This is a genomic window from Bradyrhizobium sp. CCGB12 (genome assembly GCF_024199845.1).
Lineage (GTDB): Bacteria > Pseudomonadota > Alphaproteobacteria > Rhizobiales > Xanthobacteraceae > Bradyrhizobium.
This window is the reverse complement of sequence record NZ_JANADO010000001.1, coordinates 2,094,994-2,551,715: the sequence shown is the minus strand read 5'-3', so window position 1 is coordinate 2,551,715 and position 456,722 is coordinate 2,094,994. Positions and strand designations below refer to the sequence as shown.

Annotated in this window: 427 protein-coding genes, 5 tRNA genes and 4 pseudogenes (2 of these 436 only partly in view); 166 read left to right on the top strand and 270 right to left on the bottom strand. The window is 64.0% G+C overall.

Annotated elements, in window-relative coordinates:
- The 3 genes from NLM27_RS12260 to NLM27_RS12250 all read right to left on the bottom strand — a co-directional run.
- Positions 1-291, bottom strand: the 5' end (the start) of a protein-coding gene (locus tag NLM27_RS12260; protein WP_254143536.1) for a PCC domain-containing protein. It extends 570 nt beyond the left edge of the window; only the first 291 of its 861 coding nucleotides appear in the window; it begins with the start codon at positions 289-291; its stop codon lies beyond the left edge, outside the window.
- 9 nt (positions 292-300) lie between these two features.
- Positions 301-1,908: an acyl-CoA synthetase gene (locus tag NLM27_RS12255; protein WP_254143535.1), complete on the bottom strand. Its 1,608-nt coding sequence runs from the start codon at positions 1,906-1,908 to the stop codon at positions 301-303.
- A 105-nt stretch (positions 1,909-2,013) separates the two neighbouring features.
- Complete coding sequence (locus NLM27_RS12250; protein WP_254143534.1) at positions 2,014-2,511, bottom strand: hypothetical protein; 498 nt, start codon at positions 2,509-2,511, stop codon at positions 2,014-2,016.
- 93 nt (positions 2,512-2,604) lie between these two features.
- On the opposite strand from NLM27_RS12250, the gene NLM27_RS12245 reads away from it, so the two are divergent.
- Together NLM27_RS12245 and NLM27_RS12240 are read left to right on the top strand one after the other, a co-directional pair.
- Positions 2,605-2,964 carry a hypothetical protein gene (locus tag NLM27_RS12245; RefSeq protein ID WP_254143533.1) on the top strand — a complete coding sequence of 120 codons (360 nt, stop codon included), beginning with the start codon at positions 2,605-2,607 and terminating at the stop codon, positions 2,962-2,964.
- A 78-nt stretch (positions 2,965-3,042) separates the two neighbouring features.
- Positions 3,043-3,318: a GNAT family N-acetyltransferase gene (locus NLM27_RS12240; protein WP_254143532.1), complete on the top strand. Its 276-nt coding sequence runs from the start codon at positions 3,043-3,045 to the stop codon at positions 3,316-3,318.
- A gap of 53 nt (positions 3,319-3,371) precedes the next feature.
- On the opposite strand, the gene NLM27_RS12235 is transcribed toward NLM27_RS12240, so the two are convergent.
- Positions 3,372-3,767 carry an SPW repeat protein gene (locus NLM27_RS12235; RefSeq protein WP_254143531.1) on the bottom strand — a complete coding sequence of 132 codons (396 nt, stop codon included), beginning with the start codon at positions 3,765-3,767 and terminating at the stop codon, positions 3,372-3,374.
- Positions 3,768-4,084: 317 nt separating this feature from the next.
- Between NLM27_RS12235 and NLM27_RS12230 the strand changes: the two genes are divergently transcribed.
- The gene (locus tag NLM27_RS12230) at positions 4,085-4,360 is read left to right on the top strand and encodes a GNAT family N-acetyltransferase (protein WP_254143530.1); all 276 of its coding nucleotides are present in this window, start codon (positions 4,085-4,087) and stop codon (positions 4,358-4,360) included.
- Positions 4,361-4,430: 70 nt separating this feature from the next.
- On the opposite strand, the gene NLM27_RS12225 is transcribed toward NLM27_RS12230, so the two are convergent.
- Positions 4,431-4,832 (bottom strand): DUF3597 domain-containing protein, encoded by a 402-nt coding sequence (locus NLM27_RS12225; protein ID WP_254143529.1) that lies wholly within the window; start codon positions 4,830-4,832, stop codon positions 4,431-4,433.
- Between the two features lie 336 nt (positions 4,833-5,168).
- Here NLM27_RS12225 and NLM27_RS12220 point away from each other — a divergent pair, with 336 nt between their 5' ends.
- Both NLM27_RS12220 and NLM27_RS12215 read left to right on the top strand, forming a co-directional pair.
- On the top strand, positions 5,169-6,077 hold the full coding sequence (locus NLM27_RS12220) for a DUF2189 domain-containing protein (RefSeq protein ID WP_254143528.1): 909 nt from the start codon (positions 5,169-5,171) through the stop codon (positions 6,075-6,077).
- Positions 6,078-6,206: 129 nt separating this feature from the next.
- The gene (locus NLM27_RS12215) at positions 6,207-7,031 is read left to right on the top strand and encodes a lytic murein transglycosylase (RefSeq protein WP_254143527.1); all 825 of its coding nucleotides are present in this window, start codon (positions 6,207-6,209) and stop codon (positions 7,029-7,031) included.
- A gap of 75 nt (positions 7,032-7,106) precedes the next feature.
- On the opposite strand, the gene NLM27_RS12210 is transcribed toward NLM27_RS12215, so the two are convergent.
- Positions 7,107-7,412 carry a hypothetical protein gene (locus NLM27_RS12210; protein WP_254143526.1) on the bottom strand — a complete coding sequence of 102 codons (306 nt, stop codon included), beginning with the start codon at positions 7,410-7,412 and terminating at the stop codon, positions 7,107-7,109.
- 634 nt (positions 7,413-8,046) lie between these two features.
- Between NLM27_RS12210 and NLM27_RS12205 the strand changes: the two genes are divergently transcribed.
- The 4 genes from NLM27_RS12205 to NLM27_RS12190 all read left to right on the top strand — a co-directional run bounded on the left by NLM27_RS12205 (position 8,047) and on the right by NLM27_RS12190 (position 11,504).
- Positions 8,047-8,199, top strand: a complete 153-nt coding sequence (locus NLM27_RS12205) for a DUF1127 domain-containing protein (RefSeq protein ID WP_007590701.1) — start codon at positions 8,047-8,049, stop codon at positions 8,197-8,199.
- Positions 8,200-8,325: 126 nt separating this feature from the next.
- A complete protein-coding gene (gene trmFO, locus NLM27_RS12200; protein ID WP_254143525.1) occupies positions 8,326-9,753 on the top strand; it encodes a methylenetetrahydrofolate--tRNA-(uracil(54)-C(5))-methyltransferase (FADH(2)-oxidizing) TrmFO in 1,428 nt (475 codons plus the stop codon).
- 7 nt (positions 9,754-9,760) lie between these two features.
- A complete protein-coding gene (locus tag NLM27_RS12195; RefSeq protein WP_254143524.1) occupies positions 9,761-10,855 on the top strand; it encodes a serine/threonine protein kinase in 1,095 nt (364 codons plus the stop codon).
- Positions 10,856-10,946: 91 nt separating this feature from the next.
- The gene (locus NLM27_RS12190; RefSeq protein WP_254148808.1) at positions 10,947-11,504 is read left to right on the top strand and encodes a CAP domain-containing protein; all 558 of its coding nucleotides are present in this window, start codon (positions 10,947-10,949) and stop codon (positions 11,502-11,504) included.
- A gap of 7 nt (positions 11,505-11,511) precedes the next feature.
- Here the strand turns inward: NLM27_RS12190 and NLM27_RS12185 are convergent, their stop codons facing one another.
- The 5 genes from NLM27_RS12185 to NLM27_RS12165 form a co-directional block, all read right to left on the bottom strand.
- Positions 11,512-11,985 (bottom strand): VOC family protein, encoded by a 474-nt coding sequence (locus NLM27_RS12185; RefSeq protein WP_254143523.1) that lies wholly within the window; start codon positions 11,983-11,985, stop codon positions 11,512-11,514.
- Positions 11,986-12,108: 123 nt separating this feature from the next.
- Positions 12,109-13,440 carry an MFS transporter gene (locus tag NLM27_RS12180; protein WP_254143522.1) on the bottom strand — a complete coding sequence of 444 codons (1,332 nt, stop codon included), beginning with the start codon at positions 13,438-13,440 and terminating at the stop codon, positions 12,109-12,111.
- A gap of 38 nt (positions 13,441-13,478) precedes the next feature.
- Positions 13,479-14,420: a hydroxymethylglutaryl-CoA lyase gene (locus NLM27_RS12175; protein WP_254143521.1), complete on the bottom strand. Its 942-nt coding sequence runs from the start codon at positions 14,418-14,420 to the stop codon at positions 13,479-13,481.
- Positions 14,417-15,610, bottom strand: coding sequence for a CaiB/BaiF CoA-transferase family protein (locus NLM27_RS12170; protein ID WP_254143520.1), 1,194 nt, complete (start codon positions 15,608-15,610; stop codon positions 14,417-14,419). The genes NLM27_RS12175 and NLM27_RS12170 overlap by 4 nt, the downstream gene beginning before the upstream one ends.
- 113 nt (positions 15,611-15,723) lie before the next feature.
- Positions 15,724-16,653, bottom strand: coding sequence for a LysR family transcriptional regulator (locus NLM27_RS12165; protein ID WP_254143519.1), 930 nt, complete (start codon positions 16,651-16,653; stop codon positions 15,724-15,726).
- A 237-nt stretch (positions 16,654-16,890) separates the two neighbouring features.
- Here NLM27_RS12165 and NLM27_RS12160 point away from each other — a divergent pair, with 237 nt between their 5' ends.
- On the top strand, positions 16,891-18,069 hold the full coding sequence (locus NLM27_RS12160) for an aminotransferase class V-fold PLP-dependent enzyme (RefSeq protein WP_254143518.1): 1,179 nt from the start codon (positions 16,891-16,893) through the stop codon (positions 18,067-18,069).
- Between the two features lie 64 nt (positions 18,070-18,133).
- Here NLM27_RS12160 and NLM27_RS12155 read toward each other — a convergent pair whose 3' ends face one another.
- Positions 18,134-18,595 (bottom strand): cupin domain-containing protein, encoded by a 462-nt coding sequence (locus tag NLM27_RS12155; protein WP_254143517.1) that lies wholly within the window; start codon positions 18,593-18,595, stop codon positions 18,134-18,136.
- Between the two features lie 127 nt (positions 18,596-18,722).
- Between NLM27_RS12155 and NLM27_RS12150 the strand changes: the two genes are divergently transcribed.
- Positions 18,723-20,276 (top strand): winged helix-turn-helix domain-containing tetratricopeptide repeat protein, encoded by a 1,554-nt coding sequence (locus NLM27_RS12150; protein ID WP_254143516.1) that lies wholly within the window; start codon positions 18,723-18,725, stop codon positions 20,274-20,276.
- Positions 20,277-20,309: 33 nt separating this feature from the next.
- On the opposite strand, the gene NLM27_RS12145 is transcribed toward NLM27_RS12150, so the two are convergent.
- Genes NLM27_RS12145 through yajC form a run of 6 tightly spaced genes read right to left on the bottom strand, consistent with a single transcriptional unit; the run spans position 20,310 to position 25,956 of the window.
- On the bottom strand, positions 20,310-21,554 hold the full coding sequence (locus tag NLM27_RS12145; protein ID WP_254143515.1) for a threonine ammonia-lyase: 1,245 nt from the start codon (positions 21,552-21,554) through the stop codon (positions 20,310-20,312).
- A 45-nt stretch (positions 21,555-21,599) separates the two neighbouring features.
- Positions 21,600-22,463 (bottom strand): phytoene/squalene synthase family protein, encoded by an 864-nt coding sequence (locus tag NLM27_RS12140; protein WP_254143514.1) that lies wholly within the window; start codon positions 22,461-22,463, stop codon positions 21,600-21,602.
- Positions 22,460-22,843, bottom strand: coding sequence for an Mth938-like domain-containing protein (locus NLM27_RS12135; RefSeq protein WP_254143513.1), 384 nt, complete (start codon positions 22,841-22,843; stop codon positions 22,460-22,462). Before NLM27_RS12135 ends, NLM27_RS12140 begins: the two co-directional genes overlap by 4 nt.
- A 60-nt stretch (positions 22,844-22,903) precedes the next feature.
- On the bottom strand, positions 22,904-23,923 hold the full coding sequence (gene secF, locus NLM27_RS12130) for a protein translocase subunit SecF (RefSeq protein WP_254143512.1): 1,020 nt from the start codon (positions 23,921-23,923) through the stop codon (positions 22,904-22,906).
- A gap of 10 nt (positions 23,924-23,933) precedes the next feature.
- Positions 23,934-25,538, bottom strand: coding sequence for a protein translocase subunit SecD (secD, locus tag NLM27_RS12125; protein ID WP_254143511.1), 1,605 nt, complete (start codon positions 25,536-25,538; stop codon positions 23,934-23,936).
- A gap of 49 nt (positions 25,539-25,587) precedes the next feature.
- Positions 25,588-25,956 (bottom strand): preprotein translocase subunit YajC, encoded by a 369-nt coding sequence (yajC, locus tag NLM27_RS12120; protein WP_254143510.1) that lies wholly within the window; start codon positions 25,954-25,956, stop codon positions 25,588-25,590.
- 180 nt (positions 25,957-26,136) lie between these two features.
- Between yajC and NLM27_RS12115 the strand changes: the two genes are divergently transcribed.
- Positions 26,137-27,141: an ATP-binding protein gene (locus NLM27_RS12115; RefSeq protein WP_254143509.1), complete on the top strand. Its 1,005-nt coding sequence runs from the start codon at positions 26,137-26,139 to the stop codon at positions 27,139-27,141.
- Between the two features lie 281 nt (positions 27,142-27,422).
- Here the strand turns inward: NLM27_RS12115 and NLM27_RS12110 are convergent, their stop codons facing one another.
- From NLM27_RS12110 to NLM27_RS12090, 5 genes and pseudogenes are all read right to left on the bottom strand, one after another.
- Positions 27,423-28,400, bottom strand: a complete 978-nt coding sequence (locus NLM27_RS12110; RefSeq protein ID WP_254148807.1) for an HAD family phosphatase — start codon at positions 28,398-28,400, stop codon at positions 27,423-27,425.
- Between the two features lie 238 nt (positions 28,401-28,638).
- Positions 28,639-30,313 (bottom strand): annotated as a pseudogene (locus NLM27_RS12105) (arylsulfatase).
- Positions 30,314-30,431: 118 nt separating this feature from the next.
- On the bottom strand, positions 30,432-31,439 hold the full coding sequence (locus NLM27_RS12100) for a formylglycine-generating enzyme family protein (protein WP_375142246.1): 1,008 nt from the start codon (positions 31,437-31,439) through the stop codon (positions 30,432-30,434).
- A gap of 409 nt (positions 31,440-31,848) precedes the next feature.
- Positions 31,849-33,237 (bottom strand): LysM peptidoglycan-binding domain-containing M23 family metallopeptidase, encoded by a 1,389-nt coding sequence (locus NLM27_RS12095; RefSeq protein WP_254143508.1) that lies wholly within the window; start codon positions 33,235-33,237, stop codon positions 31,849-31,851.
- 109 nt (positions 33,238-33,346) lie between these two features.
- Positions 33,347-33,997 (bottom strand): protein-L-isoaspartate(D-aspartate) O-methyltransferase, encoded by a 651-nt coding sequence (locus tag NLM27_RS12090; RefSeq protein ID WP_254143507.1) that lies wholly within the window; start codon positions 33,995-33,997, stop codon positions 33,347-33,349.
- Between the two features lie 226 nt (positions 33,998-34,223).
- Between NLM27_RS12090 and NLM27_RS12085 the strand changes: the two genes are divergently transcribed.
- Entirely contained in the window at positions 34,224-34,595 is a 372-nt protein-coding gene (locus NLM27_RS12085; RefSeq protein WP_254143506.1) for a response regulator, read from the top strand.
- Positions 34,596-34,598: 3 nt separating this feature from the next.
- Here NLM27_RS12085 and surE read toward each other — a convergent pair whose 3' ends face one another.
- From surE to NLM27_RS12025, 12 genes are all read right to left on the bottom strand, one after another.
- Positions 34,599-35,366 (bottom strand): 5'/3'-nucleotidase SurE, encoded by a 768-nt coding sequence (surE, locus tag NLM27_RS12080; RefSeq protein ID WP_254143505.1) that lies wholly within the window; start codon positions 35,364-35,366, stop codon positions 34,599-34,601.
- 108 nt (positions 35,367-35,474) lie between these two features.
- Positions 35,475-35,849, bottom strand: a complete 375-nt coding sequence (locus NLM27_RS12075; RefSeq protein WP_254143504.1) for a hypothetical protein — start codon at positions 35,847-35,849, stop codon at positions 35,475-35,477.
- Positions 35,850-35,908: 59 nt separating this feature from the next.
- Entirely contained in the window at positions 35,909-37,240 is a 1,332-nt protein-coding gene (serS, locus tag NLM27_RS12070) for a serine--tRNA ligase (protein ID WP_254143503.1), read from the bottom strand.
- A gap of 203 nt (positions 37,241-37,443) precedes the next feature.
- The gene (tatC, locus tag NLM27_RS12065; RefSeq protein WP_254143502.1) at positions 37,444-38,256 is read right to left on the bottom strand and encodes a twin-arginine translocase subunit TatC; all 813 of its coding nucleotides are present in this window, start codon (positions 38,254-38,256) and stop codon (positions 37,444-37,446) included.
- Positions 38,253-38,783 (bottom strand): Sec-independent protein translocase protein TatB, encoded by a 531-nt coding sequence (tatB, locus tag NLM27_RS12060; RefSeq protein WP_254143501.1) that lies wholly within the window; start codon positions 38,781-38,783, stop codon positions 38,253-38,255. Before tatB ends, tatC begins: the two co-directional genes overlap by 4 nt.
- An 88-nt stretch (positions 38,784-38,871) precedes the next feature.
- Positions 38,872-39,108: a twin-arginine translocase TatA/TatE family subunit gene (locus tag NLM27_RS12055; protein WP_254143500.1), complete on the bottom strand. Its 237-nt coding sequence runs from the start codon at positions 39,106-39,108 to the stop codon at positions 38,872-38,874.
- A 165-nt stretch (positions 39,109-39,273) separates the two neighbouring features.
- Positions 39,274-40,038 carry an SMC-Scp complex subunit ScpB gene (gene scpB / locus NLM27_RS12050; RefSeq protein WP_254143499.1) on the bottom strand — a complete coding sequence of 255 codons (765 nt, stop codon included), beginning with the start codon at positions 40,036-40,038 and terminating at the stop codon, positions 39,274-39,276.
- A gap of 21 nt (positions 40,039-40,059) precedes the next feature.
- A complete protein-coding gene (locus NLM27_RS12045) occupies positions 40,060-40,899 on the bottom strand; it encodes a ScpA family protein (protein ID WP_254143498.1) in 840 nt (279 codons plus the stop codon).
- Complete coding sequence (gene nagZ / locus NLM27_RS12040; protein ID WP_254143497.1) at positions 40,896-41,924, bottom strand: beta-N-acetylhexosaminidase; 1,029 nt, start codon at positions 41,922-41,924, stop codon at positions 40,896-40,898. Before nagZ ends, NLM27_RS12045 begins: the two co-directional genes overlap by 4 nt.
- A 46-nt stretch (positions 41,925-41,970) precedes the next feature.
- Positions 41,971-43,548, bottom strand: coding sequence for an SPOR domain-containing protein (locus tag NLM27_RS12035; RefSeq protein WP_254148805.1), 1,578 nt, complete (start codon positions 43,546-43,548; stop codon positions 41,971-41,973).
- 139 nt (positions 43,549-43,687) lie between these two features.
- On the bottom strand, positions 43,688-45,478 hold the full coding sequence (gene argS / locus NLM27_RS12030; RefSeq protein WP_254143496.1) for an arginine--tRNA ligase: 1,791 nt from the start codon (positions 45,476-45,478) through the stop codon (positions 43,688-43,690).
- 9 nt (positions 45,479-45,487) lie between these two features.
- Positions 45,488-46,684 (bottom strand): deoxyguanosinetriphosphate triphosphohydrolase, encoded by a 1,197-nt coding sequence (locus tag NLM27_RS12025; protein ID WP_254143495.1) that lies wholly within the window; start codon positions 46,682-46,684, stop codon positions 45,488-45,490.
- 123 nt (positions 46,685-46,807) lie between these two features.
- Between NLM27_RS12025 and erpA the strand changes: the two genes are divergently transcribed.
- A complete protein-coding gene (erpA, locus tag NLM27_RS12020) occupies positions 46,808-47,137 on the top strand; it encodes an iron-sulfur cluster insertion protein ErpA (protein WP_254143494.1) in 330 nt (109 codons plus the stop codon).
- Between the two features lie 4 nt (positions 47,138-47,141).
- On the opposite strand, the gene NLM27_RS12015 is transcribed toward erpA, so the two are convergent.
- Positions 47,142-49,472 carry an ATP-binding protein gene (locus NLM27_RS12015; RefSeq protein ID WP_254143493.1) on the bottom strand — a complete coding sequence of 777 codons (2,331 nt, stop codon included), beginning with the start codon at positions 49,470-49,472 and terminating at the stop codon, positions 47,142-47,144.
- 135 nt (positions 49,473-49,607) lie between these two features.
- Here NLM27_RS12015 and xth point away from each other — a divergent pair, with 135 nt between their 5' ends.
- Positions 49,608-50,405 carry an exodeoxyribonuclease III gene (gene xth, locus NLM27_RS12010; protein WP_254143492.1) on the top strand — a complete coding sequence of 266 codons (798 nt, stop codon included), beginning with the start codon at positions 49,608-49,610 and terminating at the stop codon, positions 50,403-50,405.
- 15 nt (positions 50,406-50,420) lie between these two features.
- Here the strand turns inward: xth and NLM27_RS12005 are convergent, their stop codons facing one another.
- From NLM27_RS12005 to NLM27_RS11975, 7 genes are all read right to left on the bottom strand, one after another.
- On the bottom strand, positions 50,421-51,248 hold the full coding sequence (locus NLM27_RS12005) for a tetratricopeptide repeat protein (RefSeq protein WP_254143491.1): 828 nt from the start codon (positions 51,246-51,248) through the stop codon (positions 50,421-50,423).
- Positions 51,235-52,959, bottom strand: a complete 1,725-nt coding sequence (gene ilvD, locus NLM27_RS12000; protein WP_254143490.1) for a dihydroxy-acid dehydratase — start codon at positions 52,957-52,959, stop codon at positions 51,235-51,237. The genes NLM27_RS12005 and ilvD overlap by 14 nt, the downstream gene beginning before the upstream one ends.
- 1,341 nt (positions 52,960-54,300) lie before the next feature.
- Entirely contained in the window at positions 54,301-54,882 is a 582-nt protein-coding gene (locus NLM27_RS11995) for a hypothetical protein (RefSeq protein WP_254143489.1), read from the bottom strand.
- Between the two features lie 121 nt (positions 54,883-55,003).
- A complete protein-coding gene (locus tag NLM27_RS11990; RefSeq protein ID WP_254143488.1) occupies positions 55,004-55,261 on the bottom strand; it encodes a hypothetical protein in 258 nt (85 codons plus the stop codon).
- A gap of 128 nt (positions 55,262-55,389) precedes the next feature.
- Entirely contained in the window at positions 55,390-55,599 is a 210-nt protein-coding gene (locus NLM27_RS11985) for a hypothetical protein (RefSeq protein WP_254143487.1), read from the bottom strand.
- 152 nt (positions 55,600-55,751) lie between these two features.
- Positions 55,752-55,928, bottom strand: coding sequence for a hypothetical protein (locus NLM27_RS11980; RefSeq protein ID WP_254143486.1), 177 nt, complete (start codon positions 55,926-55,928; stop codon positions 55,752-55,754).
- 126 nt (positions 55,929-56,054) lie between these two features.
- Positions 56,055-57,791, bottom strand: a complete 1,737-nt coding sequence (locus NLM27_RS11975; protein WP_254143485.1) for an adenylate/guanylate cyclase domain-containing protein — start codon at positions 57,789-57,791, stop codon at positions 56,055-56,057.
- A 311-nt stretch (positions 57,792-58,102) separates the two neighbouring features.
- On the opposite strand from NLM27_RS11975, the gene NLM27_RS11970 reads away from it, so the two are divergent.
- Positions 58,103-60,292, top strand: a complete 2,190-nt coding sequence (locus NLM27_RS11970; protein WP_254143484.1) for a lytic transglycosylase domain-containing protein — start codon at positions 58,103-58,105, stop codon at positions 60,290-60,292.
- Positions 60,293-60,729: 437 nt separating this feature from the next.
- On the opposite strand, the gene NLM27_RS11965 is transcribed toward NLM27_RS11970, so the two are convergent.
- On the bottom strand, positions 60,730-60,918 hold the full coding sequence (locus NLM27_RS11965; protein WP_254143483.1) for a hypothetical protein: 189 nt from the start codon (positions 60,916-60,918) through the stop codon (positions 60,730-60,732).
- A gap of 68 nt (positions 60,919-60,986) precedes the next feature.
- Between NLM27_RS11965 and NLM27_RS11960 the strand changes: the two genes are divergently transcribed.
- From NLM27_RS11960 to NLM27_RS11945, 4 genes are all read left to right on the top strand, one after another.
- On the top strand, positions 60,987-61,298 hold the full coding sequence (locus NLM27_RS11960; RefSeq protein ID WP_254143482.1) for a hypothetical protein: 312 nt from the start codon (positions 60,987-60,989) through the stop codon (positions 61,296-61,298).
- An 809-nt stretch (positions 61,299-62,107) separates the two neighbouring features.
- Positions 62,108-64,093: a PAS domain S-box protein gene (locus NLM27_RS11955; RefSeq protein WP_254143481.1), complete on the top strand. Its 1,986-nt coding sequence runs from the start codon at positions 62,108-62,110 to the stop codon at positions 64,091-64,093.
- Entirely contained in the window at positions 64,090-64,761 is a 672-nt protein-coding gene (locus NLM27_RS11950) for a response regulator transcription factor (RefSeq protein WP_254143480.1), read from the top strand. The genes NLM27_RS11955 and NLM27_RS11950 overlap by 4 nt, the downstream gene beginning before the upstream one ends.
- Before the next feature lie 95 nt (positions 64,762-64,856).
- Positions 64,857-65,243 carry a response regulator transcription factor gene (locus NLM27_RS11945; protein WP_254143479.1) on the top strand — a complete coding sequence of 129 codons (387 nt, stop codon included), beginning with the start codon at positions 64,857-64,859 and terminating at the stop codon, positions 65,241-65,243.
- 143 nt (positions 65,244-65,386) lie between these two features.
- On the opposite strand, the gene NLM27_RS11940 is transcribed toward NLM27_RS11945, so the two are convergent.
- From NLM27_RS11940 to NLM27_RS11875, 14 genes are all read right to left on the bottom strand, one after another.
- Positions 65,387-66,358: a tripartite tricarboxylate transporter substrate binding protein BugD gene (locus NLM27_RS11940; protein WP_254143478.1), complete on the bottom strand. Its 972-nt coding sequence runs from the start codon at positions 66,356-66,358 to the stop codon at positions 65,387-65,389.
- A gap of 82 nt (positions 66,359-66,440) precedes the next feature.
- Complete coding sequence (locus NLM27_RS11935; protein WP_254143477.1) at positions 66,441-67,682, bottom strand: threonine synthase; 1,242 nt, start codon at positions 67,680-67,682, stop codon at positions 66,441-66,443.
- Positions 67,683-67,826: 144 nt separating this feature from the next.
- Positions 67,827-69,248 (bottom strand): dihydrolipoyl dehydrogenase, encoded by a 1,422-nt coding sequence (lpdA, locus tag NLM27_RS11930; RefSeq protein WP_254143476.1) that lies wholly within the window; start codon positions 69,246-69,248, stop codon positions 67,827-67,829.
- Positions 69,249-69,265: 17 nt separating this feature from the next.
- Positions 69,266-69,502, bottom strand: a complete 237-nt coding sequence (locus NLM27_RS11925) for a hypothetical protein (protein WP_254143475.1) — start codon at positions 69,500-69,502, stop codon at positions 69,266-69,268.
- 22 nt (positions 69,503-69,524) lie between these two features.
- Positions 69,525-70,868 carry a pyruvate dehydrogenase complex dihydrolipoamide acetyltransferase gene (locus tag NLM27_RS11920; RefSeq protein ID WP_254143474.1) on the bottom strand — a complete coding sequence of 448 codons (1,344 nt, stop codon included), beginning with the start codon at positions 70,866-70,868 and terminating at the stop codon, positions 69,525-69,527.
- 62 nt (positions 70,869-70,930) lie between these two features.
- Positions 70,931-71,383, bottom strand: coding sequence for a nucleoside deaminase (locus NLM27_RS11915; protein ID WP_254143473.1), 453 nt, complete (start codon positions 71,381-71,383; stop codon positions 70,931-70,933).
- Positions 71,384-71,385: 2 nt separating this feature from the next.
- Positions 71,386-71,688 carry a DUF5076 domain-containing protein gene (locus NLM27_RS11910; protein WP_092181243.1) on the bottom strand — a complete coding sequence of 101 codons (303 nt, stop codon included), beginning with the start codon at positions 71,686-71,688 and terminating at the stop codon, positions 71,386-71,388.
- 3 nt (positions 71,689-71,691) lie between these two features.
- Positions 71,692-73,077, bottom strand: coding sequence for a pyruvate dehydrogenase complex E1 component subunit beta (locus tag NLM27_RS11905; RefSeq protein WP_254143472.1), 1,386 nt, complete (start codon positions 73,075-73,077; stop codon positions 71,692-71,694).
- A 29-nt stretch (positions 73,078-73,106) separates the two neighbouring features.
- A complete protein-coding gene (gene pdhA, locus NLM27_RS11900) occupies positions 73,107-74,129 on the bottom strand; it encodes a pyruvate dehydrogenase (acetyl-transferring) E1 component subunit alpha (protein ID WP_254143471.1) in 1,023 nt (340 codons plus the stop codon).
- A 255-nt stretch (positions 74,130-74,384) separates the two neighbouring features.
- Positions 74,385-75,707, bottom strand: coding sequence for a glycerophosphodiester phosphodiesterase family protein (locus tag NLM27_RS11895; protein ID WP_254143470.1), 1,323 nt, complete (start codon positions 75,705-75,707; stop codon positions 74,385-74,387).
- Positions 75,708-75,961: 254 nt separating this feature from the next.
- Positions 75,962-76,279, bottom strand: a complete 318-nt coding sequence (locus tag NLM27_RS11890; RefSeq protein ID WP_008567889.1) for a septum formation initiator family protein — start codon at positions 76,277-76,279, stop codon at positions 75,962-75,964.
- Positions 76,280-76,422: 143 nt separating this feature from the next.
- Positions 76,423-76,974: an NADPH-dependent FMN reductase gene (locus tag NLM27_RS11885; RefSeq protein ID WP_254143469.1), complete on the bottom strand. Its 552-nt coding sequence runs from the start codon at positions 76,972-76,974 to the stop codon at positions 76,423-76,425.
- 183 nt (positions 76,975-77,157) lie between these two features.
- Positions 77,158-78,156, bottom strand: coding sequence for an MBL fold metallo-hydrolase (locus tag NLM27_RS11880; protein ID WP_254143468.1), 999 nt, complete (start codon positions 78,154-78,156; stop codon positions 77,158-77,160).
- 145 nt (positions 78,157-78,301) lie between these two features.
- The gene (locus tag NLM27_RS11875) at positions 78,302-79,303 is read right to left on the bottom strand and encodes an AraC family transcriptional regulator (RefSeq protein WP_375142245.1); all 1,002 of its coding nucleotides are present in this window, start codon (positions 79,301-79,303) and stop codon (positions 78,302-78,304) included.
- Between the two features lie 27 nt (positions 79,304-79,330).
- Between NLM27_RS11875 and NLM27_RS11870 the strand changes: the two genes are divergently transcribed.
- Positions 79,331-80,068 carry an SDR family oxidoreductase gene (locus tag NLM27_RS11870; protein WP_254143467.1) on the top strand — a complete coding sequence of 246 codons (738 nt, stop codon included), beginning with the start codon at positions 79,331-79,333 and terminating at the stop codon, positions 80,066-80,068.
- 31 nt (positions 80,069-80,099) lie between these two features.
- Here NLM27_RS11870 and NLM27_RS11865 read toward each other — a convergent pair whose 3' ends face one another.
- Entirely contained in the window at positions 80,100-81,233 is a 1,134-nt protein-coding gene (locus NLM27_RS11865; protein ID WP_254143466.1) for a zinc-binding dehydrogenase, read from the bottom strand.
- Positions 81,234-81,277: 44 nt separating this feature from the next.
- Positions 81,278-82,561, bottom strand: a complete 1,284-nt coding sequence (eno, locus tag NLM27_RS11860; RefSeq protein WP_254143465.1) for a phosphopyruvate hydratase — start codon at positions 82,559-82,561, stop codon at positions 81,278-81,280.
- Positions 82,562-82,686: 125 nt separating this feature from the next.
- On the opposite strand from eno, the gene queF reads away from it, so the two are divergent.
- A complete protein-coding gene (gene queF, locus NLM27_RS11855; protein ID WP_254143464.1) occupies positions 82,687-83,163 on the top strand; it encodes a preQ(1) synthase in 477 nt (158 codons plus the stop codon).
- A 14-nt stretch (positions 83,164-83,177) separates the two neighbouring features.
- Complete coding sequence (locus NLM27_RS11850) at positions 83,178-83,999, top strand: extracellular solute-binding protein (RefSeq protein WP_375142244.1); 822 nt, start codon at positions 83,178-83,180, stop codon at positions 83,997-83,999.
- A 41-nt stretch (positions 84,000-84,040) separates the two neighbouring features.
- Here the strand turns inward: NLM27_RS11850 and NLM27_RS11845 are convergent, their stop codons facing one another.
- The 6 genes from NLM27_RS11845 to tpiA all read right to left on the bottom strand — a co-directional run bounded on the left by NLM27_RS11845 (position 84,041) and on the right by tpiA (position 89,728).
- Positions 84,041-85,249: an MFS transporter gene (locus NLM27_RS11845; RefSeq protein ID WP_254143463.1), complete on the bottom strand. Its 1,209-nt coding sequence runs from the start codon at positions 85,247-85,249 to the stop codon at positions 84,041-84,043.
- Positions 85,249-86,100 carry a 3-deoxy-8-phosphooctulonate synthase gene (gene kdsA / locus NLM27_RS11840; RefSeq protein WP_254143462.1) on the bottom strand — a complete coding sequence of 284 codons (852 nt, stop codon included), beginning with the start codon at positions 86,098-86,100 and terminating at the stop codon, positions 85,249-85,251. The genes NLM27_RS11845 and kdsA overlap by 1 nt, the downstream gene beginning before the upstream one ends.
- A 125-nt stretch (positions 86,101-86,225) precedes the next feature.
- On the bottom strand, positions 86,226-86,552 hold the full coding sequence (locus NLM27_RS11835) for an NIPSNAP family protein (protein ID WP_254143461.1): 327 nt from the start codon (positions 86,550-86,552) through the stop codon (positions 86,226-86,228).
- Positions 86,553-86,634: 82 nt separating this feature from the next.
- The gene (locus NLM27_RS11830; RefSeq protein WP_254143460.1) at positions 86,635-88,266 is read right to left on the bottom strand and encodes a CTP synthase; all 1,632 of its coding nucleotides are present in this window, start codon (positions 88,264-88,266) and stop codon (positions 86,635-86,637) included.
- A 166-nt stretch (positions 88,267-88,432) separates the two neighbouring features.
- Positions 88,433-88,816 carry a preprotein translocase subunit SecG gene (gene secG / locus NLM27_RS11825; protein WP_254143459.1) on the bottom strand — a complete coding sequence of 128 codons (384 nt, stop codon included), beginning with the start codon at positions 88,814-88,816 and terminating at the stop codon, positions 88,433-88,435.
- A 153-nt stretch (positions 88,817-88,969) separates the two neighbouring features.
- Positions 88,970-89,728, bottom strand: a complete 759-nt coding sequence (gene tpiA, locus NLM27_RS11820) for a triose-phosphate isomerase (protein WP_254143458.1) — start codon at positions 89,726-89,728, stop codon at positions 88,970-88,972.
- 278 nt (positions 89,729-90,006) lie between these two features.
- Here tpiA and NLM27_RS11815 point away from each other — a divergent pair, with 278 nt between their 5' ends.
- From NLM27_RS11815 to moaC, 4 genes are read left to right on the top strand one after another with little or no spacing between them, the layout of a single operon-like run.
- Positions 90,007-91,905 carry a SurA N-terminal domain-containing protein gene (locus NLM27_RS11815; RefSeq protein WP_254143457.1) on the top strand — a complete coding sequence of 633 codons (1,899 nt, stop codon included), beginning with the start codon at positions 90,007-90,009 and terminating at the stop codon, positions 91,903-91,905.
- Between the two features lie 14 nt (positions 91,906-91,919).
- On the top strand, positions 91,920-92,933 hold the full coding sequence (gene trpD / locus NLM27_RS11810) for an anthranilate phosphoribosyltransferase (RefSeq protein ID WP_254143456.1): 1,014 nt from the start codon (positions 91,920-91,922) through the stop codon (positions 92,931-92,933).
- 7 nt (positions 92,934-92,940) lie between these two features.
- Entirely contained in the window at positions 92,941-93,762 is an 822-nt protein-coding gene (gene trpC, locus NLM27_RS11805) for an indole-3-glycerol phosphate synthase TrpC (RefSeq protein WP_254143455.1), read from the top strand.
- Between the two features lies 1 nt (position 93,763).
- Positions 93,764-94,282 carry a cyclic pyranopterin monophosphate synthase MoaC gene (moaC, locus tag NLM27_RS11800; protein ID WP_254143454.1) on the top strand — a complete coding sequence of 173 codons (519 nt, stop codon included), beginning with the start codon at positions 93,764-93,766 and terminating at the stop codon, positions 94,280-94,282.
- Positions 94,283-94,290: 8 nt separating this feature from the next.
- Here moaC and NLM27_RS11795 read toward each other — a convergent pair whose 3' ends face one another.
- A complete protein-coding gene (locus tag NLM27_RS11795; RefSeq protein WP_254143453.1) occupies positions 94,291-94,455 on the bottom strand; it encodes a Flp family type IVb pilin in 165 nt (54 codons plus the stop codon).
- 313 nt (positions 94,456-94,768) lie between these two features.
- Here NLM27_RS11795 and NLM27_RS11790 point away from each other — a divergent pair, with 313 nt between their 5' ends.
- Positions 94,769-97,489 carry an EAL domain-containing protein gene (locus NLM27_RS11790; RefSeq protein ID WP_254143452.1) on the top strand — a complete coding sequence of 907 codons (2,721 nt, stop codon included), beginning with the start codon at positions 94,769-94,771 and terminating at the stop codon, positions 97,487-97,489.
- A gap of 101 nt (positions 97,490-97,590) precedes the next feature.
- Here the strand turns inward: NLM27_RS11790 and NLM27_RS11785 are convergent, their stop codons facing one another.
- Positions 97,591-98,928 carry a S41 family peptidase gene (locus NLM27_RS11785; RefSeq protein ID WP_254143451.1) on the bottom strand — a complete coding sequence of 446 codons (1,338 nt, stop codon included), beginning with the start codon at positions 98,926-98,928 and terminating at the stop codon, positions 97,591-97,593.
- A gap of 295 nt (positions 98,929-99,223) precedes the next feature.
- On the opposite strand from NLM27_RS11785, the gene NLM27_RS11780 reads away from it, so the two are divergent.
- The 6 genes from NLM27_RS11780 (at position 99,224) to NLM27_RS11755 (ending at position 104,514) form a co-directional block, all read left to right on the top strand.
- Positions 99,224-100,357 carry an alpha-hydroxy acid oxidase gene (locus NLM27_RS11780; RefSeq protein WP_254143450.1) on the top strand — a complete coding sequence of 378 codons (1,134 nt, stop codon included), beginning with the start codon at positions 99,224-99,226 and terminating at the stop codon, positions 100,355-100,357.
- A gap of 15 nt (positions 100,358-100,372) precedes the next feature.
- Positions 100,373-100,999: an HAD family phosphatase gene (locus NLM27_RS11775; RefSeq protein ID WP_254143449.1), complete on the top strand. Its 627-nt coding sequence runs from the start codon at positions 100,373-100,375 to the stop codon at positions 100,997-100,999.
- A gap of 164 nt (positions 101,000-101,163) precedes the next feature.
- Entirely contained in the window at positions 101,164-101,358 is a 195-nt protein-coding gene (locus NLM27_RS11770; RefSeq protein ID WP_254143448.1) for a hypothetical protein, read from the top strand.
- Between the two features lie 229 nt (positions 101,359-101,587).
- Positions 101,588-102,799: a gephyrin-like molybdotransferase Glp gene (gene glp, locus NLM27_RS11765; RefSeq protein WP_254143447.1), complete on the top strand. Its 1,212-nt coding sequence runs from the start codon at positions 101,588-101,590 to the stop codon at positions 102,797-102,799.
- Positions 102,800-102,975: 176 nt separating this feature from the next.
- On the top strand, positions 102,976-103,677 hold the full coding sequence (gene lexA / locus NLM27_RS11760; protein WP_158670475.1) for a transcriptional repressor LexA: 702 nt from the start codon (positions 102,976-102,978) through the stop codon (positions 103,675-103,677).
- 399 nt (positions 103,678-104,076) lie between these two features.
- Positions 104,077-104,514, top strand: a complete 438-nt coding sequence (locus tag NLM27_RS11755; protein ID WP_254143446.1) for a hypothetical protein — start codon at positions 104,077-104,079, stop codon at positions 104,512-104,514.
- Positions 104,515-104,657: 143 nt separating this feature from the next.
- Here the strand turns inward: NLM27_RS11755 and NLM27_RS11750 are convergent, their stop codons facing one another.
- From NLM27_RS11750 to NLM27_RS11735, 4 genes are all read right to left on the bottom strand, one after another.
- Entirely contained in the window at positions 104,658-106,937 is a 2,280-nt protein-coding gene (locus NLM27_RS11750) for a ComEC/Rec2 family competence protein (protein WP_254143445.1), read from the bottom strand.
- A gap of 96 nt (positions 106,938-107,033) precedes the next feature.
- Entirely contained in the window at positions 107,034-107,267 is a 234-nt protein-coding gene (locus NLM27_RS11745) for a DUF2171 domain-containing protein (protein ID WP_024341296.1), read from the bottom strand.
- A gap of 88 nt (positions 107,268-107,355) precedes the next feature.
- Positions 107,356-107,742, bottom strand: a complete 387-nt coding sequence (locus NLM27_RS11740; RefSeq protein WP_254143444.1) for a nuclear transport factor 2 family protein — start codon at positions 107,740-107,742, stop codon at positions 107,356-107,358.
- Between the two features lie 9 nt (positions 107,743-107,751).
- The gene (locus tag NLM27_RS11735) at positions 107,752-109,428 is read right to left on the bottom strand and encodes a glutamine--tRNA ligase/YqeY domain fusion protein (protein WP_254143443.1); all 1,677 of its coding nucleotides are present in this window, start codon (positions 109,426-109,428) and stop codon (positions 107,752-107,754) included.
- Between the two features lie 173 nt (positions 109,429-109,601).
- On the opposite strand from NLM27_RS11735, the gene NLM27_RS11730 reads away from it, so the two are divergent.
- The 9 genes from NLM27_RS11730 (at position 109,602) to NLM27_RS11690 (ending at position 121,054) form a co-directional block, all read left to right on the top strand.
- Positions 109,602-111,497 (top strand): WD40 repeat domain-containing protein, encoded by a 1,896-nt coding sequence (locus NLM27_RS11730; protein ID WP_254143442.1) that lies wholly within the window; start codon positions 109,602-109,604, stop codon positions 111,495-111,497.
- A 112-nt stretch (positions 111,498-111,609) separates the two neighbouring features.
- Positions 111,610-113,037 carry a glutamate--tRNA ligase gene (gene gltX, locus NLM27_RS11725; protein WP_254143441.1) on the top strand — a complete coding sequence of 476 codons (1,428 nt, stop codon included), beginning with the start codon at positions 111,610-111,612 and terminating at the stop codon, positions 113,035-113,037.
- 147 nt (positions 113,038-113,184) lie between these two features.
- Positions 113,185-114,489 carry a citrate synthase gene (gene gltA / locus NLM27_RS11720; RefSeq protein WP_254143440.1) on the top strand — a complete coding sequence of 435 codons (1,305 nt, stop codon included), beginning with the start codon at positions 113,185-113,187 and terminating at the stop codon, positions 114,487-114,489.
- Positions 114,490-114,835: 346 nt separating this feature from the next.
- Positions 114,836-116,014, top strand: a complete 1,179-nt coding sequence (locus tag NLM27_RS11715) for an ROK family transcriptional regulator (RefSeq protein WP_254143439.1) — start codon at positions 114,836-114,838, stop codon at positions 116,012-116,014.
- A gap of 93 nt (positions 116,015-116,107) precedes the next feature.
- On the top strand, positions 116,108-117,394 hold the full coding sequence (locus tag NLM27_RS11710; protein WP_254143438.1) for an ABC transporter substrate-binding protein: 1,287 nt from the start codon (positions 116,108-116,110) through the stop codon (positions 117,392-117,394).
- Positions 117,391-118,320: a carbohydrate ABC transporter permease gene (locus NLM27_RS11705; RefSeq protein ID WP_254143437.1), complete on the top strand. Its 930-nt coding sequence runs from the start codon at positions 117,391-117,393 to the stop codon at positions 118,318-118,320. The genes NLM27_RS11710 and NLM27_RS11705 overlap by 4 nt, the downstream gene beginning before the upstream one ends.
- Positions 118,313-119,170, top strand: coding sequence for a carbohydrate ABC transporter permease (locus NLM27_RS11700; RefSeq protein ID WP_254143436.1), 858 nt, complete (start codon positions 118,313-118,315; stop codon positions 119,168-119,170). The genes NLM27_RS11705 and NLM27_RS11700 overlap by 8 nt, the downstream gene beginning before the upstream one ends.
- A 10-nt stretch (positions 119,171-119,180) precedes the next feature.
- The gene (locus tag NLM27_RS11695) at positions 119,181-120,290 is read left to right on the top strand and encodes an ABC transporter ATP-binding protein (RefSeq protein ID WP_254143435.1); all 1,110 of its coding nucleotides are present in this window, start codon (positions 119,181-119,183) and stop codon (positions 120,288-120,290) included.
- On the top strand, positions 120,287-121,054 hold the full coding sequence (locus NLM27_RS11690) for an SDR family NAD(P)-dependent oxidoreductase (RefSeq protein WP_254143434.1): 768 nt from the start codon (positions 120,287-120,289) through the stop codon (positions 121,052-121,054). The genes NLM27_RS11695 and NLM27_RS11690 overlap by 4 nt, the downstream gene beginning before the upstream one ends.
- 114 nt (positions 121,055-121,168) lie before the next feature.
- Here the strand turns inward: NLM27_RS11690 and lpxB are convergent, their stop codons facing one another.
- Genes lpxB through lpxA form a run of 3 tightly spaced genes read right to left on the bottom strand, consistent with a single transcriptional unit; the run spans position 121,169 to position 124,012 of the window.
- A complete protein-coding gene (lpxB, locus tag NLM27_RS11685) occupies positions 121,169-122,347 on the bottom strand; it encodes a lipid-A-disaccharide synthase (RefSeq protein ID WP_254143433.1) in 1,179 nt (392 codons plus the stop codon).
- Positions 122,344-123,201 carry an LpxI family protein gene (locus NLM27_RS11680; RefSeq protein WP_254143432.1) on the bottom strand — a complete coding sequence of 286 codons (858 nt, stop codon included), beginning with the start codon at positions 123,199-123,201 and terminating at the stop codon, positions 122,344-122,346. The genes lpxB and NLM27_RS11680 overlap by 4 nt, the downstream gene beginning before the upstream one ends.
- A 19-nt stretch (positions 123,202-123,220) precedes the next feature.
- A complete protein-coding gene (gene lpxA / locus NLM27_RS11675; RefSeq protein ID WP_254143431.1) occupies positions 123,221-124,012 on the bottom strand; it encodes an acyl-ACP--UDP-N-acetylglucosamine O-acyltransferase in 792 nt (263 codons plus the stop codon).
- A gap of 176 nt (positions 124,013-124,188) precedes the next feature.
- Here lpxA and NLM27_RS11670 point away from each other — a divergent pair, with 176 nt between their 5' ends.
- Complete coding sequence (locus tag NLM27_RS11670) at positions 124,189-124,512, top strand: KTSC domain-containing protein (RefSeq protein WP_254143430.1); 324 nt, start codon at positions 124,189-124,191, stop codon at positions 124,510-124,512.
- A gap of 25 nt (positions 124,513-124,537) precedes the next feature.
- Here the strand turns inward: NLM27_RS11670 and fabZ are convergent, their stop codons facing one another.
- The 16 genes from fabZ to NLM27_RS11590 all read right to left on the bottom strand — a co-directional run bounded on the left by fabZ (position 124,538) and on the right by NLM27_RS11590 (position 145,592).
- Positions 124,538-124,999 carry a 3-hydroxyacyl-ACP dehydratase FabZ gene (gene fabZ / locus NLM27_RS11665; RefSeq protein ID WP_091965774.1) on the bottom strand — a complete coding sequence of 154 codons (462 nt, stop codon included), beginning with the start codon at positions 124,997-124,999 and terminating at the stop codon, positions 124,538-124,540.
- Positions 124,996-126,063, bottom strand: a complete 1,068-nt coding sequence (gene lpxD, locus NLM27_RS11660) for a UDP-3-O-(3-hydroxymyristoyl)glucosamine N-acyltransferase (protein ID WP_254143429.1) — start codon at positions 126,061-126,063, stop codon at positions 124,996-124,998. Before lpxD ends, fabZ begins: the two co-directional genes overlap by 4 nt.
- Positions 126,064-126,188: 125 nt before the next feature.
- Positions 126,189-128,717 (bottom strand): outer membrane protein assembly factor BamA, encoded by a 2,529-nt coding sequence (gene bamA / locus NLM27_RS11655; protein ID WP_254143428.1) that lies wholly within the window; start codon positions 128,715-128,717, stop codon positions 126,189-126,191.
- Between the two features lie 179 nt (positions 128,718-128,896).
- Positions 128,897-130,048 carry an RIP metalloprotease RseP gene (gene rseP, locus NLM27_RS11650; RefSeq protein WP_254143427.1) on the bottom strand — a complete coding sequence of 384 codons (1,152 nt, stop codon included), beginning with the start codon at positions 130,046-130,048 and terminating at the stop codon, positions 128,897-128,899.
- A 44-nt stretch (positions 130,049-130,092) separates the two neighbouring features.
- Complete coding sequence (gene dxr, locus NLM27_RS11645) at positions 130,093-131,316, bottom strand: 1-deoxy-D-xylulose-5-phosphate reductoisomerase (RefSeq protein ID WP_254143426.1); 1,224 nt, start codon at positions 131,314-131,316, stop codon at positions 130,093-130,095.
- Between the two features lie 4 nt (positions 131,317-131,320).
- The gene (locus tag NLM27_RS11640) at positions 131,321-132,163 is read right to left on the bottom strand and encodes a phosphatidate cytidylyltransferase (protein WP_254143425.1); all 843 of its coding nucleotides are present in this window, start codon (positions 132,161-132,163) and stop codon (positions 131,321-131,323) included.
- The gene (locus NLM27_RS11635) at positions 132,160-132,918 is read right to left on the bottom strand and encodes an isoprenyl transferase (protein WP_036038912.1); all 759 of its coding nucleotides are present in this window, start codon (positions 132,916-132,918) and stop codon (positions 132,160-132,162) included. Before NLM27_RS11635 ends, NLM27_RS11640 begins: the two co-directional genes overlap by 4 nt.
- A 12-nt stretch (positions 132,919-132,930) precedes the next feature.
- A complete protein-coding gene (gene frr, locus NLM27_RS11630; RefSeq protein ID WP_008547512.1) occupies positions 132,931-133,494 on the bottom strand; it encodes a ribosome recycling factor in 564 nt (187 codons plus the stop codon).
- Positions 133,495-133,562: 68 nt separating this feature from the next.
- On the bottom strand, positions 133,563-134,279 hold the full coding sequence (gene pyrH, locus NLM27_RS11625) for a UMP kinase (protein WP_254143424.1): 717 nt from the start codon (positions 134,277-134,279) through the stop codon (positions 133,563-133,565).
- 61 nt (positions 134,280-134,340) lie between these two features.
- On the bottom strand, positions 134,341-135,264 hold the full coding sequence (gene tsf / locus NLM27_RS11620) for a translation elongation factor Ts (RefSeq protein WP_254143423.1): 924 nt from the start codon (positions 135,262-135,264) through the stop codon (positions 134,341-134,343).
- A gap of 136 nt (positions 135,265-135,400) precedes the next feature.
- Positions 135,401-136,396, bottom strand: coding sequence for a 30S ribosomal protein S2 (locus NLM27_RS11615; protein WP_254143422.1), 996 nt, complete (start codon positions 136,394-136,396; stop codon positions 135,401-135,403).
- 211 nt (positions 136,397-136,607) lie between these two features.
- The gene (locus tag NLM27_RS11610; RefSeq protein WP_254143421.1) at positions 136,608-139,208 is read right to left on the bottom strand and encodes a caspase family protein; all 2,601 of its coding nucleotides are present in this window, start codon (positions 139,206-139,208) and stop codon (positions 136,608-136,610) included.
- A gap of 162 nt (positions 139,209-139,370) precedes the next feature.
- Positions 139,371-140,111: a carbonic anhydrase gene (locus tag NLM27_RS11605; RefSeq protein ID WP_375142243.1), complete on the bottom strand. Its 741-nt coding sequence runs from the start codon at positions 140,109-140,111 to the stop codon at positions 139,371-139,373.
- 136 nt (positions 140,112-140,247) lie between these two features.
- Positions 140,248-140,670, bottom strand: coding sequence for a DUF2846 domain-containing protein (locus NLM27_RS11600; protein WP_254143419.1), 423 nt, complete (start codon positions 140,668-140,670; stop codon positions 140,248-140,250).
- Between the two features lie 177 nt (positions 140,671-140,847).
- Entirely contained in the window at positions 140,848-144,351 is a 3,504-nt protein-coding gene (gene dnaE / locus NLM27_RS11595; RefSeq protein WP_254143418.1) for a DNA polymerase III subunit alpha, read from the bottom strand.
- Positions 144,352-144,869: 518 nt separating this feature from the next.
- The gene (locus NLM27_RS11590; RefSeq protein ID WP_254143417.1) at positions 144,870-145,592 is read right to left on the bottom strand and encodes an outer membrane protein; all 723 of its coding nucleotides are present in this window, start codon (positions 145,590-145,592) and stop codon (positions 144,870-144,872) included.
- A 568-nt stretch (positions 145,593-146,160) separates the two neighbouring features.
- Between NLM27_RS11590 and NLM27_RS11585 the strand changes: the two genes are divergently transcribed.
- On the top strand, positions 146,161-147,486 hold the full coding sequence (locus NLM27_RS11585) for an MFS transporter (RefSeq protein ID WP_254143416.1): 1,326 nt from the start codon (positions 146,161-146,163) through the stop codon (positions 147,484-147,486).
- Positions 147,487-147,498: 12 nt separating this feature from the next.
- On the opposite strand, the gene NLM27_RS11580 is transcribed toward NLM27_RS11585, so the two are convergent.
- Complete coding sequence (locus NLM27_RS11580) at positions 147,499-148,137, bottom strand: HD domain-containing protein (protein WP_254143415.1); 639 nt, start codon at positions 148,135-148,137, stop codon at positions 147,499-147,501.
- A gap of 45 nt (positions 148,138-148,182) precedes the next feature.
- Entirely contained in the window at positions 148,183-148,644 is a 462-nt protein-coding gene (locus NLM27_RS11575; protein WP_254143414.1) for a carboxymuconolactone decarboxylase family protein, read from the bottom strand.
- A gap of 113 nt (positions 148,645-148,757) precedes the next feature.
- Between NLM27_RS11575 and NLM27_RS11570 the strand changes: the two genes are divergently transcribed.
- From NLM27_RS11570 to NLM27_RS11560, 3 genes and pseudogenes are all read left to right on the top strand, one after another.
- Complete coding sequence (locus NLM27_RS11570; RefSeq protein WP_254143413.1) at positions 148,758-150,164, top strand: PLP-dependent aminotransferase family protein; 1,407 nt, start codon at positions 148,758-148,760, stop codon at positions 150,162-150,164.
- 377 nt (positions 150,165-150,541) lie between these two features.
- Positions 150,542-151,861 (top strand): hypothetical protein, encoded by a 1,320-nt coding sequence (locus NLM27_RS11565; RefSeq protein ID WP_254143412.1) that lies wholly within the window; start codon positions 150,542-150,544, stop codon positions 151,859-151,861.
- A gap of 53 nt (positions 151,862-151,914) precedes the next feature.
- Positions 151,915-152,087, top strand: a pseudogene (locus NLM27_RS11560) (aminoglycoside phosphotransferase); the annotation flags it as partial.
- Between the two features lie 15 nt (positions 152,088-152,102).
- Here the strand turns inward: NLM27_RS11560 and NLM27_RS11555 are convergent.
- On the bottom strand, positions 152,103-152,837 hold the full coding sequence (locus NLM27_RS11555) for a hypothetical protein (protein ID WP_254148802.1): 735 nt from the start codon (positions 152,835-152,837) through the stop codon (positions 152,103-152,105).
- Between the two features lie 482 nt (positions 152,838-153,319).
- On the opposite strand from NLM27_RS11555, the gene NLM27_RS11550 reads away from it, so the two are divergent.
- Positions 153,320-153,619, top strand: a complete 300-nt coding sequence (locus NLM27_RS11550; protein ID WP_254143411.1) for a hypothetical protein — start codon at positions 153,320-153,322, stop codon at positions 153,617-153,619.
- Between the two features lie 116 nt (positions 153,620-153,735).
- Here NLM27_RS11550 and NLM27_RS11545 read toward each other — a convergent pair whose 3' ends face one another.
- A complete protein-coding gene (locus tag NLM27_RS11545) occupies positions 153,736-154,080 on the bottom strand; it encodes a hypothetical protein (protein ID WP_254143410.1) in 345 nt (114 codons plus the stop codon).
- 1,271 nt (positions 154,081-155,351) lie between these two features.
- Between NLM27_RS11545 and NLM27_RS11540 the strand changes: the two genes are divergently transcribed.
- From NLM27_RS11540 to NLM27_RS11525, 4 genes are all read left to right on the top strand, one after another.
- Entirely contained in the window at positions 155,352-158,471 is a 3,120-nt protein-coding gene (locus tag NLM27_RS11540; protein WP_254143409.1) for an adenylate/guanylate cyclase domain-containing protein, read from the top strand.
- Between the two features lie 581 nt (positions 158,472-159,052).
- The gene (locus NLM27_RS11535) at positions 159,053-160,096 is read left to right on the top strand and encodes a radical SAM protein (RefSeq protein ID WP_254143408.1); all 1,044 of its coding nucleotides are present in this window, start codon (positions 159,053-159,055) and stop codon (positions 160,094-160,096) included.
- Between the two features lie 4 nt (positions 160,097-160,100).
- Entirely contained in the window at positions 160,101-160,337 is a 237-nt protein-coding gene (locus tag NLM27_RS43985) for a PqqD family protein (RefSeq protein ID WP_256569955.1), read from the top strand.
- Positions 160,330-160,866 (top strand): hypothetical protein, encoded by a 537-nt coding sequence (locus NLM27_RS11525; RefSeq protein WP_254143407.1) that lies wholly within the window; start codon positions 160,330-160,332, stop codon positions 160,864-160,866. Before NLM27_RS43985 ends, NLM27_RS11525 begins: the two co-directional genes overlap by 8 nt.
- 136 nt (positions 160,867-161,002) lie before the next feature.
- Here the strand turns inward: NLM27_RS11525 and NLM27_RS11520 are convergent, their stop codons facing one another.
- Positions 161,003-161,782, bottom strand: a complete 780-nt coding sequence (locus NLM27_RS11520; RefSeq protein ID WP_254143406.1) for a helix-turn-helix transcriptional regulator — start codon at positions 161,780-161,782, stop codon at positions 161,003-161,005.
- Positions 161,783-161,892: 110 nt separating this feature from the next.
- Here NLM27_RS11520 and NLM27_RS11515 point away from each other — a divergent pair, with 110 nt between their 5' ends.
- On the top strand, positions 161,893-162,972 hold the full coding sequence (locus tag NLM27_RS11515) for a zinc-binding alcohol dehydrogenase family protein (RefSeq protein WP_254143405.1): 1,080 nt from the start codon (positions 161,893-161,895) through the stop codon (positions 162,970-162,972).
- Between the two features lie 130 nt (positions 162,973-163,102).
- Here NLM27_RS11515 and NLM27_RS11510 read toward each other — a convergent pair whose 3' ends face one another.
- The 11 genes from NLM27_RS11510 to NLM27_RS11460 form a co-directional block, all read right to left on the bottom strand.
- On the bottom strand, positions 163,103-163,807 hold the full coding sequence (locus NLM27_RS11510; RefSeq protein ID WP_254143404.1) for an ABC transporter ATP-binding protein: 705 nt from the start codon (positions 163,805-163,807) through the stop codon (positions 163,103-163,105).
- A 7-nt stretch (positions 163,808-163,814) separates the two neighbouring features.
- Positions 163,815-165,095 (bottom strand): lipoprotein-releasing ABC transporter permease subunit, encoded by a 1,281-nt coding sequence (locus tag NLM27_RS11505; RefSeq protein WP_254143403.1) that lies wholly within the window; start codon positions 165,093-165,095, stop codon positions 163,815-163,817.
- A gap of 73 nt (positions 165,096-165,168) precedes the next feature.
- Positions 165,169-166,488: a proline--tRNA ligase gene (gene proS / locus NLM27_RS11500; protein ID WP_254143402.1), complete on the bottom strand. Its 1,320-nt coding sequence runs from the start codon at positions 166,486-166,488 to the stop codon at positions 165,169-165,171.
- 152 nt (positions 166,489-166,640) lie between these two features.
- Positions 166,641-168,200 carry a CopD family protein gene (locus NLM27_RS11495; protein ID WP_254143401.1) on the bottom strand — a complete coding sequence of 520 codons (1,560 nt, stop codon included), beginning with the start codon at positions 168,198-168,200 and terminating at the stop codon, positions 166,641-166,643.
- Entirely contained in the window at positions 168,200-168,718 is a 519-nt protein-coding gene (locus NLM27_RS11490; RefSeq protein WP_254143400.1) for a YcnI family protein, read from the bottom strand. Before NLM27_RS11490 ends, NLM27_RS11495 begins: the two co-directional genes overlap by 1 nt.
- A 20-nt stretch (positions 168,719-168,738) precedes the next feature.
- Complete coding sequence (locus NLM27_RS11485; protein WP_254143399.1) at positions 168,739-169,173, bottom strand: hypothetical protein; 435 nt, start codon at positions 169,171-169,173, stop codon at positions 168,739-168,741.
- Positions 169,173-169,694: a copper chaperone PCu(A)C gene (locus NLM27_RS11480; RefSeq protein WP_254143398.1), complete on the bottom strand. Its 522-nt coding sequence runs from the start codon at positions 169,692-169,694 to the stop codon at positions 169,173-169,175. Before NLM27_RS11480 ends, NLM27_RS11485 begins: the two co-directional genes overlap by 1 nt.
- Positions 169,695-169,722: 28 nt before the next feature.
- Positions 169,723-170,220 carry a TlpA disulfide reductase family protein gene (locus NLM27_RS11475; RefSeq protein WP_254148800.1) on the bottom strand — a complete coding sequence of 166 codons (498 nt, stop codon included), beginning with the start codon at positions 170,218-170,220 and terminating at the stop codon, positions 169,723-169,725.
- Entirely contained in the window at positions 170,217-171,428 is a 1,212-nt protein-coding gene (locus tag NLM27_RS11470) for a sialidase family protein (RefSeq protein ID WP_254143397.1), read from the bottom strand. The genes NLM27_RS11475 and NLM27_RS11470 overlap by 4 nt, the downstream gene beginning before the upstream one ends.
- A 26-nt stretch (positions 171,429-171,454) precedes the next feature.
- Entirely contained in the window at positions 171,455-173,854 is a 2,400-nt protein-coding gene (locus NLM27_RS11465; RefSeq protein WP_254143396.1) for a TonB-dependent receptor, read from the bottom strand.
- 94 nt (positions 173,855-173,948) lie between these two features.
- Positions 173,949-174,323 (bottom strand): DUF2946 domain-containing protein, encoded by a 375-nt coding sequence (locus NLM27_RS11460; RefSeq protein ID WP_254143395.1) that lies wholly within the window; start codon positions 174,321-174,323, stop codon positions 173,949-173,951.
- Positions 174,324-174,803: 480 nt separating this feature from the next.
- On the opposite strand from NLM27_RS11460, the gene NLM27_RS11455 reads away from it, so the two are divergent.
- The 4 genes from NLM27_RS11455 (at position 174,804) to NLM27_RS11440 (ending at position 178,922) form a co-directional block, all read left to right on the top strand.
- On the top strand, positions 174,804-175,208 hold the full coding sequence (locus NLM27_RS11455; RefSeq protein WP_254143394.1) for a globin: 405 nt from the start codon (positions 174,804-174,806) through the stop codon (positions 175,206-175,208).
- A 141-nt stretch (positions 175,209-175,349) separates the two neighbouring features.
- Positions 175,350-176,372 (top strand): sugar ABC transporter substrate-binding protein, encoded by a 1,023-nt coding sequence (locus tag NLM27_RS11450; RefSeq protein ID WP_254143393.1) that lies wholly within the window; start codon positions 175,350-175,352, stop codon positions 176,370-176,372.
- A gap of 6 nt (positions 176,373-176,378) precedes the next feature.
- Entirely contained in the window at positions 176,379-177,881 is a 1,503-nt protein-coding gene (locus tag NLM27_RS11445) for a sugar ABC transporter ATP-binding protein (RefSeq protein ID WP_254143392.1), read from the top strand.
- A gap of 12 nt (positions 177,882-177,893) precedes the next feature.
- Complete coding sequence (locus tag NLM27_RS11440) at positions 177,894-178,922, top strand: ABC transporter permease (RefSeq protein WP_254143391.1); 1,029 nt, start codon at positions 177,894-177,896, stop codon at positions 178,920-178,922.
- 326 nt (positions 178,923-179,248) lie between these two features.
- On the opposite strand, the gene NLM27_RS11435 is transcribed toward NLM27_RS11440, so the two are convergent.
- From NLM27_RS11435 to NLM27_RS11425, 3 genes are read right to left on the bottom strand one after another with little or no spacing between them, the layout of a single operon-like run.
- Positions 179,249-179,953 (bottom strand): L-2-amino-thiazoline-4-carboxylic acid hydrolase, encoded by a 705-nt coding sequence (locus NLM27_RS11435; RefSeq protein WP_254143390.1) that lies wholly within the window; start codon positions 179,951-179,953, stop codon positions 179,249-179,251.
- Positions 179,954-180,001: 48 nt separating this feature from the next.
- Positions 180,002-180,388, bottom strand: a complete 387-nt coding sequence (locus tag NLM27_RS11430; RefSeq protein ID WP_254143389.1) for a RidA family protein — start codon at positions 180,386-180,388, stop codon at positions 180,002-180,004.
- 1 nt (position 180,389) lies between these two features.
- On the bottom strand, positions 180,390-181,259 hold the full coding sequence (locus NLM27_RS11425; RefSeq protein WP_254143388.1) for a VOC family protein: 870 nt from the start codon (positions 181,257-181,259) through the stop codon (positions 180,390-180,392).
- 129 nt (positions 181,260-181,388) lie between these two features.
- On the opposite strand from NLM27_RS11425, the gene NLM27_RS11420 reads away from it, so the two are divergent.
- The 5 genes and pseudogenes from NLM27_RS11420 (at position 181,389) to NLM27_RS11400 (ending at position 191,489) form a co-directional block, all read left to right on the top strand.
- The gene (locus NLM27_RS11420) at positions 181,389-182,012 is read left to right on the top strand and encodes a LysR family transcriptional regulator (protein WP_254148799.1); all 624 of its coding nucleotides are present in this window, start codon (positions 181,389-181,391) and stop codon (positions 182,010-182,012) included.
- 437 nt (positions 182,013-182,449) lie between these two features.
- A complete protein-coding gene (locus NLM27_RS11415; RefSeq protein ID WP_254143387.1) occupies positions 182,450-184,048 on the top strand; it encodes an arylsulfatase in 1,599 nt (532 codons plus the stop codon).
- 256 nt (positions 184,049-184,304) lie between these two features.
- Positions 184,305-187,661 carry an adenylate/guanylate cyclase domain-containing protein gene (locus NLM27_RS11410; protein WP_254143386.1) on the top strand — a complete coding sequence of 1,119 codons (3,357 nt, stop codon included), beginning with the start codon at positions 184,305-184,307 and terminating at the stop codon, positions 187,659-187,661.
- A gap of 122 nt (positions 187,662-187,783) precedes the next feature.
- Positions 187,784-188,020, top strand: a pseudogene (locus NLM27_RS11405) (IS110 family transposase); the annotation flags it as partial.
- Positions 188,021-188,102: 82 nt separating this feature from the next.
- Positions 188,103-191,489, top strand: coding sequence for an adenylate/guanylate cyclase domain-containing protein (locus NLM27_RS11400; RefSeq protein ID WP_254143385.1), 3,387 nt, complete (start codon positions 188,103-188,105; stop codon positions 191,487-191,489).
- Positions 191,490-191,625: 136 nt separating this feature from the next.
- Here NLM27_RS11400 and NLM27_RS11395 read toward each other — a convergent pair whose 3' ends face one another.
- The 7 genes from NLM27_RS11395 to mtnK form a co-directional block, all read right to left on the bottom strand.
- Positions 191,626-191,844: a hypothetical protein gene (locus tag NLM27_RS11395; protein WP_254143384.1), complete on the bottom strand. Its 219-nt coding sequence runs from the start codon at positions 191,842-191,844 to the stop codon at positions 191,626-191,628.
- A gap of 205 nt (positions 191,845-192,049) precedes the next feature.
- Positions 192,050-193,087: an ABC transporter ATP-binding protein gene (locus NLM27_RS11390; protein WP_254143383.1), complete on the bottom strand. Its 1,038-nt coding sequence runs from the start codon at positions 193,085-193,087 to the stop codon at positions 192,050-192,052.
- Complete coding sequence (locus NLM27_RS11385; RefSeq protein ID WP_254143382.1) at positions 193,080-194,060, bottom strand: ABC transporter ATP-binding protein; 981 nt, start codon at positions 194,058-194,060, stop codon at positions 193,080-193,082. Before NLM27_RS11385 ends, NLM27_RS11390 begins: the two co-directional genes overlap by 8 nt.
- Positions 194,057-194,878: an ABC transporter permease gene (locus tag NLM27_RS11380; RefSeq protein WP_254143381.1), complete on the bottom strand. Its 822-nt coding sequence runs from the start codon at positions 194,876-194,878 to the stop codon at positions 194,057-194,059. Before NLM27_RS11380 ends, NLM27_RS11385 begins: the two co-directional genes overlap by 4 nt.
- Entirely contained in the window at positions 194,875-195,798 is a 924-nt protein-coding gene (locus tag NLM27_RS11375; protein WP_254148798.1) for an ABC transporter permease, read from the bottom strand. The genes NLM27_RS11380 and NLM27_RS11375 overlap by 4 nt, the downstream gene beginning before the upstream one ends.
- Positions 195,799-195,858: 60 nt before the next feature.
- Positions 195,859-197,445, bottom strand: coding sequence for an ABC transporter substrate-binding protein (locus NLM27_RS11370; protein ID WP_254143380.1), 1,587 nt, complete (start codon positions 197,443-197,445; stop codon positions 195,859-195,861).
- Between the two features lie 341 nt (positions 197,446-197,786).
- Positions 197,787-199,073 carry an S-methyl-5-thioribose kinase gene (gene mtnK / locus NLM27_RS11365; RefSeq protein ID WP_254143379.1) on the bottom strand — a complete coding sequence of 429 codons (1,287 nt, stop codon included), beginning with the start codon at positions 199,071-199,073 and terminating at the stop codon, positions 197,787-197,789.
- A gap of 274 nt (positions 199,074-199,347) precedes the next feature.
- Between mtnK and NLM27_RS11360 the strand changes: the two genes are divergently transcribed.
- Together NLM27_RS11360 and NLM27_RS11355 are read left to right on the top strand one after the other, a co-directional pair.
- Positions 199,348-199,797, top strand: coding sequence for a YidB family protein (locus tag NLM27_RS11360; protein WP_254143378.1), 450 nt, complete (start codon positions 199,348-199,350; stop codon positions 199,795-199,797).
- 32 nt (positions 199,798-199,829) lie between these two features.
- A complete protein-coding gene (locus NLM27_RS11355) occupies positions 199,830-200,093 on the top strand; it encodes a GlsB/YeaQ/YmgE family stress response membrane protein (RefSeq protein WP_166815791.1) in 264 nt (87 codons plus the stop codon).
- Between the two features lie 14 nt (positions 200,094-200,107).
- On the opposite strand, the gene NLM27_RS11350 is transcribed toward NLM27_RS11355, so the two are convergent.
- The 24 genes from NLM27_RS11350 to NLM27_RS11235 all read right to left on the bottom strand — a co-directional run bounded on the left by NLM27_RS11350 (position 200,108) and on the right by NLM27_RS11235 (position 223,978).
- Positions 200,108-200,455: a hypothetical protein gene (locus tag NLM27_RS11350; protein WP_254143377.1), complete on the bottom strand. Its 348-nt coding sequence runs from the start codon at positions 200,453-200,455 to the stop codon at positions 200,108-200,110.
- Positions 200,456-200,492: 37 nt separating this feature from the next.
- Entirely contained in the window at positions 200,493-200,768 is a 276-nt protein-coding gene (locus tag NLM27_RS11345) for a DUF1467 family protein (protein ID WP_254143376.1), read from the bottom strand.
- Between the two features lie 10 nt (positions 200,769-200,778).
- Positions 200,779-201,183 carry a methylmalonyl-CoA epimerase gene (mce, locus tag NLM27_RS11340; RefSeq protein WP_157330446.1) on the bottom strand — a complete coding sequence of 135 codons (405 nt, stop codon included), beginning with the start codon at positions 201,181-201,183 and terminating at the stop codon, positions 200,779-200,781.
- Positions 201,184-201,195: 12 nt separating this feature from the next.
- The gene (locus NLM27_RS11335; RefSeq protein ID WP_254143375.1) at positions 201,196-202,866 is read right to left on the bottom strand and encodes a ribonuclease J; all 1,671 of its coding nucleotides are present in this window, start codon (positions 202,864-202,866) and stop codon (positions 201,196-201,198) included.
- Positions 202,866-203,672: a biotin--[acetyl-CoA-carboxylase] ligase gene (locus tag NLM27_RS11330; RefSeq protein ID WP_254143374.1), complete on the bottom strand. Its 807-nt coding sequence runs from the start codon at positions 203,670-203,672 to the stop codon at positions 202,866-202,868. Before NLM27_RS11330 ends, NLM27_RS11335 begins: the two co-directional genes overlap by 1 nt.
- Position 203,673: 1 nt before the next feature.
- The gene (gene nuoN, locus NLM27_RS11325) at positions 203,674-205,110 is read right to left on the bottom strand and encodes an NADH-quinone oxidoreductase subunit NuoN (RefSeq protein WP_254143373.1); all 1,437 of its coding nucleotides are present in this window, start codon (positions 205,108-205,110) and stop codon (positions 203,674-203,676) included.
- 22 nt (positions 205,111-205,132) lie between these two features.
- On the bottom strand, positions 205,133-206,641 hold the full coding sequence (locus NLM27_RS11320) for an NADH-quinone oxidoreductase subunit M (RefSeq protein WP_254143372.1): 1,509 nt from the start codon (positions 206,639-206,641) through the stop codon (positions 205,133-205,135).
- Complete coding sequence (nuoL, locus tag NLM27_RS11315) at positions 206,642-208,732, bottom strand: NADH-quinone oxidoreductase subunit L (protein WP_254143371.1); 2,091 nt, start codon at positions 208,730-208,732, stop codon at positions 206,642-206,644.
- An 8-nt stretch (positions 208,733-208,740) separates the two neighbouring features.
- Positions 208,741-209,049, bottom strand: a complete 309-nt coding sequence (gene nuoK / locus NLM27_RS11310; protein ID WP_008547737.1) for an NADH-quinone oxidoreductase subunit NuoK — start codon at positions 209,047-209,049, stop codon at positions 208,741-208,743.
- Entirely contained in the window at positions 209,046-209,684 is a 639-nt protein-coding gene (locus NLM27_RS11305; protein WP_254143370.1) for an NADH-quinone oxidoreductase subunit J, read from the bottom strand. The genes nuoK and NLM27_RS11305 overlap by 4 nt, the downstream gene beginning before the upstream one ends.
- A gap of 137 nt (positions 209,685-209,821) precedes the next feature.
- Complete coding sequence (nuoI, locus tag NLM27_RS11300) at positions 209,822-210,316, bottom strand: NADH-quinone oxidoreductase subunit NuoI (RefSeq protein ID WP_191093171.1); 495 nt, start codon at positions 210,314-210,316, stop codon at positions 209,822-209,824.
- A gap of 10 nt (positions 210,317-210,326) precedes the next feature.
- Complete coding sequence (nuoH, locus tag NLM27_RS11295; protein WP_247277165.1) at positions 210,327-211,394, bottom strand: NADH-quinone oxidoreductase subunit NuoH; 1,068 nt, start codon at positions 211,392-211,394, stop codon at positions 210,327-210,329.
- 10 nt (positions 211,395-211,404) lie between these two features.
- A complete protein-coding gene (nuoG, locus tag NLM27_RS11290) occupies positions 211,405-213,480 on the bottom strand; it encodes an NADH-quinone oxidoreductase subunit NuoG (RefSeq protein WP_254143369.1) in 2,076 nt (691 codons plus the stop codon).
- 5 nt (positions 213,481-213,485) lie between these two features.
- Positions 213,486-214,811 carry an NADH-quinone oxidoreductase subunit NuoF gene (gene nuoF, locus NLM27_RS11285; RefSeq protein ID WP_254143368.1) on the bottom strand — a complete coding sequence of 442 codons (1,326 nt, stop codon included), beginning with the start codon at positions 214,809-214,811 and terminating at the stop codon, positions 213,486-213,488.
- Positions 214,812-214,826: 15 nt separating this feature from the next.
- A complete protein-coding gene (locus NLM27_RS11280; protein WP_254143367.1) occupies positions 214,827-215,027 on the bottom strand; it encodes a hypothetical protein in 201 nt (66 codons plus the stop codon).
- The gene (nuoE, locus tag NLM27_RS11275) at positions 215,027-215,638 is read right to left on the bottom strand and encodes an NADH-quinone oxidoreductase subunit NuoE (protein WP_254143366.1); all 612 of its coding nucleotides are present in this window, start codon (positions 215,636-215,638) and stop codon (positions 215,027-215,029) included. Before nuoE ends, NLM27_RS11280 begins: the two co-directional genes overlap by 1 nt.
- A gap of 10 nt (positions 215,639-215,648) precedes the next feature.
- Positions 215,649-216,626, bottom strand: a complete 978-nt coding sequence (locus tag NLM27_RS11270) for an FkbM family methyltransferase (RefSeq protein WP_254143365.1) — start codon at positions 216,624-216,626, stop codon at positions 215,649-215,651.
- Positions 216,626-217,822, bottom strand: a complete 1,197-nt coding sequence (locus NLM27_RS11265; protein ID WP_254143364.1) for an NADH-quinone oxidoreductase subunit D — start codon at positions 217,820-217,822, stop codon at positions 216,626-216,628. Before NLM27_RS11265 ends, NLM27_RS11270 begins: the two co-directional genes overlap by 1 nt.
- Before the next feature lie 2 nt (positions 217,823-217,824).
- Positions 217,825-218,436, bottom strand: a complete 612-nt coding sequence (locus NLM27_RS11260; RefSeq protein WP_254143363.1) for an NADH-quinone oxidoreductase subunit C — start codon at positions 218,434-218,436, stop codon at positions 217,825-217,827.
- A gap of 11 nt (positions 218,437-218,447) precedes the next feature.
- Positions 218,448-219,035, bottom strand: a complete 588-nt coding sequence (locus NLM27_RS11255) for an NADH-quinone oxidoreductase subunit B family protein (RefSeq protein WP_254143362.1) — start codon at positions 219,033-219,035, stop codon at positions 218,448-218,450.
- Complete coding sequence (locus NLM27_RS11250; protein ID WP_008136158.1) at positions 219,026-219,391, bottom strand: NADH-quinone oxidoreductase subunit A; 366 nt, start codon at positions 219,389-219,391, stop codon at positions 219,026-219,028. The genes NLM27_RS11255 and NLM27_RS11250 overlap by 10 nt, the downstream gene beginning before the upstream one ends.
- A 478-nt stretch (positions 219,392-219,869) precedes the next feature.
- Positions 219,870-221,006 (bottom strand): PepSY domain-containing protein, encoded by a 1,137-nt coding sequence (locus tag NLM27_RS11245; protein ID WP_254143361.1) that lies wholly within the window; start codon positions 221,004-221,006, stop codon positions 219,870-219,872.
- A 22-nt stretch (positions 221,007-221,028) separates the two neighbouring features.
- The gene (locus tag NLM27_RS11240) at positions 221,029-223,320 is read right to left on the bottom strand and encodes a TonB-dependent siderophore receptor (protein WP_254148797.1); all 2,292 of its coding nucleotides are present in this window, start codon (positions 223,318-223,320) and stop codon (positions 221,029-221,031) included.
- Between the two features lie 142 nt (positions 223,321-223,462).
- Entirely contained in the window at positions 223,463-223,978 is a 516-nt protein-coding gene (locus NLM27_RS11235; protein ID WP_254143360.1) for a MarR family winged helix-turn-helix transcriptional regulator, read from the bottom strand.
- A gap of 181 nt (positions 223,979-224,159) precedes the next feature.
- Here NLM27_RS11235 and NLM27_RS11230 point away from each other — a divergent pair, with 181 nt between their 5' ends.
- The 6 genes from NLM27_RS11230 to pepT all read left to right on the top strand — a co-directional run bounded on the left by NLM27_RS11230 (position 224,160) and on the right by pepT (position 229,154).
- Positions 224,160-225,350, top strand: coding sequence for an aromatic ring-hydroxylating dioxygenase subunit alpha (locus NLM27_RS11230; RefSeq protein WP_254143359.1), 1,191 nt, complete (start codon positions 224,160-224,162; stop codon positions 225,348-225,350).
- A gap of 60 nt (positions 225,351-225,410) precedes the next feature.
- Entirely contained in the window at positions 225,411-226,706 is a 1,296-nt protein-coding gene (locus tag NLM27_RS11225; RefSeq protein WP_254143358.1) for an MFS transporter, read from the top strand.
- 141 nt (positions 226,707-226,847) lie between these two features.
- Complete coding sequence (locus tag NLM27_RS11220; RefSeq protein WP_254143357.1) at positions 226,848-227,051, top strand: hypothetical protein; 204 nt, start codon at positions 226,848-226,850, stop codon at positions 227,049-227,051.
- Positions 227,052-227,211: 160 nt separating this feature from the next.
- A tRNA-Asp gene (locus tag NLM27_RS11215) sits at positions 227,212-227,288 on the top strand.
- 197 nt (positions 227,289-227,485) lie between these two features.
- A complete protein-coding gene (locus tag NLM27_RS11210) occupies positions 227,486-227,800 on the top strand; it encodes an HU family DNA-binding protein (RefSeq protein WP_254143356.1) in 315 nt (104 codons plus the stop codon).
- Between the two features lie 103 nt (positions 227,801-227,903).
- Complete coding sequence (gene pepT / locus NLM27_RS11205; RefSeq protein ID WP_254143355.1) at positions 227,904-229,154, top strand: peptidase T; 1,251 nt, start codon at positions 227,904-227,906, stop codon at positions 229,152-229,154.
- 54 nt (positions 229,155-229,208) lie between these two features.
- On the opposite strand, the gene NLM27_RS11200 is transcribed toward pepT, so the two are convergent.
- A complete protein-coding gene (locus tag NLM27_RS11200) occupies positions 229,209-230,102 on the bottom strand; it encodes a hypothetical protein (protein WP_254143354.1) in 894 nt (297 codons plus the stop codon).
- 357 nt (positions 230,103-230,459) lie between these two features.
- On the opposite strand from NLM27_RS11200, the gene NLM27_RS11195 reads away from it, so the two are divergent.
- From NLM27_RS11195 to NLM27_RS11175, 5 genes are all read left to right on the top strand, one after another.
- Positions 230,460-230,663, top strand: a complete 204-nt coding sequence (locus NLM27_RS11195) for a hypothetical protein (protein WP_254143353.1) — start codon at positions 230,460-230,462, stop codon at positions 230,661-230,663.
- A 118-nt stretch (positions 230,664-230,781) separates the two neighbouring features.
- Positions 230,782-231,156 (top strand): hypothetical protein, encoded by a 375-nt coding sequence (locus NLM27_RS11190; RefSeq protein WP_254143352.1) that lies wholly within the window; start codon positions 230,782-230,784, stop codon positions 231,154-231,156.
- A 122-nt stretch (positions 231,157-231,278) separates the two neighbouring features.
- Positions 231,279-231,677 (top strand): FixH family protein, encoded by a 399-nt coding sequence (locus NLM27_RS11185; protein WP_254143351.1) that lies wholly within the window; start codon positions 231,279-231,281, stop codon positions 231,675-231,677.
- On the top strand, positions 231,674-233,116 hold the full coding sequence (locus NLM27_RS11180) for an efflux RND transporter periplasmic adaptor subunit (RefSeq protein ID WP_254143350.1): 1,443 nt from the start codon (positions 231,674-231,676) through the stop codon (positions 233,114-233,116). The genes NLM27_RS11185 and NLM27_RS11180 overlap by 4 nt, the downstream gene beginning before the upstream one ends.
- Entirely contained in the window at positions 233,113-236,304 is a 3,192-nt protein-coding gene (locus NLM27_RS11175; RefSeq protein ID WP_254143349.1) for an efflux RND transporter permease subunit, read from the top strand. The genes NLM27_RS11180 and NLM27_RS11175 overlap by 4 nt, the downstream gene beginning before the upstream one ends.
- A 26-nt stretch (positions 236,305-236,330) precedes the next feature.
- On the opposite strand, the gene NLM27_RS11170 is transcribed toward NLM27_RS11175, so the two are convergent.
- Complete coding sequence (locus tag NLM27_RS11170; protein ID WP_254143348.1) at positions 236,331-236,954, bottom strand: trans-aconitate 2-methyltransferase; 624 nt, start codon at positions 236,952-236,954, stop codon at positions 236,331-236,333.
- Between the two features lie 67 nt (positions 236,955-237,021).
- Positions 237,022-237,651 (bottom strand): cation transporter, encoded by a 630-nt coding sequence (locus NLM27_RS11165; RefSeq protein WP_254143347.1) that lies wholly within the window; start codon positions 237,649-237,651, stop codon positions 237,022-237,024.
- Between the two features lie 66 nt (positions 237,652-237,717).
- Between NLM27_RS11165 and NLM27_RS11160 the strand changes: the two genes are divergently transcribed.
- Genes NLM27_RS11160 through NLM27_RS11140 form a run of 5 tightly spaced genes read left to right on the top strand, consistent with a single transcriptional unit; the run spans position 237,718 to position 244,659 of the window.
- Positions 237,718-238,161 carry a hypothetical protein gene (locus NLM27_RS11160; protein ID WP_254143346.1) on the top strand — a complete coding sequence of 148 codons (444 nt, stop codon included), beginning with the start codon at positions 237,718-237,720 and terminating at the stop codon, positions 238,159-238,161.
- A 55-nt stretch (positions 238,162-238,216) separates the two neighbouring features.
- On the top strand, positions 238,217-239,491 hold the full coding sequence (gene ihpA / locus NLM27_RS11155; RefSeq protein ID WP_254143345.1) for a divalent metal ion exporter subunit IhpA: 1,275 nt from the start codon (positions 238,217-238,219) through the stop codon (positions 239,489-239,491).
- Positions 239,488-240,465: a divalent metal ion exporter adaptor subunit IhpB gene (gene ihpB, locus NLM27_RS11150; protein ID WP_254143344.1), complete on the top strand. Its 978-nt coding sequence runs from the start codon at positions 239,488-239,490 to the stop codon at positions 240,463-240,465. The genes ihpA and ihpB overlap by 4 nt, the downstream gene beginning before the upstream one ends.
- Positions 240,458-243,676 (top strand): efflux RND transporter permease subunit, encoded by a 3,219-nt coding sequence (locus NLM27_RS11145; protein ID WP_254143343.1) that lies wholly within the window; start codon positions 240,458-240,460, stop codon positions 243,674-243,676. The genes ihpB and NLM27_RS11145 overlap by 8 nt, the downstream gene beginning before the upstream one ends.
- Positions 243,677-243,678: 2 nt before the next feature.
- Positions 243,679-244,659: a cation diffusion facilitator family transporter gene (locus NLM27_RS11140; protein ID WP_254143342.1), complete on the top strand. Its 981-nt coding sequence runs from the start codon at positions 243,679-243,681 to the stop codon at positions 244,657-244,659.
- Between the two features lie 128 nt (positions 244,660-244,787).
- Here NLM27_RS11140 and NLM27_RS11135 read toward each other — a convergent pair whose 3' ends face one another.
- A complete protein-coding gene (locus tag NLM27_RS11135) occupies positions 244,788-245,648 on the bottom strand; it encodes a class I SAM-dependent methyltransferase (RefSeq protein ID WP_254143341.1) in 861 nt (286 codons plus the stop codon).
- Positions 245,649-245,934: 286 nt separating this feature from the next.
- Between NLM27_RS11135 and NLM27_RS11130 the strand changes: the two genes are divergently transcribed.
- Positions 245,935-246,291: a hypothetical protein gene (locus NLM27_RS11130; protein WP_254143340.1), complete on the top strand. Its 357-nt coding sequence runs from the start codon at positions 245,935-245,937 to the stop codon at positions 246,289-246,291.
- 112 nt (positions 246,292-246,403) lie between these two features.
- Here the strand turns inward: NLM27_RS11130 and NLM27_RS11125 are convergent.
- From NLM27_RS11125 to clpX, 6 genes and pseudogenes are all read right to left on the bottom strand, one after another.
- Positions 246,404-246,632 (bottom strand): annotated as a pseudogene (locus tag NLM27_RS11125) (SAM-dependent methyltransferase); the annotation flags it as partial.
- A 184-nt stretch (positions 246,633-246,816) separates the two neighbouring features.
- The gene (locus NLM27_RS11120; protein WP_254143339.1) at positions 246,817-247,008 is read right to left on the bottom strand and encodes a hypothetical protein; all 192 of its coding nucleotides are present in this window, start codon (positions 247,006-247,008) and stop codon (positions 246,817-246,819) included.
- Positions 247,009-247,242: 234 nt separating this feature from the next.
- Positions 247,243-247,319: transfer RNA gene (locus tag NLM27_RS11115), tRNA-Val, on the bottom strand.
- A gap of 63 nt (positions 247,320-247,382) precedes the next feature.
- Positions 247,383-247,787, bottom strand: coding sequence for a GFA family protein (locus NLM27_RS11110; protein WP_254143338.1), 405 nt, complete (start codon positions 247,785-247,787; stop codon positions 247,383-247,385).
- Between the two features lie 71 nt (positions 247,788-247,858).
- Positions 247,859-250,282 carry an endopeptidase La gene (gene lon / locus NLM27_RS11105; protein WP_254143337.1) on the bottom strand — a complete coding sequence of 808 codons (2,424 nt, stop codon included), beginning with the start codon at positions 250,280-250,282 and terminating at the stop codon, positions 247,859-247,861.
- 323 nt (positions 250,283-250,605) lie between these two features.
- A complete protein-coding gene (gene clpX, locus NLM27_RS11100) occupies positions 250,606-251,877 on the bottom strand; it encodes an ATP-dependent Clp protease ATP-binding subunit ClpX (protein WP_008547851.1) in 1,272 nt (423 codons plus the stop codon).
- Between the two features lie 179 nt (positions 251,878-252,056).
- Here clpX and NLM27_RS11095 point away from each other — a divergent pair, with 179 nt between their 5' ends.
- Entirely contained in the window at positions 252,057-252,263 is a 207-nt protein-coding gene (locus tag NLM27_RS11095) for a hypothetical protein (RefSeq protein WP_254143336.1), read from the top strand.
- 62 nt (positions 252,264-252,325) lie between these two features.
- Here NLM27_RS11095 and NLM27_RS11090 read toward each other — a convergent pair whose 3' ends face one another.
- The 3 genes from NLM27_RS11090 to NLM27_RS11080 all read right to left on the bottom strand — a co-directional run bounded on the left by NLM27_RS11090 (position 252,326) and on the right by NLM27_RS11080 (position 254,862).
- On the bottom strand, positions 252,326-252,961 hold the full coding sequence (locus NLM27_RS11090; RefSeq protein WP_254143335.1) for an ATP-dependent Clp protease proteolytic subunit: 636 nt from the start codon (positions 252,959-252,961) through the stop codon (positions 252,326-252,328).
- A gap of 280 nt (positions 252,962-253,241) precedes the next feature.
- Positions 253,242-254,603 carry a trigger factor gene (gene tig, locus NLM27_RS11085; protein WP_254143334.1) on the bottom strand — a complete coding sequence of 454 codons (1,362 nt, stop codon included), beginning with the start codon at positions 254,601-254,603 and terminating at the stop codon, positions 253,242-253,244.
- Between the two features lie 174 nt (positions 254,604-254,777).
- Positions 254,778-254,862 (bottom strand) — tRNA-Leu (locus tag NLM27_RS11080).
- 154 nt (positions 254,863-255,016) lie between these two features.
- On the opposite strand from NLM27_RS11080, the gene NLM27_RS11075 reads away from it, so the two are divergent.
- Positions 255,017-256,333 carry a multicopper oxidase family protein gene (locus NLM27_RS11075; protein ID WP_254143333.1) on the top strand — a complete coding sequence of 439 codons (1,317 nt, stop codon included), beginning with the start codon at positions 255,017-255,019 and terminating at the stop codon, positions 256,331-256,333.
- A gap of 4 nt (positions 256,334-256,337) precedes the next feature.
- On the opposite strand, the gene NLM27_RS11070 is transcribed toward NLM27_RS11075, so the two are convergent.
- Both NLM27_RS11070 and NLM27_RS11065 read right to left on the bottom strand, forming a co-directional pair.
- On the bottom strand, positions 256,338-256,775 hold the full coding sequence (locus NLM27_RS11070; RefSeq protein ID WP_254143332.1) for a GNAT family N-acetyltransferase: 438 nt from the start codon (positions 256,773-256,775) through the stop codon (positions 256,338-256,340).
- The gene (locus NLM27_RS11065) at positions 256,775-258,274 is read right to left on the bottom strand and encodes an NAD(P)H-hydrate dehydratase (RefSeq protein ID WP_254143331.1); all 1,500 of its coding nucleotides are present in this window, start codon (positions 258,272-258,274) and stop codon (positions 256,775-256,777) included. Before NLM27_RS11065 ends, NLM27_RS11070 begins: the two co-directional genes overlap by 1 nt.
- Positions 258,275-258,655: 381 nt before the next feature.
- Between NLM27_RS11065 and NLM27_RS11060 the strand changes: the two genes are divergently transcribed.
- Together NLM27_RS11060 and glnA are read left to right on the top strand one after the other, a co-directional pair.
- Complete coding sequence (locus NLM27_RS11060; protein ID WP_008547883.1) at positions 258,656-258,994, top strand: P-II family nitrogen regulator; 339 nt, start codon at positions 258,656-258,658, stop codon at positions 258,992-258,994.
- Between the two features lie 152 nt (positions 258,995-259,146).
- On the top strand, positions 259,147-260,556 hold the full coding sequence (glnA, locus tag NLM27_RS11055) for a type I glutamate--ammonia ligase (RefSeq protein WP_254143330.1): 1,410 nt from the start codon (positions 259,147-259,149) through the stop codon (positions 260,554-260,556).
- 197 nt (positions 260,557-260,753) lie between these two features.
- Here the strand turns inward: glnA and NLM27_RS11050 are convergent, their stop codons facing one another.
- The 6 genes from NLM27_RS11050 to NLM27_RS11025 form a co-directional block, all read right to left on the bottom strand.
- Positions 260,754-261,890 (bottom strand): asparaginase, encoded by a 1,137-nt coding sequence (locus NLM27_RS11050; protein ID WP_254143329.1) that lies wholly within the window; start codon positions 261,888-261,890, stop codon positions 260,754-260,756.
- A gap of 81 nt (positions 261,891-261,971) precedes the next feature.
- Complete coding sequence (locus NLM27_RS11045) at positions 261,972-262,733, bottom strand: slipin family protein (RefSeq protein ID WP_254143328.1); 762 nt, start codon at positions 262,731-262,733, stop codon at positions 261,972-261,974.
- Positions 262,730-264,112, bottom strand: coding sequence for a nodulation protein NfeD (locus NLM27_RS11040; protein ID WP_254143327.1), 1,383 nt, complete (start codon positions 264,110-264,112; stop codon positions 262,730-262,732). The genes NLM27_RS11045 and NLM27_RS11040 overlap by 4 nt, the downstream gene beginning before the upstream one ends.
- Positions 264,113-264,636: 524 nt before the next feature.
- Positions 264,637-265,602, bottom strand: coding sequence for an integrase core domain-containing protein (locus NLM27_RS11035; protein ID WP_254142329.1), 966 nt, complete (start codon positions 265,600-265,602; stop codon positions 264,637-264,639).
- A 106-nt stretch (positions 265,603-265,708) separates the two neighbouring features.
- On the bottom strand, positions 265,709-266,482 hold the full coding sequence (locus NLM27_RS11030; protein WP_254143326.1) for a gamma-glutamyl-gamma-aminobutyrate hydrolase family protein: 774 nt from the start codon (positions 266,480-266,482) through the stop codon (positions 265,709-265,711).
- Between the two features lie 90 nt (positions 266,483-266,572).
- Complete coding sequence (locus tag NLM27_RS11025) at positions 266,573-267,289, bottom strand: hypothetical protein (protein WP_254143325.1); 717 nt, start codon at positions 267,287-267,289, stop codon at positions 266,573-266,575.
- A 137-nt stretch (positions 267,290-267,426) separates the two neighbouring features.
- Between NLM27_RS11025 and NLM27_RS11020 the strand changes: the two genes are divergently transcribed.
- Entirely contained in the window at positions 267,427-268,566 is a 1,140-nt protein-coding gene (locus NLM27_RS11020) for an AI-2E family transporter (RefSeq protein WP_254143324.1), read from the top strand.
- A gap of 6 nt (positions 268,567-268,572) precedes the next feature.
- Here the strand turns inward: NLM27_RS11020 and NLM27_RS11015 are convergent, their stop codons facing one another.
- From NLM27_RS11015 to NLM27_RS10990, 6 genes are all read right to left on the bottom strand, one after another.
- Entirely contained in the window at positions 268,573-268,869 is a 297-nt protein-coding gene (locus NLM27_RS11015; RefSeq protein WP_254143323.1) for an antibiotic biosynthesis monooxygenase, read from the bottom strand.
- Between the two features lie 115 nt (positions 268,870-268,984).
- On the bottom strand, positions 268,985-269,221 hold the full coding sequence (locus NLM27_RS11010) for a hypothetical protein (RefSeq protein ID WP_254143322.1): 237 nt from the start codon (positions 269,219-269,221) through the stop codon (positions 268,985-268,987).
- 57 nt (positions 269,222-269,278) lie between these two features.
- Positions 269,279-270,499: a GGDEF domain-containing protein gene (locus NLM27_RS11005; protein ID WP_254143321.1), complete on the bottom strand. Its 1,221-nt coding sequence runs from the start codon at positions 270,497-270,499 to the stop codon at positions 269,279-269,281.
- Positions 270,500-270,728: 229 nt separating this feature from the next.
- On the bottom strand, positions 270,729-271,208 hold the full coding sequence (rpsI, locus tag NLM27_RS11000) for a 30S ribosomal protein S9 (protein ID WP_008547917.1): 480 nt from the start codon (positions 271,206-271,208) through the stop codon (positions 270,729-270,731).
- A gap of 1 nt (position 271,209) precedes the next feature.
- Positions 271,210-271,674 carry a 50S ribosomal protein L13 gene (gene rplM / locus NLM27_RS10995; RefSeq protein ID WP_008137961.1) on the bottom strand — a complete coding sequence of 155 codons (465 nt, stop codon included), beginning with the start codon at positions 271,672-271,674 and terminating at the stop codon, positions 271,210-271,212.
- A gap of 158 nt (positions 271,675-271,832) precedes the next feature.
- Positions 271,833-272,261, bottom strand: a complete 429-nt coding sequence (locus tag NLM27_RS10990; RefSeq protein ID WP_254143320.1) for a PaaI family thioesterase — start codon at positions 272,259-272,261, stop codon at positions 271,833-271,835.
- Between the two features lie 85 nt (positions 272,262-272,346).
- Between NLM27_RS10990 and NLM27_RS10985 the strand changes: the two genes are divergently transcribed.
- From NLM27_RS10985 to NLM27_RS10970, 4 genes are all read left to right on the top strand, one after another.
- The gene (locus NLM27_RS10985) at positions 272,347-273,171 is read left to right on the top strand and encodes an enoyl-CoA hydratase (protein ID WP_254143319.1); all 825 of its coding nucleotides are present in this window, start codon (positions 272,347-272,349) and stop codon (positions 273,169-273,171) included.
- Positions 273,172-273,277: 106 nt separating this feature from the next.
- Complete coding sequence (locus tag NLM27_RS10980) at positions 273,278-273,862, top strand: CoA-binding protein (RefSeq protein ID WP_254143318.1); 585 nt, start codon at positions 273,278-273,280, stop codon at positions 273,860-273,862.
- A 137-nt stretch (positions 273,863-273,999) separates the two neighbouring features.
- Positions 274,000-275,280, top strand: coding sequence for an O-acetylhomoserine aminocarboxypropyltransferase (locus tag NLM27_RS10975; RefSeq protein WP_254143317.1), 1,281 nt, complete (start codon positions 274,000-274,002; stop codon positions 275,278-275,280).
- A 199-nt stretch (positions 275,281-275,479) separates the two neighbouring features.
- Positions 275,480-275,824 carry a hypothetical protein gene (locus tag NLM27_RS10970; protein WP_254143316.1) on the top strand — a complete coding sequence of 115 codons (345 nt, stop codon included), beginning with the start codon at positions 275,480-275,482 and terminating at the stop codon, positions 275,822-275,824.
- 7 nt (positions 275,825-275,831) lie between these two features.
- On the opposite strand, the gene NLM27_RS10965 is transcribed toward NLM27_RS10970, so the two are convergent.
- Complete coding sequence (locus NLM27_RS10965; protein WP_254143315.1) at positions 275,832-276,914, bottom strand: COX15/CtaA family protein; 1,083 nt, start codon at positions 276,912-276,914, stop codon at positions 275,832-275,834.
- 107 nt (positions 276,915-277,021) lie between these two features.
- Here NLM27_RS10965 and NLM27_RS10960 point away from each other — a divergent pair, with 107 nt between their 5' ends.
- A complete protein-coding gene (locus NLM27_RS10960) occupies positions 277,022-277,243 on the top strand; it encodes a DUF2842 domain-containing protein (protein ID WP_212232464.1) in 222 nt (73 codons plus the stop codon).
- 17 nt (positions 277,244-277,260) lie between these two features.
- Here the strand turns inward: NLM27_RS10960 and NLM27_RS10955 are convergent, their stop codons facing one another.
- A complete protein-coding gene (locus NLM27_RS10955) occupies positions 277,261-278,304 on the bottom strand; it encodes a polysaccharide deacetylase family protein (RefSeq protein WP_254143314.1) in 1,044 nt (347 codons plus the stop codon).
- A gap of 127 nt (positions 278,305-278,431) precedes the next feature.
- On the opposite strand from NLM27_RS10955, the gene NLM27_RS10950 reads away from it, so the two are divergent.
- A complete protein-coding gene (locus tag NLM27_RS10950) occupies positions 278,432-279,613 on the top strand; it encodes a GNAT family N-acetyltransferase (protein ID WP_254143313.1) in 1,182 nt (393 codons plus the stop codon).
- Positions 279,614-279,835: 222 nt separating this feature from the next.
- Here NLM27_RS10950 and NLM27_RS10945 read toward each other — a convergent pair whose 3' ends face one another.
- Positions 279,836-282,121 (bottom strand): exopolysaccharide transport family protein, encoded by a 2,286-nt coding sequence (locus NLM27_RS10945; RefSeq protein ID WP_254143312.1) that lies wholly within the window; start codon positions 282,119-282,121, stop codon positions 279,836-279,838.
- A 205-nt stretch (positions 282,122-282,326) separates the two neighbouring features.
- Between NLM27_RS10945 and NLM27_RS10940 the strand changes: the two genes are divergently transcribed.
- From NLM27_RS10940 to NLM27_RS10930, 3 genes are all read left to right on the top strand, one after another.
- Positions 282,327-283,460, top strand: coding sequence for a glycosyltransferase family 4 protein (locus NLM27_RS10940; protein WP_254143311.1), 1,134 nt, complete (start codon positions 282,327-282,329; stop codon positions 283,458-283,460).
- A gap of 117 nt (positions 283,461-283,577) precedes the next feature.
- Entirely contained in the window at positions 283,578-285,128 is a 1,551-nt protein-coding gene (locus tag NLM27_RS10935; protein WP_254143310.1) for an undecaprenyl-phosphate glucose phosphotransferase, read from the top strand.
- A gap of 153 nt (positions 285,129-285,281) precedes the next feature.
- A complete protein-coding gene (locus NLM27_RS10930; protein WP_254143309.1) occupies positions 285,282-286,538 on the top strand; it encodes an O-antigen ligase in 1,257 nt (418 codons plus the stop codon).
- Here NLM27_RS10930 and NLM27_RS10925 read toward each other — a convergent pair.
- Positions 286,507-286,983, bottom strand: a complete 477-nt coding sequence (locus NLM27_RS10925) for a MarR family transcriptional regulator (RefSeq protein WP_254148796.1) — start codon at positions 286,981-286,983, stop codon at positions 286,507-286,509. The genes NLM27_RS10930 and NLM27_RS10925 overlap by 32 nt on opposite strands.
- A gap of 147 nt (positions 286,984-287,130) precedes the next feature.
- Between NLM27_RS10925 and NLM27_RS10920 the strand changes: the two genes are divergently transcribed.
- On the top strand, positions 287,131-288,327 hold the full coding sequence (locus NLM27_RS10920) for an FAD-dependent monooxygenase (RefSeq protein ID WP_254143308.1): 1,197 nt from the start codon (positions 287,131-287,133) through the stop codon (positions 288,325-288,327).
- 116 nt (positions 288,328-288,443) lie between these two features.
- Here the strand turns inward: NLM27_RS10920 and NLM27_RS10915 are convergent, their stop codons facing one another.
- From NLM27_RS10915 to NLM27_RS10905, 3 genes are read right to left on the bottom strand one after another with little or no spacing between them, the layout of a single operon-like run.
- Positions 288,444-289,622: a trans-acting enoyl reductase family protein gene (locus NLM27_RS10915; RefSeq protein ID WP_254143307.1), complete on the bottom strand. Its 1,179-nt coding sequence runs from the start codon at positions 289,620-289,622 to the stop codon at positions 288,444-288,446.
- A 9-nt stretch (positions 289,623-289,631) separates the two neighbouring features.
- The gene (locus tag NLM27_RS10910; RefSeq protein WP_254143306.1) at positions 289,632-290,414 is read right to left on the bottom strand and encodes a DUF169 domain-containing protein; all 783 of its coding nucleotides are present in this window, start codon (positions 290,412-290,414) and stop codon (positions 289,632-289,634) included.
- A gap of 51 nt (positions 290,415-290,465) precedes the next feature.
- Entirely contained in the window at positions 290,466-291,233 is a 768-nt protein-coding gene (locus tag NLM27_RS10905; RefSeq protein ID WP_254148795.1) for a YdcF family protein, read from the bottom strand.
- A 168-nt stretch (positions 291,234-291,401) separates the two neighbouring features.
- Between NLM27_RS10905 and NLM27_RS10900 the strand changes: the two genes are divergently transcribed.
- From NLM27_RS10900 to NLM27_RS10890, 3 genes are all read left to right on the top strand, one after another.
- Positions 291,402-292,343 carry an acetamidase/formamidase family protein gene (locus tag NLM27_RS10900; protein ID WP_254143305.1) on the top strand — a complete coding sequence of 314 codons (942 nt, stop codon included), beginning with the start codon at positions 291,402-291,404 and terminating at the stop codon, positions 292,341-292,343.
- 199 nt (positions 292,344-292,542) lie between these two features.
- Complete coding sequence (locus tag NLM27_RS10895) at positions 292,543-292,740, top strand: hypothetical protein (RefSeq protein ID WP_007603456.1); 198 nt, start codon at positions 292,543-292,545, stop codon at positions 292,738-292,740.
- 74 nt (positions 292,741-292,814) lie between these two features.
- On the top strand, positions 292,815-293,366 hold the full coding sequence (locus NLM27_RS10890; RefSeq protein WP_254143304.1) for a GcrA family cell cycle regulator: 552 nt from the start codon (positions 292,815-292,817) through the stop codon (positions 293,364-293,366).
- 309 nt (positions 293,367-293,675) lie between these two features.
- Here NLM27_RS10890 and NLM27_RS10885 read toward each other — a convergent pair whose 3' ends face one another.
- Positions 293,676-295,154, bottom strand: a complete 1,479-nt coding sequence (locus tag NLM27_RS10885) for a porin (RefSeq protein WP_254143303.1) — start codon at positions 295,152-295,154, stop codon at positions 293,676-293,678.
- 417 nt (positions 295,155-295,571) lie between these two features.
- Here NLM27_RS10885 and NLM27_RS10880 point away from each other — a divergent pair, with 417 nt between their 5' ends.
- Entirely contained in the window at positions 295,572-296,078 is a 507-nt protein-coding gene (locus tag NLM27_RS10880; RefSeq protein ID WP_254143302.1) for a MarR family transcriptional regulator, read from the top strand.
- Positions 296,079-296,090: 12 nt separating this feature from the next.
- Here NLM27_RS10880 and NLM27_RS10875 read toward each other — a convergent pair whose 3' ends face one another.
- From NLM27_RS10875 to NLM27_RS10865, 3 genes are all read right to left on the bottom strand, one after another.
- Entirely contained in the window at positions 296,091-297,203 is a 1,113-nt protein-coding gene (locus tag NLM27_RS10875; RefSeq protein WP_254143301.1) for a S9 family peptidase, read from the bottom strand.
- 239 nt (positions 297,204-297,442) lie between these two features.
- Positions 297,443-298,414, bottom strand: coding sequence for an SDR family oxidoreductase (locus tag NLM27_RS10870; protein ID WP_254143300.1), 972 nt, complete (start codon positions 298,412-298,414; stop codon positions 297,443-297,445).
- A 144-nt stretch (positions 298,415-298,558) separates the two neighbouring features.
- On the bottom strand, positions 298,559-299,467 hold the full coding sequence (locus NLM27_RS10865; RefSeq protein WP_254143299.1) for a dihydrodipicolinate synthase family protein: 909 nt from the start codon (positions 299,465-299,467) through the stop codon (positions 298,559-298,561).
- Between the two features lie 330 nt (positions 299,468-299,797).
- Between NLM27_RS10865 and NLM27_RS10860 the strand changes: the two genes are divergently transcribed.
- Positions 299,798-300,037 carry a hypothetical protein gene (locus NLM27_RS10860; protein WP_008548100.1) on the top strand — a complete coding sequence of 80 codons (240 nt, stop codon included), beginning with the start codon at positions 299,798-299,800 and terminating at the stop codon, positions 300,035-300,037.
- A gap of 109 nt (positions 300,038-300,146) precedes the next feature.
- Here the strand turns inward: NLM27_RS10860 and NLM27_RS10855 are convergent, their stop codons facing one another.
- Positions 300,147-301,133 carry an alpha/beta fold hydrolase gene (locus NLM27_RS10855; RefSeq protein ID WP_254143298.1) on the bottom strand — a complete coding sequence of 329 codons (987 nt, stop codon included), beginning with the start codon at positions 301,131-301,133 and terminating at the stop codon, positions 300,147-300,149.
- 124 nt (positions 301,134-301,257) lie between these two features.
- Here NLM27_RS10855 and NLM27_RS10850 point away from each other — a divergent pair, with 124 nt between their 5' ends.
- The 6 genes from NLM27_RS10850 to NLM27_RS10820 all read left to right on the top strand — a co-directional run bounded on the left by NLM27_RS10850 (position 301,258) and on the right by NLM27_RS10820 (position 305,830).
- On the top strand, positions 301,258-301,881 hold the full coding sequence (locus NLM27_RS10850; RefSeq protein ID WP_254143297.1) for a TetR/AcrR family transcriptional regulator: 624 nt from the start codon (positions 301,258-301,260) through the stop codon (positions 301,879-301,881).
- A 198-nt stretch (positions 301,882-302,079) separates the two neighbouring features.
- Positions 302,080-302,595 carry a septal ring lytic transglycosylase RlpA family protein gene (locus NLM27_RS10845; RefSeq protein ID WP_254143296.1) on the top strand — a complete coding sequence of 172 codons (516 nt, stop codon included), beginning with the start codon at positions 302,080-302,082 and terminating at the stop codon, positions 302,593-302,595.
- Between the two features lie 1,312 nt (positions 302,596-303,907).
- On the top strand, positions 303,908-304,129 hold the full coding sequence (locus tag NLM27_RS10835; protein ID WP_254148794.1) for a hypothetical protein: 222 nt from the start codon (positions 303,908-303,910) through the stop codon (positions 304,127-304,129).
- Positions 304,130-304,329: 200 nt separating this feature from the next.
- Positions 304,330-304,692, top strand: a complete 363-nt coding sequence (locus NLM27_RS10830; RefSeq protein WP_254143295.1) for a hypothetical protein — start codon at positions 304,330-304,332, stop codon at positions 304,690-304,692.
- Positions 304,693-305,352: 660 nt separating this feature from the next.
- On the top strand, positions 305,353-305,565 hold the full coding sequence (locus NLM27_RS10825) for a hypothetical protein (protein ID WP_254143294.1): 213 nt from the start codon (positions 305,353-305,355) through the stop codon (positions 305,563-305,565).
- Positions 305,543-305,830 carry a PilZ domain-containing protein gene (locus NLM27_RS10820; protein WP_309144742.1) on the top strand — a complete coding sequence of 96 codons (288 nt, stop codon included), beginning with the start codon at positions 305,543-305,545 and terminating at the stop codon, positions 305,828-305,830. Before NLM27_RS10825 ends, NLM27_RS10820 begins: the two co-directional genes overlap by 23 nt.
- A 380-nt stretch (positions 305,831-306,210) precedes the next feature.
- Here NLM27_RS10820 and NLM27_RS10815 read toward each other — a convergent pair.
- The 7 genes from NLM27_RS10815 to NLM27_RS10785 all read right to left on the bottom strand — a co-directional run bounded on the left by NLM27_RS10815 (position 306,211) and on the right by NLM27_RS10785 (position 310,929).
- A tRNA-Pro gene (locus NLM27_RS10815) sits at positions 306,211-306,288 on the bottom strand.
- Positions 306,289-306,398: 110 nt separating this feature from the next.
- Positions 306,399-306,977 (bottom strand): MerR family transcriptional regulator, encoded by a 579-nt coding sequence (locus NLM27_RS10810; RefSeq protein WP_254143292.1) that lies wholly within the window; start codon positions 306,975-306,977, stop codon positions 306,399-306,401.
- Positions 306,978-307,001: 24 nt separating this feature from the next.
- The gene (locus tag NLM27_RS10805) at positions 307,002-307,343 is read right to left on the bottom strand and encodes an integration host factor subunit alpha (RefSeq protein ID WP_197489460.1); all 342 of its coding nucleotides are present in this window, start codon (positions 307,341-307,343) and stop codon (positions 307,002-307,004) included.
- 131 nt (positions 307,344-307,474) lie between these two features.
- A complete protein-coding gene (locus NLM27_RS10800; protein ID WP_254143291.1) occupies positions 307,475-308,455 on the bottom strand; it encodes a beta-ketoacyl-ACP synthase III in 981 nt (326 codons plus the stop codon).
- The gene (plsX, locus tag NLM27_RS10795) at positions 308,452-309,513 is read right to left on the bottom strand and encodes a phosphate acyltransferase PlsX (RefSeq protein ID WP_254143290.1); all 1,062 of its coding nucleotides are present in this window, start codon (positions 309,511-309,513) and stop codon (positions 308,452-308,454) included. Before plsX ends, NLM27_RS10800 begins: the two co-directional genes overlap by 4 nt.
- A gap of 298 nt (positions 309,514-309,811) precedes the next feature.
- Positions 309,812-310,381, bottom strand: coding sequence for a DUF177 domain-containing protein (locus tag NLM27_RS10790; protein ID WP_254143289.1), 570 nt, complete (start codon positions 310,379-310,381; stop codon positions 309,812-309,814).
- The gene (locus tag NLM27_RS10785) at positions 310,378-310,929 is read right to left on the bottom strand and encodes a ubiquinol-cytochrome C chaperone family protein (RefSeq protein ID WP_254143288.1); all 552 of its coding nucleotides are present in this window, start codon (positions 310,927-310,929) and stop codon (positions 310,378-310,380) included. Before NLM27_RS10785 ends, NLM27_RS10790 begins: the two co-directional genes overlap by 4 nt.
- A gap of 98 nt (positions 310,930-311,027) precedes the next feature.
- Between NLM27_RS10785 and NLM27_RS10780 the strand changes: the two genes are divergently transcribed.
- Both NLM27_RS10780 and NLM27_RS10775 read left to right on the top strand, forming a co-directional pair.
- Positions 311,028-311,513 (top strand): outer membrane protein assembly factor BamE, encoded by a 486-nt coding sequence (locus NLM27_RS10780; RefSeq protein ID WP_254143287.1) that lies wholly within the window; start codon positions 311,028-311,030, stop codon positions 311,511-311,513.
- A 117-nt stretch (positions 311,514-311,630) separates the two neighbouring features.
- On the top strand, positions 311,631-312,632 hold the full coding sequence (locus tag NLM27_RS10775; protein ID WP_254143286.1) for a tripartite tricarboxylate transporter substrate binding protein: 1,002 nt from the start codon (positions 311,631-311,633) through the stop codon (positions 312,630-312,632).
- A gap of 174 nt (positions 312,633-312,806) precedes the next feature.
- On the opposite strand, the gene NLM27_RS10770 is transcribed toward NLM27_RS10775, so the two are convergent.
- The 12 genes from NLM27_RS10770 to NLM27_RS10715 all read right to left on the bottom strand — a co-directional run bounded on the left by NLM27_RS10770 (position 312,807) and on the right by NLM27_RS10715 (position 323,532).
- Positions 312,807-314,927, bottom strand: coding sequence for a sodium-translocating pyrophosphatase (locus tag NLM27_RS10770; RefSeq protein WP_254143285.1), 2,121 nt, complete (start codon positions 314,925-314,927; stop codon positions 312,807-312,809).
- Positions 314,928-315,164: 237 nt separating this feature from the next.
- Entirely contained in the window at positions 315,165-316,166 is a 1,002-nt protein-coding gene (gene thiL, locus NLM27_RS10765) for a thiamine-phosphate kinase (protein ID WP_254143284.1), read from the bottom strand.
- Between the two features lie 182 nt (positions 316,167-316,348).
- On the bottom strand, positions 316,349-316,846 hold the full coding sequence (gene nusB, locus NLM27_RS10760; RefSeq protein ID WP_254143283.1) for a transcription antitermination factor NusB: 498 nt from the start codon (positions 316,844-316,846) through the stop codon (positions 316,349-316,351).
- A gap of 3 nt (positions 316,847-316,849) precedes the next feature.
- The gene (gene ribH / locus NLM27_RS10755; protein ID WP_254143282.1) at positions 316,850-317,341 is read right to left on the bottom strand and encodes a 6,7-dimethyl-8-ribityllumazine synthase; all 492 of its coding nucleotides are present in this window, start codon (positions 317,339-317,341) and stop codon (positions 316,850-316,852) included.
- A 152-nt stretch (positions 317,342-317,493) separates the two neighbouring features.
- Positions 317,494-318,105: a riboflavin synthase gene (locus tag NLM27_RS10750; protein WP_254143281.1), complete on the bottom strand. Its 612-nt coding sequence runs from the start codon at positions 318,103-318,105 to the stop codon at positions 317,494-317,496.
- Entirely contained in the window at positions 318,105-319,253 is a 1,149-nt protein-coding gene (gene ribD, locus NLM27_RS10745) for a bifunctional diaminohydroxyphosphoribosylaminopyrimidine deaminase/5-amino-6-(5-phosphoribosylamino)uracil reductase RibD (RefSeq protein ID WP_254143280.1), read from the bottom strand. The genes NLM27_RS10750 and ribD overlap by 1 nt, the downstream gene beginning before the upstream one ends.
- A complete protein-coding gene (gene nrdR, locus NLM27_RS10740; protein ID WP_254143279.1) occupies positions 319,250-319,732 on the bottom strand; it encodes a transcriptional regulator NrdR in 483 nt (160 codons plus the stop codon). Before nrdR ends, ribD begins: the two co-directional genes overlap by 4 nt.
- Positions 319,733-319,747: 15 nt before the next feature.
- Positions 319,748-321,046 (bottom strand): serine hydroxymethyltransferase, encoded by a 1,299-nt coding sequence (gene glyA / locus NLM27_RS10735; protein ID WP_254143278.1) that lies wholly within the window; start codon positions 321,044-321,046, stop codon positions 319,748-319,750.
- A 267-nt stretch (positions 321,047-321,313) separates the two neighbouring features.
- A complete protein-coding gene (locus tag NLM27_RS10730) occupies positions 321,314-321,535 on the bottom strand; it encodes a hypothetical protein (RefSeq protein ID WP_254143277.1) in 222 nt (73 codons plus the stop codon).
- 37 nt (positions 321,536-321,572) lie between these two features.
- Positions 321,573-321,809 carry a hypothetical protein gene (locus tag NLM27_RS10725; RefSeq protein WP_254148793.1) on the bottom strand — a complete coding sequence of 79 codons (237 nt, stop codon included), beginning with the start codon at positions 321,807-321,809 and terminating at the stop codon, positions 321,573-321,575.
- Positions 321,810-322,010: 201 nt separating this feature from the next.
- On the bottom strand, positions 322,011-322,529 hold the full coding sequence (ldtR, locus tag NLM27_RS10720; protein WP_018320040.1) for a transcriptional regulator LdtR: 519 nt from the start codon (positions 322,527-322,529) through the stop codon (positions 322,011-322,013).
- Between the two features lie 505 nt (positions 322,530-323,034).
- Positions 323,035-323,532 (bottom strand): DUF6163 family protein, encoded by a 498-nt coding sequence (locus tag NLM27_RS10715; protein WP_254143276.1) that lies wholly within the window; start codon positions 323,530-323,532, stop codon positions 323,035-323,037.
- Between the two features lie 137 nt (positions 323,533-323,669).
- Between NLM27_RS10715 and hemB the strand changes: the two genes are divergently transcribed.
- The 4 genes from hemB to NLM27_RS10695 all read left to right on the top strand — a co-directional run bounded on the left by hemB (position 323,670) and on the right by NLM27_RS10695 (position 326,867).
- Positions 323,670-324,731 carry a porphobilinogen synthase gene (hemB, locus tag NLM27_RS10710; protein ID WP_254148792.1) on the top strand — a complete coding sequence of 354 codons (1,062 nt, stop codon included), beginning with the start codon at positions 323,670-323,672 and terminating at the stop codon, positions 324,729-324,731.
- Positions 324,732-325,009: 278 nt separating this feature from the next.
- Positions 325,010-325,588 (top strand): RDD family protein, encoded by a 579-nt coding sequence (locus NLM27_RS10705; protein WP_254143275.1) that lies wholly within the window; start codon positions 325,010-325,012, stop codon positions 325,586-325,588.
- 90 nt (positions 325,589-325,678) lie between these two features.
- Entirely contained in the window at positions 325,679-326,455 is a 777-nt protein-coding gene (locus NLM27_RS10700) for an arginyltransferase (protein WP_212289205.1), read from the top strand.
- 64 nt (positions 326,456-326,519) lie between these two features.
- Positions 326,520-326,867, top strand: a complete 348-nt coding sequence (locus tag NLM27_RS10695; protein WP_254143274.1) for a hypothetical protein — start codon at positions 326,520-326,522, stop codon at positions 326,865-326,867.
- 6 nt (positions 326,868-326,873) lie between these two features.
- Here the strand turns inward: NLM27_RS10695 and NLM27_RS10690 are convergent, their stop codons facing one another.
- Entirely contained in the window at positions 326,874-328,226 is a 1,353-nt protein-coding gene (locus tag NLM27_RS10690; RefSeq protein ID WP_254143273.1) for an Nramp family divalent metal transporter, read from the bottom strand.
- 170 nt (positions 328,227-328,396) lie between these two features.
- Here NLM27_RS10690 and NLM27_RS10685 point away from each other — a divergent pair, with 170 nt between their 5' ends.
- Positions 328,397-329,641: an MFS transporter gene (locus NLM27_RS10685; protein ID WP_254143272.1), complete on the top strand. Its 1,245-nt coding sequence runs from the start codon at positions 328,397-328,399 to the stop codon at positions 329,639-329,641.
- Between the two features lie 115 nt (positions 329,642-329,756).
- Here the strand turns inward: NLM27_RS10685 and NLM27_RS10680 are convergent, their stop codons facing one another.
- Positions 329,757-331,016, bottom strand: a complete 1,260-nt coding sequence (locus tag NLM27_RS10680; protein ID WP_254143271.1) for an adenylate/guanylate cyclase domain-containing protein — start codon at positions 331,014-331,016, stop codon at positions 329,757-329,759.
- Positions 331,017-331,179: 163 nt separating this feature from the next.
- Between NLM27_RS10680 and NLM27_RS10675 the strand changes: the two genes are divergently transcribed.
- Positions 331,180-332,337, top strand: coding sequence for an MFS transporter (locus NLM27_RS10675; RefSeq protein ID WP_254143270.1), 1,158 nt, complete (start codon positions 331,180-331,182; stop codon positions 332,335-332,337).
- A 31-nt stretch (positions 332,338-332,368) separates the two neighbouring features.
- Complete coding sequence (locus NLM27_RS10670; protein ID WP_254143269.1) at positions 332,369-332,560, top strand: hypothetical protein; 192 nt, start codon at positions 332,369-332,371, stop codon at positions 332,558-332,560.
- On the opposite strand, the gene NLM27_RS10665 is transcribed toward NLM27_RS10670, so the two are convergent.
- The 3 genes from NLM27_RS10665 to dmeF form a co-directional block, all read right to left on the bottom strand.
- Positions 332,557-333,435 carry a DMT family transporter gene (locus NLM27_RS10665; RefSeq protein ID WP_254143268.1) on the bottom strand — a complete coding sequence of 293 codons (879 nt, stop codon included), beginning with the start codon at positions 333,433-333,435 and terminating at the stop codon, positions 332,557-332,559. The genes NLM27_RS10670 and NLM27_RS10665 overlap by 4 nt on opposite strands.
- A gap of 74 nt (positions 333,436-333,509) precedes the next feature.
- Positions 333,510-334,340: an N-acyl homoserine lactonase family protein gene (locus NLM27_RS10660; RefSeq protein WP_254143267.1), complete on the bottom strand. Its 831-nt coding sequence runs from the start codon at positions 334,338-334,340 to the stop codon at positions 333,510-333,512.
- An 81-nt stretch (positions 334,341-334,421) separates the two neighbouring features.
- Complete coding sequence (dmeF, locus tag NLM27_RS10655) at positions 334,422-335,384, bottom strand: CDF family Co(II)/Ni(II) efflux transporter DmeF (RefSeq protein ID WP_254143266.1); 963 nt, start codon at positions 335,382-335,384, stop codon at positions 334,422-334,424.
- A gap of 196 nt (positions 335,385-335,580) precedes the next feature.
- Between dmeF and NLM27_RS10650 the strand changes: the two genes are divergently transcribed.
- Together NLM27_RS10650 and chrA are read left to right on the top strand one after the other, a co-directional pair.
- The gene (locus NLM27_RS10650; protein WP_254143265.1) at positions 335,581-336,399 is read left to right on the top strand and encodes a chromate resistance protein ChrB domain-containing protein; all 819 of its coding nucleotides are present in this window, start codon (positions 335,581-335,583) and stop codon (positions 336,397-336,399) included.
- A complete protein-coding gene (gene chrA / locus NLM27_RS10645; RefSeq protein WP_254143264.1) occupies positions 336,399-337,784 on the top strand; it encodes a chromate efflux transporter in 1,386 nt (461 codons plus the stop codon). The genes NLM27_RS10650 and chrA overlap by 1 nt, the downstream gene beginning before the upstream one ends.
- A gap of 201 nt (positions 337,785-337,985) precedes the next feature.
- Here chrA and NLM27_RS10640 read toward each other — a convergent pair whose 3' ends face one another.
- Both NLM27_RS10640 and NLM27_RS10635 read right to left on the bottom strand, forming a co-directional pair.
- On the bottom strand, positions 337,986-338,654 hold the full coding sequence (locus tag NLM27_RS10640; protein WP_254143263.1) for a hypothetical protein: 669 nt from the start codon (positions 338,652-338,654) through the stop codon (positions 337,986-337,988).
- A gap of 1,129 nt (positions 338,655-339,783) precedes the next feature.
- Positions 339,784-341,328 (bottom strand): GMC family oxidoreductase, encoded by a 1,545-nt coding sequence (locus NLM27_RS10635; RefSeq protein ID WP_254143262.1) that lies wholly within the window; start codon positions 341,326-341,328, stop codon positions 339,784-339,786.
- 594 nt (positions 341,329-341,922) lie between these two features.
- Here NLM27_RS10635 and NLM27_RS10630 point away from each other — a divergent pair.
- On the top strand, positions 341,923-346,719 hold the full coding sequence (locus NLM27_RS10630; protein ID WP_375142316.1) for a DUF4082 domain-containing protein: 4,797 nt from the start codon (positions 341,923-341,925) through the stop codon (positions 346,717-346,719).
- A gap of 43 nt (positions 346,720-346,762) precedes the next feature.
- Here the strand turns inward: NLM27_RS10630 and parC are convergent, their stop codons facing one another.
- The 11 genes from parC to rpoZ all read right to left on the bottom strand — a co-directional run bounded on the left by parC (position 346,763) and on the right by rpoZ (position 357,655).
- Positions 346,763-349,021: a DNA topoisomerase IV subunit A gene (gene parC, locus NLM27_RS10625; protein ID WP_254143260.1), complete on the bottom strand. Its 2,259-nt coding sequence runs from the start codon at positions 349,019-349,021 to the stop codon at positions 346,763-346,765.
- Positions 349,022-349,082: 61 nt separating this feature from the next.
- Positions 349,083-349,370 (bottom strand): hypothetical protein, encoded by a 288-nt coding sequence (locus tag NLM27_RS10620; RefSeq protein WP_254143259.1) that lies wholly within the window; start codon positions 349,368-349,370, stop codon positions 349,083-349,085.
- Between the two features lie 98 nt (positions 349,371-349,468).
- Entirely contained in the window at positions 349,469-350,221 is a 753-nt protein-coding gene (recO, locus tag NLM27_RS10615; RefSeq protein WP_254143258.1) for a DNA repair protein RecO, read from the bottom strand.
- A 140-nt stretch (positions 350,222-350,361) separates the two neighbouring features.
- The gene (locus tag NLM27_RS10610) at positions 350,362-350,742 is read right to left on the bottom strand and encodes a hypothetical protein (RefSeq protein ID WP_254143257.1); all 381 of its coding nucleotides are present in this window, start codon (positions 350,740-350,742) and stop codon (positions 350,362-350,364) included.
- A gap of 20 nt (positions 350,743-350,762) precedes the next feature.
- A complete protein-coding gene (era, locus tag NLM27_RS10605) occupies positions 350,763-351,689 on the bottom strand; it encodes a GTPase Era (protein WP_254143256.1) in 927 nt (308 codons plus the stop codon).
- Positions 351,679-352,545 carry a ribonuclease III gene (gene rnc / locus NLM27_RS10600; RefSeq protein WP_254143255.1) on the bottom strand — a complete coding sequence of 289 codons (867 nt, stop codon included), beginning with the start codon at positions 352,543-352,545 and terminating at the stop codon, positions 351,679-351,681. Before rnc ends, era begins: the two co-directional genes overlap by 11 nt.
- The gene (gene lepB / locus NLM27_RS10595; protein WP_254143254.1) at positions 352,542-353,306 is read right to left on the bottom strand and encodes a signal peptidase I; all 765 of its coding nucleotides are present in this window, start codon (positions 353,304-353,306) and stop codon (positions 352,542-352,544) included. The genes rnc and lepB overlap by 4 nt, the downstream gene beginning before the upstream one ends.
- 249 nt (positions 353,307-353,555) lie before the next feature.
- Positions 353,556-353,975, bottom strand: a complete 420-nt coding sequence (acpS, locus tag NLM27_RS10590; RefSeq protein ID WP_254143253.1) for a holo-ACP synthase — start codon at positions 353,973-353,975, stop codon at positions 353,556-353,558.
- A complete protein-coding gene (locus NLM27_RS10585) occupies positions 353,972-354,724 on the bottom strand; it encodes a pyridoxine 5'-phosphate synthase (RefSeq protein ID WP_254143252.1) in 753 nt (250 codons plus the stop codon). Before NLM27_RS10585 ends, acpS begins: the two co-directional genes overlap by 4 nt.
- 45 nt (positions 354,725-354,769) lie before the next feature.
- On the bottom strand, positions 354,770-357,055 hold the full coding sequence (locus NLM27_RS10580; RefSeq protein ID WP_254143251.1) for a bifunctional (p)ppGpp synthetase/guanosine-3',5'-bis(diphosphate) 3'-pyrophosphohydrolase: 2,286 nt from the start codon (positions 357,053-357,055) through the stop codon (positions 354,770-354,772).
- A gap of 207 nt (positions 357,056-357,262) precedes the next feature.
- Positions 357,263-357,655: a DNA-directed RNA polymerase subunit omega gene (rpoZ, locus tag NLM27_RS10575; protein ID WP_166815658.1), complete on the bottom strand. Its 393-nt coding sequence runs from the start codon at positions 357,653-357,655 to the stop codon at positions 357,263-357,265.
- Between the two features lie 327 nt (positions 357,656-357,982).
- Here rpoZ and NLM27_RS10570 point away from each other — a divergent pair, with 327 nt between their 5' ends.
- Together NLM27_RS10570 and NLM27_RS10565 are read left to right on the top strand one after the other, a co-directional pair.
- Positions 357,983-358,627, top strand: a complete 645-nt coding sequence (locus tag NLM27_RS10570) for an NYN domain-containing protein (protein ID WP_166815657.1) — start codon at positions 357,983-357,985, stop codon at positions 358,625-358,627.
- Complete coding sequence (locus NLM27_RS10565; protein ID WP_254143250.1) at positions 358,608-359,282, top strand: uracil-DNA glycosylase; 675 nt, start codon at positions 358,608-358,610, stop codon at positions 359,280-359,282. Before NLM27_RS10570 ends, NLM27_RS10565 begins: the two co-directional genes overlap by 20 nt.
- A 9-nt stretch (positions 359,283-359,291) precedes the next feature.
- Here the strand turns inward: NLM27_RS10565 and NLM27_RS10560 are convergent, their stop codons facing one another.
- Genes NLM27_RS10560 through dapA form a run of 4 tightly spaced genes read right to left on the bottom strand, consistent with a single transcriptional unit; the run spans position 359,292 to position 361,770 of the window.
- The gene (locus NLM27_RS10560) at positions 359,292-359,873 is read right to left on the bottom strand and encodes a peroxiredoxin (protein WP_254143249.1); all 582 of its coding nucleotides are present in this window, start codon (positions 359,871-359,873) and stop codon (positions 359,292-359,294) included.
- A gap of 4 nt (positions 359,874-359,877) precedes the next feature.
- Positions 359,878-360,351 carry an SsrA-binding protein SmpB gene (gene smpB / locus NLM27_RS10555; protein ID WP_024341117.1) on the bottom strand — a complete coding sequence of 158 codons (474 nt, stop codon included), beginning with the start codon at positions 360,349-360,351 and terminating at the stop codon, positions 359,878-359,880.
- Between the two features lie 59 nt (positions 360,352-360,410).
- Positions 360,411-360,851 (bottom strand): large conductance mechanosensitive channel protein MscL, encoded by a 441-nt coding sequence (gene mscL / locus NLM27_RS10550; RefSeq protein WP_254143248.1) that lies wholly within the window; start codon positions 360,849-360,851, stop codon positions 360,411-360,413.
- Positions 360,852-360,879: 28 nt separating this feature from the next.
- Positions 360,880-361,770, bottom strand: a complete 891-nt coding sequence (gene dapA, locus NLM27_RS10545) for a 4-hydroxy-tetrahydrodipicolinate synthase (RefSeq protein WP_254143247.1) — start codon at positions 361,768-361,770, stop codon at positions 360,880-360,882.
- 280 nt (positions 361,771-362,050) lie between these two features.
- Between dapA and NLM27_RS10540 the strand changes: the two genes are divergently transcribed.
- Positions 362,051-364,483, top strand: a complete 2,433-nt coding sequence (locus NLM27_RS10540; RefSeq protein ID WP_254148791.1) for a lytic transglycosylase domain-containing protein — start codon at positions 362,051-362,053, stop codon at positions 364,481-364,483.
- A gap of 106 nt (positions 364,484-364,589) precedes the next feature.
- Positions 364,590-364,868 (top strand): DUF3551 domain-containing protein, encoded by a 279-nt coding sequence (locus tag NLM27_RS10535; RefSeq protein ID WP_254143246.1) that lies wholly within the window; start codon positions 364,590-364,592, stop codon positions 364,866-364,868.
- Positions 364,869-364,944: 76 nt separating this feature from the next.
- Here NLM27_RS10535 and NLM27_RS10530 read toward each other — a convergent pair whose 3' ends face one another.
- The 4 genes from NLM27_RS10530 to NLM27_RS10515 form a co-directional block, all read right to left on the bottom strand.
- Positions 364,945-365,229, bottom strand: a complete 285-nt coding sequence (locus NLM27_RS10530) for a DUF3551 domain-containing protein (RefSeq protein WP_256570182.1) — start codon at positions 365,227-365,229, stop codon at positions 364,945-364,947.
- Positions 365,230-365,371: 142 nt separating this feature from the next.
- The gene (locus NLM27_RS10525) at positions 365,372-366,895 is read right to left on the bottom strand and encodes a porin (protein ID WP_254143245.1); all 1,524 of its coding nucleotides are present in this window, start codon (positions 366,893-366,895) and stop codon (positions 365,372-365,374) included.
- Between the two features lie 598 nt (positions 366,896-367,493).
- Positions 367,494-370,106, bottom strand: coding sequence for a tetratricopeptide repeat protein (locus NLM27_RS10520; RefSeq protein WP_254143244.1), 2,613 nt, complete (start codon positions 370,104-370,106; stop codon positions 367,494-367,496).
- Between the two features lie 386 nt (positions 370,107-370,492).
- Positions 370,493-370,586: transfer RNA gene (locus tag NLM27_RS10515), tRNA-Ser, on the bottom strand.
- A 330-nt stretch (positions 370,587-370,916) separates the two neighbouring features.
- On the opposite strand from NLM27_RS10515, the gene NLM27_RS43980 reads away from it, so the two are divergent.
- Complete coding sequence (locus NLM27_RS43980) at positions 370,917-372,938, top strand: tetratricopeptide repeat protein (RefSeq protein ID WP_375142242.1); 2,022 nt, start codon at positions 370,917-370,919, stop codon at positions 372,936-372,938.
- A gap of 64 nt (positions 372,939-373,002) precedes the next feature.
- Here NLM27_RS43980 and NLM27_RS10500 read toward each other — a convergent pair whose 3' ends face one another.
- The 3 genes from NLM27_RS10500 to gatB all read right to left on the bottom strand — a co-directional run bounded on the left by NLM27_RS10500 (position 373,003) and on the right by gatB (position 376,327).
- Positions 373,003-373,269 carry a hypothetical protein gene (locus tag NLM27_RS10500; RefSeq protein ID WP_212289181.1) on the bottom strand — a complete coding sequence of 89 codons (267 nt, stop codon included), beginning with the start codon at positions 373,267-373,269 and terminating at the stop codon, positions 373,003-373,005.
- 375 nt (positions 373,270-373,644) lie between these two features.
- Complete coding sequence (locus NLM27_RS10495; protein WP_254143241.1) at positions 373,645-373,875, bottom strand: hypothetical protein; 231 nt, start codon at positions 373,873-373,875, stop codon at positions 373,645-373,647.
- Between the two features lie 967 nt (positions 373,876-374,842).
- Positions 374,843-376,327 carry an Asp-tRNA(Asn)/Glu-tRNA(Gln) amidotransferase subunit GatB gene (gene gatB, locus NLM27_RS10490; RefSeq protein ID WP_254143240.1) on the bottom strand — a complete coding sequence of 495 codons (1,485 nt, stop codon included), beginning with the start codon at positions 376,325-376,327 and terminating at the stop codon, positions 374,843-374,845.
- A gap of 187 nt (positions 376,328-376,514) precedes the next feature.
- On the opposite strand from gatB, the gene NLM27_RS10485 reads away from it, so the two are divergent.
- Entirely contained in the window at positions 376,515-377,957 is a 1,443-nt protein-coding gene (locus NLM27_RS10485; RefSeq protein ID WP_254143239.1) for an FkbM family methyltransferase, read from the top strand.
- A 25-nt stretch (positions 377,958-377,982) separates the two neighbouring features.
- Here NLM27_RS10485 and NLM27_RS10480 read toward each other — a convergent pair whose 3' ends face one another.
- The 6 genes from NLM27_RS10480 to NLM27_RS10455 all read right to left on the bottom strand — a co-directional run bounded on the left by NLM27_RS10480 (position 377,983) and on the right by NLM27_RS10455 (position 382,401).
- Positions 377,983-378,273, bottom strand: a complete 291-nt coding sequence (locus NLM27_RS10480) for a hypothetical protein (RefSeq protein ID WP_254143238.1) — start codon at positions 378,271-378,273, stop codon at positions 377,983-377,985.
- On the bottom strand, positions 378,264-379,739 hold the full coding sequence (gatA, locus tag NLM27_RS10475) for an Asp-tRNA(Asn)/Glu-tRNA(Gln) amidotransferase subunit GatA (RefSeq protein ID WP_254143237.1): 1,476 nt from the start codon (positions 379,737-379,739) through the stop codon (positions 378,264-378,266). Before gatA ends, NLM27_RS10480 begins: the two co-directional genes overlap by 10 nt.
- Entirely contained in the window at positions 379,736-379,948 is a 213-nt protein-coding gene (locus NLM27_RS10470; protein WP_027547180.1) for a hypothetical protein, read from the bottom strand. Before NLM27_RS10470 ends, gatA begins: the two co-directional genes overlap by 4 nt.
- 18 nt (positions 379,949-379,966) lie before the next feature.
- The gene (gene gatC / locus NLM27_RS10465) at positions 379,967-380,254 is read right to left on the bottom strand and encodes an Asp-tRNA(Asn)/Glu-tRNA(Gln) amidotransferase subunit GatC (RefSeq protein ID WP_007611211.1); all 288 of its coding nucleotides are present in this window, start codon (positions 380,252-380,254) and stop codon (positions 379,967-379,969) included.
- An 80-nt stretch (positions 380,255-380,334) separates the two neighbouring features.
- Positions 380,335-381,411: a nitronate monooxygenase family protein gene (locus NLM27_RS10460; protein ID WP_254143236.1), complete on the bottom strand. Its 1,077-nt coding sequence runs from the start codon at positions 381,409-381,411 to the stop codon at positions 380,335-380,337.
- 15 nt (positions 381,412-381,426) lie between these two features.
- A complete protein-coding gene (locus NLM27_RS10455; RefSeq protein ID WP_254143235.1) occupies positions 381,427-382,401 on the bottom strand; it encodes a nitronate monooxygenase family protein in 975 nt (324 codons plus the stop codon).
- A gap of 96 nt (positions 382,402-382,497) precedes the next feature.
- Between NLM27_RS10455 and NLM27_RS10450 the strand changes: the two genes are divergently transcribed.
- Positions 382,498-383,388: a LysR family transcriptional regulator gene (locus NLM27_RS10450; protein ID WP_254143234.1), complete on the top strand. Its 891-nt coding sequence runs from the start codon at positions 382,498-382,500 to the stop codon at positions 383,386-383,388.
- Between the two features lie 194 nt (positions 383,389-383,582).
- Here the strand turns inward: NLM27_RS10450 and NLM27_RS10445 are convergent, their stop codons facing one another.
- The 3 genes from NLM27_RS10445 to NLM27_RS10435 form a co-directional block, all read right to left on the bottom strand.
- Positions 383,583-384,416, bottom strand: coding sequence for a DNA/RNA non-specific endonuclease (locus tag NLM27_RS10445; RefSeq protein WP_254143233.1), 834 nt, complete (start codon positions 384,414-384,416; stop codon positions 383,583-383,585).
- On the bottom strand, positions 384,370-385,794 hold the full coding sequence (locus tag NLM27_RS10440; RefSeq protein ID WP_254143232.1) for a serine protease: 1,425 nt from the start codon (positions 385,792-385,794) through the stop codon (positions 384,370-384,372). Before NLM27_RS10440 ends, NLM27_RS10445 begins: the two co-directional genes overlap by 47 nt.
- 320 nt (positions 385,795-386,114) lie before the next feature.
- Positions 386,115-386,327 carry a hypothetical protein gene (locus NLM27_RS10435; RefSeq protein WP_254143231.1) on the bottom strand — a complete coding sequence of 71 codons (213 nt, stop codon included), beginning with the start codon at positions 386,325-386,327 and terminating at the stop codon, positions 386,115-386,117.
- 46 nt (positions 386,328-386,373) lie between these two features.
- On the opposite strand from NLM27_RS10435, the gene ruvX reads away from it, so the two are divergent.
- Entirely contained in the window at positions 386,374-386,865 is a 492-nt protein-coding gene (ruvX, locus tag NLM27_RS10430) for a Holliday junction resolvase RuvX (protein WP_254143230.1), read from the top strand.
- Positions 386,866-386,868: 3 nt separating this feature from the next.
- Positions 386,869-387,792, top strand: coding sequence for an AEC family transporter (locus tag NLM27_RS10425; protein ID WP_254143229.1), 924 nt, complete (start codon positions 386,869-386,871; stop codon positions 387,790-387,792).
- On the opposite strand, the gene NLM27_RS10420 is transcribed toward NLM27_RS10425, so the two are convergent.
- The 3 genes from NLM27_RS10420 to NLM27_RS10410 all read right to left on the bottom strand — a co-directional run bounded on the left by NLM27_RS10420 (position 387,793) and on the right by NLM27_RS10410 (position 391,127).
- Positions 387,793-388,557: a CPBP family intramembrane glutamic endopeptidase gene (locus tag NLM27_RS10420; RefSeq protein ID WP_254143228.1), complete on the bottom strand. Its 765-nt coding sequence runs from the start codon at positions 388,555-388,557 to the stop codon at positions 387,793-387,795. It lies immediately after the preceding gene.
- Between the two features lie 146 nt (positions 388,558-388,703).
- The gene (locus NLM27_RS10415) at positions 388,704-390,347 is read right to left on the bottom strand and encodes an acyl-CoA dehydrogenase family protein (protein ID WP_254143227.1); all 1,644 of its coding nucleotides are present in this window, start codon (positions 390,345-390,347) and stop codon (positions 388,704-388,706) included.
- 21 nt (positions 390,348-390,368) lie between these two features.
- A complete protein-coding gene (locus tag NLM27_RS10410; RefSeq protein ID WP_254143226.1) occupies positions 390,369-391,127 on the bottom strand; it encodes a M15 family metallopeptidase in 759 nt (252 codons plus the stop codon).
- A 178-nt stretch (positions 391,128-391,305) separates the two neighbouring features.
- Here NLM27_RS10410 and NLM27_RS10405 point away from each other — a divergent pair, with 178 nt between their 5' ends.
- The 4 genes from NLM27_RS10405 (at position 391,306) to NLM27_RS10390 (ending at position 395,561) form a co-directional block, all read left to right on the top strand.
- The gene (locus NLM27_RS10405) at positions 391,306-392,253 is read left to right on the top strand and encodes an aspartate carbamoyltransferase catalytic subunit (protein WP_008548449.1); all 948 of its coding nucleotides are present in this window, start codon (positions 391,306-391,308) and stop codon (positions 392,251-392,253) included.
- Positions 392,254-392,258: 5 nt separating this feature from the next.
- The gene (locus NLM27_RS10400) at positions 392,259-393,560 is read left to right on the top strand and encodes a dihydroorotase (protein ID WP_254148789.1); all 1,302 of its coding nucleotides are present in this window, start codon (positions 392,259-392,261) and stop codon (positions 393,558-393,560) included.
- 47 nt (positions 393,561-393,607) lie between these two features.
- Positions 393,608-394,204, top strand: a complete 597-nt coding sequence (gene plsY / locus NLM27_RS10395) for a glycerol-3-phosphate 1-O-acyltransferase PlsY (RefSeq protein ID WP_254143225.1) — start codon at positions 393,608-393,610, stop codon at positions 394,202-394,204.
- A gap of 148 nt (positions 394,205-394,352) precedes the next feature.
- Positions 394,353-395,561: a patatin-like phospholipase family protein gene (locus NLM27_RS10390; protein WP_254143224.1), complete on the top strand. Its 1,209-nt coding sequence runs from the start codon at positions 394,353-394,355 to the stop codon at positions 395,559-395,561.
- Here NLM27_RS10390 and NLM27_RS10385 read toward each other — a convergent pair.
- Positions 395,553-396,797 carry an amidase gene (locus tag NLM27_RS10385; RefSeq protein ID WP_254143223.1) on the bottom strand — a complete coding sequence of 415 codons (1,245 nt, stop codon included), beginning with the start codon at positions 396,795-396,797 and terminating at the stop codon, positions 395,553-395,555. The genes NLM27_RS10390 and NLM27_RS10385 overlap by 9 nt on opposite strands.
- Positions 396,798-396,892: 95 nt before the next feature.
- Here NLM27_RS10385 and dprA point away from each other — a divergent pair, with 95 nt between their 5' ends.
- Positions 396,893-398,035 carry a DNA-processing protein DprA gene (dprA, locus tag NLM27_RS10380; RefSeq protein WP_254143222.1) on the top strand — a complete coding sequence of 381 codons (1,143 nt, stop codon included), beginning with the start codon at positions 396,893-396,895 and terminating at the stop codon, positions 398,033-398,035.
- Here dprA and NLM27_RS10375 read toward each other — a convergent pair.
- The gene (locus NLM27_RS10375; protein WP_254143221.1) at positions 398,032-398,478 is read right to left on the bottom strand and encodes a helix-turn-helix domain-containing protein; all 447 of its coding nucleotides are present in this window, start codon (positions 398,476-398,478) and stop codon (positions 398,032-398,034) included. The two genes, dprA and NLM27_RS10375, sit on opposite strands and share 4 nt — an antisense overlap.
- 83 nt (positions 398,479-398,561) lie before the next feature.
- On the opposite strand from NLM27_RS10375, the gene NLM27_RS10370 reads away from it, so the two are divergent.
- On the top strand, positions 398,562-399,170 hold the full coding sequence (locus tag NLM27_RS10370) for an FMN-dependent NADH-azoreductase (RefSeq protein WP_254143220.1): 609 nt from the start codon (positions 398,562-398,564) through the stop codon (positions 399,168-399,170).
- Positions 399,171-399,236: 66 nt separating this feature from the next.
- On the opposite strand, the gene NLM27_RS10365 is transcribed toward NLM27_RS10370, so the two are convergent.
- Positions 399,237-400,010 (bottom strand): SDR family oxidoreductase, encoded by a 774-nt coding sequence (locus NLM27_RS10365; RefSeq protein WP_254143219.1) that lies wholly within the window; start codon positions 400,008-400,010, stop codon positions 399,237-399,239.
- Between the two features lie 121 nt (positions 400,011-400,131).
- Between NLM27_RS10365 and NLM27_RS10360 the strand changes: the two genes are divergently transcribed.
- Entirely contained in the window at positions 400,132-400,599 is a 468-nt protein-coding gene (locus NLM27_RS10360; RefSeq protein WP_254143218.1) for a helix-turn-helix domain-containing protein, read from the top strand.
- A gap of 64 nt (positions 400,600-400,663) precedes the next feature.
- Here the strand turns inward: NLM27_RS10360 and NLM27_RS10355 are convergent, their stop codons facing one another.
- Positions 400,664-401,629 carry an integrase core domain-containing protein gene (locus NLM27_RS10355; RefSeq protein WP_254142329.1) on the bottom strand — a complete coding sequence of 322 codons (966 nt, stop codon included), beginning with the start codon at positions 401,627-401,629 and terminating at the stop codon, positions 400,664-400,666.
- A gap of 164 nt (positions 401,630-401,793) precedes the next feature.
- Entirely contained in the window at positions 401,794-401,937 is a 144-nt protein-coding gene (locus NLM27_RS10350) for a hypothetical protein (protein WP_254143217.1), read from the bottom strand.
- A 324-nt stretch (positions 401,938-402,261) separates the two neighbouring features.
- Between NLM27_RS10350 and topA the strand changes: the two genes are divergently transcribed.
- From topA to NLM27_RS10315, 7 genes are all read left to right on the top strand, one after another.
- Positions 402,262-405,027, top strand: a complete 2,766-nt coding sequence (topA, locus tag NLM27_RS10345; protein ID WP_254143216.1) for a type I DNA topoisomerase — start codon at positions 402,262-402,264, stop codon at positions 405,025-405,027.
- A 7-nt stretch (positions 405,028-405,034) separates the two neighbouring features.
- Complete coding sequence (gene rnr, locus NLM27_RS10340; RefSeq protein ID WP_254143215.1) at positions 405,035-407,392, top strand: ribonuclease R; 2,358 nt, start codon at positions 405,035-405,037, stop codon at positions 407,390-407,392.
- Positions 407,386-407,826: a DUF983 domain-containing protein gene (locus NLM27_RS10335; RefSeq protein WP_254143214.1), complete on the top strand. Its 441-nt coding sequence runs from the start codon at positions 407,386-407,388 to the stop codon at positions 407,824-407,826. Before rnr ends, NLM27_RS10335 begins: the two co-directional genes overlap by 7 nt.
- Positions 407,827-407,858: 32 nt before the next feature.
- Complete coding sequence (locus NLM27_RS10330; protein WP_254143213.1) at positions 407,859-408,611, top strand: NUDIX domain-containing protein; 753 nt, start codon at positions 407,859-407,861, stop codon at positions 408,609-408,611.
- Positions 408,612-408,862: 251 nt separating this feature from the next.
- Positions 408,863-410,188 carry an LLM class flavin-dependent oxidoreductase gene (locus tag NLM27_RS10325; protein ID WP_254143212.1) on the top strand — a complete coding sequence of 442 codons (1,326 nt, stop codon included), beginning with the start codon at positions 408,863-408,865 and terminating at the stop codon, positions 410,186-410,188.
- A 124-nt stretch (positions 410,189-410,312) separates the two neighbouring features.
- Positions 410,313-410,480, top strand: a complete 168-nt coding sequence (rpmG, locus tag NLM27_RS10320; RefSeq protein ID WP_007603295.1) for a 50S ribosomal protein L33 — start codon at positions 410,313-410,315, stop codon at positions 410,478-410,480.
- 514 nt (positions 410,481-410,994) lie between these two features.
- Entirely contained in the window at positions 410,995-412,233 is a 1,239-nt protein-coding gene (locus NLM27_RS10315; protein ID WP_254143211.1) for an acyltransferase, read from the top strand.
- A 50-nt stretch (positions 412,234-412,283) separates the two neighbouring features.
- On the opposite strand, the gene NLM27_RS10310 is transcribed toward NLM27_RS10315, so the two are convergent.
- From NLM27_RS10310 to NLM27_RS10295, 3 genes are all read right to left on the bottom strand, one after another.
- Entirely contained in the window at positions 412,284-413,183 is a 900-nt protein-coding gene (locus tag NLM27_RS10310; RefSeq protein ID WP_254143210.1) for an alpha/beta fold hydrolase, read from the bottom strand.
- A 9-nt stretch (positions 413,184-413,192) separates the two neighbouring features.
- A complete protein-coding gene (locus NLM27_RS10305; protein ID WP_309144741.1) occupies positions 413,193-414,107 on the bottom strand; it encodes a DUF1127 domain-containing protein in 915 nt (304 codons plus the stop codon).
- 216 nt (positions 414,108-414,323) lie between these two features.
- Positions 414,324-415,412, bottom strand: a complete 1,089-nt coding sequence (locus tag NLM27_RS10295; RefSeq protein ID WP_254143209.1) for a helix-turn-helix transcriptional regulator — start codon at positions 415,410-415,412, stop codon at positions 414,324-414,326.
- 538 nt (positions 415,413-415,950) lie between these two features.
- On the opposite strand from NLM27_RS10295, the gene NLM27_RS10290 reads away from it, so the two are divergent.
- The 5 genes from NLM27_RS10290 (at position 415,951) to NLM27_RS10270 (ending at position 419,231) form a co-directional block, all read left to right on the top strand.
- Positions 415,951-416,124, top strand: coding sequence for a hypothetical protein (locus NLM27_RS10290; protein WP_254143208.1), 174 nt, complete (start codon positions 415,951-415,953; stop codon positions 416,122-416,124).
- Between the two features lie 130 nt (positions 416,125-416,254).
- Positions 416,255-416,518 carry a hypothetical protein gene (locus tag NLM27_RS10285; RefSeq protein ID WP_254143207.1) on the top strand — a complete coding sequence of 88 codons (264 nt, stop codon included), beginning with the start codon at positions 416,255-416,257 and terminating at the stop codon, positions 416,516-416,518.
- Between the two features lie 76 nt (positions 416,519-416,594).
- Positions 416,595-417,089 (top strand): hypothetical protein, encoded by a 495-nt coding sequence (locus NLM27_RS10280; RefSeq protein WP_254143206.1) that lies wholly within the window; start codon positions 416,595-416,597, stop codon positions 417,087-417,089.
- A 62-nt stretch (positions 417,090-417,151) separates the two neighbouring features.
- Positions 417,152-417,619: a YidB family protein gene (locus NLM27_RS10275; RefSeq protein WP_254143205.1), complete on the top strand. Its 468-nt coding sequence runs from the start codon at positions 417,152-417,154 to the stop codon at positions 417,617-417,619.
- A gap of 415 nt (positions 417,620-418,034) precedes the next feature.
- Positions 418,035-419,231, top strand: a complete 1,197-nt coding sequence (locus tag NLM27_RS10270; protein WP_254143204.1) for an MFS transporter — start codon at positions 418,035-418,037, stop codon at positions 419,229-419,231.
- A gap of 193 nt (positions 419,232-419,424) precedes the next feature.
- Here the strand turns inward: NLM27_RS10270 and NLM27_RS10265 are convergent, their stop codons facing one another.
- Positions 419,425-420,873: a PLP-dependent aminotransferase family protein gene (locus NLM27_RS10265; protein ID WP_254143203.1), complete on the bottom strand. Its 1,449-nt coding sequence runs from the start codon at positions 420,871-420,873 to the stop codon at positions 419,425-419,427.
- Positions 420,874-421,167: 294 nt separating this feature from the next.
- Between NLM27_RS10265 and NLM27_RS10260 the strand changes: the two genes are divergently transcribed.
- Both NLM27_RS10260 and NLM27_RS10255 read left to right on the top strand, forming a co-directional pair.
- On the top strand, positions 421,168-422,250 hold the full coding sequence (locus NLM27_RS10260; protein ID WP_254143202.1) for an acetylserotonin O-methyltransferase: 1,083 nt from the start codon (positions 421,168-421,170) through the stop codon (positions 422,248-422,250).
- 132 nt (positions 422,251-422,382) lie between these two features.
- The gene (locus NLM27_RS10255) at positions 422,383-422,910 is read left to right on the top strand and encodes a cytochrome c (RefSeq protein ID WP_254148787.1); all 528 of its coding nucleotides are present in this window, start codon (positions 422,383-422,385) and stop codon (positions 422,908-422,910) included.
- A 309-nt stretch (positions 422,911-423,219) separates the two neighbouring features.
- Here NLM27_RS10255 and NLM27_RS10250 read toward each other — a convergent pair whose 3' ends face one another.
- Positions 423,220-424,452: an MFS transporter gene (locus tag NLM27_RS10250; protein ID WP_254143201.1), complete on the bottom strand. Its 1,233-nt coding sequence runs from the start codon at positions 424,450-424,452 to the stop codon at positions 423,220-423,222.
- 129 nt (positions 424,453-424,581) lie between these two features.
- On the opposite strand from NLM27_RS10250, the gene NLM27_RS10245 reads away from it, so the two are divergent.
- Complete coding sequence (locus NLM27_RS10245) at positions 424,582-425,187, top strand: TetR/AcrR family transcriptional regulator (RefSeq protein ID WP_254143200.1); 606 nt, start codon at positions 424,582-424,584, stop codon at positions 425,185-425,187.
- A 298-nt stretch (positions 425,188-425,485) separates the two neighbouring features.
- On the opposite strand, the gene NLM27_RS10240 is transcribed toward NLM27_RS10245, so the two are convergent.
- Positions 425,486-426,859, bottom strand: coding sequence for a PleD family two-component system response regulator (locus NLM27_RS10240; RefSeq protein ID WP_254143199.1), 1,374 nt, complete (start codon positions 426,857-426,859; stop codon positions 425,486-425,488).
- Between the two features lie 14 nt (positions 426,860-426,873).
- On the bottom strand, positions 426,874-427,239 hold the full coding sequence (locus NLM27_RS10235; protein WP_008566616.1) for a response regulator: 366 nt from the start codon (positions 427,237-427,239) through the stop codon (positions 426,874-426,876).
- Between the two features lie 241 nt (positions 427,240-427,480).
- Between NLM27_RS10235 and NLM27_RS10230 the strand changes: the two genes are divergently transcribed.
- Positions 427,481-427,792, top strand: a complete 312-nt coding sequence (locus tag NLM27_RS10230; protein WP_254143198.1) for a DUF3572 family protein — start codon at positions 427,481-427,483, stop codon at positions 427,790-427,792.
- Positions 427,789-429,075: a DNA polymerase IV gene (locus NLM27_RS10225; protein ID WP_254143197.1), complete on the top strand. Its 1,287-nt coding sequence runs from the start codon at positions 427,789-427,791 to the stop codon at positions 429,073-429,075. Before NLM27_RS10230 ends, NLM27_RS10225 begins: the two co-directional genes overlap by 4 nt.
- A gap of 16 nt (positions 429,076-429,091) precedes the next feature.
- Here NLM27_RS10225 and NLM27_RS10220 read toward each other — a convergent pair whose 3' ends face one another.
- Positions 429,092-429,247: a hypothetical protein gene (locus NLM27_RS10220; protein WP_254143196.1), complete on the bottom strand. Its 156-nt coding sequence runs from the start codon at positions 429,245-429,247 to the stop codon at positions 429,092-429,094.
- A 199-nt stretch (positions 429,248-429,446) separates the two neighbouring features.
- On the opposite strand from NLM27_RS10220, the gene NLM27_RS10215 reads away from it, so the two are divergent.
- Positions 429,447-429,854, top strand: coding sequence for an ACT domain-containing protein (locus NLM27_RS10215; protein WP_254143195.1), 408 nt, complete (start codon positions 429,447-429,449; stop codon positions 429,852-429,854).
- On the opposite strand, the gene NLM27_RS10210 is transcribed toward NLM27_RS10215, so the two are convergent.
- The 3 genes from NLM27_RS10210 to NLM27_RS10200 form a co-directional block, all read right to left on the bottom strand.
- A complete protein-coding gene (locus NLM27_RS10210) occupies positions 429,851-430,273 on the bottom strand; it encodes an NUDIX domain-containing protein (RefSeq protein WP_254143194.1) in 423 nt (140 codons plus the stop codon). The genes NLM27_RS10215 and NLM27_RS10210 overlap by 4 nt on opposite strands.
- A 10-nt stretch (positions 430,274-430,283) precedes the next feature.
- Positions 430,284-430,685, bottom strand: a complete 402-nt coding sequence (locus NLM27_RS10205) for a RidA family protein (protein ID WP_179738631.1) — start codon at positions 430,683-430,685, stop codon at positions 430,284-430,286.
- Between the two features lie 179 nt (positions 430,686-430,864).
- Entirely contained in the window at positions 430,865-431,710 is an 846-nt protein-coding gene (locus tag NLM27_RS10200; protein WP_254143193.1) for a cell envelope integrity EipB family protein, read from the bottom strand.
- A gap of 232 nt (positions 431,711-431,942) precedes the next feature.
- Here NLM27_RS10200 and NLM27_RS10195 point away from each other — a divergent pair, with 232 nt between their 5' ends.
- The 4 genes from NLM27_RS10195 to NLM27_RS10180 all read left to right on the top strand — a co-directional run bounded on the left by NLM27_RS10195 (position 431,943) and on the right by NLM27_RS10180 (position 435,108).
- Entirely contained in the window at positions 431,943-432,410 is a 468-nt protein-coding gene (locus NLM27_RS10195) for a RidA family protein (RefSeq protein ID WP_018321130.1), read from the top strand.
- A 5-nt stretch (positions 432,411-432,415) separates the two neighbouring features.
- Positions 432,416-433,162, top strand: a complete 747-nt coding sequence (locus NLM27_RS10190) for a glycerophosphodiester phosphodiesterase (RefSeq protein ID WP_254143192.1) — start codon at positions 432,416-432,418, stop codon at positions 433,160-433,162.
- Positions 433,163-433,374: 212 nt separating this feature from the next.
- Positions 433,375-434,616: a GNAT family N-acetyltransferase gene (locus tag NLM27_RS10185; protein ID WP_254143191.1), complete on the top strand. Its 1,242-nt coding sequence runs from the start codon at positions 433,375-433,377 to the stop codon at positions 434,614-434,616.
- Between the two features lie 63 nt (positions 434,617-434,679).
- On the top strand, positions 434,680-435,108 hold the full coding sequence (locus NLM27_RS10180) for an HIT domain-containing protein (RefSeq protein ID WP_254143190.1): 429 nt from the start codon (positions 434,680-434,682) through the stop codon (positions 435,106-435,108).
- A 111-nt stretch (positions 435,109-435,219) separates the two neighbouring features.
- Here NLM27_RS10180 and tsaA read toward each other — a convergent pair whose 3' ends face one another.
- From tsaA to NLM27_RS10160, 4 genes are all read right to left on the bottom strand, one after another.
- Positions 435,220-435,711 carry a tRNA (N6-threonylcarbamoyladenosine(37)-N6)-methyltransferase TrmO gene (tsaA, locus tag NLM27_RS10175; protein WP_254143189.1) on the bottom strand — a complete coding sequence of 164 codons (492 nt, stop codon included), beginning with the start codon at positions 435,709-435,711 and terminating at the stop codon, positions 435,220-435,222.
- Positions 435,712-435,742: 31 nt separating this feature from the next.
- A complete protein-coding gene (locus NLM27_RS10170) occupies positions 435,743-436,093 on the bottom strand; it encodes an AzlD domain-containing protein (RefSeq protein ID WP_254143188.1) in 351 nt (116 codons plus the stop codon).
- Positions 436,090-436,830 carry an AzlC family ABC transporter permease gene (locus NLM27_RS10165; protein WP_254143187.1) on the bottom strand — a complete coding sequence of 247 codons (741 nt, stop codon included), beginning with the start codon at positions 436,828-436,830 and terminating at the stop codon, positions 436,090-436,092. The genes NLM27_RS10170 and NLM27_RS10165 overlap by 4 nt, the downstream gene beginning before the upstream one ends.
- A gap of 231 nt (positions 436,831-437,061) precedes the next feature.
- Entirely contained in the window at positions 437,062-438,027 is a 966-nt protein-coding gene (locus tag NLM27_RS10160) for a lytic transglycosylase domain-containing protein (RefSeq protein WP_254143186.1), read from the bottom strand.
- Positions 438,028-438,103: 76 nt separating this feature from the next.
- Between NLM27_RS10160 and NLM27_RS10155 the strand changes: the two genes are divergently transcribed.
- Positions 438,104-438,742, top strand: a complete 639-nt coding sequence (locus NLM27_RS10155) for an HAD family hydrolase (RefSeq protein ID WP_254143185.1) — start codon at positions 438,104-438,106, stop codon at positions 438,740-438,742.
- A gap of 4 nt (positions 438,743-438,746) precedes the next feature.
- Here NLM27_RS10155 and NLM27_RS10150 read toward each other — a convergent pair whose 3' ends face one another.
- Positions 438,747-439,787: a phenylacetaldoxime dehydratase family protein gene (locus NLM27_RS10150; RefSeq protein ID WP_254143184.1), complete on the bottom strand. Its 1,041-nt coding sequence runs from the start codon at positions 439,785-439,787 to the stop codon at positions 438,747-438,749.
- Between the two features lie 27 nt (positions 439,788-439,814).
- Positions 439,815-440,831 carry a carbon-nitrogen hydrolase family protein gene (locus NLM27_RS10145; RefSeq protein ID WP_254143183.1) on the bottom strand — a complete coding sequence of 339 codons (1,017 nt, stop codon included), beginning with the start codon at positions 440,829-440,831 and terminating at the stop codon, positions 439,815-439,817.
- 195 nt (positions 440,832-441,026) lie between these two features.
- Between NLM27_RS10145 and NLM27_RS10140 the strand changes: the two genes are divergently transcribed.
- From NLM27_RS10140 to NLM27_RS10120, 5 genes are all read left to right on the top strand, one after another.
- On the top strand, positions 441,027-441,983 hold the full coding sequence (locus NLM27_RS10140; protein ID WP_254143182.1) for a helix-turn-helix domain-containing protein: 957 nt from the start codon (positions 441,027-441,029) through the stop codon (positions 441,981-441,983).
- A 45-nt stretch (positions 441,984-442,028) separates the two neighbouring features.
- A complete protein-coding gene (locus NLM27_RS10135) occupies positions 442,029-442,319 on the top strand; it encodes a hypothetical protein (RefSeq protein ID WP_254143181.1) in 291 nt (96 codons plus the stop codon).
- Positions 442,320-442,432: 113 nt separating this feature from the next.
- The gene (locus NLM27_RS10130) at positions 442,433-443,458 is read left to right on the top strand and encodes an aldo/keto reductase (RefSeq protein ID WP_254143180.1); all 1,026 of its coding nucleotides are present in this window, start codon (positions 442,433-442,435) and stop codon (positions 443,456-443,458) included.
- A gap of 177 nt (positions 443,459-443,635) precedes the next feature.
- Complete coding sequence (locus tag NLM27_RS10125; RefSeq protein ID WP_254143179.1) at positions 443,636-445,057, top strand: MFS transporter; 1,422 nt, start codon at positions 443,636-443,638, stop codon at positions 445,055-445,057.
- 129 nt (positions 445,058-445,186) lie between these two features.
- A complete protein-coding gene (locus NLM27_RS10120) occupies positions 445,187-445,636 on the top strand; it encodes a translation initiation factor 2 (protein ID WP_254143178.1) in 450 nt (149 codons plus the stop codon).
- Between the two features lie 74 nt (positions 445,637-445,710).
- Here NLM27_RS10120 and clpA read toward each other — a convergent pair whose 3' ends face one another.
- From clpA to NLM27_RS10100, 4 genes are all read right to left on the bottom strand, one after another.
- Positions 445,711-448,119: an ATP-dependent Clp protease ATP-binding subunit ClpA gene (gene clpA, locus NLM27_RS10115; RefSeq protein WP_254143177.1), complete on the bottom strand. Its 2,409-nt coding sequence runs from the start codon at positions 448,117-448,119 to the stop codon at positions 445,711-445,713.
- A 292-nt stretch (positions 448,120-448,411) separates the two neighbouring features.
- Positions 448,412-448,744: an ATP-dependent Clp protease adapter ClpS gene (gene clpS / locus NLM27_RS10110; protein ID WP_254143176.1), complete on the bottom strand. Its 333-nt coding sequence runs from the start codon at positions 448,742-448,744 to the stop codon at positions 448,412-448,414.
- 71 nt (positions 448,745-448,815) lie between these two features.
- Positions 448,816-449,034, bottom strand: a complete 219-nt coding sequence (locus NLM27_RS10105) for a hypothetical protein (RefSeq protein ID WP_254143175.1) — start codon at positions 449,032-449,034, stop codon at positions 448,816-448,818.
- Between the two features lie 324 nt (positions 449,035-449,358).
- A complete protein-coding gene (locus NLM27_RS10100) occupies positions 449,359-449,697 on the bottom strand; it encodes a phasin family protein (protein ID WP_166815593.1) in 339 nt (112 codons plus the stop codon).
- Positions 449,698-450,086: 389 nt separating this feature from the next.
- Between NLM27_RS10100 and NLM27_RS10095 the strand changes: the two genes are divergently transcribed.
- Positions 450,087-451,937: a D-alanyl-D-alanine carboxypeptidase gene (locus NLM27_RS10095; RefSeq protein WP_254143174.1), complete on the top strand. Its 1,851-nt coding sequence runs from the start codon at positions 450,087-450,089 to the stop codon at positions 451,935-451,937.
- Positions 451,938-452,154: 217 nt separating this feature from the next.
- Here the strand turns inward: NLM27_RS10095 and NLM27_RS10090 are convergent, their stop codons facing one another.
- From NLM27_RS10090 to NLM27_RS10075, 4 genes are all read right to left on the bottom strand, one after another.
- Positions 452,155-452,880, bottom strand: coding sequence for a DnaJ domain-containing protein (locus NLM27_RS10090; RefSeq protein ID WP_254143173.1), 726 nt, complete (start codon positions 452,878-452,880; stop codon positions 452,155-452,157).
- A gap of 73 nt (positions 452,881-452,953) precedes the next feature.
- Entirely contained in the window at positions 452,954-453,700 is a 747-nt protein-coding gene (locus tag NLM27_RS10085; RefSeq protein ID WP_254143172.1) for a VWA domain-containing protein, read from the bottom strand.
- Between the two features lie 122 nt (positions 453,701-453,822).
- The gene (locus NLM27_RS10080) at positions 453,823-454,683 is read right to left on the bottom strand and encodes an alpha/beta fold hydrolase (RefSeq protein WP_254143171.1); all 861 of its coding nucleotides are present in this window, start codon (positions 454,681-454,683) and stop codon (positions 453,823-453,825) included.
- Positions 454,684-455,020: 337 nt separating this feature from the next.
- A complete protein-coding gene (locus NLM27_RS10075; RefSeq protein WP_254143170.1) occupies positions 455,021-455,944 on the bottom strand; it encodes a division plane positioning ATPase MipZ in 924 nt (307 codons plus the stop codon).
- Positions 455,945-456,229: 285 nt separating this feature from the next.
- On the opposite strand from NLM27_RS10075, the gene panC reads away from it, so the two are divergent.
- A protein-coding gene (gene panC, locus NLM27_RS10070) for a pantoate--beta-alanine ligase (RefSeq protein WP_254143169.1) crosses the window boundary here: on the top strand, positions 456,230-456,722 show its 5' portion. The gene runs 359 nt beyond the window's last position; the window shows 493 of its 852 coding nt (coding positions 1-493); the start codon lies at positions 456,230-456,232; its stop codon lies beyond the right edge, outside the window.

Below are 456,722 nucleotides of genomic sequence, written 5' to 3'. Positions count from 1 at the left end.
CATGCTGCCGAGCTTCGTACGCGTCACGCCTTCGGGCCGGAACGTATCGCTGTAGAAGGCAGCGTTCTCGCCGGTCTTCGACAGCGCCGGCATCACATAGCCGAATGGCCCGAGTGCGCCAGCGCCAAAATTGAGCACGCCGCCGGAAAAACCCTCCGCGGCAAAACCGCGGCGTGCGGCTTCCAGCAGCGGCAAACCGGCTTGAAGCGTGAACGCGAAGGCGCGTCCCCTCGCCTCCACCCACTGGATGCGCTCTGCGCCGGCTGCGCCCGGTTGCTTGATGCTCCGCATCACGTAGGCTCAGCCCGTCTTCGTCTTGTCGAGATCGAGCAATCCGCGTGCCTCGAGCTCGTCGCGCACCATGCGTTTTGGAATCTTGCCGTAGCCGGATTTCGGCAAGGCATCCCAGAAGAAGAACCGCTTCGGCATCTTGTAGCGCGGCACCTTCGGCGACAGGAACGCCGCCATCTCCGCTTCGCTCACGGGTTTCTCGCCTTCGCGCGCGACGCAGACGGCAATGCCGACTTCACCCCAGGTCGCATCGGGCACACCGAGCACGGCGACCTCGCCGACGGCGGGATGAGTCAGGATCTTCTCCTCGATCTCGCGCGGATAGATGTTGGAGCCGCCGGAGATGTACATGTCGGAGGCGCGTCCGGTGATGTAGACGAAGCCCTCCTCGTCCATGTGGCCGAGATCGCCGGTGCGGAACCAGCCGTTGCGGAACGCTTTCGCGTTGGCTTCGGGATTGTCGTAGTAGCCGGCGAATACGGCAGGCCCGATCACGCAGATCTCGCCGCTCTGGTTGGCCTTGAGCTCGCGGCCCTCGTCATCCTGGATCGAGACCTGCATACCGGTGCGCTCGAAGCCACAGGTGCCGATCTTTGCATGCGGGCCGTCCTCGGGATCGTGCAGCGCGGCCGGCAGCACCGTGATGTTGCCGGTGACCTCGCCCAGGCCAAAATACTGCACGATCACCCGGCCGAGCTTCTTCAGCGCAGCCTTCTGGTCCTCGCGATACATCGGCGCGCCCGCATAGATCACCTGGCGCAGCGAGGCATGATCGTATTTGTCGGCGGCGGGATGCTCGACCATCATCTTCAGGATCGTCGGCACCGTGAAGAGATTGCTGACGCGGTGCGTCTCGATCAGGCGGAACGCCTCGTTGATGTCGAATTTTTCGGTCGGCAGCAGCACGGTGCGTGCGCCGCGCGCGGTCTGCATCAGCTGATGCACGCCGGCGCCGTGCGACAATGGCGCCACTACCAGGGATGCATCCTGCTCCGTCGTACCGGGCGTCAGGTCGGCCAGATGATTGGTCACCACAAAGCCCATCTGGCCGTGGGTCAGCACCGCCGCCTTGGAGCGGCCCGTGGTGCCGGAGGTGAAGAAGAACCAGCAGGGATCGTCCTGCTCGACGGCGACATTCTCCACGGCAGCGCCTGCATGCGACGCGATGGCGTCAGCCACCGAGCGCTCGCCGAACGCGGCCTCGCCGTCGACGCTCCAGGTGAATTCCAGCGCGCCGCCCTTCACCGCCGCGGCATGCTCGGGGAAATCGACGTGGCACAGGAACGCCTTCGCCCCGGAGGCCTGCGCGAGATAGGTGACCTCATCCGGCATCAGGCGGAAATTGGTGGGAACCCAGACCGCACCGAGCCGAAACGCGGCGAACATCGAAAAGAACATCTCGTCGCCATTCTTGGAATGGACGAGGATGCGGTCGCCCTTGACGATGCCGCGCGCGGCGAACGCGGCCGCGAGCGCCGAGACCTGCGCGTCGATCTCGTGCCAGGTCCAGGACTTGTCACCCCAGACGAAGCCGGGGCGCGATCCATGCCGCCGCGCATTCTGGGTCAGCATGTGGGCGAGATTCATGACGCGGCGGGACATGCGCAGGGGCTGCATCGGGCTTCCTCTTCGACGACGGACGGCAAGCGAGCCGCCCGCTCATTGCAGCCCATTTATCGCCATCGCCAGCGCCCCCGCAAGGCCAGCCGCCGCGGACCTGCCCTACGGCTGCTTGAACGCAAACGGCGTCGCCGTGATGGCCTTCGCCTTCCAGCAGGCCTGCGCACCAAAACCGCCGCAGAAGCTGCCGTGCAGATCGAAGCGGATGGTGCGCGCAGCGCCGCGCTTCATCGGCGGCGCCACGATCTTGTAGCTAAGGACATGGCCGTCGAACACCTGACGCACGCTGCCATCCGGCAACGTCACCAGGATGTTCATGACGCAGCCGCCGGTTCCGCAATAGGTCGTCTCGCGATTCCCGCACTGGGTGTCGCTGAAATCCACGATGTAGTCGTCGCGGCCGTCACCAGTCAGGTCGATCTTGCGCACCGTATCCTGCGTGAAGGCAACCTTCCCGCCGCCCTGGCTGTCGCATTCCTCGACGGCATGACGCAGCGCCTTCTGCACCCCCGGCGGATAGTCGGCCGTATCGAACGGCTTTGCATCGTCAGCACGGACGCTGGTCACGAGCAGGCTGAGCAAGAGGATCAGATATCGCATTGGCGTTGGTCGCAGCCACGACCGCAATCGTTCAGGGAATTTTAAACATGATCGGCGCACCCTGCGTCCGTCTCCGCGTACAGAGTGCACATCATGATCAAAGCGCCCGCCATCCTCCTGCTCATGCTTGCGCTTGCCGGATGTGCCGTGGCCCCGCAAGCGCATCTGGCTTCAGGCCCTGCCTTCAAGCCTGCGCGCTATGCCTGGGATGGCGCCGGCGAGGACCCCAATCAGCCGCGTGCGGCGTCCGGACCTACGCGAACCACTGCCCGATCGGAGCGGAGCGGATCGCAAGCCGGGCTGGCGCCCTATTCAAAGGAGTGGTGGCAGGCACAGGACGGCGTCGAGGCCGAGCAGGACGCCAGGGTCAACCGCTCGCTGGTCATCTGCCAAGGCTGCCTCCGCCCGCAGCCGCAGCCCGAGGATTCCAGGCTCGCCAAAGCGACCGATTGAACCTCAACATCGGAAACCGGCCGCCCCGACCCCGCGTTACGGCTTCGTACGCGAGGCCGACAGCTGGGGAGGGACGACATGAGCGACATCATCAACAACAAAGCCCATCACCGCTATGAGCTGGAGGTCGAGGGTCATGTTGCGACCGAACACTACAAGCTCGATGGCAACGTCATCACCTTCGAGCATACGGACGTGCCGAAGGAACTTGGTGGCAAGGGCGTCGGCTCGAAGCTGGTGCAAGGCGCGCTCGACCAGGTCCGCGCCGACGGATTGAAGCTGATCCCGCAATGCCCATTCGTGAAGGCGTGGATCGAGAAGCACCCGGACTATGCGGATCTCGTCACGAGATAGGGTGCCGCCCGCCGCCTGCAGCCGGCGAGCCTGCCAAGAGCGACATCTACGCCCTATTGTCCGTGCTTGAGCAAGTCCTGGTCGTTCTGATCCCAATCCTGCCACAGCTGGAGTATGCCGAGCAGCACCACCACCGCACCGAGGCTCGTGTGGTAGATGCGGAGAAAACCGTCACCGGAATAGCCGATCACGTATGGCGAGGCGATGAGCCACAGTCCGACCAGGATCGTCGTCACCTCCTGCCAGCGCTGTAAGGCAACATATTCGAGCTGGCTGATGCCAAACACGACCAGACCGATTGCGACCGTGTTCAGGATGACCGTCTGGTGTCCGGTGATCGTCTGATCCTGGATGGGAAACCATGGCGAAGCCACGATCACCGCGCCAAGCAGCATCCCGCACCAGTCTTCCCATGTTCGATGAGTATTCAAGAAACCAAAATCCGACATCGTATCCTCCTGCAACGAGGCATACGTCTGCGGCTGGCAATCATGACACTCCGAACGTCTAGCGACCCTGCCGGCCGCATTCGGGCGTATGTCCTCTCAAGGACGTGGGAACCGAAGTCGGCCTTGCAAGAGCAATATCGAGGATTATTTGCGGTCGCCGCATCATGCTCGCATGGCGAGACGTCCATACCGCACTGCAGCCACGGGCGCGCATTTGCAGATGTCTCCCCTGCGGCAATCTCCCTTGGTCCCACCTTGGCAAGGCCGGGGTCCGCCTCCTAGATCAGGACACAATCGGCATTTCGGAAAGGTCCCGCATGGCGGCTTCGGTACGCGACAACAAGGACAGCAGCCGCTTCGAGCTCGATCTCGGCAGCGACATCGCCTTCGCCAATTACCGGCTGACGCCGTCGGCTGTGATCATCACCCACACCGAAACGCCGCGCGCGCTCCGCGGCCGCGGCATCGGCTCCGAGCTGATCAAGGGCGCGCTGGACTTGATCCGCCGCGACGGCCGGAAGGTGATCGCCGGCTGTGGCTTCGTCGTCGACTATCTCGACAGGCATCCGGAGGATGCGGATCTCTTGGCCTGAAGTCTCCTGGCCTGAATGCAAAAGGGCCCGCGAGAGATCGCGGGCCCTTGCGGTACGACCGGGCGACCGGTCAGTGCTTGATCTCAGGCGGCAGCTTGCCGCCATTGGCAGCGAGCTTGGACATCACCTGCTTGTGCAGCCAGACGTTCATGCTTGCCGAGTCGTTCATGTCGCCGGTGTAGCCCAGCTCCTTGGCGAGATCCTTGCGCGCAGCAAGGCTGGAGTCGATGTCGAGCGCTTTCATGAGGTCGACGATCGAGGTGCGCCATTCCAGCTTCTCGCCCTTGTGCGCAGCTACCGCCTTGTCGACGATCGCGGCGACGTCGACGGCTGCCATCGGCGCGGCGCCTGGCGCCGGTGCGCCCGGCGCGGCCCCTGCGGGCGCACTGCCTGCGGGCGCGCTGCCGGCAGGCGCGGCGGCAGCCGGCTGGCTACCGAAGATCGCGCCCATGATTTTTCCAAAAATGCTCATGTCTGCTCCCCGAAAAAAGGATCCGTTGGAAGGGCCTTGAGTGGCACTTATAGACGAAGTTACTGCGTTACGCCCGCGAAGTTCGTGCGAACCAACACACAGCATCAGCTTATCTGCGGCGAAATGACGACCGAATGACATCGTCGAGGTTGCACCGCGTCATCGAATTTCACCCAAGCGTGAGGGACAGGACTCGGAATTGGGAGTACGGTTGCCCCTCAGCTCGCGATGCCATCCGGAATTCGCGTCTGGTCGGAATCGCGATAGTTCAAAGAATGCGGCCGCTTGCGCCGTTGCCGGCGTGGGTTCAGCCGCGCGGCAAGGGAGCTAGCGACCATGGCCACTCTATACCAGGGCAATGTCCCCCCGATGGCCCAGACCGCAAATGCGGCTGGACCGGTCATCCGAACCATCCAATTGTCCGACCTGCACGACGCGCTGAAGCGCGGCTGGGAGGATTTCAAGGCCGTTCCGAGCCACGCCATCATCCTCTGCGTGATCTATCCGGTGCTCGGCCTCGTGCTTGCCCGCGTGGTGATGGGCTATTCGGTGCTGCCGCTGCTGTTTCCGCTAGCCGCCGGCTTCGCCTTGATCGGCCCCTTCGCGGCGCTCGGTCTTTATGAGCTCTCCAGCCGGCGCGAGCGCTATGAAGAAGCGACCGCCTGGGACGCCATGGAGGTGCTCCGCTCGCCATCGTTCGGTGCGATGCTCGGCCTCGGCACGCTGCTGCTCGCCCTGTTCGTGACCTGGGTTGCGACCGCGCAGGCGATCTATGTCGCCGCGTTCGGCTATGAGGGCGCGACCGGGATCTCGGATTTCATGACACGCGTTCTGACGACGCAGCAGGGCTGGTGGCTGATCGTGGTCGGCTGCGGCACCGGCTTCCTGTTCGCGCTCGCCGCGCTCTGCATGAGCGCCGTGTCGTTCCCTCTGATGCTGGACCGTCATGCCGGTGCGTTCGAGGCTATGGTCACCTCGCTCCGCGTCGTCGCGAAGAACCCGGTGCCGATGGCAGCCTGGGGCCTGATCGTGGCGGTGCTGCTGGCGCTCGGCACCATCCCGGCCTTCCTCGGTCTTGCCGTGGTGATCCCCCTGCTCGGCCATGCCACCTGGCATCTCTACCGCAAGGTCATCGTGTCCGATCCGGGCGCACGTCCGGTGCCGCCTCCGCCGCATCGCGCGCGCAAGCCGGCCGCGGACTTCCCCGCCAACCTCTTCCCCTGGCGGAACAAGACGGACGCCTGACGATATCGTCACGTGCGATCCTGCCCGGTTCGGGCAGGGTCGCACGCCGTCACACGCCTTGCTTTGGCCGCGGTTACAACGGAGATTGCGCTCGCCGGTCAGATCACTTCACGGAATCCATTTCATCTGATGACCCCGACGATTTCTCGTCTCGCTCTCGCAGCCTTCGCCCTCTCCGCGTCAATCCTGTCAGCCCAGCCAGCGCTCGCCGCTGTTGCCTGCGGCTCGGGCAATTTCGACGCCTGGCTCGCGGACTTCAAAACCGACGCGGCGGCCAAGGGCATCGCTCAACAGGCTATTGCATCAGGGCTCGCCGGCGTGACGCTCGATCAGAGCGTGCTCAATCGTGACAAGTCGCAAAAGGTCTTCACCCAGACCTTCGAAGAGTTTTCCGGCCGCATGGTCCCGCCGCGGATGACGCGCGGCTCCAACATGATGAAGCAATACGGCTCGGTGCTGTCGCGCATCGAGCAGGCCTACGGCGTTCCGGGTGAGGTGCTGGTCGCGATCTGGGGACTCGAGACCGATTTCGGCGTCAACACCGGCAAGTTCGCGACCATCCGCTCGCTGGCGACGCTGGCCTATGACTGCCGGCGCGCCGACCAGTTTCGCGCCGAGCTGATGGATGCCCTGCGCATCGTCCAGCGCGGCGATCTCGCGCCCGCCGACATGAAGGGCGCCTGGGCCGGCGAGCTCGGTCAGACCCAGTTCATGCCGTCGTCCTGGATGAAATACGCCGTCGATTTCGATGGCAACGGCAAGCGCGATCTCTTACACAACGCGCCCGACGTGCTCGCCTCCACCGCCAATTATCTGGTCGGCTATGGCTGGCAGCGCGGCAAGGATTGGCAGCCGGGCGGCCCGAACTTCGCGGTGCTCCAGCAGTGGAACAAGAGCGAGGTCTATTCCAAGACAGTCGCCTATTTCGCCACCCAGCTCGCGCGCGCTCCTTAAGAACATCGTCGACAGAAACGGAGGGCCGACCGCACTGCGACCGGCCCCCTCTTGGTCTGCTGACGTCTCGACGTCTTATTTGGCCATGGTGGCCTGCATCGCCTTGTTCAGATGCGCACCGCACACACCCATCTTGCCGTTGAGCAGCGAGTCCTGCGCGGCCGCGATTTCCTTCTGCGCCACGAACTTGCTGTCGCCGTCGGCCATAGCCTCGATCGCGGTCTCTGTCTTCTCCAGATTGGCCGAACTACAGCCGCCCGTCGCGTGCTTGGCCGCCTGCGCTGGCGCAACGGCCAACGCGAGGGCTGCAATTGCGATAGCCCCGAGTAACTTCGTCATGACGTTACCTTCCTTCTTGTCCTTGGACAGAACCAGCGACATTGCCGGATTCTGCAGCCAGACTTTTCTCTGAGCGCGGCAAGTTGTCGCAATAAATTCCTCGCGAGAATTGCGTGATGTTGCGCTCGGCGCAGAGGGGGCATGCGAAACTTCTGATTTTCATTACATACCTGTAACCAAAACTGCACGCTCGGCGTGTACGCGCTGCACTAAAGTGCGTGTGCCGTCCCGTGGGGGAAGCAAATACCCTCCCGAGGGCTCGCCGTGTCGCACAGTTCCTTCCCGCGGTGACAGGACGGGCCAATCGCGATAAATAATGAACATATATTCATTTTTAGAGTTCTCGATGCATGCGATTCGCGCATGTATGAATTGGGTTTAGCCGCCTGGCCCAACCCCCTGCCGGGCGACAAAAACGAACTATATTTCCACCAGCCCATAAACCGCGTGGTTGGCCATAAGTCCGTGAATTCACGGGAATTTGCGGTCCCCTGCCCCACCCTTCGCCTCTTGCTCGGGACGGAACGCCCGCAAGTTAATCGTCCGTTACCGGTGCTATGCGCTCCCTGCTTAGCTGCATCGCAACTTGGAACTTTCGCACTGCACCACTCTCACCTATATTCATTTCAACGATGACGCCCGAGCAAGGGCTGAATCGAACTACAGGAGACTACCAATGCTGCTCTCGCTCATCCGCATGATCCAGGCTTTCCGGGACTATCAGCGCAATGTTGCCGAGCTGTCCCAGCTCAGCGACCGCGAACTGGCCGACATCGGCCTCGATCGCTCGGACATCCCGCGCGTTGCCGCCGGCCAGTATCAGGGCTGATATCGTTCAGCCCTTCACCGGACGAACCGATAGCGCCCGCCTCGTGCGGGCGTTGTCGTTTCTGATGGCAGAAAACTTGATCTCGCCGATTCCACTGATCGCCGAAAAGCGCTACCTGTCCGCCCCATGACAGGACCCCTATCCGATACTGTGCACGTCATCGGCGCCGGCCTTGCCGGTTCCGAAGCCGCCTGGCAGGTGGCCAAATCCGGCGTGCGCGTGGTGCTGCACGAGATGCGGCCGACTCGCATGACCGAGGCGCACCGCACTGACGGCCTCGCCGAACTCGTCTGCTCCAGTTCGTTCCGCTCGGACGACGCCGCCAACAACGCCGTCGGACTGCTTCATGCGGAGATGCGCCGGCTCGACTCGCTGATCATGCGCGCCGCCGACGCCAACCAGGTGCCCGCCGGCGGCGCCCTGGCCGTCGACCGCGAGGGTTTCTCTGCGGCCGTCACCAAGGCGCTCAACGACAATCCCCTGATCGAGATCGCGCGCGGCGAGATCGCAGGCCTGCCGCCGGCCGACTGGAGCAACGTCATCATCGCGACCGGCCCCCTCACCTCTGCGCCGCTGGCCGATGCCATCCGCGAACTGACCGACGAGAACGCGCTCGCCTTCTTCGACGCGATTGCGCCGATCGTGCACCGCGAATCCATCGACATGTCGGTCGCCTGGTTCCAGTCGCGCTACGACAAGGTCGGCCCCGGCGGCAACGGCGCCGACTACATCAACTGCCCGATGACCAAGGAGCAGTATGACGGCTTCGTCGCGGCGCTGATCGCGGGCGAGAAGACCGAGTTCAAGGAGTGGGAGACCAACACGCCCTATTTCGACGGCTGCCTGCCGATCGAGGTGATGGCGGAGCGCGGCCCCGAGACGCTGCGCCATGGTCCCATGAAGCCCGTCGGCCTCACCAATCCGCACGATCCCACCACGAAAGCCTACGCAATCGTGCAGCTGCGCCAGGACAACAAGCTCGGCACGCTCTACAACATCGTTGGCTTCCAGACGAAGCTGAAGTATGGCGAGCAGCAGCGTATCTTCCGTACCATCCCCGGGCTGGAGAAGTCCGAGTTCGCCCGCCTCGGCGGCCTGCATCGCAACACCTTCCTCAATTCACCAAAGCTGCTCGACGGCCAGTTGCGCCTGCGCGCGCAGCCGCGGCTGCGCTTTGCCGGCCAGATGACGGGCTGTGAGGGCTATGTCGAATCCGCCAGCGTCGGCCTGATCGCCGGGCTCTATGCAGCAGCCGATGCGCGCGGTGAAACGCTAGCGAGCCCGCCTGGCACGACGGCACTGGGATCGTTGCTCGGCCACATCACCGGCGGCCATATCGAGACCATCGAGCCAGGCACACGCTCGTTCCAGCCGATGAACATCAATTTCGGCCTGTTCCCGCCGCTCGCGACCTTGCCGACCAAGAAGGCCGACGGCACGCGGCTGCGCGGCAACGAGAAGACGGTGGCCAAGAAGCAGGCGATGAGCGCACGCGCGCTCGCCGATCTCGATCGCTGGATCGCCGATCACCTGCGTATTGCCGCCGCGGCGTGAGTTGTCGATGAACCTCCCCAAAGACGACGCCGCGGCACTCCGGGCGCGCTGGACCGAGGGCGTGCTGCTCAAGCGCGACGTGTTCTCGACTGTCGAGCGCGGCCGCTTTCGCGACGACAACGGCGAAGTCGATGCGGTTCTGCGTCGGCTCGACGAGGTGCCGTGGTGGTCGTTCCTGCTGGCGCGCCATCTGTTCGCTCGCGAGAAGCATGCGCTCGCGCTCGCCAAAGGCCTCGATGTCGGGCCGGAGCTGCTATGGGCCGGCCGCCGCGCGCTGGTGCGCGGCTTCGTCGACGGCGTCGCGCTGCATCTGGCCAAGCCGCATGACGACCTCGCCTATTTCCGCTCGGCCAAAGCCGCGCTGCGCCGGCTGCGTCGCGCCGGCATCTGCCACAACGATCTCGCCAAGGAGCAGAACTGGCTGGTCGGCCGCGACGGCCGCGCCTATGTGACCGACTTCCAGCTTGCGGCCTGCTTTGCGCGACGTGGCCGGCTCTATCGCATCCTCGCCTATGAAGACCTCCGGCATCTGCTCAAGCACAAGCGTTCCTACGCGCCCGACGCGCTGACGCCGCGCGAGCGCAAGATCCTGGCAAAGAAGTCGTTCGCCGCGAGCCTGTGGCTCGCCACCGGCAAGAAGGTCTATCGGGCCATCACGCGCGGCCTGTTCAACTTCACCGACCGCGAGGGCGGCGGCCGCCGGCTCGTCAACGACGCGCCGGTGCTGGCCGAGTTGATCCGCAAGAACCCGGCGGTGCGTGACACCGCCATCGTGGCCTTTGCCGACCGGCGCTCCGGGGTTGGCCTCTATGCCTTCGTCGAAGCGGATCAGGCGGCGCTCGAAGGCGAGCTCCGTAGCGAGCTTGCGGCCGCCAGGGGCCCGAGGCCGCCGGAACACATCCAGGTCGTCCACGCCCTGCCGCGCGACACCAGCGGCAAGCCGCGCACCGAAATCCTGCAACTGGTCGCCATGAACCAGCTCGACCTGATCGAGCCGATGATGAAGAACGACCAGGACCGCGCCTTCCTCAAGGACATCCTCGAGCAGCGCAAGAACCTGCGCGACCGCTTCAATTTCGAGGCGGATCTGCCGACAAGCTAGCGCCCCGCGCCTTGAAGCGTCCACAATGGCAATAGAGAAGCAGTCGGGTAAAGGCAGATTTGGCGGGGTCATGGGCGCGCGGGGGACGATGATGCATCGTGCGGTTGGCGGGATGATCGCCGGCCTTCTGCTGCTGATAGCCGCGCCCGCGATGGCTGACTCCCCGGCCGAGCTGATCTCGAGCTTCCGCCTCAAGCATGGTGAGATTCGTGTCGTGCGCGATGGCACGCTCGATCGCATCGCCATGGATCAGGCCCGCGCAATGGCGACCAAGGACGATCTCAGCCACGACGCTCTCGGCCCGTTCAACCGCCGGGTCGCGCCGGCCGGCGCGGGCCGCGCCGCCGAGAACATCGCCTACGGCTACGACAATTTCGAGAAGACGCTCGGACAGTGGATCGACTCGTCGGGGCACCGCAAGAATCTGTTGCTGCACAACGCCTCCCGCGTCGGCATCGCGAGCGCCAAGACCGCCAGCGGCAAGCGCACCTATTGGGCGATGGTGATCGCCGGCGATTACGAGCCGAAGGGCAAGGGCAAGAAAGGCAAGGACAAGGAGCCGCTGGTCGCCGTGAAGCGCGAGGCGGCGCCTGCAAGCAAACCCAAATCCAGCGGCTGCCACATCAAGGTGCTTAGCCTCTGCATCTGAGACGATTTCAGCCGCGGCGCGCCGCCTCGATTGCGGCGACGTCTATCTTGGTCATTCCCATCATCGCGTCGAAGGCGCGTTTGGCCTCAGCGCCGCCCGCGGCAAGCGCCTCGGTCAGCACCCGCGGTGTGATCTGCCAGGAAACGCCCCATCTGTCCTTGCACCAGCCGCATGCACTCTCCTGCCCGCCATTGCCGACGATCGCGTTCCAATAGCGGTCTGTCTCCGCCTGGTCGTCGGTCGCCATCTGGAACGAGAAGGCCTCGTTGTGCTTGAAAATGGGACCGCCGTTGAGGCCGAGACAGGCAACGCCGGCCACGGTGAATTCGACCGTCAGCACATCGCCGGCCTTGCCGGAGGGATAATCGCTGGGCGCGCGGTGAACGGCACTCACGGCGCTGTCTGGAAAGGTCTTGGCATAAAAGCTTGCAGCCGCTTCGGCGTCCTTGTCGTACCAGAGGCAAATCGTGTTCTTGGCCATTGCGTTTCCTCTTTGGTTCCAGGCCAATCACACCGCAGCCCGTTGAGAGCAGACCGCGACGTGATCGACTTCGCCTAGATACTCGCTCGCATACGCGTCACCAAGGCGCGCCAATGCCGCGCCCTACCGCGCGGGTTCCGCCAAATCCCTGGCTGTCAGGTCACGCGGCAACACCGTCAGCAGCAGTGTCGCGCAGAACAAGCATAAGCCGCCGATGACATAGAGCGCCGTCGTCGTGCTGCCCGTGATATCCTTGACCGATCCGACCATGACCGGGCTGACGATGCCACCGACCTGCCCCAGCGTGTTGATGAGCGCGATTCCGCTCGCCGCTCCAGCGCCCGTGAGGATCTTCGGAGGCAGCGTCCAGAAGGTTGGAATGGCCGCAACCACACCGGCGCCGAGGATGGCAAGCGCACCGACCAGCGTGACGACATTCCGGTCGAACGCACCGGAGGCGAAGAAACCCACGGCCGCGGCCAGAACCAGGGCAGCGACAAACTTCGGGCGTTCGCCCGACGCATCCGACAAGCGTCCGACGATGATCATGCAGATCGCGCCGCAGATGTAGGGTACGGCGGTGAGGAAGCCGATCGCAGCCGCGCTGCCTCCGCCGGCCGCCTTGATCAGGTCAGGCGCCCAAAAATTGAGACCGTAGGACGCGATCTGGATCAGGAAGTAGATGAACCCGAGCAGCAGCACGCCGGGCATGAGCAGCGAGCGCCATGCCGAATGCTCACCAATCTCGCGCTTCTGGCGATCGAGCTGCACCGAGATCAGCCGTCGCTCGTCGTCACTCAGCCATTCGGCCTGTTCGATCCCGTCGTCGAAGCGCAGCAGCACGACGAAGCCAAGGGCAACGCACGGAATGCCGCCGGCCAGGAATAGCCATTGCCAGCCGGCGAGACCGTGCAGCCCATTCAGATAGTTGAGAATGAGACCGGAGATCGGCGCGCCGATGATCCCCGAGAATGCGGTGGCAAGAAAGAACACGGACGTCATGCGGCCGCGATGCGACTTTGGAAACCAGAGCGTCAGATAGTAGAGAATGCCGGGCGCAAATCCCGCCTCCATCGCCCCGATCACGAAGCGCAGCCCATAGAACTGCCATTCGCTCTGGACGAAAATCATGGCCGCCGTCGCCAGTCCCCAGGAGATCATGATGCGAGCGATCCAGCGCCGCGCGCCGAAGCGATAGAGCAGCATGTTGCTCGGCACTTCCAAGAGAACGTAGCCGACGACGAACAGGCTGGCGCCAAACCCGTAGGCCGTGTTGCTGAGACCAAGGTCGGCCTGCAGCGCGGCCTTGGCGAAGCTGATGTTGACGCGGTCGAAGAACGCAAAGAAGTAGCAGATGATGATCAGCGGCATCAGCCGCCATGCGATCTTCTTGATGACTTGCTGCTCTGTAATTCGCGTATCGAGGTCGGCGGTAGCCGCTGTGGCAATCGTCATGGTTTCCTCCAATGTGTTTTGAATTTTGATTACGTCGCTCAGCCGGAGCGCCGCAGGCGGTCCGGTATGGGATGCAGATCGAGGGGACGGCCGGCCTTGGCGACCTGCCCCGGCACCTCGTGTCCGACCAGCCCGGGCAATCGGAACGAGAGATCGATCAAGCGCTGCAGATCGAGACCGGTCTTGAGGCCGATCTCATGGCAGAGATTGACGAGGTCTTCGGTACAGACATTGCCGGTGGCTCCCGGCGCAAATGGACATCCGCCGAGGCCGCCCAGCGCGGCATCGAAGCGGCGCGCGCCGGTGTCATAGGCCGCAAGAACATTGACCAGGCCAAGGCCGCGCGTGTTGTGGAAGTGAAGCGTGAGCATGTCCGCAGGGACCAGCAGCAAGACCTCGGCGGCCAGCTGCGAGACCTGCTTGGGATTGGCCATGCCCGTGGTATCAGCGAGGGTGACGCCGTCGGCGCCAAGATCGAGATAGCGTTTGACGATATCCAGCACCTTTTCGAGCGGCTGCACGCCTTCGAACGGGCAACCGAACGCCGTCGCGACGGTGGCGTTGACCAACGCGCCGCTCTCATGGGCCAGCTTCACGATCTCGGTAAGCGACGTCAACGACTGCGCGTGCGTCATGTTCATATTGGCGCGGTTGTGCGTCTCGCTCGCCGACATCACGAAATTGAGCTCGTCGGCAAGCGACGCCAGCGCGAGCTCGGCGCCTTTCCGGTTCGGGACGAGCGCCGTGTAGATCGTGCCTGGACGCCGCTCGATTCCGGCGAACACGTCCGCCGCGTCGCGCAGCGACGGAACAGCCTTGGCCGACACGAATGAGGAAACCTCGATGCGGCCGAATCCGATCGCAGATAGCGAATTGATCAGCCGGATCTTGTCGCTGGTTTCGACCCATTTCGCTTCGATCTGCAGGCCGTCGCGCGGTGCGACTTCCTGGATCATGATATCCGGTGGTGTTGCCATCATTGCACCGCTCCGCTGCGGCGCAACTGCGCGATATCGCCTGCCTGCAGGCCGAGGCCCGTCAGCACCTCATCGGTGTGCTGGCCGAGCGTCGGGCCCGGCCACCTGACTTTGCCCGGGGTGTCGGAGAGCTTTGGCGCAATGCCCGGCATCTTCACGGTGACATCGCCCGGCAGATCGGTCGGCAGGATCATATCGCGGGCAGCGTAGTGGGGATCGTCGACGATGTCGGCGACCGAGTAGATCCGGCCCGCGGGAACGTCGGCTGCATCGAGGCGCGCGAGGATCTCGTCCATCGTCCGCTGCGAGGTCCAGGCGGCAATGGCGGCGTCCAGCAAGGCGTTGTTGCGGACCCGCCCGTCATTGCTGGCAAGAGCCGGGTCGTCGGCAAGGTCGGGACGGCCGACCACCCGCATCAGGCGCTTGAAGATCGCATCGCTGTTGCCGGCGATGACGACGTGGCGCCGATCGGAACTCGGATAGGTGTTGGAGGGACTGATGCCCGGCAGAGCCCCGCCGGTGCGCGTCCGGACGTGTCCCATGAGATCGTATTCCGGGACGAGGCTCTCCATCAAATTGAACACGCTCTCATAGAGCGAGACATCGACGACCTGTCCGCGGCCCTGCCCCGTCTTGACGCGGAGCAACGACATCAGGGCGCCGATCACGCCGTGCAGCGAGGCAAGACTGTCGCCGATGCTGATGCCGACCCGCGCCGGCGGGCTGTCCGGATCGCCCGTCGTGAAGCGCAGCCCGCCCATGGCTTCGCCGATCGCACCGAATCCGGAGCGGTCGCGATAAGGACCGGTTTGCCCGTAACCGGAGATGCGCACGAGTGTCAGGTTTGAATTGAGCTTTGACAGCACATCCCAGCCAAGACCGAGTTTTTCGAGACTGCCCGGCTTGAAGTTCTCGATCACGACGTCGGCTTGCGCAATCAAGCGCAGCACCACGTCGCGCCCCTCCGGTGACTTCAGATCGACCGCGATCGACTTCTTGTTGCGCGATTGCAGATACCACCAGAGCGAAGTGCCCTGATGCAGCTTGCGCCAACTGCGCAAGGGATCGCCACTGCCTGGCTGCTCGATCTTGATGACTTCGGCACCGAACTCGGCGAACAGCCGCGCTGCAAATGGCGCGGCAATCAACGTTCCGAGCTCGACAACCCGAATTCCGGATAATGGTCCATCCACGCCTGACGCTCCTCGATCTTCTTTGATCGTGGTGTCGCCGAGCGCGGGGTGTTAAGTCCAATATCCTTTGATGAAGCCGCGTTCGCGGATGACGAACGCAATGAAGATCGGGACTAGTGAGGTCTGCTGCCTGGCGTTCGCAGGTGATCGAGCATCAACTGGCTCGTCGCCGACAATCCCGCGGGATCTCTGGCGACCAGAACGAGCTCACGATCGGCCCAGTCGTCATTCAACTCGACGGCCGTCAGGTTCATGCCATGACTGAGGACTTCGAACGCACGGTCGGGAATGAGGCCAATTCCCATGCCGGCCTGCACCATCCGGCACGCCGCATCGAAGCCCGGGACATGGACCCGTAAGCGGATCGACTTGCCAATCTGTTGCGCCGTGTACTGCGAGCGGAGATAGATCGAGCTGGTTGCAAACAAGCCGACATGATCGTAGTCGAGCGTGTCGGCGAACGAGACATCTCTAGCCGACGCAAGCGGATGATCGGACCGCACCACGATGACAAGGCGGTCGCGGCGATAGGAAAATCGCTCCAGCCCGCGCGTCGACACATCCGCCGAGCAGATACCGATCTCGGCCACGCCCTCCTCGACGCCGCGAACGACATCGGCACTGGGACGTTCCTGTAGATCGAGCCGCACCAGCTCATGCGAGCGGAAAAAGCCGGGTAGATCGTCCGGCAGGAATTCGACGATGGACGACAAGTTGGCCAGCATCCGGACATGCCCGCGTACGCCCCGCGCATGCTCGGCCATGTCGACCGCGATCTTCTCGACGTTGAGCAGCGTCACCCGCGCATGATGCAGCAACGACTCGCCAGCCGGCGTCAGGGCCATGCCGTTCGGTTGGCGCTCGAACAATGAGACCTCGAGCACCTCCTCGAGGTCATGCATGCGCTTACTGACGGCCGAGGGCGCGATCGCCTCGCGCTGCGAGGCGCGCGTCAAATTGCCCTCTTCGCAGATGGCGATGAACAGCCGCAGGGTCGTGAGATCGATCCGCCTGGCGATGTTGATCTTGGGTGCCCCGCTCATTGAGCGCGACGATTGCATTTTCTCATGCATAGTCGGTTTCCAAGCCTGGGAGAATATAGCGTTCAGGCGCCCTGCGTTTCTCAAAATGGCGAGAGAGAGGCACTCGAATTGGAATCTGATACCAACGGCTCGCAAAGATCGGACAGTTTATTCCAAGATGAGCGCCATGCCCTCAACCTTGCTCGCGCGCATCATCGCGCTTTATCCTGGAAGCGCGGCCAACAGGTGGAGGTAACCTTGATTAATATCGACCGAATTCGCGCCGATACGCCGGCCGCCTCCCGGCTCGCATATCTCCATAACGCCGGCGCGGCTCTCATGCCGACCGCCGTTGTCGCGGCGATGAAGCAGCATATCGATCTGGAGGCCGAGATCGGCGGTTATGCAGCCGCCGATCAGGAGACGCGCCGCCTTGACGCGGTCTACGGCTCGGTGGCCCGGTTGCTGAATGCCGCGCCCGACGAGATCGCGCTCGTGGAGAATGCCACGGTCGCCTGGCAGATGGCGTTCTACGCCCTTCGGTTTCGCAAGGGCGATCGTATCCTGACCGCCGAGGCGGAATACGCCGCCAATTATGTCGCGTTCCTTCAAGTCGCCAAACGTACGGGCGCGGTCATCGATGTGGTGCCAAGCGATGCCAGCGGCGAGCTCGACCTCCACGCGCTCGAACGCATGATCGATCAGCGCGTGAAGCTGATCGCCATCACCTGGGTTCCGACCAATGGCGGGCTGGTCAATCCCGCTGCGGCGATCGGCAAGATCGCGCGGGCGCGGGGCATTCCCTATCTGCTCGATGCCTGCCAGGCAGTCGGGCAGATGGCGGTCGACGTCGAAGCGATCGGCTGTGACATGCTGTCTGCGACGGGACGCAAATTCCTGCGCGGCCCGCGCGGCACCGGCTTTCTCTACGTCCGCCGGGCAATGCTGCAACAGCTCGAGCCGCCGATGATCGACCATTTCGCCGCGCCCTGGGTCTCGCGGGACGCCTATCAATTGCGGGACGACGCCCGCCGCTTCGAGACCTGGGAGAACAATTATGCGGCCCGGCTTGGGCTGGGGGCCGCGGTCGACTATGCCCTCGATATCGGTATGGGTCCTATCGCACAGCGCTGCCGCCTGCTCGCAGACCGCCTGCGCAGCGGCCTCGCCTCCGTTGGCGGCATAGAACTTCGCGATCTCGGCCGCGCGCCAGGCGCCATCGTCAGCTTCACGGTGGATGGGGTTGAGGCGGACGCCATCGTCGACAGCGCCGCTGCGGCCGGCATCACCATCGGCGCCTCGGATCCGTCCAGCACCCGCATCGACGCCGAGATGCGCTCGCTGCCTTCGCTCGTGCGCGCCTCCCCGCACTACTACAATACGGAAGCCGAGATCGACCGGCTGATCGGGCACCTGATGGATCTGACGTCACGGTAGCAAGGAAGGAGCCGGCGCGGCCGGGCCGACCTTGAGGCCGATCTGCCGTTGCTCCGCCTGGCCTTCAGGCTCTTGTCGTCAGCGCCGAGAGCTGGTCGGTATCGAAGCGGGCGCGCAACTCGCTGATGTCTTTCGCATCTGGAGGTCCGCTCGCCGTAAGGTCAGCCAGCGCCTCGAAGTAATGCTCGTGCCCCGGCGGGGACACGGTCATGAGCACGCGGGCGGGCTTCTCGCTCACGTTGGTGATGTTGTGAGGAACGCCGGGAGGAATGAAGAGGTAGGTCCCTGGGGTAGCCCGGACAACCTCATCCCCGACATGCCATTCGCACTCGCCTTCCAGCATGTAGAAGGTCTCTTCCTGCAGCCGATGAACGTGCCGGCCGGTGGCGAACCCTGCCGGAATCGTCCAGTCGAACATGCTGGTGTGCCTGGTGTCTTCGCCTGTCACCAGAAAGGCCATTGGTTGGCCGCGCAGCATGACTCCCTTGGTCTCGCCGGGCCTGCGGATGACGTGTTTCGCGGTCATGTATCCCTCCATGGCTCGTTGTGGCCTTCTTCACGGCTGCGCAATGCTGGTCCAGCCCAGCGGGAAAGTCGTGAAGCCGCTCGGAAATCGTTGCAAAAAACCTGCGAAATGTGCCCTTCTTCGGCCAATGGCTGCGATCCTTGAATTTGGCCCCTTCCGCCTCGACGGCGATGCGGGGATCCTGTTCCACGGTGCCGAGCCGACCCCGCTCGGCCAGCGCGCCGTGCTGCTCTTGGCCCTCCTCGTCCGGCGGGCTGGTGTGCCGGTTCCAAAAGATGCCTTGATCGAGGCGGCCTGGCCCGCCCAGGCCGTCGATGACAGCAATCTCACCGTCCAGATCGCGGCGGTGAGGCGCACGCTGGCGGACATCTCCGGCGAGGCGCATTGGATCGAAACGCTGCCACGCCGTGGCTATCGCTATGTCGGCCCGGCCGTGACGCCGTCAGATCTCGATCGCGCACCGACCGCTCCCGAAGCACCGTTGCTGACGTTACCCGACAGGCCGTCGATTGCAGTGTTGCCTTTCGCGAACCTGAGTGGCGACGTGGAGCAGGACTATTTTGCCGACGGGATGGTCGATGACATCATCACCGGCCTCTCACGCATCAACTGGCTGTTCGTGATCGCGCGAAATTCCACATTTGCGTACAAGGGCCGCGCGGTGGACGTGAAGCAGGTCGGCCGAGAGCTTGGTGTGCGCTACGTGCTGGAAGGCAGCGTTCGCAAAACCGGCACGCTGGTCCGCATCACCGGCCAGTTGATCGATGCGTCGACTGGAATGCACGTATGGGCCGAGCGCTTTGACCGCCGGTCCGAAGACGTCTTCGCGCTCCAGGATGACATCGCACTATCGACCGTCGGCGCCATAGCGCCTAGCCTGCGGCGCGCTGAGATCAACAGGGTCAGGCGCAAGCGGCCGGACAGCCTGGATGCCTATGATCTCGTTCTGCGCGCCCAGCCGGACGTCGATTCCGGTATGCCGGCCCAGGTCAGCCAGGCGCTCGTGCTGCTTGAGCGCGCGATCGCGCTTGAGCCTGCATACGCGCTTGCGCACGGCAATGCGGCGATGTGCCATCATTGCCTGTTTCTTCGATCCGGTTTGCAGGAGATCAACCGCGAAGCCTCGATCCGCCACGCGCGATCGGCCATCGCCCACGGCCAGGATGATGCGCTTGCTCTCACGCTCGCGGGCTTTTCGATCGGCATGGATGGGCACGATCGCTCCGCAGCATTCGCCGCACTCGATGCCGCCCTGGCCATCAGCCCGTCCTCGGCGCTGACCTACATCCTCGGCAGCGTCATGCTCGGTTGGGGCGGCGACGCCGATCGTGCGATCGAATGGAGCGAACGGGGCATGCGGCTCAGTCCGTTCGATCCCTGGGCTTTCGCCGCATTCGACGCACAGGCTCTCGGGCACTTCCACCGCGGCCGATATGAGGAGGCGTGCCGCGCCGCTTACCGCTCGGTTCAGGCCAATCCTCGCCACAGCATCACCTATGTGCAACTGACTGCGGCGCTGGCAAAGCTTGGACGATTGCAGGAGGCGAAGGCGGCGGCCGCGCGGGTGCTGGAGCTGCACCCGACGTTCCGCTATGGCCGTCAATTCGAGGGCGTCAACTGCGCGCCGGCGCTCGCTGCCTCGCTTGGCGGGGCCCTCCGCGTTGCGGGCCTTCCGGAGTAGCGCTCAGCTCGGCCTTGCCTTTCGACGTGTCCCTTACGTGCAGCGCGCGCTCAAACCGGATGCGCTGAGCCTTGCCATCACCTCGTCGAGATGGGCGCTGTCGCGGGTCTCGATGACCAGTTGCAGCAGCGTGGCCTTTGCCGGCAAGTCGGAGAAGGTCCGCTGGTGCGAGACCTCGATGATGTTGGCGCCGGCTTCGGCAAGCAGCGCAGCCACCGCGGCCAATTGCCCTGGCCTGTCGGGGATATCGAGCGATAGCTGAGTCAGCCGCCCCTCGCGCGCAAGCTCGCGGGTCAGGACCGAGGCGATCAGCCTCGTATCGATGTTGCCGCCGCTCAGCACCAAGCCCACCTTCTGGCCAGCGAAGCGGGAGGGATCGGACATCACCGCGGCGAGGCCTGCCGCGCCGGCGCCCTCGACCACCGTCTTCTCGATCGAGATCAGGGTCGCCACCGCGCGCTCGAGCTCGGCTTCATTCACGAGCGCAATGTCGTCGACGAGGCGGCGGACGATTTCGGTCGTGATCTTGCCCGGCGATTTCACTGCGATGCCTTCGGCCAGCGTGTCGCCGCGCGCGGGCAGGTTGCCGTCATGAATGGCATTGTACATCGAGGGATAGAGCCAGGCCTCGACGCCCACCATCCGCAGCGAGGGTTTGATCGATTTCGCGGCAATGGCGGTACCACTGATCAGCCCGCCGCCGCCGATCGGGACGACCAGCGTGTCGAGGTCCGGCACTGCCCTCAGCATTTCCAGCCCGACGGTGCCCTGCCCCGCGATCACAAGCGGATCGTCGTAGGGGTGGACGAAGATCATGCTGCGGGCTTCGCCATGGTTGCGCGCGAAAGCGGCCGCCTCCTCCAGCGTCGCGCCCGTGACCACCACCTCCGCGCCGTGGTGCTTCGTGTTCTCGACCTTCACCATGGGTGTGCCGACCGGCATGACGATGGTGGCGGGAATGCCGAGCCTTCTGGCGTGATAGGCGACACCCTGCGCGTGGTTTCCCGCCGACATCGCGATGACGCCGCGCGCACGCTCATCCGGCGTCAGCGCGGTGAGCCGGTTGAGGGCGCCGCGTTCCTTGAACGAGGACGTGAACTGGAGATTCTCGAATTTGAGCCAGATGTCGCAGCTGCAGATGCTGCTCAGCGTGCGGCTGTAGCTGCAGGGCGTCTCGACGACGGCGCCCCGGATGGTCTCAGCGGCCGCATGGATGTCGCTTGGTGCGACCGGAAAGTCGCCGAGATCGGAGGTCGCGCTTTGGGACAATTCAGCCATAGGACAGCATAGAGCATTTGGCCGTCTCAGGCGATACGGCGGCTGCTATTTGGTAAATTCCTTGGAGCGTGAGGCCCGCCAAAGCGTCCACAGCGTGCGCAGCCGTGAGGCCGGCTGAGACGCGAACGGATTGCGCCCAGCTTGAGACAGACGCTTGAGGTCCGCTCGCGCATGGCTCATCGGCAAAAACGCGAGCCGCACGGACGGCGGCACCTGCGGCAGCAGCGACGAGGCCGTGGCCAGATGCCGCTGCGCCTCACCCGCGAGCTGGTCCAGCACGGCGCGCAAGGTTGGCGTCTCCCTGCCGGCGAACACATCTTCCACATTGCAATTGTGGCTCGCCAGCACCTGCTGCGGCAGGAACAATTGCCGGTGCGCCGCATCGCGCGGCAGATTGGCAATGACCTGGACGATGCCCTGGGCCAGCCCGGCATGACGGGCGAGATGCTCGGCCGCCTCAGACGGCGGCGCCATGATCCCCGCTGCGAGGGCAAGCAACGCCGATGAGGTCGCAGCCAGATAGCCCTCCAGCGCCGCCATGGTCGGCATCGGATCGTTGTAGAGATCGAACTGGTGCTCGTCGGCAAGCAGCGACAGCGGCTCGACCGGCAGGTCGTAATCGCGGATCGCACGCAGGAGCTCCGCCGCCACCGGATTACCCTCGGCGCTGCCATGGACATCGCCTGACAACATGTCGGTCCACCATTGCAGGCGAATCTCGCCGGGCAAGGGCTGGCTCACCTGGTCGCGAACGCGCACGATCTCGACATTGAAGGCATAGAGCGCCAGCAGCGCGCGGCGCTCGACGGCCGGCACGAACAGAGTCGCGACATAGCGCGGAAAATCGTGGCCGCGCACGAGATCGGCGCAGAAGGCAACGGAATCGGGCGGCGGCGCGGCGCTACTCATGGCACCGCGATCAGCGCGGCCGCGACGCGGCGCCGCTCGCCGATCATGATGTTGTAGGTGCGCACAGCAGGGCCGGTCTGCATCGTGTCCAGCACCACCCTCACCGCCTTCAGCGCCTGGCGCAGGTCCGGCGGCGGCAACCAGACCCCGGTTCCGGTGCCGATCAGAAGTGTGTCGATGCTGTTGGCGGCCGCGAACACCCGGTCCAGCGAATAGCGGTCGATCTTGGTGGGATCTGTCACATCCCAGGCCCAGATCGCGTCGGGCAAGCACAGCAGCGATCCCCGATGAGACATACCAGCAAAGGCGAAGCCGCCCTTGCCATAGGCCTCGATCGGTGCCGAGCGCGGGAAATGCGGTGCGTTGGGATCGCCGGCCATGAGCTTCGTCCGAATTGGCTTACTGCCCTCGCAAACTCCTGCGAGGGCATGCGGTTCGGATCATGCCTTGTTTTTCTTCGCCGGCGTAGCCGTGTCGGGCGCATCTTCGCGATGCTCGCCGACGCCGAGATAGATCAGGATCGGGGCCGCAATGAAGATCGAGGTGTAGGTGCCGACCAGCACCACGCCGAACATCATGACCGCGGTGAAGCTGTGGATGGCGTGACCACCGAACAGCAGCAGCGCGAGCAGCGCCAACGTCACCGTGACGTGGGTGATGATCGAGCGCGACAACGTCGAGTTGATGGACTCGTTGAGAAGCTGCGGCATCGGCATCTTCTTGTAGCGGCGCAACATCTCGCGGATACGGTCGTAGATGACGACGGTGTCGTTGAGCGAATAGCCCAGAATGGTCAGCAGCGCGGCGATGCTGGTGAGGTCGAAATCGACCTGGCTGATCGACATGAAGCCGATCGTGAGCACGATGTCGTGCACGTTGGCGATCATGGCGCCGAGCGCGAACTGCCATTCGAAACGGAACCAAAGATAGATCAGGATCGCTATGATCGCGAGCATCAGGCCGAGCATGCCGAAGGCCAGAAGCTCGCCGGAAACGCGCGGGCCGACCACTTCGACGCGGCGATATTCGACGGAATCGCCGAGCGCGCCGCGGACCTTCTGCACGGCTGCCTGCTGGGCGGCGTCACCGCCCGGCTGCTCCGCGACACGGATCAGGACGTTCTCGGCATCGCCGAACTGCTGGAGCTGCACTTCGCCGAGACGCAAGGAATCCAGCGTCGTGCGCATCGCTGCGATGTCGGCGGGGCCCGACTTCGACCTGACCTCCAGCAGCGTGCCGCCGCGGAAGTCGATGCCGAAATTCAGCCCATGGGTGAAGAACAGCGTGATGGCGACAATCGACAGCGCCGCCGAGATCGGGAAGCTGATACGGCGGAAGCGCGTGAAGTCGAAATGCGTATCATCCGGGACGATGCGCAGCGACGGCAAGAGGCCAAGGGCCGCGACCACGGTGAGAACGGCAATGAGGACGCCGAGCCCGATGAGAACGGTGTGAGTCACAGTCAGGCTCCTAGATCGGCACGCTCTGCGGCCGCTTCCACCGCACCCACCAGGCGACGATCAGCCTGGTCAGCGTGAACGCGGTGAACACCGTGGTGATGATGCCGATGCCGAGCGTCACGGCAAAGCCGCGCACCGGGCCGGTGCCGATGTAGAACAGCACGGCGGCGGCAATGAAGGTGGTGATGTTGGAATCGAGGATGGTCGCGAGCGCTCGCTTGAAGCCGGCGTCGATCGCCGAGATGGCATTGCGGCCGCCGCGCAATTCCTCGCGGATGCGCTCGTAGATCAGCACGTTGGAGTCGACCGCGATGCCGACGGTGAGCACGATGCCGGCGATGCCAGGCAGCGTCAGCGTGGCGTTGAGCAGCGACAGCAGGCCGAAGATCATGGCGACGTTGATCGCCACCGCGATGTTGGCGAACACGCCGAACAGGCGGTAGGTCACGAGCATGAACACGATGACGAGGATCGAGCCGACATAGGCCGCAAGCTCACCCTTCTCGATCGAGTCCTGGCCGAGGCCCGGACCGACGGTCCGTTCTTCGACGACGGTGAGCGGTGCTGGCAGCGCACCGGCGCGCAGCAGGATCGCGAGATCGTTGGCCGATTGCACGGTGAAGTTGCCCGAGATCTGGCCTTGGCCGCCGGTGATGGGCTCGCGAATCACGGGCGCCGAGATCACCTTGTTGTCGAGCACGATCGCGAAGGGCAACCCCACGTTTTCCTGTGTGGCCTGCGAGAACTTGCGGGCACCCGACGTGTTGAACTTGAAGCTGACGACCGGCTCGCCCGTGCGCTGGTCGAAGCTCGCTTGGGCGTCGGTCAGATCGCCGCCGGCGACCAGCACCTGCTTCTTGACCACATAAGGCGTCGGCGGCGGCGAGGCGCTCATCAGCAGCTCGGATTCCGGCGGCAACCTGCCCTGCTGCGCCTGATCCGGCGGCACGGAGGTGTCGACCATGCGGAATTCCATCTTCGCGGTCTTGCCCAGCAACTCCTTCAGGCGCGTCGGGTCCTGGAGACCGGGGACCTGCACCAGGATGCGGTCGTTGCCCTGGCGCTGGATCACGGGCTCGACGGTGCCGAGCTCGTTGACGCGGCGTTCGACAATCTGGATCGACTGCTCGATGGTCTTGCGCATGCGGTCGAGCATCGCGGCCTGCGGGATGCTCAGGCGGATCACGCCGCCACCGGCATCGGTGACCTCAAGGTCGCGCTGACCGCTGGATCCCATCAGACCGCCCAGCGGCTGGGACAGCTCCCGCAGCTTGGCAAGCGCGGCCTGCGCATCGGATTCCTTGGTGATCCGAACCTCGACCGCGTCATTGCGCACCGTGACGCCACCGGTGAAGCCGATCTTGGCATCGCGCAGCGTCCGGCGAACGTCGTCGCGGATCTGGTCCAGCCGCTCCTTCTTCACATAGGTGGAATCAACCTCGAGCAGCAGATAGGAGCCGCCCTGGAGATCGAGGCCGAGCACGAGCCGACGCTGCGCCCAGGCGGGCCAGGTCTTCACCTGCGCCTCGGGGAAGAAGTTGGGGACCGCGCAGAGGCACACGATCAGCGCCGTCAGGATAATCCCGAGCGCCCTCCACCGCGTGAAATACAACATCGACTGGACCTGTCAGATCAGGAGACTTGAAGAGACTCGCGGGAAGCGCTCACTTCGCCGCGGTGTCGTCCTTGGCGCTATCCTTCGCGCTTTCCTTGGCCGGCTCGCCCTTGGCGCGCACGCCGGAGATCATCTGGCGCATCTGCCGCACGCGCACGCCATCGGAGATCTCGAACTCGATCTGGTCGTCATCGACGACCTTGGTGACCTTGCCGACGAGGCCGCCCGAGGTCACGACGGTGTCGCCGCGGCGGATGTTCTTCACGAGATCGGCGTGGTCGCGGACTTTCTTCTGCTGCGGACGCAGAATCAGGAAGTACATGATCACGAAGATCAGGGCGAACGGCAGCAGCGACATCAACATGCTGTTGGTGTCGCCGGCGCCCGCGGCCTGGGCATACGCAGGGGTAATCAGCATTCGGACGATCCTCGTGAGAAACGGGGGAAGCCGGTCAGGCCCTCAAGGCGACCGGTTCGGTCAAATTCGCGCGGACTATAGCGGCCATTGCCCTAATTGCAACGCTGCCAGACCGCCCTTTTGACTACCTTGCGGCGCGGCGTCAGGCCCGATAAGGCTGCGTTCTCAGGAACTTCGGACATGCCCAAAAAACCAAGCAAAAGCCCGGCCGGCAAAGGCCCCCGTACCCCTGCCCGCAAGCCCGCCCGCGTCGCGGCAAAACGCCCCACGACGGCCTCCAAGGCAAATCCCAAGGCAAACTCCAGGGCAGCCCCAGACCTCTCGCAGGAGCGCATCGTCCGCGCGCTGGAGACCATTGCGGCCCAGCTTTCGGCCCAGCGCAATCCGGCCGTGGCGGCCGAATCGTTCGAACGGGCGGATGCCTATGTCTGGCACCCTGACGGCCGCCTTGCCGCGGTGCCGCGGGTCAGCCGGGTCGAGCTGTTCCTGCTCAAGGGCGTCGACCGGATGCGCGACATCCTGATGGAGAACACCGAGCGCTTCGCAAGCGGCCTGCCCGCCAACAACGCCCTGCTCTGGGGTGCGCGTGGCATGGGCAAGTCGTCGCTGGTGAAGGCCGCGCATGCCAGCATCAACGCAGACCGCAAGCCGGCCGACAAGCTCAAATTGATCGAGATCCATCGCGAGGACATCGAAACGCTGCCGATGCTAATGGAGAAGCTCCGCGACGCCAGCTTCCGCTTCATCGTGTTCATCGACGACCTCTCCTTCGACGGCAATGACGCGTCCTACAAGTCGCTCAAGGCCGTGCTCGAAGGCGGCATCGAGGGCCGGCCCGAGAACGTCATTCTCTACGCCACCTCCAACCGCCGCCATCTGCTGGCGCGCGACATGATCGAGAACGAGCGTTCGACCGCGATCAATCCCGGCGAAGCGGTTGAGGAGAAGGTCTCGCTGTCGGATCGCTTCGGCCTCTGGCTCGGCTTTCACCGTTGCAGCCAGGACGAATATCTCGCCATGGTGCGCGGCTATTGCAGCCATTTCGGCATTGAGGTCGACGACGAGGCGCTGGAGCGCGAGGCACTGGAATGGTCGACCACGCGCGGCTCACGCTCGGGCCGTGTCGCCTGGCAGTTCGTGCAGGAGCTGGCGGGCCGGCTCGGCGTGAAGCTGACGGCGAAGTAGCGGATAGGCCAACCCCGCTTTCGGCTGTTTTTCCCAACGGGAGGAATCAAGGGTGTCTATGCATAAAGCCGATTATGGCTGCATGTAGGGATCTGGGGTGCCGAGCTTGATCGGAGGGTACTTCTTGAAGCTCGCTTCCAGTTCTCCGACGATTCTCACTGCGGGATGTGAATTGGCCACAACCTGCAACTTAGTTAGCGTGCTCTGCTCAATAGCGTGCATTTTGCTTGATGGTCGGTACGCACCGCATCCGCGCGGCCACGAGCCTTACGATCTCGCCTCTAATCAAACGAAAAGATCCTCTTCCAATCCTTCTTCATGTCCACAACGGTCCATCTGTTCAGCGCTGCGGCATCGAGAGCGACATCGAGCTTGCCGAAATGTGATTGGCGGTCGTAGGCATATTCGCGTTCCGCATCGGTATGGTGGACGATCAGACCGAACCGCGCGCCGCTGGTCCCGAGCGTCGCCCATTGCAGCATTTCGAGGTCACCGTCGGAGTTGCCGAAGGCGGCGATCGGACGCCGGCCAATGTGGCTGTTGATCCCAATCGGCTTACCGGCCTTGTCGTCGATGAAATCGACCTCCGGCAAGCGAAACAGGACCGGCGTGCTGTCGCGCATTTCATATCGGGTCTTGATTGACGATCCGACGACCTGCTGGGGAGGCACGCCATAAATCGTCTCGGTCCATGGCCGCATGAATTCGATGCCGCCACCTGACACCATGAAGGTCTTGAAGCCGTTGGCGCGGAGGTAAGCGAGCAATTCGAGCATAGGCTGATACACGAGGTCGGTGTAGGGGCGTTTGAAGCGACCATCACGGGCGGTCGCAAGCCAGTCTGTGACGATCTTCTCAAACTCCGCCGTCGTCATGCCGGCGTGAGTCACCGCCACCAGCTCGGCCACACCCTTTTCTCCGAAGGCTGCGAGCGCCTTCAAGTCGCCGTTCAACACCGCCGCGAAGGGCTGCTTTTCCTTCCATTCCGGATGCATGGGCGCAAGAACCTTCACGCGATCCAGCACAAAAGCGAGCTGCACATACATCGGCTGCTCGATCCAAAGCGTCCCATCGTTGTCGAAGGTCGCGATGCGTTGATCGGGCGGTACGAAATAGGGCCCGCCACTTTCTGTGACACGCGCGACGAAGTCGAGGATTGACGATTTGGTCGCGCCGTCGTTCCAGGATGGCATGGGACCAGCTTGCGTTTGAGCAATGGCGGACGTGGAACGCAGAGCGGTATACAGAAGCGGAAGCATCGCCAGAGACGAGAGCAGTTCGCGACGGTCAAGGTGCGGAAATGGCACGAGCTGTTTCATTGTCGATCCGCTTTGATTGTGCGCTCGCTACTGGTCAACACTGACAGTGCGTGCGAGGCTGGTTTATCGCCGCCCTCCGTCGCGCGCTTGCCGATACGCCGCTTCGCAAGCAGTTGGATTCTGAATGCAGTGGACTGGCGAGCGCCGAAAGTGACGCCCGCCAATTCATACTGATCGATTAGTCGCTACGCCCGGCAGTCTTGGCCTGCTTGATCTGCTGTATCACCTGTTCGAGATTGTAGCTCGCAGGGTCCTGCAGCGGCGGATACGCGATATAGGTCTCAAGCTCCTTCAGCCAGAGCGCTTGGCCGATGGGCAGCATGTTCCAGTCGTAAACGTAGGCTGTGGAAGGCGACCCGATGGAGCCGCCCTGGCCCATCAGCGTCTTTATTTGTGAACCAACCGAGGTCTCACGGGTCGCGCTTGATATTGACGACCTGAGCCCAGTGATAGGGAAGAGCACCGGCAATAAATCCCGCCGGATTGTCGGATACCATCGTGAAATAGATCTTCCAGTTCTTGTAGCGGACCGCCGACGGATCCTTGCCCGAATAATAGAAGAAGGTATCGCGCGCCGACGTTTCCGAACGCCCGGAAAGGTATTCGGTCTGATCGACGCCATCGAGCGTCGTCTTCACGATGCCGGGATATTGGCCGGCCTCGATGCGCTTCTTCAACGCGTCTCCCTTTGCGCCACCGCCGATGTTGACAAACGTGGGCAGCCAGTCGAGCGCTGCAAACATTTCGTTCTTGATGGTACCGGGCTTGATGACCCCCGGCCAGCGAACGAGCGCCGGCGCGCGCATTCCGCCTTCCCAGGTGCTCAGCTTACCGCCCTTGAACGGAGTGGTGCCGCCGTCCGGAAAGGTGATGGTTTCGGCGCCGTTGTCGGTGGTGAACACGACGATCGTGTTGTCGAGCTGTCCCATGTCCTGGAGCTTCTTGAGCACATAGCCGATGTTGTCATCCATCTGCTTCATGCCGGCCTCGTTGAGGCCCCAGTCCTTGCCGCCGGGCTCGCCGACCATGGCCGCGTACTTATCGTTCAGCACGGTCGTGATGTGCATGCGCGCAGGGTTGTACCAGACGAAGAAAGGCTTGCCCGTCGTCTTCGGATCGTTGCGATCGATGAAGTCGATGACCTTGGCCGAGATTTCCTCGTCGACCCCCTTCGATCGTTCGAGTGTCAGCGGGCCCTGGTCGACGCACTGCTGAGTTCGCGATGAACCGTCCGACTTGCACGACAGGATGTTTCGCGGAGGCGTCAGGCAAACCGACGTTCTCGGATCAACCGCGCCCGGGACCTCCGGGATGCCGGGGATCGGCGTATTCTTGCATGGCGGGGCGACCGTCTGCTGGCTGGGGGTCTTGTTGATGTCCGGGAAGCTCACGCCCTGCATCGCATCGAGGTGATACAGGTAGCCCCAGAATTCCTGGAAGCCATGCGCGGTCGGCAGCGCGTCGGTGTGATCGCCAAGATGGTTCTTGCCGAATTCGCCGGTGTTGTAGCCGAGATCGAGCAGAAACTTTGCGACCGCCGGCGTGCCGGGCCGCAGATAGGAGGGGCTACCGGGCAGTTGCGGCGGGATCATGCCGGTGCGCAGCGGATGCATGCCGGTGAAGAAGGCGTTGCGGCCTGCGGTGCAACTCTGCTCGGCATAGTAATGCGTGAATATCGCGCCTTCATTGCCGATGCGGTCGATATTGGGCGTCTCGCCGACCATCAGGCCACGATGGTAGATGCTCGGCTGGTAGAGGCCGATGTCGTCACCCATGATGAAGAGGATGTTGGGCTTCTGGGCCGGCTGCGCGGTTGCCGGTGTGCTGGCCGGCCCGGACAGTGAAATTGACATCAGTGTCGTCGCACTGAGCAACGCGTCGCAGGAACGTTTATGCCAACCTGCTGCCCTCTTGCGCAGCACATTTCCGGTAACTAATGGTTTTTCACTCGGTACAAAGCCGACCATAGCGTCACTCTCCTCTTCGTTGAGCATCAGATGCTTTTCGCCTGATGCATCGAAAGCTCAGGTGACTCGTGGATGTATCGACCGGCTCCGCATGCCGCGCAGCCGGCCGGTAGCGCCGGCAGTAGTTCGGCGCGCACAAATGCGAGCCGCCTTTGATGACCTTGCGTGGAATCTTGACGTTGGTCGTTCTGGGGTCGTAGCTATCGGCCTCGCGGCCGCCGCGCGGGTTCTCTGGAATGCAGCAGGCTTTTGCAGCGTCGGCTTCATGCCGAGGCGAATACCAGTCGGACGTCCACTCCCAGACGTTGCCGATCATATCGTGCAGCCCGTATCCATTCGGCGGAAATGCGGTGACCGGCGATGTCCGTTCGTATCCATCGTCCCTGGTGTTCTGGCTTGGAAATCCGCCCTGCCAGGTATTGGCCATGTGACGGCCCCCAGGCGCAAATTCATCTCCCCATGCGAACTCGGCGCCATCCAGCCCGCCGCGCGCCGCGAATTCCCATTCCGCCTCGGTCGGCAAATCCTTGCCGGCCCATTTTGCGTAGGCGAGCACATCGCTGAAGGCCACATGCACGACGGGATGATTGTCCAGCCCACGGATGTCGCTGCCCGGCCCGTAGGGATGCCGCCAGTTCACGCCTTTGGCGAAGGTCCACCACTGGCTAAAGTCCCGGAGACTGACCGGATACGCGGGCGGAGAGAACATCAGCGAGCCCGCATAGACCATGTGCGGGAGCATTCCAGGATAGTCCTTTGGATCGGGCGTGATCTCGGCAACGGTGACGTGGCCGGTAGCCTTGGCGAACGCCTTGAATTGCCGGTTCGTCACTGGATGGCGATCCATCCAGAACCCATCCACGGTGACGCGGTGGACCGGCGCTTCCTCCGGATAATGCCGATCCGAACCCATGCGAAACGTGCCGCCCGGCACGTATAGCATCCCCTCACCCGCTGGATGCTGGTACGATTGTCCGAAATCAGGCGACGATTTCGCATCAGCCAGCTTCATGCCGATCTCCGGACCGGTGCATCATTGGCTTGCGCCGCTACGAAAAGGAAACGCCATGCCTCCAGGTTGATTTAGATCAAGGCTCCTGGCGGGCCATTCACGACGTCGCCGGGGCCGCCTTGCAGGTCCGCCGCACCATCGAAACCGAAGCAGATTCAGAGCAATAGGACGTCTCACCGGCAGACATCGGCGATTTTGCACGGGATTGTTTTTCGAAATTGATGGCGCTCGTCACATTTTGTGTCCGAGTTTGTCTGCGTGCTAATCGACGTCACGATTCACGTCAGCCTCGCGGCTTGGCAATTGCCGTCTCTGAAATGCGGATCGTCCGCCCCAGCGCGCAATGTGCACAAGGCGGACGATGACAGCGCGAGTATGGGAGGAGCGCGCTCAGTCGAAGCGATGCGCCTCACGCCCCGTTCAGGAATTGAAGCGGGTCAACCGGGCTCGATCCCTTGCGGATCTCGAAGTGGAGCTGCGGCGACGCCACTTCCCCGGATTGACCCGACTTGGCAATGACCTGACCGCGCTTGATGCTATCGCCGCGCTTCACCAACAGCTCACTCGCATGGGCATATGCGGTGACGTAGCCATTGGAGTGCCGAACCAGGACCAGATTGCCGTAACCTTTCAGCTCGTTGCCGGAATAGGCGACGACGCCGTCTTCGGCCGCCTTGATCGGCGTCCCCTCGGGCACCGCGAGGTTGATGCCGTCATTGGACTTGCCGTTGGTCTTGGCGCCGTAAGTTGTGACCACCTTGCCACGCACCGGCCAGCGGAAGGTCGGCAGGGCGCCGGTGGCCTCCGCGGCCTTCGCCTGGGTTTCGGCGGGCTTTTCTTCGACATTGGCCGTGGCCTGGGCCAGACGCGCGCTCTGCGCGGGCGCGGCGGCAGCGGCCATCTTGGTGGCGGGCGCCGGAGCGGCTGCGACCGGCTGGAGCGTTCCTGCCACCGGGGCGGCTGCGACCGGAGCCGCAGCAACTGGCGCGGCGACGGCGGCAGTCTTGGCGCCGGGCACGGTCAGCTTGGTACCGAGCTTGAGTTTCGCCGACGGGCCAAGACTGTTGGCACGCGCCAGTTCGGCCACTGAGATGTGGTTCTTGCGCGCGATGCTGGCGAGCGTGTCGCCGCGGTTGACGAAGTGGGTGCTCGGCGGCGCAGCGACGGCTGCAACCGGCTTCGCCGCAGGCGCCGCCGCGACGGGAGCCATCGCCGGCGCGGGCGCAGCGGCCGTGGCTGGATGCGGGATAATCAGCTGCTGGCCGGGCGAGAGCGCGCGCGGGCCCTTGTAACCGTTGGCGGCGAGGATCGCCTGCGGCGTGACGTGATAGCGCTTGGCGACCACGTCGAGCGTGTCGCTGGTGCCGACGATGATCTTGGTGCCGCCGGCCGGCTGGGCGGCCGCAACCGAGCGCGGCGGCGGCACGGTCGCCGTGGTCTCGAGATGCGGCTGCGCCGGGGGCGCATAGGAGCTGACGCCGCGGCCGCCACCGGAGACGCCACCACCCGAAGTGACGGGATAGGATTGCGGCGCGGACACCGCTGGCGGCGGCAAGGGCTGGGACTGGTAATAGCCCGGCTGCGTCTGCGGCCGCGCATATTGCGGCAGCTCACGCTGCGGCGGCGGTGCCTGCTGCACCGAGCCGGTGGATTCCGAGGCGAAGGGGTTGGAGAAGTTCGACTGGGACAGCCGCGACGACATGTCGGCGCTGCACCCTGCAAAACTGAAGGAGATCAGCGCCAGCACCGCGACCTGCGGCACACGGCGCGAGTAAAGCAACTCGGCGACGACAGACATGGTTACTCACTCGTACGCAACAGAACTGGTCTTTTAAGTAAACACGCGCCGAGTAAATAACGGCTTAACCCTCCCAATAAGATGTTGGCAGCACAGCCAATCCGGAATTCTACAGCTCCCGCGCCACGCCGGGCAGCGCCGGCACGAAGCGGACCTCGACGAGTTCCTTGCGCTCGATCCCCCGTTCGGTGCGGCTGAGGCGGATCAGCGTCTGCACGCCCTGATGCGGGCCGACCGGTGCGATCAGGATGCCCCCGACATCGAGCCGCTCGACCAGATTCTCCGGAATCTGCTCCATCGCGGCGGTGACGATGACGCGGTCGAACGGGCCGATATTGGGAGCCAGGTTGAGACCATCGCCCAGCATCACCTCGACATTGTGACAGCCGAGCTTTTCGAGTCTGGCGCGTGCGGCGTTGGCCAGCTTGCGATAGCGCTCGACCGTGAGCACCTGCCCCGCGAGCCGCGACAGCACGGCGGCCTGATAGCCGGAGCCGGCACCGATCTCGAGCACCCGGTGGCGCTTTTGGAGCTGGAGCTGCTCAGTCATATAAGCGACGACGAAGGGCTGGCTGATGGTCTGGCCGCAGGCAATCGGCAGCGCACTGTCGCGATAGGCGCCCTCACGATCGGCCTCATCGACGAACAGCTCGCGCGGCACCTCTTCCATGGTCCGCAGCACCGCCTGATCGCTGATGCCCCGACGCCTCAGCGTGAGCTGAAACATCATCTTTTCCGGTGGATGCTGATGGGAGGTCATTGCCGCCAATGTTGTCTTGTCGGGTCCGGGCGATCACCAAGCCCGGCCGCGAGAATCTTGTTCCTGCTCAGGAACCCATGATATCCTTCAGGCGACGCATTTGACCACAAATTGGCTTGCAGGGGGCCGGCCGCAAAGCCATTTTCAGGCATCCGTTCGTCGAAACGCGCATTGCGTCGATTCATGTTATCTGCGAACGTTTTTGGGAATGGGCAAGGACTCAACTATGACCGCGACAGGGCTTTCCGGCCGCTCTGTATTCCTCGTCGAGGACGAGGTGATGATCAGGATGATGGTCGCGGACATGCTCGAAGAGCTGGGCTACAAGGTCGCGGCCGAGGCAGGCGACATCACCGAGGCCATGCGGCTCGCCCAGGCGACCGAGTTCGACATCGCCATTCTCGACGTCAACGTCAACGGCAAGGTCATCTCGCCGGTCGCCGATGTCATCAAGGAGAAGGGCTGCCCGTTCATCTTCGCCACCGGCTACGGCTCCTCCGGCCTGCCCGAACAGTACCGCGATCGGCCGGCACTCCAGAAGCCGTTCCAGCTCGATGCGCTCGGCAAGACCATCGAAGCCGCGCTTCGCGGCGGCTAGGCGCTACTTCAGCGTCGCGCTCAATTCTTCTGAAAACGCTTCATTGGTGCGGTCGAGCCTGAGCGGCGTGACCGAGACGTAGCGCTCGCGCAGCGCCGCAAGATCCGTTCCGTCGGCGGGCGTGTCCATCATCACCGCGCGCTCGAAGCCGATCCAGAAATACGGATTGCCGCGGCCGTCCTTGCGCTCGTCGATCCTGAGGAAGCCGAGATTGCGCTTGCCCTGGCGCGTGACGCGGATGCCCAGCACATCTTCCGGGGCGCAGGACGGGAAGTTGACGTTGATCACCGTGTCCTTCGGCACGCCGGCGGCAATCACCTTGCGCAGAATGTCGGGGCCGAATTTGCGCGCGGTATCCCATGGCAGTCGCTCGCGGGTCTCGACGCTGAATTCCTGCGACAGCGCGAACGACGGCAGCCCCAGGATGGTGCCTTCGAGCGCGCCGGCGATGGTGCCGGAATAAACCACGTCCTCGGCGACGTTGCGGCCCTTGTTGACGCCGGACAGCACGACATCCGGCGACTTGGCACCAAGAATGTGGCGCGCGCCCATGATGACGCAGTCGGTCGGCGTGCCGCGCACGGCGAAGTGCCGCGGGCCGACCTCGCGCAGGCGCAGCGGATCGTTCAGCGACAGCGAGTGCGACACGCCGGACTGGTCGAGCTCCGGCGCCACCACCCAGACGTCGTCGGACAAGGCGCGTGCAATCTCCTCCATGACCTTGAGGCCGGGGGCGTGGATACCGTCGTCATTGGTGCAGAGGATGCGCATGCGAAAGGTCGATTCCAGAAAGCGGGTCTGAGCCGTCTTATCCGGCTATGCCCGATCAGGCAAACTGGCCGGTTGGGTCCGGCGGCCGGGTTCCCAGGCTTGATCCTGCTACCGGCGGACGCGCCATTGCGGCAGGAAGCGCGCGAGCCGGCCCTCCACACGCAGCTGCATCGCCGGCACGACCGGGTTCTCGGCGGGAGTGTCGATCACACCGAGGGACTCCAACTGCGCAATGATCGGGTCCGGCATCGGCGCCTCGACCGGTATCCTGGGAAAGCGCTCGCGTGCCACCGTCAGCGCCTTGTCGAAATCCGCAGCATTGACGCCGGGCTTGGCCCGCCGGCTCTGCACGAGATCATCGTCCCAGAGCCGCGCGATTTCGATGTCGAGCACGCCGCGCAGACGCTGATCGACGGCCTGGATGCCCGCACCCGTCACCGCCCATTGTCGGCCGACCCAGAAGATGTCGCGGTGCAAGGCCATGAACGGAAGGTCCGCGTTGACGGACGGGCAGGATAGCCCGCCGCCCGATCTTCGCAACCCTACTCGCGCGCGATCGCCTTCAGCCCGCCCATATAGGGCTGCAGCACGCCGGGGACCGCGATCGATCCGTCCTCCTGCTGATAGGTCTCCATGACCGCGATCAGCGCGCGGCCGACCGCGGTGCCGGAACCGTTCAGCGTGTGCACGAAGCGCGGCTTGCCGTCGGGCCCGCGTGAGCGCGCATCCATGCGACGGGCCTGGAAGTCGCCGCAGACCGAGCAGCTCGAGATCTCACGGAACATGCCGCCGTCGCCCTGCCCGGGCATCCAGACCTCGATGTCATAGGTTTTCTGCGACGAGAAACCCATATCCCCTGCGCAGAGCGTCATCACGCGATAATGCAGGTCGAGCTTCTGCAACACCTGCTCGGCGCACGACAGCATCCGCTCCAGCTCGTCCTTGCTGGTCTCGGGCGTGGTGATCGAGACCAACTCGACCTTGGTGAACTGGTGCTGTCGGATCATGCCGCGGGTGTCGCGCCCGGCGGCGCCTGCCTCGGCACGGAAGCACGGCGTCAGCGCCGTGAGCCGCATCGGCAATTGCTTCTCGTCGAGAATGGATTCGCGCACGAGGTTGGTGAGCGAGACCTCTGCGGTCGGGATCAGGCCGAGGCGCTCGGTCTTCAGCCGCTCGTGGTCGGGCGCAGCGAGCAGCTCGCCCTTGATCGCCCAGAACTGATCATCCTCGAATTTCGGCAGCTGCCCGGTGCCGAACATCACCTCGTTGCGCACCAGCAGCGGCGGGTTGATCTCGGTGTAGCCGTGCTCGGTCGTGTGCAGGTCGAGCATGAACTGGCCGATCGCGCGTTCGAGCCGCGCCAGCCCCTTCTTCAGCACAACGAAGCGCGCGCCGGAGAGCTTTGCCGCCGCCTCGAAATCCATGTAGCCGAGCGCGGTGCCGAGATCGTCATGCAGCTTTGGCGCAAAGCTGTAGTTGCGCTTGTTGCCGAACACGTGGTGCTGCACGTTGCCATGCTCGTCGACTCCATCAGGCACTTCGTCGAACGGAATGTTCGGGATCGCGGACAGCTCTTTCGTCAATTCCTCGTCGGCCGCCTTCGCGGCAGCTTCGAGCTGCGGCATCGTGGTCTTGAGCTCGGCGACCTCGGCCATCAGCTTCGCGGCGCGCCCCTCGTCCTTGGCCTTCTTGGCGTCGCCAATCTCCTTGGAGGCCGCATTGCGTCGCGCCTGCGCCTGTTCCGAGGCGAGGATCGCCGCACGCCGCTTCTCGTCGATCGCGAGCAGCGCGGCCGACAACGGCTTCAGGCCGCGCCGTGCGAGGCCGGCGTCGAAGGCTTGCGGATTGTCGCGGATCGATTTGATGTCGTGCATAACCGTGGTCCTGGGGCTTGTTGCAAACTTGCAAATCGGAGGTTTGCAAGTTTGCAAATGGCTGGCTTCCCCTAGCACGGCTGTCATCGCCCGCGAAAGCGGGCGATCCAGTATTCCAGAGACGGGGGTGTTGGTCCGAGAGGCCGCGGCGTACTGGATTCCCCGCTTTCGCGGGGAATGACAGCGGAGGCCGGGGCGCCGCCCTATTCCGCCGGATTGGCCGGCGTCGACACGTCGGTGCTGGTTGCGGCCTGCGATGCCGCCGCCTTCTTCTCAACCATTCCCACCGCGATGATCGAACCCTCGTAGAGCGCCAGCAAGGGAAACGCCAGGGAGCATTGGCTCAGCACGTCAGGCGGCGTCAGCACGGCCGCGATGACGAAGGCGATGACGATGAAATAGCGGCGCTTCTCGCGCAGCATCTTCGAGGTCACGATGCCGATCCGCCCGAGCAGCGTGAGGATCACCGGAAGCTGGAACGCGATGCCGAAGGCGAAGATCAGCGACATCATCAGCGACAGATATTCGCCGACCTTGGGCAGGAGCTGGATCTGCGCGGTCTCGTCGCTGCCGGCCTGCTGCATGCCGAGCGAGAAGCGAACCAGCATCGGCAGCACGACGAAATAGACCAGCGCTGCGCCCAGCACGAAGAAGAACGGGGTCGCGACCAGATACGGCAGGAAGGCCTGTTTCTCGTGCTTGTAGAGCCCGGGCGCCACGAACTTGTAGATCTGCGTCGCGACGATCGGGAACGAGATGAAGCCGGCGCCAAACAGCGCGAGCTTGAGCTGGGTGATGAAATACTCCAGCAGCGCCGTGTAGATGAACTTGGAATTCTCGGGACCTGCGACCCACACGAAAGGCCAGACCAGCACGTTGTAGATCTGCTTGGCGAAGAAGAAGCAGAAGATGAAGGCAATGCCAAAGCCGAGCAGCGCCTTGATCAGCCGCGACCGCAGCTCGATCAGATGGTCCATCAAGGGGGCTTTACTGGCCTCGATATCAGCGTCGCTCATGACGCTTTGGCGTCCTTGATCGCCTCAGGTGGTGCGGTGTCCTGAGCCACCGTGCTCTGCGCCTGCTCGACCTCGCGGGTGATCGCGAGCGGCTCGTTCGCGGCCGCATGCACCTCGGCTTCCATGAAGGTCGCGGGCGTCGGGGCTTCCGGAGTGGTCGGTGTCGTCGGCGCTTCACTTGAAGTCGTCGGCGGTTCGACAGCAGTCGTCGTAGGCGTCTCGGCCGGCTTGTCTAGCGCATCGACGCGCAGCGCGTCGCTGACGTCCTTCTGGAGCGAGGTCAGCGGATTGTTGCTGGCGAAGCCGGTCGCGGCTTCCTTGACCTCGTCGAAGCTCTTCTTGAGGTCGGCCATCTCGGCCTCACGCATCGCTTCCTGGAATTGCCCCTGGAATTCGGCGGCCATCTTGCGGGCCTTGCCCATCCACTGCCCGACCATGCGCAGCACGCCCGGCAGCTCCTTCGGGCCGATGGCGATCAGGGCCACGACCCCGATGAGGACCAGTTCACTCCAACCGATGTCGAACATGAGGTCTTCCGTTCACGCCAGCCGCAACCGGCCCAATCCCTCGCGCGCAGGATCGGGGCCGCTACCCGCGTCTCGCGTGCTCTCTGGCTCAGACGGCCTTGCTGCCGACGTCGGACCGTGCCGCGGTCGGCGCGGCATTGTTGTGCTCGATGGACTTGGCGGGCTCGGGCTTTTCAGCGGGCTTGTCGTCGTCCTGCATGCCCTTCTTGAACGCCTTGATGCCCTGGGCCACGTCGCCCATCAGATCCGAAATCTTGCCGCGGCCGAACAGCAGCAGGACCACTGCGATCACCAAGATCCAGTGCCAAATGCTGAGTGAACCCATCCTGCAACCCTCCAAACGCGCATGGCCGGGGACCCGGCCGATCTTCACCAAAACCTAGGCTTGGCGGGTCTCAAAAACAAGGACCAAGGCAGTGCCAATTCGCTGTCGGCACTACGTAATCTTGCTAGTGTTAACCGGTCGCAGGGCCCCGTGAACGGGCCGGCGTCACTCCTCGGTGCCGCCCTCGCCGCCACCTTCGTTACCGCCTTCCGGCGTCTCTTCCGGACTCTCTGGCTCGACCGCAGGCGCCAGCGCGAGATCGAGCGCCTCTCCCGGTTCCAGCGGATCCTCGTCTTCACGCAGCGCCGGGTCATCGGACGGCGTCGGCACGCTGAATCCAGTCGGCAAACGCGAATCCAACAGGCCTGTGCCCTTCAGCTCTTCGAGACCAGGCAGGTCGCCGAGCTGTTCCAAGGTGAACTGCGACAGGAAGTCCTCGGTGGTTCCGAAGGTCAGGGGGCGGCCGGGCGTCTTGCGACGTCCGCGCGGCTTGATCCAGCCGGTTTCGAGCAGCACGTCGAGCGTGCCCTTCGAGGTGACGACCCCACGGATCTCCTCGATCTCGGCGCGCGTCACGGGCTGATGATAGGCGATGATTGCCAGCACCTCGATCGCGGCACGCGACAGGCGGCGGGTCTCGTGGCTTTCGCGAGTCATCAGCCAGGCGAGATCGCCGGCAGTGCGGAACGTCCACTTGTTGGCGACGCGCACCAGGTTCACGCCGCGCAAGGCATAGTCGGCCTGGAGCTGCTCGAGCGCGGCCTTGACGTCGACGCCCTCGGGCATGCGCTTGGCCAGCGTCGCGGTATCCAGCGGTTCACTCGAGGCAAATAGCAGCGCTTCCAGCAGCCGCAATTCCTCGGGACGTGCCTGAGATTCGTTCTCCATCGGCTCGGCCTCTTCTACCCGCACTTCAGCCAGGCTTGCCATGGCAGATTCTCCTTCTTGCACTTAGCCGACCGGCGCATCGGGCGCAGGAGCTGCGTCCGGAACCGGTTTGGGACGCCCCTTCCGGAAATAGATGGGCGCAAACGCCTCTTTCTGGTTCAGCTCGAGCTGACCTTCGCGCACCAGTTCGAGCGCAGCAGCGAAGCTCGAGGCGAACACCGTCGCACGCTGCGTCGGATCGGCGACATGCTGGATCAGGAAGTCGTCGAGAACGCCCCAGTCGTCCTGTTCGCTGATGCTGCCGACCAGGCGCTCCAGCGTGGCGCGCGCCTCGGCGAGCGACCACACCGTGCGCTTGGCGAGATGCACGCTCGCCAGTACGCGCGACTGGCGCTGCGCGGCGTAGGCGGTGAGCAGGTCATACAGCGTCGCCGTGTATTTCGGATGCTTGATCTCGGCGATCTGCTCGGGCTCGCCGCGCGGAAAGATGTCACGCAGCAATTGCTGCCTGTTCATCAGACGGTTGGCGGCTTCGCGAATGGCCTCGAGCCGGCGCAGCCGGTTGGCGAGCGCCGTCGCCATCTGCTCCGCGCTCGGGCCTTCCGCACTCGGCGGCTCCGGCAGCAGCAGACGCGACTTCAGGAAAGCGAGCCAGGCCGCCATGACGAGGTAGTCGGCGGCAAGCTCCAGCCGAATCTTCCGCGCAGCTTCGATGAAGTGGAGGTACTGGTCGGCCAGCGCCAGGATCGAGATCTTGGCGAGATCGACCTTTTGCTGCCGTGCCAGTGCGAGCAGCAGGTCGAGCGGGCCCTCATAGCCCTCGACGTCCACGACCAACGCCGGCTCACCCTCGGCGAGCTCTGCAGGCCGCCCGGTTTCAAACGATAGGATTTCTGCGGTCATGCGGATGCCGTGTTTGCCCGTGCGATCAATGCGTCCAGTTCCGCGCGCGCGGCCGCCCGGTCGAACGGCTGCGGCGGCTTGCGTGCGGCGAGCGCGGCTTTCGCCCGCTCCAGTGCGCTGCCCGACAGTTCTGGTGTCTGGCCGGCGACGTCGCGCATCTCCTCGATGTTGCCGTTGCAATGCAGGGCCATGTCGCAACCGGCCGCGAAGATGGCGCGAGTCCGTTCGGCGATATTGCCCGACAGCGCGTTCATCGACACGTCATCACTCATTAACAAACCCTGGAACCCGATTGCGCCGCGAATCACCTCAGCGATCATTGTCGCAGATGTCGTCGCCGGATGGGCGGGGTCGACCGCGCTAAACACAACATGTGCAGTCATGGCCATCGGCAGGTCGGAAAGCGGCTTGAACGCAGCGAAATCGGTGCGCTCAAGCTCGTCCCTGGGCGTATCGACCGCGGGCAGCTTGAAATGGGTGTCGGCGGTGGCGCGGCCATGACCGGGAATGTGCTTGAGGACCGGGAGCACGCCGCCCTGCTCCAGCCCCTCGGTGACCGCGCGAGCAATCGCCGCGACCTTGCCCGGCTCCGTGCCGTAGGCCCGGTTCCCGATGACGGCATCGGCGCCCGACACCGGCACATCAGCCAGCGGCAGGCAATCCACGGTAATGCCGAGATCGGCGAGATCGGCGGCAATCAGGCGCGCACTCAGGTGCGCCGCCGTGAGCCCAAGGGCCGAATCAGTGTCGTACAAATTTGCGAACACAGCCCCCGGCGGATAGGCCGGCCAGTGCGGCGGTCCCAGCCGTTGCACCCGTCCACCCTCCTGATCGATCAGGACGGGAGCGTCGGCAGCACCCGCCACCGCCCGCAATTCTGCAACCAATGCAGCAACTTGAGCCGGCGCCGCGACATTGCGCTTGAAGAGGATGAAGCCCCATGGGCGCTGGTCGCGGATAAACGCCCGCTCGGCGGCGGTCAGTTCCGTTCCGGATACACCGGTAATGAAGGCCCGCGTGCTCATAACGGCCGATTAACCCTGCCCCGCGAGGGGGTCAAGGAAACGGCCGTTAATTCCTCTGGATGAAGCAGCTCGGCAGGCCAGCAGATTTCAGACTGTTGCAGGCCTGTGTCGCTTCCTCGGCCGAAGCATAGGGACCAGCGAAGGCGCGGTAGACGATTCCCTTGCCCTTGTCGGTCAGATCGACCCGCTTGATCACCGGCGAACGCGATCCAAGCACGCTGCCATACTTGCTCTGAAGCACCCGATAGGAGGCGTGGGCGCTGTCCTCGCTCTGTTGCGAGGAGACCTGCACGATGTAGCCGCCACCGCTGCTCGCGGGCGCGATCTGCGTCGGGTTGGTCGCAGCCATCCGCTGCGGAGGCTCGGCCGTCGATCCCGATTGCGGCGCGAGCGACAGCGGCTGGTTGGCACTGGCATTTGCCAAGGCCGGCGGATTGTGCGGCGCGATCGGTGCAGGCGGCGCGGCAACAGTCTTCGGCGCAGCAACCGGCGGCTTGGCAGCGGCGGCCGATTGCGGTGTCGCGCTATCGGTCTGATCGCCTCTCACGGCCACGGTCCTGATCGGACGCGGCGAATTGTTCGGCAGCGTGCCGTTGCTCGGGGTCGGACCCGCGCTTGGCGGCGGGACCGTCTGCGGCGATACACTCGCCACCGACGGCGGGTTCGCATTCTGGTTCAGCGGCGGGAACACCACGCGGGGACCGCCCGCCCTGGCGTTGACGTCGACAGGCGCCTCCTCGCGCGGCACGATCTTCTCGGCGCCGTCACCGGTCACCATGCGATCCGGCACCTTGGCCGAGGCGTCCGTCGGCGCCGGCACGATCTTGGTTGGCGTGTTGTCGGCCTTGATGATCGGCGGTTCGCCGCTGCGGGGCGAACCCACATAGGATTTGTAGGCAAAGGCAGCGCCAGTCCCGACCACGGCAAGAGCCAGAATGGCCGCGACCGTCATCATGCCGCCGCGCTGTTTCTTCGGCTCGTCGGGTTCGGCCTCGGGATAGTCGCTCTGATACGCGTAGGGATCGTCGGGATAGGCGGGATCACGCTGGTAGTCCTGCCCGCCTGCCTCGAGCCGTCCATAAAGCGCATCGTCGTAGCGCGACGGATCGGGCTGCTGATACGGATCCTGGTAGGTCTGCTCCTGATAGGCCTGACCTTGCTGCTGGTAGGCCTGAGGAGCCTGAGCTTGATAAGCGTGATCCTGATAGGCCTGCGGCTGATGAAAATCGGGCTCGGGCGCAGGCGCTGTCGGCTGGGCTGAATATCGATGCAACGGATGAACCGGGTTTACGGAGACGGGATAGTCAGGCTCCGGCGCGGGTGCCGGCTGCGGCTGCACGTTGGCACGCCGCATCCATGAGGGCGGTCCAGGCGGCGGCGGAGCCTGCTCGGCGGCGTAGTCCTGCTGATGATCATCGTCCTGGCGATAATCGCCTTCCTGATAGCTCTGGGCCGGCGCTGCCGACGGGCGCGCAGTTGGCTGTCCCTGCGCTGCAAACGGATCGGTCTGTCCGATCAGACGGGCGAGCTCGGCCAAGGGATCGTTTTCCGCCTTCCCATGCTGATCGCCACCGCGACCATAGTCGCCCGAAGGGTACTGTCTGTCCTGATATCGTTCGGCCATCGTGATGATGCGTCCCTTCGGGAAAGCCGCGCGCCCCTCGACCAAGGCACGGCTTTCGACCCACAAGGCTTTCAACCAAGTCTAAGCGATCCGGCTTCTGCCGGTTACCCCGAATTCCCGTTAAGTAGTTCGCCCCAAACTACCGCATCTCGTCCGGGGCATGGACGCCGAGGATGGCGAGGCCCGATGCCAGGACAGAGACGACGCCCTGGACCATGGCCAGCCGCGCCTTCGTTAGATCTGCATCATTATTGATAATGAAGCGTAAATAGGGCAAATCGCGCCCCTTCGTCCAAAGTGCATGAAATTCGCTGGCTAAATCATAGAGATAAAAGGCAATTCGATGCGGCTCGTGGGCCGCAGCGGCAGCTTCCAGCATGCGCGGATAAATTGCGAGGCGCTTGAGAAGATCGAGTTCGACCGGATCGGACAACCGTTCCACCGCCGACTCGCTGAGCCAGGCGATCCGCTTGGCGGTATCCTCAGGCAGTTCCGGGAACACCTCGGCCCGCGCATTGCGGAAGATCGAGTGGCCGCGGGCGTGACCATACTGAACGTAGAACACCGGGTTGTCGCGCGACTGCTCCATGACCTTGGCGAGGTCGAAATCGAGCACCGCGTCGTTCTTGCGGTAGAGCATCATGAAGCGGACGGCGTCCTGGCCGACCTCATCCACCACCTCACGCAAGGTGACGAAGTCCCCGCTCCGCTTGGACATTTTCACCGGCTCGCCATTGCGCAGCAGCTTCACCAGCTGCACGATCTTGACGTCGAGCGCGCCCCTGCCTGACGTCGTCGCCTTCACCGCCGCCTGCATGCGCTTGATGTAGCCGCCATGGTCGGCGCCCCAGACGTCGATCATCTCCGCAAAACCACGGTCGAACTTGTTCTTGTGGTAGGCGATGTCAGAGGCGAAGTAGGTGTAGGAATTGTCAGATTTGATCAGCGGACGATCGACGTCGTCGCCGTAGGCCGTCGCCTTGAACAGCAGCTGCTCGCGGTCTTCCCAATCCTCCACCGGCGCGCCCTTCGGCGGCGGCAGGCGCCCTTCGTAGATGTCACCCTTGGCCCGCAGGAAGTCGATTGTCTCGGCAACCTTGTTGTTGCCGGTCTCGATCAGTGAGCGCTCGGAGAAGAACACGTCGTGGCGGATATTGAGGGCGGCGAGATCGTCCTTGATCTCGTCCATCATCATCGCGATCGCCTTGGCGCGCACCGTCGGCAGCCACTCGGCCTCGCTCATTGCGAGGAGCTTGTCGCCGTGCTCCTTCGCCAGCGCTGCGCCGACGGGCTTGAGGTAGTCGCCGGGATAGAGCCCTTCCGGGATCGCGCCGATGTCCTGTCCCAGCGCCTCGCGGTACCGCAGGAACGCGGAGCGTGCGAGCACGTCGACCTGGGCGCCGGCGTCGTTGATGTAATATTCGCGCGTGACGTCGTGGCCACCGAACTGGAGCAGGCTCGCCAGCGCGTCGCCGAACACGGCGCCGCGGCAATGGCCGACATGCATCGGCCCGGTTGGATTGGCCGAGACGTATTCGACATTGACCTTCGACCCGCCTTGGACACGGCCGTAATCGGCGCCCTCGCGCAGCACTGTCCGCAGCGCCTCGGCCCAGGCGGCCGGCTTCAGCGTCAAATTGATGAACCCGGGCCCGGCGACATCCACCTTGGCGATCAGCGCGTCAGCGCGCAGCCGCTCGGCGATCTGTTCGGCGAGATCGCGCGGCTTTGACTTCGCCTCTTTCGCGAGCACCATGGCGGCGTTGGTTGCCATGTCGCCATGCGAGGCGTCACGCGGCGGCTCGACCACCACGCGCGAGAAATCGATGCCCTCAGGCCAGTTGGCTTCCACGGCCAGCGTACGGCAGGCGGCGTGCACGCGCGCGAGCACGTCGGCGAACAAATGCAGGGATGAGGATGTCTGGGGCATGGCCGCCGCCTAACGCAAATCCGGGGTCGAGTCAAAGAGCCGCTGGTGTTCGGTCAGGGCGAAACGGTCGGTCATTCCGGCAATGAAATTGCCGATCCGGCGGGCCCGGTCGCCCTCATTGTCCGCCTCCGCACCCAGCAGCCATTCCGGCGGCAGCTCGGCCGGCACTTTCAAATATTTCGCGAACAGGTCGAACAGGATCTGCTCCGCCTCCCCCATCACCCGCATCACCCGCGTGTGGCGGTACATGTGCTGGTACAGGAAGCGCTTGATGGCGGCCTCTTCCTCGGCGACCTCGGCCGGGAACGTGATCAGCGCCTTGCTCTGCTGCCGGACGTCCTGGGCCGATTGCGGCTTGACTGCCGCAAGGTTCTTCTGCGCCTCGGCGAACACCGCGCCGATCAGGTGCGAGATCAGCTCGCGCACCAGCTCGGCGCCGCGCCTGAGGTCTTCGAGATCGGGATAATGCGCCGAGGTCTCGGCGATGATCGCCGCGGTCAGCGGCATCACCTTGAGATCGTCGAGGTGGAACAGGCCGGCGCGCAGGCCGTCATCGATGTCGTGCGCGTCATAGGCGATGTCGTCGGCGATCGCGGCAACCTGCGCCTCGAGCGAGGCGAAACTCCATAATTCGAGGTCATAGGTCTTGATGTAGTCGGCGATCCCCACGGGAACGCCGTGCTCGCGATAGCGTGCGGTCGGCGCGCCGCTGCGGTCTGTCAGCGGGCCGTTGTGCTTGACGATGCCCTCCAGCGACTCCCAGGTCAGGTTCAGCCCGTCGAACTTCGGGTAGCGGTGCTCCAGCGCGGCGACGACGCGGAGCGTCTGGGCGTTGTGGTCGAAGCCGCCAAACTCCCTCAAGCAGGCATCGAGTGCACGCTCGCCGGCGTGGCCGAAGGGCGGATGGCCGAGATCATGGGCGAGCGCCAGGGTTTCCGTGAGGTCCTCGTCCAGCCCGAGCTGCCGCGCCAGCGCGCGGGCGATCTGCGCCACCTCCAGCGAATGGGTCAAACGGGTGCGGTAATGATCGCCCTCGTGGAACACGAACACCTGGGTTTTGTACTTCAAGCGACGGAACGCGGTGGAATGGATCACCCGGTCGCAATCCCGCCGGAACGGGCTGCGGGTCCGACTCGGGGGCTCCGCGACCAGCCGGCCGCGGCTGCGATCGGGGTCGCAGGCATAGGGCGCGCGGGGGGCAGCCATTCCGACGGACACGGCGAATTTAGTCCCTATCCATTTGATTCTGCGTATGGTGGCACTTAACTATGTCGGGCGCGGGATACCAAATGAATTGGGTATGACGAGCCCGCCGATCGGAGACGAACGATGACGACTGCCGTGACCATCAGCGACCGGGCCGCACGCCGGATTGGGGAGATCCTCAAGGGCGAAGGTTCTGGCGCGATGCTGCGCATCTCCGTCGAGGGCGGCGGCTGCTCGGGCTTCCAGTACAAGTTCGACATCGACCGCGCCCGCACCGACGACGATCTCGTGATCGAGCAGGAGAGCGCGGTGGTGCTGGTCGATTCCGCCTCGCAGCCGTTCCTGGCGGGATCGCAGGTCGACTTCGTCGACGACCTGATCGGCGCCTCGTTCCGCGTCAACAATCCCAACGCGACCGCCTCGTGCGGCTGCGGGACCAGCTTCTCGATCTAAGCGCTTACGCGCCGGTGATCTGCCTTTCCTCGTCGGTCCATTCGACCTCGACCGGCGTCAGCTCCGGCTGCAGCGGTGCGTCCTCCGACATGACGTGGCCATCCAGCGCGCGCAGAAGTGCCGCGATCAGCGCCGGCTTGCGCAACGGCTTGGCGAGGAAGTCCGACATGCCCGCTTCGCGGCAGATCCTGACGTCCTCGGGGAAGGCGTTGGCGGTGAGCGCGACGATTGGCAAGGCTTCGAAGCGCCCGCCTTGCGCTCGGATCGCGCGGGTCGCGGCAAGTCCGTCCATGTCGGGCATGCGCACGTCCATCAGCACGATATCGTAGTCGCCCTCGGACGCCGCCGCGACCGCCTCGACGCCGTCGGTGACGACGCGCAGTTCGACATCGAAGCCGCCAAGCATCTTGCTGACGACCATGCGGTTGACGGCGTCGTCCTCCGCGACCAGCACTCTCAGCGGCCGATCGAGGCCGGCGATGCGCCCCTTCAGCTCCTCGGCGTCTTCGCGGCCGGCGTCCTGATCGGACGCCTGCGCCTGGCTCCACGGCAACACCAGCGTGAAGCGGAAGGTCGAGCCCTCGCCCGGCGTCGAGGTGACGCCGATGGTGCCACCCATCTGCTCGATGATGCGCCTGCTGATCGCAAGGCCGAGGCCAGTGCCGCCGAAGCGGCGGCTGATCGAGGCATCAGCCTGGGCGAAATCGCTGAAGAGCTGGCCGAGCTTTTCGGGGGCGATGCCGATGCCGCTGTCGGTCACGGTCCATTCGACGGTCGCCAGCAGATCGCGCCGCGCCTGGCACGTGGCCGAAATCGTCACCTCGCCTTGGTCGGTGAACTTCACCGCATTGGACACGAGGTTGAGCAGCACCTGGCGGATGCGCGCGACATCGCCGCGCAACGTCAGCGGCAAGTTCGGGTCGAGCTCGACCCTGACCGCCAGTCCCTTGCTCCTGGCGCCCGCCCGCCCCACGGCCGCGACGGCTTCGACCAGCGTCTGCGGCGCAAAGTCGATCGCCTCGAACGCGAAACGGCCGGCCTCGAGCTTGGACAGGTCGAGGATGTCGTTGAGGATGCGCTGGAGATTGTCGCCGGACTCGCGGATCGTGGTGACGGCCTCGCGCTGCTCCGGATCGAGTTTTGTCTCCAGCAGCATGCTGGCGAGCCCAAGCACGCCATTCATCGGCGTGCGGATCTCGTGGCTCATCACCGCCAGGAAGTCGGACTTGGCGCGGCTTTCGGCCTCGGCTTTTTCCGCGCGCCAGCGCTCGGTCACGTCGCGGCCGAAGCCGCGATAGCCGAGGAACTGACCGTCACGGTCGTAGGCCGGCTTCGCCGTCAGCGACCACAGCCGCGCCTCGCCGCCTGCAACGACCTTGAGGTTCATCTCGTGCAGCGGCTCGGCCTGCTCCATCAGGCCGACGATGTTGTAGGCCGCGCTCTTGTCCTCGGGGCACAGCATGTCGAGCACGTCGGCGAAGTGCGATCCCTTCAGAAGCGGAAGCGGCAGCTGCGCGACGTCGGCGAAGCGCTCGGGCACGTCGACCAGATGCCCCTCGGCATCGGTCTGCCACAACCAGTCGCTGGCGTTCTCCTGAAAGTCCTTGAGCAGGAGCGAGATGATCTCGGTCTGCCGCTCGAGCTCGAGCTGGGCCTTGAGATTGCCGAGGAACAGATTGCCCTGGGAGACGATGTTGCGCGCCATGAAGAACGCGAACAGCAGCAGGAACACCGCCGTCACGAGATACGGCCCGGTGCCGCACAGCAGCAGCGCACCGGCGCAGGCGATGGTGACAGTGGCGAGATAGACGAGGCCGGCGCGCGGGAAGGTCGACAGCGTGAAGGCGCCGCCGGACATCATGCCGACCATCACGCAGGCCAGGATGAGCTGGCTGGTTGGTTCGATGCGACTGAACAGCGCCAACGGCAGCGTGCTCCAGATCGCGGCGAGGAAGAACGCCTGCCGCAGCATCTGCCGCGCGGCGCGCGGCGAAGCCTCCTGCGGCGGATTTCGATGCAACCGCCGCCACGAGCGCACCGCGAGCGAGGCGGTGGCGGCGAGCGTCAGGCCCCAGATTGCGAGGAAGTCGTTCCAGCCCCTGCCCCAGAACAGGATCAGCACGATGGCGACGTTGAGCATGGTCACCGCCATCGTCACCGGGATCAGCCGCGTCACCGCGTCGATCTGCTTGGCGCGGATGCGCCCGAGCTCGCGCTCGCTGAGATCGGCGGTCAGGCCGTCCTCGATCTCGAAGCCGCCGAGCCAATACAGGAACGCGCCGAGCAGGCCGTCGCGCGGCTCAGTTCGCGTCATGGATTTGTCCGGCCATCCCATCCGTGGAACCTTTTCGAAAATCATTGCCCCGGCGCGCGCTTAAGCCGGGTTAATTTTGTGGGAGATTTTGCAGCGTCCTTGACGCACGCGTTTGCAGTTTGTTCTAACCATGGCCCCTGCCCGGAGCCCACCGACATGCCCATCAGAGTAGCCACCTGGAACGTGAACTCCGTCCGGCAGCGGATTGATCTGCTCCTGACCTGGCTGAAGGAGTGCCAGCCGGACATCGTCTGCCTCCAGGAGATCAAATGCGTGGACGAGGCGTTCCCGCGGCTCGAGATCGAGGCGCTCGGCTACAATGTGGTGACGCACGGGCAGAAGACCTTCAACGGGGTCGCCCTGCTCTCCAAGCTCCGGTTCGACGAGACCAAGTCGGGTCTGGCCGGTGACGACGAGGACGCGCATGCCCGCTTCCTCGAGGGCGTGGTGACGCTCAAGCGCGGCGTGTTGCGCATCGCCTGCCTTTATCTGCCCAATGGCAATCCCGTCGGGACCGACAAATATCCCTACAAGCTCAAATGGATGTCGCGGCTTCTTGAATATTCGAGGGAGCGCCTCAAGACCGAGGAGCCGCTGATCCTGGCCGGCGACTTCAACGTGATCCCGCATGCCCGCGACGTCCACAATCCCGCCGCCTGGACCGAGGACGCCCTGTTCAAGGCGGAGACCCGCGAGAGCTTTCAGTCCCTGCTCGGCCTCGGCCTGACCGATGCCCTGCGGGCGGTTACCGACGAGCCCGGGCTCTACACCTTCTGGGACTACCAGGCTGGCGCCTGGCAGAAGAACCAGGGCCTGCGGATCGACCATCTGCTCCTGTCGCCGCAGGCCAGCGACCGGCTCGCCAATGTCGGGATCGACAGCTATGTGCGCGGCTGGGAGAAGCCGTCGGATCACGTGCCAGTGTGGGCGGATCTTGATCTCGAGGCGGCTTAAGGCCGCCTCTGCGGATCACTCCCGGCGACCGCCCTGCACCCACTGTTCCAGCATTTGCAGGCACATGGCGCGGTCGTCGTCGGAGGCCTTGGCGAATGCGCGGCTGTAGCTTTCCTTGATCCAGGTCTCTTCGGCGCCTGCGCTGTCGCGCGCCAGGGTCAGCCACATCAGGCCGCGCGCGGCCTGCCGCGGCAGGCGGTCGCCGTTGAACAGCATCTGGCCGAGCAGCGCCTGCGCCTGATGCTGGCCCTTCTGGGCGGCAAGGCCGAGCCAGCGCGCGCCATAGCGGAAATCCTCCCGCGAGGCGTCCGGCGTCTTCAAGTACAGGCGAGCCAGATCGTACTGCGCATCCGCGTTGCCGAAATAGGAGGCCGCATAGGAGAACATCTCCCGCGCCCGCTCCGGATCCGACTTGATCTTCGAGTTCGGGATGCCGCTCAGATAGTAGCGGCCGAGCGCGACGAAGGCGTTGGCCACGATCTGCGCCTGCGGCGCCGATGGGCTATCCTCCGCATGCGCGTTGGCGATCCGGCTGAAATATTCGAAGGCGCGCAAATCGTCCTGGGCGACGCCATCGCCGTTGGCGTACATGCGGCCGAGCTTCCACTGCGCGATGGGGTGGCCGCCCTCGGCGGCATATTGCAGGGCGTTGAGCGAGGTTTCCTGGGTTACGACCGCCGGCGGAACTTTGGTGCGGACCGCACCCGCAGCGCCCGGCAAGGTGGTCACGACGGGGATGGTGGCGTCCTTGTTGACCGGCGCGCCGTCGAAGGCGAGCGCCGGAGCGGCCAGCGCAGCCGCCCCCAACACAAACGCAACAATGGTACGCCTAGATGTCCGCATAGCACTGTTTCTCGTGCGCGCCGCCCGGATGGGTTACTGCCCCTCCGACCGCTGGTCCAACCTGCTGAGCATACTTCCAGAGCGCACCCGACGTATGGTTAGTCGCGCGAGCGCTCCATTTGGTTTTGCGCTGGGCGAGCTCCTGGTCGCTCAATTTTACGTTAAGGGTACCGACGACGGCATCGATCTCGATGATGTCGCCGTCCTCGAGCAGCCCGATCGGGCCGCCGATCGCGGCCTCGGGGCCGACATGGCCGATGCAGAAGCCGCGGGTGGCGCCGGAGAAGCGGCCGTCGGTGATGAGCGCGATCTTGCCGCCCATGCCCTGGCCGGTCAGCGCTGCGGTGGTCTGGAGCATTTCCCGCATGCCGGGGCCGCCTTTGGGCCCCTCGTAGCGGATCACGATGACTTCGCCTTCGCGGTAGGTGCGGTTCTGGACGGCCTCGAAAGCATCCTCCTCACGGTCGAAGCACCTGGCTGGACCGGTGAACCTGAGGTTGGACATTCCCGCGACTTTCACGATCGCACCTTCTGGCGCCAAATTGCCCTTCAGACCGACCACACCGCCCGTCACGGTGATAGGTTTGTCTGCCGGGTGCACCACGTCCTGGTGCGGATTCCACTTCACGCTCTTGAGGTTTTCGGCGATCGTGCGGCCCGTCACGGTAAGGCAATCACCGTGCAGGAAGCCGTTGTCGAGCAGCGTCTTCATCAGAAGCGGTATGCCACCTACTTCAAACATGTCTTTGGCGACATAACGGCCGCCCGGCTTCAAATCCGCGACATATGGTGTCTTTTTGAAGATTTCGGCGACGTCGAATAAGTCGAACTTGATCCCGGCCTCGTGCGCGATCGCCGGCAGGTGCAGCGCAGCATTGGTCGAGCCGCCCGATGCCGCGACCACGGCCGCCGCATTCTCCAGCGCCTTGAGAGTGACGATGTCGCGCGGCCGGATGTTTTGATCGATCAGGTCCATGACCTTCTCGCCCGCGGTCATGCAGAACGCATCGCGAATTTCATACGGGGCCGGGGCACCGGCCGAGTAAGGCAGCGCAAGGCCTATCGCTTCGGAGACCGTCGCCATGGTGTTGGCGGTGAACTGCGCGCCGCAGGCGCCGGCCGAGGGGCACGCCACGCGCTCGATCTCGTCGAGGTCCTCGTCCGACATGGCCCCGACCGAGTGCTTGCCGACCGCCTCGAACATGTCCTGGACGGTAACCTGCTGCCCGCGGAAATTGCCGGGCAGGATCGAGCCGCCATAGATGAAGATCGAGGGCACGTTGAGACGGACCATCGCCATCATCATGCCCGGGAGCGACTTGTCGCAACCGGCAAGACCGACCAGCGCATCATAGGCGTGGCCGCGCACCGTCAGCTCGACCGAGTCGGCGATGCATTCGCGCGACGGCAGTGAGGAGCGCATGCCGTCATGGCCCATGGCGATACCGTCGGTGACGGTGATGGTGCAGAATTCGCGGGGAGTGCCGCCGGCCGACGCCACGCCCTTCTTCACCGCCTGCGCCTGGCGCATCAGGGCGATATTGCAGGGAGCGGCTTCATTCCAGCACGAGGCGACGCCGACGAAGGGTTGGTGGATCTGCTGGGTGGTCAGACCCATCGCGTAGAAGTAGGACCGATGGGGCGCGCGCGCGGGGCCTTCCGTCACGTGACGGCTCGGCAGCCTCTGCTTGATGTTAGTCTTCGCGTCCATCGCAAACCAGTTTCCCCGGTCACCCTTTTCAGACCCGAAAAATCAAAGCCAAGATTTGAATCGACCTTGGGATTTCTCGTCGCCTTCGAGGACCACCGCCGTCCCTAGAACATTAGAGCGATTTTATTCATGCCCGGGTGTGGCTAAAAAGCGGCGTCGATGCGAACAGCCGGTGATGAGGGTTAAATCTGCCGTGAGTGTTGCGTAGACGGCACAATCGTGGCCGGGAAGACACGGGCAACCCTACTGACATACCATCTCGGAAGAGACACTTTGCAACTTGAGAGTTCGCGTTGATCGCGACACGCCCGAACTGATCGCGATCACGCCGCGACGCGTCTGCTGAGTCGGCACCGCCCGTCGGCGACAATCAGCGCATCGCCGAAGGGGCGGCGTGCGTTCTGTCCGGGGCAAGAGAGAGAGAGAGAGAGAGAGAGAGAGAGAGAGAGACCACTGCTCCACAACGTCATTGCGAGGAGCCCTTGCGACGAAGCAATCCAGAATTCCACCGCGGCAAGACTCTGGATTGCTTCGCTGCGCTCGCAATGACGGAGCGAGATGCACCGCCGCCATTCTCCGGTTCGCATTTCAACTTGCAGACGTACCTTCCCGTCCTCGCGGCATGTTTCGCCTGAGCTTTGCTTCGTCGCTCCACCCTCGAAGCCAAGAGGGCGCAGGGAAGGCCGGGTGCCAGCTTGCACCCGCGGTCCACTGCGCGAAAAGCACACGCAGAGAAACCGCACAGCAGCATACAGGTGTAGCCAATCACTCGGCCTTCCCTGCGCGATGGTCGGACGGCGTATGCCGTGCTCTCCCGGGAGCCGAATTCCTTCTGGCCTCCCTCGCCCTCGCGGAATTCGCCGGCACCGCGCCGGTTGACGCCACTGCCGCATCCGCAAGAGCTTGACCGTAGCAACGACGGCCAGGACCACACGGTTTTGCCGTACGCACGGCTCGCCATTTCGCCGCAGTTTTCCCGGCTCTGTCGACGCAGCCGGAAACTTACAGACGAGACGAACCTGACAGCGTCGTCCGTCCGCGCGAAGCCTAAAGGGCTCACGGAGAGCAATCCGCCCCGCCCTTGGCTGTTCGCGCCCGACGCTGCTGCGTCCACCGCAAGCCCGGCCCTGCGATCACCACGACAATGACCGCCCCTCAAGGGTGAGCCGGGATGAAGCGACAGATACGCCATTTCCGAATTTCGGTAAAGCGGAATATTTTTGCGCGGGCCGATTGACACCGTCCACGGTGTTTTGCCCGACATGCAAAACAGTCCGCTGGCGGATGAGCCAACGGGTCGGCGCGAAGCGTCCCCCCGTTGCTCGAGACATCCAAAGCCGTTCAGGCCGATATCGCTCTCTTGTGCCCAAACGGATCGACCAGACGGACGATCTCGCAGGCGGCGACGAGGCCGGCGAGCCAGGCGGCGCTGGTCAGCCCAATGCGCGTCACGATGGCCGCGGTGAAGGCGCCCTCTCCGCCGAGGACCGGCGTCGCCGCAAGCAGCGCGAGTTCATAGGCCGCATAGGCGGCAACGAGCGTGACGGCCAGTGCCAGCGCCGTGCGGCCCTGCGGCAGCGTCCGCAGCACGGCGGACGACACCGCGGTCGCCAGCAGCGCAGCCGCGCCGATCGCAACACCCCAGGCGATGGTGTTGCCGTCGACGGGATAATGCAGCGCGCCGAAGCCAATCGTCTGGTTCACGAGCCAGGCGCCGGTGACGACGAGCAGCGCCGGGCGCAGCGGCAGCATCGCCGCCGCGAGAACCGCGAAGGCCGCAAAGGGCGTGGCGCATGCCAGAGCGAAACTCGCGAGTGCGCATGACGCCGTCAGCAGCGCAAGGCAGAACATCGGCGCAACGCGCGGTGCGACCGGGTGAAGCCGCAAACGGTCGGCGTGCGGCGGCAGGATGCTGAGGGCCATGGGTCATCTCCTTTTCGAATTGTAGTGCATTTGCGGGCCGGTGACAGCCCTATCGAGGTCAGTAGCGCCGGCCTTTCAGATCGGCATCGACATAGGTCGAGGTGAAGAAGGAGGGCGCCGCCTACGTCCGTCCCCGCAGGCGCTGTGCCTGGGCCCAGGCAACAGCGACGTCGCGCGGCGGAATGTCGATGCGCTTGATCGGCGTCAGTTCGCCGGAAGCAGAGACGATCGCGGTCTCCTCGCGGCGGCAGCGCGGGCAGACGAAACGGACCTCATGCGGGGATGCCGACCAGCTTGAACGTTTCACGTTGGCCGCCATCGGCCAGGCATCGCAGTGCGAGCACGACACCAAGAAGCGACCGGGATCGAGCATACCCATTCCATCGGACTCCGCGTCCTGCCCACTCCTTCCAATGATTAGCCTATGTGAATCGTTCCGGTGCCTTGGCACCTTCAGCGCCATATTCGCTAGGATCGGGAGCGACAAAGGCGCAAAGGACGGTCCGTTCAGCGCGCTCCCTTGAGGGTGCAGGAGGTCGTGCAGGTAACGGTCGTGCCGCGATCGCACGATTTGCAGGCGTTGACGCACTGCTTCATGTCGCGAGGATTGTAACTGTAGTTTCGCATCGGGCAGGTCGACGTCGAGCCGGTGATGTCCTGCTCCTGATCGCAGGCCGCCGTCATGAGCGCGAACATGATCACTGCAACGAGGCGCATGGGATTGCCCTGTCAAGCATGGCAAGTGACATATGCGAGGCACGCTGCATTGCAGCGAACCTCGGCCTTCCCACCACGAGCCATCGCCGACCGGCGACGCTCGCGTGCACCGAGAATGCGCGCCAAACGTTAAGAACGGATTGCAGCTGGTTTCAGGCCGCGGCCCTGGTCGCGATCGCCTTCCGCATATCCACAGCCAACTGGCGGTACTGCTCCGAGAGCTTCAGATAGAACTCGCGCTTGGAGCTGTCGGTGGCGAGCTTGGCGATCAGCTCGCATTCGGCGGTGAGCGTCTCGAACCGTTCCAGCCTGTCATGAAGATCTGTCATCGGCGTGTCCCCATCAAACGCCTCAAGGGACATTAAACCTAAGCCCGGGAAATAGGTCACGGCGAACATCGTTATCGAGTAGAACCGTTTTTTCCGGCCGGGCGGGTGTCGGCCCGGCAAGGACGGCTATTTCTGCTCCAGCCGCCAGGCGCCGTCCCACCCCTTGGCCGGCGGATTGGCCTCGAACTGCGCGATGCGGCCGAGCAGCGTGCGCGAGGGACCGTCGCCGGGTACCGCTTCAAGCGCCGAGTTGAAGGCGGCGCGGGCGTCGTCGAAGCGCTGCGCGCGATAGGCGGCGAGACCTTCGGCATAGTGCGTGCGCAGGCTCTCCTGCGGGATGCTGAGCCCGTGCGCCTTGCTCATCACCTCGAAGATGGCCTGCGGCTCGCTCTGGCCGGCCACAGCGAGACGATCGATCTCGCGCAGCTCGAGGTTCGATCCAATCGCATCCGCGGTGGCCTGCGAGATCAGGATGCGGGTGCCGTAGACCTTGTTGACCATCTCGAGGCGCGAGGCGAGGTTCACGGCATCGCCCATCACGGTAAAGCTCATCATCAGCTCGGAGCCGATGCTGCCGGTCAGGACTTCGCCGGTCGCGATGCCGATGCGCAAGTCGCAGGGCACGGGCATGGCGCGGATCCCGAGCAGGTCCGGCAGCTGCTTCTGCAGCGCGGGCACCTGATCGGCCATGTCGATGGCCGCGTAGCAGGCAAACAGCGCCGGCTCGTCCTCCTCGATGAAGGGCGGACCCCAATAGGCCATGATGGCGTCACCGATATATTTGTCGATGACGCCGCGATTGCTCCGGATCGGGCCGGACATCACCGTGAAATAGTGGTTCATTACCTTGACGAGGCCACGCGGCGTCATGCCTTCGCTCATCGAGGTGAAGCCGCTCATGTCGCAGAACATGATGGTCATCACCCGGCGCTGGCCGTCGATGGAGACCTCCGGCCGGTCGATCAGCCCCTGCACTACCTTCGGATCGATATAGCGGCCAAACGTCTCGCGGATGCGCTCGTTGTGCCGCAGCTGCTCGATCATGCGGTTGAAGGCGGCGGCGAGCTCGCCGATCTCATCCTGCGTGGACACAGTGATGGTCTTGTCGAAACGGCCCGCCTCGACCTCGCGGGTGCCAGCGAGGAGCAGCCGCACCGGCCGCGTGATGCCGCTGGAAACCATCAGCGCAAAGACAAAGCCGACCACAGCGGCGAGGACAGTGACAGCGCCCGAAATGATGATCGCCTGATGCTGGCGGCCGATCACCGTCGACGTGGCGGCGAACACCTGCTTCAGCATATCGGCGCGGATGGCGTCGATCTTCTGGTTGAACTGGTCGCGCAAGACGTCGAGATGCTCCAGCGTGCCGCGCGCGTCCGGCACTTGCTTGGCGTCGATCTGCCTGAGGAGTTTTGCGTGGTCCTCGGTCATGCCGTGGCGCAGCTCGGAGACGGCGGTCTCGATGCGGGTGTCGATCCGCGCCAGCGCGGCATTGTCGGACGGCGTCCTGGTATCGTCGATGATCGCGTTGATGAATTTTCGCGCGCTCGAGGTCTCCTCCTCGATCCTGTGATCGGCCTCTTCGAACTCTTTGAGGCGCGCGGCATAGGCCTCCTCGTCCGAGGATTCCTGCATCTTCACCATCACCATGCGCCGCAGCGCCAGCGAACGCTCCAGCGAGCGGATATTGGCGCGGGCCAGGTTGCCGTACGCTGGAATGTAGCGGTTGGTCAGCTCATCAAGCAGGACGCCGACCTGGCTCGACATCACCATCGACAGGATCGAGGTGACCAGCATCAGGACGATCAATCCGAGGGCGATGCCGACGATCTTGCGCCGGATCGACTGGTTGAAAATCGGCATAGGTGCAGGGCAAAAGCTGAGAGGATACGGATGGAACTCAATACACCGGAATCGGCCAAGGGAACACGCGCAATCTGGGTAATCCGACGCGCTTAACCGTGCGCAACCGTCGCGCGAGTCGCGATCGTTAACAAAGGTTAAACGCGCTGCCTTTTCCGCAATTTCGGAACTGCCCGAGTTCCTATCCGTATTTTGCCGCATTGTTGCGGGAGCGTGAGATGTCATGACATCGTTTGGTGTCGTCTCGTGATTCTCAAGCCGCATGTCGTCGCGGACCTTGGTTTGTAGTGGTTTCGCAGGGGGACCATGGAATGAACCAGTGCCTACGCTCGCTCGCGTGTGTCGTTGCTATGGCCGCGATGGCCCTTCTTCCCGCCGAAGTGGCGGCGAAGAGCAGTCACAAACCGTCCGCGCCAAAGAAGACGCATGAGGCGAAGGCCGGCAAGGAGCGCCATGCTGGGGCCAGCAAAGCGCGGCACGGCAAGCACGCCGAGGCCAAGCGCAAGTCGAAGAAGGCAGTCGACAGGCCCTCGGACAAGCCGGCACCGCCGCCACTGACCGGCGATCTCGCCGCGCTGAAGGATGCGATCGACCTCGCGCGCAAGGGCAAGACCGATGAGGCGAGCGCCGCGCGCGACCGCATCACGGATCCTGCGGGGCAGAAGCTCGCGGACTGGTTCATGCTGCGCCACTCCGAGAGCACGGCGAACTTCAAGCGCTACGCCGCCTTTCTCGCCGCCAACCCGGATTGGCCGAGCAGCGCCCTGCTCCGCCGCCGTGCGGAGGCGCGGCTGTGGCAGGAGAAGAGCGATGCGGCCACCGTGCACAAATTCACCATGGACCGGCCAACCAGCGCCAAGGGCAAGTTCGCGCTGGCCCGCGTTGTGCTCAATGAGGGCGAGACCGACAGGGCCGCGCGTCTCGTGCGCGAGGCCTGGCGCGCGGACGAATTATCCGAGCGGAGCGAAGAAGACTCCTACGCGGCGTTCGGAGATCTTCTGTCGTCTGACGATCATCGCGCGCGCATGGACAAGCGCCTCGGCGCCAAGGACTATGCGGGTGCAAGGCGTGCGGCCAAACGTCTCGGCGAGGATGCGCTCGCGATCGTGAAGGCCTGCGCCGCCGTCACCGGCAAGGCGAGCAAGGCCAAGGACTATCTCGAGGACGTCTCGACCGAGGCGCGGCGCGATCTCGGCTATGTGCTGTGCCGCGCCCAGTGGCACCTTCAGAACGACCGCATCGACGACGCGGCCGAGGTGATCCTCGCCGCCCTGCCCGACACCATGGCCGCGCAGGATACCGATGCCTGGTGGCGCGAGCGCCGCCTGCTGGCGCGCAAGCTGCTCGACCAGGGCAAGTTCAGCACCGCCTATGACGTGGTGCGCACGGCCGCGGTGCCGGAAAAGGAAGTCTATCGCATCGACTACCACTTCATGTGCGGCTGGATCGCGCTACGCTATCTCGACGATCCCAAGGCGGCGATGGTGCACTTCGCCGCGATCGACGAGGGCTCGGCCAATCCGATCGCGCTGTCGCGCGCCCATTATTGGCGCGGCCGCGCCGCCGAGGCGATGGGCGCAACAGCGGACGCACGCATGAGCTATCGGGCGGCGGCGCGCTATCAGACCGCCTATTACGGCCAGCTCGCCCGCGCAAAGCTCGGCCTCGACCGGATCGAGCTGCGTCCGCCCTCGCCCGTGCTGGCCGCCGCCGACGCGCAATCGGCGGACGAGCGTGTGCGCGCAGCCAACATGCTCTACGGTATCGGCGAGCGCGACATGGTGTTCTATTATGCCGAGGATTTCGCCAGGGAGAGCACCGACGTCGCGGCGCTCGAAGCGCTCGGCGAGCTCGCCAGGCAGCGCAACGACGCACGCGTGATGCTGGAGGTCGGCAAGTTGGCCCTGGCGCGCGGGCTCGCGCTCGACCACTACGCCTTCCCCACCATCGGCATTCCCGAGCACAAGCAGGTCGCACCCGCGATCGAGACCAGCGTGATCTATTCGGTGGCGCGCACCGAAAGCTCGTTCGACCAGCGCGACAAGTCGCACGCCAACGCGGTCGGGCTGATGCAGGTGACGCCGGAAGCGGGCCGCGATACCGCCAAGCGCTTCGGCCTGACCTACGACTGGGACAAGATGGTCTCCGATCCCGTCTACAATACGCAGATGGGCGCGGCCGAGCTCAGCGCGCTCTTCTCGGAATATCGCGGCAACCAGATCATGACCTTCGCCGGCTACAATGCCGGCCGCGGCCGCGTGCGCGATTGGGTGCAGGCGCGTGGCGATCCAAGAGACCCCAAGGTCGATCCGGTCGACTGGGTCGAGCGCATCCCGCTGTCGGAGACGCGCAACTACGTCCAGCGCGTGATCGAGAACGTGCTGGTCTATCGCGCGCGGTTCGAGGACAGCGGAATGATCGCCGGCAAGAGCGATCAGCGCGTGGTGACGCACGAAGTCAGCGGAACCGCACCCGTGGCGGCCGCAGCACCCGCTCCCTAGTCGACGCCGCCGGGGCTGGACGCGGCGACTGCGAGGTTACGTTGCTGCGGCTTCCACGCGAGTGCACTCGCGCAGCTAGGTGTCACCACCTCCTTCCGTCGTGATCAGATCACGGCCGTCCAAGTATGCGCCGGTCAAGGCTCTTGCGAACGTCCAGCTCTGTACCGTACAGCTCCAGCACGTGACGGCGCTCAGGACCGCCAACATCTCGATCATGTTGCCGGCGGCGAACCCGACGTTCCCAGCGGCCGGCCCCGTGCGTCCAGGCATCGACCATTGCATCAACAACGTCACGAGTTCGCCTCGCCGATAGCAATCATAGTCACAGTAGCGACGCTGGGTCCGCACATGCCGGACATAGCCGGACCGGATGGACCTTGAGCATGTGCCGCACGTCGCCGCGTGCAACGGAGGCTCGTGATTGACCACCACGAATTTCACGACGCCTCCCTGATGCGCTCTTTCGCGAGCGCCTCGCAGAACAGGCCGTAGCACTGGTAGTCGCAGTAAGGCAGACGGGTCGCGATCTCGCGGAGATAGCTGCCTTCGATCGGCTCGCAGCACTGCAGGCACCAGGTCTGCCGAAACGGAGTCCGGTCGTTCACCAGCACGAACGCGAATCTCATGTGGCACCTCCCAAAGCGAAGCAGTAAACGCTGTCCAACGGAGACAGTGCAGGCGGTGGAGCGCAAAGATGGTTTCGGCCGTCCGGGTTATCTCTGTTTCGCTCCACTTTTTGCGGCGGGATCAGAATGTATCTCCCGTCCTCCCTGCGACGTGCATAGATCTGGCCGTCGACGTATTTGATGTCGGTCGGATAGCAGTCAGCGCTGTTGCAGCAACTGAGGCTGGGATTATCCGGCATGTGCCAGGTCGAGTAGAACTTTTCGTGCAGCCGCTGGTCCTGGGGTGGGTGCTGGCGATGAACGGCACCCTGTCTGGTCTCCTGCGCCTGGACCGTCGCAATGGAGCCGAGGAGAATTATCCAGCACAAGAGCTTGCATGAGCGTTTCAACGCACGGGCTCCCGGATCAGCGCTGAACGATGTCAGCCGTCCAATTCAGCCTCACGCGACCTGAGCCCGAAACAACCACCGGCGGTCGCGTTCGCGGCGCGTGCGGAAGCCATCAACGCACTTTTTTGAGCAGAGCGCCGTGCGCCAGGAATAGTAGCGGATCAGGCCGAATTTGCCGCCGCACATCGCACAGCCGCTGATTGAAGAGCAACGTTCGGACCCGGATAGGCGACCTTCAGGAAGTTCCGATGTATCGCACATTGTCGTCTCACTCTGTTGCTTGCGTTCTTGCCAGTTCGTTCCCTTCGACCTCACGCGGGTCGCGAATTGCCGCGACGGCTGCGTGTCGAGAAATACGGCGGCCTCGCCCTTGGTCGTGTGCCTGTCGGTGAGGCGCCTTGGCCGTACGCTTCGGACCAGTTCTCTTGCGATTGCTACGATTGGCTGGTCGACACTCCCGATGGTCGTGACATTAGTCTGTCGGGTACGAGGTGCTCAATTGTACGGAGGTAAATGGCCGACATGACTAGGATTGGAGGAGCTATACCTAGGTTTGTCCCGTAGTCGCCCGGGGTCTCGCGCGCTCATGTTCAACGAGACGGCGCACGATGCATCGACTGCACGGCCACCGCGAAAAGTTGGCTGACACGGCGCGCGTGATGCGCTGCGGTGAACGGCGGGAAGCAGCCAATTCCAATCCGAATATCGTAACCGCCATCCGACTTTGGCCGGAATTGCTCCTCTGGCGGCAACGTGCTCTACTTGTGTTCACGCAGAGAGCGCCGGGAGAAGCATCTGCGATGAAGGCTGGCCGTGCAGGGACGTTTGGAAAGTCAGCCGCGCAATTCCTCGCCGGCTGCGTCAGGCAGACTGTTACCACGAAGCAGCGCTTTGAGCCTGGCGACGCCAGCTTGCTCGAATCGGTCAAGCAGTGGCAGCAAGTCTTCGAGCACAATCCCGTCATGTACTTCATGGTCGATCCGGCCGGAACCGTGATCAACGTGAACACGTTCGGCGCCGCGCAACTGGGCTATACGGCCGCGGAGCTGATCGGCCGATCGGTGCTGGATGTCTTCTTCGAGGAAGATCGCGACTTCGTCCGCGCCTGCGTCGCGCTGTGCCTTGACACCGTCGATCAGTCGCACACCTGGGAAATCCGGAAGGTTCGCAAGGACGGCTCGGTACTATGGGTGCGCGAGAACGCCAAGACGATGCTGCGGGCCGATGGCGGGCCAATCGTGCTGGTCGCCTGCGAGAACATCACCGAGCGCAAGGAAGCGGAGAATGCGTTGCGGCAGAGCGAGGATTATCTCGCACAGGCGCAGGAATTGAGCCACACCGGCAGTTTCGGCTGGAGGTCAGCAACCGGAGAGATCACCTGGTCCAAGGAGACCTATCGCATCTTCCAGTTGGACGAGGGTACCCGGCCAAGGATCCCCTTCATGCTCCAGCGGATCCATCCGGACGACCGGCTCGCGGTGCAACAGACCACGGCTCGGGCTGCGCGGGAATGCAAGGATTACGATCACGAATACCGGCTCCTGATGCCCGATGGCTCCATCAAATACGTCCGGGCGGTGGCCCGGGCGATGCGGGATTCCAACGGTCGCGTGGAGTTTGTCGGATCGGTAACTGACGTCACGGCGACCAAAGAGGCGGAGCGAAGGCTTCGCGAGAGCGAGCAGCGCTTTCGCGACTACGCCGAAACCGCATCTGACTGGTTCTGGGAGACAGGGCCAGACCATCGCGTGACCCAGATATCGGAACACTCCGATACCATCACGGCCCCCGCCGGCCTGATCGGGCTCACGCGTTGGGACATTGCACCCGATGCAGATCTCGAACCCGAAAAATGGCGGCTACATCGGGAGGCGCTTGATGCCCACGTCCCGTTCCGCGACTTGGTGTATCGCAGCAGAGACCGCAACGGGCAGCCGATCTATGTCCGGACCAGCGGCAAGCCGTTCTTCGACGCAGAGGGCGCTTTTCTGGGTTATCGTGGCGTCTGCACCGACGTAACTGCGGCCATCCGGGCCGATCAGGCCGAAGATGCGCTGCGCAAGGCGCAGGCCGAGCTCGCCCATGTAACGCGCGTCACGACACTGGGCGAACTGACAGCTTCAATTGCGCACGAGATCAACCAGCCGCTCGCCGCCGTGATCGCAAACGCGGACGCCTGTGTCTCCTGGCTGCAGCGCAGTCCGCCAGATCTCAAGGCGGCCCGCCGCTCCGTGGAGTGGATCATCGAGGACGGCAAGCGTGCCAGCGACGTGATCCATCACGTTCGGGCGCTCGCCAAGCGGACCGACATCGAGATGGTTCCGCTCGACGCCAACGCGGTCGTGCGCGAGGCCGTCACGCTGGTTCAGCGGGAAATGGCCAGCCACGCCGTGTCGGTGCGAATGGAGCTGTCGTCGGCACTGCCCAGGATCTTTGGCGATCGAATCCAATTGCAACAGGTCCTGATCAACCTGATCATGAATGGGATCGAGGCCATGGAAGGCGTCCAGGATCGCCTGCGCGAGCTGGCGATCCGCTCTGCAACGGACGGCGACGACGCGGTGCTGATGAGCGTCACCGATTGCGGCGTCGGCATCTGCGAACAGGCGACCGATCGCCTGTTCATGCCGTTCTTCACCACGAAGTCCTCCGGCATGGGCATGGGGCTGTCGATCTGTCGCTCCATTGTCGAGGCCCATGGCGGACGACTTGCCGCCGTTCCGAACCAGGGGTGCGGGGCAACTTTCCAGGTCACCCTGCCGGTCCATCGAGAGGCAGCATCGTGACCGAACGCGCGGGACCTTCGCCAGCGCAGGAAGGCGGCGATGAGCCAATCGTCTTCATCGTCGACGACGACGCATCCATGCGCCGTGCGCTCACCAATCTGTTCGAGTCGGTCGGCCTCAAGGTCGAAGCATTCGGCTCTGCAACGCAACTCCTCCAGGCCAAGCCGCCGGAAGTGCCCAGTTGCCTGGTGCTCGACATCCGCCTGCCCGGAGCAAGTGGCCTTGACCTGCAGAGCGATCTTGCCAAGGCGAATATCCACACACCCATCATCTTCATTACCGGTCATGGTGATATCCCCATGACCGTTCGGGCCATGAAGAGCGGTGCGATCGACTTCCTGACCAAGCCGGTTCGCGACCAGGACATCCTGGACGCAGTCCGGGCCGCGATCGAGCGGGACCGCAAGCGCCGCGACCTCAACAGGACGGTCTCGACAGTCAGATCACGCTTCGAGTCACTGTCTCCACGGGAGCGAGACGTATTGTCACTGGTGACATCCGGCCTGATGAACAAGCAAGTGGCCGCCCAACTCGGATTGGCCGAAATCACCGTCAAGATCTATCGCGGCCAGATCATGCGGAAGATGGGCGCGAAGTCGCTGGCCGACCTGGTGAGAATGAGCGAGGCGCTCGGGGTTCGGCCCGGCAAGCCCGACGTACAAACCTAAGTATGAGTTTCCAATGGTGACCGAGAGGTCCACCTTGTGTGTTCAGGTGTGGCCGTGGCGACGGCAAGCGCAATCCGGAGCGAGGAGCGGACGTCTTGTCAGTGGCTTCGGTCATTTCGGTGCTTGACGATGATCCCTTCGTGCGGGCCGCGCTCAACAATCTCCTGGAATCACGCGGGTATATCGTCCACACCTTCGCCTCCGCCGAGGAGTTCTTGAGGTCGGCCCAATCAAACGACACCTCGTGCGTGATCGCGGACGTGCAGATGCCGTTGGTCACCGGCATCGACCTGCTGACCCAGATGCGCGCGCAGGGTTCGGCTACGCCGTTCATCTTCATCACGGCTTTCCCGGATGAGAGCGTGCGTGTGCGCGCGCTCAAAGCCGGTGCAATCTGCTTCCTCGGCAAGCCGTTCGCCGCCTCCGATCTGATGCAGTGCCTGGAGCAAGCGCTATCAGCAGGTGACGAAACCACGGCCTGATTGTCCGGCGGTCGCAAACCCGACGGTGACGGCAACCGGGACTATCCCGCTTCTCGCGAGGCCTCTCGAGATGGCCGCGTTCGCGGCCGCTCAGAATGAGGTCGAATGATCTGGCGGCATACGCCAAGCGCGCGCCGACCGCCTCAATCCACCTTGATGTTGGCCGCCTTGATGATCGGCCACCATTTTGCAATCTCGGCCTTCTGGCGGGTGCCGAGGGCTTCGGGCGCGAGCTGATCCTTGGGCGTCATCTCCAGGCCCTGGCTTTCGAGCTGCTTCCTCACCGCAGGGTCGTTCAGCGCTTCCACGGCCGCGGCGTTGAGCTTCGTGACGATCTCCTTCGGCGTGCCCTTCGGCACCCACAAGCCCGACCACAGCGTCATGTTGAAGCCCTTGAGGCCTGCCTCCTCCGCGGTCGGAATCTCCGGCGCTGAGGCCAGGCGCTTGTCATCGGTGATGGCGTAGGCGCGGATGGTGCCGGCGCGGACCTGGTTGATGGAGTTGGAGGTCTGGTCGACGATGAGGTCGATCTGTCCGGCGATGAGATCGTTCAGCGCGGGACCGGTGCCGCGATACGGCACATATTGCAGCTTGATGCCGGTAACGCTCTCGAAATAGACGCCGGCGATGTGGCTACCGGAGCCCGCGCCGGCCGTGCCGGCGGTCGGCGGCGACGGCCGCGACTTCAGCCATTCGATGATCTCCTTCAGCGAGGTCGCCGGCACCGCGTTCTTGCTGACGACGATCATCGGGTTGCTCGGCAACAGCACCACCGGTTCAAGATCGGCGACGAGATCGTAGTTGAGCTTGTAGACCGCGCCGTTGGCAACATGGGTGCCGAGATGGCCGAACGAGATGGTGTAGCCATCGGGCGGCGAATGCACAGCGCGGCCAACGCCGATCGAGCCGCCCGCGCCGGTGACGTTCTCGATCACCACGGCCTGCCCCAGCGTTACCCGCATGCGCTCGGCCAGCACCCGTGCCATCGCGTCGGATGGCCCGCCGGCCGAGAATGGCACGATGATCGTGATGGGCCGCGTGGGAAAATCCTGGGCGCGGACTGCGCCGGTTACAGCGAGAATACCAATCAACGCAGCCCAAACGGCCTTCTTCATTGTTCTCTCCCCAGCGATGTCGATATTGTTTTTGCTCTTCCCGCGTACGGGAAGAGGGATCATTCGTGGCGTATTGCCACGGCTAGAACTGGGAATAGTCAATCGGCTTGTGGCGATCGAGCGTGCGGGTGACCGGCGGCAGCGGATATTTCAGGCCGGTCGCGCAATTGAACAGCATCACGCGGTCGGACTTGCTGACGCGGCCGTCGGCGAGGCTTTCCTTGTAGGCGGCATAGGTGGCGGCGCCCTCGGGGCACAACAGCAGCCCCTCCTCGCGCGCAACTTCGCTCAGCGCCGCCGAGATCTTGTCGTCGTCGACCGCAATGGCAAAACCCTTGCTCTCGCGCACTGCGCGCAGGATCAGGAAGTCGCCGATCGCCTGCGGCACGCGAATGCCGGAGGCGATGGTGTGGGCGTCCTCCCAGCGCGTCGCATGCTCGGTGCCGGCGTCATAGGCGCGCACCATCGGTGCGCAGCCCGAGGCCTGCACCGCGACCATACGCGGGCGCTTCGAACCGATGAAGCCGATCTTCTCGAGTTCGTCGAACGCCTTCCACATGCCGATCAAGCCAGTGCCCCCGCCGGTTGGATAGAAGATCACGTCGGGCACGTCCCAGCCGAGCTGCTCGGCAAGTTCGAGGCCCATCGTCTTCTTGCCCTCGATCCGGTACGGCTCCTTCAGCGTCGAGGTGTCGAACCAGCCGACCTTGGCCTTGCCCTCGCCGACGATCTTGCCGCAATCGTCGATATAGCCGTTGACGCGGTAGACGGTCGCGCCCTGGAGCTCGATCTCGCTGACATTCACTTCCGGCGTGTCGGCCGGGCAGAAGATCGTGGTCTTGATGCCGCAGGACGTTGCATAGGCCGCGAGCGCCGCGCCGGCATTGCCGTTGGTCGGCATCGCCATGTGCTTGATGCCGAGGGCCTTGCCCATCGACACCGCCATCACGAGGCCGCGCGCCTTGAACGAACCGGTCGGCAGACGTCCCTCGTCCTTCACGATGATCTCGCCGCCGCCGAGCCTTGCGCCGAGCTTCGGCAGCCGGATCAAGGGCGTCGTGACTTCGCCGAGCGAGACGATGTCCTTGCATTTGCGCACCGGCAGCAGCTCGCGGTAGCGCCACATGTCGCCGGGCCGCTGCGCCAGCGCGTCCTTGGTCAGAGCCTTCTTCACGCCGGCGAGGTCGTAGCGCACCAGAAGCGGCTTGCCGGCCTTGGAGAGGTTGTGGACCTGGTCGGCGGCGTAGTGATCGCCCTCCATCGCGCATTCGAGATGGCTGACGAAGGTCGGGCGTTCGATGGTGAGATTGTCGTTGTCGTGCATGGGTTGGTTTCCTTCTTATTGTGCAATCAGCTTCTTCTGCTCGTCATTGCGAGCGCAGCGAAGCAATCCAGAGTCTTTCCGCAGAGGCAGTCTGGATTGCTTCGCTTCGCTCGCAATGACGGCGTTGGGCGGCGATGCCAACCGTCAAATATTCAACACCCTTCCATAAGCATCCAGCACGGCTTCCTTCATCATCTCCGACAGCGTCGGATGCGGGAACACCGTGTGCATCAGTTCCTCTTCCGTGGTCTCCAGGTTCATGGCGACGACGTAGCCCTGGATCAGCTCGGTGACTTCAGCGCCGACCATGTGGGCGCCGAGCAGCTGGCCGGTCTTCTTGTCGAAGATCACCTTGACCATGCCCTGGTCCTCGCCGAGCGCGATCGCCTTGCCGTTACCGACGAAGGGGAAGCGACCGACGCGGATCTCACGGCCGCTTTCCTTGGCCTTGGCTTCCGTCAAGCCGACTGATGCCACCTGCGGATGGCAATAGGTGCAGCCCGGGATCATGTTCTTGTCCATGGGATGCGGATGCAGGCCCTTGATGGCCTCGACACAGATCACGCCCTCATGCTCGGCCTTGTGGGCGAGCATCGGGGGACCCGCGACGTCGCCGATGGCGTAGATGCCGGGGACGTTGGTCTTGCCGTAGCCGTCGATCACGATGCAGCCGCGGTCGGTCTTGACGCCCAGCTTTTCCAGCCCGAGATTTTCGATGTTGCCGACGACGCCGACCGCCGAGATCACACGCTCGAATTCGGTGGTGACCGGCTTGCCCTTGCCGTCGTCGATGGTGGCGACGACGCTGTCGGCCTTTTTCTCGAGCTTGGTGACCTTGGTCGAGGACATGATCTTGATGCCCAGCTTCTCCAGGCGCTTGCGGGCCAGGCCCGCGATCTCGGCGTCTTCGACCGGCAGGATCTGCGGCAGCACCTCGACCACGGTGACGTCAGAGCCCATGGTGTGGAAGAACGAGGCAAACTCGATGCCGATCGCACCAGAACCGACCACCAGCAGCGACTTCGGCATCCGCTCCGGTACCATCGCCTCGAAATAGGTCCAGATCAGCTTCTTGTCGGGCTCGAGCCCCGGCAGCACGCGCGGCCGCGCGCCGGTCGCGACGATGATGTGCTTTGCCTGATAGGTCCCCTCGCCCAGCGAGCCCTTCGGGCCCTCGACGTCGGACTTCTTCACCGTGACCTTGCCGGGTGCATCGATCGAGGCCGCGCCCCAGATGATGCTGACCTTGTTCTTCTTCATCAGGAAGCCGACGCCGTCGTTGAGCCGCTTCGAGACGCCGCGCGAGCGCTGCACCACCGCCTTCGGGTCGAACGAGACCTTTTCGGCCGAGAGGCCGTAATCCTTGGCGTGCTGCATGTAGTGATAGATCTCGGCCGAGCGCAGCAGCGCCTTGGTCGGGATGCAGCCCCAGTTCAGGCAGATGCCGCCGAGATACGACTTCTCGACGATCGCGGTCTTGAGACCGAGCTGTGCGGCGCGGATCGCGGTGACATAGCCGCCGGGGCCGGAGCCGATGATGATGACGTCGAAGGATGTATCGGCCATGGCGGCTCCCGTTCAACTCAAGACGTGACGCCGCGTGCGCGGCGCTTGAAGACAACAAACCTGACCAGCCATTCGATGATCCCGACCAGGACCAGAATGGCCAGCGCGCTCAACACAATGGGTTGAGCGATGTTCCGCGACAGTTGCTCGCCCGACAGGAAGGCGGACTGAAGAAAATCAAGCCCGATCGGATTGAGCGCGACGACGGCGCCGAGCAGCAGCGATATCCATGGCCAGCGGGTACGGACATGCAAGGTTGCCCCCTTCGCCGCCGCGTCAGACCATCATCATGACAGGATTTTCGATGAGCTGCTTGAACGCGCCGATCAGCTCGGCACCGAGGGCGCCGTCGATGGCGCGGTGATCGCAGGACAAGGTCACGCTCATCATGTGCGCGATCTCGATCTTGCCGCCGCGCACGACGGGACGCTCCTCGCTGGTGCCCACGGCCAGAATGGTCGCGTGCGGCGGGTTGATCACGGCGGTGAAGTGGCTGATGCCGTACATGCCGAGGTTGGAGACCGCCGTGGTGCCGCCCTGATATTCCTCGGGCTTCAGCTTGCGCGAACGGGCGCGCGCGGCAAAATCCTTCATCTCGTTGGAGATGGTCGAGAGCGTCTTGGTCTCGGCCTTGCGGATGATCGGCGTGATCAGGCCGCCGGGCATCGCCACGGCAACGCCGACGTCGGAATGGTGGTGCTTGACCATGCCGCTTTCGGTCCAGCTGACGTTACAGTTCGGGATCTTCTGCAGCGCGACCGCCATCGCCTTGATGACGAAGTCGTTGACCGAGATCTTGTAGAGCGGCTTCTTTTCCTTGTCCTTGGGCGCAGCCGCATTGATCTCCTCGCGCGCGGCGAGCAGCTTGCCGATGTCGCAGTCGATGGTGAGATAGAAGTGCGGGACGTTCTGGATCGACGCGGTCAGGCGCTGCGCAATCGTGCGGCGCATGCCGTCATGCGGAACGATGTCGTAGGAACCGGGCTCGAACAGCGACAGGATCTGCTTGTCCGACATGGTCGGCGCAATCGAGGGCGCGCCTGACGGCGCCGCCGCCGGTGCCTTGAGGCCCTTGCCGGACTTGGCCTGCTCGACGTCGCGCGCGACCACGCGGCCGTGCGGGCCGGTACCGGTGACCATCGCAACATCGATGCCGGCGTCCTTGGCGAGACGGCGCGCGAGCGGTGACGAGAATACCCGGCCGCCATGGCCGTTGCTCTGCGCGGCAGGCGCTGCAGCCTGCGGCGCAGGTGCAGGAGGCGGTGCAGCCTTGGGCGCGGCCGGCGCGGGAGCCGGCGCAGCGGCGGAAGCCTCCGTGGCTTTCGGTGGTGCGGCCGAGACGCTGGGCTTGGCGGCACCAGCGGCCTTCACGTCCTCGCCCTCGCCGGCGAGCACCGCGATCACGTCGTTGACCGGCACGTCCTGCGTGCCCTCGGGCACCAGGATCTTGGCGATCGTGCCTTCGTCGATCGCCTCGACCTCCATGGTCGCCTTGTCGGTCTCGATCTCGGCGATGACGTCGCCGGATTTGACCTTGTCGCCTTCCTTCTTCAGCCACTTGGCGAGGTTGCCCTTCTCCATCGTCGGCGAGAGAGCGGGCATCAGGATGTTGATGGGCATGCTGACCTCACGAAGAACTTTTCAAAACGTCGCCTTCGAAATCAAAGACGAACAGACCAGGTTTAGTTGCCGATGTCGCCCTGCCACAGGCGCTCATTGGCGGGATTGGAACGCCACGTCTTCATCATGCTGATGGAGCGGTCGTCGGCAAGATCGATCCAGGGGATACCGAACTTGTCGAGGATGTCCTTGGAGCCCTCGAAGGTGACGGATTCTCCGATCACCACGAGCTGGACCTTGAACAAAGCGAGCGCGCCGGCGCACATCGAGCATGGCGACAGCGTGGTGTACATGACGGTGTCGTGGAACGAGATCACGCCGGCCTCGCGCAGGCAGCTCATCTCGCCGTGCAGGATCACGTTGTTCTCCTGCACGCGGTTGTTATGGCCGCGGGCGATGATCTTGCCACCGCGCGTCAGCACGGCGCCGATCGGCAGCCCGCCTTGCACGATCGAGGCTTCCGCCTCGCGGATCGCCTCCAGCATGAGATCGAAATGATGGGACTCGATCGCCACGGTCAGTGTCCCTTGCCGCGCGGCGTCGTGGTGCCGGTGTCCGTGGGACGCTCGATCTCGGCCTGGAACATCTCCAGTATCCGGTTGAGGGCGTCCTCCTCGGTATATTCGCTCTCGCGCGCATAGGCGCGTGCGGCATGGCGGGCGAGATCGACGAGCAGCAGGCCCCACATGTCGGGCTCCTCGAAGGCGCGCTGAAACGCCATCGACAGCCCGCCATCCAGCACGAACACGCGCAGGATCTCGACCGCGTCCTCGCGGGTCATGACGTCGGGCGGCAGAGGCTGCTCCTTCGGGCCCGCCATGGTCTACCTGTAGCAGACGGCTTTGGCGGCCTCGACGACTTCCGCCGCCGAAGGCAGCGCGAGCTTCTCCAGGTTCGCGGCATAGGGCATCGGCACATCCTTGCCGGAGACGCGCGCAACAGGCGCATCGAGATAATCGAAGGCATTCTCCATGATGCGCGCGGCGATCTCGGCGCCGACGCCGCTCTGCGCCCAGCCCTCCTCCACCGTGACGGCGCGCCCGGTCTTCTTGACCGAGTTGACGATGGTTTCGGTGTCCATCGGACGCAACGTGCGCAGGTCGATCACCTCGGCCTCGATGCCGTCCTTGGCGAGTTCGTCGGCCGCCTTCAGCGCATAGGTCATCCCGTTCGACCAGGAGATGATGGTGACGTGGCTCCCTGCGCGCACGATGCGCGCCTTGCCGATCGGGATCACGAAGTCATCGAGCTTCGGCACTTCGCCGGTGTGCCCGTACAGCACCTCGTTCTCGAGGAAGATCACCGGGTTGGGATCGCGGATCGCGGCCTTGAGCAGACCTTTGTAATCGGCGGCCGAGAACGGCGCGACGACCTTGAGGCCCGGGACGTTCGAATACCAGGACGAGTAGTCCTGGCTGTGCTGGGCGGCGACGCGGGCGGCGGCACCGTTGGGCCCGCGGAACACGATCGAGCAACCCATCTGTCCGCCGGACATATAGAGCGTCTTGGCCGCGGAATTGATGATCTGGTCAATCGCCTGCATGGCGAAGTTGAAGGTCATGAATTCGACGATCGGTTTCAGGCCGGTCATCGCGGCACCGACGCCGATGCCGGCAAAGCCGTGCTCGGTGATCGGCGTGTCGATGACGCGCCTGGCGCCGAATTCCTGCAGGAGTCCCTGGGTCACCTTGTAGGCGCCCTGATATTCGGCGACCTCCTCGCCCATCACGAAGACATCGGCGTCGCGGCGCATTTCCTCGGCCATGGCATCGCGCAGGGCTTCACGGATGGTCTGCGTCACCATCTCGGTGCCGGCCGGCACTTCCGGATCAGGTTCAGTGACAGCCTGCGGCGCGGACGGTGCAGCCTTCGGCGCAGGCGCCTCGGCCTTTGCGGCGGCAGGCGGCGCGGATTCCGCAGCCTTCTGGGCGGGCGCCGGCGTCTTGGCCAGGTCGGCGGCGCTCTCGCCGTCGGCGAGGATTGTCGCGATCGGCGTGTTCACCGCGACGTCGGCGGTGCCCTCGGGGATCAGGATCTTGCCGAGCGTGCCCTCGTCGGTCGCCTCGACCTCCATGGTCGCCTTGTCGGTCTCGATCTCGGCGATGACGTCGCCCGACTTGATCGTCTCACCCTCTTTTTTCAGCCATTTGGCGAGGTTGCCCTTCTCCATCGTGGGCGACAACGCGGGCATCAGCACTTGAATTGGCATATCGACTCCAAAAGAAAGCTTGCGCGCGTTCAGCGGTAAACGTCGGTCCAGAGCTCGGCGGCATCCGGCTCGGGATCTTGCTGGGCGAAATCGGCAGACGCGTTGACGATCTCGCGCACCTCGGCGTCGATCGCCTTGAGATCGGCCTCGCTGACCTTGGCCGCCAGCAGGCGGTTGCGCACCTGCTCGATCGGGTCCTGGTCGTGACGAACCTTCTCGACCTCCTCGCGCGTTCTGTACTTTGCGGGGTCGGACATCGAGTGGCCGCGATAGCGGTAGGTCTGCATCTCCAGGATATAGGGGCCCTTGCCGGCGCGGCACCAGGCCGCCGCCTCCTCGCCCGCGGCCTTCACGGCGCGCACGTCCATGCCATCGACCTGCATGCCGGGAATGTTGAAGGACGCACCGCGCTTGGAGAAATCCTGCTGCGCCGAGGCACGCGACACCGAGGTGCCCATGGCGTAGCGGTTGTTCTCGATGACGTAGATCACCGGCAGCTTCCAGAGCTCCGCCATGTTGAAGCTCTCATAGACCTGGCCCTGGTTGGCCGCGCCATCGCCGAAATAGGTGACGCTGACATTGTCGTTGCCGCGATAGTGATTGGCGAAGGCAAGCCCGGTGCCGAGCGAGACCTGGGCACCGACGATGCCGTGACCGCCGTAAAAGTGCTTCTCCTTGCTGAACATGTGCATGGAGCCGCCCTTGCCCTTGGAATAACCGCCGCGGCGCCCCGTGAGCTCGGCCATGACGCCGTTGGCTTCCATGCCGGTGGCAAGCATGTGGCCGTGATCGCGATAACCGGTGATGACCTGATCGCCCAGCTTCAGCGCCATCTGCATGCCAACCACCACGGCCTCCTGGCCGATATAGAGGTGGCAGAAGCCGCCGATCGCGCCCATGCCGTAGAGCTGACCGGCCTTTTCCTCGAACCGCCGGATCAGGAGCATGTCGCGGAGCGCCTTGAGCTCCTGCTCCTTGGTGAATTCCGGGGGCGAACCGCCGTTGGTCTTGTCCTGTGCAGTGCTTGCGGCGGCTTTCTTGGGTGCGGCCATGGGAATTCCGGGTCAGAGAAAACTTCAGCCCTCTCTAACCCAAGTCAAACGCCCTTGGAAAGCACCGCGGCGGCATGGCACGACTTTCATTATGCCGCACTGCAACGTGGCCGAAACTTTGCAAAACCTTTGGGCTTGATTGGGCAACATTAGCTCCCCGCCAACGACGGGGGTGCAGGCAACCGGCGCAAGCAAATTCGGACATGTCTATCGGAGGGTCTGAGATCCCCCGCGTGTCCGATTCGTAGCCGCGCCTCACCAGCCCAGCTCTCGCAAATATGCTGCGCGGGCGGCAACGCCGGTATGCGTGAAGTCGGTGAAGACCCCATCGACACCGAGGCGGAAGAATTTGAGATATTCAAGGCTGGGATCGCCGCGATAGTCGGCAGCCAGATACTTCTTCTCGTTCCGGAACGTGAAGACATGCACGAACAGGCCGAGCTTGTGCGCATCGCTGACAAGGCTGGTTGCATCCTGCGTCGTGGCCTCCGACGTGGATCCCTTGTAGGGCGTGCCGTCGGCATTGCTGTCCTTCCACGGCGTGATCTTGAGCGGGACGATATACGCCTTCCACGGACCGATGCCGTCGGCATAGGTCTTGATGTCGTTAAGGCCTTCGGACGTCAGCATCGCATCATACAAGCGCGCGTCGCCTGAAACCGTCCAGTCGAACGGACGGGAATTGGTGATGTTGTCGAGCAGGACCTTGCCGTTCCTGAAGTCGATACCGTTACCGTCGATGAGTTGGACCTGCCGCGTCTGAAGGCCATGGCTGCGCATATATTTCAGGCTGCCTGGCTCGAAGCTCTGAACGAGGATGGGAGCCTCCTTCGTGTTGAGGCCATTGTCCTTGATGATCTTGATCAGGGCATCCTCGAGCGGGTGGCTGCCGGGCGCACCGCAGCCATTGGCAATCGCCTGGGCATTGTTCCAGGTCGGGTTCTTGGTTTCCGGATAGACCAAGACCGTGCGCCCGGTCTCGCTGGATTTGGCCTTGGCGATGTCGATGACGTCCTGGAAGCTGATGACCGGGAACTTGCCGTTGAAGACCTTCGGCCTTTCGTTGGCCGCGTCATACGTGGTGCCGGCGATCCATTGCTTCAGTTCGGCCATGGTGAAATCGGTGATCGACCAATCATTGGTATGGTCTTCGCCGTCGACGATCAGCGATTTCAGCACCGATTTGGGATCGGACGGATCGGTGAGATCCGTGAGGTAGTCGGCAGGTACGCCGGCGGCGGACGGAGCCTTGACGCGCACACCGGGCACCGTGCGCTTGCGGGCGGCAACAGCGGCATTGGTCTTCGCCACCTCGGCCACGTTGGTATTGTCGCTCAGCCAGGGGTTGTGACGCACCACCAGAACGCAATCCTTGGTCAGGTGCAGGTCCTCTTCGAGCGCATCGGTCCCCAGCGCCGCGGCGAGTTCATATGATGCCTCGGTCTCTTCAGCGACCAGCCCCGGCAGGCCGCGATGCCCGAGGATCAGTGGCGCCTTTCCATCAACGGTCAGGAAATGCTTGGCGCCCGATGGCACCGCGGACTGCGCGAAGGCCATCGACAGCGGAATCACAGCCACGCCGAGCAGCATCGCTGCAACACTTATTGCCCGTCTTGAACGACCGTTTCGCATCACCAAGCCTCCGTTTCCGCGCGGCATCGCTGCGAATGCCACAGGCGCCGAACCGGATACGGTCGGCGCTGTCGTCTTGTCTCAAGACTCTGACAGACGGATGACGGCGGAACGGGCGGCGCGGGGTTGCGCCGCCCCAGGCCGGGATGGCGATCCATCGACGGCCACTTTCGAAAACGCTTTCGAATTCAGCGAAAACGCTATTTCGCCGGGATCATCCGAACGAGATCATGCGGGTTGACGTAGTCGAGCTGGTAGCGCGCCCGCTCGTCCAGCATGTCAGGATCGATCCTGGACGTGCGCAGCAACGAGACACGCTGCTCGCTCCGGGCGCGCTCGCGCTTGAGCTGTGCCAGCTCACTGGTCAGCGCGATGATCTCCTGATCCAGTTCCTGGCGGGCGTTGAGGCCGTATTTGCCGGTATAGGCGTTGACGCCGAAATAGCCAACGATGGCAGCTGCCATCGCATAGAGGGCAAGACCGGTCAGGATCGATTTCAGGCGCGCGCGGGATACCATCCTTGGAAGATGGGACAGGTTGGTTAAGGGAGCGCTAATTTTGGATAAGCTGTCATTCCGGGGCGATGCGCAGCACCGACCCCGGAATGACACCCAATTGATTTCTTCCTATGAGGACGAAGCTTGGTGGTAGGCCGTTCGCCTCAGCCGTGGTGCTTTGCGACGTGCGCGGCGAACGCGTCGACATAGGCCTGGAGCACGGGCTTCAGCGACTCCTTGGTCAGGTTGCCGTCAGCATCGAAGGCGTCACCGACGGCGTTCAGATAGGTCTCGGGCTGCTGCATGATCGGGCCGGCAATGCCCGGCAGGATGTTCTGGAGCGTCTTGGCGGCGCTGACGCCCCCGAGCGGGCCCGGCGAGTTCGAGATAATGCCGACCGGCTTGCCGTTGAACGAGCTCTTGCCATAGGGCCGCGAGGCGACGTCGATGGCGTTCTTCAGCACACCCGGGATCGCGCGGTTATATTCGGGCGTGACGAAAATGACGCCATCCGACTTCTGAAGCTTCTCGCGGAAGGCCAGCCAGTCCGCGGGCGGCGCGCCCTCGAGGTCCTGGTTGAAGAACGAGATGCCCGCCAGCGTGACGACCTCGAGCTTGAGCGAGCCAGGCGCGAGTTTTGCGAGCGCATTGGCGATCTTGAGCGAGAAGCTGTCCTTGCGCAGGCTGCCGGCGATCACGACGATGTTGTAGGCCATGGGGTATCCTTGAGGGCTTGAGCGGGAGTGCCGGGGCGGCACTTAAGCGATCCGGACCATTGGATGCAAGTGCATGAACCGGACTGATTTGGAAACGCTGCGTTTCGCGAAAGCAGATGGTCGCCCAAATCAATAGGGCCGCCAAGCGGCGGCCCGATCTTTTACGCAAACGGTCCAGCTCGATCAGATCGTCGGATTCCACGCCGACGGGACCAGGCGATATTTGGCACCGTCCTTCTCGACATGACCGACCGAGGGGAAGGTGAAGTGGAAGCCGATCACGGTCGCCTTCTCGGCCGCCGCCATGTCGTAGAATTTGTGACGCGTCGTCTGCGCCAGCGCAGCATCGGCGTCGTACATGACATGCCAATCCGGGTTGCGCAGGAAGAATTCCGGAATGTTGGTGACGTCAGACTGGATCAGCACCTTGGCATCGCCCGATGCGACCGCGAACGAAGTGTGGCCGGGGGTATGGCCCGGCGTCGCAATGGAGGTGATGCCGGGCGCGACCTCCTTGCCCCAGTCGTACTTGGTGACCTTGGACTCAAGGCCCGCGAAGGTCTTCTTCACGTTGGCGAAATAGTTCTTCATCATCGGATTGGACTCGGCCTTGGCGGCGTTGTCCTCGCTGGTCCAGAACTCCCAGTCCTTGCCCGGCACCATGAGCTCCGCGTTCGGGAAAGCGAGCGCGCCGTCGGCAAGGCGGATGCCGTTGGTGTGGTCGGGGTGCAAATGCGACAGCAGCACGACGTCGATGTTCTTCGGATCGACGCCAGCTGCGGCAAGGTTTTGCAGGGTGCGGCCGACGGCGCCCTTGCTCGGCTCCAGATTGGCGACTCCGTTGCCAGTATCGATCAGCACGAGCTTGGAGCCGGTGTTGATGAGCTGCGGATTGAACGGCACTGTGACCATGCCCTTCGGCATGTAGGCCGCCTCACCCGCAGCCAGGGATTCCTCCTTGGGTATGTTGACGACGAACTTCTCCGGCATCGGAAAGGTGCGCGCGCCGTCGTTGATCGACGTGCACTCGTAACTGCCGACCTTGTAGCGGTAGAAGCCCGGCGCCTGCGTCCCGGTCGGTGGCACTGAGGCATTGGCGGCGGTTGGCCGAAGGCCGGTAACGGCAGCCGCGCCGATGGTGGCAGCGCCTGCAAGCAAGTGGCGGCGGTTCAAATCAGTCATGGAGAGGTCCCCTTCTGAGCGCCCTGCGGATTTTCCGCTTTCAACGGCGGCGGAATAATCCCCGGCTTCGCTCAGAAGGCAAGACCTTCTTTCGGTGACGTGCCGTCGCACACCACGATTATTTGTTCGGGGCGATAGGGAATTTTTAGCCAGCGGCACGTCTGCGCCAGTACCGCTTCGGCGGGTGGCCGTAGACTCGTTTGAAGGCATGCCCGAAAGCGCTCTCCGACGAATATCCCACCTGTGCGGCGGTTGCCGAAACGGTCGCCCCACGTCGCAACTGCTCGCATGCAAGCCGCATTCGCCATCGAAGGAGGTAGTCGAGCGGCGCCCGCCTCACCAGCGACCTGAACCGCTTTGAAAATGCGGATCGCGACATGGCAACCGCGTTGGCCAATGCGTCCAGCGTCCAGGGGTGAGCGATGTCCTCGTGCATCAGCCTGATTGCCTTGCCGATCCTGGCGTCGACCAGTGCGCTGATCCATCCGAAGCCTTCGCCGGCGCTTTGGTCCAGCGCCGCGCGGAGCACCTGGACGAGGAGGACGTCGGCAAGCCTGTCGGTGAGAACGGCCGCTCCGATTCCCGTCCCTCTGATTTCAAGGTCGAGAATCTGCAAGGTGGATTGCATGACGGATGCCGACGGTCTGCGCGCCGGTATGAGCAAGAAGCGAGGGAGTGAATCGAGCAGCAATTCGGCGTCTGACGCTTTAAAATCAAAACTGCCGGCAAGCAGAACGGTATCGCTGCCTTCGTGACGCGCGACATCCGACCGCGCCCAATCGAACGTCGTTATCCCGTCTTCGGGAGCCATGTCCTCGTCATTGGCGAGAACATAGGCTGGTGCATTCGCCAGAAGAAAACAGTCGCCGGTGGCAAGTCGGTGATGGGCCTCGTCGCCGAAGTCGATCCAGCAATCGCCACGGATGACCGCACCGAATTTCAGGGCAGGTTTTGCCGGGAACCGATACGACCAATTGCCGCCGGCCTCGAACCTCGTGCAACGCGCTGCGCGAACGTCCAAAAGCGAGAAGACCTGGGACAGAGGGTCCAAGGTTTTGTCCGGCGCTAGATCCAGGGCTTGATCCGATCTCGACGATTTCAGAGCACTTCGAGCATAGATCATCCCCGATCCCGATGCGAAGTTCATCCCACCACGAAACTGGATGGAACAGCCATGATAGGTATCGCAGGCAAGGTGGTCGCGATTACAGGCGCCAGCAGCGGAATTGGCGAGGCCACCGCTAGGCATCTCGCAGATCGGGGCTCTGTCGTGATCCTCGGCGCGAGGCGCTCCGACAGGCTGGAGATGCTGGCCGCGAGCATCGCGTCCAGGGGCGGAAAGGCGTCGTATCTCGTCACCGACGTCAGGCGGCGCGATGACGTCGCCAACCTGGTCCAGCTCGCAATGGACCGATACGGGAAGCTGGACGTCCTGATCAACAACGCGGGGATTGCCCCGATTTCCTTTCTAGACGATCTGAGGGTCGATGACTGGGACGACATGATCGACGTGAACGTGAAAGGCGCGCTCTACGGAATCGCGGCGGCCCTGCCCGTCTTCCGCCGTCAGGGCTTCGGGCATTTCGTCAACACGCTATCGACCGCCGGCATCAAGATCGTTCCGACAATGGCCGTCTACGCGGGATCGAAGAATGCCATCAGGGCGATTTCCGAAGGGCTTCGTCAGGAGGCTGGTCCGTCGCTTCGGGTGACGACCATCTCGCCCGGATATGTCGACACCGAGTTGCCATCCTCGATGACGGATGTGGCGTTACGCCAGCAAGGGCAAGCGAGCATGAAGGCGCTGGCCATTCCGGCGAGCGCCGTCGCGGAAGCTATCGCCTTCGCAATCGCTCAGCCAGACAGTGTGGACGTCGGTGAGGTCGTCATTCGCCCGACTGCCCAGACATAAACTCCGTGTGACGTGCCGTCGCACATCACGATTATTTATTTGGGTTGATGAGGAATTTTTCGCCGGTGGCCCGTTTGGCATACACCGCGATGTTAGCGGGATCGAGCGCTTCGGAAAGCGAGACGACCTTGGTGTAGTGGCTGACGAAGGTGGTCTTGAGCTCGGACGCAACGCGCTGGCGCAGGCGGCCGATCTCGGCCGGGCCGATCTTCTGGAGGAACGGCGTGAGCAGCCAGCCGCCGACGCCCCAGCTCAGACCGAATGAGCGGTTCAGCTCGGTCGGGCGCGTGTCGAGGCTGCCATAGATGTAGACCTGCTTGTACACGTTGGAGCCGTAGCGGCTGTATTCCTTCGCGGTCTTGTTGGCCGCAACTTCCATAGCGGTCAGAACCTGGCTCGCCAGCTTGCCGCCGCCGATGGCGTCGAAGGCAATCGTGGCGCCGGTCTCGACCAGCGCGTTGGTGAGGTCGTCCATGAAGCTCGCCGCGCTGGAATCGACGACATGCTTGGCGCCGATCTTGTGCAGGATGTCGGCCTGTTCCTTGCTCCTGACGATGTTGACGAGACCGATCCCGTCCTTGATGCAGATCTTGTTGAGCATCTGGCCGAGATTGGAGGCGGCCGCCGTGTGCACGAGCGCCTTGTGGTTTTCCCGCCGCATCGTCTCGGTCATGCCGAGCGCGGTCAGCGGATTGACGAACCATGACGCACCGTCGGCAGCCGTGGTGCCTGCCGGCAGCTCCATGACGTCGCGGACCTTCAGCACGCGATACTGGGTGTACATCGCGCCGCCGATCATCGACACCGTCTTGCCCATCAGCGCTTTCGCCGCGTCCGACGAGCCGGTCCCGATCACCGTGCCGGCGCCCTCGTTGCCGACCGGCAATGACTGATCGAACCTGGCCGCCATCATCCGCATCGCGCCCTCCGGCATTTTGGCGGTGATGACCGGCATCTCCTTCGTGCCGGAGGCCTTCGCCGCCGACATGTCGGCGGCCCCGATCAGAAGTCCGAGATCCGAGGGATTGATCGGGGAGGCTTCGACGCGGACCACGACCTCATCGTCAGCAGGCTCCGGCGTTGGGAGATCGACGAGAGATATCTCCAGCTCGCCGCTCTTCTTCAGCAGCGAACGCAGTTGCAGGCCGGTCTTGCCGTCGCTCATATCGATCCTCCCCTGTCCTTCTTTTCGCGGGTCGAAGCGCCGGCTTATGCCAGCGCCTTCAGTGCCGCCTTGCCGCCATAGAGCGCCTGCTTGCCGAGCTGCTGCTCGATGCGCAGGAGCTGATTGTATTTGGCGGTGCGATCGGACCGCGCAAGGGAGCCCGTCTTGATCTGACCGCAATTGGTGGCGACCGCGAGGTCGGCGATGGTGGAATCTTCGGTCTCGCCCGAGCGGTGCGACATGACGGAGGTGTAGCCCGCCTTGTGCGCCATCTCGACGGCGGCGAGCGTCTCGGTCAGCGTGCCGATCTGGTTGACCTTGATCAGGATCGAGTTGGCCCGGCCGGCCTTGATGCCTTCGGCGAGGCGCTTGACATTGGTGACGAAGAGATCGTCGCCAACGAGCTGGCACTTCTTGCCGATGAGGTCGGTGAGCTCCTTCCAGCCGTCCATGTCGTCTTCCGACATGCCATCCTCGATGGTGACGATCGGATAGCGCGAGACGAGGTCGGCAAGGTATTTTGCCTGCTCGGAGATCGAGCGGGTCTTGCCCTCGCCTTCATAGACATACTTGCCGTCCTTGAAGAACTCGGTCGAGGCGCAGTCGAGGCCGATCACGATGTCGGCGCCAGCCTTGTAGCCGGCCTTGCCGATGGCGTTCATGACGAAGTCGAGCGCGGTGTCGGCCGACGGCAGGTTCGGGGCAAAGCCGCCCTCGTCGCCGACATTGGTGTTGTGGCCGGCCTTCTTGAGCTCGGATTTCAGCGTATGGAAGACCTCGGCGCCATAGCGCAGGCCCTCGGCGAAGGACGACGCGCCGACGGGCAGGATCATGAATTCCTGGAAGTCGATCGGGTTGTCGGCATGCACGCCGCCGTTGATGATGTTCATCATCGGCACCGGCAACAGCCGCGCCGAGGTACCGCCGACGTAACGGTAGAGCGGCATGTCGAGCGAGTTCGCGGCCGCCTTGGCGCAGGCGAGCGAGACGCCGAGGATGGCGTTGGCGCCGAGCCGGCTCTTGTTCGGCGTGCCGTCGAGGTCGATCATGATCTGGTCGATCTGGGCCTGCTGCTCGACATCGAGCCCGCTGAGGGCCTCGAAGATTTCTCCGTTGACGGCGCCGACCGCCTTGGTGACGCCCTTGCCGAGATAGCGCGCCTTGTCGCCGTCGCGCAGTTCCACAGCCTCATGGGCGCCGGTCGAGGCGCCCGACGGCACCGCGGCACGGCCGAGTGCACCGTCTTCCAGCACGACATCGACCTCGACGGTGGGGTTACCCCGGCTGTCCAGGATTTCGCGGCCGATGATGTCGATGATGGCGGTCATGAGAGCCTCATTTCGAGAAACAAAGGGGGCAGTTGGCGGTGCTTCTACCGCAATGCATCGACGCGGAAAAGGCCGGGTGACGGCCGCCCGATGATTGGCTAAGAGGGCCGCACGGAGGCGGCCCGATGTCCAAAAAGCCCAGCAAATCGAACAACTCCCCTGCCCTGCAACTTGGCCGCGCCGTGGAATGGCCGGATGCACCCGAAAAGGCCAAGCTCGACCGCGTGCCCAATCCGCAAGCAGGCACCGACTACCTCGTGCGCTTCACGGTGCCGGAATTCACCTCGCTTTGCCCGGTGACGGGCCAGCCGGATTTTGCGCATCTGATGATCGACTACGCGCCGGGGGCGTGGCTGCTGGAGTCGAAATCGCTAAAACTCTACATCGCGAGCTTCCGCAATCACGGCGCCTTCCACGAGGATTGCACCGTGATGATCGGCCAGCGCATCGCCTCCGAAATCAAGCCGAAATGGCTGCGCATCGGCGGCTATTGGTATCCGCGCGGCGGCATCCCGATCGACGTGTTCTGGCAGACCGGACGCGTGCCGAAAGGTCTGTGGGTGCCCGAGCAGGGCGTCGCGCCCTATCGCGGGCGGGGTTAGAGAAGGCGAACGCAATGAAATCGATGTCAGCAATATCCCGTAACCTCGCCCTGAAACTTGCCTTGAACCTTGCCTTGGGCTTTCTCGGCGTCCTCTGGCTCACCGGCGCGTCCGACGCTGCCGAGGTGCGGGTGATGATTTCGGGCGGATTGACGGCGGCCTACAAGGCGCTCGTGCCGGAATTCGAGAAGGCCACCGGCAACAAGGTGCTGACGGAATATGGGCCGTCGATGGGAACGACCGCGAATGCAATCCCGGTGCGGCTCGAGCGCGGTGAGCCGGCCGATGTCCTGATCATGGTGGGCTACGCCCTCGCCGACCTCACGAGCAAGGGCAAGGTCGTTGCCGGCAGTCAAGTCGATTTGACCAAGTCGCCGATCGGCATCGCCGTAAAGTCGGGTGCACCGAAGCCGGACATCAGCTCCGTGGAGGCAGTCAAGCGCGCGCTGCTGGCCGCAAAAACAATCGCCTATTCCGACAGCGCCAGCGGCGTCTACGTCTCGACCGAGATGTTCGACAAGCTCGGCATTGCCGATGTCATGAAGGACAAGGCGCGCAAGATTCCGGCGACGCCGGTCGGCGAGATCGTCGCGCACGGCGAGGCCGAGCTTGGCTTCCAGCAGATCAGCGAGCTGAAGCCCGTCAAGGGCATCGATATCATCGGACCGCTCCCGGCCGAATTGCAGAAGATCACGATCTTCTCGGCCGGGATTGCGACCGGCTCGAAGGAACCCGAGGCAGGTCGTGCGTTGATCAAGTTCCTGGCGTCCCCGGCCGCGCGCGAGGCGATCATGTCAAGCGGCATGGAGCCGATCCCGGCTGCTGGGGCAAATTAGCCAGGTCGCATTTGGTCGACACGTGGGCCAGGCGGTCGACGTCAGCGCGCATCCGCCGGCACGCGCGGCTTGAGCAGCTTCGCGCAGACGAGGCCCAGCACCACCATGATCGCCCCGCTCGCGAGCAGCGTCGGCACCTTGCCGCCGTGCTGGAGACCAAGACCGTAAGCGATCGGGCCAACCGTCTGCCCCATGAAGAAGAAGAACGAATGCAGCGACATTGCGGTCGCCCGCGCTCCGATCGACAGCTCGCTGGCGAAGACCTGCAAGCAGCCATGGATCATGTAGAAGCCCCAGCCCATCGCCAGCATGCTGACGAATTGCAGCTTCCAGCCGGGACCGAAAGCCATCACGCTGAGCTGCAGCCCCACGAGGCATGCACCTGCGATCATCATGCCCTTGACGCCGAGCCGCGGCAGTAGGCGGGACACCGTGAAAGTGTAGAACAGCCCGCCGATCGCAAAACCTGCAATCACCACGCCCGCGATCGACGGCGACTTCTCGCCGAGATCGAACAGCAGCGCGGCGATGAAGGGAAACAGGCCGAAGACACAGCAGCCCTCGACGAACACGGCCGAGTAGCAGTAGCGCGTGTTGGGGTTGGCGAAGATGGTCCGATAGCCCTGCCGCAGGGCCTTCAGATCGGACTTGGGCGCGGCCGTCAGCGCAGCACCGCGAAAACCTGCTGCCACCGCCACGGCCGCGATCAGGCCGAGCGTGCCGAGGATCATGAGCACTCCGCGCCAGCCGATGAACTCGCCGATGATGCCGGAGGCAGTCGCGCCGAGCAGGTTGCCGGTCATCGACCCCGCCAGCGTGCGGCCGATTGCGACCTGTCGCTTGGCAGGTGCAACGAGGTCGGCGGTCAGGCCGAGGGCAACCGGAAACACGCCGCCTGATGCGATGCCGGCCAGGATACGGCTTGCGAATAGACCCGAGAAGGTGGTCGCGACCGCGCCGAGAATGCAGGAAGCGCCGAGCAGCGCCAGGCACAGCGTCATCAAGCGCGCCTTGCCGAACAAATCCGCAGCAGCTCCGATCACGGGCTGAACCAGCGCGTAGATCAAGGCATAGCCGGCCGCAATGCTGGCGGCCGTCGTGATGCTGATCGAAAAATCCTCAGCGACGTGCGGCAGGACCGGATCGAGCGCGCGCGTGGACAACGCCGCCGAGAAGCTCGCGAGCGCGATGATGTTGATCGCGGGCGGAAACGTCCGGTCGGAGGGCGCCCCGGTCACAGGCTGGGACATCAGCGCGTTGTGCTTTTCGTCACCGCGTCAAACGCCATCAGCCTTCGGATCAGCCCTTCGAACTCACGCAGCGGCACCATGTTGGGCCCGTCGGACGGCGCGCGGTCGGGGTCGGGATGGGTCTCGACGAAAACGCCGGCAACGCCGACCGCGACGGCGGCGCGCGCCAGCACCGGCACGAATTCGCGCTCACCGCCCGACGAGGTCCCCTTCCCGCCGGGCTGCTGCACCGAATGGGTGGCGTCGAAGATCACGGGCGCGCCGGTGGTGCGCGCCAGGATCGGCAGCGCGCGCATGTCGGAGACCAGCGTGTTGTAGCCGAAGGAGGCGCCGCGCTCGGTGACGAGCACATTGGGATTGTTCGCGCTGGTGATCTTGGTCACCACATTCGCCATGTCCCAGGGCGCCAGGAACTGGCCCTTCTTGACATTGACGATCTTGCCGGTCGCAGCCGCAGCAAGAAGGAGATCGGTTTGCCGGCACAGGAAGGCCGGGATCTGCAGGATATCGACAGCCTGCGCGACATCGGCGCATTGCGCGGCGTCGTGCACGTCGGTCAGCACCGGCAAGCCTAGCGAGGATCGAATCTCCGCGAAGATCGGCAGCGATTGCTCAAGGCCCAGCCCGCGCGCAGCGGATGCGCTGGTGCGGTTGGCCTTGTCGAACGAGGTCTTGTAGACAAGGCCGATCTTCAGCCGCGCGGCGATCTCCTTCAGCGCGGAGGCGACCTCCAGCGCATGCTGACGGCTCTCGAGCTGGCACGGCCCGGCAATGATCGAAATCGGCAGGTCATTGCCGAATTTGACCGTGCCAATGGTGACGACCGGCGCCGCTGACGTCGAAGAGCTCAAGGCCAATCCCTCGTTTCCGCGCGACCATAGCCGCCATCAGGGTCGGATCAACCCTATTCGGCCCGGGCCATCAGAATATCAGGGTTGCGCCGGGGAGCTCTGCGGCGGCCTTGCGCCGGCAGCCCCTACTTCACCGAGGAAAAGGCGGTCGGCGTCAGGAGCTGGCTGACGATGTTGCCGACGATCTGGCCGTCAGCCTCCGACTTGGCCCGCGCTTCCATCCAGTCCGGATCGGTCATGAACGCGGCCCACTTCTTCTCGCGCTCGGCGAGCGAGTCCCAGGCCAGGAAATAGGTCAGCTCCTGGTTGGATTCACCGATCAGCGTCGTGAAGAAGCCGGCCTGCCTGATGCCATGCTTCTCCCAGAGCTTCAGCGTGACGGTCTCGAACCGCTTCAAGAGCGCCGCCAGCCGACCGGGCACACAGCGATAGACGCGCATTTCGTAGATCATCGAACTTCACTCCCTGCATTGTTGTTCTTGCGGCAGGGAGTTGTCGCAACAATTTGCGCAGGCGTCAAAGGCCGTCCGGCGCCTACACCAGCCGCGACTGCACCATCGCCGCCTGAATGAAGGAGGCAAAGAGAGGATGAGGCTCAAAAGGCCGCGACTTCAGCTCAGGATGGAACTGGACGCCGATGAACCAGGGGTGATCCTCGTACTCGACGATTTCAGGCAGCACGCCGTCGGGCGACAGGCCTGAGAATTTCAAGCCGTGCTGTTCGAGACGGTCCTTGTAGGCCGTGTTCACCTCGTAGCGATGGCGGTGGCGCTCGGAGATTTCGGTCGCGCCGCCATAGACCTGCGAGACGCGGCTGCCGCGGTTCAGTGCCGCAGGGTACGCGCCGAGCCGCATCGTGCCGCCGAGATCGCCGGCCTGCGAGCGCTTCTCGAGCTCGTTGCCGCGCAGCCACTCCGTCATCAGGCCGACGAGCGGCTCCTTGGTGGGGCCGAACTCGGTGGAGTTGGCATCCTCGATGCCGACGAGATTTCGCGCGGCTTCGATCACCGCCATCTGCATGCCGAAGCAGATGCCGAAATATGGCACGTCGCGCTCACGCGCGAACTGCGCCGCCCTGATTTTTCCTTCCGCGCCGCGCTGGCCGAAACCGCCGGGTACCAGAATTCCGTTGACGTGCTCGAGGAATGGCGCCGGATCTTCCTTCTCGAAGATCTCGCTCTCGATCCAGTCCAGGTTGACCTTCACCTTGTTGGCGATGCCGCCATGCGACAGCGCCTCGATCAGCGACTTATACGCATCCTTCATGCCGGTATATTTGCCGACGATGGCGATGGTGACATTGCCTTCGGGATTGCGCACGCGCTCGTTGATCTCTTGCCAGCTCCGCAGCTCCGGCGGAATCCGCGAGCCGATGCCGAAGGCGGCGAGCACTTCGTCGTCGAGGCCCGCATTGTGATAGGCCTCGGGGACAGCGTAGATATTGTCGACGTCACGCGCTTCAATCACGGCGCTTTCACGCACGTTGCAGAACAGCCCGAGCTTGCGCCGCTCTTCCTTCGGAATCTCGCGGTCGGTGCGGCAGAGCAGGATGTCCGGCTGGATGCCGATCGAGCGCAGCTCCTTCACCGAATGCTGCGTCGGCTTGGTCTTGAGCTCGCCGGCGCTCGGAATGTACGGCAGCAGCGTCAGATGGATATAGACGGCGTGATCGCGCGGCAGCTCGTTCTTGAGCTGGCGGATCGCCTCGAAGAACGGCAGGCCCTCGATGTCACCGACGGTGCCGCCGATCTCGACCAGCACGAAATCGTAGTCGTCATTGCCGTTGAGGACGAATTCCTTGATGGCGTTGGTGACGTGCGGAACCACCTGGATGGTCGCGCCGAGATAATCGCCACGGCGCTCCTTGGAAATGATGTCCTGGTAGATGCGCCCCGTGGTGATGTTGTCGGCCTTTGTCGCAGGCCTGCCGGTGAAGCGCTCGTAGTGACCGAGATCGAGATCGGTCTCTGCGCCGTCATCGGTCACGAACACTTCGCCGTGCTGATACGGCGACATCGTTCCGGGATCGAGGTTGAGATAGGGGTCGAGCTTGCGGAGGCGGACCTTGTAGCCCCGGGCCTGCAACAGCGCACCGAGTGCCGCCGAAGCCAAACCCTTGCCGAGCGAAGAAACCACGCCGCCGGTGATGAATATGTACCGCGCCATGGGACTTAACCTCTAATCCCTCGAATTCGATTCGCCAAAGCGATTCGTATTCCGCCCCAAAGATTTTGCGGGCCTGTGGGTGATCCGAAACTGATAATGATGACAGTGTCTTGATGGGGCTTGTTGATGCAGGACGGTAGCCACCGCCCTGCATGGCCCCCCTGCTTTATTGCGAGCGCGGCACCTGCGGGCCGCTCGGAGCCGGCGCCTGCTGCTGCTCGTCGGCCTTCTTCAGCGAATCCAGGATGCCGCCCGAAGTCGGCGGCGCGATCGGCGAGCCACCGGCCGGCTGGGTCTGCGACGGCTGGCCGATGAGCGACGACGGCTTGCGGTCATAGCCGGCATGCCAGGACAGGAACAGGCTGGTCAGGAAGAAGCCGACGGCCAAAATAGCGGTGGTCCGCGTCAAAAGATTCGCGGTGCCGCGGCTCGACATGAAGCCCGCGCCTCCGCCCATGCCGAGGCCGCCGCCTTCCGACTTCTGCAGCAGGACGGCGCCGATCATGACGGCGACGATCATGAGGTGGATGACGATGACAACGGTCTGCATGGTGTCCTTCCGTCACAAGCGGGCGGCGCCTGACGGCGGCCGATCGCGCTTCGCGGGTTTTCCTGAAGTTGCGCGGTGTTACACGATCGGCAGGGGCATTGCCACCCCCCGATCGGATTCGGACCAACGTTTTGAATGAGCTAGGGGCAGTCCTTAGTTAGGACAGCCCTTGGCGATCGCAAGGAAATCGGCCGCCTTCAGGCTGGCGCCGCCGACCAGCGCGCCGTTGACGTTTTTCACCGCCATCAACTCGGCCGCGTTCGAGGGCTTGACCGAGCCGCCATAGAGGATCCGCATCTTGGCACCGTCGGCTTTGAACCGGGAACTCAGGAACTCGCGGATAAAGCCATGAATCTGCTCGACATCCTGGGACGTGGGGGTCAGGCCGGTGCCGATCGCCCAGACCGGCTCATAGGCCACGACCAGATTGGCCGCGGTTGGGCCGTCCGGCAGCGAGCCGTCGAGCTGGCCACGCAGGATGTCCAGGGTCTGGCCGGCATCGCGCTGGCCTTGCGTCTCGCCGATACAAACGATCGCCAGGGCCCCGGCGCGCCAAGCTGCCTCGGCCTTCTGCCGGATCAGCGCGTCGCCCTCGCCGTGGTCGGCGCGACGCTCCGAATGTCCGACGATGATGGCGATTGCGCCCGCATCCACCAGCATTTCGGCGGCGACATCGCCGGTATGGGCGCCGGAGGCCTTGGGATGGCAGTCCTGAGCCCCCACCGCGACCCTCTTGCCGCGCGCCTTGTCGGCAAAGGCCGCGACCAGGGTTGCGGGCGGGCAGACCAGCAGGTCCGCTTTGCCGGCGACGTCTGCCGCGCCGTTGAGCATGGCGTCGAATTCGGCAGCCTGGGCTTTCAGGCCATTCATCTTCCAGTTGCCGGCGATCAGCGGTCGGATGGCGTCGGTCATGTCAATGTCCAGCAAAATGAGGTTTGTGCATGCGCTAGCAGAGCTGTCGCGGCAGTTCCAGATTCTTGTTTTGACGCGTTTTCTTGACGCGAACCGGGGTCCACTTCGCTGGAAAACGCTTTGGGGCCTTTAACCGCAGCTTCGCGGCGCCTGCTGAGGCGAGGTTGCGGGGGGAAAGCCACCACTTTATGATGATCTATCAATTTGGTGACGCGCTTTTGCGGAATCTGCATTAAGACGCGCTCCCGTTCCCCTCCTGACCAAACAAGTTGGACCAAATGCTTCGAGGAATGCGCAAGGCCTCATCAAACTGGCTCGGCAAGACCATTATGGCCGTGGTGATGGGCGTGTTGATCGTCAGTTTCGGCATTTGGGGCATCGCCGACATCTTCAAGGGCTTCGGGCAGTCCACGGTGGCCAAGGTCGGCAGCACCGAGATTTCGCTCAACGAGTTCCGCCAGATCTACACAGACCGCCTGCAACAGATCAGCCGCCAGTTCGGCCGTCCGCTGACGCCCGATCAGGCGCGTGCCTTCGGTCTCGACCGCCAGGTGCTCCAGCAGACCATCGCCGAAGCCGCCCTCGACGAAGAGGCGCGCCGGCTCGGGCTCGGCCAGTCCGACGAGCAGATCCGCCAGGTCATCATGAACGATCCCAACTTCAAGGGCGTCGGCGGCAGCTTCGATCCGAACCGCTTCCAGGCCGTGATCCGCAATTTCGGCTATACCGAGCAGCGCTACGTCGCCGAGCAGCGCAAGGTGTCGCTGCGCCGGCAGATCACCGGCACCATCGGCGCCGGCCTCGAGCCGCCGAAGAGCATGATCGACGTGCTGACGCGCTTCCAGAACGAGCAGCGCGCCATCGAGTTCGTCAGGCTCGACGCCGCGCAGGCAGGCACGATCGATGCGCCCTCGCCCGAGACGCTCGCCGCCTATTTCGAGGATCATAAGACCCAGTTCCGCGCGCCCGAATATCGCAAGATCGCCTTTGTCGTGGTCTCTCCGGAGGAGATCGGCAAGTGGACCGAGGTGTCGGACGAGGACGCCAAGAAGGTGTTCGACCAGCGCAAGGACCGGCTAGGCACGCCGGAGAAGCGCCAGATCCAGCAGATCGTGTTTCCGAACGTCGCCGACGCGCAGGCCGCACGCGAGCGCCTCGTCGGCGGACTTTCGTTCGAGGATCTCGGCAAGGAGCGCGGGCTGAGCGCCTCCGACGTCGACCTCGGGCTCGTGACCAAGTCTTCGCTCGCGCCCGCAGTCGGCGATGCCGCCTTCGCGCTTCCCGCCGGCGAGATCAGCCAGCCGATCCAGGGCGGGCTTGGCGTCGCGATCGTCAAGGTCGACAAGATCGAGCCGGGCAAAGAGGCGGACTACGCCAGCCTTGCCGGCGACATCAAGCGCGAGATCGCCACCGAACGCGCGCGCGTCAAGGTCGCCGATCTCCGCGACAAGATGGAAGACGAGCGCGGCGGCGGCTCCAGCGTGATCGACGCGGCGCAGAAGCTCGGCCTGACCGCCGTCACCATCGATGCCGTCGACCGCTCGGGTCGCGCCCCGAACGGCCAGCCGGTCGCCAACATTCCGCAGGGCCTCGACGTGGTCTCGCAGGCCTTCAACACCGATGTCGGCGTCGACAACGACTCGATCTCGTTCAAGGGCGGCTATGTCTGGTACGACGTTCTCGCCATCACGCCCTCGCGCGACCGCAATCTCGACGAGGTTCGCGACCAGGTCGAAGCGCGCTGGCGCCAGGACCAGGTCGCGACCAAGCTGAAGGCCAAGGCGACCGAGATGGTGCAGAAGCTCGAATCCGGCGGCAAGCTCGCCGACGAGGCCGCCGCGATCGGGGCCAAGGTCGAGACTGCGACCGGCTTCAAGCGCGACGACTCGCCCGCCGGCGTGCCCGGCACTGTCGTCGCGGCCGCGTTCCGCACCGCCAAGGACGGCGTCGGACAGACGGCCGTGACCGGCGGCACCGAGGTGATCATCTTCCGCGTCACCGACATCATAGATCCCACGGTCGACGCCGCCTCCGACGAGGTCAAGAAGCTCAAGGAGACCCTCGACCGCGCGCAGACCGAGGAGCAGGTCGCGTCCTACGTCAACAAGCTTGAAACCGACATCGGGACCACCATTAATCAGGCCGCCTTCGCGCAAGTGACCGGCGCGAACCAGTGAGTTGAAAGCACGCGATGGACGACCTGAAATCGATCATTGGAAAAGTGGCGACCGGCGCCAGCCTGTCGCGTGATGAAGCCGCTTCCGCCTTCGATGCCATGATGTCTGGCGAGGCCACGCCCTCGCAGATGGGCGGCCTGCTGATGGCGCTCAGGGTCCGCGGCGAGACCGTGGATGAGATCACGGGCGCCGTTACGGCGATGCGCTCGAAGATGCTGACCGTGACGGCGCCCTCTGACGCCGTCGACATCGTCGGCACCGGTGGCGACGGCTCCGGCTCGGTCAATGTCTCGACCTGCGCCTCCTTCATCGTCTCGGGCGCCGGCGTGCCGGTGGCGAAGCATGGCAACCGCGCCCTGTCGTCACGCTCTGGGGCCGCCGACGTGCTGGCCTCGCTCGGGGTGAAGATCGACCTCAGGCCCGAGCAGGTCGGACACTGCGTGCGCGAATGCGGCATCGGCTTCATGTTCGCCCCCGCCCACCATCCCGCCATGAAGAACGTCGGCCCGACCCGGGTCGAACTCGCGACGCGCACGATCTTCAATCTGCTCGGCCCCTTGTCCAACCCGGCCGGCGTGAAGCGGCAGATGGTCGGCGTCTTCTCGCGGCAATGGGTGCAGCCGCTGGCGCAGGTGCTCAAGAACCTCGGCTCCGAATCCGCCTGGGTGGTGCACGGCTCCGACGGCCTCGACGAGATCACCCTCACCGGCCCGACCTTCGTCTCCGCGCTCCACAATGGCGAGATCCGTAATTTCGAGGTGACGCCCGAGGAGGCCGGCCTGTCGCGATGCGAAGCCGGCGCGCTCAGGGGCGGCGACGCCGATGCCAATGCGATTGCGCTGCAAAGCGTGCTCGACGGCAAGCCCAGCCCTTATCGCGACGTCGCGCTGATGAACGCTGCCGCCGCGCTGGTCGTGGCCGGACGCGCCAAGGACGTCAAGGAAGGTGTCGCGATCGGTACCAAGTCGCTCGACAGCGGCGCGGCGAACGCGCGGCTGAAGCACCTGATCGCCGTCTCGAACAGCTGAGCCTGTCATGTCGGATATCCTGACCAAGATCGAGGCGTACAAGCGCGAAGAGATTGCCGCGGCAAAGCGCGCACAGCCGCTTTCCGTTGTCGAGGCAAAGGCCAAGGCGCAGGCCGCCCCGCGCGGCTTCGTGCGCGCGATCAAGGCGAAGCACGCCGATGGCGACTACGCGCTGATTGCCGAGATCAAGAAGGCCTCGCCGTCGAAAGGACTGATCCGAGCGGATTTCGATCCGCCCCAGCTCGCCAAGGCCTATGAGGCGGGGGGCGCGGCCTGCCTCTCCGTGCTGACCGACACGCCGTCGTTCCAGGGCCATCTCGACTTCATGGTAGCGGCGCGCGCGGCGACGTCACTGCCGGTCCTGCGCAAGGATTTCCTGTTCGACACCTATCAGGTGGTCGAGGCCCGAGCGCATGGCGCCGACTGCATCCTGATCATCATGGCCGCGCTCGACGATGCCACCGCAAAAGACCTCGAAGATGCCGCCCTCGCCCATGGCATGGATGTGCTGATCGAGATCCACGACAGCGCCGAGCTCGACCGGGCGCTGAAACTTCGCTCGCCGATGATCGGCGTCAACAACCGCAATTTGCGCACCTTCGAGACGACGCTTGCGACCAGCGAGGCGCTGGCGCCCCTGATCCCCGGGGACCGGCTGATGGTCGGCGAGAGCGGCATCTTCACACCCGCAGACCTTGCGCGGCTCGAGCGCGTCGGCATGTCGACCTTCCTGGTCGGCGAGAGCCTGATGCGGCAAGCCGACGTCACGGGGGCGACGCGCACGCTGCTGGCGCGCGAGACGACGGCGCGTGCGAAGGGCACGCGCTGACATGGCGCGCAAGCCGTCCGGGACAAAGCCCGCCAAGATCAAGGCCGGCCCCACCCTCACCCATATCGGTGCCTCCGGCGAGGCGCGGATGGTCGACGTGTCGGACAAGCCGGCGACCGAGCGGCTGGCAGTCGCCGAAGGCCGCGTCATCATGACCAAGGCGACGCTCGATCTGATCGTGTCCGGCAACGCCAAGAAGGGCGACGTGCTCGGGACCGCGCGCATCGCCGGCATCATGGCCGCCAAGCGCACCTCCGAGCTGATCCCGCTCTGCCATCCGCTCGCGCTGTCGAAGGTGACGGTCGACATCGAACCCGACGCCAAACTGCCGGGCTGCCTCGTCCGCGCCAGCGTGAAGGTCACCGGCCCGACCGGCGTCGAGATGGAGGCGCTCACCGCCGTCTCCGTCGCCTGCCTCACCGTCTACGACATGATCAAGGCGGTCGAGCGCGGCGTGCGCATCGAGGGCATCCATCTCGTCGAGAAGCTCGGCGGCAAGTCCGGCCATTACCGCGCCTGATCGCGTCGCTACTTAAGCGACGTGCTGATCGATGCGAATTTCGTGCTGAGCCTGCTGCCCAAGCCGTTCACCACGGTGATGATCGCAAGCGCGATGCCGGCGGCGATCAGGCCGTATTCGATCGCGGTCGCACCACGCTCGTCGGCGATGAAGCTCTTCAGAATGTTCGTCATGATCATGTCCCTCTTTGCGTTGTGGGCAGATGTGTTCGCAAATCACGTGCCAGTGCCCGCTTGAGGATCGCCAACACCTTAGATGGTTAAGCCTTGGTTGATCGCGGCATGGCCGGCAGGAATTGCCCTGCATCGCCGGAGCTTGCGGCAATTCCTGCACGCCTTGCATCCCGCACATCGATTGCTTTTGTGCGCACGTATTCACATCGCGTTAACTGTGCTTCCTAACTTCGCCTCCACACCGTTCCCGTAAACCAACGGATGTTTTGGGGATCAAGAACTGATCCTGGCGTGTGCACGGCAATGAACCAGCATGATGACGAGATTCGGCAGTCGCCTCTTTGACAAGGCCTTCGTGCGCAGCGGACCGATCCGTTGGCTGGTGGTGGGCGGCACGCTACTGATCGCGGCGATCGCCGTCGGCGCAACGCTGATGGCGCAGAATTTCCGCGAGCGCGCGCTGCGCAACTCCGGCCGCGAGCTGGAAAACACCGTGCTGCTGCTCGCCCATCATTTCGACCAGCAATTGCAGGATTTCGCGGTCATCCAGAAGGATTTTGTCGACCACGTCCGCGGGAACGGCATCAATACGAGCGAGGACTATCGTCGGCGCCTCTCCGGGCAGGACATCCACCGGATGCTGCGTTCGAAGATCGAGGCGCTGCCCTACATGGGCGGGGTCAACGTCATCGATGCCGAAGGCAATCTGATCAACTCGTCGACGGCATGGCCGGCGCCGAAAGTGAACGTTGCCGACCGCGCCTATTTCCGCACCTTCAAATACGACCCCTACGCGCCCGACGTGCTGATCGAGCCGCTGCATAGCCGCGTCTCCGGCGCCTGGACCATCTTGATCGTCCGCAAGATCCTGGGACCCAACGGCGAGTTCCTGGGCGTCGTCGGGCGCGGCATCGAGCCCGCCAATTTCGAGAAGTTCTTCGCCTCCGTCGTGCTCGGCGAAGGCGCGACGATCTCGATGCTGCATCGAGACGGCACGCTGCTCGCCCGCTATCCCCATTCGAGCGAGTTGATGGGGCGGAACTTCAAGACCGGTTCGTCCGAACACCAGAGGGTTTTCGGACTCGATCACTTCGCCGGCCGCTTCGTCAGTCCCATCGACGGCGACGACCGGCTGATCTCCTCACGCGCCCTGCCTCACTTCCCGATCCTGATGATGGCCACCACGACGCGCGCGGCCGCCCTGGCGGACTGGCGCGAGCAGATCGGCATCCTGATCTCGGTCGCCGCCTCGTCCGCGCTGGCCATCGCGGGTGTGCTGATCGCGATCGTGCGCAAGCTGCTGGAGCAGCATCGCCTCTCGCGGGAACGGCTGACGCTGGAAAAGCAGCGTCTCGACCGTGCCGTAAACAACATGACGCAGGGCCTTTTGCTGTTCGATGCCGAGCGGCGGCTCGTGATTTGCAACCAGCGCTACATCGAGATGTACGGGCTCTCGGCCGAGACCGTGAAGCCCGGTTGCAGCTTCCACGACATCATCGCGCATCGCAACGCGACCGGCTCCTTCGCCGGCAATGTCGATCAATATGTCGTGCGCGTGCTGCGCGACGTTCACGTGCGCAATTCCATGGTGGTCGACACCTCCGACGGCCGCTCGATCCAGATTGTCAACGAACCGCTCGCGGACGGTGGCTGGGTGGCGACGCATGAGGACATCACCGAGCGCCGGCGCATCGAGGAGCGCATCACCTACCTCGCCCATTACGATGCGCTGACCGACCTGCCCAACCGCATCATGTTCCACGAGCATCTGCGCGAAGAGCTGGCCGCCATCGCCGAGGGCGAAGAGATCGCGGTGCACTACATCGACATCGACGAGTTCAAGGCCGTCAACGACGCCCTTGGCCATCTCGTCGGCGACGAGCTGCTGAAGTCGGTCGCGCAGAGCCTGCGTCGCTGCGCCGGCCCAGAGGACTTCGTGGCCCGGCTCGGCGGCGACGAGTTCGCCATCGTGCAGAGTGCCGTGACCTCGCCGGAGCAGGTCAACGATCTCGTTGCACGGGTCTTCCTGGCCATCCGCACCCCCTTCGATTGCATGGGTCATCATCTCACCGCGGACGCCAGCATCGGCATTGCGCTTGCGCCGGAGCACGGCAGCGCGCTCGACCAGATACTCAAGAATGCCGACATGGCGATGTACGCGGCCAAAGCAGCGGGGCGCCGCACCTATCGCTTCTTCGAGCCGGAGATGGACGCCAAGGTCCGCGAGCGACGGCAGCTCGAGATCGACCTGCGTCACGCCATCACGCATGGCGGCCTCGAGGTCTATTACCAGCCGTGCCTCAGCCTGAAGGACGATCGCATCACCGGATGCGAGGCACTGGTGCGCTGGCGCCATCCCGAGCGCGGCATGGTCTCGCCGGCCGAATTCATCCCGATCGCCGAAGACACCGGCCTGATCAACGAGATCGGCGAATGGGTGCTGGCGACCGCGTGCAGGGACGCAGCAAGCTGGCCCGACGACATCCGCCTCGCCGTCAACGTCTCGCCCGTGCAGTTCAAGAGCGGCACGCTGGCGCTGAAGATCATGGCCGCCCTCGCCACCTCCAATCTGCCGGCGAGCCGGCTCGAGCTCGAGATCACCGAGGCCGTGCTGATCCGCGACGACGACGCGGCGCTGGCGATCCTGCACCAGCTTCGGGCCATCGGCGTGCGCATCGCGCTCGATGATTTCGGGACCGGCTACTCGTCGCTGAGCTACCTGCATCGCTTCCCGTTCGACAAGATCAAGATCGACCGCTGCTTCGTCGACGACATCGCCGGCCCCGACGGCTCCGCGAGCATCGTCCAGGCCGTCGTCAACCTCGCGGCCGCCCGCCGCATGACCACCACGGCCGAGGGCGTCGAGACCGAAGAGCAGCAGCGGCTGCTTCGCACGCTCGGCTGCTCCGAGATGCAGGGCTATCTGTTCAGCGCGGCGAAACCGGCCGACAAGATGCTGGAGCTGTTCGCGCTGCATCGCAGCCGTCTCGCCCAGCGCGGTGGCGAGGAAAGCCGCCGACGCGAGGCGGGCTAGAGGCCACCCTCGGCTATCGAGCTGACAACGGCATCCTCAAACGAAATCGCCCGGGAGCGGTCATCCACTCCCGGGCGATCGATGTCTCGAAATCGTAAGGCTCAGTTCGGCACCGCCGCCTTCGGCGCGGGCTTGGCGGCAACCGCATTCGCGGTGACGCCGTGCAGGAAGTCGAAAGCCGCATGCAGAGCCTTGTCGTCCTCCTCCTTCGGCGGGACGTAGGACTGCGAGCCGGTCTGCTCGGTACCGTCGGCGGCGGACAGATGCCCGCGCATCTGGGATTCCGCGATAGTATCCATCCGGCCCTTCAGCTCCGGCGGCACGTCCTGGAGGATCTCGATATCGGGCGCGACGCCCTGGGCCTGGATCGAGCGGCCCGACGGGGTGTAATAGCGCGCCGTGGTCAGCGCCAGCGCGCCATTGCCGGCGCCGAGCGGAATGATGGTCTGCACCGAGCCCTTGCCGAACGAACGCGTGCCGATCAGCGTGGCGCGCTTATGGTCATGCAGCGCGCCGGAGACGATCTCGGAGGCCGAGGCCGAACCGCCGTTGATCAGCACCACCAGCGGCTTGCCCTTGGTGAGGTCACCGCCATGGGCCGTGAAACGCTGGGTCTCTTCCGGATTGCGGCCGCGGGTCGAGACGACTTCACCACGCTGCAGGAACGCGCTCGAGACCGACACGGCCTGGTCGAGCAGTCCGCCCGGATTGTTACGCAGGTCCACCACGTAGCCCGCGAGCTTCTCCTGCGGCACGTCCTTGGTGATCGAGGCGATCGCCTTCTTCAGGCCGTCCGTGGTCTGCTCGTTGAACGAGGTGATCCGGATATAGCCGATGTCGCCGTTCTCGACGTGGAAGCGCACCGGGCGCACGTGGATGATCTCGCGCGTGATCGCGACATCGAGCGGCGCGTCGGCGCCCTTGCGCACGATGGTGAGCTTGGTCTTGGTATCGACCGGGCCCTTCATCTTGTTGACGGCCTGCTCGAGCGTCATGCCCTGCACGGCCTCGCCGTCGATCTTGCTGATGAGGTCGCCGGACATGATGCCGGCCTTCGAGGCCGGCGTGTCGTCGATCGGCGAGACGACCTTGACGAGGCCGTCCTCCATCGTGACCTCGATGCCGAGCCCGCCGAACTCGCCGGAGGTGGTCTCCTGCATCTCGGTCCAGGCCTTGGCATTCATGTAGCGCGAATGCGGATCGAGCGAGGTCACCATGCCCGTGATCGCGCCTTCGATCAGCTTGGCATTGTCGGGCTTCTCGACATAGCTCGCCTTCACGCGCTCGAACACGGCGCCGAACAAGTTGAGCTGGGAATAGGCATCATCCGCGCTCGCCGCCGCCCGCGCCGCCCATACGCCGCCGTGGGGACTGGCTACCAGAAGGGTCAGACACGCTCCCGTGAGCGCGCCCAGGGGGAACAGCAGGTTTTTCCGCATGGATGAGGTAGCCTTTTTTGCTGGGGGCTTTGGAGCCGCCATGCAAATGGCGATCCAGCCCGTGTCTCACAATACCATTCTGGTTTCTTCAAGGCCGGGATGCCACGCCGGCGGGCACATTGAAGAAATCCCTTCGCCTTGGCCTAAACTTTTGGCAACGTTCCGAAACCGCTTTGCGCTCGGCGGACATCGGTCGGCCGCCCACGCCTCGCAGCTATGCGATTTTAGGATGGTTTTGGAGGGCCGGACGCGATAGGCGATGACGATAAGACTTCAAATTCTCGGGAGGACAACAATGAACGACGCGCCCCGCATCCGGCCGGAAAGGAACGTCGAACTCGGCGCCAGCAACGAGCCGTTCCAGAACCTGCACGAATTCATCCGGAAGGCGCGCGCCAACCTCAACCAGAATGCCTGGGACTACATCGTCGGCGCTGCCGAAACCGAGACCACGATGCGCCGCAACCGCATGGCACTGGACGAGATCGCCTTCCGCCCGCGCGTGCTGCGGGACGTTCGCAAGGTCGATGGCTCCGTCGAGCAGCTCGGCCGCAGGATGCGTCTGCCGGTGGTGCTTGCCCCCGTCGGTGCGCTGGAGATCTTCGATCCCGATGGCGCAGCCAGCGTGGCGCGCGCCGCCGGCACCTTTGGTGCGGCACACATGCTGAGCTCGGTCTCGGATCCCGGCCTGGAGAAGACCGCGGAGGCCGCGCCCGATGCGCTGCGGCTCTATCAGCTCTATGTCCGCGGCGACGACGCCTTCGTCGCGGATGTGGTCAGCCGAAGCGAGAAGAACGGCTACGGCGCGTTCTGCCTGACCGTCGACACCGCCCATTACAGCCGTCGTGAACGCGACATCGCCAAGCGCTACGTTCGCGAGAGCCGCCTGCGCGCGACCGGCGGCGACTACCAGAAGGGCCTGGAATGGCGGACGGTGAAGATGATCAAGGACAAGTTCAGGATTCCGCTGATCATCAAGGGCATCGCCACCGCCGAGGACGCCCAGATCGCGATCGATCACGGTGTCGACTGGATCTACGTCTCCAACCATGGCGGCCGTCAGCTCGATCATGGCCGCGGCGCCATGCATGTGCTGCCTGAAATCGTCGAGGCCGTGAAGGGCCGCGCCAAGATCATGGTCGATGGCGGCTTCTGCCGCGGCACCGACATCGTCAAGGCCATCGCGGCGGGCGCCGACCTGGTCGGCATCGGCCGACTGCAATGCTGGGCACTGGCGGCGGCCGGCGAAGCCGGCGTGCTGCGCATGCTGGAGCTGCTGGAGGATGAAGTGCTGCGCTGCCTCGGCCTGTTGGGTGCCACCTCGTTCGCCGAGGTCGACAAGTCCTGCCTGCATCAGGCGACCGCAACCAATGCGCCGAGCGTGTTCAGCGCCTTCCCGCTGTTCGACCACGACCCATATCGCTACTGAAATGAAAAGGACACAATGACCTCGCTCTGTCCCGGCAGCGCCGACGCGCTCCTGTTCGATCTCGGACGCGTGGTGCTCGACATCGATTTCTCCAAGGCGATCGCCTGCTGGGCGGGACATGCCGGCTGCGAGCCCGACGCGATCGTCACGCGCTATGTGCGTGATAGCGAGGCCTACCGGCTGCATGAGGTCGGCAGGATCAGCGACGAGGATTATTTCCAGTCGCTGCGTTCATCGCTCGGGATCGGCATTTCCGATGCGCAGTTTCTGGAGGGCTGGAACGCGATCTTCGCCGGCGAGATGCCTGATATCGCCGAGCTGCTGCCTCGCGCGGCAAAGCAGATGCCGCTCTATGCCTTCTCCAACACCAACCGGCCGCATATCGACTATTTCTCGAAGGAATATGCCGGCGTGCTCGGGCATTTCCGCGAGCTCTATCTGTCGTCCAGCATCGGCCTGCGCAAACCGGACGCGGCGGCGTTCGACCATGTCGTGGCGGCGATTGGCGTGCCGGCTGGCCGAATCGTGTTCTTCGACGACCTTGCCGAGAACGTCGAAGGGGCGCGGGCATGCGGCCTGACTGCCGTGCACGTGACATCGCCGACGGACGTCGGGAGCGCGCTCAAGGCGCTGGGGATTTGATCCGTCAGCGGACCCAAGCGACATCCGACCGGTCGCCTGCGGAACTACTTCGCAGGGGGCAAGGAACCAAAGCCCTTTGTGCATTTTTATACAAAGTTCCGGGAACGAATGCCCCGCCTCAGGACTCATGAGTCCGTTGGGAATTCTACATCGGACTTATCGTCGTGCTGGGCAAAACCTACCTCACCAAGCAGGCCTCTCTGCTGATGAAATACGCCAGAACCACCTCGGATTCTGATCTTTCCGCCAGGCTGATCAGCAAGGCGGCGGACCTGAAATCGCAGGCCGACCCGCTGCCCGACAGGGATCAGGGTCCCCAGGCCCCGGACGTCAGTCCGGGCGGGCCGAGGCGGAGTTGACCAATGCTGGCCGTGGCGCTCGTTCTTCTCGTTCTCGCCATGGCCATCCTCGTACCGGTCTGTCTCGCCTTCCGGATCATGCCGCGGCGAATTTGAGCCGCGCCTCACAATGCAAGTTTCAAGAGGTTGGATGAATTATCCTGCCTCGGCGCTTTTTGCCTCTGCGCGCGCGCTCGGCTAGAACTCTTGCCGCCAATTGCCCGAGCATGCCCAGCAGGAGTCTTCACCCTTGGCCCTCATGCCAGTTTCTGACGCGCTTGCCGCGGTGCTGGCGGGTGCGGAGCCGCTGCCTGACGAGATGATCGCGCTCGCTGAAGCCTTCCACCGTGTGCTCGCGCACGACGTCGCGGCGCGGCGCACGCAACCACCGGAAGCTATGTCGGCGATGGATGGCTATGCCGTGCGCGCGGCCGACGCGGCGACCATTGATTCCAAGCTGACGGTGATCGGCGAGGTTGGGGCGGGCCGGCCGTTTGCCGGGGCGGTCGGCGGCGGCGAAGCGGTACGGATCTTCACCGGCGGCGTGGTCCCCGATGGCGCGGACGCGGTCGTGATCCAGGAGGACACGGTTGCCGACGGCAAGCGCATCACGGTCAAGGAAGCCGCAATTGCCGGTCGGCACATCCGCCCCGCCGGCGTCGACTTCTCCGAAGGCGATGTGCTCCTGCGCAAGGGATCCCGCCTCACCGAGCGCGATCTCGCGCTCGCCGCCGCCATGAATCACCCGCAGCTTGCCGTCTGCCGCCGTCCAAAGGTCGCGATCCTCGCCACCGGCGACGAACTGGTGATGCCGGGCACCACGCCCGGCCACGGCCAGATCGTCTATTCCAACGGCTACGCCCTGCACGCGCTCGCCCGCAGCGAGGGTGCCGATACCATCGACCTCGGCATTGCCGCCGATACGCTGGAGGCCACCACCGCTGGCATCCGCCGCGCCCGCGAGGGCGGCGCCGACATCCTGATCACGACCGGCGGCGCATCGGTCGGCGACCACGATCTGGTCCAGCAGGCGCTCCGGGACGAAGGCATCTCGATGGCGTTCTGGAAGATTGCGATGCGCCCGGGCAAGCCGATGATGCACGGGCGGCTGGGGACGATGCGGGTGATCGGCCTGCCTGGCAATCCCGTGTCATCCTATGTGTGCGCCTTCCTGTTCATGGTGCCGCTGATTCGCGCCTTGTCAGGCCGATCCGTGATTCACCACCGCCATGAGCGGGCAGTGCTCGGCCGCGCTGTGGATGCAAACGATATGCGCGCGGATTATCTTCGCGCGCGTCTGGAAGAGCGCGACGACGGCACGCTTGTCGCGCTTCCCGTGCACCATCAAGATTCCTCGCTGCTGGCGAATCTCGCTGCGGCACAGGCACTTCTCGTGCGCATGCCATTCGCGCCCAAGGCCGAAGCCGGCACGCCTTGCGAGGTGTTGCGCCTGCCCGTCTGAACGCGTCGACCACACGCGCTCCGCGAACTTTGTCGCGTTCACGGTAAATTAAGCAGTTGCGGAACATGTATCGAACATATAGTGTCCGTTCATGATTTGTTTCGAGCATGTAGCGGCTTATCGCTGAATTCAGCGTCTCGGAATCGAACGACATCAACCGGGGGATTTTGGTCGAGATGTTAACGCGCAAACAGTACGAGCTCCTGCGGTTCATCAGCGAGCGACTTAAGGAAAGCGGCGTGCCGCCCTCGTTCGACGAGATGAAGGATGCGCTCGACCTGCGCTCGAAATCGGGCATCCATCGCCTGATCACCGCGCTCGAGGAGCGCGGCTTCATCCGCCGCCTGCCCAACCGCGCCCGCGCCATCGAGGTGATCAAGCTGCCCGAGCTTCAGGCCGCCGCCGGCAACCGCCGCGGCTTCACGCCGAGCGTCATCGAGGGCAACCTTGGCAAGGTGCGCGCGACCTCCAGCCCGCCCGCGGACGAGGGTGAGCGCCCCGTTGCGGTGCCGGTGATGGGCCGCATCGCGGCCGGTACGCCGATCGAAGCGCTGCAGACCCGCAGCCATACCATCAGCGTACCGCCCGACATGCTCGGCTCGGGTGAACATTACGCGCTCGAAGTGCGCGGCGACTCGATGGTCGAGGCCGGCATCCTCGACGGCGACATGGCGCTGATCCAGCGCAACGAGAGCGCCGATACCGGCGACATCGTGGTGGCTCTGATCGACGACGAGGAAGCGACGCTCAAGCGCTTCCGCCGCCGCGGCGCCTCGATCGCGCTCGAGCCCGCCAACGCCGCCTACGAGGTGCGCATCCTGCCACCTAACCGGGTGAAGATTCAGGGCAAGCTGATCGGGCTGTACCGCAAGTACTGAGACGACCAGCGGTCATTCGATACCAACGATTCCGATTGGACCGGACGGGTTGTCCGGTCCGGCGGGGTGGTCTTTGTGGTGTAGCTTAGATCGTCCGGCCCCTCGGCAGCGCAACATCCGCAGCGTGTCGCCGCCAAGCACTCACAAGCTCCGCAGCCTCGAGGAATCGAGGAAACAAACGATGTGTCGGCGCCCGCGGGCCGCTGTCGCTCGCACTCGCCAAATGCATTGATGCGGGCTTTGTTCCCAATAGATTCGAAAAAATAATTTGATCGCATCTCGCGGACACCAGCCGCAGATTCGCCCACAACCAAGCAGAGCGTTGTATGCTTCCACTCTGATAGAGGCTTGTGCCTCAGAAAGAGGCGCGGGTCGCTATCTTCGAATGAGGAGCACCCGATGTGTGACTACAGCCTGCATGCCGTTGCATCGCGCCCCGCTGAAGTCGGCGAGACGATCGTGTCGACAACGTTCCGCGGCACCTCGACGCGCGGATTTGCTTCCGCGGCCGATCCGACCGTGGCCGTCTGTTTGCTGCCAGGAACGGAGCTCGCCTTCGCCGACAACGTCCGTTACGACAATCGCTGGATCTGGACGCGCACCATCAACTCGCGCGTCGGAAAGTTCGGCAAGATCGATCCGCACATTCCCGATCGCCATCATGACGCGATCGAATTTCCCGACGGCAAGTACGTGCTGGTGACGCAGCTCGTCGAAGGCCAGCGCGCAACCGTGCTGCAATTGCCGGTGACCCAGCCGGTCAGCGAGCGCGAACACAAGCCGCAGATCATCGCCGACAGTCGGCCGAGCACGACACGTCGCCTGCCGATCGACTGATACGCGGTCGCCGGCCGCTCAGGTCGGGCTTGGATGAAATGCCATCGCCGGCCGTAGCCGGCGAGATGGTATGGTTCGTGTGTTGCGAAATTGCGGTCTGGACCCGGACCAACTCCTCGCAGACCAACTCCTCGCATTTGTCATCAATCGTCGGCCTGCAGGTCGGCCTCCGCCGGCGTTGCGTCCCGGTTGCGGGGTGCGGCCGTCTTCGGCGCAATGCTGCCACCGAAATCACCTTCGCCGGCGCCGGCCGGCAGCCAGGGCCGGCTCGTGCCTCTCACCCTCACCGCCTGAACCGCAAAACCGTCACCGCGCTGCGTCAACGCCAGCGCGCCTTGGCTCGTGAGACGCTGCCGATCGATCACCATCGCCGCGCAATCGGGCGGCGCGGGCCGCGCCGTGACCACCAGCGCGGCGCGGCTGCAATCATCAGCCAGCGCATCGATGCGCAGGGACAGCGCGACCAACCTCCCGTCGGCGAGCGGCGCCACACAGCCGGCCTCGTCGCACGACACGCTGTCGGCGAGCGAGCTACTCGCGGCATCGCGCGGATCGGCATCGGCGGCCAACCATTCCTTGAGCAGAAAGCCGTCCTTGCTCGCGCGGATCACATGAAGGTGCCCATCCCTGCTACGCACGGCGACGCTCGCGCCGTCCCCGGCAATCAGGATATCGGGTTGCCGCACCGACATCCCCCAGGCGATGGAAGCCAGCAGCAGCAGCGCACCGGACCAGCGCAGAGGCGTGCGCAACAAGCCCATCACGATGATCCCGAGGCTTGCCGCCATCAGCGGCGCGATACCGAAGGCCGGGATGCGGCCGACCGCGCCGGGCAGCGAGGCCACCCAGCGTGCGACCGCGACCATCCAGTCGATGCCGATCCCCATCAACCACCAGAACACGCCATCGAGGCCAAAGGGCGCCGCCAGCAGTCCGAGCAGTCCCGCCGGCATCACCAGCGCCGAAACCACCGGCATCGCGCCGAGATTGGCCAGCACGCCGAACGGCGTGACACGGTGGAAGTGGAAAGCGGCATAGGGCGTGGTCGCAAGCCCCGCGATCAGCGAAGCCAGGAACAGCATCGCGATCTCGCGGCCACCCCACAAGGCGATGCGCGCGGTCGTCGAATGATCGGGCGAGGCAAACAGGTTCGGCATACCGATCTGCACCAGCGCCACCAGGCCGAGCGTTGCCGCAAACGACATCTGGAAGCTCGGATGCACCAGCGCTTCGGGCGCGACCGCGAGCACGATCAGGGCGGCCACCGCCAGCGTGCGGAAGGTGATGGCGCGGCGATCGACCATGACCGCGATCAGCACCACCGCGGTCATGAAGAAGGAGCGTTGCGTCGCGACCTCCGCGCCTGACAGCAGCAGGTAGAACGCAGCCGCGACCAGCGCCGCGGCCGCCGACCATTTCTTGATGGCAAAGCCGGCCGCCAGCCCTGGGATCAGTGCCAGCAGCGCACGCACCGCGAAGAACACGACACCGGCGACGACCGCCATGTGATAGCCGGAAATCGACAGCACATGACCGAGCCCCGAGATGAACATGGCATCGTTGACGGGCGTCGTGATGGCATCGCGCCGCCCGGTGAGCAGCGCCGTCGCGATTGCACGGTTGTCGCCCTCGAGCGTCGCACGGATACGCGCGTCGATCGCATCGCGCAGACCCTGCATGAAGGCCGCGTAGCGCAGCCGCAAGCCACCGGCATCGGGCGCCACCGAAGCCGTGATCGCGCCCATCACGAAGCCGGAGGCGCCGATGCCTTGAAAGAACATGTCCCGGGAGAAATCGTAGCTGCCGGGGCGCACCGGCGAGATCGGCGGCATCAGCCGCGCCTTCAGCTGCACGAAGCTGCCGACCTCGGGTGCCGTCCCCTTGCGCACCGAAAGACGCACGCGCTCCAGCTTGACGTCGCTGCGCTGCGCCTCCATCGCGGTGACGCGCAGCACGAAACGGTCGGTACGCTCGCGGACGTCGCGCGCTTCCACGAAGCCCGATAGCGATACCGAATAGAGCGGCTTGGCCAGCACGGGATGGGCGATGCGCGCCGTCTTCCAGGTTGCCATGGCAAAACCGGTCGCCACCGCCGCGATCATGATCGCGACGGCGAACAGGCGGCTGCGCCGCAGCAGCACGGCGCCAAGCATGAGCGCGGCCGCGGTCGTGACGACGACAGACAGCACCGGCTCGTGATCGGCGGCGAAATAGAGCGCGATGCCGCCGCCGAAGGCGACCGGCACCCACGGCAACAGCCGTCCGGCGCCGGCCTCGGCGCGCACCCATTCGCGCAATGTCTCGATGATTGCGGGCCAGAGGCCAAAGCCCGCCGGCACAAAGCCGCTAGCCGATGTGGCGCGGCCGACCGGCCATGTCCCGGCAACTCCTTGGGAGCGCACTGGCCGGCCCGGCTCCGCCATTCCCCTGCACCTTGCGATACGCGACGGGTGCGGAGGCTACCGGAACGTGCGGCTGTGCGAATAGCGGTACGGATCAGGAACAGGCGGCGAAGCGCCCTACTTTTCCTCTTCCATGGTCACGGCCACCGAGGCCTTGGCCGACAGACGGACCTTGTTGCCCTCGACGTCGGCAACGAGCCCCTTGTCGATGAAGTGATGATGGCCCTTGTGGCTGCCCTCGCCGCTGTCCTTCTTGGTCAGCTTGATGCGGTTGCCCTCGACGCGATCGACGGTGCCGACATGAACGCCGTCGGCGCCGATGACTTCCATATGCTCTGCGATGTTCTGCATGGTGGGATCCTCGTTTGGATCCACCCCAACGTCAGAGGCGCGCGTTCGTTTCCAACGCGAAATGACGATGCCGTGTGCCGCCCGCTCGTCAGATCAGCGGTTCCTTCGACGAGGCATGGTGGTTGACGATCTTCCAATCGCCGTCCTCGCGGATGATGACCCAGCTCATCTTGACGACGAGATCTGGGCGTTCGCCGGCGAGGTCGAATGAGATCGTCGCGCCCATGTTGATCAGGTCAGGACCTGCTTGCGCCGCCTGCACCTCCGAGAACACCGCATTCGGCTTGCGCCAGCGGGGCAGGCCATTGAAATAGTCGGCAACGCCATCCCTGCCGCGATAGAGTTTCGGGTTCGAGCCGAAGAAGAACGCGTTCTTCGAATAGAGGGACGACAGCGCCACGGCATCGAGCTTTGCGAAGCCGGCGCACCATTTCGCGATGATGGCCGAAACAATGTTATCGGCTTCGTTGCTCATTGCCATCCCTCAGCCTTTGGCGACTTCCTTGGCAAAAGTATCTCGCAAACCAATCGTCCGCGAGAACACCGGCTTGCCCGGCGTCGAATCCTTGTCGCGCACGAAGTAGCCCTGGCGCTCGAACTGCACCGGCTCCATCGAATTGCTTTCCGCAACCGATGCCTCGATCCGCGCATCGGACAGGATCTCCAGCGACTGCGGATTGAGATCGGCCGCAAAATTCGAGGCGTCCGGGCTCGGATTGGCGAACAGCTGATTATAGATGCGGATCTCAGCGGGCTTGGATGTCGCAGCCGGCAGCCAATGCATGGTCGCCTTGACCTTGCGACCGTCGGGCGCGTTGCCGCCCTTGGTCGCGGGGTCGTAGGTGCAGCGCAGCTCCACCACCTCGCCAGCATCGTTCTTGATCACGCCGGTGCACTTGACGAAATAGGCATAGCGCAGCCGCACCTCGTTGCCCGGCGACAGCCGGAAGAACTTCTTCGGCGGGTTCTCCATGAAGTCGTCCTGCTCGATATAGAGCTCGCGGCCGAAGCTGATCTTGCGCGTGCCGGCGCTGGGATCGTCGGGATGGTTGATCGCCTCGAGCTCCTCGGTCCGCCCTTCCGGATAGTTCTCGATCACCACTTTTAGCGGCTTCAGCACCGCCATGCGGCGCTGCGCCGTGCGGTTCAGTTCCTCGCGGATGCAGAATTCGAGCATGCCGACGTCGACTACGCTGTTGGCCTTGGCAACACCAATGCGCTTGACGAATTCACGCAGCGCGGCCGGCGGCACGCCGCGGCGGCGCATGCCCGCCATGGTCGGCATGCGCGGATCGTCCCAGCCGGCAACATGGCCCTCGCGCACGAGCTGGGTCAGCACGCGCTTGGACAGCAGCGTGTAGGTCAGGTTCAGTCGTGCGAACTCGTACTGGTGCGGCTGTGACGGCACCGGCAGCTTTTCGATGAACCAGTCGTAGAGCGGCCGGTGGTCCTCGAACTCCAGCGTGCAGATCGAGTGCGTGATGCCCTCGATCGCATCCGACTGGCCATGGGCATAATCGTAGCTCGGATAGATGCTCCATGCGTCGCCTGTGCGCGGATGGTGCGCATGCAGGATGCGGTACAGCACGGGGTCACGCAGATTGATGTTGCCCGCCCCCATGTCGATCTTGGCCCGTAGCACGCGCGCGCCGTTCGGGAATTCGCCTGATTTCATGCGGCGGAACAGGTCGAGATTCTCCTCCACACTGCGGTCGCGGAACGGCGAATTCCTGCCGGGCTCGGTCAGCGTGCCGCGCGAGAGGCGGATCTCCTCCTGGGTCTGGTCGTCGACGTAAGCGAGCCCGTCACGGATCAGCTGCTCCGCCCATTCGTACAGGCGATCGAAATAGTCGGACGCGAAGAACAGGTTCTTGCCCCAGTCGAAGCCGAGCCAGCGCACGTCGGCCTGGATCGAATCGATATACTCCTGCTCTTCCTTGACCGGATTGGTGTCGTCGAAGCGCAGATGGCAGCGGCCCGGAAATTCCTGGGCAATGCCGAAATTGAGCGCGATCGACTTGGCGTGGCCGATATGCAGGTAACCGTTCGGCTCCGGCGGGAACCGGGTCACGATCTCCCTGTACTTGCCCTGATCGAGGTCGGCCTGGATGATGTCACGAATGAAATCGCGCCCAACCTCAGTCGCCACCGGTTCTGTCATTACGAAAATCCTGTCGGGAAATCAGCGGTCCTTCTGCCAAATTCGGGAGGCTGAGCCAAGCCCGGTTTCGCACCCCGCCATAAGCTCTTCAGCAACTATTATAGGTAGTTTTTCTCGAATTTCGCACTCCATGGATGGCATACTAGGCGCAGGATGCTCCGAGGATTTCCTTCATGACGATCGCAGCTCGCTCCGCCTCCCTCCTCGTACTGGGGTTCGTCGTGATGGCATGTGGCTCCCCCGAACCTGCCCTCGCGGGGGAAGCCAAGGCGCCGGCCGAGCGCGCAGTCCTCGATAGCCCAGGCAGAGGTGGGCTGGCCGGTTTCGTGGCGACGCCCCAGACCGACGCTGGCGGCAATTCGACGTTTCTCCTTGCGCCCAACTCAGCTTGGTTCCTCGCAACCTCTCCCAACGCGGCCGCCATACGACTGATTGACGTCAATAACGGCATCACCCTGAGATATCTCAGCAAGCCCGGCCTGCGCGTCGCCGCGCTGTCCATTTCGCCTGACAGCAAGACGGTCTCCGCCCGAGACGTTGATGGCCAGATCGCCAGTTGGGACGCAGAAACAGGCCAGGCGGTCACACCCGCACCGCCCGCTGACTTCCACGAGATCGTGGGGCTTCGGCTTTCGCTTCAACCCGACCTTATCGCGCGCTATCATCTGCAATCGCATTTTGGGGACCTGAAACAGTATGTCGACATTGCGTTCAACCCGACGCAGGAATACGCGCTGATCGGATATATCGGTGACCCCCGTTGGAATGCCTTCCAGATTTGGAACCTGAAGAAAGAGCAAACCGAGCTCTTCTTTCGGCTGGACGAAGATATTTGCGGCTATCGGCCCTTCAGTTTTGACTACGACGGCAAGCATCTGATCTTCGGCAACACGCAAGGCGAGAGTTTTTCGAATCACCTCGATTTTGCTGCCTTCAGTATCGACGGCTCCGGTCCAACATTCGCGCCGGGATCGGCCTATGTCAGCCGGACGCTAGTGAAGAAATGCCGATTTCCCGCCAAGTTCGATTTTGGCTTTCAACAGCAATTCGACATATCGCCAGGCGCCCAACTGATCACAAGGGGTCAGGGAATGCCGGGTACCCCGGAATGGGCCGCATGGGATCTGCGCAATGGCAGAGCTATCGCCTCCATTCATCCCGACGGTGACGGTGTTGTTTCGTCCGACGGCAGCACAATCGTTGTATTGCACAATCCGAAAGGCTTTGACGCTCAATCAACTCGAATAACGGTGCAGCGCTACGAAAGGCGGAAGACTTTCAATATCCCACGAAGCCTTCAATCGGATGGGCTGCAGGTTGGCGTATCGCCAAACGGCCGTTGGATCGCATTGCATCTGGCAGAGACCATTGTCGTTTGGTCCGTAAAGGACGGCAAGGTTACTAAGAAATATCGAGTAAGCCACGACCATCCGGCCGTTGTGTTGCAGATCACGGACAAGGGTGACGTGTTACTGGTCGACGAAAGGGATGGTGACATTTTCGCGGACGGTAGATGGCGAGCCGTACGGACGGTGGAGCACAGCCTGATCGTGCCGCTCACGCCATATTTCCACGCGCAATGCGGGATCATCTTCTGCGATCGGGTGGTCGCCGATCTTGGAGTGGTCGAGCGCCGGCCTCGCGATGCCCGCGCTCGCGACGTAGCGCGAGCCGACGTGTCGCCAGACGGACGCTACATGATCGTTCACACACGGGATAAAGGGGACAATCTCACACACGACGTCATCGACATCGCGGACGGTCATATCGTCCTGCCCGGAAAGACCGGAAACTTTGTCTCGAACGGTAGATCTCTTATCGTCAGGGAAGACGACTTAGATCGCGTCAGCTTCGTCAAGTATGACCTGCCGACGGGCAAGCCAGTATGGACGGCAACTCCGAACCGAGCGGAAGACGGCTTCTACATGCTCTTCCCTGACGGTCGTGTCCGCTTCAGCCCAGGCGCACATTACAGCGATCTGGTCCTCGTACGCGGATTTGAAGTCAGGCACTTCGGCGTCGAGGAGACCAAGCAATTCGTTGCCTCACCCGATGCGGTCCGGGACTGACGATGCGCGAGGCGGAACAGGAAAGAGCGGCGAACGTCTGACTAATTCAAGCTTTCGCCACTGGCTGTTCCTGCTATACACCACCGCCTCCAATGCATAGGCCCTGCCACGAATGACCGATCCCATCATCACCCGCTTTGCCCCCTCGCCGACCGGCTTCCTCCATATCGGGGGCGCCCGCACGGCGCTTTTCAACTGGCTCTATGCGAAGAAGCACGGCGGCAAGATGCTGCTGCGGATCGAGGACACCGACCGGGAGCGCTCCACGGAGGCCGCGATCGGCGCCATCCTCGATGGATTGAAGTGGCTGGAGCTCGGCTGGGACGGCGAGGTCATCTACCAGTTCGCCCGCGCCGCCCGCCACCGCGAGGTCGCCGAGCAGTTGCTCGCCGACGGCAAGGCCTATCGCTGCTATGCCACCGCCGATGAGCTCGCCGCGATGCGCGAGAAGGCGCGCGCCGAGGGCCGCACCCGCCTTTATGACGGCATGTGGCGCGACCGCGATCCCGCAACGGCGCCAAGCGACGTCAAGCCGACGATCCGGCTCCGTGCGCCGCAGACCGGCGAGACCGTGATCGAGGACCAGGTCCAGGGCCGCGTGGTCTGGCAGAACGAGAACCTCGACGACCTCGTGCTGTTGCGCGGCGATGGCAACCCGACCTACATGCTCGCGGTGGTAGTCGACGACCACGACATGGGCGTCACCCACGTCATTCGCGGCGACGACCATCTGATCAACGCCGCCCGCCAGAAGCAGATCTACGATGCGATGGGCTGGGCGCTGCCGAGCATGTCCCACATCCCTCTCATCCACGGTCCGGATGGCTCGAAGCTGTCGAAGCGCCACGGCGCGCTCGGCGTCGATGCCTATCGCGCCATGGGTTACCTCCCGGCGGCGCTGCGCAACTATCTCGTCCGGCTCGGCTGGAGCCATGGCGACCAGGAGATCTTCTCGACCGAGGAGATGATCGCTGCGTTCGACCTTGCCAGCGTCGGCCGGGCCGCAGCGCGGTTCGATTTCGCCAAGCTGGAAAACCTCAACGGCCACTACATCCGTCACGCCGACGATCAATCACTCGTGAAGATGTTTGAGGATGTGCTCGACCACGTCGTTCCCAGCCGCGACGAGATTAAGGCCAAGTTAAACGACACCACGCGGGCGCAACTCCTGAAGGCCATGCCGGCCCTGAAGGAGCGCGCCAAGACGCTGATCGAGCTGATCGACGGCGCCTATTTCATCTTCGCCGACCGGCCTCTGCAGCTCGATGCCAAGGCGCAGGCGCTGCTGACACCCGAGAACCGCAAGCTGATCGGCCAGCTTCATTCCGCGCTGGAGAAAGTCGAGACGTGGAGCGGCGCCAGCACGGAAGCCGCGCTGCGCACCTTCGCCGAGGAAAATAGTCTCAAGCTCGGCGCGGTCGCCCAGCCTTTGCGGGCCGCGCTGACCGGACGGACGACGTCGCCTGGCATATTTGAGGTTTTGGACGTCCTGGGACGCCAGGAAGCCTTGGGCCGGCTCAAGGATCAATCTACGACGTAAGTAGGCCATGGCTGCCATGATCTTGCAGCGCACACAGCAATAATATACCCATCACCCCCGTACATTCTGGAACATCCGGCCTGCCCCCAATGATCTCCCTAGGGGCCTCCGGCTCCGGCCCGTTTCACCACACATCGGGGACCTACGATGGACGCAAAACCAACCAACAAGACCGCCACGCTGACGGTCGGAAACAAGAACTACGATCTTCCGATCCTCAGCGGCAGCGTCGGGCCTGATGTCATCGATATCGGCAAGCTCTACGGCCAGTCCGGCCTGTTCACCTACGATCCGGGCTTCACCTCGACGGCGAGCTGCCAGTCCAAGATCACCTATATCGACGGTGATGCTGGCGTGCTGGAATATCGCGGCTACCCGATCGAGCAGCTCGCCGAGCACGGCGACTTCCTGGAGACCTGTTATCTCCTGCTCTACGGGAATCTGCCGACCGCCGCGCAGAAGAAGGATTTCGACCACCGCGTGACCCATCACACGATGGTGCACGAGCAGATGGCCCGCTTCTTCCAGGGCTTCCGCCGCGACGCCCATCCGATGGCGATCATGGTTGCGGCCGTCGGCGCGCTCGCCGCGTTCTATCACGACAGCACCGACATCAACGATCCGAAGCAGCGCATGATCGCTTCCATGCGCATGATCGCGAAGATCCCGACGCTGGCGGCGATGGCCTACAAGTACACCGTTGGCCAGCCCTTCATCTATCCGAAGAACTCGCTGGGCTTTGCCGAGAACTTCCTGAACATGTGCTTCGCGGTGCCCTGCGAGGACTACAAGGTGAGCCCGGTGCTCGCCGACGCGCTGGAGAAGATCTTCATCCTGCACGCCGACCACGAGCAGAACGCCTCGACCTCGACGGTGCGCATCGCCGGCTCCTCCGGCGCCAACCCGTTCGCCTGCATCGCGGCGGGCATCGCCTGCCTCTGGGGCCCGGCGCATGGCGGCGCCAACGAAGCCGCACTCAACATGCTCTACGGCATTGGCACGGTCGACAAGATCCCCGAATTCATCGCCAAGGTGAAGGACAAGAACTCTGAGGTCCGCCTGATGGGCTTCGGTCACCGCGTCTACAAGAACTACGATCCGCGCGCCAAGATCATGCAGAAGATGTGTCACGCCGTGCTCAAGGAGACCGGCCATGGCAACGATCCGATGCTGAATGTGGCGATGGAGCTCGAGAAGATCGCGCTCAGCGACCAATACTTCATCGAGCGCAAGCTCTACCCGAACGTCGACTTCTATTCGGGCATCACGCTGAAGGCGATGGGCTTCCCGGTCTCGATGTTCACCGTGCTGTTCGCGGTCGCCCGCACCGTCGGCTGGATCAGCCAGTGGAGCGAGATGATCGAGGATCCCCATCAGAAGATCGGCCGTCCGCGCCAGCTCTACACCGGCGTCGACAAGCGCGATTACGTGCCGATCAACGATCGCAAGTAGGTCTCTAGCCAAAACGGCTCTCGAAACGGCGCCATCTCATGATGGCGCCGTTTTTGTTTGGCACGCAGGAATGAGGAAAGCGCAGAGCGAGCAGATGCGCGAAAGCAGCATCACCGCCGGGGGTCGTGTCCTGGTCGACCCGGACAACCACAAGCGGATCATCGTCGACGTCGCGCTTCTGTCTTGAGCGTTCCGCTCTCCCGCGCCGTCGACGATAAGCGGCGCCTTGTGCATGCCAATCTTGTTGCCGCGCACAACAACAAGTCGGCACATCTGCCCCGTAAACGCTTGACAGCCGAAACGCTCCGCGCGCAAATTCTTACACTAAGTAAGAATGACAATAGGGATGGAAATGCCGGAGCAGCCGAGAAGTCGGCGGCAGACGCGCGCTGCCATTTTGACTCAATTGCTCCAGTCGGGCGGCTCGTTTCGGCCGCCTCTGGCGAAGGCGGTGCGCCTGTCCGAGGCGAGCCTGTCGCGCATCCTGTTCGACCTGAAGGCGGAAGGCCTGATCGAGGAGGTGCGGCGCCCTGCCCCCTACGTCGGTGGCCCGACGGGGCTCGTGTCGCTCGATCGCACGGTGGCGCTTGCTGCCCTGGAGCTGACCGGCCAGTGGCTCGGCATCGGCGTCGGCGGCCTGTCGGGCGAGTTGCACTACGCCGAGCGTGTGCCACTGCCGAACAAGCCGACCGTTGAAACCGTCGGCCGGGTGTTCCACGAAGCCATAACCTTGCTGCGCGACTGGGCGCGTCGTCGCCGTATCACGCTTGCGCAGATTGGCATCACCATTCCCGGCCTCGGCCGCTTGAGCGAATTCGGCAACCCGATCATTCCCTGCGATGTCGAACGTATCGGCGACATGTTCGGCGAGTTGTTTGCGGAAGTACCGGTCGCCTTCACCAATTCGGTGGTGGCGCATGCCACCTTCCATCGTTGCCGCACGGAAAACTATCCGTTCACCGATGCGCATCTTTTCGTGTTTGTCGGCCAAGGCGTCGCGGGGACGTGGATGGACGATCAGATCGAGGAGGATGCGCTCCAGCCGGTCGAGCTCGGCCACATGGTGTTTGGCGCCGACGGACCGCGTTGCCGCTGCGGCCATCATGGCTGCGTCGAAGCCTATACGTCACTGCCGGCGCTGGCCGAGTTGCTGCGCACCACCGAAGCGGAACTGCTCCGGCTCGGCAATGAATGGGTGACCACGATCTCCCTCACCACGCGGGTGCGCCAGGAATTGCGGCAACGGCTCTTCAGGCTCGGTCTCGCTATCGGCAACACGTTGAACGTCAAGCCATGCCGCGGTGTTGTTATCAGCGGATGGCCATCGGCTCTCACTGAAGACGATCGAAAGGCCGTCATCGACGGGATCGATGCATGCCTCCTGGGCGGGCGGAAACTGGCGCAGGTGTCGCTGGCCTTCGTGCCACCCTCGAACGGCAACGATCCGCAAGCTGCGCTTGCCTTTGCCGCCTTCTGCCTGGCCAGCCGCGGCGGCATGCCCGCGACATCGACGGAGGCCGCCTGACATGCCCTGAGCCGTACGGCCTCAGCACGCCAAGAACCGCGTCGAGTAACGCGTCAAGAACGCGCAAAGAACTTCACACCGGGAGGAACTGCCATGCCGATCACAACAACAAGGCGCCGTCTACTCGCTGGATCTGCTGCCGCACTCGCGCTGCCGGCCTTCGCCCGCGCGCAAGGCGCGGTCAAGCCGCGCCTCACCGCGATCTCGCAATGGTCCGCAGGCAGCGATGGGGCGGCGATCACCGCGCTCGGTAAGAAATTCGAGGAGAAAGGCGGGGTTTGGCAGCACTCGCCCGTCCCAGGATTCACCACCGAGATGATGAACAAGCTGCGTGCGCAGATCATCGCCGGCGATCCGCCGGCCTGTTCTCAGCTCAAGGGCCCGGAGATTGCGGCCTGGTCGAAGATTGCTCCGACCGTCGATCTCGACGCCATCGTCGCGGCCGCTGGTTACGAAAAGGTCGTCGCCCCAGATCTTGCCAAATTGCACAAGCCGGGAGGCAAATGGATTGCGCTGCCTTTGCAGATCTACAGCACCAACATGCTGTTCATCTCGAAACGCGCGATGGACAAGGCCAAGGCCGACAAAACCCCCGTCACCTGGGCTGACTTCAACGATCTTGCCGAGAAGATGAAATCGGGCGGAGTCACCTATCCCATCGCCAACGGCGGTACCCGTCCCGACGACGGACAGAAATTCGAGGCCTCGCTCGCCGGCATCAGTCCCACCGTATATCGCGCAGCCATCATGAACCTCGACAAGAAGGCCCTGGAAGGTCCCGAGATCAAGGCCGCCTTCACGCAGGTGCGCAAGATCTCCGACTGGATGGATCCGAACGTCGGTGCCCAGCCCTATGCCACCAATTTGAAGCGCTTCATCGACGGCGAGATGGGCATGATGATCCAGGGCGGCTGGGCGCAAGGCGTGCTGCGCAACGCCGGCTTCAAGTTCGACGACTTCATCATCGTGCCGGGCCCCAGCGACAACAGCAAACCGGTGTTCCTGCTGAATGCCGATGCCTTCATTTTCTGGCAGCGCAAGGAGCCTGATCTGCAGGCCGGTCAGACGCTGATGGCGCAGCTCGTCATGGATCCGGCGATCCAGACGATGTATTCGCAGATCACGGGATCGATCCCCGTACGCACCGACGTCGACCTCTCGGGTGAGGGCTGGTCGGACGGTCAAAGGCGGACTGCAGCCGCGCTCAAGGATGCTGTCGCCAACAATCAGGCCGTCCTCAGCCTCGCGCACAACATGGCACAGGAAAACGGCCTGACCGCCGCGATGATCGACGTGCTCACCGAGTACGTGAAGAACAAGACCATCAAGCCGGAGCAAGCGGTGACCCGCCTCGCCGAGGCCGTCGAGGGCGCGCGTTGACCGACGCCGTCTCCACAGCAACGCGGCCCGGCCGACCGGCAATTTCCGGCGTGGTCGGCCGGCTGCCCGAATATCTGATGATCTGGGTACCGCTGCTGCTGTCGGCCGCGCATCTCATTTCGTTTTCGCTGTGGACGATCTGGATTTCGTTCACGCCATCCACCCTCGTCCCGGTCTCAGGCTGGGTGGGGATGCGCAACTACACATCGGTCCTGGCGTCGCGGAACTGGCAGATTGCCTTCGACAATCTACTGCTGTTTGGCAGCGCTTTCGTGCTGCTGAGTCTGGTGACCGGCTTGATGCTCGCGATCCTGCTCGACCAGCGCATTCGCGGCGAGAATTTGCTGCGATCGATCTTCCTGTATCCGCTCGCAGTGTCGTTCGTCGTCACCGGCACGGTCTGGAGCTGGCTGCTCAATCCCGGCATCGGGATCCAGAAGCTGGTCCATGATCTCGGCTGGACCTCCTTCAAGTTCGACTGGCTGGTCGACCGCGACATGGCAATCTGGACCATCGTCATCGCGGCGATCTGGCAATCCTCCGGCTTTGCCATGGCGCTGTTCCTTGCCGGCCTTCGCTCCGTCGACGGCGACATTATCAAGGCTGCGCAGATCGACGGCGCCGGACCGATCCGAACCTATTGGCGCGTCATTTTGCCGACGCTCTGGCCGATCACCATCACCGTCGTCGTGGTCCAGCTGCAGTTCGCGATTTCGGCCTTCGACCTCGTCCGCGCCCTCACCAATGGCGGGCCCGGTATCGCGACCCAGCTGCCGGCCCTGGTCGTCTACGATCTCATGTTCCAGCGCAGCCAGCTCGGCCGGGGTGCGGCGGCGGCAGTGCTCATGCTGCTTATTCTTCTTGCGGTGCTGCTGCCCTATGCGGCGTGGCGTTATGTCCAGCAACGGCGGGCAACCCATGCGTGAACAAGCCTTCGCGCCAAGCCGAGTTCTGATCTATCTCGTCGTTTCATTGTTCGCGGCCGCCTATCTCGCGCCACTTCTTGTTGTCGTGCTGAACTCGCTCCGCACCAACGAGGAGATTGCGCAGGGCTCGATGATCGGCTGGCCGCAACATTTGGCCTGGAGCAACTACGCCAAGGCCTGGAGCGGCTTCTGCGTGGCCGAGACCTGCGCCGGCATCCGGCCGTATATGCTGAACTCCGCGCTCGTCACGATTCCTGCAACGATCTTCTCGACCATACTCGGTGCGATTGCCGGCTACGCCGTATCGCTCTGGCGCTTTCGGGGCGATAACTGGATCTACGGCATCGTGACACTCGGCCTCTTCCTGCCCCAGCAGATGCGCCTTCTTCCCTGGACCATCGTGCTGCGAGACACCGGTCTCATCAACACGCTGACCGGCCTCGTGCTGATTCACACGATCCAGGGCCTCTCCTTCACCACATTGTTCTGCCGGAACTACTATGTCGCCATTCCGCAAGAACTGATCAGGGCCGCTCGCATCGATGGCGCCGGGTTCTTTCGCATCTTCTGGCGCATCATTCTGCCTCTCTCGGCTCCCATCCTGATCGTCACGGTGATCTGGCAGTTCACGCATATCTGGAACGAGTTCCTCTATGGCGTGACGTTCACGACCGGCCAGCAGCAGCCCGTCACGGCCGCTCTGATCGCGCTGTCTGCCGCAATCGCGGATATTCCACAGCATGGCGTGCAGAGCGCAGCCGTGATCATCGCAGCCCTGCCCACTTTGCTGATTTATCTGCTCGGCGGCAGGTACTTCGTGCGCGGCCTCACCGCCGGCGCAGTGAAATGATGGATTTGTCATGGCAGCACTGAGCATTCGCGCCCTCTCCAAGCGCTACGCCAATCTGGAGGTGCTGAAGGGCATCGATCTCGACATCGAGAGCGGCGAGTTCACCGTGCTGGTCGGACCGTCCGGCTGTGGCAAGTCCACGCTGCTCAACATCGTCGCCGGGCTCGATCGCGCGAGCGCGGGGACGATCGAGATCGGCGGCCGCGTCGTCAACGACATCCCGCCCAAGGACCGCGACATCGCCATGGTGTTCCAGTCCTACGCGCTCTATCCGTCGATGACGGTGCGCCAGAACATCACCTTCGGCATGGAATGCCGTCATGTATCGAAGACCGAGCAGGACAAGGCGGTCGCGAACGTGGCCAAGCTGCTCCAGATCGAGCCGCTGCTCGGCCGCAAGCCGTCGCAATTGTCGGGCGGTCAGCGCCAGCGCGTGGCGATGGGCCGTGCGCTTGTGCGAAATCCCCTGCTCTTCCTGTTCGACGAGCCCCTGTCCAATCTCGACGCCAAGCTGCGCGTCGAGATGCGGATGGAGATCAAGCGGCTGCACCAGCGCATCGGCGCCACCATCGTCTATGTCACCCATGACCAGATCGAGGCGATGACGATGGCGACGCGGATCGCCGTGATGCATCAAGGCAGCGTGCAGCAATTCGCCGACCCCGACACCGTGTACCGCTACCCGGCCAATCTGTTCGTGGCGCGCTTCATGGGCTCGCCGCCGATGAACACCATGCCGGCGCGGCTCGTGGCCGAGAACGACGGACCGGTGGTCGTGATCGGCGCCGGGCGGCCGGACGAGGTTCGTCTGCGCTTGAGGGGATATGACGCCGCGGCGCCCTTTGTCGGCCGCGAGGTGGTGTTCGGCATCAGGCCGGAATGCATCACCGAGGGTAGTCGCGTCTTTTCCGGCGATGCGCCTGTCCTCGTCAACGCGCCGGTAGAGATGGTCGAACCGACCGGTGCCGAAACGATGGTGTTGCTGCGGCTCGGGGGTGAGCCCGCGATGGCGCGCGTCTCGCCCGATATCCGTCCCGCGCCCGGCGCGTCGGCCTCCTTCGCGCTCGACACCCGCCGCATCTGCCTGTTCGACCCCGAGACGGAGCGACTGATCGCATGACAAAGACAAGCTATGCCGGCCTCGCGGACCGCGTGGTGTTGATCACCGGTGGCGCCAGCGGCATCGGTGCCGCCTTCGTACGGGCCTTTGCCGCCCAGGGGGCGCGCGTCGCCTTCCTCGATGTCGACACGAACGCCGGCGAAACGCTGGCGAAAGAGGTGGCAGCCGCGGGCGGGACCGCGCCGCTGTTCGTGCCCTGCGATCTCCTCGACATCGACGCCCTGCGCGCCGCGATGGCGGAGGCCCACCGAAAGCTCGGTGACGCCGCGGTGCTCGTCAACAACGCTGCCAACGACCGGCGCCAGGTGCTCGCAGAGGTGACGCCCGCCGAGTTCGATTGGATGGTCGGCGTCAACCTCAAGCACGTCTTCTTTGCCGCTCAGGCCGTGCTGCCGCAGATGCAGGCGCGCGGCGGCGGCTCGATCATCAACATGTCTTCCATCGCTTGGATGCGCGGCGCACCGGCACTGCCGGTCTATGCCGCGGCAAAGGCGGCCATCGTCGGCTTCACCAACTCGCTGGCACGGTCGGTCGGCTCCGACCGCATCCGCGTCAACGCGATCGCGCCGGGGATGGTCATCACCGAGCGCCAGCGCCGGCTGTGGTATCCCGACGAGCGGGTGATCGCCGAGTTTCGTACCCGCCAGGCCGTTCCCGATGCGGTAACGCCCGAGGACATTGCAAGAATGGCACTGTTCCTGGCATCCGACGAGAGCCAGCGCATCACCAGTCAATGTTTCCGGGTCGACGGCGGCTTGGCCTAGTACGGTAGTGCTGTAGGGTGGGCAAAGGCGCAAAGCGCCGTGCCCACCATCTCTCGGCAACCGAGCAAGGAATGGTGGGCCCGCTTCGCTTTGCCCATCCTACAAGACCGCCGCTTACCGCCGAGCCTTGCGCATCGTTGCCAGCACGATGTCGGCCGCGAGCACGCTCGGCGATTTGTTGCCGGTCGACATGATCTGATCGAGCCGGGCGAAGGCTTCGACCTGCTGCTTGCGCAGCGGCGTGTCGGTCAGCACCTGCGACAGTGCCGTCGCGAGCGTCTCCGGCGTGCAGTCCTCCTGCAAATACTCCGGAATGACATCCTCGCCGATCACGAGATTCGCGAGGATCACCGAGGAGACACGGATCGCGCGGCGCAGGATGAATGCCTCGACCGCGCCGACGCGGTAAGCCGTCACCATCGGAATGCCCGACAGCGCGAGCTCGAGCGTCACCGTGCCGGATTTTGCCAGCGCCGCGTGGGCAATGCGGAAGGCAGCGCGTTTCTCGCTCTCACCGATCACGATGCGAGGCTTGATCGGCCAATGCGCGATACCCTCGCGGATGGTGGCTTCGAGGTGCGGCATGGTCGGTAGCATCAGTTCGAACGCGCGCCCCTCCGCCTGCAACCGCCCGAGTGCCGCACCGAACACGTCGAGGTGATGCCGGATCTCACTGCGGCGGCTGCCGGGCAGCACCAGGAGCACCGCCGGCTCACCGTCGCGGCGCTTCTGCTCCTCCGCGCTCGGCCGCAACGACGGCAATTGCTCGATCAAGGGATGGCCGACATAGCTGCATGGCGGCCCGCCGAGCTTGCGGTATTCCTCCGGCTCGAACGGCAGCAGGCCCAGCACGTGGTCGACATAGCCGAGCATGGTCCGCGCCCGTCCCGGCCGCCACGCCCAGAGCTGCGGCGACACGTAATCGACGATCGGAATCCCGGGACTGCGCGAACGCACGCGGCGGGCGACGCGATGGGTGAAATCCGGGCTGTCGATGATGACGAGCGCGTCGGGCGCGGCCGCAGTCACGGCGTCGGCCGTCTCGCGGATCAGACGGAGGATCTTTGGCAGCTGCTGTACCACCGCGGCGAAGCCGACGATCGAGAGCTCCTCGATCGGAAACAGCGTCTCGAGCCCCTCGCGCGCCATGGTGCGGCCGCCGACGCCGACGAACTGCACACCGTCGCCGAGGCGCTGGCGCAGCACCTTCATTAAGGCGCTGCCGAGCCGGTCGCCGGATTCCTCCGTGGCGATCAGGAAGATCTTGCGCTTGGGATCGCGACCCTGCATCACGCCGGCAGGCCGATCACGAAGAGATATTTTGCGTCGGCGAGCGCGATCATCGCCTGCGGCTCGGCGGCGATGGTGTTGCCGGCGATGACGGCGATGCCGGCAAGGCCGGCGGCCGCGACGCCCTCGAGGGTGCGCGGGCCGATCGTGGGCAGGTCGAAGCGCAAATCCTGGCCGCTCTTCGGCGCCTTCACCAGCACGCCGCGGCCCATGGCCGCGCGAATGCGACCCTCCTCGCGCAGCCGCGCGACACGTGCGAGCAGTGCGTCGGTGCCCTCGATATCCTCGACCGCCACCACGTGACCGTCGATCACGACCGCAGCCTGGCCGATGTCGAACGGACCGAGCGCGGTCAGCACCGCGCGGCCGCGCTCGATGTCGGTCTTGCCGGTGTCGCTCGGCCAGGCGCGGCTGATGCAGCCTTCAGGCATCAGCAGATCGGGCGCGACGTCCTTGATGCCGACCATGCGAAAGCCGTCCTGCTCGAGGATGCGGCCGACACCTGACAGCAGATGATCGTCGCCGCCGCGGAAGGCGCGGATGACGTTGCCGATCAGGCGCAGCGTCTTGACGTCGAAACGGATCTCGGACAGCGAAGGCCGGACCAATGTGCCGATGAAGATCAAGTCGCGGCAGCCTTCTTCGCGGAACAGCCGCATCGCGCGGCCAAGCTGGCCGACCGAGATCCAGCGGTGGCGGAATTTCTCAACCCGCGCCGGATCGCAGGCCCCGCGCAGCGGAAACAGCACCGGCGTGATGCCGCGCGCGGAGAGCGAGTCAGCGACCGCGAACGGCATGGCGCCGCCGCCGGCGACGATGCCGACCGGTGACGAAACCTCCGAAGCCGCCGATGTCATGCCCGCGGCCATCCCGGACTCACTTCTCGATGGCGGGAAGACAGAGCGGGCGTTTGCCCTTGCCGATGAAGTCGAGGATTTCGGCGATCGCAGGGTCTTCGCCCGCGAGCGGCCGCGCCACCTCCAGCCGCTCAGCGAAGGTGCCGGGGCCGTGGAAGAGCTTCTGGTAGAATCCTCGCACGGTCGCAAGCCGCTGCTTGGTGAACTTGCGGCGCTTCATGCCGATCAGGTTGAGGCTCTCCAGCACCGCATATTGGCCGTTGACCAGCCCGTACGGAATGACGTCGTCGCGCACGCCGCACACGCCTCCGACCATGACATAGGGGCCGACGCGCGTGAACTGGTGCACCGCTGACAGCCCCCCGATGTAGACGGCGTCGCCGATCTCGCAATGACCGCCGAGTGTCGCTGACGTCGCGAAGATCACGTTGTCGCCGACCATGCAGTCATGGCCGACATGGCTGTTGTTCATGAAGTAGCCGCCGTTGCCGACACGGGTCAGCCCTCCACCCTTGATCGTGCCGACATTCATGGTCGCACCTTCCCGGATGGTGCAGCTCGAGCCGATCTCGAGCCGAGTCGGCTCACCTTTGTAGCTGAGATCCTGCGGGGCGCCGCCCAGCACCACGAACGGCGAGATCACGCAGCTATCGCCGAGCGAGGTATGGCCGATGACAGTGACATGTCCGATCAGCTTGCAGTTCGCGCCGATCACGACGTTCGGGCCGATGATGCAATAGGGTCCGACCTCGGTACCCTCGCCGATCACGGCGCCGTCCGCGACCCGTGCGGTGGGATCAATCTTGCTCATCAAGCCTATCTTACTCGTCAAGAAGGTCTGGTTATGTATTGAAGTCGCTTGGTTTTCGGGTGGTTAGCGCGACTATGCCCGATCTGTCCAGTGACGTATCATCTCGGCGTGTTTCAAGTAACGGATGAGGTGGCCTTGCCGGCTCATCAACAAGTTCATGCGGAGCTTCAGCTATCGTGGTCAGGGCCCTGGTCCTTCTGCTCGCACAGCTGGCGGGTACGCCGATCGTGTCCGAGACGGTCGAGACCGGCGAACACCGCCTCGTCGATCTCGGGACATTTGAATGCCGGGACATCACCCGCAGCACGGTGCTTCAGCGGGTCTGTTACGATCGCACGCAGCAGGACCTGATTGTCGCGAGCAACGGCACCTATGACCGCTATTGCGGCGTGACGGCCGAGACGGTCGAGCGTCTCCTCGGCGCGCCCTCCGTGGGACGATTCTTCAACCAGACCATCAAGCGCGAGACGATCATGGGGCGCTACGCGTGCGACGCGTGAGCCGGTCGAGAGAGGTTGATTCCGCTCAGTCCGTCAGCATGGCACCGACGTCGGCCTCGGCGACGACCTGCCCGTTGACCTTGGCATCGCCGTGAAACCACCACATCGCCTTGCGGCGGCCGACCGAGCGCATGTGATACTCGATGGTATCGCCGGGCAGCACGGGCTTGCGGAACTTGCACTTGTCGATGGTGAGGAAATAGACCGCGCGCGGCTTCTCGGTGCCCTCGACCGACTTGATGCCGATCACGCCCGCGGTCTGCGCCATCGCCTCGATCATCATGACGCCGGGATAGACCGGGCGCTCGGGGAAATGCCCCTGGAAAGCCGGCTCGTTGAAGGTGACGTTCTTGATGCCGATGCCGCTGTAATCGGCGCGGATGTTGATCACGCGGTCGATCAGGAGCATCGGAAAGCGGTGCGGCAGCGTCTGGAGGATCGCATTGATATCCACCAGTTCGAACTTAACAGGCGATTCCTCGGTCATTCCCGTCCCTCGTCCTTCGGATCGGCCTTGCTGTCGCGCACCAGACGCTCCACCGCGATGATCTCCTTGAACCATTGTTTGGTCGGCTTGGCGAAATGCCCGCCCCAGCGTCCGCCCGGCGGGATGTCGTCCTTGACGGCGCTCATGGCGGTCACCTGAGCTCCGTCGCCGATCTTGAGGTGGTTGTTGATGCCAACCTTCGCTCCCAGCGCCACGTTGTCGCCGATGCTCAGGCTCCCGGCGAGGCCGATCTGGGCCGCCAGCAGACAATGCCGCCCAATCGTCACATTGTGGCCGATCTGGACCTGATTGTCGATTTTGGTCCCCTCGCCGATCACGGTGTCGCGCAAGGACCCGCGGTCGATCGTGGTGTTGGCGCCGACCTCGACGTCGTTCTGGATCAGCACCCGCCCGGTCTGTGGCACCTTCAGATGGCCCTCGGGGCCGAAGAAGATGAAGCCGTAGCCGTCCTGGCCGATCGAGCAGCCCGGATGGATCAGCACGTTGTTGCCGATCAGGGCGCACTGGATCGCCGTGCCGGCACCGACATTGCAGTCCCGGCCGATCTTGACGCCGGGCCCGATCACAGCCCCGACGCCGATCACGGTGCCGCTGCCGATCTCCACATCCGGGCCGATCACCGCCAGGGGATCGACGATCACGCCGTCTTCGAGCCGGGCCGAGGGATCGATGATCGCCGATGGGGCGATGCCGTCATTGCCGATCCAGGATTGCGGCCTGAGCGCGTCGCCGTGCCATTCCCGCGCGATCCTGACGAAGGCGCGGAATGGCTGCGCCACCCGCAGCACGGCCACATGCGCGGGCACCTGGGCCTCGAAGCGCGGGCTGACGAAGCAAGCGCCGGCCTTGGTCGCCTTGAGCTGATCGGCATATTTCAGGTTATCGAAGAACGTCAGATGCATCGGGCCGGCTTCGTCGAGCGAAGCAAGGCCCGTGATCCTGTGGCCGCCCCTCGCGGGGTCGACCAGCTGCGCCTTGGTCAGCGCGGCAATGTCGACCAGCGCTGAGGCGGGCGGTTGTGTGAAGAAGGTCGGCTGCGCCATTCCACCCCGTCGCGGTCCGGCTTCGGCATGAAGCGGCCAGGCCGCATCATGCCTCATCTCCAGGAGAGGCACGATCCCTTTCGGAAACCGGTTCCAGTGAACCGGATCGTGCCGTGCTGATCGAATTAGAACGTCGTACCGCCGCCGAACCGGAACTCCTGCGTGCGGTCGTACCGGCCCTTGCTGAGGGGCACCGCGTAGTCGAAACGCAGCGGACCGAACGGCGACTGCCAGATCAAGCCGACACCGACCGACGAGCGGATCACCTTACTGTCGTCGTAGACGAGGCCAGTACAGGTTCCGGCGCTCGGCGGATTGACCGTCGACGGGATACAGCCCGGCACGTTGACCTCGTTGGTCGCCGTCCAGCTCGTCGGTCCCTTGTAGTCATACAGGCCGCCGGCATCGGCATAGACCGCGCCCTTCAGACCCACTTCCTTCGGCAGGAACCAGAACGGCATCTGCAATTCGAACGAAGCGCCCCAGTACTTGGTGCCGCCGAGCGCGTCCTGCGTACCGAAAGGATTCAGATCGCGCGGGCCGATGCCGTTCGGAGCGAAGCCGCGGACGAGGTTCGGGCCCATCTGGAACTGGTCCAGCATTCGCAGATCTTTGCTGATCTTGGTCAGGACGCCGCCCTGGAGATGGACGAGACCGACGATATCAGACACCAGCGGGGCGTAGTACTTTCCGTCCGCCGCGGTCTTCAGATAGCTGACGTCGCCGCCGACGCCCGCGAAATCCTGCCGGAAGTCGATGAGCAGGCCGTCGGTGGGGTTCTTGTTGTTGTCCAGCGTGTTGTAGGTCAGCGTGTAGCCGAGCGCCGAGGTCAGGGTCTTGCCGCCGGCAAGCTCCTTGCGCACCGGCAACGAGGCTTCGCCGTCGAAATAGCAGCCGAGGCCGTTGGTCGAGGTGAGATCCGGAACGCCGCCATTGGCATTGACGAAGGCCGGGCTCGGGTTGAATGCCGAAGAACCCAGAACGTTGTTACAGTTCGCCAGTGTGGATGGCAGCGTGATTTCCTGCTGATAGATCGAATAGCGCAGCTGGAGCGCCAGATCTTCACGCAAGGAGAAGCCGAGGCGCGGCGAGAAGCCGAGCGTCTTGGTGCCGTAGGAGATGTAGCTGTTGGACAGCTGCTGGCGCTGATAGAGGTCGAGGCCGAGGGCGACGCGGTAGTCGAGCAGATACGGCTCGACGAACGACAGCGAATAGCCGCGTGCGTACTGGCCATAGGTCACCGACGCCTTGGCGAACAGGCCGCGGCCGAGCAAATTGCGCTCGGAGATCGAGACTTCGGCCAGCGCGCCGTCGGTCGTGGAGTAGCCGCCCGAGACCGAGAAATCGCCGGTCGACTTCTCTTCCATGTCAACGATCAGGATCACGCGGTCGCTCGACGAGCCGGGTTCCGTCGTGATCTTCACGCTCTTGAAGTAATCGAGGTTCTTCAGGCGACGCTCGGCACGGTCGACCAGCGCGCGATTGTAGGCATCGCCCTCGGAGATGTCGAACTCGCGGCGGATCACGTAGTCGCGCGTGCGGGTGTTGCCGCGCAGGTTGATGCGCTCGACATAGGTGCGCGGGCCCTCGTCGATGTTGAACACCACGGAGACGGTGTGGGCCTCGAAGTTGCGGTCGCCGCCGGGACGGACCACGGCGAAGGCATAACCACGGCGCGAGGCCTCGATCTGCATCTCTTCGACCGATTTCTCGACCGCTTCGACGTTGTAGAGCGAGCCGACATTGACGCGCGAATAGGCGCGCATCGTGGTGGGATCGAAGTTCGGGATGCTGGAGCGGAAATCGACCGCACCGACGCGGTACTGAACACCTTCCTCGATCTTGAAGGTGACGTTGAAGCCCTTCTTCTCGGGATCGTACTCAGTGAGCGCGGCCACGACCTGGACGTCGGCAAAGCCGTGCTTGAGGTAGAAGCGGCGAATCAGGTCGCGATCGGCCTCGACGCGGTCAGGATCATAGACGTCGCCGCTGCCGAGGAAGCTCAGCAGGTTTGTCTCGCGCGTCTTGATGACGTCCCTGAGGCGATAGGATGAGTATGCGTTGTTGCCGACGAACTCGATCGACTTGACACCGGTCTTGGCGCCCTCCTCGACCGTGAAGATCAGGTCGACGCGGTTGTTCGGCTGCTCGATGATCTCAGGCGTGACGTGCACGTCGTAGCGGCCGGACCGGCGATAGATTTCAGCGATTCGCAGGGTGTCCGACTGCACCATGGCGCGGGAGAAGGTGCCGCGCGCCTTGGACTGGACCTCGGCGGTGAGCTGCTCGTCCTTGATCTTCTTGTTGCCCTCGAAGGCGATGCGGCCGATCACCGGGTTTTCCACCACGGAGACGATGATGCCGCCGCCAGGACCGCGGTTGATCCTGACGTCCTGGAACAGGCCCGTCTCGATCAATGCCTTGAGGCCGTCGTCGATGGCGCCTTGATCGAGGCGACCACCCGGACCCGGCTTGAAATAGGAGCGGATCGTCTCCACCTCGACACGGCGATTTCCTTGGACGGAAATCGACTGAACGGTCTGAGCGAGCGCAGACGAAGACACAAAAACAGCCCCAACCGGGGCAATCACCGGCGCGCCGAACATGATCAGGGTTGCGAGCAAGCCCCCCCGGAGTCGCAGTCCAAACTTCATCGCGCAACGCGCCCTTATCATTTCCGTACCAGACCCAACCCCAACGCCGATCTGGAAAGATTCCCCAAGTTCAAGCCGCTTGTAGCCAATTTCCCCGACGCCGCAAACGGCCGAGCGCGCCGCAATTTCAATTTCATTCCAAGACGTTGCTCAACAGCAACGCCACAAAAAAGCCCCTATCACGAAGCTGCCATCCGCAAGATGTCGTTGTAGGTCGCAAACACCATCAACATCAGCACTAAACCGAGCCCGATTCGGAACCCCATCTCCTGAGTCCGTTCGGACAGAGGCCGGCCACGCACCACTTCCGCCGCATAGAACATAAGGTGACCGCCATCGAGCAGCGGGATTGGGAACAGATTCAGCAGGCCGATCGACACCGACAGCACCGCACACAGATTGATCACGAATTGGAACCCGGCGCTGGCCGCCTGCCCCGACATCTTCGCGATTCCCAAGACGCCGCTGACCTCGTTGGGATTGCCGTTTCCGACGAACAACGAGCCCAGGAACTTGAATGTGCTGGTGATGATGAACCAGACCTGCTCGACGCCGATCTTGAGCGCCTCGCCGACACCCACCGGGGTGGTCGAGGCCTCACCGGCCTGCGACTTGTGCTCGACGCCGAGCACGCCGACGCGGTGGCGGTTGCCGAACGGATCCTTGCGCTCGAGCAATGCGGGGGTCGCAGTCAGTGACACGACGGCGCCGTCGCGCTTGACCTGGAACGCAAGCGTTGAACCCGCGCTCATCGCGACGATCCGCTGCATATCGGCAAAGCTCTCAATCGGCTTGCCGTCGATCTGGACGACGACGTCCCCGACCTTGAAACCAGCCGCCGCCGCAGCACCGTCGGCAACGACGCCGTCGACGCGCGCGATCGTGCTCGGCTTGCCGTAGTACAGCGCCATGGCGGCGAAGATCAGCGCACCCAGGATGAAATTGGCGATCGGGCCGGCCGCAACGATGGCAGCGCGCGGGCCGACCTTCTTGTGATGGAAGCTGCCGGCGCGCTCCTCGGCGGTCATCGCGGCAAGCGTGTCGGCCGAGGGGGTCGAAGCCTCGCTCTCGTCGCCGAAGAACTTGACGTAGCCTCCAAGCGGAATCGCGGAAATCTTCCAGCGGGTTCCGTGGCGGTCGTTGAAGCCGAGCAGCTCAGGTCCGAAACCAAGTGAAAAGGTCAGCACCCGAACGCCCGCCCACCGCGCGACCAGGAAATGGCCGAGCTCGTGGAAGAACACAACGATGGTCAGGACGAACAGGAAGGGAACCGCATAACCGAGGAGCCCATGGCTCAACGCATTGAAACTATGGACAAAAAAGTCGATCATCGAATTCCCTCATCCAGCGCCGCAAGGCCCTGGCCCCAAACCATCTAGGATGCCTTTAAGGCAATTTGAGGCAATAGGGCGGCAGCTCTATTTCGAGCAACATGGTCAACGGAGATTGCATCGTCGGCGGACATCAACGGCGCCTGATTCCCGCCGCGGACCCAGTCGTCCAGCGTCGCCTCCACCAGCCGGGCAATGGCGCCGAACCGGATCTTGCCGGCGATGAAAGCGGCGACCGCGACCTCGTTGGCGGCATTGTAGACGGTGGTCGCCCCCTTCCCGGTCCGGAGCGAATCGAAAGCCAGACGCAGGCCGGGGAAACGTTCGAAATCCGGCGCCTCGAAGGTCAGCTGGCCGATCTTGGCGAGGTCGAGCTTGGCTGCCGGTCCCTTGATGCGGTCGGGCCAGCCGAGGCAGTGCGCGATCGGCGTGCGCATGTCGGGTGAGCCGAGCTGCGCCATCACCGAGCGGTCGGAGAACTCGACCATGCCGTGGATGATCGACTGTGGATGCACCAGCACGTCGATCTCGTCAGGCGCGAGCGCGAACAGATAGGACGCCTCGATCACCTCGAGGCCCTTGTTCATCATCGAGGCGGAATCGATCGTGATCTTCTGGCCCATGCTCCAGTTCGGATGCTTCAGGGCCTGCTCAAGCGTGGCTTGCTCGATGTCGGCCGGCTTCCAGGTGCGGAACGGGCCGCCGGAGGCGGTGATGATGACGCGGACGAGCTCGTCGCGATTGCCCGAGGCCAGCGCCTGGAACAGCGCATTGTGCTCGGAATCGGCCGGCAGGATGCAGGCGCCCGCTTTCGCCGCGCGCTGCATGAAGAAATCACCGGCGCAGACCAGACATTCCTTGTTGGCGAGCGCGACATGCGCGCCGCGATCGACAGCTGCCAGGGCCGGCTTCAGTCCGGCGGCACCGCTCACGGCTGCCATCACCCAATCGGCCGGACGCGCACCGGCCTCGATCACCGCGCTTTCGCCGGCGCCGCATTCGGTACTGGTGCCCGCCAGCGCAGCCTTGAGTTCGGCGAGCTTGGAGGTATCGGCGATCGCGACGTAGCGCGCGGAGAATTCCTTCGCGAGCTTGGCGAGCGCTGCGACATTGCCGTTCGCCGTCAGCGCCTCGACACGGTAGCGCTCGGGCGACGCGCGCAGCAGGTCCATCGTGCTGTCGCCGATCGAGCCGGTGGCGCCGAGTACCGTGACGCTGCGGACGCTAGCCGCCGCAGCCTTGTTGTTACGCAATGGGACCGCGCTCATATCCTCACCAAACCATAAGACCGCTTCCGGCGCTATGCACACCATGGCGGAGAAAGCCGATAATCCATGCCACCAGGATGGCGGCGACAAAACCGTCCAGGCGGTCCATAAGCCCGCCATGGCCGGGAATTAAGTGACTGGAATCCTTGACACCGAACCGCCGCTTCACGGCGGATTCGAACAGATCGCCCAATGCCGACACCACCGACAGGATGGCGCTGACGAGCAGCAATGGTGCCATCTTTCCGAACCCGCAAGCCGTAAAGCCCGCCGCAACCAGAAGGCTTGCGACAAAGCCGCCGACCGCGCCCGCCCAGGTCTTCTTCGGGCTCACGCGCGGCCATAGCTTCGGTCCACCAATGCTGCGGCCGGCGAAATAGCCGCCGATATCGGTCGCCCACACCACGAGCAGCACGAACATCAGGGCGGCGAAACCGTTGACGAGATCCTGACGCACCAGGATCGAGGCCAGCAGCGCCGCCGACGCATAGGCGAAGCCGGCAGCCGCCCAGACGAACTTGCCCCGTGCGATCAGCGTCACGATCGCACCGCCGATGCAGCCGGCAATGACGGCTGTCTTGAGCGCGCCGAAGGCAACGCAAAATCCCATGATGGCGATGACGATCGTCCCCGCCCCCGTCAGCGCGACCGAGCCCGCGCCCACCACCATCAGCCATTCCGCGAACAACCCGATCGATACCAGGGTGACAAGGAGTGCCCACAGCCAGCCGCCGGCGTAAGCGAGTGCAATGGCGAGCGGCGCCAGCACCAGCGCCGCGGCGACCCGCAGCACGAGATTGCTCGGGGCGGGCGCGGAGCCCGCCGGTGCGGCGTCGGGTTCGCTCACGAGGCGGTTTTCGCGACCAGGCCGCCGAAACGGCGCTCGCGCCTGGCAAATTCGGCGACCGCGCTTTCCAGCGCCGCCTTGTCGAAATCGGGCCAGTGGATCGGCACGAAGACGAGCTCGCTATAGGCGGCCTGCCACATCAGGAAGTTGGACAGGCGCTGCTCGCCGCTGGTGCGGATGATGAGATCGGGATCGGGAATGTCGGGCGCATCGAGATGCGCGCCAAGCGTCTCGGCATCGATCGTGGCGGGATCCCGCCTGCCCTCCGCGACCTCGCGCGCGAGCTTCTGCGCCGCTTTCGCGATCTCCTGCCGCGAGCCGTAGTTGAAGGCGACGACGAGCGTGAGGCGCGTGTTGTCGCGCGTCAGCTCCTCCGCCTCGTTGAGGAGCGCACAAATGTCGCTCTCAAGTCCCTCGCGCTCGCCGATGATACGGACCTTGACGCCGTCGCGATGCAGGCTCGCCAGATCGTTGCGGATGAAGCGCCGGAGCAGGCCGAACAGGTCGCCGATCTCGCTCGCCGGGCGCGACCAGTTCTCCGAAGAGAACGAGAAGATGGTGAGATAGCGAATGCCGAGCTCGTGCGAGGCGCGCACCACGCGGCGCAGCGCGTCGACGCCGCGGCGATGCCCTTCAGCGCGCGGCAAGCCGCGCGCCGCCGCCCAACGCCCGTTGCCATCCATGATGATGGCGACATGCGCAGGCGCCTCGGACCGATCGGGTCCTTCCGTTGCGGGCGCGGCGGCGTTGGACATGAAGGCAATGCCTTAAACGGTGAGGATTTCTTTTTCCTTGGCGGCCAGCAACTGGTCAATCTCGGCGATCGTGCCGTCGGTTGCCTTCTGCACCTCGTCGGCGTGACGCTTCTGGTCGTCCTCGGACATCTCGTGGTTCTTTTCGAGCTTCTTGAGCACGTCTAGACCGTCGCGACGGACATGGCGCGCGGCGACCTTGGCGGCTTCTGCGTATTTGTGCGCGACCTTCACCAGCTCCTTGCGCCGCTCCTCGTTGAGCTCGGGGATACGCAACCGCAGCACCTGCCCCTCGGTCGCGGGCGACAGGCCGAGATTCGAATCGACGATCGCCTTCTCCACGGCCTTGACCATCGACTTGTCCCAGACCTGCACGGAGATCAGGCGCGGCTCCGGCACGCTGACGGTGGCGAGTTGGTTCAGCGGCATGTGGCTGCCGTAGGCGTCGACCTGCACCGGATCGAGCATCGAGGCCGAGGCGCGGCCGGTGCGCAGGCCGCCAAGCTCGTGCTTGAGGGACTGGACGGCGCCCTGCATGCGGCGCTTCACTTCGTTGAGGTCGAAACTACCCGTGGCCATCACGTTTCTCCTTCAAAATCCCGGCGACCTCTCCGCGCCCTTTCTCTTGAGGGCGCGACGACGAGCCGTCAGCCGGCGACTATGGTTCCGTGGCCGGCGCCACGTAGAATCGCACCGATCGAACCCGGCTGCGCGATCGAGAATATGATGATAGGCAGCGACGTCTCGCGGGCAAGCGCGAAGGCGGTCGCATCCATCACCTTGTAGCCGCCCTCGATCGCCTGCGAATGCGTCAGACGGTCGAACCGCGTGGCGGTCGGATCCTTCTTCGGATCGGCCGAGTAGACGCCGTCGACATTGGTCGCCTTCAGGACCGCCTGGGCGCCGATCTCGGCGGCACGGAGCACTGCGGTCGTGTCGGTGGTGAAGAACGGATTGCCGGTTCCGCCGCCGAGCAGCACGATTCGGCCCTCGGCGAGGTATTTGTGCGCCGCAGTGCGGGTGAACAGCTCGGAAATCTCCGGCATGACGAAGGCCGACAGCGTCCGCGCCGGCGTGCCCTTGCGTTCGATCGCGGCTTCCAGCGCGAGGCAGTTCATCATGGTGGCAAGCATGCCCATGGTGTCGCCGGTCGGCCGCGACACGCCGCGGGCGGAGACCTCGACACCGCGCACGATGTTGCCGCCGCCGATTACGACCGCAACCTCGGTGCCGAGCTTGCGGGCGGCGATCAGGTCGTCCGCAACCCGGTCGACGGTCGGCTGATCGATACCAAAACCCTGCTGTCCCGCGAGATATTCGCCCGACAGCTTGATCACGACGCGACGATAGACCGGATCAGTCATGAGCTACTTTCCTTGTCCGGGCGCCGCTTCCGGCGGCACGCCGGAAGGAACGTTCCGGCGCTTACTTCTTGCCGCTGGCCGCCGCGACCTCCGCTGCGAAGTCGCTTTCCTGCTTCTCGATTCCCTCACCGAGAGCATAGCGCACAAAGCCCGCGATCTTCAGGGGACCGCCGACCTTGCCCTCGGCCTCCTTCACTGCCTGCGCCACCGACTTGCCGGTGTCGTGGATGAAGGCCTGCTCGAGCAGGCAGACTTCCTTGTAGTAGGTCTTGAGGCCGGACTCGACGATCTTCTCGATCACGTTCTCAGGCTTGCCCTGCTGGCGATATTTGTCGGCGAGCACGTCCTTCTCGCGCTTGACGACCGCCGGATCGAGGCCGGACGGATCGAGCGCCAGCGGGTTGGCGGCAGCGACATGCATCGCGATCTGGCGGCCGAGCGCGGCGAGCTCGTCGGCCTTGCCCGGCGATTCCAGCGCCACGAGCACGCCCATCTTGCCGGCGCCGTCGACGACGGCCCCGTGGACATAGTGCGACACCACGCCCTGGCTCACCTCGAGCTGGGCAGCCCGGCGCAGCGTCATGTTCTCGCCGATGGTGGCGATCGCGTCATTGATCGCGGTCTCGATCGTGACGTCGCCGACCTTGGCGGCCTTGATCTTCTCGACATCGGCGCCGGCGTCGAACGCGACCTGGGCGATCATCTTGACCAGACCCTGGAACTGGCCGTTGCGCGCGACGAAGTCGGTCTCGGAGTTGACCTCGACCACGACGCCCTTGCTGCCCTTGGTGAGCGCGCCGATCAGGCCCTCGGCCGCGACGCGGCCCGACTTCTTGGCGGCCTTCGACAGGCCCTTCTTGCGCAGCCAGTCCTGCGCCGCTTCCATATTGCCGTCGTTTTCGGTCAGCGCGGCCTTGCAGTCCATCATGCCCGCGCCGGTCGACTCGCGCAGGTCCTTGACCATCGCAGCTGTGATCGTTGCCATCGTTGAAAATCCTTCTTGCCTGCCGGTTCGCCGCGGCGCGGCATCCCATTGCCCCGCCGCGGTCCATCTCAGGAATTCGCGTCAACTGAATGAAATGGTGGCCGGGGCTTACCCGGCCAACCCATCGCCTTTTTGACTATTCCGCTTCCGCGGTCAGCGCCTTGGCCTTGGCCACCCAGGCGTCCGCGCGGCTCGGCAGACCGACTTCTTCGCCGATCGTGTGCGCGGTGTCGTGGTCGAGCTCGGCGAGCTGCCAGTAGTGGAAGATGCCGAGGTCGTTGAACTTCTTCTCGATCGCACCCGACACGCCCGGGAGCTTCTTGAGGTCGTCGGCGGTGCCGCGCGGACCTGCAAGGCCCTGGAAGCCGCTCGAGGAAGCAGCCGGCAGCTCTTCGGCGAGCGGACGGGTCGAGGCACCGATGTCGATACCCGAATCGCCCTGGGCGCGCGAGATGCCGTCGATCGCAGCGCGCGCGATCAGGTCGCAATAGAGCGCGATCGCACGGCCGGCGTCGTCATTGCCCGGCACCACATAGGTGATGCCCTTGGGGTCCGAATTGGTGTCGACGATCGCGGCGACCGGGATGTTGAGCCGCTGGGCTTCCTGGATCGCGATGTCTTCCTTGTTAGTGTCGATCACGAAGATCAGGTCGGGCAGACCGCCCATGTCCTTGATGCCGCCGAGCGAGCGGTCGAGCTTGTCGCGCTCGCGCTGAAGCGTCAGGCGCTCCTTCTTGGTGTAGGAGCTGGCGTCGCCGCCGGAGAGCACGTCATCGAGATGACGCAGGCGCTTGATCGAGGCCGAGATCGTCTTCCAGTTGGTCAGCGTGCCGCCGAGCCAGCGCGAATTGACGAAGTACTGGGCGCAGCGCTTGGCTGCGTCCGCAACACCGTCCTGAGCCTGGCGCTTGGTGCCGACGAACAGGATGCGGCCGCCCTTGGCGACGGTGTCGCTAACGGCCTGAAGGGCCGTGTGCAGCATCGGCACGGTCTGGGCGAGGTCGACGATGTGGATGTTGTTGCGGGCGCCGAAAATGAACGGAGCCATTTTCGGATTCCAGCGGTGAGACTGGTGACCAAAGTGCACGCCAGCTTCGAGCAGCTGACGCATGGTGAAATCGGGTAGCGCCATCGTTCTAATTCTCCGGTTGGTTCCTCCGGAAACGTGTGAGCAAAATGGAGCGTTCTCGCCCCGGTTGCCACCGGACGGCCTTGTGAGCCATGTTTCCGTGTGAGATGGCGCGCTATATAGCGCCATTTCGGCCAGAAGCAAGGAAATAAGGGCCTTTCGGGGGCAGTTTTCGCCCGCGAGAGGCCCCCTTCCCTGGAGAGCCGGCCTTCCCCTAGCACCTCGGCTGGTTCGGCGGGCACTTCTTTGCCGCCGGGGCCGCGGGATGCGGCGGAGGCGCCGCCGGACGTGGCGGAGGTGGCGGCGCGACGGCCATGCGCGGCGGCGGCGGAGGCGCCGCCGGACGTGGCGGAGGTGGCGGCGCGACGGCCATGCGCGGCGGCGGCGCAGGCGCCGGCCGGGCAACCGGCGGCGGCGGCGCGGGCCGCGCCATTGGCGGCGGCGCGGGCCGGGCCATCGGTGGCGGCGCAGGCCGGGCCATCGGCGGTGGCGCCGGCCGCGCGACTGCAGCCGGCGGAGCCGGTCGTGGCGGCGGAGGCGCAGCCATCCTTGGCGGCGGGGCCGACACGCGCGGCGGAGGTGGCGGCGTAGGCCGCGCCACGGCCTGGGGTCGCGGGGGTGGTGCGGACGGTCTAGCCGCCTGCGGCGGGGTCGGCTGCAGATGCGGCGGCCTAATCTGCTCGCGTGCGGCCGAAGGCGGCGGCGCAATGGGTCTTCCGGCGACACCCGCAGGCGTGCCGGGCGCGCCAGGCCCCGGTGGCGGCGAACCAGCTGGCTCGCGGGTTGCGGACTTGGCGCGATCGGCAGGCCCGCCCCCGGGCGGTGGTGTCTGGGCCACCGGCGGCTTTGGCGGCTGGCCAGGCGCAACGGCCGGGCTTGCCGGAGTCGGCGCCGCGGTCGCCGGAGCGGCGGCCGTTGGCGCTCCGGGATGAGCCGGCGGCGCTGTGCCGGGAGCAGCAGTCGTCGGCGCTCCCGGATGGGTTGGCGGCGGCGCGCCGGGTGCGGTCGCCGTCGGCGGCACCGGCCTTCCACCCGGCAGAGGCCCTGCCCCTGCGGGCGGTGCCGGCGGGCCGCCCTGGGCACCAGGAACCGGCAGCGTGTTGGCCTGAGGCACCCTGGTCTGTGGCGCAACGAGTGGCGCTGCGGTCGGCGCGACATTGGCCGGCGTCGCCGAAGGCCGGCCGGGCCTTGCCATCGGTTGGATGGTCGCACTCGGTGGCATCGGCGCCTTGCCCTGCTGGATCAGGGCGGCGCGCTGGACGACGGCCTGCGGCACCGCCGGACCGGCCGGGTTGGCACGTCCGGCGACGGCTGGCGCCAGATTGGCCGATCCGTTCCCTGCGCCTGCTCCCGCGAGCGGTGCCGGCGGCCGGTTGATCACGGTGTTGATGACCGTGGTGTTGTGGATGTTCTGGTAGATGATGTTGTTCGGCGGCGGTGCGACGTAGACCGGCGGCCTGACGAACACCGGGATCGGCACGAACACGGGCTGCGGCAGCACGAACAGGCCGACCACGGGGAGTGGGGGCGGCAGCACGACGAAATCCGGCGGCGGCGGCGGCAAATAGTAGACCGGCGGCGGTGGCGGCGGCGCGAAGCCGAAATCAGGATCGCTGAAATACAGCACGGGACGATCGACATAGACCACCTCCTCCGGCGGCGGTGGCGGCACGTCGTAGTCGATCATCGCAAAGCTCGGCGGCGGCTCGGCCGGCGCGGTGAGGATCGCAAGGCGGCGGCGCGCATCCGCCGCATGCGGTCCACGCGGATAGCGGCGCAGATACGACCAATAGGCCTCCGGCGTGTCGGTCCGGTAGGTCCGCCGCCAGGTGATCGCCTCGCGGCGCGCCGCCACGATCGCCATCACGCGCTTCGACATCGGATCATCCGGATAGGCCGAGAGAAATTCCTCATAGGCCGGCAGCGTGTCGCGCTCGAGCGCGGCGGCATAGGCATCCTGCACGCCGAGATCGCGGATCGGCTTGTTGCGGATCGCAGCAACCTGGTCGGGCGCGGCATCCGGCGGCGGCGCATCGGGCCCGCGCTCGAAGAACGAGAACGGGGCGGCGATCTTCTGCTCGTTCCAGGGCACTTGCGCGCCCTTGGAGGCCTCGTTGACGCGCAGGCGGACGCGGTCGAACACCTCGGGCAGCGGCAGGCCGCCGGTGCGGATCATCTCGGCGAGCGACTGCGCATAGATGCCGTAGGGCCCCGGCTCCTCCGGCGCCACCGTGCCGGGCGCCGCGTTGAAGGCGATCAGCATGTTCGTCTCGGGCTCGACCAGCGCCAGCCCGCTCGCGATCGGCTGGCCGCCCTCCACGAAGGGCTGCGCGCGGGCCGCGTCGAGCACGATGATGTTGGCCTTGAGCGGAATGGCCGCAAGCTGGCGAACATAGTCGCTGACGCGCAGGGCCTCGGTCGGAATGTCGGTGTCGCGGGTGATGTTGGAATCGACCGGGATGAAATAGTTCTCGCCGGCAAGCTGCACGCCATAGCCGGCCAGATAGATCATCGCGACGGTGCCCGGGCCGGACGCCTGCGCCTTCTGGATGAAATCGCGAAAGCTCTTGCGCAGCGTGTCGCCGTCGAGATCGCGTGCGCCGACAACGTCGAAGCCCGCCGCCTGCAGCGTCTGGGCGATCAGCCCGGCATCGTTCGCGGTCGTCGCCAGCGGCGACTTGGCATAGGCGCCGTTGCCGACCACGAGCGCGATGCGCTTTTCCTGCTGCTGCGCACGCGCCGGATCTGGCGCGCCCGCGACAAGAGCCACGACCGGCAGGAGAAGGCAGATGAAGACTCTGAGCGTCCCACGCATGGCTTGCTTGCCCGCTTTTGTTGTCGAGGTGCCACCGCGCATCAAACGCGTAGCCAGCTGAATGGCGCTTGAACGAGAAGCTGAGATTGAGGCGGAGGAATGGCCGGCCGCGCCGGCCATTAGCTACACGGACCGCAAGGTGCGACAAGGCCCGGTCCTCGTTCAGCCCTGCGCGATCAGCTCGACTGTTCCCGTCGTGAGGCGGTAGATGCCGCCGGCGACCTTCAGCTTGCCCTGCTCCACGGCCGCATTGAGAATCGGCGCGGCCGACTTCAGCTTGGCGATGTTGTCGATCACGTTCTGCCGGATCGCCTTGTTGAGCACGTCCCCACCCTGCTGCATCGCAGCCTTGGCGGCGGGCGCGATCGCATCGACCAGCGAAGGGATGTGTCCCGGCGGCGACTTGTCGTCCTTGATCGCTTTCAGCGTCGCATCGACCGCGCCGCAGGCATCATGGCCGAGCACGAGGATCAGCGGCGTATTGAGCACGGCGACCGCATATTCCATGCTGGCGATGGTCTCGGTACCGGCAAAGTTTCCGGCCACGCGGCAGACGAACAGATCGCCGCGGCCGCTGTCGAAGGCATACTCCGGCGCGATGCGTGAGTCCGCACAGCTCAACACGGCTGCGAACGGATTCTGCCCGCCGGCCAGCGCCTCGCGCTCGTGCTTGAAATCGTGGCGCCGTGACACGCCGGCGACGTAGCGCGCATTGCCCTCCATCAGCCGCTTCAACGCCGCGTCTGGCGACAGCACGTTCTGCGGTTTGGGCGGAGCCTTGGTCTCCTTGGCGAGCGCACGACCGGCGAACCCAAGGCTAAGGACGGAGCCGACAGACAGCATGGTGGATCGCCGCGAAAGCATCGTCGGACGTAGCAGGTCAGGACTGCAGTCTTCACACATTCTGTCCTCCAGCCTTGGTCCTAAAGCGGCAGCCGTCCCATGTGGATCAGACGATAGAGATACCACATCAGCACCGATTGATCGCACGGGGAAAACGCGCGTTCCAGCACGCCATCAACAACCGAGATAACGCTACTCAAGCAGGCGAAGCTCGGCAATCGTCTTGCGGGCTGCATCTTCCTCCAAAGGAAAGAAATCGAGCGGTCCAGGATCGGGTTATTGCGGCGCCGACGAGCAGCCCTGCCACACCGCCCGCGGCTGCCATTCCGCCGAGGACTTTCGACCTGTCGCTTGGTCGCGCCAGGAAGAAATAGGTGCGGCCGGCCTGCGTAGAAAAGTCTCGCTGGCTGACGCCCGGAAACATCGCTGCGGTGGCCGAGAGCTGATGTTGGCCTGGAGGACGATCGAGATAAATGTACGTTCCGGTCTTGAGGTCGGCCATTGGACCGCCGTCCAGTTTGACGTCCCAGCCCGCATCGGTGATGCCACCGTAGCCCTTCTCGCGCAACACGACGATCCGTGACCGAGTCCCGCCCGGTGGCCCGATCTTTTGCGTCATTGCGGAGTAGTCCAACCTCTCTCTCGCAGTCTCACAGCCCCCAACCAAATAGCGATCAACAGCGCAAAAGCACCACGCCAAAACATCCTTACCTCACGCCCCCAATTCAGCCGCTTGAGAGCATATCGAACGACACGGTATAGTTGCAATCGACTTATGCAGACCGGTTGTCAGAATTCATAGCTGCTGCACGTCCACCACGCCCGCGACCGCCTTGATCGCACCGGCGATCTGCGGCGAAACCTTGAAGCGCCCGGGCAGCTTCATCTCCACCTCGGTCTCGAGGTCGAGCATCATCACCAGCGAGACCTCGCCATCGCCATTGGATCGCGGCGCGATGCCGGGACTGCCGACCTTTGGCGCGCCTCCGTTCGACGCGGCCATGTCGGGGCCGGCGAGACGCTTGGCGATGGACTCGAGCGGCTTGGTGTCACGCAGGAAGATGCGCAGGCCCTTCTGCGTCTTGGCGGCGGCGTCATCCAGCGGCTCGGCATGCAGCACGCGGGCGCGAACGTCCTCGCCCTGGAGCTCGGCCCCGAGCTGGAGCAGCACGGCGGCGCCAGGCTCCAGCACGTCGCGATATTGCGCAAGGCCTTCGGAGAACAGCACCGCCTCGAAATGGCCCGTGGGATCGGAGAGACCCATGATGCCCATCTTGTTGCCGGTCTTGGTGCGCCGCTCCATGCGCGAGACCACGGTCGCCGCGACCTTGCCGGCGGTGGCACCGGTCTTCACCGCGCGCGAGAACTCCGCCCAGCTCTGCACCCGCAGCCGCTTTAGCACGGTCGCGTAATCGTCGAGCGGATGTCCCGACAGGAAGAAGCCGATCGCGTCGTATTCGCGGCGCAGCCGCTCGGCCGGCAGCCAGGGTTCGATCTGCGGCAGCATGATCGTCGGCGCATCTGCCGAGCTGCCGAACATGTCGTTCTGGCCGATGGTCTCGGCCTGATGCGCGCGCTGGCAGGCGGCCAGAATCGAATCCGCTCCGGCGAAGACGCGCGCCCGGTTCGGCTCCAGCGTGTCGAAGGCGCCGGCAGCGGCAAGGCTTTCGATGATGCGCTTGTTGATCGCGCGCGGATTGACCCGCGCGGCGAAATCGGCGAGCGAGGTGAACAATCCCCGCTTGTTGCGCTCCTCGATGATCTGGTCGATCGCCTGAATGCCGACGCCCTTCAGCGCTGCGAGCGCATAGTAGATCGTCTTCTCGCCGACCTCGAAGGTCGCGCCCGAGCGATTGATGTTCGGCGGCTCGACCTTGATGCCGAGGCGCTGCGCCTCGGATCGGAATTCGGAAAGCTTGTCGGTATTGTTGAGATCGAGCGTCATGGACGCTGCGATGAACTCCACCGGATAATGCGCCTTCATGTAGGCGGTGTGATAGGACACCAGCGCATAGGCTGCCGCGTGGCTCTTGTTGAAACCGTAATCGGCGAACTTGGCCAGCAGCTCGAAGATGGTCTCGGCCTGCCCCTTCGGCACACCGTTCTTGACAGCGCCCGCGACGAAGATGTCGCGCTGCTTGTCCATCTCGGCGCGGATCTTCTTGCCCATGGCGCGGCGGAGCAGGTCGGCATCGCCGAGCGAATAGCCCGACATCACCTGCGCGATCTGCATCACCTGTTCCTGGTAGATGATGACGCCGAACGTCTCTTTCAGGATCGGCTCCAGCACGGGATGCAGATATTCCGGCTCCTCGTCGCCGTGCTTGCGCGAGCAATAGGTCGGGATGTTCGCCATCGGGCCCGGGCGATACAACGCCACCAGCGCGATGATGTCCTCGAAACGGTCGGGGCGCATGTCGACCAGCGCGCGCCGCATGCCCTGGCTTTCAACCTGGAACACGCCGACCACCTCGCCGCGCGCCAGCATCTGGTAGCTTTCCGCATCGTCGATCGGCAGCGTGGCGAGATCGACATGGATGTCGCGCGGCTTGAGCAGCTTGCACGCAACGTCGAGCACGGTCAGCGTCTTCAGGCCGAGGAAGTCGAATTTGACGAGGCCCGCCGGCTCGACCCATTTCATGTTGAACTGGGTCACCGGCATGTCCGACTTGGGATCGCGGTACATCGGCACGAGTTCGCTCAAGGGGCGATCGCCGATCACGATGCCGGCCGCGTGCGTCGAGGCGTGGCGCGTCAGGCCCTCGAGGCGTTGCGCGATGTCGAAGGCGCGCGCCACCACCGGATCTTCGTCGCGGAACGCCTGCAGCTTAGGCTCGCTCTCGATCGCAGCCGCCAGCGTCACCGGCGCGGCCGGGTTCTGCGGCACGAGTTTCGTGAGCTTGTCGACCTGGCCATAGGGCATCTGCAGCACGCGGCCGACGTCGCGCAGCACGCCGCGCGCCTGCAGCGTACCGAAGGTGATGATCTGCGCGACCTGGTCGCGGCCGTAGCGCTCCTGGACGTACTTGATCACCTCGCCGCGGCGGTCCTGGCAGAAGTCGATGTCGAAATCCGGCATCGAGACGCGCTCGGGATTCAGGAAGCGCTCGAACAGCAGGCCGAACTTGATCGGATCGAGATCGGTGATGGTCAGCGCCCACGCCACCAGCGAACCTGCACCGGAGCCGCGGCCCGGCCCGACCGGAATGCCTTGCGACTTCGCCCATTTGATGAAGTCCGACACGATCAGGAAGTAGCCGGCGTATTTCATGCGCATGATGACGTCGAGTTCGAACGCCAGGCGCTTGTTGTAGTCTTCTTCGCTCGTACCCTGCGACAGGCCGTGGACGCGCAGGCGGTTGGCGAGCCCCTCCTCCGCCTGGCGCTTCAACTCGGCGGCCTCGACCGCGGCCGCATCCGAGCTCGATGCGGCACCGACCGTGAAGAACGGCAGAATCGGCTTGCGCGTCATCGGGCGGAACGAGCAGCGCTCGGCGATCTCCACCGTCGAGGCCAACGCCTCCGGAATGTCGGCGAACAGCACCGCCATCTCGGCGCGGGTCTTGAAGCGGTGATCGGGGGTGAGCTGCTCGCGCTCGGTCTCGGCGATCAGGCGGCCGCCGGCGATGCAGAGCAGCGCGTCATGTGCCTCGTAATCGTCGGTCGACGCGAAATACGGCTCGTTGGTCGCGACCAGCGGCAGGCCCTTGGCGTAGGCGATGTCGATCAGGCCGCTCTCGATGCGCCGCTCCTTGTCGGTGTTGTGGCGCTGCAGTTCGATATACAGGCGGTCGCCGAACAGGCTGGCGAGACGCTCGCAGCGCAACGCCGCAATTTCGGCCTGCCCGGCGGCAAGCGCCAGCGAGACCGGTCCGTCCGGACCGCCGGTGAGCGCGATCAGGCCCTCGGTCTCGCCTTCGAGCCAGTCGAACTTGATGTGGGAGGCATGGGTGTCGGGCGTCTCCAGGAACGCACGCGAATTCAGCCGCATCAGGCTGCGATAACCGCGCTCTTGCGCCGCCAGAAGCACCACACGCGATGGCAGAAGCGCATTGCGCGCATTCGGGTCCTGGTCGCCGAAGTCGATCGCGAGCTCACAGCCGACGATCGGCTGGATGCCGGAACCCGCCATCTTGTCTGAGAACTCCAGCGCACCGAACATGTTGTCGGTGTCGGTCAGCGCCAAGGCCGGCTGGTGGTCCTTCTTCGCAAGCTCGGCGAGCTTGGCGATCTTGATCGAGCCCTTGAGCAGCGAATAGGCCGAGTGAACATGAAGGTGGACAAATCCGGCGCTCGGCATGGTCGCGTGACGGCCTCTTGCAGATGAGATGGAGCGGTCGCCGGCGCCAAGGGATGATCAGGGCATCCTGCACCCGCCATCCACCTACCTTCGCCGACTCGCCCTGCAATGGTGGGGGCTCACCGCTTCAGAGTCCACGCCGGAGCGGCCGCTTCGCCGCGTCGTCCCGCTTTTCCCCAAGGGGCCACGAGACGGCCCCGAGAAGCTTCAATCGGGTTCCTGACCACCGGATTACAAAATCGCTGGTCTAGAGCTGCGGAATCACCTGCGCCCAGATTGCGATCATTCCGACGAACAGCGAGATCGAGGCGAGGGCGGCGGCTTCTTCCACGAAAATCTTGAACATGGCTTGCTCCATCACAAGAACGTATGCAGAACATTGTTCTCATTTCGTTCCCGGGAGTCAAGCGATCTCGGCACCCTCAAAGCTGAATGGTTAACTCGCTGAATTCACGAAACAAAAAAGCCCCGGCCGATGGCCGGGGCTTTCGACGACCGCTTCTCTCAAAGCGACTGCCTTAGTAGCGGCCGATCATCGGGCCGCCGAACTTGTAGTTCAGGCGGACGAGGCCCATGTCGACGTCCTGGCTGACGTGGACCGGCAGAACACCGAGGACGCCGGTCAGATTCCGGTCTTGGCCACCCAGGAAGATATGGTCGTACTCGACGCCAACCGACCAGTTCGGAGCGAAGCCGAACTCGAGGCCTGCGCCGACGGTGCCGCCCCAACGGGTGTCGCTGGCCGAGGCAACCGACACGCCGGCGAGAGAGGCGTCGTACTTGGTGCCGACCACAGCCGCGCCGCCCTTCACGTAGACCAGCACGTTGTTCCAGGCGTAGCCGACCTGGCCGGTGATCAGACCGAACGAATCGATCTTGGTGTTGTTGGTGAGGCCGGAGATCGCGCCGACATGGCTGCCGGAGAAGTCGGCCCAGTTGCCCTGACCTTCCACGCCGAACACCCACTGTCCGGACTGCCAGCGATAGCCGATCTGACCACCGACCGTGCCGCCGGTCGCATCGTGCGAACCATCACGACCGAAGCCGACGATGTCCCAGTCCGCGTGCGCCGAACCGCCACCGCCGTTGAGACCGATGTAGAAGCCGCTCCAGTCATAGATCGCAGCGACCATCGCAGGCGCCTTGGTGTAAGGCCGCGCCGCGAGATCAGCAGCCACCGCCGGCGCAGCCGCGCTGAGCGCGACAAGGCTGACAGCGGCAAGCAACAAATTCTTGTTCATTTGATTCCCGTTCCAGTTTCTTCAGTAGGCCCCCGGGCCGTGTCTTCGTCATAACAGCCGTCGACGGAATTGCTGTAACCTCGACGCAACAGTCGGTCCCAAAGGGCCGCGCTTCATTAATGAAGATTTAGCAGAGCGCGCTGGAAACCCTTTGAAACAAGTGTTTGCAGTAGTTCCAATGTCGACGACACGACATATGCTGCATGCGCGCGTAACGTGGTCGCGCGCACATTCGCGTGATTGAAGAGTAGAGTTGTGCACGCGATTGATCTCCCCATAGTCGCCACATTTTCGCTCGCATTCGCCACATTCGCACTCGGCTAAACAGGGGTTCCAGACGCGCGCAATTCGGCACGCATCATCGATTCGGCATGACTAGCTCGGGCTGAGCATTGGAAGGTTCGATACTTGCGCACAGTGTCTGGCGAGCACGTCGAGCCGCGCGGATCTGCATCGCCGCCGCTAGGTGTTGACGCGGGCTGATCCGGGTTTAAGTAGACGGACAAATCTTGCAGGGATGGCGACGTTCGCTGGGCTGGTTCCCGTTGACGCCACCAATGCAGGACACATGACGACCTCGCATCAAGCGACCTCGCCACGCGCGAATTCACCCGCAACCTCGGCACCCCCTCACCTCGCCATCGTCCTCGTCTCGCTCGCGATGGGCGGCTTTGCGATCGGAACCACCGAATTCGCATCGATGAGCCTGCTGCCATTTTTCGCCGCCGATCTCGGCATCGACGAGCCGACCGCGGGCCACGCGATCAGCGCCTATGCCCTCGGCGTCGTGCTGGGCGCACCGCTGATCGCCGTGCTAGGCGCGCGCTTCGCCCGGCGCACGCAGCTGTTGGTGCTGATGGCCGTGTTTGCGCTCGGCAATGCGCTCACCGCGTTGGCACCCAGCTACGGCTCGATGATCGCGGCCCGCTTTCTCTCCGGATTGCCGCATGGCGCCTATTTCGGTATCGCTGCGCTGGTCGCAGCCTCGCTCGTTCCTCAACATCGCCGCTCGCAAGCGGTCGGTCAGGTGATGCTCGGCCTGACCTCTGCCACCATCATCGGCGTTCCGCTGGCCAATCTGATTGGGCAGGCGGTCGGCTGGCGCGCGAGCTTCGCCCTCGTGTCGGTGCTGGCGTTGCTCACGGTGCTGCTCTGCGCCCTGTTCGCGCCGCGCGATCGGGCCGGCAGGTCCGATCCGTTGCGGGAACTCGGGGCGCTGAGAAGCGGCCGGGTCTGGATCACGCTCGCGATCGGCGCCATCGGCTTCGGCGGCATGTTCGCCGTCTACACCTATCTGGCGACGACGCTGATCGAGGTCACCAAGGTCAGCCCCGCGGTCATTCCGTTCTTTCTGGCCGTGTTCGGCATCGGCGCCACGCTCGGCAATCTGTTCGTGCCACGCTTCGCCGACCGCGCCTTGATGCCGACGGCGGGCGTGATCCTGCTGTTCGCCGCAGTCGCACTCCTGGTGTTTCCGCTTGCCGCCGGCAATCCCTGGCTCCTGGCGGTCGACGTGTTCGCGATCGGCGCCAGCGTCTCGCTCGGCGCCATCCTGCAGACGCGGCTCATGGACGTGGCGGGAGAAGCGCAGGCACTCGCTGCCGCACTGAACCATTCGGCATTCAACACCGCCAATGCGCTCGGCCCGTTCCTGGGAGGAATTGCCATTCGCGAGGGGCTGGGCTGGACCTCCACCGGTCCCGTCGGCGCCGCGCTGGCGCTGCTCGGCTTCCTGATCTGGATCGTCGCCTGGGGCGACGCCGGACCCGCGCCGATCGAGGTCACCTTAAGCGGCGACGCTGCTGCGCCGAAGAACGCTCCCGCAAGGCCGGCGCCGCCGCTGGCGCCGGATCATCGCAGCCGTTCGAATACTGCCAGGGATCCGGTCGCGTAGAGCTGCATCGAGTTAGCTTTGCCAGGGCGTGTTGCGGATACGCGCACACGCGTTTGGCTTGCGGAAGTTGGGATCATGATCCTCGATGTAGTCGAAGTTGACCGTCCCAAAAGTTGTCTGCGGCTTCTTCAGGGCTGAGCAGGTCTGCACCTTCAAGAATTCGTTCTTGAAGTCGCCGCGCGGAAACGCAGTGATCACCTGGTCGCGCTGCTCCGGCGTGTAATCGTCAAAACCAACACCCACGACATCCACCAAAACGCCTGCGTTGGTGAGTGCGATTTCCGGCCTCATGAATTGGGGAATGCCGGGCGTGGTGTGCAGCGCGATCGCTTCCCACACCAGATCGGCTTGCGGTTCGGCAATGCCGCGCGCCCGAAGAAAATCGCGTGCGGCGTCGGCGCCGTCGACCTCAAATCGCCTGGTCTCCGTGTGGTAGTGATCGACGAGGCCGAGATCGTGAAACAGCGCCGCGACATAAAGCAGCTCGGAATCGAACTTCAGCTTCTGACGCAGCCCTTTCATCGCGCCGAACGCGTAGACGCGGACCGAATGGTTGAACAACATCTCGTCTTCGTAACTGCGCACCAGTTCGGCGGCTTCGCGCGCCAGTTGGCTGTCGGGAATCTTGACGCCGGAGATCACGCTCGTCATTTTCAGGCTCCTGCTTTGCATCTGTTCGGCTGATGCCGTTCGCAATCAGGCGGCCTTTTCGATGGCGGCCTGCGGCGTGTTCCGGAAGCTGATCGACATCCGATTGTACGCATTCATCAGGCCGATTGCGATCGTGAGATCGACGAGCTCGCGCTCGCTGAAGACCGCGCGCGCGGCTTGATAGGCGTCATCAGGCACACCGGTCTCGGCGACGCGGGTCACCGTCTCAGCCCAGGCGAGGGCCGCGCGCTCGCGCGCGTCGAAGAGGTTTCCGGCCTCGGCCCATGCCTGCAGCAGCGCGAGCTTTTCGGTCTTCACGCCGCTCTTGAGCAAGTCGCGCGTATGCATGTCGAGGCAGTAGGCGCAGTTGTTGATCTGCGAGACGCGGAGATAGACGAGGTTGACCAGCGTCGCAGGCAGTCCACTCTGCATGACGTAGCCGTAGACACCACCCAGTGCCTTCGCGCCTGCCGGTGCGATGTGGTTGTAATCGAGGCGCTTGCTCATGTGCTTCTCCTTGATGATCGGGGGCGGAGCGCTCCCCTTTGCCCCCTTAGCTGTCCCTGACATGGTCCATAAAAAAGGACCAAGAATGCACAAATTTCGTGTACCAAAGCAGCATGACCAAACCGCTGCGCCTGGAGCTCGACCGTTCCGCGAAGACGCCGCTGGCGGAGCAGATCCACAAGGGGATCAGGGCCGCCATTCAAAGCGGCGTGCTCGCCCCGGGCGCCCGCCTGCCGTCCTGGCAGGACCTTGCAGCTCAGCTGGGCGTCGCGCGCGGCACTGTGCGGTCGGCCTACGAAAAGCTCTCATCCGCCCAACTGATCGTCGCCGCCCGCGCCACAGGCACGCGTGTCGCGGACCGGCCGTCCTTTCCCGTTCGCCGGGACAAGGCCCCGGCCCCCGGCTCGTTCATGGAGATGTACCAGGAGCTCACCGCCGGGCCGGCAATCTTCCAGATGGGCGTACCGGCACGGGAGACCTTTCCAGCCACGCTGCTCGCGCGCGTGCGCGCGCAGGCGGTTCGCATTGAGGTCAGCGCGCCGGCGATCTACCCGGACCCACGTGGGGAGCTGGAGCTGCGACGCGAGATCGCGGCCTACCTTGCGTTGGCGCGCGGGATCGAATGCTCCCCGTCCCAGATCATCATCACCGGCGGCTTCAGCGGCGGCCTCGGCCTGGCGCTCCGTGTCCTCGGTCTCGAACAAAAGAAAGTCTGGGTTGAGGACCCAGGCTTTCCCTTCACCCGGCACGGCCTCGAGCTTGCGCGATTGTCAATCGCGCCGGTCCCAGTCGACGCTGATGGCATCGATGTCGACTACGGCCTGAAACATGCGCCCAATGCGGCACTGGCTGTCGTGACGCCAGGCCAGCAGGCACCGCTCGGATCGACATTGTCGCTGGCAAGACGCTCACGCCTGCTCGACTGGGCGGCGCAAAGCAACGCGTGGGTGATCGAGGACGACTACCTGAGCGAGCTTCAGCTCAAGGGCCGGGCGACACCTGCGCTGGCCTCGCTCGACCGCGCCGGGCGCGTCATTCACATCGGCTCTTTCAGCAAGACCGTGACCCCTGCCCTGCGGCTGGGCTTTGTCGTTGCACCGGCCGCTCTGGCGTCCCGATTTGCCGAAGCTGCGGCATGCCTCGCGCCCGCGCCCGGGCCCGCGGTGCAGCTCGCGACGGCCGATTTCATGCGCGACGGCCATTATCTCCGACATCTTCGACGCACGAAACGGGTCTACGCAGCGCAGGGCGAGGCATTGCTGAAATACCTTCGTGCACGCACCGAGAACGTTGCGATTGCCGGATTGGCAGCGGTGCTGCGATTGCCGGAGGGAGCAGCCGATCTTGCCATCGCCAGGGAAGCAGCATCGCTCGGACTGGCGCCTACGCCGCTATCGCTCTGGTATGCGTCGAAGGCTTCGGCGCGCCCAGGACTGTTGCTGGGCATCGCGACGTCTCCGCTCAAGAGGATCGAAGCGTCCTGCGACCGGCTCCTTGAGATCATCGACCGTGCGACGTGATCCGGCTCTGAACGCTCTTCCGAAAAGCGCGGCATCGCGCATGTGAAGGCGGCTTGCAAACGAGAGCGCGCGTAACAGATTTTCGTCTACTGCCAGGGTGGCGTGCTCAACGACGGCGCGATCTCGATCGCACCCGCCTCGCCGCGCAGCGCCATGTCGTCACAGAACGACAGGACTACTCCAAAGCACGATTTGGCTCGCGCGCCGTGCGCCAACTATCCCATGCCGAGGTCTCGATCGCCCGCCGGGCTCGAACGTGGGATCGCCGGCCCGGCTGTTGGCCAAATAAGCACGTGCCGACACGCCACCGCAAGTTGTGATCGCATCGATCATCGTATAGCGTCAGTCCAGGCTCCTCGCGCGTAGTCGATCGTTGCATGCTCGTCCGAACCTTGTTCCTCCTGGGCTTGCTGTTGCTTCCCGGCGCACTCCATGCAGAAGCAACCCGGGTCGAGAAAGCCGGATTTGCCTCCAGGCTGACGATCTATCTCGCCAAGGGACCGCCCGACGCATGCGGACCGGGCTGCGACCGCTGGATCGCCATCGAGGGCGAGATCGATGGGGACGCTGCGCCGCGCATTCGCCGCTTCCTCGCCGGCGTCAAGGACACCCAGCGTCCGATCTATCTCCATTCGCCTGGCGGAAACGTGGAGCAGTCCTATGTGATCGCGCGGTTGCTGCGCAGCCGCAAGGCGATTGCTCGGGTCGGCAGGACGATCGCGACGGCCTGCGCGGCGGGCACACAGGTCGATGCCGCGTGCTTGAAGCTCAAGAACGCAGGTGGCGAGGTCGAGGCCGAGCTCACCACCTACCGTGCGATGTGCAACTCGGCCTGCGGTTACCTGTTTCTTGGCGCGACATCACGCGAGGTCGCCCCCGACGCCGCGCTGGCGGTCCATAACTCCAGACTGGTCCTCCTCCTTCACGGACATCCGGCTCCCGAGGCGGTCGCCGAATACAGACAGCGCCGGATATTGTCGGCCGATCGCGATCGCGCCGCCTTCATCGCGGCGATGGGGATCAGCCGCGAGCTCGATGCTCTCATCCGGACAGTGAAGTTCGAAGACCTGCATGTGCTGACGCGGTCCGAGCTCTATCGTTTCGGCATCGACACGCGACCGCTCGCCGAGACCACGTGGACGCTGGAGAAGGAGGCCCGGCCGTTCATCCGCAAGATCGCGACGATGAAGAAGGAGAACGGCTCGTCGTTCCGCACGATGGAGTGGCGCCTGTCCTGCGAGAGCAGCAAGCGCGTGCCGCTGACGTTCGCGGGCGAGATCGACGAGACGGTCATCGGCAAGAGCATGATCATGATGACGGCGGACGCCGACAAGGACGAGGAGGCCGGAGGATTTTCGCTGCGGGTCGGCAAGTATGAAGTCTGGCGCGGCAGCATCGACTCCGACATGGTCAAGGCGATACTGGCCTCCCGCTCGCTGCATGTGCGTGAAATCATCTCGATGCCGGACGACAAGACGGACATCACGAGGTTCGACATCGATCTGACGGGCCTGGCGCCGGTGTGGACGCAGCTTAAATCATCCTGCGCCCTGTCGACGCGCGGCCCGATAAGCTCCTGGCCGGCGATTCCTCGGCAGGCGGCTCCCTGGCAGGCAAGCCATTGGCCCACGAGCCCCTGGACAGCATCTCCCCCGCCGACCGTCAGCACGACGCCTTCGAACGCTCCGTCGCCGTAAGCGCAGGACCGCAGCAAACGTCGCGGTGGGCCAATAGGTTAGATTCGCGTTAGCCGGTGCCGATCCCGACGACAGACGGCCGGTTGACGCAGGACTGTCCGGGCTGGCGATCGTCGATTGATCTCCTGCACACCGAGACCGGGACGAGGATCGACCTCACGCAATGCCGCCTGAGGACGTTGCTCGATGCCGAGCCGCGTGGGCGCGGCGCGTCGGACGTCAGAGTTTGGGTGGCGCGCCTTCATGGCGGCAGAAGAGCGGTGGCCGTATCGATTGCGTCGCTGAGCTCCGGAGACCGCATGAAAAGAAAGCGCGAGGTCACCGGTATTTCAGCGTCATCCCTGCCGTCCTGGCCGATCAGAATCAATCCGGCCCCGCCATTTGCCACGTTGAGAATTGCCTGCTCTCCGCTCCACGTCTTGATTGGCTTCATTCCCACGATGAGAAATTCACCCATGGGCTGATCGAAATATTGAAGGCGCAATTGCGGACCGACCTCCGCTGCCACAAGTTCAAAGCCGAGTTGCCGGGCCCGCGTGTAGATGACAGCCAGAGGCACGCGGTCGGTGTCAAAGCCAAGCTCGACCGCGGATACCATCACCAGCTCCACCATCGTCCTGCTGGAAGTGATGGTGAAGGCCGGTCGAGCCAGAACTTCCGCAGCCAGCCCGCCGATGCTGCAACCCACCGCATCCAATGCGTTGCGCAGCGCCATGGAGTTGGCAAAGGTGCCGACCGCAATCGTCTTCCATGTCGGAACGTCGCGGGCGGACCTGATCAGCTTTTGCGGCAAACCAGCTGGACGAACTTTTCCGAGCTTCAGTTGGTTCTGTAAGACGTCGCGAGCCGAGCATTGTCCCCACGCCCTAAGCGTGGACTGAAACAAGGAAGCCGCGCAGAGCAGTACAACAATCAGGCAATGGTTGCCCCGCCCTGCGTTCGGACGGCGCACTGGATGCGCTTGGTTTGTCAGCATTGACATGTCGACGATCGACTTATTGCAAAGTTCGACCGAAAGAACCCGCCTCCGAGTCAATGGGAAGAACGGAGGCCAATGAAAAGCATTGTCCGACCGAGCTCAAAAGGGGGGCCGGAGGCGGGGCGCATTGGCTCAAGTATTCCAATTTCAAAATGAACGGGCGGTAGTCCGTAAGCCCGATCGCCCGCCGCATCAGACCGAAACCGGAATGACGTGGCTGAAGCGTAGCACCACGAGTCCGTCGGTTCAATTTTCAGCTACGCCCGCCAGCGGGCATTGCGGCCGCTCGGCCACGAGGCTGCCGGTGACGATCCGAACCCATCCGCCGAGAAGACGCAGAGTTGCTTCCGCTTGCGAAGTCTGAACCAGGATCAAGCCGCCGAAGACGAACTTTCATCGAGATCGAACGGGAGGTTCGCTCCTCAAACGTTGCTCGATACATGCCTCTTGGAGAGTTTACACAACTATGGAGGTATCCCATGCCGATCGTTCAATTTGCTCGCTTCAAGACCGACAAGACCGAGGAAATGGTCCAGATTATCAAGCGGGGGAAGAAAATCTTTGAGAAACATGGCGCCGAATTTCTTCGCCTCTCCCGTTTCCACACCGGTGCGTGGGCAGGAGAATTGCTGGTCACGACGCGCTACGCCAATTGGGAAGTTTACGGCAAAGTGCAGGAGGCCGTGGCAAAAGACCCGGAGTTTGCGCAGGTGCAGGCTGAGGGAATGAAGATTGCCCAACTGCAGGGCCGAAACATCGCCGTTAGCATCGATCTCTAGTCGAGGCGCCGCTCCGCAAACAACGCGAAGGCCGCTGGACCTATGCCGGCGGCCTTCCCAATCTGCGCAGCGCGCGGGCCAGCGAGTCGATGGTCTTGGCCTTTGCGTTCCACGCCTTAGACCGGCGTATAAATCACCAGCTTCAGCGACGGATCGTCATTGGCCTGGAAGCTGGTGTGCTCGAACCGGAGCAGGCCCTTGGTCGGATGGTTCATGGTCTTGAGGCCCGAAGCGGTGCTGCGGATCTCATGCGCCTCCCACCATTTGACGAATTCCGGACTGCCCTGGCGCAGCCGCATGAGCAATTCGGTGAAGGCGGGATCGCCGGCCCAGACGTCGTGCGTGGCACGGAACATCGCGACCATGCTCTTGGCGACGTCCGCCCAGCCCGCGCCGTAGAATTTTCGCGTCTGCTTGTTCGTCAACACCAGGAGCAGCGTATTGCGATCCTGCTCCGGCAACTGACCGACACCGAGAACCCCACCGGACTCATTTCGGACGGCGAATGATCGAAGCATACTCGATAAGCGAACGAGCCCCAACGAACCCCTATGGTCTAGCGATCGTATGACAGCTTTATGCAGAGCCGACACATATCGCTGGCTTCTCAACCGTGCGCAGCTACTGCAATTCGGGGGCTACCTCAGTTCGTCTTGACGAACTTGTACGTCCCCTTCGTCTGGCCAATGACGCGACTGAAACCAATGCGATATATGGGCGCGAAATGGCCATCGCTAATCCCCTCCAAACGATGATGCAGAGAACTATTGAAACAGAGCGGGCGATGCCGTGAGCTGGGCAAGAAAATGGGCGTTTAAACATCGCTCGCTCTTCTTGAACTACTTCGATGCCTGTTGCGCCTGAGGCGGCGGCGGCTTCGGGACCGACGTGAGCATGCGTATCTTCCATTGCCCATTCTCGCGAACATCGCTCGTGCAACGTCCGCTGCGCCGCTGACTGCGGCGCAGTCGCGATTACCACCCGTCGTCTGAGTTGGCCAAAACCTGACGTGGAGGATTCGCCTCGCGATATGTTAGGCGGACAGTGGTTCGACAATACCCCCGCGCGACCACAACCGCCGACGAGATTACTCTCTGACGGATGAAACTTCCTCGGGAGGAGCGGCCCTTACTTAAGCCGCAAACTTTGTCGCCGGGTATTCGAACAAGCGAGATAGACTTGTGAGGGCTCGGAGATAAGCCGGCAGTGGTTTACTCCGGCGGCCGCAACCCGGGCGATCGAAGCTACTTGCTCATCTGCCAAAGCTTGCCTGGATGCTCACGCAGTTCGGCGACAATCCGCTGGCGCTCGCACGCCGTCCTTACCGTCGACGTTAGGTCTAGGAGCAGTTACGCGCTAATGCGGCGCCTCGGCTTTCAAAGCAGCAATGCGAGCCGAAGATGAACTCGGATAATGCCACCAAGATTTGCCAACTCTCCCTGACGGCCGTCATCCACGGCAGACCCGGACCTTTGCCACTCTGATCTGAGCGCGATGCAACAATCACTCGTCGAGAGTGATGTGAGGCTCGTTCGCGCCGAAACGCTGGGCGAACTCACGGTGCTGCCGCTTCGTGGCGGTTTGCGATTCCCCAAGAGACTGCAGAAGATTCCTGAACGAAAACTGCCACTTTATTGATGAAGTTTCAAGATGTACGTTTTGTTGTGCTTGTTGCAACCCATGAGGGATCGAAGCCTGTTTGCGACAATCCTTCTTCCATGGAACTGGCTGCATGACTGCGACAGTGGAGGGACAACCTCTCAGCGGCTTTGCGGAAGCTGAGCGTCGTCAGGTGACGGTAGTGTTCGTAGACCTAGTGGGATCAACTCGCTTGGCGGAAACACTCGATCCGGAAGATGTTGGTGATCTCATTGTCGCCTTTCGGCGGGCGGCGACGGCAGCGATCGAAGCGCATGGCGGTTTCGTGGCTCGCTATCTTGGGGACGGCATTCTGGCCTATTGGGGGTACCCGAAGGCGAACGAGCAGGATCCCAGACGAGCCGTATCCGGCGGTCTTGCAGTCGTCGCCGCAATCGGCGAGGTCAACCGAACGTTGCCGATTGGCGGTGCGCAGCTCAGCGTCCGTGTGGGGATTGATTCTGGCATTGTCGTGGTGGGCAAAATTGGTACTCCAGGCGCAAGCGCTACCGCCGATATAGTGGGCGGAGCACCAAACGTCGCCGCCCGAGTACAGCAGCTCGCCCATCCCAACACCGTCTTTGTAACCGAAACGGTACGCCAGCTTGTGCATTGGCAATTCGAGTTCGCTGCGGGTGCGTCCGTTGAGCTGAAGGGTGTCGCCGCTCCAGTTTGGGTCCATCAGGTAACCGCCGAGCGTAAGGGCTCGGAGCGAACACGGAGTACACGTTCTGGGCGGATCTACAACCGAGAGATCGAGCGGAGTCTCCTCGATCAGTGTTGGCACGGTGTTTTGGCAGGTCGAGGCCACACAGTTCTCATTAGCGGTGAACCAGGGATTGGCAAGACCACATTGGCCGATTATTTCCGGCAGACTGTTGTGGTCAGCGGCGGTACTTGCCTCTACAGCACGTGCGCCCCCGAAGGCACTCACTCTCCGTTATTGCCGATTCGCGATCTAATGCGACAGGCGATTGGAATTACGCTACTCGACGATGCTGTAGCAACACGGTTTAAGCTGGCCGCGTCGCAGGTCAATGCTGACGCAAGTGAAATATTGAGCAAGTTGCTCGCGCAGGGCGCTTCGGAATTGCAGCCCTTAGAATTGGGATTTCATGCCCCTACTACTACCGAAGCCAAAGAGCAGATCTTCACCATCATAGCGGATTGGATGCTGGAGCATTCTCGCAGCACGCCCCAGGCGTTAATTATCGAGGACCTACAGTGGGCTGATTCCTCGACGCTGGAGGTTCTCGACCGAATAATGGGTCGCGTTGCGTCGACCCGCTCGTGTGTATTGCTGACTTGGCGAACCGGCTTCCAGACTACGTGGATCGATCGCGCCGATGTAACTCGGCTTTCCGTGATGCGTCTCAAAGATGAGACCGTGCAGGCCCTTGTAGCAGGCATGGTCGGCGACAAAGCGATGGAGATGCAGGTCCAGCACGCCATTGTTGCGAGAGCCGAAGGCAATCCGCTGTTCGCCGAGGAGCTCGTTCTTCTAGCCGGCCAGCGGCCAGTCGCGACCGCACCAAGCGACATGCTCACCTTGCCATCTTCACTCAACGACTCGTTATCAGCGCGCCTTGATAGCCTAGGAGACCTGAAGCCGATAGCTCAGATCGCTGCCGTGATTGGTCGCGAATTCGATGAACAGGTACTTGCGCGTGTACTAGACGTTTCGCGTGCCGATCTCGCACCAATGCTCGAAACACTGGTAGCGTCCGGCCTCGTTGTCGACTTAGGCGCTGGGCTTCAGGCAAGCCACAGCTTCAAGCACGCCCTCGTCCGCGAAGTCGGGTATAATAGTCTGCTTAAAGTGCGCCGCCGCGCCATCCATGCCAAGATCGCCGCCGTCCTTGTCGACGAATTTCCACAGACTGCTGACGCACATCCCGAACTCATTGCGCAGCATTACGAACGAGCGTCAATGTTTGACGAGGCACTGATCTGGTGGAGTAAGGCGGGAGTTCAAGCGGCTCGGCGATCGGCGACTAGGGAGTCTATTTTGTCCCTCGAACGCGCCCGCACACTATTTGGCTGCTTGCCGGATGATGAGGCGCGAGCTTGTCAGAAAGCAGAACTGCTTAATCTGCTTGGTGTACAATACATTGCAGCTCACGGTTACGCTTCGCCGTTGGTTGAACAATCTTTTCGAGAAGCAGCCGGAATTCTCGAGACTCGCCAAGAGGCGCCATCCGACCAGTTGTTCACCGCTTTTTGGGGGTTACATACGCATGCTATGGTGCGGTCAAACGTTCCGGTCGCCATCGAGATTGGCGGCCGCATCCTCAAGTTCGCCGATGTAGAATGCGACTCTGACAAGATACTGCAGGCGCATCGCCTGCAAGGACTTGCTCGATTGCTCATGGGAGAACACCGTCAAGCAGCTAACCATTATGAGGAGGTCCTTAGACGTTACGATTCGCTCCATCATGAGAGCCATCGATTCCGATATGGCGCTGATCCGGCAGCCTTGGCGCTGGCGCAGCTCGCATGGAGCGAGTGGATCGGTGGACATATAGCACAATCGGAACGCCACAGCTTGGAGAGCGTTGCCCAGGCGCAGAAACTCGAACATCCTCACTCAATCGTTTACGCCTGCGGCGTCAATGCGTTGCGTCTGCTTACTGCACGGGAATTTGCGCGGAGTGCCCAGATTGCAGATGAGGCTTACAGCTTGGCAAAGAAACACGGCTTTATTTACTGGATCGCATGGTGCGAAGTGATTCTTGCCGCACTTCAGCGTGCAGTAAATCCCGATCGTGCACGGGCCTTGCTTGCTGCAGCTAAGGCTAAATATCAGAGTACGGGAGCCCGTCAGATAATTCCCTATGCTCATGCGCTTGAAGCGGAGTGTTGCCTCGATCTCGACCGCGTGGCGGAGGCGTCGACCGTACTGAACGAGGCCCTCGGGCTTGTGGAGGAAACCGGCGTGAGAATTTACCAAGCGGAGCTTCTTCGCTTGCGCGCATGCGTGAGCTTTCGGCTAGGCGACCCGAGCGCCAAGGGATACATCGAAGCGTCACTCAATATTGCTCGGGAACAAGCAGCAGGGTCTTTCGTGTTGCGGAGTCTAATCACATGGCTTGAAAACGCGACCGAAGTGAGGGTGCACAGCGAGTTGCGCCGTAACATCATAAATGCACTTCTTGGGATGGCAGGGCAGCCGGAAACCGTAGATATGCGCCAGGCTCAAGGGCTCATTGTATGATGCTCTTGTGTTTGATGACTTTCGTCTGCTCGGGCGGTGAACGCGGCCACCACTTGCCTCGGTTGCCATCGAATATAGACGTAGATGCGCATCCAGGGCGGCCGGGACGAGAGCCTCCTTTCGAACCGCCCAGCAATCTACTATGAATTGGTCAGGTCGGGCTGAGCTCGTCTGTGAGAACTTGACCATCGTTGGGGACCGACTGCGAGCATGCAGCATTCTTTTCCCGAAGCGGTCATTCGGACAGATGCACTAGCTACGGAATCTCCAACAAGCCGCCCCGGACAAGAGACGGCGGATTGGTAGTTTTACATCCAGGCTGCCGTGAGGACGATGCGAGTTGTAAGTGATGGCAGCCGGATCGGCAGATCTTTTACGCGCCTTGGGTGAGCGTTCGCAAAATATGCTCGGTTGCGCGCTACGTCGGGGACACAATCGCGCGGCACAACTGCAACCTGAGCATCGCATGTAAGTTACTGCAGGGTTGCCAATCTACGTATCTTGTGCCATTTTAGCACTCTCAACGTAAGCTTGATATTGTTGCGGCGCGAAGATTTGCGAAACAATATGGGTTGGCCGTCATGGCTTCCATTCAGAACCCGTTTTCGTTGGAGAAACCTCTCAAGCTTTCGATCTGCTTCACTGAGACGTGCAACCTCTCGTGCCGGCATTGCTATGCTGATTGCTCGCCCCAAAAGGCTGTCGCCGAACTGACCGGCGATGACTGGGAGCGCTTTCTTAACGAAATCGCAGAGTTGGGTGTAGTGTTCCTCTATATCGAGGGAGGAGAACCCTTTCACAGGCCCGACTTCCTGCCCTTCCTTACTTTCGCATCGAGTCGTTTCTTTACGGAAGTTCGTACTAACGGGACGCTCATAACCCGCACTCTTTCTAGGGAATTGAGAGAGATCGGCGTTGGTATTGTACTTGTCGATATTCTCAGCCCTCGCGCAGAGGTCCACGACTATTTCACTGGAACGAGTGGAAGCCACGCACTCGCCTGTGAAGCCGTCAAACATCTGCTGGACGCAGGAATTGAGACACAGCTACTTACAATCCTTAATCAAAGAAATGTCAGAGATCTGCAGGACTTTCTTGAGTTAGCCGACAGGCTTGGTGTCAAGACAGTCGCCATTTTGCGGCCTTATCCGCTTGGGCGCTTCAAACATAGCTGGGCGGAATTCGCTCTATCGCTCGACGAGATGCATGCTGCTCTTGATTCACTTCGGTTGCCAAACGGCATGAGACTTATGCAGTCTTGGCATCCAAATAATGGCAATTCGTGCTGGCAGATGGCTGCCGTTAACGCGTTCGGAAATTCAATAGGTTGCGCCTATCTACGAGAATACGTTGATTACGGGAACATAAAAGATGTGCCCTTTATGGAAACGTGGCAACACCCGCTCTATCGTGAGTTGAGATCGGGTCGCGTTACCGACACCTGCCCCACCTGTTCATCGAGCCAAGGCTCCCATGGCGGATGTCGTTCTACCGCGTACGCGTTTCACGGCGCCTGGGACGCGCCGGATCCGTTCGATAAATTGCTTAACAAAGGAGTAGACGTGCGTGTCCTTCCTGAATGGTTGCTACAGGCGCGTCCCAAGCCTCCGGGTACGGCCGGTTGAGGAGATGAGGAGTTGTGTGGTGTTTCGGCCCAATCCGCCGAAGCTGTTCATGCTGAACCTTAACGCTTGGCTGATATTTGAACTCTGCGACGGCTGCACGTCGTACGAAATTGAGCAACGGTACCGACAAAAAGTGGAAGGCCAGATGTCCGAGAGCGAAGCTAGGCGTCATCTGGCCATCGGCCTCAAAAATTTGCACGAACGAGGTCTGATAGAATTAGAGGAGGGACTGAATGAGTAACATTGATCCGACCCAACTTGTTACGAGTCTTATCGCGGGCGAAAGGCTTACCTTCCCAAGCATTAAGCCTATAGAACCAGAGGTGCGAACTGGCGCCTCTTTCCCGTTTTGCGACCTTCTCAAGCATGGCGAGGGTAAGGCTGATATCGAAACGCTCCTTAAAAATAGCGTCCTCCTTGGTGCACTCGTGGTTGAATGGGGTTACAACGTCCCATTCGATCAACACGATGCCTTCAAAAAATGGCTGATCGACAATGAGGTGAAGATTGCGAATGCAGTTCCAGAGGACGTGACCTACCGTGGAACGTACGCAGTTTCAATAAGTAGTGAAAAGCACAGTGGGCGTTATCGCACTATTTGGGGCTTTACTACACTCCACGCTATCGAGACGTTCGGCGATGAGATGCACACTGGATCGGTATTTGCACAACTTGTTGCGGACCTGAATGCCTTCCGTGACCGGGATCGCGGTGCAGAATACAGTGAGCAGTTCTACCAACCGGTGCGTTGCGCTCTGCGATACGGTTGATCCATCGGAAAGCCACGTCACCCTTCGTTGAGTTGCGGGAGATCACCGAGAGGGTTCAGCGTAGCTTCAGCCGGAACGCCGTGCGGCAACTGACCGTGATGTTTCCGCTCGGAGCTGACGCCTGCCCTTTGTGAGCCTACGCCCCGAGCGGCGTATAAATCACCAGCTTCAGCGCCGGATCGTCATTGGCCTGAAAGCTGGTGTGCTCGAACCGGAGCAGGCCCTTGGTCGGATGGTTCATGGTCTTGAGGCCCGAGGCGGTGCTGCGGATCTCATGGGCCTCCCACCATTTGACGAATTCCGGACTGCCCTGGCGCAGCCGCATGAGCAATTCGGCGAAGGCGGGGTCGCCGGCCCAGACGTCGTGCGTGGCGCGAAACATCGCGACCATGCTCTTGGCGACGTCCGCCCAGCCCGCGCCATAGAATTTTCGCGTCTGCTTGTTCGTCAACACCAGGAGCAGCGTATTGCGATCCTGCTCCGGCAGTTGCCCGAAGCCAAAGACCTCCTCGGCCGCCGCGTTCCAAGCCAGCACGTCCCAGCGCCGTCCGGTGACATAGGCGGGCTGCTTCAGGCTCTCGATCATCCGCCGGACGGGCAGCGGCACGATCTCGGGCACGAAGGCGGCCCTCGCGCCGTCGCGTGCCAGCGCCTTCAGATGCGCGTGCTCGGTCTTGCTGAGGCGCAGTGCGCGGGCGAGCGCATCGACGGTGGTGACCGAGGGGCTGACGGTGCGGCCCTGTTCGAGGCGGATGTACCAGTCGACGCCGATGCCGGCGAGCTGCGCGACCTCCTCACGCCGCAGCCCCGCGGTGCGCCGCCGGCGGCCAGCCGGAAGCCCGACCGTCTTCGGTGACAGCTTTTCGCGGCGGGACCTCAGGAAATCGCCGAATTCGACGCGGCGTGGGTCGGCCATTGATGTCGCTCCCGCGATGGAGGGCTCTTGGAATACTAGGATAATACCAGGCCTTCTTGTCCTCTCCAAGCCGGCGCATATGCGCTTCACCCCACTTTGAGGTGAACATCATGAAAGCTGCCGTGCTCAAATCCCTGGGATCGCCGCTGGTGATCGAGAATGCCCCCGAACCGGTGCTCGGGACCGGCGAGGTCATTGTCGACGTCGTCGCGACGCGCGTCCTGTCCTACATGAACGAGGTCTTCAGCGGAGAGCGCAACTATGCGCTAGACCTGCCGATCATCCCGGGCCCCGGCGGCATTGGCCGCGTGCGCGCGATCGGCCCGGACGCAACCAAGCTTGCCATCGGCGACTGGGTGTTCTGCGACCCGACTGTACGCTCGCGCGACGACGCCGTTGCGCCCGACATCGCCCTGCAAGGACTGACCGCCGCCGGTCCGGGCGGCATGCGCCTGCAACAACACTTCCGCCACGGCTCGTTTGCCGAGCAGATGCGCGTGCCGACCGAGAACGTCAAACGCCTCGGCGCGATCACGCCGGAGGAAGCCACGCAATGGTGCGCGCTGGGCACGCTGCTGGTGCCCTATGGCGGCTTCCTCGCTGCCAACCTGCGGCCAGGCGAGACCGTGCTGGTGAGCGGGGCCACCGGCAATTTCGGCAGCGCCGCCGTCTCGGTTGCGCTCGCGATGGGCGCGGCCTGCGTGGTAACGCCGGGCCGCAACGAAAAAATCCTCGCCGACCTCGTCCGCCGCTTCGGCGCACGGGTGAAGCCGGTCAAGCTCACCGGCGTCGAGGACGACGACCGCGAGAGCATGAAGCGCGCCGCATCAGGACCGATCGATTGCGTGTTCGACATCATGCCGCCCTTGGTGAGCACCACCGTCGTGCGCGCCGCGATCATGACCGTGCGTCCCTATGGCCGCGTCGTGTTGATGGGCGGCGTCGGCATGGCGGGCGGCGCAGGGCTCGACCTGCCCTACCCCTGGATCATGCGCAACTGCATCAGCATCCACGGCGTCTGGATGTATCCGCCGGATGCGGCCAGTCGCCTGATCGCGCTTGTGCGCGCCGGGCTGCTGCGGCTGGAGGACTACGAGCCGACGGCGTTCGACCTCGACCATGCCAACGCGGCGGTGGAGCACGCTGCGGCCAATGGCGGGCCATTCAAATTGACCGTGATCCGGCCGTAACGGCCCGTGCGCGCCGGCGATGCGTCGGCGCAGCGGGTTTGCTGGACATATCAATCAGTTGGAACGCGTCACCCCGATCGTGGCCGGCAGCCGCCGGCTACTGTGCATGGGGTTGTTTTCGCATTTTTTGTTATTCGAGCTCGACCACCTGGCCGTTCGACAGCGACACGCGCCGGTCCATGCGGCCGGCGAGCTCCATATTGTGGGTCGCGATCAGCATGGAAACCTTGGTTGCCTTGACCAGCTGCATCAGGGCCTGGAAGACGTGATCGGCCGTGTGCGGATCGAGGTTGCCGGTCGGCTCGTCCGCGAACAGCACGCGCGGCGCGTTGGCGACCGCACGTGCGATCGCGACGCGCTGCTGCTCGCCGCCGGACAGCTCGGCCGGGCGATGGGTGATGCGGTCGCCGAGGCCGAGATAGCCCAGGATCTCCTTGGCGCGCTTGACGCTCTCGGATTTCTTCAGGCCGCGGATCATCTGCGGCATCATGACGTTCTCCAGCGCCGAGAACTCCGGCAGCAGCCGGTGCGACTGGTAGACGAAGCCGATATCGGTGCGGCGCAGCTGCGTGCGCTCGATGTCGGGCAGTTGCGAGGTCGGCGCGCCGTTGACGTAGACCTCGCCGGAATCGGGCGCTTCCAACAGCCCCGCGATGTGCAGCAGCGTCGATTTGCCCGAGCCCGACGGCGCCACCAGCGCGACCGACTGTCCGGCCCACAGCGCCAGGTTGGCGTTGTCGAGGATTGTCAGCGGCACCTCGCCCTGCAGGTACTGCCGCTTTATCTCGTGGAGATAAATGACCGGTACATCTTCCGCCCCCTGCTGCTGCTCCATCAGCCCCTCACTCGTACCGCAGCGCTTCGACGGGATCGAGGCGCGCGGCGCGCCAGGACGGATAGAGTGTCGCCAGGAACGACAGCGTCAGCGCCATGATGACGACGGCCGTGGTCTCGCCGACGTCGATCTCGGCGGGCAGCTTCGACAGGAAGTAGAGCTCCGGCGAGAACAGCTCGGTGCTGGTGAGCCAGGACAAGAATTGCCTGATCGATTCGATGTTGAGGCAGATCACGAGGCCGACGAAGAAGCCGACCAGCGTGCCGACCACGCCGATCGAGGCGCCCGTGATCAGGAAGATGCGCATGATCGAGCCTTGCGAGGCCCCCATCGTGCGCAGGATCGCGATGTCGCTGCCCTTGTCTTTCACCAGCATGATCAGGCCGGAAACGATGTTGAGCGCGGCGACCAGCACGATCATGGTCAGGATCAGGAACATCACGTTGCGCTCGACCTGGAGCGCGTTGAAGAAGGTCGAGTTGCGCTGCCGCCAGTCGACCAGGAACACCGGGCGCCCTGCGGCTTCCGTCACCGCCTTGCGGAAGGCGTCGATCTTGTCGGGATTGGTGGTGAACACCTCGATCGAGGTGACGTCGTTGCTGCGGTTGAAATAGGCCTGCGCCTCCGCCAGCGGCATGAACACGAAGCCGAGATCGTATTCGGACATGCCGATCTCGAACACGGCGACGATCTTGTACGGCTTGATGCGCGGGGTCGTGCCCATCGGGGTGACCGCGCCCTTCGGCGCCACCAGCGTCACGCTGTCGCCGGCGTGCAGCGACAGCTGGTCGGCGAGCCGCCGGCCGATCGCGACGCCCTGCCCGTCGTCAAAGCCCTCGAGCGAACCCTGCTTGATGTTCTTGGCGATCGAGGTGAGGTTGTTGAGGTCGTCGGAGCGGATGCCGCGCACCAGCACGCCCGAGGCGTTCCACGGCGAGGACGCCAGCGCCTGGCCGTCGACCACGGGCGCAGCCAGCCGGATGCCCTGGACCTGGCTGATGCGGTCGGCGACGTCTTTCCAGTCGGTCAGCGGCGATTCCAGCGGCTGGACCAGGATGTGGCCGTTCAGCCCCAGGATCTTGTCGAGCAATTCCTTGCGGAAGCCGTTCATGACGGCCATCACGATGATCAGCGTCGCCACGCCCAGCATGATGCCGAGAAACGAGAACCCGGCGATGACCGAGATGAATCCCTCCTTGCGCCGCGCGCGCAAATAGCGCGCCGACAGCATCCACTCGAATGGCGCAAAAGGCGCAGTCTGCACGGTTTCGGTCATGGTCTCATCCATCGCTCGATAATCCCATGATTCGGGGTCAATTGTGGCCGGATTGGCGGCCGCGATATCGCGCGATGAACAATATTCAGCCGACCAGCCGGGCGACCGCGTCGGCAGGCGACATGGTCTCGCGCGCGCCGTCGCTGCGCCGTTTGATCTCGACCTTGCCGTCGGCAAGCCCCTTCGGCCCGATCATGATCTGCCAGGGGATGCCGATCAGGTCGGCGGCGGCGAATTTGGCGCCGGCGCGCTGGTCGGTGTCGTCATAGAGCACGTCGACGCCCTTGGCCGAGAGCTCCGCATAGAGCTTCTCGCAGGCCGCATCGACCGCGGCATCGCCCTGCTTGAGGTTGAGCACCACGGCGCGGAACGGCGCCACGGCTTCCGGCCATTTGATGCCGGCATCGTCGTGGCAGGCCTCGATGATGGCGCCAAGCAGGCGCGAGACGCCGACGCCGTAGGAGCCGCCGTGGATCGGCACATCGACGCCGTCGGGCCCGGCGACCAGCGCCTTCATCGGCTCCGAATACTTCGTGCCGAAATAGAAGATCTGACCGACCTCGATGCCGCGGGTGTTGACGCGCTTGTCCGCCGGCACTTCCCGCTCGAAGCGCGCGGCGTCATGAACGTCTTCCGTTGCCGCATAGACCGACGTCCATTGCTTGATGATCGGCGTCAGGTCGCCCTCATAATCGACGTCCTCGCCCGGCACCGGCAGGTCCAGCACGTCGCGATTGATGAACACGCCGGATTCGCCGGTTTCGGCGAGCACGATGAACTCGTGGCTGAGATCGCCGCCGATCGGCCCGGTCTCGGCGCGCATCGGGATCGCCTTCAGCCCCATCCGCGCAAAGGTCCGCAAATATGCGACGAACATCTTGTTGTAGGCGACCCGCGCTGCCGCCTCGTTGAGGTCGAACGAATAGGCGTCCTTCATCAGGAACTCGCGGCCGCGCATCACGCCGAAGCGCGGACGCTGCTCGTCGCGGAATTTCCATTGAATATGATAGAGGTTGAGCGGCAGGTTCTTGTACGACTTCACATAGGCGCGGAAGATCTCGGTGATCATTTCCTCGTTGGTCGGCCCGTACAGCAGCTCGCGCTTGTGGCGGTCGGCAATGCGCAGCATCTCCGGGCCATAGGCATCGTAGCGGCCGCTCTCGCGCCAGAGATCGGCGAGCTGGAGCGTCGGCATCAAGACCTCGATCGCGCCGGACCGGTCCTGCTCCTCGCGCACGATCTGCTCGATTTTCTTGAGCACGCGGAAGCCGAGCGGCAGCCAGGCATAGATGCCCGCGGCCTCCTGCCGGATCATGCCGGCGCGCAGCATGAGCCGATGCGAGACGATCTCCGCCTCTTTCGGATTTTCCTTCAGGATGGGCAGAAAGAACCGCGACAACCGCATGGCAATACTCGAGGAATCAGTGATGGCCTGCAGTGAAAGCGGATTGGGAGCGAAAACACAAGACCGGGAATGAGGAAAAGCCGCTAACGCGGCGAAATTCCTTGTCATTTTTCCGTCGACTTCAGGTTCAGCTTGAGCCGCACCGGCGCCCCTTATTCCGGCGCCACCTCAAGCTCGTCCTCAAGTGTCACCTTCTCGAAATCGGTGACCAGCGCATCGATACGGACATGCCAGCGACCGGCAAAGGGCAGCTCGACCTTGCGTACATGCCAATAGCCATCCGGTCCGAGCGAGGCGCTCCGCTCCATCGGCTCGATACCCCGCTCCGGCAGGCTCAGGGTGAGCGTGACCTCCTTGGCCGCCAGCGGCGTCGCATCCCCGGTCATGAGCTGGAGCACGAAATCGTCGAGGCCAGCCTTGCCCGGCGAGACAAGCACCTGGAACATGGCCTTGTCGCTGTGAATATGAATCGCCAAGGGCGCCTCCGGAACGATGGTCCGCGGCGGCGGCGTGAAGCGCCAGCCGGAGACGACGACGAGGATCGCGAGTGCGATCGCACCTTCCAGCAGGATCGAGCGCTTGAGCGCGGGTCCCTTCTCGTCCCTCGCCAGCGCTGGTGTCAGCCAGAACCGATTGAGCGCGGCAAGCGCCAGCAATCCTGTGACCAATGCAAGCTTGATCGAGAGGATGAGCCCGTAGCGGGTCTCAATCAGCGCTACCGGCTTTTCGAGCTGAACGATCGCGAGTGCGAGGCCGGTCAAGGCCAGCACGCCGACCGCGAGCGCAGCGATGCGGGAAAAGCGGTTCACGACCGGGAGCGTCGCAATCGTCGGCTTCGACACGAGCGCGACGAGCGGCGCGAGAGCGCCGATCCAGATGGTGACGCCGAGACCGTGGAGAAAGATCGCCGGCCGGGTCAACGCCTCCGGCGGGGCCGTTGCAGCGTGCCCGATCATGGCGAGCGACAGACCGACGCTTATGAACGCGACAACGGCAAGAGCGCGCGCATACCACACGCTCCGTAGCGCCATCAGTGCAAACAGCATCGCAGCGATGGCAACCAGCAGCGCGGGGCCGGCGCTGGTCGCGAACGCAACCTTCCAGGGAGGAGCTGTCGCGAGAGCCGATGGTGGCAGGCCGAGGAGATCGAGGCCCAATGCGCCAAGGGATGCCGCGGCGCTCGGAATACCGATGGCGAGCGCCACGCGCGGAACGGTCATACCGGTCGTCGACCATGCAACCCAGCGCGCAAAGAACACGCCGCCAACGCCGACGAAGAGTCCGAGATAGAGACCGACACGCGCCAGCCAGATCAGTGTAGTCAATCCGCGATCGACGTTTGCGGGAGGTTGCGTCCCCGTTGGCATGCCGATCGAGAAGATCATCGATCCCGCGACGGGATGGCCGTCCTGCGAGATCACGCGATAGCTGACGACCGCTGTGCCCTGCGGCAGGTCCGGCGGCATCGCGACCGAGATGGCCTCTCCGGACGCGTCGACGCGCAAATCGTCCCGTGTCGTGCCCGCGCCATCGATCAACCGGATCGCCCCCGGCGTCACGGCCTCGTTGAACCGCAGCACCACTGCCTTCGGCGCGCTCGCAAGCATGCTGCCGCTCGTCGGCTCGACCGCGACGAGTGCCGCATGAGCTAACGCGCCGGTCGCGAAGCCGACAACGAAGAGCAGCGTCGCGAGCGCGGCGAAGATGCGCATCAAGGCTTTGGCAGGAGCTTCACGCCCGGCGCCGGCGACTTGCCCTCATGCGAGGGCCCGGCCCCCTCTGCCGGGATTTCGATCCAGCGGCTGACACCGGTCTCGCATTCCTGGACGACCGGGAAGTACAGCATCGTGTTCGGCTTCAGGCTACTCGTGAGGAAGCTGCTGATGACGAACTCATCGTAGTTGTGGTCCGGCAGCTTGCCGCCGGACCACGCCACCTCCTTGACGCCGGAAGAGAGCTTGTTGCCGTGATAGTCGTACTCCGCAGCATACTTGCCCTCGACGACATCGACGTTCCAGCCCGCTTTCGGCATCGGCTTGACCGCAATCACCCCTTCCGGGATCTGCACGCGGATCTTCACCGTGGGCGAGCCCGCGCAGCCGTGCGGCACGGTGAACACCGCCTTGTACGACGTGCCGACCGTGGCTTGCTTGGTCTCGAGCGACACATGCGCCGCCGCCGGCGAGGCGGCGAACGCAGCAATCAGGATCAACAGGGGTCGCTTCGACATGTTCAGTCCCTTCGACATCGTCATTTGATCAGGATGGGAGATTCAATGCTGACATGATTGGCCTCGGAGATCGCAATTCCAAGGCCCAGCATCCAGCGTCCGGGCGTCAATTGCGCGACCTTCACGTGCCAGCTGTCCTCGCCGTCGCGCGAGGCCTCGACCGGCGCGAGCTTTCTGCCGGTCTGTGTGTCAACGAGCGTCACCGACACGGCTTTGGCCGCGAGCGGCGTCTCGTCAATCGTTTCGAGCTGGATCGCGATCTCGACCGGGCCGGCGCGCCCCGGCGAGACCGTGACATTGGCCATCGCCTTCTCGGTATGCAGGTGGGTGAAGAAGCTGTCGTCGTCGCTCGCCGCCGCAAGGGGTGTGGCGGCAACCGACAGCAATGCAGCCATCGCGCGCGCAAGGCCCGTGAAGTTTCGACGCGAGATCATGGGAGACTTGATCTGCTTCATCACATCTTCATTCCCGAATGATCAGGCATTTTCTTCATCATGTGCCCGCCGTCAGCCGGCGCCCGCGCGCCGACGCCCTGGATGTCGAGAGACACGGCAACCTTGCCGGCCTTCTCGAACTGAAGCGTCACCGGTACCTTGTCACCTTGCTTGAACGGGCCCTTCAGCTCCTGAAGCATCAAATGATTGCCGCCGGGCGCTAGCTTCACCGTCTTGCCGGGATCGATTGTCAGTCCCTTGTCGAGCGGCCGCATCTTCATCACGCCGTTGTCCATCGCCATCTCGTGAACTTCGGCCTTCCCCGCGATGTCGGCGGAAACGCTGACCAGCCTGTCCGCCGCCGTGCCCTTGTTCTCGATGGTGAGATAACCGCCCGCGACCTTGGCACCACCAGGCGTCGCCCGGCTCCAGGCCTGCGAGATCACGAGATCGCCGGCCTTGACGTCCTCCGCCGCCGCGGGTGCCGCGCAAAGCGCGAGAGCGAACGCCGCGAACATCACATCTTTCAACATCGTCTTCATATCAGTCTTCCCGTTTGCAGATAGATTTTCAGTGTGCGCCGAGCTGTTGGCCCGACCATTTTTCGAGGTCGGCCATCTCGGCGGAGCCTTCGATCGTCGTGATGGTCCCGTCCCGCGAGATGAGCATTGTCCTGGGAATGTCGCCCTGCCAGGCAGGATCGATCTCGAACCTCAAGCGCTCGACAAAGCCATCGCTGAAGATAAAATTCTCGGTCGACGACAGCCCCGCCTTGTCGAGCATCGATTGCGTGGCCGCCGGCAGGTTCGGGACGAGGTCGGCGCTGATCGTGACCACATCGATCCCGGGATGGTCCTTTGCAAACTGCCCTAGCTCCGGCAGTTCAACCTTGCAGGGCCCGCAGGTCACGCCCCAGAAATGCACGAGCGTCGGACGGCCGGCGTGACCTTTAAGCACGCTTTGCCAGGTGCCGCGTTCGAATGGCTTCAGAGCGGGAGACGCTCCAAGCGCAACCGCCGATGCGATCACGATACCCAGACCCATAAGGCCGGCAAATCGATATCTCATGGTTGATCCTCGATTGCTGTGAGACGATAGCCATCCGCCTTCGTCATCCATGACAGGTAGACCTGCCGGCCATTGGAAACGAGCAAGGGATGGTCTGATGTGTCGGTCGTGCTCGCTATCGTCCTCGGCGGTGACCATGTCTCCCCATCGTCATGCGAGATCGTCATCTGGACCGAGGTCTTCTCACCGTCGAACTCCTTCCAGACCATCACTGTTCCCGCCGGGCCCGCGAGCACGTAGGGTCGCGTCGGATTGCGACCCGGCTGCCCCAGCGGCATAGGCGCAGAGAACGTGCGACCTTCGTCGCGCGAGTGCGCATAGAACAATCCCTTCCGCGCCTTCCCGTTCGTGTACCAGGCGACGTGATAGGTCCCGTTCGGCGCCACCGTGAGGCTCGGTCCGTGGTGCGGGCAGGCATTGATCTGCCAATCGTCATTGCTCACCCGGCGGATTTCACCCGGCGTCGAAATGTCGGTGAAGGTCATCACCGCATGATCACGCACGCCGCCTTCGAAGATGTTTCTGAAGATCACGGCCGGCCGCCCGGGCGCCGCGAATGTCAGCCCCAATCGGCAACATTCGCAGGTGCCTTCGCGCGCCAATCGGGTCTCCGCGTAGGTGGTGCCGCCATCGCTGGACGAGGCAAAGAACAACCCCGCTCCCTCGTACTTCTGCCCCGCTTCCTTCGCAAAAACGCGATTGCGCTTGTCGAGCCACACTGCAAAGACGGTTCCGTCCTGATCGAGCGCCAGCGCTTCGAAACGCTGGCTCTCGTTGCTTGCGGTGATGGGCTTCAGCTCCGCGAAGCTCTTTCCGCCATCGGCCGAACGCGTGTAAAGCACTTGACCATTAAAAGCCTCATCCCTGAAGATCGAAAATGCGACGGCGATGCCGCCCTTGCGATCGACCACGATCTTCGGTCGCGCATCCGGCCCCCAGTCGAGGTTCAGTCGCTTCGTCGTGACCTGGACCGGAGTCGAGAAGTTGCGCCCCGCGTCCTGCGAACTCGCGACGGAAACTTGTCCACCGGCCATCCAGACCAGCCACAGCGTTCCGTCCGGGCCGAATGCAGGCGTCGCCTTGGTTGCACAGCGCAGCGCCGGCTCGTCACAAGCTGCCTCGGACGTATGCTGACCATGCATCTGCGCGAGCGCCGCGCCTTGCAGGAAGGTGAGAGCGACGATCACGAGCAAGCCAATTCGGATCATGGCCCTACTCCCTTCGAGAGCCCGGATCATTTGAACGCCACCTTCATACCCGCAACGAACGTGCGCGGCGAGCCCGCATAGATCGAACCCGTCGTGTTTGCGAGCACGCTCGCAGGATTTTGAAGGCCCGCCGCCGTGACCGAGTTGGCGATGTTGTTGGCCGACGCAATGTAGGTGCGGTCGAACACGTTTCTGACTTCGAGAAACAGATTCAAGGATCTGAAGGTGTCGGACACCAGATCGGTCTTGTAGTGAACGTTCACGTTGATCAGCTCATAGCCGGGCGCCTTCAGCAAGTTTGCATTGTCCATGTAGAAAGAGTCCTTCCACTGGACCTCGACGAAACCTCCGAGGCCAGCCAGCGGCCCGGCGAACTCGTCGTAGCCGATCCGGGCCGTCAACTCGTTGGGCGAGATACCGGGGATCTTGTTGCCGGCCCGGTTGAAGCTGAACACCGCGCCATTGGTGATGTTCTCGACATACTCGGTATATACCTCGTCGAGATAGGTGTAGGCCGCCATGAATCGCCAGCCCGGATAGAACTTCCAGTCGGCCGCGAGCTCGATGCCGCGATGCTCGGAGCGCGGTGCGTTGAACGTGTAGGATATACCGGCGATCGGTGTAGCCTGACTGACGATCTCGTTGCGGAAGAACTCGTAGAAGCCGGTCGCGCTGAGCTTGAGCGTGTTATTCGGCGTCCAATCAAAGCCGAGATCGTAACCCAGATTTTTCTGAGCCTGGAGCTGGGTATTGTTGCCCGACAAGCCCGTCGGAAGAACAAAGAGATTCGAAACCTGCGGGGTGCCGTATCCCGTCGCGACCCTACCCCGGAACAGCCATTCATTGTTAAGCGTGTAGATCAGCGCCAGCTCCGGTGCTGTATTCTGGAACTGCCGGTCCGCGGCCGTCGGCGTTATCGTGGTGATGCCGGTGGGGCCGGCATATGAATAGGCCGTGTTTATCCCCTTCAGCACGGTGGTTTCCCAGCCAACGCCCGCGACTGCCGTCAACGAGGTCGTCAGCTTGAGCTCCTCCCGTGCGCGGACGCCATAGTTGGTCGTTTCGCTATAGAGATTGCTCGAGAGCCTGCCGAGCGTGGCATTCCCGCCCGGCATCACATTCCACGTATCGCTTGAAGCCGTCAGGGTGTTGTAGAAGGCGCCGAAGAACGCAGTCGACTCCAGGCCGAGAATCTCGCCGCGTTTGGTGACGTCGCTCATGAAATTGTACGAGGGAAAATCTCCGATCGCACTGGTCTGGCCGGTCGGCTGGTTGATGTTCCTGTCGTCGAACACGAACTGGTTGCGCCAGGTCGTGGTGTTGTCGAAATCGTGCTCCCATCGGCCGCCGACGATGGTGCGGCGGTCGTTGCGGCCGAGCCCGGCCTGCACGGCCGTCTCCGTGTCGGTTCCGGCAGTTGCGTTGAAGCCGTTGTTGAACAGCCTGACCGTACCGCATCCGGGCGCGGCCGTGGCACCGGTCGCACATCCCTGCTGGAAGGGATTTTGGTCGTACTGGTTCAGCGACTGCCGGATCGGCAACCGCGTGCTGAGGTCATTGTTGATGATCTTGACCGTGAAGCGGTCGTCCGGCGTCGCCCTGAGCGTGCCAAGGAAGTTGACGGTCTGCGTGTTGAACCAGCTATTGCCGATATAGCCGTCACCCCGCACGTCGCTTGCGAACAGCGAGCCCTCGAAATTCCCGACCTTCTTGCCGGCTGCCAGGTAATTGTTGAGATAGCCGTAGCTGCCACCGTCGACGCCATATTCGACGCCGTCGATCGTGCCGCCCGGCCGAGTCCGGAAATTGAGCGCGCCGCCGGTCGCGTAGTTGCCGTAGAGCGCCGACGAGGGGCCGCGGATCACGTCGATCGCACCATAGGCATGAGGATCGATCAGGTCGCTTCGCGACAGGCCGTCCGGCTGCGTCACCGGAAAGCCGTCCTCGAAGATCACGAGATTGCGGATGCCGAAGCCGTTACGGGCATTGGATCCGCGAATCGAGATGCCGAAATCGCGAGGGCCATTGCCCTGCTTGACCGAAATGCCCGGACTGTCGCGCAGGACGTCGCTGACCGAAAACGCCGGGCGGTTGTCGAATTGGCTACGATCGATGGTCGTCGCGGTCTGGCCAGTTGGTGCCTGATTGAGACCATCACGCGCAGCGCTGGCTGTCACCGCCCTGTTTTGGGTCGGCGCGCCGGCACTCGCGTTGGGCGCAACGGGTCTTGCTGCGCGGCCCGCCGAAGCGGCGCGCGGTCGCGATGGCCGGGTTGCCGCCCTGGGACGGGCGGGCTGCGGCGCCTCGACTGTCACCGGGGGAAGCGCCTCCTGGGCAGCCTGCGCGCGCGCGTCTGAGCCGATCGAGGACAGCAGCCCGCAAAGCACGGGCACGCTCGCGCTACCGATCGCACGAATGCGTAACATCTCTTGAATCCTGACATCCGGCACGTCGACCGGTCCATTGAGCACGCCACTGGCGCAGCCAATTCGCGCGCCGATGGTTCGGTTGGTCGCTACGTCAGGAAAAGCGTGGAGGTGCGCGCGCCTGGGCGCCTGGGTCTCTGCGGGCGGAGACGGTGGATGCATCCGCATCGCGCCACACCACGCGCTCGGCGAGGCGGACGGGAGCTGCGAGTGCGACCTGCGACGGCGAATCGAGCGACGCGCCCGCCTGCGCCAGGCAACACAGCGCGCACGCACCGGCGTGCGCAGTGGGGCTGCCGGTCTGATCGTTCAGGCCTCCCCGCTCAACCCCGCTGTGGCAGATGACGCCGGCGGACAGCGGATCGGCAACGGCCTGGCCGGCCGCCAAGCACGCGGCAATCGGCGCCAGCACCTGCATCACCAGGGCGAGCAGGACAACAGGTAGGAATTTTTGCAGCCGCGCGTGCATCCGAACCACTCGTTCGCCTGCTCACTAAACACCGCGGCCTGCTCCAAGTCGAGGCCAGTTCCGCCGTCTTCTTGCCCCGGCGCAAATTTCTCGAAAACTGCGGCCGGGGCACCCTCACCGGGGCATGGAGGCTTGACATTTGAGGCAGGTCAGACGCCTCAGCTTCCACAGATTTCTTATATTTGTCATATACTTACAAGGGCAGGAGCCCGAACATTTCGTCTATTGCTCGAATTTTGAACAATCGTTGCCGAAAATGATGACAAGTGAGAAAAGTTGATCTAGCATCCCTCTCGCTCAGGCTGGCCGCGAGGTCGAAGTCTGGTGGTCCAAGTCTCGGGAGGAGCCCCTGGCGCGCAAAACGCAGCGTCGCCCCGTCAATCAAGAGCAAATCTTAGAATCGGGGATAATAGGGTCGACACAATTTTTGAGCGGGGCCAGGGCCCCGCTCTTTTTTTGCCTGCATGGGCCGAAGCGCCGATGAAGGCGTCTCCCAATCCGATCGAACAGAGTTTTGAGCTGGCGGCCTCGCGCTGCGCCGATCTGACACCACAGGTCTATCAACGCTTGTTCGAACAGCATCCGGAAACGCGGACGATGTTCCGTTCGCAGGGCCGCGAGCTCGTGATGGGCTCGATGCTCGCGCTGGCCATCGAGTCGGTCCTCGATTTCGCCGACGAGCGTCGAGGGCATTTCCGGCTGATCGCCTGCGAGGCCGCCTCGCACGAGGCCTATGGTACCTCGCGCGAGCTCTTCATCGCATTCTTTGCGATCGTCAGGGATACGCTCCGCGATCTGCTCGGCGATGAATGGTCGCCCGGCATTGCGCTGGCCTGGGACGCATTGCTCGTCGAGATCGGCGCATTCGCCGGTGAGCCGGCCTGACCCTTTGCGCTGCACCAACGCGGGCTGCGGCGATCGCGCGATTGATTGCAGATTGAGTAGCATCAACTCTTGTGAGAGACTTTCGGACATCGGTAGCGCAATCAATGACGCGCCGACGACAAAATTTCACGGGAGCGAGCGATGTCCGGAACGAAAGATTTCACGACGACAAGGCGCGATCTTCTTCAGGCGGCGGCGACCGCCGGCGCCGCCACTGCTATCCTCGGCAGCATGGGCATTAATCCAGCACTTGCAGCCGAAGTCGGACGATCCGAGAAGCCCCTGAAAGCGGCCTTCTCCAATGCAGGCCTCCAGGCCACCTGGTGCGCGCAGGGCAAGCAGGCCGCAGAATTCTGGGGCAAGCTGTTCAATGTCGAGGTGACCTGGTTCGATGGTCAGCTCGACGCCGTGAAGCAGCGCGCGGCAATCGACAACATGGCCTCGCAGAAATGGGATTTCGTCGCGATCCAGGCCTTCGGCATCGGCACCCTCACCCAGCCCGTGCAGAAGATGATCGACGCCGGCACGCCCGTGATCGACATGGACACGCTGATTGCGCCGCTCGACCAGATCAACGTCCATTCCTTCCTGGCTCCCGACAACGAGTTCATGGGCGCCTCGGTGACCCAGGCGCTGTGCAACGCGATGGGCGGCAAGGGCAAGATCATCATGACCCAGGGCGCGCTCGGCCACACCGGCGCGCAGGGACGCGCCAAGGGCTTCAACTCGGTGGTCAAGCAATTCCCTGGCATCGAGGTGCTCGACACCCAGCCGGCCGACTGGGACGTCTCGAAGACCGCCCGCCTCTGGGAAACCTATCTGACGAAGTACCCGCAGATCGACGCGGCGTTCTTCCACAATGACGACATGGCGCTCGCTGCCGCCAACATCATGAAGGCGCGCAACCGCACCAACATCCTGATCGGCGGCGTCGACGCCATGCCGCCGGCGATCCAGGCGGTGAGCGAGGGCCGCATGTTCGCGACCGTGCGCAATCCGTCCTGCCGCATCCATGGCGGCGCTATTATCGCGGGTGTTTCCGCAGTCGTCGGCGGCGAGAAGAGCGGACAGGGCATTCCCAAACACGTCATCACCGACGGCCCGGTCGTGACCAAGGCGAATGCCCCCGGCATGCAATGGATGGAGGACCATTTCCTGATCTAGTCCTCCATGCCTGAGGTTCTTTCGCCCATCCTCGAACTGCAAGGCATCACGAAGAGCTTCGGCGGCGTCGAAGCCCTTCGTGGTGTCGACTTCGCGCTGCTTCCCGGCGAGATCCACGGTCTCGTCGGCGAGAACGGCGCCGGAAAAAGCACGCTGATGAAGATCATCGCCGGCGTGCACACCGAATTCTCCGGCCGCTTTCTGATCGACGGGGCGGAGACGCATTTCCGCTCCGCGCGCGATGCGCACGCGGCCGGCATTGCGATGGTGCATCAGGAGCTCAGCGTCGCGCCGGACCTGACCGTCGCCGAGAACGTGTTCCTGGGCAACCAGCCGACCAATCGGCTCGGCCTCGTGCAATGGCGGCGCATGGCACGCGAGGCCGGCGAGCAGCTCGCCCGCTTCGGCATCGACGTCGACCCGATGAGCAGGCTCGGCGATCTCCCGATCGGGCTGCAGCAGCTGATCGAGATCGCCCGTGTGCTGTTCTCGGGCGCGCGCATCGTCATCCTGGACGAGCCGACCTCCGCCCTCTCCCCGCCCGAGGTCGAGCGGCTTTTCTCCACTCTTCGACGATTACGCGAGGAAGGCACGGCAATCGTCTTCATCTCGCATTTCATCGAGGACATTCTGCGCGTGTCCGACACGGTGACCGTATTCCGCAACGGGCGGAAGGTCGCGGAAACGGCGAGCGCCGCGACCAGCAAGGGCGCGCTGATCGAGGCCATGATCGGCCGCGGCGGCGAAGCGCTCGAGCACAGCTACACCGACGACCTGATGTTGCCACGCCCGAGCGACAGCTCGGTGATCCTAAAGGTCGACCAGCTATCCCTCGCCCGCAGCCTTCAGGACATCTCGTTCGAGGCCCGCGCCGGCGAGGTCCTCGGCATCTACGGCTTCATGGGCTGCGGCCAGCAGGAGCTGTCGCGCATCCTGTTCGGCAAGCTGAAACCGGACAGCGGCACCCTCGTGGTCGAGGGCTCGCCAAAGACCTTTGCCAGCACGGCGGCGGCACGGCGTGCCGGCGTGGCGCTGGTGCCCGAGAGCCGGCGCGACATGCTGTTTCACCAGGAGCCGGTCTACAAGAACATCTCGATCAGCATCTTGGATCGCATCTCGGCGCTGCTGCTCAAGCCGGCGCAGGAGCGCGATATCGCCAAGCGCCAGGTCGAGCAGTTGCAGATCAGGCCGCCGACGGTCGGTCTCGACCTTGGCATGCTCTCCGGCGGCAACCAGCAGAAGGTCGCGCTGGCGAAGTGGTTGACCTATCCGCCCAAGCTTTTGGTGCTTTGCGAGCCGACCCGCGGCATGGATGTCGGCGCCAAGAACGACGTCATCAACATCGTCCGCGACCTCCGCGCCAAGGGGCTCGCCATCATCGTGCTGTCGACCGAGCCGGAAACGGTCCTGTCGCTGGCCGACCGCATCCTCGTGCTCAAGCGCGGCGCATTGGTGCGGGAATTCAAGAACGAGCCGGTCAGCAAGGACCGCCTGCTGGAAGCAGCGTGACGGAGAAGCACCATGGCGAGCAGTGACACGGTTCCAGCGGCGGGCACGCGAGCGCGGGGGCTCGCGCCCTTCCTGCGCTCGCAGATGCGAAACATCGCGCCATTCCTGACGCTGATCTTCCTGTCCGGCTTCTTCGCCTTCGCCAGCCCCTCCTTCGCAACGCTCGACAATCTCGGCAACATCCTCACGCAAGTGTCCGTCACCGGCATCATCGCGGTGGGTCTCACCTTCGTGATCCTGTGCGCGGAGATCGACCTGTCGATCGCCAGCATCGCCAACGTCACGGGCATTGCAGTCGCCTACTTCACGCTGCAGGAATCCTACGTCAACATCGCGAACGTGCCGCTGCCCGGCGCGGTCGCCATCATCCTATCGATCCTGCTCTGCGCGCTGCTCGGCCTCGTCAATGCGCTGGGGCTGACCGTGATCGGCATCCCCTCCTTCATCATGACCTTGGCGATGATGCAGATCGCCGCCGGCATCTCCGCGCTGCTGGTGCGCGGCCAGATCGCCTACAAGGTGCCGAGCCTGATCACGACGCTCGGCTCGGGCTCGATCGGCGGCATCCCCTGGATCGTCATCGTCGCTGCCATCATGCTGCTGGGCGGTCATCTGGTGCTGACCTACACGCGCTTCGGCCGCTACGTCTACATGGTCGGGGGCAATCGCGAAGCGGCCGAATATTCCGGCCTCAACGTCAAGCTGATCCTCGGCGCCGTCATGGTGATCTCGGCGGTGTGCTCCGGCATCGGCGGCATGCTCGGCGTCGCCCATTTCGGCAGCGCGCAACAGAACGAGTTCGACACCTACCTGCTCGACTCCATCGCCGCCGTCGTGGTCGGCGGCACCAGCCTGTTCGGCGGCCGCGGCGGCATCGGCAACACCATCGTCGGGCTTTTCGTTCTCGGTGTTCTCAATAACGGGCTCGACCACGTCAACATCGACAGTTTCCTGAAGATCCTGATCCGCGGCCTGATCCTGCTGGCGGCGCTGGTCATCAACGTCTATGCGCAGCGGCTGAGGGAAAAGGCGGCGGAGTAGCCTCCCCTCAAAACAAAAAGTGCAAAAACAACCCCATGCACAGTAGCCGGAGCGAGTGGAATCAATGGCTTGGCGGCGGTATTGCCGAATTGCGGATTTAGCGAAAAAGATTTGACGCGTCGGGCAAAACAGGGGCATGATGGCACCATGGCACCTGCATCGAGGCGAACAGCGAAATGCTGCTGCCACCTCCCGTCATTGCGAGCGCAGCGAAGCAATCCAGGAATCCTTCCGCCGTGGCAGTCTGGATTGCTTCGCTGCGCTCGCAATGACGACGTGGCGGCAGGAGAGCTAGACCACGTGCATGTGGAGCCTGAGGACGCCGCTTAACTCTCGGCCTTCCCGTCCGACGGCAGCCGCGAAAATCTGAAATCACAGTGGCTCGCGCCGCCCGCCAGTGTTTGCGTCCGCTCCAGGCGGATGCCGCGGGTTGCATAGGCGTCGAAATCAAGCCCGCAAATGTTCGGCAGGATTTCCTTGTCGCCATGGCGCGCCGCGAACTTGCAGAAGCCGCAGGCCTTGTAGTTGATACCGAATTCGAAGCTGTCTTGCGGACCCGGCTCGACGAAATCGTAGACGAAATCTTCCGGAAACTCCTTCTGATGGCTTTCTGTAACGCTCTTCGCGGCCTGCTCGCGCAGCAAAGCCCGGTTCTCTGATGACATGAATTGACGCCCCGCGGCGAGACGTTCCGCTTCCGGCACCGTAAGCAGTTGTGCCTTGTAGGTTTCCCGCTCGACCTCGCCGATCACGGGCAGCGGCACGCCATGTCGCCGGAGCACGCGGCTGATGGCCATAAAGCCGATGAGACGCATGAAGAAATCGCTCATTCGACTTGCGCCACCTCCGACATAGGGCATCTGGGTGAGCACGAGCTCGAATTCGTCCATCACCTCCTGCCTGATCGCATCGATATTGGACAGATGCGCGCGCTCGGACAGCATCGCTTCGGCAAGGTCGAGCCGATGGCGCATGGCGGCTTCCATTGCGCCGCGATGCGTCTCGTAAAAGGGATGGATGATCTCAGTCATCGGACACCCGAAACAGTTGGCCCATCGCAAGCTCGCCGAGCGCGCGCCTCATTCCGCGGCGATCGCCTCGATCTCCAGCAACCATTTGCTGTCGACGGTCTCGGCGATCATGACGGTGAGTGCGGGCTCGTGTCCTGCGAGCATCTTGCGGCGAACGGCGCGATTGGGCACGACCTGACTGAGGTCGGTCAGGAACGTGGTGACCTTGACCAGATGCGAGACGCCGAGGCCGGCAGCAGCGAGCACCTCGATGACATTGCGCCAGGCTTGCTCGCATTGCGCTTCGAAACCTTCGGGCAAGCTGCCGTCGGCTTTTTCGGGCACCTGACCGCTGATGAACAGCAGACGGCGATGCTGACTGAGTTCAAGTCCCATGCTGTAGCCGCCGGCGGGAGCACGGACCGATGAAGGATTATGAGCGACGATTTGAGCCATGTCAGATTGTCTCCTGTTCGACGAATTCCAGCGCCAGGCCATGCGACGCCGCAGGTGGTACCAGCAACACATTGCCGCGCATTTCGAAATCGACGCTGCTGGCCCTCAGTGTCCTCTGCGCTTGACCGAGATCGGCGACAACAAGCCGCGCAGCGCAGAAGCGCGGTGAGGCATCGCCGGCGAGCTCCGGCAACCGCCGTGACAGTTCCGCGGGGCCGTGCACAGTCACCCGATCGCCGGTCGTGCCGACTGTCAGCCGCCCGGGCGCAAGCTCGGCTGTGCCTTCCATGAGATGCTCGAGGAATTGGCGATGCCTCGCCGGCTCCGGTGCCGACATCACCACTTCGATCACGCGCAAGGCTCCATTGGGGTGATGCTGATAGTCGGGCTTCCAGAACAATTCCGGCGGGTGACGCTGCTGGCAGGTGAAGAAAGCGATGCCGGGCATGGCGGGGTCGGTGGCGAAGGCCAGTGAAAATTCGACGCGCGCCACGCGTCCGTCCGGAAGCGTCGCGGCGCGGCCAAAATCGAAAGGCGCGTAAGCCCCCATATGATTGGCGCTGAAATGGGCCGCATCGGCGTGGGCGTCGGCGCTGTGCAGGGCCAGCATCGACATTCCTTCACCCCTGGCGACAAAGTCCTGGTTGTGGGCGGCGAAGCTGAAGCGGCCCGGAGCGGCAGGCGGCACGGCTGCCGCATCGGTGACGGCCAGCAACTCCAGAAAATTGTTGGAGAACATCGCCAGACGATTGCTGGTTCCGAACGGATGCACGCCGGTCGGCGTGAGGGTGAAGCCAAGCTTTTGCCAATCCAGCGCAGCCTGCGTCAGATCGCGGACACAAATGACGAGATGATCGAGGTGGCGGGGCATGATCTCTCCGGATTGCGGTTCATCCACCCTAGCCGGCCGCACCGCGGCGGCGCAAAGCATCATTCCTGCGGTTCAGCGCAAGAAAATCTATTGCAAGGCCGGGGACCATCGGTGTCAAACTGCGGTGCAATGACCTACGCCCTTCCCCCGCTCAACGCGCTCCGCGCCTTCGAGGCCGCCGCCCGGCATCTCAGCTTCAAGCTCGCAGCGCACGAGCTACACGTGACGCCCGCCGCCGTGGGACAGCAGGTGAAGGCGCTGGAGGCACGCCTTGGCGTGCAGCTGTTTGAGCGGCTGCACAAGCAGCTCATCCTCACTGCAGCCGGTCAGGCTTATCTGCCCGGAATATCCGAAGGCTTTCGCCACATTGCGGATGCGACCTCGCAATTGAAGCCGGCAGGAGCGGTGCTGCTGCAATTGGGCGTCCATGGCAGCTTCGACCTGCGCCGCCTCGCATTGGCGGAGTTTCGCGGCGCGCATCCAGACATCGGTTTGCGGGTGCTGCAGCCTGCCGGCTTGCACGAGCTGATCGAGGGCAAGGTCGACCTGCTGATCGCCCGCGGCCTTGGTCGCCACCCCGGCTATCGCTGCGACCGGATCGATGACAGTGCGGGTTTGGGCGATTGGCTGGTTGCACCCGAAGGCACCGCGGATTGCCCCGAGATTGTCAGCTTCCGCGGATGGCTGCGCGCCCTGCCGGCCGAGAACCCGCTCGCAAACCGCCGCCCTCGTCTGGTCGGGATCAGACCATAGGCTCGATCGGCAATATCTAGCCTCGCCGCGACGACGTTGGACACGTCGGGCAAACCAGGATCAGAACATCATCAAGCGGCGATCGCGTGTCTGGCGAGCGCTAAGCTAAAGCCCAGCTCGGTCGTTCGAGCCGCACTCGCCTCGTGATCGGGAGCTTGAATGACAGCTCGGCGGTCAGGATCAACTCAGCTTGCTACCGAGCGGATTGGTAGCAATTTGCCGGAAAGCAGACCTATTGTGCTCAGTTCGAGCTTTGTCGTTCATGACCCGGAACGGACATCCCTTGATCTAAATCAACCCGGAAGCGTTCCGCTCCGTTTCTCTACGCCTCGGGCGTCGGAATAACCGAAGCGGTTTATCGCATTTTGAACTCGGCATGACCGAGCTGTGGGTCGATACGTCACCACTCCTGCCGTTGTAACAGCGAGGCTTTCATCATGAAGATCACCAAGGCAATGTTCTTGCTGACGACCATATCTGTTGCAGCCATAACCTCTGCACCCGTAATCGCACAACAGCAGCAAAGACCCAACATCGTTGTCATCTGGGGCGATGACATCGGACAGTCGAACGTCAGCGCCTACTCGCGGGGGATGATGGGCTATCAAACGCCCAATATCGACCGTCTCGCAAGCGAGGGCGTGATGTTCACGGACTATTATGCGGAGCAGAGTTGCACCGCCGGGCGCGCCTCGTTCCTCACGGGTCAATCCGGTTTGCGGACGGGAATGACCAAGGTCGGGCTGCCTGGCGCCACTCTTGGACTGCAGAAAGAAGATCCCACCGTAGCCGAGTTGCTCAAGCCAATGGGCTACGCCACAGGCCAATTCGGCAAGAACCATCTTGGTGACCGCAACGAATTCCTGCCCACGGCCCATGGCTTCGATGAATTCTACGGCAATCTCTACCACTTGAATGCGGAAGAAGAGCCGGAACTGCCCGACTACCCCAAGGACCCCGCCTTCAAGGCTAAATATGGGCCGCGGGGCGTTTTGGATTGTAAGGCTTCCGACAGGGACGATGCGACGGTTGATCCGCGCTTCGGCAAGGTCGGCAAGCAGGTGTGCAAAGACACCGGCCCGTTGACCAAGAAGCGGATGGAGACCATCGACGACGACACAGCGGATCGAGCCGTGGATTTCATCAAGAGGCAGAAGGGCGCGAACAAGCCGTTCTTCGTCTGGGTAAACTTCACCCACATGCACCTGCGCACGCACACGAAGCCGGAGAGCGTCGGCCAGGCCGGCCGCTGGCAGAGTTCTTACCATGATACGATGATCGATCACGACAAGAACGTGGGAACGGTGCTCAAGGCCCTGGACGACCTCGGCATCGCCCAAGACACCTTCGTCATGTATTCGACCGACAACGGTCCGCACATGAACACCTGGCCGGACGCCGGGATGACGCCCTTCCGCAGCGAAAAGAATACCAATTGGGAAGGAGCCTACCGGGTGCCGGCGATCCTTCGATGGCCCGGCAAGATCAAGGCTGGTCAGGTGTCGAATGAAATGACCGCGCACCACGACATGCTTCCGACCATTCTGGGGGTTGCCGGTGACCCGCAGGTGACCGAAAAGCTGCGCGCCGGATACAAAATTGGTGACATGACCTACAAGGTGAATCTCGATGGATACAATCTCGTCCCGTATCTGACCGGGCAGACCGCAAAGAGTCCGCGGGAGTCGTTCCTCTATGTCAACGATGACCAGCAAGTAGTCGCATTGCGGTATGACAACTGGAAGTTCGTGTTCATGGAGCAACGGGCCAGCGGACAGCTGTTGCTCTGGGCCAATCCCTTCACCGGCCTGCGCCTGCCAAAGATCTTCAATCTCCGTACCGATCCCTATGAGCGGGCGGACGTCACCTCTAACACCTATTACGATTGGATATTCGATCACGTCTTCCTGCTCGTGCCAGCGCAGGATTACGTGGGCCAGTTCCTGGCATCCTTCCGGGAGTATCCGCAGCGGCAGAAGGCCGCCAGCTTCAATCTGGACGAAGTCATGGAGAAGCTGAAAGAATCCAAACATTAGTTTACTTGCTGCGGTCCGATAGGGACAAGAACCGAAGGGGCCGCCTCAGTTGGCGGCCTCCTTTATTGGAAGGCGTTTCCTTCCTCGCGACCAACCCAGGCTAACCTACAGTGCCCGATGTCGGTTGATGACCCCCAAGCGGGCCTCCAGTTGCGCACTCAGACTTACGAGTTCGACCCACGACGATCGTTCGAGAAGAGTGTTCTGGGCTTATCGTTTGGCGTAGCATGTGCGCGGGGCGAGTTAGGACGCCATCATGGACCTCGGAGGTTGGCTACGAAGCCTCGGCCTCGAACAGTACGAGGCGGCATTCCGCGAGAACGAGATCGACGATACGATCCTGCCGAGCTTGACGGCTGAGGACTTGAAGGATTTGGGTGTTGGTCTTGTCGGGCACCGCCGTAAGCTGCTCGATGCCATCGCCGCCCTGCACATTGACGCGAGCGCGAAAGCGGTACCCCGCGCGGCTACGATAACCGACAGGTCCCCGAAGGATGCTGCCGAGCGTCGCCAGGTCACGGTGATGTTTTCTGACCTGGTCGGCTCGACGGAGCTCGCTGCCCGCATGGACCCAGAGGATCTGCGAGAACTCATTTCCGCCTATCAGAAATGCGTCGCCGAAACCGTGCTCCGATTCGATGGGTTCGTGGCGAAATATATGGGAGACGGTGTGCTCGTGTATTTTGGTTATCCACAGGCCCATGAGGACGACGCTGAACGCGCGGTGCGGGCGGGACTGGAACTGATCGGTGCTGTGACTGGGCTCAAGATGCGTGCCTCTTTGCAAACACGTGTTGGCATTGCGACCGGGCTTGTCGTTGTCGGCGACCTGATCGGGTCGGGGGAGGCACAGGAGCGTGGCATCGTCGGCGAGACGCCCAACCTCGCGGCGCGGCTGCAGGGGATCGCTGAGCCGAACACGGTCGTCGTTGCCGAGAGCACGCGCAGACTGCTCGGGATGCTCTTCGAGCTCCAGGACCTCGGACAGTGGGATCTCAAGGGTATCTCCGGACCCACACGGCCCTGGGCGGTACTGCGAGCGAGTTCGGTGGCCAGCCGGTTCGAGGCGCTGCACGCGACCGGTCTAACCGACCTTGTCGGGCGCGAAGAGGAGTTTGAGTTGCTGCTTCGCCGCTGGTCCAGGGCAGAAGCATGCGAGGGGCAAGTGGTTTTGGTTTCCGGCGAAGCCGGAATCGGGAAATCGCGGCTTACGGCCGCGCTGCTGCAACATCTCGCCGCCGAGCCGCACACCCGCATGCGCTATTTCTGCTCTCCGCAGAGCACGGACAGCGCGCTTCATCCGATCGTCGGCCATATGGAACGAGCCGCGGGCTTGGCGCACGACGACACGCCGCAAGCAAGGCTCGACAAGCTCGATGCACTGCTGAAGCAGACCTCGACCTCGATTGAGGACACCGGGCTCTTTGCCGAAATGCTGTCGCTCCCCAATGATGGCCGCTACCCCGCGCTCGATCTGACGCCGCAACAACGAAGACAGAGAACCTTGGAAGCGCTCGTCTCTCAACTGGAGGCAATCGCACGCGCACGCCCGGCGCTGATGATCTTCGAGGATCTGCATTGGATTGACCCCACTAGCCTCGAGCTGCTCAGTCTGATCGTAGAGCGGATCCAGCATCTTCGGGTGCTTTTGATCGTGACGTTCCGGCTGGAGTTCGATCCGCCCTGGCTCGGGCGGCCGCACGTCTCGGCGCTGACCATCAATCGGCTCACCACGCGCGATGTCGACACTATGATCGACCGCGTCGTCGGCAATCACCTGCTATCGGCAACCATTCGACAGGATATCATCGAGCGCTCCGACGGTATCCCGCTGTTTGTCGAGGAGATCACCAAGGCGGTGCTGGAGGCGGAGAGCGAGGACGCCGCCGAGCGCACGCTCGCGGCGGTTCCATCTCCGGCGCTGGCGGTCCCCCCAAGCTTACATGCTTCGCTCATGGCGCGGCTCGACCGGCTCGGCTCGGCCAAGGAGCTGGCACAGATCGGAGCGACGATCGGGCGCGTGTTCTCGCATGCCGTTCTCGCTTCCGTGACGCGCTGGTCCGAGGTAGAGCTTGGATCGGCGCTCGACCGTCTCATTGCGGCAGGATTGCTTTTCAGACAGGGCGTGCCACCCCACGCGAGCTATCTGTTCAAACATGCTCTCGTCCAGGATGCTGCCTATAGCACGCTCCTGCGCGATGCGAGACGTACCCTTCATGCCCGAATCGCCCAGGCCCTCGTGGACCAATTCGTGCAGATCTGCGAGGCGAGTCCGGAACTCGTCGCGCATCACTACAGCGAGGCCGGAATGCCGGGTCCGGCGAGCAATTGCTGGCAACGGGCCGGTGAGAACGCGATCCGGCGATCGGCCAACCAGGAGGCGATGGGACACCTGTCGACCGGTCTCGCCCAGGTGGTCCAACTCGCCGACACGACCGACCGAGCGAAACAAGAGCTGGCGCTTTGTCGGCTGCTTGGCCAGGCCAGCTTCGCTGCGAGAGGCTATGCCTCTCCCGAAGCAAGGGCGGCGTTCAGCCGCGCGCGAGAACTGTGCGCTGCGCTCAACGACAGCGTAAACGTCTCCCCAGTGTTGCTTGGCGTTTGGCTGTTCGAGCTTGCGGGCGGACGCCATGCCGACGCAATGATCGCCGCAGCGGAGGTGCTCACTCAGGCGCAGCGGACATCAAGCCGTGGAGCCCTGCTTGCTGGAAACGTCTGTCAGGGAATCAGCCTGCTGCATATCGGGGAAGCGGCGCGTGCCCGACGCAACTTTGCTGCGGCTCTCGATTGCTGTCGCAATATCGACGACGCGGAGGCTTCACGCATCGCCTACGACTACGGCATTGAGGTCACGGCACCGGGCTACGCCTATAGTGCCTGGTGCTTCTGGCTGCTCGGTCATGCGGACCAGGCGTTGCGGATGGGTGACGAAGCTCTGGCAGCGGCCGAACGTGTCAAGCACAGCTATAGCCTCTCTCGCGTTTCCTACTGGGGCAGCGTTCTGCATGCCTACCGCCGCGAATGGCCGATGGTCGAGGCTCTGGCCACGGCAGCAATCGCTTCGGCACAACAGCGTGGCCTCGCCATGGTCGTGGCGGCCGGAAGAGTCATGCGGGGCTCCGCGCAGGTGATGCGCGATCCGCGCGGTGAATGTCTGAACGAGATCCGGGAGGGGTTGGCCGCTTATCGTGCGACCGGCGCCCGCTTCCAAACCACTTATTACCTGGTCCTGCTGGCGCAGGCGCTCGCGGCATGCGGACGGCACAGCGAAGGCCTTGCCGCGGTGCGCGACGCCGCCGCATTGGCCGAAGAGACCGATGAACGCTTCGTCGAACCCGAGATTCATCGCGTGCAAGGCAATCTGCTGCTGGCTGCAAGCGGCACCGTTGAAGCCGAGGTCTGTTACGAGCGAGCGCTGGAGATAGCGCAGGCGCAGGGGGCGCGCTCGTTCGAATTGCGCGCCGTCACCGACCTCGCTCGCCTTTGGGCTGCACGTGGCGACCGCACTGAGGCGGCAGATCTCCTCGCGCCGATGTACGGCTCGTTCACGGAAGGTTTCGATACTGCCGATCTCAAAGAAGCCAAAGCCTTGCTTGACGCGCTTGCGTTATGAGGTCGCTTGTCGCGACGATAGACGGAGGTCGGCTTCTGATGCTGTGGACGGCTCCTCCACGGGCACGAGAGTGCCAAGGAGCGGGCGCCGTTTGAGGCTCCCACGATTCAGAGGAGCAGCCTATGCAGTCAATTTCGACGATTGGTCGGTATCTCGCGAAGTCGGTCTTTCAAGTGCATGGCGTCGATGCAGCCGGTCAGGTGGTGATCCGCCGCCAGCTCAAGCGCCGTTTCATGCTATCCTTCTTTGAGAGGTTGTCGCCGTGCTTGGTGGGGATCGAGGCTTGCGCGTCATCCCATTATTGGTCCCGCGAACTTCAGGCGTTGGGGCATACCGTGCGGTTGATGCCTCCGGCCTATGCGACGTCCTCCGATCCGTCGGCTTGTGACCCAAACCGGTCCTCCAAGTGCGCTCTAGACAGGCTGTCTCGACTGCGGGATCATGCAGCGCAAGGCGAACCGGGGCGCCATCATGGACGTCGGAGTTTGGCTGCGGAGGCTTGGCCTCGAACAATATGAGGCGGCATTCCGCGAAAATGAGATCAGTGGGAAGGTCCTGCCCAATCTGACGGCGGAGGACTTGAAAGACTTGGGCGTCGCCATGGTTGGGCACCGCCGCATGCTCCTAGATGCGATTGCGGCTCTGCGCGCGGAAAAGAGCGCAGCCACGCCAGTATTCGACGTTTCTCTGGCAATCCACGAAGAGGACACCGCCGAGCGCCGCCAAGTGACCGTAATGTTCTCGGATCTCGTCGGCTCGACGGCGCTCTCGGTCCGAATGGACCCAGAGGATTTGCGCGAGGTCATCACGGCCTATCAGAAGTGTGTTGCCGAGACCGTCCGCAGCTTCGGCGGGTTCGTGGCAAAATACATGGGCGACGGCGTTCTGGTCTATTTCGGTTATCCTCAGGCCCATGAGGATGACGCCGAGCGAGCTGTTCGTGCCGGCCTCGCCCTGATCGACGCGGTTGCTGCCCTCCCAGCTCGCGAGCCCCTGCAGATGCGGGTTGGGGTTGCGACCGGGCTGGTGGTCGTCGGAGATCTCGTCGGCTCCGGCGAAGCGCAGGAGCGCGGGATTGTCGGCGAGACGCCGAACCTTGCGGCCCGTCTGCAAAGCATCGCCGAGCCGAACACGGTCGTCATTGCCGAGGCCACGCGCAAACTGCTGGGCAATCTCTTCGAGCTGCAGAACCTCGGGCCAACGGAGCTTAAGGGGATCACAGGTCCAGTGCGAGCTTTCGCGGTGCTGCGGGCCAGTTCTGTCGAGAGCCGTTTCGACGCAATGCATCCCGGCGGCCTGACCGCACTCGTCGGCCGCGAAGAAGAGCTTGAACTCCTGTTACGGCGCTGGGCAAAAGCCAAGGCCGGCGAAGGCCAGGTGGTGCTGCTGTCCGGTGAGGCCGGGATCGGCAAATCCAGGCTCTCCACTGCACTCATGGAGCGCCTGACGACCGAACCCCACACACGGCTTCGTTATTTCTGCTCGCCCCAACACATCGACAGCGTTCTTTATCCGATCATCGGGCAGTTCGAACGGGCTGCCGGACTTGTGCACGGCGACATACCGCAAGCCAAGCTCGACAAGCTCGATGCGCTCCTGGCGCAGACTTCGACGTCCCGGCAGGACGCGGCGCTGTTGGCCGAGATGTTGTCGCTTCCTAACGACGGACGCTATCCCGCTCTGGAGTTTATTCCCGAACAGCGCCGGCAGAAAACGCTGGCGGCACTCGGCGTCCAATTGGAAGCCCTGGCGCGGTCCAGCCCCGTGCTCATGATCGTCGAGGATGCGCACTGGGGCGATCCCACGAGCCTGGAAGTGTTCGGTCGCTCGGTGAACCGGATCGCGAGCCTTCGCGTACTCTTGATCGTGACGTTTCGGCCTGAGTTCGACGCGCCCTGGGTCGGACAACCGCATGTGACAACGCTTGCCCTCAATCGGCTGGGACATCGCGAGGTCGGGACCGTCATCGAGTGCGTCGTCGGCAATAAGCTGCTGCCGGCGAAGGTCAGAAAGGACATTGTCGAGCGCACCGACGGCATCCCGTTGTTCGTCGAGGAGATGACGAAGGCGGTGCTGGAGGCTGGGGGCGAGCGCGGAGCGATGCAGACTGCGGCCGCGATTCCCTCTCCAGCGCTGGCGGTCCCCGCGAGCCTGTATGCTTCTCTGATGGCGCGGCTCGACCGGCTTGGCCCGGCCAAGGAGGTAGCACAAATCGGAGCGGTGATAGGTCGTGAGTTCTCTCATGTGCTATTAGCCGCCGTGCTGCGGCAGTCAGAGCCGGAACTGGTCTCGGCGCTCAACCGCCTGATGCAAGCCGGGTTGCTGTTCCGAAACGGCATCCCGCCGCACGCGACCTATTTGTTCAAGCACGCCCTCGTTCAGGACACCGCCTATGGCACATTGCTGCGCAATAGGCGGCACGCGCTGCACGCGCGCATTGCCCGGGCGCTCGAAGAGACGTTTCCGGACATCGCGGCAACCCAGCCAGAGGTGCTCGCGCACCACTTCACCGAAGCTGACCTTGCGGAAAACGCCGTTGCCTACTGGCAGGCGGCCGGCCAGCGCGCAGCTGAGCGCTCGGCGCATGCCGAGTGCCTTGCCCATCTCTACAAGGGGCTGGCACTCGTCAGGCGGGTCGCCGATCCGGCGGAGCGTGCCCGCCAAGAACTCGCCCTTCAGCTCGTGCTTGCGCCGGTGCTGATCGCCACCAAGAGCTATTCGGCGCCGGAGGTGGAGCAAGCCTATCTGCACGCACGCGATCTGTGTCAGCAAGCAGGCGATGTAGCGCAGCTCTATGCCGTGAACTGGGGGCTGTGGCTTGTTTACCAGCAGCGCTGCGAGTTCAAGGCGGCTCGCGGCCTATTGGACGGGCTGTTCGCGGTCGCTCGGCAGAGCGCCGATCCGGCGTTGCTCCTGCAGGCGCATCATGCCGCATGGACGACACTCCTTCATCTCCCGGAACTGACCGCGTGTCGGACGCATCTCGAAGCCGGATGGGCGCTGTATCGGCCGGACGCGCACCGTGGCCATACGTTCCTGTATGGCGGCCACGACGCAGCCGTCTGCAATCGATACACCGCGGCCCTCACGCTGTGGCCGCTTGGCTTCCCCGAGCAGGCGCTTGCCACGGCGCGCGAGGCGGTGAGGATGGCGCGGGGGCTGTCGCACCCCTTCAGCGTTGTTCTCGCCCTGGTGTTCGCGGCAATGATCTACCAGCATCGGCGGGAAGCGGAGCCGGCTCAGGAGCATGCGGAGACCGCAATCGCGGTTTGCGCCGAGCATGGCATCGCACCGCATCTGGCGGCGGCTGGGAGCATCTTGCGGGGGTGGGCGATCGCGGCACGCGGGCAGGCGGTGGAAGGGATCGCGGAGGTTCGCGGCGGTCTCGCGGCCGTCGAGCCGACGGGCGTGCGCATCCGTCGGCCCTATTATCTCGCGTCGCTGGCTGAAGCATCGGCGTGGGCCGGAGAAATCGAGCAAGGATTAACCGCGCTGGTCGAGGCTGCGCGCGTTGTCGAGGAAACCGGCGAGCGGCGATGGGAGGCGGAAATCTGCCGATTAACTGGGGAGCTGACGCTTGCCAGGCGGAGCGGCGACGGGACCGAAGCAGAAGGGTGGTTTCAGCGTGCGCTAGACGTGGCGGGTTGCCAGAGCGCCAAATGCCTGGAGCTGCGCGCTGCCACCAGCTTGGCCCGGATCTGGCGCGACCGTGGCAAGCGCAGAGAATCCCGCGATCTCCTTGCGCCTATCTACGGCTGGTTCACCGAGGGCTTCGACACGTTGGATTTGAAGCAGGCCAAGTCCTTACTCGACGAGCTGGCGCAATGAAGGTGCTTGTGGTCGCGGGGGGCCACATGGAAAGTCAGGTTATGGCCCCTTAACGGACCTATGGACGCTGTAGTGGATTTGTCGGCTGTTGACCAACTGAGACATCGGCGCGGGGCTTCTGCCCCGCGTTTTGTGTTTACGACCACGGCGGCTCTTCGCTCGCCCCGACTGCCTCGTGGTGGATCGTGACATCCGCCGAACGCAAGCCGGTCAGCAATACTGTTCTTACAGAGACCGGATCGAATCCAATTTCTTTGGCGTTTGGTGGATGTGCTTCGCTGCCCTTCAATCGGAGCGCCAAGTGCAATTGCTCGCAAAGGTGCTGAACGACGAGATTGACCTGATCGTCAGTCATGATCTGCCTTTCCTGCTACAATTTGCTATTCAATCAGGTAGCACACATGAAAATAGGGCGATACGCGATTTGACCGCCCCAAAAAGCAACCCCACGCGATTGCCCATGGGCGGGCCCAAAATCGTCCGCCTGCCAGGGCAGACTGGAAGTAACTAGCGGGCCACTGGAGCGACGCTTTTGACCACGACCGACGCGCCTTCCATCCCTAAGGATGCCCGCCCGCGGGCGAAGCCAATTGCGTCTGACCAACAATCTCGTCAGCCCGCCAGCACCTCACCGCATGTCCGTCGGGACGTGTCTCCAGCGACGGCCCCGGTTCACGGCGGCACACCGCCTCAGCATAACGACAGCGCGGGCTGAACGCGCATCCGTTCGGCGGATTGAGCGGATTGGGCAGGTCGCCCCCTGTCGTCGCCAGCGGTGTGTGGCGCAGCGGGTCGGGGATGGCTGATATCAGAGCCTGCGTATAGGGGTGGGCCGGCCGTTCAAAAATCTCGCGCCAGTCGCCATTCTCCACGATGCGGCCGAGATACATGACGGCGACCTTGTCGCTCATGTGCTCGACCACGCCGAGGTCGTGGCTGATCATGATGTAGGAGAGACCGAGCGTTTCCTTCAATTCCAAGAGCAGATTGATGATCTGCGCACGGATCGAGACGTCGAGCGCCGAGACCGGCTCGTCGCAGATGACGATTTTGGGATTGAGGATCAGCGCGCGGGCAATGCCGATGCGCTGGCGCTGGCCGCCGGAGAATTCATGCGGATAGCGGTCAGCCTGTTCGGGCCGCAGGCCGACATGCCGCAGCATCGTCGCGACGCGGTCCTCGATTTCGCTTTTCGTGGTCACGCCATGCACACGCAGGGGATCCTCGAGCGTGCGGCGAACGGTCTGGCGCGGATTGAGCGAGGCGTAGGGATCCTGGAACACGATCTGCACGGTGCGGGCCAGCGACTTGCGATCGCCGGATTGCCTTGATGTCACGACCTGCCCGTCCAGCACGATGCGGCCGCGCGTCGGCGTCAAGAGACCAAGGATCGACAAGGCGACGGTCGACTTGCCAGAGCCGGACTCGCCGACAAGGCCAAGGCATTCGCCCCGCTTCAGCTTGAGATCGACACCGTCGACGGCGCGGAGCAGCCGCCGGCCGCGGCCAAGCAGGCCACCGCCCAGCGGAAAATGAACCGCGAGATCCCTAACGCTGAGGATGAGATCCTCGTCCACTCTCCCCTGCGGTTCATGCATGGTGGTGGCACCTGACCAGACCGCCCGCCTCCAGCAAATCCGTTTCCGGCGCGACTGTCCGGCAAATATCGGTCGCCTGGGTGCAACGCGGATTGAACCTGCAGCCATCCGGGAAACCAGTGATGGCCGGGACGACGCCCGCGATCTCCTTCAGCCTGCTACGTCCAAGCGCTGCGCGACTGCCGAGCCGCGGCAGCGAGGCGACCAGGCCTTGCGTATAGGGGTGCGACGGCGTCCGGAAGATATCGGCCGAGCCACGCTCCTCGACGATACGTCCGGCATACATGACGGCAACGCGGCGGCAGACATTGGCGACGAGGCCGAGATCGTGGCTGATCATCAGGATCGCCGTTCCTCGCTCGGCGCATAGATTGCGCATCAGCTCGATGATTTCCGCCTGCACGGTGACGTCGAGCGCGGTGGTCGGCTCGTCGGCGATCAGGAGATCGGGACCGCATGCCAGCGCAATGGCGATCATCACGCGCTGACGCATGCCGCCGGACAGCTGGTGCGGGTAGTCCTTCACGCGTCGCTCGGGTGCGGGAACACGGACGCTGGCGAGCGCCTCCACCGCCAGCCTGTTGGCCTCCCGCCAGCTTTTGCCCTTGCGCAGCACGAACATCTCAGCGATCTGCCGCCCAACGGGGGAGACCGGATTGAGCGCCGTCATCGGCTCCTGGAAGATCATGGCGATGCGGTTGCCGCGCAGGTCCCGCTGTTTGGCCGCCGAAAGGTGCTGGATCTCCCGCCCCTCGAACCGGATGACACCGCCGCCGATCGACAGCGGCGGCCGCAACAGGCCGATCAGGGCAAGCGCCGTGATGCTCTTGCCGCAACCGGATTCGCCCACGAGACCGAACGTCTCGCCGCGATCGATGCGGAACGAAATGCCCTCGGCCGCCGCAACGTACCTCGATCCGTCGTCGAGATCGATGCGCAGATCCTCGACTTCGATCAGCGGCGAGCCGGTCATGCGCGGCGGCTCCGTGATTGTGGATCGAGAATGTCGCGCAGACCGTCGCCGAGCAGGTTGAGGCCGAGCACCGTCAGGAAGATGGCGAGGCCAGGAAACACCGAGAGCCACGGCGCCGTCGTGATCTGGTCGCGGGCGTCCGACAACATGCTGCCCCAGCTTGGAAACGGCGGGCGGACGCCGAGGCCGAGGAACGACAATGCGGCTTCAGAGAGGACCGCGCTGCCCATGCCCAGCGTGCCGATGACGACGATCGGTCCCAGCATGTTCGGCAGCAACTGCGTGATCATGATGCGCAGATCGCCGTAGCCGAGCACGGTCGCCGCCTGCACATAGCCCTGGCTCCGAAGCGACAGCGCCGACGCCCGCGCGATACGGCACGTGAAGGACCAGTTGGTCAGGCCGAGTGCGATCAGCAGGCTGGTCAGGCCGGGGCCGAGCACCGCCATGATGGCGAGCGCGAAGATCAGCGACGGGATCGCCAGCATGAGATTGGTCAGGGCGTTGACGACATCGTCCCACCAGCCGCCAAAATAGCCGGCGCTCAGACCCAGCCCCACGCCGATGACGCTGTTGATGAGCTGCGAGACGATGCCGACCGTCAGCGAGACGCGCGCGCCGTAGACGACGCGGGAATAGATGTCGCGGCCCTGGTCGTCGGTCCCGAACCACCAGGTCCAGCTCGGAGGCTCCTCCGCATTCATGAGATTGGCATCAAGCACAGGATCGGTGTGTGCCAGCCAGGGCGCGAGCAGGCCGACCAGGATCGCAAGCGCGAACAGCGCGCCACCGATGACGAGATTGGCGCGGAGCTTCATGCGTATCTGATCCTGGGATCGATCACGCCGTAGAGCACGTCGATCAGCAGATTGATCGCGAGAAAGGCCAGCACCACCACGAGGATGGAGCCCTGCACGGCCGGAAGGTCGCGCTGTAGGACGCTGTCGACCAGCAGCGAACCGATGCCCGGCCAGGAGAACAGTTTCTCGACGACGACCGCCTGCCCCATCAACCCGCCGAACTGCAGGCCGACGGTGGTGAGAATGATGACGAGCGCGTTGCGCATCACATGCCACTTCACGACCCTGACCTCGCTCATGCCCTTGGAGCGCGCAGTGCGGACGAAATCAGCGGTCATGATTTCTAGGACGGCGGCGCGCGTCGTCCGGGCAAATAGCGCCATCGGCGAGACGCCGAGTGTCACCGCAGGCAGAAGGAGATATTTCAGTCCTCCATCGCCATAGCCGAAACTCGGCAACCAGCCGAGCTTCAACGCGAACAGATACATCAACACCAGTCCGAGCCAGAATTTGGCAATGGAAAGTCCCGACACCGCCACGACCATTGCGAGCGTATCGACGATGCCTCCGGGTTGCAGCGCAGCGATGAAGCCCAAGGGAACACCGATCACGATGGCGAACGCCATGGCCGTGAATATCAGTTGCAGTGTCGGCCATGCCCGTTTGGCGATCATGGTCGTAACAGGCTCGCGCGTCCGGAACGACGTCCCGAAATCACCGGTCGCGAGCTTCGCAATATAAGACCCGAAACGGATGTAGACGGGGTCGTCGAGGCCGAGCTGCTTCTTCATGCGCAGCTCGACCTGAGGATCGCTGTCGTCGCTCATGCTGGTAACGATACTGCCGGGAACGACGCTGAACAGCACGAAGACCAGTAGTACGACAGCGAGCACGGTCGGAATGGTCTGCAGGAGACGACGGATCAGGAAGGAGAGCATCGGCACTTTTCCTCTCTCCCTCCATCGCTCGTCGCGACGGAGGGAGCGCGAGAGCGCATGTCACTTCGCGGGCGAGGTTTCGTCGACCCAGAGGTCCTCGACGTTCTGATGGGTCAGCTCCGTCGCATTCAGCTGAATACCCCTAAGCCACGGCTGCACGGCCATGACCGCCTTGTTGTAGTTGAAGAACCAGACCGGCGCCTCTTCATAGAGCAAGGCATTGGCCTTTTGCAGCAGCTGAACGCGCTTCGCGGGATCGTCGGCCTGCCCGGCCTCGTCGACGATCTTGTCGAAGTCGGCGTTCTTGAAGTTCATGTAGTTGCAGGCTGGCTGCGGCGTCGACGAGTGGAAGCATTTGAGCGCAGCCTGGGGATCCGGACCGCTCGCCTGGGAATAGATGAAGGCCTGATAGTCGCCGGTGCGAACCACCTCCGCCAACACCGCGGTCTCGACCTGCTTGACCTTGACCTTGATGCCCACCTTGTCCAGCATCGGGATGACGGCCGAGACGATCGGCAGGCCCCAGCTCTCATTCTGGCTGGCGGTCCATTCGAATTCGAAGCCTTGGGGATAGCCGGCCTCGGTGAGCAGCTGCTTGGCCTTGGCGGGATCGTAGGCGTAGGGCTTCATGGCCTTGTCGTAGGCCGGAGAGGTCAGCGGCAGCCAGCTGGTGGCACGATAGGCCTTGCCTTTCACCAGCTTGTTGATGATCAGGTCGGTATCGATCGCATAATTGATCGCCTGCCGGACACGCTTGTCTGCGAACGGCTTGAACGAGGGATTCATCCCCATGTACCGCGTGAAGACCTCGGCGACCTCGACGATGGTACCCTTGAGGTTCGCGTCGGACTGATAGGCGACATATTGCGCGGGCCCGAGCACCGAGGTGTCGATCTCCTTGTTGCGGAATGCGACGTCTCGGGCCGCGGCCTCGCCCATGATCGACACGACGATCTTGTCGGCATAGGGCTTGCCGGGCTTGTAGAACCGGTCCCACCGCTCCAGAACGATGCGCGATCCCGGCACGTGCTCGACGAACTTGAACGGACCAAGACCGATCGGTTTCTGGATGAAGCTTTCCTTTGCACCTTCGTCTGCAGGATAGATCGAAGTTAGCGCGGTGAAGAAGTAGAAGCCCGGATCGACCTTCTCAGTCAGCTTCATTTCGAGGGTGAAGTCGTCGATCTTCTTCAGGCCGGAGATCTCCTTGGCCTGCCCCTTCTCGACCGCGGCTGCGCCCTCGATCACGCGGACGAACCGCGCGCCGGGATAGGCCTTGGTTCCGTCCATGATGCGGTTGTAGGACCAGATGATATCGTCGGCGGTCATCTTGCGGCCGTTGTGGAAATAGGCGTCGTCACGCAGCTTGAAGGTGTGAACGAGACCTCCGCCGGAAACCACGTCCTCCTTGGCAAGCTCCAGAACCGGCTTGCCTTCCGCGGAATTCCAGATGTAGAGCGACCGGTGCAGGGCCTTGGCGTAGATCTCGTCCTGCGCGCGCTGAGTTGTATGAATATCCAGGCTGGTGAAACTCGAGCCATAGGGCGCGGTCATGCGGATGGTTCCGCCCTTGCGTGGTGTCTGAGCTTCCGCCGAGGCGGCGAGCGCCAGTCCCAGGCCGGCAACGATCGCAATCATCCTGAACATCGTGTGTCCCCCAACGGCGCGAGTGTATTCCGACGAGAGATTTGATCATCCGTCGCCTGTCGAATGCAAGCTTCGTTTTTGATTGAGACCAATGTCGGTTCCGGAAGGCAGCCCGCCGACGAGGAGCTTGAGGGGTTCAGGTATATCCCCAGCGACCCAAGCCGCCGATTGACGCGGTGCGTCATCGAGCGAGCAGGAGATGCGGCTTTATTGACGGCGCGCCCGCGCTCCCTCCCCGTCATTGCGAGCGTAGCGAAGCAATCCAGAGTCTCTCCGCGGCGACAGTCTGGATTGCTTCGTCGCAAGGGCTCCTCGCAATGACGGCGCCTCTCGCGACGTCTTCAGCCGGATAGCTCCGGCTGCCAGTCCCGCAGCTTTCGAGCAGCGCCTGTGACGTCGGCGATCGTGCGAAATGCCGGCGACTCCACCATCACCCCCCGCGCGAGCCGCACGGCGCGGGCTTCGCTGATGGCTCGTTTCCGCGGATCTTCAATCAGCTCGAAATCGATATTGTGGGCGAGGCCGAAGATGCGGCGGATGGTTTTTGCGGCTGCGAAGCCGATGGTGTCGTCGAACAGGCGCCGCATGTAGGCCTGCCGCTCGGCCTCAAGACGTGCCACGCCCTTCTCGCCGGCGAAGAGTGTGACGGGGTAGGCGTCGCCGTTAGCGCCCGCGCGCCAGAGGTCGAGGAATTTGCCGGCGAATCCGTTCCAGACCGTTTCGACGGTCGCCAGCACCCAGGCTTCGAATGCGGCCCGCTCGCCCGGGGCGCGTTCGTGACCGGCCGAGGCGAAATAGGCCATCAGCAGGTTCGCCACCACGGCGCCGACATCAAAGCCCATCGGGCCGTAGAATGCGAACTCCGGGTCGATTACCCGTGTCTGGCCCTCGGTCACCATGATAGAGCCGGTGTGGAGATCGCCATGGAGCAGCGCCTCCGGGCTTGCCAAGAACTTCAGCTTCAGGCGGGAGATGGCGACATGCAGGTCCATGTCGTCGCGCAAGGCCGCGGCCAGATCGTCGAGATAAGGCGAGGTCCAGCGGTTCTGTTCGGCAATGCGGTAGGGATCGGTGAAGATCAGGTCTTCGGTGATCTTGCAGAGCGCATGGTTGCCGGCAAACGCCGCGATGCCTTCCTTCTTCTCGGCTGCAGACAGCGCGAGGTCGGAGGTGAAGAACAATGTCCGCGCCATGAAGGTGGTGATGTCGTCCACAAAACGCGGATATTGCGTTGCCGCAACCAGCCCCTTGCGCATGATAATGTGGGGCTCGAGCAGCTCCATCACCGTCAGCGCCAACGCCTCGTTGTGATGCAACAGCGCCGGCACGAGGCCGGGCGCGAGCTGGGCCTGCTTCGACAGCGCCAGATATTCGTAATGGGCCCGCGACAGCGGCAGAGGCCAGCTCTCGCCGACGAGGCGGACGTAGGGCAGCGCCTGCTTCACGGCGACGCCGCCGCGCCCGCCCTTCACGATGAAGACGAGGTTGAGATTGCCGTCACCGACCTCGGTGATCGCCCAGGATGCCGGCTCGCCGAGGAGCGCGGCAATATCGGGCAGGCCCGCGAGATAGTCCCGCAAGTCGGCCACATGTAGAATTCGATAGTCCCCTGCCCGGTCCCCGGTCATGACGATCCCATCCCATGTCTGCGCCGGATCGTTACTCCCGATGCTGGGAAGCTCGAGCCGATCCCGGCCATTCTTTTGATCGGATCGTAATCGCAATCAACGTGGTCCGCCACCCGGTGCTTTGGTTGTCCGGCGAACAAGGAGATGGGCGCAAGGTGATTAGTATCGGGCGACCAAGCTGGGACGCTTGGTCGCGAGCCCACGATTTGCCGATTTTGGAACACAAGCGGGGTGAGGACAGTTTCGCCTTTCTGAGATTTCAAAGGAGCTGCCGATGGCCCGCGGAATGCCCTCCATGACTGCCCTGCTGGCGATGCTGGCCATTGCCGGATATCAGAACCGCGACAAATTGGCTGAGCTGCTGAAAGGTGCGAGCGGCGGCTCGTCCGCGGGCGGTCAACAGCCGCCTGGGGGCGTGCTCGGCAATCTCGGCGGCATGCTTGGCGCGGGCGGAATCGGGGGCCTGCTCAATGGCGGAATTGGCGAGCTCCTGGAGAGATTCAACCAGAATGGGCAGGGCGAGATCGCCGATTCATGGGTGAAGCCCGGGCCCAACAAGGACATCTCCTCGCCGCAGCTGAAAGAAGCCATCGGCAGCGACGTCCTGGAGAAGCTCGCACAGCAGACCGGACTTTCTCAAGACGAGATCGTCACACGGCTATCCCGCGAGCTTCCTTCCGCGATCGACAAATACACGCCGGATGGACGCCTGCCTGACGCATAGCTGCAGCGGCTCAATTCAGAAGAGGTGTACACATGAGCCTTCTTTGGACCATCATCATCGGCTTTCTCGCCGGCGTGATCGCCAAGTTCATCATGCCGGGCGACAATGAACCTTCCGGCTTCATCCTGACGACCATCCTCGGCATCGTCGGCGCCTTCGTTGCCTCCTACCTCGGGCAAGCGCTGGGCTGGTATCGCCCTGGCGAAGGGGCCGGCCTGATCGGTGCCGTGGTCGGCGCGATCATCGTGCTGTTTGTCTATGGATTCATCGCCGGCCGGCAACGCCGCGCGATCTAGATTCGTGCGGATCGTTACTCCCGCTCCAGGAAGCTCGAGCCGATCTCGGCCTTTCTTTTGATCGGGTCGTAATCGCAATAGACGCTGTCCGCCACCAGCGTGTAGCTGGCGTAGACGCGGTATTTGTCTGTCTTGACCGAGTTCAGGCCGATCACCGAGGTGCTCTTGCCGCCGTTCCACTTGAACGGCGTCGAGCTCTTGGCCTGTTCGCAGGCCATCACCGCCTCGTTGAAGACATAGCCCTCGACGAACGCCTTCAGGGTGCGCACCTGCACCGCCATCTTCCATTCGACATAGCCGATGGCCCCGAGGCCGGCGACGATCAGCACCAGAAGCGCAATGACGATCCTCTGAAAAGTCATTCGGTCCCCCCCAAAAACAATCGTCTGCAAAAAACGTCTAAAACGGCATTCCCATCATCTTCGACAGGCGCTCGATCGAGAGATAGCCGGCGTGGTAGGCGGCCAGGCCGATGCCGAAGACGATCGCCGAGATGATCGTGGTCCAGATCAGCTTGCGGCCCATGCGGGTCAGGATCGGCGCGCCGGGGTCGGTGCCGGGCGCGCCGACGCCGTCCTCGTGCTGGCTGCGCACGCCGAACGGCAGCGTCACGAACAGCATGACCCACCACAGCACGAAATAGATCGCGAGCCAGGTTGAAATCTGTATGGCCATGGGGCGGGCCTTATGCCTGCTCGATCTCGACGAGTGCGCCGGAAAAATCCTTCGGGTGCAGGAACAGCACGGGCTTGCCGTGGGCGCCGATCTTCGGCACGCCGTCGCCGAGCACCCGCGCGCCCTCCTTCACCAGGGTGTCGCGCGAGGCGATGATGTCGACGACCTCGTAGCAGACATGGTGGATGCCGCCGTCGGCATTGCGCTCGAGGAACTTCGCGATCGGCGAGGCTTCGCCGAGCGGCTCGATGAACTCGATCTTGGTGTTGGGCAGCGTCGCGAACACCGTGGTGACGCCATGCTCGGGCAGCGGGACGGCCTCCGAAATCTGCGCGCCGAACGCCGCACCGTAGATCTTTGCGGCCTTAACGGCGTCCTTGGTCGCGATCGCGACATGGTTGAGCCGGCCCAGCATTGTTCTCTCCCGTTAAACCGTCAGGACGTGTACCAGACAGGGGGGCTTTTTACCCCAATGTTCGTTGATCACGGCACGGACAGCGCGTCGCACCGACTCGGCCAGCGCGTCCGGATCGCGGCGGCGCGGCCGCGGCAGGCCCTCGATGGTGGAAACCACGGCGTCGAACACGATGTCGTCGAAGGCCTCGCCCGCCCTGTTCTTCTCGGGGATGCCGACGAGATCGACCTCGGGATCGTCAGCGAGCTCGCCCTGCTCCGTCATGGCGACAGCGACGAAGGCGCAGCCGGAGAACGCCATCCGGCGCCGCTCGACCACTGCGCGGGACTTTGAGTCCTCCAGGATCGTGCCATCCTTGTAGAGACGGCCCGACGGCACCTCGCCGACGATGCCGGGATCGCCAGGACCGAGCTTGACGAGATCGCCGTTGCGGCAGACCAGCACGCGCGGCACGCCGGCGGCGCGCGCGAGTTTTGCGTGCTCGTGCAGGTGCAGGGCCTCGCCATGGACCGGGATCAGGAGCTGCGGCTTCACCCAGGAGATCAGATCGCGCAGCTCGTCGCGGCGGGGATGGCCGGAGACGTGGACCAGATGGTCGCGATCGGTGATGATCTCGACACCCTGGAGCACCAGATTGTTGATGATCGAGCCGACCGCCTTCTCGTTGCCGGGAATGGTGCGCGAGGAGAAGATGACGCTGTCGCCGCGATTGAGTGTGATCTCGGGATGGTCGTCGTTGGCGATGCGCGCCAGCGCGGCGCGCGGCTCGCCCTGGCTGCCGGTGCACAGCGCCAGCACCTTGTCCTGCGGCAGGTGGCCGTAGACCTCGGGGGAGCGGAAGTTCTGCACGCCGTCGAGATAGCCGCTTTCGCGCGCGACCTGCACCACGCGCTCCATGGCGCGGCCGACAACGACGACCTCGCGATCGGCGGCCTTCGCAGCCTCGGCCACAGCCTTGATCCGGGAGACATTGGAAGCGAACGTCGTCACCGCGACGCGGCCCTTGGCGGCCTTCACGAGGTCGATGATGGTTCTGGCGACCTCCGCCTCCGACGGCGAGCGGCCGTCGCGCACGGCGTTGGTGGAATCGCCGATCAGAGCGAGCACGCCCTCCTCGCCGAGCTCACGCAGTCGCTTCTCGTCGGTCGGGGCACCCAGGGTGGGGGTCGGGTCGATCTTCCAGTCGCCGGTGTGCAGCACCGTGCCGGCTTCGGTGCGGATCGCCAGCGCGTGCGCCTCGGGAATCGAATGCGCGACGGGGATGAACTCGACGTTGAACGGGCCGACATCGACGCGGCCGCCGGACGGGATCACCGTAACTGGAATGTTGGGCGCATTGCGCTCGGCGGCGCATTTGGCCTCGAACAGCGCCGCACTGAACTTGGTCGCATAGATCGGGCATTGCAGCTTCGGCCAGAGATCGATGATCGCGCCGAAATGATCCTCATGGGCGTGGGTCAAAACCAGGCCCATCAGATTCTTGCGTTCCTTCTCCAGGAAAGAGATGTCGGGCATGATCAAATCGATGCCCGGCAGATGCTCCTCATCGCCGAAGGAGACGCCGAGATCGACCGCGAGCCAGGCGCGCTGGTGGCGGTTGCCGAGGCCGTAGATCGACAGGTTCATGCCGATCTCGCCGACGCCGCCGAGCGGCGCAAACACCAGTTCGTCGGGCCTCGCCATCACGCAGCTCCCACCGAACGGGCCGGACCGAAGAACACCTCGCCCGCAGCGACCGGCACCCGGCGGCCTTCCGCGGTGCGGACGATCAGACAGCCGCTGTCGTCGATGGTGTCAAAAATGCCTTCCAGCGTCGTCGTTCCCGTGTGGATCGCAACCTTTTCGCCGAGCCCCGCGGCGCGTTCCAGCCAGAGCTTTCGGATCTCGGCAAAGCCGCGGCCATGGTCCCAGATGCCGCGAAACTCGACCCAGGCGTCGGACAACGCCGAAAACAGCTCCTCCGCGCTGATCTGGACGCCAAGGGTGGCGAGTGACACGGCGGGCGTTGGCGTACCTTCAGGCGCTGCGACGACGTTGGTGCCCATGCCGGCCACCACAGCGAGGCGATCCCCGATGATCTCGGCCTCGAGCGCAATGCCGACCAGCTTCTTGCCACCGGCCAGCACGTCGTTCGGCCATTTCAGCGCATAGCGGGGACGGCCCTCCCCGAGGCGCAACGCCGCCTCCAGGCTGACCTTCTCCAGCGCCGCCTCCTGCGCCAGCCCGGCGGCAAAGCCGAGCGTCGCGGCGACGGCGGGCGCCACGTCCATGACCTCGAGGATGCTGGCGGCGAGATTACCCTTGGGCGCGATCCAGGCGCGCTGGCGCCGGCCGCGGCCGGCGGTCTGCTCGGATGTGACGAACCACATCGGGCCGCGTTCGCCGGCGCGGGCGTGCTCGATCGCGTCGGTATTGGTCGAGCCCGTCCGTTCGAAAGCCGCGAGCTTGTAGCCCGCGGACTGTGCGCGAGGACCGAGCGCGAACGCCATCCTAGAACAGCGACTTTGCCGCGGCGGAGGCGACGCTCACCACGGGACCTGCGAACAGCGCGAACAGAATGGTGAACAGACCCGCAACCGCCAGCACCGTCTTCACCTCGACGCGCATCGGATCGACCTGGCCGGCCGGCTCGTCGAAATACATCGTCTTGACGATGGCGAGATAGTAGTAGGCGCCGACGACGCTGGAGAGCACGCCGATCACGGCGAGCGTGAACAGGTTCGCCCTGATGGCGGCAACGAAGACATACCATTTGGCGAAGAAGCCGGCGAGCGGCGGAATGCCGGCGAGCGAGAACAGCAGCATCGCGAACATGAAGGCGAGCAGCGGATTGGTGCGCGAGAGACCTGAGAAATCGCTGATCTTCTCGACGGCCTGGCCGTTGCGCTTCATGGCGAGGATGACCGAGAACGAGCCGAGCGTCATCGCGACATAGATCACGATGTACATCAATACGCCCTGCGCGCCCTCGACCGTGCCGGAGGCAAGACCGACGAGGGCAAAGCCCATGTGGCCGATCGAGGAGTACGCCATCAGGCGCTTGATGTTGCTCTGGCCGATCGCGGCGAAGGAGCCGAGCACCATCGAGGCAATCGCCACGAACACCAGGATCTGCTGCCACTGCGAGACGATGCCGGGGAATGCAGTTAGCGTGACGCGGGTGAAGACGGCGAGCGCGGCTACCTTAGGCGCCGAGGCGAAGAAGGCGGTGACCGGCGTCGGGGCGCCTTCATACACGTCAGGCGTCCACATGTGGAACGGCACCGCCGAGACCTTGAAGCAGAGCCCCGCAAGCAGGAACACGAGGCCGAAGACCAGGCCGACATTCGAGATCGTCGCAGCCGAGGCAATGCCGGTGAAGCTGACCGTGCCGGTGAAGCCATAGACCAGCGAGGAGCCGTACAGCAGCATGCCCGAGGACAGCGCGCCGAGCACGAAATACTTCAGGCCAGCCTCGGTCGACTTGGCATTGTCGCGGTTCGAGGCCGCCACGACGTAGAGCGCGAGCGACATCAATTCGAGGCCGAGATAGAGCGAGATCAGATCGCCGGCCGAGATCAGCACCATCATGCCGAGCGTCGAGAGCAGCACCAGGATGGCGTATTCGAAGATGCGGCGCGAAGGATCGGACAGGAACTCGGTCGACAGCACCAGCGTCACCGCCGAGCCGATCAGGGCCAGAATCTTCATGAAGCGCGCAAAGTCGTCGACGATGAAGCTGCCGCCGAAGGTCACCTGCTTGCCCGCGGGCTGCATGTAGACGAGCGCGCCGACCACGATCAGCAGCGCCACCGCCAGCGTGGTGACGGTCTTGGTCGTCTCCTGCCCGCGATAGGCTCCGAGCATCAGAAGCGCCATCGCGCCGACCGCGAGCACGATCTCGGGCAGCACCGGCGCCAGTTGATAACCTGCAGTCTCAAAGCTCATGGCGATATCCTGACCTGCCCGATCACTGGAGCAGTGCGGCGGCCTTCACGGCCGACACAGCGGTGGTGTAGTTGTTGACGAGTTGCTGGACCGAGGCGGCCGACATGTCGAGCACCGGCTTCGGATAGACGCCGAACAGGATCGTCAGCGCGATCAGCGGGAACAGCGTCACGCACTCGCGCAAGGTGAGATCCTTCATGCTCTTCAGCGACGGCTTGACCAGCGCCCCGAACACGACCTTGCGGTAGAGCCAGAGCGCGTAGCCGGCCGACAGGATCACGCCGAAGGTGGCGAAGAACGCGGTCGGGATCGAGACCTTGAAGGTGCCGAGCAGCGTCATGAACTCGCCGACGAAGCCGCTCGTGCCGGGCAGACCGACATTGGCCATGGTGAAGACCATGAAGGTCAGCGCGTAGAGCGGCATCCGGTTGACGAGGCCGCCATAGGCCGCGATCTCGCGGGTATGCAGGCGGTCGTAGACGATGCCGACGCAGAGGAACAGCGCGCCGGAGACGATGCCGTGCGAGATCATCTGGAACATGCCGCCGGCGACGCCCTGCATGGTGCCGGCGAAGATGCCCATGGTGACGAAGCCCATATGCGCCACTGACGAGTACGCGATCAGCTTCTTCATGTCCTCCTGCATCAAGGCCACCAGCGAGGTGTAGATGATGGCGATGGCCGAGAGCGTGAAGACGAACGGCGCGAAGTCGTGCGAGGCCAGCGGGAACATCGGCAGCGAGAAGCGCAGGAAGCCGTAGCCACCCATCTTCAAGAGGATCGCGGCAAGGACCACCGAGCCCGCGGTCGGCGCCTCAACGTGCGCGTCAGGGAGCCAGGTGTGCACCGGCCACATCGGCATCTTCACCGCAAACGAGGCGAAGAAGGCCAGCCACGCCCAGGTCTGCAAAGACCGCGGTACGGCGGTGTGCATCAGGGTCGGGATGTCTGTGGTGCCGCCGTTCCAGTACAGCGCCATGATGGCGAGCAGCATCAGGACCGAGCCGAGCAGCGTGTAGAGGAAGAACTTGAACGACGCATAGACCCGGCGCGGACCGCCCCAGACGCCGATGATCAGGAACATCGGGATCAGGCCGCCCTCGAAGAAGAGGTAGAACAGCACGAGATCGAGCGCCGAGAAGGTGCCGATCATCAGCGTCTCCAGGATCAGGAACGCCATCATGTATTCGCGGACGCGGTTCGTGACCGCCTTCCAGCTCGCAATGATGCAGAACGGCATGATCGCGGTGGTCAGGATCACGAGCGGCAGCGAGATGCCGTCCACACCCATGTGGTAGGTGATGCCGGTCGCGAGCCAGTTCGCCTTCTCGACGAACTGGAAGTCGGGGTTTGCGGGATCGAAGCGCATGACCAGGATCACCGACACCGCGAAGGTGATCAGCGTGGTCCAGAGCGCGATCCAGCGCGAATTGCGCTTGGCCGCCTCGTCGTCGCCGCGGCTGAGATAGACGATCAGCGCGCCGACCAGCGGCAGGAACGTCGTGACCGAAAGGATGGGCCAGGTTGTCATTTACTGGCCTCCAAAGCCGAACATGAACCAGGTGATCAGGCCGGCGGCGCCGATCAGCATGGCGAATGCGTAGTGATAGAGATAGCCGGTCTGGATCTTCACGACGTTGCGGGTGACGTCCAGCACGCGAGCGGAGATGCCGTCGGGGCCGAGGCCGTCGATGATGAAGCCGTCGCCCTTCTTCCAGAGCTGGTAGCCGACCCACTTCGCCGGGCGGACGAAGATGAGGTCGTAGAGCTCGTCGAAGTACCATTTGTTGAGCAGGAACTGGTACAGCATCGGCTGCTCTGCGGCGAGCCGAACGGGGATGTAAGGCCGGCGGATATAGAACAGGTACGACACCAGGAAGCCCAGCACCATCATCACCGTCGGCAGGAACGCGATGGACTCGGGGATGTGGTGCATCTCCTCGATGATGTGCGGGTGCATCTTCACGGACTCGCGGAAGAACTCCTCGACGCCATGACCGGCGAACAGCTCCTTGAACGGGAAGCCGGCGACGATCGAGCCGACCGCGAGCACGCCGATCGGGATCAGGATCCAGAGCGGAGCCTCGTGCGCGGCCTCGTAATGATGCTCGTCATGCGGCTCGCCGTGGAAGGTCTTGAAGATCAGGCGCCAGGAGTAGAACGAGGTCAGGCCGGCGGCGACGACGGTCATCAGGAAGCCGTACACCGCGAACGGATTGTGCGAGACGTAGGCGGACTCGATGATGGCGTCCTTGGAGAAGTAGCCGGCCGTGAGCGGGAATCCGGTCAGGGCCAGCGTACCGACCACCATCACCGCATAGGTGTAGGGGATCTTCTTCCAGAGGCCGCCCATGTTGCGGATGTCCTGCTCGTGGTGCATCGCGTAGATCACCGAGCCGGAACCCAAAAACAGCAGCGCCTTGAAGAAGGCGTGCGTGAACAGATGGAACATGCCCACCGAATAGGCCCCTGCTCCCATCGCGACGAACATATAGCCGAGCTGCGAACAGGTCGAATACGCCACGATGCGCTTGATGTCGTTCTGGACGAGGCCGATGGTCGCCGCGAAGAAAGCGGTCGTCGCGCCGAAGAACATCACGACAGCCTGGGCGGTCGGAGCGAGCTCGAACAGCGGCGACAGGCGCGCCACCATGAACACGCCCGCGGTCACCATGGTCGCGGCGTGGATCAGCGCCGAGACCGGGGTCGGGCCTTCCATCGCGTCCGGCAACCAGGTGTGCAGCAGGAACTGCGCCGACTTGCCCATCGCGCCCATGAACAGGAGGAGACAGGTCAGGGTCAGCGCGTCCGCGTGCCAGCCGAGGAAGTTGATGGTCTTGCCGGTGAGGCCGGGCGCGGCATGGAAGATCGTCTCGAAATCGGTCGAGCCGACCAGCATGAAGATCGCGAAGATGCCGAGCGCGAAGCCGAAATCGCCGACACGGTTGACCACGAAGGCCTTGATGGCGGCCGCGTTCGCCGACGGCTTCTGGTACCAGAAGCCGATTAGGAGGTAGCTGGCGAGACCCACGCCCTCCCAGCCGAAGAACAGCTGCACGAGGTTGTCCGCGGTCACCAGCATCAACATGGCGAAGGTGAACAGCGAGAGATAGCCGAAGAAGCGCGGCCGATACGGATCCTCGTCCATGTAGCCGATGGAATAGAGGTGCACGAGCGAGGACACGGTGGTCACCACCACCAGCATCACGGCGGTAAGCGTATCGACCCGCAGTGTCCAGTAGACCTGAAGGTCGCCGGAGAAGATGAAGGGCAGCAGCTGGATGCGGGCGTCATGGTGCATGAAGCCGACATCGACCAGCGTCATCCAGGACAGCGCCGCCGACACGAACAGCAACCCCGTGGTGATCAGCTCGGCCGCGCGCGAGCCCGCTGCCGCCGGCTCGACTGGGCCATGGCCGTGGTCGTCGTGGCCGTGATCGTCGTGACCATCGTCATGCCCATGAGAGTCATGGGCCGCCGACGCGTGAGCGTCGCCGTGGCCGTGATCGCCATGATGCTCGACCTCGTCGCCTGAGGGGTTGCGGCCATGCGCGCCGACGAGCGCTATCAGGCCGGCCAGAATGGCGCCCAGCAGCGGCAGGAAAACGATTGCCTGAACCATTTGAGAGCTCAGCCCTTCATCAGATTGACGTCCTCAACCGCGATCGAGCCGCGGTTGCGGAAATAGACCACCAGGATGGCGAGACCGATCGCGGCTTCAGCGGCCGCTACGGTCAGCACCAGCAACGCGAAGACCTGGCCGACGATGTCGCCGAGGAAGGTCGAGAACGCCACGAGGTTGATGTTGACCGAGAGCAGGATCAGCTCGATCGACATCAGGATGACGATGATGTTCTTGCGGTTCAGGAAGATGCCGAGGATCCCGAGCGTGAACAGGATCGCGCCGACCGCCAGATAGTGTCCGAGCCCGATCGTCATTTCACCCACTCCGCCGCATCGGCATCCGAGAGCCCCTGCCCCGGCGCCACCTTGCGCATCGCCATCGCCATCTCCGGCGTGCGCGCGTTCTGAACGTTGATGTCCTGCCGCTTCACGCTCGCCTTGTGGCGCAGCGTCAGCACGATGGCGCCGATCATGGCGACCAAGAGCACCATGCCTGAGAGCTGGAAGTAGTGGATGTACTTCGTATAGAGCACGAGGCCCAGCGCCTCGGTGTTGCTGACATTGGTCGGGATCGCCGCCGTGATCGTCTTGGAGACGCCGGGGTTGATGACCCAGAAGCCGACGGTCAGCAGCAGCTCGAACAGGAAGATGCCGCCGATCACGAGGCCGACCGGCAGGTACTCGATGAAGCCCTCGCGCAGCTCGAGGAAGTCGACGTCGAGCATCATGATCACGAACAGGAACAGCACCGCGACCGCGCCGACATAGACCACGATCAGGATCATCGCGAGGAATTCGGCGCCCATCAGCACGAACAGGCCGGAGGCGTTGACGAAGGCCAGGATCAGGTACAGCACGGAGTGCACGGGATTGCGCGAGACAATCACCATCACGGCCGAGGCGACACAGATGCCGGCGAAGAGATAGAAGAACAGCGCGGGAAGGATCATCGGGGATTCCCCGTCATTCCGGGGCGCGGGCAAAGCCCGCGAACCCGGAATCTAGAGATTACGGCGCGAGATTCCGGGTTCGCGCTTCGCGCGCCCCGGAATGACGAAAGGATGGCGGGAAGGATCATGCCCTCACCTCACCGGTACGGCGCGTCGAGCTCGATCGCTTTCGCGATCTCGCGTTCCCAGCGGTCGCCGTTGGCGAGCAGCTTGGCCTTGTCATAGAACAGTTCCTCGCGGGTCTCGGTCGCGAACTCGAAGTTCGGACCTTCGACGATTGCGTCGACCGGACAGGCCTCCTGGCAGAGGCCGCAATAGATGCACTTCACCATGTCGATGTCGTAGCGCACGGTACGGCGGGTGCCGTCGTTGCGGCGCGGACCGGCCTCGATGGTGATGGCCTGCGCCGGGCAGACCGCTTCGCACAGCTTGCAGGCGATGCAGCGCTCTTCGCCGTTCGGATAGCGGCGCAGCGCATGCTCGCCGCGGAAGCGCGGCGAGATCGGGCCCTTCTCGAACGGATAGTTCAGCGTCGGCTTCGGCTGGAAGAAATAGCGCATGGCGAGGAAGAACGCCGAGACGAATTCCGACAGCAGAAGCGAGCGTGCAGTGGCGTTGACGTTGATACCCATGAGACGGCCCTCACTTCGGCGCGATGCCGGCGAAATGCAGCACACCGGCCACCACGATCACCATCGCCAGCGAGATCGGCAGGAACACCTTCCAGCCGAGACGCATCAGTTGATCGTAGCGGTAGCGCGGCACGATCGCCTTCGCCATCGCGAACAGGAAGAACATGAAGAACAGCTTCAGCGAAAACCAGATGATCCCCGGCACCCAGTTGAAGGGCGGCAGGTCGACCGGCGGCAGCCAGCCTCCGAGGAACAGGATGGTCGCCATCGCGCACATCGTGACGATCGCGACATACTCGCCGAGCATGAACAAGAGGTACGGCGTCGAGCCGTATTCGACCATGAAGCCCGCCACGAGCTCGGATTCCGCTTCGACGAGGTCGAAGGGCGGACGGTTGGTCTCCGCCAGCGCCGAGACGTAGAACACCACGAACATCGGGAACAGCGGCCAGACGTACCAGTTCAGGATCGTCAGCTGCGGCAGCCCGATCAGGCTGGCAAGTCCGCGCGCATGCTGGGCTTCGACCACGGCCGACAGGTTCAGCGTGCCGGCGCAGAGCAGCACCGTGATGATGACGAAGCCGATCGAGACCTCGTAGGACACCATCTGCGCCGCCGAGCGCAGCGCGGCAAGGAACGGGTACTTCGAGTTCGACGACCAGCCGGCCATGATGATGCCGTAGATCGACAGGGACGAGATCGCGAAGATGAAGAGGATGCCGACATTGATGTCGGAGATCACCCAGCCGAGATTGGTCGGGATCACCGCCCAGGCCGCGAGCGCGAGCACGCACGACACCAGCGGCGCCAGCAGGAACACGCCCTTGTTGGCCCCGGCGGGGATGATCGGCTCCTTCAGCACGAACTTGAGCAAGTCCGCGAAGGATTGCAGCAGGCCCCACGGGCCGACGACGTTCGGGCCGCGGCGGATCTGCACCGCCGCCCAGATCTTGCGGTCGGCGAGCAGGATGTAGGCGATCGCGACCAGGAGGACGACGAGCACGAGGACGCTCTCCGCGACCATGATGATCAGCGGCCAGAGGAACCCGGTCCAGAATGCGCTTTCGAAGAATTCCATCAGATCACGCTCACTCCGCTGCGGTCAGCATGTGCCCGGAGGCGAGGCGCGAGCATTCCGCCATGATGGCGGACGCACGCGCGATTGGGTTGGTCAGGTAGAAGTCCTCGACCAGCGGCTTGAACGGCGCCTTCTCGGGCGAGCCGCCCTTCCCCGCCAGCTTCTTGATCTGATCGGCGGAACCGGCCTCAATCTGGTCGAGACGGATCAGGTGCGGCACAGCCTTGAAGATCGCCTGCCGCAGCGCCGGAAGCGAGTCATAGCCGAGCTTCTTGCCGAGCGCTTCCGACAGCGCACGGATGATCGCCCAGTCCTCGCGGGCTTCGCCCGGCGGGAATGCGGCGCGGCCGGTCATCTGCACGCGGCCTTCGGTGTTGACGTAGATCGCGGACTTCTCGGTGTAGGCCGCCGCCGGCAGGATCACGTCGGCGCGATGCGCGCCGCGGTCGCCATGGGTGCCGATATAGACGACGAAGGTGCCGTCAGGCGCCTTGATCTCGTCGGCGCCGAGCAGGAACAGCAAGTCCAGCGTTCCGAAGGTCGACATTTGCGCGGCGTTCAGCCCGCCCGCCGTCGCGGAGAAGCCGATGTCGAGCGCGCCGACGCGCGAGGCGGTCTCGTGCAGCACGCCGAAGCCGTTCCAACCGTCTTTGAGCGCGCCGACATCGAGCGCGAGCTTGGCGGCGGCCGCGAGAATGGCGGCGCCGTCGTGACGCGAAGTCGCGCCCGCGCCGACCAGGATGATCGGGTGCTTGGCGTTCTTCAGCACGTCCATGAAGGAGTGCTTGCCGGCCGCGACCTCGCCGAGCGTCTCGGTGCCTGCGCCGAGATGGTCGTAGTCATAGGTCAGATCGGCCTTGGCGCCGATCACGCCGACCTTGAAGCCGCCGGCGCGCCAGCGCTTGCGGATGCGGGCGTTGAACACGGCCGCCTCCTTGCGCGGATTGGCGCCAATGATGAGCAGCGCGTCGGCCTGCTCCACGCCGACGAATGTCGGGTTGAAGATGTAGGAGCCGCGGCCGAGCGCGGGATCGAAGGCGTCGCCGCCCTGCACCGCCAGATTGCCCGAGCCGTATTTGGCGAGAAGATCCTTCAGCGCAAACATCTCCTCGACGCCGGCCAGATCGCCGGCGATCGCGCCGATGCGCTTGCCGTCGGTCCGCGCGGCCTTGGCGGCGATGGCGGCGAAGGCTTCGGGCCAGCTCGCCGCGCGCAGCTTGCCGGCCTCGCGGATATAGGGCCGGTCGAGACGCTGGGTGCGCAGGCCGTCGACGACGTGGCGGGTCTTGTCGGAGATCCACTCTTCGTTCACGGCCTCGTTGATGCGCGGCAGCACGCGCATCACTTCACGGCCGCGGGTGTCGACGCGGATCGCAGATCCAACGCCGTCCATGACGTCGATCGACTGGGTCTTGCCGAGCTCCCACGGACGCGCCGCAAAGGCATAGGGCTTCGAGGTCAGCGCGCCGACCGGGCAGATGTCGACGAGGTTGCCCTGCAATTCAGACGTCAGCGCGTGTTCGAGATAGGTCGTGATCTCCATGTCCTCGCCGCGACCGGTGGCGCCCATTTCGGGCGCGCCGGCGACTTCCGCCGAGAAGCGGACGCAGCGCGTGCACTGGATACAGCGGTTCATCGAGGTCTTGACCAGCGCGCCGAGATACTTGTCCTCGACCGCGCGCTTGTTCTCGGCGAATCGGCTGGTGTCGACACCGTAGCCCATCGCCTGGTCCTGCAGATCGCACTCGCCGCCCTGGTCGCAGATCGGGCAATCCAGCGGATGGTTGATCAGAAGGAACTCCATCACGCCTTCGCGCGCCTTCTTCACCATCGGCGAACGCGTGGAGATCTCCGGCGGCTCGCCCTTGGGGCCCGGACGGCAGTCGCGCACGCCCCAGGCGCAGCTCGCAACCGGCTTCGGGCCGCCCTTCACTTCGACGAGGCACATCCTGCAATTGCCGGCGATCGACAGCCGCTCGTGATAGCAGAAGCGCGGAATCTCGGCGCCCGCCGCCTCGCACGCCTGGAGCAGCGTGAATTCGGCGGGGACATCGATCTCTTTGCCGTCGATGATGAGCTTGGTCATTCTTCCTACTCCGCCGCGACCATGTTCACGGGATCGCGGACGCCGATATCGTCGATGTCGGCCTTGTGCGAATACTGGTCGATGCGCGCTTCGATCTCGTGACGGAAATGCGCGATCAGGCCCTGGATCGGCCACGCCGCCGCGTCGCCGAGCGCGCAGATGGTGTGGCCTTCGACCTGCTTGGTGACCTCCAGCAGCATGTCGATCTCGCGCTTGTGGGCGCGGCCTTCGGCCATGCGGGTCAGGACGCGCCACATCCACCCGGTGCCCTCGCGACAAGGCGTGCACTGGCCGCAGCTCTCATGCTTGTAGAAATAGGAGATGCGGGCGATGGCGCGGATCAAGTCGGTCGACTTGTCCATCACGATCACGGCGGCAGTACCGAGACCCGAACGCAGCTTGCTCAAGCTGTCGAAATCCATCGGCGTGTCGATGATCTGCTCGGCCGGCACCATGCGCACCGACGAGCCGCCGGGGATCACGGCCTTGAGGTTGTCCCAGCCGCCGCGGATGCCACCGCAATGCTTGTCGATCAGCTCACGGAACGGAATGCCCATGGCTTCTTCGACGTTGCAGGGCCGCTCGACGTGGCCGGAGATGCAGAACAGCTTGGTGCCGACATTGTTCGGACGACCGATGCCGGCGAACCACGCCGCACCGCGCCGCAGGATATCGGGCGCAACGGCGATCGACTCGACGTTATTGACGGTGGTCGGGCAGCCGAACAGGCCGACATTGGCCGGGAACGGCGGCTTCAGGCGCGGCTGGCCCTTCTTGCCTTCGAGGCTTTCGAGCAGCGCGGTCTCCTCGCCGCAGATATAGGCGCCGGCGCCGTGGGCGACATAGATGTCGAACGGCCAGCCGTTGACGTTGTCCTTGCCGACCAGCTTGGCCTCATAGGCCTGGTCTATCGCGGCCTGGAGATGCTCGCGCTCGCGGATGAACTCGCCGCGGACATAGATGTAGCAGGCATGCGCGTTCATGGCGCAGCTCGCGATCAGGCAGCCCTCGATCAGGAGATGCGGATCGTGCCGCATGATCTCGCGATCCTTGCAGGTGCCGGGCTCGGACTCGTCGGCATTGACGACGAGGTAGCTCGGCCGGCCGTCGGTCGATTCCTTCGGCATGAACGACCATTTCAGGCCGGTCGGGAAGCCGGCGCCGCCGCGGCCACGCAGGCCCGACGCCTTCATCTCGTTGATGATCCAGTCGCGGCCCTTGTCGATGATGTTCTTGGTGCCATCCCAGGCGCCGCGGCGCCGCGCGCCCTCGAGCCCCCAATCATGGAGGCCGTAGAGGTTCTTGAAGATGCGGTCCTTGTCCTCGAGCATATCAGTGCTTTCCGATCAACGAATGGACTGCTTGTAGGCGAGTCCGGCGGCGCAGACTGCGAAGAACAGCGCCCAGAGCAGACTGGTCTCCTGCGACGCGTTCATGAAGAAACGCTGCAGCAGGAACATGAAGGCAGCCGCGATCGCGGCGTGCATGGCGACGAAGCCCCATTTCTTCACGGCCTCGGTCCCTCCGATTGCGATGAGATCACGCATCAGGAGATCTCCTTCAGCGTGGTCGGTCCACCGGTCGGCGCCGAGAACTGGCGGCCGTTCTGCGGACCTGGCTTGGGCGGACTGCCCGAAGCAAAGCCGTCGAGCACCTTGCCAAAGCTCTCCTTGGTCAGGTCCTCGTAGGTGTCCTTGCCGATCAGCACCATCGGCGCATTCACGCAGGCGCCCAGGCACTCCACCTCTTCCCAGCTGAAATTGCCGTCCTTGGAGAGGTGGAACGGCTCGTGATGGATGCGGTGCTCGCAGACGTGGATCAGATCTTCGGCGCCGCGCAGGCGGCACGGCGTGGTGCCGCAGACCTGGACATGGGCCTTCTTGCCGACGGGGGCGAGCTGGAACATCGTGTAGAAGGTCGCAACCTCCAGCACGCGGATATAGGGCATGTCGAGCAGGTCGGCGACGGCGCGGATCGCGGCTTCCGAGACCCAGCCCTCGTGCTGTTCCTGAACGCGCCAGAGAATGGCGATGACCGCGGAGGCTTGGCGGCCGGCCGGATATTTCGCGATCTGCTGCTTGGCGAACGCGAGGTTCTCCTCCGTGAACGCAAAGCTCGCGGGCTGGACTTCCTTCGGTGCTAATCGGCGAACGGACATCTCTTATCTCTCACTGCATACGGCGCGCGGTTTTGGCATTCAGGATCTTGGCATTCAGGGCCTCGATCCTGTCCTGCCAGAATGCGCTTGCGGTGCCGAAAACGTTGTAGCCGACGTGGGTCGAGACCTTGATGCGGTCGAGGATCGACAGCTCGGTCACGGTCTCCATTCGGTTGCTGCGCGGATCGAACACGATCAGCTTCAGCGGGGTCTGTTCGAGGATGTAGCGCGACACCGCATGGGAGCGGTCGCTGCCGTGCTCCTCGCACATGATGACGCTGTCGGCCTCGAGCAGCCGGGCCCCGCCCTTGATCGCCTCGATCTCGACGCCCTCGACGTCGAGCTTGATCAGGTACTTGCCGCTGGCGGCGATCTTGCCGTCGTCGATGAGATTGTCGAGCGCGATGACCGGCACCTCCTCACCGCCGACTGAAGGATCGCCGGCGATGCTGAAGGCTTCATGCTTGGTGCCCGACAGGTGCGCGGTGCCGCGGGTAGAGCCGATCGCGCACTTCATCGTCTCGAAGCGGCCAGCGTTGACGCGGGCGTTGTTGGCGAGCTTCGGATAGTTCTGCCCCGACGGCTCGATCGCGATCGCCTTGTGCGAGCCGAACGGCCTGCTCGAGACCAGCACCGACCAGTAGCCGTAATTGGCACCGCAATCGAGCAGCGTGTAGTCGACGTCGACGGAGTGGGCGAACAAGAGCTCGAGCTCGTCCTCGTAATTGTAGGAGCGGTTGAGCAGCTTGCTCCAATAGCCGTCGCCGTAGGGGAATTCGAACACGGCGTCGGGATTGAGCCTGATCGCGATGTTGCGCTTTGGCAGCGTCTTCGCCAGCAGATTGGCGCAGGCGATATAGCCCATATGCGAGAAGTGCGACGAGATCTTCGACCCCGTCACCAGCGCCAAGGCAGCCGTCCGCTCCCACAGGTTGGCCCCTTCAAGGGCCCCCGAGGCGCGGTCAAACTGGATTGGCGCCTGCGCCATCACCGATCGACCTCTCCGAATACGATGTCGAGCGAGCCCAGGATCGCCGAGACGTCGGCGAGCAGATGGCCGCGGCAGATGTGGTCCATGGCCTGCAGATGGGCAAAGCCCGGCGCGCGGATCTTGCACTTGTAGGGCTTGTTGGTGCCATCGGAGACGAGATAGACGCCGAACTCGCCCTTGGGCGCCTCGACGGCGGCGTAGACCTCGCCGGCCGGCACGTGGACGCCTTCGGTGTAGAGCTTGAAGTGATGGATCAGCGCTTCCATCGAGCGCTTCATCTCGCCACGACGCGGCGGAGCGACCTTGTTGTCCGCGACGACGACGGGGCCCTTCCCGTCGGCCGCGTTCAGCTTCTGAATGCACTGCCTCATGATGCGCACAGATTGACGCATCTCTTCCATGCGGATCAGGTAGCGGTCGTAGCAGTCGCCGTTCTTGCCGATCGGGATGTCGAAATCCATCTCGGCGTAGCATTCGTAAGGCTGCGACTTGCGCAGGTCCCAGGCCGCGCCCGAGCCGCGCACCATCACGCCCGAGAAACCCCACTCCCAGGCTTCCTTCAGCGGCACCACGCCGATGTCGACGTTGCGCTGCTTGAAGATACGATTGGCGGTGAGCAGGCGGTCGAGGTCGTCGACGACCTTGAGGAACGGATCGCACCAGGCCTCGATGTCGTCGACCAGCTTCTGCGGCAAGTCCTGATGCACGCCGCCGACGCGGAAGAAGGCTGCGTGCATGCGGCTGCCCGAAGCGCGCTCGTAGAACACCATCAGCTTCTCGCGCTCTTCGAAGCCCCACAGCGGCGGGGTCAGCGCGCCGACGTCCATCGCCTGCGTGGTGACGTTGAGCAGATGCGACAGGATGCGGCCGATCTCGCAATAGAGCACGCGGATCAGCTGGCCGCGGCGCGGCACCTCGATGCCGAGCAGCTTCTCGGCGGCGAGGCAGAAGGCATGCTCCTGGTTCATCGGCGCGACGTAGTCCAGCCGATCGAAATAAGGGATCGCCTGGAGATAGGTCTTCTGCTCGATCAGCTTTTCGGTGCCGCGATGAAGCAGGCCGATATGCGGATCGACGCGGGCGACGATCTCGCCGTCAAGCTCCAGCACCAGGCGCAGCACCCCGTGCGCCGCCGGATGCTGCGGTCCAAAGTTGATCGTAAAGTTACGAAGCTGTTCGGGTTGCTCGTTCATGATCAGGCCTTCGGTCCAGCCTTCTCGTCACCGGGAAGCGGATAGTCCGCCCCTTCCCACGGCGAGAGGAAATCGAACTTGCGGAATTCCTGGTTGAGCCGGACGGGCTCGTAGACCACCCGCTTCTCCTGGTCGTCGTAGCGGACCTCGACGAAACCGGTGGTCGGGAAATCCTTGCGCAGCGGATGGCCTTCGAAACCGTAGTCCGTCAGCAGCCGGCGCATGTCGGGATGGCCGACGAAGAACACGCCATAGAGATCGTAGGCCTCGCGTTCGAACCAGTCGGCGCCGGGGAATTCGTCGATCAGCGACGGCACCTGCGTGGTCTCGTCGGCGGCGACCCGCAGGCGAATTCGCGTGTTCAGCGTCGGTGACAGGAAGTGATAGATCACGTCGAAGCGCTTTTCGCGCGAGGGGTAATCGACCGCCGTCACGTCGGTGATGTTGACGAAGCGGCAATTCGGGTCGTCGCGGAGATACTTGACCACCTCGATGATCCTGGCGGCCTCGACATCCACCGTGAGTTGGTTGAAGGCCACCTGATAACCGGTGGCGGCACCCGGAAGCGCGCTAACGATCGTCTGCCCCAGTGCGTCGAGCTTGGCGTCGTCCATGACGTAAAACCTTAGCGTTCGATGGTGCCGGTGCGGCGGATCTTCTTCTGCAGCAGCAGCACGCCGTAGAGCAGAGCTTCCGCCGTGGGCGGGCAGCCCGGCACGTAGATGTCGATCGGCACGATGCGGTCGCAGCCACGCACGACCGAGTAGGAATAGTGATAGTAACCGCCGCCATTGGCGCAGGAGCCCATCGAGATGACGTAGCGCGGCTCGGGCATCTGGTCGTAGACCTTGCGCAAGGCCGGGGCCATCTTGTTGGTCAGCGTACCGGCGACGATCATCACGTCGGACTGGCGCGGCGAAGCACGCGGGGCGAAGCCGAAGCGCTCGACGTCGTAGCGCGGCATCGACACCTGCATCATCTCGACCGCGCAGCAGGCGAGACCGAAGGTCATCCACATCAAGGAGCCGGTGCGCGCCCAGGTGATGAGGTCGTCGGTCGCGGCCACGAAGAAGCCCTTGTCGGACAACTCGGAATTGACCTCGAGAAAGAATGGATCATTGGCTCCGACCGGCTTGCCGGTCGAGGGATCCAGGATGCCCTTGGGGGCCGGCGCGACGACCGGACCCGTGGACGATGCACGGTTCAATCCCATTCGAGTGCTCCCTTCTTCCATTCATAGGCGAACCCGACCGTCAGCACGGCGAGGAAAACCACCATGGACCAGAAGCCGGTCGCGCCAAGCTTGCCGAACGCCACCGCCCAGGGAAACAGGAACGCCACCTCGAGGTCGAAGATGATGAAGAGGATGGCGACCAGATAGAAGCGGACGTCGAACTTCATGCGGGCGTCGTCGAAAGCGTTGAAACCGCACTCATACGCCGACAGCTTTTCCGGGTCCGGCTGCTGGAACGCCACGATGAAGGGCGCGATCAGCAACACCAGGCCAATGAGGCCCGCTACACCTATAAAGACGACGAGTGGAAGATAGTTCTGTAGAATGCCGCTCATTGACGAGCCCTTTTTCCCGTAGCCTCGGGACAGCCACGGATTCGTCCGATTTGGAATTATTCTGAGCCTTAGCGCAGTGCACCAATGGGCGCAAGACACGCTCTTTTTAGGCCCTTTGCCGCTCCCAGAACGGTGGAAATCCCGGAATCACCCCGCGCTGGTATGGAGCAGATCGGCTGACCCAGCAAGGGCGGCCGCAGTTTTGCAGAGCACCCGGTCTGAGACTGCCGCGCGCAAGACCGCACCGGCTATCGGCCACCCGTCGGCCGGGAAAATTACCCGGTTTTTTGGGTACGGGAGCGCACCCAGACCCAGGCGGTGACCAGCACCGGCGCCCCGACCGTGGCCCAGGCGACATATTGGCCGACCGAGCCCCACAGCAGCGCAGCCAAAAGTCCGATGATGGTCGCTGCCGCGAGTAATATAGGTGTCGCAAAGACACGTATCCACAGCCGCGAGCGGTCGGACGAGCCATGCATCACGTCGGGACCGGGGCTCGCCTGGCGAATGCGTCGACGCGAGCTGACGACCGCTTCCGGCGCCGCGCCAGCCAGAGATAGAGGCCGCTGCCGATCACGACGATCGTGAGCAGGTCGAGCGCGGCCCAGATCACCTTGAGCGGCATGCCGCCGTAGTCGCCGAAATGCAGCGGCTGCGAGATCAGCAGGGCCTGGAGGTAGAGCGGCAGCGCCCTGCTGTCGGCGACCTCCCCGCTTTCGCCGTCGAGCAGGACCGGCTTGAGCAGCCGCGACGTCAGGGCCGTGTCACCGCGCATGAAGGCGGCGAAATGATGCGAGGACGTGAACGGCGTGCCGGGAAACGCGATGAAGGCGATCTCCATGCCGGGAGCCGCCCCTTTTGCACGCGTGACGACATCGTCCAGCGAGGCGAGACGCGCGGGCGGCGGCTTGCCGGCATAGGGCGCGACCATGCTGGCGAGCTCCGTCGCCTTCCACTGGGTCAGCATCAGCTCGGCCCAGGTGTTGACGACGCCGGTCAGTGCGACCACCAGCGCCCAGGCCACCGTCACCACCCCGATCAGATTGTGCCAGTCCAGCCAGCGCACGCGGCGGGACGCGTGATCGCGGATGGTGGCAAAGCGCAGGCGGCGAGTGAACGGCCAATACAGCACGACGCCCGAGACGATGGCGACGGCGAACAAGAGCCCCATCGCACCGAGGAACAATTTCCCGGCCTGGCGGGCGAACATGTCGGTGTGCAGCTTGAGCACGATCAGCATCGGCCCGACGCCGACCGGCCCGAGCAGCTTTGCCGAGACGGCGTCGAAGGCCCGCACCGTCGCGTTGTCGGGAGGCCCGTCGGGAGCGCTGTTGGTGAACGCCATCACGATCCCGGGCTCGTCCTTGTCCCAGGAGATATATTGCATGACCCGGCCGGGATCGGCGGCGAGCGCGGCGTCGGCGACGTGCTGAGGCGTCGCGCGCGCCGCGCCCGCTTGAGCTTCTGGCTGGGGGGCATAGCCCAGGAGCTCATCGATCTCGTGATGGAAGACCAGCGGCAAGCCGGTCAGGCAGAGCAGCAGCAGGAACACGGTCGAGATCAGGCTGGTCCAGGTGTGGACCACGGACCAGAGCCTGACCGTGCGCGCCTTCACGCTCGCCTTCCCTCGCCTGTCCTCACCATCTGTAGGAGACGCTGGCGGTGACGCGCCGGCGGTCTCCGTAGAAGCAGGATGACGCCGCCGCGCAGCTCGCGACATAGATCTTGTCGGTCAAATTGATCACGTTGATCGCCGTGCGCCAGTTCTGCCATTCGTAGTGGACCGCGAGATCGCCGAGCACCACTGCGGGAACCTCGAGGGTGTTGGCCTGGTCGGCCCAGGAGGAGCCGACATAGCGCACGCCGCCGCCGAAACCAAATCCTTCAAGCGGCCCATCCTTGAACGTGTAGTCGGCCCAGCCCGAGACCAGCATCTGGGGCGTATTGGTCGGCGTCTTGCCGACCAGCGCCGAATTGAGATCCTTGCTGGTAAACAAATGATAGGCCGTGAAGGCGCCGATGAACTTCAGCTCCTTCGTGGCATTTGCCACTGCTTCAAGCTCGATGCCGCGCGAGGTCACTTCGCCCGTCTGGTTCTGCAGCGTGGTGATCACCGGATCGGTGGTCGGCACGTTCTGGCGCGTCAGATCGAACAGCGAGGCAGTGAAGTAGCCGTCAAATCCCCTGGGAGCGACTTTCACACCAATTTCGGCCTGCTTGCCGGTCTCCGGCACGAACAGCTGGTTTTGTGCATTGAGGCCGATGATCGGGTTGTAGCTGGTGGCATAGGAGACATACGGCGCGATGCCGTTGTCGAAATTGTAGATCAAGCCGGCACGACCGCTGAAACGGCTGTCATTGTTGCTCGCAAGCGTCGCACCCGTGTCACGGGCGGCCTGTGTCGTCTCGACCCAGTCATTGCGCCCGCTCAGCACCAGCGTGAAGTTGCCGAGCTTCATCTGGTCCTGGACGTAGGTGCCGGCCTGCTTCTGAGTGATCAGGAAGTTGCGGAACGGCGGGCCCGCGAGCGGAATGTTAATACCGTAGACGGGATTGAAGACGTTGATCGACGGAACGGTGCCGAAGTTGAATGCCTGATAATCATCGATCTGATAGCCCTTCAGGTCGACCCCGAACAGCATCGTGTGCTTCACCGGACCGGTATCGAAGCGGTACTCGAGCTGGTTGTCGAGATTGGCCTGGTTCGCGGTATTCTTCGCATACCAATTATAGCGGGCCATCGTGGCTGTATTGATGTTGTCCCAGCCGTTGCCGATATAGCCGCGATAGCTGATGTCGACATGCGCGAAGCGCGCGTTCTGACGGAATGTGAGATCGTCGGTGAGATTACGCTCGAACTGATAGCCGAGCATCTCCTGCTCGCGCGTGAACTTGTCGACAGCGGGATCGCCGACGAAGAAACTGGTCGGGATCTTGCCGAACGGCGCGTTGGTCACCGTGCCCTCATAGGGCAGGAAGTTGATGCCGCGGGTATCCTGCTTCGAGGCCGAGGCAAGCACCGTGAACGTCGTGTCGGCATCCGGCTTCCAGGTGACCGACGGCGCGATGAAGTAGTTGTTGTCGGGCGTGAAGTTGACCTGCGTGCCGCCGTTCTGGACCTGGCCAACCACGCGGGCGAACAGCTTGCCGTTCTCGGGGCTCGTCGCGACCGGTCCGCCGAAATCGAAGCCAACATAGGCGTTGCCGAAATTGTTGACGCCGGTCTCGACGTAACGGATCGGTTCGGCCGGCGGCATCTTGCTGATGACGTTGACGATGCCGCTCGGGCTCGATCCGCCATAGAGCACCGCCGACGGACCGCGCAGCACCTCGACGCGCTCCATGTTGAACGGTTGAAGCTTCCAACTCGCATAGGACGTGTAGAACAGCTGCATGCCGTCGAGGAACAACCCGATGTCGTCGGACTTGAAGCCGCGGATCAGCCACCAGTCGTTGCGCGTGTCCGCACCAAAGGTCCCTGCCCGCACGCCGGCGGTGTAGCGCAGGACCTCGTCGAGCTTGTTCGGCTTCTGGTCGCGGATCTGCTCGGCGCCGATCACCGACACCGATTGCGGCGTCTCCATGATCGGCGTGTTGGTCTTGGTGCCCGAGGAGCTGCGACCGGCGACGTAGCCGTTCACCGGACCGCGCGGCGTCTCGACGAAGCCGACATCGCGCTGCGGCTGCGGCCTGTTCCTGTTGGTGGTCTGCTGCACTGACGAGCGCGGCGCGCGGCGCTGAGGGGTTGCGACCGCGCGGCGGCGCGCTTCCGGCGCGGTGACGGTCACCGACGGCAAAGTCGACGCGCCGCCTTGCGTCGACGATTGTGCGAACGATGCCTGCGGCACCAAGACAAAAGCGGATGCGGTCGCCAACACGGCCGACCGCAGCCTTCTAAGACTGTTCATCGCGCCACCCCAAAGCTGCATGTTCTGATGCGTCATGCCGCCAGCCCCCGCGGCCGCATGCGCTTGTGATGACGATTATGTGAGCGCGCGCGAATTCGCTAATTGAATGCTTCTTAGAAGAACTCTTAGAAGCGCTCCAATATTTCCAGGGATTGCCGAGACGTCAGCGCAAGTTCTTCTCGATCTCGAGCATCTCGGCGGCGATCGCCGTGAGCTGATCGACCTGCTGCAATAGCGCGTGGAACTCGGCTTCGCTCAGATGTTCCAGCAGCCGCCGATTGCGCTCCTGGGCGCCTTCGACGATCGCATCATGCGCAGCGAGGCCAGTCGCGGTCAGCGAGATCAGCACCTCGCGGCTGTCCTTCGGATTTGCCGCTTTCGCGATCAGCTTGCGCGACAACAGATTTGCCAACGCGCGGCTGATCTGTCCCTTGTCCTGGCCGACGGCTTCGGCGAGCCGCGCCACGCTCATCGGCGGCCGCCGGCCGAGCGAGGCGACGAGGCCGAACTCGACCGAGTTCAGCCCGGTGAGACGCTTGTAGCGAAGGATGGCGCCCCGCTTGAGCAAATTGGCGAGCACCATCAACCGCGACGACAGCATCACGGTGATCGGCGCCGCCGGATCGCGCTCGCCCGTGTCCGACGACGTCGACCCGCCCCTGCACTCGGTCTGGCTCATGTTCCACCTCTGCCAAGAAAGCCGGGGCCTGCCAAGTCCGGGTCCCCGTGGGCCCCCCGCCTCATCCGAATGCGTCTAAGAGGCATTTGGAAGATCGTTGACATTGTCATCGATTTATTTTTCACTGCGGACAAGGCGAGAAATGAAGCCCGGCCGGCACGGCCCAAGCGGGAGGACCAGCATGACCATCACCCAGCGGGATCGCGATCTCGGCACGGCCTATGCGATGAAGCCGGCGCATACACGCACCGAGCTCACCTCGGTCGTGCGGGGCACGCCGATGGGCGAACTGCTCCGCCGCTACTGGCATCCGGTCGGGCTCACCAGCGACGCCACCGACACACCGAAGAAGGTGCGTGCGCTGGGCGAGGATCTCGTGCTGTTCCGCGACAAGCATGGCCGCGCCGGCCTCCTGCACGCGCGCTGCTGTCACCGCGGCACCACGCTTTACTACGGCAAGGTCGAGGAGGACGGCATCCGCTGCTGCTATCACGGCTGGAAGTTCGACACCGAGGGCCACTGCCTGGAGCAGCCCTGCGAGCCTGATGGCGGCCAGTTCAAGGACAAGGTGCGCCAGCCCTGGTATCCGGTCGAAGAGCGCTACGGATTGATCTTCGCCTATATGGGCCCGGCGCAGAAGCGTCCGGTCCTGCCGGCTTACGAGTGCCTGGAGAACATGGACGACGGCGAGCTGGTCGAGGCCGATGATTCCTCAATCGGCGGCGGTGGCCCCGCGATCATCCCCTGCAACTGGCTCCAGCATTTCGAGAACGTGGTCGATCCCTACCACGTACCGGTGCTGCACGGCTCGTTCTCCGGTCCGCAATTCACCAACATGATGGCGTCGATCCCGGAGGTGAAGTTCGAGAAATCGCCGCGCGGCGTCCTCGTGCGCTCCGAGCGCAAGCAGGACGACGGCAAGGTGTTCTATCGCGTCAGCGAGGCGGCGCTGCCGACGCTGCGCGTGGTGCCGAACCCGCGCGTCGCGCAGTTCGCCCGCGTCGAGTCGATCGGCTGGGTACTTCCGATCGACGATACGTCCTTCCGCATCTATGTCGCCGGCCGCGTCAAGAATTCAGGTGACATCGGCCGCATGCGCTCGAAATTCAACGGCAAGTACTGGTGGGACATGACGGAAGCCGAGCACCAGCAATTCCCGGGCGACTATGAGGCCCAAGTCGGCCAGGGCGATGTAACGGTTCACTCCGAGGAGCACTTCGGCCAGAGCGACCGCGGCATCCTCATGATCCGGCGCATGCTGAGCGACCAGCTCGACGCGCTCGCCGCAGGCCGTGATCCGATCGGCGTCTCGTTCGATGGCGGCGCGCCGCCGGTCGAGTTCGAAGCGGGGAATTACATCCGCGAAGGCTGACTCAGCCGGCTCAACGAGGGCCGGACCGACAACGACAACAAAGACGGATTGGGGGAAGCGATGGTCGATGTCACGTCACAAATGTCGGTGCAAACGGCTGCCGCGGCAAAACCCTCGGCGCGGCGCTATTACGTGCTGGGGCTGCTCACCATCATCTACGCGCTGAACTTCCTCGACCGCACGATCTTCAACGTGCTGATCGAGCCCATCAAGAAGGAGTTCGCGCTCAGCGACACCATGATGGGCCTGCTCGCGGGTTTCGGCTTTGCACTGTTCTATTCCCTGCTCGGCATCCCCATCGCGCGTGTCGCCGACCGGTTTAACCGGCGCAACATCGTCGCCGTCGCCTTCGCGTTCTGGAGCGCGATGACGGCCCTGTGCGGCGCGGCCACCAGCCTGACCTCGCTGGCGCTGGCGCGCATCGGCGTCGGCATCGGCGAGTCCGCGGGCTCGCCGGCCTCGCAGTCGATCGTCGCCGATCTCTTCGCCAAGAACGAGCGCCCGCGCGCGCTCGGCATCTACGCCATCGGCACCTATCTCGGCGTCTTCCTCGGCTATTTCGTCGGCGGCTACGTCAACCAGCACTATGGCTGGCGGATGGCCTTCTACGCCGCCGGCCTGCCCGGCATGCTGCTCGCATTGGTGCTGTGGCTGACGATCTCCGAGCCGAAGCGCGGCGCGATGCAGGAGAGCTTTGTCCCCGAGCCGCTCGGACCGACGCTGCGTTTCCTCGCCTCGCAGCGAAGCTTCCTGATCGTGTTGATCGGATTCTGCCTCACCACCTACACGAACTACGCGACCGCGGCCTGGATCCCGCCGTTCCTGGCGCGCGTGCACCATCTGACGAGCGCCGAGATCGGCACCTATGCCGGCACCTTCAAGGGGCTGGCCGGCATGGCCGGTACCCTGCTCGGCGGCTTCGTGGTGGCGCAAGTGGGCCGCCGCGACGACCGCTGGAAGCTGTGGGCGCCCGCGATCACCTCCGGCCTCGCCGGCCCCGTGTTCGCGCTGTGCATGCTGACGCAGGACTTTGCGATGATGGTGGCCATGCTGGCGCTCACCTCGTTCCTGGTCGGCTTCCACCTCGGACCGATCTTCGCAATCGCGCAAACCGTGGCCAAACCAAGCATGCGGGCGCTCGCCTCCGCCCTCATTGCGCTCACTGCCACCTGCTTCGGCCAGGGCGTCGGCCCGCTCGCGGTCGGAATGGTCAACGACGCCCTGAAGGGCAGCTATGGCGCAGACGCCGTGCGCTATTCCCTGCTCTCGGCGGCGGTCACGACCACGCTCGGCGCCGCCCTGTTCGTCTGGGCCGCCCGCACGATCCGGGACGATATCGGCCGGGCCGCCGTCTGAGACCGGCCTCCAGCCCCCACCCGGCGAAACCCGCCAAGCGGGGAGATGAAACCATTTTGCGGAACCCGCGAAACCATCCGGAAACAGACTGCCCCTAGAAGAGGAGCCACAGACGGCGGCAAAGCCCGTCGGGAGGCTCAGATGAACCATTCAATTCACTCTGCTGATCGTGCGACCCACCTGAAGATCGTGGTGGTGGCGCTGATTGCCGGCATTGCAGTGGCCGGTTTCGGGATTGCAGCCCGCACCAACGCCGATTCCACCCAGACCGCCCAGTCGACCCACGTGATCAAAGCCGGCAAGCCGGTGGTGGTGACCAGCGCGGGCACCTCTGAGATTCGCTGATACGCCCTGTTCCGGGCTTGACCGATGGCCGCCTCCGGGCGGCCTTTTCGTTTTCCAGAGCAATGCTTCGCCGAGATGCACCGGCAAAGCGCAACGTCCTTGACTTCACCAAGCCCCGCCTTTAAGTCCCCCCTCGTTCCGCGCGCGTTCAGCGAGCCACGCGGGAGTAGCTCAGTTGGTTAGAGCGCCGGCCTGTCACGCCGGAGGTCGCGGGTTCGAGCCCCGTCTCTCGCGCCATTTTGGCAATCCCTTCAAAGTCTTGACCCGAACTTCCCGATGCCTTTCGTGGCTGCGCCTGCCGCTGCCGGCGGCCGGCTGGACCGAGGCATAGTCAGCCCGCGCCCGAATCGTCTACGCCTCCAAGGATCTAGAGGATCCCCCTCACATTTCACGGCTTTTCCGGGGACCCCTGTCATTGGATCAGGAGGCCAGACATGGCTAAGAAAGATTCGGCAAAGAAGGCAGCCACTCCCGCCACCATCACGCTCAAGCACCTCGCCGCTGACATCGCGGAGAGCCAGGACCTGTCGAAAAAGCGCGCCGAGGCCGTTTTGACCGACATGGTCGAGCTGATCACCAAGCACCTGAAGAAGGGCGACCGCGTCCGGATCGTCGGCCTCGGCATCCTCCAGGTCCGCAAGCGCGCCGCCCGCACCGGCCGCAATCCCACGACCGGCGAGCCGATCCACATCAAGGCCAGCAAGAAGGTGGGGTTCCGCCCCGTCAAGGAGCTGAAAGAGGCGATCTAGCAATGACGTTTCGTTAAGTCTGATCCTGTCGCGTTCCGGCCGCAACGCGGCCCGCTTTTCTGGTATATCGCCTCTCTCCCCTGACCCGGCGGTTTGACCAGAAATGTCCTCCCTCACATTCTCGCATACCGTGACCGAGCGCTTCCTGCGCTACGTCACCATCGACACCCAGTCCGATCCGGAATCCCCTAACTCGCCCTCGACCGAGAAGCAGAAGGATCTCGGCCGCGTGCTCGCCGCCGAGCTGAAAGCCATGGGCGTTGAGGACGCCCATCTCGACGATTACGGCTACGTCTACGGTACGATCCCGGCCAACACCGACAAGAAGGTGCCGGTGATCTGCTTCTGCTCGCACATGGACACCTCGCCCGACGTCACCGGCAAGGACGTCAAGCCGCAGGTCGTGAAGAACTATCGCGGCGGCGATCTCACCCTGCCGGGCGACACCAGCCAGGTGATCCGCTTCGCCGAGCACCCTGCCCTGAAGAATCAGATCGGGAACGACATCATCACCACCGACGGCACCACGCTGCTCGGTGCCGACAACAAGGCCGGCGTCGCCGAGATCATGGATGCCGCGCATTTCTTCATCAACAACCCTGATGTGAAGCATGGCACCATCAAGATCCTGTTCACGCCGGACGAGGAGATAGGCCGCGGCGTCGACAACGTCGACCTGAAAAAGCTCGGCGCCGACTTCGGCTACACCATGGACGGCGAGAGCGCAGGCTGCGTCGAGGACGAAACCTTCTCGGCCGACGGGGCCACCATCACCATCACCGGCGTCAGCGCTCATCCCGGTTATGCCAAGGGCAAGATGGAGCACGCGATCAAGATCGCCGCCGCCATCGTCGAGCGGCTGCCGAGGGAGGGCTGCTCGCCGGAGACGACCTCGGGCAAGCAGGGCTTCCTGCATCCGGTCGGCATCGAGGGCGCGCTGGAGCAGGCGACGCTCTCCTTCATCGTGCGCGACTTCACCGAGGAAGGGTTGAAGGAGAAGGAAGTCCTGCTCGAGAACATCGTCAAGGACGTGATGACGGACTATCCGCGCTCGACCTACAAGCTAGAGATCAGGGAGCAGTATCGCAACATGAAGCAGGTGATCGACCGTCACCCGCACGTCCTCGAATACGCGATCGAGGCGATCCGCCGCGCCGGCCTGCGCCCGATGCGCACCGCGATCCGCGGCGGCACGGATGGCTCGCGCCTGTCCTTCATGGGCCTGCCCTGCCCCAACATCTTCGCCGGCGAGCACGCGTTTCACTCCCGGCTCGAATGGGTCAGCCGGCAGGACATGGAGAAGGCGGTGCAGACCATCGTCCACCTCGCCATGATCTGGGAAGAGAAGGCCTAGCGCCACTCGAAGAGACAGCGATGGCCGGGCTGCTCCCGGCCATCGTCTCGTAGCTTACGGCACCGGCATCGCGCGCGGGGTGCGATGGAATCGGTTCGAGCTCGCCATCCAGTTCGGCAGCGGATCTCCGTCGCGGTGGCGTCCGCCGGCAACGGCGGCGGCCCAGGCCACTGCTGCGCCGATCAGGGCCGCGACCGCAACCGAGAAGGCGATCATGACCGAGTTGCGCCGCGCGCGGCTGATCGCCGTCTGCGACTGCGCGATCGCCGCATCGACCCGCCGCTCGGAGTCCGGCGCCGACAATCCGGTCAACGCGGCCACCTGCTGCACGAGGTAGGTCCGGTCATCGGCGCTGACGCCGCTGTGGCTCGATGACGTCATCAGGATGCGTCCGGCCTCGGCGCGGGCGTCCCGCATGTCGGTGTTGGGCGGCCGGCGCGGTGCGCGGAACAGCTTGTCGAGCTCGTAGCTCAGCAGCGGCTCGGCGGAGGTCGCGTTGCCGGCGCCGCTGCGCGTGGGCGAACGGTCGATCGCGGCCGCACCGATGATTGCAAGCAGTGCCGCGCCGATCAGCACGGCCAGAGCCCACGACATCAGCCCATGCAGCCCGTCCCGCCGCTCGCCGTCGTCTTCGATCGTTGCCAGCGCAGGCGCCGGTCGCGCGGTCCGGCCGGCGATGTAACCGCCGAAGCCGAAGCTGATGATTGCCTGGATGATCAGATACAGCCCGGAGAGCAGTGCCAGCGCGACTGAAGCGTCCCGCCAGGTCGGCGAGGCCGAGCTGACACCGAGCCCGATGGCGACGCCAAAGCTGACCAGGATGAACGACATCGCGCCGGCGGCGAACGCGCCTGCGAGCACCGAACTCCACTGGATTGTCCGGCGATCCTCAGTGGCCACGATGCTGCCTTCCATGACATCCTCCTGCACGAGAGTCTCGATAGCCATCGCAGGTCTCTCAACGCAGGCCGAAGAACGACAAGATCGCCATGATCACGACGATCAAGCCGATGAGATAGATCAGTCCGTCCATTGTCCCGTCCTCCTCAAACGCTCCGGATCGCTAATCAGCGCGGGTCACGAACGTTCCTAATTTTCGCAGGCGGCGGAACGGATTGGCGGCATGGGAGTTGTCTGTTCGAGTCCCAAGGGATGAAGATTGAGAGCACGAGAGGCCTCAGCCGGTCAGACCCGGCTGGGGCCTTTTCGCATTTGCGCGCCTTTGGTTGTCCTATGTTAACGACGCCGCTGGCCGGATCATCAAAGATGCGATCGGGGCGGAACCTTCCGGACCGGGAGCGCCGCGTGGATCGCAGAACAGCCTGCCTGCATCAGGCAGATGCATTCCGGGAAAGGGCGATCGCCGATCCCGAGCACCACGACGAATGGATCGACGAAGCCATCAAATGGCTCGAACGCGCGATGGAAGCGGGCCGTCGGGCCGCCGTCACGGTCGAGCCGGCAGACCTCTGCGCGATCTCCCAGCCGGCAACCGAACGGCCGCAGTAGCGGTGCGCTTCTGGTCGAGCCGCCGGCGCTCTCCCTTTGGCACAGGGCGCGCAAACCAATGGCCAAGTCGTGATGTGGGTCTGTTTGCAGGTTCCGCTACGCCGTGCGACAATGGGGTATGCTGCTGAAACGGTTCGCCAACGCTGTGGTGATGCTGCTCGTCGCGGTCGGGCTCCTGCTCGCGCCGCTGGCGGGCCCGGCATCTGCCATGGCGGTGTCGGGTGCAGGAAGCAGCATGGTCGCAATGGCGGGCGACACGCAGGACATGGCTGAGGACATGCCCTGCTGTCCGGACCAGACCAAGAGCAAGACCTGCGACTCCTGCCCGTTCGTCGCGCTGTGCATGCTGAGCCTGTCGCTCTCCGCTCCATCCGGAGCGAGTTCGATGATCGAACGGCTGCCGCAGACGAGCACGCTGGCGCCGGGCAATGACCGCCTGCGCGACGGCCTCGGGGCCAAACCTCCCGACCATCCTCCTCGAACCCGGGCCTGATCGGCGCTGAACGCGCCTCATGATCGTGCGCGCCGACATCGGCGTGCGCGCCATTGCCTGCCGCTCGCTGCATCTGGTGCAGCGCCTGCGGCTCCATCAGACCTATCGAGGAACTTTAGATCATGACGACTACCAAGCTCGCGCGCGCCGCCATGGCCGCGCTGATCGGTACTGCGCTCACGGGTGCCGCCCATGCTGAAATCAAGAACTACGAATTCCAGCTCATTCAGCCGACGGTTAAGGCCGGTGCGGATCGCATCGTGACCGTGCGGCTGTTCGACAAGAGCAGCGGCAAGGCGATATCCGACGCGGTGATCTTCGCCAGCCGGCTCGACATGGCCCCCGACGGCATGCAGGAGATGACCACCAAGGTGACGGCGATGCCGGGCACCGACCCCGGGACCTACCGCTTCAAGGCCAATTTCAGCATGGCCGGACGCTGGCAACTCTCGCTCGGGGCCAAGGTGCAGGGCGAAGCCGGCACGGTCGAAAACAAGCTCGTCGTCACGGCCGAGAAGTGACCCGCCTCGCCGTGACAGGCACTGCCGTCGCGATCGCCGCGGCAGCAGGTGTCGCCCTGGTTGCCGGCCGCGCGACGCAGCCTCCGCCAGATCAGGGCTCGCTGACCTCTGCCGCGCATGCGGCGGACGCGGGCGCACCGATCTATTTCCGGGATCCGGACGGCAAGCCGTTCTACTCGCTCACCCCCAGGAAGACCGCCGACGGCCGCGACTATCGCGCCGTGCGGGCGAGCGAGGACATCAGCTTCGACGGGCCCGATGAAGCGCCTGATGTCAGCACGGCCGACGCCAAGGTCGACCGCAAGATCAAGTTCTACCGCAACCCGATGGGCCTGGCGGATACGTCGCCGGTGCCGAAGAAGGATTCGATGGGGATGGCTTACATTCCCGTCTACGAAGGCGAGGACAGCGACGACGGTTCGGTGAAACTCTCGCCCGGTAAGATCCAGCGCAGCGGCGTCAAATCCGAGCCAGTCGAACTGCGACGGATCAGAACGCTGGTGCGCGCGCCCGGCACGATCCAGCTCGATGAACGCCGGGTCTCCGTGGTCGCGATGCGCGCCGAGAGTTTTGTGCAGAAAGTCGCCGACGTCACCACCGGCAGCCGCGTCACCAAGGGACAGCCGCTGCTGGAGATCTACAGCTCCGCGGTCTCGTCCGCGGCGGCGGAATATCTCGCAACGATCACCTCGAAGACCACCGCAGGGATCGAGCCCTATGGTCGCGGCTCCCGGCAGCGCCTGGTCAATCTCGACGTCCCCGAACCCGTCATCGCGGAGATGGAAAAGAACCATTCGGTGCCGATCACCATCCCGTGGTCGTCGCCGCGCGACGGCGTCGTACTCCAGCGCAACGCCATCGAGGGCATGCGCGCCCAGCCCGGCGACGTTCTGTTTCGCATCGCCGACATCTCGCGGGTCTGGGCGACGGTCGACGTGGCCGAGCGCGACCTCGGCAATGTCGCTGTCGGCCAGCCCGTGACGGTGCGGGCCCGCAGCTATCCCGGCCGGGACTTCACGGGCCTGATCGGCGTGATCTATCCGCAGGTGAACAAGGAGACCCGCACGGCGCGAATACGAATTGAGCTGGCGAACGCCGACCTCGCCCTGCTTCCCGACATGTATGTCGATGCCGAGATCGACACGGGCACCCCCGTGCCGGTCCTCAGCGTCGCCGAGAGCGCGCTGCTGGACAGCGGCAGCCGGCAGGCCGTGCTGGTCGACAAAGGCCAGGGCCGTTTCGAGCCGCGCGAAGTCAAGCCCGGGCGGCGCGGTGACGGCTATGTCGAAATCCGCGACGGCCTTGCCGAGGGCGACGCCGTCGTCACCTCCGCCAACTTCCTGATCGACGCCGAGAGCAATCTGAAGGCGGCGCTGAAAGGCTTCGTCGAGGCCGGCACAGCGCAAGACGGCGACAAGGCATCGGGAGCAAAACCATGATCGCGCGCATCATCGCATGGTCGGCGCGCAACCTGCTCCTGGTGCTGTTCGGCGCCGGCTTTGCCGCCACCGCAGGTCTCTATGCTCTCGTCCACCTGCCGCTCGACGCCATCCCCGATCTCTCCGACACCCAGGTCATCGTCTACACCGAATATCAGGGACAGGCGCCGCAGGTGATCGAGGACCAGGTCACCTATCCCCTCACCACGGCGATGCTGACGATGCCGAAATCGAAGGTGGTGCGCGGGTTCTCGTTCTTCGGCGTCTCCTTCGTCTACGTCATCTTCGAGGACGGCACCGACATCTATTGGGCGCGCTCGCGCGTGCTCGAATTCCTCAACGGCGCGGCATCACGACTACCGGCCGGCGTAACGCCGACGATCGGCCCCGACGCCACCGGCGTCGGCTGGGTTTACCAATACGCCGTGATGTCGAAAGCGCTGAACCTCGCGGAGACCAGGGCGATACAGGACTGGAACCTGAAATTCGCGCTGGCCAAGGCTGAAGGCGTCGCCGAGGTCGCGAGCGTCGGCGGCTTCGTCAAGCAGTACAATGTCATCCTCGATCCGCAGCGCATGCGTGACCTCGGCATCACCATGCAGAAGATGCGCGAGGCCATCCGCGCCAGCAATGCCGATGTCGGCGGCCGCACCGTCGAGCTGTCCGAGTTCGAATATGTCATCCGCGGCAAGGGCTATCTCAGGAGCATCGAGGACATCGGCAACATCGTGCTGAAGACCGACAACGGCACGCCGGTCAAGTTGCGCGACGTCGCCCGCGTCGAGCTCGGCCCGGACGAGCGGCGCGGCATTGCCGAACTCAACGGCGAGGGCGAGGTCGCGAGCGGCATCGTGCTTCAGCGTTTCGGCATGAACGCGCTGGACGTGATCGAGAACGTCAAGAAGCGGTTCAGGGAGATCGCAACCAGCCTGCCGAAATCGGTCGAGTTCGTTCCGGTCTACGACCGCTCGAACCTGATCTACGCCGCGATCGATACGCTGAGGCATACGCTGGTGGAGGAGAGCATCGTGGTTGCCCTCGTCTGCATCGTGTTCCTGCTGCATGTCCGCAGCGCACTGGTCGCGATCCTGATGCTTCCCGTCGGCGTTCTGATGGCCTTTGGCGCCATGAAGCTGCTCGGGATCGGATCCAACATCATGAGTCTCGGCGGCATCGCGATCGCGATCGGCGCCATGATCGACGCCGCGATCGTCATGATCGAGAACGCGCACAAGCACCTCGAACGCGCCGAGCCCGGCCGTTCGCGGCTCGCGATCCTGATCGAGGCCGCGGCCGAAGTCGGCCCTGCCCTGTTCTTCAGCCTCCTGATCATCACCGTGTCGTTCATGCCGATCTTCACGCTGGAGTCGCAGGAAGGCCGGCTGTTCAGCCCGCTCGCCTTCACCAAGACCTTTGCGATGGCGGCGGCGGCGCTGCTGTCGGTGACCCTGGTGCCGGCGCTGATGGTGATCTTCGTGCGCGGCAGGATCATCCCCGAGCACAAGAATCCCCTCAATCGCTTCCTGATCTGGATCTATCGCCCGGTGATATCAGGCGTGCTGCGTGCCAAAATCCCCGTCATCCTGCTCGCACTCGGCGTGCTCACCGCCTCGTTCTGGCCAGCGCGGCAGCTTGGCACCGAGTTCATGCCCAACCTCAACGAAGGCACCCTGCTCTACATGCCGACAACGCTACCCGGCATTTCCGTGACCAAGGCCGCCGAGCTGATGCAGACCCAGGACCGCATCATCCGTTCGTTTCCGGAGGTTGCCTCGGTCTACGGCAAGGCCGGCCGCGCAGCGACCGCAACCGATCCCGCACCGTCGGAGATGTTCGAGACCATCGTCAATCTGAAGCCGAAGACGGAGTGGCGTGCAGGCGTGACCGTCGACAGCCTGGTCGCCGAGATGGACAAGGCGCTGCAGTTTCCCGGCGTCTCCAACGCCTGGACCATGCCGATCAAGGCCCGCATCGACATGCTCTCGACCGGCATCCGCACGCCCGTCGGCGTCAAGGTCATCGGCACCGATCTCGCCGGGATCGACAAGCTTGCAAAGCAGGTCGAGCAGGTGCTCAAGGCCGTGCCCGGCACCTCCTCGGCCTATGCCGAGCGCGGCCTCGGCGGTTATTACCTCGAGATCACGCCGAACCGCGAGGCGCTGGCCCGCTATGGCATCGCGATGCAGGACGTGCAGGACACGATCGCGACCGCACTCGGCGGCCAGACCGTGACGACCACAGTGGAGGGACGTCAGCGCTTCACGGTCAACATGCGCTACCCGCGCGACCTGCGCGACAATCCGAAGGCGATCAGCAACGACATCCTGGTGCCGATGCCATCAGGCGGCGCCGTTCCTCTCGGCGAAGTCGCAATCGTGACGCCGGCACGCGGCCCGACCTCGATCCGGACCGAGAACGGCCAGCTCGCCACCTACATCTATGTCGACATCCGTGACCGCGATCTCGGCGGCTATGTCAGGGATGCCCAGCGCGCGGTGCAGGCGAGCGTCCAGTTCCCGCCCGGCTACTATGTGGTCTGGAGCGGGCAATACGAGTATCTCGAACGCGCGACCGCGCGGCTCAAGATCGTGGTGCCGGTGACGCTGCTGATCATCTTCCTGCTGCTCTATCTCAACTTCCGCTCGGTCACAGAGACCATGATCGTCATGCTCTCGCTGCCCTTCGCCCTCGTCGGCGGCCTCTGGCTGATGTGGTGGCTCGGATTCAACCTGTCGGTCGCGGTCGCTGTCGGCTTCATCGCACTGGCGGGCGTGGCGGCCGAGACCGGCGTGGTGATGCTGATCTATCTCAACCATACGCTGGCCGAGACCAGGGCGCGCTGCGCGGCTGCCGAGCGCGCGTTCGCGCGCGAGGATCTCTACGCCGCCATCATGGAGGGTGCCGTCGAACGCGTCCGTCCAAAGATGATGACCGTGGTCGCGATCATGGCCGGCCTGCTGCCGATCATGTGGAGCACGGGCACCGGCTCGGAGATCATGCAGCGCATCGCGGTGCCGATGATCGGCGGCATGATCTCGTCGACCCTGCTGACGCTAATCGTGATCCCCGCGATCTTCGGGATCGTCAAGGGCTTCGGGCTGCCATCCTCACCCGGCATGGACGCCAAGCCCCCCCTCCATGTCGAAAGCCCCGAGCAACACCGCGACGTGCTGGAGCCTGCGCAATGAGTGGACGTTGGACGATCGCGAGAGGCTCATGCCGACCTGACAAAGCTGCTGAACTGAAAATTCTGCACCGATTGCCACGGCGTCGCATGCTGGTGACGGCGATGGTCCGTCAACGCAAAGCCGGCGCCGAGCAGCGCCCCAATGCTGTCGGCGCTGTGGCGCGTCACCGGCAGGCCGCTGCACTTCTCCGGACCATCGACTGCGAATGTGCCGATAACGATATGGCCGCCGATCGTCACGGCCCGTCTGACACACGCGATGTAAGCGGCTTGTTCTTCCAGCGCGTTGAGGAAATGAAACGCGGCGCGGTCGTGCCAGACGTCATATGTCCGCGTTGGCTGCCAGGCCGTCACGTCGGCCACGACCCACGCCACGCCGTTGCCGGCCGCACCGAGCCGCGCCCGCGACGCCGCGAGCGCCGCGCCAGACAGATCGAGCACGGTCAGGTCCGCATATCCGGCGGACAACAGCGCATCGACCAGCCGAGACGCCCCACCACCGATATCAACGATTGAAGAGGTCGGCCCCGCGCCGGTCAGCGCAATCAATTCGAGCGAGGGCGACGGGCTCTCCTGGAACCAGCTCACCTCGCGTTCGCCCTTACTCTCGTAGACAGCCTGCCAATGGGCCGCCCGGCTTGAATTCGTCATGCCGTTTACCCTGGTCTCCGCAGGTCGGCGATTGCGGTTTGCAACCATTCCACCAAATTTCGCGCGGCTAGGCCGTACGCGTTCTCAACTCCGCCGTGGAGTGCTGCGCCACCACGACGGCTCCCTGGAGCGCGAGGCCGGCCATGATCGCCGCCACGATGACGTCGGGCCATCCCGTGCCGGTCCCGAACACTCCAAGCGCTGCCAGCAACACGGCGATGTTGCCGAGCACGTCGTTGCGGGTGCAGATCCAGGCGGAGCGCATGTTAGCGTCGCCCTTGCGATAGGCCCACAACAGCCCGAAGGAGGCGACGTTCGCGGCAAGCGCCGCGACACCAACCGCCCCCATGGTGAACGCGCTCGGCAACGTGCCATGGGCTGCGTGCCAGACCACCGTGCCGACGACCCACAGGCCGAAGGCCCCCATCGTCAGCCCCTTCGCGAGCGCCGCGGCCGCGCGATAGCGCAGCGCCATGCCGACCACGAGAAGGCTGATGGCGTAGTTCGCGGCATCTCCGAGAAAATCGAGCGCGTCGGCCTGGAGCGAGGCCGATCCGGCCGCAAGGCCCGCGCCGATCTCCGCCAAGAACATGACGGCATTGATGGCCAGCACGGCCCACAGCACGCGGCGATAGGCCTTGTTGTCGCGATGGCGATCGAGATTGAGCGGCGGCGGTGAGCAGCATGCGTCGGCCATATCCGAAAGATAGGGCGACTGCCCGCCCGAGACAATCGGGCCAGTCGGGCAACCCGCGACATCTCGTTGCGGTACGTAACATTGTTGCGGGTCGACACTGTTCCCGTCGCCGTGCTAGGCCAGCCTGACGTTAGGGAAAGCGACGCCGTGTTCTCGTTCCGCCGGTCCATCAGGAAGGTGTTCCGCCCGCGCAATTGGCGCGGATCCCTGGCCGTCGTCTGCGCCATGCTCTATCTGCTCTCGGGCGCCCTTCACGCCAGCCAGTGCGTCGATGTCGCCAATCCGTTCGGCCAGTCGGAACTCATCTCGATGGCAGGTACGCCGGGAGACGGCGACGGCAAGACGATCGCGGCGCATCACTGCCACGGCTGTTTCTCGGTGACCGTCGCACAACCCGTCGAGCCCGACACATCGGTCGATCTCCACACGGTCCCGACTTCGTTTCGCGAGCCCGCCTCGGCCGGCATCGACCCCGATATGGAATCGCCTCCCCCCAAACATCTGACCTGAACCGATCAGCCGGGCGCGCACGCGTCCACGACGCTTTTGTTCACAGGTCATCTTCATGTCTTCCAGACGGACTGCCGCGCGCTTCGCATGCGCGATGGCGATACTCGTTGGCCCCTGGCTGACACAGCCCGCGCACGCCCAGACCCTGACCATGCGGAGCGCGCTTTCGCGCGCGCTGGCCGCGAGCCCGCGCCTGACGGCAGCAGAGCGCGACGTCGGCATCGCCACGGGCCAGCGCATCCAGGCCGGCGCCCTGTTCAATCCGGAACTGTCCTATGAACAGGACGATTCATTCGGTTCCGGCAAATATCGCGGGACGCGATCGGCCGAGACCACGCTCCAGATCAGCCAGGCCTTCGAGCTGTTCGGCAAGCGGGAGGCACGGGTCGCGGCCGGGCAAGCCGGCATCGAAGTCGCCGCGATCCAGCGCAAAGCCGTCAGGCTGGAGGTGCTGTCGGAGACCGCGATTGCCTTCCTCAGCGTGCTCGGCGCGCAGCGGCGCATCCAGATCCTCGACGAGCAGATCGCAGCGATCGACCGCTTGACGCCGCTGCTCCGCCGCCGCGTCGAGGCCGGCGCCTCCTCGCCGGCCGAGACCGGTCGCGCCGAGGTCGCCTCAGCCCTGGTGAAGGCCGACCGCGAGCGCTTCAAGGCGACGCTGGCCAGCGCCCGGCGCGAGCTTGCGGTGCTGATGGGCGATCCCGCCGCGAAATTCGGCGAGGTGTCGGGCCGGCTCGACACCACCGGTCGGCCGCCGACGTTCCAGTCGGTCGTCGCCGCCATCGATGCCAATCCACAACTGGTGCGCTGGACCGCGGTCTACGCCCAGCGTAACGCCGAGCTGCTGCTGGCACGGCTCAAGCCTTATCCCGACGTGCGGATCGCCGCTGGCTGGCGTCATTTCAACGAGACCAATGACGATGCCGTGCGTCTGACCGTCTCGGTGCCGATCCCCGTGTTCGACCAGAACCAGGGCAACATCCTCTCCGCGCAGGAAAGCCTCGCCAAGACCAAGGCCGAGCGCGAGGCCAACCGCAACATGCTGATCGTGATCGCTGGCCGCGCTTACGACTCGCTCCAGGGCTCGCTGCGCGAGCTCGCGATATTGCGCGAGACCGCTATCCCCAAGGCCGTTGAAGCGTCGGAGGCGATCTCGCAAGGTTACGGCCAGGGCCGCTTCACCCTGCTCGAAGTGCTGGACGCCCAGGCGAGCGTTACCCAGGCGCGGCTGCGCGAGCAGGAGGCGCTGCAGAATTTCCATGCGGGCGTGGCCATCATCGAAGGCCTCGTCGGCAATCCCTTTGCGCTGGCCCGGGAGAGCGCGCGATGAAGACGTCCTCCACCATCGTCGTGGCCATCGTGGCCGCCGCACTCGGCGCTTACGGCTATTCCCTGCTCGCCCCGGCCAAGCTCGCGCATACCGAGCACGCCGAGCATTCCGGACAGAAGAAGCCGAACGACCATGTCGAGCAGGACGAGCACGGCGCCGACCGCATCCGCATCTCCGACGTCAAGCTGGCGGCGGCGGGCGTCACGCTCGCGGAGGCCGCAAGCGCGACACTGACCGACACGCTTGCCTTCAACGGCATCCTGCGCGCCAACCAGGAGGCGGTGGTTCAGGTCACACCCCGCTTTCCCGGAATTGCAAAATCGATCCAAAAGCGTATCGGCGACAAGGTCGCCAAGGACGATCTGCTCGCCGCGATCGAGAGCAACCAGAGCCTCACCGTCTACGAGCTTAAGGCGCCGATCGCGGGCACCATCATTGAGCGGCAGATCTCGCTCGGCGAATATGCCTCGGAGCAGAAGCCGGCCTTCGTCGTCGCCGACCTCTCCACCATCTGGGTCGACCTGTCGATCTACCGGCAGGACTTGAGGCGCGTCCGCCTCAACGACGAGGTGCTGATCGATCCCGACGACGGCCGCGGCGAGATCAAGGGCAAGATCTCCTACATGGCGCCGATCGGATCGAGCGAGACCCAGACCGCGCTGGCACGCGTGGTGCTACCGAATCCGGACGGACGCCTGCGTCCGGGCCTGTTCGTCACGGCACGCCTGATCCTCGCCGCACGCAACGTCGCCGTCGCCGTGCGCCGCAGCGCGATCCAGACGCTGGAGAACAGGACCATCGTGTTCGTCCGCGAGGACGGCGACAAGATCGAGGCGCGTCCCGTAGAGCTTGGGGACTCCGATCCGCGCCATGTCGAGATCAAGGCCGGCCTTGCGGCCGGCGAGCACTACGTCGCGGAGAACAGCTTCGTCGTGAAGGCGGAGATGGGCAAGGGCGAGGCCGAGCATGATTGAGCGCCTGATCGCCGTCTCGCTGCAACAACGCTGGCTGGTCCTGTTGCTCGCGCTCGGCGCCCTCGCCTTCGGCGCCTGGAACTTCCAGCGCCTTCCGATCGACGCAGTGCCTGACATCACCAATGTCCAGGTCCAGATCAACACCCGCGCGCCCGGCTACTCGCCGCTCGAGACCGAGCAGCGCATCACCTTCCCGGTCGAGACCGCGATGGGCGGCCTGCCCAAGCTCGACTACACCCGCTCGCTGTCGCGCTACGGCCTCAGCCAGGTGACGGTCGTGTTCAAGGACGGCACCGACATCTACTTCGCCCGCCAGCTCGTCGGCGAACGCATCCAGCAGGTGAAGGACCAACTTCCGGCCGGCGTCGAGGTCGCGATGGGCCCGGTCTCGACCGGGCTCGGCGAAATCTTCATGTACACCGTCGAGGCCAAGGCGGGCGCGAAGACGCAAGGCGGCCACGACTATTCGCTGACCGATCTGCGCACCGTGCAGGACTGGATCATCCGGCCGCAGCTTCGCAACGTGCCGGGCGTGATCGAGGTCAACACCATCGGCGGCTTCGAGCGGCAATTCCACGTGCTGCCTGATACCGGCAAGCTGATGGCCTACCGGCTCGGCTTTCGTGACGTCATGACGGCGCTCGCCGCCAACAACGCCAATGTCGGCGCCGGCTATATCGAGCGCAACGGCGAGCAATACCTCGTTCGCTCGCCGGGCCAGGTCGGCAATATCAGCGAGATCCAGGACATCGTGATCGGCTCGCGCGGCGGCAATCCGGTCAGGATCAGGGATGTCGCGACTGTGAAGGAAGGCCGCGATCTGCGCACGGGCGCCGCAACGCGCGATGGCGAGGAGACCGTGCTCGGCACCGCCATGCTGCTGATCGGCGAGAATAGCCGCAGCGTGGCCCGCCGCGTTGCAGCCCGTCTCGAGGACATCGGCAAATCGCTGCCCGAGGGCGTCGTGACGCGGACCGTCTACGACCGCACCGATCTGGTCGAAGCCACCATCCGCACGGTCCGGAACAACCTCCTGGAAGGCGCGGCGCTGGTCGTGGCCGTGCTGTTCCTGATCCTCGGAAACATCCGCGCCGCGCTGGTCACGGCCTGCGTCATCCCGCTGTCCATGGCCTTGACGATCACCGGCATGGTCGAGACCAAGGTCAGCGCCAACCTGATGAGTCTCGGCGCGATCGACTTCGGCATCATCGTCGACGGCGCCGTGATCATCGTCGAGAACTGCCTGCGCATGCTGGCCGCGGCCCAGCGCGAGAAAGGAAGGCTGCTCACCACGCACGAGCGGCTGCGCACGATCCTGCGCGGATCCAGCGAGGTCATCAAGCCGAGCCTGTTCGGAACGCTGATCATCGCGGTGGTCTATCTGCCCGTGCTGACGCTGACCGGCGTCGAAGGCAAGATGTTCACGCCGATGGCGCTGACGGTGCTGATGGCGCTGGGCGCTGCCGCGTTGTTCTCCGTCACCTTCGTGCCGGCGGCCGTCGCCATTTTCGTCACCGGCAAGGTGTCCGAGCACGAAAACCTGTTCATGCGGGCGGCGAAGCGCGCCTATCTTCCCCTGCTTCGCTTTGCCATCGACAACCGGGCCGCGGTCGCCATCATGGCTGTCGTCATCGTGGTCGCAAGCGGCATCGCCGCCTCGCGCATGGGCGGCGAGTTCATTCCGAGCCTGGACGAAGGCGACGTCGCGCTGGCGTCGATCCGGATTCCCGGTACCAGCCTCACCCAGTCGCTGGACCTGCAGAAGGCGCTGGAAAAGCGCATCAAGCAGATCCCTGAAGTGAAGGAGTTCTTCACCCGCATCGGTACCGCTGAGATTGCAACCGACCCGATGTCGCCAGCACAGACCGACGGCTACATCATGCTGAAGCCGCGCGCCGAATGGCCCGACCCGGACAAGCCGAAATCCGAGGTGATCGAGGCCATCGACCATGCCGCTGACGAGATTCCCGGCAGCGCCTATGAAATCTCCCAGCCGATCCAGTTCCGCGTCAACGAGCTGATCTCCGGCGTGCGCAGCGACGTCGGCGTCAAGATCTTCGGCGACGACCTCGACATCCTGCAAGGCGCCGCAAAACAGGTCGAGGCCGCGATCCGCGGCATCCGCGGCGCCAGCGACGTCAAGATCGAGCAGGTCGCGGGCCTGCCGATCCTCACCGTCCGCCTCGACCGCCAGGCGCTCGCCCGCTACGGCCTCAGCATAGGAGAGGTGCAGGGCATCGTCGAGATCGCGGTCGGCGGCAAGTCGGCCGGAAAACTGTTCGAGGGCGACCGCCGCTTCGACATCGTGGTCCGCCTGCCGGAGCACCTGCGCGGCAATCTCGAGGCGATCCGGGCCATCCCGATTCCGCTGCCGCCCGGTGAGGACGCCGGCTCCGGCACGGCCATTCGAACGGCGCTGTCCGCCTCTCCCCTCGCCCAGATGCGCTATGTGCCGCTATCGTCGGTCGCAACCGTCGATGCGACGCCCGGCCCCAACCAGATCAGCCGCGAGAACGGCAAGCGGCGCATCGTTGTCACCGCCAACGTCCGTGCGCGCGACCTCGGCTCTTTCGTCAGCGAGGCCGAGGTGGCGGTGGCGGAGAAGGTCAAGCTGCCGCCGGGCTACTGGATCGGCTGGGGCGGGCAGTTCGAGCAACTGGTCTCCGCGACCAAGCGGCTGACGATCGTGGTGCCGGTGGCGCTGCTCCTGGTGTTCCTGCTCCTGTTCATGGGGATGGGATCGGCGGCGGATGCGGCGCTGGTCTTCTCCGGCGTGCCGCTGGCGTTGACCGGCGGCGTTGCGGCGCTGCTGCTGCGCGACATTCCCTTGTCCATCAGCGCCGGCGTCGGATTCATCGCGCTGTCGGGCGTCGCCGTGCTCAACGGGCTCGTGATCATAGCGTTCATCGAGCGGCTGCGCAGCGAGGGGCGGTCCGTCGTGGAAGCCGTGCGCGAGGGCGCACTGACGCGGCTGCGGCCGGTGCTGATGACGGCCCTGGTCGCCTCACTCGGCTTCGTTCCGATGGCGCTCGCCACCGGCGCCGGCGCCGAGGTGCAGCGGCCGCTCGCGACCGTGGTGATCGGCGGCATCATCTCCTCGACGGTGCTGACGCTCCTAGTGCTGCCCGCGCTCTACGTGCTGTTCCGCCGTGACGTGGCAAGCGAAACGCCTACAATGGCGCCTGATTTGGCAGCTTCCGGGGAGCGCTAGAATTGGGCAGCCACGACCATCGCGGACATCATCACCATGATCATGCCGGCCATTCGCATGATCATGGTCATGACCATACGCATGGCCACGGCCATGCGCATGTCCATGCGCCCGCCAATTTCGGCAAGGCGTTCGCGATCGGCATTACGCTCAACACTGCGCTGGTCGTCACCGAGGCCATCTACGGCTATATCGGCAACTCCACCGCCCTGCTGGCCGACGCCGGCCATAACCTGTCCGACGTGCTTGGCCTCGTCGTGGCCTGGGGTGCGTCGATCGCGGCGCGCCGCGCCCCGAGCGGCCGCTTCACTTACGGTTTTCGCGCCTCCACCATTCTTGCGGCGCTTGCGAATGCGGTATTCCTGCTGGTCGCAACCGGCGCGATCGGCTGGGAGGCGATTTTGCGCCTGCAACAGCCGGAGCCGGTTGCGGGCGTGACCGTGATGGTGGTCGCCGGCATCGGCATCCTCATCAACGGTTTTACCGCCCTGCTGTTCGCGAGCGGACGCAAGGACGACATCAACATCGAGGGCGCCTATCTGCACATGGCCGCGGACGCCGCGGTCTCGCTCGGCGTCGTCGTCTCGGCGGCGCTGATCATCTGGACCGGCTGGCTCTGGCTCGATCCCGCCACCAGCCTCGTCATCTGCGCCACCATCCTCTGGAGCACGACCAGCCTCTTGCGCGGCTCCATCGACATGTCGATGGCAGCCGCGCCCAAGGGCACCGATCTCGCCGCGATCAGGGCGTTCCTGCTCGCGCGTCCCGGCGTCTCAGGCATCCACGATCTCCACGTCTGGCCGATCTCGACCACCGAGACGGCTCTGACCTGCCACCTCGTGATGCCCGCCGGCACCGGCGACGCGTTCCTGATGGAGACGGCGCAACTCCTGAAGACGTCGTTCCGCATCGGTCACACCACGCTTCAGGTCGAGACCCATCCCGACAACGGCTGCGCGCTGGCGCCGGATGATGTGGTGTGAGGGGGGCACAGGCCCATCAACATCGTCATTGCGAGCGCAGCGAAGCAATCCCGACTTCCTCCGCAGACATAGTCTGGATTGCTTCGTCGCAAGTGCTCCTCGCAATGACGATGAGGGGACAGCCCTACCTACACCGCCTTCGCCGTCACAACCCAGATCGCCCCCTGCAACGCGACCGACTGCCCCTTCAGGAACGGCGCCAGCATCTCGCGGATCGAGGCCTTGGCGGCCTCGTACGTCTCCGGCGGATGGCCCTGCAGCGCGCGGCTGGCCGGGCCGATCTGGAGTGCGCCGTCGACGGCGGCATCGAGGCCGCCGCCGATCGCGACATCCATCGCGAGATTATGCGGCTCCATTGCCACGTCCACGAAGCCGGCGCCCTTCAGGATACGCATCACGCGCTCCTCAGAGGCGAAGGCGAACGGGCCCGGTTCTTCCGGCCCCACCGGCGGCATCTTGGGCACGTGCTTGTAGACCGCCATCAGCGGCGCCATCATCCACGGATTCTCCTTCGGCTCACGCCAGCAGACGAAGGCGAGCCGCCCCGACGGCTTGAGCGCACGCCGCAAATTGGCGAATGACGCGACGGGATCGGCAAAGAACATCACGCCGAAGCGCGAGGCCAAGAGATCAAAACTGGCCGGCTCGAACGGGTGCACCGTCGCATCCGCCAGCACGAAATCGAGCGGCAGGCCTTTCGGCGCCAGCGCACGCGCCTGCGACAGCATCGGCTCGGAGACGTCGAGGCCGAGCGCAAAACCATCGGGCGCCACCGCCTTCGCGAACGCGAACGTCGTCGCGCCGGAGCCGCAGCCGACATCGAGGACGCGCTCGCCGGGTCTCGGTTTGGCACGGTCGATCAGAACGTCCGCGATCGGCCCGAGCAAGATCTCCTGCGCCGCGTGACGATCGGCCCATTTCTGGCCGCCAGGCCCATTCCAATAGGCGATCTGGTCGGCATTCTCTGCGTGTCCGCTGGGCTGTTCCATCTGGGGCCTCTGTCATTCGGTGCGAGGCAACACCTATCGCCCGCCCGGAAAATCCAGTCCACTCCCTGAATCGGAAGAGCCCGCAAAGCGAATTACGAAGCGGAATTGGCCGATCAGCCGCGGGGCAGACCGGCGCTTGACGGGAGCATCACCGGAGCCGGCGCGGCGGGTCTCACCCGTGCGCATTGCAGCCGCATTGGTTTCACCTAACGGCCACATCAGAATCAGATGCCGACCAGATTTCGCAGATAGGTTTATCGGTTCCTCAAACTGGAAAGGCATGACCATGCGCAGCTTCACCGCATCCGTCATCGTTGCAGCTCTCTCTCTGGGAACGCCGGCTCTCGTGCAGGCACAGGGAGCATCTTCGCAACCCGGCGCAGAGTCCCCGTCCGCTAAGTCCAGCACGGTGATCCGGAGCATACAGGTTGTAGACATAAAGGAATTGCAGCCGGCGGTGCGGGCGAAGGTCGATGAGATCGTGGCGCATACGAGCGATCAGGACATACAGTCGCTTCGGAAGACCATCGACGCCACACCGCAGGCAGCCTCCGCACTCAAGGCCAAGGGTCTGAGTTCGTCACAGGTCGTCGCGATCAACATCGCCGACGGTATCCTGACGATGTTCACCAAGACGGCCTGACAGCGGGTGGGATTCCAGGTCGAGGCGGAAGCGCGATCGTCGCCTCCTCGGTCGGATGACGACGAAAGAGGATTGCCTTGTAGCGAGCCCGTTGCAGGGCTCCTCGTGTCTAGAGCGCGATGCCGTCGGGCGCCACCGCCTTCGCGAACGCAAAAGCCCGAGCCGCAGCCGACGTTGCGCACGCTCGCCTGGCTTCGGCCTGGGGCAGTCGATCAGAACGTCCGAGATCGGCCCGAGCAAGATCTCCTGTGCCGCGTGGCGATCGCCCATTTCTGGCCGCCATGTTCATTCCAATAAGTGATCTGGTCGGCGTTCTCTTCGCGTCCGCCTGGCTGTTCGATGGGCCCCTCTGGCAGCTCGGTCGGAAGACCCGATGCGGAACCGCAAAGACGCCGTCAACCAGGGCTGGATTACCTGTCGGCGAGACAGGTTTCCGCGCTCGCCGCGTTGCACAGCGTCATGGGTTAACGGACGATGAGAGGACTTTGACGGCCGAGCAGCGCTACCCCAATGCGCTACGCAAATTCATTCGGCTGCCAGCGAGGCTCCGGTTCGCTTCGCAAGGACGCGGCGGAAGTCCGTTGCCAGCTCGTCATAATAGCGGGCGAGCTCCTCATAAAAGGCCTTCCCGGCTTCGTCGCTCGCTTCCTGAGCCGCTTTCATGCAGTGGGCGGCCTTGGCCTCGTACCTTTCCAACTTCGTGCGAAGATCACTCATCACGGCGATACTCCACGCTATTTAATGGAATTGGAACGGTGGTTCGCCGTGCGACCGAAACGATGGCGGAAGGAAGGCAATTTTGGACCCGGTACGGGTTTCTTTTTGGGCGCCCGATGTCTGGCGAAAGCCCGCTTTCACCCGTTGGGCCCCGGCGCGGCAGTCTTTGCTTGCTGCCCGTCAATGGAGTTTGAGCTGGTTTGCCCAGCCGAAACCCGCGAAGCGAATGAAGGCTGGTGGGCGGTCACGGATTCGAACCGCGGACCCTCTCGGTGTAAACGAGATGCTCTAACCAGCTGAGCTAACCGCCCTTGCCGCCTCTTTAGCCCTACGTGCCCCGAAGGGGCAAGACCCCCGCCCTAACGATGTGGACCTCAATCCTGCGGCCTCCCCGGCAGCAGCGGCACCGCGTCGATCCACACCGCCGCGGACTGGCACCAGATCTGCCTCACCGGCCGCAGCTTGTCGCGCTGGCGGATAGAGCCCCAGCGGATACCCCAATCATCGGCCTGTTCGCCCTCGCCGCTGGTGAACAGCGGGGAACCGCAGTCGGTGCAGAAGTGCTGGAAGCGCATCCACCCGTTGTCGCCGCGCTTACCGTAGATCTTCGGGGTGCCGCCGGTCAGGCGGATATCGGCCGCGGAACAGATGACTGTCACGCGGAACGGCGAGCCGGTCAGCGTCTGGCAATCGGTGCAGTGGCAGACCGAGACCGCCTCGGGGTCGATTTCGGCTTCAAATGTGATCTTCCCACAATGGCATTGCCCGTCGATCTGCATCGCTCGTCCTCTACCCCAAAACAAAAACGGCGCCCGAAGGCGCCGTTTTATCATCTTTTCAAGCTGCGATCTCAGTGAGCAGTCAGGCCGCCGGCGGCCTCATCGCCATCAGGCTTCACCGTCACCTTGGTGTCCTCTTCCCAGACGATCGGCACCGGCTTCTTGACCAGCGCCTTGGCGACGACGTCGTCCAGACGCGAGACCGGGATGATCTCCATGCCGCCCTTGATCGCATCGGAAATCTCCGTGAGATCCTTGGCGTTGTCCTCGGGGATCAGCACCGTCTTGATGCCGCCGCGGGCCGCAGCCAGCAGCTTCTCCTTGAGGCCGCCGATCGGCAGCACGCGACCGCGCAGCGTGATCTCGCCGGTCATCGCAACGTCATGGCGGACCGGAATCCCGGTCATGACCGAGATGATCGCGGTGGCCATGGCGACGCCCGCAGACGGACCGTCCTTCGGCGTCGCGCCCTCCGGCACGTGCACGTGGATGTCGCGCCGGTCGAACAGCGGCGGCTCGACGCCGTAGTTGATCGCGCGGGAGCGGACATAAGACGCCGCCGCCGAGATCGACTCCTTCATGACATCACGCAGATTGCCCGTGACCGTCATCTTGCCCTTGCCGGGCATCATGACGCCTTCGATGGTCAGCAGCTCGCCGCCGACATCGGTCCAGGCAAGGCCGGTGACGATGCCGACCTGCGGCTCGCTCTCGATCTCGCCGAAGCGGTACTTCGGCACGCCCAGAAGCTCTTCCAGAGTCTTCTCGGTGACCTTGACCGACTTCTTCTTGGAGATCATCAGCTCCTTCACCGCCTTGCGGGCGAGTGTGGAGAGCTCACGCTCCAGGTTACGCACGCCCGCTTCGCGGGTGTAGCGGCGGATCAACAGCAGCAGCGCCTCGTCATCGATCGAGAACTCCTTGGAGTCCAGGCCGTGCTTGGACACTGCGTTCGGGATCAGATGCTTGCGCGCGATCTCGACCTTCTCGTTCTCGGTGTAGCCCGCGATCCGGATGATCTCCATGCGGTCCATCAGCGGGCCCGGAATATTGAGCGTATTCGCGGTCGTGATGAACATCACGTTGGACAGATCGTAGTCGACCTCGAGATAGTGGTCGTTGAAGGTCGCGTTCTGCTCGGGGTCGAGAACCTCGAGCAGAGCCGAGGACGGGTCACCGCGGAAATCGGCGCCCATCTTGTCGATCTCGTCCAGCAGGAACAGCGGATTGGACGACTTCGCCTTGCGCATCGACTGGATGATCTTGCCGGGCATCGAGCCGATATAGGTGCGGCGGTGACCGCGGATCTCGGCCTCGTCGCGCACGCCGCCGAGCGAGACGCGCACGAATTCGCGGCCCGTCGCCTTTGCGATCGACTTGCCGAGCGAGGTCTTGCCGACGCCGGGAGGCCCGACGAGGCACAGAATCGGCCCGGTCAGCTTGTTGGCGCGCGACTGCACCGCGAGATACTCGACGATGCGCTCCTTGACCTTCTCGAGTCCGTAGTGATCGGAGTCCAGGATGGCTTGTGCCGCTTCCAGGTCCTTCTTCACCTTGGACTTCTTGTTCCACGGGATCGACAGCAGCCAGTCCAGATAGTTGCGCACGACGGTCGCTTCCGCGGACATCGGCGACATCTGGCGCAGCTTCTTCAATTCATGCTGCGCCTTCTCGCGCGCTTCCTTGGAGAGCTTGGTCTTGGCGATCTTCTCTTCGAGATCGGCGAGCTCGTCGCGACCGTCGTCGTCGCCGAGTTCCTTCTGGATCGCCTTCATCTGCTCGTTGAGATAATACTCGCGCTGGGTCTTCTCCATCTGGCGCTTGACGCGCGAGCGGATGCGCTTCTCGACCTGAAGCACCGAGATCTCGCTCTCCATCAGGCCCAGCACCTTCTCCAGGCGTGTGGTGACGGACAGCGTCTCCAGGATTCCTTGCCGATCCGCGATCTTGACGGCGAGATGCGAGGCAACGGTGTCGGCGAGCTTGGCGAAATCGGTGATCGCCTGCACGACGCCGACGACCTCGGCCGAAATCTTCTTGTTGAGCTTCACATAGCTCTCGAAGTCGGACACAACCGAGCGCGCCAGCGCTTCCGCCTCGACCGACTTCGCATCGGTGTCGGCGAGCGCGACGGCAGTCGCTTCATAGTAATCGGCGCGATCGGTGTATTTCTGCACGCGCGCACGCTCGAGCCCTTCGACCAACACCTTCACGGTGCCGTCGGGAAGCTTCAAGAGCTGGAGCACGCTGGCGAGCGTGCCGGTCTCGTAAATGGAATCGGGCGCCGGATCATCGTCGGACGCGTTCTTCTGCGTCGCGAGCATGATCAGCGCATCGTTCTTCATCACCTCTTCGAGCGCGCGGATCGACTTCTCGCGGCCGACGAAGAGCGGCACGATCATGTGCGGGAAGACGACGATATCGCGCAACGGCAACACGGGGTAAGCGTGCGTTTCGCCATGGACGATGGTTGGCCGGGGTTTGGGATTAGTCATGGCCTTTTCCTTTTGCTTTGCCCCCTTGCACGCAGCCCGCAGATCATGCGCAACCGCCACAAGGTGCCGAGGTGATCCGCAAAACCGGTCGGTCCTTTTGCGAGTTGGACCGGCTTGCCGGATCGGAACTGAGGCGAATCTTGAAGAGAATTTTCGCTCGCCGTCGACATTAGGTGGCTATCGACCCGGGGGGTGTCAAGTCATCGAAAAACGCGCGCCATCAGGCGCTTACGCACGCAGGTAAGCGACGCAACACCGGCTGCGGAGATACACATCCGCAGCCCAACTTGACGAGACAATTGGAGCGTTCCAGCGCCGAAAGATCAGGCGCTGGCGTTCTCGACGGCGCGATCGGACCGATCGGCGTAGATGTAGAGCGGACGCGCCGTGCCTTCCACGACTTCTCGCGAAATCACGACCTCTTCCACACCTTCCAGGCCGGGCAGATCGAACATGGTCTCGAGCAGGATCGCTTCGAGGATCGAACGCAGGCCGCGCGCGCCGGTCTTGCGCTCGATCGCCTTGCGGGCGACCGCGCCAAGCGCCTCGTCGGCGAAGGTCAGCTCGATGTTCTCCATCTCGAACAGCCGCTGGTACTGTTTCACCAGCGCGTTCTTCGGCTCGGTCAAGATCTTCTTCAGCGAGGTCTCGTCCAGGTCCTCGAGCGTCGCCACGACGGGCAGACGGCCGACGAACTCGGGGATGAGGCCGTACTTCAGGAGGTCCTCCGGCTCGACGTGACGGAAGATCTCGCCGGTACGGCGATCCTCCGGCGCAAGCACCTGGGCACCGAAGCCGATCGAGGTCGACCGCCCGCGCGCCGAGATGATCTTCTCGAGGCCGGCGAAGGCGCCGCCGCAGATGAACAGGATATTGGTGGTATCCACTTGCAGGAATTCCTGCTGCGGATGCTTGCGGCCGCCCTGCGGCGGGACCGAAGCCACGGTGCCTTCCATGATCTTGAGCAGCGCCTGCTGCACGCCCTCACCCGACACGTCGCGCGTGATCGAGGGATTGTCGGACTTGCGGCTGATCTTGTCGATTTCGTCGATGTAGACGATGCCGCGCTGGGCGCGCTCAACGTTGTAGTCGGCGGCCTGAAGCAGCTTCAGGATGATGTTCTCGACGTCCTCGCCGACATAGCCGGCTTCCGTCAGCGTCGTCGCGTCCGCCATCGTGAACGGCACGTCCAGGATGCGGGCGAGCGTCTGCGCGAGCAGCGTCTTGCCCGAGCCGGTCGGACCGATCAGCAGGATGTTCGACTTCGCGAGCTCGACGTCGTTGTGCTTGGTCTGGTGGTTGAGGCGCTTGTAGTGATTGTGCACCGCGACCGACAGGACCTTCTTCGCATGACTCTGGCCGATCACGTAGTCGTCCAGGACCTTGCAGATTTCCTTCGGCGTCGGAATGCCGTCGCGCGACTTGACCAGCGAGGATTTGTTCTCCTCGCGGATGATGTCCATGCAGAGCTCGACGCACTCGTCGCAAATGAAGACCGTGGGACCCGCGATCAGTTTGCGGACTTCGTGCTGGCTCTTGCCGCAGAACGAGCAATATAGCGTGTTCTTGGAGTCGCTCGTGCCGACCTTACTCATTCATGTCTCCGTCCGCGGTTCGATCCCGTTCCGCTCGATCGCTCCATTCCGACACGATGGTCGGTATGAAGCTCAAATAGAGCAAATTCCGTACCAATAAAGACCCTACGCGTTACATCCCGTGCGAATCACGGTCACTCGATTCTCCCGCGATCATAGCCGATCAGTCGTAGCCAACCATGCTGTCACCCGACTATCAAGAATTCGCTAATCGGGGGTCGCCGGCTACCCGTGACAATACCGTGATTTCCGGTCTTGGCACGGGCGAAGTGATCGAAATCACCCCGGCGTTGCTGGATTGCCACGAAAAACAAGCACGAAAGCGGAACTTTCTGCCTGTCGCAGGGCGCAAAACCGAGTTTTTGCGATGCGCCACGCGCACCTAACGTGAACATCGCCCTGACGGTAAGCGGCGATCCCGAGGGATCGCCGTTACGCCCCAGTAGTGCTACGGGACCTTCGTCAGCGCCGGCTCCTCGGCGCGCTTGTCGAGGACCTTGTCGATCAGGCCGAACTCCTTGGCGTCGTTGGCCGTCAGGAACTTGTCGCGTTCCAGCGCGTCCTCGATCGTCTTGTAGGTCTGGCCTGTGTGCTTCACGTAAATCTCGTTGAGCCGCTTCTTCAGGTTCAGGATTTCCTGCGCGTGCAGCATGATGTCGGTCGCCTGCCCCTGGAAGCCGCCGGAGGGCTGGTGCACCATGATGCGCGCATTCGGCAGCGAGAAGCGGTTATCCTTCTCGCCGGCGCAGAGCAGCAGCGAGCCCATCGAGGCGGCCTGCCCCGTGCATAGCGTGTGCACCGGCGGGCGGATGAACTGCATGGTGTCGTAGATCGCTAGGCCCGACGTCACCACGCCACCCGGCGAGTTGATGTACATCGAGATTTCCTTCTTCGGATTTTCCGCCTCGAGGAACAGCAACTGCGCGACGATCAGCGTCGACATGCCGTCCTCGACCGGACCCGTCACGAAGATGATGCGCTCCTTCAGGAGGCGCGAGAAAATATCGTAGGCGCGCTCGCCACGGTTGGTCTGCTCGACCACCATGGGCACGAGGTTCATGTAGGTTTCAACCGGATCGCGCATGAGTCACCTAGGGTTTTCGGAGACGGACACCGCCGGGCCTGGCTGCCAGTTTGGCTGGATTTGCCGGAAGGGCGGATGGACGTCCTGTGATGCAGGAACTTGGTAGAGGTAGAAGGCGTACCGACAGATATAGCCCAATTCGCGCCTGACAAGTGCGGAGCGCATTAAGGCTTAATCCATCGGGCAGTTGAAGCTGATTCGCACAAAGAGGCCCAGCCGGCCATCTGGCTAGCTGGGCCCCTTCGCTGATCATCCTTAATACAAGACTGTCTCAAAGCCTTCAGGCAGCGCTCTTTTCCGCCTCGTCGTCCTTGTAGAGGTCCTCACGCGAAACCTTCGTCTCGGTCACGTTGGCGAGTTCGAGGATGAAGTCGACGACCTTGTCCTCATAGATCGGTGCACGAAGCTGGGCCAGCGCCTGGGCGTTGCTGCGATAGTAGTCCCAGACTTCCTTCTCGCGGCCGGGCATCTGGCGGGCACGCTCGATCACGGCGCGGCCGACCTCGTCGTCGGTCACGGTGATCTTGTTCTTCTCGCCGATCTCGGAGAGCACGAGGCCGAGCCGCACGCGGCGGTCAGCGATCTTGCGGTACTCTTCCTTCGCCTTGTCCTCGGTGGTGTCCTCGTCGGCGAAGGTCTTGCCGGCGGAGTCCATCTCGGCCTTGACCGAGTTCCACATCAGATTGAACTCCTCGTCGACGAGCGACGGGGGCGCCTCGAAGCGGTGCGCCTCGTCGAGACGATCGAGCAGCGCGCGCTTGACACGCTGGCGCGTCGCGGTCGCGAACTCGGCGGTCAGCCGCTCGCGTGCGGCCTCCTTCAGCTTGTCGAGCGATTCAAGGCCCAGCGTCTTGGCGAATTCGTCGTCGATCGCGAGATCCTGTGGCGCCTCGATCAGCGTCGCGGTGGTCTCGAACTCGGCCGGCTGGCCGGCGAGCTTGTCGTTCATGTAGTTCTTCGGGAACGAGACTTTCAGCGTGCGCGTCTCATTGGCGCCGATGCCGATCAGCTGCTCCTCGAAGCCGGGGATGAAGGTGTTGGAGCCGATGGCGACCTGGATGCCCTCGCCGGTGCCACCCTCGAACACTTCGCCGTTGATGCTGCCTTTGAAGTTGATGGTGACGCGATCGCCCGAGTCGGCCTTGGCGCCCTCGCCCTTGTCGGCAAAGGCGCGGTTGGAATCAGCGATGCGCTTGATCGCCTCGTCGACGTCGGCGTCGGTGACCTCGGCGACCGGCTTGTCGACCTGGAAGGTCTTGAAGTCGGCGAGCGCAATCGACGGCACCACTTCGATCGCGACCGTGTAGGTCAGATCGGTTTTGCCCGAGAGCAGCTCCTCGACCTCGGCCTGCTCGCTCGGCATGGTGATCTTCGGCTCGGTCGCGAGGCGGAAGCCGCGCTCGGAGAACAGCTGCGTGTTGGTGTCGCGGATGGTCTGGTCGATGGTCTCGGCCATCACCGAACGGCCATAGACCTTCTTCAGATGAGCGACCGGCACCTTGCCGGGGCGGAAGCCGTTGATGCGAACCTTATCCTTGAGGTCGACGAGCTTGGCACCGGCCTTGGCGTCGAGATCAGACGCGGGAACGCTGATCTTGAACTCGTGCTTCAAACCTTCCGCGAGGGTTTCTGTGACCTGCATGGCGTCCAATCTTCTTCTCGTTCGGCCCCGGCGCGCATGCGTCGGGACGCTGTCATTAATCGATCCGGCGCGAGGCAAACGCCTCAACGCCGGTGGCTCATTCGGACCGGCTCCAGGCGGACAAACATCCACGAGGAAGCAGGTCTCGTAATCCGTGCAAACGCGATAAGCGCTTGGTGCGGGCGGAGGGACTCGAACCCCCACAACTTTCGTCACTGGAACCTAAATCCAGCGCGTCTACCAGTTCCGCCACGCCCGCGTGAATTTGCATCAAGACCGGCCGCGATGCCGCGGGCGGCCGGGCTTATAGCATGTGCCTGACTGTTCGCAGCAAAAAAATGGCCCGATGGAGGCAGGCTTCAAGTAGGCACTGCGGCTGGACTTATCCAGCGCGGCGTGGTCCGGATCGGGCCATGACAGCGTGGATTCTCGACCCGAGCCGACGCGAGGTTTTGGCCGGACTTTTGACCGGACTTGGCGCCTGCGCCACGGGGGTGGTCGGCGGTGGCGCCGGCCCGCTCGTGACTGCCCAGCTCGCTCTCCAGGCAAGGCCAACCACGTTGGTTTTGAGGCCGGGTCAGCCGCCTACACCAATCTGGGAGCTGGCTGCCGTAAGCCACATTGGGGACGTTCGTCTCAAGCGCGGGGACCGCTGTCAGGTGGTCTTTCGCAACGACCTGCCTGTCCCGCTTGCCCCAGTCTGGTACGGCCTGAACGGTCCGGCCGCGGCCGATCCGCTGCGGGGGCGCGCGCCGACTGCACCGGACGCGACTGAAACATCAATTATTTCAATATCTAACGCAGGAACCCTGCTGGCCGACTTTCGTCTGTTCGAGGATGGCCTGAAGGCGCCTGCGCGCCCGCTGCCGATCATCGCCCGGGAAGCAAGCCCGGTTGCCGTCGATCGTGACGAGGTTCTATTGATCGAGGAATGGCACCTGCGGCCAGACGGCAGCGCGATTCCTCCGGGTCGAGACCCGAAGGACACGACAGCGCTCTATACGATGAACGGGCGGACTTCATTCGAACTCTCAGCCGCAGCCAATGAACGGCTGCGGCTGCGCTTTATCAACGGCTCCCAACGTTCTGTTCTGGCGATTAAATTGGAAAACCACGACGTCCGCGTGATGGCCCTGGACGGGCAGCCGGCGGAACCGTTTCCGGCGCGCAATGGCGCCTTGGTGCTGGCCCCCGGCGCACGCGCCGACGCCATTGTAGATACGGCCACATCGGCCCCATTCCTGCTTCATGATGGGAAGGAAGCGCGCCAGATCGGCAAGCTCGCAATATCTGGCTATCGGGAGCGGCGCGCTCCCCTATTTGAACCACAGCCGCTCCCTTCGAACGACCTTCCCGAGAAGCTCGATCTGAAAGGCGCCCTGCGGTTCGATGTCGCGCTCGGCGCGGCCGACGCCGGTTGGATACGGCCGGCAAGTTTCTCCACCGCATCCGCCCCCGCCTTTCGCGCCAAGGCCGGCCGCACTGTCGTGCTGGCCCTGAAGAACCCTGCCCCCGTCACCACGATCTTCCACCTGCACGGCCACCACTTCCGCCTGCTCGACAAGCTCGACGACGGCTGGAAGCCCTACTGGCTCGACACGCTCGCGATCGAGCCCGGCCAGACCCAGCGCATCGCGTTCGCGGCGACCTCACCCGGACGATGGCTGATCGAATCCGTCGCAATCGACTGGGCCGCGCCGCGGCTGGTGCGGTGGTATGGCGTGGAGTGAGCGCCTATTGGCGCGTCCAGAGGTAGCGAATGTCGGGCTCTTTCTCTTCGTTCCGCGCGCCGTCGGTCTGCTCGACCTGTGCGAAGTCCTGCGCTTCATAGAAGCGCCGCGCCCGCGCGTTGCGCTGGAAAGTCCAGAGCTCAAGCCGGTCGCAGGCCCCTTTGGCGACGTCGAGAAGTCCGGTGCCGACGCCGCGCCCCTGCGCTGTGGGAAGCACATAAAGCTGCTCGATCCAGCCCTCACGGAACGCGATGATCCCACTCAACACTTCGGCCTCGAAGTGTCCCCACACGCGGCACGTCAGAAAGACACGCTCGCGGTAGAACCAGCGGTCCTCGTCCGGCGTATGCAACCCAACGAGCCACGGCATCGCCCGGTCGAACGCAATCCGATGGACCTGCGCGGCCGCGCCCATGTCAGTGAGCGCGAGCTGCCTGAGCACTAAAACTCCACCCCGAGGACATCGTAGATTCGCCGATGCACGGCCGGCAGTGTCTCGGTGAGATCCTCCGCGATCAGCCCGGGGCCCGCTTCGCTTGCCGCCTCGCCATGCATCCACACGCCGATGCCGGCGGCTTCGAAGGCCGGCACGCCCTGTGCCAGAAGCCCTGCGATGATGCCGGCGAGCACGTCACCGGCGCCGGCTGTCGCCAGCCAGGGCGGCGCGTTGGCGGCGATGGTGGCGCGGCCGTCGGGGGCGGCGATGGTGGTATCCGGGCCCTTCAGCAGCACGACGGCGCCGCAACGCTCGGCGGCGGCACGCACGCGCTCGAGCTTCGAGCGGTGCGGATTCTTGTTGCTGAGGTCGGAGAAAAGGCGCGGAAACTCGCCCTCGTGCGGCGTCAGCACCACCGCATTGTCCTGCGAGGATTTGATCGATTCGAACAGCCGCTCGGGATTTGCGGCAAAGCTCGTCAGCGCGTCCGCATCCAGCACCAGGTGGCGCTGCGCCGTCAGTGCGGTGTGGACCATGTCACAGGTGCGCTCGCCAACGCCCGCGCCGGGGCCGATGATGCAGGTATTATAGCGCTTGTCGCCGAGCAGCTCGCCGAACTCGACCGCGGTATCGACCGGGCGGACCATGACCGCGGTCAGCGCACCCGCGTTGATCGCGAGCGCATCGCGCGGGCTCGCCAGCGTCACAAGGCCCGCGCCGGAGCGCAGCGCCCCGCGCGCGGCGAGTCGCGCAGCTCCCGTCGCGGCCGCGTCACCGGAGACCGCCAGCACGTGGCCTCGCGCGAATTTGTGGCCGTCGATGCGCGGCACCGGAAAGGCGGCGCCCCAAAAATCCGGATCGTTCTCGAAGGTCTGTGGGGCGATCTCGTCCAGCACGCCGGCGTCGATGCCGATATCGGCGACGCGCACGCGGCCGCAATGCATGCGGCCTGGCAGCAAGAGATGCGCCGGCTTCTTGCGGAAGAAGGTGACGGTCTCGCCGGCATTCACCGCAACGCCCATCACGGCCGCGCTGGTGCCGTTGATTCCACTCGGCAGGTCGATGGCCAGCACCGGCGCGCCGTTGGCGTTGATCGCCTCGATCATTGCGCGCGCCTCGTCGTCGACGGGACGGCTGAGGCCCGCGCCGAACAGCGCATCGATGATCAGCACAGGTCTTCCGATCGCCTGCGGATTGAACGGCAGCACCGGATGCTTCCAGCCGCGCGCGGCCGAGGCGGCATCTCCCTGGAGCTGGTCGCGCTCGCACATCAGGATCACCGAGACCTCGCGGCCCTGGGCGGCGAGCTCGGCGGCTGCGACGAAACCGTCGCCGCCATTGTTGCCGGGGCCGGCCACGATCAGGATCGGCCCCTCCTCCACCAGCGCATTGGCGGCCTCGGCGACCGCCTGGCCCGCGCTCAGCATCAGCTTGAAACCGGGCGTGCCGGCCGCAATGCTGAGCTGGTCGGCCCGCTGCATTTCCGCGTTGGTCAGAACTTCCATGCCACTTCCCTGGTCCGAACGCCTTTACAACGGGCACATTCCGTGCCGATCCACCCCTGAGGAACATCGATCTGCACACATATTGAACCGTTTGCCTATTTCGTAGTCTTCGGTATTTTGTGTTGGTCGGCACCACCTATCAGAGATGCTCGTTAAAAGGCTGATAACGCTCCTATAATCAGGGCATTTGCAACTTGGCATAGACCCTGCTTTCGAGGAAGCCGCTTCGGTTCGTCGTGCTCACTGGCATTTATCAGGGTGTGGCCGGCCGCCGCCGGGCTGGTCAGGCATCCCCGGTATAGCGAAGACAAGATCATGCGTTAAGGAAAGCGCATCCTGACGAAGACGTTGCTATTTGATCGAACGGCCGGGAGGCGCGCAGTGAAGAAAATCGAAGCCATCATCAAGCCATTCAAGCTCGACGAGGTGAAGGAAGCGCTTCAGGAAGTCGGCCTTCAGGGCATCACCGTCACCGAGGCCAAGGGCTTTGGCCGGCAGAAGGGGCACGCCGAACTTTACCGCGGCGCAGAATACATCGTCGACTTCCTGCCCAAGGTGAAGATCGAGATCGTGATTGGCGACGATCTGGTCGAGCGCGCCATCGACGCGATCCGCCGCGCCGCGCAGACCGGACGCATCGGCGACGGCAAGATCTTCGTCTCCAACGTCGAAGAAGCGATCCGCATCCGAACCGGCGAATCCGGGCTGGACGCTATCTGAGCCGGGTGCTATCCCGCATTTTGCGACACTCTGACAAGAAATAAGGCTGCTTCGGCGGCCTGATTTCGTTTGTGCGGTCGCGCAAAACTCGCCCAAAGCGAGAATAATTTTGCTCATCTGGAAACCGACCCGCAGAGCCAAAAGGGGTATGCATGAAGACCGCCAAAGACGTCCTGAAATCGATCAAGGACAACGACGTCAAATACGTCGACCTGCGCTTCACCGATCCGCGCGGCAAGTGGCAGCACGTCACGTTCGACGTCAGCATGATCGATGAGGACATTTTCGCCGAAGGGACGATGTTCGACGGTTCCTCGATCGCCGGATGGAAGGCGATCAACGAGTCCGACATGTGTCTGATGCCCGATCCGGTGACCGCGACGATCGATCCGTTCTTCGCCGAGACCACGATGGTCATCACCTGCGACGTGCTCGAGCCGACCACCGGCGAGCCCTACAACCGCGACCCCCGTGGCATCGCCAAGAAGGCCGAGGCCATGGTGAAGTCGATGGGCGTTGGCGATAGCGTGTTTGTCGGCCCCGAGGCCGAGTTCTTCGTGTTCGACGACGTGCGCTTCTCCGCTACCCCCTACAACACCGGTTTCCGGCTCGATTCCTCGGAGCTGCCGACCAACTCCGACACCGAATATGAGGGCGGCAATCTCGGCCACCGCATCCGAACCAAGGGCGGCTACTTCCCGGTGCCGCCGCAGGACTCCGTGCAGGACATGCGCTCGGAAATGCTCGGCGCCATGGCCAAGATGGGCGTCAAGGTCGAGAAGCACCACCACGAAGTCGCTTCTGCCCAGCACGAGCTCGGCATGAAGTTCGACACGCTGACGCTGATGGCCGACCACATGCAGATCTACAAGTACTGCATCCACCAGGTCGCGCATATCTACGGCAAGACCGCCACCTTCATGCCGAAGCCGATCTACGGCGACAACGGCTCGGGCATGCACGTGCACCAGTCGATCTGGAAGGACGGCAAGCCGGTGTTCGCCGGCAACAAATACGCCGACCTGTCGGAGACCTGCCTCCATTACATCGGCGGCATCATCAAGCACGCCAAGGCGATCAACGCCTTCACCAACCCCTCGACCAACTCCTACAAGCGTCTGGTGCCGGGCTATGAGGCGCCCGTGCTGCTCGCCTACTCCGCGCGCAACCGCTCGGCCTCCTGCCGCATCCCCTACACCGCGTCGCCGAAGGCCAAGCGTGTCGAGGTGCGCTTCCCCGATCCGATGGCCAATCCCTATCTCGGCTTCGCCGCGATGCTGATGGCCGGCCTCGACGGCATCAAGAACAAGATCGATCCGGGTCCGGCGATGGACAAGGATCTCTACGATCTGCCGAAGGAAGAGCTGAAGCAGATCCCGACGGTGTGCGGCTCGCTCCGCGAGGCGCTCGAAAACCTCGACAAGGACCGCGCCTTCCTCAAGGCCGGCGGCGTGTTCGACGACGACTTCATCGACAGCTATATCGAACTGAAGATGACCGAGGTCGAGCGCTTCGAGATGACCCCGCACCCGGTCGAGTTCGAGATGTACTATTCGGGCTAAGTCGCTCGAACAGGACGAGACAAGCAAAAGGCGCTCCGAAAGGGGCGCCTTTTCGCTTTGGGGGATTGTAGGGTGGGTTAGCCATGCAGATGCGCGAAGCGCATTTGCACGGCGTAACCCACCTCTTCTGTCTCTCCGAATATGAACAGTGGTGGGTTACGCCTTCGGCTAACCCACCCTACCAAACGACTTCCTCATCACCACGTCGCCGTAAAAGCCTTCTGCAGTTCGGCCGGCGCCGTCACGCCGCTCGCGATCAGCAATTGGGTGAGAACGCGCGCCTTCTGGGGATTGAGGTCCTCGGACACGACGAACCCGTTCTTGTCGTCATCGACCTCGACGTTCCGGGTGACGAAGCCGGACCTCACGCGCGTGGACCGGACGACAATGATGCCCTTCTTCGCCGCCGCTTCGAGCGCATCGAGCGCCGCCTTCGACGTGTTGCCGTCGCCGACGCCGGCCAGCACGATGCCCTTGGCGCCGTGCGAAATGGCGTCCTCGATCGGAACGGCATCCATGTTGGCGTGCGAGTAGACGATCGCGACGCGCGGCAATTGCTCGCCGGCAGGCAGCTGATAGGTCGCGCGCTTGAAGCCGGCGGCCTGGGTCATGAACCGGATGCCGCCGGCGGTGTCGACATAGCCGATCGGCCCGTCATTGGGCGAGCTGAACGTCTCAATGCTTGTGGTGTTGGTCTTGGTGACCGAGCGGGCGCCTTGGATCTTGTCGTTCAGCACGGCCATCACGCCTCGCCCGCGCGAGCGGGGATCGGCGGCCACCTGCACCGCTTCATAGAGATTGCCGGGGCCGTCCGCGCTCACGGCCGTGGCCGGGCGCATCGAGCCGACGATCACCACCGGCTTGTCGCCGCGCACCACGTTGTCGAGAAAGAACGCGGTCTCCTCGAGCGTATCGGTGCCGTGGGTGATGATGATGCCATCGGCTTCGTTCTTGTCGAAGGCCTCCTGGATGCGACGGGCCAGCGCAAACCAGACCTTGTCGTTCATGTCCTGCGACCCGATCGACGAAATCTGCTCGGCGTTCAGCTTTGCGACCTTGTCAAGGCCCGGCACCGACTGCATCAGCTGCTCGCCCGTGATCTGGGCGGATTTGTAGGCGCCCGTCGCGCGCGGGTCGGCCTGGCCGGCGATGGTACCACCCGTCGCCAGCACGAGGATGCGGGGCAGGCCGGCGGCCGGCGCGTCCTTGCCCGGTTCTGCGGCCTGCACGGCTACGCCCCCGCAAGCCCAAAGTGTAAGGGCGAACAGGGGAATGGTAAGCATTGAAATCCAGCTTTGGCGGCGACCGGCGGCACTGGCGGTAGGCGTCGTCATCGAATTGTCCTCCCGTTTAAGTAGGGATCGACATTCGATACGCCCATTGAGGCCGAAGATGGGTCATCCTGCCGCTTGTGGCTACGGGTTGTCACGCCGCGGCATGAAATGGTCGAGCAAGCCCGTCGGCAGTGGAAACACGACGGTCGAAGAACGTTCGCCCGCGATGTCGTGCAGAGCCGCGAAATAACGAAGCTGCATGGCCTGAGGCTCCTGCGCAAGAATTCGGCCGGCCTCGACGAGCTTTTCGGCAGCCTGCTGCTCGCCCATCGCATTGATCACCTTGGCCCGCCGCAAGCGCTCCGCCTCGGCCTGTTTGGCAATCGCGCGAACCATGGTTTCGTTGATATCGACGTCCTTGATCTCTATGCCGGTGACCTTGATGCCCCAGACGTCAGTCTGCTTGTCGAGGATCTCCTGGATATCCGCGTTCAACCTGTCGCGCTCTGCAAGCATCTCGTCGAGCTCGTGCTTGCCCAGCACTGACCGTAGCGTGGTCTGGGCGAGCTGGCTGGTCGCGGCCATGTAGTCGCCGACCTTGATGATGGCGCGCTCGGGATCGACGATGCGGAAGTAGAGGACGGCATTGACCTTGACGGACACGTTGTCCCGCGAAATCACGTCCTGCGGCGGCACGACCTGCACCATCACCCGCAGATCGACCTTGACGAGTTGCTGCACGATCGGAACGAGGAGGATGAGGCCCGGGCCCTTCACGCCGGTGAACCGGCCAAGCGTAAAGATGACGCCTCGCTCGTATTCACGCAGGATTCGGATAGCCTGGGACAGAAACATGATGACAAGCAGCGCAAGCGCCGCATACGTCATATATTCCAGCATCATGATGTACCTCCCTCGCCCGTTCGGGCTGGTGCGCGCCGTATCAGCAGCGTCAGGTCGATGACGTCAGCGACTTCGACCGTCTCTCCGGGCTTGAAGGTTTCAGCGCCGCGCGCCTGCCAGCGCTCACCATGGGTGAAGACATGACCTTCGTTCCCATTCCAGTCGAGAATCTCGGCGGGCAAGCCTTGCATGGCCTGCACGCCGACCAGTGCAGGAGCACTGCCGACGCGCCGCAGCGAACCAAGCACGAAGAGAGCAAGGCCGGCGAACGCCGCCGCTGTGATGCCGATCACCCACCACGAGAGGTGATAACCGGGCGCCTCGCCCCTGAAAAGCATCAGTGCTCCCAGCACGAAAGCGACGATCCCTCCCAGACCGATCACCACGGTTGGGTTGAATGCTTCGACGGTGAGAAGCACGAGTCCCATCAACATCAAGGCGAGGCCGGCATAATTGATCGGCAGCAAATTGAGTGCATAGAGGCCGATCAGGAGGCAGATCGCGCCGACGACGCCGGGGGCGACGGCACCCGGAGACATGAACTCGAAGATCAGGCCATAGATGCCGATCATCAGGAGAATGAACGCGACGTTCGGGTCAGTGATGACCGCAAGGAAGCGGGATATCCATCCGGGCTCGATGGCTTCGACGACAGCATCCCTTGTCGCCAGTCGTTGCGTCTTGCCGTCTGCAACCTCCACCATGCGGCCATCGAGCTGCCTCAGCAATTCAGCCTGATCGCGCGCGACAAGATCGATGGCATGAGCCTGTAGCGCGCCGTTGGCAGAGAGCGTGGCAGCCTCACGGACCGCCTTCTCCGCCCAGTCCGCATTGCGGCTGCGCAGCTCCGCAAGGCTGCGGATGAAAGCAACCGCATCGTTGGTCGCCTTTGCCGTCATTGCATCCTTCGGCTGATCGCTCTTGTCCTTGCCGTCCTTGTCCGGTGTCCCGCTCGGCAGCCCCGGCAGCGGCCCGCCAATCTGCACCGGCGTCGCGGCACCAATATTGGTGCCTGGCGCCATCGCCGCGATGTGGGTCGCATAAAGGATATAGGTCCCCGCGCTCGCCGCGTGGGCGCCGGAAGGAGCGACGTAACCGACGACAGGGATGGGCGAGGCGAGCACATCCGCAATGATCTCGCGCATGCTGGAATTGAGACCGCCCGGCGTGTTCATTCTGAGAACCACGACCTCGGCACGCTGTTCGCTCGCCTTGGCCAAGGCCTCCTTCACGTAGCTGGCCGCCGCAGGACCGACGGCCCCGTCGATCGAAATGATCAGAGCAACACGGCTCCTCTCATCCGCTGAGCCGGGAAGGAGACAGCAGATCAAAGCCACGACGCCAATCGCCGCAACAAGGGCCGCCTTCATGGTCTGCACGGCACGGGCTCCCTTGCAGAGCATATGGTGTGCGTCTGTCGAACCTCAATGCAGCCTGAGACCAACGCTGCGATTGTGCGACGCAATGCAAATTGCGCCGACAGGGTGGGCAGAGCTCTTGCGCTGCCCATCGCCTCTCACACGCGGCGGACGGAGCGAGCCGTTTGAGGCTGGCGCCAGACGATTCAACCGCATTCGGGCGCCGTCAGCTTTCGTTCTACATCTGACTCCACTTCGTTCTCAAAGAACAAATCAGAGCCGCAAAAATCGGCTCGGACCAATTCCTACTGATTGGTTTATTCGTCCGAATGCCTGGCGCGTGAACGAAGCAAGGCTCAGGCGAACGCACGTGGGAGCGCGAACGCGCGTCTGCTATCTGGAAAGACAATTGAAAGAGCGATGCGTTACCCAAATTCGTCATTGCGAGCACAGCGAAGCAATCCAGAGTCTTTCCGCGGCGGGATTCTGGATTGCTTCGCTGCGCTCGCAATTGTGCAAGTTCACTAATTCGCTGATCGAATGGTTTAGGTCTGGGCCTCGGCAAATTCCTTCGGTGTCTTGCCGCCGAGGGCCTGATGGGGCCTGAAGTTATTGTAGTAGATCACGTACTCGAACAGCTCGTTGGCGAAGTGGTCTAGGTTATCGAAGGTTGCGCCTTCGATGACGTCGTCGTCCAGGGTTCGCCAGAAGCGTTCGACCTTGCCGTTGGTCTGCGGCCGGTAGGGTCTGGTGTAGCGATGCTTGATGCCGAGCTCGATCAGCATGGCCTCGAAGGGATGCTCTTCAGGCGTGTTGCGGGATGCGAACTCCGCGCCGTTGTCGGACAGGATCTCGGCAAACTGGATCCCATAGGTGACGTTGAGCGTGTTGATCATCTTCAAGGTCTTAAACATGACCGGCAGGGCCTTTTTTGAAGTCAGCACCTCGGCCCAGGCCAGGCGCGAGCAACTGTCGACCAGGCTGACGATAAAGGCGGGGCTTGAGGGGGGCGCCAGGAACATGTCGCGGGACAGCTGGTGCAGGTCGACATGGCCGAGCTCGCCGATCTTGTCCTTGATAATACGACGTTTCTCCTCGCGCATCGTCGGGGTGCGGCGGTTGAGCTGATTGCGTTTGAAGACCCGGTAGATGGTCGAGAGCGACGGTACCGTATCTCGCCGTTCGCGCAAGGCAGCGTGGACCTCGTACCGGTTCATGCCGCGCGTTCGGCAAGCAACGATCTCCGCCTCGATGCCTTGCGGCTCGCGGCGCTCGCGCCACTTCGGTCCGCGGCGTTGCGGCAACAGGTCAGCCTCCGCGCCGCTCCGCAGGTAGCGGTTGTAGTACTTCCGGAAGGTCTGCGAGCAGGTGCCGTGGTGCTTGTAGAAGTCTCCCACCCGGCGGAACGTCGCCGACCGCCCGGCCTTCACCTCCTCATACTCGGCGATCAGGAACCGCCACTTCTGAAGATAATTCCGCTCAATCGTCCGGTCGAAGCTGTTGTCGCGCATCGGATCCTCCACGCTGGGAACGGATTCGATCAGCGAATTAGTGAACTTGCACAGCAATGACGACGTGGTGAGAGCGTGCCCGACACCCTCCTCCGCGCCCGACCGCCTACGCCGCCGCCTTCTGCCGCGCCACCAGCGCCTCGCCGAAGGCCTCGAACAGCTTGCGGTTGATGGGATTGCGCTGCGGGTCGTATTCGGCGTGCCATTGCACGCCGAGCGCGAAGGTTCGCGCTTCCGCGATGCGGATCGCCTCGATGGTGCCGTCCTCGGCAATGCCCTCGATCAGCACGCGTCGGCCGGGCTCCAGGATACCCTGACCATGCAGCGAGTTGACCCTGATCTTCTCGCAGCCGAGCAACTGCGCGAACGCCCCGCCGGGCGTGAGGTCGACGTCATGGCGGTCGGCGAACACCACGGTCGGATCGGGATGGATCTCGCCGTTCTCGAGCCTGGGCATGCGGTGGTTCATGCGGCCGGGGATTTCGCGGATCTCGGGATGCAGCGAACCGCCAAAGGCGACGTTCATTTCCTGGAGGCCCCGGCAGATGCCGAACAACGGGATGCCGCGGGCAACGCAGGCAAGCGAAAGCGCCAGCGCGACCTCGTCGCGGTGGATGTCGTAGGGTTCGTGCTTCTCGCAGGGATCGACGTTGAAACGGGTCGGGTGCACGTTGGCCCGAGCGCCGGTGAGGATGACGCCGTCGACGGTATCGAGCAGCGCCGCGATATCGGTAATGTCGGGCGAGCCCGCGAACATCACCGGCAAGCCGCCGCAGACCTCGGCTACGGCGCGCAAGTTTCGCTCGCCGACCATCTGGACCTGAAATCGATTTTCGACGCGATGGGCGTTCCCGATCACGCCGACGACCGGCTTTCTCATCTCCCGTTCCGACCTCCCGCGTAAGAAGATTCTCCAAAGATGCCCTTGGGATGGAACAAATTCAACAGAAGGGATCGCGGGACGGCAATGCTATTTTCGCGCAAATGCCTCCCGGGCCTCCATCCCGCCCCCGACGGGCAGGCCGGCGGCCTTCAGCGCGGTGGCTGCTGCCTCGCCCGGCGCGGCCAGCCAGGGCAGTTTGGCCTCGATCCCGCGCGTCACGGGCTCCCCGAGCGCGCCGCCGAAATCGATCGGCCAGAACCCGTTGGGCACCACCTCGGCACTGAGGCCGCGAATGGCGTAGCCGTTGCCCAGGATTGCTTCTGCATGGTCACTGGCGACAAGCTGCGCGGTCTTGGGATCCTTGGGATCGCCAAAGCTCACGAGCACGGGGATCAGCTCCCCCTGCACCGGCACAATGCCGGTCTGCCGGCTGATGTCGTTGAACGAGACGCGGTTGCCGCGCGCGGCGCCATAGGCGCGGAGCGCCACATAGTTGATGTCGTCGAGGTCGAGCTTGGCGCCCTGCTGATGCGCCAGCAACGCCACCAGGTTCTTGCCTTTGCCTCGGTCTTGGCCGAGGTCGACGAACACGGCCTCCCCACGCATCGTGGTGCGGCCGCCGCGGTTATAGTTGCGGTCGGGCACGACGGCGAGAATGCCGGACGCAGTCCTGATCCCGTCGGGCGTCGTCACCTCGACTGTGAGACGATATTTGTGGCCGGGCCGGTTGATCCGGATCTGGTCGCCGATCACGAGCACGGCCAGAAGCCCGAGCAAGCCGGCCCATTTGCTGATGAAACTCAAGCGTCCCCCACCTGTTCTTTCCTCATCGCTCTGCACCGTTCGCGCGGCAGCGTCAAACCAGCGCGTTGACGCGGACTTGATCGGAAGCGCGTTTGCCGAAAGAGTGCCCCGCCCGCAGCCGCCGAAAAGGATATGACGTGACCATTCCAGCAGACCAACGCCCCCGGACCCGTGCCGACCACGCATGGGCGATTGCCGTCGGCGGCATTGGCGTCGTGCTGTTCACGGCAATGCTGGTCTTCACCTGGTATTTTGCCGCCACCCTGCTCCTGATCTTCACCGGCATGCTGCTCGGCCTCGGCCTCAACGCGCTGACGGGCGCACTCGGTCGCCGTGTGCACCTGCCGCATCCGGTCCGGCTCGCGATCGTCTGCATCGCGCTCGCCGTGATGCTTGCGGGCGTCGCCTATCTCGGCGGCGCCACCATCGCCGAGCAGGCTTCGCTGTTGAGCAAGACCATCAAGTCGCAGATCACCAATGTCCGGAGCTTCCTCGAGAACCACGGCATCGACACCAGCTTCTTCGATCTCGGCAATGCGGCATCCGACACATCGACCGATGCGCCCGCGAACCCGACGCCCTCGCCGGGAGCGGCCTCGCGCGGTTCATTGCCCAACGCCGGCGCCCTCGCCTCCAGCGGCGGAGCGATCGTGAGCCAGACCTTCAAGCTGCTGCTTGGCACCGTCCACGGTGTCGGAAACATTTTTATCGTGCTGTTCCTGGGTCTCGCTTTCGCCGCCCAGCCCAGCGTCTATCACGACGGCCTCTTGTTCCTCGCACCGGTCAGACATCGCACCCGCGTCACGCTCATCATCGACCGCATCAGCGAGACGCTGGAGCGCTGGCTGATCGCGCAGATTACGGTCATGATCGCGGTCGGCGCGGTGACCTGGATCGGCCTAGCCGTCATCGGTATCCCCGGCGCCTTCATCCTGGGAATCCAGGCGGGACTGCTCGCCTTCATCCCGACCGTCGGCGCCATCATCGCCGGCGTCGTCGTGGTGCTGGCGAGCCTTGCCTCGGGCTGGATCCCGGCACTATCGGCCTTTCTCCTCTTCATGGGCGTCCACGCGATGGAGAGCTACGTGTTGACGCCGCTGCTCCAGCGTCAGGCGCTGGACATTCCGCCGGCCACGCTGTTCGCGTTCCAGATCCTGCTCGGCGTCGTGTTCGGAATCTGGGGCCTCGCGCTAGCGCTGCCACTGGTCGCCATCGCCAAGGTCATGATCGACCATTTCAAGACGTATGAGGCACCGTCCCTCGCGGAAGCGGCCTGAGCCCGCTCAGGTCGTCAGCACGGTCTCGGTGTGCTCGACCTCCGGGGGCGAGGCAAAATACTGGCCGACGAGGCCGCGCCATTCGGTGAAATTCTCCGAGCCGCGGAAATCGACGGTGTGGTTCTCCAGCGTCGCCCACTTCACCATCAGCCGGTAGCGCTGCGGCTTCTCGATCGACTTGTGCAGCTCGAAGCCATGAAAACCCTTGGAACGGCCAAAGGCGGCCTTGGCCTTGGCGACAGAGGCCTCAAAGTCCTTCTCGCTGCCCGGCTTGACGTCGATTTGCGCGATCTCGGTGATCATCGGTTTCCACCCTTTTTGTTCGATGGGCGTGTCTACCGCAGCTGGCGCGAAAGAAAAAGGCGCCGAAACGGCGCCTGGACGGCTGGAAAATGCAGGTCTCTTAGACCCAAATCTCTCAAACGAGCAGCAGAACGGTGCCGGCCACGATGAACGCACAACCGGCGAACAGCACGAACGGCCAGTAGCTGCGGCCCTGGGCGTATCGTCCTTGCGCACGGCGCTCGGTGATCAGCGCGCTCTCGTACTCATCGGCGGTCGAGAACAGGCAGGCGAAACCGCCGCGTGCCGAGGCCGCAGCGGCTTCGAGTGACATCAGGGCGGCTTGCGGGGTCTGTCGACGGATCGATTCCATGACCACGATGGTAGGGATCGAATGGTAAACAGAAGATTACCGCGAAACCTCCCTGCCTCAGGCCGTGGCGGGACGCGCCTGCGGCGCACCGGGCCGCGCGGCGCTCTGGCGGCGCCAGTTCTCCAGCGACAGCGGCAGCTCCTCGGCCGCCTCGACGCGGTTACGGCCGCCGCGCTTGGCCTGGTAGAGCGCGGTGTCGGCCGAAGCCAGCAACACCTCGAGCTCGGTGCCGGCCGGACCGCCGGCGACGCCGATGCTCACGGTGGTATCGACCGGGCCCTCGTCCACCACGACGCCGGAGGTCTCGAACGCCTCGCGCACGCGCTCGGCGACCAATACGCCCTCCTCCAGCGAGCACGGCAGGAGCGCGGCGAATTCCTCGCCGCCAATGCGGCCCGACATGTCGGTGATGCGCAGATTGCTGACGACGACCGTGGAGAACAGCTTGAGCATCTCGTCGCCGGCGGGATGACCGAACCGATCGTTGATCGACTTGAAGTGGTCGATGTCGAAGATCATCACAGTCACGGGCCGCCCGGCTTTCGCCTCGCGCTCGATCACGCGCGAGCAGGCTTCGGAGAAACCGCGCCGGTTGAGCATGCCGGTCAGGGGATCGGTCGACGCGGCGGTCCGGTGCGCGGTCACCGTGCGCTCGGACACCAGCATGAAGATCACGAACACGGTGCCGACGGCATAGAGCACGAGCTCAACGGCGAATACGGTGACCCAGATGCTCGACGAGAAACCCGCATCGTGCGGGCGCAGGAAGCTGCCGAGCACGATCGGCAGCATCAACACGCAGCCGTGCATCACCGGCACCACGAAGGCCGGCCAGCGTCGTTGCAGGCTCTTGCGCCGTTCGGTCCAAAGCTCACTGGCGGTCAGCGCCGCATAGACCGAGACGATGCCGGCGCCGATGATCATGCGCAGCATGGAAGCCTCAGCGTCGAGCAGCGAGACGGCAGCGACCCAGGTGAGCGCACCGAGCACGAGGCCTGGCCAGTTCGGCTTGCGGCCGTGGAAGACGCGCGCCGCATTCCACACCATACCGCAGGCAACGAAGCCGACGGCATTCAGCGCCAGATAGAGGTACGGCCCCAGCCTGTCGCCGGTCGCAGTCCATAGCGCGACGGAGGCGGCACCGAGGAGATAGGCGGTGCCCCACCATTTCAGCGCAGGACTGTTCTCCTGCCTGCCGAAAAACACCATCATGGCGCCGAGCAGTGCGGCGACCATGGTGGCAACCAAATAGAGCGTGATGCTATCGAGCGACGTCATGTCGGCCCCCTCTAGAACATAGCAGTTACGCGATCGGCCCAGCCGACTTGCGCGCCCTTCCGAATGCGACGCTATGTCCCGCGGGTTCCATTCAGGTTGTTGCGCGAGGCCAAGTTTTCGGGAAACACGCCATCAATTTGCGTACAAACGAACAACAAAAAGGGCGCTGAAAACAGCGCCCTTTTGCATCTCATTGAAGCCGCTTTCGCGGCGAATGCGACCGAAGCGATTAACGCTTCGAGAACTGGAAGGACCGGCGGGCCTTGGCCTTGCCGTACTTCTTGCGCTCGACCACGCGCGAGTCGCGGGTGAGGAAGCCGCCCTTCTTGAGCACGCTGCGCAGCTCCGGCTCGAAATAGGTGAGCGCCTTGGAGATGCCGTGACGGACCGCGCCGGCCTGGCCGGACAGACCGCCGCCGGCGACGGTGCAGATCACGTCGTACTGGCCGGAACGCGCGGCCACGGAGAACGGCTGCTCGATCATCATGCGGAGCACGGGACGGGCGAAATAGACCTCGACCTCGCGCGAGTTGACGGTGACCTTGCCGGCGCCCGGCTTGATCCAGACGCGGGCGACCGCGTCCTTGCGCTTGCCGGTGGCATAGGCGCGGTTGAACTTGTCGACCTTCTTCTCGTGCTTGGGCGCGTCGGGCGCCGCCGCCGTCTTGAGCTGCGAGAGCTGGTCGAGCGACTGGATGGATTCGGCCATGTTATGCGGCCCTCGTGTTCTTGCGGTTCAACTTGGCGATGTCGATCTTCTCGGGCGTCTGGGCCTCGTGCGGATGATCGGCGCCGCCATAGACGCGGAGGTTGCCCATCTGCACGCGACCGAGCGGGCCACGCGGGATCATGCGCTCGACGGCCTTCTCGAGCACGCGCTCCGGATGCTTGCCCTCGAGGATCTGGCGCGCGGTGCGCTCCTTGACGTGGCCGACGTAACCGGTGTGCTTGTAGTAGGTCTTCTGCTCGCGCTTGCGACCGGTGAGGACCGCATGCTGCGCGTTGATGATGATGACGTTGTCGCCGCAATCAACGTGCGGGGTGTAGGTCGGGAGGTGCTTGCCGCGCAGGCGCATGGCAACGATGGTGGCGAGACGGCCGACGACCAGACCCTTGGCGTCGATCAGCACCCACTTCTTCGTCACCTCAGCCGGCTTTGCCGAAAAGGTTTTCATGTCAGAGTTTCCGTGGACGGGGAGCATCGGCGCGAACACCGCACCGGACTGCGCGGTTTTCTAGAGAAGAGAGGCGCAGCGGTCAATGCCCAACGACGTAATTTATGGCAGCAATATCAATATCTTAAAATTAAGGTATTAGAGTACCCGAAAAATGCTCAAGCATTTGGAATGGAATAGGTAGAGGTGACATGGGCGATCGGATCGGGCGACGTGCCGGACAAGAGCTTCACCTCCCCGACCGCCAGCCGCTTGCCGAGCTTTAGCAGCCGGGCCTCCGCCAGCACGTCCTGACCCGGCTGGCCCTTGCGCAGGAAGTTGATGTTGAGATTGGTGGTGACCGCGAGCCCGATCGGCCCGATCGCCGACAAGAGCACCACGTACATCGCGAAATCGGCAAGCGCCATCAGCGTCGGGCCGGACACGGTTCCGCCCGGCCGCAGCATCCTTTCGCTGTAGCGCTGGCGCAAAAGGCAGGTCTGGCCGTCCGCGCTTTCGATCGTGATGTCGTCGCCGCTGAAGGCCTGGGGAAACTCGTTGCGGAGAAACTGTTCGAGCTCCGCTACGCTCATTTTCGCTAACGCCATGCTGTTCCCCACCCTCGCTTCACGTCTCCTGTTACATTAAGTTATCTGCGTCATCCAAATGCAATAATCCAACCGGAACGCTTCGATGTCCGCCCAGGCCGCTCGCGCCCCCTCCCCGCAACCGCCGATCCTGCTGCGCGAGACCGTCGGCAGCATCGCGGTCCTGACCCTCAATCGCCCGGCAGCCCGCAACAGCCTGTCGGAGGCGATGATCGCAAGCCTGCATGCCGAGTTCGATGCGATCAGGGACGACAAGGCGGTCCGCGGCGTGGTGATCGCGGCCAATGGTCCCGCCTTCTCGGCTGGCCACGACATGAAGGAGCTGACCGCGCGCCGCGCCGACCCCGATCGCGGCCGTGCCTTCTTCGCGGAGATGATGACCGCCTGCAGCGCGATGATGCAGGCGATCGTGCTGCTGCCAAAGCCCGTGGTCGCATCCGTCCAGGGCGTTGCGACCGCGGCCGGCTGCCAGATCGTGGCCAGCTGCGATCTCGCGATCGCCTCGGAGGCGGCAAGCTTCGCCACGCCCGGCGTCGACATCGGCCTGTTCTGCTCGACCCCGATGGTGGCGCTGACGCGCAACGTGCCACGCAAGCAGGCGATGGAGATGCTGCTGACCGGCGAGCCGATCCCGGCCGCGCGCGCCCGCGAGATTGGGCTCATCAATCACGTCGTCTCCGCCGGGACCGAGCGCGACGCCGCGATTGCGCTGGCAGAAAAGGTCGCGCTGAAATCCGCCTACACGGTCAAGCTCGGCAAGGAGGCGTTCTATCGCCAGGCCGAGATGAGCCTTGCGGATGCCTATCGCTATGCGGCAGAGGTGATGACCGAGAACATGATGGCACGCGACGCCGAGGAAGGCATCGGCGCGTTCATCGAAAAGCGCACGCCGACCTGGCGGGATGAGTAGAATCGTCATTGCGAGCGAAGCGAAGCAATCCAGAATCCCTCCGCGGAAACAGACTGGATTGCTTCGTCGCTTCACTCCTCGCAATGACAAGGAAAAAGAACGACAAATGAACCACGACGCCTATCCCGACAATTATATCCGCGGCATTCTCAACAGCGTGAAGTCGATCGCGATGGTCGGCGCCTCGCCCGTCAACGTGCGGCCGAGCTATTTTGCGTTCAAATATCTGGCGCAGCGCGGCTACGACATGATCCCGGTCAATCCCGGTCATGTCGGCAAGGAGCTTCTCGGAAAGCCCTTCGTCGCCTCGCTCTCCGACATAGGTCGTCCGATCGACATGATCGACATTTTTCGCAATTCGAGCCACATCATGCCCGTCGTCGAAGAGGCGCTGACGCTTGATCCACTTCCAAAAGTGATCTGGATGCAGCTTGGCGCACGCGACGACGACGCAGCGGCGAAAGCCGAATCGGTCGGCATCAAGGTGGTGATGAACCGCTGTCCCAAGATCGAATACGGCCGCCTGTCGTCCGAGATCTCCTGGATGGGCGTGAATTCGCGCACGCTCAGTTCCAAGCGGGCGCCGGCGCCGACGCAAGGCATGCGTCTATCCCTCAATCGGATGAGTGTCGGCGGTGGTGACACCGCAGCGTCCGATCGCGCCGCCAAAAACAAGACCGAGCAAAGCTGACGCGATCGCGAAGGATTCGTTTCGCGAACGCGACAATGCGTAGCACGATCGTTTCGATGTGAAGCGGCGGCTTGACGGCGGGCACCGCGCCGATCAGCATGCCGCGCGATTTCAGACCAAGAGAACAGGACGCCTCAATGAGCGATCGCCTTCCGGGATTTTCCACGCTCGCCGTGCATGCCGGTGCACAGCCCGACCCCACCACCGGCGCGCGCGCAACTCCGATTTATCAAACGACGTCTTTCGTCTTCAACGACGCCGACCACGCCGCCTCGCTGTTCGGTTTGCAGGCGTTCGGCAACATCTATACTCGCATCGGCAATCCCACCAACGCGGTGCTGGAAGAGCGCGTTGCCGCGCTCGAAGGCGGCACCGCCGCACTTGCCGTCGCCTCGGGCCACGCCGCTCAGGTCGTGATATTGCAGCAACTGCTCCAGCCCGGCGACGAGTTCATCGCCGCACGAAAGCTCTATGGTGGCTCGATCAACCAGTTCACGCACGCGTTCAAGAGCTTTGGCTGGAACGTGGTGTGGGCCGATCCCGACGATATCGCGAGCTTCGAACGCGCGGTGACGCCGCGCACGAAGGCGATCTTCATCGAGTCCATCGCCAATCCCGCCGGCAGCATCACCGACATCGAGGCGATCTCGACGGTGGCGCGCAAGGCGGGCGTGCCGCTGATCGTCGACAACACGCTGGCCTCGCCCTATCTGATCCGCCCGATCGACCACGGCGCCGACATCGTCGTGCACTCGCTGACGAAATTCCTGGGCGGTCACGGCAACTCGCTCGGCGGCATCATCGTCGACGCCGGCACCTTCGACTGGTCCACGGGCGGCAAATATCCGATGCTCTCGGAGCCACGGCCTGAATATCACGGCATCCGCCTCCAGGAGACCTTTGGCAATTTCGCCTTCGCAATCGCCTGTCGCGTGCTGGGCTTGCGCGACCTCGGGCCGGCCCTGTCGCCGTTCAACGCCTTCATGATCCTGACCGGCATCGAGACATTGCCGCTTCGCATGCAGAAGCACTGCGAAAACGCCAAGGCAGTCGCCGAATTCCTCGCGGGACATCCGGCGGTGGCCTCGGTGAGCTACGCGGGTCTTCCGAGCGACAAGTACAATCAGCTCGCGCGCAAATATGCGCCGAGGGGCGCGGGCGCCGTGTTCACCTTCAGCCTCAAGGGCGGCTATGACGCGGGCGTCAGCCTGGTGTCGAAACTGCAGCTGTTCTCGCATCTGGCGAACGTCGGCGACACCCGCTCGCTGGTCATCCACCCGGCCTCGACCACGCACAGCCAGCTCGACGACGCCGCCAAGGTCAAGTCCGGCGCCGGCCCCGACGTGGTGCGGCTCTCGATCGGCATCGAGGACAAGGAAGATCTGATCGCCGACCTGGAGCAGGCACTGAGCGCGTAAGCCTCTGAGTCATTCCGGGGCGCGCGTAGCGCGAACCCGGAATCTCGACATTGTCTGATCATCTCTGGATTCCGGGTTCGGTCCTTCGGACCGCCCCGGAATGACAGCGGCGCTGTTTTAGCGACCGCCCGTTAACAGTCATTAACCATATCGACCGCATACATCGTCTTTGGATCGCCCCTTTGATTCGGAGCCGAGGATGCAGCGCTGGATGGTACCCGCCCTTGCGGCAATGCTGACTATCTCCGGCGCCCTCGCCGCCGACCTGCCGGCCACGCCGAGGCGGCGGGCCGCCGCTCCGCCGCCCGAGCCGCCGAAAGTCTGGGTCGAAACTGACCCGGACGCACTGATCTCGCCGGCTTATGGCGTCGGCAGCTACATCCGCAATCTGCCGGGTACGCCGCTGCTGCCCGGCTCGCACACGCTGCCGGGCTATTACGGCCGCCCTTGGGACTACGATTATCAAGGCGCATACTACGGCGGACCGCAGGTCGATTATTACTGGCGACTGCCCTACGCCTGCGGCGTTTACGGCTACTGCTGATCAGCGATCATCCGGCCTGACCAACCGGAACCGCGCGCGGCTGCGCTTGAACGGATTGCCGCGAGGCCAGACGCTCCACCTGCATCACCGCAAGCGTCAACACCAGGATCGCGACCGCCTGATGCGCGAGCGCGAGATCGATCGGAACCTGGTTGAGCAGCGTGAGGATGCCGAGCACCGCCTGCAGGCTCACCGCCGCGAACAGCCACAGCGCGCCGCTCGCAGCTGAAGCTGCGCGCGAGCGCACCGCATCGATGGCGTGCAGCGCCGCCAGCGCGAACAGCAGGTAGGCGGTCATGCGGTGCTCGAACTGCACCGTCAGCACGTTGTCGAACATGTTGCGCCACCACGGCGTCTCGAACCACAGCCGCTCGGCCGAGGGAATGAACGCGCCGTCGATCTGCGGCCAGGTGTTGTAGGCCCGCCCGGCGCGCAGGCCGGCGACCAGCGCGCCGAAATAGATCTGCACGAACGTCACGACGAGGAGCAGCGCGCTCGTGAACCGGAGCCGTGCCGATGCTGCGATCTGCGGCCGTTCCCTAAGCCGCCGCACCGTCCAGACGATGCCGGCAAAGATCAGAAGCGCGAGCACCAGATGCGTCGCCAGCCGATATTGCGACACCTCGACGCGTTCCGTCAGGCCTGAGGCCACCATCCACCAGCCGACCGCACCTTGAAGCCCGCCTAGCGCAAACAGCAACCACAGCCGCCGCTTCAACTCACCGGAGAGACCGCCGCGCCACAGGAAGAACAGGAATGGCAGCAGATAGGCGACGCCGATGAAACGGCCGAGCAGCCGGTGGCTCCATTCCCACCAGAAGATCTGTTTGAACTCGGACAGGCTCATGCCCGCATTGAGCTCGCGATATTGCGGGATCTTCTTGTAGGCCTCGAACGCCTCGGTCCACTGCGTCTCGGTGAGCGGCGGCACGCTGCCCGTGACCGGCTTCCATTCGACGATCGAGAGGCCGGATTCCGTCAACCGCGTCGCGCCGCCGACCAGCACCATCAGTGCGATCAGCGCAGCCACGGCGATCAGCCACACGCGCACGGCGCGATGCGGTTCGGACGGGGCGGAAATCGTCGTCATTCGGGCAAAAACCAGGACTTGAACAAGGAGGCTTGAACCGGACTGCGCGCCCCTTATAGTCCCCCGCTCCCGCAGCGCAAGTTATGCGAAAGCCGCAGCATTCCGCCATGACGATCCGCACCCGCAAGTTCCTCGGCGCCATCCTGCTCCTGGTGCTGGCCACGGTCTGGGCCCTGCTCGGCATGGCGGCCGCGCAGATGCCGTGGATTGCCGAGTCCGGTTGGCGGCAGGCGATCTACTACGTGGTGGTCGGCATGGGCTGGGTGCTGCCGGCGATGCCGATCGTGAGCTGGATGCAGCGTCCCGACCGCGCCAAGTCCGGTTCATAGCGTCCGGTTCGTAGCATCTAGTTGGTGACGCTGCGCGTCGGTTTCACCGGCGCGAAAGCGACGCCCGACACCAGCACGCGCAGCATGCGCATCGAACGCACCCGCCCGTCCCAGGAAATCCGCGGCAGCGCGCGCAGATTGGTGCGCCCTTCGGCATCCACGATGCCCGGGATCGTCGACACGGCGCTGGCAAAACCGGCCTCCTCCGCCATCACGACATGGCTGCGCCGGAACGAGGCACGATCACCGAACGGAAAGGCGAGATGGCGGATCTCGCGCCCGAAGGCCGCTTCCGCAACGGCCTTGCCCATCGTCATCTCGCGCAGCGCGGCTGCGTCCTTCATATTGGCGAGAACGGGGTAATTCACGGTCGCACTGCCAATCGTCACCAGCGGATCGGCGGCGAGCTTCGCGAGGTCCTCCCAATTCATCGAGGTTTCGCGCGAGAGTGCGGCGAGGTCGACCCGGTAGCGCGTGCAGAGATCGGCGATCGCCGCCGACAGATCCGCCGGCGGCAGCGAGCGCAACCAGTTCTCGAGATACGAAAACAGCGCCCGCTTCCCGGCATTGTCGGTGACGGTGAAACGCTGCTCCCTCTCCCCCATCATAAGGCTGATGCGGCCCTCGCGCGCGATTACCCGTTCGAGCCCCAGCCACCAGGCTTCGCCGACGCCATCGGGAAAGGCGGTCGGCACATAGATCGTGAAAGGTACGGCATGGCGCGCCAGCACCGGATAGGCGAAGTTGATGAGATCCTTAGGCGCGCCATCGAAGGTCAGCGCCACGAAGCGCCGCTTCTCCGGCATCGTCACCGCGCGGCGGCAGACCTCGTCCATGCCGAGGAAATCATACTTCCAGCCCTGCAGCGCGCGAATGGCGCGGTCGAGAAACTGCGGCGTGATCTCGTGCTGGCCCAGCGGCTGAAAGGCGCCGCGCCGCTGCGGTCGCACATGCGTAAAGCGCAGGATGGCGCCGGCACCACGGCTGCGCAGCGCGGCCTGACCGCTGAACCAGGTCAGCTCAAGCCGCAGCCGCTCCAGCCATCTGTCGTCGGATGCCAAGGTCCCACCTTCGCGCTCGCCGGCGCCTGTTCCCTCTCCTATTGTCATTACCCTTTGTTGACATTTCTTTGCAAAGGTCGGCCACGGGCCGACATACGCATATTTTGATTTCTCGACAGGTTTCGCGATGACCATGGCTGCGGCGATGCAAAGCCGGACGGCAGAGGCGCCAGCGCGGTCGACAGCGAGCCGCATCGCCCATGTCGATATCGTCACCGATCTCGGCGAGGCCGAGGCGGCCTGGCGCGCCTTCGAGGAGAGCGGCCACCTCTTCACGCCCTACCAGCGCTTCGATCTGCTCGGTCCCTGGCAGCAGCTGGTCGGCGCCTGCGAAGATGCCCGCCCCTTCATCGTGATCGCCCGCGACGCCGAGCACCGGCCACTCCTGCTGCTGCCGTTGTCACTGCGGCAAGGCCATGGCGTGCGCACGGCCTGTTTCATGGGCGGCAAGCACACGACCTTCAACATGGGCTTGTGGAACGCCGAATTCGCGGCACAGGCCGTTCTCGCGGATCTCGATGTGCTGCTTGAGCCGCTGCGCGAGCATGTCGACGTCTTGTCGCTGACGCAGCAGCCCATGGGCTGGCATGACCAGCAGAACCCGTTTGCGCTGCTGCCGCGACAGGGCTCGATCAACGGCTGCCCGGTGCTGGCGATGGAGCCGGACGGCCCGCCCGCATCGCGGATCAGCAATTCCTTCCGTCGCCGCCTCAAGAGCAAGGAGAAGAAGCTCCAGGCCCTCGCCGGCTACCGCTACCATCTTGCGAGCGCGGATGCGGACATTGTGCGCCTGCTCGACTGGTTCTTCCGCGTCAAGCCGGCCCGCATGGCCGAACAGAAGCTGCCGAACGTCTTCGCCGACCCCGGCGTCGAACAGTTCATCCGCAGCGCCTGCCTGTCCCGGCGCGGAGACGGACGCGTGATCGACATCCACGCGCTCGAATGCGACGAGGAAGTGATCGCGATCTTCGCCGGCGTCGCCGACGGTCAGCGCTTCTCGATGATGTTCAACACTTACACGATGTCCGAGCACGCCCGCTACAGCCCGGGCCTGATCCTGATGCGCTACATCATCGACTGCTGCGCCGAGCACGGCTATCGCTCGCTCGACCTCGGCATCGGCTCGGACGACTACAAGCGGATGTTCTGCAAGAACGACGAAGACATTTTTGACAGCTTCGTACCACTGACCTCGCGCGGCAAGCTCGCGGCGATGGCAATGTCCTCGCTGAGCCGCGGCAAGCGGCTGGTGAAGCAGAACCAGATGCTGTTCGACCTGGCGCGCAGGCTGCGGCAGGCGTTCGGGTAAAATCAATCCGCTAGCAAGATATCCTTCCCTTCTCCTCTTGCAGGAGATGAGCGGTGGCTATCTATCCTCGAACTCAAATGCCGTAGGGTGGGCAAAGCGAAGCGTGCCCACCGCGTCAGACGCAATCATTGAAAGGTGGTGGGCACGGCGCAACTGCGCCTTTGCCCACCCTACGATTCCGAACTCGGGGAGAGAACCCTCACGCACGGGGAGAGGGCAAGATCAAGCCGCTACGACGCGCGGCGTCTCCATTGCATCCGTCGGCTGCACCGGCTTGTTCAGCATCGTCACGTCGCTGAATCCGACCGCCCTCAGCTGCTCGCACATCAGCGTGCGCGCATCCGGCGCCATCGCTGCATCGGGCACCACGACGGCGCGGGCATGCGCCGTCAGCAGTTCCGCCGGGAGGTCGGATGCGCTGCCGGCATCCAGCAGCACGTGGTCGTAGGCCCGAAGCAGTGCATCGATCGCGAGTGTCACCCGCGGCGATTGCAAGAGGCTGCGGTCGAAGCCGGGACGGCCGGCCATGACCAGATGCAGTCGCGACAGCTTGTCCCGGGTGATGACCTGCGCGAACGACGCCTCGCCCTGCATCAGCTCGGCAAGGCCTGGCGCGGACGCGTCGACGGACACAGCGGCAATGGTCGGCGAGGACGCGGCGAGATCGACCACGACGACGCGTGCGTCACGCGCGAGATGCCGCGCCAGCGTCAGCACCGACAGCGTGATGGATTCGCCGGCCGCGGTGCCGAGCACCGTGACCTTCTTCGCCGCCGCGCCTGCCCGGCGCAGGCTGTCGGCCAACTGCTCGATCTCGGTGAATTCGGTGATGTCGGTTTCGGCCGTCATCGCCGGCTGAAGCGGCGGCTCCGGCTCGTCCACGACCGGATGGATGATCTGCGCTGCCACCGGCTCGGACACTGGCTCAACCATCACTTCGCGGCGCACCGGCGCCCGTGACGGCAGGACCGCAGCAACTGCGCGCGGCGCGGTCTGGCGAAGCAGCTCGCCGGTGACGACGACGCCGGACGACAGCAGCAGCGTCGCGATGGTCGCGATCAGTACGATCGGCAGCTTCTTCGGATAGGCCGGCGTGTTCGAGACGATGGCGCGCGAGATGATGCGTCCGTCCGTCGGCGCGGTGTCGATGGTCTCGCGGGTGTTGGCCTCGCGGTACTTGGCGAGATAAGTCTCGAGCAGGTCGCGCTGCGCCTTGGCCTCGCGCTCCAGCGCGCGGAGCTGCACGTCCTGGCCGTTGGTGGAGGCCGCCTGCTTCTTGAGCTGCTCGAGGCTCGCCGACAATTCCTGGACGCGCCCGCCGGCGACCCGCGCATCGTTTTCCAGCGAACGGGCGATCTTGGCAGCCTCGTCGCGGATTTGATTATCGAGGTCAGCGAGCTGTGCTTTCAATTCCTTGATGCGCGGATGATTGCCGAGCAACGTCGAGGATTGCTCGGCCAACTGAGCCCGCAACGCTACGCGCTGCTGGGAGGGCGTGCGCATCGATTCCGAATTCAGGACCTCGGAGGCCTCAATCGGCTTGCCGCTCTGGAGCATCTCGCGGAGCAGGCGCGCCTTCGCCTCGGCATCGGCCTTCAGCGCCCGCGCATTGTTGAGCTGGGTGTTGACCTCGCCCATCTGCTGGTTCGACAACGTGGTGTTGTTTGTGCCGACGAACAGGCTCGACTTCGAGCGAAAATCCTCGACCCGCGCCTCGGCGTCGGAGACCTTCTTGCGCAAACTCTCGATCTCGCCCGCAAGCCACTGGCTGGCGTTCTTGGCCTGCTCCTGACGCGCGCTCTGCTGGAGCACGAGATAGCCGTCGGCGATCGAGTTGGCGACGCGTGCGGCCAGCTCGGGATCGGCGGACTGGAATTCGACGACGATGACGCGCGACTTGTCGACGGCATAGGCCTGGAGGCGCTCGTAGTAGGCATCCAGCACACGCTCTTCCGGCGTCATCGAGAACGGATCGCGGCCGATGCCGACCAGAGCCGCCAGCGACTTCAGCGGCGAGATGCCGCGCAACACCGGATCGAATTCGGGCCGCTCCGCAAGCTTGTTCTTCTTGATGATCTCGCGCGCGAGATCGCGTGACAGCACGAGCTGCACCTGGCTGGTGACGGCCTCGGCGTCGAGCGCCTGCCGCTCCTCGGTGCGGTCGCTGTTCGGACGCAGGAACACGTTCTCGCGGCCGTCGATCAGGATGCGGGCTTCGGACTTGTAGCGCGGCGTGACGAGATTCACGATAGCGATGGATCCGACGAGTGCCAGCACCGTCGGCACGATGATCCAGCTGCGCTTGCGCGCCAATGCCGCGCCGAGCGCATGCAGGTCGATGTCGCCGGATTCGACTTGGGCCGCCTTCGCGACAACGGGCGCAGGCTTCGCTTCGATCTTGGCTTCAATCTTGGCTTCGATCTTGGGCGCGACTTCGGATTTGGTCTTCGAGACAGCCCGCTCGATCACCGCCTTGTCCTTGCCGGCACGCCAGAACGCTAAACGCATCGAACACTCCCGCAGGGCAACGCTGCGACTCTACCTCAACCGCGGCGATTACACTCCATTAAGGTTGCCGCTGGGTTAATCGCGACGTCCGGCGATCGGCGCACACGCGCTCGTCACCGTTTGTTAACCACGAGGCCCCCTTAATCCCTCTCGATTATTTCGTGAGAATTGTTCGGTATTCGCCGCCAAAGCGCTGGTTTTGATCATGCCCCCCTCTCCCGACCGGCCGCTTCGAATCCTGCACGCGGTGCGCGCGCCCGTTGGCGGCATCTTCCGCCATATCCTCGACGTCGCCAATGGCCAAGTCGACCGCGGCCATCATGTCGGCATCCTCGCCGACAGCCTCACCGGCGGCGAGCGGGCCGACAAGGCGCTTGCCGAGCTCGCCCCGCGGCTGAAGCTCGGCGTGCACCGGCTCGCGATCCGCCGCGAACCGTCGCCCGACGACGTCCTGGTGTGGCTTCGCATGCGGCGCCTGATCGCCGCGCTCAAGCCCGACGTCATGCACGGCCACGGCGCCAAGGCCGGCGCCTTCATCCGCATGCGGCGGCGCTCGGACGACACCATCCGCATCTACACCCCGCATGGCGGCTCGCTGCACTATCCCCTCAATACCTTCAAGGGCGAATTCTATGCGCGGCTCGAGCGCACGCTGATGGACGCGACCGACCTGTTCCTGTTCGAGAGCGCCTTTGCCCGCGACACCTATCAACGCATCGTAGGCACGCCGAAGGGCGTCGTGCATTGCGTCTTCAATGGCGTCACGCCGGAGGAGTTCGAGCCCGTCGTGATCGCCGACGATGCCACCGATCTCGCCTATGTCGGCGAGTTCCGGCACATCAAGGGGGCGGATCTGCTGGTCGATGCCGTGGCGCGCCTGCACGAGGGCGGCAAGAAGGTCACGCTGACGCTCGGCGGCGACGGCGAAGAAACCGCGGCGCTGAAGGCGCAGGTCGAAAGACTCGGCCTCGCCGACGCGATCCGCTTCATCGGACACGTCAAGGCACGGAACGGCTTCTCCAAGGGGCGACTGCTGGTCGTCCCCTCGCGCGGCGATTCCATGCCCTATGTGGTGATCGAGGCGGGCGCAGCCGGCATTCCCATGATCGCGTCCCGCATCGGCGGCATTCCCGAGATCTTCGGGCCGGAAAGTCCGGCCCTGTTCGCGCCGAGCAACGCCGAGGCCATGGCCGAGGCGATCGCGGCGGCACTCGATGATCCCAAGGCAACGGCGCAGCGCGCGGTGTCCTTACGCGAGCGCATCTCGGCGCATTTCTCGCAACAGGCGATGGTCGACGGCGTGATCGCCGGCTATCGCGACGCATTTACCAACCATTAACCATCCTTAAGCCCGCTTTAGAAAATCTTCCGATTTGTTCGATAATCGAGGTGCCAGGGGATGCTCGCCCGGGCGCGCAACGTCGTGCCGTGGGCATTGGAATGGACGTGGACGCCCGTGGAACCGCTCAACGCACGCTCGATGCTCGATGCCGCGACCAGCGCTGCGGCGAAGCCCGCTGACCAACCCTTTGTGGAGCGCCGCCGCCGGCTCTCGCCCGCGGCGCTCGAAGTCGTCAATCAGAAGGTGGCCCGCGCCTATTCGCCGATCGTGATCGCCGGCTTCGTCCGCCTCGCTGATTTCGCGCTGCTCAGCCTCGTCGGCATTGCGCTCTATGTCGGCTATGTCATGCCGCTCGCCGGCGCCTTCAGCTGGGTTTACCCCGGCGAGGTCATCGCCGTCGCGGCCGCCGCCGTGGTCTGCTTCCAGGCCGCCGATATTTATCAGGTGCAGCTGTTCCGCGGACAGCTCCGGCAGATGACGCGGATGATCTCGTCCTGGTCGTTCGTGTTCCTGCTGTTCATCGGCATCTCGTTCTTCGCCAAGTTCGGCAGCGAAGTGTCGCGGCTGTGGCTTGCCGCCTTCTACTTCCTCGGGCTCGCAGCGCTCATGTCCGGGCGCCTGGTGCTGCGCTCGCTGGTGCGCGGCTGGGCGCGCGAGGGCCGGCTCGACCGCCGCACCATCATCGTCGGCTCAGACAGCAACGGCGAGCAGCTGGTCGAGGCGCTGAAGGCGCAGCAGGATTCCGATATCCACGTGCTCGGCGTGTTCGACGATCGCAACGACAGCCGTGCGCTCGACGCCTGCGCCGGCGCGCGCAAGCTCGGCAAGGTCGACGACATCGTCGAGTTCGCCCGTCGCACCCGCGTCGACCTCGTGCTGTTCGCGCTGCCGATCTCGGCGGAGACGCGCATCCTGGAGATGCTGAAGAAGCTCTGGGTGCTGCCGGTCGACATCCGCCTCTCCGCGCACACCAACAAGCTGCGCTTCCGTCCCCGCTCCTATTCCTATCTCGGCGAGGTGCCGACGCTGGACGTGTTCGAGGCGCCGATCACCGACTGGGACCTGGTGATGAAATGGCTGTTCGACCGCATCGTCGGCGGCCTCGCGCTGCTCGCAGCCCTCCCGGTGATGGGACTGGTGGCGCTGGCGGTGAAGCTCGACAGCCCCGGACCGGTGATGTTCCGCCAGAAGCGCTTCGGCTTCAACAACGAGCGCATCGACGTCTACAAGTTCCGCTCGATGTACCACCATCAGGCTGACCCGACCGCCTCGAAGGTCGTGACCAAGAACGATCCGCGTGTCACCCGCGTCGGCCGTTTCATCCGCAAGACCAGCCTCGACGAGCTGCCGCAGCTCTTCAACGTGGTGTTCGCCGGCAACCTTTCCCTGGTCGGCCCGCGCCCGCATGCCGTGCAGGGCAAGCTGCAGAGCCGCCTGTTCGACGAAGCCGTGGACGGCTACTTCGCCCGCCACCGCGTCAAGCCCGGCATCACCGGCTGGGCCCAGATCAACGGCTGGCGCGGCGAGATCGACAATGAAGAGAAGATCCAGAAGCGCGTCGAGTTCGATCTCTATTACATCGAGAACTGGTCGGTGCTGTTCGATCTCTACATTCTCCTGAAGACGCCGATCTCGCTGCTGACCAAGAACGAGAACGCGTATTGAGTTTGTTTCTCTGTCATGCCCCGGCTTGACCGAGGCATCCAGTACGCCGCAGCGCCAGTCGTTTCCACAGTAGGCGCCGCGGGCTACTGGATCGCCGGGTCAAGCCGGGTGATGACAGCGTGTTGTGTGGCGTACGAGTAGCGTGAGCGTGTGATGGCGTATGCGGCGACAGCCGGTGAAGTGAACGTAGCCGCACCGGCTGCGCCCGGCGTGCTGGCCCTCCAGCGCGCGCTGGTGTGGCTGGTCGGCGCCTCCGGCGCGATTGTGTTCATCGAGCCGAGCCCCTACGAGATCGCGACGCTGCTCGCCACCGTCATCTTCTTCGCCACCGGCCTGCGCCTGAAGCTCGTGCTGATGCCGCTGGTGCTGCTGCTGGTCCTGCTCAATGTCGGCTACACGATCAGCGCGATCCCGCTGTTCGAGCAGTCCGAGGTGGTGAGCTGGATCGCGACTTCCTGGTACATGGCGGTGACCGTGGTGTTCTTCGCTATGGTCATTTCGGAGGACACGACGGCCCGGCTCGACATGCTGCGCCGCGGGCTCGTTGTCGGCGCGATGATCGCCTCGCTATTGGCGGTCGCCGGCTACTTCCACTTGATTCCCGGCGGAAACGACCTCCTCACGCTCTACGGTCGCGCGCGCGGCACGTTCAAGGACCCGAACGTGCTCGGCGCCTTCCTGATCCTGCCGGCACTGTTCTCGCTCCAGAGCGTGGTGTCGGACAAGCTCGGCAAGGCGTTCCGGAACGTCATCGGCTTCGGCATCATGTCGCTGGCGATCCTGCTCGCCTTCTCCCGCGCCGCCTGGGGCGGCCTGGTGCTGACCGCCGCTTTCATGCTGGCGCTGATGGTGCTGACCAGCCGCACCAACGCGCAGCGCTCGCGCATCATCATCATGGCGATCGTCGCCGCGGTGCTGGGCCTGGCCTTGATCGCGGTGCTGCTGTCATTCGACTCCATCGCCGAGATGTTCAAGCAGCGCGCGAGCTTCGACCAGAGCTATGACGAGGGCCGCTTCGGCCGGTTCGGCCGCCACATCCTCGGCGCCGAGATGGCGCTCGACCTGCCGTTCGGCATCGGCCCGCTGCAATTCCACCGCTTTTTCCCCGAGGACACCCACAACTCCTACCTCAACGCCTTCATGTCCGGCGGCTGGCTCTCCGGCATGTGCTATCCCGCGCTGGTCTTCACCACCGTCATCATGGGTGTCAGGCACATCTTCGTCCGTGTGCCCTGGCAGCGCGCCTATCTCGCCGTCTTCTCCGCCTTCGTCGGCACCGTCGGCGAAAGCTTCGTGATCGACACCGACCACTGGCGGCACTTCTGGATGATGCTGGGCGCGATGTGGGGCATGATCGCGGCCGCGCAGGCCTACAAGATCAGGGCTGGCGAGGACGCTTCTTCAGCTTGAGATCGGGACGCTTCTCCGGCGGCGTGTCGAGCAGTCCCTTCAGCGCCTCGGTTGCCGCAAGCACGCCCTTGTGACTCTCATTGGTGAAGCGCAGCAGCAATCGCAACTCCTCGTCGGAATAGCCATTGCAGACCCGCTCCATCGCCTGCTGCATCGGCACGTAGAACTGGCCGATTTTCGCGATCGCCTCCGGCACGACCGCAATGAAGACCTTGCGGCGATCGGCCTCGTCGCGTTCACGGCGCACCAGGCCAACCTTTTCGAGCCTGTCGACCACGCCGGTGATCGCGCCCGTGGTCAGCCCCGTGACCTCGGCGAGCCGGCCCGCGGTGACGCGCCCCTCGAGATAGAGGATGTCCATGCATTCGAGGTCGGAATTGGCGATTCCGGCAACGTTCGCAACGGTCTGGCCGTAGAGCACGCCCTGCGCGGACGACCGGCGCATCGCCTCCTCGAGCTCCTGCAACAGCGCCGTGCGCGCCTTCGTCCTTGACAAGGCTTACCTCATCTCTTAGTCGATATATATCTTAGCCACTAAGAGATTTAGTGACCGTAATTTCTCCTAGCATCAAGGAAACGTCGGGAGCAAGCCATGTCCTACCGTCCCCGCAAGGCGCTGATCATCGGCGCCGGCATCGCCGGGCCTGTCGCCGCGATCCTGCTGCGCCGGGCCGGCATCGAGTCCGCGATGTATGAGGCCTGGCCCTATTCGAAGGGCATCGGCGGCGGCCTTCAGATCGCACCGAACGGCATGCACGTGATGGACGAGATCGGGCTTTCGAACGAGCTGATCAGCCGCGGCTCGGTCGCGGAGTCCTTCGACTTCTATTCGCAGGGCGGGAAGCGGCTCGGCTCGATCAACCGCGACATGGCGCGGCGCTTCGGCCAGCCGGCCGTCAACGTCTGCCGCGCTGCGCTGAACGAAATGCTGATCGACAAGGCCTGGTGCGCCTGCGTCTCGCTCTACTTCGAGAAGCGCCTGATCAAGATCGAGGACCGCGGCGACCAGCCGATCATCGCCTATTTCGCCGACGGCACCACCGCCGAAGGCGATTTCCTGATCGGCGCGGACGGCGTGCATTCGGTCGCGCGCCGCCAGGTGGTGCCCGATGGCCCGCAACCGTTCAACACCGGACTGATCGGCTTCGGCGGCTTCGTGCCGCACGCCGTGCTCGACGGCAGGCCAATCGGCCGGCACGTCGAGACCACGTTCGGACAGAGCGGCTTCTTCGGCTACGGCCATTGCAGCCCCGATCCGAACGACGGCGTGATGTGGTGGAGCACGCAGCCGGCGCACGGCATGGATGCCGCGATGTTCCGCGCGCTCGACGCCGCCACGCTGAAGCAGCATCTGCGCGGCTTCCACCGTGGCTGGCATGATCCGATCCCCGACATCATCGAAGCCGCCGAGAACATCGTCGTCACCGACACGCTCGACGTCGCGACCTTGCCGACCTGGTCGCGCAAGCGCTCGCTGCTGATCGGCGATGCCGCGCATGCGACCAGCCCCCATGCCGGCCAGGGTGCCTCGCTCGCGCTCGAGGATGCGATGCGGCTCGCGCGTCTGATGCAGGAGGGCCAGGAGCTCGGCGCCACCTTCCAGGCTTTCGAGGCTGAGCGCCGCCCGCGCGCCGAGAAGATCGTCGCCATGGCCCGCCGCAACGGCAACAGCAAGCGCGAGTTCAGCGCCACCGGCGCCTGGATGCGCAATCAGATGATGAAATGGCTGCTGCCGCTCGGCGCCAAAAGCATGGACTTCATGTACGCGTATGACGCGCGGGCGGCTTAAGCACGCTGCCGTAGGGTGGGCAAAGGCGCGCTCTTCGCGCGCCGTGCCCACCATCTCTCCGCAACCGCGATGAAGGTGGTGGGCACGCTTCGCTTTGCCCACCCTGCGACATCGAGCTAACTCTCCACCTCAAACGTCAGCCCCGCATGGTCCCGCAGCCGCTTGATCAGCTTGTGCTGCATCGCTGCGCCCGGCGTCCAGAAGCCGGCCGGAACATCCGTCGCGTCGCGCAGCAGGCAGATGGCGCATTCCGAGATCATCTTCGAGGTCGAGCCGTAACCGGGATCGCGGTCGCCGGTGACGCCGGCGCGGACCATGCGGCCGTCGGGCGCGATCGCGACATAGAGCAGATTGAAGAGGCCCTTCTCGCGCTCCTCCTTCGAGGGTCCCTCGCCCGGCTTCGGCGCGTTCGGGCCGGTCTTCTCGGCATTGGCCGCCATCACGCGCTTCGCATTGGCCTCGCCCTTCTCGCCGGGACCGGTCAGGACCATCTCGTCGTAGACGAACTCCTTCCCGTACGGAAAGCCCATCAGCATGTTGGAGCGATGGACGTTGCGCGTGTTGATCAGCGCCATCATGAACGGCGCGGCCCAGGATTGCAGATCCTCCTCAAAGGCCGCCCTGTTGCCCTTCGGCTGCTTCGGACCGGTGAACCCGGGCGTCAGCGCAAAATGATCGTTGAGAATGGCGACAAGGCTGAGGTCCTTGGCCACCGCATCGAAGGTCGCTTTCGCGCTCGCGGCGGTGCCGCCTGACAGCGTGCCGCGCATGTCGCGCACACGGCCCTTGACGCGCGCGGCCGGCGCGCCGAACACGCGCTTGGCCTCTTCCTGCACGAAGAACGTGCCGAGCTCGAACGGCACGGAATCATAACCGCACGAAAACACGATCCGTGCACCGCTCGCCTTGGCCGCCGCGTCGTATTTGTCGATCATCTGCCGCATCCAGACCGGCTCGCCGCAGAGGTCGAAATAATCCGCACCTGCAGCGATGCAGGCCGCGAGCAGGTCCTCGCCATAGAATTGGTACGGCCCAACTGTCGTGATCACCGACTTGGTCTGCGCCACCATCGCCTTCAGCGAGGCCGCATCGGACGCATCGGCCACGATCAGCGGCGTGTCCGCGGGCGCGCCGATCGCATCGCGCACGGATTTGAGCTTCTCGAGGCTGCGGCCCGCCATCGCCCATTTGAGCTGCTCGTCGTCCTTGTAATGCGCCGCCAGATATTCGGCGACGAGCTGGCCGGTGAAACCGGTCGCGCCGTAGACGACGATATCGAATTTCGCAGAGCTCATGATCGGCCTTTACTTCTTCGCGTAGCTCACGCCCATGCCGGCGCGGACGTCGCTTTGAATACCATAGGGCGGGATCGGATAGCGCAGGCCGTTCTTGGCCAGCGCCTTCATGCCCTCAACCGCCTTGGCGAGATGCGAGGGCTTCAAGGCCATCAGCATCTCCTCGTCCGGCACGCCGCCATAGCGCCGTTCGGCATAGCATGGCAAGGACAGGCTGGGCTCGCCGGTCTTGAGCGCCCGTCCCCACGAATCCGCACAAGCGGTCTCGCCGACCACGCCCCATTCGAACTTCTTGTAGCCGGTATATTGCAGCCCGTTGATCAGGATGATCATCTGCCCGGGCGTCGCATAGACGAGGCAGATATCGGGCGGATCGAGCCGGCCGCTCTGGAGCGGACTGACGGCGAGCGCCTGATACTGCCCGAACGGAACCACGTCCAGCGCCTCCTGGCGCTTGCGCGCGTCTTCCGCCGTGCCGTGCCAGACCCCGACATAGTTTGCGCCGGCGAGCCATTTTTCATCCTGTGGGCTGAGGCCAATCACCGCCCGGCATTGCGCGCCGACGAGGTCCTCGGACGTGATGCCGACGGTCCACCCCAGGCGCGCGGCCATGCTGACGATCTGGTCGGTGGTGTGGATCGCATTCGGCCGCCGGATTTTCGGGATCGCCTCCATGTCTTCGGCGCGCGCGAACAGCTTCATGCCGATCACCGTTGTCTTCAACCGCAGCAGGCTGTTGAGATCGGCGACGAGGCCGACAAGATCGATCCTGTCTGCGCTCTGCTCCTGCATGGCGTTCCCTCCCGGCATCGCGCGCCGCGTTCTTGCTTTTCAGCCCTCGTTTTAGTCCTTGCCCGGGCCTGGAAGCAACTCGCCGGTCCTGCCCATCAGATGGTAAGCCACGAGGCCGATCCACTCGCGCACGGCCACGTCGGTTCGCCCAAGGCCGTCCACGCCCATATTGGTGAAGGAAAACAGATCGGCGCGTCCGCCCATCCGCCAGTCCACGGGATAGGCTTCGACGTCAAATCCGGCCTCGCGGAAAATTCCCATCGAGCGCGGCATATGGAAGGCCGAGGTGACCAGCAGCCAGCGCTCGCCCGGCTTCGGTGACACCAATTGCTTCGTGAAGATCGCATTCTCCCAGGTGTTGCGGGAGTCACGCTCGAGGATCAGGCGCTCCTTCGCAATGCCGAGATGCTCCAGGATTGGCGCGGAATAATCAGCTTCCCTCGACTCGGTCGAGACCAGGTTCGAAGTGCCCCCGGTGAAGACGATGCGCGCATTGGGATAGCGGCGGGCAAGCTCGGCCGGCGCGAACAGGCGGTCGGCCGCGTGCCCCACGACCGGCGTGCGATGCGCCGCCGACAGATCGGTGTCGATGGAGCCGCCGAGCACGATGATGCCGTCGGGCGCACCGCGCGACGGGTCCCAGGGCGGAAAGCGCGATTCCAGCGGATAGAGCAGGAGATTGCCGAGCGGCGAGAACGCGGCGAGCGCGAGCACGACCAGCGTGATCACGGCAAGCTTGCGACCGAACGCAGCAAAGCGCGTCGCCATCAACACGACCGACAGGATTCCGAGCTCGACCAGGAGATTGACCGGCAGCAGCGCAATGCCGAGGGTCTTGGAAAGAGCGAAATACAGGGGAGCCTCGCTGGAATGATCGTACCTGCCATGCGCGGGCTTGACCGGCCCGGCCTTCTTCAGAAATCTTCTTGAAAGAGGATCGATCGCCGGGTCAAGCCCGGGGCCAATGAAACCAGCCGGACGCGACAAATGACCCATCATCACCTGCATTCCAGCCCCGAAACCTGTCATTGGGGCTTCTTCGAAGCCGCGCTCAAGCCCGTCCTCACCGTCGCCAGCGGCGACGAGGTCACGGTCGACACCATCAGCGGCGGTCCGGACATGCTGCCCGACCGCGACAAGTTTCACATTCCGCCGGAGATGTTCGCAGTTCATGCCAGCAACGAGCGGATGCTGCCCGGCCACATCCTCACCGGTCCGATTGCGGTCGAGGGCGCCGAGCCCGGCGACGTGCTTGCGGTCGAGATCCTCGACGTTCAGCTCCGGCAGGATTGGGGCTGGAATATGATCAAGCCGCTGTCCGGCACCCTGCCCGACGATTTCCACGAGACGCGTATCCTGAACATCCCGCTGGACCGATCGCGGATGACCGGCCGCATGCCCTGGGGCCTCGACCTGCCGCTCAAGCCGTTCTTCGGCGTGATGGGCGTATCGCCGCCGCCGGCCTGGGGCCGAATCTCCTCGCTGATCCCGCGCGCGATGGGCGGCAATCTCGACAACAAGGAGCTCGGCGCGGGTGCGACGCTGTACCTGCCTGTGTTCGTTCCGGGCGCGCTGTTCTCCTGCGGCGACGGCCACGGCGTGCAGGGCGACGGCGAAGTTTGCGTCACCGCAATCGAGACCGCGCTTCAGGGCCGCTTCCGCCTGACACTGCGCAAGGATCTCAGGTTCGACTATCCCCGCGCCGAGACGGCGACGCACTACATGACCATGGCGATGGACCCCGACCTCGACCAGTGCGTGGTGCGCGCGCTGCGCGACATGATCGCGCTGCTCGGCGAGAGGCGAAACCTGTCGCGTGAGGACGCCTACACGCTGAGCAGCCTGGCCGCCGATTTGCGGGTGACCCAGACCGTCAACGGCGCCAAGGGCATCCATTGCATGATCGAAAAGGCGATCGTGCACGGCTGAGCCGGCCCCCGCCTCTCACCTGTTGACGCCAAGCCGCCGCCCGCCACCCCGCGCGGCACGTTGCGCCATGTCTAATTTCCTGTGCGATTCCAACAGGCTGAGCGAACGAAGCAGCCCGGATTTGACTCCGACCCCCGAACCTAAATAGAGTCTTAATCGTTACTTTTATGTACCTGAGTAAGAGGCTAGCGTTCGGGCCATGGCCACCGAAAAAGCCGAGACTGACCGTATTCCCGTAACCTTGGCGCTCTCGACCATCACCTATCTGGAGAAACTGGTGAGACAGGGCACCCACGGCACCAGCGTTCCCGGCGTCGCACGTACCTTGATCGAGGAAGGCATCCGTCTCGCCATCAAGGACGGGCTTTTGTCGATCCGCGACAACGGCAGAACGTGAGCACACGCCGGAGGTAAGGCGGACGGATCTCGAGCAGGCGGATGGCCGACATCTGCAACCTGGGACCGCTACACATGCCTGCTCTTTCCCCGACTTCTTCACAGACTTTCTCACAGGGTTCTGCACAGACTTCTTCACAGGCTTCTTCGCAAGCTTGTTCGCAAACCTGGACCGACGAGCGCATTGAGCTTCTGAAGCGGCATTTCGAGGCCGGCCTCTCCTGCCGCGAGATCGCCGCCGATATCGGCGTCAGCCGCAACGCTGTGATCGGCAAGCTGTCCCGGTTGAATTTGACGCGTGGCCGGACGGTCGACGACCGCAAGGTTCACGACCGCGGCCTGGCGCCGGGGCGCGCGCGGAGAGCCGTTCCACGCCTGCAATACGAGATGCTTGCCACGATCTACGGCGAGACCGACGCGCCCGTGGTCGCCGGGCCGATCGACGAGGCCAATCGCTGCTCGCTGCTGGAGCTTTCCGAGAATCGCTGCCGCTGGCCGATCTCGACGCCGGGCGAAGCCGATTTCTGCTTCTGCGGCAATGCTGCGCCCGACGGCCAGTCCTACTGCACCGGCCACAGCCGCCTCGCCTATCGGCCGAGCTCGCGCGTGCGGCTCGCACGCGGCTAGTCCACAAGCTCATTCCAAAACGAAAAACCTCCGGCAGGGCATTGCCGGAGGTTCTGGAGGCCTGGCATGAAGCCAGGAGCCGCAATGTTATCATCGGCCTCGTTCAATATAGCTGAGTAGATCACGTAAGTAAATAAGCATGGAAACCAACTGCACCGAGTCTCTGGCGTTTTCCCGGCACGCAGTCGGATTGATCGTGCGCTGACGCTTTTATCGCCGCCGAAGAAGCCGAGTTGAGGGTATGGAGAGCGCACAAAAAATCCCGGCGGTTTCCCGCCGGGATTCTCTGATCGATCTGCAGGTTCGACCTCAGAAGTTGCGCTGAGCGCGCAGCATCATGGTGACCGAGTTCTGGTCCTTCAGCTCGTACACGGCCGCCGGCTTCGCAGCGGTGGCAATGCCCGGGCTCGCGATGGAGCCAGAGTACTTCTGGTCCAGACGCGACCAGCTCAGGTCTGCCGTGAACGCCAGGTTCCTGACCGGAGTCCACACGGTGTTGACACCGACGACCGCGAAGTTGAAGTCCGGATTACAGGTCGAACCGGCCAGGGCGATCGCAGCGAAGTTGGCGCAGATCAGGGCCTTGCCCGTATCGCCGTACCTCAGCTGGGCATAGGCACCGTAGACGGCGCTCGCCCAGTTCGGGCTCCAGTTGTGGGTATAGCCACCACGGACGCCCCAGGTCTTGACGGTATCGATGCCGGTACCGGTTCCGAAGACACCGTCGGAGAGACCGGCGAAGCCGGTGCTCTGATACGCGCCGGCGCCGCTACCGCTGAACATGAAGAAGCTCTGCGGGAACAGGCTCTGGAAGTTGTAGCGGGTTGCACCGTCCGTATAGACGGCCTGCAAGTTGATGACGTCACCCGCACCGGTCGGGATGTTCTTGATCGCCAAAGAGCCCTGCACAGCCCAGCCCCACTTGTCGTCGGGGTGGCCGGTGAGTTCGGTCGCGCCGTAGTAGGCCGAATGGAGTTCATGTCCGGCAACCGAGAGCTGGGCCAGACCCCAGGCCTGGTCGACGCGCACGGTACCGAGGATGTCGGGAGAACGCGTGCCACCCCAGGCGTTGGCGCCATAGACGCCCGTCACGAACTGAGCGGCCGTGCCCGACGACACGTTCCAGAGGTTCGACTGGCCGTTGGTCGCCGTCGTCTCATCCTGCAATGCGAACGAAGCGGTGATGCCCTGGCCGAAGTCAGCCGTGTAGGCAACCTGGTTCACACCGTTGACGTGGTTGCTGCCGCCCGGAAGCGTGTCGGGACCGCCAGCCGGATAGCTCTGCCACGGAGCATCGAAGATCGAGACCGTGCGGCCGAAGGTGAAGCCAGCGAACTGGACGAACGCGTGGTAGAGGCCGAGCGAGGCCGAACCGGTTCCGAACGTGGACGGGTTGCTGCCGGTGACCGACGGAGTATCCCAAGTGAAGACCATGTCGGCGTAGGTGCGAACCACGCCGTACTCGGTCGCCGTGCGCGTGTCGACGTTGAAGTCGAAACGAGCGCGACCGGTATACCAGTTGGTCAGACGGTTGTTCGACCCCGCGTTCGCGCCTTGCTGGAAATTATAGTCGCCTGCGCCGCCAAGGATCGCGTCGGCGCGCAGATAGCCGCCGAGCTTGATGCAGGTATCGGTGCCCGGCATGTAGTAGAATCCGGCACCGTACAACGAGCAGATCTTCACGTATTCGACCGCCTTGGCCTTCACGGGAAGATCGGCCGCTTGCGCCCCACCCACGGCGATCAGACCCGCCGCTGAGCCGAGCAAGAGGCTCTTCACCAATTTCATATTCAATCTCCAAGTTGCTCATTTTGCGAACGAGCACGGGCCAGTCGCAGCCCTTACGCTCTTTCGCTTTCAAGTCCGCTCTGGGGGCTTCGCGGCTTCGGACACACCCGCATCGACGCGAGGGACTTGAGCGAACCACCTGCAACGGGACGATCGAGATTCCCCCCACCGCCGCGGCCAATATGCATAGGTGCATTCCCTAATTAAAATAGTTTATTAGGTCAGCTATTGGATTCCAGCGACGTTGTGTCGCCCCGGCAACACCGTAGTCGACGCAACCGAATTACTGATCAGCTCATGTTTGTAAAATGGCTGACACAATTACCCTGCTCTGCACTTGCGTCAGGGCAGGCTTGCGTGGACTATGGTCCTCCACGAACACCGGCCTGAACAATCAGTTCACACGGGAGCGACGCTGTGTCCGCAACGAGGAAAGAAGGTGCGCGCCTGCGCTCCGTCGGCAATCTGGATGTCATCAGGCGCTTCACCTGGGAGATATCGTCGATCAACATGTATCTGGAGGAGCTGCGTCAGTTCTGGGCGAGTACGCTCGGCATCAGCGGCCCGCAATGGCTGATTCTGATGGCCATCTCCGACCTCGACAAGGATGACGGCATCCCGATCAACGTCGTCTCCAAGCTCCTCCACGTCGATCCGTCGTTCGTCACCACCCAGTCCAAGCTGCTCGAGAAGAAGGGCCTGTTGCGCCGTCGCCCCTCGCCGACCGACGCCAGGGTGGTGCGGCTGTCCCTGACCGAAAAGACGCAGAAGCACCTGGCGAGCCTCAACGAGCAGTACAAGTCCATCAAGGAATTCGTCTTCCAGGAATTCGACGAGCACGAGCTGACGGAATTCACCACCAAGCTCGCGACGTTGAAGACCCGGCTAGAGAAGGCCTGCGTCCGCCTCACGCTCGACTTCTGACGGCGGCGGCGCTCAGATCCGCCCCGCAGCGCCGAGCCGCGATTCGAGCCAGTCGAAGATGTATTCGTTGACAAGACTCGGATTGTCCGCGTGCGCCTGCGCCGCGCCGGTCTCCGCTGCGGTGAACACCTTCAGCATGACGTCCGAGCTTCCGAGTCGGGACTTCTGGACGAGCTGACGCGCCCGATCGGCCTTGAGCCAGCCGTCCTCACCGAGCGTGATCAGCACCGGACAATCGGCGCTGGACGCCATCAGCGGGGCATGCGGCACCGGAACAACGCTGACGTCGCTCATCGCGAATCGGCTGGCGAAGAAAGCCCGCTCGTGCAGGTCCCACAGGCCGCCGTCGCAGACGGCGGCGGCAAGCCGCGGCTCCTGCAACACCGCGCGCGCCACGAAGGAGGAGCCCCAGCCATCCGCGACGATCGCCACGCGCTCGAAATCGACGTCGCTGCGCGTCTCCAGATAGTCCATGACGCACGGGATCGAGCTCTCGAGATCGCGGCGCCGCAGCAGCACCTCAAGATAATCGTCGCGCTGGTCGCCGAAGAGGTCCAGCGCCAGCATCGAGAATCCGCGCTCGCGCGCATGCGGCGCGAGCTTGAACAGGAATTCCTCCTTGCGGTGGCCCGGCTCGCCGATGCAGATCACGGTCGGAGCCCGGCCGCGTCCCGCCGGCGCGGGCACGAAGTAGCCCTGCAAGGCATGTCCGTCGATCCAGGGCATGGTCACAACCTCCCCGGCCGGGCCGCGCGCCGCGAGGTAGCGGCGGGCACATTCCTGCATCGCGAGCACTGCGACCCAGCGGCGCTCGTCGGCCTGGTCGAGCGGCATCGCCGCTGCACCGTAGTAGTTCATCGCACGCAGCCAGTTGCGCTGGGCCGTGGCCAGGTGGCCTTCCGCAAACGCGGCCTCGGCCCGATGGCGATTGGCCTGCGCCAGCTTCTTCCACTCGCGATGCCAGGATTGATCGTCGTCCCGCTTCAACTGCCGCGCGATCATCAGGCACTCGGCGAGCGTGGCGCCGCCCTCCTGCGCCGCGGTGAGAAGCCGCGTGAATTCAGCGGAAATATCCTCTCTCTCCGGGCAGAGCGTCCAGTCGTCGGAGAGGCATGCGGGAATCATCGGAAGCTACGCTCTATCATCGCGTTACCCCTGACTGACTAAACTATTTTAGTTCGCCAACCAAGCGACCGTGCGCCGGATGAGAGCCGTTCGAGATCACCATCGCTTGAACGCGCGGGCGTATCGCATGCGTGACATGCCAATTCGGCATGAGGCGCCGAACATTGGCAAGAGGTGGCACGCATTATCTCCGGCGCCCCTCTTGCCATGACGATGATCATGTCTACGTCAGCGCGCCCTCAGCCAAGCCGCCAGCCGACCTCCTGCGTGAAGCTTTCATAGAAGGCCCGATCGTAGGCCTGCTCCGGCGTAGCGCGCACGCGCTCGTCGAGCCGCCTGGCGTCCTCGCCGACGAGAATGCGCCAGCGCTCGGCCTTGACCCCGTCGAGAATGATCTTCGCGGCCTGCGCCGCCGTCGTCGGCGCATCCTCGAGGAAGCTGCGGGCGCGCTCGGCGAACGCCGCCTGGACGTCCTCGTCCGTCATCTTGTCGGCATCCGGCACGCCGGCCGCAACCATGCGCTTGCGGGTCAGCGCGACCTCGTCGTCGCTGAGCCGCTCCGACCCATCGGCGCTCTGCACCTTGCGTGAATTGGAGACGATTGAGGTGCCGATGTGGCCGGGCATCACCACCGAGCATTTGACGTGCGGCGCGTGCAGACGGAGGTCGTTGATCAGCGCTTCGGTAAATCCCTTCACCGCGAACTTCGCCGAGCTGTAGGCGGTGTGTGCCTGGTTCATGCCGATCGAGGCCCAGAAGCCGTTGACGCTGGCGGTGTTGACGATGTGCGCCTCGTCGGCCGCGACCAGCATCGGCAGGAAGGTGCGCACCCCGAGATAGACGCCGCCCCAGCAGATGCTGAAAGTGCGCTCCCACTGCTCGCGCGTGTTGGTGAACAGGCTGCCGCCGCCGCCGATGCCCGCATTGTTGAACAACAGATGGATCCGGTCCGTCTTCTGCTGCTCGGCGAGCTCGTCACGGAAGCGCTTCAGATGATCCTCGATCGCGACGTCGGCGACATGCGTCGTGACGCGCAGGCCCTGCGGCAGCTTCTCGACCTCGCAGAGCCGCTTGGTCTCGGCCATCGCCGCTTCCGAGACGTCGCACATCGCGACGTTGCAGCCCTCCGCCACGAGCTGCCGCACGAGCTCGCGCCCCATTCCCGTGCCACCGCCGGTGATGACCGCAATTTTTCCAGCAAAATCCTTCATGGGACTTCGGTCCCTCCCCTTGTCGGTATGTTTCTTCACAGCTAGCGCCGCTCATCGCGGCGCGCGCAAAATGTAGCAGCGCCGCATCCGCAGGTAAAAGCGGATCGGCGCTGCCATTCGACATCGGTAATTTCGGCCGGCGGACTATTCAGCCGCTTCGACGTGCTGCCCGTTCAATGCGCCGAGCGCCTGAAGCGCCTTGCGGGTCGCGGCCTGCTGCGCAGGCGAGGCCTCCGGCATCGGCGCACGTGGATACGTCTTCGGCAGGCCCTGCAGCGTCTGCGCATAGCGCGTGCAGGCCGGCAGATTGTCGGCAATGATCGCGTTCCACAACGTCAAGAGCTTCTTGTGCAGATCGAGCGCGCGCGGATGGTCACCCGCCTTCACCGCATCCCACAGCGCGACAGAGGCATGCGGCGCCGCGGTCAGGATCGCCGCAATCGAGCCGTGGGCCCCGAGCGTATAGGACGGATACATCAAGGCATCGACCGCGCTGTAGATCAGCTTGTCGGGCGCCATCATCATGAGATCCGCGAACAGCTTGAGGTCGCCCGCACTCTGCTTGACGCCGACGACCAGCGGCACCTCGGTCATGATCCGCGTCAGCAGCGCCGGCGAGAGATAAGACCACGGCACGACGTTGTAGATGATGATGGGCATGCCGGTCTCGTCGGCCATGGCGCGGAAATGCGCGACCATCGCCTCGTCGTCCGGCTTGAACAGGTAATGCACCGGCGTGACCTGGAGCGCCGCGACATTCATGTCGCGCACCAGCTTGCCGCGGCGGATCGCATCGCGTGTCGAATCGACGATGATGCCGGCGATCACGGGAATGCGTCCCTTCACCGCCTCCACCGTCGCCGCCATCAAGTCACGATACTCCTCGTGGTCGAGCGTGTGGCCCTCGCCGGTCGAGCCGCCGGCCGCAACGCCATGCGCGCCGGCGCCGATCATCCAGTCCACCTGGGGCGCCACGAGCTCAAAATCGATCTCGCCGTCCTTCCGGAACGGCGTCGTCATCGGCGGGATCACGCCGGTCGGTCGTACCTTCATGGTCTGCCCTCGCGTTTCCTTTGGTCCTGTGCCAGTCCCGCTCTTTTGACGAGTATCCGCACGGTTGCGAGCCTATCGGCTGCGCAGACCTTGTGAAGGGCCGGTTCGCGCGACGCAGCCCCCCACAATCGCTCATTCCTCCCTCATTTCCTGGGGGTTCCCGTATTTGCCCGGCTTCGGTTTAGGGGCAATTTTTTTACAATCCGAATCATCAAATGGACTCCGGACGCTGGGTCGAGTCGGCCAGGCCAGCGTGTTGTCTGTGTCACAGGCTCTGGCACTCCGCTTGCATCCTCTTCGTAGTCTGAAACTACCGATGAGGTGACAGGAATGTTCGTGACCGTCGTTGCCGTGCTCTGCCGGCTTAGCGCTGCCAGTTCAGGCAGTTGCGTCGAGGAAATCGTGACTGACAGCAACATGACGCCCGAGATGTCGATGATGCAGTGTGCGATCGGCGCACAGGCCCCGCTTGCGAAATGGATGGGCGAGCATCCGATCTATCACGCCAATTGGCGCCTCGAGCGCTACAAATGCGTGCCGGGCCATTACGAGATCAAGGGCCACGCGTAGGCCCGTAGAACTACGAGCGTCGAGGAAACGCCCTGGAGGCGCACCTTCTCCCTCCGCATGGGCTCGATAGCGCCGGCCTCATTGCGCCCGCTGCGCTCTGTGACAACGATCACGCCTTCCCTTTAGCTACCGCGCGCAAAATAATCGCACGCGCCTTGCGCCCCTCCGGCGTCGGCATCAGCGCGTAATTGTGCGGCTGGTCGCGCAGCAGATGCAGCTCGACCGGCACACCCACCGCTCGCGCTCGCTCCGCAAGATCGACGCTGTCAGGATACAGAAGGTCGCGCGTGCCCGAGAAGATCGTCATCGGCGCCAGTGCGCGGAAGGCGCCGTTGAGCGGGCTGACGAAGGGATGCCCGACGTCGAGCTCGCCGGCATAGAGCCGCCCTGCCTCGATGATCCCCGGAATATCCTGGACCGGATCGCGTGCCGCGATCGCCGCCTGCTCCGGACGGCTGACCGAGGCGTCGGCGGCGGGCGAGATCAGCACCAGCCGGGCCGGCTGCCGGTGACCGCGATCGCGCAGCCACTGGCATGCGGCAAGTGCGAGACCCGCACCGGCGGAATTGCCGACCACCGTGACCTTTGCCGCGCCTGCGTCCTCCAGCAGCATCCTGAGCAGCTCGGCCGTTGCCGGCACGACATCCTTGGCGGTCGCGCGCGGCGCCAGCGGATAGATCGGCACGACGCACGAGACGCGCGCCTTGCGCGTCATCTGGCCGACGAAGCGCCAATGCGCCGGCACGATCTCGTTGATGTAGCCGCCGCCGTGCAGGAACATGACGTAGTTGCAGCCCTCATGGCCGGACGACGGCGCGGTGTAGTACACGGGCCAGCCGCCCATCTTCGTCAGCGTTGCCTCGACGCCGCGGCCAAGTCCCGTCGGCTCGAACGAGACCGGCTGCAAGGCGAGCTTCTGCACGTGGGCCCGAACGGCCTCGGCCGACGCGAGCTGCTGCTTGTAGGGAAGCTGCCGCAGCAGCATGTTGAAGGCGCGGCTTTGCAGGCTTGGCGCGGGATCGCGCGGCGCCCGCGCACCGAACATGCAGCTATCAGGGCAGAACTGAAAGGCCGACACAAGTCTTGCAACGCTCATGGTCCGTTCTCCGCCTGGCTCGGCATCCATATGGCGACAAAGAGGCTTGCCGAAAGGCCGCCACATGCGAATATAATGCGAGTATTCGCTCGCTTTTCCTACTCGCATTCGGATCGCAAAGGCCATGGCGCGCAAACCGCCGACAAAACCCCGGAAAAATGCCTCGCAAGCGCGATCGCGCGCCACCGTCGACGCATTGATCGAGGCAACCGCTCGCATTCTGGTCCGCGATGGCTTTGAGAAGACCAGCACCAACCGCATCGCCGAGATCGCCGGCGTCAGCGTCGGCTCGCTCTACCAGTATTTTCCGAGCAAGGAGGCGCTGGTTGTCGCCGTGATCGACCGTCACAACGAGGAGATCATGAAAATCGTCCGCGCCGCCTTCGTCGAAGTCGCGGACATGCCGATCGAGAAGGCCGTACGCCGCCTCGTCACGGTCGCGATCGAGGCCCATCACATCGATCCGAATCTGCACCGCGTCCTCGCCGAACAGATCCCGCGGTCGGGCCGGCTCGCCGAAGTCGAGGCCTTCAATCACGAGGTCCACGCCCTCGTGCGCGCCTATCTCGAAAGCCGCCGCAAGGAGATGCGCAAGATCGACCCTGGCCTCGCCGCCTTCATCTGCGTCAGCGCGATCGAAGCGGTCGCACATAACACGGTGCTGAATCAGGCCGAGATGCTCACGGAGAAGACGGTGCGGACGCTGGTGGACGAGACGACGCGGATGGTGGTGGGGTATTTGAGTTAGCCGGGTGTCCCACGGCCCCTCGCCTTCAATAGCGTGATGCATCGCAGCGATAACTCACTTGCTGCGGTGCCCCCACGCTCATGCTCCGCATGTGTCGGTATGCAGTCACCATTTTGCGAGACGCGAGCGCACGTTAAGGAACACGGTTCATGAGCTTGCATTGTCGGCTTGATCTTAAATTTGTTCGTGAGGCCGACAATGCATCTTCTCATCAGAATGGTGGCGATTGCGACAGTCCCTGCTTGGATCGGATTGAATGCGGACTCTGCTGCAGCACAGGATTTCAACGACCGATGGTCCATCATTCCGAAGGCTCACGCAGAGCCGGCTCCTGGGGGACTCGAACAGAAGGAGGATGAACCGCAAGCGCCACCTCCAAACGAACAAGAGCCATTGCAAGAGCCACTGAAAGATCGCCCAGGCTTGCGATCGTTCAATCGAGTCTTTTCCGGAAAAGCCTCCTACTATTGGTATTCCAAAGGCAAGACAGCGAGCGGCTCGGTATTCAATCGGAATCACCTGACGGCAGCGCATCGCAGTCTGCCGTTCGGCACCAAGGTCCGCGTGACCCATGGCGGAAGCAGCGTCATCGTCGCCATCAATGACCGAGGCCCGTTCATTCGTGGCCGCGTGCTCGATCTCTCGCTCGCTGCCGCGCGCAGCCTGGGGATTACGGATCGTGGCGTAGCTCAGGTTCGTGCCGAGGTGTTGTAGCGGATGCCGCCCCTACGCCAATCCTAAAGCCACCGCCCGCCAGATCGTCCAGCTTGCCGCCAGCATCGAGCCAGTCCAAGACGGCCGCTTTCATATCGAGAAGATCAACGCGCCGTTTCACTAAGGGCCAGAGGGAGCGAGTTCGGCGCCGGCATAAATTATGCGGTCGAACGCGGCTGGCTCGAGTTCACGAGAGCGGCACCTTCGAGTGGCCGATTTAATCTGACGCACACGAATAGAAACGGCCCCAGCAAAAAGCCAAATTGCCAGGGCCGTTGGAGGTGCCTTGGCGGTAATGGGATCGCCAAGGTGTCATGAGTATAGGAAAAATCGGCAATCAGGTCTGTCCGATTTTACACAAATCCGGGGGCGGAGTTCCCGCTCGGGAACCGAACTGGCGCAATACGGACCGGCAGGGCTCCCCGTCCCGTCCCGGCGGTCTTGGCCAAAGATGGACGGGGAGCCGCGCGCTGGGGCCCCTGTCGCCATGACGAAGCTAAGAACTGCCATCCAGTGACGTGAAACTGTCGGCCCCGGCTGAAGCTGCATCCAACTCGAGTGTTTCGCAAATTATCGATTCTTCGTAGGTCGGGCCCGCGGCGAGCGACTAGGACGCGTGGGTGTTGATATCCACTCGTCTATTTCGTTCGGTTCTACTCGCCACGAAGGTGAGACGCCATCAGCTGTCCGGGCTGTTACACGGTATCGGCGCTTACGCAGCTTGGCTGCCAAAGTCTTCGCGCCATCTTCGTCGCGACATTCAATAAAATAACTACCGTAACAAACAACCCAGTGCCTTCGACGTACTTTTCTTTTCGATCGCGTGGAACGCTCCATTTAAGGGACCCCGTGAGTCCCCAAGCCCATCCCAGTATCAAGGCTTCATTCTTACCAAACCGTTTAAACATTATTGCGACGTCGGCAAGGGCGACGGGAAGAGATTATCTGGTGATTCCACAATGAGTGCCGCTGATGGCAAGCCGCGCGAGCCTACTCAGTGTCTCATGCGCGCGCCCCTCGAAAGACTGCTGAGAGTGAGAGGTCGCGGCATCTATTATTGAAGCCCGCCACGACCCTGCCGAGGTGCCGGCTGTGACGTGGGTTGAGTTATGTGCGCTCACGCCCCGAGCGAAAGCGCCGATTGAGGCGGCTCTCTTCTTGCCTCATGTTCTACCGATATTAAAAGTTGTAAACTGAACGAATGCAATTATCTAAGGCGCAGCAACACATTTGTGATACGAAACTAAAACAGTTTAATTTGTTTAATTTTCCAATGCCGTATAGTGGAGCAATAGCGAAGGGAGATTTCCTTATGCCCGTTCCAAACGACGATGAAGATCGCCGCGAATTTTTGAAGACTTGTGGGAAATTCGCTGCAGTGACGCCTCCAGCACTTACGATGTTGCTCTCTACTTCTATCAACTCCGAAGCAATTGCGCATTCCGGCGGGGGCGGTGTTCGCAGAGGCAACAATGGTTGGGGCAATGGCGGTGGGGACGGCAGCCCGAACGGAAAATACGATCGACATCGCTGAGGTGTGAGCGAGGAGCCGTTTCTCGATTTCCAATTGCGCGACGCCCTTCCCCCAAGAGGGCCACGCAGTGCGGCCCCAGCTTCAGCCGCCCACACCACCCGGAGCTGGGGCCGTTGCAAGCAGCAAGCTCCTTGAACCAATTCGTCGAGGGAACTTTCATTTCCGCGAAGACGTTGAGTCGGTCGTTTCGGAGTATCCGCATGCGTTCCTCGCCCTCGATTGTGCCGGCCGATCGCCTCGATCGCGACATCTACCTGGTGCTTGAGGATTTCGGCGCCCGTGCCGGTTGCGCCTGGCGCGAAACCGACGAAGCCGACACGGACCTCGAGACCGTCCTGCGGGACATGCTCTCCGGCCAATATGACTATCCACTGCGAATCGTGTGCTTCAATCCGGTCGAGGGTTGGTCGCGCGATGCCACCTCTGATGTTGCCGACGCCTTGGCCGAGCGCGCGGCCAATACCGGCGCGGAGATCTCGCCGGCGCTGCAGAACTTCATCCACGCCAACGCCAAACGGCGCATCGACGTGCAGCTCGCCCTGCCGCTTCGCGGCATCGCCTGATGCCCGGCGAAGGCAAGTCCCCTTGGCTGGACGCCTAGGGAGGAAGACGAGCATTTCATCCGCTGCGCGGTCTGCGGACAGATGCTGGACTGCGAGGTCTCGGGGAGGTCCTCGATCATCTGCATAGCCGGAAGATCTAGGAGGAGCCGACCCCAGCATTGAGCCGCCCGACGGGACGAGCTGAGCGATCTGCCGAAAACCGGCAGGAGTTCTTCCAACAAGCTAAGAGATTATTAAATGATTCCCACAATGTTAAATGCATATATTTAAATTTATAGAGGACAACGATGTCCGAGGTAATCAATTTCCCGCGCCGGCAGGAGCATCGCCCTCTGCATCCCGCTGTAGTTCGAATGCAAGGGCTCGCGAATGTATTATCTGACCTGGACGCACTAAATCTGCGAACCCAAGACGACATGCGTCGCGCTCTCTGGATTCTCGATCTCACCAACAGGTGCGTCCAAATCATTCTGACCGATTTCGAAGATGATCCGCAGATTCGGGAGTTTGTTCGGCAAGCGGAAGAGTTGACGGCTTCGATAGAGAGAGCCCGTTTCATGGTTCGGCGCATTGGCCCTTGTTTGCCTAACGCTGCCGTTCCGAGGCAGTGAAAACGACCTGGTTGCAACGTCTCACTAAGAGGTTCGGGGAGCCTGGGATATGAGGCTTGTCGCAACGCGTCAGTATTCTTTTCTCGATGTTCAAACATTGGCTGAGCGCCAAGCGCGCGACACGCTTTTTCGATACGGCGAGAATTCTTTTCTGTTGCACATGACTCCCGGTGAAGGCGAGGACGATCAACTTTTCTGGTTGGATTGCCGCGCGGCATTGCTCTGGATCAACCAGGGCGATGAAGAATACGGGTCATTCTAGGGCCGATCTAGCAGGCTGGAGCATGGTAGAGACCAGGCGTGCACCACGCTTCCGCGTAGCAAAGCCAGCGCAGATCGAGCGTGGGGGCGATAAAACCCCCTGCATAATCCGCAATATTTCGACGTCGGGTGCTGCGCTGCAACTGCTGCAATTGACTGACCGAATACCAGCCGCTTTCACATTGATCATACCGGAAGACGATCTGAAGTTGCCCTGTCGCGTGGTCTGGCGGACTCCCTTCAGGGTCGGTGTGACGTTCGTTTGAAAGTTGCTCGGGCTTGGACGGCATGTAAGTCAAGACTGGCTTACAATTCTTAGATGAACAGTTTGACGCCGCTTGGCGAATATGAGTCTTAGCGGTCTATTCGGATGTCTCGGTTGAAGCACTTACTCGCGCGCATCTTCCTTCTGAGGGTCCGATCATTCTGAACAACCAAACCGCATTCCCGTGGTCCACCCCTGAGTTTCGCCGGAAATGGCGCTTGGTCGCCAACGAGGCCGGAATTCCAAAGCACCTGACCAACATGGACAGCGCAAGGTCATCAATTCGGAACAGCTCGCGAACGTAAATGGCAAGCTATCTACAAACGGGCGGCAGGCTGCAAACCGACCGCCCAAGAACGAATTTGATTTCATTGAAGGAAATGGTCGGAGCGAGAGGATTTGAACCTCCGACCCCTAGTCTCCCAGACTAGTGCGCTAACCGGGCTGCGCCACGCTCCGAACGTCGTTCCATTAGCTAGGATCACCGCTTTGCGCAAGGCGAGGCTACACCATTTTGGTGTATCCGCGCACAGCGCCCGGAACCGCCCGCAAAGGCAGCGAAAACCGCCCTACCCGTCCTTCAACGCCTGATCCAGCATCTCCCGGCAGGCGACGAGGTCCGCGAGCGCCCGCCCCAGCCGCTCCCGGTCCAGCGCGCTGGGGCCGGCGGGCGCTGCGGCAGCGCCGCCCTTGCGGAAGGTGGTGAGGATCTCCTCGTCGTCGATCTCGGCGAAGCGGAAGTCGATGCCTTCTTCCTCGTCGCCCTGGTAGTCGTCATCGTCGGTGTCGGTGACGCCCGCGATGGGGCCTTCGTCGTCGGGCTCCATCAAGCTCGCGCCGATGGCGTCCTCGATCGCCCCGAAGGAGACCGCGGCCGCGCTGTCGGCGAGGCCCTGCACCGATTTGACGCCGTGCTCTTTCAGTATCCGCTGCACCCCGCGGATGGTGTAGCCCTCGCCGTACAGGAGCCGGCGGATGCCCTTGAGCAGGTCGACGTCGTCGGGGCGGTAATAGCGGCGGCCGCCGCTGCGCTTCATCGGCTTGATCTGGGCGAAGCGGGTCTCCCAGAACCGCAGCACATGCTGCGGGATGTCGAGCTCCTGCGCTACTTCGCTGATGGTTCGGAACGCATCCGGCGCCTTGTCCAAATGCCAATCCTTTCCGAAAGGCGGTTACGCCTCGGGTTGAGCCTTGCTGGCATCGCCATTGGTGCGGTGCTGGGTGTTGATCCGCTGCTTCAGGATCGCCGACGGCTTGAACACCATGACGCGCCGCGGCGAGATCGGCACCTCGGTACCCGTCTTCGGGTTACGACCGATGCGCTGACCCTTCTTGCGCACCATGAAGGAGCCGAACGAGGACAATTTCACCGTCTCGCCCTTCTCGAGGCAGTCGGTGATCTCCTTCAGCACGAGTTCCACGAAGGCGGACGATTCTGTGCGCGACAGGCCCACCTTCTGGTAGACGGCTTCGCAGAGATCAACACGCGTTACGGTTTTGCTTTGATCGGTCATCGCCCTGCCCCACATCACGGCGAACAATTGTTGTCTGAAATTAGGAGGTTACGATACGGCGGTCAACAGCGCTCATCAATGCGACGCATCGATAATCGGCGCTGATTCGGGCAAAATTTTATGGACTGTTGCTACCAGCGCACGAGTGCGGAGCCCCAGGTGAAGCCGCCGCCCATGGCTTCCAGCAGGACCAGGTCGCCCTTCTTGATGCGGCCGTCCCTGCGCGCCACCGACAACGCCAAGGGAATAGAGGCCGCCGAGGTATTGCCGTGCCGGTCCACCGTCAGCACCACCTTCTCCGGCGCGATATGAAGCTTGTGGGCGGAGGCGTCGATGATTCGCTTATTGGCCTGGTGGGGCACGAACCAGTCGATGCTGTCGGCATTGAGCCCGGTCGCCTGGAATGCATCGACGATCACGTCGGTGATCATGCCGACCGCATGCTTGAAGACCTCCCGGCCCTCCATGCGCAGATGACCGACGGTCTGGGTCGAGGACGGGCCGCCGTCGACGAACAGTTTTGCCTTGTGGCGGCCGTCGGAGCGCAGATGCGTGGTCACGATGCCGCGGTCGGTCGCGGCATTGCCCGGCTGTTCCTGCGCCTCCAGCACCACGGCGCCGGCGCCGTCGCCGAACAGCACGCAGGTGCCGCGATCATTCCAGTCGAGGATGCGCGAGAAGGTCTCGGCGCCGATCACCAGCGCGCGCTTGTAGGCCCCGGTGCGCAGGAAATTGTCGGCGGTGGCGAGCGCGAACACAAAGCCCGAGCAGACCGCCTGGAGGTCGAACGCCGCGCCGTGGTTGATGCCGAGCCCGTGCTGCACGGCGACAGCCGTTGCAGGGAACGTGTTGTCCGGCGTCGAGGTCGCCAGCACGATCAGCTCGATCGACTGCGCATCCACGCCGGCGTCGGTGAGCGCAGCCTGCGCCGCCTTGATCGCCAGGTGCGAGGTGAACTCGCCCTCGGCTGCGACATGCCGTTCACGGATGCCGGTGCGCTGCACGATCCACTCGTCGGAGGTGTCGATCCGCGCCGCCAGCTGGGCGTTGGTCACCACCTGCTCCGGCAGATAAGAGCCGCAGCCGAGCACGACCGAACGAATTTTCGTCACGAAACAGCCTCCTGCGCGGCCTGCACGGAACTGAGTGCACCACCCTCGCGGTTGAGCATCTGATTGATCTTGTTCAGGAGATCGTAGTGAGCCATCTCATAGCCAACATCGATCGCATAGGCAAAGCCTTCGGCGCTGATTCCGCCGTGGCTTTTGACAACCAGTCCTTTCAGACCCAGGAACACGCCGCCGTTGGACTTGTTCGGGTCCATCTTGTCGCGCAGGGCCTGGAAGGCGCTGCGCGCGAAGAGATAGCCGAGCTTGGACAGCCAGCTCCGCTGCATCTCGTTGCGGAGTAATTCCGCCATCTGGCGCGCGGTTCCCTCGGCAGCCTTCAGTGCGATGTTGCCGCTGAAGCCCTCGGTGACGATGACGTCGGCCAGCCCCTTGCCGATGCCGTCGCCCTCGACGAAGCCGATATAGTCGAGCTCCGGCAGGTTCCTCGCGCGGAGGATCTCGCTGGCCTCGCGGATCTCCTCGTGCCCCTTGATCTCCTCGGCCCCGATATTGAGCAGGCCGACCGTGGGCCGCTTCTTGTCGAACAACACGCTGGCCATCGCCGCGCCCATGAGCGCGAGCGATACCAGATGGTGCGCGTCACCGCCGATGGTGGCGCCGAGGTCGAGCACGACGGACTCGCCGCGCCTGGTCGGCCATATCCCGGAGATGGCAGGCCGGTCGATGCCCGGCAGCGTGCGCAGGTGGAATCGCGCCATCGCCATCAGCGCGCCGGTATTGCCGGCGGAGATCGCGACATCCGCCTCGCCCTTCTTCACAGCATCGATCGCGAGCCACATCGAGGAGGTCTTGCGGCCGCGCCGCAGCGCCTGGCTCGGCTTGTCATGCATGCTGACGGCGACGTCGGTATGAATGATCGTCGAGGCGGCCTTGAGCGCGGGGTGCTGTTCGAGCTCCGGCTCGATCCTGGCGCGGTCGCCGACCAGCAGGAATTCGCTGTCGCGGTGCCTGCCAAGCGAGATGGCCGCGCCCGGAATGACCACGGCGGGGCCGACATCGCCCCCCATGGCGTCCAGCGCGATACGAACCTTGCTTGGCATGAAAGTCCTGGAAACCTGGTCTGGTGCGGTCTCGAACTAGCGGGGCCGCAAAATGGGTTCGCCACGAACATGGCGACCGGTCAGGCGCGACGCCGCGCCCGGACCGGGGCGCGACAATAGCGTTTTGTTACCCCGAAACAACCTCTTGCCCCCAGCCTTTTGCATTCAGGACGATCCGCGAGCGGGATCGATGAGCTAGCAAGAAACACATTGAAATCAAACGGATACAACCGCTCTTCAAACCATCGCCGCAAACGGCTCGCGTCCCGTCCCAGGCAGTCGAGCCGGAAATGCCCAGCTATTTGCGCTTCTTCCTGTCCTGAAGTGCCTTGAGCGCTGCGAACGGATGGTCCTCCGGATCGGGAGCGATGACCTCCGCCTCAAACACGGCCCCCTCCTTGCGCGGATAGGGATCGATCGCCAGGAACAGCGCGTCAGTGGCAAGACGGCCGAGGTCGATGATGCCGTTGACGATCGCCTCCGGAGGGTCGGCGACATCAGGCGGCCCCTCACCGTCCTGCCCCTCCTCGATCAGGTCGGCCAGGCGGCGCGCCTCGGCCTCGGGCGCGAACATCAGGTCCACCTCCTCCTCGATCTCGCTCTCAATCGGATCGAGCGTGACAACGCAGGTCTGGCCGATCCGGCCGCGGACCAGTCCCGTGACCTGGACCCGCCCGCCGCTTTTCGGCACGACATCGAAGGTGGCTTGGGCGGACAGGACCTCCCGCAGGCCGGCGATTTCGGCCATGGCCTGCCGTTCGGCCGCGGAGGCCTCGAGTTCGCGATGCAGACCAGTGTCGGGGATCTGCGCCACGATGACGGACGCCCGCCAGGGATCGGGCCCGGATCCGGTCGTTGGTCGGCTCATCGCGTCACATCCTCTGGGAGGGCCGGAGGAAACCTAAAGGACGCGCGCAAGAGCGCGGCCTCATCGGCCCGGCCGAGATCGGCTTCCGTGGCCCGGGCATAGGCCGCGAGCCTCTGCGCCTGATCCATGCCGGTCCCGTTCAAGATATTCTTGCAGATCGCCGACGCCAGCGCCTCGCCGCCGCCTTCCAAGGCCTGGTCATAAGCCTGGACGCGACCGTAAAAGGCCTCGCCGAACGCCCGCATCCGCTTCGGCACGGTCTGGTCGCCCACGCCCATCTCGCGCAGATTGTCGTCCATGTCCTCGCAGAAGCGGTCGAACAGCGCCTGAGACAGTTCCGTGGCGCCCTGGGCGGTACGCAGGCGGCGCAGCAGCAGCCAGAGATGCAGCAGCAACAGGTCGAAACGCCCGTTAACCGTATCCGGCACGCCCAAGTCACGGTAAAATATGGGTTCTCGCGCCTGCGTCACGATCATGCCATAGATGGCCTCAATGGTGCCGCGCGGGGCTAGCCGGGGTTTTCTGAAGTGATTGAACGGCCAAAGCATTGTGGTTTCCGCAAGCGGGCGCGCGCGTGTTGCATTCAGAGCCTCCGCCCGGTACTTCAGCGCCTCGCGCGACGCAAGGGGACGGAATCAGTTCCGCAATGACGATAACGAACCAGACCAGCCTGCGCGCTGACAAGCGGCGCGGCCTTCATGCACGCTGGCGCAGCTTGCGCATGCTCGCGGCCGCGACCCTCGTCGGTGCAGCGCTTGCGGGCTGCACCGGTGAGCAATTCCAGAAGGGTTACATCCTGCCGCCCGGCGCGCTGGAGCAGATTCCGATCGGTGCAAGCCAGGACCAGGTGCTGATCGTGATGGGTACGCCCTCCACCGTCGCAACCCTCGACGGCGAGGTGTTCTACTACATCTCGCAGCGCTCGGAGCGGATGGTCGCCTTCATGAACCAGAAGGTGGTCGACCAGCGTGTGATCGCGATCTATTTCGACAAGAACCGGCGCGTGCGCCGGCTGGCGAATTACGGCCTCCAGGACGGCAAGATCTTCGACTTCATCAGCCGCACCACGCCGACGTCGGGCCAGGAGATGAGCTACCTCACGCCGCTGTTCAAGCTGCTCAGCTTTAACTGAGCATTCAGCCTGCGGCGTCGTGCCGCCCTCCGCGCGGCCCTTGGCCCTGCGTGCGGCTTGCCGTCACGTGCCGGGTTCCCTACGCTCCCTGCAAAACAAGAAGCAGGGAGTGGATTCGTGCCCAAGAAATTTCTGTCCCGTCGTCATGTGCTCGCTGGCGCTGCCGGTCTCTCGGCCGCAGCGATCCTGCCACGCTCAAGCCTGGCCGACTGGAAGCCTACCGAGAACGTTCGCCTCGTTGTGCCGGCGGCAGCCGGCGGCTCGACCGACGTCATGGGCCGGCTCCTGGCCGCCCATCTGCAAACCGCCTGGGGTCAGTCGGCCGTCGTGGAAAACCGCTCGGGCGGCGGCGGCACGATCGGCACGGCCGAGGTGGTCCGCGCCAAGCCTGATGGTCACACCATCCTGGTCGGCAATCCGGGGCCGAACGCGATCGCCTACAGCATCTTCAAGAACCTCACCTACAAGCCGGACCAGCTTCAGCCGGTCTCCAACATGATACGGATTCCGAACATCGTCTCGGCGCATCCGAAGACCGGCATCAAGTCGATCGCCGAGCTGATCGCATACCTGAAAGCCAATCCGGACAAGCTCAGCTACGCCTCCTCCGGCGTCGGCCAGAGCCCTCACCTCACCGGCGCCTGGTTTCTCCAGCTCACCGGGCTGAAGATGACCCACATTCCGTTCCGCGGCGCCGGCCCCGCACTTCAGGCCGCGCTCGCCGGCGACATCCAGATCCTGTTCGACAATCTCTATCCGAGCCTGCCGCAGGTGCAGAACGGCACGCTCAATGGCCTCTGCGTCACCACGACCGAGCGCAGCGAGCTCGCGCCGAACCTGCCGACCATGCGCGAGAGCGCGCCGGAGCTGGCGAACTTCGACGTATCGTCGTGGTTCTCCGTCTTCCTGCCGAAGGGGGTCTCACCCGAGGTGCTGAACGCGCTCAATCTCCAGGTCAAGGCGATGCTCGAGCGCGACGATGTCAAGAAGAACATAGCCGCCATGGGCGCCCGCGCCGATTACGGCACGCCCGAGCAGTTCTCCGCCTTCGTGGACGCCGAGACGAAGAAGTTCGCCGGCATCATCCAGAAGGAAGGCCTGCAGATGGACGTGCAATAGCCATCGCCCCCGTCATTGCGAGCGTAGCGAAGCAATCCAGAATCTTTCCGCAGAGAGACCCTGGATTGCTTCGTCGCAAGAGCTCCTCGCAATGACGAGGTGAGAGCGTTTAATCCAGTCAAACAAAAACCCCGCGGCTCCGCCGCGGGGTTTGTCTTGTGTCGTCGACGCTGCTCAGTGCGCCAGGATCGCCAGCAGCAGCAAGGCCACGATGTTGGTGATCTTGATCATCGGGTTCACCGCGGGGCCGGCCGTGTCCTTGTAGGGATCGCCGACGGTGTCGCCGGTCACCGCCGATTTGTGCGCGTCACTGCCCTTACCGCCGAAGTGACCGTCCTCGATGTACTTCTTGGCGTTGTCCCAGGCGCCGCCGCCCGAGGTCATGGAGATCGCGACGAACAGGCCCGTCACGATCACGCCGAGCAGCATCGCGCCCACCGCGGAGAACGCCGCCGACTTGCCGGCTACCCCGCCACCCGCGATCGCATAGATCAAGAAGTAGACGACGATGGGCGACAGCACCGGAAGCAGCGAGGGGATGATCATCTCCTTGATCGCCGCACGGGTGAGCAGGTCGACCGCCTTGCCGTAATCAGGCTTGTCGGTGCCCTGCATGATGCCCGGCTTCTCGCGGAACTGACGCCGCACCTCCTCGACGATCGCGCCGGCGGCGCGGCCGACGGCGGTCATGCCCATCGCGCCGAACAGATACGGCAACAGGCCGCCGAACAAGAGGCCCACGACCACGTAGGGGTTGTTGAGCGAGAAGTCCGGATTGACGCCGGCGAAGTAGGGATGGTGCGCGGAGTCCGCAACGAAGAACTTGAGGTCCTGGTTGTAGGCCGCGAACAGCACGAGGGCGCCGAGACCGGCCGAGCCGATCGCGTAGCCCTTGGTCACCGCCTTGGTGGTGTTGCCGACCGCGTCGAGTGCGTCGGTCGACTTGCGCACCTCCTTCGGCAGTCCCGCCATCTCGGCAATGCCACCGGCATTGTCGGTGACGGGGCCGAAGGCGTCGAGCGCGACGACCATGCCGGCCAGCGCCAGCATGGTGGCGGTCGCGATCGCGATGCCGAACAGCCCGGCGAGGCTGTAGGTGACCAGGATGCCGGCGATGATGACGATCGCAGGCAGCGCGGTCGCTTCCATCGAGACGGCGAGCCCCTGGATCACGTTGGTGCCGTGACCGGTCACAGAAGCCTGGGCGATCGACTTCACCGGACGGTAGTCGGTGCCGGTGTAGTACTCGGTGATCCAGATGATCAGCGCGGTGACGATGAGACCGACCACGCCGCACTCGAACAGCGCCATGCCGGTGTAGTCGACGCCATCGAGCTTGCCGAAGCCGATCAGGTAGTAGATCACCAGCGCGATGCCGATCAGCGACAGGATGCCGGTCGCAATCAGGCCCTTGTAGAGCGCGCCCATGATCGACTGGCTCGGCCCGAGCTTGACGAAGAAGGTGCCGATGATCGAGGTGATGATGCAGATTCCGCCGATGGCGAGCGGCAGCGTCATCATGTTGGCGAGGATCGGCGTCTTGGCGAAGAAGATCGCCGCCAGGACCATGGTGGCGACCGCGGTCACCGCGTAGGTCTCGAACAGGTCGGCAGCCATGCCGGCGCAGTCGCCGACATTGTCGCCGACGTTGTCGGCGATGGTGGCCGGGTTGCGTGGATCGTCCTCGGGGATGCCGGCCTCGACCTTGCCGACGAGGTCACCGCCGACATCCGCACCCTTGGTGAAGATGCCGCCGCCGAGACGGGCGAAGATCGAGATCAGCGAGGCGCCAAAGCCGAGCGCCACCATGGCGTCGACCACGGTGCGGCTGTCGGGCGCAAGCTTCAGCGAATGGACCAGGAACCCGAAATAGAGGGTCACGCCAAGCAGCGCGAGACCCGCCACCAGCATGCCGGTGATAGCGCCCGCCTTGAAGGCGAGTTCGAGGCCGCCGGCGAGGGAGGTCGTTGCGGCCTGGGCAGTGCGCACATTGGCGCGGACCGAGACGTTCATGCCGATGAAGCCGGCCGCCCCCGACAGGATGGCGCCGATGGCGAAACCGATCGCGACATAGAGCCCGAGGAAATAGGCAAGCAGCACGAAGATGACGATGCCGACGAGACCGATCGTGGTGTATTGGCGCCGCAAGTAAGCCTGTGCGCCTTCAGCGACTGCGCCTGCAATCTCCTGCATGCGCGGCGTCCCCGCATCCGCGCTCAACACCGAAGACGTCGCCCAAATCGCGTAGACGACGGAAAGCACTCCGCAGAGCACTATCAACCATAATGCTGTCATGTGATTTTTGCCTCAGATCCTTGATGTACGTACCCCCGGCGCCTTTTGTTTTCCGTCACGCGGTGCGGCGCCCTTATGTTGAACAGGGCCGCCCCTTGCACGAAGGTGTGGCCCTAGTCGGTCACAAGCTTGCCAAATTCATTTTGATGGTGCAACGCCGGATGAGGCCGAAACAGCCGATCTCGGCAGGTATTTAGGCCGAGCCTTGAGTGCCTGGGCGCCGGTTTGGAGCCATTCCTAAAAGTGGCTGTACGAAAGGCGCTTCAAAGTCAGTTCCTGCCCCTGCCCGTCCAGGAAGCGCGGCCGCTCATGGCCCGCGACGATCGTGCCGATTGCCGTGACGGCAAGGCCGGCCACCCGGCCCGAGGCAATCAGCGCATCGCTTTGCGCCGGCGGAACGGTGCACAGCACCTCGTAATCGTCGCCACCGGCCAGCAGCGTCTCGACGCAAACAGCGTTGCGGGTGATCAGGCTTGCCGCCGCGGCGGAGAGCGGCACGCTCGACACGTCGACCGTAGCCGAGACCCGTGACGCCGCACAGAGTTTCGTCAGGTCGCCGGCGAGCCCGTCGGAGACATCCATCGCGGCGGTCGCATGGTCGCGCACGGCTGGCGCCAACACGTTGCGCGGCTGCGGAATGCGGTAGCGCGAGACTAGCATCTCCTGCGCCTGCGGGTCGGACGCGATCGCCGCAGCAGCGGCGCCGCCCGTGAGCACATCGAGGCCGAGCGCGGCGTCCCCGATCGTGCCCGTCACCAGAATACGGTCGCCCGGCCGCGCGCCGATACGGCCGACCATCCGTCCCCGCGGCACGCGGCCGAAGGCCGTGATGGAGATCATCTGCGGTCCGGGGGTCGAGACTGTGTCGCCGCCGAGCAGCGGACATAAGAAGGCCTTTGCGTCCTCGCCGAGCGCATCTGCAAACGGCCTGAGCCAGGCATCCTCCCTGTTCCGCAGCGCCAGCGTCAGCACGAAGCCGGCCGGCACCGCGCCCTTGGCCGCGAGATCGGACAGGTTCACCCGCAGCGCCTTGCGCGCAATGGTGTCAGGCGGATCGGTGGCAAGATAGTGCACGCCCTCGACGACGGCGTCGGTGGTGACGACGATGTCCTCGCCGGATGAGGAGAGCACGGCGGCGTCATCGACCAGCCCGAACGCGCCGGGATCGGTCGCCAGCGGCTTGAAATAGCGCGCGATGAGGGAGTCTTCGGCGGATATCTGTTTTTTGTCCTGCGTCACAACAGCAGACCCGTCATCCTGAGGTGCGAGCCCTTGCGAGCCTCGAAGGATGCACGGCCGAGGTCCGACCTCAGCGGCACGCCGCCGCCCTTCAAGGCCTCCGCTTCGCTCCGGCACTTCCACCGACAATGGCTTCGCCATTGCGCGGGGGTAACGGCTACGGCGGAGGTCATCATCTCAGTTTACCCCCGCCCGAACTCGTCGCCGCGAAACTGGCGGCCGATCTGGTCGAGCACCGCATTCACCATGCCGGTCTCCTCGCGATCCACGAAGGCGTTGGCGACGTCGACATATTCGGAGACGACGACACGGCCCGGCACGTCCTTGCGGTGCTCCAATTCGTACGCCCCGGCTCGCAATACCGCACGCAGGATCGCCTCGATCCGCTTCAAGGGCCAGCCCTTCGACAGCGCCTCGTCGATCAGCGGATCGAGCTTCTTCTGGTCGCGCACGACGCCCGAGACCACATCGCGGAAGAATGCGGCCTCCGCCGGCAGGTACGTGTCGCCCTCCACCTCGTTGCCGAGCCAGTGGCTTTCGAACTCGGCGAAGATGTCGTTGATGCCGGCGCCGGCAATGTCCATCTGGTACAGCGCCTGCACGGCCGCAAGCCGCGCCGCACCGCGGCGGTTCGCCTTCTTCTCGGTAGCACCTGCCGGCTTTTTGGTGTTGTCGGCCATGGCTCAGGCCTGCGCCAGGCGGCGTTTGATGCGCAGCATCGCAAGCGCGGCGCGCGCGGCATCGCCGCCCTTGTTGAGCTCGCTGGCGCGTGCCCGCGCCCAGGCCTGCGCCTCCGTGTTGACGGTGAGGATGCCGTTGCCGAGCGGCAGCTTCCGCGCCACCGCAAGGTCCATCAGCGCGCGGGAGGATTCCTGCGAGACGATCTCGAAATGAATGGTGTCACCGCGGATGACGCAGCCGAGCGCGATCACCGCGTCATAGGGCCTGCCGTTCGCCGCGGCCGCATCGATCGCGATGGCGACCGCCGCCGGAATCTCCAGCGCGCCCGGAACCGTGATGACGTCATGCGCCAGACCGGCCGCCTTCAGCTCTGCGACCGCGCCGTCGAGAAGCGCGTCCTGGAGATCATCATAGAACCGCGCCTCGACGATCAGCGCCCGTGCGCCGGAAATGTCGGTCTGGTCCTTCAGGGGGGCGCGCCGCGCGTCTGCCATCATTAAATCCGTTCTACAGTGGTCGGCGCGTTATGTAGTCGCCGACAGAGGGTAAGCCAAGCTAGAACTGTCATTCCGGGATGGCGCACGAGCGCCAGACCCGGAATCTCGAGATTCCGGGTTCGATGCTCCGCATCGCCCCGGAATGACGGCTACGCCGTCATTTCCGTCAGCCGCGCCGCGTAGCGGGCCATCAGGTCGACCTCGATATTGACCTCGTCGCCGGCCTTCCAACCGCCGATCGTTGTCACCGTCAGCGTGTGCGGGATGATCAAGACCGAAAAGGTCACATCCTTCACGGTATTGACCGTCAGCGAGACGCCGTCGAGCGTGATCGAGCCCTTGGTCGCGATGAAGCGCGCCAGCTCGCGCGTCGTCGAGAGCTCGAACCGCGCCATGTCGGGCAGGTCCTCGCGACTGACGAGGGTCGCGACACCATCGGCATGGCCGGCGACAATATGGCCGCCGAGCTCGTCGCCGATTTTCAGCGCCCGCTCGAGATTGAGCCGCGTGCCGATCTTCCAACGCTTTGCGGTCGTCAGCGCCAGGGTCTCTGCCGCCGCATCGATATCGAACCAGGTATTACCTGCCTCGACGCCGGATGCCACCACCGTCAGGCAGACGCCGTTGCAGGCGATCGAGGCGCCGTCGGCAATGGTGGTCTGGTCATAGCGGCAGGCGATGCGCAGCCGGTGCAGCTGCCCCTGCGCCGTCGGCGTGAAGCTGACGATCTCGCCGATATCGGTGACAATGCCGGTGAACATTACGCGCGCTCGTAAACGGTGAGAGTATCCTTGTCGAATGTCTCGCTAGCATGAACCTTGTAGGCCTGCGACTGCGTGATTTTCGACAGGGGCAATGCATCGAGCGCATCGACGCCGCTAGGGCCCACCTCTTCCGCGCCGCGGAACAGCCAGATCTCGTCGACGAGATCGGCCGAGACGAAGGACGCGGCAACACGGCTGCCGCCCTCCACCATCAGCCGCGTGATACCTTTCTCGGCCAGAGCATGCAGCACGGCCGGCAGATCGAGCCCCGATGCACCGCCCTGTGGCACGCGCAACATCTGCGCGCCGGCCGCCCCAAGCCGCGTTGCGGCCGCGGCCTCGGCGAGCTCAGAACTCACCACCCAGAGCGGTGTCTCGCGCGCGGTTTGGACAAGCTTGCTCGCGCCGGGAATGCGCAGGCTCTGATCGAGCACCACGCGCACCGGCGAGCGCGTCGTCATGCCCGGCAGGCGGCAAGTGAGAAGCGGATCGTCCGCCAGCACGGTGCCGATGCCGACCAGGATGGCGTCGCTCTGCGCGCGTAACAGGTGCACGCGATCGCGCACCGCCTCGCCCGTGATCGCGACCGGCTTGCCGCCGGCCGCGCCGATCTTGCCGTCAGGCGAGATCGCAAGCTTCAGGATCACATGCGGGCGCTTGTCCTGGATGCGACGGAAATGTCCGGCATGATCGAATGCGGCCTCTGCCGCGCACAGACCGACGTCCACCGTGATGCCGGCAGCGCGCAGGCGCGCATGGCCCTGGCCGGCGACATCAGGATTGGGATCCTCGATCGCCGCCACCACCCGCTTGATGCCGGCGGCGATCACCGCATCGGCGCAAGGCGGCGACTTGCCGAAATGCGAGCACGGCTCCAAGGTGACATAGAGCGTGGCGCCCCGCGCCGCCTCGCCGGCCCGCCGCAACGCCTCGGGCTCGCCATGTGGCCGTCCTCCGGGCTGCGTCCAGCCGCGGCCGACGATGACGCCGTCCTTGACGATAACAGCACCGACGGCCGGATTGGGCCAGGTGCGCCCCTGCCCACGGCGCCCGAGCGCCAGCGCAAGCTGCATGAAGCGGAGATCGGCGTCCTTGGCCTCGCGGGCCTTGTGCGCAAACTGATCTTCCAGGATGCGGAAGATCATTTGCGGATCGCGGCGAGCCGCGCTTCCTCCTCACCGGAGAGCTCGCCGAGCACGTCGGCAAAATCCTTGGCCTCGCGGAAATTGCGGTAGACGGAGGCGAAGCGCACATAGGCGACGTCGTCGAGCGTGCGCAGATGCTCCATCACGGTCTCGCCGATCACCTCGGACGAGATCTCGGCTTCGCCCCCGGTCTCGAGCTCGCGCACGATGGTGGAGACCATCTTCTCCACCCTTTCAGGCTCGACCTGCCGCTTGCGCAAGGAGATCGACACCGAGCGCATCAGCTTGTCGCGGTCGAACGGCACGCGGCGGCCGTTGCGCTTGATCACCGTGAGCTCGCGCAGCTGCACGCGTTCGAAGGTGGTGAAGCGGAATTCGCAGGCGACGCACACGCGCCGCCTGCGGATGACGGATGAATCCTCGGTCGGACGCGAGTCCTTTACCTGCGTATCGAGACTGTTGCAGTTCGGGCAGCGCATCCGCTTGACCTAGCCTTACTGATAGATCGGGAACCGATCGGTGAGCGCCTTGACCCGCTCCTTGATCGCGGCCTCGACCAGCGGCGCCTTGCCGTCGTCGGACTGCGCGATCGCGTTGAGGACCTCGGCGATCATGCCGGCGACCTGCTGGAATTCGGCGACGCCAAAACCGCGGGTCGTCGCAGCGGGCGTGCCGAGGCGCAGGCCCGAGGTGACGAACGGCTTTTCGGGGTCGAACGGAATGCCGTTCTTGTTGCAGGTGATGGCGGCGCGGACCAGCGCCTTCTCCGAGACATTGCCCTTCAGGCCCTTCGGCCTGAGGTCGACGAGCATCAGATGGTTATCGGTGCCGCCCGAGACAATGTCGAAGCCGTGGCTCTTCATCGCCTCGGCCAGCGCCTTGGCGTTCTCGACGACGTTCTTCGCATAGACCTTGAAGTCCGGACGCAGCGCCTCGCCGAAGGCGACCGCCTTCGCCGCGATCACGTGCATCAGGGGGCCGCCCTGCAGGCCCGGGAAGATCGCCGAGTTGAGCTTCTTGGCGAGCACCTCGTCGTTCGAGAGGATCAGGCCGCCGCGCGGACCACGCAGCGACTTGTGCGTCGTCGTGGTGGTGACGTGGGCATAGGGCACGGGCGAGGCATGCACGCCGCCGGCAACGAGGCCCGCGAAATGCGCCATGTCGACCAGCAGATACGCGCCGACGCTGTCCGCGATCTCGCGGAAGCGCTTGAAGTCCCAAGCGCGCGAATAGGCCGAGCCGCCGGCGACGATCAGCTTCGGCTTGACTTCCTCGGCCTGCTTGGCGACCGCGTCCATGTCGATGATCTGGTCCTCTCGGCGCACGGTGTAGTGCGCGGCCTTGAACCACTTGCCGCTCATGTTGACGGGGGAGCCGTGGGTGAGATGGCCGCCGGCCGCAAGGTCGAGGCCCATGAAGGTGTCGCCGGGCTGGAGCAGCGCCAGGAACACCGCCTGGTTCATCTGGCTGCCGGAATTGGGCTGCACGTTGGCGAAATTGGCGCCGAACAGCTTCTTGGCGCGATCGATCGCAAGGTTCTCGGCGACGTCGACCCACTCACAACCGCCGTAATAGCGCGCGCCCGGATAACCCTCCGCGTACTTGTTGGTCATGACCGAACCCTGCGCTTCCAGCACGGCCCGGCTGACGATGTTCTCGGAGGCGATCAGCTCGACCTCATGGCGCTGCCGGCCGAGTTCGCCCTTGATGGCGGCGGCGATTTCCGGATCGGCCTGCTCGAGCGAGGCGGTGAAAAACGAATCGGGCGCGGAGGCGGTCTTGGCTGAGGGCATCTTGCGAATATCTCCACCGCCGCAGCCTTTTGGCGGGCTACGGGCGGTCTGGTGTGGCGATCGGAAGCGGCGAGCGCGATCTACCACATCGCCCGCAACAGGCCAAGCATTTGCGGGTCGGGCCTGAGATTTGTGCAAGATATGGTGGGGATCGGCGGATTTCGGTCCTGGAGCGGTTCTATGGAACCGCTCCTCTGCGAATACCGGATCAGGGACGCCAGGGGGCCTCACCTTGCGACAAGAGCCGCGGCCCCGGCCAGCGTCGTCTCACAGGCCGGTGTACCCCGCCTTCACGGGGTCCACGCTGCCGTCCAGCTGGCGCAGATAGGTCAGGCCGCACACGGTCAACCGGTGGGGGTCCCTCTCACCGGCCTCCATCAGGGTATTGAGGTAGTTCGTGACCTTGACACGCGCCTCCTCGCTGGCCGCCGCAGTGCGGTTGGCGAGCAGGTCATAGGTCTGCATGATGCGGTCGATGGCGGCTTCCATGGCACCCTCTGGTTCTCTGCAATTTTCGGAGTCTTGATCAGGCAATCGCGCGGGCCTCGGACTGCGCCTCGAACCACGTGATCGCCTTGTTGGCGAGTCGGATCTTGTTGAATTCGCCGTGCTGCAGCAGCTTGATGATGATCCCGAGCAGGCGCTCGTCGGTGACGAGAGAGTCCGGGATCGCGCCGGAGCGGCGAAGGTAATTCGCGGCGATGGCATAGGCCTCGCTCACGAGTTCCACATTCATCGCCTGAAGCCCGCGCTCGACCAGCATCGACATCCCTCCGATCCGAGGGAGATAAGCGCCGGGCCCGGAGCTGGTTCCCTGGAACCAGCTATTTTTTCGCAGGTGCAAAAAAGCAAAACGCACCGGTCCGGACGGAATCCGGGCCGGCGCGCTTGGGGAAGTCAGGCACGTTCGGGAAGCCTGCCGGTCTTGTTGGGGGCCGGCTTGGCCTTGATACCCAAAGAAAACTCAGAGCCGATACAGGATCTGGTCGGTCCAGAAGCGCTCGAGGCGGTGCAGCGACTTGTTGAGGGTCGAGAACTCCTCGCCGGAGATGCCGCCGACCTGCTCCACCGTCTTGACGTGCTTCTGGTAGAGCGCATCGACGATGCGGCGGACTTCCTGGCCCTGCGGGGTCAGGCGGATGCGCACCGAGCGGCGATCAACGCGCGAGCGCTGATGATCGAGGAAGCCGAGCTCGACGAGCTTCTTCAGATTGTAGGAGACGTTGGAGCCGAGATAGTAACCGCGCGTGCGCAGCTCGCCCGCGGTCAGCTCCTTGTCGCCGATGTTGTAGAGCAAGAGCGCCTGGACCGAGTTGATGTCCGCACGGCCGCGGCGATCGAATTCATCCTTGATCACGTCGAGGAGCCGGCGATGCAGCCGCTCCACCAGAGTCAAAGCTTCCAGATAGAGCGACTGCACCGAACCCTGCTGGCCGGACACGCGCTCTGCGGTATCTGCCGCAGTTGCGACGGCTTTCATCATGACACTTCCCCTGTTGTCGTTTTTATCGACACTTATTCGACGAAACTTGTGTCCCGTCTGATAGGTGCAACTTAAGGGGCTCGTTTGAAGATCGGCTTAAATAAGAGAATAAAGAGATCATGAATTTAAGACAGTGAATTGCGGATTAAGCCTGTGTCACAAGGACTTTTCGCAACCCTCTGTTGACCTTCGCAAGGTCCTGTTCACCCTCCGTCCGCCCCTGTTGTCGCATTCCAGAACAGCCCCGCCCCGTTTCGAAACGGGCGCGTAACAGCTGTGGCAGAACAGGCTGGTCAACGAAAACTTACCTCAAATTTTAGGCAACCAACGGTCAACCAAGCGCGAACAACCCCGCGCTCGTGTCCCGGGCAAGCGAAGCGCAGAGCCGGGACCCAGATGTTTCAAAGCGAGATCTTGGAAAGATGGGCCCCGGCTCTGCAGCGCACCGCTGAAGTAGCGCTGCGCTGCGTCCGGGCCACGAGAGCGTTGTTGACCGCGACGTCGCCTACGGCGGTCGTTCCCGTGCGGCCATCCAGGCGAGCGCGAGATAGGCGGCGAGCATGAAGGCTTCGACGCCGACCACGATCAGGCTGCCGCCGTAGATGCCCGGGAACATCAGCTCGATCACCGCCATCGACACCACGGTCGTCAGCCACACCACCGCGCCCCAAGGCGTGGCCAGCCAGAGACCGACGGCCGCGACAAGCTCGATCACGGCGAAATAGACGGTCGCCGCCTGCCAGGCCATCGACTGGTTCTCGAACGCCTCGTCCTCGCCGCCGACGAAGCCCGTCACCTGCGCCCAGTGATAGAGACCCTTCAGGATCGAGAGCAGCGCCATGACCCGCAGGAACAGCACGAGCCGGCGCGTCCAGACATTGTCATCGGACTCGGAGCGCTCCGACGAGATCGCCGCCACCGACATCGCGCCATCCCGGGCGCTGTCTCTGGCATTGTCCCTGGCGCTGTCGCGGGCCGCATCGCGGGTGGAAATCTCGGACATGGCCTCTTCTGGCTGCTTCGCCTCGCAAAATCAATCGGCTGCCCAAGTCAGCTCAATTCTGCCTTGCGGCGGGTCAAGCCGCGGTGGCAGGAACCATGCGAGCTGGTATAAGAATAATTCCAGCCGGAGGAAGAATGATGGCGATCAAATACGGACGTCCGATCGAACTGCGCGAGGTTTCGCGCCGGGATGGCGCCAGCGCCTCCCCTGCCCTCGATCTGACCGTCCGTCCGCGCCGCAACCGCAAGGCCGAGTGGGCCCGGCGCATGGTGCGCGAGAACGTTCTCACGACGGACGATCTGATCTGGCCGCTGTTTCTGATCGACGGCACCAACAAGCGCGAGCAGATCGCCTCGATGCCTGGCGTCGACCGCCTCAGTGTCGACCAGGCGGTGCGTGAGGCCGAGCGCGCCATGAAGCTGACCATCCCCTGCATCGCGCTGTTTCCTTACACCGACCCGTCCCTGCGCGACGATGAAGGCTCGGAAGCCACCAACCCGAACAATCTGGTCTGCCAGGCGGTGCGCGCGATCAAGAAGGAGTTTCCGGAGATCGGCATTCTCTGCGACGTCGCGCTCGATCCCTTCACCAGCCACGGCCATGACGGCCTGATCTCCGACGGCAGGATCCTGAACGACGAGACGGTCGCGGTGCTAGTGCGCCAGGCGCTGGTGCAAGCCGAAGCTGGCTGCGACATCATCGCGCCCTCCGACATGATGGACGGCCGCGTCGCTGCGATCCGCGAAGGCCTGGACCATGCAGGGCTGCTCGACGTGCAGATCATGGCCTATGCCGCAAAATACGCCTCCGCCTTCTACGGCCCGTTCCGCGACGCCATCGGCTCGGCCAAGACGCTCACCGGCGACAAGCGCACCTACCAGATGGATAGCGCCAATACCGATGAAGCACTGCGCGAGGTCGAGCTCGACATTGCCGAAGGCGCCGACATGGTGATGGTGAAGCCCGGCATGCCCTATCTCGACGTGGTGCGCCGCGTGAAGGATACTTTTGCGATGCCGACCTTCGCCTACCAGGTCTCCGGCGAATACGCGATGATCGCAGCCGCCGCCAACAACGGCTGGCTCGACGGCGACCGCGCCATGATGGAGAGCCTGCTCGCCTTCAAGCGCGCCGGCGCCGACGGCGTGCTAAGCTACTTTGCGCCGAAGGCCGCGGAGAAGCTGCGGGCACAGGGGTAAGATCTCGCTGTATTCTCGATGTTGTCCCGGCGAAAGCCAGGACCCCTACCCACCGGCTTCCGTTTGACGAAGACTCGTGGTGGGCATTTCGCCGCATCACTCCTGCATGGATGGGTCCTGGCTTTCGCCCGGACGACACCGGGATCAATAACTCGCCGCTTCCAAAACCATAGCCCCCGAATCGCCGGAATATTTCGGCTTGTTGACGTCAGCGCCCTTGGCATGTCGACGGCCTGTTCCCATGTCCTGCCACGGGGGTTCGCTGGGAGAAAACGGACATGTCGGACTCGGGCAATTCAGGCACTTGGCGCAACGACGGCGGGTCGCAGCCGCATGCCTACGACCCCTATCTGCATCCGGAACTGTTCCGCGGCGTAGCGACGCGGCGGGTGTTCGCCTTCCTGATCGACATGGTCGTGATCTCGGTGCCGGTGATCCTCGGCTACATCTTCATCGCCCTGTTCGGCGTGGTCACGCTCGGCATTGGCTGGGCGCTGTTCTGGATCGCCTGGCCGGCCTCCGTGGTCTGGGCCATCGTCTATTACGGCGCCTGCATCGGCGGTCCGTCCTCCGCGACGATCGGCATGCGAGTGATGGATCTGGAACTGCGCACCTGGTACGGGGCATCAGGCTACTTCGTGCTCGGCGCCACCCATGCGGTGCTGTTCTGGGTGACGGTTTCGTTCCTGTCGCCCTTCGTGGTGTTGGTCGGCCTGTTCAACGGCCGCCGTCGCCTGCTGCACGATTTCGTGCTGGGAACGGTCATCATCAACAATTCGGTTCGCGTACCTGCGCCCAGGCCGCAAGGACCTACTGAGAACCTGGTGATCAAGAACCTATCAACCTGGATCACCTAAGCTGGCTGATCTGATCTGCCGAGCAGGCCAATTGACCGGGGGCTTCCGTAGCGCGATGCTGATACACACTTCGGAGGCCCACGACGTCCCTTGACCCAGCACTCGCGCGACACCCCACAATTTTACCTCACGGCGCCCTCCCCGTGCCCGTATCTTCCGGGCCGGCATGAGCGCAAGGTGTTTACGCACCTCGTGGGTGAGCGCGCCGGTGATCTCAACGACCTCCTGACCCATGGCGGGTTCCGCCGCAGCCAATCGATCGCCTACCGCCCCGCCTGCGACCAATGCCGCGCCTGCGTCTCGGTCCGGGTGGTCGCCAACGAGTTCCGGCCCTCCCGCAACTTCCGCAAGGTGATGGCGCGCAATGCCGACATCGTCGGCGAGCAGCGCAGCGCGGTGCCGACCTCCGAGCAATATTCGGTATTCCGCGCCTATCTCGACGCCCGCCACCGCCATGGCGGCATGGCCGACATGACGGTGCTCGACTACGCCATGATGGTCGAGGACAGCCATGTCGAGACCCGCATCATCGAGTACCGCAAGCGCGGCCCCGACAGCGGCATCACCGGTCGCGGCGAGGAGTTGATCGCGGTGGCACTCACCGACGTGCTCAGCGACGGCCTGTCGATGGTCTACTCGTTCTTCGAGCCGAGCCAGGTCAGCCGCTCGATGGGCACCTTCATGATCCTCGACCACATCGCCCGCGCCCGCCGGCAGGGCCTGCCTTACGTCTATCTCGGCTACTGGATCGAGGGCTCCAAGAAGATGGACTACAAGGCCCGCTTCCTGCCGCAGCAGCGCCTCGCGCCCTCCGGCTGGCTGCGCATCGACGCGCAGGGGGATTCGGTGTCCGAGCCGCAGGATTGACGGGCACAGTAGTCTCGCCTGCGTCGTCGCAACGCAATAGGCACGAATGGATACGGAGGTATCCTTGTCGAGTCATACCTACGATTTGATCGCCCGTGCGATCATTGAACGACTTCAGGTCCACTGCGTCTATCAGACTTACCCGCGCGCAATCTGCCCAGCGCTGTTGGGGCATACGAACGGCGAGGAATATACGCTCGCTTTCCAGTTCGCTGGCGATTCCAGCAAGGGCCTCCCTCGCACAGGCGAGTGGAAATGCCTAAAGATCGCCGAGATAAGCAACGTCGAGCTCCGCACTGGAGAGTGGCACGCGGGCTCGAGCCATCGCGAACGTCAGCAATGTGTGAAAGACGTCGATCTCGACGTCAATCCGCTCAGCCCCTACGAGCCGCGACGTCGTCAAGGGCACTGATCGCTCTCACCCGAACAGCGTATCGGCCAGCAGCTTTACGTTCAAAATCACGATGACGCCCGCGACGATCCACGCGATCGCGGCAACCGACACTGGAATCGCGAACTGCCCCATTTTGCGGCGGTCCGAGACGAAGCGCACCAGCGGGATGACCGCGAAGGGCAGCTGCATCGACAGCACGACCTGGCTGAATACCAGGAGATCGGCCGTGCCGCGCTCGCCATAGATCGCGGTGACGATGATCACTGGGATGATGGCGATGCCGCGCGTCAAGAGGCGGCGCGCCCAGCTCGGCAGGCGCAGGTCGAGGAAACCTTCCATGACGATCTGGCCGGCGAGCGTCGCCGTCACCGTCGAGTTCAGGCCGGAGGCAAGCAGCGCCACCGCGAACAGCGTCGAGGCGATGCCGAGGCCGAGCAGCGGCGACAGCAGCTCGAAGGCCTGCCCGATCTCTGCGACGTCGGAATGCCCGCTCTTGTGGAAGGTCGCGGCGGCGACGACGAGGATCGCGGCGTTGATGAACAGCGCGAGCATCAGGGCAATGGTCGAGTCCGTCGTTGCCCATTTGATCGCTTCGCGCCGGCCGGCATCGTTGCGCTCGTAAGCGCGGGTCTGCACGATCGAGGAGTGCAGATAGAGATTATGCGGCATCACAGTCGCACCGATGATGCCGATCGCAATGTAGAGCATCGCCGAGTTGGTGAAGATCTCGCTCTTCGGCACGAAGCCATGCAGGACCTCCGCCACCGGCGGGGCCGCAGCCACGATCTGAACCGCGAAGCAAACCGCGATCACCGCCAGCAGCGCAATGACGAACGCCTCCAGGAAACGGAAGCCACGGTTCATCAGGATGAGCAGCAGGAAGGCGTCGAGCGCGGCGAGCAGCGCGCCGCCGATCAGGGGAATGCCGAACAGGAGCTTGAGCGCGATTGCGGTGCCGATCACCTCGGCGAGATCGCAGGCGATGATCGCCGCCTCGCAGGCGAGCCAGAGCAGGAAGTTCACCGGCGGCGAATAGGTGGCGCGGCAGGCCTGCGCGAGGTCGCGGTCGGTGACGATGCCGAGCCGAGCCGCCAGCGACTGCAGCAGGATCGCCATCAAATTCGAGAGCAGAATGACGGACAGCAGCGTGTAGCCGAACTTCGACCCGCCGGCGAGGTCGGTCGCCCAATTGCCGGGGTCCATGTAGCCGACCGAGACGAGATAGCCCGGCCCGACGAAGGCCAGCAACCGCCGCCACCAAAGGCCGGTGGCCGGGATCGCGACGGTGGAATTGACCTCGGCCAGGCTCTTGGTGGTGGGCGCATCAGTGCGCCAGCCGGCGGCGTCGGGCGTCAGGTCGGGTGATCGGGCATCCATGCCGGCAGAATATCCAAGTTCGCTCTTATTGCAACTCATTTGCAACTGCATCTAGCCGCACCAGTTCCCGGCGTGGACCTGACGGACTCGCCTCTTGTCGGGAAGCGGGTGGGTTCGGTGGTCCCGGGAGGCGAACATCGGCGCAAATCCGCCTTTGCAGGATATGAGCCATGTCAACGACCCCTCGCCTCCCTGACACCTTCAATCGCCTCGCCTGGTCGAACCTCGCGGCGCAATCGGCCGAGCAGATCGCGCTGGCCGCAGCGCCCATCGTCGCCGTGCTGACGCTGGGGGTCGCCGAAGGCCAGACCGGCCTGCTCCAGACCGCCCTCACCCTGCCCTTCGTCCTATTCGCCATTCCCGCTGGCGTGCTCGCCGACCGCATCTCTCGCCGCTGGCTGATGGCGGGAGCCGAGGCGTTGCGGGCCGCCGCACTCGCGGCCATCGTGCTCCTGCTGGTGCTCGGCGCCCTCAATCTGCCGCTGCTGGCGCTGCTCGGCTTCGCTGCCGTGTGCGGCACCGTCGTCTACAGCGTCGCCGCGCCGGCGCTGGTGCCCTCCCTGGTCAGCTCGGACCTGTTGCCGGCGGCGAATGCGCGGATCGAGCTCGCGCGCACGATCGCTTTTGCGAGCGGGCCCGCGCTCGGCGGCGCGCTGGTGGGATGGTGGGGCGCAAGCCCGGCCTTCGGCTTTGCCGCCGCGCTTTCGGCCGTCGCGGTGGTGCTGCTCTCCGGCATCTACGAGCCTGCCCGCGCGCCGGCGCCGCGGCGTCATCCGTTCCAGGACATCCGCGAGGGCGCGGCCTTTGTGTTTCACCATCCGCTGCTGCGGCCGGTGTTCATCACCCAGTTCATCTTCAACACCGGATGGTTCTTGCAGATCGCGGTGTTCGTGCCCTACGCCGTGCGCCATCTCGGCCTGACTGCCGCCGGCGTCGGCACCGTGCTGACCATGTACGGCGTCGGCATGGTGATCGGCGCGCTCTTCGCCACGCGCGTGATGCAGCGCATCGCGTTCGGCACCGTCGTCGGCCTCGGCCCGGTCACCGGCTTCGTCGCCGCATTGGTGATGGCACTGACGGTGCTGATCCCCTCGCCCTGGCTTGCAGGCTTGAGCTTCTTCCTGCTCGGCGTCGGGCCGATCCTGTGGGTGATCTCGACCACGACCCTGCGCCAGTCGGTGACACCGCCGCGGCTTCTGGGCCGCGTCTCCGCCATCAACATCATGAGCTACGGCGCCCGCCCGCTCGGCTCGGCGCTGGGCGCGATCGTCGGCGGGTTTTGGAGCGCGGAAGCGTGCCTGTATCTGGCGGCCGCCGTGTTCGGCGTGCAGGCGCTGGTGATCCTGCTGTCACCGGCGGTGGCGCTGGATCGGCAGCCGGACATGGTGGGAGATGAGGCGGCGGCGCGGTGCTAGCCACACCGTCATTGCGAGCGAAGCGAAGCAATCCAGAATCTGTCCGCGGAGACAGTCTGGATTGCTTCGTCGCAAGGGCTCCTCGCAATGACGGAGTACGTTGGAGCAGCCTGCCCTACCCCGCCAGGTACCGTTCGTAGCTTCCCGTCACCGGCTCGCTGGCATCGACATCAGGATCGAGCGTGTAGAGATCCTGCGCGCGGCCGATGCCGCGCAGCGCGTAGCGGCCGGTGGAGACGAGATAGCGGCGCCCAGTGGCGTCGAGGCCCTTGTAGAATTCCGACGAGGCCAGCAGCTCGCGGTCGACCGAGCGGCTCATCGAAGCGATGCGGCTGACTTCGTTGACGGTCGGCCCGACCACGGTGAAGTCAAGCCGGTCCTCGCTGCCGATATTGCCGTAGAAGACCTCTCCGACATGCAGGCCGATATAGGCCGACGTGGTGGGACGGCCGTCCGCCGCCCGGCGCGCGTTGAGCGCCGACACGTTCTTGCGGAATAGATGCTCCGCCCGTAGTGCAGCGCGGCGCGCCGTCGCCATGTCCTCACCGGTGAACATCGCCAGCACGCCGTCGCCGATCAGCTTCAGCACGTCGCCGCCGGCATCGTGGATCGGGTCGATCACGGCCTGGGCGTAGTCGTTGAGGAACGGAATGATCTCGTCGGGTCCGATGCTCTCGCTGATCCCGGTCGAGCCACGCAAATCCGAATACCAGAGCACGGCGTTGATGCGTTCGGTGACGCCGCGCGAGATGCGCCCGCGCAGCACCTGTTCGGAGGCATCGCGCCCGAGATAGACGCGGCCGAGCGTGCGGGCGATGTCGACCTGCTGCGCCGACTTGATCGCGAGCCCCAGCACTGGAACCAGATCGCGTAGCGCGACAAGCTCCGGCTCGGAGAACCCGCTGTCGCGACGCGTGGTCCAGCAGGAATAGAGGCAGTCCATCAGGCCGAGCGCACCGTTCTCGCCGAAGCGGTGCACGAAGGCGAGATAGTGCTTGTGCCCCTTCTCGGCGAGCTCGCCGATCTGCGAGAAATCCAGCGACGGCGCGTCGGCGAGATCGATCACCATCTCGTCGTGGCCATGCTCGAGCATGTGGAAGAATACCGAGCGGCGCCACTTCTTGTTCGCGTCGCCCTCGGCGGTCGAACCGTATTCGAACGCGTCGCTCTCGTTGCTGGGACGATCGCTCCAGAGGAAGCCGCGGCCCTCATAGATCGGATGCAGCGTGTCGATGACGACGAGCGCACGCGACAGTTCCAGCCCCTCTGCGCGGCAGCGCTCGCAGAAGCCGCGAAGCAGCTCGTTTTCGGGCAGGCCCGTGAGCCCCTGGCCGGTCAGCCAGTTCATCAGCGCAAGGCGCGAGGTCAATTGCATACGCCATTATGGCGTGCATTCGTGACGAGCGAAAGGCGGATGTCCTCATGCAACCAAAGGCTCGCGTTCGCAGCAGGTCGAATATGTCGCAGACGCTGTTGACGCGCTCTTGCTGCAAGCTGCAAATGCAGGCGATGACACAGAAGACCAGAAGCACGGGGACATGAGCCGACGCCAGCTTCCGATCATCCTGGCGCTCGGCACCACGCAGACCCTGGCCTGGGCTTCCAGCTACTATCTGCCGGCGCTGCTCGCCGATCCCATGGCGCACGACCTCGGCATTTCCTCCAACTGGATCTTTGCCGCGTTCTCGGCCTCGCTCGTGATCTCGGCCATGCTCGGCCCGCGCATCGGACGGCAGATCGATCTCGTCGGCGGACGGCAGGTGCTGTCGGCCTCGAACCTGACCATTGCCGCCGGGCTTGTCCTGCTCGGGCTCTCGCAGTCGGTGGCGGTGATGGCGATCGCCTGGCTCGTGCTCGGCATCGGCATGGCGATGGGTCTCTATGATGCCGCCTTCGCCGCGCTGGGGCGCATCTACGGCACCGAGGCGCGCAGGCCCATCACCGGCATCACGCTGATGGCGGGCTTCGCCTCGACGGTCGGCTGGCCGCTCACCGCCTGGGGGCTGTCCCATATCGGCTGGCGCGACACCTGCTTTGCCTGGGCGGCCGCCAATCTCCTGATCGGCCTGCCCCTCAATTTCTTCACGCTGCCGGTGATCACCGGTGCGAAGCAGGCCGCGGCGACCGCCGAGAAGCCGCACTTGCCGCTCGACCGCACCATGATCCTGCTCGCCTTCATCTTCGCCGCGGTCTGGACCGTCACCGGCGCGATGGCCGCGCATTTCCCCCGCATCCTGGAGACGACAGGCGCAACGCCCGTCGAAGCCATCGCAGCCGGCGCGCTGATCGGGCCGGCACAGGTCGGCGCGCGCATGCTTGAAGCGGGTTTCCTCAGCCGCTTCCATCCGCTGTGGTCGACGCGGCTCGCCTGTCTCACCCATCCGATCGGCGCGGTGGTCGTCGCGGTCTTCGGCGGTGCCGCCGCGAGCGCGTTCGCGCTGTTCCACGGCTCGGGCAACGGCATTTTGACGATCGCGCGGGGTACGTTGCCGCTGTCGATCTTCGGGCCGAAGGACTTTGGCTACCGTCTTGGCATCATCGGCGCCCCGGCGCGGATGGCGCAGGCGGTGGCGCCGCTCGCCTTCGGCCTGCTGATCGACATCATGGGCGCCAAGGTGCTGATCGTCTCCTCTGCGCTCAGCCTGTCGGCGCTGGCAGCGCTGTTCCTGATCCGCACGGGGCCGCGGCCGGATTGACCGCCCGGCCGCTTTCGCGCACAAGCGGGCGATGAGCGACGACACTGGTCCGCCCCGGACGTTCAAAGGCCTGCTGCGCTGGGCGACCACGCCGCCGCAGGCCTGGGGCGTCTATCTCCTCGCGGTCCTGCTGGTCTGGCTGGTGTCGTTCTATGCCGGCACGCTGAAGCCGAAGAAGGTGCCGGAAGCGAGCCCGCCCGCGGCGGCCGCGCCACGCAGCTAGGCCGGCTTCGCCTCGCTGGTCGCGATCCAGATGCCGGCGAACACCGCGACGAGCCCGATCAGAAGGTTTGCCGTGATCGGCTCGCCGATCAGCAGCGCCGCCAACAATGTAGCCGCGATCGGGTTGACTGTCATCGTATTGGCAACGCGGGTCGGCGTCGCCCGCGCCAGCGCCATGACCCAGAGGATGAAGGCGAGCGCGCCGCCGCCGGCGCCGAGATAGATACCTGCGATCCATTGTGCCGTCGTGAAATGATCGAGCGCGGCAAAGCTGCCTTTCACCAGACCCGCCAGTACCAGCACGGCGGCGCCCGCGCCCATGCCGACGGTGAGGAAGCCGAGCGCGCTGGAGCGCTTCATCAGCGGCCGCGACAGCACATTGTAGAACGCCATGCAGAACACGGCACCAGTCATGATCAACTCGCCACGCCAGGCGCCGGGTGGGCTCTGCGCGAGGCCCGCGGCGAGCGCGGCCGTCACGCCAAGAACGGCGATCGCGACGCCGATCATCTTGCGCGACGTCAGCCGCTCGACGCCGAGGATGGCCCCGACCACCATGGTGTGGAGCGGCAGCGTCGCCAGCGCAAGACTGGCGCGCGCCGCGGTCGTATAGGATACCGCGATGTTGTAGAGGATGAAGAACAGGCCGAAGAAGCAGATGCCGAGCAGCGCTACGGCCGGCCAATCGGAGCGCTGCGGCCAACGCACGCCGAGCAGCAGCGCGCACGGCAGCAAGCAGAGAAAGCCGATCCCCCAGCGCAGGATCGCCAGCAGGATTGGATCGGCACCGACGACGAGATAACGGGTGATCGCCGCGGCGGTGCCGCCGATGCTGCTCGACACCAGCGCGATTGCAACCCCGAGCCACTCCCCCACGCTTCGCCTCCCGATCCCGGAGCGGCTAGCACATCCCTGCTGCCACCGGTGTGGCAACAGGGGCTCACGCAGAACTAGTCGTAAAACTCCGGTGACATCTTCTGGCTGTCGCGCTGGGCTTTGTCGTGGTTGATCCAGAGCTGCCCTTTTTCCCTGGCGAGCGTGTCGGCGATCTTCTGCATCGAGGCCGCGCTCTGGTCCTTGTTGACGTTCATGCCGGGCACGCGGCGGTTGTCCCAATTGTCCTTGAAGTGCACGGCATCGCCGGACAGGATCACCGCGCCGGTCTTTGGCAGCTTCACCAGCAGCGACTGGTGTCCCGGCGTGTGCCCGGGCGTGGATAGAATGGTCACGCTGCCGTCGCCGAACACGTCCTTGTCGCCCGACAGCTGCTCGACCGGATGTGACGACTTGAAGCGCGGCTCGTTGTTGGCGGCGGGCCAATCATATTCGGCCTTCTGCACGTAGAGCATGGCCTGCGGAAACAGCTCGACATTGCCAATATGGTCCGGATGCGTATGCGAGACGGCCATCGCCTTGATATCATCAGGCTTGAGACCGAGCTGTTCGAGCTGGGCGGCAAGCGTCTTCGGCCGGCGCCAGGTGACGGCCTTGGGATCGGCGGGTGTGAGACCATTGGGCATCGCGGCGACGGAATCGGCAATGCCGGTATCCCACAGGAACCAACCCTTGGCGTGCTTGACGAGATAGCAGCCGTCGACGAAGTCCATCGTCTTGCCCTCGTTCAGTCCGGGCGTCCAGCGCGAGATGTCGCCGGCGGTGCCCTCGCCGCAATTCAGCACATAGAGCTTTTCGACGCCGGACTTTTCCGATTGTGCGAATGCCGCGGGGCTGGATAGAGCGAGTGCGGCGATAGCGAGTGCGAGCGCAATTCTGGACGTCATGTTTGTCCTCTCCTTGTCGGCCTTGTTCAGGCCACGACCGAGATCAACCCCGGCGCGTCCGCAGAATTCCCGCAAAGCCGGTCAATGCGGGCAGGTCTCGACCTCGACGGTGACGTGGCTCAGCCCCTTCAGCCCCGTAAGCCGCCTCTTGTAGACGGCCGGCTGCTTCGGCTGGTCCGACACCACCGAGAGCAGCACGGCGCAGTGGCCGGGCCCGACCTGCCAGAGGTGCAAATCGGTGACGCGATCCTCGCCGATCTCCATCCGCGCCCGGATCACCCGCTCCAGCTTCTCGTCGGCGCGCACGTCGAGCAGCACCGCGCCTGATGACTTGATCAGGCCGAACGCCCAGCTCGCGATCACGGCACTGCCAATCAGGCCGACCGCCGGATCGGCCCAGACCCAGCCTGAAAACATGGCGACGACGAGCGCCGCGATCGCCAGCACCGAGGTCGCCGCATCCGCCATGACGTGGACATAGGCCGCGCGAAGATTGTTGTCGTGGTGATGGTGGTGATGATCGTGGTCGTGGTCATGATCGTCGTGGTGATCATGCGCATGGCTGTGGCCGTGATGGTGATGATCATGACTGCCGCGCAAGAGCCACGCGCTGGCGAGGTTGACGCAAAGCCCGAGAGCTGCGACCGCGATCGCCTCACCATAGACGATCGGCACCGGCGTGATCAGCCGCAGCACGCTCTCATAGGCGATTTCGACGGCGATCAGGCCGAGGATGATGGCGCTGGAGAAGGCGGCGAGATCCCCGAACTTGCCGGTGCCGAAGGTGAAGTGCGCATTCCCCAGATGCCGGCGCGCAAAACGATAGGCAAAGGCGGCGATGCCGAGCGCGGCCGCATGCGTGCCCATGTGCCAGCCGTCGGCCAGCAGCGCCATCGATCCGAACAGCGAGCCGGCGACGATCTCGCCGACCATCATGACCAGCGTCAGGACGACCACGAGCCAGGTGCGCCGCTCATTCTCGTCGTGCTTCTCGCCGAGAAAGGCATGGTCATGGGTCCACTGTTCAATGGAGTGGGAATGCATCGAATTCTCCAGAAGATTCAGCTCTGTTGGCGTGCACTATAGACCGGTGGGCACCAATTCTCTAAGGCCCAATCGTCCCGCGGATTGACAGTTCAGCTTAGTTTAGCTGTAATTGGTCCATGGGGATTTGAGCGATCTCCCCACGAGGCGACATGCCCAAGTATCGCGTCCCGTTCGGTTTATGCGAGGACGCATCATGTCAACGTTCACGACCATATCATCTGACAAATTGGCACGGCTGATCGGCACGGCAAACGCGCCTGTCCTGATCGATGTACGCACTGAGGAGGATTTTGCCGCCGACCGGCGGCTGATCCCAGGCTTCCTCAAGCTCAGCCACGACAATGTGACGGACTGGGGCGGCGACCTCGCAGGCCGCCGGGCCATCGTCTCGTGCCTTCGCGGCGAAAAGCTCGCGCAGGGCACGGCGGCCTGGCTGCGCCAGCTCGGCGTGGAGGCGGAGACGCTGGAGGGCGGCTTCGAGGGCTGGAAGGCGGCAAAGCTGCCGCTGCTCGACTCCCGCAAGCTGCCGCCGCGCGACGCCAAGGGACGCACCATCTGGGTGACCCGGGCACGGCCGAAGGTCGACCGTATCGCCTGCCCCTGGCTGATCCGCCGCTTCGTCGATCCCAACGCGGTGTTCCTCTATGTGGCACCGTCCGAGGTGGTCGCCGTCGGCGAACGCTTCGGTGCAGCGCCCTTCGACATCGAGAACGTGTTCTGGAGCCACCGCGGCGAGCTCTGCACTTTCGACGTCATGATCGAGGAATTCGGCATCGCGACGCCGCCTTTGCTCCGGCTCGCGACGCTGGTGCGCGGCGCCGACACCGCGCGGCCGGATCTCGCGCCGGAGGCGCCCGGACTGCTCGCGGCCTCGCTCGGGCTGTCGCGGATGTACGATGACGATCTCGAGCAGCTCGAGGCCGGCATGCTGCTCTATGATGCCTTCTACCGCTGGTGCCGCGATGCGACGGCCGAGACCCACAACTGGCCGACCAACAAGGTGAAGGCGTAATGGATACCCGTAGCGACCAGGCTGAAGCTGATGCCGGTCACGGCATCAGCTTCGGCGAGGCCTTTCACGTCTGGCTCCGCGTCGCGTCCTTGAGCTTCGGCGGGCCCGCGGGCCAGATCGCGGTCATGCACCGGATCCTGGTCGAGGAGAAGAAGTGGATCTCCGAGGCACGTTTCCTGCACGCGCTGAACTACTGCATGCTGCTGCCGGGACCTGAGGCGCAGCAGCTCGCGACCTATATCGGCTGGCTGATGCATCGCACCGCCGGCGGGCTGATGGCGGGCGGGCTGTTCATCCTTCCCGGCATCATCGCCATCATGGGCCTCAGCTACATCTACGCCGTCTACGGCAATGTCAGCTTCGTCGAGGCGCTGTTCTTCGGGCTCAAAGCCGCCGTGCTCGCCATCGTCGTCGAGGCCGTGGTGCGCGTCGGCAAGCGCGCGCTGAAGAACCGCATCATGATCGCGCTCGCGGCCGCGGCCTTCGTCGCGATCTTCTTCTTTGCGGTCCCCTTCCCGATCATCATCATCGCCGCCGGCGTGATCGGCTATGCCGGTGCGCGCGCCGGTCGGCCGGAATTCGCTCCCGCCGGTCATGGCCATGGCGGGAGCACAGCTCTCATCGACAGCATGCTCGGCGAAGCCGTGCCCGAGCACGTGCGTCCCAACACCGCGCGCACGATCCTCGTCGGTGCGGTGTGGCTTGCGCTCTGGCTCGTGCCGGTGGCCGCGCTGCTTTTGATCCTCGGGCAGGCCAGCGTGTTCAGCCAGATCGCGCTGTTCTTCTCGAAGATGGCGCTGGTCACCTTTGGCGGCGCCTACGCCGTGCTGGCCTATGTCGCCCAGCAGGCGGTCGAGCACTATCACTGGCTGAAGCCGCACGAGATGCTGGACGGCCTCGGCATGGCCGAGACCACGCCGGGCCCGCTGATCATGGTGCTCCAGTTCGTGGGCTTTATGGCAGCCTATCGCGATGCAAGCGGCTTGTCGCCAATGCTCGCGGCCACGTTCGGCGGCCTGCTCGCGACCTGGGTCACCTTCACGCCCTGCTTCCTCTGGATCTTCGTCGGCGCGCCCTATATCGAGCGCCTGCGCGGCAACACCGGTCTTGCCGGTGCTCTCAGTGCAATCACCGCCGCTGTCGTCGGCGTGATCCTCAACCTCTCGATCTGGTTCGCGCTGCACACGCTGTTCCGCGAGACCGTGCCGGTGCACGCGTTTCCGTTGGATTTCGATATGCCCGTGCTGAAGAGCGTCGATATTCCTGCACTCGTGCTATCGATCGCGGCAGCAACCGCGATCTTCCGCTTCAAGCTCGGCATGCTGACAGTACTCGCGGGCAGCTGCGCCGCCGGCGTGGCGTTGCGAGTGGTGGGGGTGATCTAAGTCGCGGACTTGCGTCCGCCCTCGCAGCCACCGCTCAGAACCTTCGCAAGCTGGCCAAGCTGATCCCGATGCAAACCCTCAAGCCCGCATAAGGGCCAGCAAAGCCGTAATTGCGGACCTTGGCGGCGCCGAAGTGGCGTCTGCTTCATGATCGAGAGACAACGTCTCTTTTAGCGCCAGATTGAGCGGATAGCAGCCACTTCAATTCGTCGTGGTCTTGCCGCCACGCATGGACACGAGCTTTTCCTCACGAAATCGGAGAATGAGCCATGCGGTCTCATCAAAACCGTCTGCGAGCTTTCCCTGGTGAGAATACACGATCTGAGCAGCTTCCGACTTCGACGGCGGTCCCAGCGCCGCGACTACCTCCAAACGCGACATACCTAATTGCAGCTTGCCGTCGAAGACGAGGGGCGCGAAGTTTTCCGGGATGATGGCGCAATCGGTCGAGGTCTCGGTGTCTTTCTCAGTGAGCTCTTCAACGACTTCTGTGACGAAATGGTCCGGGCCGCCCATCTCTCCGCTGGACACGACCCATAGTCGATGCTGCGCGCGCCTGTAGCACAGCCAATAGACACTATCTCCGGCGTCGCCCTGATGTTGGATGGCCCCTTTGCCCACGGCTTCGCGAACCGCGCCGAGCCGGGTCTTCTCGAAGCGGCCGGCGAATGCGCCTAGCGAAAAGCGGGTCGCCAATCTCTTCACGACTGTCGGAGGCACGCGCTCGAACGCATGTTCGCTGACTGGGGGCGGAGGTGTCTGCGCGGAGCAGCCGTCCGCGGGGATCGCGAAAAGGAGAAGCAATAAGAAGAGCGTCTTTCGACCATCAACTCCGAATTGCCTTACATTGAAGGTTGAGCGCTTCTGCATAGCTCAATTGCTCATCACTTTGGGCTCAAAGCTTTCTTCAATCGCCCGATTCGCTTCTGGAGCGTCGGGATCTAGCCTATCGCTATTTCCCCGAACCCTCTTCCGACCCTTGGTCGGGGTCACAATTCAAATGGTTCATACACGCACTCGGTCAGCTTCCGGTGCGGGTCCAAGAAGCCGTCGATGCCGGCCGGGCGGAGCGACTTCCGCTTTGTCCTCGAAATCTGACGTTTATGAGTACACGCCCTCCAGGCGAAAGCTCACCATGGACGCGCACTCCGGTCGGACAAAACAGCCGCGGACACCCGGCGGCACCGCCTGTCAAGCCCATCGTCGCAAATATTCCACTTTACCGAAATTCGGATTTGTCGTACAAGCGAAACACCCTGGCCCGAGACAAGGGGCGGATCGCGATCGTCACGAACCGCGGGCTGGGCAGCGATGGACGCGACGGCGTCGGGCGTAACAGGCATTGCAGGGCGGCTTCGGCCGTGAGCAATCGCTTCGCGCCGACGACACGACGCCGACAGTGTCTTCGCATGGCTTCGGGCGTGAGCACACGCCAGCTCTCGAAGCGACATGCGAAGACGTGCGCGGACGGAGAAGTCGTGTGGTCCTGACGCCCGGGGTCTGTGCGTCAAGGCTTGCGGTGATGTGGCGGCCCAACCGGGCGCGCGCGTCAGCCATCCGCAAGGCGACGGGGGCAATAGTGCATCGCTCCCCGGGGAGAGCACGAAGGACACCGTTAAAACCATTCGCGCAGGGAAGGCCGGGCGACCGGCAGCACCTGTGGTCCACCCCGTGTGCATTTCTGTCGCGCACGGACTTGCGGGTGCCCGCCGGCGCCCGGCCTTCCCTGCGCCCTCGGCTTTCCGAGGGCGGCACGTGGAGCAAAACTCGGGCGAGGCGCGCCGCGAGAATGCGACGGTCTGTCTGCTGTTTGAAATGCGAATTGGAGAGCGATGACCCGCCATTTGATCCGTCATTGCGAGGAGCCCTTGCGACGAAGCAATCCAGAGTCCCTCCGCGGAAAGATCCTGGATTGTGTCGCTGCGCTCGCAATGACGCGGAGGGAGCCGCGAGCACCACCTCACCGTCACTCTGCTGCGCGAGCTGGTGCAGCAGCCGCCTACCGCATCATCATCCGCGCGATTGCCTCGCCAATCACCACCGTCGTGAAGTGGGTGTTGGCGCGACAGTCGGATGGCATGATCGAGGCGTCGGCGACGCGCAGGCCCGCGATGCCTTTCACCGTGCCGTCAGGATTGACCACGCCATCGGCATCCCCGAAGCCGCTCATGCGGCAACTGCCCGCGGCATGCTGGATGTCGCCGGTCTCACGGCGCAGCAGCGCATCGAGCTCGTGAACCGGCAAGGCCGCAGCTTGCGGCAGAGTCAGATCTGTGTCGGTCAACCTGATCCAGTCGGCGATCCCTGATAGCGCCGGCTGCGAGGTGATCACGGCAAGACGCTTCACCGCATCCATCATGCGCAGCATGTCGCGGGGATCAGCCAGCATGTTCTCCTCGACAACAGGATCGATCGCGGGGTCGGTCGAAGCGAGCTTGAGCGTGCCGCGCGAATAGGCGTTGAACAGCCCGGCCCCGATCGCCCCGGGCATGCCGATGCCGCGGTGGTTGAAGGCGATCAGGATCATGTCGCGCTTGCCGCCATCGGAGAGGCCCGAGGAATAGGTCACGCAGCAATTGGTGTGGCGGGTGTCGGGATCGGTGGGCCGGAGATGTTCGTGGAGCTGAATGGTGGCGCGAAACAACGGGTGGTCGAAGAAGTGCTTGCCCACCGGCAAATCGTGCTCCACCGCAATCCCCATCGCCTTCAATTCCTCCGCCGGCCCGATGCCCGAGCGCAGCAGGATCGCCGGGCTGTGGATCGCGCCGGCGCAGAGCACGATCTGGCGCGCGCTGATCTCGTGGGTGCTCTGCCCCTCGATATGGACGCGCAGGCCAGTCGCCCGGCCGTCGCTGATCAGCACGCGATCGACCAGCGCATGGCCGCGAATTTCGAGATTGGCGCGGCCGCGCGCGGGCTCGAGATAGCCCTCATTGGTCGTGATGCGGCGGCTGTCGCGGCTGTTGATGGGATAGCAGGCGACGCCCTCGCCATCGGGGCCGTTGAGGTCGGCGCACCAGGGATAGCCGCTCGCCAGCGCCGCATCGCGCAAGCCGCGATCGATCGGCCCCCATTCTTGCGGAGGCGCGCGATAGACCGGCAGCGGCCCGCCGCGTCCGTGGCCTGCTGCGTCGCCGAATTCCAGATCGTCCTCGATCACGGAGAACAGCGGCATCACCTCCCTGGCCGACCAGCCGGTGCAGCCATGGGCGGCCCATTGGTCGAATGCGTCGGCAACGCCGCGGATGGCGATCTGGCCGTTCATCATCGATGAGCCGCCGAGCCCCTTGCCGCGCCAATAGAAGCGCGGCTCCTGCTCCGCCACCCGGCGCGTCAGGAGATCGGGCCACTGCCATTTCTCCTGGTACTCGCGCTTGTGGATGATCGGGATGGGATTCGGCGTCCTCACCTCCCAGGGCGCATCAATGGCGCGCCAATCCAGCCCCGCTTCGAGCAGCAGGACGCGCCGTGCGGGATCCTCGGAGAGCCGCGCCGCAACCGCGGCGCCGGCGGAGCCGCCGCCGACGACAATGACATCGTACATCGCATTACTTCTCGACGATTCAGAAGACGGGGGTGGCAGAGGGTATCAGGCCGCGCAAGGGGCGCGCGGACCAGCCGGGCGAACTCCCCCACGGCGAGCCCGGATCATCAAGGGCGCCAGCGCCGACGCCATAGACGCTCAAGCCGTCCCTCTTGGCCCGGCGCATTAGCGGACTCGCAAAACGCGGGCCGGATCTACAGATGACGGCGTCCATTTCCACAACAAACAGAATATCTTGGCCCGTCGAGGACCCCATTTAGAATAATTCTAATTCTCGGCATTTAAAATTATTCGACGCCGGTTTAATTTTTTATTAATTTATTTAATACTCAACCGGGAGTCCTTCCCGCCCAGCTGTGCCGCGACGAGGTTGCCATGCAAGACAACAATTCCTTCTTTGGCGTCGGACAATCGCGTGTCGAGACAGCCAAAAAAAGGTTGCGGGAATCAGGCCAAAGAATTGGCAGCGCCGCAATTGGACAAATCGCTCCGGGCACTGCGTTGTATCGCCGCACGTCCATGGACATAAATCTCGCGAACATTCCTTGCGGGGGATCTTTGGCGAACGTGCCGCCGATCTCTTCGAGCGGCAGCGTGGACCGTCCGCCTTTGCAGAGCGGCAACATCGATACGTTACCGGGCGCCGCTGAGCCTCCGGCTTCGAGTTCGCTTACAAATCACTGGCCGGCTCAATCCGCGAATGCCGTGTCAGAGGCTGGCTCCGCGCCTCCGGTATCCATGACCCTGCCGGCAAGCGGCAGTCCTTGCTGTGGCACGTGCGGCTACGTCAACTGCCCACTCCAGGTGCTCGCACAGACCCCAGCCAGCAAGCATAGTGCTCTGGCAGGTCAATCCTACGGTGCAGGCGCACCGGGTGCCGCCGATCACATCGCGACGGGTTCATCGGGCCTTCCAACCGCTTCGATGAGCGACCCGATGTCCACGGTGAATGTCGTGCCCGTGACGAACTGGAATGGCGCGTTGCCCGGCGGCGGAAGCGGCACTGGACCAGTTGGACAGATCGGAATCCTGGCCGGCCCCGTTACGACTGCGGTCGCGCCGCAGACCGCGGCGGCAACCCTGCTGGCAGCGCCCACCGCGATCAACCCCATCGTGCTGGAAAATCAAAAGCCCGGTAATCCGGAGAGCGAGTGGGGAATCGATGGCGCGGGTGACTCGAACATCGAAGGCTTCGCGACCGACATCAGCGTGGACCACGGCACGACCGTCAGCTTCAAGATCAATACGGATTCAGATCACTACAGGATCGATATCTATCGCCTGGGCTATTATGGCGGCATGGGCGCCAGAAAAGTTGCGTCGATCGATCACACCGGCGTCCAGTCTCAGCCGGCGCCGCTGACTGACCCGACCACGGGACTGGTCGACGCGGGCAATTGGTCTGTCTCGGCATCGTGGGACGTTCCAGCGGACGCCGTATCGGGGGTGTACATCGCGAAACTGACTCGCTTGGACGGTACTTCAGGCGAGAACCAGATTCCGTTCATCGTGCGCGATGACAGCAGTCACAGCGATATCGTGTTCCAAACTTCCGACGAAACCTGGCAGGCCTACAACGGCTGGGGCGGCGCGAATTTCTATGGCGGCGATGGTCCGGCGCAAGGTCAGGGTGCCGGACGGGCCTATGCGGTCAGCTATAACCGGCCCATCGCGACGCGTGGCGGCGTTGGAACATACGCCGGTCCCCAGGACTACCTCTTCGGCGCCGAGTATTCGGCAATCTCCTGGCTGGAGGAGAACGGCTACGACGTCTCCTACATGAGCGGGCTCGACGTCGACCGTTACGGCAGTCTGTTGCTGAACCACAAGGTCTACCTTGACGCCGGTCACGACGAATATTGGTCAGGTCAGCAGCGGGCGAATGTCGAAGCCGCGCGCGACGCCGGTGTCAACCTGGAGTTCTGGAGCGGAAACGAGGTCTACTGGCGGACGCGTTGGGGCAACAGCATCAGCAGCGACGGTACGCCTTACCGCACCTTGATCAGCTACAAGGAAACCTGGGCAAACGCTCCGATCGATCCCACCGACCAGTGGACGGGCACGTTCCGCGACCCGCGCTTCAGCCCACCTGCTGTTGGTGGTGGCGACCCGGAAAATTCACTCACCGGTACGCTGTTCCAGGTCGACGACGTCGGCACAAACCTGGGTACGATTACGATTCCCTACGCGGACGCTGACTTACGCTTCTGGCGAAACACCAGCATCGCGGACCTGCAGCCTGGTCAGACAGCGTCGTTGAACACAAACTACCTCGGCTATGAATGGGACACAGCGCCCGACAACGGCTTCGATCCGGCTGGGCTGGTGCGGCTTTCCTCAACGACGGTTGACGTCAGCACTTATCTTCTCGACTACGGAAGCACGGTCGGTCCGGGAACTGCGACGCACAACCTCACACTGTATCGAGCCCCCAGCGGCGCATTGGTTTTCGGCGCGGGGACGGTCTATTGGCCCTGGGCACTCAGCGCCAACCACGACAAGGAAGAGACCCCGGTCGATCCGCGCGTCCAGCAGGCAATGGTCAACCTGTTCGCCGATATGGGCGTTCAACCGGGAACGCTTCAATCGGGGCTGATCACTGGGCAACCTTCGACCGACCATACCGCACCGGTTTCCGTCATCAACGACCCGGGCACGGTGACCGCGCAGAGCTCTGTCACGATCACCGGCACGGCGACAGACGTTGGGGGCGTCATCGCTGGCGTGGAAATTTCAACCGATAATGGCGCGAGCTGGCATCCGGTAACAGGAGAGGCAACATGGACCTACGCCTGGTCCCCTCAGGTTGCCGGCACCTACACCATTCTCACGCGCGCCGTTGACGACAGTATCAATCTGGAAACGCCGTCGGCGGGGCGCACGGTCACCGTCACTGCGCCCTCCTATCTCACGCTGTTTTCGGGCTCGGCGACTCCTGCGACTCTGAACACCCTCGACGCCAGCCCTGTCGAGCTAGGCGTCAGGTTCGATTCCTCTGTCGCGGGTACCGTTAGCGGTATTCGCTTCTACAAGAGCAGTGAGGATACCGGGACCCACACCGGCGAGCTTTGGTCAAGTACAGGTGTGGAGCTCGCTACGGTCACCTTCACAAATGAAACAGCGAGTGGCTGGCAGAGCGCCCTTTTTTCCACACCGGTGACTATCACTCCTGGAACGATCTACACCGTCTCGTATCACACCGACGTCGGCCACTACTCCAATACGAATAATTATTTCACGACGGACGTGACCAATGGTCCATTGACTGCACCTGCTCAGGGCAACGGCGTCTACGCCTATGGCAGCAGCGCTCTGTACCCGACCAATACGTACCAGTCGACAAACTTCTGGGTGGACGTCATGTTCAACCCATCCACGGGGATGACCAATGTCGCGCCAGTGGCCGTCGGCGATTCCGGAGTTGTGACCACGCAAGGCACGGCTGTCACCATCACGGCGGCGTCCCTGACCGCCAATGACAGCGATGCTAATGGTGACGCCCTGACGATTACGGCCGTGAGCGGCGCCGTACATGGCACCGTGGTGCTCAACACCCAACCCAACCCGGCAAACAACACCATTACCTTTACGCCGGACGCAGGCTACCTTGGAGCGGCAGCTTTTAGTTACACGATTTCGGACGGACGAGGAGGAACGGCCACCGCCAACGTCGACTTGAATGTCGTCGCACCGGGATCGCAGCCGGTCAGCCTCTTCAGTGCAGCCGATACGCCGCAGCAAGTCAGCTTGAATGACGGCACCCCCCTCGAGGTCGGCATGAAGTTCACCTCGTCGGCGGCTGGCAACATCACCGCACTGAAGTTCTACCGCAGCGCCGGCGACACCGGCCCCGACCTGCTCGACTTGTGGAGTGCGACCGGCACGAAGCTTGCCAGCGCCACTTTCAGCAACACGTCAGCAAGCGGCTGGCAGACCGTGACCCTGGCAACGCCGGTCTCCATCGCGGCCAACACCACCTATGTCGTCTCCTACCACACCAATGGCAGCTACGTGGTGACCAACAACTACTTCACCTCCGCCGTCACCAACGGAGTATTGACCGCGCCGTCGACCACCACGGCCGGCGGCAACGGCGTCTATGCCTACGGCGGCACAAGCGCCGCCGGCATCTTCCCGACCAACACCTGGAACGCCAGCAACTACTGGGCAGACGTCGTCTTCTCCACGAGCGGCGGTACCCCCAGCAATACGACGCCGACCGCCGTTGCCGACACGGGCAATGCGACCGAGAAAGGAGGCCTTGCCAATGGGTCCGGCGGCTCGCCGGCGAGCGGCAACGTCCTCACCAACGATACCGATCCGGATGCCGGCGACACCAAAACGGTCACTGCCGTCAGCTTCGGCACCAGCAACGGCACGTTCGGCGCGGCGCTCGCCGGTGCGCATGGCAGCATCATTTTCGATGCCGCCGGCAACTACACCTACACCGTCAACGAGACCGATTCCGCCGTGCAGGCCTTGCGGCAGTCGACCGACACGCTGTCGGATGTCTTCAACTATACGATGCGGGATTCGGCCGGCGCCATGTCATCGACGACGCTGACGATCAACATTCACGGCGCCAACGACGCGCCGGTGCTGGCTAATCAGACCGCCGGCCAGAACGCCGTCGTCGGCTCGGCGTTTTCGCTCGCGCTGCCGGCCGGCACCTTCACTGATGTCGACGCCGGCGACAGCCTCACCTATGCGGCGACGGCCTCCGACGGCTCTGCGCTTCCCACCTGGCTGACATTCGACCCGGCAACGCGAACGTTCAGTGGCACGCCGGGCTCCGCCAATGTCGGCACGTTCAGTGTCAAGGCGTCCGCCACCGACCTCGGCGGCCTCGCGGCCAGTGAGACATTCAACATCGACGTAACGGCGACACAACAGGTGGTCAGCCTGTTCAGCTCGTCCACGCCGGTGCACAATGAATACAATGACGGCTCGCCGCTTGAACTGGGCGTCAAGTTCACCTCGTCGATGGCCGGCGACATCACCGCGCTCAAGTTCTACCGCAGTGCCAACGACACCGGACCCGACCTGCTCGACTTGTGGAGCGCAACCGGCACCAAGCTCGCCAGCGTCACCTTCACCAACACGTCGGCGAGTGGCTGGCAGACCGTGTCGTTGCCGACGCCAGTCGCGATCGCGGCCGACACCACCTACGTCGCCTCGTACCACACCGACGGCGCCTATGTGGCGACCAACAACTTCTTCGCCAATCCGGTCACAAGCGGTTCGCTGACGGCGCCGTCCACCACCGCGGCCGGGGGCAACGGCGTCTATGCCTACGGCGGCACCGGCAGCGAAGGACTGTTTCCGTCGAACAGCTTCAGTGCCAACAACTATTGGGCAGATGTTGTGTTTCGACCGCAACTTGCGGGCTAGATGGATCGCGCCCGTCTAGACGGGCGCGATCTGCTTGCGTCTGCTACCCGATCACCTTGCCGAACTTATTCGACTTCGGGAAACCCTTTGGCGGCAAGCGGCCGGCGTCGGCGCGGGTGCCCTGCCATTCGGCGAGCTCCTTCATGGACGTCGAGAATTCGCGCCCTGCGGAGTCCCTCCAGGTGAGGCCCGCCTTGGCGTCGAACACGGCAACGTCAGAGAGGCCGCCGTCCTTGTACTTCTGGAGGCGGACGCCGCGGCCGCGGGCCATCTCCGGCACCTGGTCGAGCGGGAAGACCAGCATCTTGCGGTTCTCGCCTATGACCGCGACCGTGTCGCCGAGCACCTCGGTGATCGCGCGCGCCTCGTTCGGCATCTCGACATTGAGGACCTGCTTGCCCTTCTTGGTCGTGCCGACGCAATCGTCCTCGTTGACGACAAAGCCCTGGCCCTCGTGGCTCGCGACCAGGAATTTGCGGCCGCCCTTGTTGACGAACAGCGCGACGGGCGCGGCCTCCTGCTCGAGGTCGATGAACAGGCGGATCGGCTCGCCGTGACCGCGGCCCCCCGGGAGCTTTGCGACATCGAGCGAGTAGAACTTGCCGTTGGTCGCGAAAAGCAGGAGCTTCGAGGTGGTCTCGGCGAAGAAAGCGAAGCCGAGCTTGTCGTCCTGCTTGAAGGCAAGCCCCGAGAGATCCTCGACATGGCCCTTCATGGTGCGGATCCAGCCCTTGTCGGAGACCACGACCGTCACCGGCTCGCGCTCCACGAACGCTTCCTCGATCGCGGCGAGATCGTGCTCGGGCGCGTCGGCGAACGTGGTGCGGCGCTTGCCGAGCGGCGTCTTCGGCCCGAACATGTCGCGGACCTTGCCGACCTGCTCGCCGACCTTCTTCCACTGCTCGGGCTCCGAGGCGAGCACCGCGTTGATGCCTTTGAGCTCGGCGCGGAGGTTCTTGTCCTCGGTGCGGATCTCCATTTCCTCGAGCTTGCGCAAGCTGCGCAGGCGCATGTTGAGAATGGCTTCGGCCTGCACCTCGGTGAGCTTGAACGCCTTCATCAACGCCGGCTTCGGCTCATCCTCGGTACGGATGATCTTGATCACCTTGTCGATGTTCAGATAGGCGATCAGGAAACCGCCGAGGACTTCCAGCCGGTGCTCGATCTGCGCCTTGCGGTAATTGCTGCGGCGGATCAGGACGTCGCGCAGATGGTCGAGCCATTCGCGCAAGCACTCCGCGAGCCCCACGACCTTGGGGATGCGGCCCTTGATCAGCACGTTCAGGTTCAACGGAATCTTGTTTTCGAGCTCGGTCAGCCGGAACAACGATTCCATCATCAGGGCGGGATCGACGTTCTTCGACTTCGGCTCGATCACGATGCGGACGTCTTCGGCCGACTCGTCCCTGATATCGCCGACCAGCGGCAGCTTCTTCTGGTCCTGAAGCTCGGCGATCTTCTCGATCAGCCGCGACTTCTGCACCAGAAAGGGGATCTCGGTGACGACGACGACCCAGGTGCCGCGCGCGCCCTCTTCCTGCTCCCACCTGGCGCGGACACGGAACGAGCCGCGGCCGGTCGTGTAGGCTTCCGCAATGGCCTGCTTGGAATCGATGATGATGCCGCCGGTCGGAAAATCCGGGCCCTTTACCCACTTCAGGAGCGCCTTGGATTTCGCGTCGGGCTTCTCGATCAGATGCAGCGCAGCGTCGCAGAGCTCGGCGGCGTTGTGCGGCGGGATCGAGGTGGCCATGCCGACCGCGATGCCCTGCGCGCCGTTGGCGAGCAGGTTCGGGAAACCGCCGGGCAGCACGACCGGTTCTTTCGACTGGCCGTCGTAATTGGCGCGGAACTCGACGCCGTCCTCGTCGATGCCGTCGAGCAGAAGCCGCGCGACGTCGGTCATGCGCGCTTCGGTGTAGCGGTAGGCGGCGGGGTTATCGCCGTCGATATTGCCGAAATTGCCCTGGCCGTCGACCAGCGGATAGCGCGAGGAGAAATCCTGCGCGAGGCGCACCATGGCGTCGTAGATCGCCTGGTCGCCATGCGGATGGAACGAGCCCATCACGTCGCCGACGATTTTTGCGGATTTCTTGAAGGCCGTACCGGGGTCGAGGCGAAGCAGGCGCATGCCGTAGAGGATGCGCCGGTGAACCGGCTTCAGGCCGTCGCGCGCGTCCGGCAGCGCACGGTGCATGATGGTGGAGAGCGCATAAGCGAGATAGCGCTCTTCCAGCGCCTCCTGCAGCCGCACCTCGTGGATTTCGGCCGGCTCTTCCGGTGGAACGATTCGTTTTCCCATGCCGCCCGGTTAAACCGTGGAAGCGAATCGGGCAAGGATCGATTGGTTCCCTGTGGGCGGCCTAATGGCCGGCCCAGCCGGCTGTCACAGGCTGGTTTTTGGCCTGGCCAGGCGCTTGGGCAGCCGCCGGCGCATTGGTTACACAGCGGCGGGCGGCCTCGATCTCGGCCTCCGTGGCGCCGTGAGACCGCGCCCATGTCTCTGCGGCCGCAGCGGAATATTTGGCCACATAGTACCGGACGACGGTGCAGGACGCCCGGCGAAACACGCCAGGCTGCGGCTCGCCGGCCGTTGCATCGGGCGCAAACGTCAGCAGCGCCGCAGACAAGGCGAATCCCCTGATCAACATTTGGCAGTCCCCGTTGTGGAACCTGAGAGCGAACTCGACAGCCCCGATTTTGTTCCCGCGGAACGCCACGTCAAGGGCAAGGCAGAGGCGCGGTTAGGTCATGGCGCTGAAATTGCCGCCCTCGCCTGCTGCCGCGTCAAGGCGTTGATGAAGCCGGCCCTTGCGTCGGAATGGACCTGCCCGCGCGGTTCCAGCACATGGCGCAGCAGGAACAGGCCGGTCAACCGAAAGCCGTCCTGGAGATCCTGCTCGGTAAGGTCGCTCGCAGTCTCGCCATGACGTAGAAATGGCGGCAGGCGCAGCAACCGGTCGCGCCACGGCTCGCCCGCGCCGCGCGACACCGCGCCGCCGGATTTGGGCGAGACATAGATCAGGTCGGTGGTCTCTCCGGTCACCGCACAATTCTCCAGCGCCAGGCCGAAACCGAGCTCGGCAAGCATCGCCAGCTCGAAATGGATGACGTGCACCGCGGCGCCGCCGATATCGTCGAAGTCATCGAGCGAATGTTCGAGCAGTGCAAAGATCTCCTCGTGCGGATCGCGCTCGGGCAGCAGCCGCGCAATCGAAGCGAGGTGGGTGACGCCATAGACGCCGTGGGACGATCCCAGCAGAGTCGCGGCGCGCAGCTTCAGGCCCTCGATCGCGTAGGTGCCGAGATGCTCGTCGAGCCGCGCCCGCCACACCGCGCTGACGCTGTTGCCGGGCTGCAAGAGCGGCCGCATCCGCGAGCCCGCGCCGCCGCGGACCAGACCAAGATGCCGGCCATGCGCCCGCGTCAAGAGCTCGACGATGGCGCTGGATTCGCCATGCCGCCGCACCCCCAGCACGATGCCTTCATCGGTCCATTCCATGGGGGGAAGCTTAGCCGATTTCGAGGGATCGTAGGGCGGGCAAAGCGAAGCGTGCCCACCAATTTGATCCGCAGCACGATTATGGTGGGCACGGCGCGCAAGGGCGCGCCTTTGCCCACCCTACGGCACCGCGTGAAATCTCACGCGTTGAACCAGCCCTTGGCGTCGCCGGTGAAGGAGAAATAGAGTCCCATCGTGGTCAGGACGCAGGAGACGATCTCGATGGCGCTGTCGAGCTCCATGCCTTTCTCGCCGATGATCTGGCCGAGCGAGATCACCGAAAGCACGAGCGCTGCTGCCAGCACCCAGCGCGGCCAGTTCTTGCGCCAATGCGCGGCGAGCCAGACGAAATAGACCAGCAGCAGGATCATGCCGCCGGCGAGCAGGGTCGCCGTCATGATCATCTGCTCGGTCATCTCGGCATTGGGCGTGCGGTCCTGCACCGCGACCGACAGGGCATCCAGCATCAGTGACGCATAGAGCAGCGCTTCGAAGCGCCGGACGTTGCTGGGTACGCTCATCGGTAACCGATCTTTTCTTGTTATTCCTTCGGGAAGTCCAGGCCCATCTCGCGATAGCGATCGGGATCGTCGCCCCAGTTCTCGCGCACCTTGACGAACAGGAACAGATGCACCGGCACATCCAGGATCTGCATCAGCTCTTTCCGCGAGTCCGCGCCGATCGACTTGATGGTGGCGCCGCCCTTGCCGAGCACGATCTTGCGCTGGCTCTCGCGCTCGACGAAGATCGTCTGCTCGATGCGCACCGACTTGTCCTTGCGCTCCTCCCACTTGTCGGTCTCGACCGTGGACTGATACGGCAATTCCTGGTGCAGCTTCTGATAGATTTTTTCGCGCGTGATTTCGGCAGCCAACTGCCGCATCGGCGCGTCCGACATCTGGTCCTCGGGATAGAGGAACGGGCCTGGCGGCACCATCGCTGAAAGCGTCGTGCGGATGTCGTCGACGCCGTCGCCCGAGATCGCCGCTATCATGAAGGTCCGCGCGAACTTCATGCGTTCGTTGGCGGCCTGCGCCAACGCCAGCAGCTTCTCACGCTGGACCAGGTCGACCTTGTTGATGACAAGGATCTTGTCGTGATTGACGCTCGCCGCCTTGGCGAGAATGGCCTCGGCCTCCTCGTCGATGCCGGTCTTGGCATCAAGCAGCACGCAGACGAGATCGGCGTCGTGCGCCCCGCTCCAGGCGGTCGAGACCATGGCGCGGTCGAGCCGGCGCTTGGGCAGGAAGATGCCGGGCGTGTCGACCAGGATGATTTGCGCGTTGTTCTCGATCACGATGCCGCGGATCAGCGCGCGCGTGGTCTGCACCTTGCGCGAGACGATCGTCACCTTGGCGCCGACCAGCGCGTTGACCAGCGTGGACTTGCCGACGTTGGGCGCGCCGATCAGCGCAACGAAACCGCAGCGCGTTGCGGTGGGCGCCTCGCCGCTTGCTTCAGCCGTCATTGCCGCCGCCAACGCCTTCGCGTTCGATCATCACTGACGCCGCCACCTTCTCTGCCGCGCGCTTGCTGCCGCCGATACCTTCGGCCGGCGCCAGTCCCGGCAGGTCCACGGCGACACGGAACTGCGGATCGTGGTGCGGGCCGGTACGCTCGACCTCGCGATAGACCGGCGTCGGCAGCCCCTTCCCCTGAGCCCATTCCTGCAGCACGGTCTTGGGATCGCGCAAGGGACGGCGCGGCTTGTGCATGCGCTCGGTCCAGTTGCGCTTGACGAACTCGGCTGCCGCCGCATGGCCACCGTCCAGGAAGATCGCGCCGATCACGGCCTCGCAGATGTCGCCCAGCACGCTCTTGCGCAGACGAGCGTCGGCGCTGGGGCCGACCGAGCCGAGCTTGATGTCATCGAGCAGACCGAGCGACTTGGCGACGTCGGCGCAGCTTTCCTTGCGCACGAGTTCGGCAAGTCGCTTGGACAGCTCGCCTTCGTCGGCGTGCGGGAAGGCGTGATAGAGCATGTCGGAGACGACGAGCCCGAGCACGTGATCGCCGAGGAACTCCAGCCGCTGATAGCTGTCGCCGCGCTTGCGCCCGGACTTCAGCGCCGAGACATGCGTGATCGCCTGCATCAGCAGGTTCGGGTCAGTGAAGTGGTGGCCGATGCGCGCCTCGAGCGCCGCGTTCGCATCCGTGCCCTTGGCCTTGCTGCTCCGCGCCCGCTTCTTCTTTGCGGGCGTCTTGGTTTCAGGAGTCTTGGTTTCAGGAGTCTTGGCCGCAAGCGTCTTGGTTGCAGCTTCGCCCTCAGGAGCGGCTTGCGCCTCGGTCGGTTGGGTCGCGATATCCTTGGCTTCGTCTTTCATCGAACGATTTTGAAGAAACGATTCCAGCGCACCGCCCATGGCCAGCGCCAGAACATCCAGGCATGCTCGCCTTCGGCGATGGAGAAGAAGATCATCTGGGCGCGGCCGATCAGGTTCTCCTGCGGCACATAGCCGACCTGGCCGAGGAAGCGGCTGTCGGTCGAGTTGTCGCGATTGTCGCCCATCATGAAGAAATGGCCTGATGGCACGGTGTAGACGTTGGTGTTGTCCATGTAGCCGTTGTCGGCGCAGTCGAGCGTCTCATAGGACACGCCGTTCGGCAGCGTCTCCTTCCAGCGCTTCACCCGGGAGATGCCGCCGCCTTCGGAGCCGCACGGATCCTCCCCGACGAACTCGCTCATGCGCTGCCGCTCGACCGGGGTGTCGTTGATATAGAGCAGACCGTCCCGCATCTGGATGCGGTCACCGGGAAGACCGATCACGCGCTTGATGTAGTCGGTGGAATCGTCCTTGGGCAGGCGAAATACGACGATGTCGCCGCGGTTGGGATCCGAGCCCCAGATCCGGCCGGAGAACAGTGGCGGCGAGAACGGGATCGAATAGTGGCTGTAGCCGTAGGAATATTTCGAGACGAACAGATAGTCGCCGACCAGCAGCGTCGCCTTCATCGAGCCGGACGGGATGTTGAAGGGCTGGAACAGGAACGTGCGGATCACCAATGCGATCAGCAGAGCGTGGATCACGACCCGGATCGTTTCGCCGACGCCGCTCTCAGTTTTCGTTCCCGAAGTCACGCTCATTGCTCTCTCAATTCCGGCCGGCGGTCACAGAGCGCCCTCCTCCCGCGAACAGCCCACCGGTTCGCAGCCCAAGGAGATTGTCCTGATTCTGATAGTGAGGGCCAATTCCGGCGTAAAGCCGAATTCACCCAGCCTGATTTGCATCGGCGGACTTTTAGACGGTTGTCGCAGACCACGCAATCAAGGATCGCATCAAAACTGCATAAGATATTGGTATTTCGAAAGAATTATGAGATTCCCCAGCCCCGGTCAGGGCTTGACCAAGGGGACGGCGGAAATGATGACGAACGCCTGCGCGAGCGGCCAGTCGTCGGTGATCGAAAGATCGATCCGTGCCTCGAACCCCTCCGGCGTCAGGGCCTGAAGCCGGGCCAGGGCGCCGCCGGTCAGTTGCATGGTCGGCCGCCCTCCCGGCAGGTTGACCACCCCCATGTCGCGCCACCAGACGCCGCGCCGGATCCCGGTGCCGAGCGCCTTGGAGCAGGCCTCCTTGGCGGCAAAGCGCTTGGCGTAGGTCGCCACCACCATCTTCTCGTTCTTGGCCCGCCGCTCCGCCTTGGCGCGCTCGGCGGCGGTGAAGATGCGGTCGAGGAAGCGCTCGCCGTGACGCTCCATCACCTTGCCGACGCGGGTGATGTCGATCAGGTCCGAACCAATGCCGATGATCATGCCCGGCTCCGGCCGCGGTCCATGGCCGCGCGCATGCTGCGCACCGTCTCGGACAGCCCCACGAACAGCGCCTCGCCGATCATGTAGTAGCCGATGTTGAGCTCCATGATGTCAGGCAGGGCCGCGATCGTCTCCGCCGTCGCATAGTCGAGCCCGTGTCCGGCATGGACCTCCAGCCCGGCAGCCTTGGCCAGCTTTGCCCCCGCCACGATCCGCCGCCACTCGGCCTCGGCCTTCTCAGCGTGGCCGTCGACGACGGCATCGCACCAGGCCCCCGTATGGATCTCGATCACGGGCGCGCGCAGCTGCGCCGCCATCTCGATCTGCGCGGGGTCCGCGGCGATGAACAGCGAGACGCGGATACCGGCATCGTTCAGCCGCGCGATATAGGGTGCCAGCGCGTTATGCTGGCCGACGACGTCGAGACCGCCCTCGGTCGTCACCTCCTGGCGCCGCTCCGGCACGAGGCACACCGCGTGCGGCTTGGTGGCGAGCGAGATGCGCATCATGTCGTCGGTCGCCGCCATCTCGAAATTGAGCGGCTTGGAGATCTCGGCCTTCAGCCGCGCCATGTCCTCGTCGCGGATGTGCCGGCGGTCCTCGCGCAGATGCGCGGTGATGCCGTCGGCCCCGGCCTCGATCGCCAGCAACGCGGCGCGCACCGGATCGGGATTGCGGCCGCCCCGCGCGTTGCGCAGGGTCGCGACATGGTCGACATTGACGCCGAGGCGAAGCGGGGATGCGGGCATTTCAGAGCTCTCAAGATCAGGGGGACAGACGCATGCGAGAGGCGTCTATCCATTGACACGTTCGACACGGGCGACAACCGCCTTGGCGCGCAACTGGGCCAGGATCGCGCTCAAATGCTTCAGATCGTAGACTTCGAGGTCGATCGTCGTCTCGGTGAAATCAGGTGAGCGGCGCTGCATGCTGATGTTGTCGATGTTGCCGTCGTGCTCGGCGATCACGGTCGCGATCTGCGCCAGCGCGCCGGGCTCGTTGACGTTCTCGACCTTGATACGGGCCGGGAAGCGCTGCGGCGCAGAATCCTCGATGTCCCAGCGCACATCGAGCCAGCGCTCCGGCTCCTCCTCGAAATCCTTCAGGGCCGGCGCCTGGATCGGGTAAATCGTGATGCCCTCGCCCGGCGTGACGATGCCGACGATGCGGTCGCCGGGCACCGCGCCGCCGTTCGGCGCGAACTTCACCGGCAGGTCGGAATTGATGCCGCGGATCGGGATCGCGACCGGGCTGCGCGGCGCCTCCGACGATTTCTCCTTGAGCTTGGCGGCGAGGCTCTTCTTGACGCCGTAACGCGCGACGCGCTCCTCCTTGTAGTCGGGGTACATCGCGCGCGCGACGTTGGAGGCCTTGATCTCGCCGCGGCCAACCGCCGCCATGACGTCGTCGATCGAGGTGCGCGCAAGCCGCGGCAGCGCGCCCTTGAGCTTGTCGTCGGCATATTCGATCTTGGCGCGCTCGAACAGGCGCTCGACGATGCGCCGGCCGAGCCCCGCATATTGATCGCGCACGGCGGTGCGCGTGGCGCGCCGGATCGCCGCGCGTGCCTTGCCGGTGACCGCGAGCGTCTCCCAGGCCGACGGCGGCGCCGATTGCGCTTCCGAGGTCAGCACTTCGACCTCGTCGCCGTTCTGGAGCTCCGAGGACAGCGGCGCGAACTTGCCGTTGATCTTGCAGCCGACCGCGCTGTTGCCGACGTCGGTATGCACGGCATAGGCGAAGTCGATCACGTTGGCATGGCGCGGCAGCGCGATCAGCTTGCCCTTCGGGGTGAAGCAGAATACCTGATCGTGGAATAGCTCGAGCTTGGTGTGCTCGAGGAACTCCTCCGGGTTGGCGCTCTCGGAGAGAATGCCGATGGTGTGACGCAACCAGGCGAACGCGTTGGACTCGCGCTTGAGGAATTCGGTCGGCGAGCCCACGCCTTCCTTATAGAAGACGTGCGCGGCGATGCCGCGCTCGGCGATCTGGTCCATCGCCTCGGTGCGGATCTGAAGCTCGACGCGCTGGTTGCCGGGGCCGATCACCGTGGTGTGGATCGAGCGGTAGTCGTTCTGCTTCGGCGTCGAGATGTAGTCCTTGAAGCGCCCCGGCACGACCGGCCAGGTGGTGTGGACGATGCCGAGCGCGCGATAGCAGGCCTCGATGTCGTTGACGACGAGGCGAAAGCCGAAAATGTCGGACAATTGCTCGAAGCCGACCGACTTGCGCTCCATCTTGGTCCAGATCGAGAATGGCTTCTTGCGACGGCCATAGACCCGCGCGCCGAGGCCCCGATGGCGCAGATTGTTGGAGAGCTGGTCCTCGATCTCGCCAATCAGGTTGCGGTTGCGCTCGGCGAGCGCGTCGAGCCGCTGCATCACCACCGAATAGGCTTCGGGATCGAGGGTGCGGAAGGACAGATCCTCCAGCTCCTCGCGCATTTCCTGCATGCCCATGCGGCCGGCCAGCGGCGCATAGATGTCGAGCGTCTCCTCGGCAATGCGCCTGCGCGATTCCGTCGGCACGAAATCCAGCGTGCGCATGTTGTGCAGGCGGTCGGCGAGCTTGACCAGAAGCACACGGACATCGTCAGCAATGGCCAGCAACAATTTGCGCAGATTCTCGGCCTGCTTGGCCTCCCGCGACACCAGCTCCAGCCGCTTCAGCTTGGTCAGCCCCTCGACCAGCGCGCCGATCTCGGGGCCGAAGATCTGGTCGATTTCGGCCCGCGTCGCCTCGGTGTCCTCGATGGTGTCGTGCAGCAGCGCAGCCACGATGGTGGCGTCGTCGAGCTTGAGGTCGGTGAGAATCGCCGCCACTTCGAGCGGGTGCGAGAAATACGGATCGCCCGAGGCACGGGTCTGCGAGCCGTGCGCCTTCATCGCGTAGACATAGGCGCGGTTGAGCAGGTCTTCGTTGGTGTTGGGATTGTAGGACCTGACGCGCTCGACGAGGTCATACTGACGCATCATGCGCGTGCGTGGCTTCGCCGGACGCGCCACCGGCGCAGTCGGAACCACCGCAACCGATTCGGTTGCGGCCAGCATCTGCAATGGTTTCCGGCGCCGATACACCATGCCGTCCTGCCTTCAAACGGACCCGGAGACGGCCCGCTGCATCCATCTTAACGCCGATCCAGGGCGCGTCCGATCAATTCGGTGACAGGGCGCGGTGCGAACCGACGACGCTATGGTAACCACGAAAACGCCAACAAAAGCAAAGGCCCGAACGATGGTTCGGGCCTTGATAAGATCACAACAAATCGATGATTGCGACGGGACGATTTACTCGTCCTCCTCGGGCTGCTCCTCGGGCGGCGCGAGGCCTTCGAGACCCTTCAGGAGCTCCTCTTCGGTCATGCGTTCGACGGCGACCTCGGTGTCATCAGCATCGACGCTCGCGCCGGCGGAACCGATCAGCGGCACCGTATCGGGCTCGGGCTCGTCGACCTCGACGAACTTCTGGAGCGAGTGCACCAGTTCTTCGCGAAGGTCCTCCGGCGAAACGGTCGTCTCCGCAATTTCGCGCAAAGACACAACAGGGTTCTTGTCGTTATCGCGGTCAACCGTTAGTTGTGAACCGGACGAAATCATGCGGGCACGGTGGGCGGCCAGCAGGACGAGGTCAAACCGGTTGTCGACCTTGTCGATACAATCTTCTACGGTGACGCGAGCCATGGACTGTCGCTCCGCTGTGGGTGGGACGAAATATGTGGATGATCGGGGCTAGTTATAGGGACCGGGCCGGTTTCGCAAGGCCAATTTGTGATTTGGCCTCGCCAAACGGCTCTGATACCCCCACATTGGGGCTGGGATGGGTGGTGTCCCGGGCCGCCATCGAGGGCGGCGCCGGGTACATACGAGTCCGCCATAACTATACCTTGATTGCCCCGACTTCTCCGGATTTGCGGTTTCGACGGGTTTGACGGCGCCTTAGAAGAGCGCGGCTTGCTGCCGCCGCGCCAACAATAAACGATCAATCACGAACACTACGCGAGCAACTGAATGTCACTTTCTCCTACCAATAAGATCGCGCTCTTCATCGACGGGGCCAATCTCTACGCGACGGCGAAAACTCTGGGCTTCGACATCGATTACAAGCGCCTGCTGAAGGAGTTTCAGAGCCGCGGGACGTTGTTGCGAGCCTTCTATTACACCGCGATCATCGAGGATCAGGAATATTCCTCGATTCGCCCGTTGATCGACTGGCTGGACTACAACGGCTACACCGTCGTCACCAAGGCGACCAAGGAATTCATCGATGCCTCCGGCCGCCGCAAGGTCAAGGGCAACATGGACATCGAGCTTGCCGTAGACGCCATGGAGCTCGCCGAGCATATCGACCAGATGGTGCTCTTTTCGGGCGACGGCGATTTCCGCTCGCTCGTCGAGGCCGTCCAGCGCCGCGGCGTACGGGTCACCGTGATCTCCACCATCGCCAGCCAGCCGCCGATGATCGCCGACGAGCTGCGCCGCCAGGCCGACGTCTTCACCGATCTCGTCGAGCTGCAGTCCAAGCTCGGCCGCGACCCGTCCGAACGCCCCGCCCCGCGCGACCGCGGCGAGCGCGAGGGACGCCACCACGCCCCGCAATTCCTCCAGCGCGCAACCACGATGGCGCCGAGGGGCGATGACGACTTCGAGGAGTGAGGCGGCCCGGTCGAGCCACCAGCCTCTCACCCTCGTCCCCGACCGCGATTGTCCGCTCTGTCCGCGCCTGGTCGGCTTTCGCGAGGCCAACCGCGCGCGCGAGCCATTGTGGCACAATGCGCCGGTCGCGCCGTTCGGTGACATCAAGGCGCGTCTGCTGATCGTCGGCCTCGCGCCGGGAATGCAGGGCGCCAACCGCACCGGCCGTCCCTTCACCGGCGACTATGCCGGCGATCTCCTCTACGCCACGCTGCTCGAATACGGGTTTGCCAAGGGCACCTATCAGGCGCGTCCAGATGACGGCCTGAAGCTGGTGGACTGCCGCATCGCCAATGCCGTGCATTGCGTGCCGCCGCAGAACAAGCCGCTGCCGGTCGAGATCAACACCTGCCGCCAGTTCCTCGTCGCGAATCTCGAGACGATGCCGAAGCTGCGCGCGATCGTCGCGCTGGGGCGGATTGCGCACGACAGCGTGCTCAAACCGCTAAAGCTGAGGGCATCTCAGGCCCCCTTCGGCCATGGGGCGGTGCATCAGGCCGGCGCATTCAGGCTCTACGACAGCTATCACTGCTCGCGCTACAACACGAACACCGGCGTGCTGACGGCGGACATGTTCCGGAGCGTGTTCGCGAAGGTGAAGGCCGACCTCGACTAGGGTTCCGACTCAGGCCTTGGCGGGATTGGCCTTCAGCCAGTCGAGGACGTCGCCGGCGTTCCGGTCGGGTGGAAACACCGGGTAGAACACATGCGTGATCCCAACATTGTCGATGATCAGCGCGAGGCGCTTGATCAGCGTGAGCCCGGCGACCTCCATCGTCGGCAGCTTCAGGGCGCGCGTGAGCGCCAGCTTCTCGTCTGACAGCACAGGAAACGGCAGATGCAGCCGCGAGGCCATCTCGGTCTGGTAGTCGTTGCTCTGGGTCGAGAGACCGAACACGTGTGAGGCGCCGGCCGCCTTGAGCTCGGCGAACAGATCGCGGAACGCGCAAGTCTGCGGCGTGCAACCGCGTGCGCCTGGGATCATGTCCCAATCGTCGACCAGCGCGATCTTGCCGGGCTCACCGGTGCGGGGATAGGCGAACACGACGGTGCGGCCGCGCAGCGCCGACAGCGTGACTGACCTGTCGTCGGTCGCGAGCAGGCCGATCGGTGGCAACGTCATGCCCTTGAGATGCGCGGCGCCACCGTCATCGGCGGGCGCGGGAATCTTGCTCCAATCGACCTCGAGCAGGTTCCTCTGGATCATCCCGCTATCCCCTCGCCCGCATCAGACGGCCCTTCTCCCGGCTCCAGTCGCGCTTCTTCTCGGACTCGCGCTTGTCGTGCAGCTTCTTGCCCTTTGCAACCGCCAGCTGCAGCTTCGCCCGACCGCGCTCGTTGAAGTAAAGCTTGAGCGGGATCAGCGTCATGCCCTCGCGGTCGACCGCACCCATCAGCTTGTTGATCTGCCGGCGATGCAGCAGCAGCTTTCGCGGACGCTTGGGCTCGTGGTTGAAGCGATTGCCCTGGAGATATTCGGGAATGGTGGCGTTGATCAGCCAGATCTCACCGTTCTTGGAATCGGCATAGGATTCCGCGATCGTGCTCTTGCCGTTGCGGATCGACTTGACCTCGGTGCCGGTGAGCGCAATGCCCGCCTCGATCGTATCCTCGATGGCGTAGTTGAAGCGGGCCTTGCGATTTTCCGCCATGACCTTGATTGGACGTTCGTTCTTATCGGCCATGATCGTCAAACCTGATCGAGATGCGCAGCAAAGCTAACAGTTTGGACGAAGCGCACGCGTCACTTCTTGAGGAGGTCGCGGATCTCGGTCAGCAGCTCGACCTCGGCCGACGGCTTCGGCGGCTCCGCGGGCTTGGCCTCCTCTTTGCGCTTCAAGGTGTTCATGGCACGGATCACCAGGAACAGCACGAAGGCGACGATGATGAAGTTGATCGTCAGCGTGAGAAAGCTACCGTAAGCAAGCACTGCACCTTGCTTTTTCGCATCCGCTAAGTTGGTGGCGGTGACCGCCTTCGACAAGGGGACGAAATAATTCGAGAAGTCGAGCCCGCCGGTGGCGGCGCCGATGATCGGCATGATGACGTCGCCGACCAGCGAAGTGACGATGGCGCCGAAGGCCGCGCCGATGATGACGCCGACCGCGAGATCGACGACGTTGCCCTTCATGGCGAACTCGCGGAACTCCTTGAGCATCCGTGTGCCCCTTTCTTCGACGCTCATGAAAGGCTCCCCCGAAACGGCTGACGCCTCAGTTGATCAGGCCGGCGTGAACCATCGCGCTGCGCACGGCAACGCGCGTCGGCTCGGAGACCGGCACCATCGGCAGCCGCAACGTCTCGTCCAGCTTGCCGAGCAGCGACATCGCATACTTGATCGGCGCCGGATTGCTTTCGATGAAAAGATTGTTGTGCAGCGGCATCAGCTTGTCGTGCAGCCTCAAGGCGGTGGCGTGGTCGCCCTTCGCCCAGGCAGCCTGGAACTCCGAGCACAGGCGCGGTGCGACGTTCGACGTCACCGAGATGCAGCCGTGGCCGCCATGGGCCATGTAGCCGAGGATGGTCGCGTCCTCGCCCGAAAGCTGGTTGAAGTCCTCGCCCATCGCCGCGCGCTGCTGCGACACGCGGACCATGCTGGCGGTGGCGTCCTTGACGCCGGCTATGTTCTTCAACTCCCACAGCCGCTTCATGGTGTCGACCGACATGTCGATCACCGAGCGCGGCGGAATGTTGTAGATGATGATCGGAATCCCGATCGCGTCGTTGATCGCCTTGAAGTGCTGGTACATGCCTTCCTGGGTCGGCTTGTTGTAGTACGGCGTCACCACAAGCACGGCGTCCGCGCCCGCCTTCTCGGCGTGCTGGGCGAGTTCGATCGCCTCCTTGGTCGAGTTGGAGCCGGCACCGGCAACGACGGGCACGCGGCCCTTGGCTTCAGCGATGCACCATTCGACGACCTTCTTGTGCTCGTCGTGGCTGAGCGTCGGGCTCTCGCCGGTGGTGCCGACCGGGACCAGGCCGTTGGTGCCCTCGGAGATCTGCCAGTTGACCAGGGAGCGGAACGCCGCCTCGTCCAGCGAGCCGTTCTTGAACGGCGTGACCAAGGCGGTGAACGACCCCCGGAATTTCGTCTTGGCTGCCATGGACTTCCTCCGTACGCGGCGATCTCTTGAGCAAGCCCCATTCATATCGGGTCTACCCCGCTGGTAAAAGGCCCGCTTCCGTGTGACGCACCGTTTAGGCCGCGATTTTGCCGCGGTGGTGGTGCAAATCCGGCAAAGGTAAGCGGCTGTTGGTGTTTTGTCCGCATATTCAATCGAATACAGCTAGGTCTTGAGCCATTTGACTGATTCGGGGCGACGAAACGCCGTGACCTCATTTCCTCGTGCCGCATGGCGATCCACCGGTCTGGTCATATGCCTGATGGCGGGGCTGTCGGTCGGCTGTGCCGCCTTGGCCAAATCCAACGACAAGTCCAACGAGACGATCGCGGAGGGGGCCAAGGACTCCGCGAAGCCAGCCGCCAAGGGTTCGTCCAAGGGAACCGGCAAGGAAACTTCAAAGGATGCGGCCAAGGGCGCCAGCAAGGGCGCGGCCAGCGCCCCGGCCAAGGATGCCGCCAAGAAATCCGCCAAGGATGCTGGGAGCAACACCGGCAAGGACCCTGCGAAGGATAAGCCCAACAAACCTGCGGCGGCGTCCAAGCCCGCGGCAGCCTCCAAGCCTGCGGCAGCCTCTAAGCCTGCGGCGGCTGCGCCCGCGGCAAAGCCACACCCTGCCGCCCACGGTTCGGCCCCCAAACCCGCGCCCGCGCCGGCTTCAACGGCCGCCGTCAGACCGACTGCCCCGGCCCCCGCCAAACCGGTCGCAGCTCCGGTGCTGGCTCCCGCGACGCGCCAGCACGCAGCGCCGCGCAAGCCGGTCATACCGGCCGCGGTTGCGGCGACGTCGTCGACGTCGCAGGCGGACAAGGACACGCTGGAGAACGTCATCGAGCTCGTGCGCAAGCGCAAGGCGGACGACGCCACCAATTATGCAGCTTCGATCTCGGATCCCGTCGCGCGAAAGCTTGCGGAATGGATCATCCTGCGCAGCGAGGACAATGGCGCGACGGTCGAGCGCTATCGCGCGTTCCTCTCTGCCAATCCGAGCTGGCCGTCGCAGACTTTCCTGCGCCGGCGCCTCGAGGCCGCGATGTGGGACGACAGGCGCGACGATTCAGTTGCGTGGTCGTGGTTCGAGAATGAGTCCCCCATCTCCGCCAAGGGCCGCTTCACGCTCGCCAAGGCGATGCTGGCACGCGGCGACCGCGCCAATGCCGAGCGGCTGGTGCGCGAAGCCTGGCGCAGCGATCCGATGTCTGAGGACACCGAGAACAATGCGCTCGACCAGTTCGGCGCCCTGCTGACGCCCGGCGATCAGAAGGCGCGAATGGACACCCTGCTCTATGGCAGCGAGAACGAAGCCGCGCTACGCGCCGCAAAACGCCTCGGCGCCGGCTATGTCGCGCTGGCCAAGGCCCGCATCGCCGCCGTCAAGAAGGCGCCGAACGCACGCGCGCTGCTCGACGCGGTGCCGCGCGAGCTGCACAATGATCCCGGCTTCATGTTCAGCAAGATCCAGCTCCTGCGCCGTGAGGAGAAGTTTGCCGAAGCGGCGCAACTCATGCTGTCGGCGCCGAAGGATCCAAACCGGCTCTACAATCTCGACGAATGGTGGATCGAACGGCGTCTCCTGGCGCGCAAGATGATCGACACCGAGGAATTCCGCAGCGCCTATCTGATCGCGCGTGATGCCGCCCTGCCCTCGCGCGACATCTACAAGACCGAGCAGGAGTTCACCGCCGGGTGGATCGCGCTCCGCTTCCTCAACGACCCCGCCGCCGCCGCGCAGCATTTCGCTCGCATCGGGGTTGGCAGCGTCAACCCGACCACGCTGGCGCGCGCCGGCTATTGGCAGGGCCGCGCCGCGGAAGCCGCGGGCCGCCAGCAGGAGGCGCGCAACGCCTATGCCCGCGCAGCCGAGCAGTCGACCAGCTATTATGGCCAGCTCGCGCGCGCAAAGCTTGGCCTGCCGCAAATCGAGCTCAACCACCAGCCGCGCGGACGCGGCGCCGAACGCCTGGAGATCGTGCGCGCCGCGCAACTGCTCTACGAACTCGACGAGCGTGAGATGGCGGTCCCTCTTCTCGCCGATATGGGCGAGAACGGCGATCCTGAAGCGCTTGCCGGGCTCGGCGAGCTCACCCAGCGCTACAGCGACGCGCGCGGCATGCTGCTGCTCGGCAAGGCGGCGCTCAACCGTGGTCTGCCTTTCGACTTCTACGCTTATCCCGTCAACGGCATTCCGCAGTTCACGCCCATCGGCCCCGAGGTCGAACGCAGCATCGTCTATGCGATCGCGCGGCAGGAAAGCGCGTTCAACCCTCGTGTGGTTTCCCCAGCGCAAGCCTACGGGCTGATGCAGGTAACCCCGGACGCAGCCCGCTACGTCTGCAAGCGGCACGGCGCGACCTACGATCTGTCCCGGCTGAAGAACGATTCGGTCTACAACGCCACGCTCGGCTCAGCCGAGCTCGGCGGACTGCTCGAGGATTATCGCGGCTCCTACATCATGACCTTTGCCGCCTACAATGCCGGCCGTGGCAGCGTGAAGAAGTGGATCGATCGCTACGGCGATCCGCGCGACCCCAAGGTCGACGCGGTCGACTGGGTCGAGCTGATTCCGTTCTCCGAGACGCGCAACTATGTGCAGCGGATCATGGAGAACCTTCAGGTCTACCGCGCCCGCTTCGGCGGCGGCACGCGGCTGCAGATCGAAGCCGATTTGCGCCGCGGCGCCGGCAGCGTGGAATAGCGGCGCGTCGATGACCCCGATCGGATCCAGAGCCGGGCGCCGGTGCGGCAAGGAACAAAGTTCCCCAGTCGCCGGTTGATGAGCCTCACAAGACTGGGGACGTGTCATGGTGCGTGTGATCGGTGCGTTCATATTCGCAGCCGTGATCTTTTCGGGTCTCTCAAGCGGCGGTTCACCCGCCTACGGCAAGAAGCGCCATCATTCCCAGCCGCAGGCGACCGCCATTCAGGATCGCTATTGCCTGCAGGGACGGCGTTGGGGGTATCCCGGCAACTGCCTGTTTTCCACTTATAGCCAGTGCATGGCGACCGCGTCGGGCACAATCGATTCGTGCGGTCTGAACCCCACCTATGCCTTCCGGGAGTGGAAGGGTCCGAGATGGTAGTTGGACCGCTCTCCTCCCGGCATCTCCGCTTCCAGAAGCCGCAAGGCCGGAACGGGACATGCGCCGGCGGCGATTTTCACCACGTCCTGGGCGTCGGGACGGACCGGCCGTGCGGGGCGCCGGAGGGACCGGCTTGACCCGGCGGGGACCAATATGGATTGGCGAGGCACATCGCCGACAGGCCCATCGCCGTAGCCCTGCAGTCGTCCCAAGACAGGAAGCTGCAGTAAATCCTGTTGCTGCCGCCCCACTCCCATTTCTGGAGGCAGACCGGGTAACGGGGATCCAGGGGTTCAGCAGCTGCCGGCGCAAGAAGCGCGGTAAGCGCGGCGACCATCGATGCCGCTGTCACGGCCAGCATTCGTCTCGTCAGAACCTTCACGCGCAGAAGCTCCACTAACCTTCACCCCGCCGACCCACCTTCTAGATCACTCGACCGGGCTCGCAAAGAAAAACCCCGGCAGTTTCCTGCCGGGGTTCCCTGATCAATCAGGAGATCGATCTTAGAAGTTGCGCTGAGCGCGGAGCAGAAGCTGCAGGTTGCCCTGATCCTTCAGCTCGTAGGTGGCTGCCGGCTTCGCAACCGCGGCGTTCGCCGTGGCCGCACCCGCGATCGTGCCCGAGTACTTCTGGTCGAGCCAGACGTAGCTGAGGTCGGCCGTGAAGGCGAGGTTCTTGACCGGGGTCCACACGGTGTTGACACCGACAACCGCGAGGTTGAAGTCGGGGTTACACGTGGCAGTGGCGGCGCCGAAGGCAGCGGTGAAGTTGGCGCAGATCAGAGCCTTGCCCGTGTCGCCGTAGCGAAGCGAAGCGTAAGCACCGTAGATCGCCGATGCCCAGTTCGGGCTCCAGTTGTGGGTGTAGCCACCGCGGAAGCCCCAGGTCTTGACCGTGTCGATCCCGGTACCGGTACCGAACACGCCATCAGCGATGCCAGCGAAGCCGATGCTCTGGAACGCACCAATGCCGCTACCGCCGTAGATGTAGATGTTCTGCGGGAACAGGCTCTGGAAGTTGTAGCGCGATGCACCGTCGGTGTAGACGGCCTGCAAGTTGATCGAGTCACCCGCGCCAGTCGGGATGTTCTTGATCGACAAGGCACCCTGCACCGCAAAGCCCCACTTGTCGTCGGGGTGGCCGGTGATTTCCGTCGTGCCGTAGTAGGCCGAGTGGATGTTGTGCGCGGCAACCGAGACCTGGGCCAGACCCCAAGCCTGGTCAACGCGAACCTGACCGACGATGTCGGGCGAACGCGTGCCACCCCAAGATGAAGTACCGTAGTTGCCCTGGATCAAGGCAGCGCCGGCAGCCGAAGCCGAGGTGAAGCCACTGAGACCACCAGCAGTGATGCTAGCGTTCCAGAGGTTCGACTGACCGCCAGCCGCAGTCGTCATGTCCTGCAACGCCACCGAACCGGTGATGCCCTGGCCGAAATCAGCCGTGTAGGCAACCTGGTTCACACCGGTGACGTTGTTGGAGCCGCCCGGAAGGAAGTCGGGACCGCCAGCCGGATAGCTCTGCCACGGCGCGTCGAAGATCGAGACCGTGCGGCCGAAGGTGAAACCAGCGAACTGGATGAACGCATGGTAGAGGCCGAGCGACGCGGAGCCGGCCGAGATCGTCGACGGGTTGCTGTTGGTGGCCGCAGTCGAATCCCAGGAGAAAACCATGTCGGCGTAGGTACGCACCACGCCATACTCGGTCGCCGTGCGCGTATCGACGGTGAAGTCCATACGAGCGCGGGTCTGGTAGTAGTTGTCCAGACGGTTGTTTGCACCGCCGGGAGCGCCCTGACCGATGCCGTAGTCGCTGTTCGTGTTCCCCAGCAAGTCCGCACGGACGTAGCCGCCGAGCTTGATGCAGGTGTCAGTGCCCGGCATGTAGTAGAATCCGGCACCGTACAGGGAGCAGATCTTCACGTATTCGACGGCCTTAGCCTTCACGGGGAGATCGGCTGCCTGTGCTCCGCCAACGGCGATCAGACCCGCCGCTGAACCGAGCAAAAGGCTCTTAACCAACTTCATGTTAAACCTCCAAGTTTGCTCTATTAGGGAAGGTTCCGGATCCGCTGGGTGACGACACCCTAAGGTTGGTTCCCTTGTCCCTTGTAACCACCGCTTAGCCGCTTCGCGCCTTCGGACACACCCGCTGAAACGCGAGGGACTTAAGCGAACCACCTAGAACGGGACGACCTCGGGATGCCCCCCTCCGTCGCTCGATCACAATTACTGAACGTCCTTGCACACACAACAAAAGAACGCTTCGGATCGGGCCTCAAACGCGTGTTTTCCGATGGGTGTTGCACAAATAACACGCAGTTGTGATCGAAGCGCCCGCGCAAGCGATTGAAATATATGAGAGATTTTTTGCGGTTCCGCTTGCCTCGAAAAATCCCCGGTTTGAACACCAGGGACCATTGGCTCCCCCTGCGCCTCGACTCGATCCGAAGCGAGGGCGCGAATCTCCCGAATCTCGCCGGCCTCTCCTTCGGGTAACGAGCCATGTGCCCGACGGGAACCGGGCCGAGGAACATCTAGACACAGGCGTCGGATGCTGGCGGCGGGAAACGAATCAGGGGTCAACCGCCGGTCAAGTCCGCCCACTGATCCGGTCTCTGACGCATCAAGCCGATCGTGCCGAGGAAACCTCGATATGGTCCGGCGGCAATCCGGCGCGAACCCGCCGAACCATCGTCTCGAACGCTTCTTCCAGGTTCCGGGCAAGCAGAGGCGTGTTGAAGAGCGGCGACGTGAGGCGACGCTGTTCCAGCATTTTCCGGATGCCGCGGAGCCGCTCACGATCGCGAGCCAATTCGATCGCGCGCTCCTCATATTCTTTGCGAGAATGCGTGATCAGTTCGGTAAGCCCGAGAGCATGCAGAAGGCTGGCGGCGACCCGTCCCGCGAAGGCTTCTCCGGCCAGCGTCAGCAGCGGCAGGCCGGCCCAGAGAGCGTCGCTCGCGGTGGTGTGGGCGTTGTACGGCAGCGCGTCCAGGAACAGGTCTGCCAGGCCGTGCCTCGCCAGATGATCCGCCGTCGAGGCAACGCGCGTCGCAAAGACCAGGCGCTGGGGATCGATGCCCATTGCCTCGGCCTCTCTTCGCAAATTGAATTTTGCGACATCCTGGAGATCGGAAAGCCAGACGACGGAGCCGTCGACCTCCTTCAGGATGCGCATCCAGCTCTGAAACGTCGCCGGATTTAGTTTGTAGGCGTTGTTAAAGCCGCAGAAGACGAAGCCTTCGGCCGGCAACCCCTGCTCTCCTCTGTCGAGTTCGACACGCGAGATCGCGCGTCCCTCGGCATCGTGGGGCATGAAGCAATGCGGCAGCCAGACGACCTTCTCCGAAAAATGCTTGCGATCCTCGGCGGGAATGCTGCTCTCGTCGGCGATCACATAATCCAGCAATCCCCCGCCGATGGTGCCGGCGAAGCCGAGATAGCCTGCAAGAACGGGAGCTGGCCGCTGCGCGAGGACGCCGAGCCGCGCTCCGAGCGTATGCCCCATCAGATCCACGAGGATGTCGATCTTGGCCGCCTTGATGCAGCCGACGATTTCATCATCGCTCCGCCCGTGGAGATCGGTAAACCGGTCGAAGCTTCGCTCCAATCGTGCGCGCAGATCGCTGTGCTCGGCCGGGCCGATCGAGAAACCATGCGTTTCAAATCTGCTGCGATCTTGGGCCTCGAAAAGACCTGCGGCCAGATAGCTCACAGGGTGGGTCCGAAAATCCGCCGACAAGTAGCCGACGCGGATCTTGTCAGCCTGAACCGGGACAGCGTCGAGGGGTTTGCGCGCGGCAAGACCAAGCATCCGCTTGATCCAGAAATCGGCGCTTCGTCGCTGGTCCTCGGCCGATGCCGCGATCGACAGCAGCGCAAAGGGCTGGCAGCCCCCTTCACCCGCGCGAATGGATTCGATCAAGCGCGTTGTCTCAGCCTCTATCTCCGTCCAGTCGCAGCAATTCAGCTTCGAATAGAGCCGCGCGCCTTCCACACCGGGCAGGTCGCGATTGAGCGAGAACGTTCTGTCGAAGGCCGCGAACGCATCGTCGTGGCGCCGAAGGTCGGCGAAGATATTCCCTCGCCCGAACCAGGCCTCCGCCAGGTTGGACCTGATGGACAGCGCCTTGTCATAACCCTCGAGCGCCTCCCCGTAGCGTTTGATGTCCGCGAACGCATTCCCCCGACCGAGCCAGGCTTCCGCTAGGTCCGGCGCGATGGAGAGCGCCTTGTCGTAGGCGGCGAGCGCATCATCGTGGCGCCGCAGGTCCAGAAAGACACTGCCGCGGCCGAGCCAGGCTTCGGCCGAATTCGCCTTGATCGAGAGCGCAGCGTCGTAAAGCGCCAGAGCATCGTCGTGGCGCTTGAGGCCCACGAAGACGTTGCCGCGACCAACCATGGCTTCAATCGAATCCGGCTTGATCGCGAGCGCCTTGTCGTAAGCCGCAAGCGCCTCGTCATAGCGCTCGAGATCCGTGTAGGCATTGCCCCGGCCAAGCCAGGCGGCCGCCGCCTGCGGCGCAATACCGAGCGCGCGGTCGTAGGATGCGAAGGCATCCGCGTAACGCCTGAGCTCGTACAGGACGTTGCCCCGGCCGATCCAAGCCTCCGCCAGATCGGCCCTGATGGAGAGTGCCCTGTCATAGGCAGCAAGAGCCGCATCGCGGTGCCTGCCACGAGCCAGTGCCGTGCCGCGGCCGAGCCAGGCTTCCGCCATTTCGGGCCTGACGGAGAGCGCCCGCTCATAGGAGGCCAACGCCTCGGCGTGGCGTCCGATCTCGAGCAGCGAATTGCCCTTGTTCGCGTGGGCGTCGGCGTAGTTCGGATCGAGGGCAATCGATCTGTCGAAGTCGGATATCGCCGCGTCGTATTGCCCGAGAACGTTGCAAACCGCGCCGCGGTTGTTCCAGCTCTCTCGCACATTGGGATTGAGGCGCAGGGCTCTGGTGAATTGCTCGTGCGCCAGCGCGGGCTTGCCAAGCTGCTTAGCGATCAGCCCGTAATTGTAGAAGGAAACGTCGGATCCTTGATTGAGCTTGACGGCGCGCGCGATGAACGGCTCGGCCTCGGCAAACCGGTTCGTGTTCATGAGGACGATGGTCAGCAGGTTCAGCGCCGGAACATGCGACGGCTCAAACTTGATGACGCGCTTGAAGCCCTCTTCGGCCTTCCTGAGATCGCGCCCGTTCAGGGCCGCGAGCGCCTCATTGAAGATTGCTGCGATGTTCTTCATCGACCGAACAGTCCCTTTCGCTGCGTCCCTCACATCGATGGACCGGCGCCGCATTCAGCATTGAACCATGCACATTCGCCAAGTCCCGCGCCAAGTCCCGCGGAAGGGCGGTGTGACGTACTCCACGCCGGCCCGGTTTAACATATGCCCGGCGGCATGATTTCAGTCGGCAGGATTCGGACCGACCGCCCCCGGGTCCGCGACAATCGCAGGCAGCGGATTTGAAGGTCTCAGGGAGCTTCCTTGCGGCGATTCGTCAGGCTGCCAACCGCCTGCCAGGGACCATTCGCGATGGTGATGCCGGTCGGCCTGCTTTCGGCGCGTCTCCGACGCCGAGGCAAGAGGCCCATTCTAGAAAAGTATCTGTTATTTCAATTGGATATACCTGGCGGAGACGGAGGGATTCGAACCCTCGATAGGCCTTTACAAGCCTATAACGGTTTAGCAAACCGCCGCCTTCAGCCACTCGGCCACGTCTCCAACACGCCGGGTATGCCCGACACGGAGGCGGGCCGCAAGCGGCAGAATTGGGGCGAGCGGATTTCTTTACACATGAAAGGCTTTGAGAGCGATGGATGCCGGGGACGGATCGGGCGGTGACGTCCGCCTCGGCAGGCCATCGTCGCGCTCGCAAGCGGATCTCCATCAGTTGGCCTGCATCGTCGCACGCCAAATCCCGGCACAAGCTCGGTCGTTACGCGCCTTGAAGCGCGAGCGGCGCGGCCGTTGTTCTCTCCAGGAAAGGCGACTAGTGTTTTTGCACCGTTCGCCAAGCACAGACCCGACATCGGGGTCCAGAAACCCAATCACATGTCGCAACAAGGCCGCAACAAGGGAGCTTCGGCGCCCTCCTCACTCCATCCGTCCACTATTCTGGACCAGGCAATTGCGGCGCACCGTTCGGGTAATCTGTCGGACGCGGAACGGGCCTACACGACGATCCTGAGGGGGAGCAGAACGCATGCCGTCGCGCTCCATATGCTGGGGCTGCTGTACGCCCAGCGCGGCAATTTTGCGGACGCCGAGCCATTGCTGAAGAAGGCTGCCCGCGTCGATCCCGGCAATCCCGACGTTCTCTTCAACTATGCCAACGTGCTGCGTGCATTGGACAAGACAGACGATGCGCTCGCCTGGTTTGCGAAAGTGATTGCCCTGTCTCCGAACTTCGCCGATGCGCATCTCAATCGCGGAGCGGTCCTGATTGCACGGCAGGAGCTCCACGGCGCCATCGCCGAATTTGATCGCGCCATTGCGATCACGCCGTCGAGCGCGGCGTTCGCAAACCGAGGCAGTGCGTTCCGGCAGCTCGGTCAGCTTGACGAAGCGCATCAGAACTACCAAAGCGCCGTCGAGCTTGCACCGTCGAATCCACAGTACCATTTCGCGTTGTCTGAGGTCCTTACCGAGATGGGTCGAGACGACGAAGCGATCGGAGCGCTCGAGAGAACGGTCGCACTGGACAAGGCCTTTCCGTTCGCGCTGAGCAAGCTCGTTGCGTCCAGGCGGAAGCGCGCCGACTGGCGCAGCTTCGAACGTGAACAGGCCGCCCTGGACGAGGCCGTCGAATTGGGCGTGCTGATCGACCCCTTCACTTTCTTTCATGCCTCGACATCTCCTGCACACCAATTGATCTGTGCGAAGACATATGTCGCCAACGTGGCCCCGGATCGGAGTGCTGCGATACCCAGAACGCCGTCACCGGTTTCCCGGCTGCGCGTCGCGTACATGTCCGCCGATTTTCGCAATCACGCCACCGCGCATTTGATGGCGGGCGTCTTCGAGGAGCACGATCGCGAGCGCTTCGACATCAGCGCCATCTCCTACGGACCGGATGACCGGAGCGAGATGCGCAACCGCCTGAAGGCAGCATTCGAACGCTTTGAAGACGTCAGCCATCTTGCCGACGAGGACGTGATCAAGCTGATACGCCGGCTCGACATCGAGATCCTCGTCGATCTCGGCGGCTTCACCGCCGGTGCGCGGCCGAAAATCCTCGCGTGCCGGCCGGCTCCCATCCAGGTCAGCTATCTCGGCTTTCCCGGCACGATGGGCGCCTCCTATATCGACTATCTCATGGCCGACCGGATCGTCATTCCCGAGGCAGAGCAGCAGCATTACGCCGAAAAGGTGGTCTATCTTCCCGACAGCTATCAGGCGACCGACGGGAAGCGCCCGCTCCTGCCAAATCCACCCAGCCGGAGCGAGGTCGGACTGGCGGATGATGCGTTCGTCTACTGCGCATTCAACAGGCCCCTCAAGATCACGCCCCTGCTGTTCGATGTCTGGATGAGGCTGCTTGCCAAGACACCCGAAAGCGTCCTTTGGCTGCTCGATGGAGATCCGATCGCCAAGGAGAATCTCAGGCGCGCAGCCGTTGCACGCGGCATCGCCGCCGAGCGGATCGTGTTCGCGCCACAGGTCCCTGCCGACGAACACTTGGCACGCCACCAACTTGCCGATCTGTTCTTGGACACATTGCCCTACAACGCCCATACCGGTGCCAGCGACGCCCTTTGGGCTGGCTTGCCGGTCCTCACCTGCGTCGGCACCACCTTTGCGGGACGTGTTGCAGCCAGTCTCCTGAATGCCGTCGGCCTTCCTGACCTGGTGACGCGATCGCTGGACGAATATGAGGGTTTGGCGCTTCGGATCGCGCGCGATCCCAAAGTTCGAGCCGCCCTTAGGAGCAAGCTGGCGGCGCATCGGTCCACTTGGCCTCACTTCGATACCGTGAGCATGACGCGTCACATCGAAAAGGCCTTCAATGAAATGTGGCGCCAGCATTGCGCCGGCGAAGCGCCGGCCTCGTTTGCCGTCGAAACCTCACCCTGAGGCTGCCTTGGCGCGGTCGCACCGACCGGTCAAGGTTCGCTCCCCCCATGGCGAGGTGAAGCGCTCAGTGGGCGGAAACCCACGCCCGCGCCTCGCGCTGTGCGGCCGAGATCTCGGCTTCCGACATCTGCCCGGCGACTTCCTGGCGCAGCGCAACGGCGTCCTTGCGGCCCTTCAGCGCGGCGAGGTTGAACCATTTATGCGCGGCGACGAGATCGACGAGGCCTGAGCGGCCGCTCGCCCAATAGATCCCGCGTTCGAACAGCACGTCCGACAGCGCGCTGGCGTCGATCGGCGTCGCCGTCTCCAGATCGAAAGTACCCTGAAACATGTCGCATCCCCTTTTTTCTTATGCCGCCTCGTTCCCCCGAGCGCGGCTCCCGTCCAACTCTGATCCGCATGACCCTTCCCGGGATCATGCGCTGTTCAACTCATCCCCAAGGTCTTCTTGCCCATGCCGTTTGCCGGCTTGTTGGAGGCGATGATGGCGGGCAAATTTGAATGGCAGTTTAAGTATCGCGATGAAGCAGACGTAAACGCGGGCGCGCCGCGGCGACGCACGGAATCCAAGAAGTCCATGATTTGCAGGCACTTCGGCCGTTCGTCAGATTCGGTTTACCCTGGGATTTCAGGACATCGATAACCATCGCGCGCTATGGCACATGTCCTGCAGCGTCCCGCGCGCTTGTCGTCACCGGCGACCGGGCTACGCCAAGGCTTCGCCGGGGCTTGCGATCTTGGAGCGCCGAAACTTCAGCGAAGGCGGCCGGTGGGTGACCCAGTATTCCAGAGGCAGCCGTGATCCGCCGAGAAGCTGCGGCGGGCTGGGATCGCCGGGGCGATGCCGGGCGATGACACCGTACACCTGGAACGACGCGCTGACTGCAGCGAGCAGCCGATGCGCGCAGCCTTCGCCTGCCCAAGGCAGCGCGGCCATGGCACGGGTCAGATCAGTAATGTGGGGGAAAGGAATGCCGGCAATACCCCGGCCTCAGGAGAACGAGGGCGTCGGCGAACACGTCAGGGTCAGATTCCACGTTGGCCCGAAGGCCGCTTGTGAAAGTGCGGAGCCCCTTACGGAGAGCCGCACCGAACGAAGAAAACTCGTTTCTTCTGCCGGACCGTGAAAGAGAACGGTCCGACCGTTGACCTGATGTCTCGCCGACACCCTCTATCGTCGACCAGAACCTCTAGAAGGCGCTGATGACGTGCCGGCTAGCTGGAGCCGGCAACTTCAGAAGCGAAGTTACTTCTTCTTCTTCGCGACCTTGCGGGTCTTCTTCGCAGTCTTCTTCACTGCGCTCTTCGCCTTCTTCGCCTTCTTCGCTTTCTTGGCCATGTTGCCCTCCGATGTGTGAGATGGCTTTAATCGCTGCGTGCAGTCGGGGATCGAATGCACTTCATCCCGAATACACCAACACGAAGAAAAAAACAGCGTCTCGCTTAAAGAAGTGTTGACGACGCAACGCGCCTGCGCTTGGCGAGCGCGACGCAAGCGCACTGCATGACGTGCGCTCTCGATCGCGTCGGGTGAGCGCATCCTCGATGTTTGCGAGCGATGCGATTGCAGGAAAACACTATGCAGCAAGTATTTTTCTACACGCATGCAGCGTGCATGATCGATGCGAGCACTGGGATCGCCGATCCCGTGATCGCCTCGCGAAGGCGTTCCGCGGACTCTGAGTCGCGACTTTTGGCAACGAAAATATTTTCATGCTTAACGGCGCGAGCGCTCGTCAGGGCGTACGCAAGCCGCCGTTTTGCGCGAATCGCGTGATGCCGATTCGGCCGCCGCGTCGCCGTCGAGCAGGATCAAGTTTGCCGTCGAGGATGCGCGCGAGCGTCGCACCGAGCCTAAAGCGAGGTGACGACGCGTGTCCGTCACCTCGTTCGAACGCGTGAGATCAGACGCCGAGCTTGGACTTGAGCAGGTCGTTGACGCTCTGCGGGTTGGCCTTGCCGCCGGACGCCTTCATCACCTGGCCGACGAACCAGCCGAGCGACTGTGGCTTGTCCTTCACCTGCGCCGCCTTGTCGGGATTGGCCGCGATGATGTCGTCGACAACCTTTTCGATCGCCGAAAGATCCGTGACCTGCTTCATGCCGCGGCTTTCCACGAGCGCGCGGGGATCGCCGCCCTCCTGCCAGACGATCTCGAACAGATCCTTGGCGATCTTGCCCGAGATGGTGCCCTCGCCGATCAGGTCGATGATCCCCGAGAGCTGTTCGGCGTTGACGGGAGAGCCCGTAATGTCCCGGCCTTCCTTGTTGAGACGGCCGAACAGCTCGTTGATCACCCAGTTCGCTGCCATCTTGCCATCGCGGGCGCGGTTGCCGAGCTTGTCCAGCACCGTCTCGTAGAACACAGCGCTCTCACGCTCGGCGACGAGCACGCTCGCGTCATAAGCTGACAGGCCGAAATCGGCGACGAAGCGCGTCTTCTTCTGGTCCGGCAGTTCGGGGAGCTCAGCCTTCAGCTCGTCAACGAAGCTTTGCGAGAACTCCAGCGGCAGCAGATCCGGATCGGGGAAGTAGCGATAGTCGTGCGCCTCCTCCTTGGACCGCATCGAGCGCGTCTCGCCCTTGTTGGGATCGTAGAGCCGCGTTTCCTGGTCGATCGCCCCGCCATCCTCGAGGATCTCGATCTGGCGACGTGCCTCGTACTCGATCGCCTGGCCGATGAAGTTGATCGAGTTCATGTTCTTGATCTCGCAGCGGGTGCCGAGCGGCGCGCCCGGCTTGCGCACGGAGACGTTGACGTCGGCGCGCAAGGATCCCTTCTCCATGTCGCCGTCGCAGGTGCCGAGATAACGCAGGATCGAGCGCAGCTTGGTCACATAGGCCTTGGCCTGCTCGGCATCGCGGATGTCCGGTTTTGAGACGATCTCCATCAGCGCCACGCCGGAACGGTTGAGGTCGACATTGGTCATCGTCGGCGACCGGTCATGCAGCAGCTTGCCGGCATCCTGCTCAAGGTGCAGGCGCTCGATGCCGATGCTGACGCTGCGGCCGCCGTCGAGCTCGACCAGCACCTCGCCCTCGCCTACCACGGGCGACTTGTACTGGCTGATCTGGTAGCCCTGCGGCAGGTCCGGATAGAAATAGTTCTTGCGGTCGAACACCGAGCGCAGATTGATCTTCGCGTTGAGACCGAGCCCGGTCCGGACAGCCTGCCTGACGCATTCCTCGTTGAGGACGGGCAGCATGCCCGGCATCGCGGCGTCGACCAGCGACACATGGCTGTTCGGCTCGCCGCCGAACGCGGTCGATGCGCCCGAGAACAGTTTTGAGTTCGAGGTTACCTGGGCATGGATCTCCATGCCGATGACCATCTCCCAATCGCCGGTGGCGCCCTTGAGAAGCTTGTGGGGTGTCGCGTCAGCGGTCATGGCGAAAGTGTCGTTCCGTGCTGGAGGAATGATCAAAGGGTGGCCATTGCCACGGGCAAGGCTTGGCAAGCGACAGATAAGCCGATGCAGGTGGCGATGCAACCTGCGCAACCTCGGCACGATTTGACGTGAACCCACACGTGATCCGTGCCATGAAGACTCCGCAGTCGGCTGACGGGGAAAAACAATGGGGCAATTGTCGCTTCGCATGGCGGACGGGACACATATTGTCGTGCCGCCGTCGCTCGACGCAATCACGACCTATGTCATTCTCGAGCAGGAGAAGTGGTTCGAAAAGGAGCCAGCGTTTCTTTCGCGCTGGCTGAAACCGGGGATGACTGCGCTCGACATCGGAGCCAATCTCGGCGTTTACAGCCTCCCGATGGCGCGGCTGGTCGGCCCGGAGGGCCAGGTCTTCGCCTATGAACCTGCGAGCGAGCCGCGCCGCCTGCTCGCGCTCAGCAAGGCGAAGAACGGAGCGGCCAATCTGCATCTCGTCGATGCGGCACTCTCCGACAGCGCCCGCGAGGGCCGATTGGTGCTCGGCACATCGAGCGAACTCAATTCGCTTGACGGCGACGGTCCCACCGAGGCCATTCGGATCACATCGTTGGACAATGAACTGACATCGAGAAATTGGAGCTCGATCGACTTCGTCAAGATCGATGCCGAAGGCGAGGAAGAGCGCATCCTGGTTGGCGCAACCGCCTTCTTCTCCAAACATTCGCCCCTTGTCATGTTCGAGGTGAAGGCCGGCCCCAAGCAGAACGACAATCTGCCGGCCGCCTTCGCGAAACTGGGGTTCGGCATTTACCGCCTGCTTGACGGCGCTCCGCTCCTGGTTCCCGTGCAGACCGGCGAGCCGCTCGATGCTTTCGAGCTGAACCTCTTCTCTGCCAAACCCGACCGTGCCGCCGCCCTGGCCCATGACGGCTTGCTGATCGAAACCATGCCGCATTGGGAGCTCGACGACGCCGCGCGCACCAAGGCACTGGCCTTGTTCGAGGCACAACCCTTTGCCTCGATCTTCGCGGCCCTGTCGGGCGGTTCGGTCGCGGATGATGCGGTCTATCGGGATTCGCTCGCGTGCTACGCCCTGTGGCGCTCGCGGGATCTCACCTGGCCCGTCCGCTACGCCGCACTGAAGCACGCCTACGGCACACTCGAACCGTTGTGCCGGAAACAGGCCTCGCTGCCGCGGCTTTCGACGCTCGCCCGCATCGCATCGGACCTAGGATACCGCAGTGTAGCCGTCGGCGCGCTGCAACTCGTGGCCGATGTCCTCAAGGGGGGAAAGGGCCGGATCGCGGAGCCATTCTGGCCGGCGTGTCCACGGTTCGACCATGTTGCACCTGGTACCGATCCTGTCGGATGGTTCGTGGCCGCCGCGCTGGAACAGCTCGAGCTGAGCGCGTCCCACTCCTCGTGGTTTGCGGCCTCGCGCATTGATCTCGACTGGCTGGCAAGGCACCCGCTCGCTTGCATCGAGATCGAACGCCGGCGCATCCTTCAGCGCGCCCGCGCCAACCGCCAGATCGACGTGCCCTCGCGTCTGCTCTCGGCCGCAGCCGACCATGCCAACGCCGAGACTTGGCGCTCTGGCGCCGTGCCGAACACCATCGTGCGGTGAGCCTGTCCGATCGCGGGCGCGCCGTTCAGATCAGAGCTTTTGCGATCCGCTCCCACTCCGCTTCCAATGAATCCTTCGCCGCGGGCTGGCCGGCCTGGCGGTACCAGTAGCCGGCATTGCCGAGATCACCTTCGACCCGGTGCAGATAGGCGTGCACCCAGGCCGCCTCACGGCTGCTGTCGTCCTGAACGATCTTGTGCGCGCGGTCCCAGTCGCCCTTTGCCGCCCACCAGAGGCCGGCGAGCGGCGCGTTCAAATCCGGCGCAGGTGCCGCGCCGTCGAGGCTCGCGATGAAATCAGCGACATTCACCACCACCTCGCGGGCGTGAAGCGGCCTGCGGCCTGCTCAATCACTTCGCCGAGCGAGAACAGCGTCTCCTCGTCGAAGGGCCGTCCGATCAGCTGCAGGCCGAGCGGCAGGCCCTGCGCGTCCTTGCCGGCGGGCACGGCGATGCCCGGCAGGCCCGCCATGTTCACGGTCACCGTGAAGATGTCGTTGAGATACATTTCGACGGGATCGGCACCGCCCTTCTCGCCGATGCCGAAGGCCGCCGACGGCGTCGCCGGCGTCAGGATCGCGTCGACGCCTTTCGCGAAGCAGTCCTCAAAATCCTTCTTGATCAGCGTGCGCACTTTCTGGGCGCGCAAATAGTATGCGTCGTAATAGCCTGCCGACAGCACATAGGTGCCGATCATGACGCGGCGCTTCACCTCGGCACCGAAGCCTTCGGCGCGGGTGTTCTCGTACTGCTCGATGATGTTCTTGGCCGACTCGCGCAAGCCGTAGCGGACACCATCATAGCGCGCGAGATTGGACGAGGCCTCCGCGGGTGCCACGATGTAATAGGCCGGCAGCGCGTATTTCGTGTGCGGCAGCGACACCTCGACGAGCTCGGCGCCGGCCGCCTTCAGCCAGGCCGCGCCCTCGCTCCACAGCTTCTCGATCTCGGCCGGCATACCGTCGAGGCGGTACTCCTTGGGAATGCCGATCCTGATGCTCTTCACGGACTTGCCGATCGCGGCCTCGTAATCAGGCACGGGCATGTCGACGGAGGTCGTGTCCTTTGGATCGTGCCCGGCCATCGAGCGCAGCAGCATCGCGGCATCGCGCACGCTGCGTGCGATCGGACCTGCCTGGTCGAGCGAGGAGGCAAAGGCGACGATGCCCCAGCGCGAGCAGCGGCCATAGGTCGGCTTGATGCCGACGGTCGCGGTGAACGCTGCCGGCTGGCGGATCGAGCCGCCGGTGTCGGTCGCAGTCGCGCCCATGCAGAGCAGCGCTGCCACGGCCGAGGCCGAGCCACCGGACGAGCCGCCGGGCACCAGTGTGGTGTTGCTTCCCTCGCGCCGCCAGGGATTGCCGACGGGGCCGAAGCACGAGGTCTCGTTCGCCGAGCCCATCGCGAACTCGTCATTGTTGAGCTTGCCGAGCATCACGGCGCCGTCGCGCCAGAGCTGCGAGGTCACGGTCGATTCATAAGTCGGCACGAAATTGCCGAGGATCTTGGAGCACGCCGTGGTGCGCACGCCCTTGGTTGCGAACAGATCCTTGATGCCGAGCGGAATGCCGGCAAGCGGACCGGCGTCCCCCTTGGCGATCCCAGCGTCCGCCTCGCGCGCCATCGCGCGCGCCTGGTCGGGCGTCTCCATCACGAAGGCGTTGAGCACGCGCGCAGCCTCGATCGCATTCAGATGCGCGTCGGTCAGTTCGAGTGACGTGAAAGACTTGGCCGCGAGGCCCTTGCGGGCCTCGGCGAGCGTCAGCGATGTCAAATCGGTCATTTATTGATCGGGCTGCAGAAGAATGGAGACAGGGTCTTGTCGTTGGCCGGGTCGTCTTTTTTGGCGGCGGCTTTCGCAGCGGCCTCGATCTCATCGAGCACGGCATTGACGGCGACATTGGGGTCGGCAGCCTTGCCCTGCCGCTCCATCTTGTCGAGATAGTTCATATAGGCCTGATAGGCCTTCTCATCGTCGCAAAGCAGACACATCGGACCACGTCCTCAGAATTATTCAACGACCTTGGGCACGAGGAAGAAGTGACCTTCGGTCGCGGGCGCGTTGGCAACGATATCGTCGGCGATCTCGCCGTCATTGACCACGTCTTGCCGCTTCTTCATCTGCATCGGGGTGACCGAGGTCATCGGCTCCACGCCCTCGACGTTGACCTCCGAAAGCTGCTCGACAAAGGCGAGCATGGCATTGAGCTCGCCCTGAAGATGCGGAACTTCGCCCTCGGAAACCGCAATGCGCGCCAGATGCGCGATGCGGCGGACGGTAGCGGCGTCGACGGACATTATATAAGGCCTCTCACGGCAAAACCTATGTGCCGTATAGCAGAGGCCGGTTTTGCGCCGCAACCGGCGTGGCTGGTTGGCTAGCCAGCCATCTGGTGCAAGCGCGCAAGGGCCGATTTCGCCAGATCCCGGGTCAATTCGGCCGCCGGCACCTCCCGGCCAAGGGCAATCGCCTGGCCCGCCCAGAGATTGGTGAAATCCACCCTGCCCTGCTTTTCGGCAGATGCCTTCAGTGGCCCCAGTGCGGTCGCGGCATGGGGGAACGGCGGCGCATCCGGCGAGACCGGGCCGGCCTCGCGCATCAGGCGGTTCTGGACGCCGCGCGCCGGACGGCCGGTCATGACGTTGGTGATGACGGTGGAATCGTCCCGGGCTTCAGCGAGCGCCTTGCGGCCGCCCGCGCTGACCTTGGATTCCGGACATCGCAGATAAGCGCTGCCGATCTGCACGCCTGATGCGCCGAGCGCGAAGGCGGCGGCGATGCCGCGCCCGTCGGCAATACCGCCGGCCGCGATGACAGGCACTTTCACGGCATCGGCGACCTGCGGCACCAGCGCGAAAGTGCCTGGCTGCTCGGAGATCTTGTCGGTCAGGAACATGCCGCGATGCCCGCCCGCTTCGGCGCCTTGCGCAATGACCGCATCGACGCCGTGCTGCTCCAGCCAGACCGCTTCCTTCACCGTGGTAGCGGACGAGATGACGAGGCAACCCGCCGCCTTGACGCGCTTGAGCAGCGTCTGTTCCGGCAGACCGAAATGGAAGCTGACGATCTCAGGCTTCAGCTCCTCGACGACCTCGCAGAAGGCGGCGTCGAACGGTGCGCGGTTCGCCGCGGCGATCGGTGCTGCCGGATCGAGACCATGTTCGGTGTAATAACCTGTGAGCCGCTGCTTCCAGCGCGCCTCTGCCTCGGCCGTCAGCTCGACCGGCGTGTGGCAGAAGAAGTTCATGTTCACCGGTGCCTTCACGCGCTGGCGGATGATGTTGACCTGCTCGCGCGCCTTCTCCGGCGACAGCATCGCGCTCGGCAACGAGCCGAGCCCGCCGCCCTCTGCCACGGCGATCACCAACTCCGCATCCATCACGCCGGCCATCGGCGCCAGCACAATCGGGAATTCGGTCTTGAAGAGGTCGATCAGTCGACGGTCAGGCCACATGGGTTCTCTCGCAGTTCAGGCGGACACGATGGAATTGCGACGACCGGCCAAAAGTTGCTCGGCCTCGGTCGCGATGCGTTCGACGATCTCCGCGGCGGGCGGAATATCATGGATCAGCCCGACCGCCTCGCCGGCAAAGACGGCGGCGACCTCGAAATTGCCCGCGGCCTTCGCCGCAACATACTCGACGGCGACCTCGCTCGCGCGCTGCATGAGCTCGACCTCGCGGCCGGTCCAGCGCCTGATATGGTCGTTGACCAGCGAGCGCGCGGTGAAGGGTGCCGGCCAGAACAGGCTGCGCGACCAGTCGAAGATGACGCCGCGCACCGTATCATTGCCGTCAGCCGTGCGAATACGCTGCTTCGCTTCGTCCGCGCCGTTGGCCTCCACGCTCGCGTAGAAGCGCGTGCCGATCAGCACGCCGGATGCGCCCAGCATCATCATTGCGGCGAGGCCCCGGCCATCGGCGATGCCGCCAGCGGCGACGACCGGCACGCGTCCGGCCGCAAGATCGACGATAGCCGGCACGATATCGACCGTGGTGCGCGACGCGCCGTGGCCGCCGGCTTCGGTGCCCTGCGCGACCAGGATCTCCGCGCCGGCATCGAGCGCCTGCTTGGCCATGTCCTCGCTCTGCACCTGGCAGATCAATCGCGCACCGTTCGCCTTGATCCGCGGCGCGAACGGCGCCGGATCACCGAACGACAGCATGATGGCCTGCGGGCGAGCGTCGAGTGCAATGTCGAGCAGCTCGGGCTGTTTTGCCAGGCTCCAGGTGATGAAGCCTATGCCGAACGGCGCAAAGCCCTTCAGCTCTGCGGCCTCTGTCTGAAGTCGGCCACGGTCGCCGTATCCACCGCCCAGGATGCCGAATCCGCCGGCCTCGCTGACAGCGCGGGTCAGCCGGCTTCCCGCGATCGTATCCATGGGAGCCGACAGGATCGGATGCCTGATCCCGAGCATCTCCGTGAGCGGTGTAGCAATCGGCATGGGTCCTCCCACTCTGGACAGGAAGATTAGGCGCGAATAGCATTCTTCAAAATTGAATTCTATAGAACGCTGCCATCTCAAAAAGAGAAACGGGCCATGGAACTCAGCGATCTCCAGACCTTCGCCGCCGTCGCCCGCGCCGGCGGCATCACGCGCGCCGCCGAAGAGCTCAACACGGTGCAGTCGAACGTCACCCAGCGCGTGAAGGCACTGGAGGCGGAGATCGGCACGGCGCTGTTCGAGCGCCACGCGCGCGGCATGACGCTGACCGGGGCGGGCAAGCGCCTCCTCCCCTACGCGCAAAAGATGGCGGCGCTGTCGCGCGAAGCCTTGCTCGCCGCACGTGACGATGGCGAGCCGAAAGGACCGCTCGCGATCGGATCGATGGAGACAACGGCGGCCGTACGCCTGCCGCCGCTGCTGGCGGATTTCCATCGCCGCTTTCCCGCAGTGCGACTTTCCTTGCGCACCGCGCCGACCGCCGACCTCGTCGCCGCCGTGCTCGACGGCACGCTCGACGGCGCCTTCGTCGCGGGTCCCATCACGCATGCCGATCTCGTCGCGACGAGCGCCTTCCGCGAGGAGCTGGTGCTGGTCAGCGCGCGGCGCTGGGCCTCGCTGGCCGAGCTGCGCGCCGGCACGCCGGAGTCCGGCCCGACCGCGCTGGTCTTTCGAACCGGCTGCACCTACCGCCAGCGGCTCGAACAGGTATTCGTCGAATTCGGCTGGCCTTCGGCGGCGCGCTTCGAACTCGGCACGCTCGACGGCATGATCGGCTGCGTCGCCGCAGATATGGGCGTGACGCTGCTGCCGCGCGCGGTGGTCGAATGCAGCGCGATGAACGGCAACGTGTCGATCCACACGTTGAGTGCCTCGCACGCGCGCGTCGAGACACTCTTCATCCAGCGCCGGGCCGGCCATCAAACCAGCGCACTCTGCGGTTTTACCGCATGTCTGAAGCAGGACGAGGACGTGATCGCGGCCTGACGCGACGTTTCCTCCTGCTCGGCCAGCCGCGCTGGACCGGCGGCGTGCAGGCGATGATCAACCCGATCGCGATCCGCTGACGCCGACGAGACCGGCCCAAGGAATCCGGGTGAGGTCGTGCAGTGTCTCTGTGGAGCGCACCGCTGCCCCCACCCGACCTCTGCGTCGGCTTCGCAGCTCCACGAACCGAACTGCTATTTGAGTCGAATGTCCTCGTAGGACTCGATCCGACGCGGCCCGACCGAGGTCGCCTCGTGCGAATCCGCGTCGGCGAGATTGCCGAAGTCGAGCTTGGTCAATTTCGTCAGGTGCGCGATCGAGACCTGGAAGACGCTGACGTCCTCTTCGGACATGCGCTCGAGCAGATCCGCCTCCTGAATCCGGTCGATCTCCATGACGAGCTTCCGCTGGCTCATCAGGAATGCTGCCGCCTTGAGACCGTCGTCGTCGCGTCGAACCAGGATCTTCCAGAAGTATTTCGGTATTTGAACGCCGCCGAAGCTCGGATCCTTGTGCGACCTGCCGGCCGGATTGGGCAATTCGGAGCCGTCGGCATCCGGCCCGTCGAAGACCGGACCGTTCATCACGATGCCCTTCTCCTCGCCTTCGAGCAGGACGTCGCGCGTATAATCCTCCAGTCCTGCCCAGAGCTGCTTGCCCTGGTTGAACGAGAAGAACTGAGGCGAGCAATTGGTGAAATGGAAGGAATCGTCGCCGTGCTGCTTGGCCGCGGCGACGGTGTCGCCCCAGGTCGCATCGAGGCGGCGGACAAGATGACCGCGGTCGAACGGATTCTTGCTGCGGTCGGCCTCGAACGTGGCCTGCTTGCCGTAGAACTCGTTGCCGATCTGGGCGTCGTCGTCGATGCGCGGATCGCGCAACCAGGAATCGCCTTCGCGCTTGCCGACGTCCTGCTGCTGCCCGCCGTCGATATTCACGCAGCTGAAGAAGGCGAGCCCGCGCTCCTTATTCATGACGACGCTATAGTTGAAATATTTCAGCTCGGACTGCTTGGAGCTTCCCTTCAACGTCGCAACCCGGGATTTGAGGGCGGCAGGTATTTTCGGCAAGGGAACTGAGAATTTGCCGCTGCCGAGGAAATTTGCCTTGTAGCCTGGCCGCGATTTCAGCGTGCTTTGATCGATATGCACGGCCTCCATTGGCAGGCCGTTCTTCGCACTGATGTGGGGCAACAGGCCCACCGGTGGAACGATCAAGGGCTTGCCGCCATTCTGCACACCGCCGTTCGGCGCTCCGCCATTGCCTCCGAGGCCAGGAACGAGCGGCACCATCGGAATGTCCTGCCTGAACATTGGCAATGGCACGCGGACCGGGACAACCAGCGAGGTTCCGTCGACGGATTGCTCGACCCAGAGGTTGGCCCCGAAGGGAGCCGCCGCGGCTGGCTGCGGCATTCTGTCGACCTCGTGCCGGGTCGGCGGCTCTTCCTCGTCGAGCACCGGCTTGATCATGGGATGCGAGCCGACGGAAATCTTGAGGTCGGCGACGATCGCACTGATCCGGATGCCTTCGTTGGCGATCCAGTCGATCGAGGTTTCGTCCATCGAGGCATCCCACACCTTGCCGTCCTTGGTCAGCGTGCGGCCCCGCGCGTCTTTCCTCGGCACACCGCTGTGGTGCAGCGCGACCCACCTGCCAGAAGCGGTTGAACGCCGGCGAGCCTGACGACCCGGCCGTGGTATCGGTGTTGTACCAGAGGAAGTCGCCGACATATTTGAGCAGCTTGTTCTCGCGGACGCAGACCTGCTTCATCTGCCCGCTGGGATGCTGGACGATGGTGAGGTACTCGCCCGGGTCGGCCTTGCCGGGCGCGCCGCTCAGCGGCAACCATCCCCAATCCTCGAGGTGTTCGTCGCCTGACAGCGAGGTCGGTGCCACCGCGACGATCGAGAAATCCAGCCTATCATTGGTGTAGAAGAACTTGCGCGGCTCGAATCCAAATCTGACCGGCACGCACTCTTGTCCCGAAATGTCCAGCTCGTAATTGAAATCGGCGATCGAATTGGCTGCGTCGGCCGGCTTGCCGAAAACGTGATGGTTCGTCAGCAGCAGGCCGGGCCCGATCAGAAAGCCCGAGCCATAGCCGAGCAGATTTGACCTGAGGTCCCGGAGCTGGATGCGACAGATCGGCCGCGCGGCGGCCGTACCCTTGGCGAGATAGTTGATGCTGTCGAGATCGTTGCCCTGAATGATCCGCTCGAGGCCGATCTCGGCGGCCTGCACGTCGCGTGTTTCGGCAAGGAGCTGGCGTTGCCGCAGGCGCTTCTTCTCGACCGACATCTCGATCGGGCCGTCGCCCAGTTTTCGGTTCAAGGCTTCCGGTGAAAACTCGGCTTGCTTGAATCGCCGTTCTGAGCCCGCGATCAGGCTTGGCTTGATGAACATGATGACCTCTCGAAAATTCGGATGAATATCGACGCGTGGACGCTGAAAATCGCGCCAAGGCTGCAGTGCGGTCGAACCACCGTCACTACCAATGATTGTTCAAAAATCGGGGTCGATGCCCCCACTACTTTAGCACGATAAACCTATCGCGCTACAACCTAGGCGTCAATCGATGCCGATCGCCCCGCGCGCGACATCATGTCATGGGACGCGCTTTGCTTGTGTGAGCTACGCAACAAATGATCGATGTTCTCGCAGGCGCGGCGATCACGATTTTGAAAGCGCCTCTGAGAGACAAGTCCGAAGACGAGCGTCCGTCGCTACGCTTTGCGGTGCCACCGCCGCAGCGCCACCAGAGCCCAGATCGCCTCGACGAGGCCGAATGGCCAGGCGCCCTGCAGGAAGCCATAGGCCGAGCCGAGCGCGCACGAAACGGCGAAGAGCAGCACGAACCAATGGCTGCGGTCTTCCAGCGCATAGCAGACCAGCATCGCCGTCACGGCAAACAGGCCGAATAGTGTCAGTGCATCCATGTCCAGGGTTCACTCCGCAGCTCGACGCATGATATGCGCTTAGGCCATGCCGGCTCTTATCCTGTCTCTCGTCGATGCTGCAACCCACTGGCCCGCGCGCGGCGCCCTGATCGGGCTCGACCTCGGTACAAAAACCATCGGCGTTGCCGTCTCCGATCCCGACCGGCGGTTGGCCACCGGCGTCGAGACGATCCAGCGCAAGGCCTTCAAGCAGGATGCCGCTCGCCTTCTCGCGATCGCGGCCGAGCGCAAGGCAGCCGGTTTCGTGCTGGGCTTGCCCATCAACATGGACGGCAGCGAGGGCCCGCGCGCGCAATCCACCCGCGCGTTCGCCCGCAATCTTGCCGGGCTGACTGCGCTCCCCATTGGCCTCTGGGACGAGCGCCTCTCGACCGCGGCGGTCGAGCGCGAGCTGATCGGCATGGACGTCAGCCGCGCCAAGCGCGCCGAGGTGATCGACGAGCACGCCGCGATCTTCATCCTGCAAGGCGCGCTCGACCGGCTCGCCAATCTTCGCGCCAGCCCGGGGATCGACTGATCCATGCCCGTCGTGATCGCAGCGCTGCTGCCGGTCTTCATCCTCATCGTGCTCGGCATCGTGCTGAAGCGCAGCCTGATGCGGCTCGACACGCAGTGGCACGGGCTGGAGCGGCTGACCTATTTCGTGCTGTTTCCGATGTTGCTGATCCAGACTCTGGTGAAGGCCGACCTCTCCGAGGTGCCGGTCGCCGGTGTCGGCGGCGCCCTGCTGCTGTCGGCGCTCGCGATGTCGCTGTTGTGCCTCGCGCTGCGCCCCGCCTTGGCGCGGCTCGGCATCGACGGCCCCGCCTTCACCTCGATCTTCCAGGGCGCAACGCGCTGGCAGACCTTCGTCGGGCTGTCGGTCGCCGCCAACATGTTCGGCAATGTCGGACTGGCGCTCGCCTCCGTGGCGATGGTCGCGATCATTCCCCTGGTCAATGTGTTGAGCGTCGTGGTGCTCGCCCATTACGCCGCGCCCGAAAAGCAGTCCGTACGTACGATCGTGATGACGGTGATCCGCAATCCGCTGATCTGGGCCTGCGTGATAGGGCTCGCCGTCAACCTGCTGCACCTGCCGCTGCCGAAGATCTGGCATGACGTGGCCGACGCGCTGAGCCGCTCCTCGCTGGCGATCGGGCTGCTCGTCACCGGTGCCGGCCTGCATCTCAATGGCCTTTTGCGCCCGAGCCTGGGCGCGGCCATCGGCGTCGTCTTCAAGCTCGTGCTGATGCCCGCGCTCGCAATGGGACTCGGCGTCTGGTTCGGGTTGTCCGGCAACAGCCTGGCGATCGTGGCGATCTGCTCGGCGGTGCCGACGTCGTCCAGCGCCTATGTCATGGCCCGCCAGATGGGCGGCGATGCGCCGCTGCTGGCGCAGATCATCACGCTGCAGACGATCTTCGCCGCCGTGACGATGCCGGTCGCGATCGCGCTGGCGGCCTGATCAGATTCCCAGCCACATCGTCAGCACCACCGCCGTCAAATTGTTCAGCGCGTGCAGCACGATCGTGAGCCAGAGCGAATTGGCGCGGTAGCGCATGTAACCGAACCACAATCCGATGCAGAAGACCTCGGCGAGGAAGTACAGATCGTACTGCAAATGCACGATCGTCCACACCAGCGACGACAGCAGGATCGCGCCGGGCACACGCAGGAAGCTTTCCGACCAGCCGCGATAGAGGAAGCCCCGCGCCAGGACTTCCTCCGACATCGGCGCCGCCACGCTGAAGGCGAACAGCAACAGCAGGGCTGCACCCTTGTCGCGGCCCGATTTCAAGAGATCGGTCATGAAGCCCGGCGTCGCCTCGCGGCCGAGTGCGCGCGACATCGTCTCCCAGGCCACCACGATCAGGATGAGGCCGATGACGCCGAACAGCAGCTGCTTCCAGGACGGCCAATGCAGTGCGAGATAATCGACGAAGGACGCCTTCTTGATGCGAATGGCGAGCCAGACCGCGGCCAACGTCGCCGGCAGACCCATGGCGACCGACAGCGCGAGCGCCTGGGGCTCCTGGCCGACGAGTTGCAGCGAGGCGAGGTTCATCGGCAGACCACGCTGCGCCACCAGCAGAACGATCGCGCCGATCTGCCCGACGAACATCGCGGCGAAGATGAGGAGGCCCCACAGCGCCGTGCCCCAGAACATCCAGACGCGCGGCGTCGCAGGCGTCACGGTCAGCGGCGGATGGTCGGGATTGAGGGAATCCATCAGAAGGCTTTCATTGGGTAGCGGAAACTATCGAGAGGTCGTCATGCCCGGGCTTGTCCCGGGCATCCACGCTCCTCGTGCCGCACAACAAGACGTGGATGGCCGGGTCAAGCCCGGCCATGACAGTCTGAATACAGCCTGCCCACTCACGGCAGTGCCCTCTCCAGCAGCGCGCGCACGTCGCCACTGTCCAGCTCCACCGCGCCGTACATGCCGGCGTGATTGGCAGCGAGACGCGTGCTCGCGAACAGTTCGGCATTGTGCGGAGACACTCCGTTCAGCGCCGCAGCCGCCGCAAGCAGCGCCAGCTTCTCGACCGCAAGCCGCGCGACGCGCTCGCCGTCGGCCCGGCGAAAGGTCTTGCCGATGAAGCTGGCCGCCTCGCCTGCTCCCGGCAGTCCCTTGGTCTCGGCCGCCAGCGATTGCAGCACCGCCATTGCCGCTTCCGGCTCGCGCGAGAGCGCGCGGAGCACGTCGAGGCACATGACGTTGCCCGAGCCCTCCCAGATCGCGTTGACCGGCGACTCGCGATAGTGGCGCGCCAGAATGCCGTCCTCGACATAGCCGTTGCCGCCGAGGCACTCCATCGCCTCGAAGAGGAACGGCGGCGCACTCTTGCAGGTCCAGTATTTGATCGCGGGCGTCAGCAGCCGCATATAGGCGGCCTCTGCCGTATCCTGCGGCGTGCGATCGAAGGCGCGGCAGAGCCGCATCACCAGGGCTGTGCTCGCCTCGACATGCAGCGCCATGTCCGACAGCACCGCCTGCATCAAGGGCTGGACGGCGAGATGCTTCTGGAACACGCTGCGGTGACGGGCGTGATGCAGCGCATGTGCGAGCCCCGAGCGCATCAGGCCGACGGAGGCGATCGCACAATCCTGCCGCGTCAGCTGCACCATCTGGATGATGGTGCGAATACCCTTGCCCTCCTCGCCCACCGCTTCGGCATAGGCGCCGACGAACTCCACTTCGGACGACGCATTGGAACGGTTGCCGAGCTTGTCTTTCAGCCGCTGGAACTGGATCGCGTTCACCGAGCCATCCGGTGCAAAGCGCGGCATGAAGAAGCAGGTCAGGCCGTTCTCCGCCTGCGCCAGCACCAGGAACGCATCGCACATCGGCGCCGACATGAACCATTTGTGGCCGGTGATGCGATAGGCGCTTCCGTCGCGCACCGCACGGGTCATGTTGGCGCGGACGTCGGTGCCGCCCTGCTTCTCGGTCATCCCCATGCCAAGCGTCATGCCGCGCTTTTCCCACCAGGGCGCGAAGCCGGGATCATAACTCTTCGCCGACAGCACCGGCATCACCTTGCCGAGCAGTTCCGGCTGCATCGCTAGCGCGGCCACCGAGGCGCGCGTCATCGTGATCGGACAGAGATGACCGGTCTCGACCTGCGAAGCCATGTAGAATCTTGCCGCGCGAATGACCTCGGCGGCATCGCCTGCAGGTCTTCCATCCGCGGTCCACGTCGAATTGTGCACGCCGGCATGCGCACTGTGCGCCATCAGCTCATGATAGGCGGGATGAAACTCGACCTGGTCGCGGCGATTGCCCTTGGCATCGAAGCCGCGCAGTTTGGGCGTGTTCTCGTTCGCGGCGCGCCCGCGATCGGCCATTGCCGCCGAGCCCCAGTGCTTGCCGAACTCCGACAGCTCACGCTCCGCCGCAGCGCCGCCATTGGCCCTGACCGCCTCGATCAGCGGCCGATCCACGGCGAAGAGGTCGATATCCTCGAACGGCGGCGACTGGTTGAAGACCTCATGGGTCGCAAAGCTCGGCTGGGTCATGATGCTTCCTCGGACCGGACCTTAGTTCCGCCGCGGCTGGATCGGGAAATCATAGGCCGCCCCTCCCGCCCCCGGCAAAGAAAAGTGCCACCACTCCTTCGAATAGTTCACAAAGCCTTGCCTGGCCATCGCAGCCACCAACCGCTTGCGCCAGCCGCGCTGCTCCGGATTGATCGATGGTGCAGCGGTATGCCCTTTCACGTCGGTACAGTCGTAGCCGGTGCCCATGTCGACGCTGCCTTCGGGCGCCCGCGCCTGGAACGGCGCCGTGCAATCGGCATAAGGTTTTGATGGATCATATTTGGCGGAATTGTCAGCCTTGAGATCGACCAGAGTGAGATCGAGCGCCGCCCCGGTCGAATGCTGCGAACGGCTCGCGATGTAGCCAAGCCGAAACAACTCGGTCTTCGGGATCTTTGGATTGTAGCGCCGCTCGGCCGCGGTCTCATGGCCGTTCTGCGACCACTTCACCATGTCGAGCGAGGCCCGCGCGGGCCGGTAGCAGTCGAACATCTTGAGCGAGAGATTTCGAGCCGCGAGCTCCGCCTGGACCGCCTTCAGCCGCAGCCCCACCTCGCGCTTCACCACGCATTCGCCGGCGCCGTAGCCGGCGAGCGGACGGCCGACGAAATTGTTCGAGGTGGCGTAGCGGATGTCCTGGATGATGCCGGGGTCGATGTCGCGCAGGTACACGAATCCGCCGGGGAGCGACTGGGCGTGGGCTGCGGAGACTGAGGCGATTGCTAAAAGTGCAATCAAAATTGGCTTCGCTATGTGCATTCGCTTTCCCCTGTCATTCCGGGGCGGCTCGGAGAGCCGAACCCGGAATCTCGAGATTCCGGGTTCGATGCTTCGCATCGCCCCGGAATGACGACAAGGAGACAGATCAGGGGATAACTCCCGCCCAACCGTTTGCCCCTTGCTCCCCCCGCCATCCGCCCCTATAGCTCTGCTTTTAATGACATCGAAATCGACCTTCGTCCTCGGCCACCGGCATTTGCTGGGCATCGAGGGCCTTTCCGCGGCCGACATCAGCGGCCTCCTCGACCTGTCCGAAGAATATGTCGAGCTCAACCGCCAGGTTGACAAGAAGCGAACCGTCCTGCGTGGACGGACGCAAGTGAACCTCTTCTTCGAGGCATCCACCCGGACCCAGTCCTCGTTCGAGCTCGCGGGAAAACGGCTCGGCGCCGACGTCATGAACATGTCGGTGTCCTCCTCCTCGATCCGCAAGGGCGAGACCCTGATCGACACCGCGGTGACGCTGAACGCGATGCACCCGGATATCCTTGTCGTGCGCCATCACGCCTCCGGCGCGGTGGAACTGCTGGCGCGCAAGGTTGACGGTTCCGTGATCAATGCCGGCGACGGCGCGCATGAGCATCCGACGCAGGCGCTGCTGGACGCGCTCACCATCCGCCGCAACAAGGGCCGGATCGAAGGCCTCGTGGTCGCGATCTGCGGCGACGTGCTACATTCGCGCGTGGCCCGCTCGAACATCATCCTGCTCAACACCATGGGCGCCCGCGTCCGCGTCGTCGGGCCCTCCACGCTCTTGCCGCCCGGCATCGAGCGGATGGGTGTCGAGGTCGCGCGCGACATGCGCGAGGGCCTGGAGGGCGCCGACATCGTGATGATGCTGCGGCTCCAGCGCGAGCGCATGAACGGCTCCTTCGTGCCCTCGTCATCGGAATACTTCCATTATTTCGGGCTCGACCAGAAGAAGCTCGCCTACGCCAAGCCGGATGCCCTCGTGATGCATCCCGGCCCCATGAATCGCGGCGTGGAGATCGACTCGATCGTGGCCGACGGCGCACAGTCCCTGATCCGCGAACAGGTGGAGATGGGCGTCGCGGTACGCATGGCCGTGCTCGAAGCGCTCGCCCGTAACCTGCCGAACGCGTGATGCCGATGCTGACCGACCGCCGCCCCATCCTGCTCGCCAATGCCCGCGTCGTCGATCCCTCCAGGGATTTCGACGGCCTCGGCGACGTCCTGATCGCCGACGGCGCCATCCGCGAGACCCGCCGCGGCATCGGCGCGGCCGGCGTCCCCGAGGGCACCGACATCGTCAACTGCTCCGGCAAGATCGTGGCGCCGGGCCTGATCGACATGCGCGCCTTCGTCGGCGAGCCCGGCCTGAGCCATCGCGAGACCTTTGCGTCGGCGAGCCAGGCCGCCGCCACCGGCGGCATCACCACCATCATCTGCCAGCCCGATACTTCTCCGGTTATCGATAACTCGGCGACGGTCGACTTCGTGATGCGCCGCGCCCGCGACACCGCGATCGTCAACATCCAGCCGATGGCGGCCCTGACCAAGGGCATGCTCGGCGAGGAGATGACCGAGTTCGGCCTGTTGAAAGCCGCCGGCGCGGTCGCCTTCAGCGATGGCGACAGGAGCGTAACCAACGCCCAGGTGATGCGCCGCGCGCTGACCTACGGCCGGGACTTCGACGCGCTGATCGTGCATCACACCGAGGACCCCAATCTGGTCGGCGAAGGCGTGATGAACGAGGGCGAGTTCGCGACCCGGCTCGGCCTGATGGGCATCCCGAATGCCGCCGAGGCCGTCATGCTGGAGCGCGATCTGCGCCTGGTCGCGCTCACCGGCGGCCGCTATCACGCGGCCTCGCTGACCTGCATCGATTCCCTCGACATCCTTCAGCGTGCCCGCGACGCCGGCCTCGCCGTCAGCGCCTCGGTCTCGATCAACCATCTGGCGCTGAACGAGAACGACATCGGCCCCTACCGTTCGTTCCTGAAGCTGTCGCCGCCGCTGCGGACCGAGGACGACCGCCGCGCGCTGGTGGCGGCGCTCGCCTCCGGCCTTCTCGACGTCATCATGTCCGACCACAATCCGCAGGACGTCGAGGTCAAGCGCCTACCGTTCGCGGAAGCAGCACCCGGCGCGGTGGGACTCGAGACCATGCTGCCGGCGGGCCTCCGGCTGGTGCATAATGGCGAAATGGAACTGAAGACGCTGATCAGCGCGATGTCGACCCGCCCGGCCGAGTTGCTTGGGCTGCCCGGCGGAACCCTGCGCGCCGGGAGCCCGGCCGACGTCATCGTGATCGACCCCGACACGCCCTGGGTGGTCGATCCCGCCGATCTCAAATCGCCCTGCAAGAACACCCCGTTTGACGAGGCGCGCTTTACAGGCCGCGTGGTGCGCACCATTGTCGGCGGTCGGACGGTCTATGAGCATGTCTGACGAGCAAGGTCGGTCGACATGGAGATCCAGCCTGCGGAGATGCCGCCATGGGGCTTGAAGCATTCCTGCCGGTGGCCTTCGTCATCGGCTACCTCCTCGGCTCGATTCCGTTCGGGCTGGTCCTGACCAAGCTCGCCGGCACGCAGGATATCCGCTCAATCGGCTCCGGCAGCATCGGCGCCACCAATGTGCTGCGCACGGGACGCAAGAGCCTTGCCGCGGGCACCCTGCTGCTCGACGCGCTCAAGGGCACCGTGGCCGTGGTGATCGCCGGCTACATCGCAGGACCCAATGCCGCCATGCTGGCCGGCCTCGGCGCCTTCCTCGGCCATCTCTTCCCGGTTTGGCTGAAATTCAAGGGGGGCAAGGGCGTCGCCGTCTATATCGGCATCCTGCTCGGCCTGTTCTGGCCAGGCGCGGTCGTGTTCTGCCTGATCTGGCTGGCGACCGCCTTCACCACCCGCTATTCCTCGCTTTCCGCGCTGGTGGCGGCGTTCATCACGCCGATGTTCCTGTGGTGGTTCGGGCACCTCGCATTGTCCGCACTGGCAGCAGTGCTGACGCTTCTGCTGTTCTACGCGCACCGAGAGAACATCAAGCGCTTGCAAGCGGGCCGCGAAAGCCGGATCGGCGAGAAGGCTTGAGGCCGGGCATCTACGGATACCGAAGCGGTCCCTCCACATTATATCCCAAATCCTGTTCGCAACTGACGGCCGAATCACGGTTGTGTTGGCGAGCGGATTCCGGACCTGTCATCCTGACAGCGGAGATGGCGTTACGCGGTTGCTCAGAATGAGCGAGAAGATTGTCGGCGTGCATGATGGGGTTGGTTCGCTGGGCGCAGTGCGCACGGCGGCAAGCCGGCTGCTCGCGACGACCGAGATCTGGTCCGATGCGCCCTCGCCCCCTCCCACGCCAGCGCCTCTTCCTGTTATGCCGCCAGCGCCGCAGCCCGATCCGGTCGCGCAAGCACCTGTGACGGTCGAGGTCGTGACCACGGCCGCGCCCGTTACGCCCCAGCAGGTGCACGCCAGCCAATGGCCGCCACGAAGATTGTCGCTGGCGCTCCAAGGCGGCGGCACCTTTGCCGCCTTCAGCTGGGGCGTGCTGGAGCGGCTGCTGGAAGAGCCTGACATCGCGATCGACACCGTCAGCGGCGCCAGCGCGGGCGCGATCAATGCGCTGCTGCTCGCTTGCGGTCTTGCCGAGGGCGGCCGCGAAGGTGCCCGGTCGCGGCTGAACCGGTTCTGGCTCCGGCTGATGCACGAGGCCTCGTTCCGCTCGCTGATGCTGATCGGCGGCTTTTCGCCGGCGGGAAGCTCGGTCGCATTCGGCCCGACGCTGCGCTCCGGCCAGTTCGATCCGTTCGATCTTGACCCGCTACGGCAGGCGCTGTCGCGCGACATCGATTTTGCCTCCTTGCGCAACGCGAGGTGTCCGAAGCTGCTGATCGCGGCGACGCGGATCCGCGACGGCCAGCAACAGATCTTCCGCAACGACGCCATCACCGCCGATGTCGCGCTGGCCTCGACCTGTCCGCCGCTGGTGCACTGCGCCGTCGAGATCGACGGCGAAGCCTATTGGGACGGCGGCTTTGGCGGCAATCCGCCGCTGCTGCGACTGGCGCAGGAAACGACGACCGCCGATGTCCTGCTCGTCCAGCTCACGCCGGCCCGCGACAGCTACGTGCCGATCACGCTCGCCGCGATCGACCGCCGGCTCGACCAGATCGCGGCCAATGCCGCCCTCAATGCCGAGATCGCGGCCATCGAATGGGCACAGGCTCATGCCGCGCCGTCGCTGCGGCTCTCCAGGATCGCGGCCGAAGACTTCGTCGATGGGCTGGCACAGCGCTCATCCACCGATCTCGGCCGCGGCTTCATTCGCACGCTGCACCGGAGTGGCCGCGAGGCCGCCGAGCGCTGGCTCGGGCAAGGCGCGAACGGCAACGCGCCCGCGCGCGCCCAACAGGTGTCTCGCGCCGAACCCGCGCTAGCCTGATTTCGCCAACGCCTCCTCGAGGAACCACGCCGCCGAAAGTGCGAGCGGATCATTGCCGAAGCGCGCGATCACCTGCACGCCGATCGGCAGGCCATTGGCCTTCAGCACCGGAACGTTGACGCAAGGATTGCCCATCAGCGTCCACAGCCGGTTGTAGCGGGGATCGCCGGTGGTCGCGAGCTCCTTGGCCGGCGCCGTACCCGGCGCGGAATAGGTCAGGAGCACGTCGATGCCTTCGAACAATTCGCCGAGCTCGCGGCGGCCGCGACGGCTGATCCGGCGCGCCTCGTCATATTCCCTGGGCGTCAGCCCCGCCGTCGCGTCGAGACTGGCGCGCAGCATCGGCGCGATCTCGTCGTGGCGTTCCGAAAACTCCCAGGCCAGCGCGCGATGCGCCTCGAAATCCTGGACGATCGGATGGATGCGCCAGGCCTCCTGCACCGCCGCCGGCAGATCGATGATCTGCACGCTGGCGCCGGCCTTTTCAGCGGCCTTGATCGCGGCTTGCAGTCCCTCTTCCGCCGCCGGCTCGACGGTGCCTGCGAATTCCTGCCTGACCACGCCGATGCGCGGCGCTTTCGCTGCGACGATGCCGGAGAATTCGCTGCGGCCGGTCATCGCGAGAAGCCCGCGCGCGAGATCTTCCGCCCGCGCGCCGAACAGGCCGACCGTGTCGAGCGCCCATGAGTAGCATTTGACGCCGACCGTCGGCAGCATCCGGAATGACGGTTTGATCGCGGCCGTCCCGCAATAGGCCGCAGGCCGGATCACCGAGCCGCCGGTCTGCGTGCCCAGCGCCAACGGGATCATGCCGGCGCCGACGGCTGCCGCCGACCCCGACGACGAGCCGCCCGGCGAATGACCAAGGTTGTGCGGATTGAGCGTCGGGGTCGGATCGCGCGAGGCGAACGCCGTGGTCGTAGTCTTGCCGATGATGGTGGCCCCTGCCCGCTTCAGCATCATCACGACCGGTGCGTCCGAGCGCGGCTGCCAGCCGCGGTAGATCTCGGAGCCCATCTCGGTCGGCATGTTGGCGGTGTCGATGATGTCCTTGATGCCGACGGCGATACCGCGCAGCGGGCCGGAGCCTTGCGCTCTCGCCGACTTGTCGTGGCGGACGAAGGCATGGACGTCCTTCTCCTTCGCCTCGATCGCCGCGTGCGACTGCGCGATGGCGGCATCGGGCGACAACTCGCCCGCTTCGATGCGGCGCTGGAGGTCAGCAAGTGAGATCATGGCAACACCCTTCTTATTTATTGAGGTCGCTTTTAGCATCGGGGTGTGGTCGCGCAAGCACACGTCGCTGTTGCGCAACGCCCTCAGGTTGTTCCATGCTGCTCCCGCAAGGAGACGCCGTGGACGCCATCAACCCCAGCGTGGAGCTGACCGAGTCTGACAGGATCGACCGCCTGCGCCTGATCCGCTCCGACAATGTAGGGCCGCGCACCTTCCGCTCGCTGGTCGATCATTTCGGCAGCGCGCGTGCCGCGCTGGAGCGGCTGCCGGATCTGGCACGCCGCGGCGGCGCAGCGCGGTCGGGGCGCATCTGCAGCGCCGATGAGGCGAAGGCCGAACTCGCCGCGAGCCGCAGATTTGGCATTGCCTGGCTTGCGCCCGGCGAGGACGGCTATCCGGCGCGGCTCGCAATGATCGATGACGCGCCGCCGCTGCTCGCCGTGCGCGGCGACACGAAAACCTTGATGCGGCCGATGATCGCGATCGTCGGCTCGCGCAATGCCTCCGGCGCCGGACTGAAGTTTGCCGGTCAGCTCGCGCGCGAGCTCGGCGAAGCCGGCTTTGTCGTCATCTCCGGCCTCGCCCGCGGCGTCGACCAGGCCGCGCATCGCGCCAGCGTCGAAAGCGGCACGATTGCCGTGCTCGCCGGCGGACATGATTGCATCTATCCGCCCGAGCATGGCGATCTGCTCACATCGATCCTCGATCACGAAGGCGCTGCGATCTCCGAGATGCCGCTCGGCCATGAGCCGCGCGCCCGCGACTTCCCCCGCCGCAACCGGCTGATCTCCGGCGCCTCGCTCGGCGTGGTCGTGGTCGAGGCGGCGCACCGCTCGGGCTCGCTGATCACCGCGCGCATGGCGGCCGAACAGGGCCGCGAGGTGTTCGCGGTGCCGGGCTCGCCGCTCGATCCGCGCGCCGCCGGGGCCAACGATCTGATCAAGCAGGGCGCGACGCTTGTTACGGAGGCTGCCGACATCGTCAATGCGGTCCAGCCGATCATGGAGCGGCCGCTGATGCATCCGGCTGAAGAGCCCGACAGCGAGCCGTTCGAGAGCGATCCGCAACGCCACGACCGCGACCAGATCACCGGCCTGCTCGGCCCGGCGCCGATTTCAATAGACGATCTCGTGCGGATGTCCGGCGCCTCGCCCGCGATCGTGCGCACCGTGCTGCTGGAGCTCGAACTCGCCGGAAAGCTCGAGCGTCACGGCGGCGGCTTGGTGTCTTTGCTCTAGGTCTCGTTGCGCTCGTCGAACCGCGACCGCGCCGTCGCGATCTGCGTCTGGTGTCTGATCGCCCACTCTCCGAGCGCTTTGACTGGCTGCTGGAGACCGCGGCCGAGATCAGTCAGCTCATAATCGACCCGCGGGGGAATAGTGGGAAAGATCGTGCGCGTGACGAGGCCGTCGCGCTCCAGCCCGCGCAGCGTCAGGGTCAGCATCCGCTGCGAGATGCCGTTGATCATGCGCTTCAGCTCGTTGAAGCGCTTCGGTCCGTCGCTCAGCATCATGATGACGAACACGCTCCATTTGTCGCCGACGCGGGACAGCACGGAGGCGACCCCGCGACAGTCCGCATGGTTCGGATCCGGCATCGGATCGGGTCTCGCATCCGACCCCGGATTTGGCCTCGGCGGCGCAGGCAAATCGGTGTTCGCAGGTTTCAAAGATGTGCCCATGGCTCAAAAAAGTGCGTTCTTGCGGGGATTTCAACAGTCACTCATGTAGCTCTGGTTACAAACTTATACCAGGGTGACCCCAAATGAAACTTCTTCATCTCGACTCCAGCGTCCTCGGCCCCCACTCCGTCAGCCGGCAGGTCTCGGCGGCTATCGTCGACCGGTTCCGGCAGGCAACCCCCGCGCTCGACATCACCTATCGCGACCTGACCCAGACCCCGCTCGCCCATCTCTCCGGCTCGCATCTGGCCGCTGCGCAAGGCGCGCCGGCGCCAGCGGAACTCGCACCCGACCTCGCCGCGAGCGCGGCTGCGCTGGACGAGTTCCTGGCCGCCGACATCGTCGTGATCGGCGCGCCCATGTACAATTTCACCATTCCGAGCCAGCTCAAGGCCTGGATCGACCGCATCCTCGTTGCGGGCAAGACGTTCAGCTATGGGGCGAATGGACCGCAAGGCCTTGCCGGCGGCAAGCGGGTGATCGTGGCCATCTCGCGCGGCGGTTATTACGGCGCCGAGACGCCATACGCGGCCGGCGAACACCTCGAAACCTATCTGCGCTGGGTGTTCGGCTTCATGGGTATCACCAGCGTCGAATTCATCCCGGCCGACGGCATCCAGGTCGGGCCGGAGCACCGCGAAAAGGCGATTGCCGGCGCGCTCCAGTCGGCAACCAGCCTGCGCGCGGCGTAGGGCTCGGCACGGCCGAGCCCTCGGGCGCAACGCGAATGTTGCGCCCGCCCAGGTTCGCTTGAGCGATCAGCCGCGGTAGATCGGCGCGCCGCTTGGAGAGGCGACCGCACCGCCATCCACGAAGATCTCCTGACCCTGCACATGCGCGGAATCATCGGAGGCGAGGAACAACACGGTCTTCGACACGTGATCCGTTTCACCGATGCGGCCGAGCGGTGTCGACAGAGCGATCCGTTTCTCGAACGCCTTCTCGGCCTCGGGCGTTGCGACCGCAGGTCCCCAGATCGGCGTGCGGATCGCGCCGGGCGCGACCACGTTGACGCGGATGCCGCGCGGCGACAGCTCCGAGGCCATGATCCGCGCCATCGCGCGCACGCCGGCCTTGGCGGCGCCGTAAGCGGAGTAACCGGGAATGCCGAGCACTGAGATCACCGAGCCGTTGAGGATGATCGAGGCATTGTCGTTGAGATGAGGCAGCGCGGCCTGAACGGTGAAGAATACGCCGGTGAGGTTGGTGCTGATCACCTTCTCGAAGACATCAAGCGTCGCCGATCCCAGCGGCGTGCCGCCGGCGATGCCGGCATTGGCAAAGACGATGTCGAACTTGCCGAACTTTTCCGCGCCTTTCTTGATCGCAGCCTCCGTTGCGGCGATGTCGGTCGCGTCGGCGGCGAGCGCGAGGGCGTTCGGCCCGAGCTCTTTCGCGGCCGCTTCCAGCGTTTCCCTGTTGCGGCCGGTGATCACCACCTTGGCGCCCTCGGCCACGAACAGTTTTGCGGTCGCAAGCCCGATGCCGCTGTTGCCGCCGGTGATCAGGGCCGTCTTGTTCTTCAGTCTCACGCTCGCCTCCAGTAGTTGCATGATGAAACTATGTTGCCATCTAGGGCATATGGTTTTATGATGCAACCACACAAGCGCGTGATCGGCCCCAGAATCGGGCGAACGCGACAGGACCGGAACGATGGTGAAAAGAACGAGCTTCGAGGGCGATTCCTGCCCGATCGCAAGATCGCTGGACGCGATCGGCGACTGGTGGTCGCTGCTGATCATCCGCGAGGCATTGTTCGGCCTGCGCCGCTTCGGCGAGTTTCAGGGCAAGCTCGGCATGGCCAAGAATATCTTGTCGGCCCGCCTGCGCGCGCTGGTCGATCACGGCATCTTGGCAACCGCCCCCGCCTCCGACGGCAGCGCCTATTCTGAATATGTGCTGACGCCGAAGGGCCGCGGCACCTTCCCGATCCTGGTGGCGCTGCGGCAGTGGAGCGAGGAGTTCGACGATCGTCCCGAAGAAATCGCGACCATTCTGGTGGATCGCGAGAAAGGCCGCCCGGTGAAGAAGCTGGAAATGCGCGCCGAGGATGGCCGCCTGCTCAGCCCCGCGGATACCATGCTGAAACCGCGGCCGGCACGACGACGACAGTCGGCGTGATGGCGCCCAACTGCCGCGACACCGTCATTGCTGTGCAAGTTCACTAATTCGCTGATCGAATGGTTTAGGTCTGGGCCTCGGCAAATTCCTTCGGTGTCTTGCCGCCGAGGGCCTGATGGGGCCTGAAGTTATTGTAGTAGATCACGTACTCGAACAGCTCGTTGGCGAAGTGGTCTAGGTTATCGAAGGTTGCGCCTTCGATGACGTCGTCGTCCAGGGTTCGCCAGAAGCGTTCGACCTTGCCGTTGGTCTGCGGCCGGTAGGGTCTGGTGTAGCGATGCTTGATGCCGAGCTCGATCAGCATGGCCTCGAAGGGATGCTCTTCAGGCGTGTTGCGGGATGCGAACTCCGCGCCGTTGTCGGACAGGATCTCGGCAAACTGGATCCCATAGGTGACGTTGAGCGTGTTGATCATCTTCAAGGTCTTAAACATGACCGGCAGGGCCTTTTTTGAAGTCAGCACCTCGGCCCAGGCCAGGCGCGAGCAACTGTCGACCAGGCTGACGATAAAGGCGGGGCTTGAGGGGGGCGCCAGGAACATGTCGCGGGACAGCTGGTGCAGGTCGACATGGCCGAGCTCGCCGATCTTGTCCTTGATAATACGACGTTTCTCCTCGCGCATCGTCGGGGTGCGGCGGTTGAGCTGATTGCGTTTGAAGACCCGGTAGATGGTCGAGAGCGACGGTACCGTATCTCGCCGTTCGCGCAAGGCAGCGTGGACCTCGTACCGGTTCATGCCGCGCGTTCGGCAAGCAACGATCTCCGCCTCGATGCCTTGCGGCTCGCGGCGCTCGCGCCACTTCGGTCCGCGGCGTTGCGGCAACAGGTCAGCCTCCGCGCCGCTCCGCAGGTAGCGGTTGTAGTACTTCCGGAAGGTCTGCGAGCAGGTGCCGTGGTGCTTGTAGAAGTCTCCCACCCGGCGGAACGTCGCCGACCGCCCGGCCTTCACCTCCTCATACTCGGCGATCAGGAACCGCCACTTCTGAAGATAATTCCGCTCAATCGTCCGGTCGAAGCTGTTGTCGCGCATCGGATCCTCCACGCTGGGAACGGATTCGATCAGCGAATTAGTGAACTTGCACAATTGCGAGCGCAGCGAAGCAATCCAGAGTCTTTCCGCGGAGGGATTCTGGATTGCTTCGCTGCGCTCGCAATGACGACGTTGATGCAGAGCGCTTATTGACCCAGCGCCCCTCACGACAGCTTGCGCCTGGTCCGCAGCCTCAGATGCTCGTCGGCCTCGAGCTGCGTCATGCCCAAGAGATAATGCAACACGTCCAGCTTGTGGCGCTCCGCGAGCTTGCGCAGGGCGGCCGTCTGCTCGGCAATGAAGGCCACCGCCTCATCCGCCCCCCCTTCCCCCGGTTCCTCGCTGCGCGAGCCCCCCGGCGCGCCCGTTGCGGCGCGCGCTCGTTTCTTTCCTGGCTTCGTCACCAGACCCAACCCCGAATCCATGCCCCGCAGAAACATTACGCCGACATCGGCCGCAACTCCAAGGTGGTATTCTGCAACTTTCTCGATATGAAACTTTTCCCATCTTGGCGGCTTTCAACATCCCTCGATTTGACAGGAACGGCCTCACCACCCATGTTCGGATCGAAACGGCCGACCCGAGTCCTTTCGTTTTCGGCCAAAGATTTTCCCGTAAGTTACTGGAACTACATGAATATCGTCATTGTGGAGTCGCCGGCGAAAGCCAAGACGATCAACAAATATCTGGGCTCGTCCTACGAGGTCCTGGCTTCATTCGGCCATGTCCGCGACCTTCCCGCCAAGAACGGCTCCGTCGATCCGGACGCGAATTTCAAGATGATCTGGGAGGTCGACCCCAAGGCGGCCGGCCGGCTCAACGATATCGCCAAATCCCTGAAGAGCGCCGACCGCCTGATTCTGGCGACCGACCCTGATCGCGAGGGCGAGGCCATCTCCTGGCACGTGCTGGAGGTGATGAAAGAGAAGCGCGCGCTGAAGGATCAGAAGATCGAGCGCGTGGTGTTCAACGCCATCACCAAGCAGGCCGTCACGGACGCGATGAAGCATCCGCGCCAGATCGACGGCGCGCTGGTCGATGCTTACATGGCCCGCCGCGCACTGGATTATCTGGTCGGCTTCACCCTCTCCCCCGTGCTGTGGCGCAAGCTGCCGGGCGCCCGCTCGGCCGGCCGCGTGCAGTCGGTGGCGCTGCGTCTCGTCTGCGACCGCGAGCTCGAGATCGAGAAGTTCGTGCCGCGCGAATACTGGTCGCTGATCGCGACCCTGTTGACGCCGCGCGGCGATGCATTCGAGGCCCGCCTTGTCGGCGCCGACGGCAAGAAGATCCAGCGGCTCGATGTCGGCAGCGGCGCAGAAGCGGAAGACTTCAAGAAGGCGCTGGAAGCCGCCGCCTACGCCGTCACCGCGGTCGACGCCAAGCCGGCCCGGCGCAATCCGCAGGCGCCCTTCACCACCTCGACCTTGCAGCAGGAAGCCAGCCGCAAATATGGTTTTGCGCCGGCGCATACGATGCGCATTGCGCAGCGCCTCTATGAAGGCATCGACATCGGCGGCGAGACCACCGGGCTCATTACTTATATGCGTACCGACGGCGTGCAGATCGCCCCCGAAGCGATCACCCAGGCGCGCAAGGTGATCGGCGAGGATTACGGCAACGCCTACGTGCCGGATGCCCCGCGCCAGTACCAGGCCAAGGCCAAGAACGCCCAGGAAGCGCACGAAGCGATCCGCCCGACCGATATGTCGCGCCGCCCCGACAACATGAGCCGCAAGCTCGATGCCGACCAGGCCCGGCTCTATGAGCTGATCTGGAAGCGCACCATTGCAAGCCAGATGGAATCGGCCGAGCTGGAACGCACCACCGTCGACATCACCGCGAAGGCCGGCGGCCGTACGCTGGAGCTTCGTGCCACCGGACAGGTCGTCAAGTTCGATGGCTTCCTCGCGCTGTATCAGGAAGGCCGCGACGACGAGGAGGACGAGGATTCCCGCCGCCTGCCGGCGATGAGCTCGGGCGACGCGTTGAAGCGGCAGTCGCTCGCCGTCACCCAGCATTTCACCGAACCGCCGCCGCGTTTCTCGGAAGCGTCGCTCGTCAAGCGCATGGAAGAGCTCGGCATCGGCCGGCCCTCGACCTATGCCTCGATCCTTCAGGTCCTCAAGGACCGCGGCTACGTCAAGCTGGAGAAGAAGCGCCTGCACGGCGAGGACAAGGGCCGCGTCGTGGTCGCCTTCCTCGAAAGCTTTTTTGCCCGCTACGTCGAGTACGACTTCACGGCGAGCCTCGAAGAGCAGCTCGATCGCATCTCCAACAACGAGATTTCCTGGCAGCAGGTGCTGAAGGATTTCTGGACCGGCTTCATCGGTGCCGTCGACGACATCAAGGAGTTGCGCGTCGCGCAGGTGCTGGACGTGCTCGACGACATGCTGGGCCAGCACATCTATCCGCCGCGCGCGGATGGCGGCGATATCAGGCAGTGCCCGAGCTGCGGCAACGGCCGGCTCAACCTGAAGGCCGGCAAGTTCGGCGCCTTCGTCGGCTGCTCGAACTATCCGGAATGCCGCTACACCCGCCAGCTCGCCGCCGATGGCGAGGCGACCGCCGACCGTTCGCTCGGCCAGGATCCCGATACGGGTCGCGATGTCTGGGTCAAGGCCGGCCGCTTCGGCCCCTACATCCAGCTCGGCGAGCCCAAGGACTATGAGGAAGGCGAGAAGCCGAAGCGCGCGGGCATTCCGAAGGGCACCTCGCCTGGGGATGTCGATCTCGAGCTTGCGCTGAAGCTCCTCTCGCTGCCGCGTGAGATCGGCAAGCATCCGGAAACTGGCCAGCCCATCACGGCCGGTCTCGGCCGCTTCGGGCCGTTCGTGAAGCACGAGAAGACCTATGCCAGCCTCGAGGCCGGCGACGAAGTCTTCGACATCGGCCTCAACCGCGCCGTGACGCTGATCGCCGAGAAGGTCGCGAAGGGGCCGAGCCGCCGCTTTGGCGCCGATCCCGGCAAGGCAATCGGCGATCATCCGACGCTCGGTACCGTCACTGTGAAGAGCGGCCGCTACGGCGCCTACGTCACGGCCGGCGGCGTCAACGCGACGATCCCGGCCGAGTTCGAGAAGGACGCCATCACGCTGCCCCAGGCGGTCGCGCTGATCGACGAGCGCGCGGCGAAAGGCGGCGGCAAAACCAAGGCGAAGAAGGCGGCAAAGCCGGCCAAGGCCAAGAAGGCTGCGGCGAAGGCCGCCGATGGCGAGGACGCCGCGCCAAAACCGAAGAAACCGGCCGCGAAGAAAGCCGCGGCCAAATCGAAAACTGAATCAACCAGCAAGGCGCGCGCCGCCGTATCGTCGACCGCCAAGACTTCTGCCACGAAGCCGTCGCCGACCAAGGCCGCCGCCACCAAGGCTCCGGCCAAGAAGAGTGCCGGCAAGAATTAGAGGTTAAGTGAAACGTAAGAATGACCATGGCTTTCCCGATCGGAATGCCATCGTCGCCTTCATCAAGGCAAATCATGGAAAGGTCGGGACCCGCGAAATTGCGCGCGAGTTCGGCCTGAAGAACGCCGATCGCGTCGAGCTCAAGCGCATGCTGCGCGAGCTCGCCGACGACGGCATCATCAAGAGAAAGCGCCACAAGGTTTCCGAGCCCGACAGTCTGCCGACGACGCTGGTCGCCGACATCTCCGGCCGCGACGCCGACGGCGAACTGATCGCCTCTCCCACCGAATGGGACGAGGTCGAAAGCGGCGAGCCGCCAAGAATCCTCATCGTCATGCCGCGCCGGCCAAAGCCCGGCACCGCAGCCGGAATCGGCGATCGCGCGCTGCTGCGCGTCGAGCGCTCGGACGAGAACGAAGGTCCGGCCTATCGCGGCCATATCATCAAGGTCTTCGACAAGACGAAAAGCCGCATCCTCGGCGTCTTCCGCAGCCTGCCGGAAGGCGGCGGACGGCTCGTCCCTGTCGACAAGAAGGCTGCCGACCGCGAGCTGAACATCGCCGCGGCCGACACGCAGGGCGCCCAGGACGGCGACCTCGTCAGCGTCGACATCGTCCGCACGCGCAGCTTTGGGCTGGCCTCCGGCCGGGTCAAGGAGAAGCTCGGCTCGGTCAAGTCGGAGAAGGCGATCAGCCTGATCGCGATCTACGCGCACGACATCCCCCTGCAATTCCGGCCCGCGGCAGAGCACGAAGCCGAAGCGGCAGAGCCGGCCAATCTTAAGGGCCGCGAAGACTGGCGCGACGTCCCGCTCGTCACCATCGATCCACCGGACGCGAAAGATCACGACGACGCTGTACACGCGCAGCCCGACCCCGATCCGAACAACAAGGGCGGCTTCATTGTCGACGTCGCCATTGCGGATGTGAGCTTCTACGTCCGACCAGGCACCGCGCTTGACCGCGACGCGCTCGATCGCGGCAATTCGGTCTATTTCCCCGACCGCGTCGTGCCGATGCTGCCAGAGCGCATCTCCAACAATCTGTGCTCGCTGGTGCCGGGTGAGCCGCGCGGCGCGCTCGCGGTGCGGATGATCATTGCACCTGACGGCCGCAAGCGTTCGCACAGTTTTCATCGCATCCTGATGCGCTCAGCGGCGAAGCTGAGCTATGCGCAGGCGCAGGCCGCGATCGACGGCCGGCCAGACGACACCACCGGCCCCCTGCTCGATCCGATCCTGAGGCCACTCTATGCGGCCTATGCCTGCGTCAAGCGCGCGCGCGACGAGCGCGATCCGCTCAATCTCGACCTGCCCGAGCGAAAGATCCTCTTGAAGAGCGACGGCACGGTCGATCGCGTCATCGTCCCCGACAGACTTGACGCGCACAAGCTGATCGAGGAGTTCATGATCCTCGCCAACGTCGCCGCAGCGGAGATGCTGGAGAAGAAATCGCTGCCGCTGATCTACCGCGTGCATGACGAGCCGACGCTGGAGAAGGTCCACGCGCTCCAGGAATTCCTGAAGACGCTCGACGTCCCCTTCGCCAAATCGGGCGCGCTGCGCCCCGCTTTGTTCAACCGCGTGCTGGCCCAGCTCGAAGGCCACGACCACTTCCCGCTGGTCAGCGAGGTGGTGCTCCGCGCCCAGGCGCAGGCCGAATATTCCTCGGAGAACTACGGTCATTTCGGCCTGAATTTGCGCCGCTACGCGCATTTCACCTCGCCGATCCGCCGCTATGCCGACCTCGTCGTGCACCGCGCGCTGGTCCGCGCACTCGGCCTCGGCGAAGGCGCCCTGCCCGACAGCGAGACGCCGGAAAGCCTCGGCGAGGTCGCAGCCCACATCTCGGTGACCGAACGTCGCGCGATGAAGGCAGAGCGCGAGACCGTCGACCGCCTGATCGCGCATCACCTAGCCGACCGTATCGGCTCGACTTTCCAGGGCCGAGTCTCCGGCGTCACGCGCGCCGGGCTGTTCGTCAAGCTGAGCGAGACTGGCGCCGACGGATTGATCCCGATCCGATCCCTCGGCACGGAATATTTCAACTATGACGAGGGCCGCCACGCGCTGGTCGGCTCGCGCAGTGGCGCCATGTATCAGCTGGGCGACGTCGTGGACGTCCGCTTGATCGAAGCCGCGCCTATCGCGGGCGCGCTGCGCTTCGAGCTGCTGTCGTCCTCCAGCGAGACCGCGCCACGCGACCGCAGGCAACCGGGTCCGCAACGCCGTCCCTCGTTCAAGGCGCATCCCGGCCGCAGTCCGGACAGAAAACGCAAGCCGCCGAAGCCGAAACCCGGCAAGCCGAAGAAGGGCAAGGGAAAGAACAAAGGAAAAGGCGGGGGTCAGAAGGGCAAGGCATGGTGACGATGAGCACGGCCCCAAAGATCTGGACGCGCGAGACCGGCCTCGTCGAAAAGCGCGACGTCTGGGCTGCGATGAAGCGCGGCTTTCGCGGCCGGTGCCCGCGCTGCGGCGAAGGAAAACTGTTCCGCGCCTTCCTGAAGACAGCGGACAATTGCGCCGAATGCGGCCTCGACTTCACCCCGCACCGCGCCGACGATCTGCCCGCCTATCTCGTGATCGTCATCGTCGGCCACATCGTGGTGCCCGCCATCCTCTGGATCGAGACCAACTACACGACGCCGGTCTGGCTCAGCTTCGTGGCCTATCTGCCGTTCACCTTCGTCGCCTCGCTCGCGCTATTGCAGCCTGTGAAGGGAGCTGTGGTCGGCTTGCAATGGGCTCTGCGCATGCACGGGTTTGACGAGAACCCTCCCGATGGTATTCCGCCTGTGTAAGCAAAATAAGCAAAAGCGGTTTGGGTGAGGACATGACGGATATTTCGCCGGCGGAGGAGAAGGCCAAAGTTCACGAGGAGAAGGAAGCCGACCACCATCCCTATTTTCGCCCGAGGGATGCGGCGACCCTGATCCTGGTCGATCGCAGCGGCACCATTCCGAAAGTGCTGGTCGGCAAGCGCCACGACAAGGTGGTGTTCATGCCCGGAAAATTCGTCTTTCCCGGCGGCCGGGTCGACAAGGCCGATTATCGCGTGCCCTGCGCCGCGCCCATCACTGCGGAGTTAGAGGCCAATCTCGCCAAGGGCAGCCCGAAGACGCCGGCCTCGCGCGCAAAATCGCTCGCCGTTGCCGCTATCCGCGAGGCCTGTGAGGAGACGGGTCTCTGCCTCGGCCGCACAGCGGAGGGCAAGACGCCGAAGCTCGACGGTCCCTGGAAACCGTTCGCGGATGCCGGCCTCCTGCCCGATCCCTCCGGCCTGTTCCTGATCGCCCGTGCCATCACGCCGCCCGGCCGCGTCAAGCGCTTCGACACGCGCTTCTTCACCGCGGATGCCTCCGCAATCACCCACCGCGTCGATGGCGTGATCCACGCCGATGCCGAGCTGGTCGAGCTGGTCTGGGTCGAACTCGGCTCAAAGCCGCTCGCCGATCTGCATCCGATGACGCGCAACGTGCTCAACGAGCTCGACACGCGCCTTGCCACCGGCCCGCTCCGCCACGATGCGCCGGTGCCGTTCTTCCATTTCTACGGCGGCAAGATGCAGAAGGATATTTTGGGCTGAGTCGTCATTCCCAGGGGCGACTCTCTCCTCTGGTCATTCCGGGGCGCGCGCAGCGCGAGCCCGGAATCCATGCATCCACCGTCTCTGCGGCTCGATGGATTCCGGGCTCGCGCCGAGAGGCGCGCCCCGGAATGACGCGAATTTGCTGAGCGCACAGCGAAAAACAAAAAATTCTTCCCGCCTCCGCCAATGGCGGAGTTCCCCAGCATGCCTATGTCTTCCCGAGCGTCACCAAGAACGGACACCGGGCGATGGCACAACGGCAACTCAAGCTTGGCGCGTTCATGCGCCCGATCAGCATCCACACCGGCGCCTGGCGCTATCCCGGGGCCTGGCCCGACGCCAATTTCAATTTCGGTCACATCAAGCAGCTGATCCAAAAGCTCGAGGCCGGCAAGTTCGACGCCTTCTTCATGGCCGATCACCTCGCCGTCCTCAACATGCCGATCAATGCGCTCAAGCGCAGCCACACCGTGACCTCGTTCGAGCCGTTCACGCTGCTGTCGGCGCTCTCGGCGGTCACCGAGCGCATCGGCCTGATCGCGACTGGCTCGACCACGTTCGATGAGCCCTATCACGTCGCGCGCCGCTTTGCCTCGCTCGACCATCTCAGTGGCGGCCGTGCGGGCTGGAACATCGTCACCACCTCGAACCCGGACGCGGCGCTGAATTTCGGCCTCGACGACCACATGGAGCATGCCGAGCGCTACAAGCGCGCCCGCGAGTTCTACGACGTCGTCACCGGCTTGTGGGATTCCTTCGCCGACGACGCCTTCGTGCGCGACGTCGAGAGCGGCCTGTTCTTCGATCCCTCGAAAATGCACACGCTCGACCACAACGGCAAATATCTGAGGGTGCGCGGTCCCCTCAACATCGCCCGCCCGGTGCAGGGCTGGCCGGTGATCGTGCAGGCCGGCGCCTCGGAAGACGGCCGGCAGCTTGCGGCGGAAACGGCGGAAGCCGTGTTCACCGGCGGCGGCAGCCTCGTCGACGGACAAAAGCTCTATGCCGACATCAAGGGCCGGATGGAGAAGGTCGGCCGCGATCCTGAACACCTCAAGATCCTCCCCGGCGCCTTCGTCGTGGTCGGCGATAGCGTCGATGAAGCCAGGGAGAAGCGCGCCCTGCTCGACAGCCGCGTGCACTACGACAGCGCCATCGCCTCGCTCTCCGTCATCCTCGGCACCGACGCCTCCGGCTTCGATCCTGACGGCCCCCTCCCGGACATCCCCGAGACCAATGCCAGCAAGAGCGGCCGCCAGCGCATGGTCGATCTCGCCGCCCGCGAAAAGCTCACCGTGCGCCAGCTCGCCCAGCGCGTCGGCGGCTATGGCGGGCTCGCCTTCGTCGGCACGCCCAAGACCATCGCTGACCAGATGGAGGAATGGCTGGTCGGGCGCGGCTCGGACGGCTTCAACATCATGTTCCCGTTCCTGCCCGCCGGCCTCGACGATTTCGTCGACAAGGTGGTCCCGGAGCTCCAAAAGCGCGGGATTTTCCGCAAAGAGTATGAAGGGCCCACTTTGAGGGAGAATCTGGGCCTGCCGCGGCCTAAAAACCGCTTCTTCGAGGACTAATGGGCCCGATTTGAGTGGTTTCGCCGCCCTAAAACCTTGACATCAGGCGGTTTCTGGCTACGTTGCCGGCCAACGCGGGCCGTTTGGCCGGCTCCAGATTCCCCAATTTTCTGAGGTTCAGAACATGGCCAAAGCGGTCACCATCAAGGTCAAGCTCGTGTCCTCGGCCGACACCGGCTTCTACTACGTCGCCAAGAAGAATTCGCGCACCATGACCGACAAGCTGGTCAAGAAGAAGTACGACCCGGTCGCGCGCAAGCACGTCGAATTCCGCGAAGCCAAGATCAAGTAAGATCGGCTTAAGCGTCGAAGAGTTTTGCGGGGCCCTTTCGGGCCCCGTTTTATTTTGGCCCCGTGGCCCGGAGCGCAACAGCGCGCAACACCGACGCGCCACTCTTTCTCCCCGCCGTCATTGCGAGGAGCTCTCGCGACGAAGCAATCCAGAGTCGTTCCGCAGAGGTACTCTGGATTGCTTCGCTGCGTTCCCAATGACGGAGTGTGGATGAGAGTACTAGCACCTCTCGCGTCTCTGACGCGCTGCTGCGCCAGGCGGCGCGCAGCATCGTACGGAAACGCCGCTGCGCAGAGCCGGACCTACTGTCCGGCTTGGACGCATGGGCCTCGGCTCTGCAGCGCACCATCGCACCAGACGATGCTTCGCATCGCCGGAGTGACGCTGCATTGCGTCCGGGGCCTGAGAGCTGAATCAGCCGCGCCCCCTGACGCGAGTGTGACCCACATCGCAGAGCGCCATGGACGGATTCAATATCTCCAGCGGGATCGTTGCATGAATTTGGTTCATTGCCGTGAAAAGCCATTTGCCCTTGCTGGATCCGCTGCGCTTCGCCGCCGCTCTCGGAGTAGCCATTTTTCACCAGATGTTCTGGTCCTGGGCCTGGGTTTCGATCGGCGTCCCGGGTTTCGAGCGCTACGTCGCCGCCGATGTGATCTACCCGTCCGCCGCGCCCTTCACATGGTTCGGCTGGGTCGGCGTCGAAATATTCTTTGTCATCTCCGGTTTCGTCATCGCGAATTCGGCGATCAACTCCTCGCCGGGCGAATTTCTTCTGAGTCGCGCACTCAGGCTTTATCCGGCGGTCTGGGTTTGCGCCACCGCGACCTTCCTCGTTCTGCTTCTCTTCGGAAGTGGACCGGCATCCGAAATCATCCTGCCCTACATTCACGCCATGCTGATGGTCCCCAAGGGCGTCACGGGTCAATGGCTTGACGAGGTCTATTGGACGCTGGCCGCCGAAACGGCGTTCTATGGGCTCGTGTTCTGCGCGATGCTGACGAAGAGGATCACCCTGCGCCACCTGGCCTGGGGCCTCACCATCTACAGCGCAATCTTCAATGCCGTCGCGCTGCTGGTGCTGTCATGCACGACGCCATCCGACCTGCCCTATCTCGTTATCCTGATGTTTCGGGTGCCGTGCGCAGCGTTTCTGCTGACGCATGGCTGCTTCTTTGCGCTGGGGATCTGGCTGTTCATTTCCGCCAACAGAGAATTGACAACGCTCGAACAGGTCGCAATTGCCGTCACCTTTCTTTCGGGGGTCGCCGAAATCTATTTCTTTGCCTCGTTCTTCCTGACGTCGATATCCGCCATTGCGGATCAATCAGCCCTTGTGCCGATCATGGTCTGGGCCGCCGCGGTGCTCCTCATTGCCCGTGCCGCGAACCGAAGCAGGCGCTCTGCGGGCATCGCATCTGCTGAAGCGCCAGCCTATTTGAGAACGCTCGGGCTGATCACCTACCCGCTCTATCTCACCCACAACGTCATCGGCACGGCGATCATTCGTGCGCTGGTCGATACAGGCCTCGACGCCACCTCCGCCGTATGGGTCGCGCTGGGCATGCTCGTCCTCGTCTGCTGGTTCATTTGCACGAAGATCGAGCCCGCCGTCAGGCGCGCGCTGGTGCAAAGCCTCGCGCATTTCGGAAAGCTGCCGAAGAGGCAGCCGGCATCGCGCCGCCCGGCGTTGGCTCGGGGGCTGCGCCTTCCGCTATCGGTCTCGGCAAAGGTGAACGTCGCGGCGTCCTAGCTCTGACAAGCGTCTGCTTGTCCTTCTACACCAACCGCAGCCACACCTTGCTAGTGGCTCGCGATGAAAGCAAGCACAGCCTCGTCATAGGCGTGAGGAGCTTCTCCTGGAACCGTGTGAGATGAGCCGGGAATTGTGACCCGGGTTCGTTGAGGCAGACATCGTTCCAGTTCGTCCACGATGCGATGGAAGAACTCCGGGCTACGTTCACCATTCGTCACAAGCGTCGGGGCCGAAATGCGCTTTGCCATATCGCAGGTGAACACCGGACGCGGGCGGGTCGTTATCGCATCCGCAACTGCCGACAACGCGTTATCCGACATCATCTTGCGGTCGCTCTCGGAACGCCGATCGTAGGTGCGGGGTCCGCCAATTGCCTCTGCAAAAAGCCGCAGCCCTGCATCGATATCGTCCTTTTGGAATGCTTCCCGCGCGGAAGAAAACCTGACACCCCATTGCTTCAAGACGTCGGCACCGCCGGGCGCTCCGGCGAGCAACGCTGCGGCAGGAGGCTCGTTGATGACGAGCGATCTTACCATCTCTGGGTGGTTGGCTGCGAAAAACAGCGCGGCATGGGCACCGGAGGAGTGCGCGACAATGTGTGCGCGCTTGACGCCAAGCTCGGTCAGGATGGCGGCCAAATTCTCGCCATGGACATCTGCCGCACCGTCAGGCAGGCCGTTCTTGCTCGTTGCATTCGGAAAATGATTCTGCCGGCTATAGGCGATGACCCGGTAGTTTTTGGCGAGCACCGAAAGATGCTGATGCCAAAAACGGTGATCCTGAAGTCCGCCGTGCACCAAAACGGCGGGATCGCCTTGTCCAGCTTCGACATAGGCGAACTGCGCGCCGTTGACACTGACCTGCTTGACGTCAGCTCCCAAAGCCGGCGCCAAATGTAGTGGATAGAGAATGACGCCGGCTATCAGGGCTTTGATTGCGAAGTGCATGGTACCTCCTCAGCGCTGGATGAGCGCTGCCTCCGCAGGTGCTGCTTCATTCGACCGCAGGAATACAAAGCGGGATCCGACAAACATTTCCGCGTCGGCGCGGCCTTCTTGGCCGATGAGAATGAGTCCCGCTCCGCCATTGGCTACGGTCAAGATAACGGGCTCGCCCTTCCATGTCTTGATCGGCTCCATTCCGATGATGAGAAACTCGCCAATTGGCTGATCCAGATATTGAAGCCTCAATTGCGGAGCAATTTCGGCTGGCGCGAGTCCAAAGCCCAGCTGTTGAGCACGGACATGAATTTGCCCAAGCGACACCGTCTCGGTCTGAAAGCCGAGTTCGGCCGCCGAAACCGTAACAAGCTCCAACTCTGTCTTCGTGGCACTGAGGGTAAAGGCTGGTCGAGCCATGACTTCACCAGCGGAGTCTCCGACACCACACCCCAGCGCATTCAACGCGTTACGAAGAGCGAACGAGTCTGAAAACGTCCCTACCGCAATCTTCTTCCACACCGGAACGTCGACGGCGGATCCAATGACAATCGGCGGCTTACGAACGCCGGGATCATCCTTGAGCGTCAGGCGAGCCTGCAAGACATCTCTCGCCGTGCATTGAGCTCTGGCTTCGCTCGCGAATACGAGGATGCACGCATTGCAGAGCATCAGAAAGACGAGAGCGCCCCTGTGCCACTCCTTCGAGTGATGCGGTCCTGCAAGACCTCGCTTCGAGGCAACGTCGTCGATCTCACCGCGCGTGATACCGATATCCGTCAGCTCCCTTTCGGTCAGGCGGCACAACTGGGTTCGTAACTTCTCGTGTTTGCGCCACTCCTGAAATACATCCCAATATGCTTCGACAGGACTGTAGGCCTGACGCTTTGCGGTTGCCGATCCTGGTTCGGTGGTTACGTGGATTGAGCTCATTGTGGCGCCTCCGGCCTCGGCCGATGTCTCCGGCCGCAATCTGGACGCGCGTCACCGTGCGGGACCCCATCCATTTGGGGGGCTTGCCAAATATTTTTGGTTCGACTGCCTACGAGAGTGCGGCGGGCACTGGCGCCTCGAGGGCTCTCCACAGCGCTCTTGAGCCGACCGGTTGCCCCGCTCCAAGGCGGCCCATGTCAGGGGGCCTATATGATGTCAGGGATCGTTGGCGCAGCCGGGCGGCCGAAGTCCATTCAGCAACGCCACGACGTCGGACTGCCGGCTATAGCCAATTTTGCTCAGCACGACTTTGACGTGCCACCGGACGGTATTCGTGGATGTGCCACTTTCCGTCGCGATGGCCTTGACCGTCTGGCCGGCGGCCAAGCCTCGGGCGATGCGAGCCTCGGTGGGCGTCAAATCAAAAAGGGATCGTATGAGGTCGACCGACGGAGCCTCCGGCCTGGTCACGGGCGTCAACATCAACATCGCGGCGCATCGGGAAAAGGTGTCGCGCGCCGAACCGCGAATGGGCACGACGTGCGCAATCATCGTGGAGCTGACATTGCGGACCGGAAACGACCGCACACTGGGGGCTTCATCTTGATCCACCGTCGCGATGGCATCGCGCAACAGCGCGTCCGCGCGCACGTCTGTCAGCGCAATGCGGTCTTTCGCCCGCCACGAGATGAAGCCACTCAATGCTTCGATCAACGGATTCGCAGCAAGGATTTTCCCGTTGTCTGAGAATACGAGCGCGGGAATGCCAAGCAGAGCGAGTGCCTGGGTCGCGGCCCGGGCGCGTTCCAACTGCATGCGGGCCGCAACTAACGAGGCCCTGGCCAAATGAGCGTGCAGCTCGTTGAGGGTTTTAAGCACAGCGGGCGGTGCCGATCCTTGATCGTATGCTCGCTCCAACGCGATCACCATGTCATCGCCTGTCGGCAGCGCTATCGCGGTCGCTGAGGCCCACCCCATACCGCGTGGGTATAACATGTCCCTGTAGGCCGGATCATCGCGCATCTCTTCGGGCGTATAGAGAATGCTATCCGGTATGAAGCCGGTCTGTTTCGCGCGCAGCAGGCGGTTGAAGCGTTCCGATCGCGGAATCCATCCGCTCTCCATCAATGGCCGCAAATCATGTCTGGCCTCCTGGCTCGAAGCCGACCATCGGATGACGCTTCCGTTCGAGATACATAACCAGCCGGACAGTGCGCCGTCGATCTGCACCAACTCCGCCAGAATCTCCGGCCAAAGCTCAGGCACAAAGGCGCATTCGTAAATTCGGTCGACGAGGCCGGACATCGCATACCCTCCTGGCGCATGCTAACGCAGGTCAGGTTGTCCGGCCAGCCGGTCTGAAAATGCCACTTCGCCATCTCAGTTCGGTCCGGAATTGAGACAGGTACCTCTCAAGAAGCGAGCCAGATTCTCGACGGGGGCCGAACGATCTGACAGCGGCAACAGCACTGAACGCTGAGCGCGGCTATCCGACTAGTAGATTTGTCGGAAGCCGCGGTGCTGCGCGGAGCCGGCCCCTCCCAGCCGCTCGATCAGTACCACCGTCTCTTGAAAAGACGCGCTTGCGATAATCCAAGCAGCGCTTCAATCGCTGCGACTGCAGCATACCCATGGGTAGCCTGTACTGCTTTGGAGTGCCCCTGATCGCTCGCGAGAGGTCGTCGTCGCTTGCGAAACTACAGATTGACTTTCGTTCCGGATGCCCTGCTCGCGCTATTGTCCCAAAGGGAAATGGGCCGCCCCAGGAATTTGAGCTAGATCAACGACACCGCGCTGCTGCCCGGCAGGCTCGTCACTCCATCGCAAACGCTGGGATCACCTCATGTCTGACGCAAGCAAGCTGTCGCCTGAGAAGGCGCTGGAAAAGATCCGCAAGGAGACGCCCAAATCCAAAGGCCAACTACGCGACGAGAAAATCGAGGCGCTCGACGCAGAGATCAAGAGGATGAGAGCGCAACGGCTTCGGCTCGAGCGGCAATCGCCCAAACGCAGTTGAGCCGCCGCCGTCGCCCCCGACAGGTTCGACAGCGTCTGAGCTTGATCTAGATCAACTCGTTGGAGGCGCGACCGGCTTGATCAAGGGGGCGCGCTAGAGGTGCAGGCTGCCACCACAGCGGAGCAAACGGATGTGGGTCCTGATGTATGTCTTCTCCTACTCGGTTAGTCCCGCCGCTACGAGCGACCGCGCAGAATGGAGGCTTCTCCCGACCGTCGTGTTTCAGGAGTTCTCAAATGAAGAACGGTGCAGGAAGGCCAACGCAACGCTCGAAGCTAGCTTGAGCGAGGCGGGAACCAGGCTGAGAAGTGGTCTGGAGGACTTGAAGAGCATAGGGAAAGCAGATCCAACGCACATCATCATTGCCTATAATGTGGAGTGCCTTCCGAAGTAAGGCGGCATTACGCAATGCACGTTGGGACAATACCGTCTCTAACCAGCGAGCTTCATACTCCCAAAGGAGGGTAATCGTGGCAGACAAGTCGAGCTTCACAAAGGAAGAGTGGGTGCTACTGCTTGAGAGCCCGATGATGGCTGGCATGGCTGTCACCGCGGCTGATCCGAGTGGCCTCTGGGGTCTCCTGAAAGAATCATTTGCCGGCGGCAACGCACTCGCGAAAGCCATTTCCGATCCCGGTGCCAATCCCCTGGTGAAGGCCCTCGCGACCGACTTTTCAACCAGCGAGGCTCGAAGTGCTGCACGTGATGGCCTCAAGGCGAAATTCGCCAATAGCCAAGTTGCAGACGTCAAGACCAAGTCGATCGAAGCTCTGCGCCAGATTTCCGCGGTCTTGGAAGCGAAGGCGCCAGGCGATGCTCCAGCTTTCAGGAACTGGCTGCGCCAGATCGGCCAAACGACTGCTGAAGCGGCCAGCGAGGGCGGCCTGCTCGGTTTCGGCGGCGTTCAGGTGAGCGACGCTGAGAAAGCGACCTTGACCGAAATTTCCAGCGCCCTCGGGGTTTGACGAGGCCTTGGGCCTACTTGGGCCTAAGAGAGTGCGAAACACATCATTTGAGGGAGGATAAAATGAGCCGTGGAATGCCATCGATGACTGCCCTCCTCGGGATGCTTGCCCTTGCCGGTTATCAAAATCGGGACAAACTCGCAGAAATGTTCAACAAGGCTGCGGGATCGTTTTCCAAGCCCCAAAGTGGCGATCAGCCACGACCGCAGGGTGATATGCTGAGTGGCTTGAACAGTATGCTGGGCGGTGCAGGAGTCGGAGGCCTGCTTGGGGGCGGACTCAATGAATTGCTCGAACAATTCACGAAGAATGGTCAAGGAGAGGCCGCCGAATCATGGGTCGGCCCCGGCCCCAACAAGGAAATTGCACCGCCTCAGCTCAAGCAAGCGATTGGTCAGGATGTTCTGGCGATTCTAGAGCAGAAGACCGGACTTTCGCAGGAAGAGCTTCTCGCTCGACTTTCGCGAGAACTGCCAACCGCCGTCGACAAGTATACGCCGGACGGCCGTCTACCGTCACGCGACGCTTGAACTGATCGGCTCACAACGTCATCGGCACGGCGATCATTCGCTGGCCCGCGGGCTGCGCCTTCCGCTGCCCGCCCCGGCTAAGCTGAAGGTCGCAGCGTCCTGAACGCCGGCTGCCATTGGCGGGACGATGGAGTCCGGCCACAAGCTGCCATTGGCCCACCTGGTCCGCTACGGGACGAAGCGGAACTTCTCCTCGGGATTGCGGCCCTTTCGCTATCGCCGTTATCAGAGACATGAAGCTGCGGCACCGCGATCGCTGCCAGCATGCTTCGGTCAACTCACTACGACCGAAGATCCCCACCAAAATCTCGTTCCAAAAAGTTCGTCGCTTGTTGAAAAATGCTTGTCTAGTGCGGCGAGCTTCCCATAGTGGACGCACAAGGGGCCAGGAGAGCCCCCGAAGGAAAGAGATCCCGTGAGCAAATCGCCGTTCCGGCGGATCATCGATGCACCGGACTTCTGGCGTTTGTGGTGGGTCGGCCTGATCATTGCCACCGTACGCTGGGTGGAAACTGTCGCGGTCGGCATTGTCGTCTACCAGCGCACCGAGTCGGCGTTTCTCGTCGCGATGATGACCATGCTCCGTCTGCTTCCGATGGGCCTGTTCGGAGTGTTTCTCGGCGCGCTCGCGGAACGTTTGGATCGCGGCCGAATGCTCTTTGTCGTCGTGCTGCTGATGGCCGGCACCTCGGCAGTCCTCGCAATTTTGGACGCGACCGGACAGCTTGAGATCTGGCATCTCGCGTTGGCCAGCTTCATCAACGGCTGTGGCTGGTGCACCGATAACCCGGTGCGACGCGTGATGATGGGCGAGGTCGTTGGCCGCGAGAAAATGAGCCTGGCAATGTCGCTCGACGTCGGAGCCAGCAATGCAAGCCGCATGGTCGGCCCCGTCATCGGTGGAATCCTGCTCGCCGGAGCGGGTCTCCAGGGCGTCCTGATCCTGAGCTCGCTGATGTACTGCGCAGCGCTGTGGGCCGTTCTGACGATCCACGCGCGTGCTGCTCACGCCGCAGAGCCGGGGCCGGTGCTGGCGCGCATAGCCGAGGGTCTCGCTCTTGCGCGCAGCGACAAACGAATCCGCGGCGTGCTGATCGTGACCGTGATCTACAATGTCTTTGCCTGGCCGTTCACCAGCATGATCCCGGTCATCGGGCGCGACCGCCTGCATCTGGGCCCGGAAGGCGTCGGCCTATTGGCGACCATGGACGGGATCGGCGCTTTCGTGGGGGCGCTCGTGCTGGCGCTGTGGCTCACCCCGAAATGGTACGGTCGGGCCTTTGTTGGCGGTGTCCTCTGCTACATGCTCACGGTCGTGATTTTCGCGCTGGCACAAATCCCGGTGCTGGCCGGTGCGGCATTGCTCCTGACAGGCGTCGGTGGCGCCGGTTTTGGCACGATGCAGGCGACGCTGGTTTATCTTGCTTCGCCGGCTGAAATGCGCTCGCGCATACTCGGCGTCCTGACCGTCTGCATCGGCATCGGTCCAATCGGCTTCCTTTGGCTGGGATGGCTCGCCGACCGCATCGGATCTCACAGTGCCACCGCCGTAACCGGCACGCTTGGCCTCCTGGCCATGGCGACAACTTGGCGCTGGTGGAAGGAGATTTGAAGATCGCAGGATTGTCGGGCGATCGCGGGCCCAATCGGGATATGAATGAACGCTTCAGATGTGGCCGGCAGCATGAAGTACCAGGCGAACGCGAGCGAGCGAAGGACGTAGATGTCGCCAGCAACACCAACCTGTCCGAGAACGTCGCGGCGCTCGATTAGGCGTCGGCCTTGGTGCGTCCCAGCGCTATCGGTTATGCCGCCTTCGAACGTCGAGACACGCGTTCGTCAAAGCAAGTTCGCAACCGCCGCAGTCCTTCGGCGATCCGCGACGTCTCGATCGCTCCGTATCCCAGCATGATGCCAGCCTGAGGCTTTCCGTCCAGCGGGAAGGATTGAATGGAAACACCGAGGTCAAACGCTCGCGATGCCGCCGCATCGATTTCACCGAGCGACGCCGTCCGTGCATAGGCGGCGATATGCAGCCCAGTACTCGATGGAATGAGGTGCAGGTAATCGCCGAAGTTGCACCTGATTTCCGCAGTCAGCAACTCACGCCGTTCGCTATAGATGCGACTTACTTTGCGAACGTGGCGCGCAAACGCCCCCTCGTCGATGAACCGCGCCAGCGCGTTCTGTGCTATCGTCGCCGTATGCCAATCGGTGACAAATTTCGCCTTGTACATCGCCTCTCGGAGCGATGGCGGCACCACCATAAATGCCAGCCGAAGAGATGGCAGCAACGTCTTTGAAAACGTGCCGACGTACACAACGCGTCCAGTCGTATCGAGCGTCTGAAGCGGCTCGAGCGGACGTCCGCCAAAGCGAAACTCGCTGTCATAGTCGTCCTCAATGACAACGGCGTTGCACTGCTCGGCCCAGCCAAGCAGGGCGCGTCGACGCGGAAGGCTCATAGCCATGCCGAGCGGAAACTGATGCGAGGGCGTCACGTAGACCACCCTTGCTTCGGCCGGCAGCGCCTCCACGACCAGACCCTCGCTATCGACCGGCACACCGACCACACGCGCCCCTAGCGCCTTGAACAATTGCTTGGGAGGTAGGTAGCCCGGTTTCTCCACGGCAACGACATCGCCCGGCTCGAGAAGCACTCGGGCGATGATGTCGAGTGCCTGTTGAGTGCCATTCGTCACGATGATGTCGTCGGGCGATCCGGAGATGCATCGCGAGACGCCGACGTGACGAGCGATCGCCGCGCGCAGGTCCCGACTGCCCGCGGGATCCCCATAAAGACCCACCGCCGTCTCGCGCGACCGCAGCGCGTGGGCGACGACCCGCCGCCAGCTTCGATGGGGAAACAGCGAGGCGTCCGGAATCCCCGTTCTGAAGTCGTAACGCGCCGCGCAGAGAAAATGTGGCGGTAACGGTATCGTCTGCCAAACGTCGCGCACCCGAATCGCACGGGATGTTGAGCGCCTTGTCTTCGATGCAGGACCTTTTGCCTCGAGCTGATGGCTGACGAACGTCCCAGCACCCGTACGCGACGTTGCAAATCCTTCCGCAATCAAGGCTTCATAAGCAATGGCGACCGTCGATCGCGCGACGGTCAGCGCGCCAGCCAGTTCCCGCGTGGCAGTAAGCCGCTCTCCGGGTCGAAGGCGCCCGTCCAAAATTGCCTGTCGGATCTGACGATATATCTCGCCGCTCAGGTCATTTCGACCAACAAGACTAACGTGAAAAGCCACGGTCCCGCACCCGTTTTCGCCTCGGATTGGAGTGGCAACATTGCACAAAGATTAATGTTCCACCCGGCCGCTTTGGCAGCGAATTCGGGATCCCCAAGCGAGCAGTACGGATACCATTGAAGCAGCTGATGCCACCCTCCGCCGAAACCTAGGGATGCCCGAGCTGCTCGCCGCCTGACGCAGAAGAAGGCTGCAAACCAGAATTGGACTGGCCAAGAATCCATGAATTGGCACTTCTACCAGATTTACAATTTCCTACGATCGGCTGCGGCTCGCTCTGAAAGGGATGTGATTATGGTCAGTCAGCTCTCGCGGACAGCTCCTCCGCCCACTCGTGCAAACGTCCCGCCGATTCCCGCCGCGCCGGAGCTTCCTTCCGCCGTCCCGCTGATGGCGCTTTCGACCGGTTTCTGGGCCTTCAAGACGCTGGCCGCTGCGCACGAGCTGGATCTCTTCAGCCGCCTTACAAGCGGCGCCGGCATCACGGTTGCAGAGCTGGCTGAAAGGCTCGATCTGCATCCACGACCGGCTGAGATCCTGTTGACCGGCTGCGCTGCACTCGGGCTTCTGGAGAAAACGGACGGATGTTATCGCAATACACCGTTAAGCGAGGCCTATCTCGTGCGTGGGAAACCGTATTACTTCGGTGGCTTCGTGCAAATGGCCGACATGCGGCTCTACGCGGGCTGGGGAAAGCTTACGGAGGCGCTGCGCACGAACCGGCCAACCACGTGGGACCCGGCCGCGCAATCCTCGATGTTCGATGGTGAGGATCCGACGATGCTGGCAGTCTTCTGGGAGGCGATGCATTCGCTCTCCACGATGACCGCACGCAACCTCGGCGAAGCGGTGGATTTCCGGCATGTTCGCCGCCTCCTGGACGTCGGTGGCGGATCGGGCGCATACGACATCGAGCTTTGCAAACAGTACGGGACCCTGCATGCGACCGTGTTTGACTTGCCGCATGTGGCCGCGATCGCCGCGGGAAAGATCGCGGAGGCAGGCTTGACCGACCGGATCGAGACCGCAGGCGGCAGCTTCTTCGAGCAGCTTCCGAACGATCACGACATGCATCTTCTGTCGATGATCCTGCACGATTGGGACGAGGCGAAGAACCGCGCCCTTCTGCGCCGGTCCTTCGAAGCTTTGCCGAGCGGCGGCCTAGTCGTCATCAGCGAGCTCCTCGTCAATGACGAAAAGACCGGGCCGGCGCCGGCTGCGCTGATGAGCCTCAACATGCTGATCGAGACGGAAGGACGAAACTACACGCCGGCCGAATATTCAGAGTGGCTCGAGGAAGCCGGATTCCGGCACATCCAGACGGTGTGGTTCGACGCACCCGCCGCCAACGGCGCGGTGATTGGCCGCAAGCCGTAAGAAGCACAGCCGATGCGCTTCGCTTTCTCCGGCTGGATTATTGCCGCTCTGCACGACACGGGAATCAATCGTTTGCCGACCCCGGCGGTACGCAGCCGGGTGACCAACCAGTCGAAGCCAGGGAGACAAATCATGTTGCGGATATTGGTTCGTCTCGCATTCGCGACCGCGTCAGTCATCGCTCTTCCAGCGTACGCGGCCGTGGCTGACGATTCACAGATCACGCGCGGCAAATATCTCGTAACGCTCGGCGGCTGCAACGACTGCCACACGCCGGGATACTTTCTCGGAAATCCCGACATGTCACGCTTTCTCGGCGGTTCGGATGTAGGATTCGAGATTCCGGGTCAGGGTGTCTATGTCGGCTCAAACATCACACCCGACAAGGAGACCGGAATTGGTAGTTGGAGCACAGAGCAGATCGTGAAGGCGATACAGGCAGGCGAACGACCGGATCACCGCATCCTGGCGCCGATCATGCCTTGGCACGCTTTTGCAACACTCACGGCGGATGATGCCAAGGCGATCGCGGCTTTCCTCCAAAGTTTGAAACCGGTCAGCAACAAGATTCCCGGTCCATTCAAAACCGGAGAAAAGGTTTCGACCTCCATGTTCCGCATTCTGCCACCGGGCCAAACCGCAGCGGCTGCAGCCAAGTAGCCTTGGACTCTATTGTGTAGGTTCGATCCAACAACACTCCGATTTCGTTTAGCGCGACCGACACGCCCCGCCTGCGCTATCCCCACATTGGCCTGGCGGCTGCGCCCAGAGGAGACCCCTGATCATGCCCAACCCCGGGCGTTGAGAACGGCGTCGTCGCCAGCTTGTGATACGAGCCGAGTGCGTGTAGCAGAAACGGACAAGGGTTGGCTGCTTCAGGCAAGTCGCTGGACCTCGGCAGCGCCTAGAACCTGTCTCAATCGACACAAATTCGGGCCATCTGATCGGGCGGCGCGAAAGCGCGCGTGACTAGGCCGCCTTCAACACCGGCGGCTGCGACGGCCGGATCAGCGCGAACGCGACCTGGATGATGCCGCCGGCCAGCCCCAGCGCCACGCCGATGCGCCAGGCCATGGTGTAGGAGCCGAGCGCGTCGTAGAGCACCCCTCCTCCGTAGGCGCCGAGGAAGCTGCCGATCTGATGGCTCATGAAGGCGAGGCCCTGGATCATCGCCTGCCAGCGCAGGCCGAACATCTCGGCGACGGCGCCCGCGACCAGCGGGCCGACGCCCATCCACAGGAAGCCCATGATCGCGCCAAACAGCAGTGTCGAGAACGGCGTCGCCGGCAGCATGAAGTACCAGGCGAGCGCGAGCGAGCGGAGGATGTAGATGCCGCCCAGCAGCGCCAGCTTGTTCCAGCGCTGGCCGGCCCAGCCGAAGAACAGCGAGCCGAGCACGTTGAAGCCGCCGATCATGCCGAGCGTCTGCGCGCTGAGCATCGGATCGAGGCCGCAGATCAAGAGATATGACGGCAGATGCGTGGTGAGGAACACCAGCTGCATGCCGCAGACGAGATAGGCGCAGGTCATCACCACGAAGGAGGCATTGCCGAACGCCGCCTTCGCCGCGGTCGCAGCCGTGGCATCGCCGATGTCGTCTGCGGCCGGCTTCGGCAGCGGGACCTGATCGACGCGCCCGGCACACCAGGCGGCGGGGATCATCAGCACCGACATGATGACGAAACCAGCAAGCCCGATGCGCCAGCCAAAACCCTCGTTGAGCATCTGCCCGATCGGCGCCGACAGCAGCGCGCCGAGCGAGCCGGCGCCGGAGACGATGCCGAGCACGGTGGATCGCACCGTCTCGGGCACCGCCCTCGCCGCCACCGACATCGCGATCGCCGCCGCGGTGCAGGCCAGAGACGTGCCGATCAGAATGCCGCCGCCGATCATGATGCTGACGAGCCCGTTCGCGGTCGCCATCAGCACGAGCCCTGCGATGTACATCAGCGAGCCGACGATCATGATGGGACGGAAGCCGTAGCGCACCGTCATCGCGCCGGCGAGCGGCTGCAAGAAGCCCCAGGCGAGGTTTTGCACGGCCAGCGCCAGCGTGAAATCCGACACCGAGATGTGGATGTCATGCGTCAGCGGTTGCAGGAAGATGCCGAGCGACTGCCGCAGCCCCATGCTCAGCGTCAGCATGATCGAGGCGCCGATCAGGATGGGCAAGGTCGGACGCAGCACCTGCAACAGGGGCATGTTTTTCTCCCTCGTCGGCGCGGCGAGCGCACCGGCGTCTGCAATTCTCGATGATTTTGGTTACACAGACCTGTGTACTTAGGGTATGAAAGGTGCACGCTGTCAAGCGAACAGGACGTACTCTACCGCATGGCTCCCCCGCCCACCCCACAGACGATGAAGGAGCGGATCCTCGAGACCGCCGACAAGCTGTTCTATCTGCAAGGCATTCGCGCCATCGGCGTCGACACCATCGCGGCCGAGATCGGCATCTCCAAGCGCACGCTCTACAACCACTTCCCCTCCAAGGACGCGCTGATCGCGGCGTATCTGGAACGGCGCTTCGTCAAACCGCGCCCCTCCGACAAGCCGCCGGCCGAGCAGATTCTTGCGACCTTCGATTCGCTGGAGCGCCGCTTCGCCGCAAAAGACTTTCGCGGCTGCCCGTTCGTGAATGCGGTCGCCGAGCTCGGTCCTGCCGACCGCGCCGTGAAGAAGATCGCAATCGCCTTCAAGGAAAGCCGCCGTCTCTGGTTTCGCGACCGGCTGAACGAGCTCGGCGTTGCGGATGCGGAGGCGCTAGCAACCCAACTCGTGCTCCTGGTCGACGGCTCGATCGCGCAGGACCTCGTGCGCGACGATCCCGCGATGGCGCGCGCCGCGAAGGAAGCGGCAAAGGTGCTGCTGCGGAATGCGGGGGTGGATGTGGAGGGTGAGGCAGCGAAGCCGGTGGAGGTCAAGCGGCCGCGGCACTAATCAGTGTCGTCCCGGCGGAGGCCGGGACCCATACTCACAGTCGGATGTTTGGCGAAAACTCGGAGTTGTCAGTTCGCATCATAACCCCTTCCTGGGGCTATGGGTCCGGCCTTCGCCGGGACGACACGGAGTTTGTAGGCCTGTTTGGGATGCTAACAGCATGCACCTGTTTTGCCCGACGTGTCAAACAGAGCCGCTGTCAGCGTCAGCCGCTCTGCGCCTCGCGTAAGCCGTTGATTCCTCTATCACCGGCTACTGTGCATGGGGTTGTTTTCGAGCTTTTTGTTTTCGCCCGGCCTCACGCCGCCTGCGACACAACGCGATTGCGGCCGTCGTGCTTGGCACGATACAGCGCGGTGTCGGCGCGCTTGAGGACGTCGGCAACCGCTTCGCCCTTCTGCTCCAGCGTGGTCAGCCCGATCGAGATCGTGACCTCGATGCGCTTGGTGCCTTTGTGGATTGCGAAGGGCTCGCCCGCAATCGAGCGACGCAGGCGTTCGGCAACCATGCCGGCGACATGGAGATCGGTCTCCGGCATCACGATGACGAACTCCTCGCCGCCATAGCGGCAGGCGAGATCAATACCGCGGATCGACTTGCGCACGCGCACCGCGAACTCGCGCAGCACGTCGTCGCCGGCATCGTGGCCGTAATTGTCGTTGATCGACTTGAAGTAGTCGATGTCCAGGATCATCAGCGCGAGCGGCTTGCCGCGGGTCGCCGCCTGCTCGGCGAGCGTCGCCAGATGACTCTCCATGTAGCGGCGATTGTGCAGACCGGTGAGCGCATCCGTGATCGCCATCTCGATCGAGTTCTGCACGTTGTCGCGCAGGTGATCGGTGTAGCGGCGGCGGCGGATCTGCGTGCGGGCCCGCGCCAGGAGCTCGGTCTTGTCGACGGGACGCAACAGATAGTCGTTAACGCCGATCTCGAGGCCGCGGAGCAGCCGCGTCGAGTTCTCGGGGTCTGCGATCGCTAGGATCGGCACGTGGCGCGTGCGCTCCAGCGAGCGCGCCTGGCTGCAGAGCCGCAGGCCGTCGAAATTGTTGAGGTCGAGCGACACGATCAGGAGGTCGTAATTGCCCTCGGCGGCGTGGAACAGCGCCTCCGTCGGGTTCGGTTCGACGTCGATGGTGTGCTCGGCGGCGAGGATCGTCGCCAGCCGCTCATAGGAGGATTCGCGGTCGTCGACCAGCAGGATGCGGCCGCCCTTGCCGGTGTCGGCCACGGCGCTGCGCTCGGGCGCCTGCATGCCGATCTCGAGCGAGGTGATGGCGCGCATGCGCAGCTCGTCGGTCATCATCTTCAGCCGCGTCAGCGAGCGCACGCGCGCGATCAGGACGACGTCGGAGACGGGTTTGGTCAGGAAATCGTCGGCGCCGGCTTCCAGCCCGCGGTTGCGGTCGGACGGACTGTCGAGCGCGGTGACCATCACGACGGGAATGTGATGCGTCGCAGGATCGGTCTTCAGGCGACGGCAAACTTCGAAGCCGTCCATATCAGGCATCATCACGTCAAGCAGGATGATGTCGCATTCGGCGCGCCGGCTGATCGCCAGCGCCTCGGCGCCATTCGCGGCGGTCATCACGTCGAAATATTCGGCGGACAGGCGGGCTTCGAGGAGTTTGACGTTGGCAGGAACGTCATCGACAACCAGGATACGCGCGGACACTTTGAACTCACTTCCTATCCGATAAAACGCCGGACCGTCTCAATGAATTTGCCGACCGAGATCGGCTTGGACAAATAGGCTTCGCAGCCGCCCTCGCGGATGCGCTCTTCGTCGCCCTTCATCGCGAACGCCGTGACCGCGACGACGGGAATGGCACGCAGCTCCGGATCGTCCTTGATCCAGCGCGTCACCTCCAGCCCCGAGACCTGCGGCAGCTGGATATCCATCAGCACGAGGTCGGGCCGCATCTTGCGAACGAGGTCGAGCGCCTCGTAGCCGTTGCTGGTGCCCGAGGTCTGATAGCCGTGCGCCTCCAACAGGTCGCGGAAGAGCTTCATGTTGAGCTCGTTGTCTTCCACGATCAGGACGGTCTTAGCCATCCCGCCCTCCTGATTGGTCCGAAGGACCGATACATGTGACGCCTCAGGCGCCGCTCCCCGGCGCTTCGAAAACTGGATTCAAACTAGCCTCAGATTCGCTTGAGTTTCGTTAAACCCGAGGGCCGACTTTCTGCGTGTGGTTTCCAGTTGCTTGTCGGGGGTCGCAAGACTCAAGGCGAAGACTCGGGCATGATGATTCCAAAGTAGACACTGAAAGTTAACGGAAAGGCAAACCGGCTCCGTGAAAAAGCCTGTTCACAACCCTCGCGAAGTCGCTGAAATCGTTGCGATTCAGGCGCTGTCTTTCGTTGCCGGCGATCCCGAGCGGCTGGGTCTGTTCCTGGCCGAGACAGGGGTCGGTCCGGAGACCCTGCGCAATGCCGCCTCTGACCCGAATTTCCTCCTCAGCGTGCTCGATTTCGTGCTGCGCGATGACGACACCGTGAAGGCCTTCGCGAAGGCCGCGGAACTGCATCCGACCAATGTTGCCGCAGCGCGGCAGGTCCTCGGCGACGCGCTTGGCGATCCCTCCTGGGAGCGCGACGTGCCGTGACCACCCCCGACCCGGCCGGGCCCCGCTGCTTCTGCCGGGATTGTCTGGCCGATCTGGATATGGGCGTGCGGCGCTGTTCCGCCTGCGGCTCCCCGCGCCTGGTCCGCCACCGCGCCCTGTCGAACCTGACCATCGCCCATATCGACTGCGACGCCTTCTATGCGACGGTCGAGAAGCGCGACAATCCTGATATCGCCGACAAGCCGGTCATCATCGGCGGGGGCAAGCGCGGCGTGGTGTCGGCCGCCTGCTACATCGCCCGCACCTATGGCGTGCGCTCGGCCATGCCGATGTATAGGGCGTTGGAAGCCTGCCCGCATGCGACGGTGATACCGCCCGACATGGCAAAGTATGTTCGGGTCGGCCGCGAGGTGCGCCAGGCCATGCAGGCGCTGACGCCGCTGGTCGAGCCGCTCTCGATCGACGAGGCCTTCCTCGACCTCTCCGGCACCGAGCGGGTTCACGGCATGATCCCCGCAAAGGTGCTGGCGCGCTTTGCCCGCAATGTCGAGCGCGACATCGGCATCACCGTCTCGGTCGGCCTGTCCTGCAACAAGTTCCTGGCCAAGATCGCCTCCGACCTCGACAAGCCGCGCGGCTTCGCCGCGCTCGACCAGGACGAAGCGCTGACAATGCTCGCTTCGAGGCCGGTCGGCTTCATTTTTGGTGTCGGGCCGGCGACACAGGAGCGGCTGGTCCAGCGCGGCTTCCGCATCATCGCCGACCTTCAGAAAGCCGACGAGATCGAGATGATGCGGCAATTTCCGAGCGACGGCCGCCGGCTCTGGCGGCTCGCGCGCGGCATCGATGACCGCCGCGTCGAGCCTGATCGCGGCGCCAAGACCATTTCCAGCGAAACCACCTTCGAGACCGACATCCGCGATTTCGCGACGCTGGAGAAGATCTTGTGGCGGCTTTGCGAGAAGACGTCGTCCCGCCTCAAGAGCGGTGAGCTCGCCGGCTCGACCGTCACGCTGAAGCTGAAGACCGCTGATTTCCGCCAGCGCACGCGCTCGCAGTCGATCGCCGCCCCGACGCAGCTCGCCGCAAAGATCTTCTCGATCTGCCGCGAGATGCTGGCGAAAGAGATCGATGGCACCGCCTTCCGCCTGATGGGCGCCGGCGTCAGTGCGCTGCGCGACGGCTCGGTCTCTGACGATACCGACATGCTTGACCGCCGCGCCGCTCATGCCGAGCGCGCCGTGGACAGTTTGCGCAAAAAGTTCGGCAGCGCTGCGGTGATCCGCGGCATTGCCTATGAGGGACCGAAGGCGCACGAGTGATCGAGTCCCGCTCAACTCACTCGCGTTCGAAGATACGCGCCCCCGGATAGACGCGCCTGGCATATTGAACGACCAACTGCCGATCCTGGGTTTCCAGGAACGGCGTTCGGATCTGGCAAGATCCGACGACGAGGTGCCACAAGCCGTTGAGCTTTCGAATGACGACGTTCATTTGAGCTTCCTCGCAGTGACCCGAGTGGACTCAAATTGTAAGAATCTCCCGCCGTCGCTCAATTGTACCAGCGTAAGATCAGCTTATGAGAAGGATTAGAGGAGATATACAAAGGTATGCTGGCCGACACCCCAACGGCCTCGGGCGCCCATTGTTTGGTGAGAGCTCAAACGATCCTGCCCGCCCAGGGGACGGCGCGGTGACGAGCGAACGCGATCTCGACGCGCTGTTGAGGAACATGAAGCCGGAGGTGCTGGACGGCACCTTCGTGTTTTGCACGCTTGCGCCGAGCGCCAGCATTCCAGCCATCATCAGCCCGGTGCTGACATTCCGCGAACGCGAAGGAACGACACTGGTGGTCCTGCACGAGGAGGCCGAACGTGCGGGACTGCGCCACGCCTTTCCCTCGCGCCTGATCACTCTGACGGTCCACTCCGCGCTCGATGCGGTGGGCTTTCTGGCGGCAGTCACGACGCGTTTGGCCGAAGCCGGCATCAGCGTGAACGCGGTTTCGGCGTTCCACCACGACCATCTCTTCGTGCCCGCTGACAGGGCTGACGAAGCGATGGTCGTTCTCTTGGCCATGTCAGAGACTAGTCAGGATTAATCCGGTGACGTTCCGGCCGGACGCGAACACAGCGGAAGCAGCTTATCGCGTGTGAGGGGCGCGAGCTTCACGGATCCAGGAGCGCTGGGGTCCAGCCAGAGAATCTCCTCGATCTCCGCGCCGGCATTGACCGAGTGCGCGATGGCGACACGAAAGATTTCCGCATCGACCAACCGACCGGGCTCGTGCGCCGCGGGCGCAGTGTATCGACCGACATAGGTCATTTCTTCCGGATCGACTTCGATCCCGAGCTCCTCAAGCAATTCCCGCCTCAACGCAGCCTGCGGATGCTCGCCGGCCTCGATCTTTCCCCCTGGCTGCATGAAGCTTTCAGTGGCCCTCTTCCTCACCAGCAGGACGCGCCCATCGCTCCGGCTCATCAGCGCGGCCGCGATCCGGATGGAATTCTGCGAAGTCATTTCTGCGCACTCAATCCGCGACGGCCACCGCCTCGATCTCGATCAGCCATTCCGGCGCGGCGAGCGCGGAGACGCCGACGAGTGTGCTAGCGGGCGGCTCCATGCCTTCGAAGAAGGCGGAGCGGGCCTTGCCGATGATCGGGCGCAGCTCCGGCTTGTAGTTCACCACGAAGGTCGTGATCTTGACGATGTTGGAATAGCTCGCGCCCGCCGCTTTCAGCGCATGGCCGAGATTCTGCATCACCTGCGTCGTCTGCGCGGCAATATCGCCCTCGCCGACGATCCGTCCCTCCTCGTCGGTCGAGACCTGGCCGGAAATGTAGATCGTCCGCGCGCCGGTAGCCGTGACGACGTGGGAATAAGCGGGATTGTGATGCAGTCCGCTGGGGCGGAGATGGTCGAGCTTCGGCATGGGTTGCCTCCCGGAGTTTATAGCTTGAGAGAGCGTAGCTGGAGAGCAAGCGGAGAGCCAGCCCCGTCATTGCGAGGAGCGAAGCGACGAAGCAATCCAGAATCTTTCCGCGGACGGACTCTGGATTGCTTCGCTCCGCTCGCAATGACGATGGAGAGAACGGAGAAGGCCGCAACCCCTCAATTACAGGGCTTGCTGTCCTTCACGTCGAACTTGCCCATCGCGCCGGAGATCACGAAATCGTTGTAGTCGAGCATCAGCTGGCGGGAGACGCCGTTCTCGTAGAGCTCGAACGACATCGCATAGACCGGTGTCTGCTCGCCTTCCTTCTGCTGCACGTCGCGGTCGAAATAGCTGACGGTCACGGGCCAGCGCTTGAGCGACTTCATGTGCTCGTCCGCGGTCGATGGATCGGACGAGGTGGCACGGTCGACGGGGATCGGCTGGCCGATCACGGTCAGCGTGTTGTAGACCTTCTGGCCGTCGTCGGAGCCGTCATAGACGGAGAGCTCGAGCAGCGACTTGCCTTCCTTGGCTGCCGCGATGATGCGCTGAATCTGCTCAGTCGGGAACACGATCTTGCCGTCGAGCGTAAAGCTCTTCGGCGCTGGCAGCTTCAGCTTGACGTTGATGTGGTCGCCGTCGCGCTCGGCTGAGCCGTCGACGCGGCCGGCATCCGCCTCGTTCATGCGCGTTTCGATCTTGAAGCGGTAGCTCTTGCCGGCGGCGTCCTCCCAGGAATTGGAGCGGAGGTCGCTCAGCGTGACTTTGCCCTCGCCGCTGTCGAGCTCAGAGACCTGACGGAAATCGGAGGTATAGCCCTCGCAGGCGCTCCCCGCGAAATTGTAGAGGATGCGGCCGCGGGCGCTGTTGACCGACTTGGAGCGCGATTTCACGAGGCTGAGGTCATAGAGCGCCTGATGCGCGAGGAACGGACCGTTGGCGGCCTGAGCCCCGCCGCCAAGGCCGAAACTGGCCGCGGCGAGCGCCATCACACCGAGCGAAGTCCGGAAAAGGTGCACCATGTGTCATCCCTAGGGGAGCGCAGATTCGACATTTTAATGACCGTTCCATTGCGTCGCAACTGAGGCCGTTTCACGTAAAGTTGCCCCCTCCCCTTGAACCTCCAGGCCTGCCCTCGCCCGTGGGCGCCCGCGCCGGCTTCCTTGCATGTGGCTGCGCAATGCGCGAAACAGGCGGCCCGGGGCAGAACCGAAATCGCCCGGGCGGATGAATTTCGGGACAATGAGGTTGAACATGGCGGGCACGGTCGAGCAGAAACTGGCGGAACAGGGCATCAAGCTGCATGAGGCCCCCACTCCGGTGGCCAATTACGTGCCGTTCGTACGCACCGGCAATTTGCTGTTCGTCTCCGGCCAGGTCTGCTTCGACCCCGCCGGCAAGCTGATCGCCAAGGGCAAGCTGGGCGCCGGCGTCTCGATCGAAGACGGCGCTGCGGCCGCCCGCGGCTGCGCGGTGAACCTGCTGGCCCAGGTCAAGGCGGCGCTCGGCGATCTCGACAAGGTCGTGCGCGTGGTCCGCCTCGGCGGCTTCATCAACTCGGCGCCGGACTTCCTGGATGGGCCCAAGGTGCTGAATGGCGCCTCCGACCTGATGGTTGCCGCCTTCGGGGACAAGGGCCGCCACGCCCGGACTACCGTCGGCGTCGCCTCGCTGCCCGCGGATGCGGCGGTCGAGGTCGATGGCGTGTTCGAGGTCGCCTGACGCGAATGCGCGCTCCGGATTGGCTGACAGCCCGGCCGGTCGCCCATCGCGGCCTGCATGACATTGCGCGCGGCATCGTGGAAAACATGCCGGGGGCGGTGCAGGCCGCCGTTGCCGGCAATTTCTCGATCGAGGTCGATATCCAGCTCTCGTCCGACGGCGAGGCCATGGTGCATCACGACCATGCGCTCGGCCGCCTCACCGAAGCCACCGGCGAGGTGATCGACAAGACCGCGGCCGAGCTGAAGGCCGTCAAGTTCAAGGACACGCCCGAGCGGATGATGTCGCTCAGCGACCTCTGCGCCCTTGTCGCCGGCCGGGTGCCGTTGGTGATCGAGGTGAAGAGCCATTTTGGCGGCGACCGCAAGCTGGTGAGGCGGATGGCCGAGGTGCTGGCGTCCTACGACGGCCCCGCCGTCGGCATGTCCTTCGATCCCGACCAGGTGCTGGCATTGCGCGAATTGCTGCCCTCCCGTCCGCGCGGCATCGTCGCCCAGCGGACCTATGAGGACGACTACTGGGCGAAGCTGACCCAGGCGCAGCGCGACAGCATGCTCTACCTGCGCCACGGCTTGCAGACCCAGCCGCATTTCGTGGCCTTCAAGGTCGACCATCTGCCGGCCCCCGCCCCCTGGATCGCCCGCAATGTGTTTGGCTGTGCCCTGCTCGGCTGGACCGTGCGCACACCGGAGCAGCGGACGCGGGTCGGGCAGTATGCCGATCAGATGATTTTTGAGGGGTTCGTGCCGTAGCCTCTGACGTCGTCCTGGCGAAGGCCAGGACCCATTACCACCAGCGCTAGTTTGGCGAAGACGGGTGGTTGATAGCTCGGCACCACAACTCCTCTTTGGGGTAATGGGTCCTGGTTTTCGCCAGGACGACCCGAGATAGAGTTGCGTGCGTTCGATGCACCATAGTTCCCGCCCCCTTGAAGTCGCTGCTGCAATGCACGATCTTGGGCCCGATGGCATCATCCGAAATCACGCTCGAGGCCGTACCTTCGATTGGCGAAGTGCCACCGGAGGACTGGGACGCCTGCGCCAATCCCGGCAGAGCTTGTAATGGGCATGGCAAGGGAACCTCATCCGGGTTTCCAGGCGATTCCGCCGGCATCTTAAAACCAGCCTATAACCCATTCGTGTCGCACGCATTTCTCTCCGCCGTCGAGAAATCGGGTTCAGCGACCATCCGCACCGGCTGGGGACCGCGGCACCTTGTGGCCAAGCTCGACGGCCGCGTCGCCGGCGTCGTGCCCTGCTATCTGAAATCGCACTCGCAGGGCGAATATGTCTTTGACCGCGGCTGGGCGGATGCCTATGAGCGCGCCGGCGGACGGTACTATCCGAAGCTCCAGGTCTCGGTTCCCTTCACCCCAGCGACGGGACCGCGGCTGCTGGTCCGCGACGGCGTCGACCGCGAGCGCATCACTGAGGCGCTAGCGAGTGGGCTGGTGGCGCTGTGCGGGGTCAGCAGGGCCTCCTCGGTGCATGTCACCTTCGCGCGCGAGGCGGAATGGAGGCTGCTCGCCGAGCACGGCTTCCTCCAGCGCACCGATCAGCAGTTCCACTGGCACAACGAGGGGTTTGCGAGTTTCGACGACTTCCTGGCGACGCTGAATTCGCGCCACCGCAAGTCGATCAAGCGCGAGCGGCGCGATGCGCTCGCCGCCGGCATCACCATCCACTGGCTCACGGGCAAGGACATCACCGAGGACGCCTGGGATGCCTTCTTCGCGTTCTACATGGAAACCGGCTCGCGCAAATGGGGCCGGCCATATCTGACGCGCGAATTCTTCTCGCTGATCGGCGAGACGATGAGCGAGGACGTGCTGCTGGTGATGGCCCGACGCAATGGTCGCTGGATCGCGGGCGCGATCAACTTCATCGGCTCGGATACGCTGTTCGGGCGCAACTGGGGCGCCGTCGAGCATCATCCGTTCCTGCATTTCGAGGTCTGCTACTATCAGGCAATCGATTTCGCGATCAAACGCGGGCTGAAGCATGTCGAGGCCGGCGCGCAGGGGGATCACAAGATCGCGCGCGGCTACCTGCCGCGCACCACCCATTCCGCCCACTTCATCGCCGATCCCGGCCTGCGCCGCGCCATCGACGATTACCTCGAGCGCGAGCGCGCCTATGTCGCCGAGGCTGGGCGGGAGCTTGCCGAGCTCGGCCCATTCCGCAAAGGCGCCGACGAGGCGCCTTGACGCCTCGCCGCGGCTGGTGACAGTAAGCGCAAAATTCTAAGCGCAAAGTTCTTGGGAGCCACCATGACCGCCTACGACACCAACAACATCTTCGCAAAGATCCTGCGCGGCGAGCTGCCCTGCTACAAGGTGTATGAAGACGAGCACGTCTTCGCCTTCCTCGACATCATGCCGCGCGTGCCAGGCCACACGCTGGTGATCCCGAAGGCCCCTGCCCGCAACATCCTCGACATCAAGCCCGATGACTACGCCCATGTCGCGCGCGGCTCGCACAAGATCGCGGCGGCGGCGATGAAAGCGTTCAAGGCCGACGGGATCACCGTGCAGCAGTTCAACGAGCCCGCCGGCGGACAGGTGGTGTTTCATTTGCACATGCACGTGATGCCGCGCCACGACGGCGTGGCGATGCTGCCGCCGGCCAGCCGCAAGGAAGACGCCAAGGTGCTGGAAGAGCACGCCGCCAAGCTGATCGCGGCGCTGAAGGCGGGCTGATCGCCGCACATTCCGTCATGGCGAGCACAGCGAAGCAATCCAGACTGCATCCGCGGCGCCAGTCTGGATTGCTTCGTCGCAAGGGCTCCTCGCAATGACGGAGGACAGATCTCACTCCGTCTGGAAATCCCCCGGCTGCGGCGCCGCCAGCGGCGTGAACTCGCAGCGGTCGGGCTTGATGTCGATCAGCGGCGTATTGTCGAGGCAATCGAGTCCGCGCACCAGGATCACATTGCCTTCGATACCGACCAGCTTGACGATCGACGTGCCGATCGGATTGGGCCGGACCGGCGAGCGCAGCGAGAACGTGCCGCGGGTCTTCTCGTTGTTCTTCGGGCTTTGCAGGATGATGTCGCGGCGCGACTTGTCGAGCCAGTACAGCACTTCGAGATTGCTGTAGAAATCGACGCCCTTGATGGCCGGCACGAACGGCTCGAAGATCTCGAGCCGGCACACCGGGCCGTCATGACGTCCCTGCCGCGGCGTCTCCAGCCGCGAGGTCCAGGGGGTGCGGATGCGGCCGATGAAGACGAGACCGGCATCCTCGGCGGGCGGCAGCTCGATGGCGAGTTCGCCGTCGCGGAGCTCCTGTTCGCGAACCATATTTCCAGTTCCTTGCTGTTCGCCGGCGGTTTTAGCCCAACCACCATTTGCCGGCCAGCAGGAAGACTTCGCCGGTCACAACGCCCGCGAAGATCGAGCGTCGGGTCAGCAGGAAGACGACGAGGCCGGCGCCGACAGCGCCATAGCGCAGGAGGTCAGGCACGCTGGCAAGCGCTCCGGGCGGCTCGACCACGATCTGGGCGATGACGCCGGCCAGGATCGCGGTGGCGACCGCCCGCACCCAGACCAGCAGCTCGGAGCCCTCGTCGATGCCGCCGCCGAACCACAGGCCGAGCATGCGCCAGATCTGGTTGGGAACGACGCCAGCGACGAACAGCACGGCAAGTGCGTGCCAGTCGCCGATGAGCTGCGCAACGCTCATGCGCGCACCTCCCGCCACCAATGCACGCCATAGGCGATGGTGCCGGCTGCGAGGCCGCTGACGAGGATGTCGAGGCCGGAGTTCATTTTCGCAGCCAGCGGATAGAGCAAGACGCCGAGCGCCAGCGCGACGACGTCGGCGGCCTCACGGCTGTTGCGCGCGGTCGAGAACAGGAACGACAGCGGCGTCAGCATCAGGATCGCGGCCCCCAGCGTCTGCGTCAGATTGGCGGCGAGGAAAAAGCCCACCGTGTTGGCGATGAGGCATACCGAGACCAGACCGAAGCCAAGCCCGTTGACGAAGGCGATCCGCCGCTCGCGCGGCACCTGTGGCAGGAAGCGATGGCATTCGACCCACAGCGTCACGGCCGTGAGATGCGCCGCGAAAAACAGCTCACGCCGCTTGGTCGTCGGCGTACGCATCAGCGGCAGCACCGAGACCACCATGGGAAACAGCCGCACCGCGCTGACGGTGACCGCAATCGCCGACTGGATGATGGTGGCGCCCGAGCCGAGCGTTGTAATCAAGATGATCTGCGCCGGACCTGCCCAGACGAACAGCGTCGAACACAATGCCCAGAGCAGGCTGAAATGGGTGTCATGGGCCAGCGCGCCGATGCCGAGATAAGTCGCGAACAGGACGAGCGTGAGGATCGTCTGCGTGACCGAGCGCAGCCCCCAGGCAAACGCACGCCAGGGACTTTGCCATTGAGGTGAATCGAGCGGAGGAAGTGCCACGGGAGCTTTTGGCCGAGGAGAGGAATCGTGCCTGCATAACGGGCGATGGGGCGTCTTGCGTCAAGGAAGCCGGCGGCGGGGCTGGCATGCGTGACGCCGACGCCCGCTACCGTCATTCCGGGGCGCGACGAAGTCGCGAGAATCCATCGGGCCGCAGAGACTGCCGTGCGATGGATTTCGGGCTCGCGCCCAAGAGGGCGCGCCCCGGAATGACGGGAGAGAGACGCGCCCCTACCCGCTCACACCCCTGTTCTTCAGCACAAAGCACGCACCGCCCGCCTTGCGAATGCGATTGCACAGATCATCCGCCTCGGCGCGCGTGTCGGCGCCGATGCGCACCTGATAGAAGGCGCGCGTCCCGCGGCTGCGCATCACGGACGACAGCAAGCTCGGGTCGCGATCCCCGATCGCGGTGCTCAGCCGCGTGACGGCACGGGAATACATCGCCAGCGCCCTGTTACGATCGAAGCCGGCGGCGAGCTGCACGCCCCAGACCTTCGCCGCGGCAAGCTCGACATGCTGCTCGAGCTCGGCCACGAACGGATTGGGTGCGCGCTTCAAGAGTGCCATGAGATCGCGGCAGCTCGTCGGCGGGGAACTCGGCGGGCCCTTCCCGGTCGCACCGGTCTTGGCCCACGTCTCCACCGTCGCGCCAGTAATGGCGAGAACGTAGTTGCGGGTCTGCTCCGGCATTGAGCCGGTGCCCGCAAGCCATTCCTCCACCCGCCGCGGTCCGGCATTGTAGGCGGCAGCCGCAAGGCCGAGATTGCCGAACTGGTTGCGCAGCTCGTTCAAGAACTCCGCCGACTTGGGCAGCGCCTGCACCGGATTGAAGGGATTGAGCAGCCCGCGCTCGCTGGCGGTGCCCGGCATGAATTGCGCGATCCCCTGCGCGTGTTCACCGCTGCGCGTCATTGGCCCGACCGCATCGGCCTGGAAACGGCTCTCCTGCCAGATCACGCGGGCAAAGAACTCCAGCGGCAAGTTTGAGGTGCGCGCGGCAGATTCGATGATCAGGCAGATCGATTCCCGCGTGTCGCTCTCACGCACCGGCTCGGGGGATGGCGACGGTTTTGCGGGCCCTTCGGGGCCGAGCTGCGTGGGAGGAACCGGTGCGTCCTCGGCCAGCGCCGACGTCCAGACGAACGCCGCCACGAGCAACTGCCAGATTAGTTTCTGGGCCCCATCGAACTGCATTTCGCTCCAAGCCCTTGAACTCGGGCCTCAAGGCAACTAGCAACGGCCGGAATAATCAACGCTGAGCCCGGCCAGAATGCGGACAATCTATTTTGATCTCGACGGCACACTCACCGACCCAAAGCCCGGGATCACCGGTTCGATCCAGTATGCCCTGAAAAAACTCGGCCAGCCGGTCCCGAGCCAGGACGAGCTGACTTGGTGCATCGGGCCGCCGCTGCATGCCAGCCTGAAGAGGCTCGTGGGAACCGGCGAACTCGCTGACCAGGCGCTGCTGCTCTACCGCGAACGGTTTTCCGAGGTCGGCCTGTTCGAGAACACCCCCTACCAGGGCATCCACGACACGCTCGCCGCGGTGGTCGCGACCGGAGCGCGGATGTTCGTGGCGACCAGCAAGCCCGCCGTCTACGCCACGCGCATCGTCGATCATTTCGGGCTGAAACCGTATTTCGAGCGCGTGTTCGGATCCGAGCTCGACGGCACGCGCGTCGACAAGCGCGACCTGCTCCGCTATGCGCTCGACGAGGCCAAAGTCGATCCGCAGCACGCGATCATGATCGGCGACCGCAGCCATGACGTGGTCGGCGCCCGCACTAACGGCATGACCGCCATCGGCGTGCTCTACGGCTATGGCAGCGAGGCCGAGCTGCGGGACGCCGGCGCGCATCACATCTGCGCCGCGCATCCCGAATTGCTCGGCCATTGCGTAACCTAGCCTCTCAGGCGCCGACGGTCTCCACCGCCGCCAGCATGCCCGTCTTCGGGTGACAGTTCAGATATTCGAAGAACTGCTCGTCGGCGGCTGCTACCGTCACCTCGTGATAGAGCCGCAGCTTGGCCGACGGCCCGAGCGTCGACAGATATTTCATCGCCGCACCGAAGATCCTGACATGGGTCGGATGCGACTCCGCCCAGCGCTCGAGCGCGGCGAGACTCTTCCACCAGCTCTGGCCATATGATTTTTCGCTGACGCTGCCGTCGGCCGCGAGGACGCGCATGTAGCGGTTGGCGTAGCAGCCGATACCGAGGCCGTCGTCGCGCAGAAAATCCATGCCCTCGCGCAGCACCGGCTCGACGTCGTCGAGATAGAGCTTTCGCTCGGACGCCTCGGTATCGCTCCAGTCCTGCCCGGAGCGGATCAGGCAGAGATTGTCGTGCGCCACGACCCGCAGCCGTGCGCCGTCGCGGATCAGCTCCGGGGCGCCGCCGGGCGCCATGGCGTCGGTCTGCGACAGCGGGATACGGTCGCGCATGCCGCCCCAATAGGCGTGCTCCTGCACCTCGCCGCTCATGCCGCCGGCGATTGCGGCAACCCCTTCGGGCCGGTCAGGCGAGGAGAACAGCGTCTCGTGCCGCGCCACAATGGGGCGCAGCACCTCGATGAAGGTGCCGACGCCGTCCGCCGCAGCGCCGGTCCACGCCTCGCGCACCGGCTCGAACCAGGCATCGAAGCGCGCGATGTCATCCCAATAGGCAACGGAGACGACGTTCTCGTATCCGGCCTGGTCGATATGGTGCGCGCGATCCCAGTGCGAGGGCCCACCTTCCGCGGCAAACCGCCTGGCGATTTCAGCGAGTCCCTCCTTCGCGGCCACCGGCGCGGTGCCGCGATATTGCACACCGAAATAGGCCATCAAGACGCGGCTCACGGCGGGCTTGTAGCGCGCCACGAACGACGGATATGGCGGCTGGTAATCGTCGAGCACGCGCTTGTGGCGCGTGCGCTGGGTCTCCAGATACAGAGGAATTGCAGATTCCATGATCGTGCTCTCCCATGGTCCCGGCGATCAGCTCGCCGCCGCGCCGATGTCCGTTGGCTCGACCGTGTCGACTGGCGGCGCGAACTGCTCGACGCGCTGGTATCGCTTCTTGTTGAGCAGGAGCCGCGTCACGTCGGGCCGCGAATAGTGCCCGGCAGGATCGGCGGCGTTCTTGGCAACGCCGATGGCGCCGAGATCGATCTCGGCAATCAGCAGCCCCTCCTGGTCCGGCGCCAGCTTCTCGCCGATCTGGCTGCCGTCGGGACCGTAGATCGCGGCAAAGCCGCCGCCGGCATGCAGCAGCGCATGCTTGTCCGGCCGGTCGCAGAGCTCGTCGATCATGGCCTGCGACACTGTCGCACAAGGCGCGAGCACGAAGCAGGAGCCTTCTACCGCATAGACGCGCGAAGCCGCATTGTTCACCTCGGCCCCTAACGCCGGCGCGAACGGATCGTAGAGCGAGAAGCTCGGCCAGGCCGCGACATGCACCTGCTCGTTCTGCGCGTACATCGCGTATTTCGACAGCGGCTGGAGATGCTCCCAGCAGCAGAGCGCGCCGAGACGGCCGATGTCGGGCCGCGCATGCACGGCAAGATCGCTGCCGTCGCCCTCGCCGTAGACGGTGCGCTCGGCATGGGTCGGCCGCAGCTTGCGGCGTTTCGCGATGGTCTCGCCGTCGGGTCCGATCAGCCATTGCGCCAGATAAAGGCTGCCGCCGTCGCGCTCGGACAGGCCGATCACGGCGGTGAGCTTTGCCTTGCGCACGGCCTCGCACAGCTTTTCAGCCTGCGGACTGTCATAAGACAGCGAGTTGTCGAAATAGCGCTGCACAAAACCGCGGCCGATCGCCCAGGCCGGCGAGTCCATCCAGATGTGCCAGGGATAGCCGGGGATGAAGGCTTCGGGAAAGGCGATCAGCTTGGCGCCCTTTTCCGCGGCCTCCCTGATCAGCGCGATCGACTTGTCGATCGAGGCGTCGAGGTCGAGCCAGGCCGGCGCCGCCTGCACCACCGCCACCTTGTATTTCGGATGTTCGATGCCCATTGCCGCCTCCATTGCCGGTTGATCGGAAGCCATCTCCGATGCAGTCTATTGGGCCAAGCCGCGCGGCCAGGCGCTCGACCACGGCGGAACAAAAACTCGACTGGACGGGATCGCCGGCCGGTACGGGATTTGCCTCCGGGCAGGCTGGATCCGCCGACAGGCGATTTTGCAGAATGTGAAAGGGAGGCTGTCCAGATGCCAATCCAGTTCACGACCGACGGCAGCCCCGGCTACCGGCGGCTGGCCCTCTGGCAGGACATCGTCTGCGACGTCTTCGTCGGGCTCGACTGCAAGTCCGACCTCGGCAGCGCCTTTCACGGCTCGGTCACGCAGGCTTCGCTCGGCAGGGCCGTGTGCTCCGAGGTCTGCTCCGACCGTCAGCACGTCTTCCGCACGCCTTCGCGCATCGCGCGCTCGGATCAGGATTTCGTCCTGGTCGCGCTCGGCAATCGCGGCGACGGCGGGGTGGTGCAGGACGGCCGCGAGACGGTGATCCATCCCGGCGAGTTCGCTCTGTATGACACCACGCGGCCCTATGAGCTGAAGTTCAGCGACACCTTCACCCAGACCATCTTCAAGGTGCCGCGGGAGATGTTGCAACGCCGGCTCGGCGGCACCGAGGCGCTGACCGCAATCGCGTTCGGCGCCGACGTGCCGCTCGAACGGCTCGCCTACGATTTCATCTTCAGGCTCTGCCAGAACGCGGACCGGCTCGCACCGGGCAACGCGGCCGCATTGTCAGAGCAGGCCGTCGACCTGCTCGCCATGGTGCTGAGCGAACGGCTCGGCAAGACATCGCTGCCGTCCTCGACCCATCGCTCGGCCCTGCTCTACCGGCTGAAAGCGCATATCCGGACGCGCCTACCCGACCCCGATCTGTCCCTGTCGGAGACCGCAGCGGCGCTCGGCATCTCGCCGCGCTATGTCAATGATCTCCTCGCCGACGAGGATACGTCGTTCCAGCGCTACGTCCTCGCCGAACGCCTCGCCCAATGCCGGCGTGACCTCGCCTCGCCCGTGCTCGCCCATCGCCACATCAGCGAGATCGCCTTCGCCTGGGGCTTCAACGACCTCTCGCATTTCGGCCGCGTCTTCCGCGACCATTTCGGGATGTCGCCGCGCGACTTCAGGCAGAGCCAGTTGCGGCACTGAAATCACGGCAGACATCACCTCCAGCCTTCGCTTCCGGCGAAGGCAATGCTCGCCAATTCCAGATTGCCTTGCTTGGCGGCCTGCATCAGGCTGGCGCGCATGAGGACACATGACACCATAGGCACATCGGAGCTGCTGCTGGGTGTGATCGCGATCCGGCTCGCGGTGCTGGTCTTGGTCGGCTGGAGCCTGACACTTCTGCCGCGACAAGTGCCGGACAGAGAAATCGCCTGCGTCCCCGCGCCCGCAACAAGGCTCGAAGCTCAATCTTTGGTGAAGACGCCCGCCTCGCGCGTTGCCGATGCAGCATTCGACGACATGCGCTTGCACGACTAGAGCACTCCCAAGCAAGGCCGGTATGTGCGCGCGCGATAGGACGCCGCGCCTGCTTGCACTATCCTTGTATCAGGCCGCAAGGATCAGTCAGCGGCCAGCCAAGGAGCATATCGATGGAATACCGACGCTTGGGCCGCTCAGGCCTCATGGTGCCCGCCTTGAGTCTTGGGACCGGCACCTTCGGCGGCGTCGGCCGCCTTGCTGCGTGGGGTACGACCGACGCGACCGAAGCGCGACGCCTTCTGGACATCTGCCTCGATGCCGGCGTGTCTATGTTCGACACTGCGAATGTCTATTCGCTCGGCGAGTCCGAACGGGTGCTCGGCGAAGCCATCAAGGGGCGCCGTGACAAGGTCTTGATCTCGACCAAAGCAACCTTCCGCTTCGGCGACGGTCCCAACGACATCGGCTCGTCGCGGCAACACCTGCTCGCGGCCATCGACGGTTCGCTGAGCCGGCTCGGCACCGATTACATCGACCTGTTCCAGCTCCATGGCTTCGACGCCTTCACCCCGCCCGAAGAGGTGCTCGCCACCCTCGATGTGCTCGTGCGCGCCGGTAAGATCCGCTATGTCGGCGTTTCCAATTTTTCGGGTTGGCACCTGATGAAGTCGCTCTCCGTGGCCGACAAGCACGGCTTCCCGCGCTACGTCGCTAACCAGACCTATTATTCACTGATCGGCCGCGACTACGAATGGGAGCTGATGCCGCTCGGCCTCGACCAGGGGTTGGGTGCCGTGGTCTGGTCGCCGCTTGGATGGGGCCGCCTCACCGGAAAGATCCGCCGCGGCCAGCCCAAGCCGGACGTCAGCCGCCTGCCCAAGACCGCCGAGTTCGGCCCGCCCGTGCCGGACGAGCATGTCTATCGTGTCGTCGATGCGATCGACGAGATCGCGAAGGAGACGGGCAAGAGCGTCTCGCAGATCGCGCTGAACTGGCTGCTCCAGCGCCCCACAGTCTCGACGCTGATCATCGGTGCGCGCAACGAAACGCAGCTGCGCGAAAATCTCGGCGCAGTCGGCTGGTCGCTGACCAAGGACCAGATCACAAAGCTCGACGCCGCGAGCAAGGTGACGCTGCCCTATCCCTACTGGCACCAGCGCACGACTTTCACCGACCGCAATCCGCCGGCGGTATAGGCACCTTTCCAAACGCGCGGAAGCGCCGGCAGGCGGCGAAAGCCGTCCTGCCGATGCCTGCAGCGCCGGGAGATCTGCTTCCGCGACAGGAACTGTCCGTGTCCTGCCGGGTTGCGATCGATCCGGCAATTTCCTATTCGGAGATGAATCACGGCTCGAATCAACCGCGCCTCCATCATGTCGTCCGCCCCGATCGAGCATGCCGACGGCCTGCCGCAGCCGCAGCGCAACCAGGCGATCCTGACCATTGCGCTCGGCATCATCATGGCGGTGGTCGACAGCGCCATCGCCAATGTGGCGCTGCCGACGATTGCGGCCGACCTCGATGCGAGCCCGGCCTTCTCGATCTGGATCGTCAACGGCTATCAGCTCGCGATCACGATCTCGCTGCTGCCGCTGGCGTCGCTCGGCGAGATCGTCGGCTATCGCCGCGTCTATCTGGTCGGGCTGGTACTGTTCACGCTCGCATCGGCCTTCTGCGCGTTGGCGGATACGCTGCCGCTGCTTACGATCGCGCGCATCATCCAGGGTTTTGGCGCAGCCGGCATCATGAGCGTCAACGCGGCGCTGGTGCGCTTCACCTATCCGCGCAGCCAGCTCGGCCGCGGCATCGGACTCAACGCGCTCGTGGTCGCCTTCTCGGCCGCGATCGGCCCGACGCTGGCGGCCGGCATCCTCGCGGTCGGAAGCTGGCCCTGGCTGTTCGCCATTAACGTGCCGCTCGGTGTGGTGACGCTGCTGCTCGGCCTGCGCAGCCTGCCGCACACAACGCCCGCCAGCCGGTCCTTCGACTGGCAAAGCGCCGGCCTTTCCGCCATCACTTTCGGCGTCGGCATCGCAGCCGTCGACAGCGTCGGTCATGGCGAGGCCGCGATCACATGCCTCGTTCAATTCGCCATCGCTATTGCCGCGGGCGCGCTGCTGATCTATCGCGAAACGCACATGACCTCGCCGCTCCTGCCGGTCGATCTGTTGCGCATCCCCGTGTTCGCGCTGTCAATTGCGACCTCGATCGCATCGTTCTGCGGGCAGATGCTGGCCTTCGTCGCGATCCCCTTCTACCTCCAGAGCCGCTTCGGCTATTCGGCGGTTCATATGGGCCTCTTGATCACGCCCTGGCCGATCGCGGTGGCTTTCGCGGCGCCCCTCGCCGGCCGCCTGGTCGAGCATTATCCGGCCGGCCTGCTCGGTGGCATCGGGCTGACGCTGTTCGCCTGCGGCCTCGGCGCGCTCGCCTTCCTGCCCGCAAGCCCGACGCCGCTCGACGTGATCTGGCGCATGGCGCTGGCTGGCGCCGGCTTCGGCCTGTTCCAGACCCCCAACAACCGCACCATGATCGCGGCCGCCCCGCGCGAGCGCGCCGGCGGCGCCAGCGGCATGCTGGGCACGGCGCGGCTGCTCGGCCAGACCACGGGCGCCGCGCTGGTGGCGCTGCTCCTCGGACGGTATCCGGTCGAGGGAACCAGGCTGGCCCTGCTCGTCGGCGTCGGATTTGCGCTCTGCGGCGCGGTGCTGAGCATGCTGCGGCTGTCACCCGCGGGCGGACGCGGCGCCGAGCATGTCCGCGTGCAGGATGACCAGCGCCTGCGCGGCGAATGATACGAGCCCGCGCGCAGGTTCCCATAATTTCCGTACACAACCCCTACGTGGCTTAACTATTTGGACCAATGACGTATTGCCCTCCCGCTCTGGTTGCGCTTCCCTGGCGCGGGGAATAAGGGGCATCTCATGCGTTCATTTGGAATCGTGGCGCTCAGCGTCATGCTGGGCGGCTGCGCGTCTGTTACGCGCGGCACCACCGAAAACATCAGCATTTCATCGACACCTTCAGGCGTGGAAGCGATGGTCTCCGGGCTCGAAGTGCCCACCACCTGCACCACGCCATGCGCCATCGTCGCCAAGCGCAGCGCCGACATCACGATCACCTTCGAGAAGGAAGGCTATCAATCGCAGACTGTACAGCTCACCAAGGAGGTCTCGGGCACGGGGGCCGCGGGTTTCGCCGGCAACATCCTGGCCGGCGGCCTCATCGGCATGGGCGTCGATGCTGCGACCGGCGCGGCAACCGATCACAAGCCGAACCCGGTCATCGTGACAATGCAACCGTCCGTTCCGCACGCAGCGCCACGTGCTCCGAAGAAGCCGCGGTCGCCGCGCGCTCCGGAAGCCGGTACGTAAGCTCCTCGGTCGGATACCGACTTCAACAAAAAGGCCGGCTTTTCAGCCGGCCTTTTCAATTCATTATGCGCCGATCAGGCTTTGACCAACGGCCCCTTCGAGGTCGGCCCCTTGGAGCCGCCGGGACCGCCGGGCTTGGACTTGCCAGGCGGGCGCTTGCGGGTGCCGGGCAGCTTCTCCTGCTTCGGCGTGACCGGACCCTCGACGAACTCGAAGCCGATCTTGTCCTTGGTCTCGTCGGCCTCGTCCTTGACCAGGACGACGCGGACGTGACCGCCGCCCTTGAGCTTGCCGAACAGAACCTCGTCGGCCAGCGGCTTCTTGATGTGCTCCTGGATCACGCGAGCCATGGGACGTGCACCCATCTGCTCATCGTAACCATGCTGGACCAACCACGCCTTGGCCGGCTCGGACAGCTCGATGGTGACGTCGCGGTCGCCGAGCTGCGCCTCGAGCTGAAGCACGAACTTCTCGACCACCGTACCAATCACCTCGACGCTGAGATGGCCGAACGAGACGATGGCATCGAGGCGGTTGCGGAATTCCGGCGCGAACTGCCGGTTGATCGCCTCGTGGTCGTCGCCTTCCCGCTTGGAGCGCGTGAAGCCGAACGCCTGCTTGGCGAGATCGGAAGCACCGGCGTTCGTGGTCATAATCAGGATCACGTTGCGGAAATTGACCTGCTTGCCGTTGTGATCGGTGAGCCGGCCGTGATCCATGATCTGGAGCAGCACGTTGTAGAGATCAGGATGCGCCTTCTCGATCTCGTCCAGCAGCACCACGCAATGCGGATGCTGATCGACGCCATCGGTGAGCAGGCCGCCCTGGTCGAAGCCGACATAGCCGGGAGGAGCGCCGATCAGGCGCGACACGGTGTGTCGCTCCATGTATTCGGACATGTCGAAGCGCAACAACTCGACGCCGAGACTGGCCGCGAGCTGCTTTGCCACTTCCGTCTTGCCGACGCCGGTCGGGCCTGAGAACAGGTAGCAGCCGATCGGCTTCTCCGGCTCGCGTAGGCCGGCGCGCGCCAGCTTGATCGAAGCGGCGAGCGACTCGATCGCCTTGTCCTGGCCGAACACGGTGCGCTTCAGGGTCTGCTCGAGATGCTTGAGCACCTCGGCATCGTCCTTCGACACGCTCTTCGGCGGGATCCGCGCCATCGAGGCGATCGTGGTCTCGATCTCCTTGATGCCGATGGTCTTCTTGCGCTTGTTCTCGGCCACCAGCATCTGCGCAGCGCCTGACTCGTCGATCACGTCGATCGCCTTGTCGGGCAGCTTGCGGTCGTGGATGTAGCGCGAGGAGAGCTGCACCGCGGCCTCGATCGCCTCGTTGGTGTACTTCAGCCGGTGGTAGTCCTCGAAATACGGCTTGAGGCCCTTGAGGATCGCGATGGCGTCCTCGACCGTCGGCTCGTTGATGTCGATCTTCTGGAACCGCCGAACCAGCGCGCGATCCTTCTCGAAGTGCTGACGGTATTCCTTGTAGGTGGTCGAGCCCATGCAACGAATGGTGCCCGAGGCCAGCGCCGGCTTAAGCAGGTTCGAGGCGTCCATCGCCCCGCCCGACGTCGCACCCGCACCGATCACGGTGTGGATCTCGTCGATGAACAGGATGGCGTTGGGATGCGCCTCGAGTTCCTTCAGCACCTGCTTCAGGCGCTCTTCGAAGTCGCCGCGATAACGCGTACCGGCGAGCAGCGTGCCCATGTCGAGCGAAAACACCGTCGCAGCCGCCAGCACCTCCGGCACCTCGCTGTCGACGATGCGCTTGGCGAGGCCTTCCGCGATCGCGGTCTTGCCGACGCCGGCTTCGCCGACGAACAGCGGGTTGTTCTTCTGCCGGCGGCACAGCACCTGGATCGCGCGGTTGATCTCGGAATTGCGTCCAATCACCGGATCGATCTTGCCGTCGCGCGCCTTCTTGTTGAGGTTGACGCAATAGGTCTCAAGCGCCTCCCCCTTCTTCTTGGTGTCCTCGTTGCCCTTGGTCTCGGTCTCCTCGTCGACGCCGCGCACGGGCCGCGCCTCGGAGACGCCCGGCCGCTTGGCAATGCCGTGGCTGATGTAGTTGACGGCGTCATAGCGCGTCATGTCCTGCTCCTGCAGGAAATACGCGGCATGGCTTTCACGCTCGGCGAAGATCGCGATCAGCACGTTGGCGCCGGTCACCTCTTCGCGACCAGACGACTGCACGTGGATCACCGCGCGCTGGATCACGCGCTGGAAACCGGCGGTCGGCTTGGCATCGTCTGCGCCATCCGTCACCAGATTCTCGAATTCGGTCTCAAGATAATTGACGAGGCTCGTGCGGAGCTTGTCGAGATCGACGCTACAGGCACGCATGACCGCGGCTGCATCGGAGTCGTCGATCAAGGAGAGCAAGAGATGCTCGAGCGTCGCGTATTGGTGATGACGCTCGTTTGCGATCGCCAGCGCACGATGCAGGGATTGTTCAAGGCTTTGGGAAAAAGTCGGCATTCGCGTCCTCTATGGCCCCCACCATCATGATCGTCATCGCCCGGTCAGGCAACAACAACCTTTGTCACATATAGTTATACAAGATCGCGGCAAAAGACCGGTTCCGCGACTCTGCGGCTAGCCACATGGGCGGTATTTTCGATGCAAAACTCGTTCCGATTTGGGTAGGATCGACGCCGGTGCAGAATTCCGCAAGCTTACCGGCTGCAACGGACATCGCGCGCACGTCTCACGCGACGATCACACTGCGACACACACAATGAAGGCGGCTTCGAACGCGCCGTGACGTATCTTATTTCTTTTCCATCACGCATTGCAGCGGATGCTGGTGCTTGCGGGCGAAATCCATCACCTGCGTCACCTTGGTCTCGGCAATCTCGTAGGTGAACACACCGCACTCGCCGATCCCGTGATGATGGACGTGCAGCATGATCTTGGTTGCGGCCTCGATGTCCTTCTGGAAGAATTTCTCCAGGACATGGACGACGAATTCCATCGGCGTGTAGTCGTCATTGAGGATCAACACACGGTACAGGTTCGGCCGCTTGGTCTTGGGCTTGACCTTGGTGATGACCGAGGTGTTCGGCCCCGTCGGACCATTGGAACGATTGTCGTCATTGCTCATCCAGGGAGCACGGGCCGCGGCTGACGCGGACAGATCAAGGCTGGAAATCAGTTGCGGCATGGCACAGGCGTTCAAAATTCCCCAAGGAAGCGATGACGGTTGCCGCGCGCCCCGCCCTTCGGAGCCTTGCGCAGGCGCGCCGTCTTGTTGGATCGCCACTCCCGACGGATCCGGTCCAAGCCGGATCGTTCGTTAGCAATATGGGCCTGCCTCCGGCTTGCCGCAAGCACGCAAAAGTCCGGCCGATGCGGCCGCAGCGGCGCCGATTCCGGCCCGGCGATCTTATCCAAGGTTAATCAATCCCGACCGATTTGACAAAAATTTCCGCCACGCCTGTTTAGAACGTGTTGACCAGGAACCCGGCCGTTGATGCGGTCGCGATCTTTCGCGCAAGGCATCTCCGGTTTTCTACGGTCCAATTTACCAACAGCTCGATTGCGTGCCGCAAATCGGGCTGTGTTGCGGTCGACGTCTCGAAACTCTGCGACAATGGCAGGTCGGCCAGCATCACGATCGATGCGGTCCAGGGTACGGCGCCGCTGGCGGATTCATCGCACGCAAACAAAAAGCCCGGCTGGTCAGCCGGGCTTTCGATTCCAGGAGGTTCTGGAAAGTTAATTAGCGGCCGGGGTGAACTTCGACACGATGGTCTCGACCGGCTTGAAGGCCTGCTTGGCGAGGTCGCTGTAGAGGCCGGCGATCTTCTGCGATTCCGCAACGAAGGTCTCGTAGGAGGAACGGGCGAAGTCGGTCTGCGCTTCCACGGCCTTGTCCAGCGACTTCACGCCGGAAAGCTTCTCGACGAAGGACTTCGTGTCTTCGAACGACTTCTTGGTGTAGTCGCCATAGGCGCTGGCGATCGCCTGGAGGCCATGCTGCACCGAGGTCGCGGACGCGACGCACTGCTCGAATTGCTCTTTGCCGTAGTTCTGAAAGTCTTCAACCTTGAACATGTCGGAATCCTTTTTCCCTGGCTCTCGTCGGGAAGCCCCGGCTCCCTGACTCTGCCCACAATTAGTGCAACGCACAAAAAAGTCAAGAATCTTGTGCGACGCACAAAACTCAATCCAAATCGCCGAGATTCCCGGGGTTTTCCGCAAGGGTTCCTTAAGCTTTTGGAAACCGCAGCCCCCTACCCTGATTCCCTGGACGTGTTCGGCTTCAGCAAGCGGCCAAAAGCCGTCTGAGAACATCACCTTAGCCAGAATAGCGGCTCAGGCCCAACGTCCTCCGCGGTGAACACCAGCGGCGGGACAGCCTGAGCAGGTAATGATCCCGGGTCCAGTGGGCACAATTTCGCCTCACGAGCCGGTGATCAAGTCAGAAACGGGGACGGGGTTCCATGCTTCGTAACAACTTGTCTTCCTCGCGCTTGGCGCGGGTCGGTGTCTTCGGGCTTCTTACGATCACCACCGCGGTCATCTTCACCACGGATGCGGCCGAGGCGCGGCGCCACCGCCGCCACTACGCGCACCACCGGGTGCAGCGCGATGTGTCCGAGAGCTCCAGCCCGAAGTTCGCGTCCATCATCGTCGACGGCAATTCCGGCTCCGTGCTCCAGGCAACGAGCCCCGACGGGATCCGCCATCCCGCCTCGCTCACCAAGATCATGACGCTCTACCTGCTGTTCGAGCGTCTGGAGTCCGGCAAGATGAAGCTCGACACCGAGATGCCGGTGTCGCAGCACGCCGCTGATCAGGATCCGACCAAGCTGAACCTGCGTGCCGGCCAGACCATTCGCGTCGAGGATGCGATCAAGGGCCTCGTCACCCGCTCCGCCAATGACGCCGCCGTGGTGATCGCGGAAGCGATCGCAGGCGACGAGGACGATTTCGCCCAGATGATGACGCGCAAGGCGCGCTCGCTCGGCATGTCCAAGACGGTCTACCGCAACGCCAACGGCCTTCCCAACGACGAGCAGGTGACGACGGCACGCGACCAGGCCACGCTCGGCCGTGCCATCCAGGAGCGCTTCCCGCGTTACTATCGCTACTTCGCGACCGCCTCGTTCAACTGGCGCGGACAGTCGATCCGGAACCACAATCACCTGCTCGGCAATGTCGAGGGCGTGGACGGCATCAAGACCGGCTATACCCGCGCCTCCGGCTTCAACCTCGTCACCTCGATGCGCCGCGGCAATCGCCACCTGATCGGCGTTGTGCTCGGCGGCCGCAGCGGCGGCTCGCGCGACGCCATCATGCGCAATCTGCTCGCGGAGAATCTCGAGAAGGGCGCGACCACCCACACCGTCGTCGCCGTCACCGAGCGCAACGGCACCGACGCCAATACCGACGTCGCCGACGCATCCGATACCCCGGCACGCCCTGTGGCACAGGTCCAGGCCGCGGCCACCCCTGCCTCCGAAGCCGCCCCGTCGCGTTTCGCCGCGCGCCTGTCGACGCTTGCCGCTGCGACTGCCGCGGTGCCGCCGGCTCAGCCCAGAGCTGAAGCCAACAAGCCCGAGGTTCGACCGACTGAATCCAAGATCGAGCCGGCTCCGCTCACCAATGGCGTGATCTCCAGCCAGCCGCTGTCGATCATCCCCGGCTCGTCCGAGCCGATGAAGCCGGTCCGGGTCAAGACGGTTCAGGTCAAGGCCGGCCCCGTGAAGGTCGCCTCCGCCGCCCCGACCCAGGTATCGCCGCCGGTCACGAACGCCATTCCGTCCCGGTCCGACGTCGCGGAAACCTCCGGCGCCGTCGTTGCCCGGGCCGACCTCATCAACAGGGCCGAGATCGCGAGCCAACCAGACGCACCGAAGACCGAAATCGCCCGCACCGAAATGCCGCGGCAGCCGGCGGGCTTCGGTACCGGCAACGGCATCCTCGGGGTGCTTCCGGCCACAACCGCCGCCGCGCCCACTCCGGCCGCTCCGAGGCTCGCTTCCGCCGACCCGGCGCCGCAGGCGATCCAGATGAGCGCCACGACCAAGCCGACCGTCACCCACAGCGGCTGGATCGTCCAGGTCGGCGCGCTCGACAGCGAGAACGAAGCCCAACAGCGCATCGACGCCGCCCGCAGCTCGGCCCGCGGCCTGCTCAGCAAGGCCGACCCGTTCACCGAGCCGGTTGTCGCCAAGGACAATCGCAAGCTCTACCGCGCCCGCTTCGCCGGGCTCGAGCGCGACCAGGCCGAAGCCGTCTGCCGCGCCCTGAAGCGCGCCGATATCTCCTGCATCACCGTCCGCAACTGATCCTCCACGTTCCGACGAAAAATGCCCGCGCCTTGCGCGGGCATTTTTGTTTCGGGCGGGCGCCGATGCCTGTTCCGCGACAACTTCTCGTCAAGAATTTACGGTTAAAATTTGCCTCAAGGGTTCGACCACGCCGAACAATGGCGGGTATCGGGGCGACGGCAAACGGAGCAAGCGGAGCTCACACGGTACGGGCGTTTGTAGCGTAGTGCCGGAGTTAGCCGTTATGCGTGCGAAGCAGAGTATCCTTGGCCTCGTTTACACGGGCAGCGAGATACGTCGAGCCCCCCTGGTCGGGATGGAGTTTCTTCATCAGGGATTTGTGGGCCCGGCTGATGTCGTCGCGCCCCGCGCCCGGCTGCAAGCCAAGGATCTGATAGGCCTCCTCCGTCGTCATTTTGCCGCTCGCCGCCGTGCGGCGCTGCCGCCCTGCCGCATCGCCCTGCGCGTTCTGACGCCAAGCGGGAAACCGGCGGTCCAAATAGCTTTCAAGTAGGGCCACGCTCTCGGCATCGAATGCCGGCACCATCGCCAGCAGGCCGGCGAGATCGAACTCGCCGAGATCGCGCCCGGCGTGAGGTCCGGCAATGATCTGGCCCGTCAGCTGGCCAGTGTCGTGGTCAAGCCGCATGTCCAGAAACTGCGAGCGCACCCGCGAGGCCTGTCCGGACGGGCGCGTCGCACCGCCGCCGAACAGCCCTCCGATATTGCCGAAGCCGGCGTTAGCCAGGGGTGTCCAGCCGAGCAGCCCGGCGCCGAAGATCCCGAGCGGAATCGCGACCACCAACTCGCCCCGCAAACCTGTGAACGCCGCTGCCGCCAGCGCTACCACGCCGCCGCCGAACTTGATGGCGCGCGCCAGCGCCGCCGGATTGGCGGAGCGGAACATCTGGAGCAGCAGGTAAAGCGTGATAACAGCGACAGCGCCGGCAATCAGGGTCATGGCCGGAATATAATCGCCCTCTCAGCAAAATGCATCGCGTCCACCGCCGCAGCGGGCCGCACCAACCCGATCGCTACTTCATCTGGCCGATCAGCTTGGCTGCGCCGCTCGCGGTCTTCGCCAATTGCAGCAGCGCATCGCGGCCGCCGGCGGCGTAAGCCGCAGCTGCCCGCAACAGCTCGCGCAACTGCGCCGCCGCACCGGGATCGAACCGGCACCAGGCACCACCGGTCAGGCGTGCGATCTCGCGGAAGGCCTGCTCGGCCACGACATCATGGCCCTCCTGAAACATGAACACGGGCACCTTGAGCATGCCGAGCTCGCCGGCCTTGGCGCAGAGCTCGTCGACCTTCTCCTCCATGGAGTCGCCGACGAAGACCACGGCGCGCACGCCGGATGCGACCGCCTCGCGCCGGGCCTCGCTCAGCACCTTGCCGATCTGGGTGTCGCCGCCGCGGCAATCGATCTTGCTCATCAGCATCGCAAGCCTGGCGCTGTCGGAGATCCAAGCCGTCGCGCGGCACTCATTGAGGCCGCGATAATAGACGAGCCGGATGTCGAGACTGCCGAGCGCCGCGGTCTCGCGAAACATGTCGGCCTGGAGCGCACAGGCCATGTCCCAGGTCGGCTGCCGGCTCATCGTCGCATCCAGTGCGAAGATCAGACGCCCCTTCGCGCCGGGCCCATGCGGCGACAGCGCTCGGGCCTTGGCGACGAAGGCGGCAATGTCCTCCGAGGTCGACGTACCCGCCTGCGGCACTGCAGCGCCGGCCCTCGTCGAGACGGCATCGCCGCGCGGTTTGATGGGTTCGGCCGACATCGCTGCTCAACCATGCGTGGGCGATTAATGTGGTGAGTGCGTGGAGCCCGGTCAATGCGGAAAGCCTCCGCGGGCGGAGGCCGGCGGAGGCTTTGCAATCGATGCCGATGACGAGGGAGGCGTCAGCTCTTGGCAGGCGCCACCAGTGCGACCGGACCGGGCTCGAGAATGTTGGGCGACGACGATTGCGTATCGACCGGCCTCACCTCGCTGTCAGTCACGCTCAGGAATTTATCGAGCATGCTCTGGATCGAATTCTTGGCCGCATCCGGACCGGTGTCGCGCATGTCGTTATGCTGGAATTCGGTCTTCACGACCTCAATGCCCGCCTTCTCGCACTCCTCGTCCGTGGGGATCACCCCGGCGTCGGCCTTGAACTGCGGATCGGTGGAGCGGAACGACAGGATCTTGAACTTGCCGGCGGTGACGAAGGGGACACGCAGGTTGTCGAGCGTGACGACCTTCTTGACCTCATCCGGATACTGCTTGGCGAAATACATCGTGATGTCGCCGCCCATGGAGTGGCCGACCATGGTCACCTTGTCGTAGTCGGCGTTCGGCTGGACCTTCTTCATCTCCTGCATGGCGAGATGAATGTTGGCAACGCCGCGCAGGATCTGCGGCAGGCGGCCGACATAGAGCTCGCCCGGCTTGGTCACCATCGGGGGATCGGTCGGCAAATCATGCTGCGGGCTCACGACCAAGTAGCCGCGCGCAGCGAAGATATTGGCGAGGAAGCCGTACTCGGTGTTCTTGACGGTGTTGCCGTGATTGATCACGGCGACCGGCAGCGTGATCATGCCGGCGCTGGCCTGCATTTCCTTGTCGCGACGCACCGCGATGTCGACGGGTACCGGACGATTGTCGCGCGAAGCGTCGTAGAAGGTGATGGTCTCGTGCTTGATCGCCCACTTGCTCGCCGTGAAATAGGCGATGCCGCAGAGGGCACTGACCGAAACCAGAACGGCAATTCCACGCTTCATTTTCGTCCTCAGCCCCAGGCTCTTGCGGCCTGAATCCCTGTTGAAAATCGTGTTTCCGGGGCTCTGCGTCCCCTGGTCGCCTATTCCCTAATATATGTCACAGCAGCGTGACAGGAAGGCTAAATATTGTGAACCGGCAGCCCTTTCATTGTGCGGCGCACACGTTTCGTGAGCACCCCATTCTCATACCGCTACGTGCAGATCACCATCCGACGCAACTCGTGTGGATTGGGTTCGATTTCGCAGTAAACGCAGGATGAAAACGCGCCGGGCGCGAGCGAGGTTCCCGCGACAAGCGGCCGCTCAGACCGTGCGGAAGTAGCGATATACCGCCGCCTCAGGCGCCGAGGATGTCGTGGACCTCGAGGGGCTTGTCGACCTGACTGAACCACTCGGCACGGTTGGCGGCGCGGCGGCGGCCGCGCTCGTCCAGCGGCAGCTTGAGCTGGCGCAGCAGGCTCGTCACCTCCTCCCGCGCAGTGAGATGGCCGAGATTGGGCCGCATGCCGAGCGTGGCCTCGTCGATCTCGTCGAGGGCGGTCAGGCCGCGCGGGAAGAACTCGCGATAGACGACGCGTTCGGCGAAGCCGTCGACGTAGCGGAAGCCAAGCCGCAGCGACAAATCCTTCAGACCCTCGGCGACGAGTTGCTTGTTGCGCGAACCGAGCATCGACAGGCGGTTGCGCACGACGATCCAGTCGGTGGTCGCGCCGTCGAGCTGGCGGCGCTTACGCCTGACGTCGCGCACCATCTCGGCGTAATGGCTCTCCCCCGTGACCGCGTAATTGGCGGGATCGACGGTGCCGAGCACGTCAAAGTCGAGGAAGCTGTCGTTGATCGGCGTCACCAGCGTGTCGGCCATCGAATGCGCGAGCCGCATCAGGTAGCTGTCGGTGCCGGGCGTATCGATGACGATGAAGTCGAAGCTGCTCTCGACCGCCGAGACCGCCTCCATGAATTGCTGGAACTCGGAGTTCTCGTTCTCGGCGATCTGCATGGTCTCGCCGAGCTTGATGCAGCGATGCACCGGCAATTCGAGGTCGAGCTTGGTGCGGCGCGCCCACGCGGAACGGTTGCCGATATAGCGGGTGAAGCTCTGTTGCCGGCAGTCGAGGTCGATGGTGGCGACGCGCTGGCCGGCCTTCAACAGCGCAACCGCGATGTGCAGGGCGGTGGTCGATTTTCCGGAGCCGCCCTTCTCGTTGCCGAGCACGACCACGTGCGCCGAGCCGGATTGGCCTTGGCTAGCCTGCACAAGCATAGCGATCCTTAACACCCCTCGTCGAAATATCTTCAAGTTGGCCGCGTCTGCGGTCAAGTGAAATGCGTGACAGTTAATGCAAATTGCAATGCGCCGTTCTTCAGCATGAATCGCAGCGCCATCGTTCGTCTGTGATCCAGCCGACAATCTCGCGACATCCTGCACGGCCTTGTGCGGGATGCTGTGCCGCATCCGGATGCATGGCGTCCACGATCGCTGCTTGTTAAGGTTAGCCGGCTGGGCGCCGGCCGCACCTGCACTGATTCCCAACCCCGTCGAGTCCTGATGTCATCAAGCCCCTTGATCGCCCGCACGGTCCCCGCCCTGCGGCGCGCCGTCGACAATCTCCGCAAGCGCAAGGCCACGATCGCGCTGGTCCCGACCATGGGAGCACTCCATGACGGGCATGTGTCGCTGGTTCGCCTCGCCAAGCGGCGCGCGAGCCGCGTCGTGGTTTCGATCTTCGTCAACCCGACCCAGTTCGCCCCGACGGAGGACTTTGGCGCTTATCCGCGAACCTGGAAGGCCGACATCGCCAAGCTCGCGGCCGAGGACGTCGACGTGGTCTGGCACCCCGGCGTCGCGGCCATGTACCCGGAGGGTTTTGCCACCCGCATCGTGCCGGAGGGGCCGGCGCTCGCCGGCCTCGAGGACCGCTTCCGGCCGCATTTCTTCGGCGGCGTTGCCACCGTCGTCGGCAAGCTGCTCACGCAATGCCGGCCGGATGTCGCGATCTTCGGCGAGAAGGATTTTCAGCAGTTGCGGGTGGTGACGCAGA

Bases quoted from the DNA above. Each gene is read 5' to 3' on its own strand.
- NLM27_RS10420 (WP_254143228.1), bottom strand. From the start codon at position 388,557: ATGGATTCCCTCAATCCCGACCATCCGCCGCTGACCGTGACGCCTGCG.
- NLM27_RS11010 (WP_254143322.1), bottom strand. From the start codon at position 269,221: ATGGAATCGATCCGTCGACAGACCCCGCAAGCCGCCCTGATGTCACTC.
- NLM27_RS12220 (WP_254143528.1), top strand. From the start codon at position 5,169: ATGGCCACTCTATACCAGGGCAATGTCCCCCCGATGGCCCAGACCGCA.
- NLM27_RS11830 (WP_254143460.1), bottom strand. From the start codon at position 88,266: ATGGCGCGGTACATATTCATCACCGGCGGCGTGGTTTCTTCGCTCGGC.
- mscL (WP_254143248.1), bottom strand. From the start codon at position 360,851: ATGAGCGTCGAAGAAAGGGGCACACGGATGCTCAAGGAGTTCCGCGAG.
- acpS (WP_254143253.1), bottom strand. From the start codon at position 353,975: ATGATCATCGGCATTGGTTCGGACCTGATCGACATCACCCGCGTCGGC.
- NLM27_RS12240 (WP_254143532.1), top strand. From the start codon at position 3,043: ATGAGCGACATCATCAACAACAAAGCCCATCACCGCTATGAGCTGGAG.
- smpB (WP_024341117.1), bottom strand. From the start codon at position 360,351: ATGGCCGATAAGAACGAACGTCCAATCAAGGTCATGGCGGAAAATCGC.
- gltA (WP_254143440.1), top strand. From the start codon at position 113,185: ATGGACGCAAAACCAACCAACAAGACCGCCACGCTGACGGTCGGAAAC.
- mce (WP_157330446.1), bottom strand. From the start codon at position 201,183: ATGCTGGGCCGGCTCAACCATGTCGCGATCGCGACCAAGGACGCCGTT.
- NLM27_RS11265 (WP_254143364.1), bottom strand. From the start codon at position 217,822: ATGAACGAGCAACCCGAACAGCTTCGTAACTTTACGATCAACTTTGGA.
- NLM27_RS11850 (WP_375142244.1), top strand. From the start codon at position 83,178: ATGAAATCGATGTCAGCAATATCCCGTAACCTCGCCCTGAAACTTGCC.
- trpD (WP_254143456.1), top strand. From the start codon at position 91,920: ATGGACGACCTGAAATCGATCATTGGAAAAGTGGCGACCGGCGCCAGC.
- NLM27_RS11610 (WP_254143421.1), bottom strand. From the start codon at position 139,208: ATGCGTGGGACGCTCAGAGTCTTCATCTGCCTTCTCCTGCCGGTCGTG.
- gatC (WP_007611211.1), bottom strand. From the start codon at position 380,254: ATGTCCGTCGACGCCGCTACCGTCCGCCGCATCGCGCATCTGGCGCGC.
- NLM27_RS11745 (WP_024341296.1), bottom strand. From the start codon at position 107,267: ATGCAGAACATCGCAGAGCATATGGAAGTCATCGGCGCCGACGGCGTT.
- NLM27_RS11980 (WP_254143486.1), bottom strand. From the start codon at position 55,928: ATGACAGATCTTCATGACAGGCTGGAACGGTTCGAGACGCTCACCGCC.
- NLM27_RS11005 (WP_254143321.1), bottom strand. From the start codon at position 270,499: ATGACGTCGCTCGATAGCATCACGCTCTATTTGGTTGCCACCATGGTC.
- NLM27_RS10975 (WP_254143317.1), top strand. From the start codon at position 274,000: ATGAGCGATCGCCTTCCGGGATTTTCCACGCTCGCCGTGCATGCCGGT.
- NLM27_RS10125 (WP_254143179.1), top strand. From the start codon at position 443,636: ATGTCGTCCGCCCCGATCGAGCATGCCGACGGCCTGCCGCAGCCGCAG.
- NLM27_RS10950 (WP_254143313.1), top strand. From the start codon at position 278,432: ATGACCATGGCTGCGGCGATGCAAAGCCGGACGGCAGAGGCGCCAGCG.
- NLM27_RS11235 (WP_254143360.1), bottom strand. From the start codon at position 223,978: ATGAGCCAGACCGAGTGCAGGGGCGGGTCGACGTCGTCGGACACGGGC.
- NLM27_RS10405 (WP_008548449.1), top strand. From the start codon at position 391,306: ATGACATCGAAATCGACCTTCGTCCTCGGCCACCGGCATTTGCTGGGC.
- NLM27_RS10685 (WP_254143272.1), top strand. From the start codon at position 328,397: ATGTCAACGACCCCTCGCCTCCCTGACACCTTCAATCGCCTCGCCTGG.
- NLM27_RS10870 (WP_254143300.1), bottom strand. From the start codon at position 298,414: ATGAAGGATTTTGCTGGAAAAATTGCGGTCATCACCGGCGGTGGCACG.
- NLM27_RS10680 (WP_254143271.1), bottom strand. From the start codon at position 331,016: ATGCAATTGACCTCGCGCCTTGCGCTGATGAACTGGCTGACCGGCCAG.
- NLM27_RS10120 (WP_254143178.1), top strand. From the start codon at position 445,187: ATGCGTTCATTTGGAATCGTGGCGCTCAGCGTCATGCTGGGCGGCTGC.
- NLM27_RS10435 (WP_254143231.1), bottom strand. From the start codon at position 386,327: ATGGATGCACTGACACTATTCGGCCTGTTTGCCGTGACGGCGATGCTG.
- NLM27_RS10970 (WP_254143316.1), top strand. From the start codon at position 275,480: ATGCAGCGCTGGATGGTACCCGCCCTTGCGGCAATGCTGACTATCTCC.
- NLM27_RS12190 (WP_254148808.1), top strand. From the start codon at position 10,947: ATGCATCGTGCGGTTGGCGGGATGATCGCCGGCCTTCTGCTGCTGATA.
- NLM27_RS11345 (WP_254143376.1), bottom strand. From the start codon at position 200,768: ATGGCCATACAGATTTCAACCTGGCTCGCGATCTATTTCGTGCTGTGG.
- NLM27_RS11450 (WP_254143393.1), top strand. From the start codon at position 175,350: ATGTCCGGAACGAAAGATTTCACGACGACAAGGCGCGATCTTCTTCAG.
- NLM27_RS12250 (WP_254143534.1), bottom strand. From the start codon at position 2,511: ATGCGATATCTGATCCTCTTGCTCAGCCTGCTCGTGACCAGCGTCCGT.
- NLM27_RS10835 (WP_254148794.1), top strand. From the start codon at position 303,908: ATGCCCGTTCCAAACGACGATGAAGATCGCCGCGAATTTTTGAAGACT.
- NLM27_RS11065 (WP_254143331.1), bottom strand. From the start codon at position 258,274: ATGGAAGTTCTGACCAACGCGGAAATGCAGCGGGCCGACCAGCTCAGC.
- rpsI (WP_008547917.1), bottom strand. From the start codon at position 271,208: ATGGCCGAATCCATCCAGTCGCTCGACCAGCTCTCGCAGCTCAAGACG.
- NLM27_RS10390 (WP_254143224.1), top strand. From the start codon at position 394,353: ATGAGCGAGAAGATTGTCGGCGTGCATGATGGGGTTGGTTCGCTGGGC.
- NLM27_RS11400 (WP_254143385.1), top strand. From the start codon at position 188,103: ATGCAGCGCAAGGCGAACCGGGGCGCCATCATGGACGTCGGAGTTTGG.
- NLM27_RS11385 (WP_254143382.1), bottom strand. From the start codon at position 194,060: ATGACCGGCTCGCCGCTGATCGAAGTCGAGGATCTGCGCATCGATCTC.
- nuoN (WP_254143373.1), bottom strand. From the start codon at position 205,110: ATGAGCTTTGAGACTGCAGGTTATCAACTGGCGCCGGTGCTGCCCGAG.
- hemB (WP_254148792.1), top strand. From the start codon at position 323,670: ATGGCGATCAAATACGGACGTCCGATCGAACTGCGCGAGGTTTCGCGC.
- NLM27_RS11485 (WP_254143399.1), bottom strand. From the start codon at position 169,173: ATGAAGCAGATCAAGTCTCCCATGATCTCGCGTCGAAACTTCACGGGC.
- NLM27_RS11795 (WP_254143453.1), bottom strand. From the start codon at position 94,455: ATGACGAACATTCTGAAGAGCTTCATCGCCGACGAGCGTGGTGCGACC.
- ihpA (WP_254143345.1), top strand. From the start codon at position 238,217: ATGTCTTCCAGACGGACTGCCGCGCGCTTCGCATGCGCGATGGCGATA.
- NLM27_RS11200 (WP_254143354.1), bottom strand. From the start codon at position 230,102: ATGGCTATCGAGACTCTCGTGCAGGAGGATGTCATGGAAGGCAGCATC.
- NLM27_RS11880 (WP_254143468.1), bottom strand. From the start codon at position 78,156: ATGACTGATTTGAACCGCCGCCACTTGCTTGCAGGCGCTGCCACCATC.
- NLM27_RS10210 (WP_254143194.1), bottom strand. From the start codon at position 430,273: ATGACTTCGCAGAATTCCATCCGGATCGCGGCCGCGCTGATGAGCCGG.
- lexA (WP_158670475.1), top strand. From the start codon at position 102,976: ATGTTAACGCGCAAACAGTACGAGCTCCTGCGGTTCATCAGCGAGCGA.
- dmeF (WP_254143266.1), bottom strand. From the start codon at position 335,384: ATGCATTCCCACTCCATTGAACAGTGGACCCATGACCATGCCTTTCTC.
- NLM27_RS10920 (WP_254143308.1), top strand. From the start codon at position 287,131: ATGTCCTACCGTCCCCGCAAGGCGCTGATCATCGGCGCCGGCATCGCC.
- NLM27_RS10660 (WP_254143267.1), bottom strand. From the start codon at position 334,340: ATGACGTCCAGAATTGCGCTCGCACTCGCTATCGCCGCACTCGCTCTA.
- scpB (WP_254143499.1), bottom strand. From the start codon at position 40,038: ATGGCAAGCCTGGCTGAAGTGCGGGTAGAAGAGGCCGAGCCGATGGAG.
- NLM27_RS10205 (WP_179738631.1), bottom strand. From the start codon at position 430,685: ATGCCGAAGCTCGACCATCTCCGCCCCAGCGGACTGCATCACAATCCC.
- NLM27_RS11580 (WP_254143415.1), bottom strand. From the start codon at position 148,137: ATGACGAGCGTGATCTCCGGCGTCAAGATTCCCGACAGCCAACTGGCG.
- NLM27_RS11390 (WP_254143383.1), bottom strand. From the start codon at position 193,087: ATGCATGAACCGCAGGGGAGAGTGGACGAGGATCTCATCCTCAGCGTT.
- NLM27_RS11210 (WP_254143356.1), top strand. From the start codon at position 227,486: ATGGCTAAGAAAGATTCGGCAAAGAAGGCAGCCACTCCCGCCACCATC.
- ihpB (WP_254143344.1), top strand. From the start codon at position 239,488: ATGAAGACGTCCTCCACCATCGTCGTGGCCATCGTGGCCGCCGCACTC.
- NLM27_RS10200 (WP_254143193.1), bottom strand. From the start codon at position 431,710: ATGGTGCACCTTTTCCGGACTTCGCTCGGTGTGATGGCGCTCGCCGCG.
- NLM27_RS11380 (WP_254143381.1), bottom strand. From the start codon at position 194,878: ATGAAGCTCCGCGCCAATCTCGTCATCGGTGGCGCGCTGTTCGCGCTT.
- tsaA (WP_254143189.1), bottom strand. From the start codon at position 435,711: ATGGTTCGCGAACAGGAGCTCCGCGACGGCGAACTCGCCATCGAGCTG.
- NLM27_RS11565 (WP_254143412.1), top strand. From the start codon at position 150,542: ATGCTCGTCCGAACCTTGTTCCTCCTGGGCTTGCTGTTGCTTCCCGGC.
- NLM27_RS11120 (WP_254143339.1), bottom strand. From the start codon at position 247,008: ATGAGTGATCTTCGCACGAAGTTGGAAAGGTACGAGGCCAAGGCCGCC.
- NLM27_RS11535 (WP_254143408.1), top strand. From the start codon at position 159,053: ATGGCTTCCATTCAGAACCCGTTTTCGTTGGAGAAACCTCTCAAGCTT.
- NLM27_RS10145 (WP_254143183.1), bottom strand. From the start codon at position 440,831: ATGGGCATCGAACATCCGAAATACAAGGTGGCGGTGGTGCAGGCGGCG.
- NLM27_RS10260 (WP_254143202.1), top strand. From the start codon at position 421,168: ATGGTCAGTCAGCTCTCGCGGACAGCTCCTCCGCCCACTCGTGCAAAC.
- NLM27_RS11605 (WP_375142243.1), bottom strand. From the start codon at position 140,111: ATGTGTGAAGACTGCAGTCCTGACCTGCTACGTCCGACGATGCTTTCG.
- NLM27_RS12035 (WP_254148805.1), bottom strand. From the start codon at position 43,548: ATGGCCGAACGATATCAGGACAGACAGTACCCTTCGGGCGACTATGGT.
- NLM27_RS10495 (WP_254143241.1), bottom strand. From the start codon at position 373,875: ATGGCCGCGCTGCCTTGGGCAGGCGAAGGCTGCGCGCATCGGCTGCTC.
- NLM27_RS11870 (WP_254143467.1), top strand. From the start codon at position 79,331: ATGATAGGTATCGCAGGCAAGGTGGTCGCGATTACAGGCGCCAGCAGC.
- NLM27_RS11920 (WP_254143474.1), bottom strand. From the start codon at position 70,868: ATGCCCATCAACATCCTGATGCCCGCTCTCTCGCCGACGATGGAGAAG.
- NLM27_RS11730 (WP_254143442.1), top strand. From the start codon at position 109,602: ATGACGATCGCAGCTCGCTCCGCCTCCCTCCTCGTACTGGGGTTCGTC.
- NLM27_RS11360 (WP_254143378.1), top strand. From the start codon at position 199,348: ATGGCCCGCGGAATGCCCTCCATGACTGCCCTGCTGGCGATGCTGGCC.
- gatB (WP_254143240.1), bottom strand. From the start codon at position 376,327: ATGACCGCTGACGCGACACCCCACAAGCTTCTCAAGGGCGCCACCGGC.
- pyrH (WP_254143424.1), bottom strand. From the start codon at position 134,279: ATGACTGATCCGGTCTATCGTCGCGTCGTGATCAAGCTGTCGGGCGAA.
- NLM27_RS11740 (WP_254143444.1), bottom strand. From the start codon at position 107,742: ATGAGCAACGAAGCCGATAACATTGTTTCGGCCATCATCGCGAAATGG.
- chrA (WP_254143264.1), top strand. From the start codon at position 336,399: ATGGATACCCGTAGCGACCAGGCTGAAGCTGATGCCGGTCACGGCATC.
- NLM27_RS10640 (WP_254143263.1), bottom strand. From the start codon at position 338,654: ATGCAGAAGCGCTCAACCTTCAATGTAAGGCAATTCGGAGTTGATGGT.
- NLM27_RS11525 (WP_254143407.1), top strand. From the start codon at position 160,330: ATGAGTAACATTGATCCGACCCAACTTGTTACGAGTCTTATCGCGGGC.
- NLM27_RS10170 (WP_254143188.1), bottom strand. From the start codon at position 436,093: ATGAGCGTTGCGCAGCTCATCGGCGACTGGCACGCACTTGCCGTGCTG.
- NLM27_RS10525 (WP_254143245.1), bottom strand. From the start codon at position 366,895: ATGAAGTTGGTTAAGAGCCTTTTGCTCGGTTCAGCGGCGGGTCTGATC.
- NLM27_RS10785 (WP_254143288.1), bottom strand. From the start codon at position 310,929: ATGCTTTGGCCGTTCAATCACTTCAGAAAACCCCGGCTAGCCCCGCGC.
- bamA (WP_254143428.1), bottom strand. From the start codon at position 128,717: ATGAAGTTTGGACTGCGACTCCGGGGGGGCTTGCTCGCAACCCTGATC.
- lepB (WP_254143254.1), bottom strand. From the start codon at position 353,306: ATGAGCGTGACTTCGGGAACGAAAACTGAGAGCGGCGTCGGCGAAACG.
- NLM27_RS12155 (WP_254143517.1), bottom strand. From the start codon at position 18,595: ATGACCGCGAAACACGTCATCCGCAGGCCCGGCGAGACCAAGGGAGTC.
- NLM27_RS11960 (WP_254143482.1), top strand. From the start codon at position 60,987: ATGGTTTCGGCCGTCCGGGTTATCTCTGTTTCGCTCCACTTTTTGCGG.
- NLM27_RS10565 (WP_254143250.1), top strand. From the start codon at position 358,608: ATGACGACTTCGAGGAGTGAGGCGGCCCGGTCGAGCCACCAGCCTCTC.
- NLM27_RS11280 (WP_254143367.1), bottom strand. From the start codon at position 215,027: ATGCGTGATCTCATCGCAATCGGAGGGACCGAGGCCGTGAAGAAATGG.
- NLM27_RS10715 (WP_254143276.1), bottom strand. From the start codon at position 323,532: ATGTCCGAGATTTCCACCCGCGATGCGGCCCGCGACAGCGCCAGGGAC.
- NLM27_RS11190 (WP_254143352.1), top strand. From the start codon at position 230,782: ATGCTGCTGAAACGGTTCGCCAACGCTGTGGTGATGCTGCTCGTCGCG.
- NLM27_RS11540 (WP_254143409.1), top strand. From the start codon at position 155,352: ATGACTGCGACAGTGGAGGGACAACCTCTCAGCGGCTTTGCGGAAGCT.
- NLM27_RS10930 (WP_254143309.1), top strand. From the start codon at position 285,282: ATGGCGTATGCGGCGACAGCCGGTGAAGTGAACGTAGCCGCACCGGCT.
- NLM27_RS11145 (WP_254143343.1), top strand. From the start codon at position 240,458: ATGATTGAGCGCCTGATCGCCGTCTCGCTGCAACAACGCTGGCTGGTC.
- NLM27_RS11575 (WP_254143414.1), bottom strand. From the start codon at position 148,644: ATGAGCAAGCGCCTCGATTACAACCACATCGCACCGGCAGGCGCGAAG.
- NLM27_RS10670 (WP_254143269.1), top strand. From the start codon at position 332,369: ATGAGCGACGACACTGGTCCGCCCCGGACGTTCAAAGGCCTGCTGCGC.
- rseP (WP_254143427.1), bottom strand. From the start codon at position 130,048: ATGATCGACTTTTTTGTCCATAGTTTCAATGCGTTGAGCCATGGGCTC.
- NLM27_RS11370 (WP_254143380.1), bottom strand. From the start codon at position 197,445: ATGTTCAGGATGATTGCGATCGTTGCCGGCCTGGGACTGGCGCTCGCC.
- NLM27_RS10805 (WP_197489460.1), bottom strand. From the start codon at position 307,343: ATGACCGATCAAAGCAAAACCGTAACGCGTGTTGATCTCTGCGAAGCC.
- rplM (WP_008137961.1), bottom strand. From the start codon at position 271,674: ATGAAAACCTTTTCGGCAAAGCCGGCTGAGGTGACGAAGAAGTGGGTG.
- NLM27_RS11250 (WP_008136158.1), bottom strand. From the start codon at position 219,391: ATGAGCGGCATTCTACAGAACTATCTTCCACTCGTCGTCTTTATAGGT.
- nuoL (WP_254143371.1), bottom strand. From the start codon at position 208,732: ATGGTTCAGGCAATCGTTTTCCTGCCGCTGCTGGGCGCCATTCTGGCC.
- NLM27_RS10250 (WP_254143201.1), bottom strand. From the start codon at position 424,452: ATGCCCCTGTTGCAGGTGCTGCGTCCGACCTTGCCCATCCTGATCGGC.
- NLM27_RS10520 (WP_254143244.1), bottom strand. From the start codon at position 370,106: ATGAAGAACATCGCAGCAATCTTCAATGAGGCGCTCGCGGCCCTGAAC.
- NLM27_RS11045 (WP_254143328.1), bottom strand. From the start codon at position 262,733: ATGATGCTGGAATATATGACGTATGCGGCGCTTGCGCTGCTTGTCATC.
- NLM27_RS10910 (WP_254143306.1), bottom strand. From the start codon at position 290,414: ATGCAGGAGCAGAGCGCAGACAGGATCGATCTTGTCGGCCTCGTCGCC.
- ruvX (WP_254143230.1), top strand. From the start codon at position 386,374: ATGCCGGCTCTTATCCTGTCTCTCGTCGATGCTGCAACCCACTGGCCC.
- NLM27_RS10750 (WP_254143281.1), bottom strand. From the start codon at position 318,105: ATGTTCACCGGCATTGTCACCGATATCGGCGAGATCGTCAGCTTCACG.
- NLM27_RS11455 (WP_254143394.1), top strand. From the start codon at position 174,804: ATGAAGGCGTCTCCCAATCCGATCGAACAGAGTTTTGAGCTGGCGGCC.
- glnA (WP_254143330.1), top strand. From the start codon at position 259,147: ATGAAGACCGCCAAAGACGTCCTGAAATCGATCAAGGACAACGACGTC.
- NLM27_RS11135 (WP_254143341.1), bottom strand. From the start codon at position 245,648: ATGGAACAGCCCAGCGGACACGCAGAGAATGCCGACCAGATCGCCTAT.
- NLM27_RS11970 (WP_254143484.1), top strand. From the start codon at position 58,103: ATGAACCAGTGCCTACGCTCGCTCGCGTGTGTCGTTGCTATGGCCGCG.
- NLM27_RS12235 (WP_254143531.1), bottom strand. From the start codon at position 3,767: ATGTCGGATTTTGGTTTCTTGAATACTCATCGAACATGGGAAGACTGG.
- NLM27_RS11330 (WP_254143374.1), bottom strand. From the start codon at position 203,672: ATGGCGTTCGCGCTCGGTCCTCGCGCACAGTCCGCGGGCTACAAGCTC.
- NLM27_RS12255 (WP_254143535.1), bottom strand. From the start codon at position 1,908: ATGCAGCCCCTGCGCATGTCCCGCCGCGTCATGAATCTCGCCCACATG.
- NLM27_RS11050 (WP_254143329.1), bottom strand. From the start codon at position 261,890: ATGACGACGCCTACCGCCAGTGCCGCCGGTCGCCGCCAAAGCTGGATT.
- NLM27_RS10585 (WP_254143252.1), bottom strand. From the start codon at position 354,724: ATGCCCGCATCCCCGCTTCGCCTCGGCGTCAATGTCGACCATGTCGCG.
- NLM27_RS10155 (WP_254143185.1), top strand. From the start codon at position 438,104: ATGCGGACAATCTATTTTGATCTCGACGGCACACTCACCGACCCAAAG.
- NLM27_RS11305 (WP_254143370.1), bottom strand. From the start codon at position 209,684: ATGATCCTTCCCGCGCTGTTCTTCTATCTCTTCGCCGGCATCTGTGTC.
- NLM27_RS10675 (WP_254143270.1), top strand. From the start codon at position 331,180: ATGAGCCGACGCCAGCTTCCGATCATCCTGGCGCTCGGCACCACGCAG.
- nuoE (WP_254143366.1), bottom strand. From the start codon at position 215,638: ATGTCCGTTCGCCGATTAGCACCGAAGGAAGTCCAGCCCGCGAGCTTT.
- NLM27_RS10090 (WP_254143173.1), bottom strand. From the start codon at position 452,880: ATGACCCTGATTGCCGGCGCTGTCGCTGTTATCACGCTTTACCTGCTG.
- NLM27_RS11430 (WP_254143389.1), bottom strand. From the start codon at position 180,388: ATGGCTCAAATCGTCGCTCATAATCCTTCATCGGTCCGTGCTCCCGCC.
- clpX (WP_008547851.1), bottom strand. From the start codon at position 251,877: ATGAGTAAGGTCGGCACGAGCGACTCCAAGAACACGCTATATTGCTCG.
- NLM27_RS11755 (WP_254143446.1), top strand. From the start codon at position 104,077: ATGTGTGACTACAGCCTGCATGCCGTTGCATCGCGCCCCGCTGAAGTC.
- NLM27_RS12090 (WP_254143507.1), bottom strand. From the start codon at position 33,997: ATGACCTCCCATCAGCATCCACCGGAAAAGATGATGTTTCAGCTCACG.
- nuoF (WP_254143368.1), bottom strand. From the start codon at position 214,811: ATGCTCGAGGACAAGGACCGCATCTTCAAGAACCTCTACGGCCTCCAT.
- NLM27_RS11350 (WP_254143377.1), bottom strand. From the start codon at position 200,455: ATGACTTTTCAGAGGATCGTCATTGCGCTTCTGGTGCTGATCGTCGCC.
- NLM27_RS10635 (WP_254143262.1), bottom strand. From the start codon at position 341,328: ATGTACGATGTCATTGTCGTCGGCGGCGGCTCCGCCGGCGCCGCGGTT.
- NLM27_RS12230 (WP_254143530.1), top strand. From the start codon at position 4,085: ATGGCGGCTTCGGTACGCGACAACAAGGACAGCAGCCGCTTCGAGCTC.
- NLM27_RS10940 (WP_254143311.1), top strand. From the start codon at position 282,327: ATGCCCCCCTCTCCCGACCGGCCGCTTCGAATCCTGCACGCGGTGCGC.
- nagZ (WP_254143497.1), bottom strand. From the start codon at position 41,924: ATGAGCACGCGGGCCTTCATTACCGGTGTATCCGGAACGGAACTGACC.
- NLM27_RS12075 (WP_254143504.1), bottom strand. From the start codon at position 35,849: ATGGCCTTGCACCGCGACATCTTCTGGGTCGGCCGACAATGGGCGGTG.
- NLM27_RS11015 (WP_254143323.1), bottom strand. From the start codon at position 268,869: ATGATCACCGAGATCGCGCAAATCGACGTCAAGCCGGGCAGCGAGAAG.
- NLM27_RS11490 (WP_254143400.1), bottom strand. From the start codon at position 168,718: ATGTCGAAGCGACCCCTGTTGATCCTGATTGCTGCGTTCGCCGCCTCG.
- NLM27_RS10965 (WP_254143315.1), bottom strand. From the start codon at position 276,914: ATGACGACGATTTCCGCCCCGTCCGAACCGCATCGCGCCGTGCGCGTG.
- xth (WP_254143492.1), top strand. From the start codon at position 49,608: ATGCCCATCAGAGTAGCCACCTGGAACGTGAACTCCGTCCGGCAGCGG.
- nuoI (WP_191093171.1), bottom strand. From the start codon at position 210,316: ATGGGTATCAACGTCAACGCCACTGCACGCTCGCTTCTGCTGTCGGAA.
- NLM27_RS11600 (WP_254143419.1), bottom strand. From the start codon at position 140,670: ATGACGCAAAAGATCGGGCCACCGGGCGGGACTCGGTCACGGATCGTC.
- NLM27_RS10180 (WP_254143190.1), top strand. From the start codon at position 434,680: ATGACCGCCTACGACACCAACAACATCTTCGCAAAGATCCTGCGCGGC.
- NLM27_RS11505 (WP_254143403.1), bottom strand. From the start codon at position 165,095: ATGGATGAGACCATGACCGAAACCGTGCAGACTGCGCCTTTTGCGCCA.
- NLM27_RS12025 (WP_254143495.1), bottom strand. From the start codon at position 46,684: ATGGCTGCCCCCCGCGCGCCCTATGCCTGCGACCCCGATCGCAGCCGC.
- NLM27_RS10500 (WP_212289181.1), bottom strand. From the start codon at position 373,269: ATGTTTCAGGGTACTTTCGATCTGGAGACGGCGACGCCGATCGACGCC.
- NLM27_RS10780 (WP_254143287.1), top strand. From the start codon at position 311,028: ATGACGATAACGAACCAGACCAGCCTGCGCGCTGACAAGCGGCGCGGC.
- NLM27_RS10730 (WP_254143277.1), bottom strand. From the start codon at position 321,535: ATGGAAGCCGCCATCGACCGCATCATGCAGACCTATGACCTGCTCGCC.
- parC (WP_254143260.1), bottom strand. From the start codon at position 349,021: ATGGGAAAACGAATCGTTCCACCGGAAGAGCCGGCCGAAATCCACGAG.
- dapA (WP_254143247.1), bottom strand. From the start codon at position 361,770: ATGGCAGCCAAGACGAAATTCCGGGGGTCGTTCACCGCCTTGGTCACG.
- NLM27_RS10560 (WP_254143249.1), bottom strand. From the start codon at position 359,873: ATGATCCAGAGGAACCTGCTCGAGGTCGATTGGAGCAAGATTCCCGCG.
- NLM27_RS10285 (WP_254143207.1), top strand. From the start codon at position 416,255: ATGTGGGTCCTGATGTATGTCTTCTCCTACTCGGTTAGTCCCGCCGCT.
- tpiA (WP_254143458.1), bottom strand. From the start codon at position 89,728: ATGACCGACGCCATCCGACCGCTGATCGCCGGCAACTGGAAGATGAAT.
- rnc (WP_254143255.1), bottom strand. From the start codon at position 352,545: ATGAAAGACGAAGCCAAGGATATCGCGACCCAACCGACCGAGGCGCAA.
- queF (WP_254143464.1), top strand. From the start codon at position 82,687: ATGTCCAAAAAGCCCAGCAAATCGAACAACTCCCCTGCCCTGCAACTT.
- NLM27_RS10335 (WP_254143214.1), top strand. From the start codon at position 407,386: ATGGTGACGATGAGCACGGCCCCAAAGATCTGGACGCGCGAGACCGGC.
- NLM27_RS11445 (WP_254143392.1), top strand. From the start codon at position 176,379: ATGCCTGAGGTTCTTTCGCCCATCCTCGAACTGCAAGGCATCACGAAG.
- NLM27_RS11435 (WP_254143390.1), bottom strand. From the start codon at position 179,953: ATGACTGAGATCATCCATCCCTTTTACGAGACGCATCGCGGCGCAATG.
- yajC (WP_254143510.1), bottom strand. From the start codon at position 25,956: ATGCTGATTACCCCTGCGTATGCCCAGGCCGCGGGCGCCGGCGACACC.
- NLM27_RS11815 (WP_254143457.1), top strand. From the start codon at position 90,007: ATGCTTCGAGGAATGCGCAAGGCCTCATCAAACTGGCTCGGCAAGACC.
- NLM27_RS10860 (WP_008548100.1), top strand. From the start codon at position 299,798: ATGTTCGTGACCGTCGTTGCCGTGCTCTGCCGGCTTAGCGCTGCCAGT.
- NLM27_RS11465 (WP_254143396.1), bottom strand. From the start codon at position 173,854: ATGTTACGCATTCGTGCGATCGGTAGCGCGAGCGTGCCCGTGCTTTGC.
- NLM27_RS11470 (WP_254143397.1), bottom strand. From the start codon at position 171,428: ATGATCCGAATTGGCTTGCTCGTGATCGTCGCTCTCACCTTCCTGCAA.
- NLM27_RS11790 (WP_254143452.1), top strand. From the start codon at position 94,769: ATGATGACGAGATTCGGCAGTCGCCTCTTTGACAAGGCCTTCGTGCGC.
- NLM27_RS12015 (WP_254143493.1), bottom strand. From the start codon at position 49,472: ATGGGATGGCCGGACAAATCCATGACGCGAACTGAGCCGCGCGACGGC.
- NLM27_RS11785 (WP_254143451.1), bottom strand. From the start codon at position 98,928: ATGCGGAAAAACCTGCTGTTCCCCCTGGGCGCGCTCACGGGAGCGTGT.
- NLM27_RS10690 (WP_254143273.1), bottom strand. From the start codon at position 328,226: ATGGATGCCCGATCACCCGACCTGACGCCCGACGCCGCCGGCTGGCGC.
- NLM27_RS11255 (WP_254143362.1), bottom strand. From the start codon at position 219,035: ATGGGATTGAACCGTGCATCGTCCACGGGTCCGGTCGTCGCGCCGGCC.
- NLM27_RS10085 (WP_254143172.1), bottom strand. From the start codon at position 453,700: ATGTCGGCCGAACCCATCAAACCGCGCGGCGATGCCGTCTCGACGAGG.
- frr (WP_008547512.1), bottom strand. From the start codon at position 133,494: ATGGCCACGGGTAGTTTCGACCTCAACGAAGTGAAGCGCCGCATGCAG.
- NLM27_RS10130 (WP_254143180.1), top strand. From the start codon at position 442,433: ATGGAATACCGACGCTTGGGCCGCTCAGGCCTCATGGTGCCCGCCTTG.
- argS (WP_254143496.1), bottom strand. From the start codon at position 45,478: ATGCCCCAGACATCCTCATCCCTGCATTTGTTCGCCGACGTGCTCGCG.
- NLM27_RS11690 (WP_254143434.1), top strand. From the start codon at position 120,287: ATGACAAAGACAAGCTATGCCGGCCTCGCGGACCGCGTGGTGTTGATC.
- NLM27_RS12180 (WP_254143522.1), bottom strand. From the start codon at position 13,440: ATGACGATTGCCACAGCGGCTACCGCCGACCTCGATACGCGAATTACA.
- NLM27_RS11110 (WP_254143338.1), bottom strand. From the start codon at position 247,787: ATGCAGATCGACGGGCAATGCCATTGTGGGAAGATCACATTTGAAGCC.
- plsX (WP_254143290.1), bottom strand. From the start codon at position 309,513: ATGCCAAGCAAGGTTCGTATCGCGCTGGACGCCATGGGGGGCGATGTC.
- NLM27_RS10580 (WP_254143251.1), bottom strand. From the start codon at position 357,055: ATGGTGTATCGGCGCCGGAAACCATTGCAGATGCTGGCCGCAACCGAA.
- NLM27_RS11710 (WP_254143438.1), top strand. From the start codon at position 116,108: ATGCCGATCACAACAACAAGGCGCCGTCTACTCGCTGGATCTGCTGCC.
- NLM27_RS12145 (WP_254143515.1), bottom strand. From the start codon at position 21,554: ATGGCTGAATTGTCCCAAAGCGCGACCTCCGATCTCGGCGACTTTCCG.
- surE (WP_254143505.1), bottom strand. From the start codon at position 35,366: ATGCGCATCCTCTGCACCAATGACGACGGTATCCACGCCCCCGGCCTC.
- NLM27_RS11910 (WP_092181243.1), bottom strand. From the start codon at position 71,688: ATGGCGGGCCCGAAGGAGCAGCCTCTGCCGCCCGACGTCATGACCCGC.
- gatA (WP_254143237.1), bottom strand. From the start codon at position 379,739: ATGACCGATTTGACATCGCTGACGCTCGCCGAGGCCCGCAAGGGCCTC.
- NLM27_RS11780 (WP_254143450.1), top strand. From the start codon at position 99,224: ATGAACGACGCGCCCCGCATCCGGCCGGAAAGGAACGTCGAACTCGGC.
- NLM27_RS10150 (WP_254143184.1), bottom strand. From the start codon at position 439,787: ATGGAATCTGCAATTCCTCTGTATCTGGAGACCCAGCGCACGCGCCAC.
- NLM27_RS11985 (WP_254143487.1), bottom strand. From the start codon at position 55,599: ATGCGCCTCGTTGCAGTGATCATGTTCGCGCTCATGACGGCGGCCTGC.
- rpmG (WP_007603295.1), top strand. From the start codon at position 410,313: ATGGCCAAAGCGGTCACCATCAAGGTCAAGCTCGTGTCCTCGGCCGAC.
- NLM27_RS11555 (WP_254148802.1), bottom strand. From the start codon at position 152,837: ATGCTGACAAACCAAGCGCATCCAGTGCGCCGTCCGAACGCAGGGCGG.
- NLM27_RS10825 (WP_254143294.1), top strand. From the start codon at position 305,353: ATGAGGCTTGTCGCAACGCGTCAGTATTCTTTTCTCGATGTTCAAACA.
- NLM27_RS10725 (WP_254148793.1), bottom strand. From the start codon at position 321,809: ATGCTGGTCGAGCGCGGGCTTCAGGCGATGAATGTGGAACTCGTGAGC.
- NLM27_RS10330 (WP_254143213.1), top strand. From the start codon at position 407,859: ATGACGGATATTTCGCCGGCGGAGGAGAAGGCCAAAGTTCACGAGGAG.
- topA (WP_254143216.1), top strand. From the start codon at position 402,262: ATGAATATCGTCATTGTGGAGTCGCCGGCGAAAGCCAAGACGATCAAC.
- NLM27_RS10075 (WP_254143170.1), bottom strand. From the start codon at position 455,944: ATGCTTGTGCAGGCTAGCCAAGGCCAATCCGGCTCGGCGCACGTGGTC.
- NLM27_RS10450 (WP_254143234.1), top strand. From the start codon at position 382,498: ATGGAACTCAGCGATCTCCAGACCTTCGCCGCCGTCGCCCGCGCCGGC.
- gltX (WP_254143441.1), top strand. From the start codon at position 111,610: ATGACCGATCCCATCATCACCCGCTTTGCCCCCTCGCCGACCGGCTTC.
- NLM27_RS12100 (WP_375142246.1), bottom strand. From the start codon at position 31,439: ATGAAGCTGGCTGATGCGAAATCGTCGCCTGATTTCGGACAATCGTAC.
- NLM27_RS10850 (WP_254143297.1), top strand. From the start codon at position 301,258: ATGGCGCGCAAACCGCCGACAAAACCCCGGAAAAATGCCTCGCAAGCG.
- tatC (WP_254143502.1), bottom strand. From the start codon at position 38,256: ATGAGCGACGCTGATATCGAGGCCAGTAAAGCCCCCTTGATGGACCAT.
- NLM27_RS11170 (WP_254143348.1), bottom strand. From the start codon at position 236,954: ATGACGAATTCAAGCCGGGCGGCCCATTGGCAGGCTGTCTACGAGAGT.
- NLM27_RS10535 (WP_254143246.1), top strand. From the start codon at position 364,590: ATGGTGCGTGTGATCGGTGCGTTCATATTCGCAGCCGTGATCTTTTCG.
- NLM27_RS12210 (WP_254143526.1), bottom strand. From the start codon at position 7,412: ATGTCGCTGGTTCTGTCCAAGGACAAGAAGGAAGGTAACGTCATGACG.
- NLM27_RS10530 (WP_256570182.1), bottom strand. From the start codon at position 365,229: ATGCTGGCCGTGACAGCGGCATCGATGGTCGCCGCGCTTACCGCGCTT.
- NLM27_RS10080 (WP_254143171.1), bottom strand. From the start codon at position 454,683: ATGAAGCGTGGAATTGCCGTTCTGGTTTCGGTCAGTGCCCTCTGCGGC.
- NLM27_RS11635 (WP_036038912.1), bottom strand. From the start codon at position 132,918: ATGTCCAACGCCGCCGCGCCCGCAACGGAAGGACCCGATCGGTCCGAG.
- NLM27_RS11735 (WP_254143443.1), bottom strand. From the start codon at position 109,428: ATGACAGAACCGGTGGCGACTGAGGTTGGGCGCGATTTCATTCGTGAC.
- NLM27_RS10470 (WP_027547180.1), bottom strand. From the start codon at position 379,948: ATGTGTCTGCTTTGCGACGATGAGAAGGCCTATCAGGCCTATATGAAC.
- NLM27_RS10370 (WP_254143220.1), top strand. From the start codon at position 398,562: ATGAAACTTCTTCATCTCGACTCCAGCGTCCTCGGCCCCCACTCCGTC.
- NLM27_RS11680 (WP_254143432.1), bottom strand. From the start codon at position 123,201: ATGACATCGGCGGCTTCGGAGGTTTCGTCACCGGTCGGCATCGTCGCC.
- NLM27_RS11890 (WP_008567889.1), bottom strand. From the start codon at position 76,279: ATGGTATCCCGCGCGCGCCTGAAATCGATCCTGACCGGTCTTGCCCTC.
- trpC (WP_254143455.1), top strand. From the start codon at position 92,941: ATGTCGGATATCCTGACCAAGATCGAGGCGTACAAGCGCGAAGAGATT.
- NLM27_RS11420 (WP_254148799.1), top strand. From the start codon at position 181,389: ATGACCTACGCCCTTCCCCCGCTCAACGCGCTCCGCGCCTTCGAGGCC.
- NLM27_RS11075 (WP_254143333.1), top strand. From the start codon at position 255,017: ATGACAGCGTGGATTCTCGACCCGAGCCGACGCGAGGTTTTGGCCGGA.
- NLM27_RS11585 (WP_254143416.1), top strand. From the start codon at position 146,161: ATGACGACCTCGCATCAAGCGACCTCGCCACGCGCGAATTCACCCGCA.
- NLM27_RS10980 (WP_254143318.1), top strand. From the start codon at position 273,278: ATGAACCACGACGCCTATCCCGACAATTATATCCGCGGCATTCTCAAC.
- pdhA (WP_254143471.1), bottom strand. From the start codon at position 74,129: ATGGCCGCACCCAAGAAAGCCGCCGCAAGCACTGCACAGGACAAGACC.
- NLM27_RS11615 (WP_254143422.1), bottom strand. From the start codon at position 136,396: ATGGCGCTACCCGATTTCACCATGCGTCAGCTGCTCGAAGCTGGCGTG.
- NLM27_RS10255 (WP_254148787.1), top strand. From the start codon at position 422,383: ATGTTGCGGATATTGGTTCGTCTCGCATTCGCGACCGCGTCAGTCATC.
- NLM27_RS10620 (WP_254143259.1), bottom strand. From the start codon at position 349,370: ATGTTGATCAGGGGATTCGCCTTGTCTGCGGCGCTGCTGACGTTTGCG.
- NLM27_RS11395 (WP_254143384.1), bottom strand. From the start codon at position 191,844: ATGACTGACGATCAGGTCAATCTCGTCGTTCAGCACCTTTGCGAGCAA.
- NLM27_RS10915 (WP_254143307.1), bottom strand. From the start codon at position 289,622: ATGAGCTCTGCGAAATTCGATATCGTCGTCTACGGCGCGACCGGTTTC.
- NLM27_RS10540 (WP_254148791.1), top strand. From the start codon at position 362,051: ATGGCGGGGCTGTCGGTCGGCTGTGCCGCCTTGGCCAAATCCAACGAC.
- ilvD (WP_254143490.1), bottom strand. From the start codon at position 52,959: ATGGACGCGAAGACTAACATCAAGCAGAGGCTGCCGAGCCGTCACGTG.
- NLM27_RS10455 (WP_254143235.1), bottom strand. From the start codon at position 382,401: ATGCCGATTGCTACACCGCTCACGGAGATGCTCGGGATCAGGCATCCG.
- NLM27_RS12045 (WP_254143498.1), bottom strand. From the start codon at position 40,899: ATGACCGCAGAAATCCTATCGTTTGAAACCGGGCGGCCTGCAGAGCTC.
- NLM27_RS10485 (WP_254143239.1), top strand. From the start codon at position 376,515: ATGGGGCAATTGTCGCTTCGCATGGCGGACGGGACACATATTGTCGTG.
- NLM27_RS11715 (WP_254143439.1), top strand. From the start codon at position 114,836: ATGGAAATGCCGGAGCAGCCGAGAAGTCGGCGGCAGACGCGCGCTGCC.
- mtnK (WP_254143379.1), bottom strand. From the start codon at position 199,073: ATGACCGGGGACCGGGCAGGGGACTATCGAATTCTACATGTGGCCGAC.
- ribD (WP_254143280.1), bottom strand. From the start codon at position 319,253: ATGATCTTCCGCATCCTGGAAGATCAGTTTGCGCACAAGGCCCGCGAG.
- dxr (WP_254143426.1), bottom strand. From the start codon at position 131,316: ATGAGCGCGGTCCCATTGCGTAACAACAAGGCTGCGGCGGCTAGCGTC.
- NLM27_RS10705 (WP_254143275.1), top strand. From the start codon at position 325,010: ATGTCGGACTCGGGCAATTCAGGCACTTGGCGCAACGACGGCGGGTCG.
- NLM27_RS10890 (WP_254143304.1), top strand. From the start codon at position 292,815: ATGCCTGCTCTTTCCCCGACTTCTTCACAGACTTTCTCACAGGGTTCT.
- secG (WP_254143459.1), bottom strand. From the start codon at position 88,816: ATGCAGACCGTTGTCATCGTCATCCACCTCATGATCGTCGCCGTCATG.
- NLM27_RS12195 (WP_254143524.1), top strand. From the start codon at position 9,761: ATGAACCTCCCCAAAGACGACGCCGCGGCACTCCGGGCGCGCTGGACC.
- tig (WP_254143334.1), bottom strand. From the start codon at position 254,603: ATGCAGGTCACAGAAACCCTCGCGGAAGGTTTGAAGCACGAGTTCAAG.
- NLM27_RS10610 (WP_254143257.1), bottom strand. From the start codon at position 350,742: ATGAGCGTACCCAGCAACGTCCGGCGCTTCGAAGCGCTGCTCTATGCG.
- NLM27_RS10460 (WP_254143236.1), bottom strand. From the start codon at position 381,411: ATGTGGCCTGACCGTCGACTGATCGACCTCTTCAAGACCGAATTCCCG.
- NLM27_RS11590 (WP_254143417.1), bottom strand. From the start codon at position 145,592: ATGAACAAGAATTTGTTGCTTGCCGCTGTCAGCCTTGTCGCGCTCAGC.
- NLM27_RS11940 (WP_254143478.1), bottom strand. From the start codon at position 66,358: ATGAAGAAGGCCGTTTGGGCTGCGTTGATTGGTATTCTCGCTGTAACC.
- NLM27_RS12110 (WP_254148807.1), bottom strand. From the start codon at position 28,400: ATGCTTCCGCTTCTGTATACCGCTCTGCGTTCCACGTCCGCCATTGCT.
- NLM27_RS10195 (WP_018321130.1), top strand. From the start codon at position 431,943: ATGGCGGGCACGGTCGAGCAGAAACTGGCGGAACAGGGCATCAAGCTG.
- rpoZ (WP_166815658.1), bottom strand. From the start codon at position 357,655: ATGGCTCGCGTCACCGTAGAAGATTGTATCGACAAGGTCGACAACCGG.
- NLM27_RS11835 (WP_254143461.1), bottom strand. From the start codon at position 86,552: ATGATCTACGAAATGCGCGTCTATCGCTGTGTGCCCGGTCGGCTGGCG.
- NLM27_RS12215 (WP_254143527.1), top strand. From the start codon at position 6,207: ATGACCCCGACGATTTCTCGTCTCGCTCTCGCAGCCTTCGCCCTCTCC.
- NLM27_RS12165 (WP_254143519.1), bottom strand. From the start codon at position 16,653: ATGAGCGGGGCACCCAAGATCAACATCGCCAGGCGGATCGATCTCACG.
- serS (WP_254143503.1), bottom strand. From the start codon at position 37,240: ATGCACGACATCAAATCGATCCGCGACAATCCGCAAGCCTTCGACGCC.
- NLM27_RS10160 (WP_254143186.1), bottom strand. From the start codon at position 438,027: ATGCAGTTCGATGGGGCCCAGAAACTAATCTGGCAGTTGCTCGTGGCG.
- tsf (WP_254143423.1), bottom strand. From the start codon at position 135,264: ATGGCAACGATCACAGCTGCGATGGTCAAGGACCTGCGCGAGTCGACC.
- NLM27_RS12150 (WP_254143516.1), top strand. From the start codon at position 18,723: ATGGCTGCGATCCTTGAATTTGGCCCCTTCCGCCTCGACGGCGATGCG.
- plsY (WP_254143225.1), top strand. From the start codon at position 393,608: ATGGGGCTTGAAGCATTCCTGCCGGTGGCCTTCGTCATCGGCTACCTC.
- NLM27_RS12245 (WP_254143533.1), top strand. From the start codon at position 2,605: ATGATCAAAGCGCCCGCCATCCTCCTGCTCATGCTTGCGCTTGCCGGA.
- NLM27_RS12095 (WP_254143508.1), bottom strand. From the start codon at position 33,237: ATGTCTGTCGTCGCCGAGTTGCTTTACTCGCGCCGTGTGCCGCAGGTC.
- NLM27_RS11095 (WP_254143336.1), top strand. From the start codon at position 252,057: ATGCTGTCACCCGACTATCAAGAATTCGCTAATCGGGGGTCGCCGGCT.
- dnaE (WP_254143418.1), bottom strand. From the start codon at position 144,351: ATGCCGAGCGCCGGATTTGTCCACCTTCATGTTCACTCGGCCTATTCG.
- NLM27_RS11440 (WP_254143391.1), top strand. From the start codon at position 177,894: ATGGCGAGCAGTGACACGGTTCCAGCGGCGGGCACGCGAGCGCGGGGG.
- NLM27_RS12205 (WP_007590701.1), top strand. From the start codon at position 8,047: ATGCTGCTCTCGCTCATCCGCATGATCCAGGCTTTCCGGGACTATCAG.
- NLM27_RS10140 (WP_254143182.1), top strand. From the start codon at position 441,027: ATGCCAATCCAGTTCACGACCGACGGCAGCCCCGGCTACCGGCGGCTG.
- NLM27_RS11410 (WP_254143386.1), top strand. From the start codon at position 184,305: ATGGACCTCGGAGGTTGGCTACGAAGCCTCGGCCTCGAACAGTACGAG.
- NLM27_RS10135 (WP_254143181.1), top strand. From the start codon at position 442,029: ATGCTCGCCAATTCCAGATTGCCTTGCTTGGCGGCCTGCATCAGGCTG.
- clpA (WP_254143177.1), bottom strand. From the start codon at position 448,119: ATGCCGACTTTTTCCCAAAGCCTTGAACAATCCCTGCATCGTGCGCTG.
- NLM27_RS10410 (WP_254143226.1), bottom strand. From the start codon at position 391,127: ATGCACATAGCGAAGCCAATTTTGATTGCACTTTTAGCAATCGCCTCA.
- NLM27_RS10855 (WP_254143298.1), bottom strand. From the start codon at position 301,133: ATGAGCGTTGCAAGACTTGTGTCGGCCTTTCAGTTCTGCCCTGATAGC.
- NLM27_RS11130 (WP_254143340.1), top strand. From the start codon at position 245,935: ATGCGCAGCTTCACCGCATCCGTCATCGTTGCAGCTCTCTCTCTGGGA.
- NLM27_RS11700 (WP_254143436.1), top strand. From the start codon at position 118,313: ATGCGTGAACAAGCCTTCGCGCCAAGCCGAGTTCTGATCTATCTCGTC.
- nuoG (WP_254143369.1), bottom strand. From the start codon at position 213,480: ATGACCAAGCTCATCATCGACGGCAAAGAGATCGATGTCCCCGCCGAA.
- NLM27_RS10290 (WP_254143208.1), top strand. From the start codon at position 415,951: ATGTCTGACGCAAGCAAGCTGTCGCCTGAGAAGGCGCTGGAAAAGATC.
- NLM27_RS10355 (WP_254142329.1), bottom strand. From the start codon at position 401,629: ATGCGCGACAACAGCTTCGACCGGACGATTGAGCGGAATTATCTTCAG.
- glyA (WP_254143278.1), bottom strand. From the start codon at position 321,046: ATGCCCTCAGCCAAGACCGCCTCCGCGCCCGATTCGTTTTTCACCGCC.
- NLM27_RS12175 (WP_254143521.1), bottom strand. From the start codon at position 14,420: ATGATGGCAACACCACCGGATATCATGATCCAGGAAGTCGCACCGCGC.
- NLM27_RS11515 (WP_254143405.1), top strand. From the start codon at position 161,893: ATGAAAGCTGCCGTGCTCAAATCCCTGGGATCGCCGCTGGTGATCGAG.
- NLM27_RS12140 (WP_254143514.1), bottom strand. From the start codon at position 22,463: ATGAGTAGCGCCGCGCCGCCGCCCGATTCCGTTGCCTTCTGCGCCGAT.
- NLM27_RS11885 (WP_254143469.1), bottom strand. From the start codon at position 76,974: ATGGCCTACAACATCGTCGTGATCGCCGGCAGCCTGCGCAAGGACAGC.
- NLM27_RS11550 (WP_254143411.1), top strand. From the start codon at position 153,320: ATGCCGATCGTTCAATTTGCTCGCTTCAAGACCGACAAGACCGAGGAA.
- NLM27_RS10440 (WP_254143232.1), bottom strand. From the start codon at position 385,794: ATGTTCATCAAGCCAAGCCTGATCGCGGGCTCAGAACGGCGATTCAAG.
- NLM27_RS11355 (WP_166815791.1), top strand. From the start codon at position 199,830: ATGAGCCTTCTTTGGACCATCATCATCGGCTTTCTCGCCGGCGTGATC.
- NLM27_RS43985 (WP_256569955.1), top strand. From the start codon at position 160,101: ATGAGGAGTTGTGTGGTGTTTCGGCCCAATCCGCCGAAGCTGTTCATG.
- NLM27_RS10845 (WP_254143296.1), top strand. From the start codon at position 302,080: ATGCATCTTCTCATCAGAATGGTGGCGATTGCGACAGTCCCTGCTTGG.
- pepT (WP_254143355.1), top strand. From the start codon at position 227,904: ATGTCCTCCCTCACATTCTCGCATACCGTGACCGAGCGCTTCCTGCGC.
- NLM27_RS43980 (WP_375142242.1), top strand. From the start codon at position 370,917: ATGTCGCAACAAGGCCGCAACAAGGGAGCTTCGGCGCCCTCCTCACTC.
- NLM27_RS12185 (WP_254143523.1), bottom strand. From the start codon at position 11,985: ATGGCCAAGAACACGATTTGCCTCTGGTACGACAAGGACGCCGAAGCG.
- ldtR (WP_018320040.1), bottom strand. From the start codon at position 322,529: ATGATGAAAGCCGTCGCAACTGCGGCAGATACCGCAGAGCGCGTGTCC.
- NLM27_RS12085 (WP_254143506.1), top strand. From the start codon at position 34,224: ATGACCGCGACAGGGCTTTCCGGCCGCTCTGTATTCCTCGTCGAGGAC.
- NLM27_RS10275 (WP_254143205.1), top strand. From the start codon at position 417,152: ATGAGCCGTGGAATGCCATCGATGACTGCCCTCCTCGGGATGCTTGCC.
- NLM27_RS10375 (WP_254143221.1), bottom strand. From the start codon at position 398,478: ATGGGCACATCTTTGAAACCTGCGAACACCGATTTGCCTGCGCCGCCG.
- NLM27_RS10875 (WP_254143301.1), bottom strand. From the start codon at position 297,203: ATGATTCCCGCATGCCTCTCCGACGACTGGACGCTCTGCCCGGAGAGA.
- NLM27_RS12225 (WP_254143529.1), bottom strand. From the start codon at position 4,832: ATGAGCATTTTTGGAAAAATCATGGGCGCGATCTTCGGTAGCCAGCCG.
- moaC (WP_254143454.1), top strand. From the start codon at position 93,764: ATGGCGCGCAAGCCGTCCGGGACAAAGCCCGCCAAGATCAAGGCCGGC.
- NLM27_RS11695 (WP_254143435.1), top strand. From the start codon at position 119,181: ATGGCAGCACTGAGCATTCGCGCCCTCTCCAAGCGCTACGCCAATCTG.
- NLM27_RS11175 (WP_254143349.1), top strand. From the start codon at position 233,113: ATGATCGCGCGCATCATCGCATGGTCGGCGCGCAACCTGCTCCTGGTG.
- tatB (WP_254143501.1), bottom strand. From the start codon at position 38,783: ATGTTCGACATCGGTTGGAGTGAACTGGTCCTCATCGGGGTCGTGGCC.
- NLM27_RS12005 (WP_254143491.1), bottom strand. From the start codon at position 51,248: ATGCGGACATCTAGGCGTACCATTGTTGCGTTTGTGTTGGGGGCGGCT.
- NLM27_RS11165 (WP_254143347.1), bottom strand. From the start codon at position 237,651: ATGGCCGACGCATGCTGCTCACCGCCGCCGCTCAATCTCGATCGCCAT.
- NLM27_RS11510 (WP_254143404.1), bottom strand. From the start codon at position 163,807: ATGGAGCAGCAGCAGGGGGCGGAAGATGTACCGGTCATTTATCTCCAC.
- NLM27_RS10985 (WP_254143319.1), top strand. From the start codon at position 272,347: ATGTCCGCCCAGGCCGCTCGCGCCCCCTCCCCGCAACCGCCGATCCTG.
- NLM27_RS10990 (WP_254143320.1), bottom strand. From the start codon at position 272,261: ATGGCGTTAGCGAAAATGAGCGTAGCGGAGCTCGAACAGTTTCTCCGC.
- nusB (WP_254143283.1), bottom strand. From the start codon at position 316,846: ATGGCCGACAACACCAAAAAGCCGGCAGGTGCTACCGAGAAGAAGGCG.
- NLM27_RS10570 (WP_166815657.1), top strand. From the start codon at position 357,983: ATGTCACTTTCTCCTACCAATAAGATCGCGCTCTTCATCGACGGGGCC.
- NLM27_RS12055 (WP_254143500.1), bottom strand. From the start codon at position 39,108: ATGGGTTCACTCAGCATTTGGCACTGGATCTTGGTGATCGCAGTGGTC.
- NLM27_RS10325 (WP_254143212.1), top strand. From the start codon at position 408,863: ATGGCACAACGGCAACTCAAGCTTGGCGCGTTCATGCGCCCGATCAGC.
- NLM27_RS11460 (WP_254143395.1), bottom strand. From the start codon at position 174,323: ATGCACGCGCGGCTGCAAAAATTCCTACCTGTTGTCCTGCTCGCCCTG.
- NLM27_RS11270 (WP_254143365.1), bottom strand. From the start codon at position 216,626: ATGGCGCAGGCGCCAATCCAGTTTGACCGCGCCTCGGGGGCCCTTGAA.
- NLM27_RS11030 (WP_254143326.1), bottom strand. From the start codon at position 266,482: ATGAGAAAGCCGGTCGTCGGCGTGATCGGGAACGCCCATCGCGTCGAA.
- NLM27_RS11865 (WP_254143466.1), bottom strand. From the start codon at position 81,233: ATGAGCGACGGCAAGACCGGCCTGCAACTGCGTTCGCTGCTGAAGAAG.
- NLM27_RS12115 (WP_254143509.1), top strand. From the start codon at position 26,137: ATGCCCAAAAAACCAAGCAAAAGCCCGGCCGGCAAAGGCCCCCGTACC.
- NLM27_RS11090 (WP_254143335.1), bottom strand. From the start codon at position 252,961: ATGCGCGATCCGGTTGAAACCTACATGAACCTCGTGCCCATGGTGGTC.
- recO (WP_254143258.1), bottom strand. From the start codon at position 350,221: ATGGAATGGACCGATGAAGGCATCGTGCTGGGGGTGCGGCGGCATGGC.
- NLM27_RS10310 (WP_254143210.1), bottom strand. From the start codon at position 413,183: ATGCACTTCGCAATCAAAGCCCTGATAGCCGGCGTCATTCTCTATCCA.
- NLM27_RS10400 (WP_254148789.1), top strand. From the start codon at position 392,259: ATGCTGACCGACCGCCGCCCCATCCTGCTCGCCAATGCCCGCGTCGTC.
- NLM27_RS11990 (WP_254143488.1), bottom strand. From the start codon at position 55,261: ATGGGTATGCTCGATCCCGGTCGCTTCTTGGTGTCGTGCTCGCACTGC.
- NLM27_RS10305 (WP_309144741.1), bottom strand. From the start codon at position 414,107: ATGAGCTCAATCCACGTAACCACCGAACCAGGATCGGCAACCGCAAAG.
- NLM27_RS10820 (WP_309144742.1), top strand. From the start codon at position 305,543: ATGAAGAATACGGGTCATTCTAGGGCCGATCTAGCAGGCTGGAGCATG.
- erpA (WP_254143494.1), top strand. From the start codon at position 46,808: ATGACGACTGCCGTGACCATCAGCGACCGGGCCGCACGCCGGATTGGG.
- NLM27_RS11845 (WP_254143463.1), bottom strand. From the start codon at position 85,249: ATGTCCCAGCCTGTGACCGGGGCGCCCTCCGACCGGACGTTTCCGCCC.
- lpxA (WP_254143431.1), bottom strand. From the start codon at position 124,012: ATGAGCAAGATTGATCCCACCGCACGGGTCGCGGACGGCGCCGTGATC.
- NLM27_RS11905 (WP_254143472.1), bottom strand. From the start codon at position 73,077: ATGCCAATTCAAGTGCTGATGCCCGCGTTGTCGCCCACGATGGAGAAG.
- NLM27_RS11750 (WP_254143445.1), bottom strand. From the start codon at position 106,937: ATGGCGGAGCCGGGCCGGCCAGTGCGCTCCCAAGGAGTTGCCGGGACA.
- NLM27_RS11320 (WP_254143372.1), bottom strand. From the start codon at position 206,641: ATGACAACCTGGCCCATCCTTTCGGTCACGACGTTCCTGCCGCTGGTC.
- clpS (WP_254143176.1), bottom strand. From the start codon at position 448,744: ATGAGCAATGACGACAATCGTTCCAATGGTCCGACGGGGCCGAACACC.
- NLM27_RS11220 (WP_254143357.1), top strand. From the start codon at position 226,848: ATGAACCATTCAATTCACTCTGCTGATCGTGCGACCCACCTGAAGATC.
- NLM27_RS10220 (WP_254143196.1), bottom strand. From the start codon at position 429,247: ATGAACGTCGTCATTCGAAAGCTCAACGGCTTGTGGCACCTCGTCGTC.
- NLM27_RS10415 (WP_254143227.1), bottom strand. From the start codon at position 390,347: ATGACCCAGCCGAGCTTTGCGACCCATGAGGTCTTCAACCAGTCGCCG.
- proS (WP_254143402.1), bottom strand. From the start codon at position 166,488: ATGCGGTTGTCGCGGTTCTTTCTGCCCATCCTGAAGGAAAATCCGAAA.
- NLM27_RS10900 (WP_254143305.1), top strand. From the start codon at position 291,402: ATGACCCATCATCACCTGCATTCCAGCCCCGAAACCTGTCATTGGGGC.
- NLM27_RS10865 (WP_254143299.1), bottom strand. From the start codon at position 299,467: ATGAAGGTACGACCGACCGGCGTGATCCCGCCGATGACGACGCCGTTC.
- NLM27_RS11425 (WP_254143388.1), bottom strand. From the start codon at position 181,259: ATGCCCCGCCACCTCGATCATCTCGTCATTTGTGTCCGCGATCTGACG.
- NLM27_RS10830 (WP_254143295.1), top strand. From the start codon at position 304,330: ATGCGTTCCTCGCCCTCGATTGTGCCGGCCGATCGCCTCGATCGCGAC.
- secD (WP_254143511.1), bottom strand. From the start codon at position 25,538: ATGTTGTATTTCACGCGGTGGAGGGCGCTCGGGATTATCCTGACGGCG.
- NLM27_RS11975 (WP_254143485.1), bottom strand. From the start codon at position 57,791: ATGCCGATTTTCAACCAGTCGATCCGGCGCAAGATCGTCGGCATCGCC.
- NLM27_RS11775 (WP_254143449.1), top strand. From the start codon at position 100,373: ATGACCTCGCTCTGTCCCGGCAGCGCCGACGCGCTCCTGTTCGATCTC.
- lpdA (WP_254143476.1), bottom strand. From the start codon at position 69,248: ATGGCCGATACATCCTTCGACGTCATCATCATCGGCTCCGGCCCCGGC.
- NLM27_RS10095 (WP_254143174.1), top strand. From the start codon at position 450,087: ATGCTTCGTAACAACTTGTCTTCCTCGCGCTTGGCGCGGGTCGGTGTC.
- NLM27_RS10245 (WP_254143200.1), top strand. From the start codon at position 424,582: ATGGCTCCCCCGCCCACCCCACAGACGATGAAGGAGCGGATCCTCGAG.
- NLM27_RS11480 (WP_254143398.1), bottom strand. From the start codon at position 169,694: ATGAAGACGATGTTGAAAGATGTGATGTTCGCGGCGTTCGCTCTCGCG.
- NLM27_RS11495 (WP_254143401.1), bottom strand. From the start codon at position 168,200: ATGCGCATCTTCGCCGCGCTCGCGACGCTGCTCTTCGTTGTCGGCTTC.
- NLM27_RS10100 (WP_166815593.1), bottom strand. From the start codon at position 449,697: ATGTTCAAGGTTGAAGACTTTCAGAACTACGGCAAAGAGCAATTCGAG.
- NLM27_RS10960 (WP_212232464.1), top strand. From the start codon at position 277,022: ATGACGATCCGCACCCGCAAGTTCCTCGGCGCCATCCTGCTCCTGGTG.
- nrdR (WP_254143279.1), bottom strand. From the start codon at position 319,732: ATGCGCTGCCCGAACTGCAACAGTCTCGATACGCAGGTAAAGGACTCG.
- era (WP_254143256.1), bottom strand. From the start codon at position 351,689: ATGACGGCTGAAGCAAGCGGCGAGGCGCCCACCGCAACGCGCTGCGGT.
- NLM27_RS11240 (WP_254148797.1), bottom strand. From the start codon at position 223,320: ATGCAGCTTTGGGGTGGCGCGATGAACAGTCTTAGAAGGCTGCGGTCG.
- NLM27_RS11225 (WP_254143358.1), top strand. From the start codon at position 225,411: ATGGTCGATGTCACGTCACAAATGTCGGTGCAAACGGCTGCCGCGGCA.
- NLM27_RS10790 (WP_254143289.1), bottom strand. From the start codon at position 310,381: ATGAGCCGACCAACGACCGGATCCGGGCCCGATCCCTGGCGGGCGTCC.
- NLM27_RS10385 (WP_254143223.1), bottom strand. From the start codon at position 396,797: ATGATCTCACTTGCTGACCTCCAGCGCCGCATCGAAGCGGGCGAGTTG.
- NLM27_RS11415 (WP_254143387.1), top strand. From the start codon at position 182,450: ATGAAGATCACCAAGGCAATGTTCTTGCTGACGACCATATCTGTTGCA.
- NLM27_RS10650 (WP_254143265.1), top strand. From the start codon at position 335,581: ATGTCAACGTTCACGACCATATCATCTGACAAATTGGCACGGCTGATC.
- NLM27_RS11035 (WP_254142329.1), bottom strand. From the start codon at position 265,602: ATGCGCGACAACAGCTTCGACCGGACGATTGAGCGGAATTATCTTCAG.
- fabZ (WP_091965774.1), bottom strand. From the start codon at position 124,999: ATGACCGAGGAATCGCCTGTTAAGTTCGAACTGGTGGATATCAATGCG.
- NLM27_RS10295 (WP_254143209.1), bottom strand. From the start codon at position 415,412: ATGTCCGGCCTCGTCGACCGAATTTACGAATGCGCCTTTGTGCCTGAG.
- NLM27_RS11475 (WP_254148800.1), bottom strand. From the start codon at position 170,220: ATGAGATATCGATTTGCCGGCCTTATGGGTCTGGGTATCGTGATCGCA.
- NLM27_RS11995 (WP_254143489.1), bottom strand. From the start codon at position 54,882: ATGGCCCTCAGCATCCTGCCGCCGCACGCCGACCGTTTGCGGCTTCAC.
- NLM27_RS10190 (WP_254143192.1), top strand. From the start codon at position 432,416: ATGCGCGCTCCGGATTGGCTGACAGCCCGGCCGGTCGCCCATCGCGGC.
- NLM27_RS11375 (WP_254148798.1), bottom strand. From the start codon at position 195,798: ATGCTCTCCTTCCTGATCCGTCGTCTCCTGCAGACCATTCCGACCGTG.
- NLM27_RS11935 (WP_254143477.1), bottom strand. From the start codon at position 67,682: ATGCACGACAACGACAATCTCACCATCGAACGCCCGACCTTCGTCAGC.
- NLM27_RS10925 (WP_254148796.1), bottom strand. From the start codon at position 286,983: ATGCGCCGGTCGTCCGCGCAGGGCGTGCTCTACGGCCAGACCGTTGCG.
- lpxD (WP_254143429.1), bottom strand. From the start codon at position 126,063: ATGGCGCAGCCGACCTTCTTCACACAACCGCCCGCCTCAGCGCTGGTC.
- lon (WP_254143337.1), bottom strand. From the start codon at position 250,282: ATGACTAATCCCAAACCCCGGCCAACCATCGTCCATGGCGAAACGCAC.
- dprA (WP_254143222.1), top strand. From the start codon at position 396,893: ATGCTGCTCCCGCAAGGAGACGCCGTGGACGCCATCAACCCCAGCGTG.
- NLM27_RS11230 (WP_254143359.1), top strand. From the start codon at position 224,160: ATGACCATCACCCAGCGGGATCGCGATCTCGGCACGGCCTATGCGATG.
- trmFO (WP_254143525.1), top strand. From the start codon at position 8,326: ATGACAGGACCCCTATCCGATACTGTGCACGTCATCGGCGCCGGCCTT.
- NLM27_RS10945 (WP_254143312.1), bottom strand. From the start codon at position 282,121: ATGCGTTTAGCGTTCTGGCGTGCCGGCAAGGACAAGGCGGTGATCGAG.
- NLM27_RS11965 (WP_254143483.1), bottom strand. From the start codon at position 60,918: ATGAGATTCGCGTTCGTGCTGGTGAACGACCGGACTCCGTTTCGGCAG.
- NLM27_RS11875 (WP_375142245.1), bottom strand. From the start codon at position 79,303: ATGAACTTCGCATCGGGATCGGGGATGATCTATGCTCGAAGTGCTCTG.
- NLM27_RS10425 (WP_254143229.1), top strand. From the start codon at position 386,869: ATGCCCGTCGTGATCGCAGCGCTGCTGCCGGTCTTCATCCTCATCGTG.
- NLM27_RS11185 (WP_254143351.1), top strand. From the start codon at position 231,279: ATGACGACTACCAAGCTCGCGCGCGCCGCCATGGCCGCGCTGATCGGT.
- ribH (WP_254143282.1), bottom strand. From the start codon at position 317,341: ATGGCAGACGCGCGGCGCGCCCCCCTGAAGGACCAGACCGACATTTCC.
- NLM27_RS10360 (WP_254143218.1), top strand. From the start codon at position 400,132: ATGGTGAAAAGAACGAGCTTCGAGGGCGATTCCTGCCCGATCGCAAGA.
- NLM27_RS11335 (WP_254143375.1), bottom strand. From the start codon at position 202,866: ATGGCGAGGCCCGACGAACTGGTGTTTGCGCCGCTCGGCGGCGTCGGC.
- NLM27_RS10895 (WP_007603456.1), top strand. From the start codon at position 292,543: ATGGCCACCGAAAAAGCCGAGACTGACCGTATTCCCGTAACCTTGGCG.
- NLM27_RS11260 (WP_254143363.1), bottom strand. From the start codon at position 218,436: ATGGACGACGCCAAGCTCGACGCACTGGGGCAGACGATCGTTAGCGCG.
- NLM27_RS10770 (WP_254143285.1), bottom strand. From the start codon at position 314,927: ATGACAGCATTATGGTTGATAGTGCTCTGCGGAGTGCTTTCCGTCGTC.
- NLM27_RS10885 (WP_254143303.1), bottom strand. From the start codon at position 295,154: ATGAAATTGGTGAAGAGCCTCTTGCTCGGCTCAGCGGCGGGTCTGATC.
- nuoH (WP_247277165.1), bottom strand. From the start codon at position 211,394: ATGGAATTCTTCGAAAGCGCATTCTGGACCGGGTTCCTCTGGCCGCTG.
- eno (WP_254143465.1), bottom strand. From the start codon at position 82,561: ATGACCGCCATCATCGACATCATCGGCCGCGAAATCCTGGACAGCCGG.
- NLM27_RS12135 (WP_254143513.1), bottom strand. From the start codon at position 22,843: ATGGCCGGCGATCCCAACGCACCGCATTTCCCGCGCTCGGCACCGATC.
- NLM27_RS11520 (WP_254143406.1), bottom strand. From the start codon at position 161,782: ATGGCCGACCCACGCCGCGTCGAATTCGGCGATTTCCTGAGGTCCCGC.
- NLM27_RS11955 (WP_254143481.1), top strand. From the start codon at position 62,108: ATGAAGGCTGGCCGTGCAGGGACGTTTGGAAAGTCAGCCGCGCAATTC.
- NLM27_RS10235 (WP_008566616.1), bottom strand. From the start codon at position 427,239: ATGGCTAAGACCGTCCTGATCGTGGAAGACAACGAGCTCAACATGAAG.
- NLM27_RS11570 (WP_254143413.1), top strand. From the start codon at position 148,758: ATGACCAAACCGCTGCGCCTGGAGCTCGACCGTTCCGCGAAGACGCCG.
- NLM27_RS10185 (WP_254143191.1), top strand. From the start codon at position 433,375: ATGGCATCATCCGAAATCACGCTCGAGGCCGTACCTTCGATTGGCGAA.
- nuoK (WP_008547737.1), bottom strand. From the start codon at position 209,049: ATGACGATCGGGCTCGGACACTATCTGGCGGTCGGCGCGATCCTGTTC.